Here is a 461,373-nt window from a genome sequence, read left to right as displayed (position 1 = left end):
GACCTCGTCGCCCTCGGCGCCCAGGTCACCCTCGCCGCCTGCGACCTGGCCGACCGCACGGCCGTGGCCGACCTGCTGGACCGGCACGCCGTCACCGCGGTCGTGCACGCCGCCGGTGTCGTCGACGACGGCACCGTCGAGCTGCAGTCCCCGGAGCGCTTCGCCACCGTGCTGCGCCCCAAGGCGGTCGCCGCCCGGCACCTCGACGAGCTCACCCGCTCGCGCGAGCTGGACGCCTTCGTCCTGTTCTCCGCCTTCGCCGGGGCCGTCGGCAACCCCGGGCAGAGCAACTACGCGGCCGCCAACGCCTACCTGGACGCGCTCGCCGAACAGCGCCGCGCCGACGGCCTGCCCGCCACCTCGCTGGTGTGGGGCGTCTGGGGCTGCGGCATGGCCGCCGAGGGCGACGTCACGGAGCAGCTGGAGCGGGCCGGGCTGCGGGTGATGGCCCCCGAGTCGGCGGCCGGCGCCGTCGACCGGGCCCTCCCGCCCGGCCAGGCGGTGCTCGCCGTCGCCGACGTCGACTGGCCGCGGTTCGTCGGCCGGCGCACCGCGCAGCGGCCGAGCCGGCTCTTCGACGAGCTGCCGGCCGTCCGGAGCGAGGGCGCCGGGCACACCGGGGCCCAGGCCGCCGGGGCCGAGCCCACCGCCGGCCTGGCCGAACGGATCGCCGCCGCGCCCGCGGCCGAGCGGGAACGCCTGCTGCTGGCCCTGGCCCGCGAGTCGGTGGCCGAGGTCCTGGGCCACCGCGGCACCGCCGCCGTCCACCCCGACCGGGCCTTCAAGGAGCTGGGCTTCACCTCGCTCGCCGCCGTCGAGCTGCGCAACCGGCTGGACGTCGCGACCGGGCTGCGGCTGCCCGCCTCCCTGGTCTTCGACCACCCCACTCCCGCCGCCCTGGCGGAGTACCTGCGCGTCCGGCTGGTCCCGGACGCGGCCCCGCAAGCCCCGGCCGTCCTCGCCGAACTCGACCGGCTGGAAGCCGCGTTGGCGGCGGCGACGGAGGGCGGACTGCTCGCCGTCCTGCCCGAAGAAGCCGACCGGGACGCCGTCGGGAACCGGCTCAGGACACTGCTCTCCACCTGGACCGGCGCCCTGGGGGCCGACGAGCCGGAGGCGGTCGCCGACCAGCTCGACGCCGCCTCCGACGACGAGATCTTCGACTTCATCGACCGGAAGTTCGGGGCCTCATGACCAGCAACGCACGCGCACTCCAGACGACTCCGGCAGGTGGACTTCCCGATGGCGAATGAAGACAAGCTCCGCGAGTACCTCAAGCGGGTCACGGTCGAGCTGAGCGAGGCCCACGAGCGCCTGCGCGAGGCGGACGAGCGGGAGTCCGAGCCCATCGCGATCGTCGCCATGAGCTGCCGCTACGCGGGCGGGATCGACACCCCCGAGCAGCTGTGGGACCTGGTCGCGGACGAGCGGGACGCCATCGCCGGCTTCCCTGCCGACCGCGGCTGGGACCTCGACGCGCTCTACCACCCGGACCCGGACCACCCCGGCACCAGCCACGTCCGCGAGGGCGCGTTCCTGGACGCCGCGGGCGGGTTCGACGCGGGCTTCTTCGGCATCTCCCCGCGCGAGGCCCTCGCTATGGACCCGCAGCAGCGGCTGCTGCTGGAGACCTCCTGGGAGGCCTTCGAGCGCGCGGGCATCGCCCCGTCCTCGGTGCGCGGCACCCGGGTCGGCGTCTACGTCGGCACCAACGGCCAGGAGTACGCCAAGGGCGCGCGCAAGCTGCCCGAGGACGTCGAGGGCTACCTCGCCACCGGCAACGCCGCCAGCGTCGTCTCCGGCCGCATCTCCTACACCCTCGGCCTTGAGGGCCCGGCCGTCTCCGTCGACACCGCCTGCTCCGCCTCCCTGGTCGCCCTGCACCTCGCCGTGCGCGCGCTGCGGGCCGGCGAGTGCACCATGGCGCTCGCGGGCGGCGTCACCGTGATGGCCACCCCGCTGCCCTTCGTCGAGTTCAGCCGCCAGCGGGCGCTGGCCGAGAACGGCCGCTGCAAGCCGTTCGCCGCCGCGGCCGACGGCACCGGCTGGGGCGAGGGCGCGGGCGTGCTGCTGCTGGAGAAGCTGTCGGACGCCCGCCGCAACGGCCACCAGGTGCTGGCGGTCGTGCGCGGCTCGGCGATCAACCAGGACGGTGCCAGCAACGGCCTCACCGCCCCCAACGGCCCCGCGCAGCAGCGCGTCATCCGCGCCGCGCTGGCCGCCGCCCGCCTGACGGCGGACCAGGTGGACGTGGTCGAGGCGCACGGCACCGGCACGGTCCTCGGCGACCCGATCGAGGCCCAGGCGCTGCTGGCCACCTACGGTCAGGAGCGCACCGGGGACCCGCTCTGGCTGGGCTCGGTGAAGTCCAACATCGGCCACACCCAGGCCGCCGCCGGTGTGGCGGGCGTCATCAAGATGGTGATGGCGATGCGGCACGGCGTGCTGCCGCGCACCCTGCACGTCGACCAGCCGTCGCCGCACGTGGACTGGGCCTCCGGCGCGGTCGAGCTGCTGACCGAGGCCCGGGACTGGCCGGCGGGCGGACGGCCCCGCCGGGCCGCCGTCTCGTCCTTCGGGGTCAGCGGGACCAACGCCCACGTGGTGCTGGAGGAGGAGCCCGCGGCGGAACCCGCGGAGGCCGACGAGGCGGCGGTGGCCGGCGGTGTGGTGCCGTGGCCGCTCTCGGCCCGCAGCGAGGCGGCGCTGCGGGAGCAGGCCCGACTGCTGCTGGCGGTGGCCGGGGGCGAGCGGCCGGCGGATGTCGGCTACACCCTGGCGACGGCCCGTTCGGTGTTCGAGCACCGCGCGGTGGTCGTCGGCGCGGGGAAGGCGGACCTGTTCGCCGGTCTCGCCGCGCTCGCCGACGGTGAGCAGGTGGCTCAGCTGGTCCAGGGCACGGCCCGGACGACCGGTGGGCCGGTGTTCGTGTTCCCGGGGCAGGGTTCGCAGTGGCTGGGCATGGCGCAGGGGTTGCTGGCGGATGAGCCGGTGTTCCGTTCCCGGATGGAGGAGTGCGCCAAGGCGCTGTCCCTGTACGTGGATTGGGAGCTGCTGGAGGTCGTCTCGGGTGAGGGCGGCGGGTGGATGGAGCGGGTGGACGTGGTCCAGCCGGTGCTGTTCGCCGTGATGGTCTCGCTCGCCGCGTTGTGGCGTTCGTACGGTGTGGAGCCGTCGGCGGTGGTGGGGCACTCGCAGGGTGAGATTGCCGCCGCTGCGGTGTCGGGTGCCCTGTCGTTGGAGGACGCGGCGCTGGTGGTGGCGCTGCGCAGCCAGGCGATCATCGAGCTGTCGGGCCTGGGCGGGATGGTGTCCGTCCCGCTGTCCGCCGAGCAGGTGCGTGAACTCCTGTCGGGCCGTGAGGGCTTGTCCGTCGCTGCGGTCAACGGCCCCGGCTCGGTGGTGGTTTCCGGTGACGCCGGTGCCCTGGACGAGCTGATGGAGCACTGCGCAGCGCAGGAGATCCGGGCTCGTCGGATCGCGGTGGACTACGCGTCGCACTCGGCGCATGTCGAGCGCATCGAGGCCCGTCTCGCGGAGCTGCTGGCCCCGGTCGCCCCGCGCGTGCCGGAGGTTCCGTTCCACTCCACCGTGACCGGTGAGTTGATCGACTCGGCGGCGCTGGACGGCGGTTACTGGTACCGCAACCTGCGCCAGACGGTGGAGTTCGGCAACATCATCGAGGCCCTGCTGGCCTCGGGCCACTCGCAGTTCGTCGAGGTGAGTGCCCACCCGGTGCTGACCGTCGGCATCCAGGAGTCCATCGACGCCGCCAATGCCGAGGCCACGGTCCAGGGCACCCTGCGCCGTGACCACGGCGGCCGGGAGCGGTTCCTGACCGCGCTCGCCGAGGCCTGGTCCAACGGCGCCACCGTCGACTGGACCGCCCGGTTCCAGGGCGCCCGCCGCGTCGACCTGCCCACCTACCCCTTCCAGCGCGACCGCTACTGGCTCGTCCCGGACCAGGAGGACGAGCCGTTCCGCGCGGGCACCCCCGGCGAGCAGCGCTTCTGGACGGCCGTCGACGACGCGGACGCCGCCGGGCTGGCCGGCGCCCTGGGGCTCACCGGGGACGAGGCCGAGGAGTCCCTCCGGACGCTGCTGCCGCTGCTGACCTCCTGGCACCGCGCCGAGCAGGAGCGCTCGGTGGTCGACTCCTGGCGCTACCGGGCCGCCTGGCGGCAGCTGGACGGCGTTCCCGACGGGCGCCTGTCCGGCACCTGGCTGGTGGCCGTCCCCGAGCCGGCCGGTCCGCGGGCCGAGTCGGTGCTCGCCGCGCTGGCCGGATCGGGTGCCGCCCTGCTCCGCTGCGCCCTGCCGGCCGGTGCGGACCGGGCGGCTGTCGCGGAGCGGCTGCGCGCGGCGCTCGCCGGTGCGCCGGAGGTCTCCGGCGTACTGTCGCTGCTCGCCCTGGACGAGCGGCCGCTGCCGGACCACCCGGTGGTCCCGGCGGGCCTGGCGGGCAACCTCGCCCTGGTCCAGGCACTCGGTGACGCGGACGTGGACGCGCCGCTGCGGCTGCTCACCGCGGGCGCCGTCGCCACCGGCCCGCAGGAGCGGCTGGCGAACCCCGCGCAGGCCCTGGTCTGGGGCTTCGGCCGGGTGGTGGCCCAGGAGCACCCGCAGCGCTGGGGCGGTCTGGTCGACGTCCCGGCCGACCCCGAGGGCGACGCCGCCCTGGCGGCCCGGCTGGCAGGGGCGCTCACCGGCGCCGGCGCCGAGGACCAGCTGGCGGTCCGTCCGGAGGGCGTCTTCGGCCGCCGGCTGCTGCCCGCGCCGTTCGACCCGTCGGCGGTCACCGAGGCCTGGCGCCCCGAGGGCACCGTGCTGGTCACCGGCGGCACCGGCGCGCTCGGCGGGCACGTCGCCCGCTGGCTGGCCGCCAACGGCGCCCGGGACCTGCTGCTGGTCAGCCGCCGGGGCGCCGAGGCCCCGGGCGCGGCCGAGCTGGTCGAGGAGCTCGCCGCCCTCGGTGCCCGCGCCGAGGCGGTGGCCTGCGACGTCGCGGACCGCGACGACCTGGCCCGGCTGCTCGCCGGGATCCCGGAGCACGCCCCGCTCACGGCGGTGGTCCACACGGCCGCGATCGTCGACGACAACCTGCTCGACGCGCTCACCGTCGACCAGGTCGCCCGCGCGCTCGCCGTCAAGGTCACCGCCGCCCGCAACCTGGACGAGCTGACCCGCGGGCTGGACCTCTCGGCCTTCGTCCTGTTCTCCTCGTTCGCCGGCACCTTCGGCCTCGCCGGCCAGGGCAACTACGCCCCCGGCAACGCCTTCCTGGACGCGCTCGCCGAGCAGCGCCGGGCCGACGGGCTGCCCGCCACCTCGCTGGCCTGGGGCCACTGGGCCGGCGGCGGCATGGCCGAGGGCGCGGTCGAGTCCTCGCTGCGTCGGCGCGGCAGCGGCGAGCTGGTCCCCGAACTGGCGGTCACCGTGCTCCAGCAGGCCCTGGACGCCCGGGAGGTGTTCCTCGCCGTCGCCGACATCGCCTGGGACCGCTTCGTCCCGGCATTCGGAGCCAGCCACGTCCGGCCGCTGATCAGCGAGGTGCCCGAGGTCGCCCGGATGCTCGACCGGCGTCCGGCCGAGTCGGCGAACACCGACGGCGCCGACCCGGCCTCCTTCGCCGCGCGGCTGGCGGCGCTGCCCGCCGCCGACCGGTCCGGGGCGCTGCTCGACCTGGTCCGCACCCGCACCGCCGGCGTCCTGGGGCACGCCTCCGCCGAGGCCGTCGACCCGACCCGGGCCTTCCGGGACCTCGGCTTCGACTCCCTCACCGCCGTCGAGATGCGCAACCGCCTGACCGCCGCGATCGGCGTCAAGCTCCCCGCCACCCTGGTGTTCGACCACCCGACGCCGGCCGTGCTGGCCGACCACCTGCTGACCGAACTCCTCGGCGCCCAGCCGGACCGGGAGACCGCGGCGCTCGCCGACCTCGAACGCCTGGACGCCGAACTCGGCGACCTCGCCGCCGACCGGGAGACCGCCGACGCGGTGACCGCCCGCCTCCAGCGGATGCTCTCCCGCTGGACCGCCCGCTTCGCCGAGACCGAGGCGGACGCCGAAACGAACGTGCTGGACACGGCCACCGCCACGGCCGACGAACTCTTCGCGCTCCTCGACAACGAGCTGGGGATGTCGTGACGACCGAAGACGCCGTGAACCGCGCCGCAGGACCGCACAACCCGGAGGGTACGCCCACGATGGACGCTCAGGACAAGCTGCTCGGCTACCTCAGGAAGGCGACCGCCGACCTCCAGTCGACGCGCCGCCGCCTGCACGAGCTGGAGTCCGCGGCCGACGAGCCGATCGCGATCGTCGCCCTGGGCTGCCGCTACCCCGGCGACGTCCGCGGCCCCGAGGACCTGTGGGAGCTGGTCCGCGACGGGCGGGACGCCGTCGCCCGGATCCCCGCCGACCGCGGCTGGGACCTCGACGCCCTCCACCACCCCGACCCGGACCACCCCGGCACCAGCTACGTGGTGGACGGCGGATTCCTCGACGGCGCGGCCGAGTTCGACCCGGCGTTCTTCGGGATCAACCCGCGTGAGGCGCTCGCCATGGACCCGCAGCAGCGTCTGCTGCTGGAGACCTCCTGGGAGGCCTTCGAGCGGGCCGGCATCGACCCGCGGTCGCTGCGCGGCAGCCGGACCGGCGTCTTCGTCGGCATGACCTTCCACGACTACGCCACCGTCCTGCAGGAGTCCGGCGAGGACGTCGAGGGCTACGTCGGCACCGGCAACACCGCGAGCGTCGCCTCCGGCCGGCTCTCGTACGCCTTCGGGCTTGAGGGCCCGGCCGTCACCGTCGACACCGCCTGCTCCTCCTCCCTGGTCGCCCTGCACCTCGCCGCCCAGGCGCTGCGCGGCGGCGAGTGCACCATGGCCCTGGCCGGCGGCGTCGCGGTGATGTCCACCGCGCAGATGCTGGTCGAGTTCAGCCGCCAGCGCGGGCTGGCGGCGGACGGCCGCTGCAAGGCCTTCGCGGCCGCCGCCGACGGCTTCGGCGCCGGCGAGGGCGTCGGCGTGCTGCTGCTGGAGAAGCTGTCGGACGCCCGCCGCAACGGACACCCGGTGCTCGCGGTGGTGCGCGGCTCCGCCGTCAACCAGGACGGTGCCAGCAACGGCCTGACCGCCCCGAACGGCCCGTCCCAGCGACGGGTGATCCGCCAGGCCCTGGCCGTGGCCAACCTCGCGGCCCACCAGATCGACGCGGTCGACGCCCACGGCACCGGCACGGCGCTGGGCGACCCGATCGAGGCCCAGGCGCTGCTCGCCACCTACGGGCAGGAGCGCGGGGAGGGCGGCGAGCCGCTCTGGCTCGGCTCGGTGAAGTCCAACATCGGCCACACCCAGGCCGCCGCCGGTGCCGCGAGCATCATCAAGATGGTCCACGCGATCCGGGCCGGCGTCCTGCCGAAGACCCTGCACGTGGACGAGCCGTCGCCGCACGTCGACTGGGCCTCCGGCGCCGTCGAGCTGCTGACCGAGAGCCGACCGTGGCCGCAGACCGGTCGTCCGCGCCGGGCGGCGGTGTCGTCCTTCGGCATCAGCGGGACCAACGCGCACGTCATCATCGAGCAGGCCCCGGCCGAGGACGCCGCGGACACCGAGGAGACCGGGCAGGAGCCCCGGACGGACGGCGGCGCGCGGCCGTTCGTGCTCACCGCGAAGGACGCCCGCGGCCTGCGCGAGCAGGCGGGCCGGCTCCGGACCTTCCTCGCCCGCGGCCTGGAGGTCGAACTCCCGGACGTGGCACGCTCGTTGGCCGCTCGGACGGCCTTCGAGCAGCGTGCGGTGGTGCTGGCGGACGACCGGGCCGCTCTGGACGCGGGGCTGGAGGCGCTGGCCCGCGGGGGGTCCGCGCCGAACCTCGTCCAGGGCGCGGTGCGCGGCGGGAAGCTGGCGTTCCTGTTCACGGGGCAGGGGAGCCAGCGTCCGGGCATGGGGCGTGAGCTGTACGAGGCCTTCCCGGTGTTCGCGGACGCCTTCGACGCGGTCTGCGAGCGGGTCGAACTGCCCCTGAAGGAGGCGGTGTTCGGGGAGGACGCCGCGGTTCTCGCCCGTACGGAGTTCACGCAGCTCGCGCTGTTCGCCGTCGAGGTTTCGCTGTTCCGGCTCTTCGAGAGCTGGGGTGTGCGTCCGGACTTCCTGGTGGGCCACTCGATCGGAGAGATCGCGGCCGCGCACGTCGCCGGGGTGCTGTCGCTGGACGACGCGGTGGCGCTGGTCGCGGCGCGTGGTCGGCTGATGCAGGCGCTGCCCGAGGGTGGCGCGATGGTGGCGGTCAAGGCCTCCGAGGCCGAGGTGTTGCCGCTGCTGACCGCTCAGGTGAGCATCGCGGCGATCAACGGGCCTTCCTCCGTGGTGATTTCCGGCGACGAGGATGAAGTCCTCGCCATCGCCGGGCAGTTCGAGAAGACCAAGCGGCTGAACGTCAGCCACGCGTTCCACTCCCCGCTGATGGACGGCATGCTGGCGGAGTTCCGGGACGTCGCCGAGGGCCTGAGCTACGCCGAGCCGACGATTCCGGTGGTCTCCAACGTCACCGGCTCCGTCGCGACGGCCGAGGAGCTGTGCTCGCCCGAGTACTGGGTGCGGCACGTCCGCGAGGCCGTCCGCTTCCTCGACGGCATGCGGGCCCTCGAGTCCGAGGGTGTCACCACCTTTGTCGAGCTGGGCCCCGACGGTGTGCTCTCGGCCATGGGCCAGGAGTGCGTCGAGCAGGGCGTGTTCGCGCCCGCTCTGCGCGCCGAGCGCCCGGAGACCGCGACCGCCCTGGCCGCGCCGGCCACCGCGTTCGTCGCCGGGCACGGCCTCGACTGGACGGCGCTGACCGGCGGCCGGACCGTCGAGCTGCCGACCTACCCGTTCGACCGGCAGCGCTTCTGGCCGCGCCGCCGCACCGTCGCCCCCGCAGCGCCGGCGGCGGACCCGGCGGACACCGACTTCTGGCAGAGCGTCGAGGCCGGGGACGTGGCAGCCGTGGCGCGGACGCTCGCGGTCGACGCCGGCGCTTCTCTGGACTCCGTCCTGCCCGCGCTGTCGAACTGGCGCGCGGAGCGCCGGAAGCAGTCCCTGCTCGACGGCTGGTTCTACCGCGCCACCTGGCGCCCGCTCGACCAGCTCGCCCCGGCCGCCCCGGTGGCGGGTTGCCTGGCCGTCGTTCCGGCCGGGCACGAGCAGGACCCGGTCGTCACCGGGGTGCTCCGGGCGCTCGCCGACCACGGCGCGGACGTCCGCACCCTGGTGGCCGACCCGGCCGCGAGCCGCGCCGACCTGGCCGAACCGCTGCGCGCCGCCTTGGCGGACGCTCCGGCGGCGGAGCTGGTCCTGTCGCTGCTCGCCCTCGCCGAGGGCACCCACCCCGAGCAGACGGTGGTGCCGCTGGGGACCGCCGCGACCGCGACGCTGCTGCAGGCGATGGCCGACGCCGAGCTGACCGCTGCCCGGCTCTGGACGGTTACCCGGGGTGCGGTCTGCGCCGGGCACGGCGACCGGCCGGCCGACCCGGCCCAGGCGATGGTCTGGGGTCTGGGGCGCAGTGCGGGCCTGGAGCTGCCGGGTCGCTGGGGCGGTCTGGTGGACCTGCCGGAGGTGGTGGACCGGCGTGCCGGTGAGCGGCTGGTGTCGGTGCTGGCGGGTGTCGGCGGCGAGGACCAGGTCGCGGTCCGGGCGAGTGGTGTGTTCGTGCGTCGTCTGGCGCGGGTGTCGGCTGCGGGTGTGGCGGGTGAGGCCTGGCGTCCGTCGGGCACCGTGCTGGTCACCGGTGGTACCGGTGCGCTGGGTGGGCACGTGGCCCGCTGGCTGGCCGAGAACGGTTCTCAGCACCTGGTGTTGACGAGCCGGCGTGGGCTGGAGGCGCCGGGCGCGGTCGAACTGCGGGACGAGCTGGCCGGGTTGGGCGCTCAGGTGAGTGTGGTGGCCTGTGATGTGAGCGACCGTGCGGCGGTCTCGGAGCTGTTGGCGGAGTTCGCGGTGTCGGCCGTGGTGCACACGGCGGGTGTGCTGGACGACGGTGTGGTGGAGTCGCTGACGCCGGAGCGGTTCGCGGCGGTGCTGCGGGCCAAGGCCGAATCGGCTCGCCTTCTGCACGAGTTGACGGCCGGGCTGGACCTGGACGCCTTCGTCCTCTTCTCCTCCACCGCCGGGACCTTCGGCGCCCCCGGTCAGGGCAACTACGCGGCGGCCAACGCCTACCTGGACGCGCTCGCCGAGCAGCGCCGGGCCGCCGGCCTGCCCGCCACCTCCATCGCCTGGGGCGCCTGGGACGGCGGCGGCATGGCCACCGACGACGCGGCCGTGCGGGCCCGGCTGGCCCGCACCGGAGTCCCGGCGATGCCGCCGGCGCAGGCACTCGCCGCGCTGGAGCGCTGCCTGGCGCAGGGCCACGGCGCGGTCTCGGTGGTCGACGTCGACTGGGAGCGCTTCGTCCCCGGCTTCACCGCGACCCGGCCCAGCCCGCTGCTCGCGGACCTTCCGGAGGCCGCCCCGGCCACCCCGGCCCGGGGCACCGCGACCGCCGCCGGGGACGAGGACGCCTCGGCCCCGCACCGGATGCGCGGGCTCTCCCGGCCCGAGGCCCGGACGGCGACCCTGGAACTGGTCCGGGAACACGTCGCGGCCGTGCTCGGCCACGCGGGCGCCGACGCCGTCGGCGAGACCAGGGCCTTCAAGGAGCTGGGCTTCGACTCGCTGACCGCCGTCGAGCTGCGCAACCGCCTGAGCGCCGCCACCGGCCTCAAGCTGCCCGCCAGCCTGGTCTACGACCACCCGACCCCGGCGGCGCTCGCCGACCGGCTCACCGACGAACTCCTCCCCGACACCGCCGAGTCCGGCACGGCCGGGCAGCTCCCCGCGACGGCGGCGGACGAGGACCCGATCGCGATCGTGGCCATGTCCTGCCGCTTCCCCGGCGGCGTGGACAGCCCCGAGGCCCTGTGGCGGCTGATCGCCGCCGAGGGCGACGTCGTCACCGGCCTGCCCACCGGCCGTGGCTGGGACCTCGACGCGCTCTACCACCCGGACCCGGACCGCAAGGGCACCTTCTACGCCCGCGAGGGCGGATTCCTGCACGAGGCGGGCGAGTTCGACGCCGCGTTCTTCGGCATCCCGCCGCGCGAGGCGCTCGCCATGGACCCGCAGCAGCGGCTGCTGCTGGAGACCTCCTGGGAGGCCTTCGAGCGGGCCGGCCTCGACCCGCAGTCCCTGCGCGGCAGCCGGACCGGCGTCTTCGTCGGCACCAACAGCAACGACTACGTGACCCTCCTCCAGCAGTCCGACGAGGACCTGGAGGGCTACCTGATGACCGGCAACGCCGGAAGCGTGCTGTCCGGCCGGCTCTCCTACTCCTTCGGTCTCGAGGGCCCGGCGGTGACGGTGGACACCGCCTGCTCCTCCTCACTGGTCGCGCTCCACCTGGCCGCGCAGTCGCTGCGCAACGGCGAGTGCTCGCTCGCCCTGGCCGGCGGCGTGGCCGTCATGTCGACGCCGGCCGCCTTCGTGGAGTTCAGCCGCCAGCGCGGCCTCGCCGAGGACGGCCGCTGCAAGGCCTTCGCGGCCTCGGCCGACGGGACGGGCTGGGGCGAGGGCGTCGGCATGCTGGTGCTGGAGCGCCTCTCCGACGCCGAGCGCAACGGACACCGGGTGCTGGCCGTCGTGCGCGGCTCCGCCGTCAACCAGGACGGTGCCAGCAACGGGCTGACCGCCCCCAACGGGCCGTCGCAGCAGCGGGTGATCCGCGCGGCGCTGGCCGGCGCCGGGCTGTCGGCCGCCGAGGTCGACGCCGTCGAGGCACACGGCACGGGCACGGTGCTGGGCGACCCGATCGAGGCGCAGGCGCTGCTGGCCACGTACGGGCAGGAGCGCACCGGGGACCCGCTCTGGCTCGGTTCGGTGAAGTCCAACCTGGGCCACACCCAGGCCGCCGCCGGTGTCGCGGGCCTCATCAAGATGGTCATGGCGATGCGGGAGGGCGTGCTGCCGCGCACCCTGCACGTCGACGAACCGACCCCCGAGGTCGACTGGACCTCCGGCGCCGTCGAGCTGCTGACCGAGGCGCGGCCCTGGCCGGAGCCCGGCCGACCCCGACGGTTCGGCGTGTCCGCCTTCGGCGTCAGCGGGACCAACGCGCACGTGATCGTCGAACAGGCCCCGGCCGACCTGCCGGACGCCGGACAGGCGGTGCACGAGGACTCCGGCGAGGACGGCCGGACGGTGCCCGTCGTGCTGTCCGCCCGGACCGGTGCCGCGCTGCGCGCCCAGGCCCGCCGACTGCTCGACCACCTGGACGCCGACCCCGGGCTGAGCCTGACCGACACCGCGCGGGCGCTGTCCACCGGGCGGACCGCCTTCGAGCACCGCGCCGCCGTGGTGGCGGACAGCCGCGACGCGCTCGGATCCGCCCTGCGGGCGCTGGCCGAGGGCGGTACGGCCGCCGGGCTGGTGACGGGTGCCGCCTCGGGCGGGAAGCTGGCGTTCCTGTTCACGGGGCAGGGGAGCCAGCGTCCGGGGATGGGACGTGAGCTGTACGAGGCGTACCCGGTGTTCGCGGACGCCTTCGACGCCGTGTGCACGCGGGTCGAACTTCCGCTGCGGGAGGCCGTGTTCGGTGAGGACGCTGCGGTTCTCGCCCGTACGGAGTTCACCCAGCTGGCGCTGTTCGCGGTGGAGACCGCGCTGTTCCGGCTGGTGGAGAGCTGGGGTGTGCGTCCGGACTTCCTGGTGGGCCACTCGATCGGTGAGATCGCGGCCGCCCACGTCGCGGGCGTGCTGTCGCTGGACGACGCGGTGGCGCTGGTGGCGGCTCGTGGCCGGCTGATGCAGGCGCTGCCGGAGGGTGGCGCGATGGTGGCGGTCAAGGCCTCCGAGGCCGAGGTGTTGCCGCTGCTGACCGCTCAGGTGAGCATCGCGGCCGTCAACGGGCCTTCCTCCGTGGTGATTTCCGGCGACGAGGATGAAGTCCTCGCCATCGCCGGGCAGTTCGAGAAGACCAAGCGGCTGAACGTCAGCCACGCGTTCCACTCCCCGCTGATGGACGGCATGCTGGCGGAGTTCCGGGCCGTCGCCGAGGGCCTGAGCTACGCCGAGCCGACGATTCCGGTGGTCTCCAACGTCACCGGCTCCGTCGCGACGGCCGAGGAGCTGTGCTCGCCCGAGTACTGGGTGCGGCACGTCCGCGAGGCCGTCCGCTTCGCCGACGGCATGCGGGCCCTCGAGTCCGAGGGTGTCACCACCTTTGTCGAGCTGGGCCCCGACGGTGTGCTGTCGGCCATGGGCCAGGAGTGCGTCGAGCAGGGCGTGTTCGCGCCCGCTCTGCGCGCCGAGCGCCCGGAGACTGCGACCGCCCTGGCCGCGCTCACCGAGCTGTACGTCGCCGGCCGGACGCCCGACTGGACGGCGCTGCTCGACCCGGCGCCGTCGGTGGCGGCCGCGCTCCCGACCTACGCCTTCCAACGCGAGCTGTACTGGCCCCGGCTGCCCGAGCCCCTGGTCGACGACCGGCTGAGCTACGGCATCGGCTGGGAGCGCACCGCCGACCGGTCCGCCGGTGCGGTGTCCGGCCGCTGGCTCGTCGTCTCCCCGGCCGACTGCGTGAACGGGAGCCTGGTCGCGGACTCGGTCGCGGCGCTGACGGAGCACGGTCTCGACGTACGGCACGTCACGCTGTCCGGCGAGGACACCGGCCGGCAGGCGCTGGCGGAGCTTCTGCGCGCCGAGGCCGACAGCGGTCTCGACGGCGTGTTCTCGCTGCTGGCGCTCGCCGACGAGGACGAGGCCGTTCCCGGGGCGACCCGTGGACTCGGCGGCACCCTCGGCCTGCTCCAGGCCCTGGGCGACGCCGGCCTCGAAGCGCCGCTGTGGGCGGCGACCTCCGGGGCGGTCACGGTCGACGGGACGGGTGACCGGCTGCGTTCGGCCGCCCAGGCGATGGTCTGGGGTCTGGGGCGCAGCGCGGGGCTGGAGCTGCCGGGTCGCTGGGGCGGTCTGGTGGACCTGCCCGAGGTGGTGGACCGGCGTGCCGGTGAGCGGCTGGTGTCGGTGCTGGCGGGTGTCGGCGGCGAGGACCAGGTCGCGGTCCGGGCGAGTGGTGTGTTCGTGCGTCGTCTGGCGCGGGTGTCGGCCGCGGGCGCGGGTGAGGCCTGGCGTCCGTCGGGCACCGTGCTGGTCACCGGTGGCACCGGTGCGCTGGGTGGGCACGTGGCCCGCTGGCTGGCGGTGAACGGTGCCGGTCATGTGGTGCTGACGAGCCGGCGCGGGCTGGAGGCCCCCGGGGCCGTCGAACTGCGGGACGAGCTGGCCGGGTTGGGCGTACAGGTGAGCGTGGTGGCCTGTGATGTGAGCGACCGTGCGGCGGTCTCGGAGCTGTTGGCGGAGTTCCCGGTGTCGGCCGTGGTGCACACGGCGGGTGTGCTGGACGACGGTGTGGTGGAGTCGCTGACGCCGGAGCGGTTCGCGGCGGTGCTGCGGGCCAAGGCCGAGTCGGCGCGCCTTCTGCACGAGTTGACGGCCGGGCTGGACCTGGACGCCTTCGTCCTCTTCTCCTCCACCGCCGGCGCCCTCGGGTCCGCCGGTCAGGGCAACTACGCGGCGGCCAATGCCTACCTGGACGCGCTCGCCGAGCAGCGCCGGGCCGCCGGCCTGCCCGCCACCTCCATCGCCTGGGGCCCCTGGGCGGGCTCCGGCATGGCCGCCGACGGCGGTGCCGTCGAGCAGCGCCTGCGCACCGCCGGTATCGCGCCGCTGGCCCCCGAGCGCGCCGTCGAGGCGCTGGCCCGGGCCGTCGCCCGGCCGGCCGCCGTCCGGGTCGTGCTCGACGTCGACTGGGAGCGCTACGTCGCGGCCGCCCCGACCGGCGCCCTGCTGTCCGGCCTGCCCGAGGTGCGCCGGGCGCTGTCCTCGGCGACCGCCCCGGCGGACGACTCCTCCTTCGCCGCCCGCCTGGCGGGCCTCGGGGAGGCGGAGCGGGCCCGGGTGCTGATCGACCTGGTCCGCGCCGAGGCCGCCACCGTCCTCGGCCACGACGGCCCGGACGCGGTCAGTGCGGACCGCGCCTTCCGCGACCTCGGCTTCGGCTCGCTCACCTCGGTGGAGCTGCGCAACCGGCTCGCCGCGGCGACCGGCCTGCGGCTGCCCGCGACCCTGGTCTTCGACCACCCGACCCCGCAGGCCCTCGCCCGTCACCTCGGCGACGAACTGCTCGGCACCGGCGCTGCGGCGCCGCTGCCGGCAATCCGTACCGGCGCCGCGGACGAGCCCATCGCGATCGTCGCCATGGCCTGCCGCTTCCCCGGCGGGGTCGAATCCCCGGAGGACCTCTGGCAGTTGGTGACGGACGGCCGGGACGGCATGACCGCCTTCCCGACCGACCGCGGCTGGGACCTCGACGCGCTCTACGACCCGGACCCCGAGCAGCCCGGCACCCACTACGCCCTGCGGGCCGGATTCCTCTCCGGCGCTACCGAGTTCGACGCCGACTTCTTCGGCATCAGCCCGCGCGAGGCGCTGGCGATGGACCCGCAGCAGCGCGTCCTGCTGGAGACCTCCTGGGAGGCCTTCGAGCGGGCCGGCCTCGACCCGGCCTCGGTGCGCGGCAGCCGGACCGGCGTCTTCATCGGCTCCAACGGCCAGGACTACGCGGCGCTGCTGCTCCAGGACCCGCAGAGCGTCGAGGGGTACATCGGCACCGGCAACGCCGGCAGCGTCGTGTCGGGCCGCATCGCCTACACCTTCGGTCTTGAGGGCCCGGCGGTGACGGTGGACACCGCCTGCTCGGCCTCGCTGGTCGCGCTCCACCTGGCCGCGCAGTCGCTGCGCAGCGGCGAGTGCTCGCTCGCCCTGGCCGGCGGTGCCACCGTGATGGCCACCCCGACCGCCTTCATCGAGTTCAGCCGCCAGCGCGGCCTGGCCGCCGACGGCCTGTGCAAGGCCTTCGCGGCCTCGGCCGACGGCACCGGCTGGGGCGAGGGCGTCGGCATGCTGGTGCTGGAGCGCCTCTCCGACGCGCAGCGCAACGGCCACCAGGTGCTGGCCGTCGTGCGCGGCAGCGCCGTCAACCAGGACGGTGCCAGCAACGGGCTGACCGCCCCGAACGGGCCGTCGCAGCAGCGGGTGATCCGCGAGGCGCTGGCCGATGCCCGACTGTCGGCCGCCGAGGTCGACGCCGTCGAGGCGCACGGCACCGGAACCACCCTCGGCGACCCGATCGAGGCCCAGGCCCTGCTGGCGACGTACGGGCAGGAGCGCAGCGGGGACCCGCTGTGGCTGGGCTCGGTGAAGTCCAACCTGGGCCACACCCAGGCCGCCGCCGGTGTGGCAGGCCTCATCAAGATGGTGATGGCGATGCGGGAGGGTGTGCTGCCGCAGACCCTGCACGTGGACGAGCCGTCCCCGCACATCGACTGGGCCTCCGGTGAGGTCCGGCTGCTGACCGAGGCCCGGCCGTGGCCGGAGACCGGTCGCCCGCGCCGGGCGGCGGTGTCGTCCTTCGGCATCAGCGGGACCAACGCCCACACGGTCATCGAGCAGGCCCCGGCGGTCGAGCCGGTCGAGCCGGTCGTGGCCGGGACCGAGGTCGAGCGGCCGGCCGGACCGGCCGTGCGACCGCTGCTGCTGTCCGGTGCCACGGAGCGGGCACTGCGCGACCAGGCGTCCCGGCTGCTGGAGCACGCCGACGCCCACCTGGACCAGGAGTCGGACCTCGGCGACCTCGCCCACGCGCTCGGTACGACGCGGGCCGGCCTGGCCCACCGGGCCGTGGTGGTCGCGGAGGACCTCGCCTCGTTCCGGGGCGGTCTGGCGGCGCTGGCCGAGGGCGGAACGGCCGCCGGGCTGATCACGGGCACGGCGGGTGCCGGGCGGACGGCGTTCCTGTTCACGGGACAGGGGAGCCAGCGGCCGGGCATGGGCCGGGAGCTGTACGAGGCCTTCCCGGTGTTCGCGGACGCCTTCGACGCCGTCTGCGCTCGGGTCGAACTGCCGCTGAAGGAAGCGGTGTTCGGGGAGGACGCATCCGTTCTCGCCCGTACCGAGTTCACCCAGGTCGCGCTCTTCGCGATCGAGACCGCGCTGTTCCGGCTGGTGGAGAGCTGGGGGGTTCGTCCGGACTTCCTGGTGGGCCACTCGATCGGTGAGATCGCGGCCGCCCACGTGGCCGGTGTGCTGTCGCTGGACGACGCCGTTGCCCTGGTGTCCGCTCGTGGCCGGCTGATGCAGGCGCTGCCGGAGGGTGGCGCGATGGTCGCGGTCAAGGCCACCGAGGCCGAGATCCTGCCGCTGCTCACGGACAACGTCAGTATCGCCGCCGTCAACGGTCCTTCCTCGGTGGTGATTTCCGGTGACGAGACCGAAGTGCTGGCGATCGCCGGGCAGTTCGAGAAGACCAAGCGTCTCAACGTCTCGCACGCCTTCCACTCCCCGCTGATGGACGGCATGCTGGACGACTTCCGCCGGGTGGCTGAGGGTCTGACCTACGCGGCGCCGCAGATCGCCGTGGTCTCCAACGTGACCGGCGCGCTCGCCACCGCCGAGCTGTGCTCGCCCGAGTACTGGGTCCAGCACGTGCGCCAGGCGGTCCGCTTCGCCGACGGTATGCGCGCCCTCGAAGCCGAGGGCGTGACCACGTACCTGGAGCTGGGCCCCGACGGTGTGCTCTCGGCCATGGGCCAGGAGTGCGTCGAGCAGGGCGTGTTCACCCCGGTGCTGCGTGCCGAGCGCCCGGAGGCGCAGACCGCGCTGACGGCCCTCGCGACCGCTCACGTCCACGGTGTCGCCGTGGACTGGCACGGTGTGCTCGCCGGTGCGGCTGCGCGCCGGGTCGAGCTGCCGACGTACGCCTTCCAACGCCAGCGCTACTGGCCGCAGGCGCCGACCGGCGCCCGGGCGGACGTCACCTCGGCCGGGCTGGTCTCGGCCGGGCACCCGCTGCTCGGTGCCGCCGTCGCCCTGGCCGACTCCGACGGCTACCTGTTCACCAGCCGTCTCTCGCTGGCGACCCACCCGTGGCTGGCGGACCACGCCATCATGGGCGCGGTCCTGCTGCCGGGCACGGCGTTCGTCGAGCTCGCCTTGCACGCCGGTGACCAGCTCGGCTGCGGCCGGCTGGACGAGCTGACGCTGGAGGCGCCGCTGGTGCTTCCCGCCCGGGGCGGTGTCGTCCTCCAGCTCACGGTGGAGGCCCAGGACGATTCCGGGCGGCGGCAGTTGGCCGTGCACTCGCGTGCCGGGGACGCCTCCGACGAGCAGCCGTGGACCAGGAACGCGACCGGCGCGCTGTCGGCGCAGGAGCCGACCGCCGGTGTCGAGCTGACGGAGTGGCCGCCGCAGGGCGCCGAGCGGGCCGAACTGGGCGACCTCTACGAGCGGTTCGCCGCGCGCGGCTTCGCCTACGGTGCGGTCTTCCAGGGCCTGCGGTCCGCCTGGGTGCGCGGCGAGGAGGTGTTCGCGGAGGTGTCGCTGCCCGGCGAGCGGGCCGGGGACGGGGCGGCCTTCGGCCTGCACCCGGCGGTGCTGGACGCCGCGCTGCACGGAGCCTTCCTGCGGCACGCGGACGACACCGAGGGGCGGCTGCCGTTCTCGTGGACCGGCGTCTCGCTCCACGCGACCGGTGCGTCGAGCGTCCGGGTGCACCTGGCCCCGGCCGGTGCGGACGGTACGGCCATCACGGTCGCGGACGCCGCCGGGCGGCCGGTCGCCACGGTGGAGTCGCTGGTGGCGCGTCCGGTCTCGGCCGACGCCATCGCGGAGGCGAACGACGCCTTCCGGGACTCGCTGTTCCGCCTGGAGTGGACCCCGGTCACCGTCACCGGTACGCCGGAGACGAGTGGTTGGGCCGTGCTCGGCGCGACCGATCTGCCGGTGCTGGACGGCGTGTGGCAGGTGGCGGATGTGGCCGCGCTGGCGGCGGCGGTGGACGAGGGTGCCGTGGTGCCCGAGGTCGTGGTCGCGGTCGTGGACGGCGCTGCCGATGGTGGCGTTGGCGGCGGGGTCGCGGTGGTGGCCCGGTCGGTGGTGGCGCGGGTGTTGGAGCTGGTGCGTGGCTGGCTGGCGGAGGAGCGGTTCGCCGCTTCGCGGCTGGTGGTGGTGACGCGTGGTGCGGTGGCGGTGGGTGCGGGGGAGAGCCCGGACCTGGCGGTGGCGGCGGTGTGGGGTCTGGTGCGTTCGGCGCAGACGGAGAACCCGGGCCGGCTGGTGCTGGTGGACGTGGACGGTGCGGCGGAGTCGCTCGCGACTCTGGGCGCCGCCCTGGCCGCAGGCGAGCCCCAACTCGTCCTGCGCGAAGGCGCGGTGCTCGCTCCGAGGCTCGCCCGCGGGGCCACCGGTGACGCGCTGGCGGTGCCCGCGGGCGCCCCGGCCTGGCGGCTGGACGCGATCGAGCGCGGCACCCTGGAGCACCTGGTGCTCCGGCCGGCCGACGACGCCACGGCGCCGCTGGCCGCCCACGAGGTCCGGGTCGCGGTCCGCGCGGCCGGCCTCAACTTCCGCGACGTCCTGATCCCGCTGGGCATGTACCCCGACAGCGCGGCCCGGATGGGCAGCGAGGGTGCGGGCGTCGTCCTGGAGGTCGGTGCAGACGTGACCGGCCTGGCCCCGGGCGACCGGGTGATGGGCCTGCTGACCGGCTGCTTCGGACCGGTGGCCGTGACGGACCACCGCATGCTCACCCACATCCCCGACGGCTGGTCGTACGTCCAGGCCGCCTCCGTCCCGATGGTGTTCCTGACGGCGTACTACGCGTTGGTGGACCTGGGCAGCCTGCGGGCGGGTGAGCGGGTGCTGGTGCACGCCGCCGCCGGTGGTGTCGGGATGGCCGCGGTGCAGCTGGCCCGGCACCTGGGTGCCGAGGTGTTCGGTACGGCGAGCCCGGGCAAGTGGGAGGCCCTGCGGGCCTCGGGTCTGGACGACGCGCACATCGCCAACTCCCGGACCCTGGACTTCGAGGGCGCGTTCCTGGCGGCCACCGACGGCGTCGGCATGGATGTCGTATTGGACTCCCTGTCGGGTGAGTTCGTCGACGCCTCGCTGCGGCTGCTGCCGCGCGGCGGGCGCTTCCTGGAGATGGGCAAGACCGACAAGCGGGACCCGCAGGTGGTCGCGGCCGACCACGAGGGCGTGCGCTACCAGGCGTTCGATCTGATCGAGGCCGGTCCGGAGCGGATCGGTGTGATGCTGGCGCATCTGGTGGAGCTGTTCGGGCAGGGGGCGTTGGTGCCGCTGCCCACGGTGTCGTGGGATGTGCGGCGGGCGCCGGAGGCGTTCCGCTTCCTGGGCCAGGCGCGGCATGTCGGCAAGGTCGTCCTGACGGTGCCCTCGCCCGCCGCGGGCACGGTGCTGGTCACGGGTGGTACGGGTGGTCTGGGCTCGCTGGTGGCCCGGCACCTGGTCACGGTGCACGGGGTGCGGAGCCTGGTACTGACCAGCCGTCGCGGCCTGGAGGCGCCGGGCGCTGCCGAACTGCGGGACGAGCTGGCCGACTTGGGTGCCGAGGCGGAGATCGTCGCGTGCGACGTGACCGACCGCGACGCCGTCGCGGCGCTGCTGGACGGCCGGACGCTGTCGGCCGTGGTCCACACGGCGGGCGTCCTGGATGACGGTCTGGTGTCCTCGCTGACCCCGGAGCGGCTGGACGCGGTCCTGCGGCCGAAGGTCGACGCGGCCTGGCACCTGCACGAGCTCACCCTCGGCCAGGACCTCACCGACTTCGTCCTCTTCTCCTCCGTCTCCGCGCTGTTCGGCACGGGCGGCCAGGGCAACTACGCCGCGGCGAACGTCTTCCTGGACGCGCTGGCGCAGCACCGCGCGGCGCTGGGCCTGCCCGCGACCTCGATGGCCTGGGGCCCCTGGGCCCACGAGGGCGGCATGCTCGGCCGGCTCGACGACGCCGAGGTGCGCCGGATGAGCAGGGGCGGGGTGCCGCCGCTGGGCGCGGAGGAGGGCCTGGCGCTCTTCGACGCGGCCCGCGCCGGTGTCGAACCGGCCGTGCTGCCGGTCCGCCTCGACCTGCCCGCGCTGCGGGCCCAGGCGAGGACGACTCCGCCTCCCGCGTACCTGCGCGGCCTGGTCCGGGCCACGGTCCGGCGGGCCGTGGCCGGCGGCACGGCCGCCGCGGGCTCGTCGCTCGCGGTGCGCCTGGACGGCCTGGACGGCGCCGAGCGGCACGCCCTGCTGCTGGACCTGGTCCGGACGCAGGTGGCGGCCGTCCTCGGACACGGCACGGCGGAGGCCGTCGTCGCCGACCGCGCGTTCAAGGACCTCGGCTTCGACTCGCTGACCTCGGTCGAGCTGCGCAACCGCCTCAACACGGCCACCGGCCTGCGGCTGCCCGCCACCCTGGTCTTCGACCACCCGAACCCCGCCGCGCTCGCGGACCACCTGCTGGGCGAGCTCCTCGGCGCCCGGCCGGCGGCGAAGCCCGTCGCGGTGGCCGTCCGGACGGCGGGCGCGGACGAGGACCCGATCGCGATCGTCGCCATGGCCTGCCGTTTCCCGGGCGGTGTCCGCACCCCCGAGGAGCTGTGGCAGCTGGTCGCCACCGGCACCGACGCGGTCGGCGCGCTGCCGACCGACCGCGGCTGGGACCTGAGCGCCCTGGCCGCCGTCGAGAGCGGCACCCAGCAGGCCCGCGAGGGCGGGTTCCTGTACGACGCGGACCGCTTCGACGCCGCGTTCTTCGGGATCTCGCCGCGTGAGGCCCTCGCCATGGACCCGCAGCAGCGCCTGCTGCTGGAGACCTCCTGGGAGGCCTTCGAGCGCGCGGGCATCGACCCGTCCTCGATGAAGGGCAGCCAGACGGGCGTCTTCGTCGGCGCCTCCTCGCACGGCTACGCGACCGGGCAGGGCGTCGACCAGGCGGGCCTCCAGGGCCACCTGCTGACCGGCAACGCCACCTCGGTGGCCTCCGGCCGACTCGCCTACACCTTCGGGCTGGAAGGCCCGGCGGTCACCGTCGACACGGCCTGCTCCTCCTCGCTGGTCGCGCTGCACTGGGCCGCCCAGGCGCTGCGCAGCGGCGAGTGCACGATGGCCCTCGCGGGCGGCGTGACGGTGATGGCCGGCCCGAGCATGTTCCTGGAGATGGGCCGCCAGGGCGGTCTCGCCTCGGACGGCCGCTGCAAGGCCTTCTCGGCGGACGCCGACGGCACCGGCTGGGCCGAGGGCGCGGGCGTGCTGCTGCTGGAGCGGCTGTCGGACGCCGAGCGCAACGGGCACCCGGTGCTCGCGGTGGTGCGTGGCAGCGCGATCAACCAGGACGGTGCCAGCAACGGCCTCACCGCCCCCAACGGCCCCGCGCAGCAGCGGGTCATCCGCCAGGCCCTGGCCAACGCCGGGCTGTCGGCCGGCGAGATCGACGCGGTCGAGGCGCACGGCACCGGGACCGCGCTGGGCGACCCGATCGAGGCCCAGGCGCTGCTGGCCACCTACGGGCAGGAGCGCGGCGGCGACCGCCCGCTCTGGCTGGGCTCGCTGAAGTCCAACATCGGCCACGCCCAGGCGGCGGCCGGCGTGGCGGGCGTCATCAAGACGGTGATGGCCCTCCGGGTCGGCGTGCTGCCCAAGACCCTGCACGTGACCGAACGTTCGCCGAAGGTCGACTGGTCGGCGGGCGCGGTGGAACTGCTGACCGAGGCCCGGGACTGGCCGGAGACCGGGCGTCCGCGTCGCGCGGCCGTCTCCTCCTTCGGTATCAGCGGCACCAACGCCCACACGATCATCGAGCAGGCGGACGTGCCCGGCCGCACCCCGGCCGAGCCGGTGGAGCCCGTGCAGGCGGCGGACGCCGTCCTGCCGTGGGTGCTGTCGGCGCGCAGCGAGCAGGCCCTGGCCGACCAGGCGCAGCGACTGCTGGCCCACTGGGAGGAGCATGACGACCTGCGGGCCGCCGACATCGCCCACTCCCTGACGGCCGGGCGCAGCACCTTCGAGCACCGGGCCGTCGTGATCGGCCGGGACCGTACGGAGTTCCTGGACGGTCTGACCGCCCTGGCCGCCGGGCGGAGTTCCGCCCGCGTGGTGGAGGGCATGTCCGAGGGCGGGAAGCTGGCCTTCCTGTTCACCGGTCAGGGCAGCCAGCGGCCTGGCATGGGCCGGGAGCTGTACGAGGCCTACCCGGTGTTCGCGGACGCGTTCGACGCGGTCTGCGAGCGGGTCGAACTGCCGCTGAAGGAGGCGGTGTTCGGTGAGGACGCTGCGGTTCTCGCCCGTACGGAGTTCACCCAGCTGGCGCTGTTCGCGGTGGAGACCGCGCTGTTCCGCCTGCTGGAGAGCTGGGGCGTGCGCCCGGACTTCCTGGTCGGCCACTCGATCGGCGAGCTGGTCGCCGCGCACGTCGCCGGGGTGCTGTCGCTGGACGACGCGGTGGCGCTGGTCGCGGCCCGCGGTCGGCTGATGCAGGCGCTGCCGGAGGGTGGCGCGATGGTGGCGGTCAAGGCCGCCGAGGCGGACGTCCTGCCGCTGCTCACCGAGAACGTGAGCATCGCGGCGATCAACGGCCCGACGTCCGTGGTGGTTTCGGGCGACGAGGATGAAGTCCTCGCGATCGCCGGGAAGTTCGAGAAGACCAAGAGGCTGAGCGTCTCGCACGCGTTCCACTCGCCGCTGATGGACGGGATGTTGGACGACTTCCGTCGCGTGGCGGAGGGCCTGTCCTATGCGGCGCCGCGCATCCCGGTCGTGTCGAACGTGACGGGTGCCCCGGCGAGCGCCGAGGAGCTGTGCTCGCCCGAGTACTGGGTGCGCCACGTGCGCCAGGCGGTCCGCTTCGCCGACGGCATGCGGACCCTGGAGACCCAGGGCGTGACCACGTACCTGGAGCTGGGCCCGGACGGTGTGCTCTCGGCGATGGGCCAGGAGTGCGTCGAGCAGGGCGTGTTCACCCCGGCTCTGCGCGCCGGGCGCGCGGAGGCCCGGACGGTGGTCGGTGCGGCGGCCCTGGCGCATGTGCGGGGTGCCGCCGTCGACTGGACGGCCGTCCGGGGCCGGGACACCGGTGCTCGGCGGGTGGAGCTGCCCACGTACGCGTTCGACCGGCAGAGCTACTGGCTGCAGAGCTCTTCGGCGCCGGAGGCCGGGCCGGCCGGTACGGGCGGTATGGGCGGTGCGACCCAGCAGGCCGACGGCTGGTTCTGGGACGCCGTCGAGCAGGAGGACGTGCACTCCCTGGCCGACGCCCTGGACTCCGGGGACGACGACCTGCGCTCCTCGCTCGGCACGGTGCTGCCGGTGCTGTCCGAGTGGCGTCGTCGCCGGACGGCGGAGTCCACCGTCGACGGCTGGCGCTACCGGGTCGAGTGGAAGCCCCTGCCGGAGGCCACCGCGACTGTTCCGTCCGGTGCGTGGCTGGTGGTGGCGGAGGACGTTTCGGCCGCGTCGGTGGTGGCGTGTGCGGGGGCGTTGTCGGGTCGTGGTGTGTCGGTGCGGTTGGTGGGTTCGGCCGGGCTGTCGCGTGCGGAGCTGGCGGCTGCGGTGACTGCGGCTGCCGGCGCCCCGGTGGCGGGTGTGCTGGGTGTGGTGTCGGACGGGGGCGCCGCGCTGACGCTGGTGCAGGCCCTCGGTGACGCCGGTGTCGGTGCGCCGTTGTGGTTGGCGACCGGCGGTGCGGTGTCGACGGGTCGTGCGGATGCGCTGCGTGACGCGGCGCAGGCGCAGGTGTGGGGTCTGGGCCGGGTCGTCGCGCTGGAGCACCCGGAGCGTTGGGGTGGTCTGGTCGACCTGCCGGAGGTGCTGGACGAGCGGGCGCAGGGCCGACTGCTGTCGGTGCTGGCCGGCCTGGGCGACGAGGACCAGCTCGCGGTACGCGCGAACGGCGTGTTCGTGCGCCGACTCGTCCGGGCCGACCGGGCCGAGGGCCCGGGCTGGGCACCGCGCGGCACCGTCCTGGTCACCGGCGGCACGGGCGCGCTGGGCGCGCACGTCGCCCGCTGGCTGGTCGCCAACGGCGCCGAGCACGTGGTGCTCACCAGCCGCCGCGGCCTGGACGCCCCGGGCGCGGTGGAACTGCGCGACGAACTGACCGCGCTCGGCGCCCGGGCCACCGTCGCCGCCTGCGACGTGAGCGACCGTACGGCCGTCGAGGCACTGCTCGCCGAGCACGCCTTCACCGCCGTCGTCCACGCCGCCGGCGCCACCGCGTCCGCGCCGCTCGCCGAGACGGCGCCGGCGGACTTCGCCGCGGTGGTGGCCGCCAAGGTGTCCGGTGCGGCGCACCTGGACGAACTGCTGGGCGACACCGAACTGGACGCCTTCGTCCTCTTCTCCTCCATCGCCGGCGTCTGGGGCAGCGGCGGGCAGGCCGGCTACTCGGCCGCCAACGCCTACCTGGACGCCCTGGCCGAGCGGCGCCGCTCGCGCGGCCTGGCCGCCACGGCGATCGCCTGGGGCCCCTGGGCGGGCTCCGGGATGGCCACCGAGGCCGACGCGGAGGAGCAGCTGCGCCGCCGCGGACTGAACGGCATGACCCAGGAGTTGGCGACCGAGGCGCTGGCCCGCGCGATCGGCGGCGAGCCGTCGGTCACCGTGGCCGACGTCGACTGGGAGCGCTTCGCCCCCGGCTACACGGCGCTGCGCCGCAGCCCGCTGATCGGCGACCTGCCGGAGGTCCGGCTGGCCCTCGCGGCCGACGAGGCCGACGGCGGGGCGTCCGAGGGCACCGACGCGGCGGCCGAACTGCGGGCCCGGCTGGCCGGGTCGACCGACGGGGAGCGGCGGCAGGCGCTGCTCGACCTGGTCCGCGGCACCGTGGCGGAGGCCCTCGGGCACGCCTCGGCGGCCGAGGTCAGGGCCGACCGCTCGTTCAAGGACCTCGGGTTCGACTCCCTCACCGCGGTCGAGCTGCGCAACCGGCTCACCGCGGCCACCGGTCGGCGACTGCCGGCCACCCTGGTCTTCGACCACCCCACACCGAGGGCGCTCGCGGACCACCTCACCGCGGAACTGTTCCCGGCGGGCGGTGACGCGGCCGGCCCCGAAGGCGGGGAGGCGCGGATCCGCCAGGCGCTGGCCACGGTCCCGCTGTCCCGACTCCGGGAGGCCGGAGTGCTGGACATCCTGCTGGATATCGCCGGTTTGCACGACGACGTCCAGGAATCGGACGGCTCGGACGGAGAGGAGAGCGCGGCATCCATCGACGAGATGGACGTCGACAGCCTGATCCAGATGGCGTTCGAGAACACCGATTCCGATTCCTGACGATTTTTGCGAGAAGTGTGGAGCACATGATGGCCTCGTCCAACGACAAGATGCTTGAGGCGCTTCGTGCGTCGCTGAAGGAGACCGAGCGACTCCGGCAGCAGAACCGGCAACTCCAGGCCGCGTCCCGGGAGCCGATCGCGATCGTCGCGATGAGCTGCCGCTTCCCCGGCGGGGTGCGCACCCCCGAGGAGCTGTGGCAGCTGGTCGCCGACGGCGGCGACGCGATCTCCGTCTTCCCCGAGGACCGCGGCTGGGACACCGAGGGCGTGTACCACCCGGACCCGGCGAACTACGGGACGACCTACTCCCGCGAGGGCGGCTTCCTCGCCGACGCGGGGCGCTTCGACGCGGACTTCTTCGGCATCTCGCCGCGCGAGGCCCTCGCCATGGACCCGCAGCAGCGGCTGCTGCTGGAGACGTCCTGGGAGGCCTTCGAGCGGGCCGGCATCGACCCGGCCGGGCTGAAGGGCAGCCAGGCCGGCGTGTTCGTCGGCGCGGCCTCCTCGGGCTACGCGTCCTCGCTGCGCGCCGTGCCGGAGGGGCTGGAGGGCCACCTGCTGACCGGCAACGCGGGCAGTGTGGTCTCCGGCCGGCTGGCCTACTCCTTCGGGCTCGAGGGACCGGCGGTCACCGTGGACACCGCCTGCTCCTCCTCGCTGGTCGCCCTGCACCTGGCGGTCCAGGCCCTGCGCGGCGGCGAATGCACGCTCGCCCTGGCCGGCGGCGTCACGGTGATGGCCACCCCGGACACCTTCATCGAGTTCAGCCGCCAGCGGGGCCTGTCCGCCGACGGCCGCTGCAAGTCCTTCGCCGCGGCGGCGGACGGCACCGGCTGGTCCGAGGGCGTCGGCATGATCCTGCTGGAGCGCCTCTCCGACGCCCGCCGCCTCGGGCACCCGGTGCTGGCCGTCGTCCGCGGCACCGCCGTCAACCAGGACGGTGCCAGCAACGGCCTCACCGCCCCCAACGGCCCCGCCCAGCAGCGCGTCATCCGCCAGGCCCTCGCCAACGCCCGCCTCTCCGGCGACCAGGTCGACGCCGTCGAGGCGCACGGCACCGGCACGGTGCTCGGCGACCCGATCGAGGCCCAGGCGCTGCTCGCCACCTACGGCCAGGACCGGCCGGAGGGGCAGCCGCTGTGGCTGGGCTCGCTGAAGTCCAACCTCGGCCACACCCAGGCCGCCGCCGGTGTCGCCGGCGTCATGAAGATGGTCATGGCGATCCGCGCCGGGGTGCTCCCGCAGACCCTGCACGTGGACGAACCCTCGCCGAAGGTCGACTGGGCCGCGGGCTCCGTCGAACTGCTCACCGAGGCCAGGGACTGGCCGGCGACCGGCCACCCGCGCCGGGCCGGCGTCTCCGCCTTCGGCGTCAGCGGCACCAACGCGCACGCCATCATCGAGCAGGCCGCGCCGGTCGCCGACGGCGACGAGCCGGCCCCCGTCGCGGGCCCCGGCGCGCTCCCCGCCGGCACGCCCGTCCCGTGGGTCCTGTCCGCCCGCACCGAGAAGGCGCTGCGCGCCCAGGCCGGGCGCCTGCGCGACTGGGTCGACGCCCACCCCGACGCCCACCCGGCCTCCGTGGCCGCCTCGTTGGCCGCCTCCCGGGCCTCCCTGGAGCACCGCGCGGTGCTGCTGGTCGACGGGCCGGAGGCGGCCGAGCGCGCGCTGGCGGCCTTCGCCGAGGGCGCGGACGAGCCGGCCGCGGCGCGCGGCACGGCGGACGAGGCCCGGACGGCCTTCCTGTTCACCGGGCAGGGCAGCCAGCGACTCGGCATGGGGCGCGAGCTGTACGACGCCTTCCCGGTGTTCGCCGAGGCCTTCGACGCGGTGTGTTCGCGGGTCGAACTGCCGCTGAAGGAAGCGGTGTTCGGGGAGGACGCTGCGGTCCTGGCCCGGACCGAGTTCACGCAGCCGGCGCTGTTCGCGGTGGAGACCGCGCTGTTCCGGCTGTACGAGAGCTGGGGGGTCCGTCCGGACTTCCTGGTCGGCCACTCGATCGGCGAACTGGTCGCCGCGCACGTCGCCGGGGTGCTGTCGCTGGACGACGCGGTGGCCCTGGTGGCGGCGCGTGGCCGGCTGATGCAGGCGCTGCCCGAGGGTGGCGCGATGGTGGCGGTGAAGGCCACCGAGGCCGAGGTGCTGCCGCTGCTGACCGCTCAGGTGAGCATCGCGGCCGTCAACGGTCCTTCCTCCGTGGTGATTTCGGGCGACGAGGCCGAAGTGCTCGCGATCGCCGGGCAGTTCGAGAAGACCAAGCGTCTCAACGTCTCGCACGCCTTCCACTCCCCGCTGATGGACGGCATGCTGGACGACTTCCGCCGGATCGCGGAGGGCCTGACGTACAGCGCCCCGCGCATCCCGGTCGTCTCCAACGTCACCGGCGCCCTCGCCACCGCCGAGGAGCTGTGCTCGCCCGAGTACTGGGTGCGCCACGTCCGCGAGGCCGTCCGCTTTGCCGACGGCATGCGGGCCCTGGAGGCCCAGGGCGTCAGCGTCTTCGTCGAGCTCGGCCCCGACGGCGTGCTGTCCGCGCTGGGCGAGCACGGTGTCCGCGTCCCCGCGCTGCGGGCCGGCCGGCCCGAGGCCCGGACCGCGCTGACCGCGCTCGCCACCGCCTACGCGCACGGCGTCCCCGTCGACTGGCAGGCCCTGCTCACCGGACCGGACACCCGGCGGGTCGACCTGCCGACCTACGCCTTCCAGCACGAGTGGTTCTGGCTGGAGACCGGCCGCACCGCCGTCCCGACCGCCGACGCGGCGGCCCGCGACAACGACGCCGAGCAGCTCGACGCCCGGTTCTGGGAGGCCGTCGAGCAGCAGGACCTGCGCTCGCTCGCCACCGCCCTGGACCTGGACCAGGCGGAGCTGGACGCCTCCGCCGACGCGCTCGCGCCCGCCCTGCCCGTCCTGTCGCACTGGCACCGGCAGCGCCGCGCCCGCTCCACCGTGGACGGCTGGCGCTACCGCGCCGCGTGGAACCCGCTCACCGACCTGCCGACCGCCGAACTCTCCGGCACCTGGCTGCTCGTCCACCCGGAGGGCGGCGGCGAGGACGGCTGGACCACCGCCGTCGCGGAGGCCCTGGAGAGATACGGCACCCACGTCCTGAGGCTGCCCGTACCGTCCGGCGCGCTCGACCGGGCCGCGCTGGCCGAGCGGCTGCGCGCTGCCGTCGAGGACCCGGCCGCACTGACCGGCGTCCTGTCGCTGCTGGCCCTCGGGACCGGCTCGCACCCCGAGCACCCCGTGCTGACCGCCGGCCTGGCCGACAGCCTCGCGCTGGTGCAGGCGCTGGGTGACGCGGGTGTGGGGGCGCCGTTGTGGTTGGCGTCGCGGGGTGCGGTGTCGGTCGGTCGTGCCGACCGGGTGAGCAGTGCGGTGCAGGCGCAGGTCTGGGGTCTGGGCCGGGTGGTGGCGCTGGAGGCGCCGGAGCGTTGGGGTGGTCTGGTCGACCTGCCCGAGGTGCTGGATGCCCGGGCGCGGGGCCGGTTGGCCGCTGTGCTGGCGGGTGTGGACGGTGAGGATCAGGTCGCGGTGCGCGCCTCGGGCGTGTTCGTGCGTCGTCTGGTGCGGGCCGGTCGCTCGGGTGAGGTGGCGGGTTCGTGGTCGCCGCGTGGCACGGTGCTGGTCACGGGCGGTACGGGTGCGCTGGGTGCGCGGGTGGCGCGCTGGTTGGCGGACAACGGTGCCGGGCACCTGGTGCTGACCAGCCGTCGGGGTCCGGAGGCCCCGGGTGCGGTCGAGCTGCGCGAGGAGCTGGTCGCGTCGGGTGTCGAGGTGACCGTCGCCGCGTGTGACGTCGCCGACCGTACGGCCGTCGAAGCGCTGCTCGCCGAGCACGAGTTCACCGCCGTCGTCCACACCGCGGGCGTCAACCACCTCGCGCTGCTCCCGGACGCGCGGCCGGAGGAGTTCGCCGACGTCCTCGCCGCCAAGGCGGGCGGCGCCGCCCACCTGGACGAGCTGCTCGGCGACACCGAGCTGGACGCCTTCGTCCTCTTCTCCTCGATCTCCGGCATCTGGGGCAGCGGCGGGCAGGCCGCCTACGCGGCCGCCAACGCCTACCTCGACGCGCTCGCCGAGCAGCGCCGTGCCCGCGGCCTGGCCGCCACCGCCGTCGCCTGGGGCCCCTGGGCCGACGGCGGCATGGCCGCCGAGGACGACGCGGAGGAGCAGCTGCGCCGCCGCGGCCTGCCCGTGATGGCCCCCGAACTGGCGATCGCCGCCCTGGCGCAGGCGCTCGACCACGACGAGACCGCGCTGACCGTCGCCGACGTCGACTGGGCGCGCTTCGCCCCGGTCTTCACCGCCGGCCGCAACCGCCCGCTGATCGCCGACCTCCCCGAGGTCCGCGGCCTGGCCACCACGGCCGCCCCGCAGGAGGGCCCGGCCGAAGCCGCCTCCCCCTGGGCCGCACGGGTCGCCGGCCTCTCCCCGCTGGACCGCGGGCGCGTCCTGGAGGAGCTGGTGCGCGACGCCGTCGCCGCCGTCCTCGGACACAGCGGCGCGGAGGCCATCGACCCCGGCCGGGCGTTCAAGGACCTCGGCTTCGACTCGCTGACCGCCGTCGAGCTGCGCAACCGCCTCAACACGGCCACCGGACTGACCCTGCCGGCCACTCTGGTCTTCGACCACCCGACCGCCGCCGCCCTCGGCGCCCACCTCGGCGCCGAACTGCTCGGCACCGACACCGGGGCGCAGGCCCCCGCCGTGCCGCAGGCGGCCGACGACGAGCCCATCGCCATCATCGGCATGGCCTGCCGCTACCCCGGCGGCGTCACCTCGCCCGAGGGCCTGTGGCAGCTCGTGCTCGACGGCTCCGACGCCGTCGGGGACTTCCCGACCGACCGCGGCTGGGACCTCGGCGCCGTGGGCAGCGCCCTCGGCGGAGAGCGGGAGACCTCCTACGCGCGCTGCGGCGGCTTCCTGCACGGCGCGAGCGAGTTCGACCCGGCGTTCTTCGGCATCTCGCCGCGCGAGGCGCTCGCCATGGACCCGCAGCAGCGCCTGCTGCTGGAAACCTCCTGGGAGGCCTTCGAGCGCGCCGGCATCACCCCCGGATCGGTGCGCGGCACGGCCACCGGCGTCTTCGCCGGCACCAACAGCCAGGACTACGCCGCCCTGCTGGCCGGCCAGGAGTCCAGCGAGGGACACCTCGCCACCGGCACCGCCGCCAGCGTGGTCTCCGGCCGCCTGGCCTACACCTTCGGTCTTGAGGGCCCGGCGGTCACCGTCGACACGGCCTGCTCCTCCTCGCTGGTCGCCCTGCACCTGGCCGCCCAGGCCCTGCGCAACGGCGAGTGCACCATGGCGCTGGCCGGCGGCGTCGTCGTGATGGCCACCCCCGGCACCTTCGTCGAGTTCAGCAAGCAGCGCGGGCTGGCCGCCGACGGCCGCTGCAAGGCCTTCGCGGCCTCGGCCGACGGTACCGGCTGGGGCGAGGGCGCGGGCATGCTCCTGCTGGAGCGCCTCTCCGACGCCCGCCGCAACGGCCACCAGGTGCTGGCGGTCGTGCGCGGTTCGGCGATCAACCAGGACGGTGCCAGCAACGGCCTCACCGCCCCCAACGGCCCCGCCCAGCAGCGGGTCATCCGCGCCGCGCTGGCCGGCGCCGGACTGACGGCCGACGAGGTCGACGCCGTCGAGGCGCACGGCACCGGCACCCGACTGGGCGACCCGATCGAGGCCCAGGCCCTGCTCGCCACCTACGGTCAGGAGCGCAGCGGCGAGCCGCTGTGGCTCGGCTCCCTCAAGTCCAACATCGGCCACACCCAGTCGGCTTCGGGCGTCGGCGGCGTCATCAAGATGGTGATGGCGATGCGGCACGGTGTGCTGCCGCGCACCCTGCACGTCGACGAGCCCACCCCCCACGTGGACTGGTCGGCGGGCGCCGTCGAGCTGCTGACGGAGACGCGGAACTGGCCCGAGACGGCGCACCCGCGCCGGGCCGGCGTCTCCTCCTTCGGCATGAGCGGCACCAACGCCCACGTCATCCTCGAACAGGCCGCCGACGAGCCGGCGGACACCGACCCGCAGGCCGCGCCGGCGACGCACGGCGACGCGCCGGTGCTCTGGGCCCTGTCGGGCCGTACCCCGGACGCCCTCGCCGCCCAGGCCGGACGCCTCCGCACCCACCTGGAGACCCGGCCGGACGTCCCGGCCACCGACCTCGGGTACTCGCTCGCGGCCACCCGTACCCACCACGAGCACCGCGCCGTCCTGCTCGGCGACGGCCGGACGGCCCTGCTCGACGGCCTCGGCGCGCTCGCCGAGCACGCCGACCGGACCGGACTCGTCCGGGGCGTCGCCTCGGGCGGCAAGCTGGCGTTCCTGTTCACGGGGCAGGGCAGCCAGCGGCCGGGCATGGGGCGTGAGCTGTACGACGCCTTCCCGGTGTTCGCCGACGCCTTCGACGCCGTCTGCGCCCGGGTGGAACTGCCGCTGCGCGACGCCGTGTTCGGCGAGGACGCTGACGTTCTCGCCCGCACGGAGTTCACCCAGGTGGCGCTGTTCGCCGTCGAGGTTTCGCTGTTCCGTCTCTTCGAGAGCTGGGGTGTCCGTCCGGACGTCCTGGTCGGGCACTCGGTGGGCGAGCTGGCGGCTGCGCACGTCGCGGGCGTCCTGTCGCTGGACGACGCCGTCACGCTGGTCGCGGCTCGTGGCCGGCTGATGCAGGCGCTGCCCGAGGGTGGCGCGATGGTGGCGGTCAAGGCCACCGAGGCCGAGATCCTGCCGCTGCTCACGGGCAACGTCAGCATCGCCGCCATCAACGGGCCTTCCTCCGTGGTGATTTCCGGGGACGAGTCCGAAGTGCTGGCGATCGCCGCGCAGTTCGAGAAGACCAAGCGGCTGAGCGTTTCGCACGCGTTCCACTCGCCGCTGATGGACGGCATGCTGGACGACTTCCGCCGGGTGGCGGAGGGGCTGACCTACGCGGCGCCGCAGATCGCCGTGGTCTCCAACGTGACCGGTGCCCTGGCCGCCGCCGAGGAGCTGTGCTCGCCCGAGTACTGGGTGCGGCACGTCCGCCAGGCGGTTCGCTTCGCCGACGGCATGAGCGCCCTCGAAGTCGAGGGCGTGACCACGTACCTGGAGCTGGGCCCGGACGGTGTCCTCACCGCGATGGCCCAGGAGTGCGTCAGCGGCGGCGAGTTCGCCTCCGCCCTGCGCCGCGACCGCGCGGAGACGCAGACCGTCGTCACCGCCCTCGCCGTGGCGCACGTCAACGGCGCCGAGCTCGACCTGACCTCCTACTTCGGCTCCGGCAACCACCGGGTCGAGCTGCCGACGTACGCGTTCCAGCGTGAGCGCTACTGGCCGGCGGTGGCTTCGGGCTGGATGGGCGAGGTCGCCTCGCTGGGCCTGGGCGCGGCCGACCACCCGCTGCTCGGGGCCGGCGTTTCGCTGGCCGACGCGGAGGGCTTCCTGTTCACGGGCCGCCTGTCGGTGGAGTCGCACCCGTGGCTGGCCGATCATGCGGTGCTGGGTTCGGTGATCGTTCCGGGCACGGCGTACGTGGAGCTCGCGGTGCGGGCGGGTGACCAGGTGGGTTGCTCGCTGGTGGAGGAGCTGACGCTGGAGGCGCCGCTGGTGCTTCCGGAGTCGGGCGGTGTGCAGGTCCAGGTCTGGGTCGGTGCGCCCGACGGCGGGGGTCGTCGCTCGGTGACGGTCCACTCGCGGGTCGAGGGCGCCGGTGAGGACGGCCTCTGGACGCGTCATGTCTCGGGTGTGCTGGCGGAGGGTGCGTTGGCTGCTGAGGGTGCGGGCCTGGTGGAGTGGCCGCCGGCGGGTGCCGAGGCGGTGGAGCTGGACGGCTTCTACGGGGCGATGGAGGGCGTCGGCTTCGGTTACGGCCCGGTGTTCCAGGGTCTGCGCTCGGCGTGGCGTCGCGACGGCGAGGTGTTCGCCGAGGTGGCGCTGCCGGAGGCGGTGGCGGGGGAGGCGGCCGGTTTCGGTCTGCACCCGGCGCTGCTGGACGCGGCGTTGCACGCGGTCGGGCTCGGTGGCCTGGTGGAGGACGCGGGAGCGGGCCGGTTGCCGTTTGCGTGGTCGGGTGTGTCGCTGGTCGCCTCGGGCGCGGGTGCGCTGCGGGTGCGGCTGGTGTCCGCCGGTACGGACGCGGTGTCGCTGACGCTGGCGGACGCCGAGGGCCGTCCGGTCGGTTCGGTGGAGTCGCTGGTGCTGCGGCCGGTGGTCGCCGGGCAGCTGACGGCGGCGGGCAACCGTGGTGGCGAGTCGCTGTTCGGCATGGACTGGGCGCAGATCGCGCTCGGGGCCGGGGCGGGTGCGGACGTTCGGATGGTGTCGTCGCCGGCCGAGCTGGCCGGGGACGAGGTCCCGGAGGCCGTGGTCGTCGAGGCACCGCAGACGGGCGGCGGTGACGTGGCCGAGGCCGCGCACGCTGCCGGTGTGTGGGCCCTGGAGCTGGTGCGGGGCTGGCTGGCGGAGGAGCGGTTCGCCGCTTCGAAGCTGGTCGTGGTGACGCGTGGCGCCGTTGCTGTGGATGCGGCGTCGGGTGTTGCGGGTCTGGCGGAGTCGGTGGTCTGGGGTCTGGTGCGCTCGGCGCAGTCGGAGAACCCGGACCGGCTGGTGCTGGTGGACCTGGAGGCAGGCGCCGAGCTGCCGTCCGGTGTTGTGGAGTCCGGTGAGCCGCAGGTGGCGGTGCGTGGGGGTGTGGCGTTCGCGCCGCGTCTGGTGCGCGTTTCCGCCTCCTCGGAGAGCAGCCTGTCGCTGGGTGAGGGCTCGGTCCTGGTGACCGGTGGTACGGGTGGTCTGGGCTCGTTGGTGGCCCGGCACCTGGTCACGGCGCACGGTGTGCGGAGTCTGGTGCTGACCAGCCGTCGCGGCCTGGGCGCGCCTGGCGCTTCCGAACTGCGTGATGAGCTGGCCGGGTTGGGCGTCGAGGTGGATGTCGTCGCGTGCGACGTGTCCGACCGCGACGCTGTCGCCCGCATGCTGGAGGGTCGTTCGCTGTCGGCGGTGGTTCACACCGCCGGTGTCCTGGATGACGGCCTGGTGTCGTCGCTGACGCCGGAGCGGCTGTCGGCGGTGCTGCGTCCGAAGGTCGACGCGGCGGTGATCCTGCACGAGCTGACGGCAGGGATGGACCTGTCGGCGTTCGTCCTGTTCTCCTCCGCCTCCGGCGTTTTCGGTGCCGCCGGCCAGGGCAACTATGCCGCCGCGAACGCGTTCCTGGACGCGCTCGCCGAGCAGCGCCGGGCCGACGGCCTGCCCGCCACCTCGCTCGCGTGGGGCCTGTGGGCCGAGGACGGCGGCATGTCCGCCGCCCTGAGCGAGGCCGACGTCCGTCGCCTTGCTCGCGCGGGCGTCGCCCCGCTGCGCGCCCAGGAGGGCCTGGCCCTGTTCGACGGCGCGCTCACACTGGAGCGCGCCCTGGTCGTCCCGATGCACCTCGACCCCGTCACGGCGGTCGGCACCGGCGACGTCCCGCCGCTGCTGCGCGGACTCGTCCGTACCCCGCGCCGCCGCAAGGTGGACGTCAGCAGCGGCTCCGCCGCCACGCTGGTGGGCCAGTTGAGCACCCTGTCGACCGAGGAGCAGCACCGTTCGCTGCTGGACCTGGTCCGCGGCAACGCCGCCACGGCGCTGGGCTACCCGTCCGCCGACGCGGTGGACGCCGTCCGGGCCTTCCGTGAGCTGGGCTTCGACTCGCTGACCGCCGTCGAGCTGCGCAACCGCCTCAACGCGGCCACCGGCCTGCGGCTGCCGGCCACGCTGGTCTTCGACTACCCGACGCCCACCGCCCTGGCCGACCACCTGCACACCGAACTGCTCGGACACCTCGAACCGGCCGCGGCCACCGCGGTCGTGAAGGCCCAGACGGCCTCGGGCGGGGACGACGAGCCGATCGCGATCGTCGGCATGGCCTGCCGCTACCCGGGCGGGGTCGCCTCGCCCGAGGACCTGTGGCAGCTCGTGCTCGGCGGCGGCGACGGCATCTCGCTCTTCCCGACCAACCGCGGTTGGGACGTCGAGGGCCTGTACGACCCCGAGTCCGTCCGCTCCGGCACGACGTACACCCGCGAGGGCGGCTTCCTGCACGACGCGGACCGCTTCGACCCGGTGTTCTTCGGCATCTCGCCGCGCGAGGCGCTCGCCATGGACCCGCAGCAGCGCCTGCTGCTGGAGACCTCCTGGGAGGCGTTCGAGCGCGCGGGCATCGACCCGGCCTCGATGAAGGGCAGCGCCACCGGCGTCTTCGCCGGCGTGATGTACCACGACTACGCCGCGCGCCTGCAGACCATTCCCGAGGAGATCGAGGGCTACCTCGGCACCGGCAACGCGGGCAGCGTGCTGTCCGGCCGCCTGGCGTACACCTTCGGTCTCGAGGGCCCGGCGGTCACCGTCGACACGGCCTGCTCCTCCTCGCTGGTCGCCCTCCACCTGGCCGCCCAGGCCCTGCGCAACGGCGAGTGCACCATGGCTCTCGCCGGCGGTGTGACCGTGATGGCCACCCCCGGCACCTTCATCGAGTTCAGCAAGCAGCGCGGCCTGGCGGCCGACGGCCGCTGCAAGTCGTTCGCCGCCGCAGCGGACGGCACCGGCTGGTCCGAGGGCGTCGGCATGCTGCTCGTCGAGCGGCTGTCCGACGCGCAGCGCAACGGCCACCAGGTGCTGGCGGTCATGCGCGGCAGCGCCGTCAACCAGGACGGTGCCAGCAACGGCCTGACCGCCCCCAACGGGCCGTCCCAGCAGCGCGTCATCCGCCAGGCGCTCGCCAACGCCCGCCTCAGCTCCGACCAGATCGACGTGGTCGAGGCGCACGGCACCGGCACCTCGCTGGGTGACCCGATCGAGGCCCAGGCGCTGCTCGCCACCTACGGCCAGGAGCGCACCGAAGAGCCGCTCTGGCTCGGGTCGCTGAAGTCCAACCTGGGCCACACCCAGGCCGCCGCGGGTGTCGCGGGCGTCATCAAGATGGTGATGGCGATCCGCGCCGGTGTCCTGCCGCAGACCCTGCACGTCGACGAGCCGTCCCCGCACATCGACTGGACGGAGGGCGCGGTCGAGCTGCTGACCGAGGCCCGGCCGTGGCCGGAGACCGGGCGCCCGCGTCGCGCGGCCGTCTCCTCCTTCGGCATCAGCGGCACCAACGCCCACACGATCATCGAGCAGGCCCCGGCGGAGAAGCGGCCGGCCACGGCCGTCGCCGGGACGGACGCGGCCCCGACCGTCGTCACGCCGTTCGTCGTCACCGCACGGGGAGAGGACTCCCTGCGGCGCCAGGCCGAGCGCCTGCACGCGCTGGTGACGGCCGACGACCGGCTTCCGGTCGCCGACGTCGCGCACTCGCTGGTGACCACCCGCACGGTCCTGGAGCAGCGGGCCGTGGTCCTCGGCGAGGACCGGGACGCCCTGATCGCCGGCCTGCGGGCACTGGCCGACGGCCAGTCCGACCCGCAGGTGGTCCAGGGCCTGGCCGGCGGCGGGAAGCTGGCGTTCCTGTTCACGGGGCAGGGGAGTCAGCGTCCCGGGATGGGGCGTGAGCTGTACGAGGCGTTCCCGGTGTTCGCGGAGGCCTTCGACGCGGTGCGCGCGCGGGTGGAACTGCCGCTGAAGGAGGCGGTGTTCGGGGAGGACGCTACGGTTCTCGCCCGTACGGAGTTCACCCAGGTCGCGCTGTTCGCGGTGGAGACCGCGCTGTTCCGGCTCTTCGAGAGCTGGGGTGTCCGTCCGGACTTCCTGGTGGGCCACTCGATCGGTGAGCTGGTGGCCGCGCATGTCGCTGGTGTGCTGTCGCTGGACGACGCGGTGGCGCTGGTCGCCGCTCGCGGCCGGCTGATGCAGGCGCTGCCGGAGGGCGGTGCGATGGTGGCGGTCAAGGCCTCGGAGAAGGAGGTGTTGCCGCTGCTGACCGCCCAGGTGAGCATCGCGGCGATCAACGGACCGTCCTCCGTGGTGGTTTCGGGCGAGGAGTCCGAAGTCCTCGCGATCGCTGGGCAGTTCGAGAAGAGCAAGCGGCTGAGTGTCTCGCACGCGTTCCACTCGCCGCTGATGGACGGGATGTTGGAGGAGTTCCGGGCTGTTGCCGAGGGGCTGACGTACAGCGCCCCGCGCATCCCGGTCGTCTCCAACGTCACCGGCTCGGTTGCGACGGCCGAGGAGCTGTGCTCGCCCGAGTACTGGGTGCGCCACGTCCGCCAGGCCGTTCGCTTTGCCGACGGCATGCGGGCCCTGGAGGCCAAGGGTGTCACCACCTTCGTCGAGCTCGGCCCGGACGGTGTGCTCTCGGCCATGGGCCAGGAGTGCGTCGACGGCGGGGTGTTCGTGCCGGCGCTGCGTGCCGAGCGACCGGAGCCGCGAACGGCGGTCTCTGCGCTGGCGACGGCGTTCGCCCACGGTGCCGCCGCGGACTGGAGCAGCCTGGCCTCTCGGGCCGGTGCCCGTCGGGTCGACCTGCCGACGTACGCGTTCGAGCGTGAGAGCTTCTGGCTCCACGTCCCGTCGCTCGCCGGCGACATGACGGCCGCCGGTCTCGGCGAGGCCGACCACCCGCTGCTGGGTGCGGCGGTGGCTCTTGCCGATGCGGAGGGCTTCCTGTTCACGGGTCGTCTGTCGGTGGAGTCGCACCCGTGGCTGGCCGATCATGCGGTGCTGGGTTCGGTGATCGTTCCGGGTACGGCGTTCGTGGAGCTTGCGGTGCGGGCGGGTGACCAGGTGGGTTGCTCGCTGGTGGAGGAGTTGACGCTGGAGGCGCCGTTGGTGCTTCCGGGGTCGGGTGGTGTGCAGGTCCAGGTGACGGTGGGCGCGGTGGACGCGTCCGGGCGTCGTTCGGTGGCTGTGCACGGTCGGGCCGAGGGCTCGTCGGAGTGGGTCCGTCATGTCTCGGGTGTGCTGGCGGAGGGTGCGTCGGCTGCTGAGGGTGCGGGCCTGGTGGAGTGGCCGCCGGCTGACGCCGAGGCCGTGGATGTGGAGGCGTTCGCACGGGGCCTGGCGGAGGCCGGGCTGGCGTACGGGCCGGCGTTCCAGGGTCTGCGGTCAGCGTGGCGCCGCGACGGCGAGGTGTTCGTCGAGGTGGCGCTGCCGGAGGAGATTGCTGGGGAGGCGACCGGTTTCGGTCTGCACCCGGCGCTGCTGGACGCGGCGGTGCAGGCTGTGGGGCTGGGCGGGTTCGTCCGGGCCGAGGGCCAGGCGCACCTGCCGTTCGCGTGGTCCGATGTGTCGCTGGTCGCCTCGGGCGCGGACGCGCTGCGGGTGCGGCTGGTGTCCGCCGGCACGGACACGGTGTCGCTGACGCTCGCTGACGCCGAGGGGCAGCCGGTCGGGACCATCCGATCGCTGGCTCTGCGGCCGGTGGTCGCCGGGCAGTTGGCGGCGGTCGGTGGGTCGACCGACTCGCTGTTCGGCGTGGACTGGGCGGAGATCGCGCTCGGTGAGGCTGGCGGTGAGGTCCTCGTGGTGGGTGACCTCGCGGAGCTGGATGCCGTGGAGGTTGTGCCGTCGCTGGTGGCGGTGGAGTTCGGTTCTGCGGACGGTTCCGGTGCCGATGAGGTGCACGCGGCTGCGGTCCGTGCGCTGGAGCTGGTGCGGGGCTGGGTGGCGGAGGAGCGGTTCGCCGCTTCGAAGCTGGCTGTGGTGACGCGTGGTGCTGTTGCTGTGGATGCGGCGTCGGGTGTTGCGGGTCTGGCGGAGTCGGTGGTCTGGGGTCTGGTGCGCTCGGCGCAGTCGGAGAACCCGGACCGGCTGGTGCTGGTGGACCTGGAGGCAGACGCCGAACTGCCGTCGGGTGTTGTGGAGTCCGGCGAGCCGCAGGTCGCGGTGCGTGGGGGAGTGGCGTTCGCGCCGCGTCTGGTCCGGGTCTCGGCCGCCTCGTCGGACAACGCTGTGCCGTCGCTGAGCGAGGGCTCGGTTCTCGTCACCGGTGGTACGGGTGGTCTGGGCTCGCTGGTGGCCCGGCACCTGGTGACCGCGCACGGGGTGCGGAGTCTGGTGCTGACCAGCCGTCGCGGTTTGGAGGCGCCGGGCGCGGCCGAACTGCGGGACGAGCTGGCCGAGTTGGGCGCCGAGGTCGAGATCGCGGCGTGCGACGTGACCGACCGCGCGGCCGTCGCCGCGCTGCTGGAAGGCCGGGAGCTGTCGGCGGTGGTCCACACCGCCGGTGTCCTGGATGACGGCCTGGTGTCGTCGCTGACGCCGGAGCGGCTGTCGGCGGTGCTGCGTCCGAAGGTGGACGCGGCGGTGATCCTGCACGAGCTGACGGCAGGGATGGACCTGTCGGCGTTCGTCCTGTTCTCCTCCGTGTCGGGTGTGTTCGGTGCGGCCGGTCAGGGCAACTACGCTGCGGCCAACGCGTTCCTGGACGCTCTGGCGGCCCGCCGCCGGGCCGAGGGGCTGCCGGGCACGTCGCTGGCGTGGGGTCTGTGGGCCGAGGACGGTGGCATGGCCACCAGCCTGAGCGAGGCCGACGTTCGTCGCCTGGCCCGGGCCGGCGTGGCGCCGCTGCGTTCGCAGGAGGGTCTGGCCCTGTTCGACGGTGCGCTCACGCTGGAGCGCGCCCTGGTGGTCCCGATGCACCTGGACCCGGTGGCTATGGTCGGCGGGGGTGAGGTCCCGCCGCTGCTGCGGGCCCTGGTCCGTGCGCCGCGCCGCCGGACCGCCGCGCGTGGCGGTTCCGCTGCTGCCGGTTCGCTGGCCGAGCGCCTGCTGGCCCTGTCGGCCGCGCGCCGCGACGAGGTGGTCCGCGAGGTGGTCCGCACCCAGGTGGCCGAGGTCCTCGGCTACGCCTCGGCGGAGGGGGTCGACCTGACCCGCGCCTTCCGGGAGCTGGGCTTCGACTCGCTGACGGCGGTCGAGCTGCGCAACCGGATGAACGCGGCCACCGGTCTGCGGCTGCCGGCCACGCTGGTCTTCGACTATCCGACGCCGTCCGCGCTCGCCGAGTTCATCCGTGACGAGCTCGTGGGTGAGGCCCCGGTGGTGGCCGAGGTGCTGTCCACGACCATCGTGGACGAGCCGATCGCGATCGTCGGCATGGCCTGCCGCTACCCGGGTGGGGTCGCCTCGCCCGAGGACCTGTGGCAGCTGGTGCTCGGCGCCGGTGACGGCATCACGTCCTTCCCCACTGACCGTGGCTGGCATCTGGACGCCCTGGAGGACGTCAACTCGGGTCTCTCCGGCACGAGTTACGTCACGGAGGGTGGTTTCCTGCATGACGCGGGCCTGTTCGACCCGGCGTTCTTCGGGATCAGCCCGCGTGAGGCGTCGGCGATGGACCCGCAGCAGCGCCTGCTGCTGGAGACCTCCTGGGAGGCCTTCGAGCGCGCGGGCATCGACCCGGCCTCGATGAAGGGCAGCGCGACCGGCGTGTTCGCCGGTGTGATGTACCACGACTACACCTCGCGTCTGCACGCGATTCCGGCCGGTGTCGAGGGTTACCTCGGTACGGGTGGTTCGAGCAGCATCGCCTCCGGACGGGTGGCCTACACCCTGGGTCTGGAGGGTCCGGCGGTCACCATCGACACCGCCTGCTCCTCCTCGCTGGTCGCTCTGCACTGGGCGACGAAGGCCCTGCGTGAGGGCGAGTGCACGATGGCCCTGGCCGGTGGTGTGACGGTCATGTCCACCCCGGGCGCGTTCATCGAGTTCAGCAAGCAGCGCGGTCTGGCGGCCGACGGCCGTTGCAAGGCCTTCTCGGCCGACGCGGACGGCACCGGCTGGTCCGAGGGTGTGGGCATGCTCCTGCTGGAGCGCCTGTCCGACGCCCAGCGCAACGGGCACCAGGTGCTGGCGGTCGTCCGCGGTTCGGCGATCAACCAGGACGGTGCGAGCAACGGCCTCACCGCCCCGAACGGTCCGTCCCAGCAGCGCGTGATCCGCCAGGCCCTCGCCAACGCGCGGCTCACGGCCAACGACGTGGACACGGTCGAGGGCCACGGCACCGGCACCACTCTCGGCGACCCGATCGAGGCTCAGGCGCTGCTGGCGACCTACGGGCAGGAGCGTGCCGAAGAGCCGCTCTGGCTGGGCTCGTTGAAGTCCAACATCGGCCACACCCAGGCGGCGGCCGGCGTCGGCGGCATCATCAAGATGGTCATGGCGATGCAGCACGGCGTGCTGCCGCAGACCCTGCACGTCAACGAGCCGTCCCCGCACATCGACTGGGCCTCGGGCGCGGTCGAGCTGCTGACCGAGGCCCGGCCGTGGCCGGAGACCGGACGTCCGCGTCGCGCGGCCGTCTCCTCCTTCGGCTTCAGCGGCACCAACGCCCACGCCATCATCGAGCAGGCTCCGGTGGCGAAGCGTTCGGAGCGTCTGTCGACCGAGGACGGTCAGGCGCCGCTGGTGCTGTCCGCGAAGAGTGAGGGTGCTCTGCGGGGCCAGGCCCAGCGACTGCTCGCCCTGGTCGAGGCCGAGCCCGAGCTGCGGGTCACCGACCTCGCCTACTCGCTGGCCACCACCCGCGCGACGATGGACCTCCGCGCCGGCGTCGTCGCGGACAGTCGCGACAGCGTCGTCCGAGCCCTCACGGCACTCGCCGAGGGCGGCACGGCCGCCGGGCTGGTGACCGGGGCAGCGGGCGGGAAGCTGGCGTTCCTGTTCACGGGGCAGGGCAGCCAGCGTCCCGGCATGGGGCGTGAGTTGTACCAGGCCTACCCGGTGTTCGCGGAGGCCTTCGACGCCGTGTGCGCGCGGGTCGAACTGCCGCTGAGCGAGGCGGTGTTCGGCGAGGACGCGGACGTCCTTGCCCGCACCGAGTTCACGCAGCTGGCGCTGTTCGCCGTCGAGGTTTCGCTGTTCCGTCTCTTCGAGAGCTGGGGTGTCCGTCCGGACGTCCTGGTCGGCCACTCGATCGGCGAGCTGGCGGCCGCGCACGTCGCGGGCGTCCTCTCGCTGGACGACGCGGTGGCGCTGGTCGCCGCTCGCGGCCGGCTGATGCAGGCGCTGCCCGAGGGTGGCGCGATGGTGGCGGTCAAGGCCACCGAGGCCGACGTCCTGCCTCTGCTCACCGAGAACGTCAGCATCGCCGCCATCAACGGGCCGACCTCCGTGGTGGTTTCGGGTGACGAGGATGAAGTTCTCGCCATCGCCGGTCGGTTCGAGAAGAGCAAGAAGCTCAAGGTCTCGCACGCGTTCCACTCGCCGCTGATGGACGGCATGCTGGAGGAGTTCCGGGCCGTCGCCGAGGGCCTGAGCTACGCCGAGCCGACGATCCCGGTGGTGTCCAACGTGACCGGCTCGGTCGCGACGGCCGGGGAACTGTGCTCGCCCGAGTACTGGGTGCAGCACGTCCGCCAGGCGGTCCGCTTCGCCGACGGCATGCGGGCCCTGGAGGCCCAGGGCGTCACGACCTTCGTCGAGCTCGGCCCGGACGGCGTGCTCTCGGCCATGGGCCAGGAGTGCGTCGAGCAGGGCGTGTTCACCCCGGCGCTGCGCGCCGAGCGGCCCGAGGCGCAGAGCGCGCTGACGGCGCTCGTCACCGCGCACGTCCAGGGCACCCAGGTCGACTGGCGAGGGTTCTTCGCGGAGGCCGGGGCCCAGGTCATGGGCCTGCCGACGTACGCCTTCGACCGCGAGTGGTTCTGGCTCCACTCTCCGGCCGCGACCGGGGACGTGCAGTCCGCCGGCCTGGGTGCGGCGGACCACCCGCTGTTGGGTGCGGCGGTGTCGCTGGCCGATGCGGACGGTGTGCTGTTCACCGGCCGGCTCTCGCTCCAGTCGCACGCCTGGCTGGCCGATCACACGGTGCTGGGTTCGGTGATCCTGCCCGGGACCGCCTTTGTCGAGCTCGCGGTGCGGGCCGGCGACCAGGTGGGTTGCTCGCTGGTGGAGGAGCTGACGCTGGAGGCGCCGCTGGTGCTTCCGGAGTCGGGCGGTGTGCAGGTTCAGGTCCGGGTCGGAGAGCCCGATGGTGAGGGCCGTCGTTCGGTGACGGTCCACTCGCGGGCCGAGGGCGCCGGTGAGGACGGCCTCTGGACGCGTCATGTCTCGGGTGTGCTGGCGGAGGGTGCGTCGGCTGCTGAGGGTGCGGGTCTGGTGGAGTGGCCGCCGGCGGGTGCCGAGGCCGTGGATGTGGAGGCGTTCGCACGGGGTCTGGCGGAGGCCGGACTGGTGTACGGGCCGGCGTTCCAGGGTCTGCGGTCGGCGTGGCGCCGCGACGGCGAGGTGTTCGCCGAGGTCGTGCTGCCGGAGGCGGTGGCGGGGGAGGCGGCCGGCTTTGGTCTGCATCCGGCGCTGCTGGACGCGGCGGTGCAGGCTGTGGGGCTGGGCGGGTTCGTCCGGGCCGAGGGGCAGGCGCACCTGCCGTTCGCGTGGGCTGGTGTCGAGTTGCACGCTTCGGGTGCGGACGCGCTGCGGGTGCGGCTGGTGTCGGCGGGCGCGGACGCGGTGTCGCTGACGCTGGCGGACGCCGAGGGGCAGCCGGTCGGGACCATCCGATCACTGGCTCTGCGGCCGGTGGTCGCCGGGCAGTTGGCGGCCGCGGGTGGGTCGACCGACTCGCTGTTCGGTGTCGACTGGGCGGAGATCGCGCTCGGTGAGACGGGCCGCGAGGTCCTCGTGGTGGGTGACCTCGCGGAACTGGACGCCGTGGAGGTTGTGCCGTCGCTGGTGGCAGTGGAGTTCGGTTCTGCGGACGGTTCCGGTGCCGATGAGGTGCACGCGGCTGCGGTCCGTGCGCTGGAGCTGGTGCGGGGCTGGGTGGCGGAGGAGCGGTTCGCCGCTTCGAAGCTGGCTGTGGTGACGCGTGGTGCTGTTGCTGTGGATGCGGCGTCGGGTGTTGCGGGTCTGGCGGAGTCGGTGGTCTGGGGTCTGGTGCGCTCGGCGCAGTCGGAGAACCCGGACCGGCTGGTGCTGGTGGACCTGGAGTCCGGTGCGGAGCTGCCGTCAGGTGTCCTTTCGTGTGGTGAGCCGCAGGTGGCGGTGCGTGGGGGCGTGGCGTTCGCGCCTCGCCTGGTGCGCGTCTCCGCCTCCTCGGAGAGCAGCGTGTCGCTGGGTGAGGGCTCGGTTCTCGTCACGGGTGGTACGGGTGGTCTGGGCTCGTTGGTGGCCCGGCACCTGGTCACGGTGCACGGGGTGCGGAGTCTGGTGCTGACCAGCCGTCGCGGTTTGGAGGCGCCGGGCGCTTCCGAACTGCGTGACGAGCTGGCCGGGTTGGGCGTCGAGGTGGATGTCGTCGCCTGCGACGTGTCCGACCGCGACGCTGTCGCGGCGCTGCTGGAGGGTCGTTCGCTGTCGGCGGTGGTCCACACGGCGGGCGTCCTGGATGACGGTGTGGTGTCGTCGCTGACGCCGGAGCGCCTGGCCGCGGTGCTGCGTCCGAAGGTGGACGCGGCGGTGATCCTGCACGAACTGACCGCCGGAATGGACCTGTCGGCGTTCGTCCTGTTCTCCTCGGCCTCCGGCGTCTTGGGAGCCGCCGGTCAGGGCAACTACGCGGCCGCGAACGCGTTCCTGGACGCGCTCGCCGCGCAGCGCCGCGCCGACGGCCTGCCCGGCATGTCGATGGCCTGGGGCCTGTGGGCCGAGGACGGCGGCATGGCCACCAGCCTGTCGGACGCGGACGTCCGTCGTCTGGCCCGGGCCGGCGTGGCGCCGCTGCGGTCGCAGGAGGGCCTGGCCCTCTTCGACGGTGCGCTCACCCTGGAGCGCGCCCTGGTCGTCCCCATGCACCTCGACCCCGTCACGGCCGTCGGAAGCAGCGACGTTCCGCCGCTGCTGCGCGGACTCGTCCGTACGCCGCGCCGCCGGACCGCCGCGAGCGGCAGCACCACGGCCGCCGGTTCGCTGGCGGAGCGCCTGCTGGCCCTGCCGGCCGCGCGCCGCGACGAGACCGTCCGCGAGGTGGTCCGTACGCAGGTGGCCGAGGTCCTGGGGCACGGTTCGGCCGCCGAGGTCGACCCGGCCCGGGCCTTCCGAGAGCTGGGCTTCGACTCGCTGACGGCGGTCGAGCTGCGCAACCGTCTCAACGCGGCCACCGGCCTGCGGCTGCCGGCCACGCTGGTGTTCGACTACCCGACGCCCGCCGCGCTGGCCGACTTCATCCGCGACGAACTCGTCGGTGAGGCACCGGTGGTGGCCGAGGTGCTGTCCACGACCGTCGTGGACGAGCCGATCGCGATCGTCGGCATGGCCTGCCGTTACCCGGGCGGGGTCGCCTCGCCCGAGGAGCTGTGGCGTCTGGTCGCGGAGGGCGGTGACGGCATCACGTCGTTCCCGACCGACCGCGGCTGGGACCTTGACGCGCTCTACCACCCGGACCCGGAGCACCAGGGGACGAGCTACGCCCGCGAGGGTGGCTTCCTGCACGACGCGGGCCGCTTCGACGCGCGGTTCTTCGGGATCTCCCCGCGCGAGGCGCTCACCATGGACCCGCAGCAGCGTCTGCTGCTCGAAACCTCCTGGGAGGCCTTCGAGGGGGCCGGCATCGACCCGGCCACCCTGCGCGGCAGCGCGACCGGCGTCTTCGCCGGTGTGATGTACCACGACTACACCTCGGTGCTGACCAGCGCGGAGGAGGACGTCGAGGGGCACCTCGGTACGGGCAACGCGGGCAGCGTGGTCTCCGGGCGTCTGGCGTACACCTTTGGGCTTGAGGGCCCGGCGGTCACCGTCGACACGGCCTGCTCCTCCTCGCTGGTCGCTCTGCACTGGGCCATCCAGGCCCTGCGCAGCGGCGAGTGCACGATGGCCCTGGCCGGCGGTGTGACCGTGATGGCCACCCCGGGCGCGTTCATCGAGTTCAGCCGCCAGCGCGGCCTCTCGGTCGACGGCCGCTGCAAGGCCTTCTCGGCCGACGCGGACGGCACCGGCTGGGGTGAGGGTGTCGGCATGCTCCTGCTGGAGCGGCTGTCCGACGCGCAGCGCAACGGCCACCGGGTTCTCGCGGTGGTCCGTGGCAGTGCGATCAACCAGGACGGTGCCAGCAACGGGCTGACCGCCCCGAACGGCCCGTCCCAGCAGCGGGTGATCCGCCAGGCCCTGGCCAACGCCGGACTGTCGGCCGAGCAGGTCGACGCGGTCGAGGCGCACGGCACCGGCACCTCGCTGGGTGACCCGATCGAGGCGCAGGCGCTGCTGACGACCTACGGGCAGGAGCGTGCCGAAGAGCCGCTGTGGCTGGGCTCGTTGAAGTCCAACATCGGTCACACCCAGGCGGCGGCCGGTGTCGGCGGCATCATCAAGATGGTGATGGCGATGCGGCACGGCATGTTGCCGCAGACGCTGCACGTCGACGAGCCGTCCCCGCACATCGACTGGGCCTCGGGCGCGGTCGAGCTGCTGACCGAGGCCCGGCCGTGGCCGGAGACCGGGCGTCCGCGTCGCGCGGCCGTCTCCTCCTTCGGCTTCAGCGGTACCAACGCGCACGCCATCATCGAGCAGGCCCCCGAGGCCGCTCCGATCGAGGCGGCTCCGGCCGACGAGGCCACGGGCGTGCTGCCCTGGGCTCTGTCGGGTCGTACCGAGGCCGCGCTGCGGGAGCAGGCACAGCGCCTGCTGGCGGCGGTCGCGGATGAGCGGCCGGCGGACGTCGGCTACTCGCTGGTGTCCTCGCGGGCGGTGTTCGAGCACAAGGCCGTGGTGGTCGGCGACGGGCGGGACGAGCTGCTCGCCGGTCTCCGTGCGCTGGCCGCAGGGGAGAGCGCGTCGTCGGTGGTCCGGGGTTCCGGATCGGGCGGCAAGCTCGTCATGGTCTTCCCGGGCCAGGGTTCGCAGTGGCTGGGCATGGCCCAGGGGCTGCTGGCGGATGAGCCGGTGTTCCGTTCCCGGATGGAGGAGTGCGCCAAGGCGCTTGCTCCGCATGTGGATTGGGATCTGCTCGACGTCGTCGCGGGTGAGGACGGCGACTGGATGGAGCGGGTGGACGTGGTCCAGCCGGTGCTGTTCGCCGTGATGGTCTCCCTGGCTGCTCTGTGGCGCTCGTACGGTGTGGAGCCGTCGGCGGTGGTGGGGCACTCGCAGGGCGAGATTGCCGCCGCCGCCGTCTCCGGCGCGCTGTCGCTGGAGGACGCCGCCCTGGTGGTGGCGCTGCGCAGCCAGGCGATCATCGAGCTCTCGGGCCTGGGTGGCATGGTGTCCGTTCCGCTGCCCGCCGAGCAGGTGCGTGAACTCCTGGAGGGCCGTGAGGGAATCTCGATCGCGGCCGTCAACGGCCCCAGCTCCGTCGTGGTCTCCGGTGACGCCGGTGCCCTGGACGAGCTGATGGAGCACTGCACCGGGCAGGAGGTCCGGGCGCGTCGCATCGCGGTGGACTACGCCTCGCACTCGGCGCACGTCGAGCGCATCGAGGCCCGTCTCGCGGAGCTGCTGGCCCCGGTCACGCCCCGTGTGCCGGAGGTCCCGTTCCACTCCACCGTCACCGGTGAGTTGATCGACAGCGCTTCGCTGGACGCCGCGTACTGGTACCGCAACCTCCGCCAGACGGTGGAGTTCGCGGCGACCATCGAGGCCCTGCTGGCGTCCGGCCACTCGCAGTTCGTCGAGGTGAGCGCCCACCCGGTGCTGACCGTCGGCATCCAGGAGGCCATCGACGCCGCCAACGCCGAGGCGAGCGTCCAGGGCACCCTGCGCCGTGACCACGGCGGCCGGGAGCGCTTCCTGACCGCCCTCGCCGAGGCCTGGAGCAACGGCGCCACCGTCGACTGGGCCGCCCAGTTCCCCACGGCCCGCCGCGTCGACCTGCCCACCTACGCCTTCCAGCGCGAGCACTACTGGCCGAAGCCCGCCGCCACCCCGGCGGTCGCCGGCACGGTGGCGGCCTCCCCGGCCGACAGCCGCTTCTGGGAAGCCGTGGAGAGCGGCGATCTCGACACGCTGGTGCGGCAGTTGGACCTGGAGGCGTCCGGTGACGGTGCCGCCCTGGCCGCTGCCCTGCCGCTGCTCTCGGCCTGGCGCCGTCAGCAGCGCGACCACTCCACGGTGGACAGCTGGCGCTACCGGGTGGACTGGAAGCCGCTCGCCGAGGTGCCGACCGGCACGCTGACCGGCGGCTGGCTGGTCCTCGTCCCCGCCTCCCTCGGAGCGGAGGACCCGCTGCCGGCCGCGGTCGCCGAGCTGCTGGCCGAGCACGGTGCGCAGCCGAGCGTGCTGCGGGTCGAGGCGGGCGGGGCGGTCGCTGCCCTGGCCGGGGCTCTTGCCGCGGCCGCCGAGGAGGGCGTGACGCCGTCCGGCGTGCTGTCGCTGCTCGCGCTGGACGAGGCGCCGCACGCCGAGCACCCGGTGGTCGCGTCCGGTCTGGTCGACACCGTCGACCTGGTCCGGGCCGTCGCCGAGCACGGTGGCGTCAACGGTGGCCTGAACGGCGGCGCGAACCTCCGGCTCTGGCTGGCGACCCGGGGCGCGATCGCGACCGGTGGCGCCGACCGGCTGCACAGCGCGGCGCAGGCGCAGGTCTGGGGCCTGGGCCGGGTGGCCGGACTGGAGCACCCGGAGTGCTGGGGCGGCCTGCTCGACCTGCCGGCCGAGCTGGACGCGCGCTCCCGGGCGCGGGTCGCCGCCGTCCTGGCGGGGATCGGTGACGAGGACCAGGCGGCCGTCCGCTCCTCGGGCGTGTTCGTCCGACGGCTGCGGCGCGCCCCGCTGGGCGACGCGCCGGCCGCCGTGGCGTGGCAGCCGCGTGGCACGGTGCTGGTCACCGGCGGTACGGGGGCGATCGGCGCCCACGTCGCCCGCTGGCTGGCCGAGAACGGCGCCGAGCACCTGGTGCTGACCAGCCGTCGGGGCCTGGACGCGCCCGGCGCGGCCGAGCTGCGCGAGGAGCTGCTGGGCCTCGGTGCCCGGGTGACGGTCGCCGCGTGCGACGTCGCGGACCGGGCGTCGGTGGCCGAGCTGGTCGCGGGTCTGGCCGGGCAGGGCGAGCCGGTGCGGGCGGTGATGCACGCCGCCGGTGTCGGGGACTCGGTGCCGCTGGCCGTCACCGGTGCGGCCGAGCTGGCCGCGAACGCCCAGGCGAAGATCGCCGGCGCGCGGCACCTGGACGAGCTGCTCGGGGACACCGAGCTGGACGCCTTCGTCCTCTTCTCCTCCAACGCGGGGGTCTGGGGCGGTGGCGGCCAGGGCTCGTACGCCGCGGCCAACGCCGGCCTGGACGCGATCGCGCGCATGCGGCGCGAGCGCGGACTGACGGCCACGTCGGTGGCCTGGGGCGCCTGGGCCGAGGGCGGGATGTCGGACGGCACGGCGGGCGAGCAGATGCGCCGCCGCGGCCTGGTGCCGATGGACCCGGAGCTGGCGCTGACCGTGCTGCGGCAGGCACTGGAGCAGGACGAGACGTTCCTGGCCGTGGCCGACGTCGACTGGCGGCGGTTCGCCCCGGCCTTCGCGGCCGCCCGGCCGCGTCCGCTGATCGCGGAGGTGCCGGAGGCCCTGGCCGCGCTGGCGGCCGACGCCGGCGCGGGCACCGGCCCGGACGGCGGCTCGCCGCTGCTGCGGAAGCTGACCGCCCTGCTGGCGGGCGACCGTGACCGGGTCCTGCTGGACCTGGTCCGCACCGAGGCCGCCGCGGTCCTCGGCTACGGTTCGGCCGCCGAGGTCGACCCGGCCCGGGCCTTCCGGGAGCTGGGCTTCGACTCGCTGACCGCCGTCGAGGTGCGCAACCGCCTCAACGCGGCCACCGGCCTGCGCCTGCCCGCCACGCTGGTGTTCGACCACCCGACCCCGGCCGCCCTGGCCGCCCTGCTGCGCACCGAACTGCTCGGTGCCGAGGACGAGCCGGTCACCGGGACGGTCGTGGCCGCCACCGCCCGGGAGGAGGACCCGATCGCGATCGTCGCGATGAGCTGCCGCTACCCCGGCGGCGTGCGGTCCCCCGAGGAGCTGTGGCAGCTGCTGGCCGCCGGCGGTGACGCCGTGGCCGGCTTCCCGGCCGACCGCGGCTGGGACCTGGAGGGGATCTACCACCCGGACCCGGAGCACGCCGGCACCAGCTACGCCCGCGAGGGCGGGTTCCTGTACGACGCGGGCCGCTTCGACGCCGAGTTCTTCGGCATCAGCCCGCGTGAGGCCCTCGCGATGGACCCGCAGCAGCGCCTGCTGCTGGAGACCTCGTGGGAGGCGTTCGAGCGGGCGGGCATCGACCCGGCGGCCCTGCGCGGCGGCCAGGTCGGCGTCTTCCTCGGTGCCGCGCCCTCGGGTTACGGCTCCGGCCTGACCGAGCTGCCGGAGGGCGTGGAGGGCCACCTGCTCACGGGCAACGCGGGCAGTGTGATCTCCGGCCGGATGGCGTACGCCTTCGGTCTTGAGGGCCCGGCGGTCACCATCGACACCGCCTGCTCCTCCTCGCTGGTCGCCCTGCACCTCGCGGCGCAGGCGCTGCGCGGCGGCGAGTGCTCGATGGCGCTGGCCGGCGGTGTCGCCGTGATGGCGACGCCGGGCGCGTTCGTCGAGTTCAGCCGCCAGCGCGGGCTGGCCGCAGACGGGCGGTGCAAGCCGTTCGCCGAGGCCGCCGACGGCACCGGCTGGTCGGAGGGCGCGGGTCTGGTGCTGCTGGAGCGGCTGTCCGACGCGCGGCGCAACGGGCACCCGGTGCTGGCGGTCGTCCGCGGTTCGGCGATCAACCAGGACGGCGCCAGCAACGGCCTGAGCGCGCCGAACGGTCCGTCCCAGCAGCGGGTGATCCGCGCGGCGCTGGCCGACGCCGGGCTGTCCGGCGGCGAGGTCGACGTGGTCGAGGCGCACGGCACCGGCACGGTGCTGGGCGACCCGATCGAGGCGCAGGCGCTGCTGGCCACCTACGGCCAGGAGCGCGGCGAGGACGACGAGCCGCTGTGGCTGGGCTCGCTGAAGTCCAACCTCGGCCACACCCAGTCGGCCGCCGGTGTGGCGGGCGTGATCAAGATGGTGCTGGCCATGCAGCACGCCGTCCTGCCGCGGACGCTGCACGTGGACGAGCCGTCCACGCACGTCGACTGGACGGCCGGCGCGGTGGAACTGCTGCGTGAGCAGCGGGACTGGCCGCAGACCGGGCGGCCGCGCCGGGCCGGTGTGTCGGCCTTCGGCGTGAGCGGCACCAACGCCCACGTCATCCTGGAGCACGCCCCGGCCGTGGAGCCGGAGCAGGCCGAGCAGGCCGAGCAGGCCGAGCCGGCCGAGGCTGTCGGGGTCGAGGGCCCCGCGCTCGTGGCGCTGTCCGGCCGTACCGAGGTCGCACTGCGCGACCAGGCCCGCCGGCTGAGCGCGCGGGTGGCCGCCGACGCCGGGCTGCGCCCGGCCGACCTGGCCTACTCGCTCGCGGTCGGCCGCACCGACCTGAACCGTCGCGCGGTGCTGCTCGCGGACGACCGGGCGGAGCTGCTGCGCTCGCTCGCGGCCCTGGCGGAGGGCGGTACGGCCGCCGGGCTGCTGCGCGGCACCCCGCGCGGCGGGAAGCTCGCGTTCCTGTTCACCGGTCAGGGCAGCCAGCGGCTCGGCATGGGCCGGGAGCTGTACGACGCCTTCCCGGTGTTCGCGGACGCCTTCGACGCGGTCTGCGCGCGGGTCGAACTGCCGCTGCGCGAAGCCGTGTTCGGCGAGGACGCCGCGGTTCTCGCCCGTACGGAGTTCACCCAGCCGGCGCTGTTCGCCGTCGAGGTGGCGCTGTTCCGGCTGTACGAGAGCTGGGGGGTCCGTCCGGACGTCCTGGCCGGTCACTCGATCGGTGAGCTGGCGGCCGCGCATGTCGCGGGTGTCCTCTCGCTGGACGACGCCGTCACCCTGGTGGCGGCCCGTGGCCGCCTGATGCAGGCGCTGCCGGAGGGTGGCGCGATGGTCGCGGTGAAGGCCACCGAGGCCGAGATCCTGCCGCTGCTGACCGGGAACGTCGGCATCGCAGCCCTCAACGGCCCGACCTCCGTGGTGATTTCGGGCGACGAGGATGAAGTGCTCGCCATCGCCGGGCAGTTCGAGAAGACCAAGCGGCTGCACGTCAGCCACGCGTTCCATTCCCCGCTGATGGACGGCATGTTGGCGGAGTTCTCGGCCGTCGCCGAGGGCCTGACCTACGCCGAGCCGGTGATCCCGGTCGTCTCCAACGTGACCGGTGAGCCGGCCACGGCGGAGGAGCTGTGCTCGCCCGAGTACTGGGTGCGCCACGTCCGCGAGGCCGTCCGCTTCGCCGACGGCATGCGGACGCTGGAGGCCCAGGGCGTCACCACGTACCTGGAGCTGGGCCCCGACGGTGTGCTCACCGCCCTCGCCCAGGACTGCGTCGACGGGCAGGACGCGGCCTTCGCCGCCGCCCTGCGCGCCGAGCGGCCCGAGGCGCGGACCGCGCTGGAGGCGCTGGCCGCCCTGCACGCGCACGGTGTGACGCCGGACTGGTCGGCGCTGTTCGCGGGCACCGGTGCCCGCCGGGTGGACCTGCCGACCTACGCCTTCCAGCGCGAGCAGTACTGGCTCGGCGGCCCCGGCACGGCCCAGGCCGCGCCGGCCGACGGCCACCGGGACCCGGCGGAGACCGCGTTCTGGGCGGCCGTGGACGAGGGCGACCTCGCCGGGCTGGCCCGGACCCTGGACGTCACCGGGGACCAGCCGCTGAGCGCGGTGCTGCCCGCGATGTCCTCCTGGCACCGGGGCCTGCGCGAACTCGCCGAGGCCGCCGACTCGGCCTACCGGATCGCCTGGCAGCCGGTCACCCCGGCCGCCGGGGCGCCGACCGGCACCTGGCTGGTCGTGGTGCCCGCCGAGCGGGCGCAGGACGCCGACGTCCTGGCCGTCCGGCGGTCGGTCGCCGAGGCCGGCGCCGAGCTGCTGGTGCTGCCGCTGGCCGAGGAGGTCCTCGACCGCGGCGAGACGGCGGCTCGGCTCGGCCGGGCCCTGCCGCAGGACCGCGCCCTGACCGGGGTGCTGTCCCTGCTGGCGGTGCCGGCCGAGCGGGCCGGGGAGGAGGACCTGCTGGCCCGGACCGGCGCGCTGGTGCAGGCGCTGGCCGACGCCGGTGTGACCGCCCCGCTGTGGGTGGCCACCCGGGGCGGCGCGGCGATCGACGCCGACGGGCCGGTGCGCCCGGAGCGGGCGCGACTGTGGGGCCTCGGCCGGGTGCTGGCGCTGGAGGCGCCGCAGGCCTGGGGCGGTCTGATCGACCTGCCGGAGGAGCTGGACGAGCGGGTGCTCGGCCGGTTCACCGAGGTGCTGGGCGCGGCCGACGGCGAGGACCAGCTGGTGCTGCGCTCCTCGGGCGTGTCGGTGCCGCGCCTGGTCCGGGCGGCGCGCCGCCCGCTGCCGGGCGACCGGTGGTGGGACGGGGCCGGGACGGTGCTGGTCTGCGGCGCCGACGGCGTGGTCGGCGAGCGGCTGGCCGCCCGCCTGGCCGCCGGCGGGGCCGAGCACCTGGTGCTGGCCGGCCGGACGGAGCGGGACGAGGAGGCGCTGCGGGCCGAGTTCGGCGTGCCGGTCACCGTCGTCGACGCCCCGGCCGGCGACCGCGCCGCGCTCGCCGCACTGCTGGAGCGCCACCCGGTGACCGCCGTGGTGCACACCGGTGCCACGACCCCGGTCGGGGCCGTGGACGGTGTCCCGCCGCGGGAGTTGGCGGCGGCCGTGCGCGAGCGGGTCGCCGAGGTGCGCGCGCTGCACGAGCTGACGGCCGCACTGCCGCTGACCGCGTTCGTGGTCTGCTCCACGGCGGTCGGCGTCCTCGGCGGCGTCGGACACGGCGTGGACGCGGTCGCGCACGCGGAGCTGGCGGCCCTGGCCGCCGAGCGCCGCGCGGCCGGGCTGCCGGCGACGGTGATCGCCTGGGGCCCCTGGGCCGAGGAGGCCGAGCGCGCCGGGACCACCGGTGCGTGGGAGCGGGCGGGCCTGCGCCCGCTGACCGCGCGGGCGGCGCTGGCGGCACTGCCGGGCGCCCTCGCGGAGCCGGACGGCGCCCCGTTGGTGGCGGACGTGGACTGGGCGCGCTTCGCGCTCGGCTACACCGCGAACCGGCCCGGCCTGCTGATCGGCGACCTGCCCGAGGTGCGCGAACTCGCCCGGGCCGTCCCGGCCGGCGCGGACTCCTCGCTGGCCCAGCGGCTGGCGCAGGTGCCCGCGGCGGACCGTGACCGGGTGCTGCTGGACTTCGTCCGTTCCGAGGTGGCGGCCGTCCTCGGCCACACCACCCTGGACGCGGTGGAGCCCACCCGGGCGTTCCAGGAGCTCGGCTTCGACTCGCTGATCGCGGTGGAGCTGAGCAAGCGCCTCGCCGGGGAGACCGGGCTGAAGCTGTCGCCGACCCTGGTCTTCGACCACCCGAACGCCACCGCCCTGGCCGACCACCTGCGCTCGCGGGTGCTCGGCGCCCAGGACGGCGACGGCCTGCCGGTGGCGGCCCGTCACTCGGCCGAGGACGACGACCCGATCGCGATCGTCGCGATGGCCTGCCGCTACCCGGGCGGCGTCCAGTCGCCCGAGGACCTGTGGCGGCTGGTGTCGGAGGGCACCGACGCGGTGACCGCGTTCCCGACCGACCGAGGCTGGGACCTGGCCGGGCTGTACGACCCGGACCCGGCCAAGAGCGGCAAGAGCTACGCCCGTGAGGGCGGGTTCCTGCACGACGCGGCGCAGTTCGACCCGATGTTCTTCGGCATCTCGCCGCGTGAGGCGCTGGCGATGGACCCGCAGCAGCGGGTGCTGCTGGAGGTCACCTGGGAGGCGTTCGAGCGGGCCGGGATCGACCCCGCCGCCGTGCGCGGCGACCGGGTCGGCGTCTTCGCCGGCACCAACGGCCAGGACTACGCGCCGCTGCTGGAGGGTTCGCAGGAGGCCGAGGGCCTGGTCGGGACCGGAAACGCGGCGAGCGTCGCCTCCGGCCGGATCTCCTACACCTTCGGGCTTGAGGGCCCGGCGGTGACGGTGGACACCGCCTGCTCCTCCTCGCTGGTCGCCCTGCACCTGGCGGCCCAGTCGCTGCGCAGCGGCGAGTGCTCGCTCGCCCTGGCCGGCGGTGTGATCATCACCTCGACCCCGGGTGTGTTCGTCGAGTTCAGCCGCCAGCGCGGCCTGGCCGCCGACGGCCGCTGCAAGTCCTTCGCCGCGGCGGCGGACGGCACCGGCTGGGGCGAGGGCGCGGGCATGCTTCTGCTGGAGCGCCTGTCCGACGCCCGTCGCAACGGCCACCGCGTACTGGCGGTCGTCCGCGGCAGCGCCGTCAACCAGGACGGCGCCAGCAACGGTCTGACCGCCCCCAACGGCCCGGCCCAGCAGCGCGTCATCCGCCAGGCCCTCGCCAACGCCCGCCTGACCGCCGGTCAGGTCGACGTGGTCGAGGCGCACGGCACCGGCACCCGCCTCGGCGACCCGATCGAGGCGCAGGCGCTGCTGGCCACCTACGGCCAGGAGCGCGGCGAGAACGGCGAGCCGCTCTGGCTGGGCTCGCTGAAGTCCAACATCGGCCACACCCAGGCGGCGGCCGGCGTCGGCGGCATCATCAAGATGGTGATGGCGATGCGGCACGGCGTCCTGCCGAAGACCCTGCACGTGGACGAGCCGACGCCGAACGTCGACTGGTCGGCGGGCGCGGTCGAGCTGCTCGCCGAGGCCAGGGACTGGCCCGAGACCGGTGCGCCGCGCCGCGCGGGCGTCTCCTCCTTCGGTGTCTCCGGCACCAACGCCCACGTCCTCATCGAGCAGGCCCCGACGGCCGACCAGGCCGGGCCGGCCGTCGACCGCGACGCGGAAGGACCGGCGGCCGACGCGCTGCCCTGGGTGCTCTCCGCCCGCGGCAAGGCGGCCCTGCGGGCCCAGGCCGAGCGGCTGCGCGGCTTCGTCGAGGACAACCCCGGCCTCGCGCCGGCCGACCTCGGCCACGCGCTGGCGGCGACCCGCTCGACGTTCGAACACCGGGCCGTCGTGCTCGGCTCCGACCGTGCCGAGCTGCTCGCCGGCCTGACCGCCCTCGCCGCGGGCAGCGGCAGCGGCTACGTCCAGGGCCTGGCCCGCAGCGGCCGCACCGCCGTCGCCTTCACCGGGCAGGGCAGCCAGCGTCCGGGCATGGGGCGTGAGCTGTACGAGGCCTACCCGGTGTTCGCCGAGGCCTTCGACGCGGTCTGCGCCCGGGTCGAACTGCCGCTGCGCGACGCCGTGTTCGGCGACGACGCCGCGGTTCTCGCCCGGACGGAGTTCACCCAGGTCGCGCTGTTCGCGGTCGAGGTGGCGCTGTTCCGGCTGGTGGAGAGCTGGGGGGTCCGTCCGGACTTCCTGGTGGGCCACTCGATCGGTGAGCTGGTGGCCGCGCACGTCGCGGGCGTCCTCTCGCTGGACGACGCCGTGGCGCTGGTGGCGGCTCGTGGTCGGCTGATGCAGGCGCTGCCGGAGGGCGGTGCGATGGTGGCGGTCAAGGCCTCGGAGGAGGAGGTGCTGCCGCTGCTGACCGCTCAGGTGAGCATCGCGGCGATCAACGGGCCTTCCTCCGTGGTGGTTTCGGGTGAGGAGTCCGAAGTCCTCGCGATCGCCGGGAAGTTCGAGAAGACCAAGCGGCTGAGCGTCTCGCACGCGTTCCACTCGCCGCTGATGGACGGGATGTTGGAGGAGTTCCGGGCCGTTGCCGAGGGGCTGACGTACAGCGCCCCGCGCATCCCGGTCGTCTCCAACGTCACCGGCTCGGTTGCCACGGCCGAGGAGCTGTGCTCGCCCGCGTACTGGGTGCGCCACGTCCGCGAGGCCGTCCGCTTCCTCGACGGGATGCGCACCCTGGAGGCCCAGGGCGTGACCACGTACCTGGAGCTGGGCCCCGACGGTGTGCTCACCGCCATGGGTCAGGACTGCGTCGACGCCGACGGCAACGCCGTCCTCGTCGCCGCCCTGCGCGGCGACCGGCCCGAGGCCCGCACCCTGCTGGCGGCCGTGGCCCGGCTGCACGTCCAGGGGGCGGCCGTCGACTGGCCGGCCCTGTACGGGAACCGGCCGGTGCCGGCGCTCGACCTGCCCACGTACGCCTTCCAGCGGCAGCGCTACTGGCCCGAGGCCGTCACGGTCGACGCGCCGGCCGCGCCCTCCGCAGCCGCCGACCCGACGGAGGAGCGGTTCTGGACGGCCGTCGAGCAGGGCGACCTCGCCCGGCTCGCCGACACGCTGGACGTCGCCGAGGAGAACCGCTCGGCGCTGCGCGAGGTGCTTCCCGCACTGACCGGCTGGCGCCGGCAGAGCCGGGAGCGCGCCACCCTGGACGCCTGGCGCTACCGGGCCACCTGGCAGCCCCTGCCGGAGGACCCGGCAGCCGGGCTCACCGGCAGCTGGCTGCTGGTGGCGCCCGCCGACGGCCCCGGTGCCGAGCTGGCACAGGCCGCCGCGGACGCCCTCGGCGGACACGGTGCCGACGTCCGGCAGCTGACGGTGGCCACCGGCGAGGCGCAGGCCGAGGGCTTCGCCGCCCGGCTTGCCGGCGCGGCCGCCGACGGGGACGCCCCGACCGGCGTGCTCTCGCTGCTCGCCCTGGACGACCGCCCGCACCCCGAGCACCCCGCCCTGTCGGCGGGCGTGACCGCGAGCGTCCGGCTGGTCCAGGCGCTCGGCGAGGCCGGCGTCGCCGCCCCGCTGTGGCTGGCCACCGGCGGCGCGGTCGCCGCCGGAGCCGGCGAGCGGATCGAACACCGCGGCCAGGCCCAGATCTGGGGCCTCGGCCGGACCGCCGCCCTCGAACACCCGGACCGCTGGGGCGGTGTGATCGACCTGCCCGCGACGCTCGACGAGCGGAGCGGCCGCCGCCTCGCGGCCGCCCTGGCCGCCGGCGAGGGCGAGGACCAGCTGGCGGTGCGCGCCGACGCCACGTACGTCCGGCGCCTGGAGCACGCTCCGCTGCCGGCCGGCCCGGTCGACGGCTGGCAGGCCCGCGGCACCGTCCTGGTCACCGGCGGCACCGGCGCCCTGGGCGCCCGGGTCGCCCGCTGGCTGACCGCCAACGGCGCCGAGCACCTGGTGCTGACCAGCCGCCGGGGCGCCGACGCCCCGGGTGCGGCCGAGCTGCGTGCGGAGCTGGAGGGCCTCGGCGCCCGGGTCACCCTGGCCGCCTGCGACGCGGCCGACCGGACCGCGCTCGCGGCCCTGGTCGCCGGGCTCGCCGAGGCCGGCGACCCGGTCCGGGCGGTGGTGCACGCGGCAGGGGTCAGCCAGGCCTCGCCGATCGGTGCCACCGGAATTTCCGAATTCGCCGACGTGGTGAATGCGAAGGTGGCCGGAGCGGTGCACCTGGACGAATTGTTCGGCGCGAATTCCGAACCGCTCGACGCATTCGTCCTGTTCTCCTCGATCGCCGCCACCTGGGGCGGTGCCGGCCAAGCCGGATACGCCGCGGCCAACGCATTCCTGGACGCGCTCGCCGAGCAGCGCCGGGCCGCCGGCCTCACCGCCACCGCGGTGGCGTGGGGCCCGTGGGGCGGCGGCGGCATGGCCGCCGAGGACGACGCGGAGGAGCAGCTGCGCCGCCGCGGCCTGCCGGTGCTCGACCCGGAGACGGCCATCGCCGCCCTCGGCGCGGCCCTCGACCACGGCGACACCGCGGTCACCGTCGCCGACGTGGACTGGGCGCTGTTCGCGCCCGGCTTCACGGCGGTGCGCCACAGCCCGCTGATCGGCGACCTGCCGGAGGTCCGGCGGGCGCTGGGCACCGACGGCGCCGCGGACCGGGCGGACGACGGCGAGGCCTCGGCCGAGCTGCGCGGGCAGCTCGCCGAGCTGCCCGAGGCCGGCCAGGAGCAGCTGCTGCTGGACCTGGTCCGCACCCATGTGGCCGAGGTGCTCGGCCACCACGGGGTGGAGGAGGTCGAGGCCGACCGGGCGTTCAACGAGCTCGGCTTCGACTCGCTGACGGCGGTGGAGCTGCGCAACCGGCTCAACCTGCTGGGCGGGCTGCGACTGCCGTCCTCGCTGGTGTTCGACTACCCGACGCCGCTGGCGCTCGCCCGGCACCTGCGCACCGAGCTGGCCCCCGACGGCGCGCCGAGCGCGACCGACCTGCTCGGCGAACTCGACCGGCTGGAGGCCGCCATGGCGGCCGCCGCGCCGGACGACCTGACCCGGACGAAGATCAAGGTCCGGATGCAGGCGCTGCTCTCCCAGTGGGACGACGGTCCGGGCAAGTCCGAGCCGGTGGGCGGCAGCGCGTTCGACGCCACCAGCGACGAGGAACTCTTCGCCCTCATCAACCGCGACCTCGGGAGGGGATGACGCCCGTTCGGAGCGAATGGCCGTGAATTCTCCGTCGTGAATCCGTCGTGAATTCGGGCCGCTGAGCGGGGGTCGGGAATTGTCCCGACCCCCGCTTCGTCATGGGGGCCCTAGGGGGGCTGGTAGGGGTTGTCCGCCTTCACCGCCCTTCATAGCGTCAGGGCGAAACCCTTCACTGTTGTGGTCCAGTCGTGTGCGCGTGCGTGCCCGGAGGACCCGCTCACCCCGATGAGGTGGCCCTCCGCATGGCGAATGAAGAGACGCTTCGCGACTACCTCAAGTGGGTGACCGCGGACCTCCAGCAGACCAAGCAGCAGCTGAGGGACCTCCAGGCGGAGAGCCGCGAACCGATCGCCATCGTGGGCATGGCCTGCCGCTACCCCGGCGGCATCGACACCCCCGAACGACTGTGGGACCTGGTCGCGGACGGGCGGGACGCCATCGGCGGCTTCCCCGAGGACCGCGGCTGGGACCTCGACGGGCTGTACGACCCGGACCCGGAGCACGCCGGCACCAGCTACGCGCGCGAGGGCGGCTTCCTGCGCGCGGTGGGGGAGTTCGACGCGGGCTTCTTCGGGATCTCGCCGCGCGAGGCCCTCGCGATGGACCCGCAGCAGCGGCTGCTGCTGGAGACCTCCTGGGAGGCCTTCGAGCGGGCCGGCCTCGACCCGGCCGCGCTCAAGGGCGGAAAGACCGGGGTCTTCGTCGGCACCGCCGGCCAGGACTACCTGGGCCTGGTCGTCGCCGGCGAGGCCGAGGGCGCCGAGGGCCACCTCGCCACCGGCAACGCGGCCAGCGTGCTCTCCGGCCGACTCGCCTACACCTTCGGGCTGGAGGGCCCGGCGGTCACCGTCGACACCGCCTGCTCCTCCTCGCTGGTCGCCCTCCACCTCGCCGTGCAGTCGCTGCGCAACGGCGACTCCACGCTGGCCCTGGCCGGCGGTGCGACGATCATGTCCACCCCGTCCTCCTTCATCGAGTTCAGCCGCCAGCGCGGCCTGGCCGTCAACGGCCGCTGCAAGCCCTTCGCGGAGGCCGCCGACGGTACCGGCTGGGCCGAGGGCGTCGGCATGCTCCTGCTGGAGCGCCTCTCCGACGCGCAGCGCAACGGCCACCAGGTGCTCGCGGTCGTGCGCGGCAGCGCGATCAACCAGGACGGCGCCAGCAACGGCCTCACCGCCCCCAACGGCCCCGCCCAGCAGCGCGTCATCCTGCGCGCCCTGGCCAACGCCCGGCTCTCGGCGGGCCAGGTCGACGCCGTCGAGGCGCACGGCACCGGCACGGTGCTCGGCGACCCGATCGAGGCCCAGGCCCTGCTCGACACCTACGGCCAGGACCGGCCCGCCGGCCGTCCGCTGTGGCTGGGCTCGCTCAAGTCCAACCTCGGCCACTCGCAGGCCGCGGCCGGCGTCGGCGGCGTCATCAAGATGGTCATGGCGCTGCGCAACGGCGTGCTGCCGCAGACCCTCCACGTCGACCGCCCGACCTCGCACGTCGACTGGTCCGGCGGCGCCGTGGAACTGCTGACCGAGGCGCGCGACTGGCCCGCGGCGGACGAGCCGCGCCGGGCGGGCGTCTCGGCCTTCGGCATGAGCGGCACCAACGCGCACGTCGTCCTGGAGGAGGCCCCGGCGGCGGAGGACGCCGCCGCCGACGCGCCGTCCGAGTCGGCCGGTTCGGCCGGTTCGACCGACCAGGCGGGTCCGGCCGTCTGGGCCGCCGCGGCCGGCGGCCCGCTGCCCTGGATGCTGTCCGCGCGCGGGGAGACCGCGCTGCGCGCCCAGGCCGGCAAGCTGGCCGCCTTCGTGCAGGAGGCCGGAGCGGAGCTCTCCCTCGCCGGCATCGGTGCCGAACTCGCCCACGGCCGCGCCCGGTTCGACGAGCGGGCCGTGGTCCTGGCGGGGGAGCGGGACGAACTGCTCGCCGGGCTGGGTGCGTTGGCCTCGGGGCAGGACGAGGACACCTCGTCGGTGGTCCGCGGCTCCGGGGCCGGCGGCAAGCTCGTCATGGTCTTCCCGGGGCAGGGCTCGCAGTGGCTGGGCATGGCCCGGGAGCTGCTCGCGGACTCGCCGGTGTTCCGTTCCCGGATGGAGGAGTGCGCCAAGGCGCTTGCTCCGCATGTGGATTGGGAGCTGCTCGACGTCGTCGCGGGTGAGGACGGCGGGTGGATGGAGCGGGTGGACGTGGTCCAGCCGGTGCTGTTCGCCGTGATGGTCTCCCTGGCTGCTCTGTGGCGTTCGTACGGTGTGGAGCCGTCGGCGGTGGTGGGTCACTCGCAGGGCGAGATTGCCGCCGCTGCCGTCTCCGGTGCCCTGTCGCTGGAAGACGCCGCCCTGGTGGTGGCGCTGCGCAGCCAGGCGATCATCGAGCTGTCGGGCCTGGGTGGCATGGTGTCCGTCCCGCTGCCCGTGGAGAGTGTCCGCGAGCTGCTGTCCGGTCGTGAGGGAATCTCGATCGCTGCGGTCAACGGCCCCAGCTCGGTGGTCGTTTCCGGCGATGCGGACGCCCTGGACGAGCTGATGGAGCACTGCACCGGGCAGGAGATCCGGGCGCGTCGCATCGCGGTGGACTACGCGTCGCACTCGGCGCACGTCGAGCGCATCGAGGCCCGTCTCGCGGAGCTGCTGGCCCCGGTCGCCCCGCGCGTGCCGGAGGTGCCGTTCCACTCCACCGTGACCGGTGAACTGATCGACAGCGCTTCGCTGGACGCCGCCTACTGGTACCGCAACCTCCGCCAGACGGTGGAGTTCGCCAACACGGTGGAGTCCCTCCTCGCCTCCGGCCACACCCAGTTCGTCGAGGTGAGCGCCCACCCGGTGCTGACCGTCGGCATCCAGGAGTCCATCGACGCCGCCAACGCCGAGGCCACGGTCCAGGGCTCCCTGCGTCGTGATCAGGGCGGCCGGGAGCGTTTCCTGACCGCCCTCGCCGAGGCGTGGGCCAACGGCGCCACCGTCGACTGGGCCCCGCTGTTCCCGGCCGCAAGCCGCATCGACCTGCCCACCTACGCCTTCCAGCGTGAGAAGTACTGGCCGAAGCCGGGCACGCGCGGTATCGGTGACGTGCTGTCCGCCGGTCTCGGCGCGGCCGACCACCCGTTGCTGGGTGCGGCGGTGGCGCTGGCCGACCGCGACGGGCACGTCTTCACCGGTCGCCTCTCGGTGCAGACCCAGCCGTGGCTGGCGGACCACGCGGTGGCCGGCACGGTGATCCTGCCGGGTACGGCGTTCGTCGAGCTGGCCGTTCGCGCGGGTGACCAGGCCGGTTGTGACGTGCTGGAGGAGCTGACCCTGGAGGCGCCGCTGGTGCTGCCCTCCCAGGGTGGCGTGGCGGTGCAGGTGGTGGTCGGTTCGCCCGACGCCGACGGCCGCCGTGAGGTGGAGGTCTACTCCCGCCCCGACGACGCCGAGGGCACGGACGAGCCGTGGACCCGCCACGCCACCGGCGCCCTGTCCCGGGGCGGCGCCGTCGTGCCGGAGTTCGACCTCGCCGTCTGGCCCCCGCAGGGCGCCGTCGAGCTGCCCGTCGCGGACCTCTACGAGCGCTTCGCGGCCGGCGGCTTCGCCTACGGCCCGGCGTTCCGGGGCCTGCGGGCCGCCTGGCAGCGCGGGGACGAGGTCTTCGCCGAGGTCGAGCCGGTGCAGGAGGAGCAGGACCGGGCCGGCCGCTTCCGGCTGCACCCCGCCCTGCTCGACGCCGCGCTGCACGCGGCCGGCCTCGGCGGGCTGCTCCCCGGGGCGGAGGGCGGACTGCTGCCCTTCGCCTGGACCGGGCTGCGGGTGTACGCCACGGGTGCCGCCGCCCTGCGGGTGCGGCTGGCCCCGGCCGGGCACAACGCCGTCTCGGTGGCGCTCGCGGACCCGACCGGCGCCCCGGTGGCCACGGCCGACGCGCTGACCCTGCGCCCGCTCGACGTCGAGCGGCTGCACTCCGCCGCGCGCGGCGCGCGCACCCCGCTGTACCGCATCGACTGGACCGCCCAGGGGCCCGCCGCCCCGGCCGACGCCGCCCGCTGGGCCGTGCTCGGCGCCGACGCGGCCGTGGCGCCCGACGCCGTCCGGTACCCCGACCTCGCCGCCCTGCTGGCCGCCGTCGCCGCCGGGGAGGCCGCCCCGGAGACCGTGGTCGCGCCGGTCGCCGTCGGCTCCGCCGTCCAGGTCGAGGAGGCGCACCGCGCCGCCGCCGCCGCGCTGGCCCTCGCCCAGGAGTGGCTGGCCGCCGAACCCCTGGCCGGCGCCCGCCTGGTGCTGGTGACCCGCGGCGCCGTGGCCGCGCTCGACGCGGACGCCGTCGAGCGGCCCGCGCACGCCACGGTCTGGGGCCTGCTCCGCTCCGCGCAGTCCGAGCACCCGAACCGCTTCGTCCTGGTCGACCTGGACGACGAGGCCGGCTCCGCTGCCGCGCTGCCCGCCGCCGTCGCCACCGGCGAGCCCCAACTCGCCCTGCGCGCCGGTGAGGTGCTGGCCCCCCGGCTGGTCCGGGCGCTGTCCGAGCAGGACGCTGCCGGCCCGTCCGCCCTGGACCCCGACGGCACGGTGCTGATCACCGGCGGCACCGGCACCCTGGGCGCGCTGCTGGCCCGCCACCTGGTGACCGAGCACGGCGCCCGCCACCTGCTGCTGGCCGGCCGCCGGGGCGAGGCCGCGCCCGGTGCGGTCGAGCTGCGCGACGAACTGGCCGCGCTGGGCGCAGAGGTGACGGTCGCCGCCTGCGACGCCGCCGACCGCGCGGCACTCGCCGCCCTGCTGGACACCGTTCCCGCCGATCGCCCGCTCACCGCCGTGGTCCACGCGGCCGGTGTCCTGGACGACGGCATGCTGGACGCGCTGACCCCGGAGCGCCTGGAGCGGGTGCTGCGCGCGAAGGTCGACGCGGCCGTCCACCTGGACGAGCTGACCCGCGACCGGCAGCCGGCGCTCTTCGTCCTCTACTCCGGCGCCGCCGGCGTCCTCGGTGCCGTCGGCCAGGCCAACTACGCGGCCGCCAACGCCTTCCTGGACGCGCTCGCCGCCCGGCGCCGGGCCGCCGGCCTGCCCGCCACCTCGCTCGCCTGGGGCCTGTGGGAGCAGGCCAGCGGCATGACCGGCCACCTGGGGGCCGCCGACCTCACCCGGATGCGCCGCTCGGGCCTGCACGCGCTGCCGTCCGCCGAGGCGCTGGGCCTGTTCGACCTCGCGGTGCGCACCGGGCACGCCCTGCTGCTGCCGGTCCGCCTGGACCTGGCCGTCCTGCGCGCCCAGGCCGACCGCCTGCCCACGCTGTTCCGCACGCTCGTCCCGGCCCCCGTCCGGCGTGCCGCGCAGGGCGCCGGCGCCGAGGCCGACGGCTCGCCGCTGCTGCGCCGGCTGGCCGGCCGTTCGGCGGCCGAGCAGGAGCGGCTGCTCACCGAGCTGGTGTGCACCCAGGCCGCCGGGGCCCTCGGCCACCGGTCGGCCGAGGCGGTGCACGCCGACCGGGCCTTCAAGGAGCTCGGCTTCGACTCCCTGATGTCCGTCGAGCTGCGCAACCGGCTGGGCCGGGCCACCGGACTGCGGCTGCCCGCCACCCTGGTCTTCGACCACCCCACCCCCGCCGCGCTCGCCCGCCACCTGCTTGCCGGGCTGGGCCCCGCCGCCACCGCCCCGGCCGCCCCGGCCGTCCGCCGCGCCGCGGCCGACGACGAGCCGATCGCCATCGTCGCGATGAGCTGCCGCTACCCCGGCGGCGTGCGCACCCCCGAGCAGCTGTGGCAGCTGGTCGCCGAGGGCACCGACGCCGTCGCCGCGCTGCCCGCCGACCGCGGCTGGGACGCGGACGCCGTCTACGCCGCCGACCCGGACCACGCGGGCGGACGCTTCCGCCGCGAGGGCGCGTTCGTCTACGACGCGGCCGACTTCGACCCGGGCCTGTTCGGCATCTCGCCGCGCGAGGCGATGGCGATGGACCCGCAGCAGCGGCTGCTGCTGGAGACCTCCTGGGAGGCCTTCGAGCGGGCCGGCATCGCCCCGGAGCGCGTGCGCGGCACCCGCGCCGGCGTCTTCGTCGGCGCGATGTACCACGACTACGGCGCCCGCCTGTACGGAGTCTCCGAGGGCCTGGAGGACTTCGACGGCTACCTCGGCAACGGCAACACCGGCAGCGTGGCCTCCGGCCGCGTCGCCTACACCTTCGGCCTGGAGGGCCCGGCCGTCACCGTCGACACCGCCTGCTCCTCCTCGCTGGTCGCCCTGCACCTGGCCGCCCAGGCGCTGCGCAACGGCGAGTGCGAGCTGGCGCTGGCCGGCGGTGTGACGGTGATGTCCACCCCCACGGTCTTCGTCGAGTTCATCCGCCAGCGCGGCCTGGCCGCCGACGGCCGCTGCAAGTCCTTCGCCGGCGCCGCCGACGGCACCGGCTGGGGCGAGGGCGTCGGCATGCTACTGCTGGAGAAGCTGTCGGACGCCCGGCGCAACGGGCACCCCGTGCTCGCCGTCGTCCGCGGCTCCGCGGTCAACCAGGACGGCGCCAGCAACGGCCTGACCGCGCCCAACGGCCCCTCCCAGCAGCGGGTCATCCGCCAGGCCCTGGCCAACGCCGGACTGACCGCCGCCCAGGTGGACGCCGTCGAGGCGCACGGCACCGGCACCGCGCTGGGCGACCCGATCGAGGCCCAGGCGCTGCTCGCCACCTACGGCCAGGAGCGCAGCGGGGACCCGCTGTGGCTCGGCTCGATCAAGTCCAACATCGGGCACAGCCAGGCCGCCGCCGGTGTGGCCGGCGTGATCAAGATGGTCATGGCGATGCGGGAGGGCGTGCTGCCGCAGACCCTGCACGTCGACGAGCCGTCCCCGCACATCGACTGGGCCTCGGGCGCGGTCGAGCTGCTGACCGAGGCCCGGCCGTGGCCGCAGACCGGTCGCCCGCGCCGCGCGGCCGTCTCCTCCTTCGGCATCAGTGGCACCAACGCCCACACCGTCATCGAGCAGGCCCCCGCCGTCGAGCCGGTGGACACCGTCCGGCCCCTCCGGGTCTCCGGCCGCCCGCTGCTGCTGTCCGGCGCGACCGCGCAGGCGCTGCGCGACCAGGCCGCCCGACTGCTCGACCACCTCGACACCCACCCGGACGTCGACCTCGCCGACCTCGCGCACTCGCTCGGCACCACCCGGGCGGCGCTGGACCACCGGGCCGTCGTGGTCGCGGACGACCTCGCCTCCTTCCGCGGCGCCCTGGCGGCGCTGGCCGAGGGCGGCACGGCCGCCGGGCTGGTGACCGGCGCCGCCGAGGGCGGCAGGCTCGCCTTCCTGTTCACCGGCCAGGGCAGCCAGCGCCTCGGCATGGGCCGGGAGCTGTACGAGGCCCACCCGGCGTTCGCCGAGGCCTTCGACGCGGTCTGCGCTCGGGTCGAACTTCCCCTGCGCGACGCGGTGTTCGGCGACGACGCGGAGCTGCTGGACCGCACCGAGTACACCCAGCCGGCGCTGTTCGCCGTCGAGGTGGCGCTGTTCCGCCTGCTGGAGGGCTGGGGGGTCCGTCCGGACGTCCTGGTCGGCCACTCGATCGGCGAGATCGCGGCCGCCCACGTCGCGGGTGTGCTGTCGCTGGACGACGCGGTGGCGCTGGTGTCCGCCCGTGGCCGGCTGATGCAGGCGCTGCCCGAGGGCGGCGCGATGGTCGCGGTGAAGGCCGCCGAGGCCGAGATCCTGCCGCTGCTGACCGCCCAGGTGAGCATCGCGGCGATCAACGGGCCCTCCTCCGTGGTGATTTCCGGCGACGAGGCCGAAGTGCTGGCGATCGCCGGGCAGTTCGAGAAGACCAAGCGTCTCAACGTCTCGCACGCCTTCCACTCCCCGCTGATGGACGGCATGCTGGCGGAGTTCCGGGCCGTCGCCGAGAGCCTGAGCTACACCGAGCCGGTCATCCCGGTCGTCTCCGACGTCACCGGCGCCCTCGCCACCGCCGAGGAGCTGTGCTCGCCCGAGTACTGGGTCCGGCACGTCCGCGAGGCCGTCCGCTTCCTCGACGGCATGCGCACCGCGGCGGCCCAGGGCGTCACCACCTTCGTCGAGCTCGGCCCCGACGGAGTGCTCTCCGCCATGGGCCAGGACTGCGTCGACGGCGGCACGTTCGCCCCCGCGCTGCGCGCCGACCGCCCGGAGGAGCGCAGCCTGCTGGCCGCGCTCGCCACCGCCCACGTCCACGGCGACGGCCCCGACTGGTCGGCCGTGCCCGCCGTGCGCGACGGCCACGTGATCGACCTGCCGACCTACGCCTTCCAGACCCGCCGCTACTGGCTGGAGGCGCCCGCCGCCGGAGCGGCGACGCCCGCCGGCACCCCGGGCGACGAGCGGTTCTGGACGGCCGTCGAGGAGCAGGACGTCGCGGCCCTCGCCGGCACCCTGGAGCTGTCCGCGGACGGCGCCCTGCGCGAGGTGCTGCCCGCACTGTCGAACTGGCGCCGGCAGCACCGCGCCCGCACCACCGTCGAGGGCTGGCGCTACCGCGTCCAGTGGAAGCCGCTCGGCGCGCCGGACACCGCCCGCCTCGGCGGCACCTGGCTCACCGTCGCGCCCGTCGGCCTCCCGGACGGCGCGGCCGAGCGGCTGGCCGCCGTCGAGCGCGCCCTGACCGCGGCCGGCGCGGACGTTCGGCGCCTGGAGCTCGGCGCCGAATCCGACCGGGCCCGGCTCGCCGAGCAGCTGCGCGACGCGGCCGCCGACGGCCTCGCCGGGATCCTGTCGCTGCTCGCCCTGGACGACGCCGAGCACCCCGCCCACCCGGGCGTGTCCGCCGCCCTGCTGCGGACCGCCCTGCTGGTCCAGGCCCTGGGCGACGCCGAGGTGACCGCCCCGCTCTGGCTGACCACCGAGGCCGCCGTGGCCGTGTCGGGCGCCGAGCAGGTCGAGCACCCCGCCCAGGCCCAGCTGTGGGGCCTCGGCCGGGTGGTCGCCCTGGAGCACCCCGACCGCTGGGGCGGACTGGTCGACCTGCCCGCCGCCCTGGACGAGCGCACCGCCGCCCGCCTCGCCGCCCTGCTCGCGCCGGGCTCCGCCGAGGACCAGGTCGCGCTGCGCGCGAACGGTACGTTCGGCCGCCGCCTGGTCCGGGCCGAGCGCACCGAGGCCGCCGACTGGCGCCCGCGCGGCACCGTCCTGGTCACCGGCGGCACCGGCGCCCTGGGCACCCACGTCGCCCGCTGGCTGGCCGCCAACGGTGCCGAGCACCTCGTGCTCACCAGCCGCCGCGGCCTCGAAGCCCCCGGCGCGGCCGAGCTGCGCGACGAGCTGACCGCGCTCGGCGCCCGGGTCACGGTCGCCGCCTGCGACGCCGCCGACCGCACCGCCCTGGCCGCCCTGCTCGCCGAACACCCGGTGAACGCCGTCGTGCACGCGGCCGGGGTCGCCCAGAACGCGCCGCTCGCCGAGACCGACCCGGCGGAGTTCGCCGCCGTCGTCGCCGGCAAGACCGCCGGAGCCGCCCACCTGGACGCGCTGCTGGACGGCACCGAGCTGGACGCCTTCGTCCTCTTCTCCTCCGTGGCCGGCGTCTGGGGCAGCGGCGGCCAGTGCGCCTACGCCGCCGCCAACGCCCACCTGGACGCGCTCGCCCAGGCCCGCCGCGCCCGCGGCCTCGCCGCCACCGCCGTCGCCTGGGGCCCGTGGGCCGAGGGCGGCATGGCCGCCGACGGCGGCGAGCACCTGCGCCGGCGCGGGCTGCGCCCGATGGCGCCCGAGCAGGCGGTGGCCGCCCTGGCCCAGGCCGTGGGCGCGGGCGAGGACGCCCTCGCCGTGGCGGACCTCGACTGGTCCCGGTTCGCCGCCGGCTTCACCGCCGTGCGCCCCTCCGCGCTGCTCGCCGACCTGCCCGAGGCGGTGGCGGCCCAGGCCGACACCACCCCCGCCGAGGAGGGCGCGGCCGGCGGGCTGCGGGCCGTGCTGGCCGGCGCCCCGGCCGCCGAGCGGGAGCGGATCCTGCTCGACCTGGTCCGCACCGAGGCCGCCGCGGTGCTCGGCCACGACTCCGTCGACGGGGTCCTCGCCGGGCGCCCGTTCAAGGAGCTGGGCTTCGACTCGCTGACCGCCGTCGAACTGCGCAACCGGATCGACGCGGCCGTGGGCCTGCGGCTGTCCGCCACGCTGGTCTTCGACTACCCGACCCCGGCCGTCCTCGCCGCCCACCTGGGCGCCGAACTCCTCGGCCCGGACGCCGAGTCCACCGAGGCCGCCCCGGTCCTCGGCGCCCCGGACGAGCCGGTCGCCATCGTCGCGATGAGCTGCCGCTTCCCCGGCGGCGTGCGCACCCCCGAGCAGCTGTGGCGCCTGCTGGCCGACGGCGGCGACGCCATCGGCGGCTTCCCCGCCGACCGCGGCTGGGACCTGGAGGCGCTGTACGACCCGGACCCGGACAACGCCGGCACCAGCTACGCCCGCGAGGGCGGATTCCTGTACGAGGCCGGGGAGTTCGACGCCGCGTTCTTCGGCATCAGCCCGCGCGAGGCCCTCGCGATGGACCCGCAGCAGCGCCTGCTGCTGGAGACCTCCTGGGAGGCCTTCGAGCGGGCCGGCATCGACCCGGAGACCGTGCGCGGCAGCCGGACCGGCGTCTTCGCCGGCACCAACATGCAGGACTACACCAACCTGCTGTTCGCCTCCGAGGAGATCCTGGAGGGCCACCTCGCCACCGGCAACGCGGCCAGCGTGGTCTCCGGGCGCCTGGCGTACACCTTCGGTCTTGAGGGCCCGGCGGTGACGGTGGACACCGCCTGCTCCTCCTCGCTGGTCGCCCTGCACCTGGCCGCCCAGGCGCTGCGCAACGGCGAGTGCACGCTCGCCCTGGCCGGCGGCGCCACCGTGATGGCCACCCCGGGCGCGTTCATCGAGTTCAGCCGCCAGCGCGGCCTCGCCGACGACGGCCGCTGCAAGGCCTTCGCGGAGGCCGCCGACGGCACCGGCTGGGCCGAGGGCGTCGGCATGCTCCTGCTGGAGCGCCTCTCCGACGCCGAGCGCCTCGGCCACCCGGTGCTCGCGGTGGTCCGCGGCTCGGCCGTCAACCAGGACGGCGCCAGCAACGGCCTCACCGCCCCGAACGGCCCCGCGCAGCAGCGGGTCATCCGCCAGGCGCTGGCCGCCGCCCGCCTGTCGGCCGGCGAGGTCGACGCCGTCGAGGCGCACGGCACCGGCACCCGGCTCGGCGACCCGATCGAGGCCCAGGCGCTGCTGGCCACCTACGGCCAGGAGCGCACCGGCGAGCCGCTGTGGCTCGGCTCGGTGAAGTCCAACCTCGGCCACACCCAGGCCGCCGCCGGTGTCGCGGGCGTCATCAAGATGGTGCTGGCGATGCACGAGGGCGTGCTGCCCCGGACCCTGCACGTCGACGAACCGTCGTCGCACGTGGACTGGGCGGCCGGCGCGGTCGAGCTGCTGACGGAGTCGCGGGACTGGCCCGAGACGGCGCACCCCCGCCGCTCCGCCGTCTCCTCCTTCGGCATGAGCGGCACCAACGCCCACGTCATCCTCGAACAGGCACCCGCCGCCTCCCCGGCCGAGGAGCCCGACGCGGCACCGGCCGGCGTGGCTCCGCTGCCCTGGCTGCTGTCGGCCCGCGGCGCGGACGCCCTGCGCGAGCAGGCCGCCCGACTGCGCGACCAGCTGACCGGCCCGGACGCCCCCGCCGCCGACTCCGTCGCCCACGCGCTCGCCACCACGCGCTCCCTGCACGAGCACCGGGCCGTCGTGCTCGGTGCCGACCGGGACGAGCTGCTCGCCGGACTGGACGCCCTCGCGCAGGACGCCACCACGGCGAACGTGCTCCAGGGCGTCGCACGCGGCGGACGGACGGCGTACCTGTTCACCGGGCAGGGCAGCCAGCGCCCGGGCATGGGACGGGAGCTGTACGAGGCCTACCCGGCGTTCGCGGACGCCTTCGACGCGGTCTGCGCGCGGGTCGAACTGCCGCTGCGCGAGGCCGTGTTCGGTGAGGACGCTGACGTTCTCGCCCGGACCGAGTTCACCCAGGTGGCGCTGTTCGCCGTCGAGGTGGCGCTGTTCCGGCTGTACGAGAGCTGGGGCGTGCGGCCGGACGTCCTGGCCGGGCACTCGATCGGCGAGCTGGTGGCCGCGCACGTCGCCGGGGTGCTGTCGCTGGACGACGCCGTCACCCTGGTGGCGGCGCGTGGTCGGCTGATGCAGGCGCTGCCGGAGGGCGGCGCGATGGTGGCGGTCAAGGCCGCCGAGGCCGACGTCCTGCCGCTGCTCACCGAGAACGTGAGCATCGCGGCGATCAACGGCCCGACCTCCGTGGTGATTTCGGGCGACGAGGATGAAGTCCTCGCGATCGCCGGGAAGTTCGAGAAGACCAAGCGTCTCAACGTCTCGCACGCGTTCCACTCGCCGCTGATGGACGGGATGTCGGACGAGTTCCGCCGGGTGGCGGAGGGCCTGACGTACAGTGCCCCGCGCATCCCGGTCGTCTCCAACGTCACCGGGGACCTGGCCACCGCCGAGGAGCTGCGCTCGCCCGCGTACTGGGTCCGGCACGTCCGCGAGGCCGTCCGCTTCCTCGACGGCATGCGCACCCTGGCGGCCGACGGTGTCACCACCTTCGTCGAGCTCGGCCCGGACGGCGTGCTGTCCGCGATGACCCAGGAGTGCGTCGAGGACGGCGTGTTCGTCCCCGCGCTGCGCGCCGGCCGCCCCGAGCGGCCCACCGCCCTGGCCGCCCTCGGCCGGCTCTGCCTGACCGGCAGCGGCCCCGACCGGCAGGCACTCGCCGCCGGCCGGAGCGTCCGCCCGGTCGAGCTGCCGACCTACGCCTTCCAGCGCCGCCGCTACTGGCCGACGCTGCGTGCCCTGCCGACCGGCGACCCGGCCGGCCTGGGCCTGGAGGCCGCCGGGCACCCGCTGCTCGGCGCCGCCGTCGCCCTGGCCGACACCGACGGCTACCTGTTCACCGGCCGCCTCTCGGTGCGGACCCACCCCTGGCTGGCCGACCACGCCGTCCAGGGCCGGATCCTGCTGCCGGGCACGGCCTTCGTCGAACTCGCCGTCCGGGCGGGCGACGAGGTCGGCTGCGGCGCGGTGGAGGACCTCACGCTGGAGGCGCCGCTGGTGCTGCCCGAGCGCGGAGGGATCGTTCTCCAGCTCACCGTCGGGGAGCCCGACGACGCCGGCCGCCGCCCCTTCCAGCTGCACTCCCGCCGGGAGGACGCCCCCGCCGGTGAGCCGTGGACCCGCCACGCGGCCGGTGCCCTCGGCACCGCCCCGGAGCGGGAGCCCTTCGACCTGTCGGTCTGGCCGCCGGCGGGCGCCGAGGCCGTCGACGCGAGCGGCTTCTACGAGGGCGCGGTCGACCTCGGCTTCGCCTACGGCCCGGCGTTCCAGGGCCTGCGCGCCGTCTGGCTGCGCGGGGACGACATCTTCGCCGAGGTCGCCCTGCCGGCCGAACACCACACCGAGGCGGGCCGCTACGGCCTGCACCCGGGCCTGCTGGACTCCGCGCTGCACGCGCTCGGCCTGGGCGCGGCCGCCGAGGCCGGTACCGAGGGGGCGGACGCCCCCCAGGGCAGGCTGCCGTTCGCCTGGAGCGACGTCGTCCTGCACGCGGCCGGCGCCCAGGCCCTGCGGGCGCGCCTGACCCGCTCCGGCGGATCGGTCTCCCTCCAGCTGGCCGACGGCTCCGGAGCCCCGGTCGCCGACATCGGCTCGCTCGTCCTGCGCCCGGTCTCGGCCGCCGCGCTGGAGGCCTCGGCCACCGGTCACCCGGAGGCGCTGCACCGACTCGCCTGGACCCCGGTCACCGTCACCGGTACGCCGGAGACGAGTGGTTGGGCCGTGCTCGGCGCGACCGATCTGCCGGTGCTGGGCGGTCTGCGGCAGGTGGCGGATGTGGCCGCGCTGGCGGCGGCGGTGGACGAGGGTGCCGTGGTGCCCGAGGTCGTGGTCGCGGTCGTGGACGGCGCTGCCGATGGTGGCGTTGGCGGCGGGGTCGCGGTGGCGGCCCGGTCGGTGGTGGCGCGGGTGCTGGAGCTGGTGCGTGGCTGGCTGGCGGAGGAGCGGTTCGCCGCTTCGCGGCTGGTCGTGGTGACGCGTGGTGCGGTGGCCGTGGGTGCGGGGGAGAGCCCGGACCTGGCGGTGGCGGCGGTGTGGGGTCTGGTGCGTTCGGCGCAGAGCGAGAACCCGGGCCGACTGGTGCTGGTGGACGTGGACGGCGAGACGGAGTCGCTCGCGGCTCTGGGCGCCGCCCTGGCCGCAGGCGAGCCCCAACTCGCCCTGCGCGAAGGAGCGGTGCTCGTACCCCGGGTGGCCAGGCCGTCCGCCGACACCCTGCCCGTTCCGACCACCGCCGCCGCCTGGCGGCTGGACTCCCCGCGCAAGGGGACCTTCGAGAACCTGGCACTGCTCCCCGCCCCGGAAGCGGACCGCCCGCTGGTCGGCGAGGAGGTCCGGGTTGCGGTCCGCGCGGCGGGCCTCAACTTCCGCGACGTCCTGAACGCCCTGGGCATGTACCCGGGCGACGCCGGGCCGATGGGCATCGAGGGCGCGGGCGTCGTCCTGGAGATCGGGCCGGAGGTCACCGGGCTCGCGGTCGGCGACCGGGTGATGGGCCTGCTCTCGGGCGGCTTCGGCCCCCGCTCGGTCACCGACGGCCGGGTCCTGGCCCGGATCCCCGACGGCTGGACCTTCGAGCAGGCGGCCTCCGTGCCGATCGTCTTCCTGACGGCGTACTACGCGTTGGTGGACCTGGGTGGTCTGCGGGCGGGTGAGCGGGTGCTGGTGCATGCCGCCGCCGGTGGTGTCGGGATGGCCGCCGTGCAGCTGGCCCGGCACCTGGGTGCCGAGGTGTTCGGTACGGCGAGCCCGGGCAAGTGGGAGACCCTGCGGGCCTCGGGTCTGGATGACGCGCACATCGCGAACTCCCGGACGCTGGAATTCGAGGGCGCGTTCCTGGCCGCTACGGGTGGTGCCGGGGTGGATGTGGTGCTGGACGCTTTGGCGGGTGAGTTCGTGGACGCCTCGCTGCGGCTGCTGCCGCGTGGTGGGCGGTTCCTGGAGATGGGCAAGACGGACGTCCGTGAGCCGGAGGCGGTCGCGGCCGTGCACGAGGGTGTGCGGTACCAGGCGTTCGATCTGATCGAGGCCGGTCCGCAGCGGATCGGTGTGATGCTGGCGCATCTGGTGGAGCTGTTCGGGCAGGGGGCGTTGGTGCCGCTGCCCACGGTGTCGTGGGATGTGCGCCGGGCGCCGGAGGCGTTCCGCTTCCTCGGGCAGGCGCGGCATGTCGGCAAGGTCGTCCTGACGGTGCCGTCGCCCGCCGCGGGCACGGTGCTGGTCACCGGTGGTACGGGTGGTCTGGGGTCGTTGGTGGCCCGGCACCTGGTCACGGTGCACGGGGTGCGGAGTCTGGTGCTGACCAGCCGTCGTGGCCTGGACGCGCCGGGCGCTGCCGAACTGCGGGACGAGCTGGCCGACTTGGGTGCCGAGGCGGATGTCGTCGCCTGCGACGTGACCGATCGCGACGCCGTCGCGGCGCTGCTGGAGGGCCGGACGCTGTCGGCCGTGGTCCACACGGCGGGCGTCCTGGACGACGGTCTGGTGTCCTCGCTGACCCCGGAGCGGCTGGACGCGGTCCTGCGGCCGAAGGTCGACGCGGCCTGGCACCTGCACGAGCTCACCCTCGGCCAGGACCTCACCGACTTCGTCCTCTTCTCCTCGGTGGCGGCGGCCTTCGGCAACCCCGGTCAGGCCAACTACGCGGCGGCGAACGTCTTCCTGGACGCGCTGGCGCAGCACCGCGCGGCGCTGGGCCTGCCCGCGACCTCGATGGCCTGGGGCCCCTGGGCCCACGAGGGCGGCATGCTCGGCCGGCTCGACGAGGTCGAGCTGCGCCGGATGGCCCGCAGCGGCGTCCCGCCGCTGGGCGCGGAGGAGGGCCTGGCGCTCTTCGACGCGGCCCGCGCCGGTGTCGAACCGGCCGTGCTGCCGGTCCGCCTCGACCTGCCCGCGCTGCGGGCCAGGGCCGCCGCCTCCGGCATCCCGCAGGTCCTGCGCGGCCTGGTGCACGCGCCCGCCCGCCGTACCGTGGACGCCAACGCCGCCGCGGCCGGGGGAGTCCCGCTCAAGCAGCGCCTGGCGGGCCTCGCCGAGGCCGAACAGCGGCGCCTGCTGGTCGAGTCGGTCTGCGCCGAGGTGGCCGCGGTCCTGGGCCACGCCTCGGCCGCCGAGGTCGACCCGGACCGCGCGTTCAAGGAGATCGGCTTCGACTCGCTGACCTCGGTCGAGCTGCGCAACCGCCTCAACACGGCCACCGGCCTGCGGCTGCCCGCCACCCTGGTCTTCGACCACCCGAACCCCGCCGCGCTCGCGGACCACCTGGTCGCCGAACTCGTCGACGGCGCCGGCACGGTGGCCATGCCGCTGCCCGTGCTCAGCGAGCTGGACAAGCTCGAAACCCTGCTTCTCACCACGACCACCGACGGCGTCGAGCGCACGAAGATCACGCTGCGCCTGCAGAGCCTGCTGTCGAAATGGAGTGACGCACACAGTGCAACGGACGGTAGTGCTGCGGACCGCGACGCCGATCGGGAGCTCGAATCGGCCACCGGCGACGACATCTTCGACCTGCTCGACAAGGAACTCGGCCTCTCCTGACCTCCTGGGCGCAAGCTCACTGACCGCCTCCTGGAGGTGACGAAGCACATGACCACGTCTTCGAACGAAGAGAAGTACCTCGACTACCTGAAGCGCGTCACGGCGGACCTGCGGCAGGCCCGCAGGCAGCTGCGCGAGGTCGAGGAGCGGGACCTCGAGCCGCTCGCCGTCGTCGCCATGAGCTGCCGCTACCCCGGCGGCGTGCGCAGCCCCGAGGACCTGTGGAACCTGGTCGCGACCGGGACGGACGCGATCGCCGGCATGCCCACCGACCGCGGCTGGGACTTCGACACGCTCTACGACCCGGACCCGGAGAAGGCCGGCAAGAGCGTCAGCCGCGACGGCGGGTTCCTGTACGACGCCAGCGAGTTCGACGCCGGCTTCTTCGGCATCTCGCCGCGCGAGGCGACCGCGATGGACCCGCAGCAGCGGATCCTGCTGGAGACCGCCTGGGAGACCTTCGAGCGCGCCGGCATCGACCCGTCCTCGGTGAAGGGCAGCCAGGCCGGTGTCTTCATCGGCGCGGCCTCCTCCAACTACGGCACCACCATGCACGCCGGTCTGGCCGGCCTCGAGGGCCACCTGCTGACCGGCAACGCCTCCAGCGTGGTCTCCGGCCGCATCGCCTACAGCCTCGGTCTCGAGGGCCCGGCGGTCACCATCGACACCGCCTGCTCCTCCTCCCTGGTCGCCCTGCACCTCGCCGCCCACGCCCTGCGCCAGGGCGACTGCTCGATGGCCCTGGTCGGCGGCGTCACCGTCATGACCACCCCCGGTACCTTCATCGCCTTCAGCCGCCAGCAGGGCCTGTCCGCCGACGGCCGCTGCAAGGCCTTCGCCGCCGGCGCCGACGGCACCGGCTGGTCCGAGGGCGTCGGCATGCTGCTCGTCGAGCGGCTGTCGGACGCGCAGCGCCTCGGGCACCCGGTGCTCGCCGTCGTGCGCGGCTCCGCCGTCAACCAGGACGGTGCCAGCAACGGCCTGACCGCCCCCAACGGCCCCGCGCAGCAGCGGGTCATCCGCCAGGCCCTGGCCAGCGCCCGGCTGACCGCCGACCAGGTCGACCTGGTCGAGGCGCACGGCACGGGCACCCGGCTCGGCGACCCGATCGAGGCCCAGGCCCTGCTCGCCACCTACGGGCAGGAGCGCGGCGAGAACGGCGAGCCGCTCTGGCTCGGCTCGCTCAAGTCCAACCTGGGCCACTCCCAGGCCGCGGCCGGCGTCGGCGGCATCATCAAGCTGGTCATGGCCCTGCAGCACGGGCTCATGCCGCAGACCCTGCACGTGGACGAGCCCACCCCGCACGTCGACTGGACCGCGGGCGAGGTCAAGCTGCTGACCGAGGCCCGGGACTGGCCGGAGACCGGGCGCCCGCGCCGCGCGGCCATCTCCTCCTTCGGCATCAGCGGCACCAACGCCCACACCATCCTGGAGCAGGCCCCCGCCCCCGAGGCGGCCGAGGGAACGGAAGGCGCCCCCGGCGCCGGGCGGCCCGCGCGGGTGTCCGCACAGGTCCCCGTGCCGGTCTCGGGCCGCTCGGCGGAGGCCCTGCGGGCCCAGGCGCGGGCGCTGCTCGCCCACGTCGAGGGCCGGCCGGAACTGGACCTGACCGACCTGGGCTACTCCGCGGTGCGCGGCCGCGCCGTCCTGGAGCACCGGGCCGTGGTGCTGGCCGAGGACCGGACGGCGCTCACCGCCGCGCTGCGCGCGCTGGCCGAGGGCGACGCCTCGGCCGACGTGGTGCGCGGTGTCGCGGCCACGCGAGGCCGGACGGCGTTCCTGTTCACCGGGCAGGGCAGCCAGCGTCCTGGCATGGGCCGGGAGCTGTACGAGACCTTCCCGGTGTTCGCCGAGGCCTTCGACGCCGTCTGCGCGCGGGTCGAACTGCCACTGAAGGAAGCGGTGTTCGGCGAGGACGCGGACGTTCTCGCCCGTACGGAGTACACTCAGGTCGCGCTGTTCGCGATCGAGACCGCGCTGTTCCGGCTGGTGGAGAGCTGGGGGGTCCGTCCGGACTTCCTGGTGGGCCACTCGATCGGTGAGATCGCGGCCGCCCACGTGGCCGGTGTCCTCTCGCTGGACGACGCCGTCACCCTGGTCGCCGCTCGTGGCCGGCTGATGCAGGCGCTGCCCGAGGGCGGCGCGATGGTCGCGGTCAAGGCCACCGAGGCCGAGATCCTGCCGCTGCTCACGGCCAACGTCAGCATCGCCGCCGTCAACGGTCCTTCCTCCGTGGTGATTTCGGGCGACGAGTCCGAAGTGCTGGCGATCGCCGGGCAGTTCGAGAAGACCAAGCGTCTCAACGTCTCGCACGCCTTCCACTCCCCGCTGATGGACGGCATGGTGGACGACTTCCGGCGGATCGCGGAGGGCCTGACCTACGCGGCGCCGCAGATCGCGGTGGTCTCCAACGTCACCGGTGCCCTGGCCACCGCCGAGGAGCTGTGCTCGCCCGAGTACTGGGTGCGTCACGTCCGCGAGGCCGTCCGCTTCGCCGATGGCATGCGGGCCCTGGAGGCCCAGGGCGTCAGCGTCTTCGTCGAGCTGGGCCCCGACGGTGTGCTCTCGGCCATGGGCCAGGAGTGCGTCGAGCAGGGCGTGTTCACCCCGGTGCTGCGCGCCGGCCGCCCGGAGCAGCGGGCGCTGCTGACCGCGCTGGCCACCGCGCACGTGAACGGTGCCGCGGTGGACTGGTCGCCGGCCTTCGACGGCACCGGTGCGAGCCGCGTCGAGCTGCCCACCTACGCCTTCCAGCGGCAGCGCTACTGGCTCGACCTGCCGAACGACGCCGCCGAGGCGGCCTTCGAGCCGGTGGACGGCACGGACTCCGCGTTCTGGGCGGCCGTCGAGAGCGGTGACCTCGCCGCCGTGGCGATGACGCTGTCCGTGGACGGCGGCGACGAGCTGGTGCAGTCCTCCCTGAGCACCCTGCTGCCCGCGCTCTCCACCTGGCGCGAGCAGCGCAGGAACCGGACCACGGTGGACGGTTGGCAGTACCACGTCACCTGGCAGCCGGTCGACGGGGAGCAGGCGGCCGCCCCGGCGGGCACCTGGCTGCTCGCCGTTCCGGCCGGCCTGGACGAGGCCACCGCCACCGCCGTCGCCGAGACGCTCACCGCGAGCGGCGCCGAGGTGCGCCGCGTCGAGGTCGAGGCGGGCGCCGACCGGGCGGGCTTGGCGGAGCTGCTGGCCGGGATCGCCGCCGAGGGCACCGAGGTGTCCGGCGTGCTGTCCCTGCTCACGCTCGCCGAGCAGCCGGACGCCGGCCAGCCGGTGCTGACCGTCGGCTTCACCGCGACCATCGCGCTGGTGCAGGCGCTGGGTGACGCGGGTGTGGGGGCGCCGTTGTGGTTGGCGTCGCGGGGTGCGGTGTCGGTCGGTCGGGCCGACCGGGTGAGCAGTGCGGTGCAGGCGCAGGTCTGGGGTCTGGGCCGGGTGGTGGCGCTGGAGGCGCCGGAGCGTTGGGGTGGTCTGGTCGACCTGCCCGAGGTGCTGGATGCCCGGGCGCGGGGCCGGTTGGCCGCTGTGCTGGCGGGTGTGGACGGTGAGGACCAGGTCGCGGTGCGCGCCTCGGGCGTGTTCGTGCGTCGTCTGGTGCGGGCCGGTCGCTCGGGTGAGGTGGCGGGTTCGTGGTCGCCGCGTGGCACGGTGCTGGTCACGGGTGGTACGGGTGCGCTGGGTGCGCGGGTGGCGCGCTGGTTGGCGGACAACGGTGCCGGGCACCTGGTGCTGACCAGCCGTCGGGGTCTGGAGGCCCCGGGTGCGGCCGAACTGCGCGACGAGCTGGTCGCGTCGGGTGTCGAGGTGACCGTCGCCGCGTGTGACGTCGCCGACCGTACGGCCGTCGAAGCGCTGCTCGCCGAGCACGAGTTCACCGCCGTCGTCCACACCGCCGGTCTGACCGGTTCGGCCGTGCTCGCCGCCACCGACGCCGCCGAGGCCGCCGAGCTGATGGCCGCGAAGGTGGCCGGTGCCGCGCACCTGGACGAGCTGCTCGGGGACACCGAGCTGGACGCCTTCGTCCTCTTCTCCTCCATCGCGGGTGTCTGGGGCAGTGGCGGGCAGGCCGCCTACGCGGCCGCCAACGCCTACCTCGACGCGCTCGCCGAGCAGCGCCGTGGCCGCGGCCTGGCCGCCACCGCCGTCGCCTGGGGCCCCTGGGCCGACGGCGGCATGGTCGACGGCGAGGGCGAGCAGCAGCTGCGCCGCCGCGGCCTGCCGCCGCTCGCCCCCGAACTGGCGCTGGCCGCCCTCGGCCGCGCCCTCTCCGAGGGCGACGCCACGCTGACCGTCGCCGACGTCGACTGGGCGCGCTTCGCCCCGGCCTTCACCGCCGGCCGCAACCGCCCGCTGATCGCCGACCTTCCCGAGGTCCGGGCGCTGCTCGACGCCGAGCAGGCGCCCGCGCAGACCACCGACCAGGCCGGCCGGCTGCGCGAGCGGATCGCCCCGCTCGCCGCCGCCGAGCAGGTGCAGCTGCTGACCGGGCTCGTCCGGGGCCACGTCGCCACGGTGCTCGGCCACGCCGACTCCGCCGAGATCGAGTCCGGCCGCGCCTTCAAGGACCTCGGCTTCGACTCGCTGACCGCCGTCGAGCTGCGCAACCTGCTGACCGCCGGCACCGGCCTCTCCCTCCCGGCCACCCTGGTCTTCGACTACCCGACCCCCGAGGTCCTGGCCGCCCACCTGCGGACCCGCCTGCTCGGCGAGCAGTCCGCCGCCGTGCCCGCCACCACGACCGCGCGGACCGACGACGAGCCGATCGCCATCGTCGGCATGGCCTGCCGCTACCCCGGCGGCGTCAGCTCGCCCGAGGACCTGTGGCGGATCGTCGCCGACGGCGTCGACGGCATCGGCACCTTCCCCGAGGACCGCGGCTGGGACCTCGACGCCCTCTACCACCCGGACCCGGCACACCAGGGCACCTCCTACTCGCGCGAGGGCGGCTTCCTCCCCGGCGTCGGCCGCTTCGACGCGGGCTTCTTCGGCATCTCGCCGCGCGAGGCGCTGGCGATGGACCCGCAGCAGCGCCTGCTGCTGGAGACCTCCTGGGAGGCCTTCGAGCGGGCCGGCATCGACCCGGCCACCCTGAAGGGCAGCCAGGCCGGCGTGTTCGTCGGCTCCAACGGCCAGGACTACGGCGCCCTCCTGATGAGCACCGCCGAGGCGACCGAGGGCTACCTGGCCACCGGCAACGCCGCCGCCGTGGTCTCCGGTCGACTCGCCTACACCTTCGGTCTTGAGGGCCCGGCGGTCACCGTCGACACCGCCTGCTCCTCCTCGCTGGTCGCCCTCCACCTGGCCGTCCAGTCGCTGCGGGGCGGCGAGTGCACCATGGCCCTGGCCGGCGGTGTCACCGTCATGTCCACCCCCGCCGCCTTCGTGGAGTTCAGCCGCCAGCGCGGACTGGCCGTCGACGGGCGCTGCAAGTCCTTCGCGGGCGCCGCGGACGGCACCGGCTGGGGCGAGGGCGTCGGTGTGCTGCTGGTCGAGCGGCTGTCGGACGCTCAGCGCCTCGGGCACCCGGTGCTGGCGGTCGTCCGCGGTTCGGCGATCAACCAGGACGGTGCCAGCAACGGCCTCACCGCCCCGAACGGCCCCGCGCAGCAGCGGGTCATCCGCCAGGCGCTGGCCGGCGCCGGCCTGACGGCCGACCAGGTCGACGCCGTCGAGGCGCACGGCACCGGCACGGTGCTCGGCGACCCGATCGAGGCCCAGGCCCTGCTCGCCACCTACGGCCAGGAGCGCGGCGGCGACCGCCCGCTCTGGCTGGGCTCGCTGAAGTCCAACATCGGCCACACCCAGGCCGCATCCGGCGTCGGCGGCGTGATCAAGATGGTCATGGCGATCCGCGCCGGCGTGCTCCCGCAGACCCTGCACGTCGACGAGCCGTCCCCGCACATCGACTGGACCTCCGGCGCCGTCGAGCTGCTGACGGAGTCGCGGGACTGGCCCGAGACCGGCGAACCCCGCCGGGCCGGCGTCTCCTCCTTCGGCGTCTCCGGCACCAACGCCCACGTCCTCATCGAGCAGGCCCCGGCGGACACCGAGGCGCCGGCCCGCGAGGCCGTTCCGGCCCCGGCCGCCGACCTGCCGGTCGTCCTGTCGGGCCGCACCCCCGACGCCCTGCGCGCCCAGGCCCGCCGCCTGGCCGCCCACCTGCGCACCCGGTCGGACGTGCCGGCCGCCGACCTCGCGTACTCGCTCGCGACCTCCCGGGCCGCCTTCGAGCACCGGGCGGCCGTGGTCGTGGACGGCCCGGCCGAGCTGCTGGCCGCCGTCGAGGCACTGGCCGAGGGCGGCACGGCCGCCGGGCTGGTGACCGGTGCCGCCTCGGGCGGCAAGCTGGCGTTCCTGTTCACGGGACAGGGGAGCCAGCGTCCGGGCATGGGGCGTGAGCTGTACGACGCCTTCCCGGTGTTCGCGGACGCCTTCGACGCCATCTGCGCGCGGGTCGAACTGCCGCTGCGCGAGGCCGTGTTCGGTGAGGACGCCGACGTTCTCGCCCGTACCGAGTACACCCAGCCGGCGCTGTTCGCGATCGAGACCGCACTGTTCCGGCTGTACGAGAGCTGGGGGGTCCGTCCGGACTTCCTGGTGGGCCACTCGATCGGTGAGATCGCGGCCGCCCACGTCGCGGGCGTGCTGTCGCTGGACGACGCCGTCACCCTGGTCGCGGCGCGCGGCCGGCTGATGCAGGCGCTGCCCGAGGGCGGCGCGATGGTGGCCGTCAAGGCCGCCGAGGCGGACGTCCTGCCGCTGCTGACCGCCCAGGTGAGCATCGCCGCCGTCAACGGCCCGACCTCCGTGGTGATTTCCGGCGACGAGTCCGAAGTTCTGGCGATCGCCGGGCAGTTCGAGAAGACCAAGCGGCTGAGCGTCTCGCACGCCTTCCACTCGCCGCTGATGGACGGCATGTTGGAGGAGTTCCGGGCCGTCGCCGAGGGCCTGAACTACGCCGAGCCGGTCATCCCGGTGGTGTCCAACGTGACCGGTTCGGTCGCCACCGCCGAGGAGCTGTGCTCGCCCGAGTACTGGGTGCGGCACGTCCGCGAGGCCGTTCGCTTCGCCGACGGCATGCGGACCCTGGAGGCCCAGGGCGTCAGCACCTTCGTCGAGCTGGGCCCGGACGGTGTCCTCACCGCCATGGCCCAGGAGTGCCTGACCGGCGCCGCGGCCTTCGCCGCCGCCCTGCGCACCGGACGGGCCGAGGCGCAGACCGCGCTGACCGCCCTGGCCGCCGCCCACGTCCACGGCTCGGCCGTCGACTGGAGCGCCGTCTTCGCCGGCACCGGCGCCGTGCGCGTCGACCTGCCGACGTACGCCTTCCAGCAGGAGACCTACTGGCCCGACCTCAGCCTCGTGGCGCGTCCGGGCCTCGACGGGCCCGCCGGGGACGTCTTCGACAGCGCGGTCTTCTGGGAGGCCGTGGAACGCGAGGACCTCGGCGCGCTGGCCGAGGCCCTGGAGGTGGACGACGCCGAGCAGGGCGTCCGCTCCTCCCTCGGCACCGTGCTGCCCGCACTCTCCTCCTGGCGGCGTCGCCGCCGTGAGCGCCACACCGTCGACGGCTGGCGCTACCGCGTCCAGTGGAAGCCGGTGACCGAGCTCGGTTCCGCCGTTCCGTCCGGTGCGTGGCTGGTGGTGGCGGAGGACGTTTCGGCCGCGTCGGTGGTGGCGTGTGCGGGGGCGTTGTCGGGTCGTGGTGTGTCGGTGCGGCTGGTGGGTTCGGCCGGGCTGTCGCGCGGGGAGCTGGCGGCTGCGGTGACTGCGGCTGCCGGCGCCCCGGTGGCGGGTGTGCTGGGTGTGGTGTCGGACGCGGGTGTCGCGCTGACGCTGGTGCAGGCTCTCGGTGACGCCGGTGTCGGTGCGCCGTTGTGGTTGGCGACCGGCGGTGCGGTGTCGACGGGTCGTGCGGATGCGCTGCGTGACGTGGCGCAGGCGCAGGTGTGGGGTCTGGGCCGGGTCGTCGCGCTGGAGCACCCGGAGCGTTGGGGTGGTCTGGTCGACCTGCCGGAGGTGCTGGACGAGCGGGCGCAGGGCCGACTGCTGTCGGTGCTGGCCAGCCTGGGCGACGAGGACCAGCTCGCGGTGCGGGCGAGCGGTGTGTTCGTGCGTCGCCTGGTCCGGGTGCCGGGAGCTGCCGCCGCGTGGACGCCGCGTGGCACCGTTCTGGTGACGGGTGGTACGGGTGCGCTGGGTGCGCAGGTGGCCCGTTGGCTGGCGGGTGGCGGTGCGGAGCACGTGGTGCTCACCAGCCGCCGCGGCCTGGACGCCCCGGGCGCGGTGGAGCTGCGCGAGGAGCTGACCGCTCTCGGCGCCAGCATCACCATTGCCGTGTGTGATGTCGCCGACCGTGCGGCCGTCGAGGCGCTGCTCGCCGAGTACGCCTTCACCGCCGTCGTCCACGCCGCCGGTGTGGCGGACGGGGGCACGATCGCCGACACCGACCTGCCCGCCTTCACTGACGCGCTCCGCGCGAAGGTCGACGGTGCGGCGCACCTGGACGAGCTGCTCGGGGACACCGAGCTGGACGCCTTCGTCCTCTTCTCCTCCATCGCCGGTGTCTGGGGCAGTGGCGGTCAGGCCGCCTACGCGGCCGCCAACGCCCACCTGGACGCCCTCGCCGAGCAGCGCCGTGCCCGCGGCCTCGCCGCCACCGCCGTTGCCTGGGGCCCCTGGGCCGACGGCGGCATGGTCGAGGCCGAGGCGGAGGACCGCCTGCGCCGCCGCGGTCTGCCGGTGCTGCCGCCCGCGCAGGCGGTTGCCGCGCTGGCCGCCGCCGTCGCCGAGGACGAGCCCGCCGTGGTGGTGGCCGACGTCGACTGGGCGCTGTTCGTCCCCGGCTTCACCGTGGCCCGCCCGCGTCCGCTGATCGGCGACCTGCCCGAGGTGCAGCGCGCCCTGACCGGTGCCGCGCCGTCGGCCCAGCCGGACGGGGAGGGCAACGGCCTGGTCCAGCGCCTGCGGGCGCTCACCCCGGCCGAGCGTGAGCGCGCCCTGCTGGACCTGGTCCGGACCGAGGCCGCCTCGGTGCTCGGGCACCAGGGCGCCGGAGCCGTCGAGCCGGCCAAGGCCTTCCGCGAGCTGGGCTTCGACTCGCTGACCGCCGTCGAGCTGCGCAACAACCTGAACGCGGTCACCGGCCTGCGGCTGCCCGCCTCCCTGGTGTTCGACTACCCGAACGCCACCGTCGTCGCCGAGCACCTGCTGGCCGAACTCCTCGGCTCCCAGGAGCAGTCCGACGCCCCGACCGCCGTCTTCGCGGCCGACGAGCCGATCGCCATCGTCGCGATGAGCTGCCGCCTGCCCGGCGGCGTCCAGTCGCCCGAGGACCTGTGGCGACTGGTCGCCGAGGGCCGCGACGCCGTCGGCGGATTCCCGACCGACCGCGGCTGGGACCTCGACGCGCTCTACGACCCGGACCCGGCGAACCTCGGGACCTCCTACGCCCGTGACGGCGGATTCCTCGACGGCGCGGGCGAGTTCGACCCGTCGTTCTTCGGCATCAGCCCGCGCGAGGCGCTGGCGATGGACCCGCAGCAGCGTCTGCTGTTGGAGACCACCTGGGAGGCCTTCGAGCGCGCCGGCATCGACCCGGCGTCCGCGCGGGGCAGCCGGACCGGTGTGTTCATGGGCTCCAACAGCCAGGACTACGCCGCGCTGCTGCTCGCGCTCACCCAGGACGCGGACGGCTACCTCGCGACCGGCAACGCGGCCAGCGTGGTCTCCGGGCGCCTGGCCTACACCTTCGGTCTTGAGGGCCCGGCGGCGACCGTCGACACGGCGTGCTCCTCCTCGCTGGTCGCCCTGCACTTCGCCGTGCAGGCGCTGCGCAGCGGTGAGTGCTCGATGGCGCTGGCCGGTGGTGTGGTCGTGATGTCCACCCCGGGCACCTTCGTGGAGTTCAGCCGCCAGCGCGGCCTGGCGACGGACGGCCGCTGCAAGGCCTTCGCCGCCGCCGCCGACGGCACCGGCTGGGGCGAGGGCGCGGGCGTCCTGCTGCTGGAGCGTCTGTCGGACGCGCAGCGCGACGGGCACCCGGTGCTCGCGGTCGTGCGCGGTTCGGCGATCAACCAGGACGGCGCCAGCAACGGCCTCACCGCCCCCAACGGTCCGTCCCAGCAGCGGGTCATCCGCGCGGCGCTGGCCAGCGCCGGGCTGTCCGCCGACGAGGTCGACGCGGTCGAGGCGCACGGCACGGGCACCCGACTGGGCGACCCGATCGAGGCCCAGGCGCTGCTCGCCACCTACGGCCAGGAGCGTGCCGAAGAGCCGCTCTGGCTGGGCTCGTTGAAGTCCAACATCGGCCACACCCAGGCCGCCGCCGGCGTCGCCGGGATCATCAAGATGGTCATGGCGATGCGGGAGGGGCTGCTGCCGCAGACCCTGCACGTGGACGAGCCGACCCCCGAGGTCGACTGGGCCTCCGGCGCGGTCGAGCTGCTGACCGAGGCCCGGTCGTGGCCCGAGACCGGCGCGCCGCGCCGTGCGGGTGTGTCGTCCTTCGGCATGAGCGGCACCAACGCGCACGTCATCATCGAGCAGGCCCCGGCGGCGGTCGAGGCGCCGCAGGCCGAGGCCCCGGCCGACGAGACCGGTCCGGTGGCGCCGTGGGTGCTGTCGGCGGGCAGCCCGGAGGCGCTTCGGGCGCAGGCCGGCCGACTGCTGTCGGCGCTGGAGGAGGCCGGCGACCTGTCGCCCGCCGAGGTCGGCTTCTCGCTGGCCACCACGCGTGCCGCGCTGGAGCACCGGGCGGCAGTGGTCGCGGAGGACCTCGCCTCGCTCCGGGGCGGTTTGGCGGCGCTGGCCGAGGGCGGTACGGCCGCCGGGCTGGTCACGGGCACGGCGGGTGCCGGGCGGACGGCGTTCCTGTTCACGGGGCAGGGGGGCCAGCGTCCGGGCATGGGCCGGGAGCTGTACGACACCTACCCGGTGTTCGCGGACGCCTTTGACGCGGTGTGTGCGCGCGTTGAACTGCCGCTGCGGGAGGCCGTGTTCGGCGAGAACGCGGACGTCCTGGCCCGTACGGAGTTCACGCAGCTGGCGCTGTTCGCGGTGGAGACCGCGCTGTTCCGTCTGTTCGAGAGCTGGGGGGTGCGCCCGGACTTCCTGGTGGGCCACTCGATCGGTGAGCTGGCGGCCGCGCATGTCGCTGGCGTGCTGTCGCTGGACGACGCGGTGGCGCTGGTCGCCGCTCGCGGCCGGCTGATGCAGGCGCTGCCCGAGGGCGGCGCGATGGTGGCGGTCAGGGCGGCCGAGGCCGACGTCCTGCCGCTGCTGACCGAGAACGTGAGCATCGCGGCGATCAACGGCCCGACCTCCGTGGTGATTTCGGGCGACGAGGATGAAGTCCGGGCTATCGCTGGCCAGTTCGAGAAGTCGAAGCAGCTCCAGGTCTCGCATGCCTTCCACTCGCCCTTGATGGACGGCATGCTGGATGATTTCCGCCGTGTGGCGGAGGGCCTGTCCTACTCGGCGCCGCAGATCGCGGTGGTGTCCAACGTGACCGGTGCGGTCGCGACGGCGGAGGAGCTGTGCTCGCCCGAGTACTGGGTGCGTCACGTCCGTCAGGCGGTTCGCTTCGCCGACGGCATGCGCACCCTCGAGGCCGAGGGTGTCACCACCTTTGTCGAGCTCGGCCCGGACGGTGTGCTGTCGGCCATGGGCCAGGAGTGCGTCGAGCAGGGTGTGTTCACTCCGGCCCTGCGTGCCGAGCGGCCCGAGGCGCAGACCGCGCTGGCGGCGCTTGCGACCGTTCACGTCCACGGTGTCGTCGTGGACTGGAAGGGTGTGTTCGCCGGTGCGGGTGCGCGCCGGGTCGAGCTGCCGACGTATGCCTTCCAGCGGCAGCGTTACTGGCCGCAGGTCACCGCACGTGAGGTCGTGTCGGAGGGTGTGGTTGCGTTGAGCGCGGCCGAGGCCCGGTTCTGGGACGCGGTCGACGCGGGGGACCTGGATACCTTCCTGTCGACGCTCGATGTGCGTCGGGAGGACAGCGCGGATGCGCTGCTGCCCGCGCTGTCGTCCTGGCGTCGCAAGCGGCAGGAGGAGTCGGCGGCCGAGGGCTGGCGCTACCGCGTGACGTGGAAGCCGGTCGCGGGTGTCGGGGGAGCCATCCTGGGCGGCACCTGGCTGGTACTGGTTCCCGCCGGCGCCGAGTCGGCGGGCGTGGTCGCCGCGCTGTCCGGTCACGGGGCCGCTGTCCTGCCGGTGGAGATCGGCGCGGGCGTGCCGGACCGGGAGGAGCTGTCCGCCCGGATCGGCCTGGCCGTCACCGAGGTCGAGGACCTGGCCGGTGCCGTCGTCGTGGCGGACACCGTCCAGTCGACGCTGGTCACGGTCCAGGCGCTCGCCGACGCGGGCGTCGAGGCCCCGCTCTGGCTGCTGACCAACGGTGCGGTGTCGACGGGTCGTGCGGATGCGCTGCGTGAGGCGTCCCAGGCGCAGGTCTGGGGTCTGGGCCGAGTGGTCGGCCTGGAGTACCCGCAGGGCTGGGGTGGTCTGGTCGACCTGCCCGAGGTGCTGGACGAGCGGGCCCAGGGCCGCCTGGCCGCCGTGCTGGCCGGCCTCGGCGACGAGGACCAGCTCGCGGTGCGGGCGAGCGGTGTGTTCGTGCGCCGGCTGGTCCGGGTGCCGGGTGCTGCCTCCGCGTGGGCGCCGCGTGGCACTGTTCTGGTGACGGGTGGTACGGGTGCGCTGGGTGCGCATGTGGCCCGTTGGCTGGCGGGTGGTGGTGCTGAGCACGTGGTGCTCACCAGCCGCCGGGGCCTGGACGCCCCGGGCGCGGTGGAGCTGCGGGAGGAGCTGCGGAGCCTTGGCGCCGAGGTGACGATCGCCGCGTGTGATGTCGCCGACCGTGCGGCCGTCGAGGCGCTGCTCGGCGAGCACGCCTTCACCGCCGTCGTCCACGCCGCCGGTGTGGACCGTCCGACGCCGCTGGGCACGACCACGGTGGAGGAGTTCGCCGAGGTCCTGGCCGCGAAGGTGGACGGTGCGGCGCACCTGGACGAGCTGCTCGGGGACACCGAGCTGGACGCCTTCGTCCTCTTCTCCTCGATCTCCGGCATCTGGGGCAGCGGCGGCCAGTCCGCCTACGCTGCCGCCAACGCCTACCTGGACGCGCTCGCCGAGCAGCGCCGGTCGCGTGGCCTGGCTGCCACGGCGGTGTCCTGGGGTCCGTGGGCCGAGGGCGGTATGGCCGCCCAGGGCGACAACGAGAACCAGCTGCGTCGGCGTGGTCTGCTGCCGATGGCTCCGGCTCCGGCGGTCGCGGCGCTTGCGCAGGCCGTGGAGGGCAGCGACGCGACGGTGACCGTCGCGGATGTGGACTGGGCGCGGTTCGCCCCGGCCTTCACCGCCGGCCGCAACCGCCCGCTGATCGCCGAACTCCCGGACGTCCAGCGCGCCCTCGTGGGTGCCGCCGTGGCGTCGGGCCGGTCGGAGGTTGAGGGCAACGGCCTGGTCCAGCGCCTGCTGGCGCTCACCCCGGCCGAGCGTGAGCGCGTTCTGCTGGACCTGGTCCGGACCGAGGCGGCGGCGGTGCTCGGGCACCACGGCGCCGGTGCGGTCGAGGCGGGTCGGGCGTTCAAGGAGCTGGGCTTCGACTCGCTGACCGCCGTCGAGCTGCGCAACCGCCTCAACACGGCCACCGGTCTGCGGCTGCCCGCGACCCTGGTCTTCGACCACCCGACCGCCGCCGCGCTCGCTTCCCACATCGGTGCCGAACTCCTGGGCACCGTGGGCACGGTGGAAAACCTTCCGGTGCGTACGACGGCCGTGGACGACGAGCCGATCGCGATCGTCGCGATGGCCTGCCGCTACCCGGGCGGCGTGAGCAGCCCCGAGGACCTGTGGCGACTGGTCGCCGAGGGCCGCGACGCAGTCGGCGGCATGCCGGCCGACCGCGGCTGGGACCTCGACGCGCTCTACGACCCGGACCCGGCGAACCCCGGCACCTCCTACGCCGACCAGGGTGGATTCCTCGACGGCGTCGGCGAGTTCGACCCGTCGTTCTTCGGCATCAGCCCGCGTGAGGCCCTCGCCATGGACCCGCAGCAGCGGCTGCTGCTGGAGACCACCTGGGAGGCCTTCGAGCGGGCGGGCATCGACCCGGCTTCCGCGCGGGGCAGCCGGACCGGCGTCTTCATGGGCTCCAACAGCCAGGACTACGCCGGACTTCTGCTCGCGCTCACCCAGGACGCGGACGGCTACCTGGCCACTGGCAACGCGGCCAGCGTGGTCTCCGGGCGCCTGGCCTACACCTTCGGGCTCGAGGGCCCGGCGGCGACCGTCGACACGGCGTGCTCGTCGTCGCTGGTCGCCCTGCACTGGGCGGTCCAGGCGCTGCGCAGTGGCGAGTGTTCGATGGCGCTGGCCGGTGGTGTGGTCGTGATGTCCACCCCGGGCACCTTCGTGGAGTTCAGCCGCCAGCGCGGCCTGGCCTCGGACGGCCGCTGCAAGGCCTTCGCGGCCGCCGCCGACGGCACCGGCTGGGGCGAGGGCGCCGGTGTGCTGCTGCTGGAGCGTCTGTCGGACGCCGAGCGCAACGGGCACCGCGTGCTGGCGGTCGTCCGTGGTTCGGCGATCAACCAGGACGGTGCGAGCAACGGCCTCACCGCCCCGAACGGCCCCGCGCAGCAGCGCGTCATCCGGCAGGCGCTGGCCGACGCCGGGCTGTCCGCCGACGAGGTCGACGCGGTCGAGGCACACGGCACGGGCACCCGGCTGGGTGACCCGATCGAGGCGCAGGCGCTGCTGGCGACGTACGGGCAGGAACGCAGCGGGGACCCGCTGTGGCTCGGCTCCCTCAAGTCCAACATCGGCCACACCCAGGCCGCCTCCGGCGTCGGCGGCATCATCAAGATGGTCATGGCGATGCAGCACGGCGTGCTGCCGCAGACCCTCCACGTCGACGAGCCGACCCCCGAGGTCGACTGGGCCTCCGGCGCGGTCGAGCTGCTGACCGAGGCCCGGGACTGGCCGGAGCGCGGCCGTCCGCGTCGTGCGGCCGTCTCCTCCTTCGGCATGAGCGGCACCAACGCCCACACCATCATCGAGCAGGCGCCCGCGGCCTTTTCGGCCGTCCGGGAGATCGCCGACGAGGCCGGTCCGGTGGCGCCGTGGGTGCTGTCGGCGGGCAGCCCGGAGGCGCTCCGGGCGCAGGCCGGCCGACTGCTGGCCGTGCTGAACGAGGCCGGCGACCTGTCGCCCGCCGAGGTCGGCTTCTCGCTGGCCACCACCCGTGCCGCGCTGGAGCACCGGGCCGCGGTGACGGCCGGTGACCAGGCCGGTCTGCGCGAGGGCCTGGCGGCACTGGCCGAGGGCCGCTCCGCTGCCGGACTGCTCACGGGCACGGCGGGTGCCGGGCGGACGGCGTTCCTGTTCACGGGACAGGGGAGCCAGCGGCCGGGCATGGGGCGTGAGCTGTACGACGCCTTCCCGGTGTTCGCGGACGCCTTTGACGCGGTCTGCGCGCGGGTCGAACTGCCGCTGCGTGAGGTGGTGTTCGGTGAGGACGCCACGGTTCTCGCGCGCACCGAGTACACCCAGCTGGCGCTGTTCGCCGTCGAGGTGGCGCTGTTCCGCCTGTTCGAGAGCTGGGGGGTTCGTCCGGACGTCCTGGTGGGCCACTCGATCGGTGAGATCGCGGCCGCGCACGTCGCGGGCGTCCTGTCGCTCGATGACGCCGTCGCCCTGGTGTCCGCTCGTGGTCGGCTGATGCAGGCGCTGCCGGAGGGCGGCGCGATGGTGGCGGTCAAGGCGGCCGAGGCCGACGTCCTGCCGCTGCTGACCGAGAACGTGAGCATCGCGGCGATCAACGGCCCGACCTCCGTCGTGGTTTCGGGCGACGAGGCCGAAGTGCTGGCGATCGCCGGGCAGTTCGAGAAGACCAAGCGGCTGCACGTCAGCCACGCGTTCCACTCGCCGCTGATGGACGGCATGCTGGCGGAGTTCCGGGCCGTCGCCGAGGGCCTGAGCTACGCCGCGCCGGTCCTCCCGGTCGTGTCCAACGTGACCGGTGAGCTGGCCACGGCGGAGGAGCTGTGCTCGCCCGAGTACTGGGTGCGCCACGTGCGCCAGGCCGTCCGTTTCCTGGACGGCATGCGGGCCCTCGAAGCCGAGGGTGTCACCACCTTTGTCGAGCTGGGCCCGGACGGTGTGCTGTCGGCCATGGGCCAGGAGTGCGTCGAGCAGGGTGTGTTCACTCCGGCCCTGCGTGCCGAGCGCCCGGAGGCGCAGATCGCGCTGACGGCGCTTGCGACCGTTCACGTCCACGGTGTCGTCGTGGACTGGAAGGGTGTGTTCGCCGGTGCGGCTGCGTACCGGGTCGAGCTGCCGACGTATGCCTTCCAGCGGCAGCGTTACTGGCCGCAGGCCGCCGAGCGTGAGGTCGTGTCGGAGGGTGCGGTTGCGCTGAGCGCGGCCGAGGCCCGGTTCTGGGACGCGGTCGACGCGGGGGATCTGGACACGTTCCTGTCGACGCTCGATGTGCGTCGGGAGGACAGTGCGGATGCGCTGCTGCCCGCGCTGTCGTCCTGGCGTCGCAAGCGGCAGGAGGAGTCGGCGGCCGAGGGCTGGCGCTACCGCGTGACGTGGAAGCCGGTCGCGGGTGTCGGCGGGCAGCCGGCCGTTCTGGGCGGGACCTGGCTGGTGCTGGTCCCGGCCGGCGCCGAGTCGGCGGGTGTGGTTGCCGCGCTGTCCGGTCACGGGGCCGCTGTCCTGCCGGTGGAGATCGGCGCGGGCGTGCCGGACCGCGAGGAGCTGTCCGTCCGGATCGGCCTGGCCGTCACCGAGGTCGAGGATCTGGCCGGTGCCGTCGTCGTGGCGGACACCGTGCTGTCGACGCTGGTCACGGTCCAGGCGCTCGCCGACGCGGGTGTCGAGGCGCCGCTCTGGCTGCTGACCGGGGGGGCGGTCACCATCGGCCGCGCCGACCGGATGCGCGACGCGTCCCAGGCGCAGGTCTGGGGTCTGGGCCGGGTGCTCGGCCTGGAGTACCCGCAAGGCTGGGGCGGTCTGGTCGACCTGCCGGAGGTGCTGGACGAGCGGGCGCAGGGCCGCCTGGCCGCCGTGCTCGCCGGCCTCGGCGACGAGGACCAGCTCGCCGTGCGCGCGAACGGCGTGTTCGTACGCCGACTCGTCCGGGCCGAGCGTGCCGAGGGCACGGGCTGGAGCCCGCGCGGCACCGTCCTGGTCACCGGCGGCACCGGCGCCCTCGGCGCCCGCGTCGCCCGTTGGCTGGCGGGTGGCGGTGCTGAGCACGTGGTGCTCACCAGCCGTCGTGGCCTGGACGCCCCGGGCGCGGTGGAGCTGCGCGAGGAGCTGACCGCTCTCGGCGTCAGCATCACCATTGCCGCGTGTGATGTCGCCGACCGTGCGGCCGTCGAGGCGCTGCTCGCCGAGCACGCCTTCACCGCCGTCGTCCACGCCGCCGGTGTGGACCGCGCGACGCCGCTGGGCACGACCACGGTGGAGGAGTTCGCCGAGGTCCTGGCCGCGAAGGTGGACGGTGCGGCACACCTGGACGAGTTGCTCGGGGACACCGAGCTGGACGCCTTCGTCCTCTTCTCCTCGATCGCGGGTGTCTGGGGCAGTGGTGGGCAGTCCGCCTACGCTGCCGCCAACGCCTATCTGGACGCCCTGGCCGAGCAGCGCCGTTCGCGTGGCCTGGCTGCCACGGCGGTGTCCTGGGGTCCGTGGGCCGAGGGCGGTATGGCCGCCCAGGGCGACAACGAGGCCCACCTGCGTCGGCGTGGTCTGCTGCCGATGGCTCCGGCTCCGGCGGTCGCGGCGCTGGCGCAGGCCGTGGACGGCAGCGACGCGACGGTGACCGTCGCGGATGTGGACTGGTCGCGGTTCGCCCCGGCCTTCACCGCCGCCCGCCCGCGCCCGCTGATCGCCGAACTCCCGGACGTGGTCCGGGCGCTGGCCGAGACCGAGGCCGGCGGGGCCACCCCGGGCGGCCCGGCGAACGAGCTGCGGGACCGGCTGTCCGGCCGGCCGCAGGCCGAACGCGACCGCCTGCTGGTCGAGTTGGTCCGCACCGAGGCCGCCGCCGTCCTGGGGCACGCCTCCGCCGGTGCGGTCGAGGCGGGTCGGGCGTTCAAGGAGCTGGGCTTCGACTCGCTGACCTCGGTCGAGCTGCGCAACCGCCTCAACACGGCCACCGGTCTGCGGCTGCCCGCGACCCTGGTCTTCGACCACCCGACCGCCGCCGCGCTCGCTTCCCACATCGGTGCCGAACTCCTGGGCACCGTGGGCACGGTGGAAAACCTTCCGGTGCGTATGACGGCCGTGGACGACGAGCCGATCGCGATCGTCGCGATGGCCTGCCGCTACCCGGGCGGCGTCGCCTCGCCCGAGGACCTGTGGCGACTGGTCGCCGAGGGCCGCGACGCCGTCGGCGGCATGCCGGCCGACCGTGGTTGGGACCTGGACGCCCTGTACGACCCGGACCCGGCGAACCCCGGCACCTCCTACGCCGACCAGGGTGGATTCCTCGACGGCGTCGGCGAGTTCGACCCCGGCTTCTTCGGGATCAACCCGCGCGAGGCCCTCGCCATGGACCCGCAGCAGCGTCTGCTGCTGGAGACCACCTGGGAGGCCTTCGAGCGCGCCGGTATCACCCCCGACGCGGCGCGCGGTACCCGGACCGGCGTCTTCGCCGGCACCAACAGCCAGGACTACGCGAGCCTGCTGATGGCCAGCTCGCAGGGCACCGACGGCTACCTGGCCACCAGCAACGCGGCCAGCGTGGTCTCCGGGCGTCTCGCCTACACCTTCGGGCTTGAGGGCCCGGCGGTGACGGTGGACACCGCGTGCTCCTCCTCGCTGGTCGCCCTGCACCTCGCCGTGCAGTCGCTGCGCAGTGGCGAGTGCTCGATGGCGCTGGCCGGTGGTGTGGTCGTGATGTCCACCCCGGGCACCTTCGTGGAGTTCAGCCGCCAGCGGGCGCTGGCCTCGGACGGCCGCTGCAAGGCCTTCGCGGCCGCCGCCGACGGCACCGGCTGGGGCGAGGGCGCGGGCATGCTCCTGCTGGAGCGCCTCTCCGACGCCGAGCGCAACGGGCACCAGGTGCTCGCGGTGATCCGTGGCAGCGCGATCAACCAGGACGGCGCCAGCAACGGCCTCACCGCGCCCAACGGCCCGGCCCAGCAGCGCGTCATCCGGCAGGCCCTGGCCGACGCCGGGCTGACCGCCGCCGAGGTCGACGCCGTCGAGGCGCACGGCACCGGCACCACCCTCGGCGACCCGATCGAGGCCCAGGCGCTGCTCGCCACCTACGGCCAGGAGCACACCGAAGAGCCGCTCTGGCTCGGCTCGTTGAAGTCGAACATCGGCCACACCCAGGCCGCCTCCGGCGTCGGCGGTGTGATCAAGATGGTCATGGCCATCCGCAACGGGGTGCTGCCCAAGACCCTGCATGTGGACGAGCCCACCCCGCACGTCGACTGGGCCTCGGGCGCGGTCGAGCTGCTGACCGAGGCCCGGGACTGGCCGGAGCGCGGCCGTCCGCGTCGTGCGGCCGTCTCCTCCTTCGGCATGAGCGGCACCAACGCCCACACCATCATCGAGCAGGCGCCCGCGGCCTCCCCGGCCGAGTCGGCGCCCGCCGACGGGACCGCGGGCCCGCTGCCCTGGGTGCTCTCCGGGCACACCGAGGCCGCGCTGCGCGACCAGGCCCGCCGTCTGGCGGTGCACCTCACGCAGAGCGCGGCCGCCGGGGAGTCCCTCGACCCGGCCGCGGTCGCCGGCGTGCTGGCCACGGCCCGTTCGGTGTTCGAGCACCGCGCGGTGGTCGTCGGCGCGGAGGAGGCGGACCTGTTCGCCGGTCTTGCCGCGCTCGCCGACGGTGAGCAGGTGGCGCAGCTGGTCCAGGGCACGGCCCGGACGACCGGTGGGCCGGTGTTCGTCTTCCCCGGTCAGGGGTCGCAGTGGCTGGGCATGGCCCGGGAACTGCTGGCGGACGAGCCGGTGTTCCGGGCGCGGATGGAGGAGTGCGCGAGCGCTCTTGCGCCGCACGTCGACTGGGACCTGCTGGACGTCGTCTCGGGTGAGGACGGCGGGTGGATGGAGCGGGTGGACGTGGTCCAGCCGGTGCTGTTCGCCGTGATGGTCTCCCTGGCTGCTCTCTGGCGTGCGAACGGTGTGGAGCCGTCGGCGGTGGTGGGGCACTCGCAGGGCGAGATCGCCGCCGCTGCCGTCTCCGGCGCCCTCTCCTTGGAGGACGCCGCCCTGGTGGTGGCGCTGCGCAGCCAGGCGATCATCGAGCTCTCGGGCCTGGGTGGCATGGTGTCCGTCCCGCTGCCCGCCGAGCAGGTGCGTGAACTCCTGGAGGGCCGCGAGGGAATCTCGATCGCTGCGGTCAACGGCCCGAGCTCGGTGGTCGTTTCGGGTGACGCCGGTGCCCTGGACGAGCTGATGGAGTACTGCGGCGGGCAGGAGATCCGGGCGCGTCGGATCGCGGTGGACTACGCGTCGCACTCGGCGCATGTCGAGCGCATCGAGGCCCGTCTGGCGGAGCTGCTGGCTCCGGTCGCCCCGCGCGTTCCGGAGGTGCCGTTCCACTCCACCGTCACCGGCGAGATCATCGACTCGGCCGCGCTGGACGCCGGTTACTGGTACCGCAACCTGCGTCAGACCGTGGAGTTCGCGGCGACCGTCGAGGCCCTGCTGGCGTCCGGCCACTCGCAGTTCGTCGAGGTGAGCGCTCACCCGGTGCTGACCGTCGGCATCCAGGAGGCCATCGACGCCGCCAACGCCGAAGCCACGGTTCAGGGCACCCTGCGCCGTGACCACGGCGGCCGGGAGCGTTTCCTGACCGCCCTCGCCGAGGCCTGGTCCAACGGCGCCACCGTCGACTGGACCGCCCGGTTCCAGGACACCGCCCGCCGCGTCGACCTGCCGACCTACCCCTTCCAGCGGCAGCGCTTCTGGCCGAAGCCGTCCGGCTCCTGGATCGGCGACGCGACCGCAATGGGCCTGGAGTCCGCCGACCACCCGCTGCTCGGTGCGGCCGTGGTGCTCGCCGAGGGCGAGGGCCTGGTGCTGACCGGCCGGCTGTCGGTGCAGAGCCACCCGTGGCTGGCCGACCACGCCGTGGGCGGCGCGGTGATCCTGCCCGGGACGGCGTTCGTCGAGCTGGTGTTCCGCGCGGGCGACGAGGTCGACTGCGACCGGATCGAGGACCTGACGCTGGAGGCGCCGCTGGTGCTGCCGGAGCGCGGCGCGGTGGCCGTCCAGGTGTGGGTGGGTGCCGCCGACGGTTCGGGCGCCCGCCCGGTGTCGGTGCACTCCCGTCCGCAGGACGCCGCCGCCGCCGAGCCGTGGCTGCGGCACGCGACCGGTCTGGTCGCTGCCGGTGACCAGGCGCAGGCCCCGGCCGGGATCGAGGCCGTCTGGCCGCCGGAGGGTGCCGTCGAGCTGCCGGTCGAGGGCTTCTACGAGCGGCTGGCCACCGCCGGCTACGGCTACGGCCCGGCCTTCCAGGGGCTGCGGGCCGCCTGGCGGCTCGGGGACGAGGTCCTCGCCGAGGTCGAACTGCCGCAGGAGGTCCAGTCGGAGGCCGGCCGGTTCGGCCTGCACCCGGCGCTGCTCGACGCGGCGCTGCACACGGTGGGGCTGGGCGAGCTGCTCGCGGACACCGGCCGGGCGCGTCTGCCGTTCTCCTGGTCGGGCGTCGGTCTGTCGGCCGTCGGTGCCGCCCGGGTGCGGGTGCGCCTCGCGGCCGCCGGGCCGGACGCGGTGACGCTGCTGGCCGTCGACGAGACTGGTGCGCCGGTCGTGGCGATCGACTCGCTGGTGCTGCGCGAGGTCTCCGCCGACGGCGTGGCCGCCGGTCAGCGTGCCCCGCGTGACGCGCTGTTCCGCCTGGACTGGGCGCTGCTCGGGTCGGAGCCGGTCGAGGGCGCCGCCGTGAGCCGTGCGCTGGTCGCTTCGGACGCGGCCGGGCTGCCGTCCGTCCTGCGCGACCTGGCCGGGTCCGCGCAGATCTGCGCCGGTCTGCCGGAGCTGGCCGGGGCGCAGGACGTCCCCGGGCTGGTGTTCCTGCCGCTCGGCCGGGCCGCCGGTGTGACCGGCGACGGGTCGGGCGCGTTCCCGGCCGCCGAGGCCGCGCACGCGGCCGTGCTGGGGGCGCTGGCCGCCGCCCAGGCCTGGCTGGCCGAGGACCGGTTCGCCGAGTCCCGGCTGGTGTTCGTGACGAGTGGCGCCGTCGCCACCGCCACCGGCGAGGACGTCACCGACCTGGCGTACGCCCCGGTGTGGGGCCTGATCCGCTCCGCGCAGTCGGAGAACCCGGGCCGCTTCGTCCTGCTCGACCTCGACCTCGGCCTCGACGCCGAGGGTGCGGACGCGGACGGCGCGGCCGAGGCCGTGCTCGCCGCGCTCGCCACCGACGAGCCGCAGCTGGCCGTGCGGTCCGGCGCGGTCCGCGCACCCCGGCTGGCCCGTCCGGGCTCCGCGGGTCGGCTCGTTCCCCCGGTGGGGCACCCGGCCTGGCGGCTGGACGTCACGGCCGAGGGGACCCTGGAGAACCTCGTCCTGGCGCCCTGCCCGGAGGAGTTCCGCCCGCTCGGCGCCCGGGAGGTGCGGGTCGCGCTGCGCGCCTCCGGCCTCAACTTCCGTGACGTCGTGCTCGCCCTGGGCATGGTCCCCGACCAGCAGGTCATGGGGAACGAGGGCGCGGGTGTCGTCCTGGAGGTCGGCGCCGAGGTGACGGACCTGGCCCCGGGCGACCGGGTGATGGGTCTGTTCTCCGGCTCGTTCGCGCCGTACTCGGTGGTCGACCACCGCCTGCTGGCCCGGATCCCGGAGGGCTGGACCTTCGTTCAGGCCGCCTCCGTGCCGGTGGTGTTCCTGACCGCCTACTACGGCCTGGTGGACGTGGGCGGTCTGCGGGCCGGCGAGCGAGTGCTGGTGCACGCCGCCGCCGGTGGTGTCGGGATGGCCGCGGTGCAGCTGGCCCGGCACCTGGGTGCCGAGGTGTTCGGTACGGCGAGCCCGGGCAAGTGGGAGGCCCTGCGGGCCTCGGGTCTGGACGACGCGCACATCGCCAACTCCCGCACCCTCGACTTCGAGGGCGCGTTCCTGGCGGCCACCGACGGCGCCGGCATGGACGTCGTGCTGGACTCCCTGTCGGGTGAGTTCGTCGACGCCTCGCTGCGGCTGCTGCCGCGCGGCGGGCGCTTCCTGGAGATGGGCAAGACCGACAAGCGGGACCCGCAGGTGGTCGCGGCCGACCACGAGGGCGTGCGCTACCAGGCGTTCGACCTGGTCGAGGCCGGTCGGGACCGGATCCGCGAGATGCTGCGGGAGATCGTCGCCCTGTTCGAGCGCGGTGAGCTGCGGCTGCTGCCGATCGCGACCTGGGACATCCGGCAGGCGCCGGAGGCGTTCCGCTTCCTCAGCCAGGCCCGGCACACCGGCAAGCTGGTGCTGACCATGCCGCCGCTCCCGGACCGGGACGGCACCGTCCTGATCACCGGTGGCACCGGCACCCTCGGTGCGCTGCTGGCCCGCCACCTGGTGACCCGGTACGGCATCCGGCACCTGGTGCTCACCGGCCGTCGGGCCGCCGAGTCCGAGGCCGGGCGTGAACTCGCCCGCGAGCTGGGCGAGTTTGGTGCCGAGGTCACCCTGGCGTCCTGTGACGTCGCCGACCGGGCCGCGCTGGCCGCGGTGCTGGACGCCGTCCCGGCGGCGCACCCGCTGACCGCCGTGGTGCACACCGCCGGCGTCCTGGACGACGGCGTGGTGTCGGCGCTCACCCCCGAGCGCGTCACGGAGGTGCTCCGGCCCAAGGTGGACGGCGCGCTCAACCTGCACGAACTCACCGCCGGCAGCGACCTCGCCGCCTTCGTGCTCTTCTCCGCCGCCGCCGGCACCTTCGGCGGCGCCGGGCAGGGCAACTACGCGGCGGCCAACGTGCTGCTCGACGCGCTGGCCCACCACCGCCGCGCGCTGGGCCTGCCAGCCCACGCCCTGACCTGGGGCTTCTGGGCCGAGCGCAGCGGCATGACCGGCCACCTGGACGAGGCCGACGTGACGCGCATGTCGCGCTCGGGCATGCGGGCGCTGTCCTCCGAGGACGGCCTCGCCCTGTTCGACGCGGCGCTGGGCACCGACGAGGCCCAGCTGATGCCCGCCAGGCTCGACCTCGCCACCATCCGCCAGCAGGTCGGCGCGGGCACCGTGCCGCCGCTGCTGCGCGCGCTGGTCCGGCCGAAGAGCCGCCGCACCGCGGCCGCCGTCAGCGCCGGCGAGGCCAAGTCCGGCCTGGCCCGCAAGCTGTCCGGGCTCGCCACCGCCGAGCAGCTGCGCCTGCTGACCGACCTGGTCCGCGGCCACGCGGCCACCGCGCTCGGGCACGCCACCGCCGAACAGGTGGACGCGGACCGGGCGTTCAAGGAGCTCGGCTTCGACTCGCTGACCGCGGTCGAGCTGCGCAACCGGCTCAACGCGGTCACCGGCCTGCGGCTGCCGGCCACCCTGGTCTTCGACCACCCGAGCCCGGCGGCGCTGGCCGAGTACCTGCGGGCCGAACTCGCGGGCGAGGAGCCCGCGGTGCAGGCGCCGCTGCCCGTCCCGGCCGCCGCCGCCGACGACGACCCGGTCGTCATCGTGGCGATGAGCTGCCGCTTCCCCGGCGGAGTGCGCAGCCCGGAGCAGCTGTGGCAGCTGGTCGCGGAGGGCGGCGACGCCATCAGCCCGTTCCCGGCCGACCGCGGCTGGGACACCGAGGCCCTGTACGACCAGGACCGGACCAAGAGCGGCACCAGCTACGTCCGCGAGGGCGGGTTCCTGCTCGGCGCGGGCGAGTTCGACGCGGGCTTCTTCGGGATCTCGCCGCGCGAGGCGCTCGCCATGGACCCGCAGCAGCGGCTGCTGCTGGAGGCCTCGTGGGAGGCGTTCGAGCGGGCCGGGATCGACCCGGGCGCGCTGCGCGGCAGTTCGACCGGCGTGTTCGTCGGGGCGGCCTACCAGGGCTACACCAACATCCTGGCCGGCTCCGCGCTGGAGGGTCACCTGCTCACGGGTGCCTCGACCAGCGTGGTGTCCGGGCGCGTCGCCTACACCTTCGGCCTCGAGGGCCCGGCGGTGACCGTCGACACCGCGTGCTCCTCCTCGCTGGTGGCTCTGCACCTGGCCGCCCAGGCGCTGCGCAACGGCGAGTGCTCGCTGGCCCTGGCCGGCGGCGCCACCGTGATGGCCACCCCCGGCCTGTTCGTCGAGTTCAGCCGTCAGCAGGGCCTCGCGCCCGACGGCCGCTGCAAGCCCTTCGCGGCCTGCGCCGACGGCACCGGCTGGGCGGAGGGCGCGGGCCTGCTCCTGCTGGAGCGGCTGTCCGACGCCCGCCGCAACGGGCACCCGGTGCTCGCGGTGGTGCGCGGCTCGGCGATCAACCAGGACGGTGCCAGCAACGGGCTCACCGCCCCCAACGGCCCGGCCCAGCAGCGCGTCATCCGCCAGGCCCTGGCGGCCGCCCGGCTGTCCGCCGACGAGGTCGACGCCGTCGAGGCGCACGGCACCGGCACGGTGCTCGGCGACCCGATCGAGGCCCAGGCCCTGTTGGCCACCTACGGCCGGGGCCGCGACGACGACCAGCCGCTGTGGCTGGGGTCGTTGAAGTCCAACATCGGCCACGCCCAGGCGGCGGCCGGTGTCGGCGGCGTGATCAAGATGGTGATGGCGATGCGGCACGGGGTGCTGCCCAAGACCCTCCACGTGGACGAGCCGTCCCCCGAGGTCGACTGGTCGGCCGGAGCGATCGAGCTGCTGACCGAGGCCCGGCCCTGGCCGGAGACCGGACGTCCGCGCCGTGCGGCCGTCTCCTCCTTCGGTGTCAGCGGCACCAACGCCCACACCGTCCTGGAGCAGGCCCCGGCCGAGCCGGCCGCGCCCGCGGCCCGGCCGGTCACCCCGGCCGGCGCCGAGCCGCGGACGCTGCTGTGGCCGCTGTCGGCCCGCAGTGAGCAGAGCCTGCGCGACCAGGCCGCCCGCCTCCAGCGGCACCTCGCCGACCACGGCGACACCGCCGCGTCCGTCGGCTACGCGCTGGCGACCACCCGGGCCGCCCACGAGCACCGGGCCGTGCTGGTCGGCGCCGACGCCGCCGAACTGCGCGACGGGCTGGTGGCGCTGGCCGAGGGCCGTACCGCGCCCAACCTGGTGCGCGGCCGGGCCCGGGGCGGCAGGTCCGCCGTGCTCTTCACGGGGCAGGGCAGCCAGCGGCCGGGCATGGGCCGCGAGCTGTACGAGGCCTTCCCGGTGTTCGCCGAGGCCTTCGACGCGGTCTGTGCCCGGGTCGAACTGCCGCTGCGCGAAGCCGTGTTCGGCGACGACGCCGCGGTTCTCGCTCGCACCGAGTTCACCCAGGTCGCGCTGTTCGCCGTCGAGGTTTCGCTGTTCCGGCTGTACGAGAGCTGGGGTGTCCGTCCGGACGTCCTGGCCGGTCACTCGATCGGTGAGCTGACGGCCGCGCATGTCGCGGGTGTCCTGACGCTGGACGACGCCGTCACGCTGGTCGCCGCTCGTGGCCGGTTGATGCAGGCGCTGCCCGAGGGTGGCGCGATGGTGGCCGTCAAGGCCGCCGAGGCGGACGTCCTGCCGCTGCTGACCGCCCAGGCGAGCATCGCGGCCGTCAACGGGCCTTCCTCCGTGGTGATTTCGGGCGAGGAGTCCGAAGTCCTCGCGATCGCCGGGAAATTCGAGAAGACCAAGCGGCTGAGCGTCTCGCACGCCTTCCACTCCCCGCTGATGGACGGCATGCTGGCGGAGTTCCGGGCTGTTGCCGAGGGTCTGACCTACGCGGCGCCGCAGATCGCCGTGGTCTCCAACGTCACCGGTGAACTGGCCACCGCCGAGGAGCTGTGCTCGCCCGAGTACTGGGTGCGGCACGTCCGCGAGGCCGTCCGCTTCCTCGACGGGATGCGCACCCTGGAGGCCCAGGGCGTCACCACCTACCTGGAGCTGGGCCCCGACGGCGTCCTCACCGCGATGGCCCAGGAGTGCCTGGGCGAGTCCACCCGGGCCCGGTTCACCACCGCGCTGCGCGCCGGCCGCCCGGAGGCGCGGACCGTCGCCACCGCCCTGGCCGCCGCCCACACGGGCGGCGTCCGGCCCGACTGGGAGGCGGTCTTCGCCGGCACCGGCGCCCACCGGGTCGCCCTGCCGACGTACGCCTTCCAGCCGGACGCCTACTGGCCGGAGCCGCTCCCGGCGGCCCCGCAGACGGGCGCCGAGCGCGCCGAACTCTCCGGAGCCGAGAGCGAGTTCTGGTCCGCCGTGGAGCGCGAGGACGTGGCGGCGCTGGCCGCGACGCTCTCCGTCGACGGCACCGGGCCGCAGGACGACCTGCTGCCCCTGCTGCCGCTGCTGTCCTCCTGGCGCCGCCGCAACCGCGACGACCGCACGGTGGACGGCTGGCGCTACCGCGTCACCTGGCAGCCGACGGCCGCCGCGACGGGAGCCGCGACGCTGTCCGGCACCTGGGTGCTGGTGCCCGGCGACGCCGCCCCCGACCTGGTCGAGGCGGCCGAGCGGGCGCTGACCGCCCACGGCGCCGCGGTGCACCGGCTGGAGCCGGGCACCCGGTCGCGGGAGGAGGCGGCCGCCCTGGTGGCGCAGCTGCCGTCCGCCCCGGCCGGTGTGCTGGCGCTCGCGCCGAGCGCGGAGTCGGCACTGGTCCTGATCCAGGCGCTCGCCGACGCCGAGCTCACCGCCCCGCTGTGGCTGGCCACCTCGGGCGCGGTCTCGGTCGGCCGCGCCGACCGGCTGCGCGACGCGGCGCAGGCCCAGGTCTGGGGCCTCGGCCGGGTGGCGGCGCTGGAGCACCCCGCCCTCTGGGGCGGTCTGCTCGACCTGCCCGAGGTGCTGGACGAGCGGGCGCAGGGCCGGCTGGCCGCCGTCCTGGCCGCTCCGGCCGACGAGGACCAGCTGGCGGTGCGCGCCTCGGGCGTGTTCGTGCGCCGGCTCGTCCGGGCCGAGCGCGCCGAGGGTGCGGGCTGGAACCCGCGCGGCACCGTCCTGGTCACCGGCGGCACCGGCGCCCTGGGCGCCCGGGTCGCCCGCTGGCTGGCCGAGCACGGCGCCGAGCACCTGGTGCTGACCAGCCGTCGCGGCCCGGACGCGCCGGGCGCGGCCGAACTGCGCGCGGAGCTGGAGGGCCTCGGCGCCCGGGTGACGGTCGCCGCCTGCGACGTCGCCGACCGTACGGCCGTCGAGGCGCTGCTCGCCGAGCACCCCGTCGACGCGGTCGTGCACACCGCGGGCGTCGGCCAGACCACCCCGCTGGCCGCCACCGGCCTCGCGGAGTTCTCCGCGGTCGTGGCCGCCAAGGTGGCCGGTGCGGCGCACCTGGACGAGCTGCTCGGCGACACCGAACTGGACGCCTTCGTCCTGTTCTCCTCGATCGCCGGCACCTGGGGCAGCGCGGGCCAGTGCGCCTACGCGGCGGGCAACGCCTACCTGGACGCCCTGGCCGAGCAGCGGCGTGCCCGCGGCCTGGCCGCCACGGCCGTCGCCTGGGGCCCCTGGGCCGACGGCGGCATGGCCGACGGCGAGGCGGGCGAGCAGCTGCGCCGCCGCGGCCTGGCGCCGATCGCGCCCGACCTGGCGATCGCCGCGCTGGCCGGTGCGGTCGGCTCGGACGAGCCGGCGCTCACCGTGGCCGACGTCGACTGGGCGCGCTTCGCGCCGGCCTTCGCCGCCGCCCGTCCGCGCCCGCTGCTCGACCGGATCGCCGAGGCGGGCGAGGCGCTGGCCGCCGGCTCCCACCCGGCCGCCACCGACGCCGCGGGCACCCTGCGCACCCACCTGCTCGGCCTCGCCGAGGGCGAGCGCCGCCAGTACCTGCTGGACCTGGTGCGGACCGAGGCCGCCGCCGTGCTCGGCCACGCCTCGGCCACCCGGGTCGAGGAGGACCGGGCGTTCAAGGAGCTGGGCTTCGACTCGCTGACCGCGGTCGAGCTGCGCAACCGGCTCACCGAGACCAGCGGCCTGCGGCTGCCCGCGACCCTGGTCTTCGACCACCCGACGCCGCTCGCCCTGGCCGAGCACCTGCGGACCGAACTCGTCGGAGCCGAGCCGCAGTCGGCCCTGCCCGCCGTCCGTCCGGCCGCCGGCGACGGCACCGGGACGCAGGACGACCCGATCGCGATCGTCGCGATGAGCTGCCGCTACCCGGGCGGTGTCCGCACCCCCGAGGAGCTGTGGCAGCTGGTGCTCTCCGGCACCGACGCGGTCGGCGAGATGCCGACCGACCGCGGCTGGGACCTGGACGCCCTGTACCACCCGGACCCGGAGCACCCGGGCACCTCCTACGCCCGCCACGGCGGCTTCGTCCACGACGCCGACCGCTTCGACCCGGCGTTCTTCGGCATCTCGCCGCGCGAGGCGGTGGCGATGGACCCGCAGCAGCGCCTGCTGCTGGAGACCTCCTGGGAGGCCTTCGAGCGCGCCGGCATCGACCCGGCCACGCTGAAGGGCAGCCAGGCGGGCGTGTTCGTCGGCTCCAACGGCCAGGACTACGCGACCCTGCTGCTCGGCGCGCCGCAGGAGGCCGACGGCTTCCTCGGCACCGGCAACGCGGCCGCCGTGGTCTCGGGCCGGCTGGCGTACACCTTCGGGCTCGAGGGCCCGGCGGTGACGGTGGACACCGCGTGCTCCTCCTCGCTGGTCGCCCTGCACCTCGCCGTGCAGGCCCTGCGCAGCGGCGAGTGCTCGCTGGCCCTGGCCGGCGGTGTCACCGTGATGTCGCTGCCGGGGGCCTTCCTGGAGTTCAGCCGCCAGCGCGGCCTCGCCGCCGACGGCCGCTGCAAGTCCTTCGCGGGCGCCGCGGACGGTACGGGCTGGGGCGAGGGCGCCGGTGTGCTGCTGCTGGAGCGGCTGTCGGACGCCGAGCGCCTCGGGCACCCCGTGCTCGCCGTGGTGCGCGGCAGCGCGATCAACCAGGACGGTGCCAGCAACGGCCTGACCGCCCCGAACGGCCCCGCGCAGCAGCGGGTGATCCGCGCGGCGCTGGCCAGTGCCGGGCTGTCGGCCGGCGAGGTGGACGCGGTCGAGGCGCACGGCACCGGCACGGTGCTCGGCGACCCGATCGAGGCCCAGGCCCTGCTGGCCACCTACGGGCAGGAGCGCGGCGGGGACCCGCTGTGGCTCGGCTCGCTGAAGTCCAACATCGGCCACACCCAGGCGGCGGCCGGTGTCGGCGGTGTGATCAAGATGGTGATGGCGATCCGGGAGGGCGTGCTGCCGCGCACCCTGCACGTCGACGAGCCCACCCCGCACGTCGACTGGTCGGCGGGCGCCGTCGAGCTGCTGACGGAGTCGCGGGACTGGCCGGAGACCGGCGCCCCGCGCCGCGCGGGCGTCTCCTCCTTCGGGTTCAGCGGCACCAACGCCCACGTCATCCTGGAAGGCGTCCAGCCGGTGGCCGAAGCCGGGGAGGACCGGGCCGCCGTCGAGCCGCCGGTCCTGCCGGTGGTGCTGTCCGCCCGGTCCGAGTCGGCCCTGCGCCGGCAGGCCGGCCGCCTGCAGTCCCACCTGGCCGGCCACCCGGAGGTCACGCTGCTCGACGCCGCGTACTCGCTGGCGACCGGGCGCGCCGCCCACGAGTACCGCGCGGTGCTCACCGGCGCGGACCGCGCGGCGGTGCTGCGCGGGCTCGGAGAACTCGCCGAGGGAGGGTCCCTGCCGGGGCTCACCCGGGGCGAGGCCGGCGGGAAGTCGGCGTTCCTCTTCACGGGGCAGGGCAGCCAGCGTCCGGGCATGGGGCGTGAGCTGTACGCGGCCTTCCCGGTGTTCGCGGACGCCTTCGACGCGGTCTGCGCTCGGGTCGAACTGCCGCTGCGCGAGGCCGTGTTCGGTGAGGACGCCGCGGTTCTCGCCCGGACGGAGTTCACCCAGGTCGCGCTGTTCGCGGTCGAGGTGGCGCTGTTCCGGCTGGTGGAGAGCTGGGGGGTCCGTCCGGACGTCCTGGTGGGCCACTCGATCGGTGAGCTGGTGGCCGCGCATGTCGCGGGCGTCCTCTCGCTGGACGACGCCGTGGCGCTGGTGGCGGCTCGTGGCCGGCTGATGCAGGCGCTGCCGGAGGGCGGTGCGATGGTGGCGGTCAAGGCCTCGGAGGAGGAGGTGCTGCCGCTGCTGACCGCTCAGGTGAGCATCGCGGCGATCAACGGGCCTTCCTCCGTGGTGGTTTCGGGTGAGGAGTCCGAAGTCCTCGCGATCGCCGGGAAGTTCGAGAAGACCAAGCGGCTGAGCGTCTCGCACGCGTTCCACTCGCCGCTGATGGACGGGATGTTGGAGGAGTTCCGGGCCGTTGCCGAGGGGCTGACGTACAGCGCCCCGCGCATCCCGGTGGTCTCCAACGTCACCGGGGACATGGCCACCGCGGAGGAGCTGTGCTCGCCCGAGTACTGGGTGTGGCACGTCCGCGAGGCCGTCCGCTTCCTCGACGGGATGCGCACCCTGGAGGCCCAGGGCGTCACCACCTTCGTCGAACTCGGCCCCGACGGCGTGCTCACCGCCATGGGCCAGGACTGCGTCGACGGACCGGACACCGCCTTCGCCGCCGCCCTGCGCGGCGACCGGCCCGAGCGGGACGCGCTCGCCGCGGCCCTGGCCGTCGCCCACACCCGTGGCGCGGCGGTCGACTGGGAGGCCCTGTTCGCCGGCTCCGGCGCCCGCCGGGTGGACCTGCCGACCTACGCCTTCCAGCGTGAGCGGTACTGGCCGAAGGCCGCCCAGGCGGCCCCCGCCGCCGGCACCGAGCACGACCCGGCCGAGGCGGACTTCTGGGCCGCCGTGGAACGCGGCGACCTGGCCGCGCTGACCGGCACCCTGGACGTCCGCGGGGACGAGCCGCTGAGCGCGGTCCTGCCCGCCCTGTCGTCCTGGCGGCGCCGCAACGCCGACGAGTCGACGCTGGACCGCTGGCGCTACCGCGTCAGCTGGCGCGCCCTGCCCGGCGACCAGGACGGCACCCCGTCCCTGGACGGCCGCTGGCTGGTCGTCGAGCCCGCCGACCGGGCCGGCGAGCAGCCGGCCGGCGACCTGGCGGACCTGCTGGCCGGGCACGGCGCCCGGGTCGAGCGGATCACCGTCGACCCGGCGGCCGCGGACCGCACGGCCCTGGCCGGCGAGCTGCGCGAGGCCGCCGGCGGCACGGAGGCCCCCATCGCGGGTGTGCTCTCCCTGCTCGCGCTGACCGGGCGCTCGAACGCCGAGCACCCGGGCCTGTCGGCCGGCCTGTCCGGCACCCTGGCCCTGGTGCAGGCGCTGGGCGACGCCGGAATCGGCGCACCGCTCTGGCTGATCACCAGCGGCGCGGTCTCCACCGGCCCGACGGACCGACTGCGCAACGCCGTCCAGGCCCAGGTCTGGGGCCTCGGCCGGGTCGTCGGACTGGAGCAGCCGCAGCGCTGGGGCGGCCTGCTGGACCTGCCCGAGACGCTCGACGACCGGGCACGGCAGCACCTGGCGGCGGTCCTCGACGGCGCCGACGGGGAGGACCAGATCGCCCTGCGGTCCTCCGGCGCGCTGGTCCGCCGGCTGGTGCACAGCCGTCCGCTCGGGACGGCCGAGGCGCCGGCCCCGTGGACGCCGCGCGGCACCGTGCTGATCACCGGCGGCACCGGCGCCCTCGGCGGGCAGGTCGCCCGCTGGCTGGCGCGGTCCGGCGCCGAGCACCTGGTGCTCACCAGCCGGCGCGGCGCGCAGGCCGCCGGGGCCGCCGAGCTGGCCGCCGAGCTGACCGGGCTCGGCGCCCGGGTCACCCTCGCGGCCTGCGACGTGGCCGACCGCGCGTCCGTCGCCGGGCTGCTCGCCGAGCACCCCGTCGACGCCGTGGTCCACGCGGCCGGCCTGGACCTGGCCGTACCGCTGGCCGAGATCACCGCGGACCAGCTGGCCGAGGTACTGGCGGCCAAGGTCGGCGGCGCCGTCCACCTGGACGAACTGCTCGGCGACACCCCGCTGGACGCGTTCGTGCTGTTCTCGTCCATCGCGGGCATCTGGGGCAGCGGAACCCAGGGCTCGTACGCGGCCGCCAACGCCTTCCTGGACGCCCTGGCCGAGCAGCGCCGCTCGCGCGGCCTGGCCGCCACGGCCGTCTCCTGGGGCCCGTGGGCCGGCGGCGGGATGGCCGAGGGCGAGGCCGAGGGACACCTCGCCCGCCGCGGACTCCCGGCGATGGCACCGGAGTTGGCCGTCGCGGCGCTCGACCGGGCACTCGGCCTCGGCGAGACCGCGGTGACCGTCGCCGACGTCGACTGGGCGCGCTTCGCCCCGGCCTTCACCGCCGGCCGGGCCCGCCCGCTGATCGCCGACCTGCCCGAGGTCGCCGCGGCCCTCGCCGACGACGGCCCGCAGAGCGGTTCGCAGACCGGCGCCTCCGGGCGGCCGGTCCTGGTGGAGCGCCTCGCCGAGGCCCCGGAGGCCGAGCGCAGGCGCCTGCTGGTCGACGCGGTACGGACCGAGGCGGCGGCGGTGCTCGGCCACACCGGTACCGACGGCGTCGGGACGGCCCGGGCCTTCCGGGAGCTGGGCTTCGACTCGCTGACCGCGGTCGAACTGCGCAACCGCCTCAACGGCCTCACCGGCCTGCGGCTGCCCGCCACCGTGGTCTTCGACTACCCGACGCCCACGGCCCTGGCCGAGCACCTGCACCCGCAGCTGCTCGCCGACCCGCGGTCCGGAGACGAACCGCTGCTGGACACCCTCGCCCGGCTGGAGGCCGCGCTCGCGCAGCCGCTGCCCGACGAGGACACCGGCGAGGAGGTGGTCGCCCGCCTGCAGGCCGTCCTGGCCCGCTGGAGCGACCGGCGCGACGCGCCGACCGCCGCCACCACCGCGCAGAAGCTGGACGAGGCGACCGCGGACGAGGTCTTCGCGTTCATCGACAACGAGTTGGGGATGTCGTGACCGGCATTCGACAGAGCACCACCGGACTGCCGGATCACCAGAAGGAGTTGGCCAGCGATGGTCGCTGAAGAGAAGCTGCTGGGCTACCTCAAGAAGGTCACCGCCGACCTGGCGGACACCCGGGAGCGGCTGCGCGAGGCCGAGTCGGCCTCCACCGAGCCGATCGCCATCGTCGCGATGGGCTGCCGGTTCCCCGGCGGCGTCGACTCGCCCGAGACGCTCTGGCACCTGCTGCGGGACGGCCGCGACGCGATCACGCCGTTCCCGGCCGACCGCGGCTGGGACCTGGACGCGCTGTACGACCCGGACCCCGACCGGCAGGGCACCAGCTACGTCCGCGAGGGCGGCTTCATCCACGGCGCCGCCGAGTTCGACCCGGCGTTCTTCGGCATCTCGCCGCGCGAGGCCCTCGCCATGGACCCGCAGCAGCGCCTGCTGCTGGAGACCTCCTGGGAGACCATCGAGCGGGCCGGCCTCGACCCCGCCGCCCTGCGCGGCACCCGGGTCGGCGTCTTCGCCGGCACCAACATGCAGGACTACACCAACCTGCTGCTGATCTCCCAGGAGGGCTTCGAGGGCCACCTCGGCACCGGCAACGCGGCCAGCGTGGTCTCCGGCCGCATCTCCTACACCCTGGGCCTGGAGGGCCCGGCCGTCACCGTCGACACCGCCTGCTCCTCCTCCCTGGTCGCCCTCCACCTGGCCGTCCAGTCGCTGCGCAACGGCGAGTGCACGCTCGCCCTGGCCGGCGGCGTCGCCATCATGTCGACGCCCGGCGCCTTCCTGGAGTTCAGCCGCCAGCGCGGCCTCGCCGAGGACGGCCGCTGCAAGCCCTTCGCGGCCGCCGCCGACGGGACCAACTGGTCCGAGGGCGTCGCGATGCTGCTCGTCGAGCGGCTCTCCGACGCCCGCCGCAACGGCCACCCGGTGCTCGCCGTCGTGCGCGGCTCGGCGATCAACCAGGACGGCGCCAGCAACGGCCTCACCGCCCCCAACGGTCCGGCCCAGCAGCGGGTCATCCGCCAGGCCCTGGCCGGCGCCCGGCTCACCCCCGCCCAGGTCGACGCCGTCGAGGCGCACGGCACCGGCACCTCGCTGGGTGACCCGATCGAGGCCCAGGCGCTGCTCGCCACCTACGGCCGTGGCCGCGCCGCCGCCGACCGGCCGCTGTGGCTCGGCTCGGTGAAGTCCAACATCGGGCACACCCAGGCCGCCGCCGGTGTCGCGGGCGTCATCAAGATGGTGCTCGCCATGCAGCACGGCGTGCTGCCGCAGACCCTCCACGTCGACCAGCCGTCCCCGCACGTGGACTGGTCGGCCGGCGCCGTCGAGCTGCTGACGGAGTCGCGCGACTGGCCCGAGACCGGCGAACCGCGCCGGGCCGGCATCTCCTCCTTCGGCATGAGCGGCACCAACGCCCACGTCATCCTGGAGCAGGTGCCCGCGCCGACCACCGAGCCGGCGCAGGCACCCGCCGGGACCCCGGGCACCACCGCCCCGCTCCCGCTGCTGCTGTCGGGCCGGAACGCGGACGCCCTCGCCGCCCAGGCCGGACGCCTCCGCGCCCACCTGGCAGAACACCCCGAACTCCCGCTGGACGGAACGGCCTTCGCCCTCGCCGCCACCCGCAGCCACCACGAGCACCGCGCCGCGGTGACCGGCCACGGCGACCGCGACGCACTGCTCGCGGCGCTGGACGCCCTCGCGGCGGACCGCCCGCTGGCGGGCGTGGTGCGGGGCGTGGCCGGCGACGGACGGACGGCGTTCCTGTTCACCGGGCAGGGGAGCCAGCGGTCGGGGATGGGGCGTGAGCTGTATGCCGCCTTCCCGGTGTTCGCGGAGGCCTTCGACGCGGTGTGCGCGCGGGTGGAACTGCCGCTGAAGGAGGCGGTGTTCGGGGAGGACGCGGACGTTCTCGCCCGTACCGAGTTCACCCAGCTGGCGCTGTTCGCGGTGGAGACCGCGCTGTTCCGGCTGGTGGAGAGCTGGGGGGTCCGTCCGGACTTCCTGGTCGGGCACTCGATCGGTGAGATCGCGGCCGCGCACGTGGCCGGTGTGCTGTCGCTGGACGACGCGGTGACACTGGTGGCGGCGCGTGGCCGGCTGATGCAGGTGCTGCCCGAGGGTGGCGCGATGGTGGCGGTCAAGGCCACCGAGGCCGAGATCCTGCCGCTGCTGACCGCTCAGGTGAGCATCGCGGCCGTCAACGGGCCGTCCTCCGTGGTGATTTCGGGCGACGAGTCCGAAGTGCTGGCGATCGCCGGGCAGTTCGAGAAGACCAAGCGTCTCAATGTCTCGCACGCCTTCCACTCGCCGCTGATGGACGGCATGCTGGACGACTTCCGCCAGGTGGCGGAGGGTCTGACCTACGCGGCGCCGCAGATCGCCGTGGTCTCCAACGTGACCGGTGCCCTGGCCACTGCCGAGGAGCTGTGCTCGCCCGAGTACTGGGTGCGCCACGTCCGCCAGGCGGTTCGCTTCGCCGACGGGATGCGCACTCTGGAGGCCCAGGGCGTCACCACGTACCTGGAGCTGGGCCCCGACGGTGTGCTCTCGGCCATGGGCCAGGAGTGTGTCGAGCAGGGCGTGTTCGTTCCGGCGCTCCGGAACGGCCGGGACGAGCGGGCCGGTGTCGCGGAGTGCCTGGCGAGCCTGCACGTCCACGGCGTCCCGGTGGCCTGGACGGCAGGGGTGGCGCTTCCCCCGGTCGAGCTGCCGACGTACGCGTTCCAGCGTGAGCGCTACTGGCCGGCGGTGGCTTCGGGCTGGATGGGCGAGGTTGCCTCGCTGGGCCTGGGTGCGGCCGATCACCCGCTGCTGGGGGCCGGCGTTTCGCTGGCCGATGCGGAGGGCTTCCTGTTCACGGGGCGTCTGTCGGTGGAGTCGCACCCGTGGCTGGCCGATCATGCGGTGTTGGGTTCGGTGATCGTTCCGGGCACGGCGTACGTGGAGCTCGCGGTGCGGGCGGGTGACCAGGTGGGTTGCTCGCTGGTGGAGGAGCTGACGCTGGAGGCGCCGCTGGTGCTTCCGGAGTCCGGCGGTGTGCAGGTTCAGGTCTGGGTCGGTGCGCCCGACGGCGGGGGTCGTCGCTCGGTGACGGTCCACTCGCGGGTCGAGGGCGCCGGTGAGGACGGCCTCTGGACGCGTCATGTCTCGGGTGTGCTGGCGGAGGGTGCGTCGGCTGCTGAGGGTGCGGGCCTGGTGGAGTGGCCGCCGGCGGGTGCCGAGGCGGTGGAGCTGGACGGCTTCTACGGGGCGATGGAGGGCGTCGGGTTCGGTTACGGCCCGGTGTTCCAGGGTCTGCGCTCGGCGTGGCGTCGCGACGGTGAGGTGTTCGCCGAGGTGGCGCTGCCGGAGGCGGTGGCGGGGGAGGCGGCCGGTTTCGGTCTGCACCCGGCGTTGCTGGACGCGGCGTTGCACGCGGTCGGGCTCGGTGGCCTGGTGGAGGACGCGGGAGCGGGCCGGTTGCCGTTCGCGTGGTCGGGTGTGTCGCTGGTTGCCTCGGGTGCGGGTGCGCTGCGGGTGCGGCTGGTGTCGGCGGGTGCGGACGCGGTGTCGCTGACGCTGGCGGACGCCGAGGGCCGTCCGGTCGGTTCGGTGGAGTCGCTGGTGCTGCGGCCGGTGGTCGCCGGGCAGTTGGCGGCCGCGGGTGGGTCGACCGATTCGCTGTTCGGCGTGGACTGGGCGGAGATCGCGCTCGGTGAGACGGGCCGCGAGGTCCTCGTGGTGGGTGACCTCGCGGAGCTGGACGCCGTGGAGGTTGTGCCGTCGCTGGTGGCAGTGGAGTTCGGTTCTGCGGACGGTTCCGGTGCCGATGAGGTGCACGCGGCTGCGGTCCGTGCGCTGGAGCTGGTGCGGGGCTGGCTGGCGGAGGAGCGGTTCGCCGCTTCGACGCTGGCTGTGGTGACGCGTGGTGCTGTGTCGGTCGATGCGGCGTCGGGTGTTGCGGGTCTGGCGGAGTCGGTGGTCTGGGGTCTGGTGCGCTCGGCCCAGTCGGAGAACCCGGACCGGTTCCTGCTGGTGGACCTGGAGGCGGGCGCCGAACTGCCGTCGGGCGTTGTGGAGTGTGGCGAGCCGCAGGTCGCGGTGCGCGGGGGTGTGGCGTTCGCGCCGCGTCTGGTGCGCGTCGCTACCGAACCGGACAACGGCGTGTCGCTGGGCGAGGGCACGGTCCTCGTCACGGGCGGTACGGGCGGTCTCGGTTCGCTGGTGGCCCGGCACCTGGTCACGGCGCACGGGGTGCGGAGTCTGGTGCTGACCAGCCGCCGTGGCCTGGACGCGCCGGGAGCGGTCGAACTGCGGGACGAGCTGGCCGGGTTGGGCGCCGAGGTGGACGTCGTCGCCTGCGACGTGTCCGACCGTGACGCTGTCGCCCGCATGCTGGAGGGTCGTTCGCTGTCGGCGGTGGTTCACACCGCCGGTGTGCTGGATGACGGCCTGGTGTCGTCGCTGACGCCGGAGCGGCTGTCGGCGGTGCTGCGTCCGAAGGTGGACGCGGCGGTGATCCTGCATGAGCTGACTGCCGGGATGGACCTGTCGGCGTTCGTCCTGTTCTCCTCCGCTTCCGGCGTTTTCGGTGCCGCCGGCCAGGGCAACTACGCCGCCGCGAACGCGTTCCTGGACGCGCTCGCCGAGCAGCGCCGGGCCGACGGCCTCACCGCCACCTCGCTCGCGTGGGGCCTGTGGGCCGAGGACGGCGGCATGTCCGCCGCCCTGAGCGAGGCCGACGTCCGTCGCCTTGCTCGCGCGGGCGTCGCCCCGCTGCGCGCCCAGGAGGGCCTGGCCCTGTTCGACGGTGCGCTCACGCTGGAGCGCGCCCTGGTCGTCCCGATGCACCTCGACCCGGTGGCGATGACCGGCGGCGGTGAGGTCCAGCCGCTGCTGCGGGCTCTCGTTCGCACGCCGCGCCGCCGCAAGGTCGGTACCGGCACCGGCGCGTCGGTCGAGCTCTCCCGGGCCCTGGCCGGCCTGACCGAGTCCGAGCGGCTGAGCACGCTGCTGGCGATGGTGCAGGCGCAGGTCGCGTACGTCCTCGGGCATGCCGCCCCCGACAGCATCGACCCGGTCCGGGCGTTCAAGGACCTCGGCTTCGACTCGCTGACGGCCGTGGACCTGCGCAACCGCCTCAACGCGACCACCGGCCTGCGCCTGTCGGCGACGCTGGTTTTCGACTACCCGACGCCGGAGGCGCTTGCCGGTCACCTGGCCGCCGAACTCGTCGGCCGTGCCGAGGAGTCGCGCCCGAGTCTGCCCGCGGTCAGGTCGTACCGCGATGACGAGCCGATCGCGATCGTCGGGATGGCCTGCCGTTACCCGGGTGGGGTCGCCTCGCCTGAGGACCTGTGGCAGCTGGTGCTCGGCGCCGGTGACGGCATCACGTCCTTCCCCACTGACCGTGGCTGGCACCTGGACGCTCTGGAGGACGTGAACTCGGGTCTCTCTGGTACGAGTTACGTCACGGAGGGTGGTTTCCTGCATGACGCGGGTCTGTTCGACCCGGCGTTCTTCGGGATCAGCCCGCGTGAGGCGTCGGCGATGGACCCGCAGCAGCGTCTGCTGCTGGAGACGTCCTGGGAGGCGTTCGAGCGCGCGGGCATCGACCCGGCCTCGATGAAGGGCAGCGCGACCGGTGTGTTCGCCGGTGTGATGTACCACGACTACACCTCGCGTCTGCACGCGATTCCGGCCGGTGTCGAGGGTTACCTCGGTACGGGTGGTTCGAGCAGCATCGCCTCCGGCCGGGTGGCCTACACCCTGGGTCTGGAGGGTCCGGCGGTCACCATCGACACCGCCTGTTCCTCGTCGTTGGTCGCCCTGCACTGGGCGGCGAAGGCCCTGCGCGAGGGCGAGTGCACGATGGCGCTGGCCGGTGGTGTGACGGTCATGTCCACCCCGGGCGCGTTCATCGAGTTCAGCAAGCAGCGCGGTCTGGCCATGGACGGCCGCTGCAAGTCGTTCGCGGCGGCGGCGGACGGCACGGGCTGGTCCGAGGGTGTGGGCATGCTCCTGCTGGAGCGCCTCTCCGACGCCCAGCGCAACGGCCACCGGGTCCTCGCGGTGGTGCGCGGCAGCGCGATCAACCAGGACGGCGCGAGCAACGGGCTGACCGCCCCCAACGGGCCGTCCCAGCAGCGGGTGATCCGCCAGGCGCTGGCCGGTGCCCGACTGGCCTCGGACCAGATCGACGTGGTCGAGGCGCACGGCACCGGCACGGTGCTCGGTGACCCGATCGAGGCGCAGGCGCTGCTGGCCACGTACGGCCAGGAGCGCACCGAAGAGCCGCTGTGGCTGGGCTCGTTGAAGTCCAACATCGGTCACACCCAGGCGGCGGCCGGCGTCGGCGGCATCATCAAGATGGTCATGGCGATGCGGGAGGGCGTGCTGCCGCAGACCCTGCACGTCGACGAGCCGTCCCCGCACATCGACTGGGCCTCGGGCGCCGTCGAGCTGCTGACCGAGGCCCGGCCGTGGCCGGAGACCGGACGTCCGCGTCGAGCTGCCGTCTCCTCCTTCGGTATCAGCGGCACCAACGCCCACACGATCATCGAGCAGGCCCCGGCGGAGAAGCGTCCGGCTCGTACCGGGAACGAGGAGGACGGTCAGGCGCCGCTGGTGCTGTCCGCGAAGAGCGAGGGTGCTCTGCGTGGCCAGGCCCAGCGACTTCTCGCCCTGGTCGAGGCCGAGCCCGAGCTGCGGGTCACCGACCTCGCCTACTCGCTGGCCACCACCCGCGCGACGATGGACCTCCGCGCCGGCGTCGTCGCGGACAGCCGCGACGGGCTCGCGTCCGCTCTGCGGGCGCTGGCCGAGGGCGGTACAGCCGGTGGGCTGGTGACGGGTGCCGCCTCGGGCGGGAAGCTGGCGTTCCTGTTCACGGGGCAGGGGAGCCAGCGTCCGGGCATGGGGCGTGAGCTTTACGAGGCCTACCCGGTGTTCGCCGAGGCCTTCGACGCCGTGTGCTCGCGGGCCGAACTCCCGCTGCGCGACGCTGTCTTCGGCGATGACGCGGAGCTGCTGGCTCGCACCGAGTACACCCAGCCGGCCCTGTTCGCCGTCGAGGTGTCGCTGTTCCGGCTCTTCGAGAGCTGGGGCGTCCGTCCGGACTTCCTGGTCGGCCACTCGATCGGCGAGCTGGCGGCCGCGCACGTCGCGGGCGTGCTGTCGCTGGACGACGCCGTCAAGCTGGTCGCCGCTCGCGGCCGGCTGATGCAGGCGCTGCCCGAGGGTGGCGCGATGGTGGCGGTCAAGGCCACCGAGGCCGAGGTGCTGCCGATGCTGACCGCTCAGGTGAGCATCGCGGCCGTCAACGGGCCTTCCTCCGTGGTGATTTCGGGCGACGAGTCCGAAGTTCTGTCGATCTCCGGTCAGTTCGAGAAGACCAAGCAGCTCAAGGTCTCGCACGCTTTCCACTCCCCGCTGTTGGACGGCATGCTGGACGACTTCCGCCGGATCGCGGAGGGCCTGACGTACAGCGCACCGCGCATCCCGGTCGTCTCCGACGTCACCGGCTCGGTTGCGACGGCCGAGGAGCTGTGCTCGCCCGAGTACTGGGTGCGCCACGTCCGCCAGGCCGTTCGCTTCGCCGACGGCATGCGGGCTCTGGAAGCCAAGGGTGTCACCACCTTCGTCGAGCTCGGCCCGGACGGCGTGCTCTCGGCCATGGGCCAGGAGTGCGTCGAGCAGGGCGTGTTCACCCCGGCGCTGCGTGCCGAGCGCCCGGAGGCGCAGACCGCGCTGACGGCGCTCGTCACCGCGTACGTCCAGGGCGCCCAGGTCGACTGGCGAGGGTTCTTCGCGAAGGCCGGCGCCCACGTCACGGACCTGCCGACGTACGCCTTCGAGCGCGAGTGGTTCTGGCTCCACGCCCCTGCTCTGACCGGGGACGTCCAGTCCGCCGGTCTCGGTGCGGCCGATCACCCGCTGTTGGGTGCGGCGGTGGCTCTTGCCGATGCGGAGGGCTTCCTGTTCACGGGTCGTCTGTCGGTGGAGTCGCACCCGTGGCTGGCCGATCATGCTGTGCTGGGTTCGGTGATCGTTCCGGGTACGGCGTTCGTGGAGCTTGCGGTGCGGGCGGGTGACCAGGTGGGTTGCTCGCTGGTGGAGGAGTTGACGCTGGAGGCGCCGTTGGTGCTTCCGGGGTCGGGTGGTGTGCAGGTCCAGGTGACGGTGGGCGCGGTGGACGCGTCCGGGCGCCGTTCGGTGGCTGTGCACGGTCGGGCCGAGGGCTCGTCGGAGTGGGTCCGTCATGTCTCGGGTGTGCTGGCGGAGGGTGCGTCGGCTGCTGAGGGTGCGGGTCTGGTGGAGTGGCCGCCGGCGGGTGCCGAGGCCGTGGATGTGGAGGCGTTCGCACGGGGTCTGGCGGAGGCCGGGCTGGTGTACGGGCCGGCGTTCCAGGGTCTGCGGTCGGCGTGGCGCCGCGACGGCGAGGTGTTCGCCGAGGTCGCCCTGCCGGAGGAACTGGCCGACCACGCCGCCGGCTTTGGTCTGCACCCGGCGCTGCTGGACGCGGCGGTGCAGGCGGTGGGGCTGGGCGGGTTCGTCCGGGCCGAGGGCCAGGCGCACCTGCCGTTCGCGTGGGCTGGTGTCGAGTTGCACGCTGCGGGTGCGGACGCGCTGCGGGTGCGGCTGGTGTCCGCCGGTACGGACGCGGTGTCGCTGACGCTGGCGGACGCCGAGGGGCAGCCGGTCGGGACCATCCGATCGCTGGCTCTGCGGCCGGTGGTCGCCGGGCAGTTGGCGGCGGCCGGCGGGTCGATCGACTCGCTGTTCGGCGTGGACTGGGCGGAGATCGCGCTCGGGGCCGGGTCGGCCGCCGACGTTCAGCTGTTCTCGTCACTGGCCGAGCTGGCCGGGGACGAGGTCCCGGAGGTCGTGGTCGTCGAGGCTCCGCAGGCGGGCGGCGGTGACGTGGCCGAGGCCGCGCACGCTGCCGGTGTGTGGGCGCTGGAGCTGGTGCGGGGCTGGCTGGCGGAGGAGCGGTTCGCCGCTTCGCGGCTCGCCGTGGTGACGCGTGGCGCCGTTGCTGCGGGTCTGGCGGAGTCGGTGGTCTGGGGTCTGGTGCGCTCGGCGCAGTCGGAGAACCCGGACCGGTTCCTGCTGGTGGACCTGGAGGCAGACGCCGAGCTGCCGTCGGGTGTCCTCTCCTGTGGTGAGCCGCAGGTGTCGGTGCGCGGCGGTGTGGCGTTCGCGCCGCGTCTGGTGCGCGTCGCTACCGAACCGGACAACGGCGTGTCGCTGGGTGAGGGCACGGTCCTCGTCACGGGTGGTACGGGTGGTCTCGGTTCGCTGGTGGCCCGGCACCTGGTCACGGTGCACGGGGTGCGGAGTCTGGTGCTGACCAGCCGTCGCGGCCTGGACGCGCCGGGAGCGGTCCAACTGCGGGACGAGCTGACCGGGTTGGGCGCCGAGGTGGACGTCGTCGCCTGCGACGTCACCGACCGCGACGCTGTCACGGCGCTGCTGGAGGGTCGTTCGCTGTCGGCGGTGATCCACACCGCTGGCGTCCTGGACGACGGTGTGGTGTCGTCGCTGACGCCGGAGCGCCTGGCCGCGGTACTGCGCCCGAAGGTCGACGCGGCGTGGCACCTGCACGAACTGACCGCCGGAATGGACCTGTCGGCGTTCGTCCTGTTCTCCTCCGCCTCCGGCGTGTTCGGCGCCGCAGGCCAGGGCAACTACGCCGCCGCGAACGCGTTCCTCGATGCTCTGGCGGCCCGCCGCCGGGCCGACGGCCTGCCCGCCACCTCGCTCGCGTGGGGCCTGTGGGCCGAGGACGGTGGCATGGCCACCAGCCTGTCCGAGGCCGACGTCCGTCGCCTGGCCCGGGCCGGCGTGGCGCCGCTGCGTTCGCAGGAGGGCCTGGCCCTGCTCGACGGCGCGCTCACCGTGGACCGCGCCCTGCTCGTCCCGATGCACCTGGACCCGGTGGCCATGACCGGCGCCGGCGAGGTCCCGCCGCTGCTGCGCGGACTCGTCCGTACGCCGCGCCGCCGGACCGCCGCCAGCGGCGGCACCGCGGCCGCCGGTTCGCTGGCCGAGCGCCTGCTCGCCCTGCCGGTGGCGCGCCGCGACGAGGCCGTCCGCGAGGTGGTCCGCACCCAGGTGGCCGAGGTCCTGGGCCACGGTTCGGCGGAAGGGGTCGACCCGGCCCGCGCCTTCCGTGAGCTGGGCTTCGACTCCCTCACCGCCATCGAGCTGCGCAATCGTCTCAACGCGGCCACCGGTCTGCGCCTGCCGGCCACGCTGGTCTTCGACTACCCGACGCCGTCCGCGCTCGCCGACTTCATCCGCGACGAGCTCGTCGGCGAGGCCCCGGCGGCTGCCGACGTGCTGTCCACGACCGTCGTGGACGAGCCGATCGCGATCGTCGGCATGGCCTGCCGCTACCCGGGCGGGGTCTCCTCGCCCGAGGACCTGTGGCGGCTGGTGCACGGCGGCGGCGACGGCATCTCGCTCTTCCCGACCGACCGTGGCTGGGACCTCGACGCCCTGTTCGGCGCGGACGGCACCCAGCCCGGAGGCAGTCACACCCGGGAAGGCGGATTCCTGCACGGCGCCGCCGAGTTCGACGCCGGCTTCTTCGGCATCAGCCCCCGCGAGGCGCTCACCATGGACCCGCAGCAGCGCCTGCTGCTGGAGACGTCCTGGGAGGCCTTCGAGCGGGCGGGCGTCGACCCGGCCGCTCTGCGCGGCAGCGCCACCGGCGTGTTCACGGGCGTGATGTACCACGACTACGCCTCGCTGCTGGAGTCGGTCCCGTCCGGCGCCGAGGGCTACCTGGGCACCGGCAACGCGGGCAGTGTCATCTCGGGCCGCCTGGCGTACACCTTCGGGCTTGAGGGCCCGGCGGTCACCGTCGACACCGCCTGCTCCTCCTCCCTGGTCGCCCTGCACCTGGCCGCCCAGGCCCTGCGCAACGGCGAGTGCGCGATGGCCCTGGCGGGCGGTGTGACCGTGATGTCCACCCCGGCCGCGTTCATCGACTTCAGCCGCCAGGGCGGGCTCTCCTTCGACGGCCGCTGCAAGGCCTTCTCGGCCGACGCGGACGGCACCGGCTGGTCCGAGGGTGTCGGCATGCTCCTGCTGGAGCGCCTGTCCGACGCCCAGCGCAACGGGCACCAGGTGCTCGCGGTCGTCCGTGGCTCGGCGATCAACCAGGACGGTGCCAGCAACGGCCTCACCGCCCCCAACGGTCCGTCCCAGCAGCGCGTCATCCGCCAGGCCCTCGCCAACGCGCGCCTCACGGCCAACGACGTGGACACGGTCGAGGCGCACGGCACCGGTACCACCCTCGGCGACCCGATCGAAGCTCAGGCACTGCTGGCCACCTACGGCCAGGAGCGTGCCGAAGAGCCGCTCTGGCTCGGTTCGTTGAAGTCCAACATCGGTCACACCCAGGCGGCGGCCGGCGTCGGCGGCATCATCAAGATGGTCATGGCGATGCGGCACGGCATGCTGCCGCAGACCCTGCACGTGGACGAGCCGTCCCCGCACATCGACTGGGCCTCCGGCGCGGTCGAGCTGCTGACCGAGGCCCGGCCGTGGCCGGAGACCGGGCGTCCGCGTCGCGCGGCCGTCTCCTCCTTCGGCTTCAGCGGCACCAACGCCCACGCCATCATCGAGCAGGCCCCCGCCGACGCTCCGCGCGAGGCGGGCACCGCCGCCCGGCAGCTGCTTCCGTGGGTGCTGTCCGGCCGCACCGAGGCCGCGCTGCGGGACCAGGCGCTTCGCCTGCGTTCCCACCTCGACGGCTCCGTCGAGTCGGCGGACGTCGCCTACTCGCTGGCGGTCACGCGGGGCCGGTTCGACCACCGGGCCGTGCTGACGGCGGCCGACCGGGACGGGGTGCTGCAGGCTCTTGCGGCGCTCGCCCGGGGCGAGTTCGCGGACGGCCTGGTGCGAGGCACGGCCGACACCGGGAAGCTGGCGTTCCTGTTCACCGGGCAGGGGAGCCAGCGTCCCGGGATGGGGCGTGAGCTGTACGAGGCCCACCCCGTCTTCGCCGAGGCCTTCGACGCCGTGTGCGCCAAGCTCGAACTGCCGCTGAAGGAGACGGTTTTCGGCGAGGACGCCGACGTACTCGCCCGCACCGAGTTCACCCAGCCGGCGCTGTTCGCCGTCGAGGTGGCGCTGTTCCGGCTCTTCGAGAGCTGGGGCATCCGTCCGGACTTCCTGGTGGGTCACTCGATCGGCGAGCTGGCGGCCGCGCACGTCGCGGGCGTTCTCTCCATCGACGACGCCGCCGCGCTGGTCGCCGCTCGCGGTCGCCTGATGCAGGCGCTGCCCGAGGGTGGCGCGATGGTGGCGGTCAAGGCCGCCGAGGCCGATGTCCTGCCGCTGCTCACTGAGAACGTCAGCATCGCCGCGATCAACGGGCCGACGTCCGTGGTGATTTCGGGCGACGAGACCGAAGTGCTCACGATCGCCGGGAAGTTCGAGAAGACCAAGCGCCTCAGCGTCTCCCACGCCTTCCACTCCCCGCTGATGGACGGCATGGTGGCGGACTTCCGCGAGGTGGCCGAGGGCCTGACGTACAGCGCCCCGGTCATCCCGGTGGTCTCCAACGTCACCGGCGCCCTCGCCACCGCCGAGGAGCTGTGCTCGCCCGAGTACTGGGTGCGCCACGTCCGCGAGGCCGTCCGCTTCGCCGACGGCATGCGGGCCCTGGAGGACCAGGGCGTCAGCGTCTTCGTCGAGCTGGGCCCCGACGGCGTTCTCACCGCGATGGCCCAGGACTGCGTCGACGGCGGCGTGTTCGTGCCCGCGCTGCGCGCCGGGCGCCCCGAGGCGCGGACCGCGCTGACCGCCCTGGCCACCGCCCACGCCCACGGCGCGGCCGTCGACTGGCCGACGCTGTTCGCCGGCACCGGCGCCCGCCGCGTCGACCTGCCCACCTACCCCTTCCAGCGCGAGCGCTACTGGCCGGCGGTCGGTGTCCGCCGGGCCGGGGACGCGACGGCCTTCGGGCTCGGGCGGACCGACCACCCGTTGCTGGGTGCGGCGGTGGCGCTGGCCGACGGCGAGGGCCACCTGTTCACCGGCAGCCTGTCGCTGCGGACCCACCCGTGGCTGGCGGAGCACGCGGTCGCGGGCACGGTGATCCTGCCCGGCACGGCCTTCGTCGAGCTCGTGATGCGGGCGGCGGACGAGGTCGGCTGTGCGGTGCTGGAGGAACTGACGCTGGCGGCGCCGCTGGTGCTGTCCGAGCAGGGCGGGCTGGCTGTCCAGGTGCTGGTCGGCGGGCCGGACGAGGACGGGCGCAGGCCCGTGAGCGTCCACTCCCGTTCGGAGCGGGCCTCGGCGGACGAGCCGTGGACCCGGCACGCGACCGGCGCGCTGGCCTCGGCCGCGGGTACGGAGGGCGAGTCGCTGACCGAGTGGCCGCCGGCCGGGGCCGAGCCCGTGGCCGTCGACGGCTGGTACGAGGCGCTGGCCGCGTCCGGGTTCGACTACGGCCCGGTGTTCCAGGGCCTGCGGGCCGCCTGGCGGCGCGGCGACGAGGTGTTCGCCGAGGTCGCCCTGCCGGAGGAACTGGCCGACCACGCCGCCGGCTTCGGTCTGCACCCGGCGCTGCTGGACGCCGCGCTGCACGCGATCGGGCTGGGCGTCCTGGCCGACCGGGAGGGCGGCGGTCTGCTGCCGTTCTCCTGGAGCGGTGTCGAGCTGCACGCCTCGGGCGCGGGCGCGCTGCGGGTCCGGCTGGCGGCGGCGGGGCGCGACGCGGTCGCGCTGACCGTCGCGGACGCCGGGGGCCGTCCGGTCGCGACGGTGGACTCGCTGATGCTGCGGCCGGTGGACCGGGAGCAGCTGGCCCGGGCGGGCGGCGCGTCGCACAAGGACGCGCTCTTCCGGCTGGACTGGTCGGCTCCGTCCGTCGCGTCGGCGACCTCGTCGGCCTCCCCGGCCGAGCCGGTGGCCGAGGGCCGCTGGGCGCTGCTGGGCGAGGACGCCTTCGGCGTGGCCGAGGCCCTGGCCGCCGCGGGTACCGTGCCGGACCGCCACGCCGACCTGCTCGGCCTGGTGGAGTCGGGCACCGCTCCCGACGTGCTGCTGCTGACCTGCCCGGCCGGCGGCCTGCGGGCCGACAGCGCCGACGCCACGGACGTCGCCGACAACGCCCGGGTCGCCGCCTTCCGCGTGCTGACGCTGGTGCAGGCGTTCCTCGCCGAGGAGTGCTTCGCCGGCACCCGGCTGGTGCTGCTCACCAGGGGTGCGCTGGCCGCCGCCCCGCGGGACGGGGTGCCGGACCCGGGCGCGGCCACGGTCTGGGGCCTGGTGCGGTCCGCGCAGTCCGAGCACCCGGGACGCTTCGTCCTGGTCGACCTGGACGAAGCACCGGACGCCGCCCGGGCGCTGCCCGCCGCCCTGGCGGCCGAGGAGCCCCAACTGGCGGTGCGCGGCGGCGCCTTGCTGATCCCGCAGCTCGCCAGGGCGCAGGCCCCGGGCACCGCTCAGGGCGCCCTCGACCCGGACGGCACGGTGCTGCTCACCGGTGCCACCGGAGCGCTGGGCGGCCTGGTCGCCCGGCACCTGGTGGCCGAGCACGGGGTGCGTCACCTGCTGCTGCTCAGCCGTCGCGGCGAGGCCGCCGACGGGGCGCGGGAGCTGGCCGAGGAACTGTCCGGGCTGGGCGCCGCGGTGTCCTTCGCGGCCTGCGACGCGGCCGACCGGGAGGCGCTGGGCAAGGTGCTCGCGACCGTCCCGGCCGCCCACCCGCTGACGGCCGTCGTGCACACCGCCGGTGTGCTCGACGACGGCGTGATCGGCTCGCTCACGCCCGAGCGGCTGGACGCCGTGCTGCGGCCCAAGGTCGACGCGGCGCTCAACCTGCACGAGCTGACGGCCGGTTCTGGCCTCGCCCGCTTCGTCCTGTTCTCCTCCGCGGCGGGCACGCTGGGCAACGCCGGCCAGGCGAACTATGCTGCGGCCAACGCCTTCCTGGACGCGCTGGCGCAGCACCGCGCCGCCCGCGGCCTGCCCGGCACCTCGCTCGCCTGGGGGCTCTGGGAGCAGTCCGGCGGGATGGCCGCCGCCCTGGAGGGCACCGGTGCCCGCCGAATGGCCCGGGGCGGTGTCTCGGCGCTGACCGCGGAGCAGGGCCTGGCGCTGCTCGACCGGGCGCTGGCCGGCGACGAGCCGGTGCTGGTGCCGATCGCCCTGGACCTGCGGGCGCTGCGGGCCCGCGCCGCCGGGGCGGCCGTACCGGCCGTGCTGCGCACGCTGGCGCCGTCGGCGGCCCGCCGGGCGGTGGACGCCTCGGGCGACGCCGCCCACGCGCTGCGGCAGCGGCTGGCCGGTGCCGAGCCGGAGGAGCGGGACCGGATCCTGCTGGACCTGGTCCGCTCGCACGGCGCGGCGGTGCTCGGCCACGCGGGCCCCGACGCGGTGGTGCCCGGGCGCGGCTTCCTGGAGCAGGGCTTCGACTCGCTGACGGCGGTCGAGCTGCGCAACCGGATCGGCGCCGCCACCGGGCTGCGGCTGCCGGCCACCCTGCTGTTCGACCACCCGAGCCCCGCCGCGCTGGCCGGGCACCTGGCCGGCGAGCTGAGGACCTCCGGTGCCGGCGGTTCCGTCGAGCCGGTGCTCGGCGAACTCGGGCGGCTGGAGGCGTCCCTGGCGGCGCTGGCGGCCGGTCCGTTGGACGACGCGGTCCGGGCCGGGCTGACCGCCCGCCTCCAGGACCTGCTCGCCCTGTGGGGCGCCGCCGCCCCGGCGGCCGGCGAGGCCGTCACCGAGCGGCTCGACGAGGCCAGCGACGACGACCTCTTCGACTTCATCGACAACGAGCTGGGGCTCTGACCTCGTGCGTATGGATTCTGTGACAACTTCCGGACGGGGGAGCACCGTGGTGAATGAGGACAAGCTTCGCGACTACCTCAAGCGGGTGACGGCCGATCTGCACCAGACGCGGCTGCGGCTGCGCGAGGTGGAGGCGGCCGACCAGGAGCCGATCGCGATCGTCGCGATGAGCTGCCGCTACCCGGGCGGCGTGGCCTCGCCCGAGGACCTGTGGGAGCTGGTCGCGGCCGGCGGTGACGGCGTGTCGGCGTTCCCGACCGACCGCGGCTGGGACCTGGAGGCGCTGTACTCCCCGGACCCGGACAGCCCCGGCACCTCGGTGACCCGCGAGGGCGGGTTCCTGCACGACGCGGCCGAGTTCGACGCGGCGTTCTTCGGCATCTCGCCGCGCGAGGCGATGGCCATGGACCCGCAGCAGCGGCTGCTGCTGGAGACCTCCTGGGAGGCCTTCGAGCGCGCGGGCATCGACCCGGCCACCCTGCGCGGCAGCGCCACCGGCGTGTTCGCCGGCGTGATGTACCACGACTACGCCGCCCGGCTGTCCGTGGTGCCGGAGGGCGTCGAGGGCTACCTCGGCACCGGCAGCTCGGGCAGCATCGCCTCCGGCCGGGTCGCGTACACCTTCGGCCTGGAGGGCCCGGCGGTCACCGTCGACACCGCCTGCTCCTCCTCCCTGGTCGCCCTGCACTGGGCCGTCCAGGCGCTGCGCCGCCAGGAGTGCACCCTCGCCCTGGCCGGCGGCGTGACGGTGATGGCCACCCCCGGCGCCTTCATCGACTTCAGCCGCCAGCGCGGCCTGGCCCTCGACGGCCGCTGCAAGGCCTTCTCGGCCGACGCTGACGGCACCGGCTGGGCCGAGGGCGCGGGCATGCTCCTGCTGGAGCGCCTCTCCGACGCCGAGCGCAACGGACACCCGGTGCTGGCCGTCGTGCGCGGCAGCGCGATCAACCAGGACGGTGCCAGCAGCGGCCTCACCGCCCCCAACGGCCCGTCCCAGCAGCGCGTCATCCGCCAGGCCCTGGCCGACGCCCGGCTCACCTCCGACCAGGTGGACGCGGTCGAGGCGCACGGCACCGGCACCACCCTCGGCGACCCGATCGAGGCCCAGGCGCTGCTCGCCACCTACGGCCAGGAGCGCCCGGGCGACCGCCCGCTCTGGCTGGGCTCGCTCAAGTCCAACATCGGCCACACCCAGGCGGCGGCCGGCGTCGGCGGCATCATGAAGATGGTGCTCGCGATGCGGGAGGGCGTGCTGCCGCGCACCCTGCACATCAACGAAGCGTCGCCGCACATCGACTGGACCGCCGGCGCGGTGGAACTGCTGGCCGACGCCAGGGACTGGCCCGAGACCGGCGCGCCGCGCCGCGCGGGTGTCTCCTCCTTCGGGTTCAGCGGCACCAACGCCCACGTCATCCTGGAGCAGGCGCCCGCGCCGACCGTCGAGCCCGCCGACGCCGCCGCCTCCCCGGCGGTGCTGCCGTGGTTGCTCTCCGCCCAGACCGGGGACGCGCTGCGCGAGCAGGCCGTCCGGCTGCAGGCCCGCCTGGCGGACGGGGCGGCGGACGCGTCCGCGCTCGATGTCGCGTACGCCCTGGCCACGGGCCGGGCGCAGCACCGGTACCGGGTGGCGGTCGTCGGCCGGGACGGTGAGGAACTCCTCGCCGGTGTGCGGGCGTTGGCGGAGGGCCGACCGGCGGCCGGTACGGTCGTCGGCGAGGCCGCCGAGGGGCGGACGGCGTTCCTGTTCACCGGGCAGGGCAGCCAGCGTCCCGGGATGGGGCGTGAGCTGTACGAGGCCTACCCGGTGTTCGCCGAGGCCTTCGATGCGATCTGCGACCGGGTCGAACTGCCGCTGAAGGAGGCGGTGTTCGGCGAGGACGCTTCGGTTCTCGCGCGTACGGAGTTCACCCAGGTCGCGCTGTTCGCCGTCGAGGTGGCGCTGTTCCGGCTCTTCGAGAGCTGGGGCGTGCGCCCCGACTTCCTGGCGGGCCACTCGATCGGCGAGCTGGCGGCCGCGCACGTCGCGGGTGTCCTCTCCCTCGACGACGCCGTCACCCTGGTCGCCGCCCGTGGCCGGCTGATGCAGGCGCTGCCCGAGGGCGGTGCGATGGTCGCGGTCAAGGCCGCCGAGGCCGACGTCCTGCCGCTGCTCACCGGCAACGTCAGCATCGCCGCCATCAACGGGCCCACGTCCGTGGTGATTTCGGGCGACGAGGCCGAAGTGCTGGCGATCGCCGGGCAGTTCGAGAAGACGAAGCGTCTCAACGTCTCGCACGCCTTCCACTCGCCGCTGATGGACGGCATGGTGGCGGAGTTCCGTGCCGTCGCCGAGCGCCTGACGTACAACGCCCCGCGCATCCCGGTGGTCTCCAACGTCACCGGCGCCCTCGCCACCGCCGAGGAGCTGTGCTCGCCCGAGTACTGGGTCCGCCACGTTCGTGAGGCCGTCCGCTTCCTGGACGGCATGCGCACCCTGGAGGCGGAGGGCGTCACCACCTACCTGGAGCTCGGCCCCGACGGTGTCCTCACCGCCATGGCCCAGACCTGCGTCGGGCAGGGCGCCTTCGCACCCGCGCTGCGCGCCGGCCGCCCCGAGGCGCTCACCGCGCTCACCGCCCTGGCCACCGCCCACGCCCACGGCGCGTCCGTCGACTGGCCGGCGCTGTTCGCCGGCACCGGCGCCCGCCGCGTCGACCTGCCCACCTACCCCTTCCAGCGCGAGCACTTCTGGCTCCACCCGCCGGCCGTCCCGTTCGGCAGCCCGGTCGCCCTGGGCCAGAGCCCGGTGGGCCACCCGCTGCTCGGCGCCGCGGTGTCCGTGGCGGACGCGGACGGGGTGCTGTTCACCGGCCGGCTCTCGCTGCACTCGCACCCGTGGCTGGCCGACCACGCGGTGGCCGGCACGGTGATCCTGCCCGGGACGGCCTTCGTCGAACTGGCCCTGCGGGCCGGTGACCAGGTCGGCTGCGCGCTGCTGGACGAGCTGACGCTGGAGGCCCCGCTGGTGCTCCCGGCGTCCGGCGGCGTGCAGGTCCAGGTCCGGGCCGGCGCGGCCGACGGTGCGGGCCGCCGCCCGGTGACCGTCCACGCGCGGGCCGAGAGCGCCGGCGAGGACGGCCCCTGGACGCGCCACGCCGCGGGCACGCTGTCGGCGGCGCTGCCGGCCGCCCCGGCCGGGGACGCCGAGGGCAGCTGGCCCCCGGCCGGCGCCGAGGCGCTGGACGTGGACGGCCTGTACGCCGGGATGGCGGCCGCCGGCTTCGGGTACGGCCCGGCGTTCCGCGGCCTGCGGGCGGCCTGGCGGCGCGGTGACGAGGTGTTCGCCGAGGTCGCGCTGCCCGAGCCGGTGCGTGGCGACGCCCGCGCCTTCGGCCTGCATCCGGCCCTGCTGGACGCCGCCGTGCAGGCGGTGGGCCTCGGCGGGTTCGTCGCGGCCGACGGCGGGGCCCACCTGCCCTTCGCCTGGACCGGCATCGCCCTGCACGCCGCCGGCGCGGACGCGCTGCGCGTGCGGCTGACGGCGGCCGGCCAGGACACGGTGGCGCTGAGCCTCGCCACCGCCGACGGCCGGCCGGTCGGCTCGGTCGGGTCGCTGGCCCTGCGCCCGCTTGCGGCCGGCGCCCTGACGGCCGGCGACGGCGCCGACGCGCTGTTCGCCGTCGACTGGACGACGCTGCCCGCCGCCGACGGCCCGGCCGGTGCGTCCTGGACCGTCGCCGGCCAGGACCCGCTGGGCCTGCTGGCGGACCTGCCCGCCGTCGTCGACGGGCTCGCCGTCCACGCCGGTCTGCCGGACCTGCTGGCGGACCTGGACGCCGGCGCCGAGGCCCCCGCGACCGTCCTGGTCCCGTGGGCCACCGAGCCCGCCGCCGACCTGCGCACGGCGGCCCGCGACGCCGCCTGCTTCGCCCTGACGTTGGCCCAGGCCTGGCTGGCCGAGGAGCGGTTCGCCGCCTCCCGGCTGGTCCTGGTGACCCGGGGCGCCGTCGCGCTCCCGGGCGAGGCCCTCGCGGACCCCGCCGCGGCCGCCCTGTGGGGCCTGCTGCGCTCGGCCCAGTCCGAGCACCCGGGCCGCCTGGTGCTGCTGGACCTCGACCCGGCGGACGGCCCGGACGCCGTTACCGCCCTGCCGGGAGCGCTGGCGAGCGGCGAGCCCCAGCTGGCGCTGCGGGCCGGCCGGGCCCACGCGCCCCGGCTGGCCCGGGCGGCGGGCGGCACCGACCTCCTGGCCCTGGACCCGGCGGGCACCGTCCTGGTGACGGGTGCCACCGGCTCGCTCGGCGCCCTGGTGGCCCGCCACCTGGTGACCCGGTACGGCGTGCGGCACCTGCTGCTGCTCAGCCGCCGCGGCCCGGCGGCCGAGGGCTGGCCGGAGCTGGCCGGGGAACTGGCCGGGCTGGGCGCCGAGGCGACCATGGTCGCCTGCGACGCGGCCGACCGCGAGGCGCTGGGCAAGGTGCTCGCGGCCGTCCCGGCGCAGCACCCGCTGACCGCCGTGGTGCACACCGCCGGTGTGCTCGACGACGGCGTGGTCGCCGCCCTCACCCCCGACCGGGTCGACGCGGTGTTCCGTCCGAAGGTCGACGCGGCGCTCAACCTGCACGAGCTGACGGCCGGACAGGACCTCGCGGCCTTCGTGCTGTTCTCCTCGGCGGCCGGCACCTTCGGCAACGCCGGCCAGGGCAACTACGCGGCGGCCAACGCCTTCCTGGACGCGCTCGCCGCGCACCGCCGCGCCGGGGGCCTCCCGGCGACCTCGCTGGCCTGGGGCCTGTGGGAGCAGCGGTCCGGGACGCCCGGCACCGGCGGCATGGCGGGCGAGCTGCAGGACGGCGACGCCCGGCGCCTGTCGCGCTCCGGCGTCGACGCCCTCACCGCCGAGCAGGGCCTCGCCCTGTTCGACCGGGCGCTGTCCGCCGAGCGGGCGGTCCTGGTGCCGATCCGGCTCGACCTCGGCGCCCTGCGGGCCGGGGCGCAGGCCGGGCTGCCGCACCTGCTGCGCGGCCTGGTGCGGGTCCCCGTCCGCCGCGGTGCGGCCGCCGGCGCCGACCCGTCCGGCTCCGAACTGGCCCGCCTGCTGGCGCCGTTGGCGCCGGAGCAGCGGACGGCGCGGCTGCTGGCGGAGGTCCGCGACCAGGCGTCGGCCGTTCTCGGCCACAGCTCGGCCGAAGCCGTGGAACCCGCGACCTCCTTCACCCGGCTGGGTTTCGACTCGCTGACCGCCGTCGAACTGCGCAACCGGCTCGGTGCGCTGACCGGCCTGCGGCTGCCCGCCGGCCTGGTCTTCGACCACCCGACGCCGGCGGCCCTGGCCGCCTACCTGGCCGAGGAGCTGTTCGACGGCGCCCGGGCCGACCGGACGCTCCCCGCGCCGGTGACGCCGGCCGGCGACGACGAGCCGATCGCGATCGTCGGCATGGCCTGCCGCTACCCCGGCGGGGTGCGGACCCCCGAGGAGCTGTGGGCCCTGGTCGCCGGCGGCCGGGACGCCGTCACCCCGTTCCCGGCCGACCGCGGCTGGGACCTCGACGGCCTGCACGACGACGACCCGGACCGGCAGGGCACCAGCTACGCCCGCGAGGGCGGGTTCCTGCACGACGCGGCCGAGTTCGACCCGGCGTTCTTCGGCATCTCGCCGCGCGAGGCCCTCGCCATGGACCCGCAGCAGCGGCTGCTGCTGGAGACCTCCTGGGAGGCCTTCGAGCGGGCGGGCATCGACCCCGGCACGCTGCGCGGCAGCGCCACCGGCGTGTTCGCCGGCGTGATGTACCACGACTACCTCAGCCGGCTTCCGGCCCTGCCCGCCGGCGTCGAGGGCTACCTCGGCACCGGCGGCTCCGGCAGCGTCGCCTCGGGCCGGGTGTCGTACACCTTCGGCCTCGAGGGCCCGGCGGTCACCGTGGACACCGCCTGCTCCTCCTCCCTGGTCGCCCTCCACTTCGCCGCCCAGGCCCTGCGCAACGGCGAGTGCGAGCTGGCCCTGGCCGGCGGTGTGACGGTGATGTCCACCCCCGGCCCGTTCGTCGAGTTCAGCCGCCAGCGCGGCCTCGCCGCCGACGGCCGCTGCAAGGCCTTCTCGGCCGACGCCGACGGCACCGGCTGGGCCGAGGGCGCGGGCATGCTGCTGCTGGAGAAGCTGTCGGACGCCCGCCGCAACGGGCACCCGGTGCTCGCCGTGGTCCGCGGCAGCGCCGTCAACCAGGACGGCGCCAGCAACGGCCTGACCGCCCCCAACGGCCCCTCCCAGCGCCGCGTCATCCGCCAGGCCCTGGCCGCCGCCCGGCTGACCGCCGCCGAGGTGGACGCCGTCGAGGCGCACGGCACCGGCACCACCCTCGGCGACCCGATCGAGGCCGACGCGCTGCTCGCCACCTACGGGCAGGAGCGCGGCGAGAACGGCGAGCCACTGTGGCTGGGCTCGCTCAAGTCCAACATCGGCCACGCCCAGGCGGCGGCCGGTGTCGGCGGCATCATCAAGATGGTCATGGCGATGCGGGAGGGCGTGCTGCCGCGCACCCTGCACGTCGACGAAGCGTCGCCGCACATCGACTGGACCGCGGGCGCGGTCGAGCTGCTCACCGAGGCCCGGCCGTGGCCGGAGACCGGGCGCCCGCGTCGCGCGGCCGTCTCCTCCTTCGGGTTCAGCGGCACCAACGCCCACGTCGTGGTCGAGCAGGCGCCGGCCGCGCCCGAGACCGAGGCCCGCATCACGCCCCCGGCGCTCCCGTGGGTGCTCTCCGGCCGGGACGAGACCGCGCTGCGCGAGCAGGCGGTCCGGCTCCTCGGCCGGCTGGGAGCGGCCCGGACCGGCGTCGAGCCGGTCGACGTCGCGTACGCGCTGGCCACCGGCCGCGCCGTGCACAAGCACCGGGCCGTGGTCGTGGGCCGTGACGGCGACGAACTCCTCGCCGGTGTCCGGGCGTTGGCGCGCGGTGAGGCGGCGGCCGGGGTGGTCGCGGGGGAGGGCGGCGGGAAGCTGGCGTTCCTGTTCACCGGCCAGGGGAGCCAGCGTCCCGGGATGGGGCGTGAGCTGTACGAGGCCTACCCGGTGTTCGCCGAGGCCTTCGAGGCCGTGTGCGCCAAGGTCGAACTGCCGCTGAAGGAGGCGGTGTTCGGCGAGGACGCTGCGGTTCTGGCGCGTACGGAGTTCACCCAGGTCGCGCTGTTCGCCGTCGAGGTGGCGCTGTTCCGTCTGATGGAGAGTTGGGGCATCCGTCCGGACTTCCTGGTGGGACACTCGATCGGCGAGCTGGCGGCCGCGCACGTCGCGGGCGTTCTCTCCATCGACGACGCCGCCGCGCTGGTCGCCGCTCGCGGTCGCCTGATGCAGGCGCTGCCCGATGGTGGCGCGATGGTGGCGGTCAAGGCCTCGGAGGCCGATGTCCTGCCGCTGCTCACCGAGAGCGTCAGCATCGCCGCGATCAACGGGCCTTCCTCCGTGGTGATTTCGGGCGACGAGGATGAAGTCCTGGCGATCGCCGGGCAGTTCGAGAAGACCAAGCGGCTGAGCGTCTCGCACGCCTTCCATTCGCCGCTGATGGACGGCATGGTGGCGGAGTTCCGCGAGGTGGCCGAGGGCCTGACGTACAGCGCCCCGGTCATCCCGGTGGTCTCCAACGTCACCGGCGCCCTCGCCAACGCCGAGGAGCTGTGCTCGCCCGAGTACTGGGTGCGGCACGTCCGCGAGGCCGTCCGCTTCGCCGACGGCATGCGGGCCCTGGAGGCCCAGGGCGTCACCACGTACCTCGAGCTGGGCCCCGACGGCGTTCTCACCGCGATGGCCCAGGACTGCGTCGCGGACGGCGTGTTCGTGCCGGCGCTGCGCTCCGGCCGCCCCGAGGCGCGGACCGCGCTGACCGCCCTGGCCACCGCCCACGCCCACGGCGCGTCCGTCGACTGGCCGGCGCTGTTCGCCGGCACCGGCGCCCGCCGCGCCGACCTGCCCACCTACCCCTTCCAGCGCCGCCGCTACTGGCTGGAGGCGCCGGCCCTGGTCGGGGACGTCGCGTCGGCCGGGCTGCGGCTCGCCGGGCACCCGCTGCTCGGCGCGGCCGTCGTGGTGGCCGACTCCGAGGAACTGCTGTTCACCGGCAGCCTGTCGCTGCGCACCCAGCCCTGGCTGGGCGACCACGCGGTCGCGGGCACGGTGATCCTCCCCGGCACGGCCTTCGTCGAGCTGGCGCTCGCGGCGGGCGAGCAGGCGGGCTGCGGCCACCTGGAGGAGCTGACGCTGGAGGCCCCGCTGGTCCTCCCGGCGCGTGGCGCCGTGGAGTTGCAGCTGCGGGTGGCCGCGCCGGACGCGTCCGGCCGCCGCGCGCTGACCCTGCACGCCCGTTCGCAGGACGCCGCGCCGGGCGAGCCGTGGACCCGCCACGCCGCCGGCACGCTCACCGCCGGGCCGGCCGACGCCGGGCGGGCCGCCGAGGCCGGGCAGGCCGAGTGGCCGCCGGCCGGGGCCCGGGCGCTGGAGCTGGACGGCCTGTACGAGGGCCTGGCGGAGCACGGCTTCGGCTACGGCCCGGCGTTCCAGGGCCTGCGGGCGGCCTGGCGGCGCGGCGACGAGGTGTTCGCCGAGGTCGCCCTGCCGGAGGAACTGGCCGACCAGGCCGCCGGGTTCGGCCTGCACCCGGCGCTGCTGGACGCCGCGCTGCACGCCCTCGGCCTGCCCGACCCGGCGGCGCCCGCCGCCGGAGCGAACCCTGCCGCGGCGGACGCCGGGGAGCAGCAGGCACAGGGCCGGCTGCCGTTCTCCTGGAGCGGCGTCACCCTGGTCGCCGCCCGGGCCCGGGCGCTGCGGGTCCGGCTGGCCCCGGTCGGCCCGGACGCCGTCGCCCTGACGTTGGCCGACCAGGACGGCCGTCCGGTCGGTTCGGTCGAGGCGCTGGTGGTTCGGCCGCTGTCGCCGGAGCAGGTCCGGGCGGCCGGCGCGGCCGTGATCGACTCGATGTTCGCGGTCGAGTGGGCGCCGGTGGCGGGCCTGTCCGTCCCGGAGCCGTCCGACTGGTCCCTGGTCGGTGTGGACGGCCACGGGCTGGAGGCCCTCGAGGACGCCCTGGGCGCCGTCGGCGGCCTGGTGGACCGGCACCCGGACGTGGCCGCTCTGCTGGCGGCCCTGGACGACGGCGCGCCCGCGCCGGAGGCCGTGCTGGTGCCGGTGCGCGGGCGCGGCGGGGACCTCGCCGAGGCCACCCGGGACGCGCTGGGCGAGACGCTGGCGCTGGTCCAGCTGTTCGCGGCCGACAGCCGGCTGGCGGGCAGCCGACTGGTGCTGCTGACCGGTGGCGCGGTGGCGGCGGACGCCGAGGAGGACGTGACCGACCTGGCCGCCGCCGCGGTCTGGGGCCTGGTCCGCTCGGCGCAGTCCGAGGAGCCGGGCCGGTTCACCGTGGTGGACCTGGACGGCGACGAGCGCTCGCGGCGGGCGCTGGCCGCGGCCCTGGCGGCCGACGAGCCGCAGCTGGCGCTGCGCCGGGGCGCGGCGCTGGCCCCGCGGCTGGCCCGGGTGAGCGCCCCGCAGGCGGCCGAGGCCGCCGTCCCGAGCGCCTTCGCCCCGGACGGGACCGTCCTGCTCACCGGCGCCACCGGCGCCCTCGGCCGGGTGCTCGCCCGGCACCTGGTCGCCGACCTCGGGGTGCGGCACCTGGTGCTGGCCGGCCGGCGCGGCCGGTCCGCTGAGGGGATGGACGAGCTGGTGGGGGAGCTGACCGCGCTGGGCGCGGGCGTCGCCGTCGAGGCGTGCGACGCGGCCGACCGGGAGGCGCTGGCCGGCCTGCTGGCCCGGATCCCGGCCGACCACCCGCTGACCGGGGTCGTGCACGCGGCCGGGGTGCTGGACGACGGCGTCCTGTCCTCCCTGGACGCGGGGCGGCTGGAGCGGGTGCTGCGGCCGAAGGTCGACGCCGCGCTCAACCTGCACGAGCTGACGGCGGGCCTGGAGCCGGACTCCTTCGTCCTGTTCTCCTCGGCCGCCGGGGTCTTCGGCAACGCCGGGCAGGCGAACTACGCCGCCGCCAACGCCTTCCTGGACGCCCTGGCCCGTCATCGCCGGACCCGGGGCCTGCCCGCCGTCTCCCTGGCCTGGGGCCCGTGGGCGGAGGCCGGCATGGCCGGTTCGCTGGAGGAGGGCGACGGCCGCCGGATGGCCCGGGGCGGTGTGAGCGCGCTCACCGAGGCCGAGGGCCTGGCCCTGTTCGACGCCGCGCTCGGCCTCGCCGAGCCCGCGCCCGTCCCGGTCCGGCTCGATGTCGCCGCGCTGCGCGCCGAGTTGGGCGAAGGCCCGGTCCCGCCGCTGCTGCGCGGGCTGGTCCGTCCGGTGCGGCGTGCGGCGGCGGGTGCGCCCGCCGCCGGCGGCGACCTGGCGGGCCGGCTGGCCGCGGCCTCCCCGGCCGAGCGGGAGCGGATCCTGCTGGAGCTGGTCCAGGACCAGGTGGCGGCCGTCCTCGGACACCCGGACCGGTCCGCCGTCGAGCCCGAACTGGCCTTCAAGGAGCTCGGGTTCGACTCCCTCACGGCGGTCGAGCTGCGCAACCGGCTGAACGCCGCGACCGGCCTGCGGCTGCCGGCCACCCTGGTCTTCGACCACCCGTGCGCGCTCGACCTCGCCGAGCGGCTGCGAGAGGACCTGCTCCAGGAGGGTGCCGACGCGGTCACCCCGATGCTTGCCGAACTCGACCGGCTGGAGGCGGCGCTGACCGCCGCCGCGACGGACGAGGAGGGCCGGGCGCGGGTCGCGATCCGGCTCCGGGCCCTGGCCGAGCGCTGGGCCCCGGAGGAGGCCCGCCCCGAGGACGCCACCGTCGCCGACGAGTTGGAGGCGGCCACCGACGACGAGATGTTCGAGTTCATCGGCAAGGAGTTCGGCATCTCCTGACCCGTCGCCGCCCGAACCGGCACCTCCCGCTCCGCCACCCCGGTGGGCCGGGCGCCGCGCCACCCCGGCGCCCGAGCCGCCCGGCCCACCCCACCAGACTTCCGAACCGCGCCCCGCGGTCGCTCGATTGGGACAGAACGTCATGAACGAAGAGAAGCTCCGCTACTTCCTCAAGCGGGTCACCGCCGACCTGCACGAGACCCGCCGCCGCCTGCGCGAGGTCGAGTCCGGCGAACAGGAACCGATCGCCATCGTCGCGATGGGCTGCCGCTACCCGGGCGGCGTCCGCACCCCCGAGCAGCTGTGGCAGCTCGTCGCGGACGGCACCGACGCGATCACCGGCTTCCCCGCCGACCGCGGCTGGGACACCGACGCGCTGTACGACGCCGACGCCGAACACGGCCGCTCGGGCACCAGCTACACCCGCGAGGGCGGGTTCCTGCACGACGCGGCCCAGTTCGACCCGGAGTTCTTCGGGATCAGCCCCCGCGAGGCGACCGCCATGGACCCGCAGCAGCGGCTGCTGCTGGAGACCTCCTGGGAGGCCTTCGAGCGGGCCGGCATCGACCCCGCCGCCGTGCGCGGCAGCCGGATCGGCGTCTTCAGCGGCGTGATGTACCACGACTACGCCAGCCGCCTGTTCACCGTCCCCGAGGGCGTCGAGGGCTACCTGAGCACCGGCACCGCCGGCAGCGTCGTCTCGGGCCGCGTCGCCTACACCCTGGGCCTGGAGGGCCCGGCGGTGACCATCGACACCGCCTGCTCCTCCTCGCTGGTGGCCGTCCACCTGGCCGCCCAGGCCCTGCGCAGCGGCGAGTGCACGCTGGCGCTGGCCGGCGGCGTCACCGTGATGTCGACCCCGGACACCTTCGTCGAGTTCAGCCGCCAGCGCGGCCTCGCCCCCGACGGCCGCTGCAAGGCCTTCGCCGAGGGGGCCGACGGCACCGCCTGGGGCGAGGGCGCCGGCGTGCTGCTGCTGGAGAAGCTGTCCGACGCCCGCCGCAACGGGCACCCGGTGCTGGCCGTGGTCCGCGGCTCCGCCGTCAACCAGGACGGCGCCAGCAACGGCCTGACCGCCCCCAACGGCCCCTCCCAGCAGCGCGTCATCCGCCAGGCCCTGGCCGGCGCCGGGCTCTCCCCGGACCAGATCGACGCCGTCGAGGCGCACGGCACCGGCACCACCCTCGGCGACCCGATCGAGGCCCAGGCCCTGCTCGCCACCTACGGGCAGGAGCGCGGCGAGGGCGGGGCGCCGCTCTGGCTCGGCTCGATCAAGTCCAACATCGGCCACACCCAGGCCGCCGCCGGCGTCGCCGGCATCATCAAGCTGGTCATGGCGCTGCGGCACGGCGAGCTGCCGCGCACCCTGCACGTCGACGAGCCGTCCCCGCACATCGACTGGGCCTCCGGCGCCGTCGAGCTGCTCACCGAGGCCCGCCCCTGGCCGGCCGGCGAGCGGGTCCGCCGGGCCGCCGTCTCCTCCTTCGGCTTCAGCGGCACCAACGCCCACACCGTCATCGAGGAGGCCCCGGCCGAGCTGCCCGCCCAGGACGCGGACGGGGAGCCGGCCTCCGGCGAGCCGCAGCGCCCGCCGCTGACCACCCGGGCGACCCCCTGGTTCCTGTCCGCCCGCGGTGAGGACGCCCTGCGCGAGCAGGCCCGGCAGCTGCACGACCACCTGACGGACCGGCCGGAGCTGGACGCCGACCGGGTGGCCTGGACGCTGGCGGCCGGCCGCGGCGCCTTCGAGCACCGGGCCGTCCTGCTCGCCGACGGCCGCGACGGCGCGCTCGGCGCCCTCGCCGCGCTCGCCGAGGGCGAGGAACACCCCGCCCTGGTGCGCGGCACGGCCCGCGGCGCCGCGGCCGGCAAGGCCGTCTTCGTCTTCCCCGGCCAGGGCTCCCAGTGGCCCGGCATGGCCGTCGGGCTGCTGGACTCCTCGCCGGTGTTCGCCGCCCGGCTCGCCGAGTGCTCGGCGGCCCTCGCCGAGCACGTGGACTGGCGGCTGGAGGACGTGCTGCGCGGCGTCGAGGGCACGCCCCCGCTCGACCGGATCGACGTCGTCCAGCCCGCCCTGTTCGCCGTGATGGTCGCGCTCGCCGAGCTGTGGCGTTCGTACGGGGTCGAGCCGGCCGCGGTGGTCGGCCACTCGCAGGGCGAGATCGCCGCGGCCTGCGTGGCCGGCGCGATCAGCCTCGCCGACGCCGCCTACCTGGTGACGGCCCGCAGCACGGCGCTGTCCCGGATCTCCGGCCTCGGCGGCATGCTCGCCGTCGCGGAGGGCGCCGAGCGGATGCGCGAGCTGATCGGGGAGCGCAGCGACCGGCTCCAGCTCTCCGTGGTCAACGGCCCCCGGACCGTCGTCGTCGCCGGGGACCCGGCCGCGCTGGCGGAGCTGGCGGCCGAGTGCGCCGCGCTCGACGTCCGCGCCAAGCTCCTGCCGATCGACTACGCCGCCCACTCCCCGCAGACCGAGGCGATGCGCGAGGAGATGCTCGCGATCGGCGCCAAGGTCACCTCCCGCTCCTGCGACGTCCCCTTCTACTCCACGGTGACCGGCGGCCTCCTGGACACCGGAGCGCTGGACGCCGAGTACTGGTACCGCAACGTGCGGCAGACGGTCGAGTTCTCGCAGGCCGTCCGCGCCCTGGCCGAGCACGGCCACGGCGCCTTCCTGGAGGTCAGCCCGCACCCCGTGCTGGTGACCGGCATGGAGGAGACCCTCGACGGGATCGGCGCCGAGGCCGCCGTCCTCGGCTCGCTGCGCCGCGACGAGGACGACGCCGAGCGCTTCCTCGCCTCGCTCGCCGCCGTCCACGCGCACGGCGTGCCGGTGCGGCGCACCGCGCCGTTCGACGGGCGCGGCCTGGCCCCGTGCGAACTGCCCACCTACCCGTTCCGGCACCGCCGCTACTGGCTCGACGTCCCGGCTCCGGCCGCCCTGCCCGGCACGGCCCCGGAGTCCGCCGCCGACCAGGGTTTCTGGTCCGCCGTCGAACGCGGGGACCTGACCGAGCTGACCGCCGCCCTGGCCGTGGACGGCGAGGACCCGCTGAGCGCCGTGCTGCCCGCCCTCGCGGCCTGGCGCCGCCGCCGGCAGCAGGCCGACACGGTGGACGGCTGGCGCTACCGGATCACCTGGAAGCCCGTCACCGCCCAGGGCCGGCCCCGGCTGACCGGCCGGTGGCTGCTCGTCGAGCCCGCCGCCGGGACCGCGTGGGCCGACGCCGCCCAGCGCGCCCTGGAGACGGCCGGCGCCCGGGTGCGCCGGGTCACCGCCGACGCCACCGCCGACCGCGGCCGCCTCGCGGCGCTGCTCGCCGCCGAACTCGCCGAGACCGCCGAGACCGCCGAGACCGCCGAGACCGCCGCGGACGGCGCCGCCGAGTCGGCCCGCTGGGCCGGCGTGCTCTCCCTCCTGCCGCTGGACGACCGCCCGCACCCGGACGCCCCGCTCGTCCCGGCCGGGACGGCCGGCACCGTCGCCCTGGTCCAGGCGCTCGCCGACGCGGGCCTGGACGCCCCGCTCTGGTCGGCCACCACCGGCGCCGTCCGCACCGGCGGCGCGGACGGCCCCGCAGACCCGTCGCAGGCCCAGGTCTGGGGCCTGGGCCGGGTGCTCGGCCTGGAGCAGCCCGAGCGCTGGGGCGGCCTGGTCGACCTCCCCGCCGACCCCGACGACCGCGCCGCCGCCCGACTCGCCGCGGTGCTCGCGGCCGAGGACGAGGAGGACCAGCTGGCCGTGCGCGCCACCGGCGTGCTGGCCCGCCGACTGGTCCGCGCCCCCGGCGCCGAGGTCCCCGCCGAGCGGGCCTGGCGCCCGCGCGGCACCGTGCTGGTCACCGGCGGCACCGGCGCCGTCGGCGCCCACGTGTCCCGCTGGCTGGCCGCCAACGGCGCCGAGCACCTGGTGCTGACCAGCCGCCGGGGCGCCGACGCCCCGGGCGCCGCCGAACTCGCCGACGAACTGCGCGCGGCGGGCGCCGAGGTGACGGTCGTCGCCTGCGACACCGCCGACCGCACCGCCGTGGACGCCCTGGTCGGGCGGTTCGCCCTGGAGGGCGCGCCGATCCGCGCGGTGCTGCACGCCGCCGGCCTCGGCCGCACCGGCGCCCTCGCCGACCTGCGGCCCGCCGACCTCCAGGAGCTCGCCGAGGCCAAGATCGCCGGCGCCCGCAACCTGGCCGAGGCGCTCACCGGCACCGAACTGGACGCCTTCGTCCTGTTCTCCTCCAACGCGGGCGTCTGGGGCGGCGGCGGCCAGGGCGCCTACGCCGCCGTCAACGCCTTCCTCGACGCCTACGCCGAACGGCTGCGCGCGGCCGGCGTCCGTGCCACCTCGGTCGCCTGGGGCGCCTGGGCCGACGGCGGGATGGCGGACGGCCCCGCCGGGGAGGCCATGCGCCGCCGCGGCGTCCCGGCGATGGCGCCGGAGCTGGCCGTCGCCGCCCTCCAGCAGACCCTCGACCTCGACGAGACCTTCCTCGCCGTCGCCGACGTCGTCTGGGAGCGCTTCCAGCCCGCCTTCACCGCCACCCGCCGCCGCCCGCTGATCGAGGACCTGCCGGAGGTCCGCGCCCTGAGCGCGGGCACCGGCACCGCCGAACCCGGCACCGAGGTGCCCGAGCAGTCGGCGCTGCGCCGCAAGCTCGCCGGACTGTCCGCCGCCGACCAGGAGCGCGTCCTGACCGACCTGGTGCGCGCCCAGGCCGCCGGCGTCCTCGGCTTCGCCGGACCGGAGTCCGTCGACCCCGTGCGCGCCTTCCGCGAACTCGGCTTCGACTCGCTCACCGCGGTGGAGATCCGCAACCGCCTCGGCAGCGCCACCGGCCTGAAGCTGCCCACCACGCTGGTCTTCGACTACCCGACCCCGGTGGCCCTCGCGGGCTACCTGCGCGCCCAGACCCTCGGCGCGGACCAGGACCAGGCCCGGGCCACCAGCGCGGCGGCCGCCGACGACGAGCCGATCGCCATCGTCGCGATGGGCTGCCGCTTCCCCGGCGACGTCGCCTCGCCCGAGGACCTGTGGCGGCTCGTCACCGAAGGCCGGGACGCCGTCACCGGCATGCCCACCGACCGTGGCTGGGACCTGGCGGCGCTCTACGCCGACGACCCCGACCAGCCCGGCACCAGCTACTGCCGCGAAGGCGCCTTCCTGCACGACGCCGGCCTCTTCGACGCGGGCTTCTTCGGCATCTCCCCGCGCGAGGCCGTCACCATGGACCCGCAGCAGCGCCTGCTGCTGGAGGTCACCTGGGAGACGCTGGAGCGCGCCGGCATCGACCCCGGCACGCTGCGCGGCACCGCGACCGGCGTCTTCGCCGGCGGGTCCACCCAGGACTACACCACGGTGCTGACCAACAGCGAGGGCGGCGCCGAGGGCTACATGCTCACCGGCACGGCGGCCAGTGTGATGTCCGGCCGGATCTCCTACACCCTGGGCCTGGAGGGCCCGGCCGTCACCGTCGACACCGCCTGCTCCTCCTCGCTGGTGGCGCTCCACCTGGCCGCCCAGTCGCTGCGCCAGGGCGAGTGCTCGCTGGCGCTGGCCGGCGGCGTCACCGTGATGCCGCTGCCCGGCCCGTTCATCGAGTTCAGCCGCCAGCGCGGCCTGGCCGCCGACGGCCGCTGCAAGCCCTTCGCGGCCGCCGCCGACGGCACCGGCTGGGGCGAGGGCGCGGGCATGCTCCTGCTGGAGCGGCTCTCCGACGCCCGGCGCAACGGGCACCCCGTGCTCGCCGTCGTCCGCGGCAGCGCCGTCAACCAGGACGGTGCCAGCAACGGCCTGACCGCCCCCAACGGCCCCGCGCAGCAGCGCGTCATCCGCCAGGCCCTGGCCAACGCCCGCCTGACCCCCGGTCAGGTCGACGCCGTCGAGGCGCACGGCACCGGCACCCGGCTCGGCGACCCGATCGAGGCCCAGGCGCTGCTCGCCACCTACGGGCAGGAGCGCGGCGGGGACCCGCTGTGGCTGGGCTCCCTCAAGTCCAACATCGGCCACACCCAGTCGGCTTCGGGCGTCGGCGGCGTCATCAAGATGGTGATGGCGATGCGTGAGGGTGTGCTGCCGCGCACCCTCAACGTGGACGAGCCCACCCCGCACGTCGACTGGTCGGCGGGCGCGGTCGAGCTGCTCACCGAGGCCAGGGACTGGCCCGAGACCGGCGAACCGCGCCGCGCGGGCGTCTCCGGCTTCGGCGCGAGCGGCACCAACGCCCATGTCGTACTGGAGCAGGCGCCGGCGGCGGAACTCACGCAGGCCGACGAGGAGTCGGCGGCCGGTGGCGTGGTGCCGTGGGTGCTGTCGGGCCGCAGTGAGGCGGCGCTGCGGGAGCAGGCGCGGCGGCTGCTGACGGCGGTCGCGGAGGAGCGGCCGGCGGACGTCGGTTTCTCGCTGGTGTCCTCGCGGGCGGTGTTCGAGCACCGGGCCGTGGTGGTCGGCGAGGGCCGGGAGGCGCTGCTGGCGGGCCTGGCCGCGCTGGCGGACGGCCTGCCGGGCGCGGGCGTGGTGTCCGGACGGGTGCGTTCGGGGCGTCCGGTGTTCGTGTTCCCCGGGCAGGGTTCGCAGTGGCTGGGCATGGCCCAGGGGCTGCTGGCGGATGAGCCGGTGTTCCGTTCCCGGATGGAGGAGTGCGCCAAGGCGCTTGCTCCGCATGTGGATTGGGATCTGCTCGACGTCGTCGCGGGTGAGGACGGCGGGTGGATGGAGCGGGTGGACGTGGTCCAGCCGGTGCTGTTCGCCGTGATGGTCTCGCTGGCTGCTCTGTGGCGTTCGTACGGTGTGGAGCCGTCGGCGGTGGTGGGGCACTCGCAGGGCGAGATCGCCGCCGCTGCCGTCTCTGGTGCCCTGTCGCTGGAGGACGCGGCGCTGGTGGTGGCGCTGCGCAGCCAGGCGATCATCGAGCTCTCGGGCCTGGGCGGGATGGTGTCCGTTCCGCTGCCCGCCGAGCAGGTGCGTGAACTCCTGGAGGGCCGCGAGGGAATCTCGATCGCTGCGGTCAACGGCCCGAGCTCGGTGGTCGTTTCGGGTGACGCCGGTGCCCTGGACGAGCTGATGGAGCACTGCGGCGCGCAGGAGGTCCGGGCGCGTCGGATCGCGGTGGACTACGCGTCGCACTCGGCGCACGTCGAGCGCATCGAGGCCCGTCTCGCGGAGCTGCTGGCCCCGGTCACGCCCCGTGTGCCGGAGGTTCCGTTCCACTCGACGGTCACCGGCGAGATCATCGACTCGGCCGCGCTGGACGCCGGTTACTGGTACCGCAACCTCCGCCAGACGGTGGAGTTCGCGAGCACCATCGAGGCCCTGCTGGCGTCCGGCCACTCGCAGTTCGTCGAGGTGAGTGCCCACCCGGTGCTGACCGTCGGCATCCAGGAGGCCGTCGACGCTTCCGGCGCCGAGGCGACGGTTCAGGGCACCCTGCGCCGTGACCAGGGCGGCCGGGAGCGCTTCCTGACCGCCCTCGCCGAGGCCTGGGCCAACGGCGCCACCGTCGACTGGGCCGCCCGGTTCCCGGCCGCAAGCCGCATCGACCTGCCGACCTACGCCTTCCAGCACGAGCACTACTGGCCGAAGCCGGGCACGCGCGGTATCGGTGACGTGCTGTCCGCCGGTCTCGGCGCGGCCGACCACCCGTTGCTGGGTGCGGCGGTGGCGCTGGCCGACCGCGACGGGCACGTCTTCACCGGTCGCCTCTCGGTGCAGACGCACCCGTGGCTGGCCGACCACGCGGTGGCCGGCACGGTGATCCTGCCCGGCACCGCCCTCGTCGAGCTGGCCGTCCGCGCGGGCGACCAGGCCGGCTGTGACGTGCTGGAGGAGCTGACCCTGGAGGCGCCGCTGGTGCTGCCCTCCCAGGGTGGCGTGGCGGTGCAGGTGGTGGTCGGTTCGCCCGACGCCGACGGCCGCCGTGAGGTGGAGGTCTACTCCCGCGCCGAGGACGCGGCGCCCGACGAGCCGTGGACCCGCCACGCCACCGGCGCCCTGTTCCGCGGCGCCGTCGTGCCGGAGTTCGACCTTGCCGTCTGGCCCCCGCAGGGCGCCGAGCCGGTGTCGGTGGACGGGTACTACGACACCCTGGCCGGCCTCGGCTTCGCCTACGGTCCGGCGTTCCGCGGCCTGCGATCCGTCTGGCAGCGCGGCTCCGAGGTGTTCGCCGAGGTCGCCCTCGCGGCGGACCAGCAGGGCGACGCCCAGCGCTTCGGCCTGCACCCCGCCCTGCTCGACGCCGCGCTGCAGGCGGCGGGCCTGGGTGACGCGACCCGGGACCTCGCCGCCGGGCGGCTCCCGTTCGCCTGGACGGACGTGACGCTGTTCGCCACCGGCGCCGGGGCCCTGCGGCTGCGCCTCACCCCGACCGGTGCGGACGGGGTGGCCCTGGAGCTGGCCGACGAGGAGGGCCGCCCGGTCGCGGCGGTCGGCTCGCTGGTGCTGCGCCCGCTGGCCGAGCGTGCGGTGGCCGCCGAATCCGCCTTCCAGGACTCGCTGTTCCGGGTCGACTGGACGCCGGTGCCGCTGCCCGCCGCGACCCCCGCGGCGGAACTGGCGCTGCTGGGCGCCGTCGAGGGGGAGTGGACCGCCTCCGCGCGCCGCTACCGCGACCTGGCCGAGCTGGCCGAGGCCGTCGACGCCGGCGCCGAGCTGCCGTCCGTGGTGGTGGCCGCGGTGGCCACCGGCGCCGACGACCCGCTGCTGGACGGCCTGCGGCGCAGCACCGGCGACACCCTCGCCCTGCTGCACTCCTGGCTGGCGGACGAGCGCTTCGAGGCGGCCCGCCTGGTGGTGCTGACCCGTGCGGCGGTCGCGACCCGCCCCGACGAGGACGTCCCGGCGCTGGCCCAGTCCCCGGTCTGGGGCCTGGTGCGCTCGGCGCAGACCGAGAACCCCGGCCGACTGGTCCTGGCGGACCTGGACGGCACGGCCGGCTCCGCTGCCGCGCTGCCCGCCGCCGTCGCCACCGGCGAGCCCCAACTCGCCCTGCGCGCCGGTGAGGTGCTGGCGCCCCGGTTCGCCCGGGTACCCGCCGGGACGGACGAGCCCCGGCGCGTCCTCGACCCCGAGGGCACCGTCCTGCTGACCGGTGCCACCGGCACCCTGGGCTCGCTGCTGGCCCGCCACCTGGTGACCGAGCACGGCGCCCGGCACCTGGTGCTGCTCAGCCGGCAGGGCCCGGCGGCGCCCGGCGCCGAGGAGCTGAGCGCCGAACTCACCGGCCTGGGCGCCGAGGTGACCGTCACGGCCTGCGACGTCGCGGACCGCGTGGCGCTCGCCGCCGTGCTGGACGCCGTCCCCGCCGAGCACCCGCTCACCTCCGTGGTGCACGCGGCGGCCGTGCTGGACGACGGCGTCCTGGACTCGCTCACCGCGGAGCGGCTGGACCACGTCCTGCGCCCCAAGGCGGACGCCGCCCAGCACCTGCACGAGCTGACGGCCCACCTGGACCTGGACTCCTTCGTCCTGTTCTCCTCCGCGGTCGGCCTGCTCGGCAACGCCGGCCAGGCGAACTACGCCGCCGCGAGCGCCTTCGTCGACGCGCTGGCGCACCACCGCCGGGCGAACGGCCTGCCCGCCGTCTCGCTGGCCTGGGGCTTCTGGGCCGAGCGCAGCACGCTCACCGGCGCGCTGGACGAGGCGGAGGTCCGCCGGATGAGCCGGGGCGGTGTCGCCCCGCTGTCCTCGGCCGAGGGGCTCGCGCTCTTCGACGCGGCCGGGGCGGGCGCCGAACCGCTCCTGGTGCCGATGCGGCTGGACTCGGCCGCGCTGCGCGGCCAGGCCGCGGCGGGGGCCCTCGCGCCGCTGCTGCGCGGCCTGGTGCGTACGCCGCTGCGCCGTACGGTCGCCGCGGCGAGCGGGACCGGCGAGGCCTCGGCGTTCCAGCAGCGGCTGGCCGACCTCGACGGGCAGGACCGGGCCCGGCTGCTGCTCGACCTGGTGCGCGGCCAGGCGGCCGCCGTGCTGGGCCACGCGTCCGCGGACGCGGTGGAGGCGAACCGGGCGTTCCGCGAGCTGGGCTTCGACTCGCTGACCGCGGTCGAGCTGCGCAACCGGCTGAGCGCGGCGACCGGGCTGCGGCTGCCGGCCACCACCGTGTTCGACTACCCGACCCCGGCCGAGCTGGCGGCCCGGCTGGAGTCCCGGCTGTCCGGCGGCGGGCGTGCCCGTCCGTCGGCCGCCGTCGCCCCGGCGCCGCGGCACGCGGACGACGACCCGATCGTGATCATCGGCATGGCCTGCCGCTACCCGGGCGGCGTCCGCACGCCCGAGGAGCTGTGGCAGCTGGTCGCGCAGGGCACCGACGCGATCTCGCCGCTGCCGACCGACCGCGGCTGGGACACCGAGGGCCTGTACGACGCCGACCCGGACCACGTGGGCACCAGCTACGCCCGCGAGGGCGGGTTCCTGTACGACGCGGGGCACTTCGACGCCGGGTTCTTCGGCATCAGCCCGCGCGAGGCGCTGGCGACGGACCCGCAGCAGCGCCTGCTGCTGGAGACGGCGTGGGAGGCCCTCGAGCGGGCCGGTATCGACCCGACCACGCTGAAGGGCAGCGCCACCGGCGTGTTCGCCGGGAAGATGTACCACGACTACGCGATCACCCTGCCCGCCGTCCCCGCCGACGTGGAGGGCTACCTGGCCACCGGCACCACCGGCAGCGTCGCCTCGGGCCGGATCTCCTACGCCCTGGGGCTGTCGGGCCCGGCGGTCACCGTGGACACCGCCTGCTCCTCCTCGCTGGTCGCCCTGCACCTGGCCGCCCAGTCGCTGCGCAGCGGCGAGTGCACGATGGCCCTGGCCGGCGGTGTCACGGTGATGGCCACCCCGCAGGTGTTCATCGAGTTCAGCCGTCAGCGCGGCCTGGCCACCGACGGGCGCTGCAAGTCCTTCGCGGCGGCGGCCGACGGCACCTGCTGGTCCGAGGGCGTCGGCATGCTGCTGCTGGAGCGCCAGTCCGACGCGGTGCGCAACGGCCACCGGGTGCTGGCGGTCGTCCGCGCCACCGCCGTCAACCAGGACGGCGCCAGCAACGGCATCACCGCCCCCAACGGCCCCGCCCAGGAGCGGGTCATCGAGCAGGCGCTGGCCGCCGCCCGGCTGACGTCGTCCCAGGTGGACGTCGTCGAGGCGCACGGCACGGGCACCCGGCTGGGCGACCCGATCGAGGCCCAGGCCCTGCTGGAGACGTACGGGCAGGGGCGCACCGGGGACCCGCTGTGGCTGGGCTCGCTGAAGTCCAACATCGGCCACTCCCAGGCCGCCGCGGGCGTCGGCGGCGTGATCAAGATGATCATGGCGATGCGGCACGGCGTGCTGCCGAAGACCCTGCACGTCGACGAGCCGACCCCGGACGTCGACTGGAGCTCCGGCGCCGTCGAGCTGCTGACCGAGGCCCGGCCGTGGCCGGAGACCGGCGAACCGCGCCGCGCGGGCGTCTCCTCCTTCGGCGTCAGCGGCACCAACGCCCACGTGATCCTTGAGCAGGGCCCGGCGCCCGCCGAGGCCGAGCAGGGTCCCGCCCGGGTGCTGCCCTGGGTGCTGTCCGCCCGGACGCCGGACGCGCTGCGCGCGCAGGCCGAGCGGCTGGCCGCGCACCTGGCCGCCGAGCCCGGGCCGACGGAGGCCGACGTCGCCCGCTCGCTGACCGTGCACCGCTCGTCCTTCTTCCACCGCGCGGTGGTGGTCGGCACCGACCGCGCGGAGCTGCTGGCCGGCCTCGCCGCGGTCGCCGACGGCGGCGGCGCCGGGGTGGTCCGCGGTTCCGGCACCACCGCGGGCCGCACCGCCTTCCTGTTCACCGGACAGGGCAGCCAGCGCCTCGGCATGGGCCGGGAGCTGTACGGGGCCCACCCGGCGTTCGCCGCGGCCTTCGACGCCGTCTGCGAGCGGGTCGACGCCCATCTGACCCGCCCGCTGCGCGAGGTCGTGTTCGGTGCGGACGCCCGGCTGCTGGACCGCACCGAGTACGCCCAGCCGGCGCTGTTCGCCGTCGAGGTGGCGCTGTTCCGCCTGGTGGAGAGCTGGGGGGTGCGCCCGGACCTGCTGCTCGGGCACTCGATCGGCGAGCTGGCGGCCGCGCACGTCGCGGGCGTCCTGTCGCTGGCGGACGCGGCCGCCCTGGTGGCGGCCCGCGGCCGGCTGATGCAGGCGCTGCCCGAGGGCGGCGCGATGGTCGCGGTCAAGGCCTCGGAGGCCGAGGTGCTGCCGCTGCTCACCGGGAACGTCAGCATCGCCGCGATCAACGGCCCGACGTCCGTGGTGATTTCCGGCGAGGAGTCCGAAGTCCTGGACATCGCCGGGAAGTTCGAGAAGACCAAGCGCCTCAACGTCTCGCACGCCTTCCACTCCCCGCTGATGGACGGCATGTTGGAGGAGTTCCGCCGGGTGGCGGAGGGCCTGACGTTCAGCGCCCCGCGCATCCCGGTGGTCTCCACCGTCACCGGCGCCGAGGCGGGCGAGGAGCTCACCGACCCGGCGTACTGGGTGCGGCAGGTCCGCGCGGCCGTCCGGTTCGCGGACGGCGTCGCCGCCCTGCGCGCGGCGGGGGCCGGCCGGTTCCTGGAGCTCGGCCCCGACGGCGTCCTGACCGCCGCCGCCCGGGACTGCCTGGGCGCCGACGCGGACCACGCCCTGCTGGTGACGCTGCTGCGCGCCGACCGGTCGGAGGAGGTCGCGCTGACCACGGCGCAGGCCGAACTGCACGTCCACGGCGTCCCGTTGGACTGGCCGGCGATCGCCGCCGACTGGGGCGGGCGCCTCGTCGACCTGCCGACCTACGCCTTCCAGCACGAGCGGTACTGGCTGGAGGCCCCGGAGGAGGCCACCAAGGAGTCCGCGCACGCGGGCGAGGGCGGCTTCTGGGCGGCCGTCGAGGAGACCGACCTGGAGGGCCTGAGCGGCGCGCTGGACCTCGACGGCGAGGGCCGCGAGGCGCTCCGGGCGCTGCTGCCCGCGCTGTCCGGCTGGCACCGGCGCCGGCGCGGCCAGGCGGCCGCGGAGGCGGTGCGCCACCGGGTGGAGTGGCAGCCGCTGGCGGCCCGGCCGAGTGCCGAACTCACCGGGAACTGGCTGGTGGTGGCCCCCGCGGAGGCCGCCGAGAGCGAGCCGGTGACGGCGCTGCTCGGCCTGCTGGAGTCCGTGGGCGCCACCGTGCTCGGCGCGGTGCTGGACCCGCAGGACACCGACCGGGCCGCCGTCGCGGCGGGCCTGGGCGAGCTGCTCGCCGGGGAGGCGCCGGTGCGCGGCGTGCTGTCCCTGCTGGCGCTCGACGAGCAGCCGCACCCGGCCGTCCCCACCGTGGCGGGCGGCCTGGGGCTCAACCTGACGCTGGCCCAGGCCCTCGGCGACGCCGGGGTGGACGCCCCGCTCTGGTACGCCACCAGGGGTGCCGTCGCGGTCGGCCGGAGCGAGGTGCCGAACCCGGCCCAGGCACTGACCTGGGGCCTCGGCCGGGCGTTCGCCGCCGAGCACCCGCGGCGCTGGGGCGGTCTGGTCGACCTGCCCGAGCGGCTGGACGGCCTGGCCGGCGAGTGGCTGACGGCCGTCCTGGCCGGGCGGACCGGGGAGGACGAGGTGGTGCTGCGGTCCGCCGCGGCCTTCGCCCGCCGCCTGGTGCCGGCCCCGCTCGGCCTGGCCGCCGAGGCCGCGACCTGGCGGCCGCAGGGCCCGGTGCTGCTCACCGGCCCGGCCGACGCCCGGCGCGAGGCGCTGGCCGGCTGGCTGACCGAGCGCGGCGCCGTGCCGGTGTCCGGGCCGGCCGAGGCCGACACCCCGGCGGAGGTGCTGCTGCACCTGGTGGCCCCGGCCGAGCCGGTCGCCCTGGACGGCCTGGACGCGCGGACGCTGGCGGAGGCGGTCGCCGCCGTCACCGCGCTGCCGGCCGGCGGCCCCGGACTCGCCGCGCAGGTCGTCTGCCTGCCGGGCGAGTCGGTGTGGGGCGGCGCCGGGCAGGCCGTGGCCGCGGTCTGCGGCGCCCACCTGGACGCCGTCGCGCGCGGCCGCGCCGAGGGGGACGTCCCGCTGCGGACGGTCGCCCTGGCCGACACCGGCTCGGACGGGCCGACCGGGCGGGCGCCCGGCGTCGACGAGGCGGCATCGGTCCTCGGCCACGCCGTGACCCTCGGCGAGCACGGCCTGGTGATCGCCGGGGACGGCTGGAGCTGGTTCGCCCGCACCCTGCGCGACGGCGCCGCCGTCCCGCTGCTGGCGGCCCTGGCCGGTCCGGACGCGGCCGACCGCGACCCGGTGGCCCGGTCCGCCGAGCCGGTCCGGGACGCGGCCGGAGCGCTGGCCCGCCGCCTGGCCGAGGCGGGCCCCGGCGGGCGGCACGCCGTCCTGCTGGAGACCGTCCGGACGGAGGCCGCGCTGGCGCTCGGCCACCGCTCCGGCGACGCGGTCGACCCGGACCGGGACTTCCTGGAGCAGGGCTTCGCCTCGCTGACCGCGGTGGAGCTGCGCAACCGGCTGACCGCCCTGACCGGGCGGGAGCTGCCGGCCGCGCTGATCTACGACTACCCGACCCCGGCGGCCCTCGCCGGGCACCTCGCCGCCGAGGTGCCGCAGGACGCGCCGCCGGCCGCCGCGACCGGCACGCTGGCCCCGATGCTCCGTCAGGCCGTCGCGTCCGGACGGATCGCGGACTTCGCGGCGATGCTGCAGAGCGTCGCCGGGTTCAGGCCCGCCTTCACCGACCCGGCGCTGGCCGGGCCGCTGCCGGCTCCGGTGCGGCTGTCCGGCGGCGCGGGGCGGCCGGTGGTGGTCTGCTGCCCGTCGGTGACGGCGATCTCCGGCCCGCACCAGTACGCCCGGTTCGCCGCGGCGCTGGGCGACCGGTTCCGGGTCGGCGCCCTGCGGGCCCCCGGCTTCGGCACCGGCGAGCCGCTGCCGGCGACGCTGGCGGCGGGGGTGCGCGCGCTGGCCGAGCAGACCGCCGAACTGGCGCAGGGCGAGCCCGTCGTCCTGGTCGGCCACTCCTCCGGAGGGGTCCTGGCGCACGCCCTGGCCCGGTACCTGGAGGAGATAGGGGTGCCCCCTGTCGCGCTCGTTCTGCTAGACATCTACGCGCCGGGCAGTGACCTGGTGGCTCCGCTGCTGCCCGCGCTCATGGGCGGCATGGCGGAGCGGGACGGGGTGTTCGCGTCGATGGACGACGACCGGCTGACCGCCATGGGAGGCTGGTTCCGGCTCCTGGAAGAGGCGGAGCCGAGCCCGGTCGGGGCGGCCACGCTGCTGGTCCGTGCCGCCGAGCCGATGACCGGTTGGGGGGAGCGCGAGTGGAAGTCCGGCTGGGAGTCCGCGCAGAGCGTCGTGGACGTCCCGGGGGACCACTACTCGATGATGGAGGAGCAGCACGTCGAGGCGGTGGCCTCGGCGGTCGGTGAGTGGTTGACCTCCCGGACGAGCTGATTCCGTCCGACCCGCCGCCAGTCCGGCCGGGGCGCGCGCCCGCACCGCGCGCCCAGGCCGGGCTCTGGAAACCCTCCGCCGCCCCGGTCCCGGGGCGGCGGACCGACGAGGGGAACACCCTGAGATGTCCGTGTCCGTGAGCCAGGCCGCCCTGTGGGTCCGGCGCTTCCACCCGAACGACGACAGCCCGACCCGACTGGTCTGCTTCCCGCACGCGGGCGGTTCGGCGAGCTTCTACTTCCCGGTGTCGGCGGCCCTCGCCGACCGCACCGACGTGCTGTGCCTGCAGTACCCGGGCCGCCAGGACCGCCGGACCGAGCCGTGCGTCGACTCCATAGCCGAGCTGGCCGACCTCGTCCACGCCGCGCTCGCCCCCTGGGCCGACCGCCCGACCGTCTTCTTCGGCCACAGCATGGGCGCCGTGCTGGCGTTCGAGGTGGCCCGCCGTCAGGAGCGCGAGGGCAACGGCCCGGCCGCGCTGTTCGCCTCCGGCCGCCGCGCGCCGTCCTGCGTCCGGGACGAGACGGTGCACCTGCGCGACGACGACGGCCTCGTCCGCGAGCTGCACGAGCTCAGCGGCACCGACGCCGCCCTGCTCGGCGACGAGGAGCTGCTGCGGATGATCCTGCCGGCGATCCGCGCCGACTACACCGCGATCGAGACCTACCGGCCCGAGCAGGACGCCGTGATCGCCGCCCCGGTGCACGTGCTGACCGGCGACGACGACCCGAAGACCACCATCGACGAGGCCCGGGCGTGGGAGCGCCACACCACCGGCGGCTCGGACCTGACCGTCCTGCCGGGCGGGCACTTCTTCCTGGCCCACCACCAGCGGGACATCAACGGCCGGATCGCCGACCGGCTGGCCCGGGTGTCGGCCGGCTGACCGAGCAGGGCCCGGTTCCCGCCCCCGCCCGCCGGGGCCCGGGGCGGGAACCGGGCCCGGGCCGCCGCGGCGGCCCGACCGTCGCAGCACCGGGGGGTGGTAGGGGTTCCGACAGGGGTGCCCGCCGCGAACCCCCGTCCCTAGCCTGACCGCAGAGGAACGGGCGGACTCCGCGCCGTTTCCATCCCCTCTTGGAGAACCAACATGGCCGAGCACACCACCCCCTGGCGGGTGCTGCACAGCGGAGACCCGACGGACCTCGTCCTCGCCGTCGACTTCTTTGCCCCGGGCCGGGCCGAGGCCGCCTTCGGCGACCTGGTGCCCATGCTGGACGGACCGTACTCGGTCTGGGAGACCATGCAGCCCGCGCCCGGCGAGGAGACCGGCATGCGCGGCGACGACTACCTCGACCGCTGGATCGAGGCGCTGCCCGTGGGCGCGGTCGTCCGCGGCGTGCTCGGCTTCTGCGTCGGCGGGATCTTCGGCTCGGCGCTCGGCGAGAAGATCGCCGCCCGCCAGGGCCACCACCCGGTGATGGTGCTGTTCGACCCCGAGCCGGTCAGCCCGCTGGTCATGTACTGGCAGTTCCACAAGCTGGTGGACCGGCTGACGGGCGTGCTGACCCCCGAGGAGATCCGGGCGGCCCAGAGCGCCGGCTACCGGATGCAGGAGACCGAGACCGACCCGGTCGCGGTCGGTGCCGCACTGGTCGCGCTCTACCGCGAGTACGGCGACCTCGGCCTGGAGCGGGTCGGCCTGGACGCCGACCGCCGCGCCGAGCTGATGGCCATGTTCGACTCCTACCTCGCCTACCTGGTCGCCGCGACGCAGGTCACCACGGCCGCGGACGTCAGCACCTCCACCGTGGTCAGCTCCGACACCCCGGTCGACGGGCTGCACCTGGGCGCGCGGGAGCTGCCCTTCGCCATCGACCGGCACGAGCTGCTGCGCCGGCCGGAGGTCGCCGCCGCGGTGTCCGACCTGCTCGCGGCGCGCTAGGGGGAGCCGACAGATGCGACGCCTGGTACGCAAGAACGACGCCGGCGAGCCGGAGCGGGCGGCGACGGCGGTCACGCCGAAGGAGGAGGCCCTCTGGCTGATGGACCGGCTCGTCCCGGGCACCGCGGCCAACACCGTCGCGGTCGCCTTCCGGGTGGACACCGCGCTGGACCCGGCCGCGCTGGCCGGGGCCGCCCGGCTGCTGGTCCGCCGCCACCGGGTGCTGCGGACCGGCTTCGAGGTGCGGGAGGGCCGGCTGCTGCACCGGCTCCTGACGGAGGCCGAGGCCGCGTTCGAGCCGGAGTACGCGCAGGTCGCCGAGGACGCCGTCGACGCGGAACTCGCCGCCATGGCCCGGCACGCCTTCGCGGTGACCGACCGTCCGCTGGTGCGGCTGCGGCACCTGCACACGCCCGCGGGCGACGTGGTCTGCGTCGCCGCCCACCACCTGGTCTTCGACACCATCTCGGCGACCTTCCTGTTCGAGGAGCTGGCCGCCGCGTACGACGCCGCGCTCGCCGGTCGCCCGGTCCCCGCGGAGCTGCTGCCCGAGGTCCCCGTCGTCGAGTCGGCCGCCCCGAGCGGGGAGAGCGTCGAGTTCTGGCGCCGCGGCCTGGCCGGCTACCGGGCCGACGAACTCGACCTGTGGCTCGGCGAGGACGAGACCACCGAGCCGACCCTGGCCGGCGGCTACGTCGAGCGGGTGCTGTCGCAGACGGCCGCCGACGCGCTCGCCCGGCTGCAGCGCGAGCTGCGCGCCCCGGAGGCGGTCGTCCTGCTGGCCGCCTTCGACCTGCTGCTGGCCCGGCACGGCGCCGGTCCCGACATCGTGGTCGGCACCCCCGTCAACGTCCGGGACCAGCGGACCGCCCGGGCCGTCGGCTACCACGTCAACGTGCTGCCGCTGCGCCTGCCGGTCGACCTCGGCGGCGGCTTCCGGGAGCTGGTCGCCCGGGCGCGGACGGGGTACTTCGACGCCCTCGCGCACGCCGACGTCCCGATCGACCTGATGCTGCCCGAACTGCCCCGCACCGGCGGCTCCTGGCGCACCACCGCGTTCCGGCACCTGTTCAACTACGCGCCCGGCGGCGGACTCGCGCCCTTCGCCATCGCCGGCCGGCAGGCCGCCGCGGTCAGCCTGGAGAACGGCACCAGCAAGTTCGACCTGGAGTTCGTCGTCGCCCCCGGCAGCGACGCGCTGCGGGTCAAGGGCCGCTACTCGACCGACGTGCACACCGCCGCCGAGGTCGAGCGACTGCTGGAGCGTTACGACGCCCTGCTGGTCTCGCTCGGCGCCGACCCGGACCTCCCGGTCGGCGAGCACCCGCTGCGCGGCGCCGCCGACACCGAGCTGATCGAGGCCGCCAACCGGACCGGGCGCACCGACGTCCCGCCGACCGTCCTCGCCGCCGTCGCCCGCCACGCCGCCCTGACACCGGACGCCCCGGCCGTCCAGGACGGCGAACGCACCGTCACCTACCGGCAGTTGTGGAACGCCGCGGCCGCCACCCGGGAGCTGCTGCGGGAGTCCGGCGTCACCCCCGGCGAGATCGTCGGCCTGTGCGCCCGGCGCGGCCCCGACCTGGTCGCCGCCGTCTTCGGCATCTGGCTGGCCGGCGCCGCCTACCTGCCGATCGACCCGGACCACCCGGACCACCGGGTCGCCGACACCCTGGCCGACTCCGGCACCCGCACCGTCGTCACCGGCCCCGGGATCACCCTGCCCGAGGACACGGCGGCCGACGGCCGGCCCCGCGCGGCCGTCCCGCTGGTCACCGTCGAGGACGCCCCGGCCGCGGACCCGTCCCGCGCGCTCGACGGCGCCGGCGCACCGGACACCCGCGCCTACCTGATCTACACCTCCGGCTCGACCGGCCGCCCCAAGGGCACCCTGGTCAGCCACGGCAACCTGGCCAACCTGGTGGCGCACTTCCGCGAGGAGATGCGCCTGACGCCGGAACACGGCGGCCTGTGGATGACCACCTTCGCCTTCGACATGTCGGTGATGGACCTGTTCCTGCCGCTGTTCGCGGGCGGCCGGCTGGTCGTCGCCCCGGACACGGCGAGGACCGACGGCCGGGCGCTGGCCGAGGTGCTGCGCCGCCACCGGGTGGACGTCATCCAGGCCACCCCCACCACCTGGCGCCTCGTCCTGGACGAGGCCGGCGGGGAGCTGGCGGGCTGCCGGCTGGTCTGCGGCGGCGAGCCGATGCCGCCCGCGCTGGCCCGGCGGCTGCTGGCCACCGGCGCCGAGCTGCGCAACCTGTACGGGCCGACCGAGACCACGGTGTGGTCCACCGGCGCCGTCATGGAGTCGGCGGAGCGGATCGGCGTCGGACGCCCGATCCGCAACACCCGGGTGTTCGTCGCCGACCCGGACGGCCGGGAACTGCCGCTCGGGGTGCGCGGCGAACTGTGCATCGCGGGCGACGGCGTCACCCTCGGGTACCACGGGCGCCCGGAGCTGACGGCCGAGAAGTTCCGCGAGCACCCCCGCTACGGGCGGTACTACCGCACCGGCGACCAGGCCCGCTGGAACCCGGACGCCGGCCTGGAGCTGCTCGGCCGGGCCGACCGGCAGATCAAGCTGCGCGGCAACCGGATCGAGCTCGGCGAGGTCGAGGCGGTGCTGGCCGAGCACCCGGAGGCCGAGGGGGCCGCGGTCGTGGTCGCCGGGGACACCAGCGCGGACGGCCTGCTGGTGGCCTTCGTCGAGGTGCCGCGCAAGCCGGGCCAGTCCGAGGCGGAGGCGGACGAGGAGGCCCGCGGGATCGGCGACCGGCTCTGGGAGCACGCCCGCGACCGGCTCCCCAGGGCGGCCGTGCCGCACGACTTCGTGCTGCTCGACGAACTGCCCAAGACCGTCACGGAGAAGGTCGACTACCCGAGGCTGACCCGGATCGCCGAGGAGCGGCGCGCCGCCTCCGCCGGCCGGGCCGCCGAGGCCGGAACGGAGGCGCGGGTGGAGGAGGAAGAGGGGCCGCTGGGCACGCTGGTGGCGATCTGGGCGTCGCTGCTGTCCCGCTCGGACCTCTCGGCGGACTCCAACTTCTTCGCCAGCGGCGGGCATTCGCTGCTCGGCGCCCAACTGGCGCAGCGGATCGAGGAGAAGCTGGGCGTGAAGCTGGGCCTGGCGGACGTCTTCGCGATGCCGACGCCGCGTCAGATCGCCGAGTTCATCGACGGGTCGGCGGAGAAGAAGGACTGACCCGCGAAGCGCCGAAGCGCCGAAGCACCGAAGCACCGAAGCACCGAGGCCCTGCCGGACGTCCGGCAGGGCCTCGCGCGTCGCGTACGGGGTCAGGAGGCCGTCACCGGGAAGGCGTGCAGACCGCGGATGAACGGCGACAGCCGCCGGCGTACCGGGCCGGCCTGGCGCAGCCCCGGCAGGCGCTGCGACAGCACCCGGAAGGCCACCTCCGCCTCCAGCTTGGCGAGCGGGGCGCCGAGGCAGTAGTGGATGCCGCTGGAGAAGGAGATGTGGTCCGGCTCGCCGGCGCGGTCCAGGTCGAAGCGGTCCGGCTCGGCGTACGCGCCGGGGTCGCGGTTGCAGGCGCCGGTGAGGATGATCACCTGGGCGTCCACCGGCAGCCGGCGCCCGGCGATCTCGATCTCCTGGTGGGTGAAGCGGCTCTGCATCAGCACCGAGGTGTCGTAGCGCACCGACTCCTCGACCGCGCGCGGCGCCAGCTCCGGGTCCGCGCACAGCCGCTCCCAGACCGCGCGCTCGCCGAGCATGGCCAGGGTGCCGTTGCCGATCAGGTTGACGGTGGTCTCGGTGCCCGCCAGCGCGAGCATCCCGCACATCGCGACCAGTTCCTCGGCGGTCAGCCGCTCGGCGTCCACGTCCGCCAGCAGCCGGCTCACCAGGTCGTCGCCGGGGGAGCGGCGGCGCAGCTCCAGCAGCTCGGTGAACAGCTCCCTGGTGCCGTCCACGGCGGCCTGCAGCTCCTTGACCTCGGCGAGCGAGACCACGCCGTCCAGGACCAGGCTCAGGCCCCGGCACAGCTCGTCGAAGCGCGGCTGCTCCTGCTCGGGGATGCCGAACAGCGCGCCGATCACCCGGGCCGGCACCTGCTTGGCGTAGGCGTCCATCAGGTCGAACGGGGCGCCGGTGTCGACCCGGTCCAGCAGCTCGTGGCAGGCGCGCTCGACCTCGGGCCGGAACGCCGCCACCGCGCGCGGCCCGAAGGCCGGGGTGGCGATCCGGCGCAGCCGGGTGTGCTCGGGCGGGTCCATCGCCAGGAAGGAGTTGTCGAAGTCGGACGGGCCCTCGGGCCACTCGCCCTTGGTGGTGCGCCGGCCGAAGCGCCGGTCGCGCAGGATCTCGTCGGCCAGCGCCCGGTCGACGACCAGCCAGGACCCGATCATGCTGCGCTGCAGCGGCCCGCGCGGGCGCATCCGCTCGTACAGCGGGTACGGGTCCTCCTGGCCGAGCAGCAGCTGGGCGTAGATGTCGCCGAGTGCGCCCACGGACTTCAGGGCCGCACGGGCGGTGCGCAGCTGGGTGTCCAGCTCGCTGTCGGACAGGGTGGGCATGGGTACGCCTCCGGCCGGGTCGACGCGTGGTCAGCAGGACGGTCCTGCGGTCGGACGGTATGTGCGGATCCTGTGGTGCTGAACCCCTAACCGGGCGGCCTCGACCCCTTCGTGGGCGCACGCTCCGTAGGGGTGGGTCCAGACCCACCCCCTGACGGGGGCAAAGGTGGATTCTGCTCACCCGGGCCGCCGCCTACTGTCGTTGACGAGCCGCTCGGAGCTGCGAGGCGGTGACGGGCGGCGGTGGCCGCAGGTGAGGTGGGAGGAAGAGGTGCGAGGAACGGTGCACGCGGGCCAGGGATCCCGTCCGCCGGTCGACGAGGGGGCGCCGGCGCTGCGGCTGTCGGGGCTGCGCAAGCGGTTCGGAGCGTACACCGCGGTGGACGGCGTCGAACTGGTCGTGCCGAGCGGGTCGTTCTACGGACTGGTGGGCCCCAACGGCGCGGGCAAGACCACGTCCCTGTCGATGGCGGTCGGCCTGCTGCGGCCGGACGCGGGGACCTCGGAGATCTTCGGGGTCGACGTCTGGAGCGACCCGGTCCACGCCAAGTCCCTGGTCGGGGTGCTGCCCGACGGCATGATGCTGCCCGAGCGGCTGACCGGCCGTGAGCTGCTGCACTACCTGGGCCGGCTGCGCGGCATGGACGCCCGCACGGTGGACGCCCGGGCCGAGGAGCTGCTGACCGTCCTGGAGCTGACCGAGGCCGAGCGGACGTTGGTGATCGACTACTCCACCGGCATGCGCAAGAAGATCGGCCTGGCCACCGCCCTCCTGCACGCCCCCCGGCTGCTGGTGCTCGACGAGCCCTTCGAGGCGGTCGACCCGGTGTCCGCCGCGACCATCCGCGTCATCCTCCAGCGCTTCGTCGCCTCCGGCGGCTCGGTGGTCTTCTCCAGCCACGTGATGGCCCTGGTCGAGCAGCTCTGCGACCACGTCGGCGTGATCGCCAAGGGCCGTGTGGTGGCCGCCGGCACGGTGTCCGAGGTCCGGGCCGGCCGCACCCTGGAGGACGTCTTCGTCGAGCTGGTCGGCGCCCGTACCGGAGGAGCGGAGGGGCTGTCGTGGTTGGCGTCCTGAGCGGGATGAAACTGACCGTCCTGCGGCGGTCGATGTCCGGGCCCCGGGCCGCGAGCCTGATCCTCGGGGCGGTGTTCGGCGGCCTGGTCGCGGTGGGCACCGCGCTGCTGGGCCTGGTGGACTACGACACCCCGGAGGCCGGGGTCGGCGTGCTGGCCGTGGTGATGCTCCTGTGGACCCTCGGCTGGGCCCTCGGGCCGATGCTGACCGGCGGTGACGCGACACTGCGGCTCGACTACTTCACCCTGGTGCCGCTGCGCCCGCGCACCCTGGCCCTCGGGCTGCTGGGCGCCGGTTTCATCGGCATCACCCCGTTGCTCGGTCTGGTCGCGTTCAGCGTGCTGATCGTCCGCGGCGCCTGCCTGGGGCTGCTGCCCCTGCTGGTCGCGGTCCCCGCCACCCTGCTGCAGCTGCTGTTCGTGGTGGTGCTGGCGAAGTTCACCATGCAGGGCCTGGGCAGCGTGGTGCGCTCTCGCCTCGGCTGGGAGGTCTCCTCGCTGGTGGTCGGCTTCGTGGTGGCCTTCCTGAACACCGGCTGGTTCGCGATCGGCTTCTTCATCAAGCTGTTCACCGGCGAGTGGGCGGCGAACGCCGGCACCGTGGTGCGGCTGCTGCCCTCGGGCTGGTCCGTGGTCGCGGTCGACGCCGCCCGGCGCTCGGACTGGGCGACGGTCGCCGCCGCCCTGGGCGGGCTGGCGGTGCTGTGCCTGCTGCTGTTCGCGGTCTGGACGGCCATGCTGTCCCGGCAGCTGGTGCGGGGCACCACCGGCGGCAAGGCCCAGCAGGGCTCCGCCCGCGGCACCGGCGGGCTGCTGCCGGACTCCGTCGGCGGCGCCGTGATGGGCAAGGAACTGCGGCTGTGGGCGCGTGACCCGCGCCGGGCCCGCTTCCTGCGGATCGCCCTGTGGACGGGCGTGTTCACCGGCCTGCTGCCGCTGCTCAGCGGCTTCCAGGTGATGCTTCCGTGGACGGGCGTGGTCGCCGCGCTGTTCGCCGGCGCGCTGTGCGCCAACCTGTACGGCCTGGACGCCGGGGCGATCTGGCTGACCCTGGTCGTCCCGGGCGCCGAGCGGGTCGACGTCCGGGCCCGGCAGGTGACCTGGCTGCTGATCGTCGCCCCGGTCACCCTGGTACTGACCCTGGCCCTGACCGCGGTCTCCTCGGCCGGCTGGGCGTGGCCGTGGGTGCTCGCCGTCCTGCCCGCCGTGCTCGGCGGCGCGGCCGGCCTCATCCCGCTGATGTCGGTGCTCGGCGCCGCGCCGTTCCCCGACCGGCCCGGCGGCAACCCGCTGGACGGCTTCAACGACGAGAGCGGCGACCAGGTCCGCCTGCAGACCCTGGTGGTGCTGCTGTTCCAGCTGTTCTGCGCCCTGCCCGCCGTGGGCGTGGTGGTGGCCGGCACGGTGCTGGACAGCGCGCCGCTGCGCTGGGCCGGCGTGGTGGTCGGCGTGGCCACCGGCCTGCTGTACGCCTGGGGCCTGGGCCGGGCGGCCCAGCGCCGGCTGGAGAACCGCGGGCCCGAGCTGCTCGACGTGATGCGCAAGGGTGTCCGCCGGGCGCCCGAGGCGGCGAAGTCCGAGGCCGAGGACGGCTCGGCCTCCGAGGCCGGCGGTCTGGGTGACCTCTCCGGCGGCCGTGCCGCGGCCGTCGGCACCCTGATCACGCTCGGCATCCTGAGCTTCGCCCCGCAGGGGGCGGTGGCGCTGTGCCTGTCGGCCTTCGGCGTGCCGACCCGGTCCTGGTTCGTCGCCCTGTACGCCCCGTCGGCCCTGCAGATCCCGGTGGCGGCGGCCTTCCTGGTGCTCGGCCTGGTCTGCTTCTGGGCCGTCTACCTGCTCGTGCGGGCCAACCGGCCCGGCACCCCCGACCACGAGGCGCCCCGGCCCACCGAGGCGCCGCGAGAGCGGGCGGCGGTCCGCTGATCAGGACCGCCCGCCCGGCCCGGCCCGCCCTGGACCCCCGTCAGGGCGGGCCGGGCCGCGTCCCGTGCCCGCCGCGCCGGGCTGGGATCATGACCAGCGCGGCCGCCCGTCCGGCGGCCCCGCCCGACCCCGCACCGGAGGTGCCGTGACCAGCACGCAGTCCCGAGCGGCCGTGGAGCCGAGCGAGGCCGCGCCGACCGACGCGGCGCGGGCCCTGCGCCGGGCCGCGCTCGCGCTCGGCCGCCTCGTCGTCCTGAGCCTCCTGACCCCGGTGACGGCGCTGCTGCTGGCGGTGTCCCTGGTCGGCTTCCTGCTCTGGTGCTGCCTGGGCGTCTTCCCGCTCTTCCCGGCCGCGACCCGGCTGGTCCGGGCGGCCGCCGAGCGCGCCCGCTGGGTGGCCGGCCACTGGTCGCAGGTGCCCGTCCCGTCGCCGTACTCGCCGCGCCCGGCGCTGGAGCGCACCCTGCACGGCTGGTTCTGGACCGGCCACGACTACCACAAGAGCCGCTGGTTCGCGGACATCTCGCGCACCGTCCGCTGGCTGTGGAACGACCCGGCGACCTGGTGGGACGCGCTGTGGGTGCTGCTCAACCCGCTGGTCGGCGGCGTGATCGCGCTCGCCGCCCCGCTGCTGACCGGCTACGGCCTGTACGGGCTCGCCCAGCCGCTGCTGCCACCCGGCCCCGGCTACGAACTGCTGCCGCTGGGCGGCGCGCTGGCGCCCGTGCTCGGTCTCGCGCTGACCCTCGCCGGCCTGGCCCTCGCGGCGCCGTCGCTGTGGCTGTACGGCCACTGGACGCGCGCCCTGCTCGGCCCCACCGAACGCTCCCGGCTCGCCCGGCGGGTCGAGCAGCTGACCGAGATCCGCCTGGACGCCACCGAGGCCCAGGCCGCCGAGCTGCGCCGGATCGAACGCGACCTGCACGACGGGGCCCAGGCCCGGCTGGTCGCGGTGAGCCTGCGGCTGGGCGCGGTCGCGGCGCTGATCGACCGTGACCCGGCCGGTGCCAAGCAGGTGGTGACGGAGACTCAGGAGAACGTCACCCAGGCCCTGCAGGAGCTGCGCGACCTGGTCCGCGGTATCCACCCGCCGGTGCTCGCCGAGCGCGGACTGGTCGAGGGGGTGCGCGCCCTGGCGCTGGACGTGCCGCTGCGGGTCGAGGTCCTGGCCGACCTGCCGGGCCGGGCCGAGTCGCCGGTCGAGTCCGCGGTCTACTTCGCCGTCAGCGAGGCGCTGACCAACGCCGTCAAGCACGGTGGGGCCCGCGCCGCGACCGTCGAACTGTCGCACGCCGCCGGGCTGTTGCGGGCCGAGGTGGCCGACGACGGGCAGGGCGGGGCGGACCCGGGCCAGGGCAGTGGCCTGCGGGGCATCCAGCGCAGGCTGGCGGCCTTCGACGGTACGCTCACGCTGAGCAGCCCCCCAGGGGGGCCGACCCGGCTGATCATGGAGCTACCGTGCGTGTTGTCCTCGCCGAGGACCTCGTCCTCCTGAGGGATGGACTGGCCCTGCTGCTGCGTGCCCACGGGCACGACATCGTCGCGGCGGTGGAGAGCGGCCCGGAGCTGGCCGCGGCCCTCGCGGAGCACCGGCCCGACATCGCGGTGGTGGACGTCCGGCTGCCGCCCACCTTCACCGACGAGGGGCTCCAGGTGGTGCTGGCCGCCCGCCGGGAGCAGCCCGGACTGCCCGTGCTGGTGCTCTCCCAGCACGTCGAGCAGCTGTACGCGCGCGAGCTGATCGCGGACGGCGTCGGCGGTGTCGGCTACCTGCTCAAGGACCGGGTGTCCAAGGCCGACCAGTTCGTCGACGCGGTGCACACCGTGGCGGCCGGCGGCACCGTGATGGACCCGCAGGTGATCTCCCGGCTGCTCGCCCGCAACGCCTACGACCAGCCGCTGGCCCTGCTCACCCCGCGCGAGCGGGACGTGCTGGCGCTGATGGCCGAGGGCCTGTCGAACGCGGCGATCGCCCAGCGCCTGCACTTCAGCGAGGGGGCCGTCAGCAAGCACACCTCGAACATCTTCGCCAAGCTCAACCTCGGCGTCTCCGACGGCGAGAACCGCCGGGTGCTGGCCGTCCTGGCCTACCTCGACGGGACCAGGCCCTAGGAGCCAGGCCCTGGGCCCGGGCCCTAGCGGTGCTTTAGCGGCGTCGGCCATGCTGGAGGGGTGTCCGGGGGGTCGGGCCGCCGAGGTGTCACAGGCGAGGGGTTTCGCACAAGGTAAAAGCCTGGTGTGATGTAGGCAAAGACGTGGTCATCTCCGTCTCGATCCGTGAACGATCGTGGGTTGTCTGTCCGTTGAACCGGATAGTTCGGGCGCGCCGCCCGAAGTCGCAGGCCCCGGACAGGAGCTCGCGGTGCCGGGTGGGCGGATCGGCTTCCGGCTTGTTCCGCGTACGACCCCGGGGCGGGCGACCTCCGGGGAAATCCCCACAGTTCTGGAGCGAGAAGGCATGACACAGCCGGGGAACTCCACGCTCGACCCGCCGGTCGGCGACCCGATCGAGGTGGACTCCGGCGGCGACGCGTGGCACCGGGCGAGGGCGGAGCTGTCCGACCACGGCACCGTGCTGATCTACACCCGGCTCGCCCGACTGGAGACGCGCCCCTCGGCCGAGGGGGCCTCGACCTGCTCACTCGGCCGGGACTGGTCGCGCTACCTGGGCCTGGCCGGCCCCGACGTGGTCCACCGCTACGCCGCCTCCCGGGAGTTGCTGCGGCGCGCGGCGGGCACCCTGTTCGACGGCGACCCGGACGGCGCCGAACTCGTCTACGGCCCCACCGGCCGTCCCTACCTGCGCGGCCACGACCGGCTCGACGTCGGCCTGAGCCTGTCCGAGGACCTGCTGCTGGTCGGCCTGACCACCCGCGGCCTGATCGGCGTGGACGTCGAGAGCGCCGAGCGCCAGCTGTACCCGCAGGGCCTGGACCGTCACCTGTGCACCCCGTACGAGCTGGTCGCCCTCGCCGCCCGGCCCGAGGAGCAGCGCAACCCGGCCCTGGTACGGCTGTGGAACCGCAAGGAGGCCTACCGCAAGGCCCTCGGGCCGGGCCGGTCCTTCGACTTCACCGAGTTCGGCTTCGGCCCGGACGACAGCCCGGTGCGGGTCGAACGCCCCGACGGCAGCGCCGGGAGCCACCGCGAGTGGGCCTTCCGCACCTTCGAGCTGGACAGCGGACACTACGTCAGCGCCGCGCTCTACGAGCCCCGTCCGGGCCGGGGGTGAGGGACGATCCTCCCCGGAACCCTCCCCGGAACCCTTCCCGGAACCCGCCCCGGAACCCGCCCCGCGATCCCCGGCCTAGACCGGCTCGCCGTCCTCCGGCGCGACGAGCGCGGACTCGCTCTCCAACAACCGCGCCAGCGCCACGTTGTAACCCGCCTGGAACCGGCTGGCCGCCTCCAGTTCCTCGGTGATCTCCGAGATGTGACGCCGGCAGGTGCGCACCGACATGCCGAGTCGGCGGGCCACCATCTCGTCCTTGTGGCCGCGGGCCATCAGCCGGATGATCGACAGCTTGAGCTCGTCGGTGCTCGGGACGGCCTTCGGGGTGTCCGCCACGAACGGGCTGGCGCTCTCCCACAGGTGCTCGAAGACCGCGCACACGAAGGCGACCAGGGTCGGCTCGCGGACGATCGCCGCGCCCATGGTCGCCTCGCCCGCGACGCGCGCGGGCAGGAAGACCGTCTCCCGGTCGTAGACGAGCATCCGGTCGATCACCTGGTCCGCGGTGCGGACCTCGGCGCCGAGCGCGGTGACGTCCCGGACGTACGACTTGGTCGCCAGGTCGCAGCGGGCGGTGTGCTGGTAGATGGTGCGCATCCGCACCCCGCGCCCCAGCATCCCCTCGGCCGACCGGCGGGCGGCGGGCAGCAGGGTGGCGGGGCGGCCGCCGCCGGGCTGGACGGTCAGCACCTCCTTGCGGCAGGTCTGGCCGAGCTGGTCGAGCATGTTCTGGATCGTGTCGACGTCGTTGACCACGTCGAAGGCCTCGACCCGGTTCCGCAGCCGCCGGCCCTCGTAGTACAGCGGCGTCAGCGACAGCAGCTTGCTGCGCACGTCGGTGACCGCCTGCTTGAGGTCCCGGATGTGGTGCTCGGCGGGCCCGACCAGGTCGGCGGCGGCGACGTCCGGGCTGACCGGGACGAGCACGCTCGGATCGCCCGGCCGGGGCTGGAGCAGGCGCATCACCTTCAGGACCTGCTCGATGCGGTCGACCTCGGCCTCGTCCTCGAGCTCCAGCCGCGCAGTGATGGCGGCCCGGTCGAACCGGCCGGACTCGACGGCGTGGCCGTAGGCCAGGGCGCTGAGGTCGTCCAGCTCTGCGAAGCCGGACTGGACAGGTTGGTGTCCGAACACCTGGTGTCCCCCCGTCGGCGTTTGCGAAGTTCCTGCCATGCAACTTTACGCCATCGAGATCCACTCGGACGGGGGCCTCGGGAAGCGGCAGAGTAGGGCCCGAGCGACGCCTGGCTGCGGGGCTGTCGCGGGAACAGGGCGTACTGACGCCCGCTCAATACTGCTCAAGGGGAAAGCCGTGAAGTTTTCAACGATCCGGGCCAGGGTTCTCGCCCCCACCGTCCTCCTGGCGGCCGTGATCGCCCCCCTGCTCACTCACGGGCACACCCCGGCCCTCGGCGCCGAGCTCACCGCGGACGACCGCTGGGGTCTGGCCAGGTTCTCCCACATCGGGCAGATGGACGACCGCTGGGGCGCCGGTCGCAACGACATCCGCGCGATGGACGACCGCTGGGGTGCCGGTCGCAACGACATCCGCGCGATGGACGACCGCTGGGGCGCCGGCCGCCACGACGCCGGCCCCGGGGACGCCGCCCAGGCCGCCCCGGTGAGAATTCGGACCGTCTGAGCCGACACCGGGCGGATCGGGGTGAAGACCGGTCGGCCGACACTCCGCCGGCACGGATTTCCCGGGCTTCCCAGCACGGGGCCGTGCTTTTCCCCGCCGCCATACGGGATTGGTTCTGCGGTACCGAAGAAACCGGGGGATGACAAGAGTGTTGATCGATCGTGAGCGAGAACTGAATCTGTTGGATTCGGCCCTCGACGAATGCGTACGGGGAATTCCCGGGGTCGTACTGATCGAGGGAGCCGTCGGCTGCGGCAAGAGCGAACTCCTGGAAACCCTCGCCGAACGGGCCGCCACCGCCGGGGCGGTGGTGCTGCGCGCCATCGGCACCGCGGCGGAGCGCGACCTCGCGCTCGGCGTCGTCGGCCAGCTGCTGGCGGCCGCCCCGGCCGGGGCCCTGCCCGATCCGGCGCACGCCGCGGACCCGGACCGGACCGACGTGATGCAGGCGCTGTGCGCCGCGGTGCACCGCCTCGCCGAGACCGCGCCGGTGGTGATCTGCGTCGACGACCTGCACCACATCGACGAGCTGTCCTGCCGCTACCTGCTCCACCTGGTCCGCCGCACCCGCTCCGCCCGGGTCCTGCTGGCCTGCACCGAGTCGCTGCACAAGTCCGGGGAAGACCGCTACGGCACCGAGCTGCTGCGCACCCGCAACTTCGTCAGGATCAGGGCCGAACGGCTGCGCCCCGACGCGGTGGCCCGGCTGGTCGCCGCCGAACTCCGCGACGCCCCGACCGGCGGCCGGCCGGCCGCCGAGGTGGCCGGCGGCAACCCGTTGCTGCTCCGCGCCCTGGTCGAGGAGCACCGCGTCGGCGGACGGGCCCCCGAGCCCGGCCGCGCCTTCACCCAGGCCGTCCTGGCCTGCCTGCGCCGCTGCGGACCGGCCGCCCGCCGGCTCGCCGAGGTGACCGCCGTCCTCGGCGAGCACGCCTGCGACGACCTCGTCGTGCGGATGCTCGACAGCACCGCCGGCACCGTCGGCCGCGACACCGCCGCGCTCACCGCCGCCGGCATCCTCGACGGCCACCGCTTCCACCACCCGGTCGCCCGCCAGGCGGTGCTGGACCGGATGGACCCGCGGGACCGCGCCGACCTGCACCGGCGGGCCGCCGAACTCCTCTACCGGGACGGCGCCCCCACCGCCGCCGTCGCCGCCCAGCTCCTGTGCGTCGGCTCCACCGACCTGCCCTGGGCGGTCGCGGTGCTCTCCACCGCCGCCGAGCAGCTGCTCGCCGACGGCGACACCGACCGGGCCGCCGCCTGCCTCGAACTCGCCCACCGGGGCCGGGTCGACGACGAGCAGCGCAACCACTTCCGCACCATGCTCGCCGGGATCACCTGGCGCACCAACCCCAGCGCCGCCGAGCGCGACCTCGCCGGGCCGCTGGAGACCCTGCGGGCCGGCCGGCTCGGCCAGGCCAGGCTCGGGCCGCTCGCCCGGCTGCTCACCGAGCAGGGCCGCATCGACGAGGCGGCCGAGGTGCTGGACCGCTTCAGCACCGACCGGGACGCCGAACAGGCCGTCCTGCCCGCCCACCCCGTCCGGTTCGGCCGCGGCGGCGACCCGCTGGACGGCCTCTCCGCCTTCCCGTGGTGGGGCGGCGGCCCGACCCCGGCCGAGAGCGGGGCCGCGGCCGAGCCGGCCGCCCCCGGCGCGCCCCTGCTGGTCAGGCCCTGCGCCCCCGCCGGGCTGTGGGCCGTCCCCGAGTACTCGGCGGGCGGCGCGACCGTCGCCGCGGCCGAGATGTTCCTGCGCGGCGCCACCCTCGGCGGCGGCACCGCGGCCCCCATCGTGCAGGCCATCCGGGCCCTGCTGTGCGTCGACGGGCCGGCCCGCGCGCTGCCCTGGTGCCAGGTCTTCATGGAGGAGGCCGTCCGGCGCGGCGCCCCCGGCTGGCAGTCCACCTTCACCGCCCTGTACGCCGACGCCCTGCTCCGCCAGGGCGACCTCGCCGGCGCCCGGGAGCACGCCGAGGGGGCCCTGGACCTGCTGCCCGAACGCGGCGGCAGCGTGTTCGCCGGGGGAGTGGCCTCCGTCCTGATCCGCGCGGCCACCGCCGCCGGCCGCCACGACACGGCCGCCCGCGAACTCAGCCGGCCGCTGCCCGAAGGGCTCGGCACCAGCATCCACGGCATCCGCTACCTGCGGGCCCGCGGCCAGTACCACCTCGCGACCCACCGCTTCCACGCGGCGCTCGGTGACTTCCTGGAGATCGGCCGCACCCTCAAGCGGTGGGGGCTCGACCGGCCGCTGCTCGCCCCCTGGCGCACCGGTGCGGCCGAGGCGCTGATCCAGCTCGGCGAGCCCCAGCAGGCCGCCCGACTGATCACCGACCAGCTCGCCTTCCGCGACGCCGCCCACCCGTGGGTCTCCGGCGTCACCCTGCGGGTCCGGGCCGCCCTCAGCGACCCGCGCGAGCGGCACGCCCTGCTCGCCCGCGCGGTCGACGAGCTGCGGGACTCCGAGGACCGCTACGAACTCGCCCGCACCCTGGTCGACTTCGCGTGGGTGCTGAAGGAGAACGGCGACTCCGGCCGGGCCAACATGGTCAACCGGCGTGCCTGGCAGCTCGCCAAGGAGTGCGGCGCGGACGCCCTGCGCGAGCAGATCGCCCCCGGCCTCGACCTGCCGCCCGGCGGCGACGCCGAGGACAACGGCCGCTGCGCCGGCGGCCAGGTCGAGGTGGAGGCCCGGCTCAGCGACTCCGAGAAGCGGGTGGCCATGCTCGCGGTGTACGGCCACACCAACCGCGAGATCGCGGCCAAGCTCTACATCACCGTCAGCACCGTCGAGCAGCACCTGACCCGGATCTACCGGAAGCTCAACATCACCCGCCGTCAGGAACTGGCCGCCGAGATGCACCTGCTCGGCTCCGGCGGCCGGGTGTGACCCCCGGGCCCCGGCTGTTCTGACCCCAGTGCGCGGCCGGGCCGGACGACCACCGTCGTCCGGCCCGGCCGCGTCGTCCTGCCCCCGGTCCCGGCCCCGGCGGGTCAGCGCAGGACGTACGGGGCCGGCCGGGGAAGGCGCCAGACGCCGGGGCGGAACTCGACGGGCCGGGCCGCGGCCGGCCGGTCGCCGTGCAGCGCGTGGATCGCGCGGCGGGCGAAGGACTCCAGCCGCCGGTCGTGCAGGGCGAGGGCGAGGTCGCGGCAGGCGGTGAAGTGGGCGAGGGCGCCGAGGTGGTCCTCGCCCGCCAGGGCCAGCAGGGCCAGCGCGCGCCGCACCTCGAACCGGGGGCGCGGTTCGGCGACGTCGGGGGCGGCCGCGAGCAGTTCCGCCGCCGCGCCGAACTCGCCGCGGTCGCACCGGAGTTCGGCCATCCCCACCAGGGTGAGGGCGAGTTCGGCGCGGTCGCCGGTCTCCTCCGTGATCCGCCGGGCCAGCTCGTAGTGCTCCTCGGCCTGGGCCGGGCGCCGCTGCTCCCAGGCGAGGTCGCCGAGGGAGCGGAGCAGGCGGCCCTCGGCGGCGCGGTCGCCGCAGCGGCGGGCCGCGTCGAGGGCGAGAGTGTGCGTCCGCGCCCAGGCACCCCAGTCGGCGTGCGCCTCGAGGTGGCCGCGCAACGCGCCCGCGAGCCGTACCACCGCGGCCCAGCGGCCGTACCCGTGGGCCTGCCGGACGGCCCGGACCAGCGCGTCACGTTCCCGGGTGAACCAGTCGGAGGGCCGCAGCTGGGCGGTGTCCCACCGGGCGCCGTCGGCCGACAGGCCGTGCGTCAGCACGGCGGTGACCTGGGTGGCGGCCCGGGCGTACTCCGTGCAGAGCCGCTCCACGGCGGCCGCGGCCTCCGCGGGCCCCTCCTCGTCCGCCAGCCGTTCCACGGCCAGCACCCGCAGCAGTTCCGGCAGCCGGTACCGCCCCTGCTCGGGGCCCGCCACCAGCAGCCGGTCGTCGACCAGTTCGTCCAGCAGCCGGGTGGTCTCCGAGCGCGGCAGCCCCAGCACGGCGTCCGCCGCGGCCGGCCCGAACGGCCCGGCCGGCAGCAGCCCGAGCAGCCGGAACGCCCACCGCAGCACCGGACCGGCGTCGCGGTAGGCGCGCACCAGCGCGGCCCGCGCGTCGAGCCCGCCGATCCGCAGCTCGCCGAGCCGGGTCCGCTCCTCGCGCAGCCGCTCCACCAGCGTGGCCGCGCTCCAGTGCGGACGGGCCGTCAGCTGGGCCCCGGCGATCCGGACGGCGAGCGGCAGGTGGCCGCACAGCTCCAGCAGCTCGGTGACGGCCTCCGGCTCGGCCGCCTCCCGCCCGTGGCCCGCCACCGCGGCGAACAGCCGCCGGGACTCGGCCGGATCGGGCACGTCCAGCACCACAGGCCGGATCCCACCGAGCCCCACCGGCAGCCGGCGGCCGGTGACGATCGCGGCGCTGCCCGGGGTGCCGGGCAGCAACGGGCGCAGCTGCGCCTCGGAGTCGACGTTGTCCAGCACGAGCAGCAGCCGGCGCCCGGTCAGTTCCTGCTGCCAGGTGTCCAGGAGCTCTCCGGCGCCGGCGCCGGCGGCCGGCCGGACCCCGAGCCGGCGCAGCAGGGCGGTGACCGCCTCGACCGCGCCCAGCGGCCGGCCGGGCTCGGGCTGGAGGTCGAGGAAGAGCCGGCCGTCGGGGAAGGCGGGCCCGCTGCGGTGGGCGGCCTCCAGGGCGAGGGCGGTCTTGCCCACCCCGGGCTGGCCGGCGATCGCGACGAACGCGCCGGCGGGCGCGTTCCGCAGGAACTCCTCGACCAGGGCCAGGGCGGGCCCGCGGCCGGTGAAGGCCGGGTCGGCGGCGGGCAGCGCGGTGCCGGCCCGGACGTCGGGCGGCTCGGCGGCCGGCCCGCGCGGCGTGGCGGGGCCGCCCGCCGCCGGCTCCGGGGTGCGCAGCAGCCCGGGGTCGCCGGTGAGGATCCGCCCGTGCAGCCGCTGCACCGACGGGCCGGGTTCGACGCCGAGTTCGGCGACCAGGTGGGTGCGCAGCGCGGCGAAGGCCTGGAGGGCCTCGGCCTGCCGGCCGGCCCGGTAGAGGGCGAGCAGCAGGTGCTCGTGCAGCTCCTCGCGCAGCGGGTACCGCGCGGTGAGCGTGCGCAGTTCGCCGATCAGTTCGTGGTGCCGGCCGAGTTGCAGGTCGGCGTGGATCCGGTGGGCGAGGGCGGTGCTCTCGGCCTCGGCGAGCTGGGTGGCGACGGACTCCAGCAGCGGGCCGTGCGGGGTGTCGGAGAGCAGCGGGCCGCGCCGCAGGGCCGCGGCCCTGCGGTAGAGGTCGGCGGCGTCGCGGTGGTCGCCGGCGGCCAGGGCCTCCCGGCCGCGGCGGTGCAGGTCCTCCAGGGCGGCCAGGTCGAGCCCGCCCTCCTCGACGGCGAGCCGGTAGCCGCGGGCGTGGGTGAGCAGGAGGTCGCGTCCGCGCCCGGGGGCGGCGGCGTCCAGCAGCTTGCGCAGCTGGGAGATGTAGACCTGGAGCGTGGTGCTGACGGTGCGCGGCGGCGCGTCCCGCCACAGCTCGGTCACCAGGGTGTCGACCGTCACGACCTGGTTGGCCTGCACCAGCAGGGTGCCCAGGACGGTCCGCACCTTCGGGGGCCCCGGGGTGAGCGGTACCGCCGGTCCCCCGTCCCCCTCGATCTCCATCGGTCCCAGGATCCGGAACCTCACCCCTGCCCCCCGTCTGCTCCGCCCGTCATCCGCTCCCCGCGGCGACGCCCCCGTCTGCCACCTCGTCCGTCCCCCGTGGAGTCCGTCCCCCTCAGAAGTCCTGGACGACGAGCGTGCGGGCCTCCCCGACGGTCACCCGGTCCTGGACCAGGGTGACGGTGACCGGGACGGCGGGCCGGCCGGCCGCGTCCCGGTCGAGCGCCCCGGGGACGGCCGCGCAGCGCAGCGGCGAGGCGGACCTGGGCCGGCCGTGGAAACGGATCTCGCAGCCGGCCGGCACGGACCGCTCGGGCACCAGCCCGACGGCCCGTCCGGCGGTCAGCACCGCGCACTGCCGTACGGCCTCCAGCAGCAGCGTGCCGGACAGCCGTCCGCCGGCGGCGGCGCCGAGCGCCGGGTTCTGCCGGCTGGGCAGCACCCAGGTGCTGAGCCGGCCGCTGGGCGCCGGGGTGGGTTCGGCGACGACCACGTTGGCCGGGTCGAGCCGGCCGACCTCGGCAGGGGTGACCGGCCGCACGGCCGGGGCCGGCCAGGCGGCCCGCAGCGGCCAGCCGGGGCCGCCGCGGGTGGCCGGGGCGAACGCGAGGGCCGCGGCGCCGGTCGCGCACGGCACGTCGTCCAGCGAGACGTCCAGCCGCAGGTCCAGTCCGGACGGCGCCCCGGACGCGGTGCCGGTGGGGGCGGCCCACAGTTCGACGGTCATCCGGGCCGGGTCGGGGCCGGTGCGCCAGGCGGCGAGATCGGTGAGCCGCAGGCCGAACCGCTGGTAGAGTCCGGGCCGGTCGGCGGCGATGCCGAAGTACTGGCGGCCGATGAACTCGCCGGTCTCCTGGAGGGCTTCGGCGACCACCAGCGGGTCGTGGAACTGGCCGGGCCCGTCGTTGAACAGCGGGTGGTCGCCGGGCATGTCGCCGGTGAGCAGGAAGCGGTCCTCGCCGGTGGCGGGGGCCGCGAGCAGGTAGCGGTCCCACGAGGGAGGGCAGTGCACCAGGTGCCGCACGCCCCGGCGGACCGGCGCCGCGGCGGGTGCCGGGGCGACGATCGCGGTGCTCTCGATGGTCATGGTGGTTCCCTCACCCGGCTGCTCGGCGGCCGCGGTGTCGACGGGCCCAGGGTCAGCATGACCCCGCGGCGCGCCCGAGGACAGCCCGTCACGGTGGCAGCAAGCTGCACCGCCGGTTTTCCCACCCGCCGTCCGGCTCCTGCCCGTCGCCGGGGGCACCGCCCTCCCGGGCCGCGCTCCGTCCGCGGACCCGCCGCCGCGGCCACCGTCGGCGGGGTCCCGCAAGAGGCGAAGTGCCGCCCAGGATAGACGGGTTCGCCCGCCGTGTGGTGACGTTCACAGGACCGACCGGATTCGGCAGGAGCAGCCGGCGGCCTTCGGACATGACGAGAGCGTCCCGGTGTGGGAGTGGGCACACTCCCACACCGGGACGCTCGGTGAACCACCGGTCAGAGAGAGCTGGTGATCACGGTTCCGGTGTGGTTGCCGGGGATCGGGGTGAGGTCGAGGTACTCGTACTGGGCCCACGTGCCGTCGGCGTGGCGGGCGGTCAGGAGGACCTTGTTGTCGTTGGTGGCGACGGCGAACCGGGCGTCGGTGTCGACGGGGGCGGCGCTGATGCTGGTGCCGGTGATGTTCCCGATGGCGTCCTTGAGGGAGGTCATCGGCGACCAGCTGCCGCTGGCGTAGCGCATGGTGTGGTACTGGCCGTCGCTCGCGACGAGGGCGAGGTTGAGGTCGTTGTTCTGGCGGGCGATGGCGACCAGCTCGGCCTTGCCGTTGACCTCGCGGACCACGGGAGCGCCGGTGTCGCCCTTGCAGATCGCGGCGCCGCCCGTGCCGGTGGTGCCGATGCCCGCAGCACTCACGGTGTCGAGGGAGAACGCGCCGGTGTGGAGCTTGAGCGGCGCCCACTCGTCCTTGGTCCGTCCGTACGCGGGCACCTTCAGCGTCTGCCCGGCGGTGGGGGCGGTGGAGGTGACCGCGAGCGGGGCGATGCCGTCGACGGGCGTGCCCAGGCGGGCCGTCACCGGGTCGCGGTCGGCACGCGGCACCAGCTCGGTGATCTCGGCGGTCTTGCCCTTGCCGGTGGTCAGGTCGGTACGGCCGATGGTGGCAGTGGTCTTCCACTGCGGCGCGCCGGCCGCCAGCGCCTGCGGCTGCGCCGGGTCGTCGGAGAAGCAGGACGCGGCGGTGAGCACCAGTTGCGGTCCACCAGCGTGTCGGTGCAGGCGCGCAGGTTGTCGCCGATCACCAGGCGTGCGGTGTAGGCGTAGGAGTCCTCGGCGGCGGCGTCGCCGACGACGGCGCCGGCCGGGGGCGTGGCGAGGGCCGTGGCGGTCACGGCGGCGGCGGCCAGCCATCGGCGTGCGGTGGTGCGGCCGGTCCTCCGGGTGTCGCGGAGGGGGGTGTGGGTCAGCCGGTGATGCGCAGTTCGAGGAGCGCGGCGGGCTTGCCGTTGCCGGTGCCGCTGCCGATGCCGACGCTGGCGGCGGTGCCCTTGGCGATGTCGACGCTCTGGACGCCGTCCGCGGTGGTGAGCTTGGCGTTGACCGAGAAGTCGTCGGTGCGGATGCGGAAGACGTTGGGCACCTCGAGGGCGAGGTAGCCGGTGCTGCTGGTGGCGCGGAAGCAGATCTGGTTGCCGCTGCTGTTGGGCAGGTCGAAGCTCAGGACGCTGATCTGGTTGTCCACGGCGCAGTCGGACAGCATGATGTGGCCGTCGCCGCGCAGCAGCTTGACGTTCGGGTACGGCGCCGGGCCGGGGTGGTTGAAGTCCTCGACCGCCACCGGCGCGGACGAGTTGTCCGCGGGGGCGCCGTCGGCCGACGCGAGGGCGGTGGCGCCCAGCGTCGCGGCCGCCACGACGGCACCGCCAACGAGCCAGCGGGACACGTGCTTTGCCATAGCTATTCCTCTTCGTTCATCTGGTGTTGCCCTGATGGGCAGATCCACGGATTGGCGCGAACCAACCTGATTGGGAGGCGAACCGTGCGGCCTTAACGAGGCGTCAATGTCCTTGGGAATGCGTGCTCTCACTGCAGCGCCGCCTTTGGCGCCCCCAGCGGAATCCGGCCGATCGAACCAGATGGACTGACGCCTCGACAACTGTTTCCATGGTCAGATGGGGTGGAATGTCTTGGTTTTCAAGGCAATGTGGGGTTCGTGACGATGTGTTTATTTTGCTGGGCTATGCCTGTGACCGGGGGCGTCATCGCTTTCACTTTGCGTGCAACGTCCTGGCTTCGTGGGCGTTCTGTTGTGGTTTCATTTGTCGTAGGCTCCGCTGCGGCCGTGATTGGCCGGCACCGACAGCGGAGGTTTTGATGCACCATTCGATATCCGGCTCACGACGGCGGAGGAGGGGGAGGCCGCCGCTGCTGGGCAGGCTCTCCCTGGGCCTGCTGCCGCTCGCCCTGACGGCGGGTCTGGTGGGGGCGGGCATTCCGAACGCCGTCGCCGTCGAGCCGACCGGCGTGAAGGTCCAGCTGAGCCCCCGTGAGCGCGCGGTGCAGGCGTGGCTCGACGGCGGTCCCCGGGTGCACGAACTGGCCGAGGCCGCGTTGGCGGGCTCGGACCAGGACGTTACGCAGTTCGTCTACAACGAGCTCGTCGGCTCCCAGCACCTGGACGACCTGCTGGCCGCATCGCAGATCGAAGGCGTGGGCGGGCCGAAGGTCCGCGAGGCCGCGGGCAAGGCCATCGAGGGCACCCCCGCAGAGCTGCGCGCGTTCCTGGAAAGCGGCTGGCAGTCGGCCATGGACGCGGACCGGCGGCTGTGGATCACCCGGATCATCGACCCCGCGACGGGGGCGGGCCGTGGTCTCCAGGCCGCGGGCGATGCCGCGTTGCGCAGCAACAGCAGTGAGGAACTGCAGCGCTTCCTGACCGAGGGCCAGTTCCCGGCCAAGGATGCGGACGACAGGGTCAAACTGGTCCAGATCCTGAGCGCGGGCGGTGCGAACACCCAGGCGGCGGCTCGTGCGGCGTTGAACGGGTCGATCGAGGACGTGCGTGACTTCCTCGCGGTCGGTCAGTACATCGCGCAGAACCGTGACCTGGAGCGCGCGAGCATCGCGCAGCTGGTCCAGCAGGCGAAGGAAGCGGGCGCGCAGGCGGCCCAGGAGACGGCCGCGGCCATCGACGCCAAGAACACGGCGGTCTACGAGGCGCAGAAGGCCATGGAGGCCGCGGCCAAGGCCGCGGCGGAGACGCAGCAGGCCGGCAACGACTCGGCCAAGGCGACGGAGGCGGCGAACAAGGCCGCGACGGCGGCCGAGCGCGCGGGCAAGGCGGCGAACACGGCGTTGTCGGCCGCGCGTGCGGCCAACGCGGGTGCGCGTGCCGCGGCTTACGCGGCGTCGAACGCGGCGGCCGCGGCGGCCGGGGCCCAGCGGGCCGCGGCCAGTGCGCGGACTTCCGCGGCCGCGGCGGCCGGTGACGCGACCAAGGCGCACGAGGCGCGAGTGGCGGCGGACGCCGCTGACGCGGCCGCCAAGCTGACGGCGGCGGCGGAGGACACGCTCGTCCATTCGGACAAGGCCCTCGCCGACAGCAAGGACGCGTCGGCTGCCGCGTTGAGTGCCAAGGGCAACGCGGACGCCGCGGCGGGTTCCGCCGAGCAGGCCGGTGCCTACGCGGCCAGCGCCGGCGGGCAGTCGGCGAAGGCCAAGCAGGCCGCCGCGGCGACGCGTCGTCAGGCCGCCGAGGCCGGCCGTGCGGCCGCTGCCGCTCAGCAGCTGGCCGGGGAGGCCGCGACGCAGTCGCAGGTGGCCGCGTCGCTGCTGAAGTCCGCGGGCGAGCACGCCGCCGCGGCGGCGCAGGCCGCCCGGGAGGCCGCCGACCACGCAGGCCAGAGCTCCAACGCCGCGCAGGAGTCGACCAACCACGCGAACGCCGCCTCCGGCTACGCCACGGAAGCCCAGAACGCGGTCGACAAGGCCAACAAGGTCCAGGACCTGGCCCGCCGCATCGAGGCTGAGGACCTGACCAACCGCACCGCGGTGGCCGTGGAGAAGGCCCGCCAGGCCAAGGCCGAAGAGGCGGACAAGCGGGCGCAGACCGACCAGGCTGCCCAGGAGGTCCAGAAGGCGAAGGCCGAGGCCGAGCGTCTCGCCCAGCTGGCCAACCAGCCCGGCGCCACTCCGGCCCAGGTCGCCTCCGACGGTCGCAAACTCGCCCTGATCTCCCGCAAGATCTCCGGTGAGTGGGGAGCGGCGGCTGCCGAGGACGCCCTCACCGGTGACGACACGGCTGTCTTCGCCTACGTGAAGACCGGCCGGCGGGAGGCTGAGGAGCGCGACGCTCGCGAGCACGTCGCTCAGATCCACAAGGACTCCGACAGCGAGGCGGTCCGCACCGCGGCCTACACCGCGCTGCAGGGCGACAGCGCCCAGATCAATGCGTTCCTGAACAGTGGTCAGTTCGAGGCCGCGGCGCCGGAGAACCGGCTGACGATCACCCGCATCAGCGACAAGGCCGGTCAGGCCGTCAAGACCGCCGCCGACGCCGCGCTGCGGACCAACACCCCAGCGGCCCTGCGGGACTTCCTCGGCAAGGGGCTGTCGGACGCGCAGGCCGCCGACGACCTTCTCGCCGCCACCCGGCTGGAGGACGCCCCGTCCACCGAGCCCGAGCTCAAGGCCGCGGCGAAGATCGCCGTCGAAGGCCCCGTCCAGGGCCTGCGCGCGTTCGTGGCCGAAGGCCAGTACACCGCGCAGCAGAAGGACCAGCTCACCGCGCTGCACGTGGCCGATGTCCAGGGCCTGATCGCCCAGGCAACCGCCGCGTCCGCAGCGGCCCAGCAGAACGCGGCCACGGCCCAGGCCGCCGCCGCCTACGCCCGTGGCATCGCCGACGAGGCCAAGGGCTACGAGGCCACGGCCAAGGCGTCGGCCGACACCGCTGCCGACCACGTCGCCAAGGCCCGGGCCGCCGCCGACGCCGCCCAGGCCTCCGCCGCCAAGGCCGCCGCCGCCGCGAAGACCGCCAACACCGCCAAGGCCTCCGCCAACCGCGACGCCGCCAGCGCCGTCCACTCCGCCAGCAGGGCCGAACAGTCGGCCGGGCAGGCACGGCTGGCCGCGGCTGAAGCCCATGAGTCCGCGAGCGAGGCCCGGGCCTCGGCGGAAGCGGCCGGCAAGGACGCGGAGGCCGCCCAGGCGTCTGCCGACGACGCCCGCGCCAACTACCAGGGCAAGTTCGACGCCGAGCAGAAGGCCGAGGCCGACAGGCTTGCGGCCGATCGCCTGGTGGCCGAGAAGCAGGCTCAGCTCGACAAGCAGAAGCAGGACTCGATCGCGGCGATCGAGCAGGAGATCAAGAAGGCGAAGGAGGACAACGAGACCTCCAGCGCCATCTACCGCCTCGTCTCCGAGAGCATCCACCTCACCCTCGACGTCATCGGCGGCGCGGGCGGCGTCATCGCCCCCGGCCTCGCCGACATCGCCGACCTCGTCAACTGCGCCTACTACGCGGTCGAAGGCCGCACCACCGAGGCGGTCGAGTCCTGCATCGGCGCGATCCCCTTCATCGGAGACGGTGCCGCCGTCGCCAAGCTCGCCAAGTGGGCCAAGAAGTTCGGCTCCTGGGGCGAGAAGGCCGTCGAGTTCATCAAGAAGCTGGTCGGCCGGGTTCCCAAGTCCTGCCCGCTGAACAGCTTCCCGGCCGGCACCCGCGTCCTCATGGGCGACGGCTCCACCCGTCCGATCGAGACCGTCAGGATCGGCGACGAGGTCCTCGCCACCGATCCCATCACGGGACAGACCGGACCCCGCCGGGTCACGGCGACCATCTACGGCCCGGACGACCGCGACTTCACCGACATCTCGCTCGGCGCAGGGCAGTCCCTGACCAGCACCGACCACCACGCCTTCTGGTCCGAGAACCAGAAGCAGTGGATCGACGCCGTCGACCTCAAGACCGGCGACGAACTGCGCGACCCGGCCGGTCGGCCCCAGCGCATCGAGGACGTCCGGCACTGGAACACCCTCCAGCCCGCCTACAACCTCACCGTCGAAGAACTCCACACCTACTACGCGCTCGCTGGGGCCACGCCGGTCCTGGTGCACAATGACGGCGAAAACCTGTCGCCCGAAGATCTCAAGGCGATCCGGACCTACGAACAGCGGATTGCCGAACACGAGCAGAAGCTGAAGGAATACCTGGAAAATCCGGACGCGTACGACAACAAGGGGTTCCTGAAGAACGCGCCCAATGATGAGGTGCGACAGAAGATCATCGAGGGAAGGACCAAGCACCTCAGGCAGGAGATCCAGACTTTCAAGGACAACATCGCCAAGATTCGCCCCGAAGGATGCAAGTGAACGAACCTGAACTGCGGATCCCCTTGGAAAGGCTGCGAGAGGCGCTCGACGTGCTCGTGCGCCATGTCGCCGCCAGCGCGCCGGCCGGAGGGATCGCCATTGATCAAGACGCCTTCTGGTCGGTCCCGGTAGCGTCGATGGCCGACGTCTACTCCGATCCTCCGGAGCTCACCATCGGCATGGTTTCTGAATCATGGAGCCAGGTCGAGGAGATGATCGACGACGAGGAAAAGGTCATCGGATACGGTCTGGTTTGGCTTGCCGATGTCCTCCGTGCCATCGGGTCGAAAGTCGTGTAGTCGCCAAGCTGTAATTCTGGCAATATTGCCGATCCGGTAACCCCGCAAGGCCCCGCCGAAAGTACGGCGGGGCCTTGTGATCGTTCGGCGTCACCTGTCGACGTCACGGGGTGGGGGCAAGGTCCCACTTCTGCGTGAGTGGTCAGGCGTGGGTGAGGCGCAGGGCCAGGTCGCGGGCGTGGGCGGTGGCGGTGGGGGCGCGGGTGGGGTCGGGGGCTTCGGAGAGGAAGACCAGGGCGAGCATCAGGGCGGCGTCCAGGCGGCAGGCGAGGAGGCAGGGGTCGTCCTCGGCGGGGACGGGGGCGAGGGTGGCGTAGCCGGCGCGCAGGGCGGTGAGGTCGAGGTCGTTCTCCGGGTAGCGGGCGTATTCGGCGAGGCGGCCGAACTCCAGGGCGGGGGTGCCGAGCAGGGCGTTCGACCAGTCCAGGAGGGCGGTGGTGCGGCCTTGGTGGCGGCGGATGTTGGAGCTGCGGACGTCGAGGTGGAGGAGGCTGTCCCCGGTGAGCGGGGAGAGGTGGCGGGCGAGGAGCCCGGGGGTTGGGGGCGCGGGCCAGTCGTCGACGCGGTGGGCGAGTTCGGCCCAGCGGCGGGTTATCCGGGCGGTGAGGGCCTCGGCGGTGGTGCCGCCCTCGGCGGCGACGGGGCGCAGCCGCGGCGGGGGCACCCGGTGGAGCCGGGCGAGGAGCTCCCCGAGGGCGTGGGAGTCGAGCGGGGAGCCGTCGTCGGGGACGTAGTCGGAGAGCAGCACGTCGGGGGAGTCGGGGGTGTCGGCGAGGACCAGCTCCCGGACCCGGGCGACGGGCAGGCCGTGCTCGGCCAGGTGCCGGGCGATGGCGTGCTCCTGGACGAGCAGGGTTCGGGTGTCCACGTGCGGGTCGTTGGCGTTGGAGTCGAAGCGACGGTGCGCGAGCCGGACGGCGACCGGTGCGCCGTCCCGCGCCCGGGCCCGGAACACGGTGAACTCCAGCCCCTTGCCGACGAGTTCGAGGCCGCTGAGGCCCCACTGTCCGGCCAGTCGGTCCAGGGCGGCGAAGCGTTCGCTCATGGGCATCCTCGGAGGTTACGTGACGGACGGACGGACGGACGGACGGGCGAAGGCGGTCGGCGGAAGGCGGTCGGTGGCGAGCGGTTCAGTCGGCGGCGACCGCCTCCACCACGGACAGCACCGTCCCCGTGGGCAGGATCCGGGACAGCCGCAGGCCGGCCCGGTCGAACAGCTCCGTGAAGTCCGCCTCGGTGCGCTCGCGGCCGGTGAGCGAGGCCATCATCATCAGGTCCAGGGTCTTGGCCTGGTGGGGCGCGTTGCCCCGGGGGACCACGGCGTCCAGGACCAGCACCCGGCCGCCGGGGCGCAGGGCGCGCCGACAGTGGCCCAGCAGGGTGACGCACTGGTCGTCGTCCCAGTCGTGGGTGATCCGCTTGAGCAGCAGGACGTCCCCGCCGGGCACCCCGGTGAAGAAGTCGCCCTCCGCCGTGCTCCAGCGGCCCGCGACCTCCTTGTCGCCGTCCAGCCGGTGGCCGGCCAGCACGTGGGCGCGGTCGTACAGCACGCCCTCCAGACCGGGGTTGCGGCGCAGCACCTCCAGCAGCAGCCCGCCGTGGCCGCCGCCGACGTCCACCACCGTGCCGGTGTCGGGGAAGTCGCAGGCGGCCGCGACGGGGGCGTTCTCCGGGTCGGACATCGCCGCCATGCCGACGTGGAAGACGGCGGCGGTCTCCTCGTCCCGGGCGAAGTGGTCGAAGAACGGCATCCCGAAGACGGAGTCGAAGGCCGTGGTGCCCTCGGTGAGGCAGTGCGCCATCCGCTCGGCCGGCCGCCAGAAGGTCCGGTCGGTGAGCATCCGCACCGCGCTGCGCGCGGAGTACGGGACGTCGCTGCGCAGCGCCTGCCCGGTCTCGGTCAGCGTGAAGCGGCCCTGCTCGTCCTCGGTCACCACGTCGCGGGTGGCGAGCAGGCGCAGCACCCGGTACAGGTTGCGGGCGTCCGTGCCGGTGGCGGCGGCGAGTTCGGCGGCGGTGGCCGGGCCGGCCGCGAGGGCGTCGGCCACCCCGGTGTCGGCGGCGGCGCGCAGGGCCGCGGGGAAGACGAAGCCGAGCGCCTCGTCGACGAGGAAGGCGGACGAGCGGCGCAGGGCCTCCTCGGTGGGCTGGTGTCCGGCGGGCCGGTTCTCGTCGTGCGGCATGGGTCCTCCTCGGTGGGCTGCGGTGCTCGCGCCGGGAGACTGCCCCAGCGTGGCCGCGCCGAAGCGCACCGTCACCATCCGGGATCGACGCGTACGCCGGAAGGGGCGCCCTCGACGGGACGCCCCTTCCGGGTGGGCCGGGACCGTACGGATCAGGAGTGCGCGGTGAGCAGCGCGGCCAGCCCGTCCAGCCCCCGGTCGACGGTGGCCGGGTCGACCTGGCTGACGGAGAGCCGCAGTTGGTGCTCCCCGCCCGCCCCCGGGTAGAAGTGCGACATCGGCGTCCAGATCACCCCGTACTCCGAGGCCGAGTGCTCCAGCAGCGCGTCGTCCACCACGCACGGCACCGTGAGCACCAGGAAGAACCCGCCGCGCGGCTCGTTCCAGGTCACCCCGCTGCCGGGCGGGAAGCGCCGGGCCAGGCCCTCCAGCACCAGCGAGAGGTTGCGCCGGTAGAGCGCGGCCACCTCGGTGTTGGCGGCCCGCAGGCTGTGGCCGTGCTCCAGCAGCGCGCCGCCGATCACCGCCTGGGCGATCGGCGAGGTGTTCACCGTGGTCATGCTCTTGATCATGCCGAGCAGGTCGGCGAACAGCGCGGTGCCGCCCTGCCCGTCCGCCACCAGCTGGTCCGCCACCACGTACCCGACCCGGGCGCCCGGCAGGGCCGTCTTGGCGAAGGAGCCGAGGTGGACCACCCGCCGCCCGGTGTCCAGCGCCTTGAGCGAGGGCAGCCGCTCCTCACCGGCGAAGACGCAGTACGGGTTGTCCTCCAGCAGCAGGAAGTCCTCCTCGCCGGCCAGCGCCAGCAGCTCCCGGCGCAGCTCCAGCGGCAGGCTGGCCCCGCTCGGGTTGGCCACGTCCGGCACCAGGTACAGCGCCCGCGGGCGCAGTCCCTCGGCCCGGGCGGCGGCCAGCTGCCGGCGCAGGTCGGCGAGGTCCACGCCGTGCGGGCCGTCGGCGACGGCCCGCACCGGCAGGTCGGCCAGCAGTGCCGCGCCGGTCAGCCCCACATAGGTGGGGGAGACGGCCAGCACCACGTCCTCGGGGCCGCGGCGCAGCGCCCGCAGCACCAGGAACATCGCCTCCTGGCAGCCCACCGTCACCACGATCGACTCGGCGGGCACCTCGATGCCCTCGTCCGTCGCGAGGTGGGTGGCGATCAGGTCGTGGATGATCCCCTTGGTCCGCCCGTACTGGAGCACCTGGCGGCGGGCCTGCTCCTCGGTCAGCCCGCGCTCGGTGCGCAGGTGGTCGAGGTAGCGGTCCAGGTGGCGGTGGACGGCGTCCGTCTCGAAGAACTGCTCGGCCGGGCGGCCGGCCGCGAAGGAGACCGCCTCCGGGTAGCGGATGGAGATCTCGTTGAGCAGGTTCATCGAGGTCATCGCCGGGTCGGCGAGCGAGGTGTGCAGGCCCGCCAGCAGCAGGTCGTGCGGTGCGGCGATGGTGGTCACGGGGTGCTCCAGGTGGTGCAGGGCAGGGTGGTGGTGCGCAGCTCGGCGGCGGCCCGGAGGTCGGCGCAGCCCGCGAGGCCGAGCGCGTGCCGCAGTTCGGTGGCGAGCAGGTCGAGGACCTCGGTGCAGCCCGCCTCGCCGCCGGCCGCCAGGCCCCAGATCAGCGGGCGTCCCAGCAGCACCCCGGCGGCGCCGAGGGCCAGCGCGGCGAGTACGTCCGAGCCGCCGCGCACCCCGCTGTCCATCAGTACCTGGCAGTCCTCGCCGGCCAGCGCCTCGGCGACGGCGGGCAGGACCGTCAGCGCGGGCACGGCCCGGTCGAGCTGGCGGCCGCCGTGGTTGGAGACCACCACGGCCGCGGCGCCGATGCCGGCGGCCCGCCGAGCGTCGGCCGGGTCGAGCACGCCCTTGACCACCAGCGGCAGTTCGGTCTCCCCGCGCAGCCACTCGAGGTCGGCCCAGGTGACGCCGGGGGAGAGCAGCTCGGCGGTGTGCGCGGCCACCGCCGAGACGGCGGTGGTGGACCGGTGCGCCCGCCCGGCGGCGCCGCCCTCCAGCAGCGCCGCGCGGACGCCGTCGGGCAGCGCGAAGGCGTTCCTGGCGTCACGCAGCCGGCGACCCATGTACGGCACGTCGGCGGTGACCACCAGGGCCTCGCTGCCGGCCTCCTCGGCCGCCCTGACCAGGTCGAGCAGCCGGCCGCGGTCGCGCAGCCAGTAGAGCTGGAACCAGAGCGTGGCACCGGTCTTCGCCAGCTCCTCGAAGCCGACGCTGCTGAGCGTGCCGACGGTGAACGGCACGCCCGCGGCGGCCGAGGCGCGGGCCGAGGCCAGCTCGCCCTCGGGGTGGAACAGCCGGTGGTAGGCGACGGGCGCCACCGCCACCGGCAGTGCCGCCCGGCTGCGCACCAGGGTGGCGGCGGTGTCCCGGGTGCCGACGTCGGTCAGCACCCGGGGCACCAGGCCCACCCGGTCGAAGGCGGCCCGGTTGGCGGCGAGGGTCAACTCGCGCTCGGCGCCGCCCTCCAGCCACTCCCAGACCTCGGGCGCGAGCACGGCCCGGGCCCGGTCGGCGTACTCCGCGACGGACAGCGCCGGGCGCACGTCGGCCGGGGGTTCGCTGCGGACGGACGCGCTCATCCGGCCACTTCGCCGGCGTTGCGCTGGAGTTCCACGGCCTCGTAGAGGGCGCGGATGTTGTTGCTGCCGAAGTTGCGGGCCCGGATGCGCTCGATCACCTCGAAGAAGAAGGTGTTCCGCGGGTGCTGGGAGCGGGTGAAGATCTGGAACAGCTGGCCGTCGTGGTCCTGGTCGACCAGCAGGTTCAGCTCGCGCAGCTGCTCGAAGGAGTGCCGCAGCGGCGTCAGGCGGTCGGGCAGCGCGTCGTAGTAGGTCTGCGGGGTGCGCAGGAACGGCACGCCGCGCTCGGCCATGACGGAGACGGAGCGCACCGCGTCCTCGGCGGCGAAGGCGACGTGCTGCACCCCGGCGCCGTCGTGGCCGGCCAGGAAGGAGGCGATCTGGCCGCCCGCGTCGGCGGTGAGCGGCTCGATCAGGGTGAGGGTGACGCTGCGGTCGCCGCTCTGCACGACGGCCGAGTCCATGCCGAGCGTGCCGACCTCGACCCGCTCCTCGAAGATCGTCCGGAAGCCGAAGACCTCGCGGTAGCGGTGCTCGGTCTTGCGCAGCTCGCCGAACGGGACCAGGACGGCGAAGTGGTCGACGGAGCGCAGGCCGACCTGGCCCTCGCCGGTCAGCGGGGCCGGGTCGGGCAGGCCGGGGATGCGGCCGGCCGGGGTCTCGGGGCCGCGCTCGATCAGGGTGTGCACCACGTCGCCGAAGGCGTCGACCACCGCGGTGACGCAGCCGTCGGCGGCCTGCGGCTCGCGCAGGGCGGCGGCGCCGCGCGCGGTCAGGACGTGGAAGGCGTCGGCGGCGTCCGACACCCGCAGGCCGAGGGCGCCCACGCCGTCGCCGTGCCGCTCCAGGTAGTCGGTGGCCGGGTGGCCGGCGGCCAGCGGCTGGGTGACCAGCAGCCGGATGTCGGCCTGGCCGAACAGCGCGGAGAGGCAGCGCTCGGCGGCGTCGCCACGCTCGGTCGGCGGGACGAGCAGCTCGAAGCCGTACTCCGCGGTCAGCCGGGTGGTCTCGGCGCCCAGGTCGGCCACGTAGAACTCGACGTGGTCCAGCGCGACGGGGATCGGGGTGGCGGCGGGAGAAGAACGGTCGGTCATCGGAGGAGCTCTCTCGTGAGGAGGACGGGAGGTGCTGAGGGGTGATCGGGTGATCGGACGTGCGGGGTCGTGCAGGTATGTGGGGTGGGGCGGGGCGGGTACGCCGGGGCCGGTCAGCCGGCCTGGAGGTCCTTGGCGTCCTGCCGCTCGGCCGGGCCCTCGGGCGCGGGCGCGCCCTCGGGCCGGGGCTCGGATGCGGATTCGGGCCGGGTCCGGGGTTCGGTCCGGGGCTCGGGCTGAGATTCGGTCCGGGGCTCGTCCTCGGACTCGGACTCCTCGCCCGGCGGCTCCGTCGGGGCCTCCGGCTTGCCGATCAGGTGGGCGGCCGCGAGCAGCGCGCCGACCACCATCACGCCGAGCACCACCCGGAAGTCCAGGGCGGCCACCAGGCCGGAGCCGACGCCGACGGCCAGCGCCTGCGGTGCGGTGAGCGAGAGGTTGACGGCCGCCTGGGCGCGCCCCATCAGCTGCGGCGGGGTGGACGCCTGGGCGGCGGTGGCCAGCCCGACCATGGCGGCCGGGATGCCCGCGCCCGCGATCACCAGGCCGGCCTCCACCACGTACAGCGACGGGGCGAGCAGCAGGACGGTCCCGAGGCCGAACACCGCAGACCCCGCCATGACCGTCCGGCGCGGCCCGAGCCGGCCGATCAGCAGACCGCCGACCACCGAGCCGCCCAGCGCGCCGACCGCCTCGGTGGTCTCCAGCACGCCGAGGAACTGCGGCGAGCGGTGCAGCCCGTGCTGGGTCAGCGCGAACAGCACCGGCTGGAGCAGGCTCAGTACGAAGCCGGAGACGGCGGTGGCCGCCACCAGCGACCGCAGCCCGACCGAGGCGCGCAGGTGGACGAAGCCGGCCAGCACCTCGCGGCGCCACCGCAGACCCGAGGGTTCCGGCTTGACCTCCTCCACCCGCAGGGTGAGGAAGCTCAGCGCCGCCAGCAGCAGCACGACGAGGTCGGCCACGGCCACCGCGTGCCCGCCGAACCAGCCGTAGAGCCCCGAGCCGACCAGCGGTGCCACCAGGGTGGTGCCGGCCCGGGCGCTCTGGGTCAGCCCGGCCGCCGCGCCGAAGTCCTGACGCTCCGTCAGGATACTGCGCAGCAGCGCGCTCTGCGCCGGAGCCAGGACGGCCCCGGCCAGACCGCAGACCGTGGCGGTGCAGTAGATGATCCAGACCGTGTCCCGGCCGTCGACCAGCAGCAGCGGCAGCAGTGACACCGCCACCGCCAGGTTGACCCCGACCAGCAGCGGCCTGCGGCGGACCCGGTCGGCGAGCAGGCCGCCGAGCGGCAGCAGCAGCAGTGGCGCGGAGAAGCAGAACAGCACCAGACCGGCGGCGGAGTTGCTGCCGGTCAGCACCTTGGCCCAGATGCCGAGGGCGATGGAGAGGGCGCTGTCACCGAGGACGGACAGGGTCTGCCCGACGAGGTAGCGCCGGAACTCCGGGCGGGCCAACAGCGGGTGCATGGCGGTTCCTTCGCTGCGCCGACGGCGGCGCTTCGGGGTGTGCGTGGGTGTGCGGTGGTGCGGTGGTGCGGTGGTGCGGTGGTGCGGTGTGCGGGAGGTGCGGGAGGTGCGGGACATGCCTCAGGTGCCGGCGGTTCCGCAGGTGCAGGGAGTGCCCGGGGTGCGCCCTGACGCACGCGGGGTGCTCAGGGCGCCGGGCGTCAGGGTGCGACGGGGTGGGCCGGGGCGAGCGGGGCGACGGCGGCGAAACCCTCGATCACCGCGTCGTTGGCGTCCTTCTCGCCGATGGCGACCCGGATGCCGAGGCCGGGGTAGTAGCGGACGGCCACGCCCAGGCGCTCCAGCTCCGCGCGCAGCGGCAGTTGGTCCCCGGGGGCGTCGACCCACAGGAAGTTGGCGACGCTGGGCGCCACCGTCCAGCCGAGCCGCAGCAGTTCGGCCTCGGTGCGCTCCCGCTCCGCGGCGATCTCGGCGATCCGGTGCGCCATCTCGTCCCCGGCGGCGACGGAGGCGAGCAGGCCCGCCTCCTGGAGCCGGTTCACCGCGTACGGCACCTGGTGGTCCCGCACCCGCTGGGCCACGGACTCCTCCGCCAGCGCGTAGCCGATCCGCAGCGCCGCGATGCCGTGCGACTTGGACAGCGTGCGCAGCACCACCAGGTTCGGCCACTCGGCGATCCGGGCCGGCACGTCCGGGGCCTGCCAGCCCTGGGCGAAGTCGACGTACGCCTCGTCGAGCAGGATCAGCGCGGTGGACGGCACCCGGCGGAAGAACTCCGTCAGCTCGGCCCAGGAGTAGACCGTGCCGGTCGGGTTGTGCGGGTTGCACAGCACGACGATCCGGGTGCGCCCGTCCATCCGCTCGGCCATCGTTGCCAGGTCGTGCCGGGCGTCGGGGCCGAGCGGGACCGGCCGGGCCTCGGCCCGGGCGATCTCGCAGAACAGCGGGTACGCGTCGAAGCAGGGGTCCGAGTGCACCACGTTGTCGCCGGGCTCGACGACCGTGTGGAAGAGGTCCAGTGCCACGCCCGCCGAGCCGTGGCCGACCACGACCTGGCCGGCCGGGACGCCCTGCCAGTCGGCGACGATCCCGGCGATCCGCTCCGGACGGAAGTCCGGGTAGCGGTGCACGTCGGCACTGGCCTCGGCCAGCGCGGCCCGCACCGACGGCAGCGGCGGGTACGGGTGCTCGTTCTGCGCCAGCAGGTATCTGGCGCCCGACGGGGCGGCCATCAGTCGGCCTGGAGGACGTAGAGCCAGGAGTGCGGGGTGGCCAGCGCCTCGACGCGGTCGATCCGCAGGCCGGCGTCGGTGAACAGCTCCTCGTAGGTGGCCTTGGTGTGCAGCGGCACGCCCATCATCGCGTGCGCCAGCTCGAAGCCGACCGAGAAGACCGGCTGGGCGCCCTCGGAGGTGCCCGGGTCGCGCAGCATGGTGTCGCCGAGGACGAAGGTGCGGGCCTTCGGGAAGGCCTCCCGCATCCGGGTGAAGATCGAGGAGCGGGTGGTCGGGTCGGCCAGCAGGTCGTGCAGCAGGAAGAAGCTCATCACGGTGTCGACCTCGGCCACCTCGGCGGCCTCGGCGTCGTTGTCGATCTGGGTGCCGAGCAGGCCCAGCACGTCCGCGCGGACGGCGGTGACCCGGTCCTGCATGCCGGCCTCGACGATGTCGCGGCGGGCGATGTCGGTGGCCGGGCGGCTGATGTCGATGCCCAGGCCCCGGGTGCCCTCGCGCTGCGAGACCACGCGGCGCACCCGGGCGGAGGTGCCGGAGCCCAGGTCGGCGATGGTGCGGAAGTCGATGCCGTTCAGCACGTCGGTCAGCTGGGCGGCGAACATCGACTGGTCGCACTGGGCGGAGCCGAGGGCGACCATCGCCTCGTCGCGGAAGACGTCCTCGTTGTAGCGGTGGGTGCCGGCGCTCAGGTGGCCGGCGCGGCCGAACACGTCGTGGTAGCCGCCGACGGCCCAGGTGAAGTAGCCGCGCGCGGCGGCGATCTCCAGGCCCGCCTCGGTGGGCAGGTAGGCGTCGCCGTCGGCCTTGAGGTAGCCGTAGTCGGCGGCGGCGCGCAGCACGGCCTCGGTGCGGGCGGTGTCGCCGGCCTGGGCGGTGGCCTCGGCGGCCGAGAGCGGCTCGCCGCGCCCGATCGACTCCAGAAGGCCGATCCGGTCCAGCGCGAAGATCACGTTGGCGGCGATGAAGCCGTTGTAGGCGTCGGTCGAGGTGATCGGCGACGGGGTGATGCCACGCCAGGTGTCGGGGATGGCCGCAGTGGTCATGGTGGTGTCCGTTTCTCCGTGGGCGGGCCGGGTGCGGTCCGCGTGGTGTGCGCAGGTCGGTTGCCTGCGGTCGGTAGGGGTGCTGAGTCGGTGGGGCGGACTGGTCAGGGAGTCAGGTGGGCGGCGAGCACCGGGCCGATGACGGCGAGCGCTTCGGAGCTCGTCATAGCGCCGTGGGTGCTCGGCACCTCGTGGACGTCGAGCCGACCGCCCAGGTGCGGGCGCCAGCTCTCCGGGTCGGGGGCGTCGGTGGGCCGGTCCTTGGCGGCGGTGAAGAACACCGCGTCGCCGTCGTAACCGGGCAGCGGGAGCGCGTGGGACAGCTCGGCGTTGGCCTGGAAGACCGAGACCACCCGGGCCACCCCGGCGCCGCTGAGGCCGGCGAGCGGGCCCTCGCCGCCCCGGACGAGCGCGGCGTAGCCGTCCTCGTCCGAGGGCCAGGCGGTGACCTCCCCGACCGGGTGGCCGAGCGAGTCGAGGATCAGTTCGAGCTGCGCCGGGTCGTCCCGCCACTGCTCGGGCCCCGGCTCGCCGGTGCCCGGGTAGGCGTCCAGCAGGGCCAGCAGCCGGACCTCCTCGCCCTGTTCGCGCAGCAGCGCGGCGATCGCGTGGGCGACGGCCCCGCCGAAGGACCAGCCGAGCAGGGCGTACGGGCCCTCGGGGCGGACGGCGCGGATCTGCGCGAGGTAGGTGCGGGCCAGTTCCTCGACGGTGGCCGGGTGCGCGCTCGGGTCGGCCAGGCCGGGGGCCTGGAGGCCGTAGATCGGCTGCTCGGCGTCGAGGTGGCGCAGCAGGCCGGTGTAGACCCAGCTGATGCCGGCGGCCGGGTGGACGCAGAACAGCGGCGGGCGCGAGCCGCGGGTGCGGATCGGCAGCAGGACGGGGAAGCTCTCGGCGGCCGGGCCCAGGGTGAGCCGCTCCGCCAGCCGGGCGACGGTCGGCGCCTCGAACACCGCGCGGACGCCGATCTCCTCGTCCTCGCCGACCAGTTCGCGCAGGCCCGCGACCAGCCGGCTGGCCAGCAGCGAGTGCCCGCCCAGCTCGAAGAAGTTGTCGTCGACGCCGACCTTCTCCAGCCCGAGCAGGTCGGCGAACAGGCCGCAGAGCAGTTCCTCCCGCGGCGTCGCGGGCGCCCGCCCGGAGCCGAGCCAGGTGCTGTCGGGGGCCGGGAGGGCCTTGCGGTCGACCTTGCCGTTGGCGGTCAGCGGCAGGGCGTCCAGGGCGACGACCGCCGAGGGCACCATGTAGTCGGGCAGGGACGCGCCGACGTGGGCCCGCAGCGCGGCCTGGTCGACGCTCTGCCCGGGGTGGGCGACGGCGTAGCCGACCAGCCGGCGGTCGCCCGGGCGGTCCTCCCGGACCAGCACGAACGCCTGGGCCAGCGAGGGGTGCCGGGCGAGCACGGCCTCGATCTCGCCGGGCTCGATCCGGAAGCCGCGGATCTTGACCTGGTGGTCGGTGCGGCCCAGGTACTCCAGGGTGCCGTCGGCCTGGCGGCGGACCAGGTCGCCCGAGCGGTACATCCGGCTGCCGGGGGCGCCGTACGGGTCGGCGACGAAGCGCTCGGCGCTCTGGCCCGGCCGGTTGAGGTAGCCGCGGGCCAGGCCCGCGCCGGCGATGTACAGCTCGCCCTCGACCCCGGCCGGGACGGGCTGCAGCGCCGCGTCCAGGACGTAGAGCCGGGTGTCCGGCACGGGCCGGCCCATCGGCGGGGCGATCCGGCCGCTGAGCGGGCTGCTCATGCTGGCGCAGACGGTGGACTCGGTCGGGCCGTAGGCGTTGACCATCCGCAGCCGGGCCGACCAGTGCTCGACCAGGTCGGGCGGGCAGGCCTCACCGGCGACCACCAGGGTGGCGCCCGGGGGCAGCGCGTCCGGGGCGAGCACGGCCAGCGCGGTCGGCGGCAGGGTCAGGTGGGTGACGCCCTGTTCGGCGATCAGCGCCGTCAGCGAGGGGCCCGGCAGCAGTTGGTCGGCGTCGCCGAGGACGGCCCGGGCGCCGGTGAGCAGGGCCATGCCCAGCTCCCAGACGGCCGCGTCGAAGGACGGCGAGGCGAACAGCAGCACCCGGCTGTCCGGGGTGACGGCCAGGTTCCGTCGCTGGCCCTCCACCATGGCGGCGAGGCCGCTGTGGGTGACCACCACGCCCTTGGGGCGGCCGGTGGAGCCCGAGGTGTAGATGACGTACGCCGCGGAGTGCGGGGTGATCGCGGTGCCGGTGAGGTCGTGCGACGGGTGGCCGGAGGCGTCCAGGTCCTCCAGCAGCAGCCGGGGGACGGTGCTGTCGCCGAGCACGCCGTCGGCCAGCGCCCTGCTGGTGAGGACCAGCGCGGGCGCGGCGTCGTCCAGCATGTAGGCGATCCGGTCGGCCGGGTAGCGCGGGTCCAGCGGCTGGAAGACAGCGCCGGCCTTGAGCACCGCGAGCTGGGCGACGATCAGTTCGACCGAGCGCTCCAGGGCGATCGCGACGAACCGCTCGGGGCCCGCGCCGTGCTCGGTCAGCAGCCGGGCGAGGCGGTTGGCGCGCTCGTTCAGCTCGCCGTAGGTGACCCGCTCGGCGCCGAAGGACAGCGCGACGGCCTCCGGTCGGGCGGCGGCCCGCGCCTCGAACAGCGCCGGGAAGGTGCCGAGCGGGATGTCCTCCCGGGTGTCGTTCCAGCCGGTGAGCAGCTGCTCGCGCTCCTCTGGCGCCAGCACCTCGACCCGGCCCACGGACTGGTCCGGGTCGGCCAGCACCGCGCGCAGGGCGCGCTCGAGGCGGGCGGCCGTCGCCTCGGCGGTGGCCCGGTCGAACAGGTCGACGGCGTACTCCAGCGTCAGGCCGAGACCGGCCGGCGTGCCGTCCGCGTCGAAGCTCTCGCTGAAGGCGAAGGTCAGGTCGAACTTGGCGAGGTCCGAGTCCAGTTGCTCGACCCGGCCGGGCAGGCCGCCGAGGCTGATCTCCCCGGCCTCGCCGCCGGAGGTGAGCATCACCTGGCAGAGCGGGTGGCGGGCGGTCGAGCGCACCGGGTTGAGCAGCTCGACCAGCCGCTCGAAGGGCACGTCCTGGTGCTCGAAGGCGTCCAGGGTGGCGACCCGGACGCGCTCCACCAGCTCGCGGAAGCTCGGGTCGCCGCTCAGGTCGGTGCGCAGCACCAGGGTGTTGACGAAGAAGCCGACCAGGTCCTCCAGCGCCTCGTCGGTGCGGCCGGCCACCACGGTGCCGATCGGCAGGTCGGTGCCCGCGCCGATCCGGCCCAGCGTGGTGGCCAGCGCGGCCTGCATCACCATGAACACGCTGGCCCGGCTCTGCTGCGCCAACTCGACCAGGGCGGCGTGGAGTCCGGCGTCCATCCGGAGCTCCACGGCGGCGCCGCGGCGGCTCGGGGTGGCGGGGCGGCGGCGGTCGAAGGGGAGCGTCAGCTCCTCCGGCAGGTCGGCCAGGGCCTGCTGCCAGTAGGCGAGTTGGGCGTTCAGCAGGTCGCTGGGCCGCTCGTCGGTGCCGAGCAGCTCGTGCTGCCAGAGGGTGTAGTCGGCGTACTGCACGGGCAGCGGCCGCCACTGCGGGGCGGTGCCGGCGAGGCGGGCCCGGTAGGCCTCGGCGAGGTCGCGCAGCAGCGGGACCACGGACCAGCCGTCGGTGGCGATGTGGTGCATCAGCACCAGCAGGACGTGCTCCTCGCCGGGCAGCGAGAACAGGGTGGTGCGCACCGGAAGGTCGCGGGCGAGGTCGAAGACCTCCGCGCCGGCCTCGGCGAGGGCCCGGTGGAGTTCCTCCTCGTCGGCCACCGCCGCGGTGCACAGCGGGAGTTCGGGGCGTTCCAGGATCAGCTGGTGCGGCTGTCCTTCGGTGGTCGGGTAGACGGTGCGCAGCACCTCGTGGCGGTCGAGCACGTCCGCCAGGGCCGCGTGGAGGGCGGCGGCGTCGACCGGGCCGGTCAGCCGGAGGGCGCACGGGGTGTTGTAGAGCGTGCTCGGGCCCTCGAACTGGTCGATGAACCACAGGCGTTGCTGCGCGGGGGAGAGGGGGACGCGCTCGGGCCGCGCGGCGGGCCCGAGGGCCGGACGGGCGGTGGGCTCCTCGGTGCCCGGGGTGGGCAGGGCGGCGGCCAGCGCGGCCACGCTGGGGGCGTCGAACAGCGCCCGGACGGGCAGTTCGGTGCCGAGCGCGGTGCGGATGCGGCTGACCAGCTTGGTGGCGAGCAGCGAGTGGCCGCCCAGGTCGAAGAAGCTGTCGTCGATCCCGATCCGGTCCAACCCGAGGACGTCGGTGAAGAGTTCGCACAGCGCGCGCTCGGTGTCGGTGCGCGGGGCGCGGCCCTCGGCGGCCCCGGTGTAGTCGGGGGCGGGCAGGGCGCGCCGGTCGACCTTGCCGTTGGCGGTCACCGGGAGGGCGTCGAGGACGACCACGGCGGCCGGGAGCATGTAGCTGGGCAGGCTGTCGGCGACGGCGGCGCGCAGCTCGGCGGGGGTGGCCCCGCCGGTGGCGTAGACCACCAGGCGCTTGTCGCCGGGCCGGTCCTCGCGGACCACGGCGAAGGCCTGGCCGACGGTCGGGAGGGCGGTGAACGCGCCCTCGACCTCGCCGAGTTCGATCCGGAAGCCGCGGATCTTCACCTGGTCGTCGGCCCGGCCGAGGAACTCCAGCACGCCGTCGGCGGTCCAGCGGACCAGGTCGCCGGTGCGGTACATCCGGCTGCCCAGCTCGCCGAACGGGCAGGCCACGAAGCGCTCGGAGGTCAGCGCGGGGCGGCCGACGTAGCCGCGGGCCAGGCCCTCGCCGGCGATGTACAGCTCCCCGGCCACGCCGGCCGGCACCGGCCGCAGCGCGGTGTCCAGCACGTACGGCCGGGTGTTGTTCAGCGGGCTGCCGATCGGCACCACGGCGGGGACGGGCTCGCCCGGGCGCATGGTGAAGACGGTCTTGATGGCGGTGGTCTCGGTGGGCGCGTACACCGCGAGCACGTCGGTGTCCGGGCAGGCCCGGTGGATCCGGCGGACGGACTCCGGCGGGACGACGTCGCCGCCGGTCCACACCTGGCGCACGTCGCGGAAGGCGGCCGGGTTCTCGTCGGCCATCAGCCGCAGCAGGCCGGACGGGGCCTGGACCAGGGTCACCCGATGGGTGGTGACGGTCTCGGCGAGGCGGCGGATGTCCAGCTCGCCGGGCTCGGCGAGGACGATCGCCCCGCCGGTGACCAGCGGCGCCCAGATCTCGGTGGTGGAGGCGTCGAAGGCGGTGGGCGAGTGCAGCAGCACCCGCTCGTGGTGGCCGGCCCGGAAGTGCGGGTTGCCGAGCAGGTCGACCACGTTGCGGTGGGTGACGGCGACGCCCTTGGGCACCCCGGTCGAGCCGGAGGTGTACATCACGTAGACCGGCTGGCCGGGCAGCACCGGCACGGCCGGGTTGTCCGCCGCGGGGGCCTCGTCGAGCAGCGTCCCGGTGACCTCGACGGTGGCGAAGCCGCCGGTGGCGAGCACCGGGTGGCCCCGGTGGGCCGGGTCGACGAGCAGCAGGCCGGAGCGGGTGTCGGCGAGGATGTGCTGGAGCCGGTCCAGCGGGTAGCGGTCGTCCAGCGGGACGTACGTGCCGCCCGCCTTGGCGATCGCGAGGACGGCGGTGAGCAGCCCGGCGGAGCGCTCCATCAGTACCGCGACCGGCTGTTCGGTGCTCAGCCCGCGCTCCAGCAGCAGGGCGGCGAGCCGGTTGGCGCGGTCGTTCAGCTCGGCGTAGTCGAGCCGCTCGGTGTCGGAGACCAGGGCGAGGGCCTCGGGGGTGGCGGCGGCCTGGGCCTCGAACAGCCGGGGCAGGCTCTGCTCGGCGACCGGCGCGGCCGGCCCGTTCCAGCCGGTGAGGAGCCGCTCACGCTCGGCCGGGTCGAGGATCTCGACGGTGCCGATCGGCGCCTCGGGGGCGGCGACGGCGGCGCGCAGCACGCGTACCAGCCGCTCGGCGAGGGAGACGGCGGTGGCGTGGTCGAAGAGGTCGGCGGCGTAGTCGACGGCGGCGCGCACGCCCAGGCAGGTGCCGTCGGGCGCGAGTCGCTCGACGAAGTTGAAGTTGAGGTCGAACTGGGCCTGCGCCTCGCCGACCTCGACCGGGGTGCCCACGGCGGCGCCGAAGGCGAGGTCGCCGGCCTGTTCCGCGTTCAGCGTGACGACGGTCTGGAAGAGCGGGTGGCGGGCGGGGGTGCGGGTCGGGTTGAGGTGCTCGACCAGGCGCTCGAAGGGGATGTCCTGGTGGTCGTAGGCGTCCAGGTTCGCCCGGCGGACCCGGTCGAGCAGCTCGTGGAAGCTGGGGTCGCCGGAGGTGTCGGTGCGCAGCAGCAGGGTGTTGACGAAGAAGCCGACCAGGTCGTCGAGGGCCTCGTCGGTGCGGCCGGCGACGGGGGTGCCGAGCGGGAGGTCGGTGCCGGCGCCGAGGCGGGTGTAGAGGGCGGCCACCGCGGCCTGCAGCGCCATGAACAGGCTGGCGTGCCGGTCGGAGGCCAACTCGGTGAGGGCGGTGTGCAGTTCGGCGTCCAGCTCGAAGTCGGCGGCGCCGCCGCGGCGGCTCGGCAGGGCCGGGCGCGGCCGGTCGTAGGGGAGTGCCAGCTCCTCCGGCAGGCCGGACAACTCCTGCTGCCAGTGGGCGAGTTGCAGGGATACGACGCTCTCCGGGTCGTCCTCCTCGCCGAGCAGCTCGCGCTGCCAGAGGGTGTAGTCGGCGTACTGCACCGGCAGCGGCTCCCACTGCGGCTCGGTGCCGGCGAGGCGGGCCCGGTAGGCCTCGGCGAGGTCGCGGAAGAGCGGGGCCACCGACCAGCCGTCGCTGGCGATGTGGTGGGTGAGCAGCAGCAGGACGTGCTCGTCCGGCGCGGGCAGGGTGTACAGCCAGGCCCGGACCGGGAGGTCCGCGGCGAGGTCGAAGACCTGCCCGGCGGCCTCGCGCATCAGCTCGTGCAACTCGGCCTCGCCGGCCGCCGGCACCCGGTGCAGCGGCGGGCGCCCCTCGGTGAGGATGTGCTGGTGGGGCTGGCCGTCGGTGGTGGGGAAGACGGTGCGCAGCACCTCGTGCCGCTCCACCACGTCCCCGAGCGCGCCCTCGAGGGCGGCGGCGTCGAGCTCACCGGTCAGCCGGAGGGCGAACGGAGTGTTGTAGAGGGCGCTCGGGCCCTCGAACTGTTCGATGAACCAGAGCCGCTGCTGGGCGAACGACAACGGGATCAAGGTCTGCCTCCGACTGGCGACGTACGGCTGCTGTGGCTGGTGGGGCCGCTCTGCCCGGTGGGGCGGGGCGGTCGTGGGGCGGGGCGGGCCGCCGCCGGTGGGCGGCCCGCGTCCCGCCGCCGGTCAGGCCTGCGGGCGGCGCATCGGCCGCAGGGCCGGGCGGGCCTTCTTCGGTGCGGGCGCCTGCTCGCCGCCGGGCAGGACGGCGGCGAGGGCGGCGACCGTGGGCGCGTCGAACAGCGTGCGGATCGGCAGCTCCGCGCCGAGCGTGGCGCGGATGCGGCTGACCAGCCGGGTGGCGAGCAGGGAGTGGCCGCCGAGGTCGAAGAAGCGGTCGTCGATGCTGACCGTCGGCACGCCCAGCACCTCGGCGAACAGGGCGCAGAGCTCCCGCTCGCGCTCGGTGCGCGGGGCGCGGCCCTCGGCCGCCCCGGCGTACTCGGGCGCGGGCAGGGCCCGGCGGTCGACCTTGCCGTTGGCGGTGACCGGCAGGCTGTCCAGGACGACCACGGCGGCCGGGAGCATGTAGCCGGCGAGGCGGTCCGCGACGAAGGCGCGCAGCTCGCCGTCGGTGGCCTTGCCGGTGGCGTACACCACCAGGCGCTTGTCGCCCGGCTGGTCCTCGCGGACCACCGCGAGCGCCTGGCCGACGCTCTCGTGGGCGGTGAACGCGGCCTCGACCTCGCCGAGTTCGATCCGGAAGCCGCGGATCTTCACCTGGTCGTCGGCGCGGCCGAGGAACTCCAGGACGCCTCCCCCAGCCTCCGGCCGGGGGGACCCCCATGCCGTCCAGCGGGCGAGGTCACCGGTGCGGTACATCCGGCCGCCCGCCTCGTCGAACGGGCAGGCCACGAAGCGTTCGGCGCTGAGCGCCGGGCGGCCGACGTAGCCGCGGGCCAGGCCGGCCCCGGCGATGTACAGCTCGCCCGCCACCCCGGCCGGCACCGGGCGCAGCCCGGCGTCCAGCACGTACAGCCGGGTGTTGGCCAGCGGGCGCCCGATCGGCACCGTGCTCGGTACCGCCGTGGCGTCCGGCATCGGGTACTGGGTGGCGCACAGGGTGGTCTCGGTCGGTCCGTAGAGCGCCCGCACCGCGATGCCGGGGACGGCCTCCAGCACCCGGCGCACGGCCGGGGCGGACACGACGTCGCCACCGGTCAGCACCTCGCGCACACCGGCGAAGATGGCCGGGTCCTCCTCCGCGATGACCCGGAACAGGCCGGCGGTGACGTGCACGTGGGTGAGCGCGTGGACCCGGACCAGGTCGCGGATGGCGGCCGCGTCCAGGTCGCCCTGCGGCGCGACGACCACCCGGCCGCCGGACAGCAGCGGCACCCAGATCTCGTAGGTCGAGGCGTCGAAGGCGTGCGGCGCGTGGAACAGCACCCGCAGGCCCTCGTCGTGCCGCCAGCACGGGTCGGTGGCGAGCTGCACCACGTCCCGGTGGGTGATCGCGATGCCCTTGGGCTCCCCGGTGGAGCCGGAGGTGAACATCACGTACGCGAGCTGCTCCGGGTGGGGCGCGGCCCGGTGGGCGAGCCGCTCGCGCGGACCGTCGAACCAGCCCTCGGTGAGCGGCAGGACGGGGCAGGGGGCGTCGGCGGCCAGCGGGTGGTCCCGGTGCGCCGGGTCGACCAGGACGAGCGCCGCGGCCGTCTCGGCGGTGATCCGCCGCAGCCGCTGGGCCGGGTGCCGGTCGTCCAGCGGGACGTACACGCCGCCCGCCTTGGCCACCGCGAGGATCGCCGTCAGCAGGTCGGCGGAGCGGTCCATCAGCAGCACCACCGGCGTCTCGGCGCCGACCCCGGCGGCGGCCAGGTGGGCCGCCAGGTGCTCGGCGCGGGAGTCCAGTTCGGCGTAGCTGAGGGTGGCGTCCGCGGTGACCACGGCCGGCGCGTCGGGGGTGGCGGCGGCCTGGGCCTCGAACAGCTCCGGCAGGGTCGCGTCCGGGACGGGCGCCGCGGTGGCGTTCCAGCCGGTGAGCAGCCGCTCGCGCTCGGCCGGGTCGAGGATCTCGATGCCGCCGATCGGCGCGTCCGGGGTGGCCGCGGCGGCGCGCAGCACCCGCAGCAGCCGCTCGCCGAGGGCGGCGACGGTGGCGTGGTCGAAGAGGTCGACGGCGTACTCGACCGCCACCGTCAGGCCCGCCCGGGGGCCCTGCTCGGTGAAGCGGAAGGACAGGTCGAACTTGGCCACGTCCAGCTCGAAGGGGTGCTCCGCGCAGCCCAGGTCGCCGAAGGCGGCCGGCACCGAGACCCGGCTCTCCAGGGCCACCAGGGTCTGGAAGAGCGGGTGGCGGGCGGGGGTGCGGGTCGGGTTGAGGTGCTCGACCAGGCGCTCGAAGGGGATGTCCTGGTGGTCGTAGGCGTCCAGGTCGGTGCGGCGGACCCGGTCCAGCAGCTCCCGGAAGCTCGGGTCGCCGGAGGTGTCGGTGCGCAGCAGCAGGGTGTTGACGAAGAAGCCGACCAGGTCGTCGAGCGCTTCGTCGGTGCGGCCGGCCACCGGGGTGCCGAGCGGCAGGTCGGTGCCGGCGCCGAGGCGGGTGTAGAGGGCGGCCACCGCGGCCTGCAGCGCCATGAACAGGCTGGCGTTCTGCGCCGCCGCCAACTCGCCGAGCTTTCCGTGCAGTTCGGCGTCGACGGCGACCTCGACCAGGCCGCCCCGGTGCCCCGGCACGGCCGGGCGCGGCCGGTCGTAGGGCAGCGCCAGCTCCTCCGGTGCGTCGGCCAGGGCCTGCTGCCAGTAGGCGAGTTGGTCGTTCAGCAGGGCGCTGGGCCGCTCGTCGGTGCCGAGCAGTTCGCGCTGCCAGAGGGTGTAGTCGGCGTACTGCACGGGCAGCGGCCGCCACTGCGGCTCGGTGCCGGCGCAGCGGGCCCGGTAGGCCTCGGCGAGGTCGCGGAAGAGCGGCTCGACCGACCAGCCGTCGCTGGCGATGTGGTGCATCAGCACCAGCAGGACGTGCTCGTCGTGCGGCAGCGACAGCAGGGTGGCGCGCACCGGCAGGTCGCGGGCGAGGTCGAAGACCTCCTCGCCGGCGGTGACCAGCGCGGTCCGCAGCTCGGCCTCGTCGGCGACCTGCACCCGGTGCAGGGCCAAGTCGTCCGCACCGGTGACCAGTTGGTGCGGCTGTCCGTCGACGGTCGGGAAGACGGTGCGCATCACCTCGTGCCGCTCCACCACGTCCCGGACGGCCCGCTCCAGGGCGGCGGCGTCGACGGCGCCGGTGAGCCGGACCGCGACCGGGGTGTTGTAGAGCGCGCTCTGGCCCTCGAACTGCTCGATGAACCACAGGCGTTGCTGGGCGGAGGAGAGCGGCACGCGCTCCGGCCGCCCGGTCGGCCGCAGGGCCGGGCGGGCCGCGGCGGAGTCGGGCAGCGCGGCGGCCAGCAGGGCCACCGTCGGGTTGTCGAAGAGCGCGCGGATCGGCAGCTCGGCGCCGAGCCCGGCGCGGACGCGGCTGACCAGCTTGGTGGCGAGCAGCGAGTGCCCGCCGCGCTCGAAGAAGTTGTCGTCGATGCTGATCCGGGCGAGCCCGAGGACCTCGGCGAACAGCTCGCACAGGGCCCGCTCGGTGGCGTTGCGCGGCTCGCGTCCGCCGTCGGCGCCGTTGTAGTCGGGTGCGGGCAGGGCCTTGCGGTCCACCTTGCCGTTGGGGTTCACCGGCAGCTCGTCGAGGACGACGATCGCGGCCGGCAGCATGTAGCCGGGCAGCCGGTCGGTGACGAAGTCGCGCAGCTCCTCGGCCCGCACCTCGCCGGTGACGTACGCGACCAGGCGCTTGTCGCCCGGCTGGTCCTGGCGGACCGCCACGCAGACCTGGCCGACCGCCGGGTGGGCGGTGAACGCCGCCTCGACCTCGCCGAGTTCGATCCGGAAGCCGCGCAGCTTGACCTGGTCGTCCGCTCGACCGACGAACTCCAAGTCACCCGAAGGGGTCCAGCGGACCACGTCGCCGGTGCGGTACATCCGGCCGCCGGGCTCTCCGAACGGGCAGGCCACGAAGCGCTCGGAGGTCAGGCCGGGGCGGCGGACGTAGCCGCGGGCCAGGCCGTTGCCGCCGATGTACAGCTCGCCGGCCACCCCGACCGGCACCGGGCGCAGCCCGGCGTCCAGCACGTACAGCCGGTTGTTGGGCAGCGGTCGGCCGATCGGCACGACGGCGGGCACCTCGGCGGCCGAGGTCATCGGGAAGTGCGTCGCGAAGGTGGTCGTCTCGGTGGGCCCGTAGACGTTGACCAGCCGCAGTCCGGGGCAGCTGTCCAGGACCCGCCGCATGGCGACCGGCGAGGCGATGTCCCCGCCCGTCCACACCTCGTGCAGCCCGGCGAAGGTCTCCGGGGCCTCGGCGGCCAGCACGTTGAACAGGCCGACGCTGATCCAGGCGGAGGTGGTCCGCTCGTGGCCGATCACCGCCGCCAGCTCGGCGATGCCGAGCCGGCCGGCCGGGGCGATCACCAGCTGGCCGCCGGAGAGCAGCGGGGTCCAGATCTCGTAGGTGGAGGCGTCGAAGGCGGAGGGCGCGTGCACCGGCAGCCGCTCGTGGCCGCCGCCGGTGAACTGCCCGCCGAGGGCGAGGTCCACCACGCCGCGGTGGGTGACGGCGATGCCCTTGGGTACGCCGGTCGAGCCCGAGGTGTGCATCACGTACACCAACTGGTCGGCGCGCTGCGGCAGTCCGAGGTTCTCCGGGTGCTCCTCGGCGTGCGGGTCGAGCACCGTCAGGCCGGCCAGCGCGGGGTGCTCGCGGTGCGCGTCGTCGGCCAGCACCAGCTCGGCCCCGGCGTCCGCGAGGACGGTCCGCAGCCGGTCCGCCGGCTGGGCGTCGTCCAGCGGCACGTAGAGGCCGCCGGCCTTGAGTACCGCCAGGATCGCCACCACCTGGGCGGCCGAGCGGTCGATCATCAGCGCGACCGGCGTCTCCCGGACGACCCCGGCCTCGACCAGCCGCAGCGCCAGGCCGTTGGCCCGGGCGTTGAGCTGGGCGTAGGTCAGCTCGGCGTCGTCGGCGGTGAGCGCGATCGCGTCCGGGGCGGCGGCGGCCCGCGCCTCGAACAGCTCGGGAAGTGAGCCCTCCGGCAGCGGGGTGCCGGTGCCGCTCCACTCGGTGACCAGCTCGGCGCGCTCGGCTGCCGTCAACACCTCGACGGTGCCGACGAGTTCGGCCGGGTCGGCGACGATCCGGTCGAGCAGGGCGAGGAAGCGGTCCAGCAGGGCGCGGGCCTCGTCGGCGGTGAAGGCGTCCGGCTGGTGGTCCAGGCGCAGCTGGAGACCGTCGCCGGGGGTGAGGGCCAGCACCAGCGGGTAGTGGGCGCTGTCGACGTCCTCGACGAGGGTGACGCCGGTCGCGCCACTCGGGTCGGCGCCGTCCAGGGCGGACGGGTCCGGGTAGTTGCCGTACACCGTGACGGTGTCGAACAGGCTTCCCATTCCGGCGAGTTGCTGGATCTCGGTGAGACTGAGGTGCTGGTGGTCCAGCAGCGCGGACTGCTCGTGCTGCAGGCGCAGCAGCAGCTGGCCCCAGCTCTCCGCCTGGTCCAGCCGCACCCGCACCGGCACGGTGTTGATGAGCAGGCCCATCATCCGCTCCACGCCCGGCAGGTCGTGCGGGCGGCCGGAGACGGTGGTGCCGAACAGCACGTCCTCGCGGCCGGTGAGCCGGGCCAGCAGCACGCCCCAGGCCGCCTGGACCAGGGTGTTGAGGGTGACGCCGTAGCGGCGGGCGGTACGGGCGAGGGCCTCGGTGCGCTCCGGGGTGAGCCCGGTGTGCAGGCGCAGCGGCAGCTGCGGGGTGGCGGCGGAGCGGCCGGGCGCGAGCAGGGTGGGCTCGTCGGCGCCGGCCAGCGCCTGGGCCCAGGCGGCGCGGGCGGCCACGCCGTCGCGCCGGGTGATCCAGCGCAGGTACTCGCGGTACGGGGCGGCCGGGGCCATCGGCTGCTCGAAGTACAGGCCCCACAGCTCCTCGGCGAACAGCGGGGTGGACCAGCCGTCCAGCAGGATGTGGTGCGCGGAGGCGATCAGCTGGTGCTGCCCCGGGGCGAGTCTGAGCAGGGTGTAGCGCAGCAGCGGCGGGCGGTCCAGGTCGAAGCGGCGGCCGTACTCGGCGGCGGCGATCCGGGCGGCCTCCGCCCGCGGGTCGGCGTGGTCGCTCAGGTCGAGGACGGTGAAGGGCAGTTCGACGCCGTCCGGGACGACCTGCACCGGCGGGCCGTCGTGCCGCTGGTGGAACGCGGCCCTGAGGTTCGGCTGGCGGACCAGCAGCGCCTCGGCGGCGGCGCGCAGCCGGTCGGCGTCCACCGGGCCGGTCAGGTCGAAGGTCACCACCGAGGTGTAGACGTCCGCGCCCTCGGCGTCGTACGCCGAGTGGAAGGCCATGCCCTGCTGGAGCGGCGAGGTGGGCCAGACGTCCACCAGGCGGGCCGGGGCGTGGTGGGCGGCGAGCGCGTCCACCTCGTCCTGGGTCAGCTCGACCAGCGGGAAGTCGGAGGGGGTGTGCCCGCCCGCGTCCGGCCGCTCGGCGTGCGCGGCGAGCGCGCCCAGCGCGGCGAACCAGGCCTCGGCGAAGGCGCGCACCCGCTCCTCGGAGAGCAGCCCGGAGGCGTACGACCACTGGGCGACCAGCAGCGGGCCCTGCGGGGTGTCCACGGTGGTGGCGTCCAGGCCGAGCACCCGGCCGAGCGCGAGGCCCGTCGCGGCGCCCTCGGACATCGCCTCGGTGCCGGCCAGCACGTCCTCGGCGGTGACGCCCTCGGGCGCGAAGCGGCCCAGGTAGTTGAACTCGATCTGCGGGTCGGCGCGGTCGGCGAGGACGGCGGCGGTCTCCGGGTTGAGGTGGCGCAGCAGGCCGAAGCCGATGCCGTTGTCCGGGACGGCCCGCAGCTGCTCCTTCACCCGGCCGAGGGCCCGGCCGAGCGCGGGGCCGGCCGCGGTGACCTCGGACCAGTCCAGTGCCCCGGGGGCGAGCCGGACGGGGTAGACGGAGGTGAACCAGCCGGCGGTGCGGTGGAGGTCGACGCCCTCCACGATCTCCTCGCGGCCGTGGCCCTCCACGGTGACCAGCACCGCGCCGTCGGGCCCGGTGGTCTCCCGGCCGCGCCAGTGGCCGAGGGCCAGCGCCAGCGCCGTCAGCAGCACGTCGTTGACCTGGGCGTGGTAGGCGGCGGTGACCTTGGTGAGCAGCGCCTGGGTGGTCTCGGCGGGCAGCACCAGCCGCAGCAGGCCCTCGGTGGCGTAGGTGTCCCGCGAAGGGTCCAGCGGGCGGTCGCCGAGCAGTGGGTCCGGGGTGGCCAACGCGGACTGCCAGAGCGGGAGTTCGGCGGCGCGGCGGTCGGTGTTGGCCTCGGCGGTGAGCCGCTGGGCCCAGCGGCGGAAGGAGGTGGGCACCGGCGCGAGCTCGACGGCCCGGCCCTCGCGGAGCGCGTCGAGCGCGCCCAGCAGGTCCTCCTCGACGATGCGCCAGGTGACGCCGTCCACCACCAGGTGGTGGATCACCAGCAGCAGCTGCGAGGGCAGCTCCGGGCCGGCGTCGAAGCGCACGGCCCGCACCATCCGGCCGTCCTCGGGCGACAGCCGCTCGCGGGCGGCCTCGGTCGCGGCGCGCAGCGCCCCGGCGGTGGCCGGGCCCTCGACCAGGCTCAGTACGTCGGCCGCGGCGACGGCGCCGGGCTCCGGCACGTGCAGCGTCCAGGGGCGCTCGGCGAGCGGGGAGGTGCGGGCGCGGAACAGGTCGTGGTGGTCGAGCAGGGCCTGGACGGCGGCGGCCAGGTGCTCCCGGGTGGTGCCGGCGGGCAGGGTGAGCAGGGTCGACTGGTAGAAGCTCTCGACCGCGCCGTGCTGCGCGGCCAGCCAGTGCACGATGGGCGTCGGCGGCACCTCGCCGAGGCCGGCCCCGGCGGGCTCGACGACGACCGGGCCCTCCAGCGGACGGGCGATCAGCGCCAGCGCCTCGACCGTCGGGGCGAGGAACACCTCGCGCGGGGTGAGCTGGAGGCCCGCGTGCCGGGCCCGGGAGACCAGCTGGATGGCGACGATGGAGTCCCCGCCGAGCTCGAAGAAGGACTCCGTGACGCCCACCCGCGGCAGGCCCAGCACCTCGCCGAACAGCCGGACCAGGGTGTGCTCCAGCTCCCCGACGGGGGCGCGGCCGTCCTCCTCGCCGGCGCCGAACACCGGCGCGGGCAGGGCGCGCTTGTCCACCTTGCCGTTGGGCGTCAGCGGCAGCCGGTCGAGCACCACGACGGTGGGCACCATGTGGTCGGGCAGCCGCTCGGCGCAGTACGCCCGCAGCTCGGCCGGGTCGGCGGCGCCGACGGTGTAGCCGACCAGGCGGCGCTCGCCGGGGCGGTCCTCGCGGACCAGCACCACGGCCTGGCGCACCTCGGGGTGGGCGGAGAGGGTCTGCTCGATCTCGCCGAGCTCCACCCGGAAGCCGCGGATCTTCACCTGGTCGTCGGCCCGGCCGAGGAAGTCCAGCTGGCCGTCCGGGCGGTAGCTGCCGAGGTCGCCGGTGCGGTACATCCGGCTCCCGGGCTCGCCGTACGGGTCGGCCACGAAGCGCTCGGCGGTCAGGCCGGGGCGGTTGAGGTAGCCGCGGGCCAGGTGCGGGCCGGCCAGGTACAGCTCGCCCACGGTGCCCGGCTCGACCGGGCGCAGCCGCTCGTCCAGCACATGGACGCGCACGTCCTGGCAGGGCCGGCCGATCGGCGGCTGCTCCTCGCCGGTGAGCGGCTCGCTCATGGAGACGATGACGGTGGCCTCGGTCGGCCCGTAGCTGTTGAGCATCAGCCGGCCGCGGCCGCAGCGGGCGGCCAGCTCGCGGGAGACGGCCTCGCCGCCGCCGATCAGGGTGCGCAGCGAGGGCATCGGCAGGTCGGGCAGGGTGGAGATCATCGCGGTGGCGATGTCGGCGTGGGTGACGCCGAACCGGTCGATCAGGGCGGCCAGCGGCTCGCCGACCAACTGGCTCTGCTCGCGCGGCAGGACGAGCGCGGCGCCGGTGGTGAGAGCGACGGACAGGTCGGAGACGGAGACGTCGAAGCTGAGCGAGGAGGCCTGGAGCACCCGGCTGCCGGGGCCGACCCCGGTGGCGGCGACCTGGGTGCCGATCATGCTGGGCAGCCCGGTGTGGGTGACGGCCACGCCCTTGGGCACGCCGGTGGAGCCGGAGGTGTAGATGACGTACGCGGTGTTCAGCGCGCTCAGCGGCCGCACCCGCTCGGCGGCGGTGAACGGGGTGTCCGGCTGGGCGTCGAGTTCGGCCCGGTGCTCGGGGGAGTCGAGCGGCAGGAGCGGGGCGCCGGTCGCGGGCAGCTGCCCGGCGGCCTCGGCGGTGGTGAGCACCAGGGCGGCGCGGGAGTCGGTCAGCATGTGGCGCAGCCGCTCGGCCGGGTAGGCCGGGTCGGCGGGCAGCCAGGCGGCGCCGGTCTTGGCGACGGCGAGGATCGCGGCGACCGCCTCGGGGGACTTCGGCAGGGCCAGCGCGACGACGTCCTCGGTGCCCAGGCCGCGGGCGGCCAGCACCCGGGCCAGCCGGTTGGCGCGGGCGTCCAGCTCGGCGTACGTGAGGGTGGTGCCCTCGGCGTACAGCGCGGGGGCGTCGGGGGTGCGGGCGACCTGGGCGTCGACCAGCTCGGTGAGGGTCGGACGGGCGTCGGGACGGGCGCGGCACAGGACCTCGGCCGATTCCGGCCGCTGCTCGGATCTGTGCGTCTGCTGGACCCCGGACATGTGACTCTCTCCTTCGTGCGGCTGGCCCCCGCGGCGGCGGGAGCGGCGAGCTGGGTTGACCTCGGGGCGGTCAGTCCGGCGGTCGGCGGAGCGATGTTGCGGTCGTCTTGCGGTGCTGGGGGCGTGCTTCGGGTGACGGCCGTGCGGCGCGGTGCGGTGTTGTGGCGCGGTGCGGTGGTACGGCCATGCGGCGCGGTGTGGCCGTGCGGAGGGTGCCGGCGCGCCGGCGCTGTTCGATGCACGCGCGTAGATGTCGGACACGGGCCCGCGCCGACGGCGTGACGGGGCCGTACGGCGGTGGTGGGGTGCTGCGGTGGCTCGCGAGGATGAGACGGCTCGCGGTGGTGCCAAGGCTCGCGGCGGTGCGGTGCGGTGCGATCCGTCCGTGCCGCAGTGGTGCGGTGCGATCCGTGCCGCGGGTGGTGCCGGCGGCCGGGGGAGGGCCGGGGAGCGGCCGGGTGAGCGGCGGCTCGGGCGCGGTGCGACGCCGGGTGAGCGGCGGTCTGCTCCGCGGTCTTCTCCGCCGTGGTCTTCTCCGCGGTCGGCGCCGAGGCGGTGTGGCCGGGTGAGCGGCCGCTCGGCGGGGATCCCCGTACGGAAGCCGGGTGTTCAGCCCTCCGACGGTCGGTGGGCGGTGGCCGGGGTCAGTGCTCGGACAGCTGCGCGATCAGGCTCTTCGGCCGCAGGTCCTGCCAGTTCTGCTCGACGTAGTCGAGGCAGTCCTGCCGTCCGGCGGCACCGAACACCTGCTGCCAGCCGGCGGGCACCGGGCTGAAGGCCGGCCAGAGCGAGTGCTGGCCCTCGTCGTTGACCAGGACGAGGTAGCTGGCCTCGGGGTCCTCGAACGGGTTCGCCATCGTCGGTTCCTCTCTGATCAGGTCTGTTCGGAGCGGTGCGAAAAGGTGGGGATCGGGTGGTCGACGGAGCCGAGGCTCACGGACCCCAGCCGGAGTCCCCGCAGAGGGAGTCGTGGGCGGTGAGGGAAACCACGGACAGGCGCGGCCGGTCGTGGAGTCGGAGGCCCACCACGGCGGCCGGTCGAACGGTGCGCATCCCGGGCATCTTGTGGACGCGGACGGCAAGGCTTGGCATCGCGAATTCCTCTTCCTGAGGAGGGCGGTCTGCCCTCTTCGCTCTGAAACGCATCCTGCCGAAGGCCCAAACGTGCTTGGAAGCTCTCTTTGTGATCGTGAACACGCAATGCGGGAACCGGAAGCCCGGGCAGATCGTGTCAAAAACAGACAGACATGATCCAACCCCCGCCTGGCTCTGTCAGATCAGTGGTGGGAGCAGTGCGGAGACGGGCACCCCGGCGCGCCGCGGCGAGCCCCGGCGCAGCTCCTCCCGGACGGCGGGCCAGTCCTCGACCCCCGGCCGCCCCGCCCCGGCCGGCGACTCCAGGGCGAGCGTCGCCAGGTAGGCGCGCTTGAGCGCGGCCCGTTCGTCCTGCACCCGGCCCGCGGACTGCTCGATCCGGCGCAGCCGGGCGTGCAGCCGCTCCAGCGCGCCCCCGCCCGTCAGCAGCCGCCGCGCCTCCGGGCCGAAGCGGAAACCGGGCGCCAGCAGCGGCCAGCCCGAGCGCCACACCCGGAACACCTCGCGGTGGCTCGGCCCCCACTCCCGCTCGGCCTCGGCCAGCCGCTCCAGCGCGGCCGCCTCGGTCGCCGCCGTACAGGTCCCGCGCAGCGCCCGCGACAGCGCCGCCCAGTCCTCGCCGGGCGCGTGCCGCAGCGCCGCGTGCAGCAGGTGGGCCACCGAGCCGTGCACCACGGTGCTCGGCCACTGCTCGGCCGCCGCCTCGGCCAGCGCCGCACCGGTGCCGCCGACCAGCACCCAGACCTCGCGCACCCCGCGCTCGGCGAGCCCGGCCAGCACCTGCGGCCACTGCTCCCCGTCCGCGGCCGGCCACAGGCCCAGCACCTCGCGCCGGCCCTCGACGGAGACCCCGAGCGCCAGGTGCACCAGCGGCCCGCCCGAGCGGCCGCTGCGCACCGAGTCGACGAAGACCACCGGGTAGACCGGGTCGAGCCGCCGCCCGCGCCGCTCGGCGAGCTCGTCGAGCACCTGGTCGGTGATGGCCGAGACGGTCTCCCTGCTCAACTCCACCCCGTACACCTCGGCCAGGTGCGCCACCAGCTCGCCCGAACTGAGGCCGCGCGCGGTCAACGAGATCACCAGCCGGTCGAGCCCGGGCAGCCGCCGGGCCCGGGGGAGGACGGCCTTGGGGGTGAAGCTGCCCTCGCGGTCCCGGGGCACCCGCACCTCGACCGGGCCGATCTCGGTGAGCAGCCGTCTGGCCCGGGCGCCGTTGCGGCCGTTGGTGCCGGGACCGGAACCGGAGCCGGAGTCCGAGTCGGAGCCTGAGCCGCGCAGGTGCTCCTGGAGTTCGAGCTCCAGAGCACCCTCGATCAGCTGCTTGGCGAAGGCCTGGAGGATCCCGCCGTCGCCCAGCAGCCGGACCGCGCCGGAGCCGACCTGCGCGGCGGCGGCCTCCGCGAACTGTCGCACCAGGCGCTGGTCCACCAGGCCGGCGAGGGCGGCGGGCGGTGTCGCTGGGTCGGAATCAGCTCGCAACTGGGGGTGCCTTCCGTCTGTAGGCCGTTCCACGCGCCGACCGCCCGCTCCGGGCGCCCCGCCGGGGCGCCAGGTGCGAGGTGCCGGCAATCCCCCGGGTCACCGCTGCCGGGCGCGGCCGTGATCGTGACCGCCACCGTCGGCTCCCCCTCCTGCGTGCTCGCCCGACTACTGTCAGCCGATGATTTCCGCGCCCATTGGGCGTACACTCACGGCTGTCGGAGCCCGGGGGGCGGCGTCCGAACGGCAGTCACCTCCATCTTGCCGGTTCTGATGCCTGGCGGTAGCCGGTACGGGCATTCGTGAAACCGCAATGCCGAAGCCGGAAGGATGCCCAGATGTGCCCAACCCAGGACAACTGCGCGGAAAGGGGAACACCCCAGCTCTGCGACCGGGGCATCGAGTTCTACCGCACGGCGCTGGCCGAGGGGGAGGCGACCGGTGAAGCCCCCGAATGCCTGCTCGCCATGGGGCTGCTGCGCCCGCTGCCCGGCTCCGGTGACCGGCTGGCCCCCGTCCCGCCCGACATCGCCGTCACCGGGTTAGCGCGTCCGCTCGAACTCGCCGTACTGGCGCACCAGGAACGGCTCGCCGCGCTGCACACCTCCTTCCACACCGCCGAGCACGCCTACCGCGACGTCATGCGGCGGGCCAAACTGCCGATCCGGCTGCTGGCGGGCGAGGAGATCAACCCCGCACTGGAGAAGGCCGTCGCCGCCTGCTCCGAGGAACTGCTCACCGCCCAGCCGGGCGGCGGCCGCGGGCCCGAGCAGCTCGGCGACGCGCTCCCGCGCGACCTCGCCCTGGCCGGCCGGGGCGTGCGCCAGCGCACCCTCTACCAGCACACCGTGCGCTCGCACGGCCCGACGCTGGCCTACATCGAGCAGGTCACCGCCCAGGGCGCCCAGGTGCGGACCCTGAACGAGGTCTTCGACCGGGTGATCATCTGCGACCGCACCACCGCCTTCATCCCGGCCGGCGCCGACCGCGAGGCCGCGGCCATGCTCATCGAACTCCCGCCGCTCGTCGAGTACCTGCTCAAGATCTTCGAGCTGATGTGGGAGCGCGCCGAGCCCGTCACCTACCAGCACGGCCACCACCGCCCCCGGCTGCTGACCGCCCGCACCCGCCAGAACGTCCTGCGCCTGATGGTCAACGGCTACACCGACGAGGCCATCGCCTCCCGCCTCGGCATGAGCACCCGCACCGTCTCCAGCCACATCCAGAAGGCCAGCGAACTCCTCGGCAGCCGCAGCCGCGGCCACCTCGGCTACATCATCGCCCGCCAGGGCGTCCTCGACGAGCCCCTCGACGAACTCTGACGAGGGGAAAGCCGGCCCGGGGTCTGGAAACGCCGCCGCCGGCCCCGGTGGGGCCCGGCGGCGGCGCGGGTGCGGCCCGGGTCAGGCGAGGGTGGCGACGGCGGCCCTGACCTTGTCGGCGATGGCGGCCGGGAGGGGGACGTAGCCCTTCTCGCCGATGGCCTTCTGGGCGCCGTCGCCGACGGTGTAGGTGAGGAAGGACTTGAGGGCGGCGAGGGTGTCGGCCTTGTTGCCCTTGTCGCAGGCGATCTCGTAGGTGACGAGGACGATCGGGTAGGCGTTGTCGGCCTTGGTGCCGTAGTCGAGGGAGAGCGCGAGGTCGCCGTCGGTGCCGGCCACGGTGGAGGAGGCGATGGTGGCGGCCGCGTTGGCGGTGGTGGCCTCGACGGGTTTGGCGGCGCCGGTGGAGATCCTGGCGCTCTTCAGGTTGTTGACCTGGGCGTAGGACAGCTCCGCGTAGCCGATGGAGTTCTTGACCTGCTTGATCTGGGCGGAGACGCCGGCGCTGCCGTTGGCGGACTGGCCGTCCCTGCCCTTCCACGCCTTGTCCGGCGCCGCGCCCCAGGCCCCGCCGGAGGTCTTGGCGAAGTAGGAGGTCAGGTTGTAGGTGGTGCCGGAGTCGTCCGAGCGGTGGAAGGACTGGATCTCCGCGTCCGGCAGCTTGGTGCCCGGGTTGAGGGCGGCGATCGCCTGGTCGTTCCACTTGGTGATCTGCGAGTCGAAGATCTTCGCGGCGGTCGGGCCGTCCAGCACCAGGTTGTCGACGCCGTCCAGGTTGTAGACCAGTGAGACGAGGCCGCCGACCATCGGCAGGTCGATCGCCCGGCCGCCGGTGCAGACCGACTTGGAGGCGTCGACGTCGGCGGGCTTGAGCACGTAGTCGGTGCCCGCGAAGGCGACCTTGCCCTGGTTGAACTGCTGGACGCCCGCGCCGGATCCGCCGCCGCTGTAGTTGACGGTGGTGCCGGAACAGGCGGCGTTGTAGGCGGTCTTCCAGACGTCCATCGCGTTGCCCTGCGCGGTGGAGCCGGCGCCGAGGAGGTTGCCGCCCTTGGCTCCGCAGGCGATCGAGGCGGCGCTCGCTTCGGTGGGCCCGGGCTTCTCGTCCCCGCAGGCGGTGAGCGTCAGTGCGCCGGCCAGCGCCACCGCGCTCAGGGCGAGGGTGGTGGACCGGCGGTTGCGCTGGAGCATCAGTGGTTCCCTCTCGTCGAAACGGTTCTGGTTCACGGTGCTCGTGCAGGGTTCCGGCAGGCGGCTGTGCGGTCGGGCGGTGCGGTCGGGCGGTGCCGTCGGGCAGTGCGGTCGGGCGGTGCGGTCACACGGCCGGCGCCGGGGAACGAACGACGCTAGGCGGCCGAGGTGAACGTGGTTTCCGGCGGCCGGTGAATCCGGGGTTAACCGAGGGCGGTCGGCGGGGAACGCGACGGCCGGCGCCCGGGCGCCCACTCTTATGACAACGGCATTGACGTGTGCGGGCGCCGCCGGTTTCATGGCTCGCACTTCCCGCCCGCGTCACCCCCTCCGACCGGTGCGGGAGTTCCCCCACACGCGCACCCCACGACCAAGGCGGTGATCCGTTGGCATCGACGGTGAAGGACACGGGCGGCAGCCCGAGAGCGGACGCACGAGCCTCCCACGTCGCGATGCGACAGTCGCTCGGCCTGCTGGACGGAGCGGCGATCGCCGCCTCCAGCACGGCCGCCACCAGCAGCATCGGGATCGGCCTGGGCCTGATGGCCGGGGTGGTCGGCCTGCACCTGCCGGCGATCATGCTGCTGGCCTTCCTACCGGTGCTCGCCATCGCCGGCGGCTACGGGCGGCTGAACGCCGTCGATCCGGACGCGGGCAGCAGCTACCGCTGGGTCGGCCGCACCCTCAGCCCCTGGCTGGGCTTCCTGACCGGGTGGGTGAACACCGTGGGGACCGTGGTCTTCATGGCGTACACCACGACCGTCACCGGCTCCTCGGTCATCCAACTGCTCGACCAGGCCCACCTGCGCAGCGTCGCCGGGCTGCGGCTCGACGCCGACTCGACCGTCCAGTGCACCCTGCTCGGCCTGGTGGTGCTGGTGGCCGCCGCGCTGGTCGCGGTGCGCGGGCTGGACCTGGCGGCCCGGCTGCAGAAGGCACTGCTGGTCTTCGAGTACGCCGTGCTGCTCGGCTTCTGCGGCTACGGGCTGTTCGCCGGGGACCAGCCGTTCTCGCTCCAGTGGTACAACCCCTTCGACATCCCCTCCTTCGGCGCGGTCGCGCAGGGCATGGTGCTCGCGGTCTTCTGCTACTGGGGCTTCGAGTCGGTGTTCAGCGTCGGCGAGGAGGTGCGCGACCCGCGCGACGCCTCCCGGGGCGGCCTGATCGCCCTGGTGGTGATGCTGCTGCTCTTCCTGCTCGCCGGCACCGCGTTCCAACGGGTGCTGCCGTTGGACGAGTTGGCCGACAACGGTGCCCACGGGCTGACCTACTTCGGTACCAAGCTCGCCCAACAGCCGCTGGCCGCACTGCCGTTGATCGCGCTGATGTTCTCCGCGGTGGCCTCGCTGCAGTCCTCGGTGATCCCGACCGCCCGCGGGATGTACGCGATGGGACGCGACCGGGTGCTCGGCCCGGTCTGGACCCGGCTGCACCCCCGCCACGCCACCCCCGCCGTCGGCACCCTGCTGATCACCGGCATCGCCGTCCTGCTGGCACTCTGCTCGATCGCCATCCCGACCGTCAACGACCTCATCTCGGCCGCCGTCAACGCCATCGGCATCGTCGTCGCGCTCTACTACGCGCTGACCGCCGTCGCCGCCGCCGTCCGGTTCCGCGGCCTGCTGCGCACCGCCCCGCTGGAGGGGCTGCGCGCGGTGGTCGGACCGCTGCTGGGCGCGGCGGCGCTGCTCGCCGTCGGCGGCTACCTCGCCTGGACCTTCTACGACTCCACGGACCACTTCGAACTCGCCGCCGACAACGGGTGGTTCGAGCTGTCCGTGGTGATCCTGATGATCGTCAGCGGGCTGCCGGCGGCGGCCTGGGCCCGCTGGCGGCGGCGCTCGCCGTACTTCCTGGGGGAGACCTCCGGGTAGGGCCCGTACGGCGCATGATGCGTGAAGCACGAAGCACGACCAAGCACGACCACCCGAGAACGGAGCACCACCCATGACCGAGGCCGATCTGGTCTTCACCCACGGCCCCGTCCACACCGGCGACGCCGCCCGCACCCGGGCGAGCGCCCTGGCCGTGACCGGCGAACGGATCACCGCCGTCGGGCACGACGAGGTCCGGGAGCTGATCGGGCCGAGGACCGAGGTCGTCGACCTCACCGGCAAGCTGCTGCTGCCCGGCTTCCAGGACGCCCACATCCACGCGGTGGGCGGCGGCGCGGAGCTGGCGTCCTGCGACCTCACCGGCACCGTCGGCGTCGCCGACTACCTGGCGCGCGTCCGGTCGTACGCCGAGGCGAACCCGGAGCAGGAGTGGATCACCGGCAGCGGCTGGTCGATGGAGAGCTTCGAGGGCGGCCTGCCCACCCGGCAGCTGCTCGACTCCGTCGTCCCCGACCGCCCGGTCTACCTCACCAACCGCGACCACCACGGCGCCTGGGCCAACACCCGGGCGCTGGAACTCGCCGGCCTCACCGCCGACACCCCCGACCCGGCCGACGGCCGGATCGAGCGCGAGGCCGACGGCACCCCCGGCGGCACCCTCCAGGAGGGCGCCACCGCCCTGGTCGCCCGACTGATCCCGCCCTCGACCGCCGCCGACCGGCTGGACGGGCTGCTGCGCGCCCAGCGCCTGCTGCACTCGCTCGGCATCACCGGCTGGCAGGACGCCCTGCTCGGCGAGTTCAACGGCATGCCCGACCCCTCCGACGCCTACCTGGCCGCCGCCCGCTCCGGCGCGCTGACCGCCCGGGTGACCGGTGCGCTCTGGTGGCAGCGCGACCGGGGCGCCGAGCAGATCCCCGAACTCGTCCGGCGCCGCGCCGAGTTGAGCCACGGCCGGTTCCGGGCCGGCTCGGTGAAGATCATGCAGGACGGCATCGCGGAGAACTTCACCGCCGCGATGACCAGCCCCTACCTGGACGGCTGCGGCTGCGCCACCGCCAACACCGGCCTCAGCTTCGTCGACCCGGCGGCGCTGCGCGGGTACGTCACCGAACTGGACGCGCTCGACTTCCAGGTGCACTTCCACGCGCTCGGCGACCGCGCCGTGCGCGAGGCCCTGGACGCCGTCGAGGCCGCCCGCACCACCAACGGCCGGCGCGACACCCGCCACCACCTCGCCCACCTCCAGGTGGTCCACCCGGACGATCTCCCGCGCTTCGCCCGGCTCGGCGCCGTCGCCAACATCCAGCCGCTCTGGGCGGCCCACGAGCCGCAGATGGACGAGCTCACCATCCCCTTCCTCGGGCCGGAGCGGGCCGCCTGGCAGTACCCGTTCGGTGCCCTCCAGCGGGCCGGCGCCACCCTGGCGGCGGGCAGCGACTGGCCGGTGAGCAGCCCGGACCCGCTGGCGGGGCTGCACGTGGCGGTCAACCGGATGGAGCCGGAGGCCACCGACGGACGGGTCTTCCTGCCCGAACAGCGGCTCGACCTGTTCTCCGCGATCGCCGCCTACACGGCCGGCAGCGCCCACCTGAACGGCCACGACGACGCCGGGGTGCTGGCGGCCGGGAACCTGGCCGACCTCGTCGTGCTCGACCGCGACATCCTCACCGGGCCGCCGGAGGAGATCGCCCACGCCCGGGTGCTGCGGACGTACGTCGGCGGGGAGCTGGTGCACGCGGCGCAGTGAGCCGGCCCGGGGCCGCAACGGCCGTCGGTGGTGAGCCCGGGGGGCCCACCACCGACGGCCGGCCGCGTTCCGGCGCGCAGCGGCGCGTCCCCGTCCTCGTCCTCAGCCGCCCTCGTCCTCAGCCGCCCTCGTCCTCAGTCGCCCGCCGCCCGCAGCCGGGCCTCGGCGGCCTCCAGCAGGAGGTCCAGGGCGTACGGGTACCCGCTGCGGCGCATGTCGCTGGTGAGCAGGTGGGCGGTGGCCGCGATGTGCGGGTGGTCGGCGGCGTCGAGCCGGGCGTAGGAGCCCTGCCAGACATGGAGGTCGGCGTTCTGGGCGGCGGCCGGGAGGGCGAGCGTGGCGGCGTCCAGGGCGGCGAAGCCGAGGCTCTGGTCGACGAAGGCGTGGTAGATCCGGACGGCCTCGGGGTCGGGGAAGCCCGCCGTGCGCAGGACGCCGAGGATCGCCTCGACGGCGGCGATCTCGTGGGTGCGGCCGGTGGTGCGGTGGGCGGCGAGGATGGCGGCCTGCGGGTGGGCCTGGTAGCTGGCGTGGATGCGCAGGCCGATGGCGCGCAGGTCGGCGCGCCAGTCGCCGGTGGGCCGCCAGCCGAGCTGGGCGCGGCCGATCAGTTCGTCGGCGATGGCGAGCAGCAGGTCGTCGGTGCTGTGGAAGTAGCGGTAGACCGCGCTCGGGTCGGCGCCGAGGGCCGCGCCGAGCCGGCGCACCGTGAGCGCCTCGGCGCCGTGCCCGCCGATCAGCCGGATCGCCGTGTCGACGATCAGCTCGGCGGACAGCACCACGCCCTGCTTGGTGGGGCGGCGCCGGCGTCGCTGCGGTTCGGGCACTACGCGGTCGGTCATCCACCGAGGTTATGCCAACACCGTTGACATAGGCCAGAGGGCGGGTGGCGTGGGCCGGAGGGCGGGCACCTTCCGCCCCCGGCCGGCGGTCGGGCTCAGCCCTCGTCGTGGTCCGGGGCCCAGGCGGTGCCGTTGTGGAAGTAGTTCGGCGCGCCGTGCCTGCCCACGGTCCGGAACGGCTGCTGGTCGCCGAGGCCCACCCGCGTGGTGCCGCTGCGGCCGTCCTTGCCGGTCCACACCAGTTCGAGGAACCAGCTGACGTCCTGGGACCGGGTGGAGGCGTCCACGTCGATCACCTGCGGGTCGTTGGCCGAGATCCGGTACGGGAAGTCCTTCGCGGTGGCGGTCTTCCGTTCGCCCTCCTTGCCCGGGACGGGGACGGGGCGCGGCGTGGCCGCGTCGAGGTCCACCGCGAAGGCCGCCGGTTCGAGCCCGCCGCCGCAGCCGGACCCGGGCGTGTAGGCGTTCCACTTGGGTGCGGGCCGGGTGCTGACCACCTGCACGTACATGGCGTTCAGCACGACGGTGTCCGAGTCGGCGCCCAGGGCGGTCAGCTCGATGCGCAGGTGCCCGGCGGGCACCATGCGCTGGGAGGCCGCCCAGCTGTCGATCCGGCCGGAGGACGACGGGGGCGGGGTCACCTGGGCGGGGGAGCGGGCGGAGAGGAACCACTGGTTGCAGAGGCTGCCCCAGTTGTTGTTGAGGACACTGACGTGGAACGGCGGGGGGAGCTCCTCGGGGACCGCCGAGGCGGCCGCGGCCGCGGTGTCCGCGGCGGCGGGGTCCGAGGGGGCGGCCGGCGCCGGGGCGTCGGTGGGCGCGCTGCCGGCCGCCGCACCGGCGGCGACGGACGGTGCGACAGCAGAGGAGACGGCCGAGGGGGCGGAGGTGCGCGGGGTGCCGCCGGCTTCGCGCAGGACGAGGCCGGAGACCACGGCGGCCAGCACGGCCACGGCGGTCGCGCTCAGCAGCACCCGGGTGCGGGTGCGGCGGCGCGGCCCGGCGGGCGGGGCCGAGGGGGTCGCGCTCGTCACCTCCGCTTCCTCCTCCGGTAGGGCGGCTGACGGCCGGTCGGGCACGGCGGCCGGCCGGTGCTCCGGCTCCTGACCGGGCTTCGGACCGGGCGTCGGATCGGGTTCCTGGCCGGGCGTCGGATCGGGCCCGGGTTCCGGCTGGGCCTCCGGCCGCGGTGCGGGTGCCGGTCCGGTGCCGGCCGGGGCGCCCGCGGCGGAGGACTCCCGGCGGCGGGCCGCGTCGGCCAGGATCCAGCGGCGGTGCAACTCGACCAGTTCCTCGGCGCCGGCCCCGCAGACCCGGGCCAGCCGTTCCACCGGCGCGTACTCGGTCGGTACGGCGGCGCCGTTGCAGTAGCGGTGCAGGGTGGAGGTGCTGACGTGCAGCCGAGTGGCCAGGGCCCCGTAGCTGCGGCCCGAACGCTCCTTGAGTTCGCGCAGCATCGCCGCGAACTCCTCGGTCTCCACACTCATCTGCCGCCCTTCCCCCACCCCGGGTCGGTCCGGGATGCCGTCGATCCGCGGATCACCGTACCGGGAGCGGGGGGAGCGCAACGCAGCAGGTCAGCTCCGGCCGGCCGTCTCGGTGGAGGAGGCCGCGTCGGCGACGTCGTCCCGGTACAGGCCGACCTTGGGCTGCTTGCCGACCTTCGCGCCGGCGCCGAGCGGGAAGGTCCGGGTGTCGGAGTTGGGCATCTGGTCGTCGGCCAGGACGTTCAGCTGGTCCACGTCGGCCACGCCGCCGCTGCCGGGGTTGAGGTCCACCACCGCGTAGGTGCTCTTGCCGGGGGCCAGCGCGTGGGCCGGCGGGCCGCCCAGCCCGCCCGGAACCAGCGGAGTGAGGTCGTCGCCGTGGTTGGGGGCCTTCGAGCTCCCGAGGTTGACGAGCGGGTAGTAGCTCAGACCGCAGTAGGTGCCGCCCTGGTTGTGCACCTCGATCACCCGCTGGTCGGGCGACCCGGTCCTGGTGGTCACCTTGACCGTCAGCTTGTCGGCCTTGCAGGAGTGGGTGTAGGCGTAGGCCTCATCGCCACCGGCCGCGGCCGCGCCGCCCGTGGCGGGGACCACGGGGGTCTTGGGGCGGGCCGTGCCGGCTCCGGCGGGAGCCGCCGGGGCGGGAGCAGCGGCCGTCGGCTGGGCGGCGGGGGCCGCCGGAGCCGGGGCCCCGGGAGCGGGGGCGGCGGTGCCGCGCGCGGCGGCCGAGGCGGACTGGGCGGGCTTCGCGGGCTGCGCCGCGTCGCCGCCGTCGGGCCCACAGGCGGTCAGGGTGAGGGCGGCGCCCAGGGCGAGGGCGGCCGGGACGAACAGGGCACGGCGGGCGGACACGGCACGGCGAGCGGACATGGAGGTTCCCCCGTAACGGATCGCGGACGAAGCCGCGGATGAAGGAGTGGATGAAGGAGTGGACGGGGCGGCGGGCCATCGGCACCGGCCGCTGGGCAGAACTCTGGTCCGCCGTCCGCCCGGTCCGCCAGGCTTCCCGGCCAGGCCGGGACACTGGAACGGTTCCACCCCCTCCGACCTGCGGTTTCGTGCCCGCCTGGAACGGACTTCCGGAACGTTCCGCAGGCCCTTCGCGGGCCGGGGCGGGAACGGAACCACCGGGGACCGGGTGAACCGTGTGAACCGGGGGAACTGCTGTGTCATCAGATGTCATCAGCCGGAACTGATGGGAGACAGAGATGATTCTGGTCGTGTTCAGGTCGCGCTTCTCGGAGCAGGTCGACGGCGACTACCGGACGACGGACGACCACCTCGCCGAGAAGGCGCGGGCGGTCTACGGCGACGACCTCGTCCGGGTCAAGAGCTACGAGGCCGAGGACGGCGAACGCCTGACCCTGGTGTGGTGGCGCAACCCGGAGACGCTGGCGCAGTGGCGCGCCGACCTGGAGCACCGGAACGCCCAGCAGCAGGGGCGGGACAAGTGGTACTCGTTCTACGAGTTGAGCGTCACCGACGTGCTCCGGACCAGCTCGACCCTGGAGCCGGAGGCGTACCCGGCGCGCTGACCCCGGCGCGAACGCCCGGCGCGACCGCCCGGCGCACGCCCCGGGGCCGCCGTCGGATCTTCCCGGCCCCGGGCGCGCGGGCGCACCTCGGTACGATCCCTGTATGGGTGGTACGCGGGATGAGGCCTGGGACGCGGAGGCGGCGGAGCGGGCGGTGGCGGTGCTGAAGGCGGTGGCGGACCCGTCGCGCTACCGGCTGCTGTGGGCGTTGAGCGGCCGGGAGCTGCCGGTGAGCGAGCTGGCCGAGTTGCTGGGGGCGCACGTGGCGGCGACCTCGCAGCACCTGGCGAAGCTGCGGGCGGCCGGACTGGTGGTGGCCCGGCGGGAGGGCACGCGGATCTTCTACCGGGCCACCGAGGTGCGCGGGCTGCTCACCGAGGCCGCGCTGATCGCCCAGGACCTGCCCGACCGTCGCGACGGCGGCGACGACGGAGCCGCTCCGGCCGGTGCGACCGCCCCGCAGCCCTTCGCCCGCGCGGCCCGCGCGGTGCGCCGCCGCCCGGCGACCGGGTAACCGGCGGTCCGGTCCGGCGCCCCGGCGGCCCAGCCGGTCCGGCTCCCCAGCCGCCGGTCCGGCTCCCCGGTCGCCAACCGGCCCGGCTCCCCGGGGGCGCCGGCCCGGATCAGCCCGTGCCCGCCGGGATCTCGCCGTCGCGGATGGCCTGGGCGTGGCGGAACATCGCGTCGGTCTCGGTGGCCAGCACGCCGCCGAGGAGCAGCCGCGGGGAGTAGAAGGACCTGGAGGCGTCGGCGACGGCGGTCGCGGAGAGGTCGATCTGATCCAGACCGGTGCGGCGCAGCCCTTCGATCGAGGTCCCCCACACGACCCGCCGGATCCCGGCCCACGCGCAGGCGCTCATGCACATCGGGCAGGGCTCCGCGGTCGTGTACAGGGTCGTGGCGCCCCAGTCGGGGTCGTCCGCCCGCTGCGCGTGGTCCTCGATGGCGACCATCTCCCCGTGGTACGTCGGGTTCTCCGCGGCGGCGGCGACCCCGCGGGCCACCACCACCCCGGCCCGGACGATCACCGCTCCGAAGGGGTAGCGCTCCAGCTTGCGGCCCTCGACGATCGCCTGGGTCATGAAGTACTCGTGGCCGCGCCGCTGCTCCCGCTCCTGCGGCTGTGACCGGGGCCGCGGCTCCGGTCGCGCGACCGGAACGGCGTGCGCGGCGTACGGAACGGCCCCGGCCGCGGCGGCGGTTCCGAGGAAGGAGCGCCTGTCCAACATCCCTGTGTTCTCCGTCCGGTCGACGTGCCGGCACGACGGGTGCGCCGGCCCCGACGGCATTCTGCGCGGGCGGGGGCACGGGGCGCCGGGGTTCGCCGGTACTGCCGGCCGAGCGCCACCCGGCGCCGCTACTGCAGCCGGTACTCCTGCCGGTCGGCGTCGTACGCGAAGAGCCCCGCGTAGCGGCCCCAGTCGGTGGCGGTCTCCAGTTGCCGGTCGGTCTGCTCGACGGTGTAGTGGCGGCCGAGCAGGTCGCGCAGGAAGCCGGTGCGGACGGTGGCGCCGGGCCGGCCGCCGAGGCTGTTGGCGATCAGCTTGACCAGCGGGACCTCCAGGGCCGCGGCGGCGAACACCGCGCGGGAGTCCTGGGCGTCGGCCCCGGCGTAGGCGGCGCCGGTCTCGGTGAGCAGCAGGTCGTCGCCGTGGACCTCGGCGAGCCCGAGCAGGTCGAGGGCGTCGACCTGGGGGAGCAGGTCGTCGATGTCCAGGCCGAGTTCGTCGGCGAGCCCGGCCAGGTCGCAGCTCCCGCCGCGGTGGGCGACCGTCTCGGCGAGACCGGAGAGGCCGTCGACGCTCGCGGGGGGCAGCGGGGTGCTGGCGACGGTGCGCCGATCGGGGTCGGGGTCGTGGCCGGTGCGGCCGGCCGGTCGGGTGTCCATGGGCCGGCCGGTCATGATCCGGTACACCCGGTCCACCAGTTCGTCGAAGGCCGCCGATTCGCGGTCCCGCGGCCGCTCCAGGGCGACCTCGACGGTCTCCCTGATGGTTCCGTACGGGCGGGCGCCGAGGACCACGACGCGGTCGGCCATCAGCACCGCCTCCTCGATGTTGTGGGTGACCAGGACGACGGCCCGGGTGGGGAACTGGCCGGAGTCCCACAGCTCCATCAGCTCGCCGCGCAGGTTCTCGGCGGTGAGCACGTCGAGGGCGGAGAACGGCTCGTCCATCATCAGCACGTCCGGTTCGACGACCAGCGCCCGGGCGAATCCGACCCGCTGGCGCATCCCGCCGGAGAGCTCCTTGGGGTAGGCGGACGCGAAGCCGGTCAGGCCGATCAGGTCGATGGCCTGGGCGGCGGCCCGGGCACGCTCCCGGGGCGGCACCCCGCGGGCCTCCAGGCCGAGCTCGACGTTCTGCCGGACGGTCAGCCAGGGCAGCAGTGCGAAGGTCTGGAAGACCAGCGCGGTGCCGGGGTTGGCGCCGGTGAGCGGGGTGCCGCGGTAGCGGACGGTGCCGGAGCTGGGCGGGATCAGCCCGGCCAGGCAGCGCAGCAGGGTGGACTTGCCGGAGCCCGAGCGCCCGAGTACGGCGACGATCTCGCCGGCCCGCACGGTGAGGTCGATGCCGGAGAGCACCGGCAGGTCGCCGGCCGCCCCGGCGTAGGTCTTGGTCAGGCCGGCGGCCTCCAGCAGCACCTCCTGGTCCCCCTCGTCCCCTTCGGGAACCGGAGCGGGGCCAGGAGCGGGGCCAGGAGCGGGGACGGGAGCGGTGGCGGCGGTGGTGGCGCGGGGGCGGAACGGGAAGCGCATCGGCGGACTCCGGACTACAGCGAGTAGCGGCGCTCGGCCAGCCGGTACAGCCGGCGCCAGAGCAGACGGTTGAGGACGACGACGTACAGGCTCATCACCGCGACTCCGGCGAGCAGGCGCGGGTGGTCACCGTGCTCGGCGGCCCGGGCGATGTACGCGCCGAGGCCGGTCGCGGTCAGCGTGGTGGAGCCGAAGGTGACCACCTCGGCGACGATGGACGCGTTCCAGGCGCCGCCCGAGGCGGTGATGCCGCCGGTGACGTACGCCGGGAAGACCGCCGGGATGATCAGCCGCCGCCAGCGCTGCCAGCCGCGCACGCCGAGGTCGTCCATCGCCTCGCGCAGGTCCGTGGGCACGGCCATGGCACCGGCGATGGCGTTGAACAGGATGTACCACTGGGAGCCGAGGGCCATCAGCAGGATGCCGCCGAGGTCGATCGACACCCCGGTGCGCAGCAGCAGCCAGACCACCAGGGGGAAGAGGAAGTTGGCCGGGAAGCCGGCCAGCACCTGGACGACGGGCTGGGCGATCCTGGTCAGCCGGGGCGAGAAGCCGATCTTCACACCGATCGGCACCCAGACCACGGTGGCCACCGCGACCAGCACGAGCACCCGGGCGAGGGTGGCCAGGCCCAGCAGCAGCGGCTCGCCGAAGACGCCGAGGCCGGTGCGGTCGGCGAGGTAGCGGCCCAGGTCGAGGACGCCCCACAGCACGATGCCGCCCGCGACCAGGGCGAAGGCCACGTCCCCGGCCCGCCGTCGGCCGGGGCGGGCCGCCGGCGGGCGGGCGGCGGTGCCGAAGACCCGCCCGGCCCGGTTCAGCACCCGTCCGGCCGGGCGCAGCGCCCCGCCGAGCGCGGCGGGCAGCCGGGAGCGGCGCAGCAGGTCCAGTACGACCGAGCGCTGCACCTCGGTGGCCTCGGACTGCTCGTTCTTGAAGCGCTCGGCCCAGGCGGTGAGCGGCCGCCAGAACAGGAAGTTGACGCCGATCACCAGCACCACCATGGTGGCGATCGCCCAGCCGACCCGGCCGAGGTCCCCGGCGGCGATGGCCGCGCCCGCGTACGAGCCGACCCCGGGCAGCGCGTACCGCCGGCCGTCCACGGTGATCGCCTCGGAGGCGACCAGGAAGAACCAGCCGCCACCGAAGCCGAGCATGCCGTTCCAGACCAGGCCGATCATCCCCGAGGGCAGCTCGACCTTCCAGAACCGCGTCCACCGGCTGAACCCGAACGAGCGGGACAGCTCGTCGAGTTCGCGCGGCATCGAGACCAGCGCCTGGTAGAAGGCGAAGGTCATGTTCCAGGCCTGGGAGGTGAAGATGGCGAACACGGCGGCGCACTCGAGGCCGAGCACCGAGCCGGGGAAGAGCGCGAGGAAGCCGGCGACCGCGACGCTCAGGAAGGCGAGCACCGGCACCGACTGGAGGATGTCCAGCGCCGGGATCAGCACCCGCTCCAGCCGGCGGCTGCGGGCGGCGGCGTAGGCGTAGCAGAAGGTGAAGACGACCGAGACGGCGAGCGCGGCGAACATCCGCAGCAGCGAGCGCACCGCGTCGTACGGCAGCCGGGCCGGGTCGGTGTCGACGGCCGCGTCCCGGACGGCGGAGAACCGGACGGAGCCGCCCTGGCCGAGTCGCAGCACCAGGTAGAGCAGCACCAGGACGGCGGCCGCGACGACCAGGTCCACCCACACCCGCCCGCCGAGGAGGCTCGCCGTCCGGACGGGCAACAGGCCCGCGGACCGGCCGCCGGGCAGCGGCCTCAGGGAGCGGCCGCCCGGCATTGGGCTCCGGGAGCGGCCCGGGGCGGGCTTCAGCAGGGTCATGGCGGTACCTCCGGCGCAAACCCGGGCAGTCTGCTCCCTCGGTACGTCCGTATGCAAACCCGTCCCGCATGCCGTACCGCATGACGTACCGCCCGGGGCCCGTCCGGCTAGGGCCTGTCCGACGACTGCCGCCGCCCGCTGCCGGCCAGCAGCAGGGCGAGCAGCAGCCCGGCGACCGAGGCGCCGACGAGCGCGCCGGACAGGAACAGCCGCAGCGGGTGGGGCGCGAGGCCGACGGCGAGGCCCTCGGTGGTGATCAGCAACAGGACGCCGCACAGCGCGGTGCCTCTGCCGGTCCGGGGGAACAGGACGGTTCGGGTCATCGCGGGGCCCTCCTTCGATGGGTGTCGTGTCCCTCTGCGGGGCGGCCGGGCGGTCAGGCCGTCCGGGCCAGCCGGGGGTCGTACTTGTAGCCGATCTGCCGGACGGTGGCGATCGCCTCCCGGTGCCCGGGGCCGAGCTTGCGCCGGATCCGGGCGATGTGGGTGGCGACGGTGCGGGAGTCGCCGGTGTCGGTGCGGCCCCAGACGTTCTCCATCAGCTGGCGCCGGGAGTGCACCCGCAGCGGGTTGCCGACCAGGTGGGCGAGCAACTCGAACTCCAGGTACGGCATGGTGACCTGGCGGCCCTCGACGGTGACGGTGCGCTGCTCGGTGTCCACCACCAGGCCGGGCGCGGGGAAGGGGCGCGGGGCCGGGCGCCGGTTCGGGGCGGGTGCGGGGTGGTCCGAGAAGAGGGCGTCGATCCTGGGGTAGCGCAGGGCCATGGTGGTCGGACTCCTTCGGGGTCGGGGCGAGCGGGGCGGGAACGCGGGCGGGGCGGGTCGCGCCGTTCAGCGGTCGGGGTGCCAGACGGCTTCCAGCCGGGTGGTCCCGTCCGGGGCGGTGACGGTCCGCCAGCGGGCCCGCAGCCCGCTCCGGCTGCCGCCCGCCGGGCCGTTGCCCCTGGCCGCCGGCCCGGCGGCGAGGGTCGGGACGGCCCGGAGGACGACGTTGTCCAGGGGGCTCGCCGCCAGGCGTCGGCCGACGGCGGAGAGGGTGGAGCGCAGTCGGCCCCGGTCGGTGGACGGACGGGTGGGCCGGAAAGCGGCGACGATGGTCATGGCAGGTCACCTCCGTGACAGGACGGCGGACGGGGGATGTGCGACGGGCCGGACGGCTCAGTGGTCGAGCGCGGTCTGGACGATCTTGACGACGACCATCGCCATCGCGAGCAGCAGGTAGGCGCGCAGCGCGCCCATGCCGACCTTGCGGGCGGTGGACATCACCGGCTTGCCGAGGGTCTCCAGCGGGGGCATCCGCCAGTTCTCCCGGCCGGAGGCTGGGGGAGGGCCCTCCTTGGTGCCGCGGCGCCCGGCGGTGAAGGAGTACCCGGCGACGAGGACTCCGGCGACGCCGCAGCCCGCCATGATCCACAGGATGGCCTCGGAGCTGATGTCCGGCCAGACCACGGCGGCGGTGAGGATCAGCGAGAGCATCACCAGGACGCCGACCACCGCCGCGGTGAAGGCGTTGGTCTTGGGACCGTTCACCCATGGGCCGAGGACGGCCTTGTCGTTGCAGAGCAGCAGGAGGAAGACGGTGGCGGAGGGCAGCAGGACGCCGGCGAGGACCTGGACGAACTGGGTCATCAGGCCCTGGGTGTAGTCCGTGGAGAGCAGCGTGATCGCCGCCGCCGCGACGACCAGGCCCGCGTAGATCCCGTAGAAGCCCTTGGCGCCCTTCACCCCGCGGTGCAGCGAGTGCTTGATGCCGAAGACGTCGCCGATCGCGTACGCGGTGGACAGGGAGACCGCGAAGGCGCCGATGATCGAGGCGTCCAGCAGCGCGACGGCGAACAGCACGCCGGCCAGGTGCCCGGCCTTGTCCTCGATGCCCCGGGCGACGGCGGCCGCGTCGGAGAACTGGCCGAAGCCGTCGGTGCCCGCGAAGGCGGCGGCGGTGAGGCCCATCATGGCGGCGGCGCCGACGATGACGATCACGATGCCGATCCAGAGGTCGGCCTTCTCGTACTTCATGAAGCGGGGGGTGATCCGCTTGTCGATGACGTAGGACTGCTGGAAGAACAGCTGCCACGGGGCGACGGTGGTGCCGACGATGGAGACGATGACCAGCATCACGGCGGCGAGTTCGCCGGTGCCGCCGGGCATGCTGGGCACGACGAAGTCGTGGGCCATCTGCGAGGTCCTGGGGTGGATCATGAAGTAGATCGGGACCAGCAGCAGCGAGCCTATGCACAGGGTGACGGCGACCCGCTCGAAGCGCTGGAAGGAGCCGGTGAAGGCCGAGGCGATGATGATCCCGGCCGCCAGCACCACCGAGGCGACCTTCGGCAGGCCCAGGTACCCGGCCGCGAGCGTCACCCCGATGAACTCGGTGACCAGCGTCAGGGCGTTCAGCAGGAACAGGTCGATGACGCTGAACGCGCCCCAGAACCTGCCGAAGCGCTCCAGGATCAGCCGGGCGTGGCCGACGCCGGTGACGGCGCCCAGGCGCAGCACCATCTCCTGGTTGACGTAGAGCACCGGGACGAGCATCAGCAGCGTCCACAGCAGCTTGGTGCCGTAGTTCTGCCCGGCCTGGCCGTAGGTGGAGAAGGCGCCGGCGTCGTTGTCGCCGACCATCACGATCAGGCCGGGGCCGACGATCGCGAGCAGGGTCTTCAGCCGGGCCGACAGGCCGTGGCGCGGGGTGTCGTCGTCGAGCCTGATGGTGCCGAGCGCACCCTTGATGTCGCCGATGTGCGCGTCGTCGAGGACGGCCGAACGCGGCTCGGGGGCCGTGGAGTTGAGAGTTGCGTGGGTGGTCATGACGTTTCCTCCCTGGGCCCCGGGCAGGCGGGGCGGGTCGGAGGCAGGCGGCAGCGCTCCCTGCAGGCGGGCACGGCGCATCGACACGCGGCGGCGCGGCCCGTACGCGGGCGTGCGGGCACGGCTCGGCCGCGTGTGGAAACGACGTGTCGTCGTGGCTGACGGGTCCCCGTGATTGACGGATCGTCAGGACGTCGTGCAGGGAAAGGTGTTACCGCATGCCGGAGGTGTACGAGGGCAAGCGGGGGTAGGGGCAACTGTGGCCCGGACTACTGCAATCCATGTCTCTCGCCTCCTCCCGGCCGGCGCACCCCGTGGTGCGTGTCATCGACGCGGCAAGGAGTTCACCGGCCCGCGGAACGCGACCGCCGGTTCACCCCAACTCGTCCGAGCTTAGCCCTGCTCGGAGGCAATACTTGCGTACTTGGTTAAATCTTTACCTTCAGGCCGCCTTCGTCACGGTCACCTTCAGGTGCTTCATGATCGGCTGGTCGCTCCGGGTGCTGTAGTCGCCGATCGCGCACAGCACGTTCAACTCCGGCATGTACCCGGCCGCGCAGCCGCGCGGGATGTCGTACGGGACGGCCAGGTAGCCGTGCACCGAGCGGTCACGCCGTCGGCAGGCTGCCGAGCACGGCGGCCACCTCCGTGCGCCGGGCGACCTCCAGCAGCGCGCGGGCCATCACCGAGCCGGGCTCCCGGGCGGCGATCACCAGCCCGATCGGCGCGCTGTGCGCCGGCTCCGCGAGCGGGACGGCCCGCATCCCGTGCGGCACGCCGAACACGTGCAGCCACGCGTACGGCACCACGCTCGCCCAGTGCCCGGTGCGGACGTGGGCGAAGAGCGAGGCCACCGAGTCGGTCTCGACCCGTGGCGTCGGCTCCAGCCCGAGGCCGGCGAACACCTCGTCCAGCACCCGGCGGCCCTGCATGCCCGGGTGCAGCAGGCACAGCGGCAGCCGGGCGGCCTGCGCCCACGTCACCCGCGGGTGCTGGGCCGACTCGTCGGCCGCGCCGGTCAGCAGGACGTACCGCTCCTCGTACAGCGGGAGTGCGCGCAGGTCCTCGTGGCCCGGCCCGGGCAGGTAGGTGACGCCCGCGTCGATCTCGAAGTTCCGTACCAGGCGCAGGAGTTCCTCGGAGCGCAGATCGGTGGACAGCTCCACGGCGGCCAGCGGGTGGGCGGTGCAGAAGGGCCCGGTGAGCAGCGACACGGCGCCCGAGGCGGTCGGCACCGAGCCGATCCGCAGCCGTCCGCTCAGACCGGTGCGCAGCGCGTCCACCTCGTCCCGCAGGGCGTCCCGGTCGGCCAGGATGCGCTGCGCCCGCAGCACGATCCGCTCGCCCTCGGGGGTCAGGCCCTCGTAGGCGCGGCCGCGCCGCACCAGCAGCACCCCGAGTTCGTCCTCCAGCTTGCGCAGCGCCTCGGACAGGGCCGGCTGGGAGACGTGGCAGGCCTGGGCGGCGCGCGCGAAGTGGCGCTCCCGGGAGAGCGCCACGAGGTACTCGAGCTGGCGGAACAGCATCGCCTACTCGATCCCGGGGACGGCGGTGGCGGTGGCGGTGGCGGCGGTGCCGGTGGCGGCGGTCGTGGGGCCATCGGTCGTGGGGCCGTCGGTGTCGACGCGGTCGGTGCGGGTGTAGACGTTCATCGAGTCGCCGCGCAGGAAGCCGACCAGGGTCAGCCCGCTCTCCTCGGCGAGGTCCACGGCCAGCGAGGACGGCGCGGAGACCGCCGCGAGCACCGGGATGCCCGCCATCACGGCCTTCTGCACCAGCTCGAAGGAGGCCCGGCCGCTGACCATCAGCACCGTGCCGCGGGCCGGCAGCAGGCCCTCGCGCAGGGCGTGGCCGACCACCTTGTCCACCGCGTTGTGCCGGCCCACGTCCTCGCGCAGGCAGAGCAGCCGCCCGTCGGCGTCGAACAGCCCGGCCGCGTGCAGACCGCCGGTGCTGTCGAAGACCTTCTGGGCGGCGCGCAGCCGGTCGGGCAGCGCGGAGAGCAGTGCGGGGGTCACCCGCAGCCCGTCCTCGGCGACGCTCCACGGCGCGGTGGTGCGCACCGCGTCCAGGCTGGCCTTGCCGCACAGGCCGCAGGAGGAGGTGGTGTAGAAGTTGCGCTCCAGCGAGGCGTCGGGGGCGGGCACGCCGGGGGCGAGCAGGACGTCCACCACGTTGTAGGTGTTGCCGCCGTCGGCGGTGGCGCCGGCGCAGTAGCGGATGCCGGCCACCTGCTCGGCGGCGTGCACCACGCCCTCGCTGACCAGGAAGCCGGCCGCCAGATCGAAGTCGCTGCCGGGGGTGCGCATGGTCACCGTCAGCGCACGCCCGCCGACCCGGATCTCCATCGGCTCCTCGGCCGCCAGGGTGTCGGGACGGTACGAGGGCGTGCCCTGGCGCAGGCGCAGCACTCTGCGGGGTACGGTCACTCGGCCCATGCTCGTCGGCTCCTCGGTGCTCTCCGTCAGGTCTGTACGGATGAATCCTCCCTCCTGGCGGCGGTGCGCGGATCGGGTGGGTCCGGCAGGTGGCGGCGGCTGTGCGCCGCGGTGACCGCCAGGCAGAGCAGACCGACGGCCGCCATGCCCGCCAGCAGCGCCGGGTAGGAGGCGTGGCCGGCGGTGCCGGCGAGCAGCAGCGGGGTGAGGAAGCCGCTGGAGGTGGTGCTCTGGTAGAGCGAGGCGGAGGTCGGCCTGGAGGCGGGCGGGGTCAGCCGCTCCACCTCGTGCAGCCCCGCGCCGAGCGTCAGCCCGTACCCGGTGCCGAGGACGACGGCGGCGGCCACCACCAGGCCCACCGAGTCCCGGGCGGCGGCGAGCGCGCCGAGCAGCAGTCCGGCGATCACGGTGGCCATCGCGGTGAGGGTGGCCCGGGCGCTGTCCGAGTCGTCCAGCCGGGCGGCGAAGGGCTGGGCGACCACGCCCGTGGCCAGGGTCAGCGCCGCGACCAGCCCGCTGAACAGCGGCGCGTAGCCGGGCACCCGGTCGGCGACCAGCGGCGGCAGCACCACGTACGCCACGGTGGCGGCGCCGAGCACGGCCGGGCTGGCGGGCAGGACGACGTAGCGGAACCGGGGGTGGCGGACGGCGGCCGTGCGGGGCGGCGGCGTGCCGTGCGCCGGTCCGGTGCCGTCGCTTTTGCCGGGTCCCGCGCCGGGTCGCGCGCCGCGTCCCTCGCCGTCGCCGTTGCCGTTGCCGCGGCCGCGGCCGCGGCTGCGGGCGGTCTCCGGGAGCCCGCGGGTGGCCCGCAGCACCAGCAGGCAGCCCAGCGCCTGGGCGAGGGCGGGCAGCACCGTCGGGGCGGGCAGCCACTCGGCGATCACCCCGGAGGCCAGCGCACCCGCCGCGAAGCCCGTACCGGTGGCGTACATCGCCCGGCGGGCGCTCCGCTCGGGCGGGACGCCGGGCCCGGACAGCTCGCGCAGCCAGGCCGTCCCGGCGAGGAACACCAGCCCGGCCGCGAAGCCGGTGGCCAGCCGGGCGGCGTACACCGACGGCTCGTCCGACAGGGCCAGGACCACGCTGGCGGCGGCGGACAGGCCCAGCGCACCGCGCACCGTCCGCCGCCGTCCGTACCGCTCCGCGGCCGGTCCGGCCAGCAGCAGACCGGGCACCAGGCCGAGCAGGTAGACCGAGAACATCGCGGCCAGCGAGAGCGCCGACCAGTCGGTGCGCGCCCGGTACACGGAGGCCAGCGCGGTGAACTGATTGGCGCCCCAGGCGGCGACGGCGACGGCGGCGGCCGCCGGGAGCCAATCGCCGGTGGGGTGCGGCACGGGCATTTCATCGGTACCGCCCATGCGCTGTTCTGCCCCGTTCCCGACTTTCCGGCCATTCCTGGATTTCCGCAGGTCCAGTGTGTGGTCCGTCGTTCCGGAGCGTCAAAGAGGCAGTTCCTGTGAGCCGATAGGCGACACCTATCGGTGAATTCCCGAACGCCCTTCCACGAATATCCCGGAAGTGCGGTCGGGAATTACGCGATTCCGCCCGGGCTACGCCGCGTCGCCCACCGACAGCACCATCGCGCTGGCCGCGCCGGCCGGAGTCTCGTAGTGCACCGTCTCCCCGGCATGGCGGCCCAGCAGTGCCTTCCCGAGCGGGCTGTCGAAGGTGACCAGGGTCAGGTCCCGTTCCTCCGCCAACTCCGAGATCTCGACGGTCTCCTCCGTGCCGTCGCCGAACCGCACGGTCACCGTCGACCCCACCCCGACCACGTGCGTGGACGGCTCCCCGGCCACCTCGGCCTCCCGCAGCCGCGTCTCCAGCTCGGTGATCCGCCGGTCCAGGCGGGTCACCTCCGACGCCCGCTGCAACTCGTCCGCCGCGTCCGCCCGGTCCCCCGTCGGCTCCACCCCGCGCAGCGTCGCCGCCACCTTCCCCCGGTCCGCCCGCAGCTGCGCCAACTCCTCCCGCACCGCACGCAGACCCTCGGCACTGATCGGTTCCGGCCCACCGCTCATCCCAAGCTCCCGGGGCTGCTCGTCAACGCTCGAACACCGGCCGCCTCCCATTACCCCACCGCACGGCGACCGGGGCAACTCCGTCGCCGGAACCCGGGACCACAGGCCCGCAGCCGTAAAGTCGTTCGAGCCGGTACGACAGTTCGACACGGCGACGTCCACGTCTGGCATCGACGGCCCGGGTGTGGGCCGGTGCATCGAGGGGGAATTGCCTCTGGAGGGGCGATCGCCGGCCTGCCGGGCCGGACCGTTCCGGCGGGGTGCGTCGGCGGAGCCGGCCGTGCGGCACGCGTCTTCGTCTTCGCGCAGCTCTCTTTTCGGAACAACGACACATCGGGCAGCCGTAGTTGTCACAATGGACTCGTTCCGAATCGTCCGTCCGATTCGCGCCTCTTGCCTGGCGGACACACGTACCACCAAGAACGGACCACGATGGGCACTGCGGGCGGCAATGCGATGCGGGTTGCTGCGGTATCACTCGGCCGGTGTGTCGCCGAGTCCCCTCCTGGAGCGGCACGGTCGTCCGCCGTCGGGGCGGTGGACGGCGCGGCATGACGGAACTTCAGTTCACTGGTGAGCGAGTGTGGAGGCCGTACGACGACGACCCCCTGACCACCCGGGAGATGATCTCGGGGCTGGAGGCGTGCGACCTCGGGACGCGGAACCGGCTGCTGTCCTACCTGGAGGCCCTGGTCACGCATCGCTCGGCCCCCGTGCATACCGCGGTGGCCTTCAACGCCGTCTACTTCGGCTACGACATGTCCGTCGGGGGCTATGCCGGCGGGCCTCTGGACATCGGGACCTTCCCCTCGGTCGCGCTCGGCGACCAGGTAGTGGCACTGCCGGTGGGTGCGATGATCAACATTCGGACGGCCGGGGACCTGCTGCCCGCGGAGATCGTCTACAAGGAGGGGGCGCACCCGGAGCTCGGACCCTACGGAGAGACCCCGGACTGGCTCTCCGGGGCGCCAGCTGGTGCACATGGGCCGGGTCGGCTCGCATCCGACCCAACGGCCGCGCCCGTGCTGCGGGAACGGCTGGTGTTCGACACGACGGCTTTTGGACAGGACCCGGCTCCGACCGCAATCCGGTTGCAGCGCCTGCGTCGTCAGGGCAGGACAGACGAACTCGGGCATCTGGTGGTCGAGTCCCAGTACGCGACGACCGATGGCGACCTCGGTGACACCGACTACTACGCGCGCTACCTCGTTACGCAGGGCCGGGACCAACTCACCAGCGCGCTGGCGCCGGCGCCGCTTCCGTCGCTCATCGCGCCGGGAAGTGGCGAGGACGAACTGCTGGCGGCGGCCAGGGGACTGATGGGCACCGTGCGGGAGGCCCTGGCGTCGCTGGAGGCGGTGCGGGTGTGGGGGGAGTACGTGTTCACGCGCGACTCGATGGCGCGCAGGCTCACCGGTGCCGGCGCGCTGGGCCGTGACGACCTCGGCCGGCTGGCCGAGTCGACGGCGAACCACGCCCTTCCGAGGAGTGACCGCCGGACCCGGGTCGGTGGGCCGAAGCCGGTGTACACGGCCGTCGGCGCGGTGCTGCGGAGTCGGACGGAGTGGCAGGACGAGATCCGCGGGACCGGCTATCCGCTGGCCGTCTGCCACGCGAACTCGGTGCTGACCGACTACGCGCGGCGCGAGCGCGACGAGGCCACCGACCTGCTGCCGTCGGGAGTGCGGCTGGCCCTGGACGATCATTGGCAGGGCGGAGGCGTCTGGCGCGCCGCGTACGAGGGGCGGGGTATCGCCATGACCTCGGCGGAGGGCTGGTCGGACGACATGCTCGGCCGGGGCTGGGCCGAGTCGTTTCCTCGACCGGCGCCGGGACGACGCTCCGTGCCGGAGCCGGAACCGGAACCGGAACTGCCGAACCAGGAGCAGGAGCAGGAACCCGATCCGGCCGACGACGGGGCGGAAGAGCCGGGAACGGTCGTGGTGCCTGCCCCCGATCCGTGGCCCGACGACAGTGACCTGGGTGCACCGGATGTCTTCTCGGTGAATGACTGCCAGGTCGAGTGGGCCCAGCCGCTCCGGCTGGCGCACCTGATGGATGACTGCCTTCCCCTCCCGCGCGACCTCGCGGAGGAGTTCCGGGCTCCCGGCGCCCCGGCCGGTCCGGTGCGGGTCCTGCTGCAGCATGCCGGGCAGGAACTTCCGCCGGCCGTTGCCCGCCACGACACGAGCCTGACCGGGGGCGGGGCGGATGTCCGGTTGACCGGTCTCGTCTGGCCGTGGGAGTTCTTCCCCGGGATCTGGCTCTCGTTCACCTGGCAGCGTGGAAGCCGGGTGGTTCACGCGCGGACGATCCTGCTGCCCCACCCCGTCACCGTCGACGGCGACCTCATCGCCCACCGCTACGACCCCAAGGTGCTCACCCGGGACGCGGTGGGTGGCCTGTCGAGGGACACCGGGAATGCGGAGGACCGATCTGCCGTGCGCCTGCTGATGACCGCGGTCCGCCGCCTCGGTCTGCTCGACCAGTTCGGGCGCGCGATGCTCGCGCGCGTCGAGGTGCCGCCCGCCCTGGAGGCCGTCATGGGGGGCGCCATGCTGACGGTTGGTCAGATTGAGGGTGCCCTGGTCGACCTGCTCGCCCTCCGGCGACTGACGACCACGCGGGGCAGTCGGGGTCTGGACGGCCGGACGTACTATCCACCCCGGGCAGGGCGGCCGCTGGAGGAGCTCGTCTGCTACACGCCGCATCGCGTCGAGTTGCGGGGCGGGCGACCGGGCGTCGGCCCGGCGCCGGCTGGGCCGATCCCTTCGGCCCAGCCGGCGCAGGAGCACGACGTGGCCGGATTCCTTCGCCGCATCGGTCACCTCGGTCACGAGGCGACCGACGAGCAACGCGCGCTCTACCACGCTGATCACCGGAGATTCCGACTGACCGGCCCGTCCGAACTGCCGGCCGGATACACCTATGTACGTCCGCACAGGCGAAGCCGCTGATCGCGCGGTCTCGCCGTACGTGTGCTCGCACTACCACCCCTGACAGGAGCCTGCATGACCTTGCCCCGTCAACCGCGTGCTGTCCCGGGCATGGAGAGTAACCCGCCGCTCTTCGACATGGATCCCCCGGGATCCGGGGGCGCTTCCACGGACCTGGCCGAGGCCCTTGAGGCGTTTTCCGTGGCCCTCGACGACATCTGGTCGGGCGAACCCGGGCCGCTGACGGTCGCGATATCGCGGCTCACCGGAGAGGACATCGAGCACTCCCTCAACTCCACCCCGGCGCAGTGGCGTCGCAGCCTCCTGAGCGCGCTCAGGATCCCGATCGACGGCGCCCGGGTCAGTCCGGCGCTATGTCGTGACGTACTGACGCGCATGCAGCGGAATCCTGACGCGCAACGCACCCATCAGGCTGCCCACCTGTTGACTCACTCGCTCTTCCACGACGTGGCATGGGCGGGCTCCAGGCACGCGGCAGGAGCCCCCGAGGACACCTCGCGGCCTCTCACCCACCGTTGGAGCCCTGCTCTGCTGCGGCTCACCGTGTGGTCGACTCTGATTCCGAGCGTCGAGCACGCTCCGCTGTGGTCCTGGGCGTTGCTGCAACCCTGGATCACTGACATGGGGATCCCGGTCGAGGCCCTTCGTGCCGCGGCCCAGCAAGTGGTGGAGCTGACCCCGGAAAGGACCTCCGTTCGTGGAGGCGACGATGAGGAGCAACAGATCCTGGACACGCCCGGACCCGGCCTCGAAGAGCCGGTCGATTCCGTCGAACCGGTCATTCCGGAAGACGACCCTGCAGTCACGCCGGACACACCTCAGCTCAATGCCGCGCTGCAACGAGTGATCGAGGGGCTCGGGGCGGCAGTCGAACCGGCTCGGCGGACCATGGCCGCCATCACTGAGCAGTCCCGTCCGGCCGATGCCGATCTGGTGGCATTGGTCGAGGTGGCCACGGCGTTCGACGTCGCTGTTCGTGGCCTGCGCGCGCACGGGGCCGCGATCACCACTGTCGACTTGGCGAGCTGCGTCCGGGAGACCGACGCCGTGGCTCGTCGCCTCGCCTCGGCGCCACTGCGTGAACGACTCCGCGACGTGGCCCGGTTGTCGTGCCGACCAGGTGGAGTGGCACTCACCCCCGACCTGGAGGCCGCCTGCCATCGAGCCGGCATCCTTATGAGTGCCGCTGATTGGGGTGAGTCCGACCGGGAGGATGCCGAGGCGCTTGACGCGTTGCTGACCCTGGTGGAGTCGCACGGTGTCCAGCTGGAGCCGACTGAGATCATCAGCCTGCTCCAGATCGCGTCGAAGAGCCGTGTGCTCGCCTACCTGACCGGCCGCTACCAGGAACTGGTGCTACAGCCGAGCGGTGCGGAGGAACCGGTGGAGGACGCGCGGGCGGCTGCCGAGCCGTCCACGTCCGAACACGAGGCAGCCGTCTCCGATGTCGAGGCCGCCGCGGCTGTCGCCGAGTCCGTGCGGACCGATGGTGATCCGGTGACGCCTGATGCTCCCTCTGCGGATGACGGGCCGGCCACCTTCGTACCCGATGCCGAGCTGGTGGACGTGGCGGTTCCCGAGCCGACTCCGGTTGAGCAGCTGTCACTGGTACCCGCCGTGCCCGCACCGGCGAGCGCCTCTGCGGATCCGGGCTATGGCCGCAGCACCGATGTCCTGTCGGCCCGCGGCCGACGACGTGAACCGACTGAGGGTGCGTCCGACATGGATTCGGAATCCCGTTCGTCCCTCGCCCGACTCATCGCGGCCCAACGCTACGGCTTGGCCGCCTCGTTGGCGGAGAGCCTCGGTGAGCCGAAGAGCCGGATCACCGTCCTCCAACTCGCCGCCTGTGCCGAGGCGGCGCGTTCGACGAGCAGCGAGAGCGTCTCGCGGATTCGAACCCTGCTCTCGGGCCCGGACCTTGGCGACCTCGCCGCCAGTCGGCCCGACGCCGCGCTGGCTACCGCCGCGCTCCTGCGGGCCGTGCTCGTCACGGGTGACCCCGAGGCCGGTGCCGAACTCGGCAGGATTTCGACCGGGCTTCCGCTCAGTCTGGCGCAGGTGGCGGACGAAGTGGCCCAACGTGCGCTCAAGTCGCTTCTGGTGCACTCGCCGCCGCTGGCCCTGGCCCGTGACTCCGCCGAGCTCGAGCGTGCCCTGGAGGACGCCCGGGAGGACTGCAAGCAGGGACTCGAGCAGATCCCGAGCATCCGTTTCCCGCGCGGACAGAAGGTCGTCCGCCACTGGTGGGACCCCGAGAAGGGCCTGATCGGGTCCTTGTTGCGGCAGGCTGCCGAGGACGACCGCAGCCGCCTCGACGCGCTGTCGCAGAAGGTGAACGAGCTCCGGGATCCGGCGGTCATCCAGGACAAACTGGAACGTACGGACCGCCAGTTCATGTCGTCGGGTGCCCGAAGCCGCTTGGAGGGGCCGGCAAAACAGGACCTTCTTCGCCACACGGCTGACCGGCTGGCCATGGTCGACAAGTGGTGCCGCCTGTCTCAGGCGCTCGGTGCCCGGGATCGGGACTGGAGCGCCGACCAGGTCCAGGAAATGCGTCTCGTCATTCTCGGCCTTCGGGACGACGTCCTGCGGGAGGTGCGCGAGCAGGCCGTGACCGCGGACTCCGTCGCTGCTGCCACCCTGGAGGCGACAGTGACATTGCTCGCCAGGACCTTCAGTCTGCTGTCCGGGGAAGTCCGGCTCGACGACACCGAGCTCACCGCGGAGCTGGCCCTGCACGCGGAACTCCTCAAGGTGCCGGGAGCCGGTGTGGACCTGTCCACAGGCATGGTTCGCTACCCGGACACGCCTGCCGCAGAGCTTGCCAGTGCGGGCGAACTCTCGTGGGAGGAGGCCGTGCGGGCCCAGGCGAAGGACGAGCACTTCGCCACCGCGCGGACACTCCTCGACCTCTGGGCGAAGCGGCAGCTTCCCGGCCTCGGAGGACAGGGCCTGCCGCCCGAAGAGCTGTCGGGCATCGTGTCGGAGGCCGGCAGGCGGGTCGCGCAGGAGCTGCGTGAGCTCCGTCAGGGCCTTGAAGAGTCCCTTCGGCGTGCTCGGGTGGACGGAGCCCTGACGGAGGACAGCGAGCGCGTGCTCGAACGCCGGATTCAGGCCGCCGTGCCGGATCCGGACTGCGACCTCGCGGGCGTCAGGCGGGAGCTTGACGTCCTCTCCGGGGAGCTCAACCGGGCGAGGGCCAGCCACACTGCTGCGCTGCGCAACCGGCTTCACGCGATCGACGGACTGCGTCCGGACGACCAGGATCGTGTGGAGCAGCTGATCGACACGGGTGACCTGCTCACCGCCGATGAGCTCATCTCGCACCTTGTGAACGGGGAGAGCATCCCCGACACGCACACGACGGACCGGAGTCTGGCGGCCTTCTTCCCCGAGGTGCCGACCAAGCTGGCGTCGACGGGTATCTCCCGGGAGCTGATCGAGGCCGTAGGCCAGCGGAAGCGATTCCTGGAGCTGGAGGCACTCGACTACTCGGGACTGTCACCCGAGATCGCGGAGCAGACCGCTCAGGCGCTTGACGGGTGGGCCGACCTGGCGGGCCGCAAGGGCAGCGCGCGTACGCAGGGCGTCCGTGAGAGCGAGCTGCTGATGCCCGCTCTCCGGCTGATCGGCTACAGCAGCAAGAAGGGGCCGCAGCGCGTCGAACAGCCGCGCTCCGGCAGTTACCGCTTCCTCGACGTCCCCTCGGTCGACTACACCGGCTCGGCGTTGGTGCCCGACTTCGGCTCGGGCCTGCGGGGCAGCCTCCGCGTCATGTTGGTGTGGGACCGGCCCTCGGCCGAGACGCTGATGTCCTGGATCCAACAGGATCCCAATGACGACAGCCTGCTTGTCGCCTACTTCGGTACTCTCTCGGTGCGCGACCGTACCGCGCTCGCGACTCAGGGGGCCCAGAGGCGGCGGGCGATCGTGGTGTTGGACGATGCCGCGCTGGCCCACCTCGCGGCTTGTGGCAACCAACGTCTCGACTCCGCCATGCGGGTCCTGCTGCCGTTCTCCGCGGTGAACCCGTACGTCATGGGCAAACGGGCGCCCGTGTCCGAGGAGATGTTCTTCGGCCGCCGCGAGGAGCTGGCCTCCGTTCAGCAGCGGGAGGGCGACCAGGTGGTCTTCGGTGGTCGGGGACTCGGCAAGTCGGCATTGTTGAAGGCGGCCGGACGCAAGTACGAGGCCCAGATCCCCAACTCGCGCCTCAGCCTGCTGCTCTCGCTCGACTCGACGTTCACCGGGACCAACGCACCGTCCTCCGCGGTGTGGGACCGGATCGGTCGGCAGTTGGTCGAACGGGATGCTCTGGTCCTTCAGCGCAAGGTCAAGGCCGATGCGGTGCTGAGCTACCAGCAGGTGCTGACCGGGATGAAGGCCTGGCTCCGTGAGGACTCCAAGCGGGGGCTGCTGATCATGCTCGACGAGGCAGACGGCTTCTTCGAGTCCGACTCCCCGCAGTTCACGGAAACCCGTCGGCTGCGCGACTTGGGTGGGGACGCGGACAACCGGGTCAAGGTCGTGTTTGCGGGGCTCCACTCGGTGCAGCGTTACGCGAAGATCGCGGTCAACAGTCCGTTCAGTCACCTCGCGCAGCGTCCCAGGGTGATCGGTCCGCTCCGGCCGCAGGACGCTGTGAGCCTGCTCATCGAGCCGCTCGCGGTACTGGGCTACGAGCTCGAGGATCCCGCGTTGGTGCACCGCATCCTCGGGCACTGCTCATACCAGCCGTTCCTTCTGCAGATGTTCGGGCATCGGTTGGTGCAGGGCATGCACGCCAAACGGACCGGAGCGGTGTCCGGGCCGCCGTATGCCATCACCCGGGCCGACGTGGAGGAGGTCCAGTCGGACCGGGCCCTCAGGGCCAGTATCACCGAGGCCTTTCACGACACGCTGCGGCTCGACTCCCGCTACAACGTGATCGCGAACGTCGTGGCCCACCACGCCCATCACTACGGCTTGGACGCCAAACTGAGCCAGGTCCGGCTCAGGGAGGAGTGCACCTACTGGTGGCCGGAAGGCTTCGAGAACCTGGACACGGACCAGTTCCGGGCCTACCTCACGGAGATGGAGGGACTCGGTGTCCTCGCACCGGATCCCGACTACCGCGGCTGGCACCTGCGCAGTGCCAACGCACTGAGCATGATCGGAAACCTGGGGATGGTGGAGGCCGAACTGGAGCAGGCCTCAAGCCGGAAGGTGGCGGAGCACTTCAGCCAGTTCGAGGCGCGCTACCGTTCGGTCAGCGGCCACTCGCACTCACCACTCACCACGCATCAGATCGCCGATGTGCTTCCCGGAAAGGGGAATCAGGCCCGCTTGGTGATCGGCACCGTCGCCACGGGGATCGATCGGGTGAGCGCCGCGCTGCGGGAGGTGGCCGAGACCACGGGGTGGGAGATGCCCGAGGTGTCCAAGCGGTCCGACTTCGACCGCGAGCTCGTCATGGGCCTGCCGAACACGAAGCGAGTCGTCGTGTCGGACCTCACGGTGAAGGCGCCCTCGGAGGAGGCGTGCCTGGCCACGTTGGAGAACGCCGTCCGTCGCGTGCCGACCGCGTCCGGCGTCACCCGCTCGGCAGTCGTCATCGCAGGGCCTGACCAGCAGGTCGTCTGGGAGGCCGCTGTCGGTGACGGTCGGAAGCCAGAGGTCGAGATCGAGGCGATCCCGTTGCGCAGGTTCACGACCGACGGGCTGCGCGCCTGGACCCAGGACAAGGAGGTGTTCACCTCCAAGACACAGCTGGAGCGTCTCGGGGAGAGTACCGGCGGTTGGCCCATCCTGGTGCACCGGCTGTCCGCCGAGCTCGACGCGGGGCGCCATGGGGAGCGGGCGCTGAGCCAGGTCGTCGCGGAGCTGGAGGACGCCCATGGCGCGAAGGGCTTCCTGACGGACGCCGGGCTGATTCCCGGCACGCCGCAATGGGCTGCCTACCGTGCCGTCCTGGAGTTCATGACTCCGGACGGCATGGCCCTCGACGACCTGCACGCGGCGATCGAGGCTGCCACGGAGGACGACTCGGCAGACGTGGCCTACGCGCTCGCCCTGCTGCGCACCCTCCAGGTCTTCGACGTCGAAGCGGACGGTCGGCACCACCTCGAACCGGTCCTGAAGGCGTGCTGGAAGCGGGTTAGCGGCGACTGACCGTTGTCGGTGGTCGCCGCACACGTCGCGCGGCGACCACCGGTTTCGGCGGACGACCACGCGGCCGCGCGGGTCACCGGGCGGGCGAGTGCGCCGGGACGACCGGTTCGAGGAAGTCGCTGGGCGCCCCGTGCCAGGAGACGAAGAGGGCTTCCCGTGCGCGCGTGCACGCCACGAAGAGCAGGCTCAGCTCGCTGTCCAGGTCCTCGCGGTGCTGCAGCGGGTCCGTGTCCTGCGGGGTGACCGCGCTGGGCATGGGCAGCATCCCGTCGCTCACGCCCGCCACGGCGACGCAGCGGAACTCCAGCCCCTTCATCCGGTGCATGGTCCCGACCCGGACACCGGGGGAGGGCGCGTCGCCGAGCAGGTGGGCCGGCGTCCCGCTCCGCTCCAGGGCCCGGGCGATGTCGCGGCCGAGTCGGGCGGTGCGCACGGCGACTCCGATGTCCGCCGGGCTCACGCCCGAGGCGGTCCACTCCTCGACGCGCGCGACCAGGGCCCGGATCTCCTCGGCCTGGTCGGGGTGGCCGAACACCTCGGGGTGCGCGCCGTGCAGGGTCGAGTGGTAGCCGGCCAGCGAGTCCTCCCCGCCGTCCATGTCGTCCGGGCGTTCGCCGGTGAGCAGGGACGCGGACCAGCTGAGGATCTCCTGCGTCGTCCGGTAGTTGATCCGCAGTCGGAAGGAACGGCCGACCACCTGGATGCCGAGCGAGCGCAGCGAGACCTTGTTCCCGTAGATCCGCTGGTGCGGATCGCCGGCGAGGAACAGGTCGTCCGGCCCGACGGCCACGAGGGCGCGCAGGAAACGCCACTGGACGGGGTGCAGGTCCTGCGCCTCGTCGATCACCACGTGCCGGAACGGGCGGGCGTCCCGTTCGTCGAGGGCCCGCGCGGCCTGCGCGCAGACCTGGAGGAACGTCAACTCCCCGGCCTGGCGCAGCTCCTCCTCGAACGCGGCCACCACCCGCCACAGCCGGGTCCGCTCCGCGGCCCCGAGGGCCTTGCCGCGTCCGGAGCGCGGTGCCCGCAGGTACTGCTCGTGGCTCTCGATCGCCTGGGCCAGGACGACCTGTCGCCACTCCTGGTCGAGGAACACGTCGGTGAACTCGGCGCCGAGCCGACGGGCGACCCGTCCCCAGCGGGCGAGGACCGCGTGCTGCTGGAAGAGGACCTTCGTCGGGGCGCCGCGGGGGGAACGCCGCAGGACCTCCTCGGCCAGCGCGTCGACGGTGACCACCCGGACCTTCGCCAGGATCCGCTCGTTCGTGACGAGCAGTGCGAGGCAGCGCTCCAGCTCCGCGGCGAGGTCCTCGGAGAAGGTGGTCAGCAGAATCGATCCGTCAGGCGCGTTCTGCGGCAACCGGCGTGCCAGGTGGTACGCCCGGTGCAGGGCCACCACCGTCTTCCCGGTCCCGGGGCCACCCGTCACCCGGGCCGGCCCGCTGTACGACTCCCGGTAGGCGACCCGGTACTGGGCCGGGTGCAGGAAGATCCGCCAGGCGTCGAAGGGGCGTTCCAGGATCTCCAGCAGTTCCTCGGGCCCGGACACCAGGGCGACCCGGCCGCGCGCGCGGGCCATGGCCGAGACCAGGCCGCCGGCGGGCTGTTCGACGCTCGTGGGGGCGGCCGCCCGGGCGTACGCCTGGACGATCTCACGGTCGATCTCGGCCGGCTCCATCCCGCTCGCGAGGCCGATCAGGACGTCGAACTGCTGCTCCGGCAGCACGCGGTGGAGCGCCTCCAGGTGGGCCTCGTCGGGGAGCAGCCGGATGATCGGCAGGATCTCCTCGTCGACGCCCAGGCTGCGCAGGACCTTGTCGGAGCGGTCGGCGAAGAGCCTCCGGGGTTCGTCGGCGGCCAGCACCCTCAGCGACCGGGAGGCCCGTTCCAGCGCGACGTCGTTGCGGATCTCGACGCCCTGGGTGGCGGCGTTGACCGAGGCCCGGTGCTTGGTGGCCCAGTCGTTGGCCTTGTCGTGCGGAAGGACCTTCAGCAGGAGGTAGCCGTCGCCCCGGTCGGCCTTGAGGACGACCCCGCGCCAGAAGTCGGTGATCCGGATGGTCCGGATCCGGGGGTCCCGCTGGTTGGTGAGCTTCTCCAGGTGCACGCCGGTGTGGGTGGCCCCGGTGAACTTCTCGAAGGTCTCGAAGACCCGCCGCTGCACCGGCTTCTCCAGCGCCGCGAACTCCATCAGGAAGTCCCGGTGCATGCCCAGCGTCGCCACCCCGGCCCCCCTCGCGCTCCCGGCCCGTCCGCGCGGCCGGGCAGTGCGCCTCACTGTACTGGCCCCGGTGATCACTCGCGGCGGGCCGCCCGGCGGGCGCCCCTGCGGGGTGGCGGTGATCACCTTCGGGGGTGGAGGCGGGGCGAAAACGCAGGTCGGGGGCGTGGGCGGGGAGGGCCGGGCGGGGACCGGCGGTCGGGGCGCGGGCGGGCGAAGCTACCATGTGGGCAACACCCTCAGCTCGAAAGATGGACTTGTGACTGTCAACGACGACGTGTTCACGGACTGGAAGAACCGCGAGGAGATCGCGGAGTCGATGATCCCGATCATCGGGCGCCTGCACCGGGAGCGGGACGTCACCGTCCTGCTCCACAGCCGGTCCCTGGTGAACAAGTCGGTGGTCAGCATCCTCAAGACGCACCGCTTCGCCCGGCAGATAGCCGGCGAGGAGCTCTCGGTCACCGAGACGATGCCGTTCCTGGAGGCCCTGACCGCCCTGGACCTCGGCCCCTCGCAGATCGACCTCGGGATGCTCGCCTCGACCTACAAGGCGGACGACCGGGGCCTGTCGGTGGCGGAGTTCACCGCCCAGGCCGTCGTCGGCGCCACCGGCGAGAACAAGCTGGCTTGCCGGTCCGGGCAGGACGTCGTGCTGTACGGGTTCGGCCGGATCGGCCGTCTGGTCGCCCGGCTGCTGGTCGAGAAGGCCTCGGCCAACGGCCTGCGGCTGAAGGCCATCGTCGTGCGCAACAGCGGCGGCGACGACCTGGTCAAGCGCGCCTCGCTGCTGCGCCGTGACTCCATCCACGGCCAGTTCCAGGGCACGATCACTGTCGACGAGGCGAACAACAAGATCATCGCCAACGGCAACGAGATCACGGTGATCTACTCCGACGACCCGACCAAGGTCGACTACACGGAGTACGGGATCAAGGACGCGATCCTGATCGACAACACCGGCCGCTGGCGCGACCGCGAGGGTCTGTCGAAGCACCTGCGCCCCGGCATCGCCAAGGTCGTGCTGACCGCCCCGGGCAAGGGCGACGTCCCGAACATCGTGCACGGCGTGAACCACGACACGATCAAGCCGGACGAGCAGATCCTGTCCTGCGCCTCCTGCACCACCAACGCCATCGTCCCGCCGCTGAAGGCGATGGAGGACGAGTACGGCGTGGTCCGCGGCCACGTGGAGACCGTCCACTCGTTCACCAACGACCAGAACCTGCTGGACAACTACCACAAGGCCGACCGCCGTGGCCGCTCGGCGCCGCTGAACATGGTGATCACCGAGACCGGTGCCGCCTCGGCCGTCGCCAAGGCCCTGCCGGACCTCGAGGCGAAGATCACCGGCAGCTCGATCCGCGTCCCGGTGCCGGACGTCTCCATCGCGATCCTCAACCTCCAGCTGAAGCGGGAGACCAACCGCGAGGACGTCCTGGAGTACCTGCGGAACGTCTCGCTGACCTCCCCGCTGAAGCGCCAGATCGACTTCACCGACTCGCCCGACGCCGTCTCCAGCGACTTCATCGGCTCGCGCCACGCCTCCATCGTGGACGCCGGCGCGACCAAGGTCGAGGGCGACAACGCGATCCTCTACCTGTGGTACGACAACGAGTTCGGCTACTCGTGCCAGGTGATCCGGGTCGTCCAGTACATCTCGGGCGTCGAGTACCCGACCTTCCCGGTTCCGGCGGTCTGATCCACCGGTAGGGCAGGACGGCACGGCAGTGCGGTGGGGCGGTGACCGATCGGTCACCGCCCCACCGGCGTTCGCCTGACCCGGGTTCAGATGTTCAGCGGTTGAGCATGCACAGGGCTCGGTGATAGTCGATGTACTTCTCGTCGATCGGGTGGTCAGGGTGTCGGCTAAGTGGGCCCAGGGAGCGGTCACCGTGAGTCTCCCGAACCACACCGTCGGCGTCGATGTAGATCTCCAGGCCGTCGAAGAGGACATGGTGGTTGGCACACAGGCACAGCAGGTTGTGCAGTTCGTCAGGGCCGTAATGCGGCTTTCCGAGACCGCGGATGTGGGCTGCCTCGCTGTACGGCTTCCGTTTGTACTGCAGCAAGGTGTCGCAGACCTGACACCTGGAGCCGTAGAACTCCTTCACACGGCTCACGATGGCGGTGTTTCGGACGGGGCTGGACGAGGTGGTCTCCCGCCGTCGGGTGCCGCCGGCCGCCCGCTCAGGAACGGTTGTCGTCGTCGCGCGCTCGTCCGCCACGGATTCCTCGAGACCGTCAGCCGTGGTGTATCCCGTCATTCCCAGACGATCGAGTAGCGACTGCAGGTCGATGTCGTGGAGATAGCGGTTGCGTAGGACCAGCATCGCCTCGAGTCGAGTGAGGGGTCCCTGCAGGAGCTCGGCGGCCTCCGCGGACAGACCGGCCTCTGGCTGCGTGTCGCTGAGGACCTTGACTGCGGGCATCGAACTCGGTTCTTCGTCGAGCCCGCGCACCTCCCAGAGGCCGCTTCCCCGAAGGTGCCAGAACGGATACTCGGGTGTGATCTTGGAACTGGGTAGTCCGTATTCGGACAGCAGCGGACCGACCTCGGATTGGAACGTCGTCCAAGGCGCCAACCGTGGCTCACCTGCCGCAATCCGGGCGATTGCCCAGAGCAGCGTGAGTGGTTGGTGTCGGCTCGGTCGCCCACTGACGGTGTTGTGATGAGTCCTGAGCGTTTCGAGTCGGGTGAGCAACTCTGCCCGGGTCATCCGAGTGGTGCGGGGTGACGAAGGCAGCGCGGCCCATTGGGGCAGCTGTGACTGGCGGCCGGCAGCTGGAAGTTGGTGGGCGACGTGTGCGTAGTCATCAGCCGATCGGAGGGTGAGCATGCGCAGCGGACGCGGAACCTGGAGCTCGGCCAGGATGTCCAGAGCAGGGATCGGTTGGGCGAATTCCTCGAATTCGTCGAGTGCCATGATGTGTGACCACGTATTGCCCTCCTTGTCACTTCCCCAGACCGCGCGGGCTATGGCCGAGCTGGTGAGGAGGTGAACGACCTTCGCACGTGCGATGAAGCTGTTCCCCGTGTAGAAGAAGACGTGGTCGCCGACCCGCCGGTCACGCAGGGCCCGGACCTTCTCGTTGTTGGCCTGTGAGGTCGGCGTTGAGCCCCACAAGCGGGCGATCCCTTCCGGGTACAGGCCGGCGAGTATGTCCCCTACTGAGCCGACCGAGTTCCGCAGATCAGAGACCCGGATGCCTGTGCGCACGGACTTGGCGAAATGCTGCGGGCCCCCGTCCCTGGTGCCCCGAGGCTGGAGGATCAGCTGCGGCCGCTCCGAAGCACGGACAGCCTCCTCTGCAGCCTCGGCGAGGAGGTCGGGTCGGGTGGCCGGAAGTATTCCTGCATGCGTCAGATCGGCAAGGCTCATGCCGAGAGAATAGTGGGAAAAGCCGACAATGGCTTGTGAGTTGATCGGTCAAGATTGGTCGCTGTGATGACGTGCTTCAGGGCTGGATGACGTGCAGTCGTACAGGTTCGGAGAGTGCCGCAGAAGCACCCGGAAAGTCGGCCAGGCGTGCGGCGACCGTTGCCATCGCGAGCCGCTCAGGCAGCGCTGCCGAGAATTTCAGGCCTTTGACAGCGCGTCGATCGACGTCCGGGAAGACAAGGAGGTCCCCGGCACCGGCACGAGCGCATTGCCACATCGGGGTCGTCAAGTCTTCTCGAAGCCGCACATAGCAGTCCGTAGGGCGCTGAACCGGGTCTGCAACGGACGACAAGGTGGCGGCGAGCGTGGCGTTGGCTCGGTAGCCGGCCCACGTCCACCACCGTACGTCGTTGCCGGAGCGCGTGATCAGTGTCCCGGCGGGGTGCACGCTGTTGGGAGCCTCCTCCTCACGCAGTTGCTGGAGGCGGGATTGTGCCCGCCGGGTGAGCGACACCGGTGGGTCGGCGCCCAGGAGGACGTCGCGCATGGACCGGGTCAGTTCGTACGACAGGCCTGCGATGCCGGTGCCGGACCACTTGGCGATGCCGCCGCCGTCGGCAGGCTCGACGAAGGCCCGGCGCCTGGACCAGTCGATAAAGGTCACCTGCCAGCTCCGCCCGCCGAGGAGAAGCCGGCGGGGGCCAGGCCGCTCCTCGGTGAGGACGGTGGGATCGGTCTGCCCGATCTCGGTGCGTCCCGACAGCACGGTGAACTGGGGCGGCGCTGTGAAGGACGCGGTCAGCTCGATGAAGTGGCGGTGGCCGAAGCGCTGTTCCGCCTCGGGACCGATGAAGAGGAGACCGTTGTCGTCGTCGAGGAAGCCCTCACCCACCAGGTGCCGCAGGATCGGTTCACCGGAGCGGTCGAAGGGGGCCAGGCCGTTCCACTCCGAGCTCCACAGGTGGTTTCCCAGCCTGTGCTCCTGCAGGGTCACGGCGAGGATCTGCTGGGCGACCAGGTGCCGGGGTTCGGGCGGCGGCGTGACGGCCTCGACCCAGCCGCGTCCCCACAGCAGTAGCAGGCCTGCGGCCTGAAGCAGGGTCTCTTCCTCGGTGGCCAGGAACAAGCAGTTGCGCACACTGCCGGCCCGTCGGCCGGTGCGGCCGATCCGCTGGAGGAAGGAGGCAACCGTGCGAGGTGCGTCGATCTGGATGACGCGGTCCAAGTCGCCCACGTCGATGCCGAGTTCAAGCGTGGAGGTGGAGACGATCACGCAGTCGCGGGCCTCGGCGAAGGCCTGCTCGGAGCGAGCCCGCTCCTCGGCCGACAAGGAGGCATGGGAGAGGAAGGTGGTGACCTCACGAGCCCGCAGGGCGGCACCGAGCTGCTCCACCTGGCGGCGGGAGTCGCAGAAGACGAGGCGCTTCTCGCCGCGGTGCAGCGACGCGATCAGCTTCGCCGCGTTCTCCAGCGAGCCGACGTAGTCGAGTTCCACCTCGCCGGGCGGCGGGGCACCGGTGGAGGCGGCGGTGAGATCGGGGGCGACGACCTGTCCTGTGCGGGTGTTCGCGCCCGAGCCCTGCAGCCAGGTCAGCAGTTGCTGAGGGTTACCCACCGTCGCCGACAGGCCGATGCGCTGGATCGGACGGCCGGTGACGCGTTCGAGCCGCTCCAGAACGGCGAGGAGGTGCCAACCGCGATCGTCTCCCGCGAAGGCGTGGACCTCGTCCACGACGACTGCGCGGATGGAGGAGAGGAGTTGAGCATGGTCGGTCTTGACCCCGATGAGCATGGCCTCGAGCGACTCGGGGGTGGTGAGGAGGACATCGGGCGGATCGGTTCGGATCCGCTTCCGCTGCGACTCCGTGGTGTCGCCGTGCCACAGCGCGGCCCGTCGGCCGAGCCACTGTGCGTACGAGTCGACACGGGTGACCAGGTTGTTGAGCAACGCCTTGAGCGGGCACAGGTAGAGCACCGAGATGCCGGTCCAGCGGTGCTGGGCCATCGCGGACAGCACGGGGAAACAGGCCGCCTCGGTCTTGCCGCTGGCGGTCGGCGCGAGCAGGACGGCGTCATTGCCGTCCATGAGCGGCGCGATCGCGGCGCGCTGCAGCGGACGTAGGTCGGGCCAGCCCAGGGTGTTCACGATGTGGTGCAGGACCACCGGGTCGAGCCGGTCGATCGGGTTCGCCGGGCCCTCGCCGTCCGACTCGCGTTGCTCGGAACCGGTCATTGCAGCTCCAGGTCGATGTCGTCCGCCGATCCGGCGGCGGCCAGGTTCCGCTCCGTGGCAGTGAGTTCCTGGGGGGAGACGGTCAACCGGTAGTGCTGCCGCGGATCGAACTCGTCGAACTGGTCGATCCGGTCCAGGACATCGCCCACCAGCTTCTTCAGGAAGAGCCTCGGGGCGACACCCACCTTGCCGCCCAGCGCGCCGCCGACCGCGTCGGCCAGGTCGGCGACGTAGCGGTCGTCCGCGAGCGTCTTGATCCGGTCGGCGGATTCGGCACCATCGGCGTAGAGATCACGGATCGTCGCCCCGAGGCCGATCAGCGAATCCCGGGTGAATCCGGGTAGCCGGACCTGTACGGCACGCGGGTTGTCGAACCTCGGGTCGGTGGTGAAGTCGGTGGCGAGGCGCTGGGCGAGCGGGGCGAGGCGCTGCACCCCCTGCTGGCCGTCGTAGAAGGCGGGCGTGCCGGTGATCATCAGATAGAGGCCGGGGAAACGGCCCGAGTGCACCTCGTCGATCAGTTGACGCAGCGCGTTGAGCGCCTTGTCGCGGGCGTCGGAGCGGACCCGCTGGAGCGTCTCGACCTCGTCGAGGACGAGGAAGAGCCCCGCATGCCCGGAATCCCGGAGCACGGTGAGCAACCCCTGGACGAACCCGAGGGCTCCGAAGTGGTCCAGATCACCGCGCACGCCGGCGGATCGTCGGGCCGCGGCGGCGACGTTCGGCTGCCCGCCGAGCCATGCGAGGACCGCCGCAGCGGTGGTCTCGTCGCCGGCCGTGAGGGCGGCCCGGTAGCCCCGCAGAGCGGCCGCGAACGACGGGGCGTGCCGGGACACCTCGCTGAGCCGGGCGGCGAGCAGCCGCTCCACCTCCTCGGGGAGCTGCTCCTCGGAGCACCCGGCCGCGAGGGCGTCCTCCTCCAGTGCGTAGAACCATGCGTCCACCACGGGCCGCAGCGCGCTCGGCGGGAAGCTCGAGGTGCCGAGTCGCTCCGTCAGCCGCCGGTACACGGTCTCCAGCTTGTGCAGCGGCGTCTCGGTCTCGGAGACCTGGATCTCGGCGACCGCGAAGTTCCGGCGCTTGGCGCGCTCGCCGAGCCACCGGGTGAAGAACGTCTTGCCCGACCCGTACTCGCCCCGGACGGCCTTGAAGACCGATGCGCCGGAGACGACGGCGTCCAACTCCGCATCGAGGGCGGATTCGAACCGTCCCAGCCCTGTGGCGAGCAGGTCGAGCCCGTTCTCGGGCACCGCACCGCGGCGCAGCGCGTCGATGACGTCGCGGCGGCGGGCTGCGCTGACGGTCACGGATCGGGAGGTTCCTTCGGCACTCACGCGCAAAGTCTCCCATTCACCGGGTGGGTGTGATCACTGCTGTCCGGACACCGGGACCGATCGGGCCCCGGTGCCGGTTCAGCGCAGGTCGAACTGGATGCGCAGGAGATCCGTGTCGAGCCGCAGGGTACGGCCGTCCGGAAGGGTCTCCAGCACCTGGATGCTGTCGTAGTTGAGCAACTGCCGCAGCACGGCGGCGAAACCGTCGGCGCGGACGGCGAGTTCGCCGATCCGCTGGGCCAGAGCAGTCACGGGCAGCGTGCCGCCCGCGTCCAGCAGCGCCCGCAGAGCCTTCTCGACCTTGACCAGATCGGGTTTGCGGGCGAGGAGATCCACCTGGTCCTTGAAGGTCTGAGAGCTCAGCAACCTGCCGACCAAGGCGTCCTGGGGGGACACCAGCGTGGGCGTCAGCAGTGCGTCGCCGTCTTCTGCCGCGGGCTCGATCGTGACCTCGAAGAGAGCCTCGTGGCCCGGTGCCGCCGGTTTGGGCGGTCGAGTCGCCTTGGCGGGCTTCTTCGGGACGGCCGCCGGGACCGGCTCGGGCGAGGGAATGCCAGGGGTGAGGGACCACCAGGAGGGCTCGGGGCTGCCGAGTTCGCGCCAGCCCTTGGGCGGAGTGGCTCCGAACGGAAGGAGGGCGAGCACCGGGATGGCGACCTCCGCCAGCGAAGCTCCACCGTGGTACCCCGCCTTGAGGGCCGTGTAGCGGGAGTCGGCGTCCCACAGTGCGACGATCTCGTTGCCGGTCTGCGGGGAGACGACACGCGGCCCTGCGAGGGTGATCTCGGTGTCACCGAGTGCCCCGCCGGGGGCGCGGTGCCGGGCAGACAGCGGAGTCTCCCGATCCACCTTGACCCCGCCGCGATCGACGACGTGTCCGTGGTCGCTGGTGATGACGACCGCGCGCCCCTGGGCGGCGGCGACCCGCAGGAGGTCCTGCAGACCCCCTATCTGGGACAGCCGCCAGGAGCCGTCGCCGTGCTTCTGCTCCTTGGCGAGCCGGTCGTCGACGGTGTTCAGCACGACCGCGACGTGAGTGTCGCCGGCCAGTGCTTCGGAGAGCTCGGGGCCGAAGACCGCGCCGCCGCTCTCGCTACGGAGGTCGTCCTTGTGGAAGACCGCCACCTTCTCACTGCCCCAGAACCGGTGGGTGGGGACGATCCGCTTCTCGTCGGCCTGCGTGCCCGTCATCAGGCGCGCGGCGAAGAGGGAGGTCCGGGAGACGGCCGTCACGGTCGGCAGGGCGGCGGCGACCGCGCGGCGCTCCGGGGGACGCGGCACGTCCGAGGAGGCCGCGCTGCCGGTGGCCCGGGGCGTCGGATCGTACTCGGCCCACTGCTCGCGCAGTTCCGTACCGAGCTCGGAAGCGATGGCGGCGCTCATTCCGTCGACGACCACGAGCAGCACGCGGCGCTCGCCGGCCTTCACCACGGGAGCGACGACCTTCTGCAGGAAGGTCTCCACCGTGAGCATGGCGCTCTTCGGGTCCGGCCCTGCTGCCGTCCACGTGGTCAAGGTCTGTGCGAAGTTGCGGTCGATCTCCCGCCGCTTGGATCGGACCGAGGAACAGAGCCGGCTGTAGGAGGACGCCAGCACCTCATCGGCGTCCCCGCCGGCCTCGATGTGTTCCAGTGCCAGGTCGACCCAGCCGGTCTGGTTGGCGTGGCGGTTGATGCCGGCCGCCACATGCGGGATCTCGGTCGACGGATCGGTAGCCAGCCACTGCGCGAGCCGCTGAGCCATCCGCGCCCGCTCGGCCCTGGCCCGGGATGCCTGGCCCAGGGCGAGGCGGTGCTCGCTCACCGCCAGCACCGTCCCTGCGACCTTCGACAGGTCGCCGGCATCGAGGGCCCTGCCGACCGCGGCGAACCGGGCCTCGAGGCCGGCCGCCAGAACCGGGCTCGCCTCGGCCGCGAGGCGCGCACCGAACTGATCGACCAGCGACTCCGCCCGGTTCAGGACGGCCCCGGTCACCTTCCGGGCGTCGGCCGCCTCGTCGTCGTCGGACCCGGGGCGGCCGATCAGCAGGAGGACGGAGACGAACTCCTCACAGCTGCGCCCGAAGGCCGTCGCCAGCGCGTCCAGAGCCTCGCCGTGGGCCGGCGGCTCCTCACCGAACCACCGCTCGGCGCGTCCGCGCGCCCGGTAGTCGTCGGCGGTCGCCGAGGCCGCGTCCGCGTGCACCCACAGGGCTGCGCAGACCAGGCCGAACGCGACCGCGTCCGGGCCGTGTTCGGCGGCGACCAGAGCCAGCAGGGCCTTGCCGGTGAGGCCGGCCTGGTCCTCCTCAGCCAGGAACGAGGCCAGCCCGGCCCGCTCGGGTGCGCGCAGGGCAAGGAAGCGGTCCGGCCCGCCGGGCGTCAGCGACCAGCGCAGGAGGGCGGGCACGTCCAGGCCGGAGCCCGACGAGCCCGACTGCTCCGCCCGGTCGGGGTCGAACCGGCCGATGCCGAGCCGCCGCAGTGCGAGGGAGGCGAGGGCGCCGGGACGGGCCAGCACCCCGCCGCCCAGCTGTGGCCAGCCGGCCGGCGGGGTGGCGTCGAGCAGCGACTCGGCGGCCCAGTTGTCCTTGAGGAGCCGGTTGTCGGCGCTGGCCGCGCCGAAGGCCTGCCGGACCACGTCCCAGGTGTCGACGGCGTTGACCCGCTCCCGGTGCACGCGGGCCAGCAGGTCCGGGCCCAGCTCCGACTCCTCCCGGTCGGTCAGCACGACCAGGACCTCCGGGCCCGATGCATCGGGGGCGAGATGGGCCAGGACCAGCTCGTAGACGGCGAGCGGAGAGGGCGCGGCCGCGACCCGGGCCTGACGCCGTTCACCCCAGCCGAGCTCGGCAGCGCCGTCCCACTCGGGGGCGGCGCGCAGCAGGACGGCCTTGCGCCGGCCGCGGGCGAGCCCCCGCTGCGAGGCCAGGTACTGGGTGACGGTGCCGGCGTTCAGCCGGACCGCGCTGGTGGTGACCGGAGTGCTCATTCGACCACCTTCCAGCTGATCTCGACGGTGGCGTTCGGCTCCCTGGCCGCCAGCTCCTCCAGGTCGGCACGCAGCTCGGCGATGGCGCGGGCCGCGGTGGTCCGGCCACCGCCGGAGCGCCGGAGGGGGCGGCGGGCGGTGGGTTCGGTGGGCACGCGCGGGTCGCTGGTGCGGGTGTCGAGGTCGGTGTCGTCGGCCCCGGGAGCGGGCTCCGGCGGGGTCACGGGAGCGACGGGCGGCGGGGGAGTGGCGGCGGCCCGGCTGCGGTCGATGACCTCGACGATGGCGCGCCGGGCGTCCTTGAGGGCCTGCGGAAGGTCGGTCGTGACCTCCCGGGCGATCCCGCGCAGTTCCTCCAGGACGGCCTGGCCGGCCGGTCCGTAGTTGGGCGCGAGCTTGAGCATGTCCCAGGCGGCGCCGGCGAGCGCCGAGGCGACGGCCTCGGCCTGCTTGATCGACCTGCCGTAGCGCTCGACCGAGACGGCACCGAGATCGAAGGCGGCGAAGGCGCCGATGACCTGCTTGGCGGCACCGGAAGTGGCCGCCGGGCCCTTGTCGGCGGCGATGATCGCGTCGAGCAGGTCGAGCGAGCGCCGGGCCAGGGCGAGCCGGCCCGTGCCGTCCGTGTCGTCCAGGCCGAGCAGCGTGGCGCGCTTGTCGAGCTGCTGGACGAGGCTGGTGGCGTGCGGCTGGTACCTGCGTGCGGCGGCCACGATGTCGGCGGCGAAGCGGCTCGCGATCCGGCTGCGGCGCAGGGTCGGCGGCTTGGTGCCGAGGATGTGCTGGTAGCGGAGGCCGGCCTCCTCCCAGCTCGCCTCGTCGGGCAGCGGCTGGGTGCGCAGGGCGTCGCCCGACTTGATCGCGGACGGCTCGGGGGCGGGGTCGAGCAGGCCGCCGCCGCGCACCCAGACCCGGTCGTCGAGTTCGGCGAACGAGGCGATGACGAGGTTGGCGAGGAACGGGTCCAGACCCATCGGCTCGGGCCGGTCCAGCCAGTCGGTCAGGCGCACGACGGTCAGGTCGCCGGTGACGCCCTCGGTGCGGGCCTCGCGGCGGAAGTGGTCGGGCCAGCGGGTGGAGAGCTCGAAGTACGCCTCCTTCTGCTGCCCGAGGCCCAGCTCGCCGGCGATCCGCTTCATCACTGGGCGGTCCTTGGCCGGGATCTCGACCCGTCGGTCACTGGCCTCGCCGGCGGCCCGGATGTGGGCGAAGACGATCTTGGCATCGGCGGGCTTGACGACGGTGCCGGGGGCCTCGCGGTCGAAGTGGGGGTGGGCCGGGTACTGGTGGGCGAGCAGCTTGCCGGCCACGTGCCGGGCGGCGTCGTGCAGCGACTGGCCGATGGACGGGCGCAGGTCGGGGACGTCCGGCAGCGGCTCGAAGTGGTCGTCGAAGCCGAGCTCGACGTCGGAGCTCTTCTTCTCGGCCAGGCCGTACGTCTGCTTGAGAGCGGCCTTGACGGTCTTGGTCAGCGACTCGCGCTGGCCCTCTAGCAGCGCTTTGGCGCGGGCCCGGTTGTCGGCGTTCAGGTGCCCGGCGTACTGGGTGTCGAACCGGCGCTGGTCGCTGAGCGCGTAGTCGATGGTGACCAGGCGGCGGAAGTCCTGGAAGCGCGCGGCCGACAGGTGGGTGGGGAGCCAGGCCATCGTCCGCGGACGGTTCTCGCCGGACAGCTCGCGCAGCTCGCGGATGCGGTTGGCGTCCTCGACCGGACCGTATTCGCTCTCGTAGAACGGCAGACCGATGACGAAACGCCAGTTGCTCTCGTAGCTGGGGCTGAACTCGTGGTCGGGTGTGCGTTCCCGGTCGGCGATGTTGCCGAAGAAGACCTCGACCGAGCGGTTGGAGCCGCGCCAGACGAACTTCAACTCGTCGGCGTCGAGACGGCCGTCATGAGTTTCGACGCCCAGCTCCTCGGCCAGCAGCTGGCGGACCAGTGCACGTCGGTTGCCCGGATTGTCATTGACGTTGGCGTTGGCGATGACGGAGTCCACGTCCACGCCGGCGAGTTCAAGCCGCACGCCTGCGTTGGCGAGGGTGCCGGTCTCCTTGATCTCGGCGAACCGGGCAGCCCAGTCTGCAACCTTCGACCTGATCACGCCTTCTTCTGCGCCAGGGATCGGTGTGACGATTGAGCCGTGATTGAGTGCACTGAGTCGACGAATCGTAAGATCACGCAAGGCGGGCACGCTGGGCGCGAGGGCGGACAGGAGCAGGGTGCAGATCAGCCGGTTGTCGCCGATGAAGTTACGGCAGCGCTGGGCTAGTTGCGGGTCAGCGATGGTGTCCGGGCGGTTGCGGTAGCGCTCGATGTCTTCCTCCGTGACCTCGCTGGCATCGAGCAGGTAGGGGCGGAGCTTGGTGCGGTAGAGCTTGTCGGCGGCCTGGAACTCCACCTTCAGACTGTCGACGAACGGCTTGTCGCCGCCGTCGGCGATCACCGGATAGAGGTCGCCGAGCGGGATCAACTGCTCGAGCCGGGCGTCGTTTCGGTGATCGGCGAGGAGCTGGCCCATCAGCTTCAGACCGGTGCGGGAGCGCTGGAGAGCCGAGGAGATGTGGACGAGGGTGTCCATGAAGGCGGGGGAGAACGGGTAGGTGAGGCGGAAGGACGCTTCGTCCGCCCCGGTGGTGCCCTCCTCAGAGCCGAGCAGCACGTCCCAGACCTTGTGACCGCCGCTGCGCTTGGCCTTGGCGAAGGCTGCGTCCAGCTTCTCGCGGGCCTCGTCGTCCTTCGGCGTGAGCAGGCGGGCGTGGGCGATCTGCGGGAGGTTGCGGTCCTCCAGGGTGATCTTGTCGAACCGGCCGGAGGCGAGGTTGAGGCTGTCCTGGATCGCGGTCTCGCCGGCACCGGACACCTCCTCGCCGACCAGCTCACGCAGGTCGCGCTGGCGGGCGATGAAGGACACGACGGGGATGGCCCGGCGGGAGTCGGCGCCCTCCACGAAGTTGGTGATCTTGTCGGCCTCGCGGGAGACGAACTTCTGGTCGTGGATGCGGTTGGCGAGCCAGAGGATCAGCTCGTCCATGAAGAGGATCAGGCCGTCGTAACCGAGCGACTTGGCGTGGGCGGCGATGACGGAGAGGCCGGCGTCGAGGGAGATGAAGCCGAACTCGTCCTCCTTCGCGTTCTGCGCAAACCCGGGGAACCAGCCCGCGATGGCGTCGTGGACGAGCTTGGCGCGCAGCTCGGCGGGGGTGGTGGGGTTGACGACGTTCAGGTTCGTCTCGGAGGTGTCTTGCTGCTCGGCGGCGAGCGCGGAGTCGAGCAGGGCCGGCGTCCACGCGAAACCCTCGCCCCAGTCGTCGTCCTCGTCGATGTCGGCGCCGCTGTCACCGGCGAGGCCGGCGATGAACTGCTCGTCGCCGACCTTCGCGCGCAGGCGCTGGACGTCCTCGAAGAGTGCGTCCGTGCGGTAGACCTGCGGGGTGGGCGCGTCCGGGTGGAGCGCCTTGACGTGGGAGACGTAGCCGCCGAGGACGCGCTGCTCCAGGGACTTCGCGCCGAGCATGTGGTACGGCACGAGCAGGAACTTCTTGCGCTCGGCGCTCAGCCACTCGTGCTTGGCCAGGGTGGGGTCGAACTCGGTGCGGGAGAGTGCCGCCTGGTTGCCCCGGAGCAGGGCGTGTAGGACGGCCATGAAGTGCGACTTACCGGAACCGAAGGAGCCGTGCAGGTAGGCGGCCTTGGAGGTGTGACCGTCGAGGGCGGCCTTGATCAGGCCGAGGGCCTCGTCGAAGTTCTCGAGGAGGCGGTCGGTGAGGACGTAGTCCTTGAGTGCGTGGGCGGCGCCCTCGTCGGTGACCGCCTCGGCGAGCTTCAGGACGAAGTCGGAGGTGGAGATGGACGGCTTGATGTCGATGACATCGCGGAGGAGGGGCGGCTGGGCCGGTGTCGAGGCCATGGTCTGCTTTCGTCCGTTCCGTCGTCATCGTCGTTGTCCTGCGGTGCGTCGCCGGCGTGGGGGTCTGCCGGCCGTTCGCGGCCGCACGGGGGCGGTGGGGAGCGGCGGAAGGTCCTCGGCGGTTGCGCCGGCGACGATCAGCCATGGTATGACGGCGGCGCCACGCGGTGCTACCAGGTCGGGCCGGGGGACGGGGCTGGTGGCGCCGGGCGGCGAGGTGGCTTGGTCGCCTGTGGGGGCAACTGCACTTCCTCGCCGTGGCGCCGACGTGGACGGGCTATTCCGGGGCGGGCGGCGGTTCGGCGGGGCGGATGTGCGCGGAGTGCAGCCGGCCGTTCATCCGGAAGGAGAGGTCGAGCCTGCCGTCGCGTCTGATCGACTCGGCGGCGAGGCCGACCGCGCCAGGGCGGGTGAGGGCATCGCGCATGGTGGCGGCCTGCGCCTCGCCCAGCGGAAGGTGCTGGAGGGCGCGCCAGAGGGCGGCCAGGGCTTCCGGGAGTCGGGGGAAGGTTGCGGGGGCGCAGACGCCCTCGATCTCGACCACCACGGGGGGTCTGCTTTCGCGGAGCGTCGGGTGATCGCGTAGCGGGCAGCAGCCGTTTCCCTGGCCGCAGGGGCGGTCGCCGGTGCTCATCGGGGGTCTCGGACTTCGGGAGCGACGGTGGCCCAGACGACCTTGCCGATCCCGCCCTCGCGCGGGCACCAGCCCCAGGTGATCGACAACTCCTCGACCAGCCGGAGTCCGCGGCCGTTCTCCTCGTCGGGAGAAGCGGTTCGGGGGACGGGGTGGGTGCGGCCGGCGTCGTGCACCTCGAGGCGCAGGTGGTCGGGCTTGTGCTCGAACCGGATCAGGATGAGGCGGCCGGGCGTCGTACGGGAGTGCTGCACGGCGTTGTTGACCAGCTCGGTGAGGACGGACTCGGCGGAGTCGAGGTAGCGCTCGCCGGAGGTGTGGAGGGCGAGGAACTCCCGGAGCAGCCGACGGGCGGTGCTCCCCGACTTCGGGTGACGCGACAGCCAGCACGCGTACTCGTCGGCGGCAGTGGGAGGGATCTTCAGGGCAGCGGGCATGGCGATGGCCCCTTCGGAGCGTGGATGGTTTCGACGTGATCCGGGCGGTTGACAGCCCCAGTGACGGCCGGAAGGAGGCATGGGAATGCCCGGTGACGAGCCGTCTTGATCACGGTGTGTCGTGTGAATGACTACGCCAAGTAGCACGCCTCTGTGCTGCCATGAGGTGCAACAGCATCAGGCAAAGTGCATATGCACTTTCGTGTGAACGTGACGAAACCCCCTATCGCACGCCAGATTCTGACGGGACGAGACACCGAGATGAGGGGAGGTAGATGCGTGGCTGCGACGCCCACCGTGCGTCGCCGAATGCTGGGCTCGGAGCTCCGGAAGATCAGAGAGGGGCTCGACCTCAAGGTCGACGATGTGGCATCGCGACTCGGATGGCACCAGTCGAAGGTCAGCCGCCTGGAGAACGGGCGCTCCGGCGTGCGCGCGAACGAGGTCGAGATACTTCTCGACGTCTATGAGGTTGCTGATTCGGCGACTCGTGAGGCCCTCGCAACGCTGGCGCGGCAGGGGAAGCGACGGGTGTGGTGGCAGTCCTACTCCGATGTGATCTCCCAGCGCTACGCCTCGTTCATCAGCTTCGAAGCAGAGGCGGTGTCCGTTCGGAACTTCGAGTCGTCCCTGATTCCGGGACTGCTCCAAAGCGCGAACTACGCACGGGCGCTGACCCGGCAGCTCCAACCGGACGCTTCGTCTGACGTGATCAACGCTCTGGTGGGCATACGGCTGGCTCGGCAGAATGCGGCGCTCCAGCGAGAAGACCCGCTCAAGCTGTGGGCCATCGTGGATGAGGCCGCCCTGCACCGGCAGATCGGTAGCCGGGACATCATGGCGAGGCAGTTGCAGCACCCTGTCGCCACATCGCGAGAGCCGCATGTCACGTTGCAGGTGGTCCCGTTCGCAGCCGATGCCCATCCCGGAGTGCTTGGATCCTTCGTCATCCTGGAGTTCCCGGTTCGGAATGATCTCGACGTGGTGTACACCGAGTCGCTGACGAGTAGCCTCTCGAACGAGGCGACGACGTTCGTGCCTATAACCAGGCGTTTGATCGGCTTCGGGCGGCGGCACTTGATATTGGGCCGTCGCGCCGTCTGATCACGCAGATCGCAAAGGGACTTGAGTGATGCACGCTGACAAGGGCGGAGTGGACCTGAGCCGCGCCGTGTGGCGGAAGAGCACGTTCAGCGGCAACCAAGGAAACTGCATCGAGGTCGCTGACGGCTTCGTCGGCGTGATGCCGGTGCGCGACTCCAAGGACCCCGAGGGGCCGGTACTGGTCTTCCCAGCTGGGGCGTGGTTGGCGTTCGTCGCCGGGATCAGGGGTGGGGAGTTCTCCGCCGACTGCTGAGTCGGTTCTGCTTATGCAACAGCCTCCGGCCGGAGATCCGGCCGGAGGCTGTTGCGTGCTGCGTGGCTGAAGCGTCAGCTCTTGGTGGCGCGACCGCGACGGGCAGGCGCCGGACGCCAGGCCCGCAGGTCGTCGTCGGTCAGACCGTGCTCACCCTGAATCTGCGCGCGGTAGCCGGCGAAGAAGTCCGCAGGAGAACCGCCGTACATCGCGTCGAACTCACCGTGCCACTGGCTCAGCCAAGGCTGCAGCTCCAGCAGACCCGCGAGGTATGGGGTCAGCTCCTCGGTGGTGAAGTCGTTGTTGGTGAAGTACGTGGTGAGCGCCTGCGCCTGCTCGCGGTGGTCCCAGCCGGCCCAGCCGAAGAGGTCGGGAGTGCCGGAGGTGGTCGTTGAGTAGGAGATGAACCGCTCCTTGGCCACGTCGAGCTTGCCCCGGGCCCGCCAGTAGGAGGGCTTGAGGAAGTCGGCCGACGTGTACTTCGGCGGTACGGGAATCGAGTCCCGGATCTTCCGCTTGGCTGGTTCGTCCGAGGCCGCGTCCTCCTGGCGTTGGAGGTCCCACACCTGCTCCCAGTCAGCGCGCTTCTTCAGCCCGGTGGGCTTGTAGCGAAGAGTGGGGAGGAACGGTACGTGCTCGTCGGCGAGGAGATCGGAGACGACTTTGGCGAGTTCTTTGCGCGGGGCGTAGATCTCGGCGACGGAGACAAATCCCGCATCTCGCGAGAGCACATCGGTCAGCTGGGCGCGGGTTAGGAGGGTGGGCTGGTCGTCTTGGAACCAGTGATCACGGAGCTCGATACGGTCGAGCAACCAGAGCCGTAGGGCCTTTTCCTGGAGAGAATCCCAACCTTCGTTAGCCCAACGGCGCTTGTACTCGGGTCGCTCGACCATGCCGATGGCGCGGGAGGTTTCGATTGCCTCAATACGCTTCCGAACGACAGCCTTGTAGGATTCGGACCAGTGGGATGGTAGCTCGGTGATCGGCGTAGACCCGTGACGCTTAAACCATTCGTCAGAGGCTTCCCCATTCTTGGCACGGCGAGCGAGTACAATCTCGAACGCTCTTTGCCCGAGCATGAGTTCCGGGACATCGGTCTCAGGAGCGCGCAGATCCTCTGCGTGCAGGTTGTAAAGTGAGTATACCTGCCAGTCGAGCTCCTCTTGAAGGCCAATCATTCGCGCTCGGGCAGATTCCCAAGAGGCCCGCGCTGTCCGAAGGGATGAGACTTTGAGCGGGAAGTCATCAGCTGCCGTCATGGCAGACGGGCTGGAAGCTGCCAAGTCTTTGGCGAGAGCATCGAGGAAAGTCGCAAGGTTTGTCGGGTAGGTGGTGGGGAGCGGGAACTCCTGCATCTTAGTTCCGGTGAATTCAAAGAATCGCTCCCAGTCGTCGCTGGTAAACCCTCCCCCTTCTCCGCGAATCCCCTTGTCGTGACTCACCTGCTTGAGCCAGAAGCATGCTGTTGAGCTATTGAGGATTCCGAGAATTCGCAAGTGCTCTTCTTCGCTTGCGTGCTCTTTGAGCTTAATCACTGGTGCAGACCTATTGAATACATTCCCTCCTCGATCCAGTACGAAATGGTTGTGTGTGGCTACAAATGCGAATGAGATCGACATTGGTGTGCGATAGGCCGAAGAGGTGTACTGCATATAGTCCCACCATTTGAGGCCTGCATCTTCCATCGTGCCCTGAAATGTGCGACGGGCTTGCAGTATGCGACGCAAGGGCCACAGGTCGTTCTCAAGGTCGCTGGGTTGGAGTTGACTGGCGTAGGGGAACCAGATTGCTTCTTGGGGGTGGGCCTCCCAATCGCGGACGATTTCTCCGATCATCAGCGGCCGAAGACCCTGTCGATCCGCGATCGTCCGGAAAGTGGCGCGCAGTGGTCTGATGTAAGCCTCGTCTGCTCCCGCGCGGATGGCCCTGCCGATTGGCGGCTCGATGACTGCCTTCATTCGCAGAGGGCTAGCCTTGTCAATCTGTTCGACCATCTCGCGGCCACCGTCGGCAAGCATCCACGGCTGTCGACCGAAGTACCGCCGGCGGTCGAGGTCGTCTACCGACACCCATTGACTCGCGGATCCGGGCTCATCGATCTGATTGATGATTGCATTCCAAACGAGCCCTTCTTCGCCACTTTCAGGCGCGCCTGGTTCGCCCTGGATGCCCCGTACGGTGCGAATATATTCTGTGCGCCTCTGCCCTGATTGGCGCTTACCTACGAGGATGACAGTGGGGGTTCCATGTCCGGGAATATATGCGCCAGAGGTGTCGATAACCTCCGTTAGTTCAACCCTGTGTGCGAAGTAATCCTCAATCAGCTTCGTGCCGAATTCGCGCTTCATGAAGGAATTTGCGGTGATCTGGCCGACCATGCCGTACCGGCGGCCGTTTGCGTCGCCGCGAATTGCCAGATCAAAGAACTTCTGCGCGAATGGCACTGAGAGAGCATAGGTCCCGGAACACGCATCGTACAGTTCGCGGTACAGCTCGTTGAGCTTCTTGTCCTTTACTGTGATGTAGGGCGGGTTCCCCACCACCACGTGATAGCGTCCATCCTCCAAGATGCCCTGGTGCTCGTGCATGTCTTCTGTCGCGTACGCGAACTCGGCAAGCGTGTCGCCAGACTTCTCGCCGAGCAGGGAGAATTCCAGCTGTCGGTCCTTGATTAGCGAGTCGCCTACCGCCAGGTGGATCGGCCAGTCGTACTTGCCTGCCGCCGCCAGCGTTCGCACCTGTGCTGCTGCCATTGCGGCCACCAGCAGCCGGAAGCGCGCGATTGAGACGGCAAACGGGTTGATATCCACGCCGTGCACCGAGTCGAGCGCAGCCCGCACGCGCTCGTAGCGGTCACGTCCGGGCTGACCCTCGGCCCACAGCTTCACCAGGCGCCGGAACGCGCCCAGTACGAAGTGGCCCGACCCACACGTCGGGTCGATCATCTTCAGGCCCTCGTACCCGAACTCCCGTACCGCCGGGTCCATTGTCCGGTCGAGGATGAACTCCTCCACGAACTCCGGCGTCTGGAGCAGCGCGTACGTCTTCCGCGCCGCCTCCGACAGGTCTTGGTACAGATCACCCAAGAACCGGGTGTCCCACCCCTCCGTGCCATCCTCGTTCAGCTTGTCCGTGAAGTCGTGGACGAGGACACCGGCTTCGTCCCGCTCGCGCCAGAACTCGACCAGTGCCCGCGCGCCATCGTGTGAAAGCGGGATCTGGAACAGCGGGTTGTGCCGCCGATCGAACAGCAGCTTCCCTGCCTGCCCCGCACCCAGTTCAGCGAACGCCCGCTCCAGCCACCCGCGATACGTCGGATCAGCGTCCGCATCCACGTACGCCGCGTACCGTTCCAGCGCGAGGTCACGCCGCTCGTCCGACGCTCCTGCCAGGTACGGCTCGGGAATCAGTTCGTTGTCCTCGCAGAACCGCACGAAGACCGTGCCCAGCACCCACGCCACCGCGACCTGCGTGATGCGCTCGTCGAGCCACGAGTTCCACGTCGCCGCCGTACGCCCCAGTTTCCGCGCCTGGTCGTACTCGCCGCGAAGCTTGACGCGCACCTCCTCCACAGCCTTGACCTGGCTGCCGAGGTCGGTTTCGACCGCCTTGACCTGCTTGATCAGATCTGCCAACAGGGCCTTGCGGTCGATCACTTCGTTGCCTCTCCACTCTCGCCGGCTCGGTGGGCGTTGTTGACCCACGAATCCGGAAGCTCGATCCATTCTCCCAGGCCCGACTGGTAGGGCACCGCCGTCGTCCCCAATCGGGGATCGCGGGCAGGGTCGCTCTGCGGGCAGAGCAGCCACAGCCCCCGCCCACCGTTGCGCGACCGTCCGGCCAGCCGGTCCAGCACCGCCATGGCGTCGTACCGGGCGAACACCCCGCCGTCGATCAGCAGCACGGGCCGCCCTGGCCCCTCCGCCGTCACCAGCTCGCCGATCCTCGGCTCGACCGCGCCCCACGCCGTCCGCGCATACTCGGCGAACCGCATCGCAGCTGGCGTGCCTGGCTGGGCGGCGTCGGCACGCAGGATGGTCTCCCAGGTCGGCTTGGGTCGAGGGTCGACCAACTCGTGCAGGGCGTCGATGAACAGCTCCGCCACCGACACCGCCTCGGCCCCGAACCTGCTGCCGCTACCGTCCCCGGTCAGCTCACGCGCCGCCTCGCGCGCGAGCCCGGTGCGCACGGTCAGCGCCCGGAAGCCGTCGCGCCGCGTGGACGAGAGCAGCCGCTCCTCCGCCTGCATGGCCCCGGCCAGCAGCGGGTCGTCGTCGTACCGGGTGACCAGCGAGATGCGTGTGGTCCGGCGGCCGGCTCCCGAGGTGAGGTAGCTGGAGCCCGCGTCGACCCGCCGCGGCAAGTAGCGCATGGTCTTGGTGCCCTCGCGCAGCGAGAGCACGAGGTCGAAGCCGGCCTCACGGAGCGCCTTCGTCAGCGGCCCGTCGGTCGGCAGCGTGTGCCCGCCGTTCCCGTCCAGCAGCTCGGGGAACCGGGCGCGGACGCGCTCGTGCACGTCTTCCCAGGTCAGCCCGGGCTGCTGGGCCTCCGGCACGCCGGGTGTGATCCGGACCAGCCCGGCCTGGGTGAGCCGCAGGGCCCGGACGAGCGACAGGTCGCGCGGGTAGATCTCGAGGCGAGGGGTGGCGGCCGCGTTGCGGGAGGCAGCCGCGGCCACGTCCACCATCCGACGCTCGTCCCACTCCACCACGCCGTTCGGCGGGGCGACGGCAGCGAGTTCGGCCAGTACCGTCGCCGCCGTCGGCAGGGTGTCGAGCTTGGCGAGCCGGTCCGCCACCTTGCCGAGGCGCTGCGCGTAGTCCAGCAGTCCGGGGGCCGACGGGGTTTCGGGGGAGTCGTGCTCGCCGACTTCCAGCGCCAGCAGGCCGGCGCCCATGCCTTCGTCGGCCGCCTCCCGGTTGGCGACGTGCCGGAACTGGGCGCTTTCCGGGTTGAGTTGTTCGACCTCGAGCACGGCCCGTACCGCGGCGAGCCCCAGGGCCCGGCGATCCCCGCGCCCCTGGAGCCGGGTGCCGCGTCGGACGGCGAGGGCATCCGCGATCTCGGCCGCCGAGGCGACCCGACCCAGCGAGTGCAGCAGCTCGAGGATCTCGGAGCGCAGTGCCTGCACCGCCGTGTGCTTGCTCCACCGGGTGCGCTGTGGCTTCAGAATCTGCGGAATCCGACCTGCGGTGCGGTTGACAGCGGTCGCGACGTCCTTCTGCTTCGGCCAGACCCCGATCTCCGGCAGAGCGCCCGTCTCGTCGGGCAGGCGCAGCAGCAGCCTGACCGTCTCGACTTCCTTGTCGTTGGTGCCGTCCTTCTTGAGCACCGGCACGAAGATGGTGGCGAGGGTGTCCAGGCTGACCGTCCGCAGGGTCCGCGCAGGCAGTCCATCCGCCGCGGTGCCCGCTGCCATCGCGTCGACGGCAGCCTTCTCGACCTCGGTCAGCTCTTCCTTGGCGGCCTTGCGGCCCTCCGGGGTGAGCGGGCCGGCCGGCTCCTCGGCCAGGCGGCGGCGCCACTCCTTGATCCGGCCGAGCACTTCGTTGCGCGTCTTGGGGCCGAGACCCGGCGAATTGACGAGCCGGCTTCGGGCGAGGTCCAGCAACTCGCCCACGGTGTTCACGTTGAGGCCGAAGACGAAGGATTCGGCGGCGAGGGTCAAGCCGGCGGCAGAGATCGCCGTCTCGCGGGTGGCCACCGCAGCCTTCTCGTTGCGCTTCTGGTCGGCGTCCTCGGGCTCCGCGTCCGCGATCATCGGTACGACGGCCTCAGCCGCCGGTCCTCCGGGCACCTGCTCCGCAGCGGCGGCATGACGGGACCGACCCGAGCTCGGCTTGGGACTGTCGAGGTCGAGGAAGATCTTCTTCCAGGCGTCCCGCATCGGCTTGAGCTCGGGGAACCGATGGGAGGCGTCCCGGTGCAGGGCCTTGCGGAAGAACGACGTCAGGCCTGCGCGCACCGCCGGGTCGAACGCCTCGATGGCGATCGTCGCATGCGGTTCCTTCTCCGGATCGGTCTGCCGGGCGGACACCCGGCCGCCGCCCCACACCGGGAGCTCGCCCGAGGCCATCTCGTGCAGGGTCGCGGCGACGGCGTAGCGCTCGGCGTGCGCGTCGTACACGGAGCGTGTGAGCGTTCCGATGAACGGGTCGAGGTAGCCGTCGGTGCCGGCACTGGTGTCCTGCACGCGGTAGCCGGCGAGCGAGAAGTCGATCAGGACCAGTTCGCGGGTCCGGTTGGGGCGGATGCGGATGGCGATGTTGTCCGGCTTGATGTCCCGGTGCCAGACGCCCTCGCCCTCGAGGAAGTCGACCGCGCCGAACAGGTAGTCGCCGTAGGCCTCGAGCTGGTCGACCAACAGGCGGCCGCGCTCGCGCAGCTGCCGGCCGACGGTCTCCTCGCGTCGCCGGGTGGGCCTCGTCCCGGGCGTCGAGCCCTCCTCCTCGCGCTCGTCGCCGACGAATTCGAGGGCGAGGACGGTCCGAGGGCCGATGGTCAGCGGCTCCGGCTCCACGAGCCGGATGATCCCGGAGTGCGGCCGGAGCCGGCCCATGACCTCGGCCTCATGCCCGAGTACTTCGGCGCGGCTGTCGCTGAGAGCGACCTTGAGCACGCACATCGCCTTGGCCCGCCGGGCCTGCGGGTCCGCCTGGAGATCCCGGACGAGGAAGGCCCGGCTCGTGGAGCCGGTGCCCAGTCGGCGCCGCACCTCCCAACGGCCGGCCAGGATGTCGCCCGCTACGGCGTCCAGGGGGTCCTTGTCCGGAACCTCCTCGGCCACGGGTGCGGCTGACGTGTCCGGCGTCGGGGCGGTCAAGCTGTCCTCGACGAACTCCAGCATCTCCAGGAATTCGTCGACCGAGGACAGCCGCTGTTCGGCCTTGTAGGCGGTCGCTGCCTGGACCAGGTCGTCGATGTCCTCCGAGAGTCCGTCGACGATCGCGCTGGGGCGCAGGCCCTCGCCGGCTTCCAGTTGTGCGACCAGCTCGGCCTGGCTGGAGGCCGGCGGCTGGAGGGTCGTGATCAGGTAGGTGAGCACCCCGAGCCCGTAGACGTCGAGCAGGACCGGGTTGGGGCTGACGGCGGTCAGCTCGGGAGCGAGATAGGGATTGGCGGCCTCCGCCAGGTGGGCGCCCGCGTTGGACATCGCGGTGGGGGCCAGCCGCGGGGCACCTTCCGCCGTGTCGCCGGACGAGCGCTGCACGGCGACCTGCCAGTCGGAGATCTGCAGCCGCGGATTGAGCCAGCCTGCCTCCTCCCCGTCCGCGCCCGCCGTGCGCCCACGCCCGCGCGGAACGACGTGGATGGCCCGCGCCGCGAGCGTGCGGTGGTAGATGCGGCTGCTGTGCCCGGAGCGCATCGTCTCGGCGAGCTGGCGCACCAGCGCCATCCTGGTGAGGATGTCCAGCTTGGCGCCGTACTGCACCAGGTACTCGTCGAGCCGCAGCGTCCGCGGGTCGTAATCGAAGATCAGCGCGGGCCCGGCCGAGTGCCCGGACGAGTCGTACTGGCGCAGCTGCACCACACCCGGGTGCCGGAAGCGGCGCAGCACCGCGGCCTCGCGCAGCGCGGCACGTTCGACGGAGGAGCGCAGGCCGGCGTCCGAGCCACGCTCGCGCAGGTAGATGCGGACCCGGGCGGCCTCCGGGAGTTCGCTGTGCCGGGCCAGGTAGTCGGCCCAGGTCGGACCGGAGTCGAAGGACTTGCGGTTCAGCAGGTACGGGCCGACCTTGTACTCCGCGCCGCTGCGCGCGATGCCGACCCGCTCCAGTGCAGCCTTGATCTCACGGGAGGCGACGGCGTCGATGCGCCGGCGCTCGTCGCGGGGCGGCTGCTGGAGCATGGCGACCAGCTCGTCGACGGTGTGGACGCCGTGCTGGTCGGAGGGCGCGAGGCGCTGGCGCAGCGAGCTGTCGGTGAAGCAGACCGCCTCCGACACCCAGACCCGCCGGCCGTTCTGCCCGAGGAGCCCGGCCAGCTCCTTGGCCTTCTTGTTCGCCAGGTGGAGGGGATTGCCGTGGACGACCTGGCGTCCGCTGGGCTGGGTCTGCAGCCAAGTCCCGTTGCGGGACTCGATCGAGCCGTGCCAGTCCTTGAGCTCGATCAGATGCACCCCGCCGGGCGCCACGACGAGCAGGTCCACCTCGCGGACGTGCCCGGTGTGGGCGGTGAAGGTGAAGTTGGACCACGCCCGCCACGGATCGGCGTTCGGCAGCTTCTCCCGGATCGCCTCCAGGCCGCGGCGCTCGTGTTGGAACTCCGAGTCGGTGACCGTCACCCACCGGCCGTCCCGCATGCGCCCTCACCGCTTCTGTTCGCGTTGTGTTTCGCTGCTGGTCGGCAGCCGGATCACCCGGACGATCGTAGCGGGTGGTGGTCGTCCGTGGAGGACTCGTGCGGAAAGAGGACGGGACCGAGAGAGATGCGGAACGGCCCGGTACCGCTGTGCGACAGGTCAGGAGACGAAGTCGCGGAGCAGCTTGGTGAACGAGGTGAGCTCGGCGAGCATGTCGGCGGGCAGTGGCTTCTCACTGAAGTGGGCGATCCGGTTGCGGATGTCCTTCACGCGCTTCAAGTGGTGGACGAACTGCGTCCTGTCCATCGCGGTCCAGCCGAGGGTGACCCAGTTCACGTCGGCGTTCGCCGCCAGCGACTGCTTCGTCTGGGCGCCGTCGAGGAGCTTGATGTAGTCGCCGAACATCAGGTCCGTGATCAACCCGGACCGCTCGTCGACCTTCTTGTTGGTCTGGACGGCCTTGATCGCCTCTTGCCCGAGTGCCGCGCCCAAACCCCGGCGGAGCAGGGATTCGATCTCCCCGACGAGGAAGAAGGGGCGTGCTGCCCCCTCGAAGCGGTCGGTGACGTCCTCCGCCGTCACGATGCCGGACAGGCAACCGTCCTCGCCGCGGACCAGGACGTAGCCGTGCTCCTTGATCAGGGGAAGGCAGCCGAAGAACTCCTGGCGTACGTCCGCGACCGGCGGGGAGTCCTTCTGCATGGCGTTCTCGAGCGTGGGCGTCTTGCCGGTCTCGTACATCTTCGCCACCGAGTGCCAGGTGACCACGCCGTGCAGTGTGGCCATGCCCGTGGTGACCGGGACCTGGGAGTACCCGTGGGTGCGCATCAGGTAGGTCGCCTGGGCGGGCGAGGCGCTCAGGCCCACGCTGGCGACCCCGTTGCGGGCGCAGGCCAGATCCCCGATGTGCAGGCGCTGCGGCAGGGCCTGTGAGGGCAACGGCTCATGTGCGTCGTCGGCCTCGGGGTCGGTCTCGGTGACCACGATCGCAGTCAGCTCGACGACGTCGATGTCGCCGCGGTGGTGGCAGACGGCGAAGTCCGGAATGGTCGCCAGGCCGACATCGGCCAGGGACTGCGAAATCAGGTGCACGCTCTGGTGGTTGCGGACGCGCACACCGAAGAGGTCCAGGACGTGCTGGACGGGAATCCGCTGGCCCTTGAGTGACAGAAGGTCCTGCGGGGACGGCTTGGCAGGCATCACTCGCCGCCGTCCGCCGCGCCACGCAGCGCGGTCCGCTTGCCCATGGCACCCTGGACCAGCTCCACCAGCTGCCTGGAACGGTCGAGGTAGAAACGCTCGTAGTCATTGGCGTGCAGGGCGTCGGGATCGATGAGGTGGGTCGCGATGACGTCGTCGAACCACTCGGGCCGCATGTCCGAGGCCGTGATCAGCGACGGAAGATAGGTTGCCGGCGGTCCGGACATGCCCTGGGCGGCGCGGTACGAGAGAGGCGTCTTGTTCACGATGGAGCCCGCCGGGAACTTCAGTCCGAATTCCTTCTCGATCCACGCCTTCGGAAAGACCTGCCGGACGCCCACCCAGTGTTCATCCATACGAGCAGGGCTGATCGGTGCGCCGGTGTAGTGCCAGTCCACCGCGCCCTGCTTGATGAGGAGGGCGTAGATCCCCTTGTAGGCCGCGCTGTGCCGGGTGGTGAGCGTGTCCAGGCGGTCGGGGAAGAAGTAGGCGTCGCTGACGGTGTCCGGAACCTCGCCGCTGCGGCGGATCCACCCGATGAGCTGTTCCACGTCCTTGGTGAAGCGGGTTTCGGTCGAGCCTCCGTACATCTCACCGAGGACGCCGCACCAGTACCACTGGGTGATCATCTCTTCGGCGGTGAGGCTGTCGGTTTCCGTTTCGAGGATCGCGCGGACGGCGGCCAGCGGGACGAGCTGCGTCCGGTAGGGGAGGTCGGCCGCACGCACGATGCACTGCTGCTGGAGGAAGTCACCGACCCAGGCGAAAGCCTCGGCCAACTTCGGTGCCAGACGGTCGAAATCGGCAAGCGGGAGATCCAGGAGGTCGCGGCGCTTGCACGACACCGCAGCCCCGGGGCGCGCGAGCTTGCGCTCCCACGTCCGGACCAGCGCAACGGCCTGCAGGAAGTCGCTGCTGCTCAGGCCGTCCTCGAATCCCTGGTCCAGCCGGCCGAACACCGGGAAGCGGGTGGCCAGATCCTTTTTGATCGTCTGCCAGACGGTGGGCAGCTGGTAGTAGTCGCCGGACTCCGCGGTGAAGTCGCGGTCCCCGGCGTAGGTGGCGGTCAGAAGCTCGAAGACGTTCAGCGGCACGCCCCCGGTGTTGACACGTTCGAACACGGCGCAGACGGCGTCCATCGAGGTGGACGCGGAGAGCCGGATCATCGGGACCTGGAACGACCGGACCTTCTCGAGGACGCGCTCCTCGAACTCCGACCAGAGGTCCCAGTTCCGTTCGTCCGCCTTGACGAACGCCTTCTTCCAGGCATTCACCCGCTGGATGTCGAAGACGAAGTGGAGCGGGAACAGGCCCGCCTCGCACTCGCGCTCGACGGTGGTGAGATCGAGCGAGACGCCACGGGCGAACTCGGTCCGCAGGATCTTGTTCTCCGGGACGGACACGATCGCCTCGTCCCGGTCCGCGGAAGCCCCGGCAGCCTTGGCGATGTTGACGTAGTACCAGCGCTCGATCGGCTTGCCGCGAGTGTCGACCGTCTTCACCGGCGCATCGAGGTACAGCGCCTGGAACAGAGAGGTCAGACGCTGCTGCCCGTCCAGAAGCAGGAGGTGGGGGGTCCGGTCCTGCTCGGAGTCGGCGCCGGTGAGGGCCCGGGCGCGGAACGGTGAGATTCCACCGGTTTCCAGCGTCATCGCCACACCGAGCGGGTAGTCGAGCGTCACCGTCGCGATGATCGCCCGGATCCGGTCGTCGTCCCACTTCCACTCGCGTTGGAAGTCCGGGAGTTGCAGTGTTCCTGACGCGACGTCCGCGAGGACGTTCCTGAGCTTCGGGCTGTCGAGCGCCACGCGGTCTTTCCCCACCTTGAAACCAGAGCATGTGCCGAGGCCGATTTGACCAACTGGATACCTGCGCAGTCAACCGGTTCGGTGGATCTCCGGCCCGGTGGAGGCCGACGCTGCCGATACGTTGGACAGCTGACCCGTGTCCGAGGTATGCGGCATCCTTCCAAGTCGGTTCGATCGTGGTCCAGTATCCGCCCGGGGCGAGGTGGCAGCGGGGCGGTCGCTATCTTGAGGGGTCACTGACAGGCTTAGGGAGGGCGACGGGGATGGGTGGTCGGCGGGTGCTCGCCGTGGTGGCGGCGGCCGGAGTGCTGACGGGCGTGCTGGCCGGGTGCTCCTCGGGGGGGTCGAAGAGCGTCGGCGCGGCGGCCGCCCCGTCCTCGTCCGCGGCGGGTCCGGCGGCGGGAACGGCAGCGGCCTCCGCCCCCGCCCCCGCCTCCGCGCCGGCCGAGGGCGCGCCCGCCCCGGCGGCGCCCTCCGGGCCCGGGGCGGGTTCGGCGCCCGCCTCCGCGCCGGCCCCGGCCGCGGCGGAAGCGCCTCGCGGGGACCTGGAGGCGGCGCTGCTGGACGACAAGGTGGTCGGACAGGTGCTGCCGGACGGCAAGGCGATGCCCGGGTGGGAGGAGGAGAAGCGCAGGGTCGACACCGCCGACCACAAGGTCACCTGCACCGGTGCCGCGGCCGCCTCCTGCGCCGGAAAGCCGCTGAGCGGGTCGGTCCGGTACTCCTCGGGGGACGTCGTCGTGCGCTTCCTGGTGGACACCCTGCCCAGCCGGGACGCGGCGGCGCAGCGGCTGAAGGAGAACTACGCCTCGTACGCCGCCGGGCCGTTCAGGAAGGTCGACACCCCGGCGCTGGGCAGCGAGAGCCAGGCCTTCCAGGGGCCGCTGGCCGAGGGCGAGGGCGTCGGCATCGTGGTGCGCTCGGGCACCGTGGTGGCGAGCGTGACCAGTGAGGGCGGTCCGGTGGACGTGGCCGCCACCCGGCGGTTCGCGGTGATGCTGGTGCAGCGGATCGAGCAGGCGCAGGCCGGGAAGACGCCGGACGCCGGGCTCGCCGCGGGCTGAGGCCCCCTCCCCGCACGCGCAGGGCGCTGGGCTGGGCAAACGGATGTCAGTCGGCCGTGATATGTACCTTCTCGTGGTCACAGTGCGGCCATGCGAAAGATACCGATGACGTTCGAGGGGGCCAGACATGCCGCTGTTCCGACGCCGCTCCGGTGGGGAGGGCGCGCAGGACGGAGCCGGGCGGCGCGGGTTCGGCTTCGGCCGCCGGGGCACCGGATCGCCCGCGGCGGCCGGTGCCGGCGAGCCGCGGCTCGACCCGACGTACGGGGACGAGACGGTCCGCCTGGCGCTCCGCCAGGCCGCCGCCGGGGACTGGCCCGCGCTGCGCCCCGTGCTGGCCGCCGCCGACGGTGCCGACCTGTCCTTCCTGGTCGGGGCGATATCCGACGTGCCCAGGGTCGAGCAGTGGACGGCCCGCGCGCTGGCCGACACCCCGGACGACGCGCTGCTGCTGGTGCTGTCCGGCGCCCGGCACGTCGTCTGGGGCTGGGAGGCCAGGACGAGCGCCCGGGCCAAGGACGTCACCGAGGAGCGCTGGAAGGTGTTCCACGAGCGGCTGGACACCGCCGAGGAGCAGCTACTGGAGGCCGCCGAGCGCGAGCCGTCCTGGCACGCCCCCTGGAGCTTCCTGCAGACGAGCGCCATGGGGGCCTCGCTCGGCGCGGACGTCGCCACCGTCCGCTTCGAGGCCGCCGTGCGCCGGGCGCCCGGGAACGCCGGCTCGCACCGCGCCCGGCTGCAGCAGCTGAGCGCCAAGTGGGGCGGCTCGCACGAGGAGATGCACGAGTTCGCCCGCACCGCGATGCTCGCCGCACCCGAGGGCAGCCAGCTCGGCGAGCTGGTGGCGCTCGCGCACCTGGAGCACTGGCTGGCCCTCCCGGACGGCGAGGACCGCGCGTACCTGACCAGCCCCGCCGTGGTCGGCGAGCTGCAGGAGGCGGCCTTCCGGTCCGTCCTGCACCCCGACTTCACGCCGGTGCGCGGCTGGCAGACGAGCTTCAACGCCTTCGCGATGGCCTTCTCCCTCGCCGACCAGCCCAAGACGGCACGCCTGCTGTTCGAGGCGCTGGACGGCTTCGTGACCGAGGCGCCCTGGCACTACGTGTCGCGCGATCCGGTCAAGGCCTTCCGCGCCCACCGGGACCGCTGCACGTCGTACTGGCGCTGAGCCGTACCCCGTCGGCGCCACCCGCCCGTCACGGCACCTGTCTGTCACGGCACCTGTCTGTCACGGCACCCGCCCGTCACCCGTCGACCACGTCATCCACCGTCATCCACCCCGCGATCGAAAGAGCCTCCGGTGTCCCCTACCGACAACCCGACGAGTGCGCACACCTTCCAGGTGGACCTGCGCGGCCTGGTGGACCTGCTCTCCCACCACCTCTACTCCAGCCCGCGGGTCTACCTGCGCGAGCTGCTGCAGAACGCCGTGGACGCGATCTCCGCCCGCCGCGCCCTCGATCCCGGGGCGCCGGCCAGGATCACCGTCCGCGCCGACGACGAGCTGTCCGTCACCGACACCGGCATCGGCCTGACCGAGCAGGACGTCCACACCTTCCTCGCCACCATCGGCCGCAGCTCCAAGCGCGACGCCGACGGCCGGCTCGACGGCGCCGGGCTGGCCCGGGCCCGCGGCGACTTCATCGGCCAGTTCGGCATCGGCCTGCTCGCCTGCTTCGTGGTCGCCGACGAGATCACCGTGGTCACCCGCTCCGCCGCCACCCCCGACGCCCCGGCGATCGAGTGGCGCGGCAGCTCCGACGGCAGCTACACCATCCGCACCCTGCCCGCCTCGGCCAAGCCCGAGCCCGGCACCACCGTCACGCTGGCCCCGCGCGCCGACGCCGCCGAGTGGACCCGCCCCGGCCGGGTCGTCACCCTCGCCCGGGACTTCGGCAGCCTGCTGCGCCACGACGTCACCGTGATCGACGGCAACGGCACCGAGCACCGGATCAACCGCACCCCGCCGTGGGCCGAGCGCCACGCCTCGCCGATCGCCCGGCGCGACGCCCTCACCGAGTACTGCCGCGCGGCCTTCGACTTCACCCCGCTCGACACCATCGAGCTGGACCTGCCGCTGGTCGGCCTGCGCGGCGTCGCGTACGTCCTGCCGGACGCCGCCCCGCCCTCGCGCCGCAACGGCCACCGGGTGCACCTCAAGGGCATGCTGCTCTCCGACCAGGCCGACGAACTGCTGCCGGACTGGGCGTTCTTCGTCCGCTGCGTCGTCGACACCGACGGGCTGCGCCCCACCGCGTCCCGCGAGGGCCTGTACGCCGACGAGACGCTGGCCGCCGTCCGCGACGCGCTCGGCGCCCGGATCCGCGACTGGCTGACCGGCCTGTCCGCGAGCGACCCGGCCCTGCTGCACCGCTTCCTGTCCGTCCACCATCTGGCCGTCAAGGAACTCGCCCGCTACGACGACGAGTTGCTGCGGATGATGCTGCCCTGGCTGCCGTTCGAGACCACCGACGGCAACGTCACCCTGGACGAGTTCGCCCGCAGCCACCCGGTGGTGCTGGTGACCCGCACGGTCGAGGAGTTCCGGCAGGTCGCCCCGATCGCCGGCGCGGCCGGACTCGGCGTGGTCAACGGCGGCTACACCTACGACCACGACCTGGTGCACCGGCTGCCCGAGATCCGCCCCGGGGTCTCCGTCTCCGACCTCGACCCGGGCACCGTCACCGCGCATCTGGACACCGTCGACCCGGCCGCCGAACTGGCCGCCAACGCCTTCCTGGCGATCGCCCGCGAGGTGGTCGGCCGGTTCGACTGCGACGTCGCGCTGCGCAGCTTCCACCCGACCAACGCGCCCGCCCTGCTGCTCGACAACCGGGAGGCCAGGCACGAGCGCACCCGCGCCGAACTCGCCGACGAGGCCGACGGGTTGTGGGCCGACATCCTCGGCTCGCTGCGCGCCGAGGCGCCCCGCGCCCAGCTGGTGCTGAACCACCTCAATCCGCTGGTGCGCCGCGCCGCCACCGTCACCAGCCGCGAGCTGGCCGTCACCGCCGTCGAGGCGCTGTACGGGCAGGCCGTGCTGATGACCCGCCGGCCGCTCAAGGCCAGCGAGTCCGCCCTGCTCAACCGCTCGTTCATCAGCCTGCTCGACCACGCGATGCTCGGCCACGAGGCGGCCGGCGCGGCGGGTTCCCCCGGCGGCGAGAAGTCCGGCGGCGGGAACTTCGACGGCGAGAAGGAGGCGTGATGCTGGACACCACCGACGCGGTGATGGCCGCGCTGCGCGAGAACGACGCCCGCCCGTACGGCCGGACCAGGACCGTCACCGCCGAGGAACTCGTCGACGCCGCCGAGCAGTTCGAGGACACCGGGGTCCGCTCGATGGCCCTGCTGGAACTGATGGAGGCCTACGAGTACGACGGCGAGCGCAGCAAGAGCCCGGTCGTCTTCGCCCGCATCCTCAAGCTCTGGGACACCGACCCGGACGGCTTCGGCGAATGGGCCCGGCACCAGGTGCTCTGGCGCTTCAAGTGGGTCGCCGACGCGCTCAAGGACACCCCGGACGTCCCGCTCGCGGCGATCCGGCGCTGGCACACCGAACTGCGCGACCGCTACCGCGCGGCCGGCCACGACCTCCAGCCCTACTACGCCCAGCGCTACCACCTGGCCGTGCAGACCGGCATCGGGGTGCAGGACGCCTACGAGCTGTGGGCGGCGCGCCTGCGCTCCGAGCTGAGCGACTGCCACGCCTGCGAGACCCGCGCCCGCGCCCGGCACCTCATCGCCGCCGGGGACGACGCCCGGGCGCTGGAGGTGCTCGCCCCGGTGCTGGACGGCCGCAGCGGCTGCGAGCAGGAGCCCCACCTCAGCCAGGCCACCGCGCTGCTCGCCCAGCTGCGCCAGGGCCGGCTGGACGAGGCCGTCTCCGGCCACCTCGCCGGTTACCGCAACTCCCGCGGCAAGGCCTCGATGCTGAGCGCCCTCGGCCTGCACGTCGAGTTCTGCGCGCTGTCCGGCAACGAGCCGCGCGGCCTCGAACTGCTCGCCGAGAACCGCGGCCTGTTCGCCGTCACGGGGGAGCCGGCGGCCCTGCTGGACTTCCTGACCGGCGTCGAGGTGCTGCTCGGTCGGCTCGCCCGGACCGGCCACGGCGACCTGGCGGTCAGCGGCCCGGCCGGCACCACCTGGACGGTGGACTCCCTGCTCGCCCACGTGCGCACCGAGGCCGACGCCCTGGCTGCCCGCTTCGACGCCCGCAACGGCACCGACGCGGTCGGCGCCGCGCGACGCGCCCGGCTGGCCGTCGAGCCGCTGCTCGCCGAGCCGCTGGCGCTGGGCGTGCGGGCCGCCGCGGCGCCCGGGCTGTCCGCCGCCCCGGCCGTCGCCCCCGCGCCGCGCCGGGCGGTCGAGCCGGAGCCGGAGGACTTCACCGCCCTGGTGCTGCGCGCCCGCGAGCTGGAGGTGCTCGGCCACCCGGACTCCGACCGGCTGTGGAAGCGGGTCGCCGAGCGCGTCGAGGCCGCCGGCTTCGTCCACCCGGAGAGCGCCGAGCTGGGCGGTCCCGGGCGGCTGCGCGCCGAACTCGCCGAGCAGCGCGCCCACGAGGCGCTCCAGCGCGACGCGTACGCCGAGGGCAAGGCCGGACTGCTGGCCGCCGCGGACCTGTTCGAGGAGGCCGGGCTGGCCGGGTCGGCGCTGATGTGCCGCACCCGGACGCTGATCGCGGACCTGGACGAGAGCGACGGCGACGGCGACGTCAAGGGTGACGGCGGCGGCGAGGGCAGCGGCGCCCGGAGGCCCGACTGGGCGGCGCTCGACGCGGCGCTCGTCCGCGCCGAGGAGCTGCGCGCCGGCGGTGAACTGACCGACGACGACTACCTGATCGTGCTGCAGACCCGCGCCTACGCCGCCCACCACGACCTGGTCGAGACGCTGCCCGAGCCCGCCTCCGAGGTGGCCGAGCGCTTCGAGGCGGCCGTCGGGGCGTACTGGCGGGCGGCCGTGGAGCTCGGCTCCGAGCGGCGGGCCGCCACCTCCCGGCAGTACATCGCGGACGCCGCCGCCCGGGCGGGCCGGCTGGCCGAGGCGGAGACCGAACTGCGGGAGGTGCTCGGCCGGTTGGACGCCGCCGAGCTGCCCTGGCACACCCCGCGGGTGCTCGGCCTGCTGGGCCAGGTACTGCTGCAGGGCGACGAGCCCGGCCAGGCGGTCGACGTGTTCCACCGGGCGCTGGCCGAGGCCGTCCGCTGGGGCGACGACTCCTACCCGTTCGCGCCGACGTACATGATGCTCGGTCACTCCTGCCTCCGGGTGGGCGACCTCGGCGGCGCGGTCCGCGCGCTGTCGGAGGCGGCCGCGCGCTACGACCGCAAGGGCGCCGAGGCGGTCGAGGAGGCCGCCCAGGTGCGCCTGCAGCTGGCCGACGTGCTGCGCGACACCGGCCGGGCGGCGGACGCGGTGGCCGTGCTGGAGTCGGTGCTGCTGGACGCGTCGGCGGCCCGGCTGGACGGCCGGATGCTCGCCCAGGCCCGGCTGGACCTCGCCCGGGGCCTGTCCGAGCTGGAGGAGTACCGGGACGCCGCCGAGGAGTACCTGCGGCTGGCCGACCAGGTGGCCGGCTGGGAGGAGCAGGAGACCCACACCATGGTCGCCTGCGAGGCCACCGTGGCGCTCGCCCGGGCCGAGCGCTGGGACGCCGCCGACGCGGCACTGGCCCGGGCCCGCGAGGCTCACGGCAAGGCCCCCCAGGTGGACCAAATGGCCGCCACCCTGAGGGAGTTGGTGCGGCTGACGACGCGGGCGAAGGGCGCGGAGGGGCTGTCGGCCGCGCTCGCCCTGCTGGCCGAGGCGGACGCGCTCGGCGAGGCCGCCGAGCGGGCCGGCATGGAGTACAACTCCTGGTACCTGCGCGGTGGTTCGCACTACGAGCGGGCGCGCGCGCTGGCCGTCGCCGGGCGGCACGAGGAGGCGCTGGCCGAGGTCGAGCGGGCCATCCCGGAGTACGAGGCGGGCGGCGGGCAGGCCGAGTCGCCGCGGGCGGAGGCCGTCCGGCTGGCCGCGCTGATCGAGGGCAGCGACCTCGGCCGCACGGACGCGGCGGTGGCCCGGCTGACGGCCGGCATCGCGCGCTGCGAGGCGGCCGGTCTGCCGGAGGCCGCGGAGATCCTGGCGGACCTGCGGGAGCAGTTCGCGGGCGAGTGACGCCCCGCGTCCTGTCGGTGGGGCGGGGGCCCGGGCCCCCGCCCCACCGGCGGCCGTTCCGTCAGCAGGGCCCGTCGTCGGCCCAGACGCCCCACTGGCCGCCGGCGCCCGGCACCTCGTTCACCGTCCACCACTTGGCGTGGTAGTCGTGCCCGTTGTACGAGACCTTGGCGCCGCCGTTGTAGGTGGTGCTCGCGCTCCACGCCGGGGCGGTGCAGCTGCCCGGGGTGGTCGGGGGAGTCGTCGGCGGGGTGGTGGGCGGCGTGGTGGGCGGGGTCGCGCCGGCGAACCTCACCGTGTACCTGGTGAAGTCCCAGTCGTTCTGCACCACGCTGGAGCAGGAGCCGGACAGCCCCGGGTCGACGTTGCCCGCGCACTGGCGGTCCCGGTTGACCGACCAGTACGTGTAGCGGGCCAGGCCGTGTGCGGTGGCGAAGTCCAGCACGGTCTGGAAGTCGGACTGGTGGAAGTACTCGGCGGCGTCGGTGCGGCCGTTCATCATCGACACGCCCTCGTGGGCGTACGCGGTGGCCTCGTTCCAGCCGAAGGTGGTCTGCAGGATCTGGTTGAACTTCACCAGCGCGTCGGTCTGCGCCGCGGCGCCGTTGAAGCCGCCGTCGAACGGCATGATCGAGTAGTTGTCCGGCGTGAAGCCCTGCGACTTGGCCTCGTTGAGCATCTGGGTGCCGAACCAGCCGGTGCCCGCGGTGGTGCCGGCGGTGGTGATCGACACGTACAGGCCGGGATTGTTCTGCCGGAGGATCCGTGCCGCGCCGATCTCGTTGTGGATGGCCGCGGTGTTCTCGTACTCCGGCTCCTCCAGGTCGAAGTCGATCGCCTTGAGGCCGTACTTGGTGATCACCTTCTGGTACCCGGCGGCGGTCGCCTCGGGCGTGCCGCAGACCTGGCCCAGCTTGGTGCCGCCGTACCCGCCGACCGACACCGAGACGTCCCCGCCCTTGCCGCGGACGGTCTGGATGACGCCCGGCATGGTGGTGTCGGTGTCGATCGAGGAGGTGCCGCCCCAGGCGGGCGAACAGCTGTTGCCCTGCGCCAGGATGAACGCCAGCTGGAAGGCCTTCTGGCCGGTGGCGTCCATGACGGCGGCGGCGTCCGGCGGGCTGTTGTCCTCCGGCATCAGGTACGGCGCCGAGGCGTACCAGTTGCTGCCGAGCCCTCCGGCGGCAGCGCCGGCCGGGCCGGTGGTGTCCGCGGCGGCGGAGCCGGTGCCGGCCAGCGCGGCGACACCGCCGGCGACCAGGCCGAGCACGCCCGCCACGGCGAGCGCGGCCCGGCGGGAGCGGCGCGAGCGGCGGGAGCGGCGTTCCCGCGGCGCGGGTGGGGTGCGGTGTGGGGGAAGAGCGCGTTCCATCGGAAGCCTTTCCAGGACACGGCGGTGGGGGAGGGCGGGCCTGGTCACGCCGGGTGTGGGGGTGGCGTACCGGCCGAACGGGCCGTCGGCGGCGGGTGGTTGCCGAAGGCCCTCACTGGTATAGACCTGTCCCGAAGGGCGGTCAACCCCAAAAGGGTCAAGCCGCGTCCGGCCGACCGGCATGCTCGACGGCGCCGCCGACGACGCCGAGATGGCGCTGGATGACCTGGACGAGGCGGGACTGCTGCTCCCGAGGCCGAACGGGCGGGGGCTGCACGACCTCAGGTGGTCCTGCGGCGACATGGGGCGATGGCAGCGGCCGGGGCGCCGAAACGGCGTGGATCAGCGCATTCCGCCCCACCGCTCCTCCCCGTCACCGGGAGCCCCGTCAGCCGCGGGTGAATCCACGCGACCGGTGGGGAGCCGTTGCGGCAGATCAGGCCCTGGCGGCGGGGCCCGCTCCGGCCCTGACGGCGGGGCCCCTCAGGTCCTGCCGACGAGGTCCGCGCCCACGCCCGCCAGCAGACCGCTGACCGCCGGGGACCACGGGCGGCCGCTCGGCCCGGTGAGCGTCAGCGTCCGGTGGACGGCGGGGCGGATCGGGACCAGCACGCAGTCGGCCGGGAGCATGGTCAGCGCCAGCGCGGGCATCACCGACACCCCGACGCCCGCGTGCACCATGCCGATCAGGGTGTTCAGGTCGCGGATGCGGTGTCGCGGAGTGAAGCGGACCCCGGCCCGTCGGTAGGCCTCGCGGACGTGGCGCTCGCAGCCGCCCTCCGAGAGCAGGAAGTCGTCGTCCTCCAACTCGGCCACGTGGACGGTCGGTTCGCCGGCCAGCGGGTGGTCGCGGCGCAGCAGCACGTGCATGGAGTCGGCGCCGAGCGCGACCGCCCCGGGCGGCAGCCGGCCGGCGTCCACCAGCACGGCGGCGTCCACCGTGCCCGCCTCCAGCCAGGCCGCCAGCTCGTCGTCCTCGCCCTCGAAGACCCGGACGGTCAGCTGCGGGTGGGCCGCCCGCCAGTCCTTCAGCAGTCCGGGCAGCAGTGCCTGGCAGACTGTGGTCGGCGCCGCCAGCCGTATGGTGCCGGTCAGGCCGCCGGAGTGCCGGGCGGCGATCGCGCGGACGGCGGCGGCCGAGGCGACGGCCGTCCGGGCGTGCGGCAGGACCTGTTCGCCCAGTGGGGTGGCGCGGCACGGGCTGCCGCGCCACAGCACGGGCGCGCCGAGGGCCCGTTCCAGGGCGGCGACGGCGTGCGAGACCGCGGACTGGCTGATGCCCAACTCGTCGGCGGCCGCGCCGAAGCCGCCGGTGTCGGCGACCGCGACCAGGGCCCTGAGCTGGGCCAGGTTGACGTCCGAGGCCATGAGACTTCCTCATCGCGAGTGCAATGCCACTTGTTGGACTCATGGTGCGGCGCCGGGCCAGTCTCTGTCCAGCTGATGGCACGGACGCGGACACGGGAGTCGGACATGGAGGTGGTGGGGATGCGGCGCTGGCTGCCGGGCTTCGTGGCCCTGTCGGCGATCTGGGGCGCGAGCTTCGCCCTGATCAAGGTGGCGGTCGACGCGGGGGTGCCGCCGCTCTGGGTGGCTCTGTGGCGCTGCCTGCTGGGCGCGGCCGCGCTGTGGGTGATCCTCGCGGTGCGCGGCGAGCGGGTCCCGCGCGACCGGGTGCTGTGGGGCCACTCGGCGGTGGTGGCGGTGCTGCTCAACGCCGTGCCGTTCACCCTCTTCCCGTTCGGCGAGACCAGGGTCAGCTCGCTGCTCGCCGGGGTGATGAACGCGACCACCCCGCTGTTCACCCTGCTGTTCGCGGTGCTGACCGTCCCCGAGGAGCGCCGCCCGGGCGCCCGGCGGCTGGCCGGACTCGGGCTCGGCTTCCTCGGCGTGCTCACCGTGCTCGGGGTCTGGCGCGGCCTCGGTGCCGGGGCGACGACCGGCGCGCTGGCCTGCCTGGCCGCCACCTGCTGCTACGGCGCCGGCTACGTCTACCTGCGCCGCTTCCTGTCCGGCCGCTCGGAGTCGGTGGCCGCCCTGTCCGTGCTCCAGATCACCTGTGCCGCCGTCGAGCTGGCCCTGGTCGCGCCGCTCGCCGCGGGCGTCCCGCACTGGCCCGGGGCCGGCGCCGCGCTCGCCCTGCTGGTGCTCGGAGTGCTCGGCACCGGTCTGGCGTACCTGCTCAACATGGCGCTGGTGCGCGGTGCGGGGACGACCGTGGCCTCCGCCGTCACGTACGCGATGCCGCTCTGGTCGACGGCGCTCGGCGCGGCCGTCCTGCACGAGCCGGTGGGCTGGAACGCCCTGGCCGGCGGCGCGCTGGTGATCGTGGCCGTCGCGCTGACCAGACCGCGCCGGGCCCGGGCGGAGGCCCAGGAGGCAGCCCGGGAGGCAGCCCGGGCGAAGGCCCCGGCGTAGGCCCGGGTGGCGGCCCCGGGCGGAGCCCCGAAGGGCCGTCCGACGTTCCGTTAGGGTTGACCGGGTGAGCGAGGGGAGCAGCGAGGGGGAGCGGCGGTCCGCGTCCGTCCGCGAGGCACTGTGGGCGCACCCGCTGCGCTTCCCCTTCACCCGCCGGGTGCCGCGCTGCTGGGCGTACCTGCTGGGCAGCGCCCTGCTCGGGCCGGTGCAGCTGGTGGTCCTCGCGGTGCTGCTGGTGCTCGGCGTGGGCCTGTCGGTGGTCGGCATCGGGCTGCCGGTGCTGCTCGCCCTGGCACTCGCGGGCATCCCGGCCGCCACCGCCGCCCGGTGGCGGCTGCGGCTGGTCGAGCCGGTCCCGCTGCCCGACCCGCACCGAAGCCTGCCCGGGGCGGGCCGCCGCGCCCGCATCCGCACCCGGCTGCGCGAGCGGGCCACCTGGCGCGAGCTCGCCCACGCGGTACTCGCCTCGACGGTGCTGGCCGCCGCCGCGCTCGGCTTCACCGTCCTCCTGGTGCTCTTCGGCCTGTACGCGCTCTCCCCGCTGGTGGTCTGGGCGCTCGCGCCGGAGACGGTGATGCTGATCCCCGGGCACGCCGCCCACGGGCCGCTCGCCGCCCTGCCGTTCACCGCCGCCGGGCTGGCCGGCCTGCTGCTCTGCGCCTACGCCGGGGCGCTGCTGACCACCGCCGAGGTCGCCCTGGCCCGCTTCCTGCTCGGGCCCCGGGAGGACGACCTCGGCCGCCAGGTGCTCGAACTCACCCGATCCCGTGCCCGGTTGGCCGACGCCTTCGAGGCCGAGCGGCGCCGGATCGAGCGCGACCTGCACGACGGAGCGCAGCAGCAGCTGGTCGCGCTGAGCATGACCCTGGGGCTCGCCGAGTACGAGCTGCGCGAGCGGGACGGCCGGGCGGCGGAACTCGTCACCCGGGCGCGCGGCGAGGCCCGGCAGGCGCTGGAGCAGCTGCGCGGGCTGGTGCGCGGCATCCACCCGCAGGTGCTCACCGACCACGGGCTCGCCGCCGCCGTGGACGAGGTCGCCCAGCGCCACCCGATTCCGGTGGCCACCGACATCGAGCTCCCGGAGCGGCTGCCCGCCCCCGTGGAGACCACCGCCTACTTCACCGTCACCGAGGCGCTCACCAACGCCGCCAAGCACAGCGGTGCCACCGCGATCACCGTCCACGGGCGGGTCTCGCGCGGGCGGCTGGTCGTCCAGGTGACCGACGACGGCCGCGGCGGGGCCGACCCGGCCGCCGGGGCCGGGCTGGCGGGGCTCGCCGACCGGGTGGCACTGCTGAGAGGACGGCTGATGGTGACGAGCCCGACGGGCGGCCCGACGACGCTGCGGCTGGAGGTGCCGTGCTCCGGGTCGTGATCGCCGAGGACGCGGTGCTGCTGCGCGCCGGACTGGTCGAACTCCTCGCCCTCGGCGGCCACGTGGTGACCGCCGCCGTCGGCGACGCCCGGGCGCTGGCGGCGGCCGTCGACGCCGACCGTCCCGACATCGTGCTCACCGACGTCCGGATGCCCCCCGACCACACCGACGAGGGCCTGCGCGCCGCCCTCGCCCTGCGCGAGCGCCACCCGGGCCTGCCCGTCCTGGTCCTCTCCCAGTACGTGGCCACCCCGTACGCGACCCGGCTGCTCGCCGCCGCCGGCGCCCAACCGGCCGGTCTGGGCTACCTGTTGAAGGACCGGGTCGGCGACGTCGCGGAGTTCCTGGACGCGCTGCGGCGGGTCGCCGGCGGGGAGACGGTGATCGACCCCGAGGTGGTCCGGGTGCTGCTGCGCGGCCAGTCCGTCGACCGCCCGCTCGCCCGCCTCACCCCGCGCGAACGCGAGGTGCTCGCGCTGATCGCCGAAGGCCTCAACAACCAGGCCGTGGCAGGCCGGTTGAGCATCACCGAGGCCTCGGTGGTGAAGCACTGCGGGAACATCTTCATGAAGCTGGACCTGGACCCGACGGAGGGCAACCGGCGGGTGCTCGCGGTGCTGGCCCACCTGCGCGGGGAGTGAGCGGCCGGCCCGCCGGATGACGGATCACCCCCTTGTCAGGGCGGTCGCGGTGCCGGAACGATGGCGTCATGGCAAGGACACGGGAACCGCAGAGCGCGCTCGTCAACCGACTGCTCAAGGGCGAGGCGACCAAGGACGACACCACGACGGCCCAGGCGAACTTCCTGCTGTGGCTGCGCCAGGAGTGGGCCGGGGACGGCGACCAGGCGCTGACGGCCTGCCAGGACATGCTGACGCAGGCCGGCGGCGAGGAGTGGCGGGCACTGCCGGAGCGTGATCTGTCCGCCCACGTCTGGCTGTTCAGCTTCTCCTGCCCGAGCCGGGACGACCTGGCCGGCCAGGCGCGGAACTGGGTGACGGCCGTCCACGCCAACGGCGGGGCCCCGGCGATCGCCCGCCTGGTCAGGCACCTGCGGGGGCAGCCGGAGTGACGTGCGCGGCCGGAGCGCTGCCCGCAGTGGCCGGGGTGTGCCGGGCGGCCGCGTCGGGCAAAGGCACAGCGGGGTCGAGCAGCTCGGTGAGCCGCCGCGCCGAGGCCTCCCAGGTCCAGTGCTCCTCGGCCCAGCGCCGCCCCGCCGCCCCCATCCGGGCGCGCTCGGCGGGCGGGGCGAGCAGGATCCGGGTCAGGGCGGCGGCCACCTCGGCGGGGGCCCGGCCGTCGACCACCGCGCCGGTGACACCGTCCAGGATGGTGTCCGGGGCGCCGCCGGAGCGGCCGGCCACCACCGGCAGGCCGGCGGCCGCCGCCTCCAGGAAGACGATGCCCAGGCCCTCGGCCTCCAGACCCAGCCGGCGGGTGCGGCACGGCATCGCGAAGACGTCCGCCCCGGCGTAGTGCGCGGCGGTCGCGGCGTGGTCGAGGCCGCCGGTGAACACCACGCTGCCCGGCTCGGTGAGCCGGCGGGCGAGGCCCCGCAGCCGACCCTCGTCCGGGCCCCGGCCGACCAGCATCAGGGTGGTCCCGGGCACGGCCCGGCGGACCGCGGGCAGCGTCCGGATCAGCACGTCCTGGCCCTTGCGCGGGACCAGCCGCGCCACGCAGAGGACCACCGGGGCGGTCGCCGGGCTCCCGGCGCCGGCGGGCCGGAACACCGACGGGTCGACCCCCGGCACCAGGCGCGCCAGCCGGGCGTCCGGTCCGAGCGCGGGCGCGATCCGGGCGCGGGTGTAGGCGCCGAGGTAGGTCACCACGTCCGTACCGCGGCCGATCCGGCGCAGCAGGCCGCGGGCGCCCGGGGTGCGGGCCCACCAGATCTCGTGGCCGTGCGTGGTGGCGACGGTGCGGCGGATGCCCGGCGCCAGCCGCCGCAGGCCGGGCGCCATCGCGGCGAGCGGGGCCGCGGCGCCGAACCAGACCCGGTCGCAGCCGTGGGCACGGGCGATCTCCGCGGCCCGGCGGGTGGCCCGCGGGGTCGGCAGCAGCACGCGGGCGCGGTCGCGGATCACCGGGTAGGGGAGAGCGGCGTCGTGGCGCTCGGCGCCCGGTTCGGCCGAGGTGTAGACCACGACGTCGTGACCGGGGACGCGGTCGGCCATGGCCCGGACGAAGGTCTCGATGCCGCCCTGGCGCGGCGGGAAGTCGTTGGTGACGACGAGGGTGGTGCCCATGGCAGGCCTTTCGAAGCGGAGGACGAGGAGGAGAGCAGGACGAGGACGAGCGGCAGCGCGAGGTAGCCGAACCGCCCGGCGGGCGCCAGCAGGAAGGCCGCCGACAGCCCCAGGGCCAGCCGGTGCGCCGCGGCGGACGCGGTGCGGGGCGGGCGGGTGAGCAGCGAGGCCCCGACGGCGAGCCCGGCGAGCAGCAGCAGGCCGACGGCGGCGTACCAGCCCATCGGGCCGAGATCGGCGAGCAGCCGCCCGGGCAGCGGGCTGGCGGCCGGGGTCGCCAGCCGGCCGCGCCCGGTGGGGAAGGCGAACACCTGCTCCACCAGCGGCCCGGGCGCGCGCAGCGCCACCGGCAGCACCGCGACCGCCGCCGCGCCCACCGCGACGGCCGTCCCGCGCAGCGCCGCGCGCCGTCCGGCGGCGGCCGCCAGCAGGGCCGCGACCACGGCGAGCGCCGGCCAGGCCGTCCACTTCAGCGAGCAGGCGGCGGCCAGCGCCGCCCCGGCCGCCACCGGCCGCCGTTCGGCGGCGCGGACCAGGGCGAGCCGGCACAGGCCGATGAGCGGCAGGTCGACCCCGCTGACGCAGAGCGGCAGCGCGACCACCGGCGAGGCGGTGAGCGCGGCGGCGCCGAGCCGGCGCCCGGCGGGAACCGTCCGCAGCACGCAGAGCAGGAAGACGGCCGCGCACCAGAGCCGGGCGTCACCCAGCGGCGAACCGCCCAGCAGCGCCCGGGGCAGGCCCAGCAGGGCCATCCCCGGGAGGTACGGGTCGTACTCCTCGACGGACTGCGGGTCGGCCAGGTACGGCGTGCCGGTGTGCAGCAGCAGTGACCCGGAGCGCTCGATCACCCCGACCTCGCTCTGCCCCTGCCCGGTCGGCACCAGCACGAGCAGCGGCACCAGCACCGCCCCGACGGCCGCGACCGCCACCGACAGCTCGGGCCCGCGCCGCCGTGCCGTCGCCACGACGAGCGCCGCGAGCAGGTACCCGCCGGCCGCCCAGGCCCCCCAACTCCGGTGCGGCCCGAGCCCGGACACCAGTGGGAACGCCCCCGCCCACCCCGCCGCGGCCAGCCACCCGCCGCACCACCACCACGCCCGTTTCGTCACCCCTTCATTGCATCGCCGCAGGCCGGCGGGGTCAGCACGGTCAAGTCGAGTCCCGTGGTCGGGTTTCCCCTACCTTCGCCCGGGCGCCGCACCTGTCCGCGGCACCGGCCCGCTGCCGGGGCGGCGAGCCGGTCCGTCCGGCCCGGGAGCCGAACGCCCCCGGCCTGCGCTGACGTTCGGTGGCAGGCGGATTACTGATCGTCCCGACGGGCCCGCTATCCTCGCCGTGTGCTGAGGTCGTGGGATGCGGCGGTGGAGCGGGCGCAGGACCGGCTGGCGGCGGGGCCGCGACTGCGGGCGGCCGTGCCGGGGGAGGAACGGCGGTTCGCGCTCTGGGACTTGGCGTCCCTGGTGGAGGGCGGGCTGGGCGAGCTGGTGGACCCGGACGGGCTGGCGCCGCAGGCGGAGCGCGGGTGGCGGGAGCGGCTGGGGGAGAGCGGGCGGGAGTGGCCCGGCGGTGAGCTGTACCGGCGCCGCTACTGGATCCAGGACGACGGCGGCACGGTCGTCGGCACCGTCGCGGTGGACAACTGGACGAAGGGCCCGAGCCAGCTCGCCGTTTCCTCCCTCTACGTGACGCCGGAGGCGCGCGGCCGCGGCCTGGCCGCCGCCGCGCTGGACGAGGTCTACGCGGCGGCCACCGCCGAGGGCCTGCCCGGGTTCCGGCTGGAGGCGCACTGGGCCTGGCAGCCGGCGGTCCGCTACTACCTGCGCCGGGGCCTGTGGGTGGTGGGCTGGAAGCGCTCGCTGTCCTTCGCCCGGATGCCCCAACTCCCCGCGCACCGGGTGCGGGAGGAGGACGGCCGGCTGCTCCTGCTGGTCGAGGACCGGCTGCGCGGCTGGGTGCCGATACTGACGGCCGGGCAGGAGGGCCGCTGGCTGCGGCTGGACGAGACGGCGGACTACCGGGGCTGCGACGGCTGGGTGCACGAGTACGCCCGCTCCACGCTCGCCCTGTGCCTGGCACTGGCCGGCCGGCCGTTGGTGCGCGGCCCGCAGTGGTGGGCGGAGGCGTGGCGCTGGTCGGACGCCGGGGAGCCGGAGGGCCTGGCGTACCGGATCGAGGAGTTCGAACGGGCGGCCTTGGAGGCGGGCCGGCCGGTGGCGAGCCCGTACCGCCCGGTGCCGCTGCCGGAGTCCGCGCTCCCGCAGTCCCGGCTGCCGGAGTCCCGGCTCCCGGTGTCTCCGCTGTCGGAATCCCCGCTGCCTGAGCAGGCCCCGCCGGTGTCCTGGCGGCTGGCAGACTCGGGGGATGGCTGAGATCGAGATCGACGGCGCCCCCGCCGACCCGGCGCGGCTGGCCGCGCTGGGGCTGCTCAACTACGGGCACTTCACCACCCTGCGCGCCGAGGCGGGCCAGGTGCGCGGTCTGGCGCTGCACCTGGACCGGCTGGTCCGGGACTGCCGGCTGCTGTTCGGCGCCGAGTTGGACCGGGCGGTCGTGCGGGAGCGGATCGGCGCGGTGCTGCCGGCCGACGGCGCGCCGGTGATCGTCCGCGTCACCGTGTACGACCCGGCGCTCGGCCTGGAGCGCCCCGCCGCCCCGGCCGCACCCGCCCTGCTGGTGACCACCCGCCCGGCGGCGACGTCCGACCCCGCCCCGCTGCGCGTCCGCACCACCACCTACCGGCGGGAGCTGCCGGAGGTGAAGCACGTCGGCCTGTTCGGCCTGGTGCACCACCGCCGGCAGGCCCAACTGGCGGGCTTCGACGACGTGTTGCTGGTCGACGAGGGCGGCCTGGTGGTCGAGGGCGCGACCTGGAACGTCGGCTTCCTGGCCGGGGACGAGCTGGTCTGGCCGCAGGGCCCCAGCCTGTCCGGCGTCACCGAGGCCCTGCTGTCCGCCGCGTACCGCGGGCCGCAGTCCCACGCGCCGCTGCCCGCCGACGCGCTGGCCCGCTTCACCGCCGCCTTCGCGGTCAACGCGGGCGTCGGGGTGCGTCCGCTGGCGGCCGTGGACGGCACCGCCTTCGATCCCGCGCACCCGGTGCTCGCCGAGCTGCGAGCCTCCTACCTGGGGATTCCCGGTGAACGGGTGGGGGGATAACCCCACCTCCGGTCCGCCGGTGGCCTGCATGGTCCGCGGCGCCCGCGCTTCCTAGGTTGGAGCACGTTGACGACGAGCGACGCAGAACCGAAGGAAGGCCCACCCATGGCACGCCGCCAAGACCGCCGCAGGACCGACGAGTTCGGAACGGACCGGTACGGCCCTGACGGCCACGGCTACGGCCACACCGCGGCCCGGTTCGGCGGCGCCCCGTACACCCCGGCCCCGCAGGCGGCCCCCGCGATCGAGCTGCGCGGGGTGCGCCGCGCCTACGGGCGCGGCGAGGCGACGGTGCAGGCGCTGCGCGGCGTCGACCTGGCGCTCGCCCACGGCAGCTTCACCGCGGTGATGGGCCCCTCCGGCTCCGGCAAGTCCACCTTCCTCCAGTGCGCGGCGGGCCTGGACCGCCCGGACGCCGGGCAGGTCCTGTTGGGCGGCGAGGACATCACCGCGCTCGGCGAGGACCGGCTGACCAAGCTGCGCCGCAGCCGGATCGGCTTCGTCTTCCAGTCCTTCAACCTGCTGCCCTCGCTGACCGTCCAGCAGAACGTGCTGCTCCCGCAGCGCCTCGCCGGGGAGCGCCAGGACCGCGCCCGGGCGCGGGAGCTGCTGGCGCGGGTGGGCCTCGGCGAGCACGCCGGGCGGCGGCCCGGCCAGCTCTCCGGCGGCCAGCAGCAGCGGGTGGCGATCGCCCGCGCGCTGATCACCCGCCCGGACGTGGTGTTCGCCGACGAGCCGACCGGCGCGCTGGACACCCGGACCGCGCACGAGGTGCTGTCCCTGCTGCGGCAGGCCGTGGACTCGCTCGGCGCGACGGTGGTGATGGTGACCCACGACCCGGTGGCGGCCTCCTTCGCCGACCGGGCGCTGTTCCTGGCCGGCGGCGCGATCGTCGACGACCTGCCGCACCCGACCCCGCAGGCCGTCGCGGACCGGATGGTCGCGCTGACCGCCCGCCCGGTGGGAGCGGCGGCATGACGAACGGACTCGCGCGCGCCTCGGTGCGCTTCCGGCCCGCGTCCTTCGTGGGCACCCTGGTCGCCCTGCTGCTGGGCGCCGCCGTGGTGGTCGCCTGCGGCGTGCTGCTGCAGACCGGCCTGACCGCGAGCCTCGCGCCGACCCGCTACGCGGCCGCCCCGGTGGTGGTCGCGGCCGAGCAGAGCGTGAAGTTCCAGCGGAAGATCGGCGAGGACACCGAGACCGAGGAGCAGGCCGTCCCGGAGCGGGCCCGGACGGACGCCGCGCTGGTCGCCCGGCTGGCCGCCCTGCCCGGGGTCACGGCCGCCCGCCCGGACACGGCCTTCCCGCTGCCCGCCACCGACCGGGCGCCGGCCCTGACCGGCCGGGGCTTCGCCGCGCTCGGCATCGCCGGGCCGGGCGACAAGCTGGTCGAGGGCCGCGCCCCCGGCGCGAACGAGGTGGTGCTGGACGCCGACACGGCGCACGCCGCCCACCTCGCGCCCGGCGCCCGCCTCACGCTCACCGCGCCCGGCGGCACCGCGGACTACCGGGTCTCCGGCCTGGCCGCCGCCCAACAGGCCGGCCCCACCGCCTGGTTCGCCGACGCCACCGCCGACCGCCTCTCCGGCCACCCCGGCCGGATCGACGCCGTCGCCGTACAGCCCCGCGAGGGCGTCACCACCGCCGCGCTCGCCGCGCAGGTCCGCCAGGCCGTCGGCGGCGAGGCCAGGACCTTCACCGGGGACGACCGGAGCACCGTCGAGCACCCCGCCCTCGGCGACGCCCGCACCATGCTGATCGCGCTCGGCGGCACCTTCGGCGGCTACGCCACCATGACCGCGGTCTTCGTGGTGATGAGCACCGTCGCCCTCGCCACCGGCCAGCGCGCCCGCGAGTTCGCCCTGCTGCGCGCCATCGGCGCGACCCCGCGCCAGATCCGCCGCACCATCGCCGCCGAGGCGATGCTGGTCGCACCGCTCGCCGCGGCCCTCGGCGTCCTGCCCGGACTCGCCCTCGCCCGCTGGTGGTTCGGCCAACTGGTCGAGCGCGGCGCCGTCCCCGCGGACGTCCGCCTGGACGTCGGCCCACTGCCGATGCTCGCCGCCGTCCTCGCCTGCACCCTCGCCGCGCTGACCGCCGGCTTCCTGGCCGCCCGCCGGCCGTCCCGGATGCGGGCCGCCCAGGCGCTCGGCGAGGCCGCCGTCGAGCCGCCCCGCCTGGGCCGGGTGCGTACCGTCCTCGGGCTGGTCTTCGTCGCCGGTGGCATCGCGGCCGCCGCCGTCGCCACCGCCCTGGACGGCGCCAAGGCCGCCCAGACCGCGCTCGGCGTGGTGATGTGCTTCATGCTGGCCGTCGCCCTGCTCGGCCCCTGGCTGGCCCGGGCCGCCGCCGTGGTGCTCGGCGCCCCGCTGCGGGCCGGCGGCGCGCCCGGCTCGCTGGCCGCCGACAACACCCGCGCCAACGCCCGCCGGCTGGCCTCGGCGATCACCCCGATCGTGCTGGTCACCGCCTTCTGCGGCACCCTGTTGATCCTCCAGAGCACCGTGCGCCACACCACCGGCGAGAACGTCCGGGCCGGTGTCACCGCCGACCACGTGATCGCCTCCACCGGCCCCGGCCTGCCCGCCGGGACGGCCGAGCGGGCCGCCCGGGTGCCCGGCGTGGACACCGCCGTCGGCGTGCTGCGCACCGGAGTCGTCTTCGAGAACGCCGGCCAGCCGGGCTCCGCCCCCGTGCTCGGCGTCGACGGCGACCCGGCCCGGCTGCCGAAGGTGCTCGACCTGGGCGTGCGCAGCGGCACGCTCGCCGACCTCGGCCGCGCCCCCGACACCATCGCGCTGAGCGCCACCATGGCCGACGCGTTCGGCGCCGGGGTCGGCGACCGGGTGAAGCTCTGGCTCGGCGACGGCACCGCCGTGCGGCCCGCCGTGGTCGCGGTGTACGACCGCGGGCTCGGCGTCGGCCAGGCGCTGCTGCCCCGGGCCGCGGTGGCCACGCACGTCACCACCGGGTACGACAACCAGGTGCTGGTCGCCGACGCGCCGGGCGCCGACCCCGCGGCGGTGGCCGCCGGACTGGGCGCCCTGACCGGGGCCACCGTGACCGACCGGGCCGGTTTCGTCGCCCAGGCCGACAGGGACCTGGAGATCAGCGGCTGGGCCAACACCGTGATGGCCGCCGTGCTCGGCGGGTTCGCCGCCGTCAGCGCCGCCAACACCCTGGTGATGACGGTGCTGGACCGGCGCCGCGAGGTCGCGCTGCTGCGACTGGCCGGCACCACCCGGCGCCAGGTGCGCGGCATGATGCGCTGGGAGGCGCTGCTGGTCGCCTCGACCGGGCTGGCGGTCGGCGCGGTGATCGCCGGGATCACCCTGGTGCCGGTCGCCCGGGGCGTGGCCAACTCCGCCCCGTACGTGCCGCCGATGCTCGCCCTGCCGCTGGCCGCCGGAGCCGTGCTGCTCTGCCTCGCGGCGACCGGGGCGCCGGTCAGGGCACTGCTGCGGACCCGGCCGGCGGCGCTGGGCGCGGCACGCCAGTAGCGGCGAAGCGGAAGCGGGACGCGGGAGAGGGGTGTGCTCGAGGACGGCTCGGGCGCACCCCTCGTTCGGGTGAGGACGTCGGCCCGAGTGGGTGGCAAACGAAACCACCGGAAGCACCAACGGGCCCTATTCGGGCCGATCGTGACGTCTGGTCAGTTACGCTCTCGCCCGCCCCGCCCGACCTCGACGCAGAGAGTAGCCCGACATGAGCAGTCCTCCTGCCGCCCCGGCACCCCGCTGGCCGCTGATCCTGCTGCGCATCTCCACCACGCTGCTGGCGCTGCTGTCACTGCTCCAGGTCGTGCTCGCCGGAAGCTTCCTGAACGGCACCTACGCATCCCTGAAGGACCACGAGGGCACCGCGATGGTGCTGGCCACCGTGGTGGTGGTCCAGCTCGCGGTGGCCGTCGCCGTCCGGTGGCCCGGCCGGGGCCCGCTCCGGCCGCTGTGGACCACCGCGCTGCTCGCCGTCGCCGTCACCGGCCAGATCGTCGCCGGCTACGCCCGGGCGCTCGGCGTGCACGTCACGCTCGGCGTCCTGCTGGTCAGCGGTGTGCTGTTCGGCCTGGCCGGCGCCTGGCGGCTGCCGCTGCCGGCCCGGGACACGCGGGCGGCCGGCGGCCCGGACGGCACCGGACGGCTGCCGCGCCCCGGCGGGCCGGTGGAGGTGTCCCAGTGAACCGGCGCCGGTTCCTGGGCATCGGCGCCTCCGTCCTCGGCGCGGGCGCCCTGGCCGCCGCCGCCCCCTCCGCCGCCCGGCTGCTCGCCGAGGGCCGCCCCGGGCAGCTGCTGCGCAGCGAGCTCGACCTTCCGGGAGCCTTCCGGACCGCGCTGCCGCTGCCGCCCGAGCTGCGGCCGGTGCGCACCGACACGACCGGCGACCACTACGAGATCACCCAGCAGGTCGCGACGCTGGAGATCCTCCCCGGGGTGAAGACCGAGGCCTGGACGTACGGGGGCGGCTTCCCCGGGCCGACCCTGGTCGCCCGCTCCGGGCGGGCGGCGGTGGTCAGGCACCGCAACGAGCTGCCGGTGCCCACGACGACCCACCTGCACGGCGGGCACACCCCGGCGGACAGCGACGGCTACCCGGTGGACCTGCTGCTGCCGGTCGGGACGTCGGACGACGAAGCCCGGCGGATGGCGGACATAGCAGACATGGCAGGCATGCCGGGCATGGCAGGGATGCCGGGAATGCGCCACGTGGCGGGCAGGAACGTCACCGGCGAGCGCACGTACACCTATCCGGGCAAGCAGCGCGCCGCCACCCTCTGGTACCACGACCACCGGATGGGCTTCACCGGTCCTGCCGTCTGGCGCGGACTGGCCGGCTTCCACCTCGTGCACGACGACGAGGAGGCCGCGCTGCCGCTGCCGCACGGTGAGCGGGACCTGCCGCTGATGATCGCCGACCGCTCCTTCGCCGCCGACGGCTCCTTCCGCTACCCGGCCGTCGACCCGGACCTCGGCGAGCCGGGCGTCACCGACGCCTACGCCAACGGCGTGCTCGGCGACGTCATCCTGGTCAACGGCGCGCCCTGGCCACGACTGGACGTCGACCGGGTCCGCTACCGGCTGCGGCTGCTCAACGCCTCCAACACCCGGCTCTACCGGCTGGAACTCGACCCGCAGCCCACCGGCGGCGACGCCCTGGTCCAGATCGGCTCCGACGGCGGCCTGCTCGCCGCCCCGGTCCGGCACGACGGGATCGAGATCGCGCCCGCCGAACGCTTCGACGTCGTGGTCGACTTCGCCCGCTACGCGCCCGGCACCGAGGTCCGGCTGGTCAACCGCTTCGGCAGCGGCCGGACGGCCGAGGTGATGCGCTTCGACGTCACCGCGCGGCAGGTGACCGACGACGCGACGGTGCCCGACCGGCTCGCCACCGTCGAAGCCCTGGACGCCTCCGCCGCCGTCGCCACCCGCGACTTCGCCTTCCGCCGCAGCCGCGGCGACGGCTGGACCATCAACGGCCGCCTGTACGAGCCCGGCCGGAACATCGCCACACCCGCCCTCGACGAGGTCGAGCTCTGGCGCTTCTCCAGCGACCTGCACCACCCGGTGCACGTCCACCTGAACCAGTTCCAGGTGATCGGCCGCAACGGTGAGGACCCGGGCCCGTACGACGCGGGGTGGAAGGACACCGTGGACCTGCGCCCGGCCGAGGCGGTGGAGGTGCTGGTGCGGTTCACCGACTACGCGGGGGTGTACATGCTGCACTGCCACAACCTGGAGCACGAGGACATGGCGATGATGGCGGACTTCACGGTGCGCTGACGGGCGGATCGCCCCGGCCACCGGAGTGCCGGAGGGCGCGCGCCGCGCCCTCCGGCACTCGTGTTCCGGCGCCGCCGGAGCGCGGTTCCTCAGCCGACCGGCGGCCGTACCCTCGCGACCAGCAGCGCCGCGGCGACCAGCAGGCCGGCGCAGTAGTACGGCCCGAGGCCGCCGGGAGCGGTGCCGAGGGTGGCGGCGGCGAGCAACGGACCGGCGGTGGCACCGAGGTTGAGCGCGGTGGTGGCGTAGGCACCGGCCAGGGTGGGGGCGCCGGCCGCCTCGTACAGCACCCGGGTGATCAGCGTGCCGCCGACCGCGAAGGATAGCGCGCCCAGCAGGAACACCAGGGGCAGCAACGCGCCGGGTGCGTCGGCCAGGACGGCGAGCGCGGGCCAGCCCGCGAGCAGCAGCGGGCCGCCGACGGCGAGGAGCCGGCCGGGGTGCCGGTCCGCGAGCCGCCCGGCGACGGTGACCCCGGTGAACGACCCGGCGCCGAACAGCACCAGGGCGACCGGCACCCACGGCTCGCCCAGCCCGGCGGGGCCGGTCACCACGGGGGCGAGGAAGGTGAAGCCGCCGAAGGTCGCCGCGTTCACCAGCGCGGCGACCAGCATCGCGCGGAGCAGCCGCGGGCGGCGCAGCTCGGCGAACTCCGTGCGCAGCGCCGGGGCCGGAGACAGGGGTGCCGAAGTGACCGTCGGCGGAAGGTACGTGGCGATCCCGACGGCGGCCGGAAGGCAGAGCAGTGCGACGGCCCAGAACACGGCCCGCCACCCGAACAGCGTGCCCAGCACCGCTCCGCCGGGGACGCCGGCCACGGTCGCCACCGTCGTGCCCGACAGCAGCACGGCGATCGCCCGTCCCTTGCGGTCCGCCGGGACCAGCGCGGCGGCGGTGGTCAGGGCCACCGCCAGGAACCCGGCGTTGGCGAGCGCGGCCACCACCCGGGTGACGAGCAGCACCGGGAAGCTCGTGGTCACGGCCCCGACAGCGTGCGCCGCCGCGAAGGACAGGACGAACCCGAGCAGGCTGCCGCGCCCAGGCCGGCCGCGGGTGAGCGTGGCCATCAGCGGCGCGCCGACGGCCATCCCGACCGCGAAGGCCGAGGTCAGCCCGCCGGCCGTACCGACGGTGACGCCGAGGTCGGCGGCCAGGCCGGGCAGCAGCCCGGCGAGCATGAACTCCGAGGTGCCCATGGCGAACACGGCCAGGGCGAGCGGATAGAGGGGGAGGGGCATCGAGAGACTCCGAGGAGGCGGAGGGAACGAGGACGGGGACGTCTCGTCACCGCACGCTCAACCCCCGGGCGGCGCAGGCGCGGCGCTCGCTCGGACCTCGGTGGTTCCAGGCTCTCCGGGGTTCAGGGGGCTGACGGCGCGTGACCGAAAGCCCCCACCCTGGATGCCTCAGGGCTCGACATGCCCGCAGGCTATCGGATCACCCGTCATCGAGGCACCCGGTTGCTCGACGGGTTCTCGCCGTAAGTGATCAGGCGTCATATATCCATCGAACAGGGAAATTTGGCGGATTTGGCGTGGATGCGTGCGGGGTTTGCGATCAACTCGGTGCCTCCATGGCGGCAAATTTGGCCAATTGTTGTTCGTTTTTGACCGGTTCGGGAGGTCAAGTGCGCTACCTGACACCGAAGTTGTTCTCAATGGAGTGCGGGCGTGCCCTGGCGGGCTCCCCGCGGGATCGAAGGGGAGGACCTCCATGCCTGACATCGACCTCGGCGAAGCGGACAACTGGACGCAAGGCGACTGGCACGGTCGCGTCAAGCTGCGGCAGAACCAGGTCTACCCGGGCACGCCGAAGAAGGACGTGCTCATCAGCGGTCCGGGCAGCATCGAGCTGCCGGTCAACACGAACGTGGAAGTGGACCACGCGAAGAACAAGTTCTACTTCACGACCTACTGGGGCGGCACGAAGAAGATCGTCGCGATCCTCGATGCGGACGGCAACCTGTACCTCGCCGGCAATGTGACCGAGGTCAAGTACCAGCGCGACCTGGACTACTAGGCGGCTGCGCGCTCCACACGGCCCCGAGGTCCGCGCACTCTCCGGAGTGCGCGGACCTCCGTCGTTCCGGCGGACCGGACCACGGCGCCGGCGGCTCAGGGCACCAGCACCCGCAGGGCGTCCCTGACCACCGCGACGTCCACCGGGAGCGAGGTGATGAACTCCCCGTCGGCGTAGGCGGTGATGCCGGGGGACTCGATCCGCAGGGACTCCGTACGCAGCGTGGTGACCTCCGGGTGGGTGATGTGGGTGCCCTTGAAGAGCGTCGGGAAGAAGCGGGCGATGCGCAGCCGGGGCATGGCGTCGACCAGGGTGACGTCGAGCAGGCCGTCGTCGGGAAGGGCGGCGGGGCAGATCAGCATGCCGCCGCCGTAGCTGCGGGTGTTGCCGACGGCGGCCAGGGTCAGGTCGCGTTCGATGACGGTGCCGTCGGCGAGGGTGATCCGGAACGGCAGCGGGCGCAGGTTGGCGAACTCGACGGCGATGGCGAGATTGTAGCGCATCCGGCCGCGCGGCCAGCGCAGCCGGTTGGCGCGGTCGCTGACCAGCGAGTCGAAGCCGGTGGCGAGGACGGAGCCGTACCAGCGGACGGCGCCGTCGGGGCCGGTGACCCGGCCGAGGTCGACGCCGCGGGTGCGCCCGGCGGCGATGACGTCGGCGGCGGCCTCGGGGGCGTCGAGCGGCAGCCCGTACTCACGGGCGTGGTCGTTGCCGGTGCCCGCTGGTATGACGCCGAGCGGCACGGGGGTGCCGGCCAGGGCCTGGAGGGCGAGGTTGATCATGCCGTCACCACCGACCACGGCCACCGCGTCCACCCCGTCGGCCGCCGCCTCACGGGCGAGGCGGACGGCGTCCTCGGGGGAGCGCCCGGCGTGCGGGTCGACCTGGACGCCGAGGGCCCGCAGCCGGGCGGTGGCCCGGTGGGCGGCGGGCTCGGCGTGGCCGATGCCCGCCGCCGGGTTGGTGAGAACGGCGACCCTGCGGACGGTTCTCACCTCGTTCAAGGGATCAACTTGCCCGGGTTGAGGATGCCCGCCGGGTCGAGTTCGGCCTTGACGGCGCGCAGGATGCGCACGCCCAGGTCGCCGATCTCGTCGGTCATCCACGGCCGGTGGTCGGCGCCGACGGCGTGGTGGTGGCTGATGGTGCCGCCCGCGCCGATGATGGCGTCCCCGGCGGCGCGCTTGGCGACGCCCCAGCGGCTGAGCGGGTCCTCGCCGAGGGCGGAGACCACGGTGAAGTAGAGCGAGGCGCCGGTCGGGTAGACGTGCGAGATGTGGCAGAGCACGAGGGCGCCGGGCAGGGCCCCGGTGAGCGCCTCGGTGACGGCGGTGCGCAGGTGGGGGAGCCGCTCCCAGGTGGCGGCGGTCTCCAGGGTCTCGCAGAGCGCGCCGGCGCCGAGCAGGGAGTCGCGCAGGTAGGGGGCGTTGAACCGGCCGTGCTCCCAGGCCCGGGCGGGGGCCTCGCCGAGCGAGGTGCCGCCGGCGGCGAGCAGGGCGTCGCGGGTGAGCTGCTGCCGGGCGGCGACCTGGGCGGCGCTGCCCTCGAAGACGGTGACGGCCAGGCAGCCGCTGACCGCCGGGGCGCCGCCGATCTGCTCGGTCATCGCCAGGTTGATCATGGTCTCGGCCTCGTCGGAGAGCCGGATCACGGTCGGGCCGGTGCCCTGCTGCTCGACGGCGCGCAGCGCGGCCGTCCCGGTGGCGAAGTCGGGGAAGCTCCACGCCTCGTACGCCTTGACGGCGGGCAGCGGGTGGACGCGCAGCCGGACGGCGGTGATCACGCCGAGGGTGCCCTCGGAGCCGAGGAAGAGCTGGCGCAGGTCGGGGCCGGCGGCGGAGGCGGGGGCGCGGCCGAGGTCGAGCACCCCGGCGGGGGTGACGACGCGCAGGCCGCGCACCATCTCGTCGAAGCGCCCGTACCCGGCGGAGTCCTGGCCGGAGGAGCGGGTGGCCGCGAAGCCGCCGATGGTGGCGTAGCGGAAGCTCTGCGGGTAGTGGCCGAGTTCCCAGCCGCGTTCGGCGAGCAGCGCCTCCGCGGCCGGGCCGGTGAGGCCCGCGCCGAGGACGGCCTCGCCGGAGGTCTCGTCCAGGTCGAGCAGCTGGTCGAAGCGGCGCAGGTCGAGCGAGACGACGGCGTCGAGGCCGCCGCGCTCGGGGTCGAGGCCGCCGACGACGCTGGTGCCGCCGCCGAACGGGACGACGGCGATGCGGAGTTCGGCGCACACCGCGAGGACGGCGGCGACCTCCTGCTCGTCGCCGGGCAGCACGACCGCGTCGGGCGCGTCCTGCGCCTCGCGGCTGCGGCGGCGCAGCAGGTCCGGGGTGGACTTGCCGCCGGCGCGCGGCAGCCGGTCGGCGTCGGCGGCGCTGACGTTGGCCTCGCCGACGGCGGCGGCCAGGGCGGCGAGGGCTTCGGCGGAGAGCCGGGACGGGCGCAGCACGACCTCGTCGGCGCTCGGCCCGGGGGCGGCGTCGCCGGTCACGCCGAGGGCCGCGGCGAGCAGTCCCTTGATGTCGGCGGACAGCTCCTTGGCCAGGGCCGGGTCGCCCCAGGCGTCCCACTTCATCGGGGGGAGCGGAAGTGCGGCGCCGGCCGGTCCCGCTTGCGTTTCAGGTGCCATGCGTTACAGTTTCACACATCATGTCAAGTAGTAACGCCGAGCCTCAGCCCCCGGCCGCCGGGGAGCGCAGCACCGACGACGCGATCCTGGACGCCGCCGCCGACCTGATCGTCCACCTCGGCGTGCGCCGCACCCAGCTGGCCGAGATCGCCCGCCGCGCCGGGGTCAGCCGCCCGACCGTCTACCGCCGCTGGCCGGACGTCCAGGCGGTGATCGGCGCACTGCTCACCCGGGAGATCCTGACCACCCTGGACGGCGCCGGACTGGACGTCCACGACCGGGAGACCCTCGTCGACCGGGTCGTGGAGATCGCCGTCCGGCTGCGCGACCACCCGGTGCTCGGCGCACTGCTGCACTCCGACGACTCCGACCTGCTCTTCCGGTACGTCGTCGAGCGGCTCGGCGCCAGCCAGCGCGGCCTGCTGGAGGCACTGCGCACCGGCATCGAGCAGGGCCAGGAGCACGGCTCGATCCGGGCCGGCGAGCCGCTCGAACTGGCCGCCATGGTCCTGCTGATCGCCCAGTCCACCGTCCAGTCGCACCGCATGGTCGCCTCCCTGCTACCCGAGGCGGCCTGGCGGCGCGAACTGGCCAGAGCACTGAACGGATACCTCGCTCCATGACCCCCACCGCAGGCCCGTACGCCGGGACCTCCCGACTCGACGCCGCCCGCCGCACGCTGGAACTCGAAGCGCTCGGTGACGACCCCCGGATCGACCTCCTGGTCATCGGCGGCGGCGTCACCGGCGCCGGCGTGGCCCTGGACGCGGCCTCACGCGGCCTGCGCACGGTGCTGGTCGAGGCCCGCGACCTGGCCTTCGGCACGAGCCGCTGGAGCTCCAAGCTGGTGCACGGCGGCCTGCGCTACCTCGCCTCCGGGCGGATCAAGGTGGCCCGGGAGAGCGCCGTCGAGCGCGGCGTGCTGATGACCCGCACCGCCCCGCACCTGATCCGGGCGCTGCCCCAACTGGTGCCGCTGCTCCCCGACCTGCTGCGCCCCGGCCAGGCCACGCTGATCCGCACCGGCTTCCACGCCGGGGACGCGCTGCGCCTGACGGCCGGCACCCCGGGCGCGCTGCTGCCGCGGGTGCGCCGGATCGACGCCGACCGGACCCGCCGGCTGGCGCCGGGCGTGCGGACCGACGGGCTGCGCGGCGCGCTGGTGGCGCACGACGGTCAACTCGTGGACGACGCCCGGCTGGTGGTCGCACTGGCCAGGACCGCCGCGCAGTACGGGGCGAGCGTGCTGACCAGGGTGCGCGCCGAGCAGGTCACCGGCACCTCGGCCCGGCTGGTCGACACCCTCACCGGGCAGGAACTGGCCGTCCGGGCCGGCGCGGTGGTCAACGCCACCGGCGTCTGGGCGGGCGAGGTGGACACCTCGATCAGGCTCCGGCCCAGCCGGGGCACCCACCTGCTGGTGGACGCGCAGGCGCTCGGCAACCCGACCGCCGCCCTCACCGTGCCGGTGCCCGGCTCCACCAGCCGGTTCGTCTTCGCCCTGCCGCAGCAGCTCGGCCGGGTCGCGATCGGCCTGACCGACGAGGACGCCCCGGGCCCGATCCCGGACGAGCCCCAGCCCACCGAGGCCGAGCTCTCCTTCCTCCTCGACACCGTCAACGCCGCCCTCGAAACCGCTCTGACCAGGGCGGACGTGCGCGGGGCCTACGCCGGGCTGCGCCCGCTGATCGACACCGGGGACGGCAGCACCGCCGACATCTCCCGTGAGCACGCCGTGCTGGAGAACCCGGACGGGGTGGTCACCGTGGTCGGTGGCAAGCTCACCACCTACCGCAAGATGGCCGAGGACGCGGTGGACGCCGCCGTCCGGCTGCGCGGCCTGTCGGCCCGGGCCTGCTGGACGGCCCGGCTGCCGCTGATCGGCGCCCCCGGCCACCGGGACAGCCGCCCGCTGCCCACCGGGGAAGGGGGCGCCGGTCCGGTGCCCGCCTCGCTCGTCGCCCGCCACGGTGGTGCGGCCCACGAGGTGCTGGCGGCGGGGGAGTCGGCGCCGATCGCGGAGGGCCTGGACGTGACCCGCGCCGAGATCGCCTACGCCGTCACCCACGAGGGCGCGCTGGACGTGGCCGACGTGCTCGACCGCCGCACCAGGATCGGGCTGGTCGCGGAGGACGCCGAGCGGGCCCGGAAGGCCGTCGAGGAGATCGTCGGAGAGTGCCGCGGGGCGGGTCAGGAGGGCTGAGCGGCCTGGCCCTAGGGGAGGGGCGCGAGGTCCGGCTCGACCCAGCTCGTCCGGGCGCGCTCGTCCGCGAGCGTCCCGGGCAGGTAGTGGCGGGCGAGCAGGTCCTTGTCGAGCAGGTCGGGGTGGCTTGCCGCGAACGCGTCGAAGTCCGGTGCGTCGTCGGCGTGGTGGGCCACCAGCTCGACCCAGGCCCGGGTCATGGTGACGTGGAACTTCTGCGGCGCGCCGGCCTTGGTGGCGGTGCGCCGGATGCCCTCGCCGATCAGGTCGAGGGCGGCGGTGGCGCCGTGGCGGCGGACGGCGAGCCAGGTGAGCCGGACGTGCTGGCGGTGGCCGAAGCGCTCGGCGTCGGCCATCACCTCGCGCAGCAGCTCGTCGAAGGCGTCCGGGGTGGCGGGGGAAGCGGGGGAGGTCATGCGGAGGCCTTCGGTGGGTGGTGGGGTGGCCGAGGGATCTTAGGGGATCCCGGTATTCCTGGGCAAATGCGAGCAAACCGCCTGAACGGGTGGTCACCAGTGTGCCCGGGCCCGTGCCCCCTGTGCTGCGGGCTCGGGTCGGTACAGCTGATCGCCGTACCGACCCGAGCCCGCCCCCGCTGCTACGCCTCGTTCTTGACCGGCGCCTGGAGGCCCCAGAGGCGGCCGTCGGGGTCGCGGACGGCCGCCATCCGGGTGCCGAAGTGGGTGTCCTCGAACGGGGTCTCCAGCTCCACGCCGTCGGCGGTGCCGAAGGCGTCGGCGTCCGCCACCTTCAGTACCAGCTGGACCTGCGGCTGCCGGTCCGCCGGGATCTCGGCGATGAACAGGCTGGGGCCGGTGCTGCTGCGCAGTCGGCCGGAGTTGTGGTCGGTGGCGAACTCCAGTTCGTAGCCCAGGCCCTGGAAGAACTTCACGGACTTGCCCCAGTTGTGGGTCTCCATGAACACGGCTTCGATGCCCTCGGTGGTCATCTCAGTCCTCCTTGACGGATTTCTCGACGGACTTCTCGGACGGTTGCGCGTGCTGGGCGGCGGGGGCGTCGCCGAGGTAGGCGCGCAGCGCCTCGGCGACCAGTGCCGACAGCGACAGCTCCTGCTCGATGGCGCGGAGCTTGACCTGCTTGATCAGCCCGATCGGCAGGTACACGTTGAACTGCTTCACATCCTCGTCTCCCACGCCCATGATGCTAGCACTCTAGCTTGCTAGCAAGGTAGCCCTGCGAAGGAGTGCGGGCCGAGTGGTGAAGCGGGGTCGGCGGGCCGTCGGGGCCGGCGGGCCGGGGTCAGCGGGCCGTGCGCTCGGGCATCGGGTGTTCGGCGCCGGACAGCTCCAGCACGCAGGAGAGCGGGTGCTCGGCCCGGCCGGTGCGCTCCAGCCGCACCGCGAGCGGCTTCGGCGGCTCCTCGGCGACCTGGGTGGCGAGCGTCAGCGGGTAGGCGCCGTGCCCGTGGACGCGGTGGAAGGCGCACTCCTTGCCGTCGACCAGCACCTCGGTCTCGGTGATCCGGCCGGAGCGGATGTTGACGGTCACCGAGTGCCCGCCCTGGTCGAGGTGGAAGCTGTACCGCTGGCGCATCGGGACCTCCGGCGACCGGGCTGCGACGAGGGGAAATCCACTGATGACAGTTTAGGGCGGCGGGTCGTTAGGGTGCTCGGCATGAGCAGCGCAGCGGGTGGCCTGCGGCCGTACGGGCCGGACGACGAGGTGGCGGAGCACGAGTACGTCCTCGGGCTGCACCGGGTGCCGGTCAAGATGAGGACGGGGCGGAAGGCCGGCCCGGCGCCGCGGTCCGGGCGGCTGGAGGCGTGGGTGGACGGGGGCGCGCTGCGGGCCGTCCTGCGCCGTCTGGGTGCGCGGGCGCTGCCCACCCTCGCCCGGCACGAGCCGGACCTCGACTTCAGCAGCCGGATCGGGCGGCCGTCGATGGCCGGGCTGGTCCGGGAGGTCGAGCGGGTGGACCTGACCCGGCTCCCGGCCGCCGAGCGCGAGGTGCTGAGCCTGCTGCTGGGCTGGGGCCGCAGGTCGCTGGCCGAGGACGGCGCGCTGCGGATCGAGATCGACGCCGGGCAGTGAGTAGCGAGCAGTGAGCGGTTCCCGTGCGCGACCCGGAGAAATTCCCGGGGCGGGCCCACCCGCAGACGGATTCTCGTGATCTCTACAGTGTTGTAGATTCGTCCACAGGGAGAGATCAGAGGAGGGCATTGTGGGAGTTTCGCTGGCCAAGGGCGGCAACGTCTCGCTGAGCAAGGAGGCGCCCGGTCTGAGCGCCGTGATCGTCGGTCTCGGCTGGGACGTGCGCACCACCACCGGGGCCGACTACGACCTGGACGCCAGTGCGCTGCTGTGCAACGCGCTGGGCAAGGTGGTCTCGGACCAGCACTTCGTCTTCTTCAACAACCTCCGCAGCCCCGAGGGTTCGGTCGAGCACAGTGGCGACAACCTGACCGGCGGCGGGGACGGGGACGACGAGCAGATCAAGGTCGACCTGGACCGCGTCCCGGCCGACGTGGCCAAGGTGGTCTTCCCGGTGTCGATCTACGACGCCGACGCCCGGCTGCAGAACTTCGGCCAGGTGCGCAACGCGTTCATCCGGATCGTCAACCAGGCCAACGGCCTGGAGATCGCGCGCTACGACCTGACCGAGGACGCCTCCACCGAGACGGCGATGGTCTTCGGCGAGCTGTACCGCAACGGCAACGAGTGGAAGTTCCGCGCCATCGGCCAGGGCTACGCCTCCGGCCTGCGCGGCATCGCGACCGACTACGGCGTCAACGTCTGATCGTCCGCAGTGATCTGACGGGGTTTCGGCGGTCTCGGCGGCCGCGGCGAGCGCTCAGCCCGTCCGGCCGAGTGCGTGGCCGCCGAAACCCCCGCCGCCGGTGAACTGTTGCTGCCACCAGGCGGTCATGGCCGGCTCGTCCATCCCCGACCAGTCCGGCGCCGCGGTGACCTGGGCCCGGCCGAGGGTGCGGCCCAGCTCCACCAACTCCCGCCCGGACGCCGTCCGTTCGCGGTCGTAGGCGGCCAGCAGGGCCGGCCAGGAGCCGTGCTCCCGTCCGGCCAGCTCGAAGGCGTGGGCGTCCTGCACCGCCTTCACCACGCCGCTGGTGTTGTGCGGGCGCACCACGGTGGCCGCGTCCCCGCCGATCAGCAGCCGGCCGGCCGTGCGGTGCGGGGCCGCCAGGTCGTAGATCGGCTGCAGGAAGGTCCGTTCGCGCGGGGTCAGGGTGACCAGGCCGGCCCAGTACGGCGGCAGGTGTCGCTCGGCGAGCTGCCGCAGTTCGTCCAACTGTCCGTCGCCGAGGGTGCCCGCCGGGATGCTGGTCGGGCCGTCGAGTCGTAGCCAGGCGGGGGTGGGGGCGTAGAAGACCCAGTTCACCTGGGTGCGGCCGGGCTCGACCCCGGGGATGCGGTAGATGACCACCTGGCCGCCGGGGTAGCAGGCGGTGACGCCCTGGTCCTCGGGCCAGGGTGCCGCGCCGCCGGGCAGTTCGGCCAACAGGGCGGAGTCGTAGCTGCCGCGCCAGCACACGTACCCGGCGTACTCGGGCCCGGCCTGTGGGCAGACGGCGGCGCGGACCACCGAGCGGTAGCCGTCGGCGCCGATCACCAGGTCGTACTCCTCGCGGCCGCGACCCGCTTCGACCCAGGCGCCGTCCCGGCCGTTGCCGACGGCCGTCACGGTGGCGCCCAGCCGGAACTCGACCTGCTCGGGCGTCCGTTCGCGCAGCGCCTGCCAGAGCACGCCCCAGTGGTGGGAGTGGAACGGGAAGGGCTGGGCCCAGAGCAGCCGCCCGCAGCCGTCCGGTCCGTCGCCCTCGCCGGCCGCGCCGCGGGTGACCCAGCGGCGGACGGTGAGCCGGTGGCGGCGGGTGTCGGCGTCGAGGTGCCCGGCCTGGACCAGTTCGTCGAAGCGGTCGTCGTGGGTGCACAGCCCCACGCCGCGGTCCTCCAGGCGGCCGGGGCTGCGTTCCAGCACCACCACCCGTTCCGCGCCGAGCCGGGCGGCGGCGCCGGCGAAGGCGCTCCCGGCGATGCTGCCCCCGACCACGGCCACCGAGCCACCCTGCACAGTCGCCCCTCTCTCGAGCTCGCGATGTCCCCCGCCCTGTCCGGGACACGACGATACGCCGCCCGTCCGCTCCGGGCGCCGTGTTCTGCGCCATCCGGAGGGCGCATCGGAGCGGACCTCCGGGCTTTATGCAACTAGTTGCATAACCCGTCGCCCGTCCCCTACTCTGCGGTAACCAACGACCCCCGCCCGCGCCCCAGGAGACGTCGATGAGCGCCCACCCCGGCAGCAGCCGCTACCCGCACCTGCTCAGCCCGCTCGACCTCGGCTTCACCACCCTGCCCAACCGCGTGATCATGGGCTCGATGCACGTCGGCCTGGAGGAGGCCCCCGGCGGCTACGAGCGGATGGCCGCCTTCTACGCCGAGCGGGCCCGCGGCGGCGTCGGCCTGATCGTCACCGGCGGCATCGCCCCCAACGAGGCCGGGCGCCCCTGGGAGGGCGGCGCGATGCTGACCACCGAGGAGGAGGCCGACAAGCACCGGACGGTCACCGACGCGGTGCACGCCGCCGGCGGGAAGATCGCCCTGCAGATCCTGCACTTCGGCCGCTACGCCTACCACCGCGACCTCGTCGCCCCCAGCGCGATCCAGGCCCCGATCAGCCCCTTCACGCCCAACGAGCTCACCGCCGAGCAGGTCGAGCAGACCATCGAGGACTTCGCCCGCTGTGCCGAACTCGCCCGCCGCGCCGGGTACGACGGCGTCGAGATCATGGGCTCCGAGGGCTACCTGATCAACGAGTTCATCGTCGCCGCCACCAACCACCGCGAGGACGAGTGGGGCGGGGCGTACGAGCAGCGGATGCGCTTCCCGGTGGAGATCGTCCGCCGGGTCCGCGAACGGGTCGGCGAGGACTTCGTCATCGTCTACCGGCTCTCCATGCTCGACCTGGTCCCCGGCGGCTCCACCCTGGAGGAGGTCGTGCGGCTCGCCCAGGCCGTCGAGGCCGCCGGGGCGACCATCATCAACAGCGGCATCGGCTGGCACGAGGCCCGCATCCCCACCATCGCCACCTCGGTGCCGCGCGGCGCCTTCGCCTGGGTGACGAAGGAGGTGATGGGCAAGGTCGGCATCCCGCTGGTCACCACCAACCGCATCAACACCCCCGAAATCGCCGAGAAGCTGCTCGCCGAGGGCAGTGCCGACCTGGTCTCGATGGCCCGCCCGCTGCTCGCCGACGCCGACTTCGTCGCCAAGGCCAGGGCGGACCGCGCCGAGGCCATCAACACCTGCATCGGCTGCAACCAGGCCTGCCTCGACCACACCTTCAGCCTCCAGATCACCTCCTGCCTGGTCAACCCGCGCGCCTGCCACGAGACCGAACTCGTCCTCGGGCCCACGCGGTCGCGCAAGCGGATCGGCGTCGTCGGGGCGGGCCCGGCCGGACTCGCGTTCGCCGTCTCCGCCGCCGAACGCGGCCACGACGTCACGCTGTACGACGCCGCCGAGACGATCGGCGGGCAGCTGAACATCGCCCGGCGCATCCCCGGCAAGGAGGAGTTCGACGAGACGCTGCGCTACTTCCGCACCCGGCTGGCCGAGTTGGCCGTCACGCTGCGGCTCGGCGCGACCGTCACCGCCGAGCAGCTGGCCGGGCACGGCCACGACGAGATCGTGCTCGCCACCGGCGTCACCCCGCGAACTCCCGCCGACATCCCGGGAATCGACCACCCCAGCGTGCTCGGCTACCTCGACGTGCTGCGCGACGGCGCGCCGGTCGGCGAGCGGGTCGCCATCCTTGGCGCGGGCGGCATCGGCTTCGACGTGGCCGAGTTCCTCACCGACCCGGGTGACGCGGCAAGCCTCAACCCGCCCGCGTTCCAGGCCAAGTGGGGCATCGACCCGGAGTACCGCGAGCGCGGCGGGCTGCGCGCCCCGGAGCGGCCGAAGCCCCCGCGCAGCGTCCACCTGCTCCAGCGCAAGACCACCAAGGTCGGTGCCGGCCTCGGCAAGACCACCGGCTGGATCCACCGCACCGAACTGAAGCACCGCGGCGTGGTGATGGTCCCCGGCGTCACCTACGAGCTGATCGACGACGCCGGGCTGCACCTCACCGTGGACGGCGAGCGCCAACTCCTGCCCGTGGACACCGTCGTGCTCTGCACCGGCCAGGAGCCGCGCCGCGACCTGTACGAGGCGCTGCGCGAGCGCGGCCTGTCGGCGCACCTGATCGGCGGCGCGGACGTGGCCGCCGAACTGGACGCCAAGCGCGCCATCAAGCAGGGCACCAAGCTGGCCGCCTCGCTCTGAGGTCCCGCGCCCCCGGGTCGGCGTCCCGCGGTGCGAGCCGCGGGACGCCGGTCGTGAAACCACTGGCGGCCCGCCCGCCGGGTGTTGCTAGGATCCGCAGGCCGAAGCGCAGGCCGAATGCGCAGGTCACGAAGCGGATCGAGGGGGAGCAGGTCGATGGACGAGCAGGTCGAGGCGGGGCACAGACCGGCGGTGGACGAGCGGATCGAGCTCGCGTACACGCCGACGGTGGAGGACTTCCGGGAGGCCCTGGCGGCCCGGTCCCGGACGACTCGCGCGGGCCGGCGCCACCGGCTGTTCCTGAACCTGATCGCGGTGGGCACGGTGGCCGTCGGCGCGTTCAAGATCGTCGTCGGGGAGGAGATCGACTCCTCGCTGGTGGCCATGCTGATCGCCGCCCTGGGCCTGATCCTCGTGCTGCCCCGGCTCCAGGCCGGCCAGTTCCACCGGCTGGCCGCCGACAAGGGCGAGTTCAAGGTCACCGTCGAAGCCGCCGGCGTGACCATCGCCAACCGCCACTCCACCAGCACCCTGGCCTGGCAGGCGGCCCCGTACTACGTGGAGACCCCGGGGCTGTTCGTGCTGCTGAGCGCCGACAAGAACAACTCCTGCCTCAGCATCCTGCCCAAGCGCGGCACCGCCGACCCCGACGGGCTGCGCGCCCTGCTCGCCCGGTACGCCTCCGCGCCCGCCCGGGGCTGAGCCGGGCCCGCCGCCCGCGGCGGCCCCCCGTACGATCGACGGCATGTCGCTGCCCCACGCCATCCTCACCGCCCTGCTGGAGAAGCCGTCCTCGGGGCTGGAGCTGACCAGGCGGTTCGACAAGTCGATCGGCTTCTTCTGGCCCGCCACCCACCAGCAGATCTACCGCGAACTGGGCCGGCTGGAGGCCTCCGGGCACATCCGGAACCTCCAGCCGGAAGGACCCGTGCGCGGGCAGAGGAAGGAGTACGAGGTCCTGCCCGAGGGCCGCGCCGAACTCGCCCGCTGGACCGCCGAGGGCGCCGAGCCGCGCGCCGTCCGGGAGCCCCTGCTGCTGCGGCTGCGAGCGGCCGCGGTGGTCGGCACGGACGGGCTGACGGCCGAGCTGGAACGCCATCTCGCCCTGCACCGGGAGCAGTTGGACGACTACCGGGAGATCGAGCGGCGCGACTTCCCGGCCGAGCGGGCGGACGCCGAGAACCGGCTCCAGCACGCGGTGCTGCGGGCCGGCATCGGACTGGAGACCTTCTGGGTGCAGTGGCTCGCCGAGACCCTGGAAGCCCTTGGAGCGCTACCGGCCACAGGCCCCGTGGACGGCGCCTGACCTGCGCGGATCACCGCCCGCGCGCCCCCTCGGAACCCCGGTGGGACACTGGTGGCTGTCCCTGCCCGAACTCTCGACCGGGGGCCCGCATGTCCCGTCCCAGGCCCATCCACACCCTCGCCGCCGCGGCCGCCGCCCTGGCGGTGCTCCTGGGCCCGGCAACCCTGCCGGCGTCCGCCGTGCCGACCGCGGACCTCCCCTCCGCCGACCAGCTGAAGTCGGCCCTGCTGACCGCGTCCGACCTCGGCCCCGACTGGACCGAGATCCCGATGACGCAGAGCCCCAGCCCCAGCCCCGGCGCGAGCCCGTCGTCCCCGGTGACCGGCTGCGCCGCGCTCAACGCCCTGATCAACATGTACGTCACCCAGCCGGGCGCGCCGATCCCGCGCGCCGAGACCGAACTCGACGGCCCGGACGGCAACCCGATGGTCACCCAGGCCCTGGCGGCCGAGGCGCCCGACCAGCTCACCGCCGACTTCAACTCCGCCACCGACGCCCTGAAGACCTGCCACACCATCACCTTCAGCTCCGGCACCGCCGACACCGTGACCTTCACCGTCACCCCGGTGACCCTCGGCGACCGCAAGGACGCCCCCGCCGTCCGCCTCGACGGCACCCTGGCCGGCGTCCAACTCAACGGCTACGTCGGCGTCGAGCGCTTCGGCACGGTGGCCATGGTCTTCGGCTACTTCGAACGCCAGGGCAGCAACGAGCAGACCGCCTCCATGCAGTACCGCACCGCCGTCGCCAAGGTCGAACGCACCCTCGGCACCCAGGCCGACAGCACCACCGCCCCCACCGCCGCCCCCACCGAGGGCCAGCGCGTCTGACCCGCGCCCGGACCCTCCGCACAGCACCGCGGCGCCTTCCCGAACCCACAGGGCGTTCGGGAAGGCGCCGCGGTGATCGACCGTCGACCGGGCGGCAGTCAGCTCGGATGAAGGGCATTGCGGCAAAGGCGTGCGGCCGGACCGGATGGAAGGTCTGCGACGGCTTCCAGAAGAACTCCTCCACCTCGCGGGACGGCGCTGACGCCTACATGCACTACATGGACGGGTCCGGCAGCGACTGCATGGTGGACTTCGGGAAGGCGTACGAGGAGGACGAGAGCATCCGTCAGCTGGTCGATGAAGAGGTCGAATCGGCGCAGCGCTGGGCGGAGAAGATCGCGCTGAAGACGGGGCGCAAGGCCTTCAGTATGACGGGAGACAGCGTCACCGCAGCCGGGAAGCATCTCTATCCGGCGACGGAGAACTGGCAGAAGGCCCTTGGTGACTTCCACCTATGGGGGAGCGCCGATGTCTCAGTGGAGGGGAACAAGGTGACGATGAAGCTCACTGTCCACGTGCTGGATCGGTATGACTTCAACTTGGGTTCGAAGGACCTTGGCACCGGAACTCTGGACTCGGTGAACGGAAGGTCGCGACCCTGGGTATGGCGAAGCCCTACATGACCCGCGGTGGCCTGGAGACGACCGTCTCATGGGCGGTTGGGGCGACCGGTTCGAAGGCCGGCGGAGGAAACGGCGTGGAACACAGGTGACCTACCGGTTCGGGTCGGCCGGAGGCCTCGGGCTTCCGGCCGACCTGAACCTCTGCGATTCGGCCGGTACTTCATCGGCGAGCTACAGATGATCAAGGGATGATGGCCTTATGGAGCGAATGATGGTAAGTCAGCGGCGAAAGGCTGCGACCGGGGCGCTGGTGTTGGTTTCCACCGCGTTGCTGCTTGCCACGGGCTGTGGAGCCGGCCCGGATGCGGCCGTCGCCGAGCAGGGCGCGGAGCGCCGGCCGACTACCGCCGCCACGACTCCGGCGCAGGTGAGGACGGACCTCGAACCGCTGAATCGCCGTTTCCCGCAGTTGGGTTCGCTGTCTGCGGCCACGTGGGTCAGCCGGGTGCTGACGCTGAACACCAGGCCGGAGGTCCCCGGGCCGACGGATGTGAGCCTGGAAGGGGTGGCGCAGGTCGAGCCGGCGACGTTGGTGGCGATCACGTCGAGCGGGAGGTGGGAGGAGATCCCCATCGCTTGCGGTGTCCCGGAGGAGATCACCGCCGAGGTGGGTGACCCGACCAGGTGGCTCCACAGCAAGGCCTTCGACGAGTCGATCACCCGGACCCAGTACACGGGGAGCTTCTACTTCGACAAGCAGGCCGGCCGGGTCTACTTCTGCACTATCAACCCGAAGGTTCGGGTCGAGTCCTGAGCGGTCGCGACCGCACCGGCCGCACCCGGCGGAACCACCCGAAGCACCAGCCGAAGCACCACCCGAAGCCGGGACACCGGCGGCCGGCCCGGAGCACACCGGAAAGGCCGTGGCCGGGTGGGGGCCGGGTGGGACATCCTCGATACCGTACGCGGGACCGGGCCGGCTTCGAGCCGGCGCGGTCCCGGGCCGTTTCCAGGGGAGGGTGGGAGCCATGGGCGTGCGGGACGCGCTGAAGTCGCGGGAGGGGGTGGTCCTGCTGGTGGGTCTTCTGCTGATCGTCGGCGTGACCGCCTACCTGAAGCTCAAGCCGGGCGGGCCCGAGGCGAGGGACTACGTGGGCCGCTGGGCCGCGCGGGACGAGGTGATCGAGCTGCGCGAGGACGGGACGCTCGGGGAGGTGCGGCTCGACGGTCACTCCTGTCTGACGGGTACCGCCAGGACCGATCCGCTCCGCGCCTACCAGGGGACGTGGCAGGCCGGGAGCGTGGACGACGCCGGGTCGGGGGTCTTCGTGACCCTGCGAGACTCCGGCCACGGGGCCGACTGCCGGATCTACTTGCAGGAGGTGCGCGGGGGACGGCAGGTGGCCACGCTGGGCGGCGAGCCGAGGGGGAGCGAGCAGCGCGCCTTCACGCGGGCGTAGCCACCGGGGAGCCGGGAGGCGGGCCGGGACCCGCCCGGCGGGCGGCCGCACCCCCGTGCCGGCCGCCCGCCGTCGTGTCCGCCGGCGGCCTACGGGTGGTAGACGACCTCGGGGAAGGCCTTCGACGGGCCGTCGAGCAGCTTGCCGTGGTGGCGGCCGCGCAGGTGGAGGTCGAAGAAGGCGAGCGGGTAGGCCTGTTGGACGAGGATCCCGCGCTGCGGGTCGAGGGTGCCCACCTGGGACTGGATCTGCTGCTCGGTCATGCCGAGCAGCCTGCCCGCCTGGGGGATCAGCGTCATGGTGTCGCCGTACGAGCCGTGCACGGCGCCGGTGGCCTGGACGTCGAGGCGCCAGCCGTGCAGGTGGCCCCAGAAGGTCTCGGCGTACGGGTTGGTGGCCCGGGCGAAGTCGGCGGTCATCATCATGAACGGCCGGTCGATGTCGGTGGTGATGGCGGGGTTGCAGGCCATCGGCCCGTCCAGCGAGAGCCCGGCGCGGATGCGACGGTCGGCGACCATGGCGAGGGCGGTGCCGGTGCCCCCCTTGGACCAGCCGAAGGCGCCGATGTTCCGCGCGTCCAGACCGCCGAGCAGGCCGGCCGGCAGGGTGCGGCCGTCGACGTCCGGGTTGCGTCCGGCGGCCAGACCGACGACCTGGTCGAGCAGGAAGAGCAGGTCGGCGGCGTAGTCCCTCGGGTACAGCCCCGGGGAGGCGGCGTCCCGGGTGACGACGGTGCCGTCCGGGAACTCGGTGAACCCGTCGTGGGTGTGGTCGACGGTGACGACGGCGAAGCCGTGGCTGGCCAACTCCTGGACCACGACGGTGTGGTCGGCGCGGTGGCTGCCCGCGCCGTGCGAGTAGAGGACGACGGGCAGCGGCCGGCCGGACCGGTGGACGGGCGCGCCCTGGTGGCCCGAGGTGAGTGGGGCGAGCGAGAGGGGCAGCGGGTAGCCGGCGTCGTCGAGGAAGGCCTTCAGGGCGCCCTCGGTCATCCAGGGCGCCGGCGGGTACGAGTCGGCGTCCGCGGCCCGGGCCGGGTACCAGACGGTGGCCATCAGCTCGCGGAACCGTCCGGGCCTGGCGTTCGGGTCCAGCCGGGACTCGTCGCGCAGGTGCAACGGCACCATGCCCACCGGGAACGGGCCGGTCGGCGCGGGCAGGGTGAGCCGGGAGGGGGCGGCGCCGGCGGCGGCGGGAGCGGTGGCGGCCGAGGCGGTGCGGGCGAGGCCCAGCGGAGCGACGGCGCCCAGCGCGAGGGCGGCGCCCAGCACCCGGCGGCGGGTCGGTCCGGAAGGGGAGGCGGTCGGCGTGGTGTCCATGCGCGGAACGCTGTCACGGGGGCCGGGCGGGCAGCATCCGCCCACCGATTGATCCTCCGTCACCCCGCATTGGCCCACGGATTTACATCCCCGGGCCGATGCGGACGGCGAGGCTCAGATGAAATTCTTGTCGATCAGCATCTGCAGCACATTGACGTGGAAGTCCGGGAAGTCCATCGGCACGATGCCGAACCGGGCGCGCTGCTGGGTGCGGGCGCTCAGGTACGGGTAGACCGTGCGGTCCATCAGGGCCTGCGAGCTGGTTTTCGGCCAGTAACCTCCGGCGTACGAAAGGAAGTTGACGAACATCTTCGGGTAGGTCGGGTTGAGGAAGGCCCTGTCGAACTGGGCGACGATGCGCTGGCCCTTCGTCCCCAGCGGATCGAGGCCGCCGGTCTGCCAGAGGTCCTGGGTGTCGAAGTAGCCGTTCTCGCCGCTGGACCAGTCGATCAGGCCCCAGGGGTTGGCGAAGTCGGCGATCAGGACGATCTTGCCGCGGGCGGTGGCGAGGGTCGGCCACCCGTAGAAGTGGAACAGGCCGCGGTAGCCCAGGTCGTCGAGGTAGTGGTTGACCCGCCGCATGAACTCGGCGTCGTCGAGCGCCTGGCCGCCGGCGCGCTCGTTGCGCAGGCGCATCAGGACGGTCTCGCCGGGTTGCGACCGCAGGAAGGCCCGGCACTGGTCGAGCACGTCCTGGAGCCGGATGTGCTGGTAGCTGTCGGAGTGGTAGATCCCGAGCTCGTCGGGTGCGCCCTGGAGGCCGTTGCAGCGGATGTCGAGGAAGCGGACGCCCTCGGTCAACTGCTGGGGGATTCCCCAGTTCTGGGTGTGCGACCACTCGGTGCCGTAGGCGGGGTTCTGGCAGCAGGAGTCGTGGGTGCCGGGGACGGTGAGGCCGAGCACGGAGAGGCCGCCGTCCAGTCGGCTCATCCAACTGTCGGTCGGCAGGCCGCGCGGGGTGGTGGCGCCGGCGGCGGCCCGGGCGGTGCCCGGCAGGGCGAGGCCGGCGGCGAGCGCGGAACCGCCGGTTCCCGCGGCCCACTTGAGAAGATCACGGCGTGCGATGTCCATGGTGCGGCTCCTCGGGTTCGTCCGGTCGGTCGGTCGGTTGCTGGGTTCGGGTCGGGGCGTGCGCTGTCATCCTGGGGCACGCGGCCACCGCTGCGACAGGTCGCGGGCCCGGCGGCTCCCGCCACCGCAGGTAGCGGCCGGGGCCCCGGCCGGGTGAAGATCGAAATGCGCGGGCGGCCGCCGCCCGCCACGGTGGGACCGTGGCCTCGATCGTCGTCCTCTTCGAACTGGGCCCGGACCAGACCCTCGGCCCCGAGGGTGTCGGGCCGGGCGTGGTCGCGGTGCACGCCGCCGGCCAGGACCCGGACGTCCCGGAGGACCCACAGGCGCGCACCCTCTGCGGACTGGACACCGCCCCGATGGAGCACGCCCACTACCGCCCCGTCCGACCCGGCGAGCCGTGGTACCCGCCCGAGCTGGAGCAGCAGCGGTGCCGGCTCTGCGAGGCGGCGCTGCACCGGCTCTGAGGGCCGCCCGGGCCGGCCCCGGTCGGCGGGCCCGCTCAGGCGAAGCCGGCCTCGGTGAAGCAGCAGCCTCCGCGCTCGGCGTGGGAGAGGACCGGGCCCGGCGAGAGCCGCGGGGCCTCGCGGAAGTACTGGCGGAAGCCCGACGCGCGGAATCGCAGGTCGAAGGAGTGGCCCTCGACGTGCCAGTGCGACGAATCCCGGTAGCCGTCGTCCGGGGCCTGCCGGTGCAGGTCGGCGATCTCCAGCTCCGGGGCGGTCTTCCTGTAGTCGAGACCACCCTCCAGGTCCCACACCCCGTCGAAGACGAGCGTCGCGGGGGCGACCCAGAAGGAGAAGGTCTTCGCGGGCCGGACCGGGTCGACCCAGCGGACGACGTAGTCGAGGTCGAGGAGGAGTCGGGCCTCGAACTCGTCACCCTGCTGCACGTACAGGCCGTGGACGGTGGCGTCGTGCCAGCCCATCTCCTCGAAGTCGGCGTCGCTCCAGACGCTCTTCGAGAGACCTGACTCCGGATGGGCGGCGCTGTTCATGTCCGCATCCAACCAGACCGGCCGTCCGCGGCTCCTCGCGGGGCCGGAGCGACGGGAGCCGGGAGCCGGGAGGACGTGCGCGAGGCGGTGGCGTCCGGCGCGGTGATCGGGAAGACTCGCGCCCATGGTTTCGGTACTGCAGAACGTGGCGATCGACTGCGCGGACGCCCATGGGCTGGCGCGGTTCTGGAGCGGGGTGACGGGCAAGCCGCTGGATCCGGACAGCCGGCCGGGGGACCGGGAGACGCAGGTGCCGCTGTCGGACGGCCTGGTGCTGTACTTCAACCAGGTGCCCGAGGCGAAGACGGTCAAGAACCGGGTGCACCTCTGCCTGCGGCCCTTGACCTCGCGCGACCAGGAGGTGGAGCGGCTGCTGGGGCTCGGCGCCGGCTTCGTCGCCGACCACCGGAATCCCGACGGCTCGGGTTGGGCAATCCTCGCCGATCCCGAGGGGAACGAGTTCTGCGTGCTGCGCAGCGAGTCCGACCGGGCCGCCGCGCACCCGTAGTCCGGCCAGGCCCGGAGTTCGGGGCCGATCGATCCGGCGAACCCTCAACGGCCCACCGCCTGCCCGGCGGTGGGCCGTCGGCGTCCCGCCCGGCGCCCCTGCTGCCGGGGCGGGACGGGCGGCCCTCATTCGGCCGTTCCGGGGCCCTGGGCACTCCTTCCGCGTCACACTTCCTCAGCAGACCTTTGCGCCCGGTGCCCGGGACGGCGGAGCCGGGTTCCCATCCCTCGACGGGAAGGCTTGACCATGAGTCGATCTGGTACGCGTCCGAGAGTCCTCATAGTCGGGGCGGGCCTGGCCGGCACCGCCACGGCGATCCGGCTGCTCTGCTTCGCACGCAGACCGCTGGAGGTCGTCCTGCTGGAGCGGCGCTCCGACTACCGCTCCGCGGGCGTCGCCTATCACCGGGACGGCAACCCCTGGGACTACGTGTTCAACATCCAGGCCGGCCGGATGTCGGTGTTCCGCGAGGACGTCCTGGACTTCGTCCGCTGGGCCAACCACGAGGCGGACCGCGGTGGTTGGCCGGAGCCCTGGGCCGGGAGCCGGTTCGTCGAGCAGGGGCCGGCGCCCCGGCGGATCTTCCAGGACTACCTGGACGACCGGCTGGCCGAGGCGAGACGCGAAGCCCGTCCCGGGGTGGTGCTCGTCGAGGCGGACGGCGACGCGGTCGATCTGGAGGTCGGCCCCACCGGCGTCGACGTGACGGTCGAACGGCCGACCCCGGACGGGCCCCCGGCGGTGACCGTGCTCCGCGCCGACCACGTCGTCCTGGCGACCGGTCTCGAACTCCGGGAGCCGGCCTTCGCCTCCGAGGTCCGTACGCACGCGTCCTTCATCCGCAACCCGTACTCCGAGGCCGGGATCCGCAAGCTCGTCTCGCTCCCCTCCGGGGCGGACGTCGCGATCGTCGGTTCCGTCCTGAGCGCCTACGACTCGGCGGGCCTCCTGCTGCGCCGGGGCCACACCGGGAGGATCCAGCTGATCTCCAGGACCGGGACGCTGTTCCGGACGTACCCCGACGGCCACGAGCACGGGGTGTTGAGCCTGCCCTGTCCGAAGACCCTGTTGCAGCCGTACCGGAACCGCGCGGAGTTCCTCGACCGGGTCCGGGCCGAGTGGGACACGGCGTGCTCGACGGTCGTCCGGGAGCATCCCGAGGTCTCCCCGGTGGTGGTCGCCGAGCGGGTGGTCAAGGCGTGGGAGCCGCACCTGCCCGAGGCCATCGAGCGCATTCCCACCGCCGAACTGCGCGGCTTGCTGGACGAGTTCGGCACCGCGCTGGCCGCGCTGCGGGTCGGGGTGCTGGAGTACACCATGGCGGTCATCGAGCGGGCGCTGGACCGGGCGGACGGGACGGACGGGGCGGTGGAGCTGGTCGTCGGCAGGGTGGAGGCGGTCGTCCCGGCGGAGTCGGGCCGGCTGCTGGTGTCGGTCGTCTCCGCGGAGGAGAAGCACGCGATCGAGGCCGACCTGGTGGTGTCCAACTTCGGCCGGGAGTCGGACTACACCAGGGTCGAGCAGCCGCTGTGGCGCAACCTCCTGCGGCGCGGGCTCGCGGTGCCCCACGAGCGCACCGGGCGCGGCCTGGAGGTCGACGGGCGGGGGGCGCTGCTGGGCTCCGGCGGGGAGTCCGGGCCGGTCTCCGCGGTCGGCGCGCTGCGGGAGGGCGACGAGATCGTGCGCAACGGCCGGACGGGTGCGTTCACCTTCAACCTCGCCGCGATCAAGAACCATTCGATCGCGGTCGCCGCCCACGTGGTCGAGCGGCTGGAACCGGAGGAGGACGTTTCGTCCGAGGAGGTCTCCCTGGGCCTGGTCCGGCGCCGCGGCGCCCTTGGCAATCTGGAGGAAGCGGTCCGGGAGGGATTCGAGGACGCTGTGTTACTGGAGGCCAGGAGAATGGCCTCGCGCGGTCGGATCGAGCGTGAACTACTCGATTCCCGGCTGGACGCCCGTATTCGGTCCATGGGTGACCGTCCGACCCGTCCGACGGACGCCGCCCGGCACGACCGCCTGATGAGGGCGGTCGTCAACCGGGTCGCGGTCGAACGGCTCACCGATGTTTCCGTGACACCACGACAACTGCGTCGACAGCTGGGAATGGCGACCGCCGGAGAACAGGAGGACTAGTTGAACGGGCGACGGATTCAGGGATCCCTGCTGACCGGTGGCATTCAGAGCGAAGTGCGCGGTACCTGCAATCGCACGAGACGTCCACTCGACGGATCCATCCTCGTCGCCCCCTCCCTCCACGCCGGCCTGTACGACGCGATCGTGGCGGCGGCCGCCGTCGTCTGCGGTTCGGGCGGGCTCACCGGCCACATGCAGTCCCTCTGCCGCGGCCGGGGCATACCGGTGCTCCGGGTCGACGAGGCGGACCTCGCCGACCTGGTCGGCGAGGCGGTGCTGGACCTCGACAGCGAGTCGATCGTGGTCGAGTCCGGCGCCGCCGCCGGGAGCGACCCGGGCTCCGGGGCCGGGAGCCCCTCGCTGGACGACCTCGGCTCGGCCTGCGCGGTGATCGCGGACATGCAGGACATCCGGACGATCAACTCCTGCGGGCCGAACGCGAAGCGGGTCGACTGTTTCTTCATCCGGGAGGAGTTCCTCTGCCTGGCGGCGGCGCTGAGCCCGCTCGACGCCCTGGAGGGCGGCCCGGCCGACGCGGAGGCCTACGGGCGGGCCCTCGCGGACCGGCTGTGCGGCTTCGTCGAGGCGCTGCTGCCCGGCCAGCGGTTGGTCCTGAGGCTCCTGGACCTGCGCTCCGACCACGCCGCCAGCGTCACCGAGCTGGCCCCGGTCGCGGTCGAGCCCAACCCCGAACTGGGTCTGCACGGCGCCCGCTGGCTGCTGGGGTCGACCGCCTACCGGAACGCGCTGCACGCCATGCTCGGTTCGCTGCGCGAGCGGCTCGGCGAGGACGCCGGCCTGGTGCAGCTCTCCGTCCCGTTCCTCAACGACGCGCGGGAGTTCGCCCGGCTCAGGGCACACCTGGAGCTGCCGGCCGAGGTGCCGCTGTCCGCGTTCATCGAGACGCCGGCGGCGGTGCACGCCACGGCGGAGATCTGCGCGGCCGGGGCCAGCGAACTGTTCGTCGGGGTCAAGGACCTGGTGCAGTTCTACCTGGCCGCGGACCGCGGCAACCACCTGGTGGCGGAGTCCTACCAGACCCGGCACCCGGCCGTCCTGGACGGCGTGCGCAGGGTGGTGGAGTCCGCGCGTGCCGCGGGCACCCCGGTGCGGGTGTTCTCGCTGGGCACGGACCTCGCCCACTACCTCGCCCATGTGCCCACCCCGGACGGCTACATGATGTGCACCGCCGAGCTCCGGCCCCTCGTGCTCCGGTCCTGAGCGAGGTCACTGGACGGAAGTCGGGGGCGCGAATACTACAACCCTCTTGTCATTGTCGGGAGTTGGACCAATGCTCCACCCGTATCGGTGAATCTGACATGCAGTCAGTTTCCTTCCGATCGGATGTGATCAGGATGCGGTCAGTAATCCGTCCACGGAAAGGGTGGTTGGTATGACCAGCATCAGCGGAGAGCCGATCCCGGCGATCACCGAGGCCACGCTCACCGACATCGCCACCAACGGCATCTGGGGCGACGGCCTCACCCCCAGCGCGTCCACCCTCGGCGTGGCCGAGGCGCTGCTCGCCGCGCTGCGGGGTGAGGAGGTGCAGCTGCCGCCGGTGCTGGCGGAGTTGGTCGGGGAGGTGCGGGCGAAGGCCGAGACCGACCTCCACGGCATCGACGTCGCCGGCGACGTCCGGCTGTCGGGGCTCGCCATCAAGCTCCGCGACGGCAAGCCCCACCCGGCGGTGATCGTCCCGGCCGGCTGGAACCCGTTCGGCTGGCTGCCCTTCCTGTACCTGTACCTCAAGCTGGCGCAGAAGGGGTACCACGTCCTCGCGTACACCCCGCGCGGGATCGGCTACAAGGGCTGGCTGTCGACCTCCGGGGGCCACATCGACGTCGGCGGCGACAAGGACTGGGCCGACGGCTCGAAGGTGATCGACTTCGCCGAGCGGTACTTCGACCCCACCAAGATCGGCTTCCTCGGCGAGTCCTACGGCTCCGGGATCAGCCAGCTGGTCGCCGCGCACGACCCGCGGAACCGCGTTGCCGCCGTCGTCGCCCTGAGCACCTGGGGCAACCTCGCCACCAGCCTCTACGCCAACGGCACCCGGCACCTGGCGGCCGTCGAGGCCCTGATCGGCTTCACCGGCGGCGCGATGGAGGAGAAGTTCGACGAGGAGGGCCGGCGGATCCTCACCGACTTCCGCAACGGCGTGAACCTCGACGCCGTGGTGGAGTGGGGCGCCAAGCGCTCCCCGCAGACCTACGTCGACAAGACGAACGAACGCGGCATCCCGACCTTCATCTCCAACACCTGGCACGAGACGCTCTTCCCGGTCGGCCCGGTGATCGAGACCTTCGACGCGCTCACCGTGCCGAAGCACCTGAACCTGTGGATCGGCGACCACGGCGCCCCCGAGGGCCCCGGCCTGGTGGGCCTGCCGCTCGGCTGGCCGTTCCCCGGGCTGGCGGTGCCGATCCAGGAGGCCTACGACTGGCTGGACCACCACCTGCTCGGGGCCACCAACGACGTGCCTGCCTGGCCGCAGGTGATCAACCAGTCCATGTTCACCTACAAGACCACCGGCACCGGCATCGGCGGCAGGCGGATCACCGTCCCGGCGCACCGCGAGTCGTACTCCTCCTGGAGCGAGGTCACCACCGGCGGCGAGACGTGGAACCTCACCGGCGAGGGCACGCTGAGCGACAAGCCGACCGCCGGGTGGTCGCAGGACTTCATCGCCGGCAACCCGACCGAGGCCAACGCGGGTGAACTCCTCAAGACCGGGGAGAAGGAGTGGTTCGGCAACCCCAAGCGGTACGACCCGGAGCAGTTCGAGTCGTCGCGGCTGCTGTCCTGGTCGACGGAGGCACTGACGGCCCAGGGCGGTGACGCGGCCCGCCGCATCCGGGGCGCCGCGGAGGTCCGGCTGACGGTGCGCAGCACCGGGGACACCGCGACCCTGGTGGCCTACCTGTTCGACATCGCGCCGGACGGCAGCGCGCGGATCATCACCCACGAGCCGTACACCGCGACCGGGCTGACCCCGGGCGAGGACGCCACCGTCAGCTGGAAGCTCCAGGCCACCTCGTACGACGTGGCGGCCGAACACCGGCTGGCGCTGGTCGTCACCAGCGCCGACCCGCTGTACCTGCCCGCGGCCTGGGCCCAGGTCGTCAGCACCACCACCATCGGCTCGCCGCGCGGCAGCGAGTCCCGCCTGGAGCTGCCGCTGGGCTGATTCCGGACCGTGCTCGACGACGACGGCCCGCCGCCTGGCCGCGGCGGGCCGTTCCCGGCCCCCCGGCGCCCCGCGCCGCGCCCCTCAGGTCAGTTCGTGGGCGGTCCCGCGGACCAGGGCGCGGGCCCTGGGGGAGTCCATGGGGTGGGCGAAGAGGTACCCCTGGCCGAGCGGGCAGCCCATGGCGGTGAGCAGGTCGCGCTGATCGGGGGTCTCGATGCCCTCGGCGATCACCTGGACCCCGAGGGTGTCGGCGATCCGGGTGATGCCCTCGACCAGGGCGTACTGCTGGGGCGAGTGGCCGAGCCCGTCGATGAAGGACTTGTCGATCTTGAGCAGGGAGATCGGGAACTCGCGCAGGTAGGACAGCGAGGAGTAGCCGGTGCCGAAGTCGTCGATGGCGATGCCGACGCCGAGGCCGGACAGGGTGGCCATGTCGGCGTGGATGCGGTCGTCGCGGCGCATCAGCACGGACTCGGTGAGCTCCAGGACGAGGGTGCGCGGGTCGATGCCGGTGGTGGCCAGCGCCCGGCGGACCACGTCCACGAAGCCGGCGTCGCGGAACTGCCGGGCGGAGACGTTGACGTTGACCCGCAGCGGCGGCCGGCCGGCGGCCATCCGGACCGCCGAGCTCGCGGCCTGCCAGGCGGCGACCTCCTGGGCGGCGCGCTCCAGCACCCAGGCGCCGAGCGGGACGATCTGGCCGCTCTCCTCGGCGAGGGCGATGAACTCGTCGGGCAGCACCATGCCGCGCCGGTCGTGCGGCCAGCGGACCAGCGCCTCGAAGGCGACCAGATCACCCGAACGCAGGTCGACGATCGGCTGGTAGTACAGCTGGAAGGCCGACTCCGCGATCGCCGAGTCCAGGTGCTCGTTCAGCTCGAGCCGCTCCACCATCCCGGTCTGCAGGGCCGTCCGGTAGTGGCGCCACTGGCGGCGGCCGGCCGCCTTGGCGGCGTAGAGCGCGAGGTCGGCGTGGGCGAGCAGCTCGGTCGCGTCCACGCTGTCCTCGGTGGTCGCCACGCCGACGCTGGCCGTCACCCGCACCGCGCCCGACTTGAGCCTGAACGGCTCGGCGAACACCGCCAGCACCCCGTCCGCGATGGTGTCCACGTCCTCCGGCCGCCGTGCGTCCTCCACCAGCACCGCGAACTCGTCGCCGCCGAGCCGGGCGGCGGTGTCGGAGGCGCGCAGCGCGGTGGAGATCCGCAGCGAGACGGCGACCAGCAGCTCGTCGCCGACCGCGTGGCCCTGGGTGTCGTTGACCACCTTGAAGTCGTCCAGGTCGATGAAGAGCACCCCGGTGACGGCCCCGCTGCGCTCGCCCCGGGAGAGCGCGTGGCCGACCCGGTCCTGGAACAGCACCCGGTTGGCCAGCCCGGTCAGCGAGTCGTGGAAGGCCCGGTGGGTCAGCTCGCGCTCCATCTGCCGCTGCTCGGTCACGTCGCGCAGGGTGAGCACCAGGGCGCCGACGGTCGGGTCCGCGCGCAGGTCGTTGAAGCGGACCTCGGCCTCGATCGGGGTGTGGTCCTGGCGCAGCAGTCGCCAGTGCTCGCGCGGCTGCTCGCCCCGGGGCTGGTCGGCCGCCTCGCGCATCTCGCGCATCCGGGCCAGCGCCTTGCCGACCTTCCGGCTGTCCTCGGGCGGCACGAGGTCGGTCAGCGGGGCGCCGGTCAGGTTCGGATGGCCGAGCACCGTCGCGGCGGACGGGGAGGCGTAGCGCACGCCGTCGTCGGCGTCGAGGATCAGGATGACGTCGCTGGAGTTCTGCACCAGGGTGCGGAAGTACAGCTCGCTGTTGCGGCGGGTGACCTCCTGGCTCAGCACCACCCGCTCGACGGCCAGGGCCGCCTGGGCGGCGAGGATCTCCAGCGAGCTCCAGAGGCTGGTCAGCTCCTGCTCGGTGCCGGTGACGATGAGCGCGCCGATCAGCGGATCGCCGGAGGGGCGCTCGGCCAGGGTGAGCGGGCAGACCAGGGCGTACGGCATGCCGCCGGGGCGGGCGGCACCGGGTCTGGTGCCGTCGGCCTTCGGGGCACCGGGCGGATCGTCGGCGGCCAGGCCCAGGGCGGCCACCGGCAGCAGCAGGGTCTCCCGGGCGGCGGCGAGCCGGAGCACCTGGTCGGACGGCGCGGCGTCCCCCGGCATCCGCCGGGCGGTGCCGCTCCCGGCGTGCCGGACGTGCAGCACGCCGTCCTCGGTCACCGCGAGCAGGGCGACGTGCCCGGCCTCGGCCGGCATCAGGGTGGAGGCGGCGGACTGGACGGCGTCGGCCACCTCCTCCACGGTGACGGCCGCGGTCAGCCGGGCGCCTGCCTCGCGCAGCGCCCGCTCACGGGCCACGGCCTGCCGACGGGCGGAGGCCACCACGGCCAGCCGGGCCAGCACCAGCAGGTAGAGCAGCGCGGAGAAGGCGCCGATCACCCCGGCGTTGCCGGTGTTGCCGGCCAGCGCCTCGATGATCAGGATCGCCGGGGCGATCAGCGAGGCGAGGGTGAGCAGCACCAGCCGGGCGGTGCTCAGGTCGGGCTGCTGGGTGGGCACCGGCCGGGTCAGCTCGACCATCGACGGGTGCAGCGCCGCCGCGCCCCAGGCGGTGTAGAAGGCGGCCCAGCCGAGTTCGACGGGGGTGCCGATGTGCCAGGTGCCGTGCAGCTGGATCAGCCCGTACAGCACGTCGGAGACCAGCAGGCCGAGCGAGCCGAAGGCGAGCAGCCGCAGCGAGCGGGAGGTGCCCCCGCGCGGGGTCAGCAGACGCAGCAGCAGGGCGAGCACGACCACGTCGCCGAGCGGGTAGGCGATCGAGACGGCCTTCTGGAACCAGTCGAGGTCCGGGTTCCGGGCGTACGGGAGGATCAGGTAGATCCAGGCGAGCAGGGCCAGCCCGATGGTGGGGATGAGCGCGTCGAGCAGCCCGGCGCGGTCCTGACGGGCCGTGCGCCAGCGGATGAAGCCCAACACGCCGACCGCGTACAGCACGTACTCGGCGAGGTAGAAGGCGTCCGCGACGGACGGGAACGGGTTGGGCAGGTGCAGGATGTCCAACTGGACGGCCTGGATCACCTCGCCCACGGTGAAGCTGAGGTTGGCGAGCGCCAGCACGTACCAGAACCGCGCGTGCGCGGGCCGGTTGAGGCGGACGCCGACCACGATGGCGGCGACGCCGCCGAGGCCGATGCCCGTCCACCAGATGATCCGCTGGCCCGGATTCGCGTAGTAGATGCCGGTGAACAGCACCATCCAGAGCAGGTAACAGACCATCAGGCGTCGGCACCGGCGAGTCAACGAGGCTACCTCCTCCACGACATCACCCCGCCGGTCGGGCGGGGGAGTTCGGGTGAGGGTGGGCCGGGTCGGGCGTGCGGCGCCGGCCCGGGTGGGACGGATGAGCGCTTTCGCGCAGCAGTGAGGCGTCCGGTGGGGGTGCGACCGGACGTCCTCGACGGGGCAGGAGTGCGTATAGTCGGAAATGTCGCACTCCCAAGCATTCTGCCGCCACAGCACGAGGTCAAGCCGGTGGACGACGCAGCAGACAGCGCACAGGGCGTACGAACGGATGTGAGCTCCGGTCGTCACGCCGTGGTCCGCAACGACGACGGTCAGTACGCGATCTGGCCGGGGGGCCTGACCGTACCGGCGGGCTGGTGGCAGGTCCACGGGCCGGCCGGACGGGCCGACTGCCGGGACTGGGTCGAGCGCGAGTGGCACCCGGTCGAACTGGGCTTCCCCGAGGGCACCCCCGTACGGCGCGCGGCGGCCGGATTCGCGGACACGGTGCACGGACTGTTCCGCGCGCGGGCGGCGCACGACCCGGAGGCGGCCGCCGTCGTCGCCGACGACGCCACACTGAGCTACCGCGAACTCGACCTGGGCAGCGACCGGTTGGCCGCCGCGCTGCGGGCCCGCGGGGTCGGTCCGGAGCAGGTGGTGCCGGTCTGCCTGGAGCGCGGGGTCGGGCTGGTGACCGCCTGGCTGGCCGTGCTCAAGGCGGGCGGGGCCTTCCTGCCGCTGGACCCGGCCCACCCCCGGCGGCGGTTGGCCCGGCTGGTCGAGGACTGCGGGGCGCGGGTGGTGGTCGCCGACGGCGAGGGCTTTCCGGGGACGGACCGGGTGCCCGTCCCGGCCCCGGTCCCCGACCCGCGCGGCGGCGGCCCCGGGGGCTCACCGTGCGCCGGGGACTCGCCGTACGCGGGGGAGCTGCCGCACGTCGGGGAGTTCCTGAGCGACGACGGCGCCGTCCCCGACGACCTCGCCTACCTGATCTACACCTCGGGGACCACCGGCCGCCCCAAGGGCGTACCCGTCACCCACCGCGCACTGCTGTTCACCCTCGACCGGATCGTCCAGGCGTACCGGCTGCGCCCCGGTGAACGCGTCCTGCACCTGGCCGCGCTGGGCGCCGACACCGCGCTGGAACAGGTGCTCGGCGCGCTGCTGGCGGGTGCGACGGTGGTGCTCGGCGGTGGGAGCGCGGGCGGCACCTGGGCCCCCACCGAACTGGCCGGCCGGCTGCCCGGGCTGGGCCTGGCCGTCGCCGACTTCACCCCCGCCTACTGGCACCACCTGCTCGACCTGCTCCCGCCCGGCGGGCCCGGCCCCCGGGAACTGCGGCTGGTGGTGGTCGGCGGGGACTCCGTGCACGCCGACGACTGCCGCCGCGGCCTGGAGCGGCTGCCGGGCGCCCGGCTGGTCAACGCGTACGGGGTCACCGAGGCTGCCGTGACCTCGACGCTCTGCGAGGTCACGGCGGACCTGCTCGGCGGGGCGCCGCACCGTGGCGGGCCGGCGGGCAACCCCGTCGCCCCCGTGCCGATCGGACGGCCGCTGCCCGGCGTGCGGGTGCACGTGCTCGACGCCCGGCTGCACCCCGTCCGGCCCGGCGAGAAGGGGCAGATCCACCTCGGCGGACCGGGCCTCGCCCGGGGCTACTGGCGGCAGGCCGGGCTCACCGCCGAGTCCTTCCTGCCCGACCCGTACGCGCTGCTGCCCGGCGAGCGGATGTACCGCACCGGCGACGCCGGGCGGTGGCGGGCGGACGGGCAGCTGGAGATCCTCGGGCGCTTCGACGACCAGGTGAAGGTGCGCGGGTACCGGGTGGACCCGGCCGAGATCGAGGCCGTCCTGGCCGCGCACCCCGACGTCCGGCAGGCCGGGGTCACGGCCCGCGGCGAGGCGGCGGACGGCGGCCGCGCGCTCACGGCGTACTACACGCTCGTCCCCGGGGCGAGCGGCGGGGCGGCCGGAATCCGGGCGTTCCTGGCCGAGCGGCTGCCGGAGTACCTGGTGCCGACCGCGTTCGTGCCGCTGGAGGCGATGCCGCTCACGGCGGCGGGGAAGATCGACCGGGGGTGGTTGCCGCGCGCTCCGGTGCGCGCCGAGGCGGCCGGGCCCGTGCCCGTCCCCGTGCCCGTGCCCGTGCCCGTCCCCGCGCCCGATCCCGACCGGGTGGGAGCCGGGGCGGTCGAGGCGGCCGTCGGGCAGCTGTGGGCCGAGCTGATCGGCGTCGAACACGTTGGCCCGGACGGCGACTTCTTCGCGCTCGGCGGCACCTCGCTGCTCGCCATGGAGATGCTGGCACGGGCCCGGATCATGTTCGGCGTCGACGTCGGGCAGGTGCGGGCACTCACCCGGGCGCTGCTGCGCGAGCCCGTCCTGCGGGCCTTCGCGGGGGCGCTGCGGGCGGCGCGCACGGACGCCCCCGCCGGCGCCGTACGGGACACCGACGTCGACTGGTTCGCGGAGGCCCGGCTCACCAAGGACCCCCGGCAGTCCTGGAACCCGGCGCCCTCCCGCGCCGACCCCACCGAGATCCTGCTCACCGGCGCCACCGGCTTCTGCGGCGCCCACCTGCTGGACGCGCTGCTCGCCACCACCCGGGCGCGCATCCACTGCCTGGTCCGCGCACCCGACGAGGAACACGCGCTGGAACGGCTGCGCGCGGCGCAGCAGCGCTTCCTGCGGCACGACCTCGCCGACCGGCGGGTGGTGCCGCTGGTCGGCGACCTCGCCCGGCCGCGGCTCGGGCTGACGGACCGCCGGTACGACTGGCTGGCCGGGCGTCTGGACGCGATCCACCACCTCGGCGGGCAGGTCAACTTCCTCTATCCGTACCACCAGTTGCGGCAGCCCAACGTCGGCGGCACCCGCGAGGTCGTCCGGCTCGCCGGCCACAGCCGGGGCATCCCGGTGCACTACCTCTCCACCCTCGCCGTCCTGGCCGGCTTCGGCGCGGCCGGCATCGCCGAGGTCACCGAGCGGACCCCGCTCGCCCACCCGGAGCGGCTCGGCGTCGGCTACGTCGAGAGCAAGTGGGTCGCCGAACAGCTGCTGCACAACGCGGCCGCCGCTGGGCTGCCGGTCACCGTGCTGCGCACCAACGACGTCACCGGGGACCTCGCGGGCGGGGTGATGAACACCGGCACCGAACTGTGCGCGCTGATCGCCTACCTGGCCGACAGCGGGACCAGCCCGGACGTGCAGCTGCTGCTCGACTTCGTCCCCGCCGACCGCTTCGCCCGCGCCGTCGCCCACATCGCCGCCCACGCGCCCGCCGCCGGAGAGGTCTACCACCTCACCTCCCCGCGGCCGGGCGTCCTCGCCGACCTCGCCGAGCGGCTGCGGGCCCGCGGCCACCGGGTCGCCCGACTGCCGTACGGGGACTGGGTGCGGCGGCTGGTCCGGTTCGCCGCCGGGAACCCGACGCACCCGATCGCGCCCTTCGTCCCGCTGTTCGTGGATCGGGCGCCGGGGGCGGAGCTGTCGATCAGCGAGATGTACTTCCGGCCGACGTTCCCGCTGTTCGAGCGGGCGGCCGCGGACGCGGCACTGGCCGGGAGCGGGATCGAACTGCCGCCGGTGGAGGCGGGGTTGATCGACCACTACCTGGCGGGGCTGGAGCGGGAGGGCTTCCTGCGGGCGGCGGCGTCGTGAGGCCCTTCGAAGGGTCGGAGGGGCTGTCGGGGACGGAGGCGTCGGCGGGGACGGAGGCGCTGGCGGGGCTGGAGAGGCTGGACGTGCGGCGCGGGCCCGGGGACGGCCCGGTGGCCTTCGGCGGGTCGCTCGGGGCGCTCGGCCCCGGGGGCCTGCTGGCGGCGTACCGGCGCGGGCTGTTCCCGCTGCCGGCGGCGGACGTGTACACCGGCGCGTACAACGAGGCGGTGTACGGGGACGCGGTCGAGGCGGGCGAGGTGGCGCTGCTGCCGGGCGGGGTGGACCCGTACGCGCTGGCCTGGTGGTCGCCCGACCCCCGGCCGGTGATCGCCCCCGACGGCGTCCGGCTCGGGAGCCGGCTGGCGCGGCGGCTGCGCAACCGGTCCTCGTGGTGGACGAGCGCGGACCGGGCCTTCGGCCGGGTGCTGGAGGGCTGCGCCGAGGGGCGCCGACCGGTCTGGCTCACCGGGGAGTTGGCGGACGTCCTGCTGCGGCTGCACGAGCTGGGGGCGGCGCACAGCGGGGAGGTCTGGGAGGGGGAGGAGCTGATCGGCGGGGTGTTCGGGATCGCAGTCGGCCCGGTGCTGAGCCTGGACTCGATGTTCCACCGCCGCCCGGACGCCGCCCGGGTCGCCGTCGCCGACCTCGGGGCGCGGTTCGCCGCGGCGGGCGGGCGGCTGCTCGACGCCCAGTGGGACGGGCCGCACGTGCGGAGCCTCGGGGCCGAGCCGATGGCGCGCTCGCGGTACCTCGCGGAGCTGTCGGACGGGGGTGGGGGTGGAGTTCCCGATGGGGCGCCGCTGCCGGCGGCGCGGCTGGGGAAGCCTGACTGACCTGCAGTTAAACCTGAGCGGGTTGGCTTTTTTGGCCTGTCTTCGACAAACTTATTCCTCGTCAGTAACATGACGCCGCGTGTTCAAGAGCTCCATAGGCAGGGCCGCCGGCCCCGCCGTCCTCACCCTCGTCCTCGCCGGGGCCGCCGCGTGCGGGCCGACCAGCCCCGGCTCCTCCCAGGCCGGTGCCGCACCGGCCGCCGCCACCGTCGCCGACCCGGCCGCGACCGCCGCCGGGGGCAGCCCGGCCGCCGCCGCGGCGCCTTCGGGCGGCACCCCGCGCGCCAAGGCGGGCACCCCCGCCGCCGGCCGTCCGACCACGGGCAAGGCGCCCGTCACCGCCGCGCCCGCCGGCGACCGGCAGGCCGCCATCGGCAGCCCGGGCAAGGACGGCGGCGCCGTCACCGCGGCGACCAGGAACCTCCAACTGACGGCGTACGACCCGGCGGCCGGGACGGCGGTGCTGTCGGCGGCGGAGCCGTCCGCCACGCCATCGGCCCCGGCCGCCACGCCATCGGCCCCGGCTTCCGCCTCCGCTTCGGCTTCCGCCGCCGCCTCCGCCTCGCCCGGTGCCGGCCCGACCGCGGCCACGGCGGCCGTCCAGCCCGGGCAGCTGATCGCCAGCCCGCCCACCGCCGCCGCACCACAGGGCGCACTGGTCGCCGTCACCGGCGTCCGCCCCGCCCCGGGCAACACCCTCGCCCTGACCACCCGTCCGGCCACCCTGGCCGAACTCCTCGGCGGCACCGAGGCCGACGGCAACGTCCCCGTCGACCCGCGCGGCATCACCGTGACCCCGCTGGTCAAGGACCTCAAGGCGACCGCGGGCCTGACCGCGGGCGGCATCCAGGCCGACGCCTCCGGCACCCTCGAGGTGAACGTCAAGGCCCCCGTCCCGCTGCCCGACGGCGCGAGCCTCGACGCGTCCGGCTCGCTCCAGCTCCACCCCGCCGTCCACTTCGCCTACCACGGCGCGGCGGCCGGCAGCCCGCGCACCGCCTCGATCGGCTTCGACCTCGGCGCCCACGCCCAGTGGAAGGTCACCGGTGACGCCGCCCGCGGCACCGGCGCGGCGCCCGTCCGGGTGCCCTTCGCCAAGCTGCAGGCCAGCCCGGTGCTGACCGTCGCCGGCCTGCCGGTGGTCGTCAACCTCGGCCTCACCTGCTACCTGGAGGTCAGCGCCGACGGCCAGGTCCACCTGGAGGCCGAGCAGGACGCCACCGGCACCTGGGCGGTGCGCGCCGACTACACCGGCGGCAAGGGCTGGACCCCGGTCACCAACGCCGAGACCAAGGTCACCCCGGTGCACGTGCGGCTCAACGGCAAGGCGGGCGTGCGGGCCGCGCTCGGCGCCGAGATCAGCCTCGGCCTGTACGACACCGTCGGCGTGGAGACCCGTGTCGCCCCCTACCTGAGCGCCCGGGCCGAAGGCTCGCTGGTCGCCGACTCCTCCGGCAACCCGCCGCAGGTGGAGGGAAGTTGGTCCCTGGTCGGCGGCGTCGACCTGAACGGCTCACTGCTCGCCCACCTGAAGGTCTTCGGCACCCCGATCATCGAGGGCAAGCTGCCGCTGCCGCCGTTCCACCGGGAGTGGCCGCTGCTCGCCGGCTCGGCCACGCTGCCGGCGCCGCAGCACGGCTGAGCCACTGACCTGCCGTCATTCCACGGGCCCCTCGGTCGAGTTCTCCGACCGGGGGGCCCTCGTCGTGGGTAGGCTCGGACCGACGGAAGGGGGAGCGAGGTGGGGAACAGGCGCCGGGTGTTCGGCGGGGTGGCCGTCCTGGTCTGGGTCGGGACGCTGGTGCTGCACGCTGCCACCGGGATCGGCTGGTGGGTGGTCGTCCCGGCGGTGGCGGCGGCGGTGCTGGCCGCGTTGGCGCTGCCGGCGCCGGACCGACCGGGCGCGTGGGGGGCCAGACGCCGCAGAGACATGCGCGCCGCGCTGCCGAGCGGCCCCGTACCCGCGGGCAGGGCGTTCCCCGCGCCCGCGGGTCCGCCGGCGGGCCGAGCGCCGACTCCGGGCACGGGGACGGTCCTTCACGGCGACGTCGGCGTCGTCGTCGGAAGCGTCTTCACCTGGGCGGACGACGCGGTGGTCGCCGGGGACGGCTCCGGGGCCCGGTACCGGCCGCTGATCGACTACGCCGACGACCCGCTCACCCCCGTGGCCGCCCAGACCGTCACCGACGGCCTGGAGCGGCTCTTCCTCCGCCTCGGCCCGCCGCCCGGCGCCGCCCGCAACCCCGACCGAACCGCCCCCACGCCCCGAGGTGACGACCGGTGACCACCCCCGAGGAGGGCCGCACCCGCCGCCCGACGGCCCTGGAGATCGCCACCCAGTGGGCCCAACTCCCGCCCGAGCACCTGCGGGTGGCCCTGGAGCACCTCGAACTGGAACTCCAGCGCGAGCACGCCAGGGAGAGCGCCAGGGAACGCCACCAGGCGGCGCTGGAACGCGACCGGGCGGCGTCGGCCTCGGCGCTCGAGGCGGCCCGGATACGGGAGGAGCACGTCACCGAGCGCGCCCGGATCGCCGCCCAGGAGGGCAAGGAGCGGCGCGCCCACCAGCTCTATCTCGGCGGCCTGGTGGCGGGCTTCGTGCTCGCGGCCGGGATGCTCGTCGGCTCGGTGGTCGTCGGCCTGGCCGGCCGCCAGTGGCTGGCCGGCCTGCTCGCCGGGCCCAGCCTGATCGCCCTGCCGGTGGTCTTCGTCCTGCGCCGCAGCGACCGCCTCACCGCCCGCCCGCGGGTGCTCCCGATGCCCTCCACGCCGGAGCAACTCCCGGGCGACCAGCCCGCGTAGCCCGAAAGCGGCGTTCGTCTCGACGGGGGATGCGGCGGACACGGGGCCCGGGCGCGCTCCCCAGGCCGTACGCGTCGGAGCCGGTCCTCTTCGCGCCCGGCGGCTCCCGGAGCGTTCCCGCGGCCGTGGAGCCGACCGGCCGCCGGGCCCCGGAACGCGGCGTCAGGTGCCGGCGGTCGGGGCGTCGTCCTTCTTGACGCCCAGGAGGATCTGGTCCAGCACCGAGACGTCCGGGGCGGCCGGGTCGTCGTCCACGCCGCCGTCGAAGACCACGTAGCCGCCGCCCTTCGCGGGAAGGGCGGCCAGCAGGACGTACCCCTGGGTGCCGTCGGCGTTGGTGATGTGCCAGCGAGTGGCGTAGCCGGCCACGCCGGCCACGGCGAGGCTGCCGGAGCCGTAGTCGGTCTGCGAGGTCATCCCGCTGAAGATCTGCTTGGCGACGGCCGGCATGGCGGCGTCGGCGGCCGCCTTGGGGGTGTCGCCCTGGATGGTGTTCTTCTCCACCGAGAACCGGCCGCGGATGCAGGCCTTGCCGTTCGCACAGGTGTAGCGGCCGCTGCCGAGGTAGACCGACCACTGCGGGGTGTCCTTCGCCGCCACCTCCCAGCCCTCGAACACCGGGAGGGTGATCGAGTGCTGCTGGTCCGCGACGGTGGTCCTGAGGACCGGGGCGGGCTTGGGCGTGGACGGCTTCGGGGCGGGGGTGGGGGTCGGACTCGGGCTCGTCGTCGGCTCGGTGCTGCGGCTGACGGAGACGGTGGGGTCGGTGGTCGGGTCCGCCACCGGGTCACCGCCGTGGCTGAGCGCGAGCCCGGCGACGCCGCCGCCGACCGCCAGGACCGCCACCGCGACGGCGATGACCACGCCCGGCTTGACCCGCTGCGGGGCGGGGGCCACGGGCGGGTAGCCGGGGCCGGGGTGGCCGTGGTCCACGGCGGGGTACGACTGCGGCTGCGCGGGGTAGGCCGGGTAGGCCTGGTGCGCCGGGTAGGGCTGCTGTGCCGGGTAGGCCGGGGGCCCGGAGTGCGCCTCCAGGCCCGGGTAGCCGTAGCTGCCGCCCTGGACCGGCCGGACGTCGTTGGTCCAGGCCGTGCCGTCCCACCAGCGCTCGTGGCCGGGGGCGCCGTCCGGACCGGGGACCGGGTACCACCCGGGAGGCGTCGCGTTGTTCACGGCCGTACGGTACCCGGCGGCGGGCCGCCCCTCGGTGGGAGGGGTGCCGCGCTCGTCGCACCCGACGGGCGGTGTCGGAGCCGAGGGTTACGGTGCCGACCATGACCGACTACGACTGGATCCACCGGGGCCCGATCGACTGGCTGCGCGGACGGCACCACGGCGAGGACGAGACCGTCCTGGTGTACTTCAGGGGCACCACCCCGGCCGCCGTGGCCGACGGGCTGATCGCCCAGCGCCGCCCGCCGTTCGCCCGGGGCGGGGACCCGGCGCCCGGCGACTGGGGCGTGATCGTGCACCCGTTGTTCGACCACGCCCGCGACGACTACGGCGTCGTCGACTACCGCGGGCTCTGCCCCGAGGACGCCGAGTTGGCGGTGTTCGTGCCCAACCCCTGCATCGGCAAGGCCCACGGCCCGGAGGCGTACCACTTCCGGGACGGCCGGTTCTCCTTCTCCGTCAGCTACGAGAACACCCTGTTCACCGAGGAGTACCTGCCCGAGGGGCTGGTCTCCCTCGTCACGACGGCCGGGCTCGATCCCAGGGGCGAGTGCTCCGGGGCCCAGGACCGCGAACAGCGGCTCACCGCCCTGATCTGCGACCACCTGGGCCTGCCCGCGCTGGACCGGGCCGCCATGACGGTGGACCACGAGCTGATGGCCGACTACTGGTAGGAGCGCACGGGCGGACGACGGGTGGTGGACCGGGCACGCACCCGCCTGGATAGCATCACCCGATGATCTCCTCCAACACCCGCACCATGGTCTTCGACATCGACGGCACGCTCTGCTTCGACGGGAGGACGATCGACAGCAGGATCCTCGCCGCCCTCGACGCCTGCGAGCAGGCCGGCCACCAGCTGGTCTTCGCCTCCGCCCGGCCGGTCCGCGACCTCCTGCCCGTCCTCGACGGGGCGTTCCCCACCGCCACGCTCATCGGCGGCAACGGCAGCCTGGTCTCCGTCGACGGCCAGGTGCGGGCGCGGAGCGCGTTCGAGGCCGACGAACTCGGCCGGCTGCTGGGCGAGGTGGAGCGGTTCCGGGCGGGCTACCTCGCCGACGGCCCCTGGGACTACGCCTACACCGGACCGGCCGACCACCCGATCTGCGGCCGGGTCGACCAGGGCGGCCTCGCCCGCCGGGTGGAGCTCGCCGAACTCCCCGCCGTGGTCAAGTTCCTGGTGGTCGAGGCGGCCGACCTCCCGGGCCTCGCCGAGGCCTGCCGCGCGCTCGGACTGAACGTCAACCACCACCTCGACGAGGCGATCATCGACTTCGCCCCGGGCACCACCAACAAGTGGGAGGCGCTGACCTCGCTGGGGATCGACGCCTACGACGCCTTCGGCAACGACATCAACGACCTCGACCTGCTGCGCAACGCGCGGCACTCCGTCCGGGTCGGCACCCACCCGGGCCTGGACGGTGTCGCCCGCGTCACCGTCGCCGCCGAACCGGAGGCCGTCGCCGCGGAGATCTCCCGGCTGGCGTAGGGGTCGTCGGGTCGGGACGCCGGCCGGTGACCGCCGGGCGCCCGGGCCGTCCGTCGCGTCGGCCGCCCGGCCGTGACGGCAAGGGGGAGCACCCCTGTCGGTACTGCGTTCACGGGGCTCACCTCCTCGGACGGTGTCACGGGCGACCGAAAGCCATCAGCCCGGGCACCGGCCCGCCGGTGATATTCCGGCGCATGATCAAGATGTGCGAGGGTTGGGGAAGATGACACCGCGCGACCCCTGGGGGAGAGCATGCCCGCACCTGCCGACCCGGTGCAGAGTCACCGGGCGATCGAGGCCCTGATCGCGCGCTACGCCGAACTCGTCGACGACGGTGACTTCGCGGGGCTCGGCGCCCTGCTCGCCGACGCCGTCTTCGTCGGCGGCGGGGAGCCGGTGAGCGGGAGCGAGGCGATCGAGGCGATGTTCCGCGGGATGATCGTCGTCCACGCCGACGGCACGCCGCGGACCCAGCACGTCATCACCAACGTGGTCGTCGAGGTCGACGAGCGCGCGGGGACGGCGGCCGCCCGCTCGTACGTCACCGTGCTGCAGGCACTGCCCGAGCTGCCGCTGCAGACCATCGCCGCCGGCCGGTACAACGACCGCTTCGCGCGTGGGGAGGACGGCCGGTGGCGGTTCGCGGAGCGGCGGGTGCGGATCACCCTGGTCGGCGACCTGAGCCGCCACATCCGACAGTAGGCAGTGGGTAGTCGGGCGGTCGGCGACAGGGCGCGCCGGCCCGGAGGAGGCCGGCCCGGACGAGGCGGCCGGGCCGGGGAGAGGCGGGCAGCGGTGCGGGACCTGTTGGCGGGTGCGGCGCGGGCCGCGCTGGGCGCCGGGCGGCGACTGGAGTCGGTCGAACGGCTGGCGGGCGGCAGCAAGAAGGGCGTGTACCGCCTGTTCATGGACGACGGGACGACGGCGATCGCCTACCGCTGGGCCGGCGCCGAGAACTACTGGCCGGCGGCCGAGGGGGACGACGACCTCGCCGACCCGTTCTCGCCCGGCCTCGGGCTCGACCTGTTCGAGGCCGCGCACGCACGGCTGGACGCGCTCGGTGTCCGGGTCCCGGCGCTCCGGTTCGTCCGGCGCGCCGGGGACCGGGACGTCGCCCCGGGCACGGGCGACCTCGCGATCGTCGAGGACGTCCCCGGCGAGAGCCTGGAGAAGCTGCTCGCCCGCGACCCGCGCGCCGCCGCCTCGGTGCTGGCCCGGCTCGGCGAGGCGCTGGACGCCATGCGTGGCCACCGGGCGCCCGGCTACGGGAAGGTGGCGGTCGTCGACGGAGGAGGAGCCTCGCACGGGCCGTCCTGCGAGGGCGTCGTGCTGGACCGCGCGCTGCACGACCTCGCGGAGGCGGCGGCCCGCGACCCCCGGATCGCGGAAGCCCGGGACCGGTTCGCGGAACGGCTGCGGGCCCTGGCGGCGGCGGTGCGGCCCCGCGCCGAGTACAGCGTGGTGCACGGCGAACTCGGGCCCGACCACGTCCTGGTGGACGCCGAAGGCCGTCCGGTGCTGATCGACGTCGAGGGCACGATGTACTTCGACGCCGAGTGGGAGCACGTCTTCCTGCGGATCCGCCTTCCCGAGGCCGACTACCTGCCGCTGGCGGCGGACGGCCTGGACGAGGACCGGCTCGCCCTCTACGCGCCGGCGCAGCGCCTCTCGCTGACGGCGGGACCGCTACGCCTGCTCGACGGGGACTTCCCGGCCCGCGAGGCGATGGCCGGCATCGCCGAGCACAACCTGCGGCAGGCCCTGCACCTGCTGGACGGCTGACGGCTGACGGCCGACCGCTGACGGATCACGGCTGACGGCCGGGCCGGAGTCGCCCCCGGACCGGCCGTACGCGCCGAGCGGCGTCAGCCGGCGAGCTGGGCCCGGAACCGGAGAGGCGCACCCCGGGCAGGTGTGACCCTCCCGGGGTCGGGTGCTGTCGTCGCTTCGGGGGATTGTGGCCGGTGTTCTGACATGGACAGGGCGGCCGGGGAATCCATGGCCCGGAAGGGCGCCGTCACCGGTTGCGCGCCCTCGGAAGGGAGAACAGTCATGCGTCGTCGGATCGCAGCGGTCGGGATGCCGGCCGCCGCCGGAGTGCTCGCGCTCGCCGTGCCCGCCCAGGCGGCCACGGGGGTGCTGGTGGTGAACGGGGTGGCCCACCAGAACCCGGCACGGGGGTGTTACCCGACCCTGTCGCCGGTCGTCGTCCAGAACCTCACGGACTCGACGGTCGACGTGTACTCCGCGGCGAACTGCCAGGGAGCACTGACACGCGAGATCGCCGCCGGGATGTCCGCGGCGACGGTCGGGTTCAGCTACTTCGTCAACTGACGCACTTCGTCAACTGACGCCGGGGCAGGCCCGAGGGGTGGGAAGTCGGCCCGGCCGACTTCCCGCTCCGTCGTGCTCCCCACGGCGCAAGGAGGAGGTCCGATGGAGATCCCCGGTCCCGAGCCCAGCGCGGACGACGGCGCGGGCGCCATCGCGCGGGCGGGCGGACTGCACACCTACCAGCTGTGGCTGCACGCCGAGTACGGCCCCGTCGTACGGTTCCGACTGCCCGGCGCCGAGACCGCCGTGTCGATCGCCGACCCGGTGCTGCTGGAGGCGGTCGTCCACCTCGACGAGCGGCCGCGGCGGCTGTTCTCCTTCCTCGACCCGCTGTTCGAGGCGGACAACCTCCAGGTGCTCCCGGCCGCCGAGCACGGCCCGTGGCGCCGGCTGCTGCTCACCGTCCTGGTCGGACGGCCCTCGCACGAACGGCACTTCGAGCTCTTCACGGCCCTGGCCGCCGAACTCGCCGACCGCTGGGCCGCCTTGCCCGCCGGCCGGCCCGTCGAGCTCCAGCGGGAACTCACCAGGACCTCCCTGCGGATGATCTGCGGCTACGCCCTGGGCGGCGAGGTCGAGGACCCGGACGGCGTGGTCGAGGCCTTCGAGGCGGTTCTCGCCGACCAGTTGGAGCGCCTCTACCGGGCGCCCGCCGGGCAGGACCGGGAGCAGCGCGCCGAGCGCGCCGCGCGGGCGCTCGCCCTCCTGCGCGAGACGGTCGACCGGGTGGTCGCGGCGCACCGCGCCGGCGAAGGGGGCGGTCCCGGCGACCGCGGCGACCTGATCGCCGCCCTCGTCGAGGCCGGCGAGAGCCCCGCGAGGATCCGCGACACCGTCCTGACGGTGATGCTGGCCGCCCACCACACCACCGGCGTCGCCGTCTCCTGGACCCTGCACCTGCTCGCCGCCCACCCGGAGGCGGCCGCGCGCGTCACCGAGGAGCTCGACCGCGTCCTCGGCGAGCGCCCGGTGCCCGACCACGCCGACCTGCCCCGGCTGCCGTACCTCGGGATGGTGCTGCGCGAGTCGCTGCGCCGCTACCCGCCCGGCCCGTACGGTGCCCGGCTGACCGCCGAGCCGCTGGCCGTCGGCGAGTACCTGGTCCCCGCCGGGGCGGTGGTCCTCCTCCCGATCCTGGCCGTCCACCTGAACCCCGCGTACTGGCCCGAGCCCGAGCGGTTCCGGCCCGAACGCTTCACCCCCGAGGAGTCGGCGGGGCGTCCCCGGCTGGCCTGGATCCCGTTCGGCCTGGGCCCGCGCGGCTGCGAGGGGGCGGGCCTGGCCACCCTGGAGGCCCGGGTGCTCCTGGCCGTGCTGCTCAAGCGGCTCCGCTTCCGGCCCGAACCGGGCCACCGGGTGGTCCCGGTCGAGCGGTTCGTCCTCTGGGCCGCCGACGACATCCGCATGCTGGTGAGCCCGCGGGCCGCCCGCGGCACGCCCCGCTGAGCGGGCCTGGCGAGAAGCCCTATCGCGATATATCGTGAGTTCTCGTTCGCGCCGCTGCCCAACGCGCGAAGACCATCGTCGAGTTCGGGACGGGAACCATGCCGGGAGAGATCGTGCCCGCCGGGACGCAGGCCGGCCGAGGCCAGCAGTCCGCGATGCGGGCCTCGCACGCCGACCGGGACCGGGTGGCCGAGCTGCTGCGGGTCGCGGCGGGTGACGGCCGGCTGACCCCGGACGAGTTGGACGAGCGCCTGGAGGTCGCGCTGTCGGCCCGGACGCTCGGCGAACTGGCCGGGCTCACCGCCGACTTGCCGGCCGTGTCGGTCTCCGCCGACGGGGTGGTGGCGGAGGTCAAGGACGTCCTGCGGATCGACCAGCGGTGGAGCCGGGTCCGGCGGGAGGGCCGCTGGGTGGTGCCGCGCCGACTGGAGCTCTCCGTGGAGTGGTGCGACGTGACCCTCGACTTCACCCAGGCGGTGATCACCCAGGACACCCTGCGGATCGACCTGGACATGGAGGGCAAGACCCTGACGCTGATCACCCGGCCGGGCATCGTGGTCGATTCCGACGGCCTGGCACTGGAGTTCAGCAGGGTCAGGAACCGCCGGGCGCCGGACTCCGGTGTGCCGACCACCCTGCGCGTGGAGCTGGTCGGCACCAAACGCCACGGCCGCGTCGTCGTGCGGCAGTCGCGCGGGACCGCCGGCCGGTGGCTGCCGCGGAGGAACGCGAACGGGTGAACGCGTTCGCGTCCGCGGCGCCGCACGGGAGCGTCGGGTTCGTGTCGTGTGCCGCAACCGTCGAGGTCCGGCTCTGACCTCCCCTACCCTTCCTCCATGCTCTCTGTGGTGGTGGCCCCCTGGGCGGAACGAGCGGAGCCGGTGTTCGTCCACAACCCGGACGAACTTCACGACGCCGCCAGCACGATGAAGGTCGCGGTGCTCGCGGCGCTCTGCCGCGGCGGGGCGAACCTCGACGCCGAGGTGCCGGTGGTGAACCGCTTCGAGTCCGTCGTGGGCGGCGAGTTCGGCAACGACCCGGACTGGGACAGCGATCCGCTGCCCTGGGAACTGCTCGGCACCCACGTGCCGTTGCGCCTGCTCGCCGAGCGGATGATCACCCACTCCTCCAACCTGGCCACCAACATCTGCCTGGCCCGCACCACCCAGCAGGCCGTCACCGAGGTGTGGCGCCGCGCCGGAGCCACGCACAGCTCCACCCCGCGCGGCATCGAGGACTACGCGGCGCGCGCCCAGGGCGTGCACAACCGGGTGAGCGCCCGCGACCTGGTGCGGCTGCTGCGCTCGCTCGCCGGGGAGCCCGAACTCCTCGCCCTCCTCGAGTACAACGAGTTCCGGGTGGACCTGGCCGCCGGCCTGCCCTCCAACACCCGGATCGCCTTCAAGAACGGCTGGTTCCCGGGCGTCCGGCTCAGCGTCGGCCTGGTCCAGCCGGCCGACTGCCCGCCCTACCTGATCGCCGTCTGCTACACCGGCCGGCTCGCCGACGGCACCGACCGCACCGACCCGGCGGCCCGGCTGCTCGCCCGGATCTCCAAGGCGGTGTGGGACCGCCGGGACCAGATCAGCCGGCCGGCGCCGCCGGTCCGCCCGGAGCCGTCAGCTCGTCCGGCGCCGCCGGTCCGCCCGGAGCCGTCAGCCCGTCCAACGCCGCCTCGTTCAGCAGGTTGATCCGTACGAACCCCTCGTGGCCGGTGAGTTCGAAGTGCCGCTCGTCGAGCGCGAGCAGCCGGGCGGCCGGGGCGGCGACCCGGGCGAACAGGAAGTACCCGGTGTCCACCGGCGCGCGGGCCCGCAGCGCGCCGCTGCGGAGGAGCCGCCGGTGGTTGGCCCGGATGTGTTCCACCAGCCGCCGGTTGCCCTCCCCGTCGAGCATCAGGTCGGCGGCGCGGTGGGCGAACAGGCGGTCGGCGACCGTGACGTCCCCGTGCAGGTTGACGTGGAGGTCGGCGAGCGGCTCGCGCAGCCGCTCGGGGACGAGCAGGTGGGCGCAGCGGTAGCCGTGGATGGACAGGTACTTGGTGGGGCACACCAGCCGCACCGTGAGGTCGGCCGGCAGGGCGGCGCTCTCCTCGCGGCGGCCGCCGTCCCAGCGCAGGTACTGGAAGGTGCCGTCCACGAACACCAGTGACCCGGTGGCCCGTTGCCACTCGCCGATCCGCTCGATCACCCCGGCCGGGACCGGCTGCCCGGCGTACCAGAGCGGATCGGTGAGCAGGAGCACCGTCCGCTCCTCGGGCAACTCCGGTGCGAAGCCCTCCTGTCGGGCGTGCAGTTCGCTCACTCGGACCGGCTCGATGCCGAACTTCCGGAAGAAGTAGGCGAACTTGTAGTAGACGGGCGGCAGGTAGTGGACGCGCCGCACGCCGCTCAGCTGCAGCCAGGTGCAGAAGGTGCCGAGCAGGCTGCTGGAGCCGCCCGCCGGGATCACCTGCTCCGGCCCGTACTCCACCTCGTCGTACGCGCTGTGCAGTCGGGCGATCTTGGCCCGCAGGGCGCGGTCCTCGTCGATCGCCGAGTAGCGGGTGACGTCGCCGAGCAGGTACGGCGGGGTGTGGGCGAGCGGGCCGAGGTAGTCGGCGACGAACGGGTGCCCGCCGTTGTAGTCGGAGACGAACAGCCGCCCGCCCGGGTGCTGCCGTTCGCGCTCCACGGCCTCGTGCAGGTCGAGCATGCGGAACAGGGACGGCACCGGACCTCCAGGGCGTCGACTGGCCGGGTCGGCCGCCAGCCTGTACCGCGACCCGGCGCGGGCACAAGACCGCCCGCCCGGGGCGTGCGCCGGGAAACCGGTACCGGTCGCACACGCATGACGGTCCGCCGGTTGCGGTATCGCATGGAAGGGTCCTGCTCAACGGGCTGCTCAACCGGCTGCTCACCGGGTTGGTCGAGGCGCTGCGCGCAGGACCGCTCGAAGGGCTGCGCGAAGGCTAGGGGGTGGATCGACGTGTCGTCCCGGCTCCGCGTGGTCGCCCGGTCGATCACGGCGGTCGCGGTCACCGCGGCCTATGCGGCGCTGCACCTGCTGGTCAACGTGGGCATGGGCGAGCAGGTGCGCGGGAGCAGGGTGGGGGCGTGGTGCTGTGGGGCGGTCGCCCTGGCGCTGCTCGGGCCCGCCCTGTGGCTGCGCCACCGCCGCCGGTCCGGGGTCGCCGAGATCGTCGCGCTGGTCAACCGGTACGGCACGCCGCAGCCGAGCCGGCGGCGCGCCGTCCGGATCGCCCAGGCCGCCGGCTGCGTGCTGTCCGGGGGCGGAGCCCTCGCCGTCGCGGCGTCGGAGCGGAGCGAGGGACTCCCGCCGAGGGTGTCGCTCCTGCTGCTGGTCGGCGGTGCGGCGGCCGCGGGGGCCGGACTCGTGGTCCTGCGCCGCACCCGCCCGTACGCGGCTCGCGGGGCCGCCCAGGCGCTGCTGCGGGACGGCCGCAGACCCGTGCTCTACCTGCGCAGCTTCGACGACGAGGCCGCCGCCAGGGAGGACGCCCGGACGGCGGCGGGCCTGCGCACCCGGGAGGTGCAGTTCGCCGCCGCGCTGGGCGCCGTGGGCCCGGTGATCGCGGTGGGACGGCCGGGCGAGACCCTGCCGCTCCTGGGCGCCGCCCGGTTCTACCTGCCGCTCGACGACTGGCAGGGCACCGTGCGGCGGCTGATGGACCTGTCCCAGCTGATCGTCCTGCGCCTCGGGCCGGGGGAGGGGTTGCGCTGGGAGATCGGGGAGGCCAGGGCCACGCAGCCGCCGGCGAAGCTGATCCTGCTGGCCCCGCGCGGCCTGCCGGAGCTGGCCGGGGAGTTGAACGAGAGCCTGCCCACCCCGCTGCTGCCCAGGGAGCTGGTCGCCGGCGGGCACTGGATCGGAGCCGTCATCACCTTCGACGGCCAGTGGACCCCGCGGGTGTTCCCGGTGAAGGAGCGCCGGGGCCCGGCGGCGTGGCGGTGGATGGCCCGGTCGGGCATCTCCTCCCCGCCGACGCCCACGGTGCACCTGGCGCACACCATCCACACCGCCCTGACGGCCGACGGGAGGCGGCAGCGGGCGATGGCCTGGCGGGCTCAACTCGCCACGAGGAAGGCGGACCTGGTGGTCGCGGGGCTGGCCCTCGCGCTGGTCCCGCCGGGGTGGCTCGGGTACCGGATCCTGCAGTTGGCCGGCCGCTGGTGAGCCCGGCGGCGCGCCGCAGCGCCCCGCCGGGCCCGGAGCCCGGAGCCCCGAGGCGTCAGTACGGCTGCACCAGGACGTGCGCCGCGCCGGGGATGCCGACCTTCAGCAGCTCGTCCTCCTCCGGCGTGGTCGGGGTGCCCGTCTCCTGCTTGAGGACGGCCCGCGACAGGGCCTGGACCCACATCGCGCGCGGGCGGCGGCGCTCCTCCCAGGCGGCGAGGGCGGCCGGGACGGAGTCGGCCTCGTCCAGGCTCAGGGCGAGGACGAGGGCGTCCTCGACGGCCATCGCGGCGCCCTGGGCGAGGTGCGGGGTGGAGGCGTGGGCGGCGTCGCCGGCCAGCACGATCCGGCCGACGTGCCAGGGCTCCTCGACGGTGACCTGGGAGATCCGCGAGTAGACCACGGCGGCCGGGTCGGTGACCTGCGCCAGCGCCCCGGCGATCGGGCCGCCGAAGCCGGCCAGCCGCTCGCGCAGCTGCTCGTGGGCGCGCTCCGGGTCCGGGCGGAAGTCCTCGGCCTCGGCGAAGACCGAGCCCAGGTACATCCGCTCCGCGCTGATCGGGGTGAGCAGCGCCTTCGCCCTCAGGTTGCCGGAGGACATCACCACGCCCCGAACCTCGGGCGAACGCGGCATCGTGACCCGCCAGTTGGCGAAGCCGGTGTACTCGGGGAGGTACTTCTCGCCGTACAGCCGGCGGCGCAGCGGCGAGCCGATGCCGTCGAAGCCGACGACCAGGTCGTAGCGGCCGGCGTGCCCGTCGGTGAGGGTGACCTCGACGCCGTCGGCGTCCTCGGCCAGGGTGTCGATGGTGGTGCCGAAGCGGACGGTGACGCCCGCCTTCGCGGCGGCGTCGGCGAGGACGCGGGCCAGCGCGGGGCGCGGTATGCCGTTGTTGGAGGGGGCGTCGCCCATCCGGGGCTGCGGGATCTTCGCGAGGGTGGCGCCGGCCGGGTCGCAGATGGTCAGCATCTCCCACTCGAAGCCGACGGCCAGGCAGTCCTCCAGGACGCCGATCTCGCGCATCACGTGCAGGGCGTTGGACGGCTGGATGATGCCGACGCCGAGGGCCTCCAACTGCTCGCGCAGCTCGGCGACGTCGACCTGGTGGCCGCGCTGGGCGAGGGCGGTGGCGAGGGTGAGGCCGCCGATGCCGCCGCCGTGGACGAGGACGCGCAGGGGTCTGGTCATGAGGGTTGCTCCGTAGGGAAGTTCACGGGAGGTCCGGCCGGGGGAGAGGGGACGGCTCAGCCGGCGGGCGTGGCGGCGAGGTCCATCAGGTGGTCGACCAGGGCGAGCAGCAGGTCCCGCCCGAAGGCGCGTTCGCGCACGTCCCCGAGCAGCATCGGCACCTGCGGGTCGAGGTCGAGCGCGGCCCGGATCTCGTCGGGGGTACGGGTGTTGGTGTTGTGGAAGCAGTTGATCGCGACCACGAACGGGATGCCCCGGCTCTCGAAGAAGTCGATGGAGGCGAAGCTGGTCTCCAACCGGCGGGTGTCGGCGATGACGATCCCGCCGAGGGCGCCGTTGACCAGGTCGTTCCACATGAACCAGAAGCGTTCCTGGCCGGGCGTGCCGAACAGGTAGACGACCAGCTCGGGGCTGATCGTGATCCGGCCGAAGTCGAGCGCGACGGTGGTGGTGGTCTTCTGGTCGATGCCGGCCAGGTCGTCGATGCCGACGCTGGCCCGGGTCAGGTACTCCTCGGTGCGCAGCGGGGTGACCTCGCTGACCGAGCCGACCAGGGTGGTCTTGCCCACGCCGAAGCCGCCCGCGATCAGGATCTTGACGGCCGCCGGGGCGACCGGGGCGGCGGGGGAGCCGACGGCGGAGTGCGGTGTTGCCATGTTCAGAGTCTCCGGAGTCCTTCGCGTACGGCCGTGAGCAGGCCGAGGTCCACGCCCCCGGCGGCCCGGGCCACCGAGAGCGGCGCCCGGGCCTTCAGCAGGCCCTGGGCGACCAGGTCGCCCAGCAGGATCTTGGTGACCGAGACCGGGAGGTCCAGGTCCGCCGACACCTCGGCGACGGCGATCGGGTGCCGGCAGAGGTCGAGGATCAGCCGGTGCTCGGGCTGCAGGCCGCGAGCGCCGGCGCGGTTGCCCCGCGCCAGGGCCGCTTCGGCCTTCTCCTCGACCGTGGTGAGCACGGTGATGAGGGTGAGGTCGTCCCGCTCGGGTGCGGTCCGGCCGCGGGTGATCGTGTACGGGCGCACCATGCTGCCCGACTCGTCCTCCGCTTCCTCCTCCAGCTCGCTCCAGTGCGGCACCGCGCCGCGCCGCCAGCGGTCGTCCCGGGCCTCCCGGTCGGACCGCGGGTCGGAGGTGGGGCCGGACTGCGGGCCGGCCTGCCGGCCGCCGTCGCGGCCGTCCCCCCAGGCGTCGTTCCCGTACGGTTCCACCCGGGTCAGCCCCGGGTCCGGGCGGCGAAGGCGTCGAAGGAGGCGGGGGCGGCGGGGGCACCGTCGTGGCGGACCGGGGTGGTGAGCTTCTGGCCGACCTGCTGCACCAGGGTGTGCATCGCGACGGACATCACCTCGGCGTCCACCTCCTGGGAGGCGACCACGGCCAGGTGGGTGCCCTGGGCCGCGGCGATGACGAACAGCCAGCACTCGGCGAGCTCGACGATCACCTGGTGCACCGGGCCGCCGTCGAACAGCGCCCCGACCCCGCGGGCCAGGCTCTGCTGGCCGGTGGCGACGGCGGCCAGGCGCTCGGCGTCGGCCCGCTCGATGGTGCGGGAGTGGCTGACCACGAGACCGTCGTCGGAGAGCAGGACGGCGTTCCTGGTCCCGGGCACCGAGTCGACGAGTCCGTCCAGCAGCCAGTCCAGGTCCTGGTGGGTGGCGATCGTGCGGTTCATGACTGCTCATCCGTTCGTGTGGTTCGGGAGTCCGCGGCCGCAGGGGCCCAAGGGGACGGGGTGGGGGAGGGGGCCGGCGGGGCGGCGGGCAGCGGGTGCTCGCCGCTGTCCTGGGCCCGGGCGGCGCGGGACTGGCGCTGGAAGGCGCCGATCGCCGCACCCGAGCGCCGCACCGGGCAGTCGGTGCGCTGGAACGGGCCCGCGGGCGTGGCGTCCTCGGCGGACCGCTCGACCCACTGCGGCTCGTCCGGCGGGGGCACCCGCAGCTCGGCCGCCAGGCTGGCCTGCCGGACGCGCTGCGGCAGCGGGGGCTGGCCGCCCTCGGCCGGGCTGAACGGCACCGAGGTCTGGTACTCGCGATGCTGCCGCCGCTCGGCCAGCCGGTAGTGGTCGGCCGGGCGGTACTGCTCGTCGGCGTACGGGGCCTCGGCCTCGGTGACCTGTGCGTAGGCGATGTCGGGGTAGGCCGGGGCGTCCTGGACGGGCGCCGGGTCGGCCGGGGAGCTGTGCTCGATCGGCTGCTCCGGCTGGAAGGACGGCTGAGCGGCCGGGACGGGCTGCTCCACCCCGTAGGACGGCTGCGGGGCGTGGGAAGGTTCAGCGCCGTACGACGGTTCGGGCGCGTACGACTGCTCCGGGCCGAAGGACTGCCCGGCCGGGTACGCCGGGTGGGGCTGCTGCGCCTGGTAGGGCTGCTGCTCCGTGGGGAACGGCTGCGCCGCCTGGTAGGGCTGCTCCGCCGGGAACGGCGCCGGCGGCACCGGAACGTCCTGGAGCGTGGTCTCCGACCCCTCGCCCACCCCGGCGTCCGCCGAGGGCAGCCGCAGCGGCACCCGCACCGGCAGGGGCATCGGGGCCGGCTCCGGCTGAGGCAGTGGCACCGGAGCGGCCTGCGGGGCGAAGTCGCCCTGCGCGAAGGAGTCCACCGGCGCGACCGGCGGACCGGTCGGCACCGGGGCCGGCGTCTCGTCGGAGGCCGAGCGCACGGCCCGGCGCGAGCGGCGCACCAGCGGGATCGGCTCGGTGGCGGTGCCGCCGGCGCCGTCCGGCAGCCCGGTGTCGCCCTCGATGACCAGCTCGTCCGGGATGAGGACGACCGCCCGGGTACCGCCGAACGCGGACGGGCGGAACTCGACCCTCAGCCCGTGCAGGGAGGCCAGCCGGGCGACCACGTGGAAGCCGAGGCGGATGTCGTCGGCCCGGGCCAGCACGTCGGTGCGCGGCGGGCGGCTCATCAGCTCGTTGGCCGCGTCGTACTGCTCCGGGTCCATGCCGAGGCCCCGGTCCTCGATCTCGATCGCCAGCCCGCGGCCGACCACGGCGGCGCGCACCTCGACCGGCGTGGGCGGCTTGGAGAAGGTGGTGGCGTTCTCCATCAGCTCGGCGAGCACGTGTGCCACCGGGCCGACGGCCCGTTCGGAGAGCCACGGGTGGCCCTCGATGTCGATCGAGATCCGGCGGTAGTCCTGGACCTCGCCCTGCGCGGCGCGCAGCACGTCCAGCAGCGGGACGGGCTTGCGCCAGCGCCGCTGCGGCTGGCCGCCGGCCATGATGACGAGGTTCTCCTCGTAGCGGCGCAGGCGGGCGGTGAGGTGGTCGAGGTCGAAGAGGCCCTCCAGGACCTCCGGGTCGTCGTGCTTGCGCTCCAGCTCGTCCAGCTTGCGCAGCTGGCGGCCGATCAGCAGCTGGGTGCGGCGGGCGATGCGCTGGAGCAGCCGCTCGAAGCCGCGGTGCTGCTCGGCCTGGCCGACGGCGGCCTCCAGGGCGGCGGAGCGGGCCAGGTTGAGCGCCTGGCCGAGCCGGGCCAGCTCGTCGGTGCCGCTGCCGTGCGGGCCGTCGGTGACGGCGCGGCTCTCGGCCTCGACGTCCACCTGCTCGCCGCGGCCGAGGCGGTCGACCACCTCGGGCAGGGTGCTGCGCATCTCCTCGGCCTGGGTGTGCAGGTCCTTGATGCGGCGGCGCAGCGAGCGGCTGAGCCGCCAGGAGGCGATGACGACCGCGACGACCGTGATCAGGCCGATGACGGTGGTCAGCACGACCCGGGTGAGCATGCCGATGATGGCGCCCTTGGCGACCTCGATGACGCCGTTGGTACGGTCCTCGATGGCCTTGACCAGCGGCGGGTTGAGCCCGTCGAGGGCCTGGCGCCACTGGTCCTGGGTCGCCGGGAGCTTGACGGTGCCGGCGGCGTCGGCGGCGGTGGGCTTGAGCAGCGCCTGTTCGACGGCGGCCTTGGCCTGCCAGGACGGGCTGTTGACCAGCTCGTGCCAGGCCGGCGCCTCGGTGTCCGGGATGTACGGCAGGACCTGGACGTTGAGCAGGTGGTCCTGGGAGCCGATCAGCTGCTGGACCTGCTGGTAGTCGGTGGCGGACAGCCGCCCGGTGGGCCAGCCGCGGGCCAGGATGGCGTCCTCGCGGGAGAGCATCTCCTTGGCCCAGAAGGAGTTGACCAGGGTCTTGGACAGCCAGGTGACCTCGCCGGTGTCGACCCGGCTGAGCGCGGTGAACAGCCGCAGGTCGACGCTGATCAGGTCGGTGTAGTAGGCGTAGACGCTCTGCTGGTCGGTGGTGGCGCGGTCGACGGCGGCACGCTGCTCGGCCAGCTTGCCCATGGCCTGGCGGGCCTCGACGACGGCGGTGCGGATCTCTTCGGGGGCGTTGTCGGCGGTGGCCCCGGAGAGGGTCTGGAACTGCCGCACGGCGTCGTCGGTCAGCCGGCGCTGGTGGCGAAGCTGGTCGGCGTTGGAGCCGGGACGGGCGAGTGCCTCGGCGCTGAGCCGCCGCTCCTCCTGGAGGTTGTAGTACACGATGTTGGACGGCTGGCCGGCCTTCTGCGCGATGGTGGCCTGGTCGGCCAGTCGCTGGAAGTCGGCGATGGTCTCACCGCTGGTCACGGCCCAGAGGGCGACCAGGGCGATGCTGGGGATGACGGCCAGGACGAGCAGCGCCGTCCGCAGGGACAGGCGTGGACGCCTGCGGGGGCCCTTCGGCGTCGGGGGCCGCCGATTCGCACGCGCGCGCAGAGCTGACTCCTTGGGGCTGGCGGCCGGCCGGTGAGGGGCGGGCCGTCCGGGGCACGGGTTTTTGACGAAGCGATATTAGTCATACCGTGTGATTAGAGTGAAAGCCCGTTCGCCGCCTGGGTCGGGCTTGCGCACGCGGTGGGCACAATGTCATTCAACCGTTGACGGTATGTATGCGGAGCAGGCGGCTCCCGACTCGCTTGATGCAGTGTCAATGAGACGCGCGGCCGGTGGATGGCCGGGGTGTGAAAACTGTGTGACGCCTCGCCGGGAAGAGTTCGGCCGGGCCCGTCGGCGCGGCGTCGAACGCGCGGCGAGGTCCTCCTCGATGCCCCCCACGGGTGTGCGAGCGGTGCCGGACGGCGCCGTCGGACGCCGCCCGGTGCGGACGGCATGATGGGCCGATGACCTCCATCCTCCCCGCACGCAGTCAGGCCGTCGCCGAGGCCCTGGCGGCGGCCGGCGTCCCCGGCGAGATCCGTGTCCTGCCCGACTCCGCCCGCACCGCCGCCGAGGCCGCCGCCGCGCTCGGCTGCGACGTCGGCGCCATCGCGAACAGTCTGGTGTTCATCTGTGATGGCGCGCCATTGCTGGTGATGACCAGCGGTGCCCACCGGGTGGACACCGTTTACCTGGCCCGCCAGTTGGGCACCGGCCCGATCGAGCGCGCCACCGCCGCCCAGGTCCGCGAGGCCACCGGCCAGGCCATCGGCGGAGTCGCGCCGACCGGCCACCCGGCACGGCTGCGCACCGTGGTCGACACGGCGCTCGAAGGCCACGAGGTGCTCTGGGCAGCCGCGGGACACCCGCACACCGTCGTGCCGATGACCTTTCGGCAGTTGCTGAACGTGACGGGCGGGGCGCCGGCCCCGGTGGTGGCCGAACAATCGTCCGGTCCGATCGACTCAGAAGCTGCGCATACGCTCAGTGGGCGGATACTGGAGTAGTGGGACGAACCGACCGGGCGTCGCCGAGAGGCCACCGGAACGGTCCGACCACCGGCAACGGCCTCCAGTTCTCGCAACCCCGCCGTCGGTGCGGGTCGCGGGTGCGTAAGGAGCGCCGACGCGACGAGAGAGAGAAGCCGTGATGAGTTACTTCGGTCGTCGAGGAGACAGGGACGGCGGTTACGGCGGCGGTTTCGGCGGCGGTTACGGCCGTGGTTTCGGCCGAGGCCGTGACTTTGACCGTGGTCGTCGTTTTGACCGTCGTGGTTACCGCCGTCGTTTCGGTTTCGACTGGTGGTGACGGTGACTTCGGCCAGGACTGCACCCGATAGTCCCGACTAGCACCATCACAGGGGTCGGCGGTGCGACCGCCGGCCCCTCAACCTGGGGCGACGCCGCCTCCGCGCGGAGGATGACGGGTCCCCAGCCCGGAACGACGGGTCCACGCCCCGGAACGTCGTTTCCGGATCCCGGAACGACGTCTCCGAGAGCAACGGGTCATGTCCATGCGCGATGTGACGCCCCCGGGTGACCGGGTGGCCTCCAAGGTCTCCAAGATCTCCAAGATCTCCAAGGCCTCCAAGACATCGAAGGCCTTCAAGGCCGACGACCACGGACCGGTGGCGGAATCGCCGGTCATCCCGCTGCGGGTGCTGGTCCGCCGGTTCTGGCCGTGGGTGCGTCCCGACGCGCGCTGGCTTCCGGTGAGCGCGGCCCTGCTCGTCCTCGGCGCCTTCGGCGAGATCGTCTCGGTCTGGTTGTTCAAGGACCTCATCGACAACGTCCTCGTCCCACGGAACTTCGCCGAATTCTGGCCGCTCGCCGCCCTCATGCTCGCGGCGTCCATCGCCGCCGGGGTGCTCACCTTCGCCGGCAGCTACGCCAGCACCTGGATCGCCGAGCGCTACATGCTGCGGCTGCGCACCGACACCCTCGCCCACCTGCACACCCTGCCCCCCGACACCCTGGAGACCCGCTGGCGCGGCGACGTGGTGGCGCGGCTCACCTTCGACATCGCCGAGATCGAGCGGATGGTGGCCACCGGGCTGGTCGATGGCGCCGTCGCCTTCGTCAGCCTGCTGCTGTTCACCGGCGCCGCCTTCTACCTGAGCTGGCCGCTCACCGTGGCCGCGCTGCTGGCCGCCCCGCTGTTCGTCCTGTCCAGCACGCTGTTCGGGCGCGTCATCCGGCGTCGGGAGCGGCGGGTCCAGCGCCGCGCGGGCGGGGTCACCGCGCTACTGGAGGAATCCCTGCGCAACGCCACCGTGACCCGGACCTGTGGCCAGGAGAGCCGCGAGGTCGAACGGGTCCACCGGGAGGGCCGGGCCCTGCTCGACGCAGAACTCGCCGCCGCCCGGGTCTCCGGCCTCTACCAGCCCTTCCTCGGGGTGCTGCAGCTGCTGGCCGGGCTGGCCGTGGTGGGCGTCGGCGCGCTGCAGGTCATCCGCGGGAACCTCAGCCTGGGCGGTCTGCTCGCCTTCGCCGCCTTCATGGCCCAGCTGTTCGAGCCCGTCCAGCAGCTCGCCGCCCTCATTCCACTGGCCGGCGCGGCCTGCGCCTCGGGCGAACGCGTCCTGGAGCTGCACGACCTCCGCAGCCCGGTGCAGGAGCGCCCCACGGCCCGGGACACCGGCCCGGTCCAGGGCCGGATCACCCTCGAGGGCGTCCGCGCCGCCTACCCCGGCGCCACCGGCGTCCCCGGACCGCCGGTCCTCGCCGACCTGGACCTCGACCTGCTCCCCGGGGAGACCCTGGCCGTCGTCGGGCCCAGTGGCAGTGGCAAGTCGACCCTCGCCAAGCTCCTGGTCCGCTTCCTCGACCCGCAGGCCGGCGCCGTCCGCCTCGACGGGCAGGACCTGCGCGACCTCACCCTCGCCTCACTGCGCCAAGCGGTCACGCTGCTGCCGCAGGAGGCCCCGCTGTTCCACGCGAGCATCGCCGACAACATCGTGTACGGCCGTCCGGACGCCCCGCCCGCCGACATCGAACGCGCCGCCCGCATCGCCGGGGCCCACGGGTTCGTCACAGCGCTCCCGGAGGGCTACCGCACGGTGATCGGCGCCGACGGCTTCCAGCTCTCCGGTGGGCAGAGTCGGCGCGTCGCCATCGCCCGGGCCTTCCTGCGCGACACGCCCGTGGTGATCCTGGACGAACCCACCAGCGGCCTGGACCCGCACACCATCGAGCAGCTCGTCCCCGCGCTGAGCCGTCTGATGGCCGGGCGCACCACCCTCCTGATCACCCACGACCGGGCCCTGCTGCCGCTGGCGAACCGCGTGCTCACCCTCGGTGCACGGGAGGCCACCCGCTGGGACGCCGGGCCGGGCGGCGCCCCCGGCGGCGGTCCGGCCGGCCGGCCGGTCGCTCACCCGAATGGCTCAACCCGGAGCCGTGGCCGCAGGAGCCCTGAGCCTGAGCCCGGGCCCGGGCCCGGGCCCGGGCCCGGGCTCTGACCCGGGCCGTGGGCTCCGGGCTGTGCGCCTTCGCGCCCGAGCGCCGAGCCCCTGGTGCCGGGCCGCCGTCCCGGCCGGAGATACTGCCGCCATGCTGTTGACGTGGATCGCCGAGCTGGCCGAGGAGCCGCTGGCACTGGAGCCGGACGACCACCCGGTGGAGTGGGAGACCAACACCTGGTGGCTGAACGCCGAGGTCGAGGACCGGCAGGAGCCGGCCGTCCGGCCGTTCCCCGTCTGGGTCCGTGTCGTCGGTGCCGTCGGTGTCGCGGGTGCTGTCGGTGACCCCGGTGGCCCTGACCTCGGTCCGGACGGAGCCGCCGCGCCGGGGGACTACGCGCCCAGGTAGTGCAGGACGGCCAGGATGCGGCGGTTGTAGTCGGTGGTGCGGGGCAGGTCCAGCTTGTCGAAGACGGCGTTGAGGTTCTTCTCCACCGCACTCTGCGAGACGTGCAGCCGCTGCGCGATGGCGGCGTTGGTCCAGCCCTGGGCGAGCGCCTCCAGGACGCTGCGCTCGCGCGGGGTGAGCCGGGCCAGCGGGTCGGTGCGGGTGGTGCGTACCACCAGTTGGCGGACCACCTCCGGGTCGATCACCGCGCCGCCCGCCGCGACCCGCACCAGGGCGTCCAGGAACTCGTCCACCTCGGCCACCCGGTCCTTCAACAGGTAGCCGACCCGCTCCGCGCCGGCGTCCAACAGCCGCGCCGCGTAACCGCGTTCGATGTGCTGGGAGAGCACCAGGACCCCGACCTGCGGCCACCGCTCGCGGATCTCCACCGCCGCCCGCAGCCCTTCGTCGGTGTGGGTCGGCGGCATCCGGATGTCCACCACCACGATGTCCGGCGGCTGCTCCGCCACCGCCACGGTCAGCGCCGTCGCGTCGCCGACCGCGGCCAGCACCTCGTGCCCCTCCTCGGCGAGCAGTCGGACCAGGCCCTCCCGCAGCAGGGTCGAGTCCTCGGCGAGGGTCACGCGCATGGCAGCTCCGCGGTGATGACGGTCGGCCCCCCGGCGGGGCTGTGGACGTGGAGGGTACCGTCCAGCGCGGCGACCCGCCCGCGCAGGCCGGTCAGGCCGCTGCCCGTCGGGTCCGCGCCACCGCGGCCGTCGTCCTCGACCCGTACGGTGAGCAGGGTGGCGGTCCCCTCGACCCGGGCCGAGATCGCCGAGGCGGCCGAGTGCTTGGCCGCGTTGGTGACGCACTCGGACACCACGAAGTAGGCGGCGGTCCGCACGGGTTCGGGGAGCGGACCGGCCACCTCGTAGCGCAGCCGCAGCGGGATGGCGCAGCGCTCGGCCACCCCGCCCAGTGCCTCCTCCAGCCCCAGGGTGTCCAGCGCCGACGGGTACGCCCGCCAGGCCACCTCGCGCAGCTCGGTCAGCAACTCCTGCGCCTCCCGGTGCGCCTGGCGCAGCAGCGCCTCCGTCCGCTCCGGGTCCCGGTGGCGGTCCAGGCCGCGCCGCGCCCGGCCGAGCAGCATCGCCAGCGCCACCACCCGCTGCTGCACGCCGTCGTGCAGGTCCCGCTCGATCCGCCGCCGCTCGGTGTCCACCGCTCGCACCACCGCGGCCCGGCTGTCGGCGAGTTCGGCGATCCGGCGGCGCAGCAGCTCGGCCTCGGACGGCCCGAAGCACTCCCGCGCGCTCCTGGCGTCCAGCGCGGCCAGCGAGAACAGGCCCTGCACAGCCAGGAAGAGCAGCACCCCGCCGAGCAGCACCTGGGTCGCCAACTCCTCCCAGCCGAGCGAGCCGCGCAGCACCCCGCCGACCAGCAGCACGGCCAGGGCCAGCCCGAAGACCAGCAGCCCCAGCACCACCCCGGCGACCAGCCCGCCGCCGCTGCGCACCACCAGGTAGCGCAGCAGCCTGCCCTCGTCCGCCCGGTAGTGGCGCGGGAAGCGGTCGCCGAAGAACGCGCTGCGCCGGGCCCGCTCCAGGGCGGCCAGTCGGCGCACCCCCGACAGCAGGCCCGGCGCCGCGTACGGGCGGGTGCGCGGCCAGAGCAGGAACGGGCCGAGGACGGCACCGGCCAGCAGCAGGTACAGCGCGGCGAGGACGGCGCTCGGGCAGCCGAGCAGGAAGCCGGTGGCGCGGCGCGGCCATGACGTGGTGTCTGTTCCATCCCCCTGCACGGGGTCCGAGCTTACGGGGGCGCCGGGGCCGGCGGGATCGGCCGGGTGGCTCGGGCCGTTCCGGCCGGTCGGCCCGCTCACCGGGCGCGGCGGTGTTGGGCGGCGCTGTTGCGCCCGCGCCAGCGCATCACGACGTACCCGGCCACGGCCACCACGACCACCACCAGGACCGCCTTGGAGAGCAGGCCCACGTACGTCTCCACCACGTCCCAGCGGTCCCCGAGCAGGAACCCGGCCATCACCAGCACGCTGTTCCACACCAGGCTGCCGATCGTGGTCAGCATGACGAACGCGGGCAGCGGCATCCGCTCGACCCCGGCCGGGACGGAGATCAGGCTGCGGAAGATCGGCACCATCCGGCCCAGCAGCACAGCCTTCGTCCCGTGCCGGGCGAACCAGGCCTCGGTGCGCTCCAGGTCGGAGGCCTTGACCAGCGGCAGCCGGGACCAGATCGCGTGCATCCGCTCCCGGCCGAACAACGCGCCCAGCCAGTACAGGACGACGGCCCCGACGACCGACCCGAGGGTGGTCCAGGTCAGCGCGGACGCGAGGCTGATCACGCCCTGCCCGGCGGCGAAGCCCGTCAGCGGCAGGATCACCTCGCTGGGCAGCGGCGGGAACAGGTTCTCCAGCGCGATCGCCAGGCCGGCGCCGGGGCCGCCCATGGTGTCCACCAGGTCGGCCGCCCAGCCGGCGAACCCGTCGGCGGGCTGCTGGGCGATGGCGAGGACGGTGTGCTGCATGCGGTTCTCCAGGGGGCAGGGGTGCCGGCGCCGGTGCGCTCGGCTCTGCCCTCCACGCTAGAAATCGCAGGTCAGCGGCGGTATGCGGGTTTCCGGCGAACCTCCTGCGGAAAACCGCAGTTCCCCGCCCTGAGGTTTCCCGCAGCGCGGGGAACTCACCGGCCAGGGCCCGGGCCGTCGGGTGGGGACGGTGCCCCGTTCAGCGGCCCAGCGCGGCCACCGTCTCCCGGGTCAGCTCCCGGGCCCGGGTGACGGTGGCCGTCAGTTCCGCCGCCGACCCGCCGGGCGCGGCGAGCAGGCCGCGTGCGACCTTGCCGAAGTGCCTTGGCGTGTCGGGTAGTTGCTCCGCCACTGCCAGGGCCCCCTTTTCGTTGAGGCACCAGCGGCGGTGGTGGGCGTACAGGGCCTGGACCAGGATGCCGACGGCGCGGGACAGACAGAGCGAGACGTGCAGGGCGTCGGCGCGGACGGCGCTCTTCGCGGCGGTGTCCAGCAGGAAGCCGGCCTCCCAGGTGGCCGCCGTGAGGGCCTCGCGCAGCGGCTCCGGGTAGTCGGCGGTCTGCCGCTTGAGCCGCGTCAACTCCCCGGTGGGGTCGGCCAGTGGCTGCCCGAGGGCGACCTCGCCCGGGTAGCAGGGGGACCAGAAGCCGAGCGGATGGCCGGCCTGCGTCCCCACCTCGTAGCGGCCCTCGCGGCAGTCCGCCCACACCCGTCCGACCCGGTCGAGGTCCCGCAGGATCCAGTCCACGGCGACCGCGTCGACCCGCAGCCACGCCCCGCCGTTCACCCACGGTCCCCAGCCGCCCGGGCCGGCCACCTCGGCCCCCGGCCCGGCGAGTTCACGCAGCGCGTCGAGGTCGAGGCCGCCCCGGTAGTACACCCCGAGGTCCCAGTCCGACTCCGGCCGCTCCTCGCCGCGGGCCCGGCTCCCGCCGAGCATCACTCCCACCACGCCTGGCACACGGGTGAGTTGACCGGCCATGGACTCGATGATCGCGCGCATGGGGCGATTCTGGCAGGTCTCGCTCTCGTGGAGCTCCGTTCCCGAGGAGGCCGTCCCCACTCCTCGCCACTCTCAACGTATAGCGCACGGGGGGCCTTGCCACAAGGCCCCGGCGATGGCCCAGAATCACCGGCTCAAGGACACGAAGCCGGGGAAAGAACGGGGAGTTCGACGTGCGAGTGGTGTTGTCGACGTACGGGTCGCGTGGGGACGTCGAGCCGATGGCCGCGCTGGCGCTGCGGCTGAAGGAGCTGGGCGCCTCGGTGCGGGTGTGCGCCCCGCCGGACGAGGAGTTCTCGGCGCGGCTGGCCGAGGCCGGGGTGGACGTGGTGCCGGCCGGGCAGTCGATCCGCGCGCTGGTCAGCGGGCCGCCGCCGGCGCCCTCGGGCTTCTCCGAGCGTGCCGCCCGACTGGTCGAGCAGTTCCACGCGGCGGTGCTCGGGGCGGCCGAGCCGGGCGGCGCGGTGGTGGCCACCGGCCTGTTCCCGGCGGTGGCCGGCGCGCAGGCGGCGGCCGAGCGGCTGGGCGCCCGCTTCGCGTACGTCGCCCTCCAGCCGACCGTGCTGCCCTCCCCGCACCACCGGCCCTTCGAGTACCCGATGGCGCCGTACCCGCCGGAGGTGAGCGACCGCCGGGAGCTGTGGGAGCTCAACATCGGGACGATGAACGCGCTGTTCGGGGAGGCGGTCAACACCCACCGGGCGGCGGTCGGGCTGCCCACGGTCGACAACGTTCGGGACCACGTCCTCACCGGCCGGCCGTGGCTGGCCACCGACCCGCTGCTCGACCCCTGGCCGAGCCCGGCCGGGGCGGGGTGGCCCGAGGCGGTGCAGACCGGCGCGTGGATCCTGCCGGACGAACGACCGCTGCCCGCCGACCTGTCGGCCTTCCTGGCGGCCGGTGAGGCGCCGGTGTACGTCGGCTTCGGCAGCATGCCGCTGCGCGACCCGGCGGGCGCCGCCCGGGCGGCCGTCGAGGCCGTCCGCGCCCAGGGCCGGCGGGTGCTGCTCGGCCGCGGCTGGGCCCGGCTCGCCGAGGTGGACGGGGCCGGGGACTGCTTCGCGGTTGGCGAGGTCAACCAGCAGGCGCTGTTCCCGAAGGTCGCCGCCGTCGTCCACCACGGCGGCGCCGGCACCACCACCACGGCCGCCCGGGCGGGGGTGCCCCAGGTGCTGGTCCCGCAGATGGTGGACCAGCCGTACTGGGCCTCGCGGGTGGCGGCGCTGGGCATCGGCGCCGCCCACGACGGCCCGACCCCGACCACCGAGTCCCTCGCCGCCGCCCTGCGCCACGGCCTCGCCCCCGCCACCCGCGAGCGCGCCGCCGCCCTCGCCGCCGGCATCCGTACGGACGGCGCGGCGGCGGCCGCGAAGCTGCTGCTCGGCTGAGGGGCGTCGGGCGGGCGTCCTCAGGAGCCGGGCTCGGTCAGGTACTTGGCGTCGGCGTTCGGAAGCACGTTGCCGTCCCTGTCGAAGAACTGCCAGGAGCTCGCCCGCTTCGCCCCCGGGCGGGCCACCACCACCGCGCGGACGGGGGAGTCGGCCACGGTGACGAGCGGCGGCTCGGTGGAGGTGCCGTCGGTCCAGGTCACCACCACCCGGCCGACGTCCGGGCCGAGCGAGAGCAGCACCACGTCGAGCGGGGCCACGGTGTCCCCCTTGCCCCGGTGGCCGACCAGACCGCCGCCGAAGGTGGTCCGGCTGCGCGGGTCGACCTTGCCCGGGGCCGGCTGGACGCCCTCGGAGTCATGGCTCTGCCGCACCCCGTCCACGGTGAAGTAGACGTCGACGACATCGAAGTCGGGCTGCCAGTACCGTCGGACGTACTCCTCCGTCGGTTCGGCCGCCGCCGAGTCGTAGCGGCTGCGCTCCTTCCACACCGCCGTCGCCTGCTCGAACGCCCGCTCCCGTGGGGCCTCCGGCCACAGCGCCTCCCACAGCTGCCACTGCTTGCCGTCCGGGGTCACGCCCTGGCCCAGCAGCACCCGGACCGGGGTGAGCGGGTCACGCACCGCGGCGGTCGTCGAGGGCGCGGCGGTCGCCGGTCCGAGCACGGCGCCGACGCCCGCCGGGCCGACCCCGTGGGCGGGCGCCGGGCCCGGGCGCAGCTGTGCCAGCGCCCCACCGGTCAGCGCCACCACCGCGGCCAGCGCCACCGCGCCGACCACCGTACGGCGGCGGTGCCGCAGCCGGCGGCCGCCCGCCACGATGTCCGCCACCGGTGCCGGACCGATCCGCGCGCCGGCTGCCGCCTCGGCCAGGCCGAGGCCGACCCACACGTCCCTGCCGTCGTCCACGCCCGTCCCGCCCGGCTCCTGGTCCGTTCCGCGCCTCATGCCGTTCCTCCGATGTGCGTCGTGTCCTTGAGTTCCACCAGTGCCGTGACCTGCCGCAGCCGCGCGATGCCCTTCGCGGCGTGGCTGCGCACCGCGCCCACCGAGCAGCCCATCGCCGCCGCCGTCTGGCTGTCGCTCAGGTCCTCCCAGTGCCGCAGCACCACCGCCTCGCGCTGACGCGGCGGCAGGGTGGCCAGCGCGGCCAGCAGGGCCCCGCGCTGGTCGGAGCGGGCGAAGCCGTCCTCGGTCCCCGCCGCGTCCGGCACCGCGTCCACCAGCAGCTCCGGCGCCCGGCGGCGCCAGCGGCGGGCGTGCTGGTTGACCAGGATCCGCCGCACGTAGGCGTACGGATCGTCGGCCCGGCGCACCCTCGACCAGGCCGCGCAGGCCTTCTCGGCGGCGGACTGCACCAGGTCCTCGGCCGCGTACTGCTCGCCGGCCAGCAGGTACGCCGTCCGCACCAGGCGGGGCCAGGCCGCGACGATGAACGCCTGGAACCCGTCGTCCCGCTCGCTCTTCACATCTCCCATGAGCACCTCCGAGCACCTCCTTCACCCGTCCAGAGCCCGGGGACCGCCGCAAGCGCTTACCGGCGGCCGCGGCGACTTCAAATCGCTTGGGAACCGGGGGCGAGGGCACTAGCATCCGCCGGATGATCATTTCTCATGACGTAGCAGGCAGTGGGCCCGCCGTGGTGCTGCTGCACTCATCGGTGTGCGACCGGCGGATGTGGGATGCGCAGTGGCAGCCGCTGATCGACGCCGGGTACCGGGTGGTCCGCTGCGACTTCCGCGGCTTCGGCGACTCACCGCTCGCGGAGAGCCCCTACAGCGACACCGGGGACGTCCTGGCCCTGCTCGACCACCTGGACATCGAGACCGCCACCCTGGTCGGCGCCTCCCACGGCGGCCGGATCGCCCTGACGGCGGCCGCGCTGCGCCCCGAGGCGGTCACCAGGCTGGCCCTGCTCGGCTCGGGCATGCCCGGACACCAGCCCAGCGACACCCTGCGGGCCTTCGGCGGCCGTGAGGACGAACTGATCGAGGCCGGGGACCTCGACGCGGCCGTCGAGCTGAACGTCGACGCCTGGCTCGGCCCGGAGGCCGACGAGCAGACCCGGGCGCAGGTCCGGCTGATGCAGCGCCACGCCTTCGACGTCCAGCTGGAGGCGACGATCGGCCCCGACCGCGAGGACGTCGACCTCGGCCGGATCACCGCCCCCACCCTGGCCGTGGCCGGCGCCCACGACTTCCAGGACTTCCGCGACATCGCCGCCGCCCTCCCCGCCCTCCTCCCCGACGCTCGCCACCGGGAACTCCCCTGGGCCGGCCACCTCCCCAGCCTGGAGTGCCCCGCCGAGATCACCGCCCTCCTCCTGGCCTTCCTCGGCGAGCCCGCCCCGGGCGCGTAGCCGCTCCGTCAGCGGCGGAGGCTCCGGCTGCGGAGGCTCCGGTGGCAGCGGTTCCGGTGGCAGCGGTGAAAAGCCGGGACTCGAACGTGTGTCGGGAGCCATGATGGCCGGGTGCACTTCACCTCGGAATCCAGCGCGGACGGCGTGACGGAGCGCCGGTTCACCCTCGACGGCGTGCCCGGTGTGCTGTGGCAGCCGGACGGGCCGCCCCTCGGTGGGCGGCCGCTGGTGCTGCTGGGGCACGGCGGCGGCCAGCACAAGCTGGGGCCGGGGCTGGTGGACCGGGCGCGCCGGTGTGTACGGCGGCACGGGTTCGCGGCGGTGGCGCTGGACGCGCCGGGGCACGGGGAGCGGGCGCGCAGCGCGCAGGACGAGCGGTTCGCCACCGAGATCGGGGAGTTGATCGCGGCGGGCCGGCCGGTCAGCGCGTGGGTGGCGCGGCACACGGCGGAGCTCGCGGAGCGGGCGGTCCCGGAGTGGGTGGCGGTGCTGGACGCGCTGGCCGCCCTGGCGGCGCCGGGCGGCCCGGGCGGGCTGGGTGAGCTGGACGGGCAGGCGGAGGGCCTCGGGCCGGTGGGGTACTGGGGGTTGTCGCTGGGGAGCGTGATCGGCATCCAGCTGGTGGCGGCCGAGCCGCGCATCGCCGCCGCGGTGTTCGGGCTGACGGGGCACGCGTCGCAGACGGAGGCGGCGGGTCGGGTCGGCGTGCCGGTGGAGTTCCTGCTCCAGTGGGACGACCGGCTGGTCCCGCGCGAGGGGGCGCTCGCACTGTTCGGCGCGCTGGGGTCCCCGGAGAAGACGCTGCACGCCAACCCCGGGGGCCACCTGGACCTGCCGGAGCTCCAACTGGAGTCGTCCGAGCGGTTCCTGGCCCGGCAGCTCGGTGCCGCGGAGGCCGACCGGGATGCCAACCGTCAGTAAAACTTCGCAAAGGATTTCTCCCTGCAACGAACCCGACGGGCATCGACTTCAACATATTGTTGCAGTTCAGCGGCCCGATGGTCACCCTTCGTGGATTTGACATAACACTCCGCTCCCCCTGGACTTCACAATCCGTAGGAGTACGGTTCCGGAGGAATCGCCGGGTCCGACTTCCAGGCAGGCCGGCCGTACCGGAAATGGTGCGCAGCATGGATTGGCAAAAGGGTGGGGAGAGCACCCCGGTGACGGCTCGTCCGATATCCGGCAGAGTGCTCGCGGAGGTCCTGCGCGGCGTGGCGCAGGTCGATTTCATGCCGTCCGTCGTGTGCGGACTTCTCTTCGTGGCCGCGCTGCTCGCCGCCGGCTGGCAGTTCGGCTTCTACGGGCTGCTCGGTAGCGCCGTCTCCACCGCCGTCGCGTACGGGCTGGGGCTCGACCGGGAGGCCGTCGGGGCCGGGCTGCACGGGTACAACGGGTGTCTGGTGGCGCTGGGTTGCGCCGTCTTCCTGGGCGCCGGGCACCCGGCGACGGTCGCGGTGGCGGCCCTCGGGGCCGCCGTCGCCGTGGTGGTCACGGCGGGGCTCGGGGCGCTGCTCGCCACCTGGCGGCTGCCCGCGCTGACCGCGCCGTTCTGCCTGGTCGCGACGGCCGTCACGGCGGCCGCCCCCGGCTTCCGCCGACTGTGGCACGGCGCCGGCGCACCCGCCGCCCCGCCCGTCCCGGCCGGCGGGCCGACCGGGCTGAGCTGGGAGCAGCTCTGGCACGGGTTCTTCGCGAACATCGGTCAGATCTTCTTCATGCCGCAGTGGTACGTCGGCCTGCTGTTCCTGGCCGGGCTGTTCGCGGCGAGCCGCCTCGCGGGCCTGATGGCCTGCGCGGGAAGCGCCACCGGGCTGCTCACGGCCTGGGTGTTCGGCGCCCCCGGCGAGGCGGTCGGCCGGGGGCTGCTCGGGTACAGCGGTGTGCTGGTCGCCCTCGCGCTGTGTGGGGTGTTCCTGGTGCCCGACGGCTGGAGCGCGGCCTATGCCCTGGTCGGCGCGGTCGGCGCGACCGTGCTGACCCCGGCGCTCGGCGCGGCCTCCGCGCCCTTCGGCGGCCACGCCTTCACCTGGCCGTTCGTGCTGACCACGATGCTGTTCCTGGCGGCGGTGCCGGCCGTCCCGCGCCTGCGCCGGACCTGAATTCCGCATTCGGTTCCCCCCGGAGTTCCCGTACTTCGTCCGACTTCCAGCAATGAAGGCAATGCAGGCAGTGCAGGCGGTCCAAAACAGTTCCCGCTCTGTTGCATTCCATCGGATTCCCGGAAAGGAAGAGTGGTCCCCGTGAATCTCTCGCCGCGTGAGATGGACAAGCTGTACATCTACGTCGTCGCCGATCTGGCCCGCAAACGCCGCGACCGCGGCGTCAAGCTGAACTACAGCGAGGCCTGCGCGCTCATCAGCGAGGCCATCATGGAGGGCGCCCGGGACGGCCGCACCGTCGCCGAGTGCATGGAGATCGGCAAGCAGGTCGTCAGCAACGCGGACGTCATGCCGGGCGTGCGCGAGATGCTCCCGCTGCTCCAGGTCGAGGCGGCGTTCCTGGACGGGACCAAACTGGTCTCCTGCCACGACCCGGTGGGTGCCTGAGCGATGACCCGGTCCCAGGCCGCCACCGTGGTACTGGCCGGCGGGCACGAGAGCGACGGCGGACGGGCCCTCGCGACGCTGGTCGCGACCGGACCCGCCGTACACGCCGCCGCCCCCGCAGGCCGTCCGCTCACCGAGGCCGTACGGTCGGCGCTCGCCGCGGCGGGCGACGGACCGGTGTGCGTCGTGCCGATGACGCTCGGCCGCGACCCCGGGCTGATCGCCGACACCGCCCGGGCACTGCGCTGGCTCGCCGCCGGAGAGGGCCGCGGACGGCTCGCCCTGACCGCGCCCTTCGGCGCCGCCGACCACCTGATCGGCTGGCTGCGGGCCGCCGCCGGCGCCGCCCCCGACGGCGCGGTGCTGGTCACCGCCCCGGCAGCCGGCCCGTTCGAGGACGCCGAGCTGTTCCGGATCGCCCGCCTCGCCCGCCAGTACGGCCGGCACCGCTGGGTCGAGGTCGCCTTCGACGGCGGCGACCCCGACCCGGCCGAGGGCGCCGAACGCTGCCGACTGCTCGGCGCCCGCGAGGTGACGGCCGTTGCGGCCTCGTTCGGCCCGGCCCTGCGCACCGCCCTGCCCGGCGTACGGGACGGCGGCCCGCTGCTGCGGCCGTCCGCCGTCGCCGGGGTGGTCGCGGCCAGGACGGCGGCGGCGCTGCACCTGCTCGGGCACGGGGAGGACGGCATCCTGGCCGGCCTAGACGCCGAGCACGGGCACGGCTACGCGCACAGCCACGGGCCGGGGGAGCGGCACCACCAGCACCACGGGCAGCACGCGCACCAGCACGGCCACACCCACGACACTCGCGAACCCGCACACACCCCCCACTGACCCGGCAGAGAGGAAGGCCAGCCATGTCCGGCAGCGCCGCATACCTGTACGGCGACGACCCGGTGGAGATCAACGCCGGCCGCGCCAAGGCCACCGTCACGGTCAGCAACACCGGCGACCGGGCGATCCAGGTCGGATCCCACTACCACTTCTTCGAGGCCAACCGCGCCCTCGACTTCGACCGCAACGCCGCCTTCGGCAAGCACCTGGACATCCCGGCCGGCACCGCCGTCCGGTTCGAGCCCGGCGACACCAGAGACGTCACCCTCGCCGAGTTCGGCGGCCACCGCCGCCTGGTGGGCTTCGCCGGCCTCGTGGACGGCGGCATCACCGCCCCCGGCACCCGGGCCCGCGCCGTCGACCGGGCCATCGCCCGCGGCTTCAAGGGCACCAACCTCGACCACAAGGAAGACCGGCCACGGAACCTCTCGACGGAGACCGGCCCGGCCGACCAGGAAGGCGACCACTGATGGCCATCCTCTCCCGCAAGCAGTACACCGACCTCTTCGGCCCCACCGTCGGTGACCGTTTCCACCTCGCCGACACCAACCTCGTGGTCGAGGTCGAACAGGACTTCAACCAGGGCCACTACGGCGACGAGGCCGTCTACGGCGGCGGCAAGGCCATCCGCGACGGGATGGCCCAGGACCCGGCCGCGACCTCCGCGCAGGGCGCGCTCGACCTGGTGATCACCAACGTGGTGGTCATGGACGCGGTGCTCGGCGTCGTCAAGGGCGACATCGGCGTCAAGGACGGCCTCATCGTCGCCGTCGGCAAGGCCGGCAACCCGCACACCCAGAGCGGAGTGCACCCCCGGCTGGTGATCGGCCCCGGCACGGAGGTGATCTCCGGCGAGCACCTGATCGCCACCGCCGGCGGCATCGACACCCACATCCACTTCATCGCCCCGCAGCAGGTGCAGGAGGCGCTGAGCAACGGCATCACCACCCTGATCGGCGGCGGCACCGGCCCGTCCGACGGCACCAACGGCACCACCTGCACCCCCGGCCCGTGGAACATCCACCGGATGTACCAGGCCGTCGAGGACCTGCCGGTCAACGTCGGCCTGCTGGGCAAGGGCAACGGCTCGCTGCCCGGCGCGCTGCGCGAGCAGGTCGAGGCGGGCGTGTGCGGCCTCAAGGTGCACGAGGACTGGGGCAGCACCCCGGCCGCGATCGACAGCGCGCTGAGCGTCGCCGACGAGTACGACGTGCAGGTGGCCATCCACACCGACACCCTCAACGAGTCCGGCTACTTCGAGGACACCCTGTCCGCGATCGACGGCCGCACCATCCACACCTTCCACACCGAGGGCGCGGGTGGCGGCCACGCCCCCGACATCATGCGGATCGCCGGCGAGCCCAACGTGCTGCCGTCCTCCACCAACCCCACGCTGCCCTACACCGTCAACTCGGTGGACGAGCTGCTGGACATGGTGATGGTCTGCCACCACCTCAGCCACAGCATCCCCGAGGACGTCTCCTTCGCCGACTCCCGGGTCCGCGCCGAGACCATCGCCGCCGAAACCGTGCTGCACGACGAAGGCGTCATCTCGATCTTCTCCTCCGACTCGCAGGCGATGGGCCGGATCGGCGAATCCTTCACCCGCGCCTTCCAGACCGCCCACCACTGCAAGGACCAGCGCGGCAAGCTCGCCGGCGACAGCGAGCGCAACGACAACTTCCGCGTCCTGCGCTACCTCGCCAAGCTCACCATCAACCCGGCCGTCGCCTCCGGCACCGCCGACCACATCGGCTCGCTGGAGCCCGGCAAGCTCGCCGACATCGTGCTCTGGCCGATCAACTCCTTCGCCGTGAAACCGAAGATGGTCATCAAGGGCGGCGTGATCAACTGGGCGCTGATGGGCGACCCGAACGCCTCGCTGCCCACCCCGCAACCGGTCTACTACCGCCCGATGTTCGGCCAGTACGGGCGGGCCAGGCAGGCCACCCGGGTGTCCTTCATGTCGCAGGCCGCCGTCGACCTCGGGGTTCCGGCCCGACTCGGCCTGGAGAGCCGGGTGCTGCCGGTGCGGCGGTGCCGCTCGGTCGGCAAGCAGCACATGGTGCGCAACGACGCGCTGCCGAAGATCGCGGTCGACCCGGAGACGTACAAGGTCACCCTGGACGGCGAGCCGGCCACCATCGAGCCGGCCCGCGAGCTGCCGCTCAACCACCTCTTCTACCTCGCTTGAGCACCGGCGCCGAAGGCGGTCCGGGCCTTCCGGGCCTTCCGGGCGGTTCGGAGGGTCTGGGTGGTCCGGGCGGTTCGGAGGGTCCGGACGGGCCGGGCGGCCTGGACGCGCTGCTGGTCTGCCTCCAACTGACCGACTCGGCCTTCCCCAGCGGCTTCTACACCCTCTCGCACGGCCTGGAGGGCTACGCCCAGGCCAAGGCCGTCACCCCGGACACCCTGCCCGAGCTGCTCGCCGACCTGCTGCGGCACGGCGTCGGACCGTCCGACGCCACGGCCCTGGTCCTGGCCCACCGGGCCGCCACGGCGGGTGACTGGGAGCTGCTCGCCGAGACCGACCAGCGGCTTCACGCCACCAGGCTCAACCGCGAGCTGCGCCTGGCCGCCACCCGGACCGGACGCCAACTCCTGGACATCGCCCGGGAGTCGGTGGGCGGCGCGCCGCTGGAGCGGTACGCCGAGTTGGTCGCGGAGAAGCGCGCCCCCGGCTGCCAGGCGGTGGCGGCCGGGGTGGCGTACGCCTCGGCCGGCGTTCCGGTCCACCAGGCCGTCACCAGCGACCTGTTCGCGTTCTGCACCAGCTTCGTCGGCGCGGCGCTGCGGCTCCGGCTGACCGACCACCGCAAGGCCCAGGTGGTGCTGCGGGCGGCCTCCCCGGTGATCCGGGAGGTCGTATCCGCCGCCCTGGAGCGGGACCTGGCGGACCTGGGCGGCTGCGTGCCGGTCGCCGACGCCATGTCCGGGCGGCACGAGCGGGCGGAGGCCCGGCTGTTCATGAGTTGACCCCCTGTATCCGCACACAGCACAACGAACCATCAGAGGAGGAGAGTTGACCGAGAACGTGCTCCGCGTGGGCATCGGCGGGCCGGTGGGTTCCGGCAAGACGGCGCTGATCGAGGCGCTCGTCCCGGTGCTGATCGCCCGAGGCCACCGCCCGGCGGTCATCACCAACGACATCTACACCCAGGAGGACGCCCAGCACGTGCGGCGCACCCTGGCCGGGGTGCTGGACCCCGAGCGGGTGGTCGGCGTGGAGACCGGCGCCTGCCCGCACACCGCCGTCCGGGACGACCCGACGATGAACCTCGCGGCCGGCGCCGAGATGCTGGAGCGCTTCCCCGACGTTGACACCCTGCTCTTCGAGTCCGGCGGCGACAACCTCACACTGACCTTCAGCCCGGTGCTGGTGGACCTCTTCCTCTTCGTCCTCGACACCGCCGAGGGCGAGAAGATGCCCCGCAAGCGCGGCCCGGGCATCACCGAGTCGGACCTGCTGGTCATCAACAAGATCGACATCGCCCAGTACGTCCGCGCCGACCTCGGGGTGATGGAGTCCGACGCCCACCGGGTGCGCGAGGGCGGCCCGGTGGTGCTCACCAACTGCCTGACGGGGGAAGGGCTGGAGGACATCGCGGCCTTCCTGGAGACCTTCCGGACGGTTCCGGCGTGACGGCTTCCCCGGCTGTGGCGGCTGTGGTGGCTCCTTCGGTTTCCTCGGCTCCTCCGGTTTCCTCGGCTGTGGCGGCTTCGGCAGTGCCCCGGCTCGACCCCCGGCACTACGAGCCGGCCCGCGTCCCGTACGCGGTCCGGCGCTTCGCCGGGACGCCCGACACCCTCGCGGTCGGTCGTCCCGGCAAGGTCGGGTTGCTGGAACTGGCCTTCGAGAAGGTCGGCGGGCGCACCGAACTCACCGGCCACTACCAGAAGTCACCGCTGCAGATCATGCGCCCGCTGTACTTCGACCTGGCCCGCCCCGACCTCGCCGTCACCTTCCTGATGTCCACCGGCGGCGGCATCCTCCAAGCCGACCGGCTCCGCACCGACCTGCACTGCGGCGCCGACACGGCCGTCCACCTGACCACCCAGGCGGCCACCAAGGTCTACCGGATGGAACACGACTACGCGACGCAGCTGGTCAACCTGACGGCCGGCCCGCGCGCCTACGTCGAGTACCTGCCCGAGCCGGTGATCCCCTTCGTCGACTCGCGCCTCTACCAGCGGACCGTCCTCACCGTCGACCCGGGCGCGACGGTGCTCGCCGGCGAGACCGTCCTGGCCGGCCGCCTCGCCCGGGGCGAACGCAACGCCTACCAGGTGCTCGCATCCGACCTCGAAGTCCGCCGTCCGGACGGCGAGTTGGTGGCACTGGACACCGTCCGGCTGGAGCCCTCGGCGGGTGGGGGCAGCGGCGTCACCGGCCCGGCGGTACTGGCCGGGCACGACGTGATGTCCAGCCTGTACGTCCTCAGCCCGCTCGCCCCGGCGGGCCGGATCGCGGACGCCCTGCACGAGGCGGTGGCCGGCCGGGACCGCTCGCTGCTGTACGGGGTGAGCGTGCTGCCGCAGGACAGCGGCGCCTGGCTGCGCCTCCTCGGCTCCGACACCCGGGCCTGCGCGGCCGCCCTGCGCGCGGCCTGGGACGCGGTGCGGCGGCTACTCATCGGGGCGCCGGCGCCGGAGCTGCGGAAGACGTAGCGGCGGCGGCCGGAGCCACTCGTGATCTTCTTCCTGATCCGGTACAACCCCGGGGCGGGGTGCGAAGTCCTGTCTGGCGTGAACGAGGATGCGAGACGGGATGCCGCGCCGGACGGGGGGCGCGAGGTCGTGACGGCTGACGTGCCGAAGGCCGTGGCGGCTGACGTGACGGCTGAAGTCACGACTGACATGCCGGAGACCGTGACGGACGGTGCGCCGGCCGAGCCGACGCCGCCCGCCCGGCCGGCCCGGCGCCTGGTCAGCCGCCGGAAGCTGCTGATGGGCGTCGCGGGCCTGGGTGCCCTCGCGGCCGCTGCGGGTGTCAACGAATGGGTCCGCCGGAGGAACTCCCACGGCCCGCGGCTCTGGGAGACGACCGCCGCGAGCGGGCGGCTGGAGCTGTCCACCGGCCGGCAACAGGCCCTCTACGTCTCCGGGTTCGACGGCAGCGTGCGAGCCCTCGACCCGCGCACCGGAGAGATCCGCTGGAGCCACTCCGTCAGCACGCCCCACGACGCCGACCCGCAGGGCGGCTGGCCGCTGGCCGCCGGGGACGGGGTGGTGTGCGTGGCCACCGACACCCACCTGCGGGTCCTGGAGGCGGAGTCGGGAGAGCAGCGCTGGGAAGCGGCCGCGCCCTACTGGTCCCACTTCGCTGGGAAGCAACGCCCCGCCGTCAGCGGCGACAGCGCGTTCGCGGCGCACGGGAGTTCCGTGCGCTGCTTCGACCTGGCCACCGGCAAGCCGCGCTGGACGGGCCCGGTGCTCTACACGGACTCCCTGGCCCTCGACGGCGGCACCGTGTACGCGGCCGGCGAGTCGACCGGGGTCGTCGCCCTGGACGCGCGCACCGGCGAGCAGCTGTGGGAACGCAAGGCCGCCGTCAACGGCCCGCTCACCGCCCACCGTGGAGCTCTGTTCCACACCTCCGAGGGGCTGGGCGGCACGGTCGTCACCGCACTGGACGGGCCGACCGGAACGGTGCTCTGGGGCTCCTTCCAGTACGGCCGGGTGACCTGCCCACTGTCGGCGGCCGACCGGACGGTCTTCGCGTTCGGCGGGGCCCGCCTGCACGCGCTGGACGCGGACACCGGAGACCGGCGCTGGTCGGCCGACGTGCCCGTCGGAAGCCGCCCCGGGCCGACCGCCATGATCGCCGCCGACGGCGGTGGGGTGTACGCCGACGCGGGCGACGATCAGCTGTACGCGTTCGACCTCGCGACGGGTGAACTGCGCTGGCAGGACCAGTCGGAGCCGCCCGGTGGCGACACCGGAGGAGGAAACCCGATCCGGCTGGCCGCCGCCGACGGGACGGTCTACCGCTCCAGCCGCGCCGGCGTCGTCGCGCTTGGCGCCCTGGCTTCGGCCTGAGTGGGCTCAGACGTTGGCGGTGAGGTGCGCGACGGCGCCGAGGCCGTCTCGGGCGGCCTCGCGGACCTCGGGATCGGCGAGAGCGCTCTGGAGGATCGCCGTGGTCTCCGGATGGTCGGGCCACTGCCAGGCCAGCATGGTCAGCGCCCGGCTGCGCACCTCCGGGCTGGGGTCGTCGGTGGCGCGGGCGTGGACGGTGGTCTCGGCCCGGTCATTGACCGTCGAAACCTCTGGATCGTTCCCCACCCTGCCTAGGCTAGCCGCTCCACGAACTCGCGCTGCTCCGGCGTTTCGACCGCGTGCGGGTCGTAGTGCTCCCGCACGTACGCCACCGCCTCCGCCGCCAGGACGCCGTCCAGGACGGCGATGCAGGCGAGGCTGGTCCCCGTGCGGCCCCAGCCGCCGGCGCAGGCGAGTTCGACGCGTTCGGTGGCGGAGCGCTCCCACGCCTCGCGGAAGGCGTCGGCGGCGTCCACGCGGTCGGCGGGGAGGCCGAAGTCGGGCCAGCGGACCCAGCGGCTCGGCCAGTCGACGTGGGGCGGCCGGTCGTCCAACAGGTAGAGGCCGAAGGTCGGTTGGGGCCCGGGAGGCGTGGGGCGGCTGAGGCCGCGGCCGCGAAGGAGGCGGCCGGAGGGCAGGCGCAGGATGCCGGGGGTGCTCGGGTCCCAGGTGATGGGGTCGGTCATGGCGTCTCTTTCCGAGGAGGGGCGGGGTGTTCAGGATGCCGCGTGCAGCCCGACGGGCGGGCGCGGCAGTCCGGCGCTGTGGGCCAGGGCGGCGGCCTCGCCGCGCGAGGAGACGTCGAGCTTGGCGAGGATGTTGGCGACGTGGAACTTCACCGTCGACTCGCTGATGTGCAGGGCCGCCGCGATGTCCCGGTTGCGGCGGCCCCGCGCGAGCTGGTCGAGGACCTCCCGTTCGCGCGGCTGGAGGCCGTCCAACGGGTCGGTGGCGAGGGCGGATTCGGGCAGGGCGAGCGGGAGGTCGACGGTCACCGTGGTGCCCCAGCCGGGAACGGCCTCGACGCCGTGGCGTCCGCCGAGGGCGGCGATGCGGTCGGCGGTGCGGTGGACGGTGAGGGCGTCGGCGGTGAGGACGCCGAGGCCGTCGCCGCGCACCACGGCGCGCAGCAGGCCGTCCGCCGTGAGCTGCCAGCTCACGTGCAGCCGGGTCGGTTTCTCCTGCTCCAGCATCAGCAGTACGGCCACCCGGACGGCGTCCCGGGCGGTGTGCGCGGCGTCGGCGGGGACGGACCGGTCGGCCTCGGCCGGCGGCGCGATGTCGAGCTGGACCCGGGTGTGCCGCAGCAGCGGGCGCAGCTCGCGCACCAGCCGGGCGAAGGCGGCGTCGGCGGGCTGCTCGCTGAGGGTGCGGTCCAGTTCGGCGCCCTGGCGCAGGTCGAGCAGGGCGGTGACGGCCAGCTCGGTGGCGGTGCGGCGGGCCGTGGCGTCGTCCAGGTCGGCCGAGCGCAGCGGTGCCAGGATCGCGGTGAGCGCGGCGCTGTGGGTGCCGGTGAACTCGGCGATGGCGCGGGCGCGGGCGTTGGCGGAGGCGCGGGAGGCGGTGGCCTGGGTGGGGGCGGCGTCGGTGGCGCGGTGGTCGGAGTGGGCGACCACCAGGTCCCACAACTGCTGCAGGACGGCGAGCGCCCCGGCGGCGAGCGGTTCGGCGTCCCGCCGGACGAGGACCAGGACGGCGCCGTTGCCGTTGCCGGGCGTGGTCGCCGTGACCACCACCGGTCGGGACTGTCCGGCGAGCTCGGCCTCGCCCTGCCAGGGGCGGCCGGCCGTGGTCGTCCCGGCCGCGCGTTCGGCCAGCCGGGACAGGTCCAGCGAGCCGATGGCCCCGGTCAGCTCGGGCGGGCCGTAGCTGTTCGTGGGGCTGAACGTGCAGACGCCGCTGAGCTGGGCGAGCGCCGCGTGCGGGACGAGGGTGTCCAGGACCGCCGACAGCTGCCGCAGGAGGTCCGGCCGGGGCGTGCGCAGCACTTCGAGGGCGCGGGCCAGCGCGTCTTCGGGGCGGCCCCAGTGCTGCTGCCAGGCCTCGCCCTCGGCGTCGGTCCGGCTCCTGCCGTCGGCCCGGCTCTTGCCGTGGAGTTGGCTCTTGCCGTCGGTCCGGCCGTTGCCGTCGACCCGGCCCTTGCCGTCGGTGCCGTTGGAACCACTCATGCCGTCCATGCGCTCCAGCCTAGTTCGGGCGCCGACGGTCCCGCCTGGCCGTTCGGACAGGTCGAACCGTCCGAAGGACCGGCCGGGCGCCCGCCGCTCCGGTCACAGGATGGAAGGCGTCGGAAGACAGACCAACTCTCCTGGAACGAGGGATTTTCCATGACCAAGGCGATCGCCTTCTCCGAGTTCGGCGGCGTGGACGTGCTGCGCCCGATTGACATCGAACTGCCCGCCCCGGGCCCCGGCCAGGTGCGGGTCGCGGTCCGAGCGGTGGGCGTCAACCCGGTGGACCGCAGGCTGCGCACCGGCGAGCTGGCCGGGCTGTTCCCGGTGGTCTTCCCCTACGTGCCGGGCGTGGAGGTTTCCGGCACGGTGGAGGCCGTCGGTGCCGAGGTGAGCGGCTTCGAGCCCGGCGACGAGGTGTTCGGCAGCACGATGGGCGGCGCCTACGCGGAACACGCGCTGGTGGACGTGGCGGTACTGGCCCACAAGCCCGCCGGGCTGAGCTGGGAGGAGGCCGCCGCGCTCCCGACGGCGGCCGAGACCTCGGAGCGGGTCCTGGACCTCCTCGGCGTGCGGCCGGGCGAGACGCTGCTGGTGCACGGCGCGGCCGGCGGGGTGGGCACGGTGCTGCTCCAGTTCGCCCGGGCGCGCGGGATCACCGTCATCGGCACCGCGAGCGAGGCCAACCATGACCACCTGCGGGAACTCGGCGCGATCCCGGTGGCGTACGGCGAGGGCCTGGCCGAGCGGGTGCGGGCCGTCGCCCCGGGCGGGGTGGACCGGGCGCTGGACGCGGCCGGGCGGGGCGGGGTGCTGCCGCTGTCGGTCGAGCTGACGGGCAGCGCCGACCGGGTGCTGACGATCGCCGACATGGAGGGCGGGCAGGAGCACGGCGTCCGTTTCAACGGCGGTGTCGAGGGCGTCGAGTCGCACCACCAGCGCGCCTTCGCGGCCGCCGTCGCCCTGCACGAGGCGGGGACCCTGCGGCTGCCGCTGCACCAGGTGTTCCCGCTGGCGGAGGCGGCGCAGGCGCATCGGGTCAGTGAGGCCGGACACCTGCGCGGGAAGATCGTGCTGACGGTCTGAAGGCCGTTCCGGCCGGCCCGTCGACCGTTCTGTCGCCCGGCCCGTCGACCGTTGTCGACCGTTCCGAGGGCTGTTCGCCGCCCGTCCTGTCCGCCTCTGCCCGTTTTACCTCCGTTTTGCATTGGGCTCGCCATTTTCGTACGGTTTCATCCGTTCGGAGTAATTCGGCAGGCGGACGCGCCGTGAACACGGTGGTGGGCCGTTCGGCCGACATGCGATCCCTCGAACGGTCGACCAGGGTTGGCCGGACGTGGGCGGTACCGGACCGCCTGCCCTGACGGTCAGGAGGACCAGGCGCATGGGTGGAACGGACAAGCGGGCGGTGATCGGCGAGTTCCTCGGGACCCTGCTGCTGGTGCTGCTGGCGGTGGGCGCCGCGGTGCTCGCGGGGGAGGCGATCGGTGCGGTGGGCATCGCGCTCGCGTTCGGCTTCGTGCTGCTCGCGCTCGCGTACGCGCTGGGCCCGATCTCCGGCTGCCACGTCAACCCGGCGGTGACGCTCGGCTTCCTGCTGGCCCGCCGGATAGACGGGCGCACGGCGGTGTCGTACTGGGTGGCACAGGTGCTCGGCGGCATCGCGGGCGCGGCGCTCGTCCTGCTGCTCGCCAAGCAGGTGCCGGGGCTGGAGACCCACGGCAAGCTCGGCACCAACGGCTGGGGCGAGCGCTCCCAGGTGCACATCAACGCCGGCGGCGCGTTCCTGACCGAGGTCGTCCTCACCTTCCTGCTGGTGTACGTGGTCCTGGCGGTCACCCACCGGCTGGCCGCGGTCGGCTTCGACGGTCTGCCGATCGGCGTCGCACTGGTGGTCGTCCACCTGGTCGGCATCCCGCTCACCGGCACCTCGGTCAACCCGGCGCGCAGCCTCGGCCCGGCGCTGTTCGCGGGCGGCGAGGCACTGTCGCAGCTGTGGCTGTTCCTGCTCGCCCCGCTGGTCGGCGGCGCGCTGGCGGCGGGCGTGCACCTGCTGACCCACCCGCAGCCCAACCTCCCGGTGGCCGAGGCCCTGGCCACGGACGCGCGGGTGTAGCTCCCGCGGCCTTCACCGCGCATCGGCTGCATGCCGGTCGAACGGCGGCCGGGACCGTACCGACGGTCCCGGCCGCTGTTGTCGTTCCCGCCGTCGCCGCCGCAAGTGCTCCCTGTGGCCGTCGCCCCGCGTGGTGCCGCCGCCGAGTGTCCCGGGCCGCATTCGAGCCGCCGACCGGCCGGATCCGGCGCACCGGGCGGAGGGCCCCGACTCCCGCCCCTTCGCTGGGTAGAGTCGCGCCATGGTGACTGTGAACGCGGAGAGCCCCGCGGCCGGGCGGCTGGCCGGCCGCTCCTGTGTGGTGACGGGCGCGGCCAGCGGCATCGGACGGGCCGTCGCCGAACGCTTCGTCCGGGAGGGCGCGTCGGTGGTCGCCACCGACGTGGACGCGGCCGGGCTGGACCGGCTGGCCGAGCAACTCCCGGGCGCCGTCAGCACGGTGGTCGGCGACGTGGCCCGGGACGAGGACGCCCGCCGGATGGTGGCGGCCGCCGTCGAGCGGTACGGGCGGCTGGACGTCCTGGTCGCCAACGCCGGGATCATCCCGCTGATGGAGATCACCGAGGCCACCGCCGAGGACTGGGACCACGTCATGGCGGTGGACGGCCGCGGCATGTTCCTCACCTGCAAGTACGCGATCGAGGCGATGACGGCGCAGGAACGGCCCGGCGGCTCGATCGTCTGCCTGTCCTCCATCTCCGGCGAGGCCGGCCAGCGCGGCCAAGCGGTGTACGGGCCCGCCAAGTTCGTCGCCTCCGGCCTCACCAAACACCTCGCCGTCGAGTGGGCCGACCGCGGCATCCGGGTCAACGCCGTTGCCCCCGGCACCATCACCACTGAGCGGGTCGCCCGGCTGTACGACGAGCCCGGCGGACCCGAGTACCTCGGGGCGATCGAGAAGCTGCACCCGATGGGCCGGCTCGGCGTCCCGGCCGAGGTCGCCGCGGCCGTCCTCTTCCTCGCCTCGGACGACGCCTCCTTCGTCACCGGGGTCGTGCTGCCGGTGGACGGCGGCTACCTGGCGCAGTGACCCCCGGGCGCCGCGCCGATCGGCTGCCGGCGGAGCGCCCCGGCCACAACAAGCGCGCCTGCGGGCCGCCCCGGTGCGGATCCCTGGTCTTCTCGTCGAGCCGCTCCGGCCGGGGCGCTGACCGTCAGTCGGCCGCCGGCTCGACGACTGCTGCGACCGAGCGACATCGGAGCCCAGCGGCCACAAGCTCCATCTCGACCAGCGTGCCCACCAGGCCGGTTGTCCTCAGCTCGTGGGCCATGGCCCGGGCCTGTGTCAGTGAGAGCCCGTGAATCTCCCGCAGGGCATGCAAGACAGGGACAAGGCTCGACTCGGGCCCTGCAAGCCGAAGTCGAGCAGGGCCGTGCTCTGCCAGCAGCGCCTGTCGGACCTCCTCGGGAGTCGGCCCGCCGCTGTCCTGCTCGCACCACGCAGCGGGACAGCTCCGGCACCTCCCTTCCGTGCCCCACCACACCTGCCCGCGGTCGATGAACTGGCCGACGTCGCGTGTCAGCACGCCGCCGCAGTCACTGCAGCGCGTCGTGATCTTCACGCCTTGAGTGATCACCGGACTCCCCGCGTTCGGTCCTCGGCCTGCGGATCTTCCCGCGTCCGTATCCGCCCGTCGACCACAGTTCCTCACAGACTTGTCACGCTCAACCCGGCCTGGGCCGGCGCCCACGTGGCGTACGGCGCCCAGCGTACGGAGGGTCGCCTCGTGCGTGGCGAAGACCCCGGCGTCGACGGCGTTCGCCCGGGCGTCGCGCGGCGTCACGCCGCCTGTCGCCCGGCGTCACCCCGCGCGTCCTGCGCCGCTACGAGGAACAGGGGCTGCTCACCCCCGAGCTCCGCCCCAGCGGCTACCGCGAGTACGGCGACGAGGCGCGGACACCGTCCGCGGCATCCGCTCCCTCCCTCCGGCCGGACTCGGCTGCGCCGTGATCGCCGTGGTCCTCCCCGCCCGCCGCACCCCGGGCAGCGCCCGCCTGGCTCGCCCGCCTGCCCGGCTTGCCTGGCCCGCCCGCCCGCCCGCCCGCCCGCCGCCCGCCGCTCGCGGCCGGTGGCGCGGAAACTCGATGGCGCGCGCTCCCGCGCCATGCTGGAGTGAGCGGATGGATCAAGACGAAGTGCTCGCCCTGTTCGACGACCGACTCCGACGCAACGCGCCGCCCGACCCGGACTGCCGTGTCGAGCGCGACGGCGCGGTGGTCCGGCAGGTGGGTCCGGAGCACAGCTGGAACGGCGTGGTCTGGTCCGGCCTGGACGAGGCCGGGGCGGACGCGGCCATCGCCGCACAGGTGCGCCACTTCGCCGGACTGGGGCTGGAGTTCGAGTGGAAGGCCTACTCCCACGACCGCCCCGCGGACCTCGGCGCCCGGCTGCTGGCGGCCGGCTTCACCCCGGAGCCGGACGAGGCGCTGATGATCGCCCGGATCGCGGACCTGCCCACCGAGGCCGCCCTGCCCGAGGGCGTCCGGCTGCTCCCGGTGACGGACCCGGCCGGGGTGGACCTGCTGATGGAGGTCCACGTACAGGCCTTTGGCACCGAGCGCCCCAGCCTGCGCGAGCGGCTGCTCGACCACCTGCGGCACGGCACCGAGACGGTCAGCATGGTCGTCGCGATGGCCGGTGACCGCCCGGTCAGCGGCGCCCGGATGGAGCTGATCCCGGGCACCGGGTTCGCCGGCCTCTGGGGCGGCGGCACCGCGCCCGACTGGCGCGGCCGGGGCATCTACCGCGCCCTCGTTGCCCACCGCGCCCGCCTCGCGGCCGAGCTCGGCTACCAGTACCTCCAGGTCGACGCGAGCGACCAGAGCCGACCCATCCTGCAGCGCCTCGGCTTCGCCTGGCTGAGCACGACGACGCCGTACGTCCACCAGCCGTAGGACCTGCCGGGGGCGGGCGGCCCTGGCCGGGTCGACGGAACCCGACGGGAGTCGGGTTGATCCCGCGCCGTCGGCACCCACCCGGGGCCGGGAGAGCCGTGACCACCCTGTGCCCAGTCGGCCGACCGGCCGGCCTGATCGGCGCGGGACTCTCGGCGTACGTCGGCCTGGCCCTGCCGTCCCCCGTTCGTCGGCCGGCCGTCGGCGGTGATCGCCGCGGCTGTCACGTGCTTGGCCCTCGGGCTGGGGCGCGGACTGTGCCGGACCGGGCCTGGCCTCCAGCGCCTTTGTGCCCTCTGCCCCTGCCGATCGGCAGGGGCAGAGGGCGAGTTGCTGCTCAGGCTCTGCCGATCGGCACATGTGCGGGAGGGGCGCCCGGGGTCATCGTTGAGGCACCACGAGCGGGGCCGTCAGGCCCCCGGGGAAGGAGCCTCGACATGTTCGACCTCTGCTCTCTGCGCGTCCTCGGACCGCCGACGGCTGGGCCCGTCCTCGTCGGCTTGGGCGCCGGCTTGGGCTCGGGTACCCGCATCCGCCCGGTAGTCGCGCGGTGGCGATCAGGACGGGAGCCGTGCCTGACGCGCCGCGGCCGCACCGACCACACCCGCAGCGGCCACGCCCGGAGCCGTCGCACCTGGTGCCGCCGTGTCCGGAGCCGTCCTGCCCGCAGCGACGGCGTCCGTGAGCCGGCCCTGCCCGAAGCAGGTGCTCCGCTGCGTGCCGGTGTCGTGTGCGGCGGTCTGCGCGAGGGCGTACTGGAACGGCACCCCGATCGCCGCCACCGGCAGCAGGACGCACAGCAGAGCGTGCCCCAGGCCGATCCGGAACGTCCTGCGCCGGACGGCGGTGACGAGCTGCCAACCGCCCCAGCACACCGTGCCGATGCCGAGCACCAGCCCCGCCCAGGCGAGCGGCAGCACGTGGGCCGGGGCGCCGGGGCTGTCCTGGCAGCGGCTCACCAGCGCGTGGATGTCGCCGTCCGCGAGGAGCGTCGGCACGCCGAACGCCCACCCGAGGCAGCCGAGCAGCAGCGGGCCGCCCGCCCGCAGCCACCGGGGAGAGCGCTGTTCCTCATTCATAGGCCTAGTACCAGTCCGGATTCACGCGGACGAAGTGCAGCTTCTGGTGCCCGCGCTGCTCCTGGAAGCTGTCGATCCGGCCGCCCAGGCTCGCGTTCTGCTGGCCGCCGCTGTGCTGGGTGTAGCGGATGTCCCCGTCCGGGGTCACCGCCGTCACCACCGCGGTGTGGTGGACGACGCCCTTCTTGTCCTGGGAGTCCTGGTCGGAGTCCTCCTCGTAGTAGACGATGTCCCCGGGCCTCACCTCGTCCGGAGTGAGCTCCTGGCCGCCGTGGCGCATCATGAAGTCGTGCATGTTCTGCGCCCCGGCCCAGCTCTTCGAGTAGTCGAGCCGCTGGTCGAACCAGTCGCCGCCGGCGTCGTCGCTGCGTCCCCAGGTGTCGTCCCCGCGCCAGCCCCACCACTGGTCCCACTTGGCGTGCACGCCGCCCTGGCGCAGCGCCTCCGAGGCGAAGTTGGTGCAGTTGTCGTCGAAGACGTCGATGGTGGTGTCGTTCCAGTGCTCCAGCGCCCACTGCACGGTCTTCACCCGGTCGTACTTGGCGTTGGGCCCGCCGCGCAGGCCCACCTTCACGTCGTCGGGGATGCCGGGGAGGTTGGCGAGGGTCACGGGGTCGGAGAGCATCAGCTGCTTGCGCTGGTTGTCGGTCAGCGCGTTCCACCAGTCGCTGACCAGCCGGGGGTCCTGTCCGCTGGGGATGTCCCCGGTGTACATGGACAGTTCGGTCTGTGAGGCTTCGCGCTGGAGCTGGTCCAGGGCCTTGCGCGGATCGGTCTCGCAGGTCGCCCCGGCGAGTTTGCGCAGCTCGGCGGAGGCCAGCCTGTCGGCCTGGGCGGCCTCGCGCAGCGCCTCCTGGAGCAGCGCGTCGATCTCCTGGACGACGTTGTCGTTGGAGGCCGCCGCGCCGCCGCTGCCGTGGACGGTGGCCGTGGACTCGTCGACGGTGAGGCCGTACTGCCCGGCCATGTCCAGGGCGGAGTTCAGGGTGAGCTTGGCCCGGGTGATGCTGGCGCTCAGCCCGTCGAGGACCATGACGACGCCGCGCATGATGTCCGCGCCGGCCTCCAGGATCTGGGCCTGCTCCTGGAGTTTGCGGCCGGCGGCCTCGCCGACCTTGTCCTTCCAGTTCTCCTTGAGCGGGTCGACACCGTTGGCGTGGATGTCGTTGACGGCCTGCCACGCCTGCTTGGACAGGGCGAGCCAGGAGCCGGCGGCGGCGTCGACGTCGATGCTGTTGGCGGCCTTGAGCGCCGCGATGGTCATCGTCACGGCTGCTGCTCCGTCGCCGCGCCGCCGAGGTCGTTGAGCGCGGACTCGAGCCGGCGGGCGTACTCCTGGTCGGCCTGGTCGTAGGAGTGGGCCGAGTCGTGCAACTGCTGCGAATAGACGTGAAGTTGATCGACGACGGACTTCACATGGGCCTGCCAGACGTCGGCGCAGTCCTTCAGTGCCGGTCCGGAGTCCCAGGCCGACATGCTGTCGGCGGCCGTGTGGCTGTCGTCGAGCCAGTGCCCGACGGGCCCGAAGGTCTTGGCGGCCTCGGTGAGGCCGTTCGCCGACTGGCGCAGGGCATGCGTCTGGACGTGGATGTGGTTCACCGTCAGTTCCCCCTACCCGGCTATGTCGACTCTGATCGACATGGGTGCGGCCATCGTAGCCATCGGATTGGAAGGGAGAGGTCATCTGGAAGTCATGAAACGGTAATCCAGCAGGGCCGGTTGCCTTCGATCCTGCCGGTCCGGAGCAGTCGGCCACTGGTCCGGCGGAGCGGGCCCGGCATCCGGTTCGACCAGTAGCTCGTGGAGCCGCTCCACTCGTCAGTCAGGTGCGGATGCCCGGTGGGGAGGGCGGCGGTCGCAGGGCGCCCGGACGGTCCCGGACACGATCAGCGCCGTGCCGGGGACGGCGGACGAGGCCAGGCAGGGGACCTGCGCTCGACGAAGCGCTCACCGGAGGTCCCGTACCAGCCGAGCGTGCGCGGCACGGTACGGCACGGCGCCGGCTGCGGCGAGCAGCCGGCTCGCCCGCTCCCGCTCACTCGCGCCCGCTCCCGGCCGGTCCGGAAGAACCGACCCCGGTGGAACCCGAGTTCGGTGGAACCCGTCCCGGACGGGCGAACGCCCGCAGCGTTACGGGTGATTTCTCCGTCGGATTGCGATTCAGCCGTGGATCCGCCTCAAGGTGTCACGTGAGACGTGTCCAGGATCGGCCTGGAACGCGTCCGGGACACCGAGAGCGGGGCCCGGGCGGCGCAGTCGAGAGGGAAGACGACCATGCACGTGATGCGAAGCGGCACCACCGATACCGGCGGCCGGGCTCTGCGGACGGCGGGCGCGCTGCTCGCCCTGCTGCTCGTGGGCGCGGCGGCGGGGTGCGGCGGTGGCGGCGGCTCCGGCTCCGTAGCCACGTCCCCGGCGGCCACGGGCGCCACTGCCACCGCCACCGCCACTGAGTCCGCCCCGGCGACGCAGACCGCCACCGAAACTGCCCCCACCGACCCCGCCGCGGCCAAGGAGGAGATCACCAGCAACTGGGAGCGGTTCTTCGACCCCAGCACGTCGGTCACCGACAAGGCCAGCCTGCTCCAGGACGGCGACATGCTGCTCCCGGCGCTCCAGGGTTTCGCCCAGGACCCGCAGGTCGGCCAGGTGCAGGCGAAGGTCGAGGACGTCACGTTCACCGACGCGAGCCACGCGACCGTCACGTACTCGCTCTCGCTCCAGGGCAGCGCGGTGGAGCCGAGCGCGACCGGCCAGTCCGTCCTCGACAACGGCACCTGGAAGGTGTCCCGCTCGACCCTGTGCGGTCTGCTCACCCAGGCGGGCAGCGCCACCGCCAACCCGATCCCCGGCTGCAGCTGACCGGATGCCGTCGACACGCTGCCGCACCCCCGCACCCCCGCACCCCCGCTCCGCCGCCCTCCTGCCGACCCTCGCGCTGCTCGCCGGCTGCTGCACCCGGGCCGACCCACCTCGCCACCGACGCCGGCCCGCCACCGAGACCCGGATCGGCCTGGGCACCTCCCTCACCCACCCGCGCCACGGCGCCCAGGCGTTCTTCCAGGCCGCTCGGCAGATGACCGGCGCCGGGCAGCTCTAGTCCGTGAGCTGAAACGGTGACCGGTGCCACGGAGCGCCAGGCGCGTCCCGCTCGGCAGCCCAGCCGATGGGCAGGTCGGCCAGCTCTCGCATGCTTGCGTTGTGCTCGATCGCGGCCCAGATGCACATGGCCGCGCATGCACCAGCGAGGTTCGGGTCGTTCACGCCGTCGCCGATGAGCCAGGAGTTCTCTTCGGTGTGACCAACGAACAACGCCGGAAGTTCTCCGTTCGCCACTGTCCACTGAACGACGGCCCCGAGGTGGGGAGGGAACTCGGCCTTCTCGAAGGGCCACGGGAGTGACCTGAAGATCTCATGCACGGGAGCACGCTATAGCACCTCCGGCCATGATCGGCCGGACAGCTCCTACCCGGACCGGGCCGCCCGGCTGCCCGCCTGGGAGCTGAAGGGCTGAGCGGGCGCGCGGTGGCTGACCGATGCGCTGGACTCCTGCGGCGGCGCGCTGACGTTCCGCAACTGCCGCAAAAGCCGTAGCTTGGGGTTCGGTTGACGCCGACGGCGGGCGGCCGACAGGTTGCAGATGACAGATTTCAGCTGACAGATGTCGAAATCTGTCAGCTGAAATCTGTCATCTGTCAGCCGCCCGCCCGCCCCTCACGGCAGTCGCTCGACCACGACCATGGCCGCGTCGTCGTCCAGTCGGCCGCCGACATGGGCGAGCAGGTCGCGGCGCAGGTGGTGGAGCAGGGCGCTGGGGCGCTCGGATCGCCAGGCGGTGACGCGTTCGGTGAGTGGGTAGAAGCGGCGCTGGGCGTCGCGGGCCTCGATCACGCCGTCGGTGTAGATCAGCAGCCGGTCTCCGGGCCGGAACGGGAAGGTCTCCGTCTCGTACCGCACCGGTGCGAGCTCGCCGAGGCCCAGCGGTGGGGCGGGGTGGCGGGCGGCGAGGGTGGTGATGCCGTCGGGGCGCAGCAGCAGCGGGGGAGGGTGGCCGCAGTCGATCAGGCGGACCGGGGAGCCGTCGTCGGGAATGTCGAGCAGGACGGCGGTGATGAAGGACTCGCCGGCCTCGCCGCTCTCCTTGGGGGGCTCCTCGGGCGCGGGGAGCGGCAGTGCGGACAGCGCCTGCAGGCCCTGCCGCTCGCCCCGGTCACCTCGCTCGCCCCGGTCGCCCCGCCCGCTCCGCTCCCGTCGCTCCTGCCGGTCCCGCCGGGACTGTTCGGCGAGCTGGGCGAGGTCCCAGCTGACGCTGCCGTCCAGGTAGGCGGCCAGGTCGGGCAGCTCGGCGTGCAGGTGGGCGGCGGCGCGGAAGGCGCCGAGCAGCAGGGCCGCGTCGCCGAGCGAGGACAGGCCCTTGCCGCGCACGTCGCCGACCAGCAGCCGGGTGCCGGTGGCGGTGCGGGCGGCCGCGTACAGGTCGCCGCCGACCTGCGCCTCGGCTTCGGCGGCCAGGTAGACGGAGGCCAGGTGCAGCGGTCCGATCCGGTCCGGCAGTGGGCGCAGCAGCACCCGCTGGGCGGCCTCGGACACCGAACGCACCCGGGCCAGTTCGCGCTCGTGCCGTTCGCGCAGTACCCGCAGGCCGATGATCAGCGCCGAGACGATCAGTTGCGCACTGAGCTGGGTCTCGATGTTCGTGCTGGTCAGGCTTTCGCGGACGGCGCCGATGACGGTCAGCGCGGCGAAGGCGATCGCGGCGACCGTGGCGGTGGCCCGGGGGCCGGCGAAGGAGGCGGTGATGGCGGGGGCGACGATCAGCAGCGGGCCGAGGTGGATGTCCGGCGGGGAGAGGATGTCGACTACGGTGATCAGCACGATCAGCGCGAGCGTCAGCGCCGTCAGCGCCCGGCGGTCGGGCCGCCAGGCGCGGCGGCGGTCGGGGGGATGCGGCGCGGGCGGCGGGTGCGGCGCATCGGGACGCTGCCGGAGGGGCACTCCTCCTCTGTACACCGTGGAGGTGGCACGGCGCACCCCGGAGGGGCCGGGCCCGCCGGTCGACGGGTCGGTCAGCCCTCCTGGCCGTAGCGGGCCAGGTAGTCGGCGAAGCGGGCGACGTCGTCGTCGGACCAGTCGGTGAAGCGCGCCGTGAAGGAGAGCCGGCGCTGTTCGTTGGCGTCCCGCAGCAGGGTGAGCCCGGCCTCGGTGGCGCGCAGGATCTGGCCGCGCTGGTCGTCCGGGTCGGTCTCGCGGGCCAGCAGGCCGAGCTTCTCCAGGGCGGTGACCTGACGGCTGACGGTGGACTTGTCGAGCATGAAGTACGCGGCCACGTCGGCGGCCCGGCAGCCGCCGCGCTCGGTGATCAGGTCGAGGATGCTGTAGGTGACCAGGGAGAGGTCGGGGTGCAGTTGGGAGGCCTTGTGCCGGGCGCGGCGGGCGAAGGCGGTCAGCTCGCGCTGGATGGTCTCGATGGACGACTGGCGGCCGGGCACGGCGTTCCTACCTCCTCGATATTTGTTGCACTATACAACAGATTTGCCCGGCGTGGCGCGTCGCTCCGGCGCCCGCTGCTCCGGTGCGGCCTGCCAGGCGCGGGCGGCGGCGATCCGGCTGGTCGCACTCGGGTGAGTGGCGAACAGTAGCTCAAGCGCCCTCGGCGGGTCGACATCGGAGACGTTCGCCACGGCCAGTCTGCGCTGCATCGCCACGAACTGCTCCACGTCCCCGGTCAGTTCGAGCGCGTGCCGGTCCGCCTTGGCCTCGATCCGGCGGCTCACCGTGCACTGTAGCGGCCCCGACAGCGCGCCCAGCAGCGCCGCGAGCGCCGCCAGCAGCGGCAGCGCCCGCGGGTCCGCCGCGTCCGTCGCCCCGGCGGCGTCCAGCAGCGGCCGCCAAGCGGCGAGCAGGCCGAGGACGACCACCGCGACGGCCGCGCCGACCGCGCCCAGCGCGGTGCCCACCGGCACGTCCCGGTGCTTGACGTGCCCCAGCTCGTGCGCGACCACCAGTTCCACCTCGCGCGGCTCGGCGGTGGTCAGCAGCGTGTCGTACGCGACGATCCGGCGGGTCGCCCCGAACCCGGAGACGTACGCGTTGAGTGCGGTGGTGCGGCGGGAGGCGTCCGCCACCAGGACGTCCCGCACCCGGACGCCGTCCCGCTCGGCCAGCGCCAGCAGCGCGGCGCGCAGCTCCCCCGGAGGCATCGGGGAGAAGCGGTTGAACACCGGCTCGATCAGCAGCGGGTGGAGGAAGGAGAGCGCGGCCGTCAGCAGCGCCGCCACGCCCGCCGCCGGCAGCCACCAGCGCTGCGGTGACCAGGCGGTCAGCGCGAACAGCCCGAGCGCGAGCGGGAGGACGAGGACGAGGGTGAGCGCGAGGCCGCGCACGGCGTCGAGGGCCCAGCCGGCCCAGCCCTGGGTCACCAGCCCGTACCGGGTCCGGACGGTCCTCGCCCCGGCGCCGAACGGCAGTTGCAGCGCCTGGCCGAGCAGCACCAGGGCCGCCGCTCCGGCCAGCACGCCGGCCGTCCGGGAGCCGCCGAACCAGCCGCCGGTGGTGGTCACCAGGGCCGCGCCGGCCGGGGTGAGGCCGAGCAGCAGGGTCAGCGCCAGGCCCGCCAGCCGCCCGCCGAGTGCCCACGGCAACTGGGCGCGGCGCAGCGCGCGGCCCCGGGCGCGCTCGCCGACGGTGAAGTCCGGGGCCCGGGTCTCGGTGGGCGGGGCCTCAGTGGGCGGGGTGCCGACGGGTGGGGTGTTGGCGGGTGGGTTGGCGGCCGGGGTGGTGTCCATGGCGGGGTGCGGCTCTTCCGGTCGGATCGCAGGAGGAACGGTTCAGCGGTACGGCGGTGGCGCGGTGCGGTGGTCCAGCGGTTCAGCGGTTCAGCGCCGTGATGGTACGGCGGTTCGCTGCTGCTCCGGCGGTGCCAGCATGGCGCACCCGACCGGTCGGCGCGCACTCCACCGCCCGGCACCCACCTGAGGACGGGTGCTCACTCCTCGGTGGGCCCGGTGGCGCCGTGAACGCCTGCGCGCAGCAGCTGGTGGCCGAGGTCCACCAGGGCGCGGCCGACCGCGAACTCGTCGCCGACCTCCGGGGCCGGGACGTCGCGCGGGTTGCGGCGGGAGCGGGCGTCGCTGTGCAGCACGTTGCCGTCGGCGTCCAGTACGGCGTGGACCCGGGTGGTGTCCTCGTCCTCGACCACGTGCAGGCTGAGCTGCCAGTCCTTGGTGCGCACGCGGCCGGGCGCCCCCTGTTCGGCACCGCCGGCCACGGCCATGCCCTGCGGTGGGGCGACGGCCGTCCCGTCGGCACGGACGATCACCACCGGGCAGGCCCCGTGCACCGCGCAGCGGGTGGACACCGAGCCGAGCAGCGTCCGGGCGAAGGCGCTCCGGCCGCTGCTGCCCAGCACCAGCAGGTCGGCCCCGCCGGCCGCCTCCAGCAGCACGCCGGCGGCGTGGCCCAGCACCAGGCTCTCCCGGACCTCCACCGGGCGGTCCGGCCCGAGGATCTCGTTGATCTCGGCACTCAGCGTGCGGCCGGCGGCCCGTTCGAACCCGTCGTCCACCATCGGTGCGAACCACCCGTACAGCGAGGGGTACTCCCAGGCCGCCACGGCGTGCACCGTCGCCCCGGTCAGTACGGCCTGGCCGACCGCCCAGCGCAGGGCCGCCTTCGACGGCGCGGAGCCGTCGATCCCGACCACGATCCGGTGCTCCCGAGTGGGGGAGGGCCGGCCACCGTCCGCGGCGGAGGGCCGACCGCCGCCCGTGGGGGAGAGTCGATTGCTGTCCATCACGTCACACCTCCCGGCCTTCGGCGCGGGACCCGCTCCCCGCACACCGCGCCGGTCCCCGTACACCACAATGCCCCCGTACACCACACTGCCCCCGTACACCACGCTGCGCGCCCCGCCCGCCCGCGCGCCAGGGACGCGGTGGCCGGGTCGGGTGGGGCGATTGGGACGAGAGGGACGGGTGGGCCGACGGCGTGGTCCAGGAGTGCACTGTCGACGCCCGGCCCGGGGTCGGCGGAATACTTTGTGGCCGGAATGTTGCGGGCTCGGGTCCGAGTGATGGTGATTCGGTGGCGTAGGCTGACCGCTCTTGCATCATCCTCGGGGGGATCCACTCATGCGCCGTGCCGCGGCCGCCGTCGCGCTGTTCGTCGGAATGACCGCCGTCGCCGCCTGTGGGCCGGACGACCCCGACCCGGCCCCGGCCTCCGCCGCCCCCGCCCCGCCCACCGCGTCCGCACCGGACGGCTCGCCCTCCGGCACGGCCCCGGGCAAGAGCGCCCCGCCCCGACCCGACGGCACCATCACCGTCGCCTTCGCCGGGGACGTCCACTTCGAGGGCCGCACCGAGGCCCGGCTGGCGGTCCAGGCGCCCGAGCAGGCACTCGGCCCGATCTCCCGCACCCTCGCCGACGCCGACCTGTCCGTCCTCAACCTGGAGACCGCGATCACCGGGCGCGGCGCCCCGGAGCCGAAGACGTACACCTTCCGCACCTCGCCCAAGGCCCTGTCGGTGCTCAAGGACTCGGGCGTCGACGTCGTCTCGATGGCCAACAACCACGCCGTGGACTTCGGCGCCGACGGCCTCACCGACACCCTCGCCGCCAAGGACTCCTCGCCGATCCCCGTGGTCGGTGTCGGGCGCAACGCCAAGGAGGCGTACGCCCCGTACGTCACCACCGTGCGCGGGGTGAAGGTCGCCGTGGTCGCCGCCAGCCAGGTCGAGGACATCACCAACCAGAAGTGGCGGGCCGGCGCCAACAAGCCGGGCATCGCCTCGGCGCTGGACGTCCCGGCACTGGTCAAGGCGGTGGAGACGGCCAAGCAGCAGGCCCCGGTGGTGCTCGTCTACCTGCACTGGGGCGACGAGGGCAAGGCCTGCCCGACCGGACCGCAGACCACCATCGCCAAGAAGCTCGCCGCCGCCGGCGCGACCGCCGTGGTCGGCACCCACGCGCACACCATGGTCGGCTCGGGCATGCTCGGCAACACCTACATCGGGTACGGCTTCGGCAACTTCCTCTGGTACGGCACCTCCAACTACGCCAACTCCAACGAGACCGGCGTCACCACCCTCACCCTCACCGCCGACGGCAAGGTGACGGGCGAGGCCTTCACCCCGGCCACCATCGACGACAAGGGCATCCCGGAGCCGGTCACCGGCGCCACCGCCGAGGCCGCCCTCAAGCGCCGCGACGGCCTGCGTGGCTGCACCGGCCTCTCCCCGGCACCCGGTGCCGGGGCCGCTGCCGCTGCCGGGGGCTCGACGGCTCCGCCCGCCACGGCTCCCGCCTCCACGCCTCCCGCAACGGCTCCTTCGGGCCCCGCGAAGGCTTCGACGACCCCCGCCGTCCCGCGCTAGGGTGCCCGCCCTGGGCGGACGCGAGGAGCTGACGACCAGCCGGCTCTCCCTGCTGCGCCCCGTCGAGGGCGACATCGACGCCATCCTCGCCGTCCACCGCGACCCGGCCACCTGCGTCCACAACCCCTCGGACGCGCTCGCCACCCGGGCCGAGGCCGAGGAACGGTACGGCCGCTGGAACGCCGTCTGGGAGCACCACGGCTACGGCTACTGGACCGTCCGAACACACAACTCACCGGCCGTGCTGGGCTTCTGCGGCATCAAGCCGATGGAGCTGGCGGGCCTGCCGATCCTCAACCTCTTCTACCGCTTCGCTCCCGCCGCCTGGGGTCGGGGCCTCGCCACCGAGGCCGCCACCGCCGTCGCCGGCTGGGCGGCCGCCCACGTCCCCGATCTCCCGCTGATCGCCCGCGTCCGGCCGGAGAACCTCGCCTCCCGACGTGTCGCCCTGCGCGCGGGCCTGTGTCGGGCGGAGCACCTGGACGGCGAGGGTCACGACGGCTACGACCTGATCTTCGCGAGCCGCCTGCCGTAGGACACCGAGGCCGCCCGACCCGTCCGGGGTCGGGCGGCCTCGGCGTGTCCGGGAGTAGGTCCGGGCGCGTGTCCGGGGGCGGTTCCGGCGCGGGGCGTCCACCGTGGGGTCTCCGGGGCGAGTTGACGTTCACACAGGCGCTCGGCGCGGGCGAACTGTTGTGTTAGGTTAGGCTTGCCTAATCTTGCTGGTCGGAGGGATGTCCTGTGCAGCAACAGTCCGAATTCGCCGGTGCCGTCGCGATGGTCACCGGGGCCGGGCAGGGCATCGGCGCGGCCGTGGTGCGGGCGCTGGTGGCCGAGGGGGCCGTCGTCGCGGCGGTGGACCGCAACCCCGAAGGGCTCGAGGCCCTGGTGGCCGAGGTGCCGTCCGCGCGCCCGTATGTGCTGGACGTCTCCGCCGCCCGGGCGGTGGACGGGACCGTGGAGTCGATCGAGGGCCAACTCGGGCCGATCGGCACGCTGGTGAACGTCGCAGGCATCCTGCGCACCGCCCCGGTCATCGAACTCGCCGACGGGGACTGGGTGGACACCTTCGCCGTCAACACCACCGGGGTTTTCCACGCGAGCCGCGCGGTCGGCCGGCGGATGGCGGCCCGCGGGCGCGGGGCTATCGTGACCGTCGGGTCCAACGCCGCCGGGGTGCCGCGGGCCGGGATGGCCGCCTACGCGGCGTCCAAGGCGGCGGCCACCATGTTCACCCGCTGCCTGGGGCTGGAACTCGCCCGCTCAGGGGTGCGGTGCAACGTGGTGTCGCCGGGCTCGACCGACACCGAGATGCAGCGCGCGCTGTGGGGCGAGGACGCCGAGGCGGCCGAACGCCGGGTCATCGACGGCGACTTGGGAGCCTGGCGGGTCGGCATTCCGCTCGGGCGGATCGCCGCGCCCGCCGACATCGCCGACGCGGTGGTGTTCCTCGCCTCCGACCGGGCGCGGCACATCACCATGCACGACCTGTACGTCGACGGCGGCGCGACCCTGCGCGCCTGAGTCCGTGCGACTGACGCTGCGCGCCTGAGCCTGCGCGCCTGAGCGGCACGCCGCCGGCCCTCCTCCTGCCTTCCGAAGAACCGTCCCAGACTGGAGAATCCGCCGTGACCACGGTGCACCACGCCCCTGCCGGGCCGATACCCGCCGGGCTCGACGCCCCGGCGACCGCCCTCGCCGCGGGCCCGGACCACGCCGTCATCGGCGCGGCCAGCGGACTGCTCGGCCAGTACCGGGCCGGCTCCGACGAGGCGTTCTTCGCCTCGCCGACCCGCACCCTGCTCGGCTCCGGCGTGCACGCCCGGGTTCCGCAGGACGGGCGGCCGCTGCCGGTGAGGGTCACCGAGACGCTGGCCGAGGCGGGTCGGGCCGGGGTCGAACGGCCGCTGGTGGTCGGCGCGGTGGCGTTCGACCGGGACAGCCGGGTCGAACTCGCCGTCCCCGCCCGGGTCCGTACCGCCGGGGCGCTGTGCGACGACCCGCTGATCGACCTGCCCGCGCCGCCGGCCGAGCGGATCGACTGGCGGATCCACCCGGTGCCCGCGCCGGAGGCGTACGGCGCGGGCGTCGCGGCGGCCGTCGAGCGGCTGCGCGGCGGGGAGTTGAGCAAGGTGGTGCTGGCCCGCACGCTGGAGCTGAGCGCCGCCGAGCCGCTCGACCTGCCCGCCGTCCTGCAACGGCTGGCCCGGCGCGACCCCGGCGGTTACACCTTCGCCGTCCCGTCCGGCGGCGGCCGCACCCTGATCGGCGCCAGCCCTGAACTCCTGCTCTCCCGGCGGGGAACGGCCGTGCTGGCCAACCCGCTGGCCGGCTCGGTGCCGCGCGGCGAGGACCTCGGCGAGGACGTCCGGCGCGCCGCCGCGCTGCTGGAGTCGCCCAAGGACCTGCACGAGCACGCCGTCGTGGTGGACGCCATCCGCGAGGCGCTGGCGCCGTACTGTCGCACCCTGGAGGTGCCCGAACGGCCCACCCTGGTACGGACGGCGGCGATGTGGCACCTGGCCACCACCATCCGAGGCGAGCTGGCCGACCCCGCGGTCTCCGCCCTGGAGCTGGCCTGCGCGCTGCACCCCACCCCGGCGGTCTGCGGCACGCCGACGGACGTGGCACGCCGGGTGATCGGCGAGGTCGAGCCCTTCGACCGCGGCCTCTACACCGGCATGGTCGGCTGGGAGGACGCGACCGGTGACGGCGAGTGGGTGGTTACCATCCGCTGCGCCGAGGCGGAGGAGCGGACGCTGCGGGTGTACGCCGGCGCCGGCGTGGTCGAGCAGTCCCGGCCGGAGGCCGAACTCGCCGAGACCAGCGCCAAGTTCCGCACCTTCCTGGACGCCGCGGGGGTGGCCCGGTGACGCCGCTGGACGGGTTCACCCCGTACCCCGCCGAGTTCGCCGAGCGCTACCGGGCCGCCGGGCACTGGCGCGGCGAGACCTTCGGCCGGATGCTGCGTGAGCGCGCCGCCGCGCACGGTGAGCGGACCGCCGTCGTCGACCCGGGCGGCCACGCGGTGGCGGCGACGGAGCGACGCTGGACGTACGCCGAACTCGACCGCCGGGCCGACCGGATGGCCGCCGGACTGCGCGCCCGGGGCATCGGTTCCGGCGACCGCGTGGTGGTCCAACTGCCCAACGTCGCCGAGTTCTTCGAGGTCGTCTTCGCGCTGTTCCGGATCGGCGCGCTGCCGGTCTTCGCGCTGCCCGCCCACCGGTACGCCGAGATCGGGTACTTCTGCTCCTTCGCCGAGGCGGCCGCGTACGTGGTGCCGGCCGTCGATGGCGGCTTCGACTACCGCGAACTCGCCGGCCGGGTACGGGCGGAGAACCCCGCGCTGCGGCTGGTGCTGGTGGCCGGCGATGACCCGGGGGAGCACGTTCGGCTCGTGGACGTGCCCTGCGACCCGCCCGGCCCGGAGGCCCGCGACGGGGAGGCCTGCGGCCCGACGGCCTGTGACCCGACGATCTCCGGCGGGGAGCCCGAACCCGGGGACGTCGCGTTCCTCCAGCTCTCCGGCGGCAGTACCGGCGTGCCGAAGCTGATCCCGCGCACCCACGACGACTACATCTACTCGCTGCGCGGCTCGGTCGAGCTGTGCGGGCAGGACCAGGACAGCGTGTACCTGTGCGTGCTGCCCGCCGCCCACAACTTCCCGCTCAGCTCGCCGGGTTCGCTCGGCACGCTGTACGCCGGCGGCCGGGTGGTGCTCTGCCCGCAGCCCGGACCGGAGACGGCCTTCCCGCTGATCGAGCGCGAGGGCGTGACCATCACCGGGCTGGTGCCGCCGCTCGCGCTGCTCTGGCTGGACGCCGCCGAGCGCGGCGCCACCGGGTACGAGAGCCTGGAGGTGCTGCTGGTCGGTGGCGCCAAGTTCAGCGAGGAGGCGGCCCGGCGGGTGCGGCCGGTGCTGGGCTGCACGCTCCAGCAGGTGTTCGGGATGGCCGAGGGACTGGTCAACTACACCCGGCTGGACGACTCGGAGGAGCTGATCACCACCACCCAGGGCCGGCCGATCTCGCCCGACGACGAGGTCAGGGTGGTCGACGACCAGGACCGCGACCTGCCCGACGGCGTCACCGGCCACCTGCTCACGCGCGGCCCGTACACCATCCGCGGCTACTGGAACGCGCCCGGGCACAATGCCGTCTCCTTCACCTCGGACGGCTTCTACCGCACCGGGGACCTGGTCCGGCGCACCCCGACCGGCCACCTGGTGGTCGAGGGGCGGGCCAAGGACCAGATCAACCGGGGCGGCGAGAAGGTCGCCGCCGAGGAGATCGAGAACCACCTGCTCGCGCACCCCGCGGTGCACGACGCCGCGGTGGTGTCGATGCCCGACCCGTACCTGGGCGAGCGCACCTGCGCATACGTGGTGCTGCACGCCGAGCACCGTGAACAGCCACCGAGGAGCGTGGAGTTGAAGCGGTTCGTGCGCGAGCGCGGGCTCGCCGAGTTCAAGGTGCCGGACCGGGTCGAGTTCGTCGAGGCCTTCCCGGCCACCGGGATCGGGAAGGTCAGCAAGAAGGACCTGCGCGCCGCGATCGCGGCCTCGGTGACCGGCCGCTGACCACCCGCCGGCCGCCCGCTGTCTCCCTCCCCACACGCCATCCCGCCTTCCGTCCAGTTAAGGAACACCACCGTGGGCCTGCCACGCATTCCCTCCTATCCCATGCCCGCCGCCGAGGAACTGCCCGCCAACCGGGTCGCCTGGACCGTGGACCCGGCGCGCGCCGTCCTGCTGGTGCACGACCTGCAGAACCACTTCCTGGACGCCTTCGCCGCGGAGGCCGCTCCGGTGCCCGAACTCCTCGGCAACGTCGCGTCGTTGGCCGAGGCGGCGCGCGCCGCCGGCGTCCCCGTCGTGTACTCGGCGCAGCTCGGCGGGCAGAGCCCGGCCGAGCGCGGGCTGCAGCAGGACTTCTGGGGCCCGGGCATCCCGGACGACCCGCGGGCCACCGCGATCGCCGGGGCCGTCGCCGCGGCACCTGGCGACACCGTGCTCACCAAGTGGAAGTACAGCGCCTTCGTGCGCACCGAGTTGGAGCAGCTGCTGCGCGAGCAGGGGCGGGACCAGCTGGTGATCACCGGCGTGTACGCGCACATCGGGGTGCAGGCCACCGCCTGCGACGCCTGGATGCGGGACGTCCAGGCCTTCGTGGTGGCCGACGCCGTCGCCGACTTCGGCCCGGCGGAGCACCGCGGCGCGCTGACCTGGGTGGCCGGGCGCTGCGGGATGGTCACCACGGCGGGGGCCGTGCTCGGGGCGCTGGGGTCGGCCGCGGGGTCGGCCGCGGGGTCGGTGGCGGAGCCGGCCACGGAGTCGGCCGCCTCGAACACCGAGGGTGAGTACGGGACTTCGGAGCTCGAAGGGGTGGGCGGAAAGTGACAGGCATGGGCTTCACGGTGGAGCGGATCCGGGCCGAGGTCGCCGACCTGCTTGGCGAGGACCCGGCGGAGATCCCGCTGGACGAGAACCTGGTCGACTGGGGGCTGGACTCCATCCGGCTGATGACGCTCGCCGCGCGCTGGCAGCAGGAAGGCGCCGACGTGGCGTTCGTCCGGCTCGCGGAACGCCCGGCGATCGAGGCCTGGGTCGAGCTGCTGGGCGCGGCGTGATGGCGGCGGGGGTGGACGAGGCGGTCCGGGACGTGGTCCGGGACGTGGCCCGTGGGGCCGTGGTCCGTGGAGCCGTGCCGCCCACGGTGTCCGAGCTGCCTCCGCTGCCCCGCCGTACGGTGAGGTACCCGGCGACCACCGTGGTGGGGCCGGTCGAGGCGCAGGCGGCCCGGACGCCGGATGCGCCGGCGCTGGTGCTCGCGGACGGGGAGACCGTCAGCTACCGGGAGTTGAACGCCTCGGCCAACCGGCTGGCGCGCGCCCTGGCCGCCCGCGGGGCCCGCCCGGGCGCGGTGGTCGGCCTGGCGGGGTTCTCCCGCCCGGCGGAGCTGCTCACGGCGCTGCTGGCGGTGGCGAAGTCGGGCGCGGCGTACCTGCCGCTGGACCCGACGGACGCGCCCGGGCGGCGGGAACGGCTGCTCGCGGAGAACGTGCCGGTCTGTGTGCTGGGGGAGGGGGTCGCGGGGGCGGTGACCGGGCTGGAGACGGACCACGAGCTGCCCACCGACCCGCCCCGGGCGCTGACCCCGCAGCACCTGCTCTGCGTTGGTTACGGTTTGGGCGGGCGCCCGACCGCCGTCCGGCTCACCCATGCCGAGGCGGACCGCCGGGTGCGGGACCTCCAGGCGGCCCACCCGCTCGGGCCGGGCGACCGGGTGCTGCAGTTGGGCCTGCCGCTCTGGGAGTACCTGTGGCCGCTGCGGACGGGCGCCGCCGTGGTGCTCGTCGACCCGGGGCAGGAGGGCGAGGTCGGGGCGCTGGTGCGGGAGCTGGGGGTCACGGCGGTGCGGGTGGCGCCGGGAGCGCTGCTGGGCGGGTGAGGACGGGTGACGACTTTCAGCGAACAGATTTCAGCGAACAGATTTCGTCATCTGTTCGCTGAAAGTCGTCGGCTGTCACCCGTCTGTCAGCGCGGCTCGACCGCCGCCGCCCGCACTGCCAGGTCCGCCGCCGTCCATGCCATCCCCACCGCGCCGTCCAGCACCGCCCGCTCCGCCTCCGCACCCAGCGCCGCCTCGGCGAACGCCGCCTCGTGCGGGGCGCAGGCGCCGCCGGTGATGTCCAGCACCGGATGGATCGACGGCACCGCGTGCGACACGTTCCCCATGTCCGTGCAGGCGAACGGCCCGCTCTCGACCGGCTCCGGCCGGCCGAGCGCCGCCGCGTTGGCCCGCCACAGCGCCAGCAGCCGGGGGTCGGAGCGCATGTCCAGGTAGTCCGGCTCGGGCCGGGTCAGCTCCACCTCGCAGCCGGCGGCGAGCGCCCCGGCCCGGAAGCAGTCCTCGACCCGGGAGCGCAGTTCGGCGAGGTCCTCGGCCGCCGAGGCGCGGATCTCGTACTCGGCGCTCGCGCTGTCCGGGATCAGGTTCGGCGCCGTCCCGGCCGCCGTGGTGATGCCGTGCACCCGCCACTGCGGCGGGAGTTGCTGGCGCAGCAGCCCGATCGCGACCTGGGCGACGGTGAGCGCGTCGGCGGCGTTGCGTCCCCGATGGGGGTCGAGGCTCGGGTGGGCGGCGCGCCCGGTGTAGCGGACGGACAGCGTGCCGAGCGCGAAGGACCGGAAGTCGGCGACCTCGACGGGGCACGGGTGGACCATCATGGCCGCGTCCACGCCGTCGAACGCCCCGGCCTCCAGCAGCAGCGCCTTTCCGGCTCCGCGTTCCTCGGCCGGTGCGCCGATCACCCGGACGGTGAGCCCGAGTCGGTCCGCGAACGGTGCGAGCCCGAGTGCCGCGCCGAGGCCGGCGGCGGCGATCAGGTTGTGCCCGCAGGCGTGGCCGAGGTCGGGCAGCGCGTCGTACTCGCAGACCAGCGCGACGGTGACCGGCCCGCAGCCGAGGCGTGCGTCGAACGCGGTGGCCAGGCCGTGGGCGGGCGCGGTGACCGAGTAGCCGTGCGCGCGCAGCAGTTCGGAGCACCATGCGGCCGCCAGGTGCTCCTCGAAGGCGGTCTCGGGGTGGGAGTGGATGCGGCGGCTGAGCGCGAGCAGTTCGGACCGGTGGGCGTGGACGCGGTCGCGCACGGCCTGCTTGGCCTCGGCGAGAAGGCCGGTCGAGAGGTCAGTCGAGGGTGCGGTCGGCGGCTCGGTCGGGGGCATGGGTGGCGTCTCCGGGTTGTCAGGGGCCCGGCCCTGCGGGGCCGTTGACCAGATCATATGAAGTTAGATTAGGCTAACCTAAGTAAGGCGTTCCGGATCCCCGAGGAGCTCTCCACCCCATGCCTGCCGTCGAAACCCAGATCGCCGACCGCCAGACCGCCGACGTCCCGCTGCTCGCCGCCCAGTCGGCCATCTGGTACGCCCAGGCCCTCGACCCCGGGAGCCCGGTCTACAACACCGGCGACGCCGTCGAGATCACCGGCCCGCTCGACGAGGACCGGTTCGAACAGGCGCTGCGGCAGGCGGTGGAGGAGGCGCAGGCGCTGAGCGCCGTCGTCGTGACCGGTCCGGACGGCACGCCCCGCCAGCGGCTGCGTCCCGGCCGACGCTGGCCGCTGCACCGCCTCGACCTGCGGGCGGCCGCCGACCCGGCCGCCGAGGCCGAGACCTGGATGCGCGCCGACCTCGCCCGACCGGCCGACCTCGCCGAGGGCCCGCTGTTCACCCACGCGCTCATCCGGCTCGCCGAGGGCCGTCGGCTCTGGTACCGCCGCATCCACCACCTCGCCGTCGACGCCTACGCGTTGACTCTCCTCGGTGAGCGGGTCGCCGCTCTCTACGCGGCCTGCACCACCGGAGTCGAACCCGCTCCGAACCCCTTCGCCGGACTCGCCGAGACCGCCGCCGAGGAGGCCGCCTACCGGGAGAGCGCGGAGTACGAGGCCGACCGCGCCCACTGGTCCGCCCGGATGGCCGACGCCGACACCCCGGCCACCCTCCCCGGCACCCCCGAAGCCGCCACCGACAACACCAGCGCCGACAACGCCCCCGCCGAAACGATCCGCCTCACCGCCGACCTGCCCCCCGGCACCCGCGAGCGCCTGGAGCGCGCCGCCGACGCTGTCCGTGCCACCTGGGCCGAGCTGCTCCTCGCCGCCACCGCCGGCTACCTGCACCGCCTGACCGGCACCCAGGACGTCGTCCTCGGCCTGCCGCTCGCCAACCGCCGCGGCCCGGCCGCCCTGCGCACCCCCGTCGCCACCGCCAACGTGCTCCCGCTGCGCCTCGCCGTCCGCCCCGCCGACAGCGCCGAGGCCCTGCTGCGCGCCGTGGTCCGAGAGCTGCGCGCCGTCCGCCGCCACCAGCGCTACCCGCTGGAGGAACTGCGCCGCGACCTCGGCCGCACCGGCGACCGTCGCGCCCTGTTCGGCCCGATGGTCAACATCAAGGCCTTCGAGAGCGACCTCGACCTGGCGGGCCTGCCCGGCACCGTCCGCAATCTCGCCGCGGGCCCGGTCGACGATCTCGCCGTGAACGTCTCACCCGGCCCGGACGGCGCGCTGCGCCTGGTCATCGACGCCGACTCGGTCCGCTACGGCGCCGCCTCCCTCGCCACTCACCGCGACGGCCTGCTGCGCTACCTCGACGCCCTCGCCGATCTCCTGCTCACCGACCCGCGGACGCCGATCGCCCGGATCGACCTGCTCGACCCGGACGACCTGCGCCGCGCCACCGAAGGCCGTACCGAGCCCCCCGTCAAGCGGACCGTGCCCGAGCTGTTCGCCGCCCAGGCCGCCCGCACCCCGGGCGCCGTCGCCGTCCGTTGCGGCTCAACGGCCCTGACGTACAAGCAACTCGACCGCGCCGCCGACCGCCTCGCGCACCGCCTGACGGCCCTCGGAGTCCGGGCCGGCGCACCGGTCGCGATCGCCCTGCCGCGTGGTACCGACACCCTGGTCGCGATGCTCGCCGTCCTCAAGGCGGGCGGCGCCTGCGTCTCCCTCGACCTCGCCCACCCGGCGCAGCGCCTGGCCGCCGTACTGGCCGACGCCCGCCCGGTCTGCGCCATCGGCACCGCCGCGGCCCTCGCCGGGCTCGACCTGCCCGCCGACCTCCCCACCGTCCAGCCGGGGGAGACGGGCCCCGAGCCCGCCGAAGCCCCGCCCGCACCCCGACTCCACGACCCCGCCTACGTGTTGCACACCTCGGGATCCACCGGCCGCCCCAAGGGCGTGGTGGTCACCCACGCCTCGCTGGCCAACCTGCACGCCGGTCTCGGCGAGGACCACATCGCCCCCGCCGTGCGCCGCACCGGCCGCGACCGGCTGCGCGTCGCCCACAGCGCCTCGTTCGCCTTCGACGCCTCCTGGGATCCGGTGCTCTGGATGGTCCACGGCCACGAGCTCCACCTGCTGGACGACGCCACCTACCGCGACCCGGCCGCGCTCGCCGCCCACCTCGACCGCGAGCGCATCGACTACCTCGACCTCACCCCCTCCTACCTCGAAGTCCTGCTCGCCGAAGGCATCCTGGACGAGGGCCGGCACCGCCCGTCCGTCCTCGTGGTCGGCGGCGAGGCCACCCCGCCCGCCCTCTGGCAGCGCCTGGCCGCCGTCCCCGGCCTGCACCCGGTCGACCTCTACGGCCCGACCGAGACCACCGTCGACGCCTACGCCTGGACCCCGGGTCCGGACGGCACCCCGCGCGGCCGGGTGGTGCGCGGCTCCCGCGCCTACGTCCTGGACGGCTCGCTGCGCCCCGCGCCCGACGGCGTCACCGGCGAGCTGTACGTGGCGGGCGCCTGCCTGGCCCGCGGCTACCTCGGCCGCCCCGACCTCACCGCCGAACGTTTCCTCGCCGACCCGTTCGGCCCGCCCGGCGGCCGGATGTACCGCACCGGCGACCTCGCCCGCCGCCGCCCCGACAGCTCCCTGGAGTTCTTCGGCCGGGCCGACGACCAGGTGAAGATCCGCGGCTTCCGGATCGAGCCCGGCGAGATCGCCGCCGTCCTCGCCGAACTGCCCGGCGTCGCCCAGGCCGTGGTGATCGCCCGCCCCGGTCCGCAGGGCAAGCGCCTGCTCGGCTACGCCGTCCCGGAGAGCGGCAGCACGCCCGACCCGGACGGGCTACGCGCCGCGCTCGCCGCCCGGCTGCCCGCGCACATGGTCCCGGCGGCCGTCCTGCTGCTGGACGAACTGCCGCGCACCGCCCACGACAAGCTCGACCACCGTGCCCTGCCCGAGCCGGCCGCCGTCACCGAGGGCGCCGCTGCGGGCACGCCCCAGGAGGAGCTGGTCTGCGGGCTGTTCGCCGATGTCCTCGGCCTGCCGCAGGCGCCCGGCCGGGACGCCTCCTTCTTCGACCTCGGCGGCCACTCGCTGCTCGCCGGGCGCCTGGCCGCCCGACTGCGCGACACCTTCGCCACCCCGGTCGGGTTCGCCGACGTGTTCCGGCAGCCGACCCCGGCCGGCCTCGCCGCGCTGCTCGTGGAGGCGTCCGGCGGGGGCGCGGAGGCCGAGCGCGGACCCGGCCCCGTTCCGGTGCCGCGCACCGAGCGGATGCCGCTCTCGCCCGCCCAGCGCGGCCTCTGGTTCCTGCACCGCCTCGAAGGCCCCAGCCCGACCTACAACATCCCGCTGGCGCTCACCCTCACCGGCCCGCTCGACCGGCACGCCCTCACCCTCGCCCTCGGCGACCTCGTCACCCGGCACGAAGTCCTGCGCACCGTCTACGGGGAGGAGCCGGACGGCACGCCGTACCAGCGCATCCTGGCACCCTCGCCGGTCGAACTGCACGACGGAACGGGCGAGTTGGACGGGGTCGTCCGGTACGCCTTCGACCTGTCCGCCGAACCTCCGCTGCGCGCCACGCTGTTCGCCGGGCCCCCCGCACCGGCCGGACCCACCCCGTCCGCCGGCGGCCCGCAGCGGAACACCCTGCTCCTGCTGCTGCACCACATCGCCGGCGACGGCGCCTCCACCACCCCGCTGCTGCGCGACCTGGCCGCCGCCTACACCGCCAGGGCCGCCGGGCGCGAACCCGGACTCCCCGCGCTCACCGTCCAGTTCGCCGACCACGCGGTCTGGCAGCGCGAGCGGCTCGGCACCGCCGACGCGCCCAGCCCGCTCGCCGTCCGGCAGGCGGAGCACTGGCGCGCCGCGCTCGCCGGGCTGCCCGACCAGCTGGAGCTGCCCCTCGACCGCCCCCGCCCGGCCGTCGCGGGCCACCAGGGCGCCACCGTGCCCTTCGTGCTCGGCGCCGAGGCGCACACCGCCCTGGCCGGGCTCGCCAGGGCCGCTGACAGCACCGTCTTCATGGCCGTCCAGGCCGGGCTCGCGGCCCTGCTCACCCGGCACGGCGCAGGGACCGACATCCCGGTCGGCACCCCGGTGGCCGGCCGCGAGGACGAGGAGCGCGCCGCCCTGGTCGGCTACTTCGTCAACTCGGTGGTGCTGCGCACCGACACGTCCGGCGACCCCACCTTCCGCGAGCTGCTGGCCCGGGTCCGCGCCGCCGTGCTCGACGCGCACGAGCACGCCGACCTGCCCTTCGACCGACTGGTCGAGGATCTCAACCCGGCCCGCTCGCTTGCCCGCCACCCGCTGTTCCAGGTGATGCTCGCCTGGCAGAGCCGCCCGGACGAGCGAATCGCCCTGGGCGGCGGCCTCACCGCCGAGATCGCCGCCATCCCCAGCGGCACCGCCAAGTTCGACCTCACCCTCAACGCCGGCGAACTGCCCGGCGGCGGCATCGGCGGCTTCCTGGAGTACCGCACCGACCTCTTCGACACCGCCACCGTGGCCGCCCTCGGCGAGCGCCTGACCAGACTGCTCACCGCCGCCGCGAGCGCCCCCGACACCCCGATCGGCCGGCTGCCGCTGATCAGCGAGCAGGAGCGGCAGTGCGCCCTGGTCGAGTGGAACGGCACCCCCGTCGCCTCGACGAGTCCGAGCGTGACCCTGCCCGAACTGTTCGAGGCGGCAGCGGCCGCCAACCCGCGGGCCATCGCGGTCAGTTACCGGCACGAGCAACTCGACTACACCGAACTCGGCGCCCGCGCCGACCGGTTGGCCCGGCTGCTGGCCGCCGAGGGCATCGGCCCCGGCACCATCGTCGCGCTCGCCCTGCCGCGCTCGCTCGAACTCGTCGTCGCCCTGCTGGCGGTGGCCAAGTCCGGCGCCGCGTACCTGCCGCTCGATCCCGACTACCCGGCCGACCGGCTCGCCTACATGCTGGCCGACGCCGCCCCCGCCGCGCTGCTCACCGACCGCGCCACCGCACCCCGGCTGCCCGCCCACCAGGTGCGCCGACTCCTGGTCGACGGACCGGAGTCCGAGCAGTACCCGGCCGTCCCGCTGGCCCAGCACGAGCGCACCCGCCCGCTGCGCGCCGAGGACACCGGGTACGTCATCTACACCTCCGGCTCCACCGGCCGCCCCAAGGGTGTGCCCGTCACCCACCACAACGTGGTCCGGCTGTTCGGCGCCACCGACCACTGGTTCGGCTTCGGCACCGAGGACGTGTGGACGCTGTTCCACTCCTACGCCTTCGACTTCTCGGTCTGGGAGCTGTGGGGCGCTCTGCTGCACGGCGGCCGGCTGGTCGTCGTCCCGCACCTCGTCAGCCGTGACCCGGCGGCCTTCCTGGAGCTGCTCGCCCGCGAACGGGTCACCGTGCTCAACCAGACGCCGTCCGCCTTCTATCAGCTCAGCGCCGCCGACCGGGACCGCCCCGGAAGCGAACTCGCCCTGCGCTACGTGGTGTTCGGCGGCGAGGCGCTCGAACTCGCCCGGCTGGACGACTGGTACGACCGGCACGCCGAGGACGCGCCCACGCTGGTCAACATGTACGGCATCACCGAGACCACCGTGCACGTCTCGTACGTCGCCCTCGACCGGGCGAGCGCCGCCGCCGGAAGCAGCAGCACCATCGGCGTCAACATCCCCGACCTGCGGGTCTACGTCCTCGACCAGCACCTCCAGCCCGTCCCGCCCGGCGTCACTGGCGAGATGTACGTGGCCGGGGCGGGCCTGGCCCGAGGCTACCTGGGGCGCCCCGAACTGACCGCCACCCGCTTCGTCGCCGACCCGTACGCCGAGCTGTTCGGCGAGCGCGGCACCCGGATGTACCGCTCCGGGGACCTCGCCCGCCGTCGCGCGGACGGCGTGCTGGAGTACTTCGGCCGCGCCGACCAGCAGGTCAAGCTGCGTGGCTTCCGGATCGAACTCGGTGAGATCGAGGCCGTGTTGGCCGCCCACCCGGCCGTCGCCGACGCCGCGGTGGTGGTCCGGGAGGACGTGCCGGGGGACAAGCGGCTGATCGGCTACGCGGTGGCCGCCGGTGCCGCCCCGGACGGACCGCCGCACACCGGCGCGCCGGACGAGCTGCGCGCCCACGCCGCCGCCGCACTGCCCGCCCACATGGTGCCCTCCGCCGTCGTCCTGCTCGACCGCCTCCCGCTGACCGCCAACGGCAAGCTCGACCGCCGTGCCCTGCCCGCCCCCGAGGCCCCCGCCGCGGGCACCGGCCGCCCGCCGCGCACCCCGCGCGAGCAGCAGCTGTGCGAACTGTTCGCCGAGGTCCTGGGACTGGCGTCGGTCGGCGTCGAGGACGACTTCTTCGCGCTCGGCGGGCACTCGCTGCTGGTCGTCCGGCTCGCCGGGCGGATCCGCGAGGTGCTCGGGCTGGAGGTCGGCATCGGCGCCCTGTTCCAGGCGTCCACCGTGGCCGCCCTGGACGCCGCCCTCGCGGCGGGCACGCCGGACACCGACGCCCTGGACGTGCTGCTCCCGCTGCGGCCCGCCGCCCCCGGCCGGCAGCGCCCGCTGTTCGCCGTCCACCCGGCCGGCGGCCTCAGCTGGTGCTACACCGGCCTGATCCGCAACCTGCCCGGCGAGGTGCCGATCTACGGCCTCCAGGCCCAGGGTGTCGGCGCGGCCACCGCCACCCGGCCGCTGCCCGTCACCCTGGAGGAGCTGGCCGCGCACTACGCCGACCGGCTGCGCGAGGTCCAGCCCGAGGGTCCGTACCGGCTGCTCGGCTGGTCCACCGGCGGGATCATCGCGCACGCACTGGCCGTACGGCTGCAAGAGCTCGGCCAGGACGTCGAGTTGCTGGCGATCCTGGACGCCTACCCCGCCGAGGGCTTCCGCGAACTGCCCGTCCCCGACCAGGCCGAGGCTCTGGAGGCGCTGCTCACCATGGGCGGCTTCGGGCCGGAGGACCTGGACGGCCGCCCGCTCGAACTCGGCGCCGTCACTGAGCTGTTGCGCCGCGAGGGCAGCCCGCTCGCCGGGCTGGACGAGGCGACCGTGGCCGCGCTGAACCGGATCTACCTCAACACCAACCACCTGGTGCGCGGTTACGACCACCGCCGCTTCGACGGCGACGTGCTGTTCTTCCGCGCCACCGTCGACACCATCGACGACACCCTGGTGCCCGAGCTCTGGAAGCCGTACGTGTCCGGCCGGATCGCCAACACCGATGTCGCCTGCTCCCACAAGGACATGACCCTGCCCGCCCCGATCGCGCACATCGCGAGCGTGATCGCCGACCACCTCGCCGCCGACCGTCCCGCCGCTGACCACCTCGCCGCCGGCCGTCCCGCCGCCGACCCGCGCAAGACCCACGATGGAGAAGACCACCGATGAGTGACGCCCCCGCCAACCCCTTCGACGCCGACGGCGAGTTCCTCGCGCTCGTCAACCCCGAGGGACAGCACTCCCTGTGGCCCGCCTTCGCCGCTGTCCCGGCCGGCTGGGACATCGCCCACGGCCCGTGCGAGCGAGCGGCCGCCCTGGAGTGGATCACCGTCAACTGGACCTCCCTGTGACCCCTCCGGCGGTCCAGGCCCCGGCGCGCCCCCTGCTCGCGGGGCGCGCCGCGGTGGTGGTCGTCTACACGGCCGCGATGTGCATGAACGGCCTGGACTCGACCATCGTCAACCCGGCGCTGTTCAGCATCGCCGAGGACTTCGGACGGCCGGTCTCGGCGGCCAACGCCGTGGAGACCGCCTTCCTGGTCGGCCTCGCCCTCGGCCTGCCGGTGGCCGGCTGGCTGGGCGACCGGTACGGCGTCAAGCGGATCTTCCTCGGCTCCCTCGCCGCCTTCACCCTCGCCTCCGCGCTCTGCGCGGCGGCCCCCGGCCTGGGCGCGCTGTCGGCCGCCCGGGCCGTCCAGGGCGTGGCCGGCGGGCTGCTCACCCCGGTCGGGATGACCCTGCTGTTCCGGGCCTTCGCCCCGCACGAGCGGGCCGGCCTGGGCCGCATCCTGATCGTCCCGACCGCGCTGATGCCCGCCCTCGGGCCGCCGCTCGGCGGCTTCCTCACCGAACACCTGTCCTGGCACTGGCTGTTCCTGGTCAACGTGCCGATCGGGGTGGCCGCGGTGCTCATCGGGCTGGTCGGCCTGCGTAGCGAGGAGGAACCGCCGGCCGGCCGCTTCGACACCACCGGCTTCCTGCTCGCCACCCCCGGCCTCGGCCTGCTGACCTACGCCCTCGGCTTCGGCCCGGCGCACGGCTGGACCTCCCCGGGTGTGGCCCTCGGCGGGCTGCTCGGACTGGCCCTGCTCGGCGCCGCCGTACGGCACCAACTGCGCACCGCCGAACCGCTGGTGGACATTCGTCTGCTGGCCGATCGGACGTTCGGCGCGGCGAGCTGGCTCGCCCTGCTGACCTCGGCCGGGCTGATGGGCGCACTGTTCGTGCTGCCGCTGCTCTACCAGGTGGCGCGCGGCGCCTCGGCCCTGGAGGCCGGGCTGAGCGTCTTCCCGGAGGCGATCGGCCTGATGGCCGCCTCGCAGGTGGTGGACCGCCTGCTGCCCCGCCTCGGCCCGCGCCGCCTCGCGCTGCCCGGGCTGCTGCTGGCGGCGGCGGTGCTGGTCGCCCTCGGCTTCGCGGAGAACCCCTGGGCCGTCAGGGCGTTGATGTTCGGCGTCGGCCTGATCCTGGGCACAGCGGTGCTCACCGTCCAGATCGCCGGCTTCGCCGACGTCCCGCCGCCCGCGATGGGCCGGGCGATGGGCCTGTTCACCATCCTGCGCACCCTCGGCGGCGCGCTCGGCATCGCGGCCACCGCCGCCCTGCTCGGCGCGCTCGGCGACGCCACGGGCGCCGGCCCCTACCGCCTCGCCCTCCTGCTCACCGCCGCCCTGGTCGCCGCCGGCGCCCTGTTGGCCGCCAGGCTCCCGGCCGAGGCCCCGGGCCCGCCGCCGGAGGACTGAGCGCTCAGCCGGTGGTCCGCCCGGACGCGCGCCGCGGCCGGGCGGACAGCCACCACACCGCGCCCAGCAGCAGTGCCCCCGGGGCGATCCCGGCGACCGCGCCGACGACGGCCGTCGGGGCGCCTCCGAGGGCCAGCACCAGTCCGCCGACCCAGCACAGCGCCATCGCGGCGCCGAGGACGCGCAGCGCGGGCCGCCGCAGGAGGGCGGCGAGATCGAAGGTGCGGCCCGGCGTCTCCTCCCGGCCGCCCCAGCGCTGCCCGACCCCGATGACTCCGAGGAACGCGGCCACCGAGAGCACCCGCACCGGCACCTCGAAGGCCAGCGGCAGGGCTCCCGCGCCGGCTTGGAGGAGTACCAGCCCGACACCGGCTCCGACGGACCGGGAGGTTCGTTCAGTCGACATGGGGGCAAGTCTGGGGCCTGGTCTGATCGTTCGACAAGCCGTTTCGAGCAGTCGCGGGAACGGTGATCTCTCCGCGCCCGAGGCCGGTTCCGTCCGCCACCCCCGGCCTCACCTACCTGCCCGAGGACGTTCATCAGGCAGGACCTGACCTGGCTGGTGCCCTACCGGGACTGAGCGGCCTCGGGGCCCTCGTCCTGGGCGAAGCCGATGAAGTCGGTCCAGGCCTCTGCTGTGAAGGCGAGTCGGGGGCCGGCCTTGTCCTTGGAGTCCCGGACGTGGACGGTGCCCGGGGCAAGGGCGACCTCGACGCAGGCGCCGCCCTCGGTGTTGCTATAGCTGGACTTGAACCAGGTCAACGCATCGTTCATAGCTCCTCCGACATGCGGGAGGCTCAGCTGACCGGCCAGAGGATCAGGTCGTCCAGTGGGTACCGGCGCGGCCGGTCGCCGAGTTCGGCGACGGCGGCCCGGAGGCGGTGCAGGTGGGCGGGGGTGAGCTGGAGCGGGGGCTCCTCGGGCTGGTAGGTGGTGCGGATCGGGTAGTCGACGCCCGGCTCGCGGGTCATCTCGATGTGGCAGCCGAGCACGTGCGTCACCGGGTGGGTCTCGGCGAAGGCGACCAGCCGCTCGACGGTCCGCCCGAAGGCGGGCCAGTCGTTGATGTAGATCCGCCCCGGGTAGACGGTGTCGCCGGTGAGCAGGAAGCCGGTCCACGGGTCGTAGTAGGTGACCGACGCCTGATGGTGTCCCGGGGTGGCCAGGCACTTCAGCACCCGCCCGCCGCCGAGGTCGACCAGGGCCACCGCCTCCTCGTCCCGGTCGAAGCCGAAGTACGGCCAGGCCGTGGCGAGTTCCCCGCCGATCAGGGTGGTTGTCGGTCGGTCGGTGAACTGGCCGTCGCCCGCGATGTGGTCGCCGTGCGGGTGGGTGTGCAGGACCAGCAGAGGATAGTCGCCACCGGGTCGGGGGTTGCGGGCGAGCCATTTCTCCACCAGCTCGTCGACCGTGGCACGCAGCGGGAAGTAGGCGGCCTCGGCCGTCGCTCCGGTGTCGATCAGCACCGCCCGTTCCGTCCCGAACAGCAGGAACAGGAAGGGCGCTTCGTAGTTGACGGCCTTGTTCTGCCGCAGGATGACGGTGTGCTCGTCGTACTCGTAGACCTGGATGTCCGGGTCCGTGTTGTGCTTCGCGGACGGAGAGCCGTGGATCCACCGCACGTCCAGCGGACGGGCGATCGGAGTACCGGCAGCGGACATGAGGTCTCCAGAGAGTGTCGTCTTGGCAGGCCGGGGCCGACACCGCCGCACCGTCCCCGGGACGCTAACACGGCCGGGGGCGGCCTCAGCCGGCCTTGGGAGAAGTGCTCCCGGCGAACGCGACGAAGTCGGCCCACACCTCGGGAGCGAAGGCGAGTTGGGGGCCGGCCTTGTCCTTGGAGTCCCGGACGTGGACGGTGCCCGGGGTGAGGGCGACCTCGACGCAGGCGCCGCCCTCGCTCCCGCTGTGGCTGGACTTGAACCAGACCAACTCACGACTCACTGATCCTCCACCAGCGTGTTGATGAACTCGGCCGACTTCTCCGGAGTGAGAGCCTGCCGGAGGATCCTTTCATGACGTTGGCTCAGCAGCTGCACCTTGTCGGCGTCCGCGTGCAGCCGCCCGCCCGTCTGTCCCTCTTCATAGGCGATCCGCTGGTGTTCGGGCAAGTCCAGGAGGATGAGCGGTCCTTCCAGACCGGGGTGGAAACCCTTCGAGGGAACGATCTGGATGACGACGTTGCGTTGCTTGCCGATGGTGAGGAGGTGTCGCAGCTGCTCCGCGTGGGCTTCTTCCGTGCTGAGGCGACGATGTAGGACGGCTTCTTCGATCACGAAGTTGAACGCCTTGGTCTGGATGTTCAGCAACCGCTGACGTTCAAGGCGAGCAGCCACCCGCGCTGCGACGGTCTCGTCGTCCAGTGGAGGCCAACAGCCATCGATGATGGTCCTGGCCGTCTCCTCTGTCTGAAGCAGGCCGGGAAAGAGCTGGTTCTCGTACCAGCTTATGGCCACCGCCTCTTCCTCGTTCCGAATGTACTCCTCGGCAAATTGTGGATACTTCTCCGGTTTCAGGAACTGCGTTCCCGCCACCAGAATCCCTTTCGCGTCGCACAGGTCGTCCGCCACCTGCAGCATGTGCTGCGACGGCTTTCGCCGTCCCGCCTCCATCGATCTCAGGCTCTCGATGGTGTACCCGGCCTCCTCCGCCAGGGTCTCCCGGCTGACGCCGGCGCGGGTCCGCCACAGCTTGATCTGGTTGCCGCAGTACCGCCACGACATCGGCGGCGGCATGGTGGGCAAGGACGCTTTCATCGCAGACCCCCAAGGTCATCCGGTGTGGGCTCCGACGCTAGACGCCCGGTGGCCTGGAGGTACGCGAATCAGCCCGAAACCATCCCCCCGGGTGACCCCAGCAGATGCGCCAGCCCGTCCGCCAGCCCGCCGCGCCAGCAGGCGTAGTCGTGGCCGCCGTTGAACTCGCGGTAGGCGAGGTCGTAGCCGCGGGCCGTCAGCACGTCGCGCAGGTGGCGGTTCTGGGCGAGGAGCATCCACTCCTGGAGGCCGACCTCGATCCAGAAGCGGGCCGGGCGCCGTTCCTCGGCGGCGAAGCGGCGGGTGAGCCACTCGCTGCCGGCGTCGAACTCGGTCTCGTCCGGCCACCAGAAGGACCCGGACTGGCAGAGCGCGTTGCCGAAGCGCTCCGGGCGACGGTAGGCGGCGTAGGCGGCGGTGAGACCGCCGGCGCTCTGGCCGGCGACGACCGTGCCCGAAGGGTCGGTACTCGCGCCGAACTCGGTTGCGGCCCACGGGAGGAGGCGGTCGGCGAGGAGGTCGACGAAGGCCGGGTTGCAGCTCAGGTCGTCCGGCCGCTGAGGGCCCATGGTGTGTACGAGCAGGGCGACGGTGGGCGGGATGGCGCCGTCCGCCGTCAGGTTGTCGAGGGTGTCGCCGACGGACAGCGCCTCGCCCCACATCTCGCCGTCCAGCAGCACCGCGACCGGGTACGGCCCGCCGTCCGCGCGGTGCCCGGCCGGGAGGTGGACGTCCACCCGCCGACCGGCCGCCGTACGGGCGAGCGTCCGCCCGCGCGGCACGCCCTCGCGCCGCCGTACGTACGGTTGCGCGGGTGCGGCGGGCAGGCTGAGCACCGACGAGGGGTGGCGGCCGTCGCGCGCGGCCAGTCGGGGCTCGCGGTCGTGCGGGTCGGGGCGGGCGTGGTCGAGGACGCGCAGCCAGTCGGGGCGGGTGGTGCCGGGGGCCTCGCCTCGGAACGGGTACAGCTGGTAGGAGGCGCGGTGGTCCGCGCGCAGCCGGTAGGTGATCGACCACGTCCCGTTCGTCTGACGTTCCATCAGGTGCGGTGTCAGGTCGCCGGTGTGGCGGTCCTTGTCGGTGACGGTGTGCAGTAGGGCGAGCACGCCGTCGCAGTCCTCGCCCCGGTGGGTGAAGGTGACCAGGCGGTAGGCCGGGTCGGTGGGGTCGGGTGTGATCAGCGGGGATCGGGTTTCCACGGCGGGGCCTCCAGGAGTGGTCATGCGGGGCTGCCCTTGCGGCCGAGCAGCACCCAGAGCAGGAAGGGACCGCCGAGGACGGTGGTGACGATGCCGACGGGGATCTCCACCCCGGCGAACAGCACCCGCCCCAGCGTGTCCGCGAGCACGACGAGCAGGGCGCCGGTCAGCGCGGAGCCGAGCACCGGCACCCGCGCGGGCCCGGCCAGTCGCCCGGCGATCACCGGCGCGGCCAGTGCCACGAAGCCGACCGGCCCGCAGACGCCGACCGCCAGCCCGGCCAGCGCGACGGACAGCAGCAGGCAGGCGAGCCGGACCCGGCCCGGGTCGACGCCGAGCGCGGAGGCGACGCTGTCGTCGAAGCGCAGCACCGCCAGCCGACGGGCCACCACCAGCGCGGTCGGCACCAGCACCGCCAGCCCGATCAGCGCGGGCGTGGCGACGGCGAGGTCCCGCCCGTTGAGGCTGCCGTTGGTCCAGATGTACAGCGAGCTCGCCGAGTTGAGCGAGCGCCGGGCCATCGCGACCTGGATGACGGCCGAGGCGAGCGCGGACATGGCGAGCCCGACCACCAGGACCCGGTAGCCGCGCGCGCCGAGCCCGCCGGAGGCCAGGGTGACGACCAGGACGGCGACCAGCGCGCCGAGCGGTCCGGCCCACCAGGCGCCGAAGGTACCCGCGGTGCCGGCGGAGATCAGCACGGCGGCCGTCGCGCCGTCGTTGACGCCGAGGAGTTCGGGGGTGGCCAGGCGGTTGCGGGCGAGGGTCTGGGTGAGGCAGCCGGCCAGGCCGAGGGCGGCCCCGGCGGCGAGCCCGGCGACGATCCGGCCGAGCCGGAACTTCTGCACCAGCAGCACGTCCAGCCGGTCGCCGTGGCCGAACACGGCCTGGAAGGTGCGGGCGAGGTCGAGTTCGCTCTGCCCGGCGTGCGCCGAGACCACCACGGCGGCCAGCAGCGCGGCGGCCAGGCCGAGCGAGGCCAGCAGGGCCCGGTGTGGCAGCAGCAGCGACCAGGTGCCGTACCGCAGCGCCAAGTCCGGCTTGGGCGCCGCAACTTCGCCCCGGCGGGCGGCGGGCGGCGCGGACTCGGCGGGGTCGGTCATGGACAGCGCGGCGGAGCGCCGCGAGCGGACGATCGCGATCAGGGCCGGGGCGCCGATCAGTGCGACGATCACCGACACCGGGGCCTCGAAGGGGCGGGCCACCACCCGGGCGAGCACGTCCGCGCCGGTCAGCACGGCGGCGCCGGACAGCGCGGCGAGCAGGGTGAGCCGCCCGACCCGGGGGCCGGCGACGGCGCGGGCGAGGAAGCCGGAGAGCAGTCCGAGGAAGGCGACCGGCCCGGCCAGCGCGACCGCGGAGGCGGTCAGCAGGGTGACGGCGACGGCGACGGCGGCCCGGATGGCGCCGGGCCGGTGGCCGAGGCCGCGGGCGAGGTCGTCGCCGAGGGCGAGTGCGGTCAGCGGCCGGGTGGTGAGGGCGGCGAGCAGGAACCCGGCGCCGAGCACCGGGGCGAGCTGGCGCAGCGTCGTCCAGCCCTCCACCCCGGCCAGCGAGCCGAGCACCCACACCCGGTACCGCTCGTACGCCTCGGGGGAGTTGACGATCAGCACATCGGTGAGCCCGCGGAAGATCGCCGCGACGGCGGAGCCGGCGAGCACCAGCCGCATCGGCGAGCCGCCGCCCCGGGTGCTGGCGACCAGCAGCACCACGGTGCTGGCGAGCACCGCGCCGCCGAAGGCGAAGACGAGGTAGCCGAAGGAGGTCTGCACGCCGAGCACGGCGATGCCGAGCACGACGCCCAGCGAGGCGCCGGCGTTGACGCCGAGCAGCCCGGTCTCGGCCAGCGGGTTGCGGGTGACGGACTGCAGCTGCGCCCCGGCGACGCCGAGCGCGGCGCCGACCAGCAGGGCGGTGAGGGTGCGCGGCAGCCGGAGGTCGCCGACGACCAGGGCGAGCCGGCCGTCGGCGCGGGCACCGTCGCGGTTCAGCAGGTAGTCCAGCACCCGGCCGGGGCCGACCTCGCCGGCGCCGACCGACAGCGAGAGCGCGGTCAGGGCGAGCAGCAGCACCACCGCCGCCGTGACGGCCGGCCAGGTGGGGCGGGGGCCCTCCGTGCGCTGCCCGGGCCGCCTGGGCCGCCTGGGCCGTCGGGGCTTCGGCGCGGTGGCGGGGGGCGCCGGGGGCGCCGGGGGCGCCGGGTGGACGCCGACTTGCGACAATGTCATAAGGTAAGGCTAACCTAATGACCGAGCCCGTCCGTGGGGCACCCCCGCTCCGTCGAGCTGCCCGGACCTCGCTCAACTCCCGTACCACCATTGCCCCGGAGGCCCCCATGCCGTTCGCCCGTCGCCTGCTCAGCCCCGTCCGCCGCCGTGCGGCCCAGGCGCTGGCCGTCACCGGGGCGGCCGCGCTCCTGCTCACCGGCTGCGGCTCCTCCGGGTCCTCCTCCTCGGGCTCGTCCACGGCAGCCTCCCCGGCGGCGGACGCGGCCGGCGGCGGCAAGGGCGGCAGCGGTGACAAGCGGACCGTCAAGGACGCCACCGGCAAGGCCGTCGAGGTTCCCGCCGAGCCCAAGCGGATCGTCACCCTCACCCAGGAGGACCTGGACGCGGTGCTCGCCCTGGGCGTCAAGCCGGTCGGCATCACCAACGGCCAGGGCCTGGCCGAGCCGCCCGCGTACCTCAAGGACAAGGTGCAGGGCGTCCCGGTGGTCGGCAACCTGCTGCAGCCCGTGATGGACAAGGTGATCGCCGCCAAGCCGGACCTGATCCTGGCCGGCGACATGCAGGACGAGCAGGTGCTCAAGCAGCTGCGCGAGATCACCCCCGCCACGCTGGTCACCATGGCGCCCACCGACGACTGGAAGCTCGCCTTCCGCGGCATCGGCAACGCCGTCAACAAGCTGGACCAGGCCAACAGGGTGATCGGCGACTACGAGGCCAAGGCCGCCAAGGCGGGCGGCGAGCTCAGCAGGAACAAGGGCGCCGCCGTCTCCATCGTGCGCTGGAACCCCACCGGCCCGAGCTGGATGGAGAAGAAGCAGTTCGCCAGTGGCGTCGCCCTGGACATGGGCCTGACCCGCCCGGCCGCCCAGGACAAGGACGGCAACGCGCACAGCCCGGCGCTCAGCCTGGAGAAGCTGGGCGAGATCGACGGGGACTGGCTGTTCCTCTCCACCCTGACCGACGACGGCAAGGCCGCGCTCAAGGACGTCCAGTCCAAGCCCGCCTACCAGGAGCTGGGCGCGGTGAAGAACAACCACACCGTCACCGTGGACGGTTCGGTCTGGTCCACCCGGGGCGGCCCGCTCGCCGCCGACGTCGTCATCGGCGACTTCTCCAAGGCGCTGGGCGGCAACTGAGCGCGCGCCGGGCGAGGGGGAGACTGCCATGGAGTTGACGATCGAGGGTCTCAGCGCCGGCTACGGGCCGGGGCGCCCGGTGCTCGGCGGCGTCGACCTCACCGTACCGGCCGGGCAGGTGGTGGCGGTGGTCGGCCCGAACGGCTGCGGGAAGTCCACCCTGCTGCGGTCCGTCGCGAGGCTGCACCGGCCGGACGGCGGACGGGTCCTGGTCGGCGGCGAGGACGTGTGGCGGCTGCGCCCGCGCCAGGCCGCCCACCGGGTCGCGCTGCTGCCGCAGAGTCCGCAGGCCCCGGAGGCGGTCACCGTCGCCGGGCTCGTCCGCTACGGCCGCCACCCGCACCAGGGGCTGTTCCGCCAGTGGTCGGAGCAGGACGAGCGGCTGACCGCCGAGGCGCTGCGCGCCACCGGCGTCGAGGACCTCGCCGACCGCCGCCTCGACCGGCTCTCCGGTGGGCAGCGCCAGCGCTGCTGGCTCGCCATGGTGCTCGCCCAGGACACCCCGGTGGTGCTGCTCGACGAGCCGACCAGCGCGCTCGACCTCGGGCACGCGGTGGAGGTGCTGGAACTGGTCCGCCGGGTCGCGGCGGGCGGGCGGACGGTGGTCATGGTGCTGCACGACCTCGCGGCGGCCGCCCGCTACGCGGACCTGCTGGTCGCGCTGCGGGACGGCGCGGTGGTGGCCTGCGGGCCGCCGCGCGAGGTGGTGGACGCGCCGCTGGTGCGGGCGCTGTACGACATCGACAGCCATGTGCTCGCGGCGCCGGGCGACGGTGCGCCGGTGATCGTGCCCCGGGCGCCGCTGGGTTGAGGGGCCGCTCGGTGGAGGGGTCGGGGGCCGGGGGGCTGAAGGACGGGCGGGGCGGCTGCGTGGGGGCAGCGGCCCCGCCTTTCTTCGCTTCTTCGATCACTCGTTCGAGTGGTTTGAATTCGCCATGTCAGGGCCCGCGTTCACCCCGCCCGTCGCGTTGTCAGTACCCCTCGCTACGTTCCTCGCATCGCTGGTCAGCAAGGCGATCGACAGGTGTTTCCCTGGTGGGAGGAGTACGGCCGTGGCATGGGTGGAGACGGGCGCGGGAGGGTACCGCGTCGCGCTCGACGGGGACGGCAGGGTGGTGTGCCGCAACGCGGCGGGCCGCGACCTCAAGTCCCTACCGTCGAAGCTCGGTGACGACCCGGTGGTCACCCAGCTCAAGCAGCTCGCGGAGTGGCTGGCCGCGCACGAGCGCGGCTGCCTGGAGGACGTCGAGCGCTGGATGGTCCGCTCGCTGCCGGTGCCCGCCGCCGTGCTCACCGCCGTGTGGCCGGACGACGCCTGGCAGGGCGTCCTGAAGGACCTCGTGGTCACCGCCACGGACGGCTCCGTCGCCGGCTTCCTGCGCGGCGCCGACGCCGAGCGCGGCCTCGGCCTGGTCGACCTGGACGGCGACACCGTGCGCCTCACCGACGGCGAGGTCCTGATACCGCACCCCGTCCTGCTCCAGGACCTCGACGAGCTGCGCGAGTTCGCCGTCGAACTCGGCGTCTCCCAGCGCGTCCAGCAGCTCTACCGCGAGGTCTGGCACCGGCCCGCGCAGGTGCCGGCCGGCACCGAGGTCACCCCCTACGCCGGCGGGCGCTACCGGGAACTGCGCGAGCTGGTCGGGCGCAGCAACCGGCTCGGCTGCCGGGTCCGCGGCGGCTCCGCCGTCCAGGCGGTCACCGAGGGCGGCCGCACCGTCGAGGCCCGGGTCTGGGTCGGCGACTACTACGAGTACGACGAGTGCGAGACCGGCGCGCTCAGCTGGGCCGGCCCCGACGGCCGCGCCCTGCCGCTCACCGAGGTCGGACCGGTCGCCTGGTCCGAGGGCATGCGGATGGCCGCCGCCCTGTACGCCGGCCGCACGATCCAGGGGGACGAGACCGCATGACCACCACCGTGAACCCGACCGCCGCGACGCCCGAGGAACTGCTCGACGCCGGGGCCGTGCTCCCGCCCGGCACGCTTCCCGACGCCGGCCGCCCCGACAGCGCCGCCGACGTCCTCACCGCCCGCACCTACACCCACCCCGCGCTCGACGGGCGCCGGATCGTCCGGCTCGTCCCCGGCTCCCTCGGGCAGGCCGAGGACCTCGCCCTCGACTTCCTCGGCCTGGCCCCCGAGGCCGCGCCCGCCGAGGTCGGCCAGGTCCGCCAGGAGGCGCTCGGCTTCCCCGCCTGGGCCCTGGTCCACGACCCGGCCAACGGCCACCACGCGCTCGCCCTGGTCAAGGAGATGGAGCGGCTCGCCCGCCAGGCCGCCTCCAAGCCCGGCGCCGCCAAGGACGGCTTCGACGAACTGGCCGTGCGCCTCGGCCGGGCCGTCCCGCACTTCCTTCCCACCTTCTGCGAGGAGGTCGGCCGGATCTTCCTGCGCCACGAGAACCGGACCTACGCCGCCGCCTGGTTCGGCAAGGCCCGCGAGGCCGAACGCACCCACGGCCTCACCGTGGACGAGGAGCGGCTGCGCGCCGTCTTCCTGGAGTTCGCCCTGGCCGGCGCGCTCACCGTCAAGTCCCTGCGCCAGTACGTCAAGGAACTCGCCCAGCGACTCGACCCGCTGACCGCCTGGCAGCGCTTCCGCCAGCTGTGCACCGAGCGCTCCGCGGCCGGCATGGCCCCGTACGCCGGGGTCGCCGAGGACGCCCGCGCCCTGATCAGGGCCGCCGGACTGGACCGCGCCGAGCACGAACACGCGCTGCTCGCCGAACTGCTGGACTCCCCGGCGGTCAACCGGGCGCCCGGCGCGTTCTGGAAGTCCTGGCACGGCGCGCTGGTCGAACTCGGCCGCGCAGACGCGGCGGTCCGCACCCGCCTGCTGGAACTGCTGCCCGACCCGGCCTCCACCGACCCGGCCCCGCACGACACCGCCTGGCTGGAGCTGCTCGCCGAGACCGGCGCTGAGGAACTGCTCACCGGCCCCCGCCCCGAGGGCGCCGAACCCGCCGCCGCCTGGCTCCAGCGCTGGTGCAACCACCACGGCCGCGGCTGGCGCAGCCGGCCCAGCTGCCCGGCCACGCTCGCGCTGGCCGGCCGGATGGCCGAGCGGCTGAAGGCCGACGCCGTCCCGGTCGACCTCCACACCGGCATCCGCGGCAGCCACATCCGGATCGACCTGCTGGACCAGCTGCTGGCCGCGGGCGTCCCGGTCGCCGACCCGCCGTCCGGCCTCGGCCTCGACCTGCGCGAGTGGGTCGCGCAGTGCGGCCCCGACAGCCCCGCCCTCACCGCCGTCGCCGCCGACCAGCGGTACCGTCCGCTGCTGCGCCGCGCCACCCCGGGCGCCTGGGAGACGGCCGTCAAGCGGCAGGCACCCGCCCTGCCGGTGCTCAACGAGCTGTTCGCCGAATGGGCCGAGGAGCGCGTCGAGGAACTGTCCGCCGCCCGCGGCCTGGCCGGCGCCGCCGACCTGGTCCGCTCGATCGGCCAGTACCGCACGGCCGTCCGGACGGTCGCCCCGGCCGTCGCCGAGCGGATCGCCGCCCTCGACGTCACCACGCTGCTCACCGACGCCCTCCGGGCCGGCATCCTCGACGAACTCGGCTGGCCCGCCCTGGAGGAGGCGCTCGGCAAGCTCGCCGACCCGCCCGCCGCCGACGCCCCGCAGCACCCCGTCCCCAGCCTGGGCGTCGCCGGCCTGGACGAGCTGGTCATCGAGGACGCCTGGCCGCAGCTGATCCTCTCCCGCCGCGACCGGGCCGTCGTGGTCGGTCCGGAGGGCATCCTGCTGGAGCACACCCTGCGCACGCCCGGCCCGGCCGCCCGCACCAGGCTGCGCCTGGTCGACGGCGAGCTGCTGGTCGCCTGGCGGCACGAGGGCAAGCAGCTCGCCTACTGGTCCAGCCGCCCGGACGAGCAGTTCGAGCTCGAGGGCCAGACCATCGCCGGCTACTACTACGGCAACCGGGATCCCCAGGCGCCGTCCCTCCAACTGCCCGGCGGCGGCCGCACCACCGGCGAGCGCCCGCTGCACGCCGGCGACACCCGGATGCCCCAGGAACACCGCGTCCTCGGCGACGGCACCGGCTACTGGACGCAGCGCCGCACCTCCGAGGGCGACGCCGTCCTGCGCGAACTCGACCCGGCCACCGGCACCCTGGGGCGCACCGCCGAACCGCCGGTGATCGCCGCCACCGCCCCGGCCGGCCGGCTGGTCCACCGCAGCACCTGGCTGCTGCCGCTCCAGCCCGGCCTGGAACGGACCCCGCTCGGCACCGACGGCACCGTGCTCGGCAGCTGGGCCCGGGTCGAGCCCGGCAAGGCCGTCACCACCTTCACCGCCGACGGGCAGCGCATCGTGGTGCCGCTGGCCGGTCAGCGCACGGACGCCGTCCCGGTCGGCCGGCTCAGCCTGCCCGGCGCGGCCGCGCCGGTGGTCAGCCACGTCTCCGGCGACCACTTCGCGCTCAACCTGCCCGACCTCACCGGCCGCGCCGACCGCACCACCGACCTGCGCCCCTGCCGCTCCGGAGAACTCTCCGCCGCCGGCACCCCGCTGATCCCGCCCTACCCGCACTGGCACGCCCTGCGCCCGCGCGACGAGGCGGGCTCCGAGGTGCTGCGCGCCGTCACCGCCGAGCAGGCCGCCCGGCTGATCGACGCCGCCTGGCCGGTCGACGCCGAGCCGGGCCCGGAGGACGAGCGGCGCTGGCTCACCGTCCAGGGCGTGCGCCGCCCGCTCGCCCGCAACGGCGAGGCCCTGCGCTCCCTGCCCGTCCAGGCGGTCGGCGCCGCCCTGCCCGGCATCGCCCACCCGCGGCTGCTGGCCGGCGTCGCCGGGCTCGCCCGCACCGCGGCCAACCTGCTCGACCAGGTCGCCCGGTTCCTCCCGCAGCCGGAGGCCGAGCGCCCGAGCACGGCGAAGGACGCCGAGTGGCGGCCCGACCACGGCCGCGACCACGAACTGCGCGACGCCGTGCGGGCCGTGCTGCCCGGGATCGGCGGCCTCGGCAGCAACTGGGGCGAGTCCGAGCAGTGGGCGGTGCTCAACAACCTGCGCACCGTCAGCGCCGTGCTCGCCGCCCCGCCCGCCGCCGCCGGGGAGGGCTGGACCACCCCCGCCACCGTCACCCTGCGCAGCGCCGACGCCCACCACGGCTGGCTGGACCTGCTCGGCCGGCTGCACACCCTCGCCTACGCGGTGGCCGCGCCGTTCACCCAGCCCGCCCACCGCTCCTCGCTGGTCCTGCTGCTCGGCGAACTGACCAGGGGCCCGCTGGCCGACCGCAGCGCCACCCTGCGCGAGATCGTCCTCGCCGAGCCGGTCCCGGCGGCCGCGAACGGCACCGGCAACCGGCAGGCCACCCGCCGCCAGGGCGAGGTGCTGCGGCACGGCGAGCGCACCGTCGTCATCCTCGGCCACCGGCGGCAGTACAACGACGGCACGGTCCACTGGCTCGCCGTCGACCACGACCCGAGCGGGGAGTTCGGCCCCGTCGCGCACTTCACCACCGTCGCGGAGCGCGGCACCGAGGAACTGGTCTCCGCCGCCTGGGTCGCCAAGTTCTGGCGGGTCGCCGCGCTGCGCCGCACCATCCCGGTAGACCACGCCCGGGCCGAGGCCTTCAGCGCGCTCACCGGCATCGGCGCCGCCCGCGCCGCCCTGCTGCTCAGCCCGCCGTCCGGCCTGCTGCACTGGAGCTCCGTCGCCGTGCCCGCCGAACTCGGGCTCAAGGCCGGCGAGTTCAAGGCCGCCAGGTCCTGGCTGTGCGGCCACGACCACGCCGGCCTCGCCGCGGTCTGGGGCGCCCTGCTGCCCGCAGACCCGAAGACCCTGTGGACGGACGGCCCCGACCTCACCGCCGGAGCCGAGGAGTGGATCCGGCGCTTCGGACGGCTCGTCACCCTCCCCGAGGAGGCACTGGCCACCGTCCAGGGCGTGTCCATCGACACCGTCGAGGCGGTGCTCAACTCCTCCCGCACCCCGTGGCTCACCCGACGCACCGGCTACCGGATCACCGAGGAAGGCGGGTCCGGCCCCCGGCTGGTCCCCGAGGACGCCTCCGCCCTCCCCGACAACGGCGCGCTGCGCGACACCGTCGAGGCACTGCGCTGGCTCGCCTACCACCTGCCCGCCGACAGCCCGCTGCGCCCACTGCTGCCCACCGCCGCCACCGCGCTGCGCGACCGGCTGGCCGACCCGGAGCTGCTGCTCGACCTCCACCTGATCAGCACCGTCAAGGGCGCCCCGCTGTCCGCCGTCCTGCGCACCCACTTCGGGCTGCCCGCCGAGGGCGGCGCCGACCCGGACGGCCTGGTCCGCTGCGGGCCGGCGCTCATCCTGGCCCCCCACCACGAGAAGTACGAGCGGGTCTGGCTGCGCCCGGCCGCCCTCACCGGCCCGGACGACCCGCTGCTCGAACTGCTCGACGGGCTCTCCGACAGCTACTGGTACTCCGTCGAGCGGCGTGCCATCGAGGCCGTGCTGCGCGGCGAGCCGCAGCAGCTGGCCTCCGCCTCCGCCGCGCCGGCCGGCGGCGAGGGCCCGGCCTGGCTGCAGAACCCCCGGCTGTCCGTTCCCGGGCTGGTCGCCGAGGTGTCCCGCACCCACGGCCTGGGCGAGGACGCGGCCACGCTCTACCTCCAGCTGCTCGCCCTGCCCGACCCGACCGACCGCAACGCCGCCCGCTGGACGGGCTGGAAGCCCGCCCGGCTGAAGAAGGCCCGCGCCGAACTCGCCGCCACCGGCCTGGTGCTGGAGGCCAAGCGCGCCCGGGCCGGCCGCAGCCTCTTCCTGCCCGGCGGCTGGCAGGAGGCCAAGTCGCCCGCGCTGCCCGCCGAGACCTGGAAGGCCGCCCTGTACGACCTGCCCACCCACCGGCCCGCGCTGGTCACCCTGCCCGTCCCCGAGCTGTTCACCCGGGCCTGGCAGCGGACCGTCGACGGCGACACCCCCGGTTACGAAGAGCTCCAGACCAGCAAGCGCAGGAAGGCCCGCCGATGAGCACGACCACCACCACCGCCCCCGCCGCCGCGGACCGGCAGACCGTCCCGCCCGAGGAGAAGTACGCCGCCGAACTGGAGTTCCTGGCCGCCCACGACAGCGGCCCGCGCCCGCCCGGCTGGCACCTGACACCGCGCGCCGTGGTCACCTTCGTGATGGGCAGCGGCGGCGAGAAGCTCAAGGCCGGGCGCAAGGGCCTGGTCATCGAGCCGAAGTTCGTCGGCGAGCGCGCCCTGGTCGAGCGCTGCGTCGTCACCCTCGCCGGGGAGCGCGGCCTGCTCCTCGTCGGCGAGCCCGGCACCGCCAAGTCCATGCTCTCCGAACTGCTCGCCGCCGCCGTCTGCGGCACCAGCGCGCTCACCGTCCAGGGCACCGCCGGCACCACCGAGGACCAGCTCAAGTACGGCTGGAACTACGCCCTGCTGCTGGCCAAGGGGCCCAGCCGCGAGGCCCTCGTCCCCTCGCCGGTGCTCACCGCGATGACCACCGGAGCGGTCGCCCGGGTCGAGGAGGTCACCCGCTGCCTGCCCGAGGTGCAGGACGCCCTGGTCTCGCTGCTCTCGGAGCGGCGCATCGCCGTCCCCGAGCTGGCCGGCACCCCGGACGGGCAGCTGCACGCCGCGGCTGGCTTCACCCTGATCGCCACCGCCAACCTGCGCGACAAGGGCGTCAGCGAGATGTCCGCGGCGCTCAAGCGGCGGTTCAACTTCGAGACGGTCGGCCCGATCGGCAGCCTCGCCGCCGAGGTCGACCTGGTCCGCCGCCAGTCCACCGCCGCCGTGGCCCGGGCCGGCGCCGCCTACGCGGTGGACGACGCCGTCCTGGAGGCCCTGGTCACCGCCTTCCGCGACCTGCGCACCGGCCGCTCCACCGAGGGCTGGGACGTCGAACGCCCCTCCACCGTGATGAGCACCGCCGAGGCGGTCTCCGTCGCCACCTCGCTCGGCGTCAGCGCCGCCTACCTGCCCGACGGAGGGGACCTGCTCGGCCGGCTGCCCGGCCAGCTCCTCGGCGTCGTCCGCAAGGACGAACCGTCCGACGCGGGCCGGCTGCTCGGCTACTGGGACGGCCCGGTCCGCCGCCGCGCCGAACAGGGCGCCGCCACCTGGCGCACCCTGTGGGACCTCCGCTCGGTACTGGAGGCCTGATCCCATGAGCAGCGCGGAGATCCACCGCCCGGAGGACACGGACCGCGAGGTCCGGGCCGAGGCCGACCGGCTGGCCGCCTCCGGCACCGGCCGCCCCGGGCCCTACCTGATCGGCGTGCGCCACCACGCGCCGTCCCTCAGCGCGGTCGTCCCCGCGCTGCTCGACGCCGCCCGGCCGCAGGCCGTCCTGGTCGAGCTGCCCGCCGAGTTCCAGCCCTGGCTCGACTGGCTCGCCGACGAGGCCACCCAGGCCCCGGTCGCCCTCGCCGCGGCCCCGGCCGGGGCCGGCGCCGGGAACGCGGCCGGGGACGCGTCCGGGCTCGGGGAGGCGGCCGGGCCCGCCTTCTACCCGTTCGCCGACTTCTCCCCGGAACTCGCCGCCCTGCGCTGGGCCCGGCGCAACGGAGTGGAGGCCATCGCCTGCGACCTCCCGCTCGCCCACCGCGCCGCCCGCACGGCCGAACGGCGACACACCGACGCCACCCCGGACGCGCCCGGAGTCGCCGACGCGCTGCGCCACCGCCTCACCGGACGGGACTCCGACGAGGACCTGTGGGACCGCCTGGTCGAGACGGCCGCACCCGGCTCCACCCCGGAGGCCGTCCGGCGCGCCGCCCTGCTGGTCGGCTGGGCGCTGCGCCGCGACGCCGAGACCGGCCCCGGCGTCGACCCGTACGACCTGCGCCGCGAGGCCTGGATGCGGGCCCGCATCCAGGCCGCGTCGGCCGGCGGGCGCCGGGTCGCCGCCGTGATCGGCGCCTTCCACGCCCCCGCCCTGCTCGACGGCCCGCTCGCCACCGAGGAGCCGCCGCACCCGGACGACCCCGGGCACGTCCTGTCCCTGATCCCGTACACCTACCCGCTGCTCGACGCCCGCTCCGGCTACCCGGCGGGCATCCGCGACCCGGAGTGGCAGCACACCGTCCTGGACGCCGGCGGCGACCCGGAACGCCTCGCCGAGGCACTCACCACCACCGCCGTCCGGATCTGCGCCGCCCTGCGCACCCAGGACCACCCCAGCGGCCCGGCCGACGCCCGCGAGATCGTCCGCCTGGCCGGGGACCTCGCCCGACTGCGCGGCCACGCCGCCCCCGGCCGCGGCGAACTCGTCGAAGCGGTGCAGACCGTCCTCGCCCAGGGCGAACCCCTCGGCCGCGGCCGGGCCGTCGCCCGCGCCCTCGAACAGGTCCTGGTCGGCACCCGCACCGGCCGTCCCACCCCCGCCGCCCCGCGCAGCGGACTCGGCCCGGCCGTCGAGACCCTCCTCGCCGACCTCGGCCTCCCCGGCCCCGCCGACCCAGGCCCGCGCGAACTGCGCCTCGACCCGCTGCGCAGCGACCTCGACCGCCGCCGAGAGGTCCTCCTGCACCGCCTCACCGCCTGCGAGGTCCCCTACGCCGAGGCCGTCGCCACCACCGGCGCCGGTGGCACCGAGACTCTTGGCACCCGCTGGCGCCTGCACTGGACGCCCGCCACCGCCGCCATGCTCACCGTGGCCGGCACCCGCGGCGTCACCCCCGCGCAGGCCGCCGAAGGCGCCCTGCGCGCCCGCCTCACCGACCAGCCGACCCCGCGCGAGATCATCGACGGTCTCACCGCCGCCGCCTCCTGCGCCCTCCCCACCCTCGCCGAGACCCGCCTCACCCAGCTCACCACCGTCCTCCCCACCTCCGCCACCCTCCCCGACCTCCTCGACGCCCTGGCACTCGTCGACCGCCTGACGGCGGGCCACTTCCCGGGCTACACCCCGGGGGGAGGGGAGGCGGTGGCCACCGCCAACGGCGGTGCCGTCGCGGCCGGAGACGGCGGGACGGCTTCGGCGCCTGCCGCCCCTGCCCGCCTCGCCCTCGCGGAGCAGTCCGGCCGCGCCCCGGTGGGAGGGACGGAAGCGGCCGGCGAGGCCGCCGGCGATGGTGGGGCGGTGGCGGCGCCCGGCGCGCTTGACGGCCCCGCCCTCGCGGAGCGGCCCGGCCACGCCCCGGTCGTCGGGGGCGCCGCGGCCGGGAACGGCGCGGTGGTCGGCACGCCCGGCCCCGGTGGTACCGAACCGGCGGGCGGTGCTGGGAAGGCCGCCGGAGGTGGCGTCGACACCGCTCTTCGCGGCTCCGCCCCGGCCCCTGCCGGAACGGGCGCGACTACTGCCGGCGGCCGTCCCAACCCCGTAGGAGACGCTCACCCGGGCACCGGCCCCGGCGCGCTGTCCGTACCGACGGGGCGACCCGTGCTCGCCGCGGTCGGAGAGGTGCTCACCGTCGCCGCCGTGCGGCAGTTGGAGGGGCTGGGCGGGTCGGACGACCCACAGGACGCTCGGGCGCTGGTGGAACTGGTGCGGCGGGCGGACCGGCTCGGTGGGGTGCGGCTGGCGTACGTGCTGGCCGAACTCGCCGAGCAGGGGAGCCCGTTGGTGCGGGCTGCGGCCGGTGCGGTGCGGGTGCTGCTCGGGCAGGAGCCGGCCGAGGCCCTGGGCGGCCGGGCCGCCTCCTGGGTGGACGGTGCGACCGGGCCGGAGGCACGCCACGCGCTCGGGCGGGCACTGGTCGGTCTGCTGACGGCTGCGGAGGGCCTGTTCGACTCCGCGCCGCAGGCGTTGGAACCGGTGCTGGAGCGGGTCACCTCGCTGCCCGACGAGGCCTTCCTGGACCGGCTGCCCGCACTGCGCGGCGGGTTCGACACCCTCAGCCCGGCCGCCCGGGACCGACTGCTGGCCCTGGTCGAGGAGCGCCTGGGCACCCGGCTCGCCGCTCTCCCCGAGGAGGCCGTCCCCGCAGTGCTCGCCGGCTGGGTACGCGCGGACCTCGCGGCGCGTGCGGCACTCGCCCGTCGCGGCCTCCTGTCCCCGACACCCGTGGAGCCCCCGGTCGCCGCGCCGCCGCCCACGGCCACGTCCACGGAGCTGCCGGCCACCCGTCCCCCCGCCGTGACCACCCCGCCGCGCACCCTCGCCCCCGCCGAGCGCTGGCGGCTGCTCCTCGGCCGCCCGGGCAGCGGCGGCCTGAGCAGCCGTGGCGCCCGACTCGCCACCGCCCTGGACGAGTTGTACGGCAGCGGCCACGGCGAGGGTTCCGGCCCGGGCGTGGACAGCCGGGGTGGCAAGGGCGGCCGCGAGGCCCCGTACCCCGGTGTGCGGGAGTGGGCCGAGGAGTTGGAGTCGCTGTTCGGCCCCGGCGTGCGGGAGGAGGTGCTGGCGGCCGCCGTCGCGCAGGGCCGTACCGACGTCCTGGAGGCGATCGACCCGTCCGCCGTCCGCCCGTCCGTCGACCTGCTGCGCACCGTGCTGGACCACGCGGGCGGTCTGCCCGAGGCCCGGGTGGCCCGGCTGCGCCCGCTGGTGCGGCGCCTGGTGGACGAGTTGAGCCGGGAGCTGGCCACCAGGCTGCGCCCGGCCCTGACCGGGATCGCCGTGCCGCGCCCGTCCCGCCGCCAGGGCGGCGGGCTGGACCTGGACCGGACCATCCGGGCCAACCTCGCCACCGCCCGTCCCGCGCCGGACGGCGGCACCCTGATCGTGCCCGAGCGCCCGGTCTTCCGGACCAGGGCGCGGCAGGCCAACGACTGGCGGCTGATCCTGGTCGTGGACGTCTCCGGGTCGATGGAGGCCTCCACGGTGTGGGCCGCGCTGACGGCCTCGATCCTGGCCGGGGTGCCCTCGCTGAGCACCCACTTCGTGGCCTTCTCCACCGAGGTCCTGGACCTCACGGAGCGGGTGGACGATCCGCTGAGCCTGCTGCTGGAGGTGAGGGTCGGCGGCGGCACCAGCATCGCGAAGGGGCTGCGCTACGCGCGGAAACTGGTGACGGTGCCGTCCCGCACGCTGATCGCGGTGGTCAGCGACTTCGAGGAGGGCGGACCGGTCGGCGGGCTGCTGGCCCAGACCCGGGCGCTGGTGGACTCCGGCGTGCACCTGCTCGGCTGCGCGGCGCTGGACGACACCGGGACGGCCCGTTACTCGAAGGCGGTCGCGGGCCAACTGGTCGCGGCCGGAATGCCCGTGGCGGCGTTGAGCCCGCTGGAACTGGCCCGCTGGGTGGGGGAGAAGGTGCGATGAGTGTGACGGCACGGACGAGCGACTGGCCGGGCGTGCGGCCCGAGGTGGTCGCCGAGGTGGTGGCCGGGCTGAGCGCCCGGCTGCAGAAGCGGCTGGACGGCGCGGCGGCGAAGCTGGCGGAGCGGCCGGTGGTCCGAGAGGGCGACGAGTGGCGGGTGGAGGTGGACGAGGAGACGGTGCTCGTGCTGCACGCCCCGGGCGGGGTGGTCGCCGGGGAGGCCGGCGTCCGCTGCGGCTGCCTGCTCGCCCCGGCCTGCGTGCACCGGGCCGCCGCGGTCTCCCTCTGCCCGCTCGCCGAGGCCGAGCCCGAGCCGGCGCCCGGGCCCGGGTCCGAGTCCGGGGCCGACACCGGGACCGAGCCCGGGGCAGCGCCCGAGCCCGGGGGCGGCACCGCGACGGCACCCACGGCGGCGGCCGCCGAGTCGGCCGACCGGCCGGCTCCCACCCCGCTCACCGCCGTCGAGCTCGAAGCCGTCCGCCACCTCCACCGGGCCGCGGCCGCCGTGCTGGCTGCCGGGGTCAGCGGGGTGGGCGCCGTCTCCCAGGCCGAACTGCTGCGCGCGGCCCACCGGGCGCGGCTGGCGGGCCTGCACCGCCCGGCAGCGGCCGCCGTCACCGTCGTGACCCGGGTCCGGGCGGCGCGTTCCGGCGCGCCCGACCACCGGCTGGTCGACCTGGTGGCGGGCCTGCGCGAACTGCTCGGCCTCACCACCGCCCTGGCCGCCGGTGCCGCCCCGGTCGTCGAGCTGCGCGGCACCGCGCGCCAGGCCTACCGGGAGGAGGGCGGGCTGCGGCTCTACGGCCTGTTCGCCGAGCCGGTGCTGACGGCCACCCATGCCGGCGCGGTCAGCTGGGCGGTGGACGCCAACGGGCGTCTCAGCACGATCGCCGAGGTGATGCCGCATGACGACGCGGCGGCCGCCGCCCCGCAGGCGGTCGGGGCCGGCAACCGGACGGTCCGGCTGGGCGACGCCGCGCTCAGCCACCGCGAGTTCAGCCGCGCCGGGCTGGCCGTCCAGGGCACGACCAGGTCCACCGGCGGACGGCTGGGCGCCGGCGCCTCGGTCCGGGCGGTCCGGGCGGCGGGCACGGCGTGGACGGCGGAGCCGGCCGCCCGGCTCTGGTCCGAACCGGTGCCCGCTCAGGTGGCCCGGGCGCTCGCGGCGCAGGAGTTGCCGTACGAGAGCCGCCCGGCCGGGAGCGACCTGCTCTTCCTGGACGTCACCCTGCTGGGCACCGCCCCCACCGGTCCGGGCGGGACGCCGCAGCTGCTGGCGCGCTGCACGGCGGGGGCGTCGGCGAGCGGGCCGGCGGGCGGGCCGCTGGGTGGCCCGGTGGTCGTCCTGCGCCCGGCGCACGAGCACCCCGACCTCCCCTTCCGGGCGAACCTCGCGCTGCTCGCCACCACGCCCGGCCTGCGGCTGCGGGTGATCGGCCGTCTGGAGCGCGCGGACCGTCCCGAGCTGCGCCTGCTCGCGATCGGCACGCCCCCGGACGACCCCGGCCCGCTCTCCCGGCCCGTGGAGCGGGCGGGCCGGGTCAACCTCGGCCTCGAACGCCTCCAGACCGCCGACCTCGCCGCGCCCGCGACGGCCTCCGCCACCCAGGCCGACCCGGCAGCCGACCCGGTGGACGCATCGACGGCCCAGCCGACGGCCCCGGCATCGGGCCCGGTGCCGTACGGCCCGCCCGTGCATGTGCTCGCCCGGCGGGTCGAGCAGACGGTCACCACGGGGCGGCACGCCCTCGCGCCGAGCGAGGCCTCGGCAGCGGCCGACCGCGCGCTGCTGCGCGCCGCCGGGCTGGCCACCGCCGCCGAACTCTTCGACGGCCTCCGGGCCGGCGCGGCCCACCGGCAGCGCGACGTCTTCGGCCGGATCGTCACGGACGACCACGAGGCCTTCGCCACCGCCTGGTTGACGGCGGCTTCCTACACCGAGGAACTGGCCACGGCGCTGTGCGCGGCGGCCTGGTCCGAGGAGGAGGCGGCCGGGGTATAAGTCGAACTATTTGCACAGAATGGTATTCCGCGCCAACTGGCATACTTGTCAGAGGAAGACGAGGAGACGCGGAACGAGACCTCGTACGACACCGCGCACGGGGCCTCGTCGGGCACAGGGCACGAGCAGCGCGACGGAAGGGTAGGCGAGTCATGGGAATCCGCGACGATGCGGCCGAGATCCGGGCCCGCGGCTGGCGGACGCTCGCCGCGCTGCACGGCATGATCGACACCGCGCTGGAGAAGGCGCTCCAGGCCGAGTTCAAGCTCTCGGTGGTCGAGTACACGGTGCTGGAGGCGCTCTCCCGCCAGGACGGCTGGCACATGCGGATGCAGCAGCTGGCCCGCGCGGCGGCGCTCAGCAGCAGCGCGACCACCCGACTCGTCAGCCGCCTGGAAGACCGGGGCCTGCTCGGCCGCTACCTCTGCGCGGACGACCGGCGCGGCATCTACACCGAGCTGACGCCCGAGGGGCGCGACCTGCTGACGGCCGCCCGCCCGGTGCACGACGCCGCGCTGGAGGCGACGCTGGCCGAGGCCACCGAGGTCCCCGAACTGGCGCCGCTGGTCGAGTCGCTCGCCGACCTGCACCCGCTCCACGCCGACGCCTGAGCCCGGCGCGGGCCGCCCGCAGAGACGGCTCGGCCCGCCCCGGCCGGACCACCCCGCCCGGCGGTACCTGGACCGCGCTCATCGGTAGGGCCGGGGCGGCGACGGTCCGCCTGGGCGTCACCGCGGGTCCTCGAACTCCCGGACGGCGGGGGCTTCCCCGGGGGCTCGCGGCGGGATCGAAGGTGCGGGGAGCGCCCCGTGCACCGGCGCGGTGGCGCCGTGGCCCACGGTGGGGCCGCCCGACAGGTCGTACATGCGGGGCGGCACGGGCCGGGGGACGACCACGGCGCCGGGCAGTCCGGGGATCTCGGCGCCGACCGGCGGACCCCCGTTGTCGGGCGCATCGGCACGCACGACGTCGACAGCGGCGGTCCCGCCGCCGTCCGTGGCGTACGGGGCGCCGAAGGGCCCCGGAGCCCCCTGGCCCCCGTCCGGCCGTCCGCCCGTCCCCACGGCCGTCGCGCCCGACGGATCCCGCCCGAGGCCGTCGTGCCCGGAACCCGCCCCCGCCCCCGCCCCGGAACCCGCCCCCGAACCGGAAGCCGACCCCCAACCGGAACCCGAACCGACACCAGCCCCGGCTCCAGGACCGGCCCCAGACCCGGCCCCAGGCCGGAAGCCGCCGCCCGCACTGCCGCCCCCCGCCCCCGGACGCGCGTCGGACGCCGGAGCCCGGGTGATCCGGGCCCCCGACGGCAGCCCCGGCACCGCGGCCGACTGCGGCGGCTGCCCGGCCCGCTCCAGCAGCGCCGAGGGCACCAGCACCACGGCCCGGGTGCCGCCGTACGGGGACGGCCGCAGGGAGACCCGGACGTCGTGCCGGGCGGCCAGGCGCGCGACGACGAACAGGCCGAGCCGCAGGTCGTCGCCGAGCGCGGAGACGTCCAGCTCGGGAGGGTCGGCCAGGTACTCGTTGAGCCGCCGGTGCTCCTCCTCGGTCATGCCGAGCCCGCGGTCCTCGACCTCGACGGCCAGACCCGTCGGGACCTCCTGCGCGGAGACCTGCACCTGGGTGTACGGCGGGGAGAAGGTGGTGCCGTTCTCGATCAGCTCGGCGACCAGGTGGATGACGTCGGCGACGGCCTGCCCGTCGAGCGAGACGCGCGGCACGCCCTGGACGACGACCCGGGAGTAGCTCTCGGTCTCCGAGACGGCGCTGCGCAGCACGTTGACCACGGGCACGGCGGTCCGCCAGCGCCGGGCGGGCAGGGCGCCGCCGAGGATGACCAGGTTCTCGGCGTTGCGCCGCATCCTGGTGGCCAGGTGGTCGACGGCGAACAGTTCGCGCAGCAGTTCCGGGTCCTCGTGCTCGCGTTCCAGCGCGTCCAGCATGCTGATCTGCCGGTGGATCAGGATCTGGGTGCGCCGGGCGATGTTGAGGAAGACCTTCTTCGTCCCCTCGCGGCCCTGGGCTTGGTGGATGATGGCGGCGACCGCGGCCTGCCGGGCGGTGGCCAGGCCCTCCGAGGCCTGCTGGAGGTCGTCGCCGCCGCGCCGGGAGGGTGCCCAGGCGGTCGGGGCGGCCACCTGCTCCCCGGCGCGCAGCCGTTCGACGACCTCGGGGATCTCCTGCCGGGCGAGCGCGACGGTGTCGGCCCGCAGGTCGGACAGCCGCGCGGACAGCGTCCAGGCGGTCCGGACGCCGCGGAACAGGCTGATCAGCACCACCGCGGCGACGGCCGCGCTGCCGGCCAGCAGCGCGGTGCGCTGTCCGGAGTCGCGCAGCAGGTAGACGGCGTAGCCCCAGGCGGCTGCGAGGCCCAGGCTGGGGACCAGCGCGAGGGAGAGGAGCGGGCCGCGGAGTGAGCCGGACCGGCCGGCGCGGTGGCCCGTGCGGCGGGCCGGTATGCCTGGCATCTGATTCCTTGCTGCAGGGCCGCGTCGCGGGAACCGGGACGCCGGTCCGGACCGGTGGGTCCGAGCGGCGGTTCGACCCCGTACGGCGCGGCCGGGCTTCAGGGCGTCGAGGCCTGGGCTGCCGGAGCCGGTGACGTGCTGTCACTGGCCCGGCGGGGTGCAGCGCGGCCGCCGACGGCACGGAACGCTATCAGCCCGAGTGTCGTCGATGAACATCAACTGGCCCGGTACGAGGGCCTGATGGCGCTGTGGCGGCGCTCGTGCCGGACGCTCCGCCGACGCGACGCCGCAGCTCACGGCCATCGGCCCGGTCGAAGCGGCGGTCCCCGGAGGTCGGGTGAGGCCCCCGGGGAGAGGCCGTCAGGAACAGGTCAAGTACCGCTCGTGGCGGGACGGGCGGACGGGTCTCAGCCCGCGAGTGGCATCGGCAGCACCCGTCCGCCCTGTCCCGGCGGCTTCTCCACCGGGGCGTCCCGCTGGGCGGCGAGTTCGCTCCAGGCCCAGCTGGTCAGGTCGGACAGCTCCGCCGACCACTGCTTGCCGTACGTGCCCGAGGCGAACTGCCCGAGCCGCAGCCGCTGGACGTCGGAGGTGCCGGCCGGCGGGTAGACGTGGGTGGCGTCCCTCAGGTAGCGCTCGATGCCGAACTCGGGCTGGAGTCCGCGGGCGGCGTGGATCTCCATGGCGTTGCGCGCGGAGTCCAGCGCGTACTCGGTGTTGATGAGCTTGGCGTTCATCAGCTCGGCGTCGCAGGCGCGGCCGTGGTCGAGCAGGTGGGAGGCGTGGTAGGCGGCGAGTCTGGCGGTCATCAGCCGGGACTGCATCTCGCCCAACTTGAGCATGATGTTGGGAAGTTGGTTGATCGGCTGGCCGTACAGGACGCGCCCCTCGGCGAACCGGACGGTGTCCTCGACGATCGCGGTGTGGATGCCGAGCGCGACGGCGGCGAGGTTGATCCGCCCGTAGAGGGTGGAGGAGGAGTAGGCGACGTCCAGGCCCTGCCCCTCCCGGCCGAGCCGGTTGGCGGCCGGGACTCGGCAGTCCTCCAGGAGGATCTCGCCGAAGCTGAAGCCGTGCAGCCCGCTCTGCGACCCGGGGGAGCCGGTGCGGAACCCCACGCGGTCGCTCTCGACCAGGAAGGCGGACAGGCCCCGGCTGCCCCGGCCGGTGCGCAGGACCACGCCGTGCACGTCCCCGATGTGGGAGTTGCCGACGAAGCACTTGCGGCCGTTGAGCACGTACTCGTCGCCGTCGCGGACCGCGGTGCCGGTCATCCCGAGCACGTGCCCGCCGGACTCCGGCTCGGTGACGGCGATGGTCGGCAGGCACTCTCCGGAGGCGAACTTCGGCAGCCACTTGCGGCGTTGGGCCTGGGAGCCGTAGTGGAGGACCTTGGCCACGCCCAGCTGGGAGGCCTGCGCGATCGAGCCCGCAGCCCCGCTGACCCGGGCCAGCTCCTCGATGATCACGGTCTTGGCGACGTGCCCCAGGCCGAGGCCGCCGAACTCCCGCGGGATGGTCACGCCGATCCAGCCCTGGCGGGCGATCTCCCGGGCCAGCTCGAACTCGATCTTCCGTTCGGACTCCATCCTGGTCACCCTCGGACGCACCTCCTTCTCCGCGAAGTCACGGACCTCGGCGCGAAGGTCCTCGTGACGGTCGTCGGTGAAGTAGTCCATCGCCATTGCTCCGGTCCTCTCGATGCGTGCGGTGCCGTGCCTCCGTCCGTGCCGTCGATGCCGCTCCGGCGACGCCCTCGGGGGGCGGTGGGGGTGCGGGAGTTCCGGCCGGTCGCCCCGGTGCGATCGGCGCATGCGTCACGGGGCGGTGTCCCGGCGACGGGCGCCGTCCGTGTCTTCGGCAGGGCTCATTGTTGTATGGGGCACCGGGGCATCCCAGAGTCGATCTTGGATTGGCGGGATTCGGTCCGTCCCCGCCGGGAGGGGTTTCGCCCGGACCTCGGACGGGAATCGAACTTCGCTTCCGTGACGGTCCGTCGACCTGTCGTTCACGTGCGGTTTTGACAAGCCATCGGCAAGGCCCAGGAACGCCCGATCGAAGCGGTCCAGCCGTTCTGATGTCTGGTTACATGTGCGCCATGACTGATGTGATGAGCACTCAAGGCCAGTTCCCGGGTGCCTCCGGGGAGTCCGCGCGAACCCGCAGGCTGCGCGGCCTTGGGCTCAACGACCCGTCCGCGGACGAGGCCTTCGACCGCTTCGCCCACCTGGCAGCCAGTATCACGCGCGCTCCCATCGCGATGGTCAACTTCATCAACGACGAGCGCCAGATGTTCCGGGGGCTCTACATCCCGCCAAGTTCGGCCGACGCCGCGGCCGAGGACGGGTCGTCCTGGGCGGACCGTGGCATCGCCTTCGACCTCCCCAGCCGCGAGATGCCGCTGAGTCACGGCTTCTGCCCGCACGTGGTCGCCCAGCGTTCCCCCCTCGCCCTCGACGACATCCTCGCCTACCCCCGGTTCGCCGGGAACCCGGTGGTGGACGAACTCGGCGTCCGCGCCTACCTCGGCGCCCCGCTCGTCGACGACACCAACACCGTCATCGGCACCGTCTGCGTCCTCGACCGGGAACCCCGGCAGTGGGGGCGCGAGCGGCTGCGCGACATCCAGCACCTCGCCGAGGCGCTGCTCTCCGAGATCCGGCTGCGCGACAGCCTGCTCGCCCAGCGCCAGGAGATGTTCGCCGCCTTCGACGGCTCGCCGTTCCCCATCATGCTCACCGAGGGCCCGGGCCAGGAGATCCGGTACGCCAACGCCCAGCACGCCGACACCTTCGGCGCGCCGACGGCCTACGGGACGATCGGCGCCGCGTACCCGCTGCTCGGCGCGGCAGGCCTCGAACAGACCGTCGTCGAGGCCTACCACACCGGTCGCACCGCCGTCCTCGACGACGTCCGGATCCAGTCCGCCCGCCCGGACGCCCAGCGCGGCCCACAGGTCTTCAGCTTCACCTGCACCCCGCTGCGGGCCGCGCTCACCGGCCGGATCAACGGCGTCCTCACCGTCGGCATGGACATCACCGCCCGCTCCCGCACCGAGGAGGAACTCGGCACGCTGGCCGCCCTGCTCGTCGACCGGCTCCAGCAGAGCGGCGCCTCCGTGCCCGGCCGCTCGGCCATCGCCGGCGAGGCCGGACCCCGCCTGCCCGGCTGAACCCCGGCCGGTGCGGACCGTCCACCACCGTGGCGGGCTCCTCTCACCCCCGTGGAGAGGACCCCGCCACGGTGCCGCCACGGTGCCGCCATGATGTCGTCCGGGGCCGGGAGTTCACCGGGAGCCCGTCGGAGCCGAACCCCGCCTGATCCCGCCCGAGCCGAACCCCGCCTGATCCCGCCCGAGCCGAACCCCGCCTGATCCCGCCTGAGCCGGAGCCCGCCCGAGCCCGCCGGGCCCGCCGTCCGGGCCGAGCGGGTGAACCGACCCCGTACCGCCGCCCCGACCGGCCCCGCGCCCGGGGTCCCGGGTGGTAGGCATGGGCCGCATGGACTGGTTCGCCGCCCCCGACTACTGGCTGAGCCGACTGCTCGTCCAACGCCTGCTCGCCGCCCTCTACCTGATCGGATTCCTGGCCGCCGCCGCGCAGTTCCGCGCCCTGATCGGCGCCGACGGCATGCTGCCCGTGCCCCGGTTCACCGCCCGCGTCCCGTTCCGACGGTCACCCGGCCTGTTCCACCTCCACTACAGCGACCGGTTCTTCGCCGCCGTCGCCTGGAGCGGCGCCGCCCTCGCCGCCGCCGTGGTGGCCGGGCTCGGCGACGCCGTCCCGCTCTGGGCGTCCGTCCTGCTGTGGACGGCGCTCTGGAGCCTCTACCTCTCCATCGTCAACGTCGGGCAGACCTGGTACTCCTTCGGCTGGGAGTCCCTGCTGCTCGAAGCCGGCTTCCTCGCCGCGTTCCTCGGCAACGCCGACACCGCCCCGCCCGCCCCGGTGCTCTGGCTGATGCGATGGCTGGTCTTCCGGGTCGAGTTCGGCGCCGGACTGATCAAGCTGCGCGGCGACAGCTGCTGGCGTGACCTGACCTGCCTCCAGTACCACCACGAGACCCAGCCGATGCCCGGACCGCTCAGCTGGTTCTTCCACCACCTGCCCGCCCCGCTGCACCGGGTCGAGGCCGCCGCCAACCACGTCGTCCAACTCGTCGTACCGGTCTGCCTGCTGCTGCCGCAGCCGGTCGCGAGCTACGCGGCCTGCGCCGTCCTCGCCACCCAGCTCTGGCTGGTCGCCTCCGGCAACTTCGCCTGGCTCAACTGGCTGACCATCGCCCTCGCCCTCGCCGCCGTGCAGCCCGCCCGCCTCGGCCTGCCCGTCCACGCCCGCGCGTACCCCGGCGCGCCGGTCTGGTACGAGGCGCTGGTGATCGCGCTGACCGCCGCCGTCGTCGTGCTCAGCTACTGGCCGGTGCGCAACATGCTGTCCCGCGGCCAGGCCATGAACCGCTCCTTCAACCGGCTGCACCTCGTCAACACCTACGGCGCCTTCGGCAGCGTCAACCGGCTCCGCCAGGAGGTGGTGGTCGAGGGCACCGACGAGGCGGTGCTCACCCCGCACACCGTCTGGCGCGAGTACGGCTTCAAGGGCAAGCCCGGTGACGTCCGCCGACGCCCGCGCCAGTTCGCGCCCTACCACCTGCGGCTCGACTGGCTGATGTGGTTCGCCGGCATCTCGCCCGCCTACGCCCGCCCCTGGTTCCTGCCCTTCGTCGCCCGCCTGCTCGCCGGCGACCGGGCCACCCTGCGCCTGCTGCGCCACAACCCCTTCCCGGATGCCCCGCCGACCCACGTCCGGGCGACCCTCTACCTGTACCGGTTCACCGATTGGCGCGAACTGCGGGAAACCGGCGCGTGGTGGCACCGAACCGCGCTCAGCGAGTACCTCGCGCCGGTCGATCTGCGGGCCCTCGGCCGCGCCGGGTACCGGCCGCCGCCCGGCCGGCGGGGCCCGGCGGGAGGCCGGGGCGTCCGGGAGGTGCCGCTGGAACGGTTCCAGCGGTCCGGCCGCCGGTCCGGGCCGTCCCGGCCGTCCGGCGGGGGACGGCGCGGGTCCCGCGGAGAGAAGCCGTGAGCAGCACGGACACCCGTCCGGAGCAAGGACGGACCAAGGACGGACCAAGGACGGATCGCCATGCGGACCACCCGTGTGGACCGCCCGAGTGGCGGCCAGGCGAGCGGTATGGCATACGACACCCGCCCATCCGGGCGGTGGGTGCGTGCAAGGCTCGAACGGGCACCCGTATTCTGGGCGTCCACAACCGGCAGCCCGACCGCGCGCCCCCCTTGCCCCGCCTCAGGGGCGACCCCGCGCACCCGGTCCGCCGCCCCCTCGCCGCCAGCCCCGCCGTCGTCGCCCAGAACCGGACCTCACATGACAGTGCTTCACTCGCGCAACGCCGACGCAGCCGACCCGGCGGACGTCGCCGACGCCGCAGACGTCAAGGACCCCCAGGACGCCGCCGCGGAGCCCGACCTCCGCGAGGACCTCGGCCGCTACGCGGAGCTCGGGGCCTTCACGCTCACCGCCGAGACCCACGCCTGGTACGCGGCCGTCGACACCGTCGCCACCCCCGAGGACGCCCGCGCCGCCTCCACGGCCCTCGCCGAGCTGCGCGGCAGCGACCTCCAGCAGACCTGGGAGGCCGTCGCCGCCCTCGCCGCCGACGCCAAGCTCGAAGAGCCCGACACCGTCGCCAAGACCGCGCTCCTGGTCGAGATGCTCCAGCGGGTGCACCGCACCTCCGGGACCCTCTTCCCCGCCGCGTACGACGCCGACCTCGGCGCCCTCGCCGCCGCCACCGCCGACAGCACCTGGCGCCGCGAGAACGGCGTCAAGCTCTCCTGGCTGCGCGGCCGCTCGCTGCGCAAGCAGGCCGTCGCGCTCGCCACCGACCGCCGCATCCGCCGGGAGGACCTGCACGAGGCCCTCACCTCCGCGGAGATCGAGCGCCGCGCCTGGGCCGCGCTCGCCCCGGTCGGCACCCTCCCGCGGGTGCCCGCCGACGGCGCCCTGGTCGACCGCACCGCCCAGGCCTTCGAGGCGATCAACACCGGCCTGCGCGGCCTCGCCCGCCTGCTGCCCGACCACGACCTGGACGGGCTGCCCTTCGCCGAGCTGATCGACCTGGTCGAGCGGCTCGCCGCCGACGAGGGCACCCTCTACCGCCTGCCCACCATCCGCGGCCTGCGCGCCGGGCTGGAGGAGGCCGGCCTCGCCGACCTGCTCGCCGAACTCGCCGCCGCCAAGGCCGACCGCCGCGCCGCCGAGGCCGCCTACACGGCCCGCCAGGCGCTCGCCGGCGGGCAGCGGGACGGGCTTGCCGAGCAGGCGGCCGCTGCTGCGGTCGAGGAGACGGTGGTCGAGGAGCAGCCGGGTACCGAGGAGACCGCGGAGGCGGCGGCCGAGACCGCGGTTGAGGTCAAGGTCGAGGCCGAGGTCGAGGTCGGCGCCGAGGTCGACGGTGGGACCGGTGCCGAGGAGGCTGCGGCCGAGCAGTCCGGGACCGACGAGCCGGGGACCGAGGAGCCGGTCGCCCGGGCTGACGCCGAGGCGGCTGCCCTGCAGGCGCTGGCCGCCGGGCAGCGGGACGGCCTCGTGGAGGAGGTCCCGGTCCTGGTGACGCCTGTGGCGGAGTCGGCCGACGACGCTGCTGCGGCGACTGTGACCGAGGCTGCCGAGGCCGACGTCGTGGCGGAGGTCGAGGTAGAGGCCGGGGCAGAGACGGCGTCGGACGCGGGTGCCGCTGATGACGAGCCGTCGGCGGCGCAGGCCGAGGAGGAGACGCCGGTCGCCGTGGTCTCCCTCCCCGCGCCCTCCCCGGCGGCCGACGACCTGGTGGCCGCCGCGACCGCCGCTCTGGCCGAGGCCGCGGACGAGCCGGCGGCGGAGGTGGAGCCGGAGGGCACCCCGGTCACCGAGACCGCCGAGGTCGTTGAGGTCGTAGAGGTCGAGGAGACCGCTGCCGAGGTCACGGTCGAGGAGCCGGCCGTCGAGGACACGGTCGAGCCGGTGGTCGAGAACGAGCCTGAGGCTGTCGTCGCGGAGCCCGCCGTGGACGAGCCCGCCGTCGCGGTCGAGGAACCGGTCGTTGAGGTCGAGGAGGCCGCTGCTGAGGTCGCGCCGGCGGCCGAGACCGAGACCGAGCCTGAGGCCGTAGCGGCGGAGCCTGTCGCCGAGGAGTCGGCCGAGGTCGAGGTTGCCGATGCGGCTGTCGAAGCCGTCGAGGCTGAGGTTGAGTCGGTCGTCGAGACCGGGGCCGAGGTCGTTGTCGAGGAGTCGGCTGTCGAGGCTGATGAGGCTGCGACCGAGGCCGCTGAGGTAGTCGCCGAGGTCGAGCCCGAGGTCGTCGTGGTGGAGCCTGCGGTCGAGGAGCCGGCGGTTGAGGTCGAGGAGGTCGCTGCTGAGGTCGCGCCGGCGGCCGAGACCGAGGTTGCCGATGCGGCTGTCGAAGCCGTCGAGGCTGAGGTTGAGCCCGTCGTTGAGACCGAGCCCGAGACCGTTGTCGAGGAGCCCGTCGCCGAGCCCGAGGCTGTTGCCGTAGAGGTGGCGGAGCCGGTCGTCGAGGCCGAGGCCGTCGTCGTCGCCGAGGCTCCCGCAGCCGAGCCGGAGGCCGAGGCCCGTCCCGCGAAGCCGGACTTCACGCCCGGTCGCCCCGTGACCGCCTACTCCGCCGAGGAACTGCTCGCCGTCGTGCGGTGGGTGGACGGTGACGGTGTCGAGCGGAGCGACGAGGAGCTGCTGCGGGCGGCCATGAAGGAGCTGGGCTTCGCCCGCCTCGGCCCCCGGATCAAGGAGGCGCTGGGCGTCGCCGTCGCCGCCGCGCGCGGCTGACGACATACGGCCGCAGGGCCGGGGGCCCGGGACGCGAGCACGCGTCCCGGGCCCCGTCGTGTTCCGGGGGTGAAGCGGTGCCCTCCGTCAGCCGGGCTTGATGGTCGCGAGCTGTGCGAGCAGCAGCACCAGCCGGTACGCCTCACCGAAGTCGGCGGCGCCGAAGGCGACCGTCCGGCCGCCGCCGGCGCGTGAGACACCCGGCACAAGTGTCGCGAGGTCGACCATGAACGGCGCGGAGAGGTCGACCTCGACGTCGAGCGGTCCGACGAGGGCCAGCGGGGGAACGTCCGCGCGCCGTGTGACGGCCTCGGCGGCCGCACGGCGCAGCCGTTCCCGTGCCTCCTCGGGATGGAGGGCGACGGCGGCGCTCTGGCCCAGGGCCTGCTTGACCGCGACGGTGACCGCGGAGGGGGAGTAGATCACGCAGTTCGGCGCAGGCGCGGTCGTCGCCGCTGAGCAGGACGACCGGTACGCCCAGGTGCCCGGCCATGGCGGTGTTGAGACCGATCTCGCCCATGGAACGCCCGGTCACGCGCACGTCGAGGATGCCGTCGTTCATGGTGTGTGCCAGTACGGCCGGGCCGCAGCCGGCCCGGGCGTGGTAGCCGACGAGCAGAACCGCGTCGGTCCGGTCGTCGAGCCCACCGAGCATGCCCAGCGGACGTGGCTTGCCACGCACCAGGCAGGCTCGTCGGTCGAGTTGCTCCGGCAGCAGGTTGCGGAACGGCCCGTGCGCGTCGGCGACCCACACCTCGGCCGCGGGGTCGGCGTCCAGCACCCCGGCGATCACGCTGTTCGCCTCGGCCGTCGCCATTGCGCGACCGCGTACATAGTCGTAGTGATCCGGATTCGTCTCGGTGGGATGCACGATCCCCGAGATGCCCTCCATGTCGACGGAGATGAGAACCTTCATGCCTCGGGGAGTCTAGGCGCCGCCCGTGCCACCAGGACCGAGCGGGTGGTCGAGGGCCCGCCGAAGCACGGCCGGGGCGGTCACCAGCGACGGCCCGTACCAGGTCAGGTGCCGTCCGCTGACCAGTGCCGCCGGTGTATCCGGGAAGGCCTCCGGTCCGTCCTCGGCCGTGAACCGGTACGGCTCGTCCGGTAGGACCACCAACTCCGGCCGACAGGCGATCAGTTCGGGAAGCGGGACGGCGGGGTAGCGCTCGGGGTGGTCGGCGTGGACGAGCCGCAGGCCCAGCCGGCGCAGCAGGTCCCCGGCGAAGGTGTCGCTCCCGAGGACCATCCACGGGCGGCGCCAGATCGGCACGACGGCCCGCGGGCCGTCGGCGTCCGGAGGAGTGCCGCCGCTGCCGACGGGGGCCCAGGCCGCCTCCGCCTCGTCCAGCCAGGCCGGGCGGGGCAGCCCGCAGGCGGTGGTCAGCAGCCGGTCCAGGGAGCGGAAGGCGTCGTCCAGGGTGCGGATGTCGGTGACCCAGACCGGGACGCCGGCCGCCCGCAGCGCGTCCAGGTCGGGGCGCCGGTTCTCCTCGTCGTTGGCGAGGACGAGGTCGGGTGCGAGCGCGAGGATGCGCGGGACGTCCGGGTTCTTGGTGCCGCCGATCCGGGTGACGGACAGGTCGGCGGGGTGGCTGCACCAGTTCGTGGCGCCGACCAGCAGCCCGGGCGCGGTGGCGGCGACCGCCTCGGTCACCGAGGGCACCAGCGAGACCACCCGGCGGGGCGGGCGCGGCCCGAGCCGGACGGGGAGGTCGAGGTCGTCGCGCGGGGTGGTGGGGGCGGCCATCCGGCCAGCCTACGTCCGGCTCCCCGGCGAGGGGGCGCGCCGCCGACGACCGGTCGCGAATCGCGGGGAACCGGCCGCCCGGGCCGTCCGACTACCTGGTCCGGGTCCGCAGCACGGGCCCTGGCACGCACGAGCACCGAGTTCCAACGCTGAGCACCAAGCACCAAGCACCAAGCACCAAGCACCGAACACGCAAGCACCAAGCACCGAACACGATCGCCGAGCGCGATCACCGACCAGGAGAGAGTTGTCATGCGCCCTCGCGTCGTCTGCGGAATCGCGGCCGCCGTCGCCCTGTTCGCCACGGCCTGCGGAAGCGGGACCGGGGGCGGGCAGAGCGCCTCCGTCACCGTCCAGCCCGCCCCCGGTGGTGGATTCCCCGTCAAGGTCGCCGACTGCGCGGGCAAGGAGACCACCATCGCCAAGGCGCCCGCCAGGATCGTCACCAGCAACGCCTCCAGCCTGGAGCTGCTGCTCCGACTCGGCGCGGGGGAGCGGGTGATCGGCACCGGCTTCCCGCCCGGCAAGGGCACCCTGCCCGCCGACCTCGCCGAGCAGGGCGCCAAGGTGCCGGCGCTCGGGGACAAGGGCATAGCCAAGGAGAAGCTGCTCGGTTCCGGAGCCGACCTCTACGTGGACACCTTCGGCGCGATGCCGATGATGGGCGGCGGCGCCACCGGACCGAGCGAGGAGGAGTACGCGGCGGCCGGCATCCAGCACGTCTACCTGCTCTCCACCGCCTGCGCCGGGACACCGAAGGCCGCCAAGGCGCCGCGCACCGACCTCGCCGGGATCGAGGAGGATGTCCGCCGGCTCGGCGCCGTCACCGGAACCGCCGCGCGCGCGGAGGAACTGGTCGCCGGGATGGAGAAGCAACTCGGCGAGGTCCGCACCGCGCTCGCCGCCGTACCGGAGGCACAGCGGCCGAGCTACTTCGTCTTCGACTTCGACGCCGGCACCAAGCAGCCGGTGGCGGTCTGCGGCCGACAGGTCGCCAACGCCGTGATCAGCCAGGCCGGGGCGCGCAACGTGTTCGCCGACTGCGACGCCGACTTCAAGCCCGGCTCCTGGGAGGACGTGGTCGCCAAGAACCCGGACTGGATCCAGTTGGCCGTGCGCAACCGGGGCAGCGAGGAGGCCACCCGCAAGGCCTTCGACGAGGCCGAGGCCTTCCTGAAGAGCTTTCCCGCGACCCAGGGCCTGAAGGCCGTCCAGGAGGGGCACTTCGTCCGGCTCGGCTCCGAGGTGACCACCATCGCGGGGGTCCGCAACGCCGACGCCGTCCGGCGGATCGCCGCCACCGTCCACCCGGACCTGGTCAAGAGCTCCGACCTCGCCAAGAACGGGCAGTAGCCGGTGACTTCGGCCACCGCCCGGAAGGAGCGCGGCGACACCCGCCCGGACCGCACCCTGCGGGCCGGGCCGCTGGCCGCCGTCCTCACCGCCGCCCTGGTACTCGCGCTGACCGCCGCCGTCTCACTCGGCTCGGTGGACGTCCCGCCCGGCGAGGTCTGGTCGGTGGTCGCCCGCCGACTCACCGGCCGGGCCCCCGAACCCGGCACCCGCGACCTCATCGTCTGGCAACTGCGCGTCCCACGCGCCCTGTTGGCCGCCGTGGTCGGCGCCGGACTCGGCCTGGTCGGCACCGCCGTACAGGCCCTGGTCCGCAACCCGCTCGCCGACCCCTACCTGCTCGGCATCTCCTCCGGCGCCTCGCTCGGCGCGGTCGCCGCCATCGTCCTCGGCACCACCCTCGGTCTCCAGCTCTCCTTCGGCAGCGCGCTCGGCCTCACCGTCTCCCTGGCGGCGTTCGCCGGCGCGCTCGCCGCGTTCTCACTGGTCTGGCTGATGGCCCGCCGCGGCGGCGGCTTCTCCCCGCTGCGCCTGGTCCTCGCGGGCATCGGCATCGCCCAGTTCCTCGGCGGCATCACCAGCTACCTCGTCCTGCAGACCCGCGACGAGCAGCAGACCAGAGGCGTGCTGTTCTGGCTGATGGGCAGCCTCGGCGGCGCCGTCTGGGCCCAACTCGCCCTCCCCACCGTCGCTGTGGCGCTCGGACTGGCGCTGCTCCAAGCCCGCGCCCGGGGGCTCAACGCGATGCTGATGGGCGACGAGACGGCCGCCGGGCTCGGCGTGGACGTCGCCCGGCTGCGCCGCGAGGTCTTCGTCGTCACCAGCGTGCTCACCGGGGTGCTGGTCGCCGTCTCCGGGGCGATCGGCTTCGTCGGACTGATGGTGCCGCACGTGTGCCGACTGCTGCTCGGCGGCGACCACCGGCGGCTGCTCCCGCTGTCCGCGCTGACCGGGGCGCTGCTGCTGGTCGTCGTCGACACCGTGGCCCGCACCGCCCTGGACGGTCAGGAACTGCCGATCGGCGTGGTCACCGCCGTCCTCGGCGCCCCCACCCTGCTCTACCTGCTGGACCGACGACTGGAGCGCAGTTGAGGATCGCCGTCGAGGACCTGAGCGTCGCCCTGGCCGGCCGGACGGTGCTGGCCGGGGCCAACCTGATCGCCGAGGAGGGAGAGATCGCCGGACTGGTCGGGCCCAACGGCAGCGGCAAGTCCAGCCTGCTGCGCACCGTCTACCGGCACCTGCGGCCCAGCGCGGGCCGGGTGCTGCTGGCCGGGCGGGACCTGGCGGAGCTGCGGCCCGCGCAGTCCGCCCGGCACATCGGGGCGCTGCCCCAGGAGCGCGGCGGGGACTTCGAGTTGAGCGTCCGCGAGGTGGTCGCGATGGGCCGCACGCCCTACAAGCGGGCCTTCGCGGCGGACGACGCCGAGGACCACCGGATCACCGCCGAGGCGCTGGAACGGGTCGGCATGGCCGAGGCCGGCGACCGCCGCTTCGCCCAACTGTCCGGCGGCGAGAGGCAACGGGTACTGCTGGCCCGGGCGCTCGCCCAGCAGCCGGACGTCCTGGTGCTGGACGAGCCGACCAACCACCTGGACGTCAGGCACCAGGTCGAACTGCTGGCCCTGCTCCGGGAGCAGCGCCGCACGACCCTGGTGGCCCTGCACGACCTCAACGCCGCCGCCTCGGTCTGCGACCGGCTGCACGTCCTGCACCGCGGCGCCCTGGTGGCCTCCGGGGCGCCGCGCGAGGTGCTGACCTCCGGGCTGCTGGCCGAGGTCTTCGGGGTACGGGCGGCGGTGGTGGAACACCCGCTCACCGGCGACCCGTTGATCGCCTTCGACCACCGTGCCCCGGCGGCGGACCCGGCCACCGCTCCCATTCGCTGACCTGCGATGAGCCACCTGCGATGAGCCGACCTGCGACGGGGTGACCTGCGACGGGGTGACCCGCTTCGAGCTGACCTGCGATGATGATCCCATGGCCGTCATCCCCGTCGAACCCCGTCCGCTCGACGACTCCGAGCGGGCCGTGCTGGAACACCTCCTGGCCGCGGACTTCGCCGGGGCGCCGGCGCTGCGCGCCCAACTGGACCGGACGGAGGTGACGGCCGTCTGGGGCGCCGAGTCGGTGAGCGTCGACCTGCGGGTGCGCGGGCTGGAGCGTGACCCCGCTCCGGCGTTCGTGCCCCTGCCGGTCGACGCGCCCGTCCACGACGACTCCGGTGAATACGTCGGCGAGCTGCTGGTGTGGGCCGAGGGCGGCGTGACCCTGTCGGCGCTGGAGTACGCCTGGGTCACGGACGAGATGCCGACCGTCCTGCCGACCGTCGACCGGATCCGCGTCAGGGCCGTGGGTGGGGCCGTGGGCGGGGCCATGGGGAGCGGCGGGGCCGACGGCAGGGCCGGGTAGCGCAGGGGCCGCCCCCGGTACCACCCGGCCCGCGCGGGCCGGCGAGGCGTGCCTCAGCAGCCCTCGTAGTGGCTCGGCCTGCCGTCCCGCAGCACCAGTCGGCCGAGTCGGGCGGCCTCGTCGTTGCGCAGCAACTCCCGGTCGCCGCCGGTGCGGTGGAGCACCGCGGAGTGCCAGGGGGTGGTCCAGGCGTCGGCGGACGCCAGCAGTCGGATGCCGAACTTGGACGCCCCGGCCGGCTGCGGGTGGATGGAGAGCCGGACGGCGCGCGGGTGGTGCTCGGCGATCAACTCGCCCCAGGCACGGCTGCGTTGGATCACCCCGTAGGCGCGGCGGCGGCACTCCCGCTGGAGGGCGGAACGGGTGCCGGTGAAGCCGATGGTGTCCTCGGTGAGGAAGCGGGTGATGCCCCGGTAGAGCCGCAGGGTCTCCTCCTCGGTCAGCACCTGCTCGCGCAACTCCTCGACGCTCGGCGCGTACTGGGCGTGCACCCGGGCGCGCTTCTCGTCGTACGGGAGGTCGTCGAGGACGGCCCGCAGGTCGAAGGTGTCGAGGTGGGAGAGGCCCTCGTGGGTGATCATCGCGGTCAGGGCGTCCGAGTAGGCGTCTATGTGGTCGTCCGGGACGTTGATCAGATCGCCGAAGATGTGCCCGTCCGAGCAGATCAGGATGCGGGCGCCGGGCGCGTGCAGGCGGCCGATCTCGGCGCAGAGCCCGTCGAGGAAGGTCAGCGACAGCCGTTCGCCCTCGTCCGGCAGGTGGCCGAGCACCTTCGCCGGGTTCGGCGACTTGCAGGGGAAGCCGGGCAGGGTGAGGACGATCGGCTCGCCGGCGGTGATGAAGTCCGCCAACTGTGCCAGCTGGAGCGGGAAGTGCTCCGGGCCGGCGTCGAACTCCGGGTCCGAGGCGCGACGGTGTGGCAGCAGCAGGCCGAGGACGCGGGCGGCGAGGGCGGTGGCGCCGGCGCGGGTGCCGGGGCCGTCGGGGGCGTCGGGGGTGATGACGGCAGGGGCGGTGCCGACGGGCGGCATGGCGGGTCCTCCAGGGAAGGTCGTGCGGGGTGCGGGGTGCGGGGTGCGGGGTGCGGGGTGCGGCTCCGGGCGGGTGGAGCCGGGTGGCGGGACGCGTCCGGGTCAGCGGCGGTGGTCGTAGGCGACCGGCAGTCGGCTCACCCCGCGCGCCAGGACGGCGGGGACCCAGGTCAGGTCAGCCAGACCGTCGCCGGGCGCCTCGGCCGGGCGCAGGCCGGGCAGTCGGGTGAGCAGGGTGGCGAGGGCGATCTGGAGTTCGGCCCGGGCCAGCGCGGCGCCCGGGCAGAAGTGGATGCCGTGGCCGAAGGCCAGGTGGGCGTTGGGCGTGCGGTCGAGGTCGAGGCGGTCGGGCCCGGGGAACTGCGCCTCGTCGCGGTTGGCGGCGCAGAGCGAGACGATCACCGAGTCGCCCGCCGGGACGGTGGTGCCGAACAGGTCGCTGTCCTCGGCGAAGAACCGCCAGGTGGTGAGCTCGAACGCGGCGTCGTGGCGCAGCAGTTCCTCCACCGCCCGGGCGAGCCGGCCAGGCTCGTCGACGCCCTCACGCAGCCGGGCGAGCTGCTCGGGGTGACGCAGCAGGGTGACCAGCATGGTGGTGATCTGGTTGGTCACCGGTTCCTGCCCGGCGACGAGCAGCTGGAACACCATGGAGTCGAGCTCGGCGCGGCTCAACTCGCCCGCGTCATGGGCGGCGACGAGTCGGCCCAGCAGGTCCTCCTGGGCCGCCCAGCCGGGCTCCCGGCAGTCGGCGCGCTTGCGGGCGACGACGTCGGCGATGTACGTCTGGAGGCCGCGCAGCCGCGCCTCGTACGCCGGACGGCCGGGGTCCTGCGGGCCGACCGGCGCGACCACCTTGCCCCAGTCCCGGTCGAAGCGCTCCGCCAACTCTGGTGGCAGTCCGATGACTTCGGCGAGCACCCGGAAGGGGTAGTGGGCCGCAAAGCCGGCCACCAGGTCCACGCCGCCGGACTCCGGCAGCTCGTCCACCAGCGCGTCGGCCAGCTCCCGGAACCGGGGGCGCAGCGACTCCACCCGGCGCGGGGCGAAGGCGTCCAGCACGAGCCGGCGCATCGAGGTGTGCTTGGGCGGGTCCTGGTGGAGCAGGTGGACCTGGAGCTGGGAGTGCTGCGGCTCGGGCATGATCGACGCGAGCCGGCGCCAGTTGTCGTTGCCCAGTGCGTGGTTCTTGCCGAGACGGGGGTCGTTGAGGGCCGCGTGGGCGGCCCGGTAGCCGGTGACCAGCCAGGCGTGGATGCCGCTCGGGAACTCCACCCGGTGCACCGGCCCGGCCTCGCGCATCCGCTGGTAGAGGGGGTACGGGTCGCGCTTGTACGCCCGGCCGTACAGCGGGACGGGGGAGGGGAGCCGGTCGTACCCGTACGGGCAGCCCGGGACGTCGTCGGCGGCGGAGGCCGGGCCGGGGATCGTTTCGGTCATCGGGGATCCTTCGGTGCGGTGCGGGTCGGGGGTGGTGCGGGGTGGTTCGGGGCGCTGTGCCGCGGTGTGGGTCGGGGGGGGGCGTGGGGCGGTCAGGGCGTGGGGCGGCGGTGCAGCGCGAGCAGGGCGACGGCGGTGGCCGCGACCAGTGCGGCCACCGCGATCCCGGCGCGGGTCCCGGTGACGGTGCGGTCGCCGGCCAGGGCGGCGGCGGTGGCGAGGGCCGGGCCGAGGGCGAAGCCGAGGCTGCGGGCGAGCTGGACGGCGGAGCCGGCGGTGGCGAGCTTCCCGGGCGGGGAGGCGGACATCACCAGGGCCTGGGTGGGGCCGCCGTTGAGGCCCATCCCGGCACCGGCGAGGGCGAGTCGCGCGGCGATCTCGGCGGCGGACCAACCGGCGTCCAGCGGGACGAGCAGGGCCAGGCCGAGGGTCGTGACGGCGGCGCCGGTGAGCGCGGTCGGGCGGGCGCCCCAGCGGTCGGCCAGCCGGCCGCCGACCCGGCCGGCCAGCACCATGCCGAGCGGGAACGCCAGCATGGTGAGCGCGGTGGCGGTGGCGCTCTCGCCCCGGGGGCCGCGCAGGTGCTGGGCGAGCAGGTAGTGGCAGGCCGCGAAGCCGGCGGCGAGCGCCAGTACCGAGGCGTTGACCCCGGCGGTCCCGGCGGCCCGCAGCACCTCGGCCACCGGCCGCCCGCCCGGGCGGCGCAGCCAGAGCAGCACCAGCGGCACGGCGGGCAGGGCGAGCAGCAGCCACCCCGGCGCCTGTGGGGCCAGGGTGAGCCCGAGCAGGACGGCGGCCACGGCGGCGCCGATCAGCCCGGCGTCGCCGAGCGAGGACCGGTCGGGCGGCCGCAGCCCGCCGCGACGCGGGGCGCGGCGCCACACGATCAGGACGGCGGCCAGGCAGACCGGCAGCTTCACCAGGAAGATCGCCCGCCAGCCCAGGTGGTCCAGCAGCAGACCGCCGACCACCGGCCCGGTGACGGCGCCGAGGGGACCGAGCGTCGCGGGCACGCTCATCGCCCGGCCGCGCAGCTCGGGCCGGACGGAGGTCGCGGCGAGCACCGGCATCAGGACGAAGAGCACGGCCCCGAAGGCGCCTTGGAGCATCCGGGCCGCGATCAGCCAACCGGCCCACGGGGCGCAGGCGGCCAGCACGCTGCACAGGGCGAAGCAGCCGACGGCGAACAGCAGGGCCGAGCGGGTGCCGACCTGATCGAGCCACCGCCCGGCGGGCAACAGCAGGGCGACGAGCGGGAGCTGGTACCCGAGGACGGCCCACTGGGCGACCCCGGGGGAGACGTGCAGGCCGGCCGAGATGTCGGTGAGCGCGAGGTTGACCACGTTCATGTCGAGCATCGCGACGAACGACAGCAGGCCGGCGGCTACGACCAGGCTCCAGCGGTCGACCGGTGGTTGACGATCCGTCAGGGCTGGGGCGGCCGGGGTTGGATGTGCTGTCACGAAGTCCCTCCGTCTCCCGTGCTGCTGTAACGGACACCGCCTCGGCGGCGGGGTCCGGTACAGCAGTCGGTGGCGCGGGGGCTCCAGTTCCGAACACTTGGGGGATTTCTTCCCGGGGGATCGACAGCCGACGGCTTTCAGCGAACAGATGACAGATAACAGATTTCGAAAGTTGTCATCTGTTATCTGTCATCTGCCATCTGTTCTCCGTCGGTCCCCGCTCAGCAGGCGGTCGCCAGCTCCCCGGCCTCGGCGGCGCGCAGGCGCGCCACCAGTTCCTCCCGCGCCCGGGCGACCCGGGAGCGGACGGTTCCGACGGGACAGCCGGCGACCTCGGCCGCCTCGGCGTAGCTCAGGCCGACCACCTGCGTCAGCACGAAGGCCTCCCGCCGCTGGGCGGGCACCCGGTCGAGCAGGTCGCCGAGCGCGATGCCGTCCTCGAACCCGGCCGTCGGCACGCCGATCTGCCGCTCCGCCGCCTCCTGCCAGTCCGGCAGTGCGGCGCAACGCGGCCGGGCGGCGGCCATCCGGTACCGGTCGATCACCGTGCGCCGGGCGATCGACAGCAGCCACGTACGGGCCGAGGACCGCCCCGCGAACGCGGGCAGGCCGCGTAGCGCGCGCAGGAAGGTCTCCTGCGCGAGGTCGTCGGCGGACTGCACGTCCGTCAGGTGGGCGACGAAGCGCCAGACGTCCCGCTGGGTCGCCCGGACGAAGGCCTCGACGTCCGCCGCCCGTCCGGAGCGGGCGGTCAGCGCCAGGGCGGTGAGCTGTTCGTCATCCACGGTGGCCCCCCACGTGGCTGGTCCCGGCGCCACGGCCATGCGGGACGATGGTCCTATGAGATGCGCGCAGTTTCGTACGGCTCTGTCCGCCCGGCTCGACGGCGAACCGGGTGGCCTGCCGGAGATCCGGCTGGACAAGCACGTCGCGCGCTGTGCCGGCTGCCGGGAGTGGCTGGACCGGGCCGAACGGCTGCGCGGTCGGGTACGGGCGGGCACCGGCGACGGCCCCTCGCCCGAGTGGTCGGCCCGACTGCTGGCCCGGCTGGGCGAGGACCGGCCGGGAGGTCGCGCTCCGGACGGCCCGCAGATCGCCGAGCAGTAGGCGCGGTCGGCGAGGCCGGCGAGCCCGGGGGAGCGGGAAGGGCGGGACGGTGGCGCCGGCCGCAGCCGGTCCGCCGTGGAAGTCAGGCATGGAAGGTCCCGAGGGGGAGGCGGGGAGCGGTGCCGCGCAGCGCGGCACCGTCGGCGTCCATGGGCAGCCGCGCGGCGCGCCGGGTCCCCTGGGGAGGCACGGCGGCGGACGCGGGCCCGCACCCTGGCGGCACGACGGCACGAGGCGCGGCCGTACGGCAGGGCGACCTGCCCGTCGCGAGAGTTCCCCCGGCGACCGGAAGCGGCCGGGAGCGGGAAGAGGGAGCGGCGGGCGCGTCAGCAGGCGAGGGCGAACGCCGGCGGCCCGCGCCGGACCACGGCATGCGTCAGCAGCACCGAGCGGGGTGGCCGGGCCCGGTCGTCGGCCGGGCGCGGCGGAGCCGAAGCCCGGTAGCCGAAGGGGTGCGCGAAGAGCGCCAGCAGCGGGAGCAGCAGAGCCCCTGCGACCACAGCGCCGAGCGCGCCGAGCAGCTCGAAGAGCCGGACCAGCGCCGCGTCACCGCGCCAGAGCAGGAGCGCACACGCCAGCGCGGCGAGCACATGGGCGGCGGTCATCCCCGGCGACATGCCGTGGGACATCCCGTGCGCCATTTCGTGCGCCGGTCCGTGCGCGGGCGTGCTCACCAGATCCTGCGCCGGGCCGTACGACCCGGCGCCGTGGAACGTGCCGTCGGGCATCACGTGCTGCCCGTCGGGCATCCCCGGCATCCCCGGCATCCCGGCCATCCCTGGCAGGTCGATGTCCGTGCCCGTGGCCCCGGGGGCTCCGTGGCGCGGCACCGCCGTCGGCCGCAGGCTGCCGGCGGCCGGTGGGACGTCCGGGTCGATGCCCGCCATCCGCGCCAGTTCGACCGGGGAGAGCCCGCCGGGCGCCCGGTCGGGATTGCAGAGCAGAAGCGCGGCCCAGTCCGTGGTGGCGAGCCGGCCCAGACTGCCGCCTCCTCGGGAGATCGCCCCGGCCTGTTCGAACAGCTGGTGCAGCGCGGTTTGCGCCACGACCATCCAGAGGCTGATCACTCCGAGCCCGCGCCGCTTCCCGGCGAGCAGCCAGGTCAGTCCGAGGACCGCCCCGAAGCCGCCGGCCAGTGCCGTCGGCGAGACCCCGGATCCGGCCATGGCGACGTGCGCGGTGGCGGCCATCGCCACGCACAGCGCGGCGAAGACCACGGCGCGCAGCAGGCGGATCCGGTCGGTCATCACGATGGCACTCATCGTCGCACCCGCCCTGCCCGGTCCGTACCGCACCCTCCGGTGATGGCTGGTTCTATGCCGTGAGACCATGCCCGGCCGCCGCCCCGCGACCCGTCCGCGACCCCGTCCGCGACTCCGCCCGACCACGGCCAGGCCCGGCCCGTCGGCCCGGCAGGCTGAACCGAACAGCTGCTCGTACGACCATCGGGACGGTTTGACAGCACGTATCCCCATGCTCACTTAATGTGCTCAGTCCAGCACGGTGTGTATGTGAACGATGCCGTCCAGCAAGCAGGGAGGTCCGGTCTTGGAGACCCCGACGGATACAACGGATGCCTCGGCGCCCATTGCCGACAGTGCCGAGTCCGCTGCCCCCGCGGAGCCGACCGTCCCGCAGCGGGCGAAGGTCCCGGAACAGGCGAAGGCCCCGGTCGAAGCGGCGGACCGCGGGGAGCAGGCCGTGACCGCCGAACCGGCCGCAGCAGTCGGGGCCGCCGGGTCGGCCGACCCTGTCGGGACGACCGAAGCCGCCGGGACGGCCGATGCCGCCGGGACGGCCGACGCCGCGGAGACGGTCGAAGCCAAGGAGTCGGCCGAGCCCGCGGAGCAGGCCGACTCACCCGAGTCCACCGTGCCCGCCGACGCGGCTGCCCCCGCCGACGAGGCCGAGTCCACGGATCCTGCCGACGCGGCCGAGCCAGCCGCTGACGCGGCTGCCCCCGCCGACACAGTCGACCCGTCCGCCGCGCCCGCGTCCGCGAACCCGGAGGAGGCCTCCGCCCCGCCCGAGGGCGCCGACCTCGCCGACCCCCGTTTCTGGCAGCTGCCCGCCCCCGCCCGTGCCGCCGCCTTCGCCGAGCTGCGCAGCCGCCCCGCCCCGGTGTTCTTCGGCGACCGCGCCACCGGCCGGGGCTTCCACGCACTGGTCCGCCACGCCGACGTGGTCGAGGCCAGCCGCACCCCCGCCGTCTTCCTCAGCGGCCCCGGCGTGACCACCCCGGTCCCGGCGCGCTGGGTCCGGCTGTTGTTCGGCGACTCGATGGTCAACCTGGACGACCCCCGTCACGCCCAGCTGCGCCGGATCGTCTCGCGCGCGTTCACCCCGCGGCTGCTCGACCGGGTCGAGGAGGACGTCCGACGGATCAGCACCGAGCTGGTCGACCGGATCGAGCGGGAACGGCCGGAGGACTTCGTGGCCGCGGTCGCCGCCGAGCTCCCGTTCCAGGTGATCTGCACCATGATGGGCATCCCGGAGCGGCAGCGCCGCGTCATCCTCGACCTGGTCAACCGCAGCTCCGAGGACATCGGTGTGGCCCGCCCGCTGCGCCGTCGGCTCCGGGTGCCCGGGCGCGGGCTGCGGGCGCTCGCCCGGATGCAGGGCATCGTCGCCCGGATCGGCCGCCGGCGCCGCCGCCGGCCGGAGGACGACCTGATCTCCGCGCTGGTCACGGCGGACGTGGACGGCCGCCGGCTCACCGGTCGGGAGCTGGGCGCCTTCTTCAGCCTGCTGCTGGTCGCCGGGGTCGAGACCACCCGCAACGCGCTGGCCCACGGCCTGCACCTGCTGACCGTCCATCCCGAGCAGCGCGCCCTGCTGCTCGAGGACCTCGACGGGCGGCTCGAAGGCGCGGTGGACGAGATCGTCCGCCACGCCACGCCGATCATCCAGTTCAACCGGACCCTCGCCGTCGACCACGAGCTGGGCGGCCCCGGCGGCCCGCTGCTGCGCGCGGGCGAGAAGGTCGCGCTGTTCTACGGCTCGGCCAACCGTGACGAGGAGGTGTTCCCCGAGCCGGACGCCTTCGACCTCACCCGCACGCCCAACTCCCACCTCGGCTTCGGAGGCGGGGGCCCGCACTACTGCCTCGGCGCGCACCTGGCCCGGCAGGAGATGACGGCGCTGTTCCGCGAGCTCTTCACCCGCCTGCCCGAGGTGCGGTCGGTCGGCGAGCCGCAGATCGTCCCGTCCAGCTTCGACCACCGGGTCCGCTCGCTGCGCTTCACCTTCTGAGGTTCGGCGGGCGGGACGAAGCCGCTCCGGGCCCCGATCAGGACGAAGCCGTTCGGAACTCAGAGCAGCACGACGTCGTTCCGAGCCCCGGGCAGGACGAAGCCGCCGCTAGTCGGTCGGCTCGCAGACGGCGTGGTCGTGCGCGAACAGCACCCGGTGCGGCGCGTGCTCCGCCATCCGGTCGAGCCAGGCCCGGTACCCGGGCAGCGGCGCGGCCACGCCGTCGCGGGCCGCCCGCCGGGCCAGCACCGCCTGCCCGTACTCGGAGGCGAAGTCGTACGCCTGCCCGGCCAGCAGGACCGGCCCGCTGCCCGGGCGGTCGACCAGCAGCGACTGGTGGCCCCCGGTGTGGCCGGGGGTGGGCAGCACCCGGACACCGGGCCAGACCTCGGCCTCGCCGTCGAGCTCGCGGTACTCGGCGCCGGGGAAGTCGACCAGCGCGTCGATGGTGTACCCGCCGCGCCGGGCGGCGGCCAGCTCGCCCGCCTGGACCAGGACGGGCGTGCCGGCGAACAGCGGGTTCCCGCCGCAGTGGTCGAAGTGCAGGTGGCAGTTGACCACCAGGTCGATGTCGGCGACGGAGACCCCGGCCGCGGCGAGCGCCTCCGGCAGCGGCCGGCGGACCGGGCGGTAGTGCGCCTCGGTCTCCGGCTCGCCGCCGCCGATCCCGGTGTCGAACAGCAGCAGCCCCTCCGGGCGCCGGACCAGGTACGCGAGCACCGGCTCCACGCGCGGCTCCGGGCCGCCCACCTCGGCGGCCGGCCGGACGATGTACCCCAGGTCGAGACGGCGGATCACGCGCAATTCAGCCCCCATGTCGCAGTGCGTCGCTCTGCCCCGTACGTGCGGCCGCACGGGCCCCCGGTTCGCACCCTACCCGCCGACCGGCAGCCCCCGGTCGGCCTTCACCTGCTTCATCGTCAGGTGGGAGTTGACCTGCGCGATGCCCGGCAGACCGGACAGCACGTCGGTGATGAAGCGCTCGTACGAGGCTATGTCGGCCACCGCGATCCGCAGCAGGTAGTCCGGCTCGCCGAAGAGCCGGTGCGCCTCCACCACCTCCGGCAGCTCGGCCACCCGGCGCTCGAACTCGGCGACCGTCACCTGATCCTCGTGACGCATGGTGATCGTGACGAAGGGCTGGAAGCCGCGCCCGACCGCCGCGCCGTCCAGCACCGCCCGGTAGCCGCGGATCACTCCGTCCTGCTCCAGCTGGCGGACCCTGCGCAGGCAGGGGGAGGGGGTGAGGTCCACCCGGGAGGCCAGCTCGGCGTTGGTCAGGCGCCCGTCCTGCTGGAGCTCGCGGAGGATTCTGCGGTCGATTCGGTCCATGGCGCAACATTCTGCCAAAACACCGCTCCTACCAGCGCGAAGTCGCCATCGCGTGCCAGCCCGATCCGGCTACCTTCAGTGACCGCACCGGCCGACCGCCGGGCCGAACCGCGACGAGCACGACAGGCCACGCCCACGCCCATGGACACCCACGCCCTCCTCCTCTTCCTCGGAGTCGACCTCCTGCTGGTCTGCACCCCGGGCCCCGACTGGCTCTACATCGCCGCCCGCGGCCTCGGCCAGGGACGCCGTGCCGCGCTGACCGCGGTCGGCGGGGTCTGCGCCGGGTACGCCGTCCACACCCTGCTGTCCAGCGCCGGCCTCGCCGCCGCGCTGCGCGCCGTCCCGGCCGCCCTGCCCGTGCTGCGCCTCACCGGCGCCGCGTACCTGCTGGTGCTGGCCGTCATGATGCTGCTGGCGCTGCGCAGGGGCGGGGGCTCCTCCGCCCTGGCCGAGCCCAAGCCACAGCCCACCGCGACGGTGCTGCGCCAGAGCATGCTGACCGCGCTGCTCAACCCCAAGGGCCTGCTGCTCTACCTCTCCCTGGTGCCGCAGTTCGTCGACCCGGACGCCGCGCTGCCGGTCGGCGGGCAGGTGCTCGCGCTCGGCTCGCTCAACGTGCTGGCCTGCGCCGTGGTGTACGGGCTGGTCGCGCACGCCAGCGGGCGGCTCGGCGGCCGCTTCGGCGGCAGCCCGCGGGCGGCCCGCCGGATGACCGTGGTCTCGGCGGTGCTGCTGATGCTGGTGGCGGGCGTCACGGCGACCGCCTGAGAACGGGAGCACAATTCCCGGCATGACTGATCGTCCGTTGCCAGAGGGAACCGCCGGAGCGACCGGAGAGACCGGAGAGACCGGAGAGACCGGAGCGACCGGAGCGACCGGAACCGCCGGAGTGCCTGGAACCACCGGAACGACCGGACCTGCCGGAACGACCGGAGCCGCCGGAGCGGCCGGAACCACCGGGTCCGTCGACCGCCCGACCGCCCACGCCTGGGCGGCTCTCGGCGGACCGCCCGAGCTGTTGGCGCGGGTGGCCTTCCACGGACCGGAGGACGTCCTGCCCTCCGGTCTCCCGGTGCGCCGGCTCGCCCGGACCACCGTGGCCGTCTGCTCGCTGGCCGCCGCCGAACTCGCGGCCCACCGCACCGGCGCACCCGTCCCCGCCGTCCGGGTGGACCAGGGGGCGGTCGCCACCGCCTTCGTCAGCGAGCGGCACCTGACGGTCGACGGCCGCACGCCCGTCACCTTCGCCCCGCACTCCGGCTTCTGGCGCACCGCCGACGGCTGGGTGCGCACCCACGCCAACTACCCGCACCACCGCACCCGGCTGCTCTCCGCCCTCGGCCTCGCCGCCGACGCCGGGCCCGAGCAGCTCGCCGAGGTGCTCGGCAGGCTGCCGGCCGAGCGGATCCAGGAGCGCGCGTACGAGGCGGGAGCGCTCGCGGTGGCCGTCGCGCCGGGGAGCCCGACCGTGCACCCCCTCGTGGAGCATCTGGAGGTCGAAGCCACCGCCGGGGTCGGGACCACGGCAGGGGCCGTACCGGCCCGCCCGCTCGGCACGGCCCCGCTGGACCGGCCCGCCGCCGGGATCCGGGTCCTCGACCTCACCCGGGTGATCGCCGGACCGGTCGCCACCCGCACCCTCGCCCTGCTCGGCGCCGACGTCCTGCGCGTCGACTCGCCACGGCTGCCCGAGGCCGATGACGCCCACGCCGACACCGGCTTCGGCAAGCGCTCCACCCGCCTCGACCTCGCCACGCCCGCCGACCGCGCCGTCTTCGAGGACCTGCTCGCCACCGCCGACGTCGTCGTCACCGGCTACCGCCCCGGCGCCCTCGACGCCCACGGCCTCAGCCCCGAGGCGCTGTTCGCCCGCCGCCCGGACCTGGTCCTCGCCCAGCTCTGCGCCTGGGGCTGGACCGGCCCCTGGGCGGGACGGCGTGGCTTCGACAGCCTGGTCCAGGTGGGCGTCGGCATCGCCGCCCACGAGGCCGCCCACGAGGCCGCCCACGAGGCCGTCGACGATGCCGCCGGGCCCGACCCCGACGGCCGTCCCGGCGTGCTGCCCGCCCAGGCCCTCGACCACGGCACTGGCTACCTCATCGCCGCCGGCGTCCTGCGCTCCCTCGTCGACCAGCGCACCCGCCGCCCCGGCGGCCGCCACCTGCGCTTCTCCCTCGCCGGCACGGCCTCCTGGCTGCTCCACGGCATCGAACCGGAAGCACCGCACACCGCCTCGCCCGAGCCGTACGACCCCTCCCGGTGGCTCGCCGAGACCGACTCCGCGTTCGGGCGGCTGCGCCACGCCCTGCCGCCGATCGGGTACGAGGGGGCTCCCGCCGACTGGTCGCGCCCGCCCGGGCGCTGGGGGACGGACGAGCCGGTCTGGCTCTGACGGCTGCGGGCGAACACTGTCCGAGGCGTCTGGCAGCATCGCCGTCATGACCGCACACGCCACCGACTACACCTGGTTCGGGCAGCACTATCCCGTCCTGCGGGAGGCCTACTGCCTCACCGAGGTCCAGGGGATCTCCGCCGAGGAACTGCTGCACCGCTTCGACGCGGTGCCCGGCGGGGAGGTGACCGGGCTGGACGCGGCGATCGAGGCCTGGTGCGCCTTCGAGGACGGCGAGGACGGCGAGGACGAGGACGAGGAGGACTGTGGGGGCGAGGAGGATGGTGGGGGTGAAGGCGAAGACGACCGGCTGTTCGTCGCCGTCACCGAACTCGACGGCTGGGCCGTCGCCATCGAGCCGAACGGCTACCTCGGCTGCCTGCACGAGGTGATCGCCCGGCTCGGTGCGGGCGTCCGGCTGGTCTCGCACTTCCGCAACGTCAACGCGGTGGACAAGTTCCACTGGTGGGAGCACGGCATCCAGCGCCTCCACTTCGAGCCGCTCTTCCCCGACCAGCGGAACGGCTCGGATGCCGAGGCCCCGGGCATCCCCCAGCTGCTGGCCGACTGCGGCTTCCAGCTGGAGTCGCAGGAGTTCAAACTGCACACCGAGGCCGCGTTCGCGCTCGCCGAGCGGCTCACCGACGTCCGGCTCGACCCGCACCGGCTGGAGGCCGCGACCTTCCGGATCGGCTACGCCCCGCACCCGCACCCCTGAGCCGCTCCGCCCCCTGAACCGCTCCGCCCCCGGAGCCGCTCCGCCCCCTGAACCGCTCCGCCCCCGGAGCCGCTCCGCGCGCTGAGCCGCTCCGCCCGGCGCCGGGGCCGTGCCCCCGTGGGACACGGCCCCGGCGCACCGGCGTGTGCGGTCAGACCCCCGACGGGATCTCCTTGGCCCGGTGGCGGACCTGGAACGCCGTCACGATCTCGATCAGGCCGAGGATCACCAGCCAGCACCCGGCCAGTACGGCCAGCGCGGTGATCGACCCGGTGGGCCACACCATCAGCAGCACGCCGGCCAGGGTGTTGGCCACGCCCGCGAAGGCCTGCCAGCCGCGGGCGGGCATCAGCGGGTCGGAGATCGCGGCGGCGATCTGGGTGATGCCGCGGAACAGCCAGCCGATCCCGATCCAGAGCGCGAGCAGCAGCAGCGACTGCGCCGCGCTGCGGAAGCAGAGCAGCCCCAGCAGGACGCAGATCGCACCGCTGATGAAGGCCAGCACCCGTAGCGCGGTGGTGGTGTGGGTGCCGAAGGCGGCGACCAGCTGCACGATGCCGATCACCAGCAGGTAGACGCCGAACAGCACGCCCACCACCAGGAGCGTCTCCCGGGGCCAGGCGAAGACCACGATCCCGAGGGCGAGGGAGACGAGCCCGGCGACCAGCAGGACCTGCCAGGCGGCCTTGGCGAGTAGTCCGAGCGGACCCTGGACCGGGGTGCCGTCGGGGGTGATGATCGGAGGGGCCACGGTGGTGTCCTCCTCGGGCTGACGCCGGGCGACGGGTGACGCGTGACGGGCACCGTGCTGGTCGGGTGACACGTTGGTCGGGTGACGCAGGGCGGGCAGGTCGGGTCGGGTCGGCCGGCTGGCGGGCAGGGAACGTACCCCAGCCTCTCCGCGGCCACGGTCGGACCGCGCGCCGGATACGGCCGTTCGGGGGATCCGCCTCGGTCGCCGGAACGTCATCCCCCGGACACTTTCCGTAGATATTGTCTGTCGGTATGACTTCTGAAGGGTGGGGGACCCCTCCGGTCGAGCCGATCAGTCAGCACTACATCGTCTGCGGGGGCAACGCGCTGGCACACCGGCTGGTCCTGGAACTCGTCGAGCACTATGAGGTCCCGGTCGTCGTCCTGGTCGCCGACCGAACCCGCGACCACGCGCCGCAGATCGAGCAACTCGCGGGCGTCGCCGCGGTCGTGGAGTACGCCAGCGTCACCGAGGAGGCACTGCGCGCGGTGTCCATCGGTACCGCGCGCGGTCTCGCCCTGGTCGAAGGGAGCGACCAGGAGAACATCCACGCCGCGCTCAGCGCCCAGAACCACAACCCGGACATCCGCATCGTGTTCCGGATGTTCAACCAGCGCCTCGGTGAGAACATCGAACGACTGCTCAAGAACGGTGCCGCGCTCTCCGGTTCCGCCACCGCCGCTCCGGCCTTCGCCTCCGCGGCGCTCGACCGGCCCAACTCGGTGGAGATCGAAGGGCGTTACCTGCACATCGCGTTCGACGACGACATCACCTCCGACCGGATCTGCGTGGTCGCCGACCAGATCGATCGGCAGGACCTCGGTAGGATCCGGCTGCTGCCCGAACAGCAGGGCGACTCGGCCGAATTCGTCCGTCTCGCCAGCGAGTTCGGAGGCGACGGGCCGATCCGGCCCGGTGGCGTACGGCGCGAACCGGCCCCGACGGACGACCCCGCCGCGGCGCCGGAACCGGGCGGCCGGGCGGCGCTCCAAGTGCTGCGGATCGAACCCCGGGAGCCGATCGACTGGATGCGACGGCTGCGCTGGCGGCTGCTCGACACCATGCGCTTCTTCACCAGCGCCCGGATGCGGCTGGTGCTGCTCACCGCCCTCGCGGCGGTGCTGCTGGCCTTCGGCGTGCTCTGGTACCTCAACCGGAACTTCGGCTGGACCGTCTACATCGCGCTGCTCGACCTGGCCGGCGCCGCCCAGCCGGACCAGCTCGCCGACATCTCCGCCGGGACGGGCACCGGCGGGTTCTGGCAGCGGGTCGCCCAGGTGGTGATCACCATCTGCGGGATCACCTTCGCGCCGGTCGCCACCGCCATCGCGGTCGAGGTGCTGGGCTCCGGTCGGCGCGGACAGCCGCGCAACCCCGGGGCGGGCACCCGGGACCACGTGATCGTCGTCGGCCTCGGCAACGTCGGCACCCGGGTCGCGGCCCAACTGCACGACATGGGCGTGCCGGTGGTCTGCATGGAACGGGACCCCCAGGCGCGCGGCATCGCCGCCGTACGGGCGCTCGGCATCCCGGTGGTGATGGGCGACGGGCCGTTCGAGCAGCAGCTGCGCCGGGCCCGGCTGAAGCACAGCCGGGCGCTGGTCGCGGTCAGCGGGGACGACGCCACCAACCTGGAGGCGGCCCTGGAGGCGCGCCACGGCAACCCCGAGATCCGGGTGGTGGTGCGGCTGTTCGAGGACGACTTCGCCGGCCACTTCTACAAGACGCTGGACAACGCGGCCTCCCGGTCGGTGTCCTACCTGGCCGCGCCCGCCTTCGCGGCGGCGCTGATGGGACGCGAGGTGCGCGGGACGCTGTCGGTGCTCCGGCACGTGCTGCTGATCGCCGAGCTGAAGGTGGAGGACGGCAGCGGGCTGATCGGGCTCAACCGCCACGACCTGGAGGACCCGGGCGGCGTCCGGGTGATCGCCGTGCGCTTCGCCCACGGCGGGCAGCTGCAGTGGAACTTCCCCGACCGCACCCGGCGGCTCGCCCCGGGTGACCAGATCGTCGTCGCCGCCACCCGCAGCGGGCTGGCCCGGCTGAACACGGTGGCGGTGGAGGAGGACTGAGCGCGGCGACGGCGACGAAGGCGGGGGCCGGCGGACGGATGACAGCCGACAGCTGTCAGCGGACGGAGTTCAGCTGACAGATTTCAACATCTGAAATCTGTCAGCTGTCATCCGTCATCCGTCCGTCACCCGCCCCTTGCGCTCCCCGGTCGCCCCTCCGGCCGCTCCCCGCGGCCGCCCCTCGTCGTCAGCGGTTCTGGAACTCCGGCGGGCGCTTCTCGGCGAAGGCCGCCATGCCCTCTTTCTGGTCCGCCGTGGCGAAGGCCGCGTGGAAGAGCCGGCGCTCGAAGCGCACGCCCTCGGCGAGCGTGGTCTCGAAGGCGCGGTTGACGCTCTCCTTCATCATGATCGCCGCCGGGGCGGACATCGCCGCGACCGTCTCGGCGGTGGCCAGCGCCTCGGACAGCAGCTGGTCCGCCGGGACGATCCGGGAGACCAGGCCGGCCCGCTCGGCCTCCTCGGCGCCCATCATCCGGCCGGTCAGGCACAGTTCCATGGCCTTCGCCTTGCCGACCGCCCGGGTCAGCCGCTGCGAGCCGCCGATGCCCGGGATCACGCCGAGCTTGATCTCCGGCTGCCCGAACTTCGCGGTGTCCGCCGCGAGCAGGACGTCGCACAGCATCGCCAGCTCGCAACCGCCGCCCAGCGCGAACCCGGCCACCGCCGCGATCACCGGCTTGCGCAGGGCACCGAGCCGGTCCCACGGGCCCAGCCAGTCGTCCAGGTAGACGTCCGGGAAGCGGTTGCCCTGCATCTCCTTGATGTCGGCGCCGGCCGCGAAGGCCTTCTCCGAGCCGGTGATCACCAGACAGCCGATCTCCGGGTCCCGGTCGAAGGCGGTCGCGGCGGCGACCACCTCGTTCATGAGTCGGGTGTTGAGCGCGTTGAGCGCCTTGGGCCGGTTGAGCGTGATCAGCCCCACCCGCCCCTTGCGCTCGACCAGGATCGTCTCGTAGGTCTCGGTCTCGGTCATCGCCGTCGACTCCCATTTCCGCTGCTCGGCGCCCGTGGGCGCGCCTGACCACCCAACGATCTACGACGCGCCCCGCCTCGCGCCAGTCTTGGTATGCGAGACGCCGGTCACCAGTCGGTGGAGGGGTGTGCGCGTGCCGTCAGAAGCGGACGCCGTGGCGCTCCGCGGCCCGCCGTACGGGACACGGGCCGCCGCCCTCGATCAGCGGGCGGTGGTCGGAGGCGTTCTCGTGCAGCTCCGGCCGGACGTGGTGCAGCGACGGCACCGTCCACACGTCGACCCCGAGGCCCTCCCGGCTCCGCAACAGCGTCCCGTCGCCGGAGGCGGCCACGATCTCGCGGTGGAAGGCCACCCCGTGCCGGGCCTGACCGAGCGCGTCGCCCGCGGCTGCGGCCCCCGCCATCCTGCCAGACCTCGCGCAGCTCGGCCGGGCCGATCCCACGCACCCGCACACCCCGGTTGGGCTAGGCGTCGAGCAGCCCGAGGGTCTGGAGCGCGCGCAGCGCCTCGCGGAGCGGCGCCTGACCGACGTTCAACTCGGCCGCCAGGCACCGCTCGACGATCCGCTCCCCGGGTTGCCGGCGGTCGCTCAGCAGGCCCTCCGGCAGCAGTTCGCGCACCTGCTCGCCCAGCGGTACCCGGGACAGCGGGTGGCGTCCCCGGCCGGGGTCGATGGCGGGACCCGGTGGTTCACGGCGGGCTCCAGGTGCGCGGGCGGCGGAGGGCCGGGGTCAGGCCAGGCCCAGTTCGTCGCCCTCGCGCGGGGCGAGGATGCGGGCGACGTCCGCCTCCGTCACCTCGGCGAGCGTGCCGGGCCGCCAGCGGGGGTTGCGGTCCTTGTCGATCACCTGTGCCCGGATGCCCTCGACCATGTCGTGGCCCTCCAGCACGGCGCAGGAGATCCGGTACTCCTGGTCGAGCACGGCCTCCAGCGAGGGGAGCGTGCGGGCGCGGCGCAGCGCGGCCAGGGTGGTCTTGACGGCGGTGGGGGAGTTCGACAGGACGGCTTCCGCGGCCTCCTTCGCCTCCGGGACACCGGAGTTCAGCAGCCGTTCGACGATCTCCTCGACCGTGTCGGCCGCGTAGCAGGCGTCGATCCAGGCGCGCTGGTCGGCCAGTGCGGCGGGCGGAGCGGGCTCGGCGTGCGCGGCGACGACGGCCGCCACCTCGGCGGTGCCGCTCCCGGTCGCCGCGGCGGTGCTCCGGCCCAGGGCGTCCAGCAGGTCCGCGATGCGCGACGAGGGCACGAAGTGGTCCGCGAATCCGCACAGCAGGGCGTCGCCCGGGCCCATCGCGGCCGCGGTGAGACCGAGGTGGGTGCCCAACTCGCCCGGGGCGTGGGCCAACAGCCGACTGCCGCCGACGTCCGGGGCGATGCCGATCCGGGTCTCGGGCATCGCGACGGTGGAACGCTCGGTGACGATCCGCACCGCGCCGTGGGCGGACACGCCGACGCCCCCGCCCATGGTGATGCCGTCCATCACCGCGACGTACGGCTTCGGGTAGCGGGCGATCAGCGCGTTCAGCCGGTACTCGTCGCGGAAGAACGCCCGGGTGCCGGCCCCGCCCGCCTTGGCGTCGTCGTGCATCGCGCGGATGTCGCCGCCCGCGCACAGGCCGCGCTCGCCCGCGCCGGTCAGCACGACGGCGCGTATCCGGTCGTCCGCGGCCCAGTCGTCCAGGGTGGCGCGCAGGGCGGTGACCATGCCGTGGGTCAGCGAGTTGAGCGCCCGTGGACGGTTCAGCACCAGCCGTCCGACACCGCCGTCCAGGAACGCCTGGACCTCCGCCACCTCTGTGTCCATCGGGTCCGCTCCCGTCCCTCGGCGATGTCGACCTGGTCCCTGTCGGAATCCTGGCGTCCACCGTACCGGGGGCGGTGGGGAGTCCTGATCACCGGGCCGAACGGGCGGGTGCGCGGTCGCGGCTCAGGGCCAGGCGCGCAGGGCGAGTTCGGCGGTGCGGGCCAGGTCGGCGGCGGTGGCGCCGTCCCTGGCCTGCTGGGACATGCCCTGGAGGACCGCGCCGAAGTAGCCGGCCAGGGCCTTCGGGTCGGCCTCGGGCGGCAGTTCGCCGTCCTGCCGTGCCCGGCGAAGCCGCTCCTCGAAGGTCCGCAGGTTCCCGTTGCGCCGCTCGCGCAGCTGGTCCTGGATGCCGGCGTCCTGCGGGGTGACGTTGGTGGCCGCGGAGATCACCAGGCAGCCCGCCGGATGCGACGGGTCGGCGTAGACGGCGGCGGCCTCGCGCAGGATGCGGGCGAAGGCGCCGTACGCGGTGGGCTCCTCCGCGAGGGCGACGGTCGCGAACGCGCCGACGGGGGAGTGCCCGTACTCGCGGACCACCTCCTCGAACAGCGACCGCTTGTCGCCGAAGGCCGCGTAGAGGCTGCCGGGGCGGATGCCCATGGCGGTGGTGAGGTCGCTGACCGAGGTGGCCTCGTAGCCGAGCTGCCAGAACAGCCGGGTGGCCGCGGCGAGCGCCTCGGCGCGGTCGAAGGCCGGCGGGCGGCCGCGCCGCGGGGGTGGCGTGGGGCCCGTCGTCCCGCCTCCGGACGCCGCTGTCGCCGTGTGCTCCTCTGCCATGCGCCGAATTTTAGAGCACCCACTCAAGAAATGTGTGCTAGCTTCTTTTTTGAGCGGTCGCTCAATAATTATTCCGGGCAGCAGGGGGGCTCGACATGGGCGAGGACAGGCTTCAGGACGGGCTTCAGGGCAGGACGGCGCTGGTCACGGGTGCCAGCAGGGGGATCGGCCGGGCCATCGCCCGCCGGCTCGGGCGGGACGGCGCCACCGTCGCCGTCGGCTACGCCCGGGACGTGGCGGCGGCGGAGGAGGTGGTGGCGGGCATCCGCGCGGACGGCGGGCGGGCCTTCGCGCTGCCCGCCGCGCTCGGGCGACGCGGCGACGCCGTCGCGCTGTGGGAGGCCTTCGACGCGCGGATCGGCGAGCACGCGCCCGCCGGGGGCGTCGACATCATCGTGAACAACGCCGGGATCGGGCGCAGCTCCGACCTCGCCGGCCTGACCGAGGAGGAGTTCGACGAGGTCTTCGCGGTCAACGTCCGCGCGCCGTTCTTCATCGTCAAGCACGGGCTGGAGCGGCTGCGCGACGGCGGCCGGATCATCAACGTCTCCAGCGGCCTGGCCCGGCTCGCCATGCCGGAGATCATGGCCTACGGCGCCACCAAGGGGGCGCTGGACACCTTCTCGCTCAACCTCGCCCAGCAGCTCGGGCCGCGCGGGATCACCGTCAACTCCGTGGCGCCCGGGATCATCGACACCGACCTCAACGCGGAGTGGCTGCGCGATCCGGAGGCGAGGGCCCAGGCGGCCTCGCTCGCCGCGCTCGGCCGGGTCGGGGCGCCGGAGGACATCGCGGACATCGTCGCGTTCATCGCCTCGGACGACGCGCGGTGGATGACCGGGCGGGTGGTCGACGCCACCGGCGGCTCGCGGCTGTAGGCGGGGCGGGTCGCGGGCGGGCCGCGGGCAGGGCGGACCGTCCGGTCGGAGACGGGCGAACGGCTGACAGCTGACAGATGATGAAATCTGTCAGCTGTCAGTCGTCAGCTGCTATCCGTTATCCGTCAGCCGTTGTCCGTCAGCTGTGCCCCGGTGGCCGCAGTCCCGCGGACTCTCAGCCCCGGACCCGCCCCGTGACCTCGCCGAAGCTGATCACGGCGCCGTCCGGCCCCGGCGCGGTGGCGGTGATGGTCACCTCGTCGCCGTCCTCCAGGAACGTACGGGTCGTCCCGTCCGGGAGCTTCAGCGGCTCCTCGCCGTTCCAGGTCAGCTCGATCAGCGCGCCCCGGGTGTCCCGATCGGGCCCGCTGACCGTCCCCGAAGCGAACAGGTCGCCGGTGCGCAGCGAAGCGCCGTTGACGGTCATGTGGGCCAGCTGCTGCTGCGCCGTCCAGTACATGGTGGCGAACGGCGGCCGGGAGACCGGGTGCCCGTTCAGCCGGACCTCCATCGCCAGGTCCAGGCCCCACGGCTCGCCGTCCCGGTCGTCCAGGTACGGCAGCGGCTCGACGTCGCGCTCCGGCGGCGTGACCCGGGCGTGCTCCAGCGCGTCCAGCGGCACGATCCACGGCGAGACCGAGGTCGCGAAGGACTTGCCGAGGAACGGGCCGAGCGGCACGTACTCCCAGGCCTGGATGTCGCGCGCCGACCAGTCGTTGAGCAGGCAGACGCCGAACACGTGCTCGCGGAAGTCGTCCAGCGCGACCGGCCGGCCCAGCTCGGACGGCGCGCCGACGACGAAGCCGACCTCGGCCTCGATGTCCAGCCGCCGCGACGGCCCGAAGGCCGGTGCGGCGTCGGCGGGCGCCTTGCGCTGCCCGTGCGGTCGTACCACCGGCGTGCCGGAGACCACGACCGTGCCCGCCCGCCCGTGGTAGCCGATCGGCAGGTGCTTCCAGTTGGGGGTGAGCGGCTCCGAGCCCGGGCGGAAGATCCGGCCCAGGTTGGTGGCGTGGTGCTCCGAGGCGTAGAAGTCGACGTAGTCGGCGACCTCGAACGCCAGGTGCAGCTCCACCTCGTCGGCCGGCAGCAGCGCCGGCGACAGCGCCTCGCGGAAGGACTCGTCCGTGAGCCAGGTGGTGAGGTCCGCCCGCACCCGGGTCCAGACCGGACGCCCCGCCGCCATCAGCGGGTTGAGCGAGTCCGCGTCCAGCAGCGCCGACGGCGCCCCGGCCGCCCGGGCGGCCGCCCCGGCGTCCAGCACGAAGTCCCCGACGCGCACGCCGATCCGGCGCCGCCCGGGCCGGTCGGCGGCGGTGAAGACGCCGTACGGCAGGTTGTGCACGCCGAACGGCGAGTCCTGGGCGCTGGCGAGCCAGCTGCCGGTGCTGCTGGGGGTGGTGCTCAACGGTCCTCCTGGTGCAGTGGACTGGGCGAGGACAGCAGGCCGAGCGCGGCCAGGTCGCCCAGGGGCTCGGCGATGCTACACGTGCCGAACGCGGTGAACGAGTTGCGGATCACCGTGATCTGATGCTCCGTCAGTTCGCGCACCGCCTTGGCCAGCACCTCGCCGTCGCGTTCCGCCAGCACCGCGGCGGCCGCGGCCTGGTCGGTCTCCTGTGCGGCCAGCAGCACGTTCAGGAAGCCGTGGTGCTCGAAGCCGGTCTCCGGGTCGGTGTGCCGGACGGCGTTGTGCAGCCCGGCCGTGCACTTGTACGGCAGCCCCCGCCGCGCGCAGCCGGTGAGGAAGGCGGCCAACTCGTCCTCGTCAGGGAACGCCTCGGCGACCAGCCCGCCGGTGCGGAACTTCGCCCGGTACGGGCTGTCCACCAGCGCGTCCAGGACGGCGTCCAGCCCGTCCCCGCGCAGGAGTTCGCGCGGCAGCTCGACGGCGGCCGGGACGTG

General features: G+C 74.3%; 245 protein-coding genes and 1 pseudogene (2 of these 246 only partly in view). 131 read left to right on the top strand and 115 right to left on the bottom strand.

The features are described from left to right. From ACGF13_RS12635 to ACGF13_RS12580, 12 genes are all read left to right on the top strand, one after another. Window positions 1-1,194: the 3' end of a type I polyketide synthase gene (locus ACGF13_RS12635; RefSeq protein WP_392872722.1), read on the top strand. It extends 8,355 nt beyond the left edge of the window; the window shows 1,194 of its 9,549 coding nt (coding positions 8,356-9,549); its start codon lies off the left edge, out of view; it ends in the stop codon at window positions 1,192-1,194. A 36-nt stretch (window positions 1,195-1,230) separates the two neighbouring features. Then, entirely contained in the window at window positions 1,231-6,147 is a 4,917-nt protein-coding gene (locus ACGF13_RS12630; RefSeq protein ID WP_392872719.1) for a type I polyketide synthase, read from the top strand. Then, a complete protein-coding gene (locus ACGF13_RS12625; RefSeq protein WP_392872716.1) occupies window positions 6,144-26,183 on the top strand; it encodes a type I polyketide synthase in 20,040 nt (6,679 codons plus the stop codon). The genes ACGF13_RS12630 and ACGF13_RS12625 overlap by 4 nt, the downstream gene beginning before the upstream one ends. A gap of 29 nt (window positions 26,184-26,212) precedes the next feature. After that, window positions 26,213-60,259 carry a type I polyketide synthase gene (locus tag ACGF13_RS12620; RefSeq protein WP_392872713.1) on the top strand — a complete coding sequence of 11,349 codons (34,047 nt, stop codon included), beginning with the start codon at window positions 26,213-26,215 and terminating at the stop codon, window positions 60,257-60,259. A gap of 245 nt (window positions 60,260-60,504) precedes the next feature. Then, window positions 60,505-76,860: a type I polyketide synthase gene (locus tag ACGF13_RS12615; RefSeq protein WP_392872710.1), complete on the top strand. Its 16,356-nt coding sequence runs from the start codon at window positions 60,505-60,507 to the stop codon at window positions 76,858-76,860. Window positions 76,861-76,908: 48 nt separating this feature from the next. Continuing rightward, on the top strand, window positions 76,909-110,784 hold the full coding sequence (locus tag ACGF13_RS12610; RefSeq protein WP_392872707.1) for a type I polyketide synthase: 33,876 nt from the start codon (window positions 76,909-76,911) through the stop codon (window positions 110,782-110,784). A 33-nt stretch (window positions 110,785-110,817) separates the two neighbouring features. Beyond that, entirely contained in the window at window positions 110,818-126,582 is a 15,765-nt protein-coding gene (locus ACGF13_RS12605; protein ID WP_392872809.1) for an SDR family NAD(P)-dependent oxidoreductase, read from the top strand. Between the two features lie 46 nt (window positions 126,583-126,628). Further along, window positions 126,629-137,452, top strand: coding sequence for a type I polyketide synthase (locus ACGF13_RS12600; protein ID WP_392872704.1), 10,824 nt, complete (start codon window positions 126,629-126,631; stop codon window positions 137,450-137,452). Window positions 137,453-137,594: 142 nt separating this feature from the next. Then, complete coding sequence (locus tag ACGF13_RS12595; protein WP_392872701.1) at window positions 137,595-152,849, top strand: type I polyketide synthase; 15,255 nt, start codon at window positions 137,595-137,597, stop codon at window positions 152,847-152,849. A 124-nt stretch (window positions 152,850-152,973) separates the two neighbouring features. After that, window positions 152,974-153,735: a thioesterase II family protein gene (locus ACGF13_RS12590; RefSeq protein WP_392872698.1), complete on the top strand. Its 762-nt coding sequence runs from the start codon at window positions 152,974-152,976 to the stop codon at window positions 153,733-153,735. A 204-nt stretch (window positions 153,736-153,939) separates the two neighbouring features. Next, complete coding sequence (locus ACGF13_RS12585) at window positions 153,940-154,734, top strand: hypothetical protein (RefSeq protein ID WP_392872695.1); 795 nt, start codon at window positions 153,940-153,942, stop codon at window positions 154,732-154,734. A gap of 13 nt (window positions 154,735-154,747) precedes the next feature. Continuing rightward, window positions 154,748-157,942 carry an amino acid adenylation domain-containing protein gene (locus tag ACGF13_RS12580; protein ID WP_392872692.1) on the top strand — a complete coding sequence of 1,065 codons (3,195 nt, stop codon included), beginning with the start codon at window positions 154,748-154,750 and terminating at the stop codon, window positions 157,940-157,942. 92 nt (window positions 157,943-158,034) lie between these two features. Here ACGF13_RS12580 and ACGF13_RS12575 read toward each other — a convergent pair whose 3' ends face one another. Beyond that, window positions 158,035-159,273 carry a cytochrome P450 gene (locus tag ACGF13_RS12575; RefSeq protein WP_392872689.1) on the bottom strand — a complete coding sequence of 413 codons (1,239 nt, stop codon included), beginning with the start codon at window positions 159,271-159,273 and terminating at the stop codon, window positions 158,035-158,037. A gap of 271 nt (window positions 159,274-159,544) precedes the next feature. On the opposite strand from ACGF13_RS12575, the gene ACGF13_RS12570 reads away from it, so the two are divergent. From ACGF13_RS12570 to ACGF13_RS12550, 5 genes are all read left to right on the top strand, one after another. Then, entirely contained in the window at window positions 159,545-160,351 is an 807-nt protein-coding gene (locus ACGF13_RS12570) for an ABC transporter ATP-binding protein (protein WP_392872686.1), read from the top strand. Window positions 160,352-160,356: 5 nt separating this feature from the next. Then, the gene (locus tag ACGF13_RS12565; protein ID WP_392872683.1) at window positions 160,357-162,273 is read left to right on the top strand and encodes a hypothetical protein; all 1,917 of its coding nucleotides are present in this window, start codon (window positions 160,357-160,359) and stop codon (window positions 162,271-162,273) included. A 145-nt stretch (window positions 162,274-162,418) separates the two neighbouring features. Continuing rightward, window positions 162,419-163,768: a histidine kinase gene (locus tag ACGF13_RS12560; RefSeq protein ID WP_392872680.1), complete on the top strand. Its 1,350-nt coding sequence runs from the start codon at window positions 162,419-162,421 to the stop codon at window positions 163,766-163,768. Continuing rightward, window positions 163,732-164,385, top strand: a complete 654-nt coding sequence (locus ACGF13_RS12555; RefSeq protein ID WP_392872677.1) for a LuxR C-terminal-related transcriptional regulator — start codon at window positions 163,732-163,734, stop codon at window positions 164,383-164,385. Before ACGF13_RS12560 ends, ACGF13_RS12555 begins: the two co-directional genes overlap by 37 nt. 346 nt (window positions 164,386-164,731) lie before the next feature. Next, window positions 164,732-165,505, top strand: a complete 774-nt coding sequence (locus ACGF13_RS12550) for a 4'-phosphopantetheinyl transferase family protein (RefSeq protein ID WP_392872674.1) — start codon at window positions 164,732-164,734, stop codon at window positions 165,503-165,505. Between the two features lie 75 nt (window positions 165,506-165,580). Here the strand turns inward: ACGF13_RS12550 and ACGF13_RS12545 are convergent, their stop codons facing one another. Next, complete coding sequence (locus ACGF13_RS12545) at window positions 165,581-166,639, bottom strand: hypothetical protein (RefSeq protein WP_392872671.1); 1,059 nt, start codon at window positions 166,637-166,639, stop codon at window positions 165,581-165,583. Between the two features lie 178 nt (window positions 166,640-166,817). Here ACGF13_RS12545 and ACGF13_RS12540 point away from each other — a divergent pair, with 178 nt between their 5' ends. Beyond that, entirely contained in the window at window positions 166,818-167,147 is a 330-nt protein-coding gene (locus ACGF13_RS12540) for a hypothetical protein (RefSeq protein ID WP_392872668.1), read from the top strand. A 139-nt stretch (window positions 167,148-167,286) separates the two neighbouring features. Continuing rightward, a complete protein-coding gene (locus ACGF13_RS12535) occupies window positions 167,287-170,040 on the top strand; it encodes an AAA family ATPase (RefSeq protein WP_392872665.1) in 2,754 nt (917 codons plus the stop codon). Between the two features lie 104 nt (window positions 170,041-170,144). Here ACGF13_RS12535 and ACGF13_RS12530 read toward each other — a convergent pair whose 3' ends face one another. From ACGF13_RS12530 to ACGF13_RS12515, 4 genes are all read right to left on the bottom strand, one after another. Next, complete coding sequence (locus ACGF13_RS12530; RefSeq protein ID WP_392872663.1) at window positions 170,145-172,745, bottom strand: BTAD domain-containing putative transcriptional regulator; 2,601 nt, start codon at window positions 172,743-172,745, stop codon at window positions 170,145-170,147. 115 nt (window positions 172,746-172,860) lie between these two features. Next, the gene (locus ACGF13_RS12525; protein WP_392872660.1) at window positions 172,861-173,832 is read right to left on the bottom strand and encodes an AfsA-related hotdog domain-containing protein; all 972 of its coding nucleotides are present in this window, start codon (window positions 173,830-173,832) and stop codon (window positions 172,861-172,863) included. Window positions 173,833-174,221: 389 nt separating this feature from the next. Continuing rightward, window positions 174,222-174,974, bottom strand: a complete 753-nt coding sequence (locus ACGF13_RS12520) for a trypsin-like serine protease (RefSeq protein WP_392872657.1) — start codon at window positions 174,972-174,974, stop codon at window positions 174,222-174,224. A 214-nt stretch (window positions 174,975-175,188) separates the two neighbouring features. Continuing rightward, window positions 175,189-175,680 carry a hypothetical protein gene (locus ACGF13_RS12515; protein WP_392872654.1) on the bottom strand — a complete coding sequence of 164 codons (492 nt, stop codon included), beginning with the start codon at window positions 175,678-175,680 and terminating at the stop codon, window positions 175,189-175,191. 419 nt (window positions 175,681-176,099) lie between these two features. Between ACGF13_RS12515 and ACGF13_RS12510 the strand changes: the two genes are divergently transcribed. Both ACGF13_RS12510 and ACGF13_RS12505 read left to right on the top strand, forming a co-directional pair. Next, entirely contained in the window at window positions 176,100-180,098 is a 3,999-nt protein-coding gene (locus ACGF13_RS12510; protein ID WP_392872651.1) for a polymorphic toxin-type HINT domain-containing protein, read from the top strand. Beyond that, window positions 180,095-180,397 carry a hypothetical protein gene (locus ACGF13_RS12505; protein WP_392872648.1) on the top strand — a complete coding sequence of 101 codons (303 nt, stop codon included), beginning with the start codon at window positions 180,095-180,097 and terminating at the stop codon, window positions 180,395-180,397. Before ACGF13_RS12510 ends, ACGF13_RS12505 begins: the two co-directional genes overlap by 4 nt. Window positions 180,398-180,539: 142 nt before the next feature. On the opposite strand, the gene ACGF13_RS12500 is transcribed toward ACGF13_RS12505, so the two are convergent. The 13 genes from ACGF13_RS12500 to ACGF13_RS12440 form a co-directional block, all read right to left on the bottom strand. Beyond that, window positions 180,540-181,442, bottom strand: coding sequence for a phosphotransferase family protein (locus ACGF13_RS12500; protein ID WP_392872645.1), 903 nt, complete (start codon window positions 181,440-181,442; stop codon window positions 180,540-180,542). 85 nt (window positions 181,443-181,527) lie between these two features. Continuing rightward, complete coding sequence (locus ACGF13_RS12495) at window positions 181,528-182,580, bottom strand: methyltransferase (protein ID WP_392872642.1); 1,053 nt, start codon at window positions 182,578-182,580, stop codon at window positions 181,528-181,530. 152 nt (window positions 182,581-182,732) lie between these two features. Further along, entirely contained in the window at window positions 182,733-183,962 is a 1,230-nt protein-coding gene (locus ACGF13_RS12490) for a PLP-dependent aminotransferase family protein (RefSeq protein ID WP_392872806.1), read from the bottom strand. A gap of 65 nt (window positions 183,963-184,027) precedes the next feature. Beyond that, window positions 184,028-185,170: an alpha-hydroxy acid oxidase gene (locus ACGF13_RS12485; protein WP_392872639.1), complete on the bottom strand. Its 1,143-nt coding sequence runs from the start codon at window positions 185,168-185,170 to the stop codon at window positions 184,028-184,030. Further along, window positions 185,167-186,264 (bottom strand): 4-hydroxyphenylpyruvate dioxygenase, encoded by a 1,098-nt coding sequence (hppD, locus tag ACGF13_RS12480; protein ID WP_392872636.1) that lies wholly within the window; start codon window positions 186,262-186,264, stop codon window positions 185,167-185,169. The genes ACGF13_RS12485 and hppD overlap by 4 nt, the downstream gene beginning before the upstream one ends. 113 nt (window positions 186,265-186,377) lie before the next feature. After that, window positions 186,378-187,733 (bottom strand): MFS transporter, encoded by a 1,356-nt coding sequence (locus ACGF13_RS12475; RefSeq protein ID WP_392872634.1) that lies wholly within the window; start codon window positions 187,731-187,733, stop codon window positions 186,378-186,380. Between the two features lie 200 nt (window positions 187,734-187,933). After that, window positions 187,934-188,965, bottom strand: a complete 1,032-nt coding sequence (locus ACGF13_RS12470; RefSeq protein WP_392872631.1) for a pyridoxal phosphate-dependent aminotransferase — start codon at window positions 188,963-188,965, stop codon at window positions 187,934-187,936. Further along, window positions 188,965-190,011: an SAM-dependent methyltransferase gene (locus tag ACGF13_RS12465; RefSeq protein ID WP_392872628.1), complete on the bottom strand. Its 1,047-nt coding sequence runs from the start codon at window positions 190,009-190,011 to the stop codon at window positions 188,965-188,967. The genes ACGF13_RS12470 and ACGF13_RS12465 overlap by 1 nt, the downstream gene beginning before the upstream one ends. A gap of 104 nt (window positions 190,012-190,115) precedes the next feature. Then, complete coding sequence (locus ACGF13_RS12460; RefSeq protein ID WP_392872625.1) at window positions 190,116-197,198, bottom strand: amino acid adenylation domain-containing protein; 7,083 nt, start codon at window positions 197,196-197,198, stop codon at window positions 190,116-190,118. Window positions 197,199-197,321: 123 nt separating this feature from the next. Beyond that, window positions 197,322-206,921, bottom strand: coding sequence for an amino acid adenylation domain-containing protein (locus ACGF13_RS12455; protein ID WP_392872622.1), 9,600 nt, complete (start codon window positions 206,919-206,921; stop codon window positions 197,322-197,324). A 644-nt stretch (window positions 206,922-207,565) separates the two neighbouring features. Then, on the bottom strand, window positions 207,566-207,778 hold the full coding sequence (locus ACGF13_RS12450; protein ID WP_392872619.1) for an MbtH family protein: 213 nt from the start codon (window positions 207,776-207,778) through the stop codon (window positions 207,566-207,568). 76 nt (window positions 207,779-207,854) lie between these two features. Next, window positions 207,855-208,013, bottom strand: a complete 159-nt coding sequence (locus ACGF13_RS12445) for a hypothetical protein (protein WP_392872616.1) — start codon at window positions 208,011-208,013, stop codon at window positions 207,855-207,857. Window positions 208,014-208,193: 180 nt separating this feature from the next. Beyond that, window positions 208,194-209,495 (bottom strand): IS256 family transposase, encoded by a 1,302-nt coding sequence (locus tag ACGF13_RS12440; RefSeq protein WP_392872613.1) that lies wholly within the window; start codon window positions 209,493-209,495, stop codon window positions 208,194-208,196. A gap of 338 nt (window positions 209,496-209,833) precedes the next feature. Between ACGF13_RS12440 and ACGF13_RS12435 the strand changes: the two genes are divergently transcribed. Further along, window positions 209,834-210,817, top strand: a complete 984-nt coding sequence (locus ACGF13_RS12435) for a LuxR C-terminal-related transcriptional regulator (RefSeq protein ID WP_392872610.1) — start codon at window positions 209,834-209,836, stop codon at window positions 210,815-210,817. A gap of 81 nt (window positions 210,818-210,898) precedes the next feature. On the opposite strand, the gene pstS is transcribed toward ACGF13_RS12435, so the two are convergent. Beyond that, a complete protein-coding gene (gene pstS, locus ACGF13_RS12430) occupies window positions 210,899-212,011 on the bottom strand; it encodes a phosphate ABC transporter substrate-binding protein PstS (protein ID WP_392872803.1) in 1,113 nt (370 codons plus the stop codon). A 449-nt stretch (window positions 212,012-212,460) separates the two neighbouring features. Here pstS and ACGF13_RS12425 point away from each other — a divergent pair, with 449 nt between their 5' ends. Both ACGF13_RS12425 and ACGF13_RS12420 read left to right on the top strand, forming a co-directional pair. Next, window positions 212,461-213,882, top strand: coding sequence for an APC family permease (locus tag ACGF13_RS12425; RefSeq protein WP_392872607.1), 1,422 nt, complete (start codon window positions 212,461-212,463; stop codon window positions 213,880-213,882). 73 nt (window positions 213,883-213,955) lie between these two features. Next, window positions 213,956-215,593, top strand: coding sequence for an amidohydrolase (locus tag ACGF13_RS12420; protein ID WP_392872604.1), 1,638 nt, complete (start codon window positions 213,956-213,958; stop codon window positions 215,591-215,593). 134 nt (window positions 215,594-215,727) lie between these two features. On the opposite strand, the gene ACGF13_RS12415 is transcribed toward ACGF13_RS12420, so the two are convergent. The 3 genes from ACGF13_RS12415 to ACGF13_RS12405 all read right to left on the bottom strand — a co-directional run bounded on the left by ACGF13_RS12415 (window position 215,728) and on the right by ACGF13_RS12405 (window position 218,792). Next, window positions 215,728-216,435, bottom strand: coding sequence for a TetR/AcrR family transcriptional regulator (locus tag ACGF13_RS12415; RefSeq protein ID WP_392872601.1), 708 nt, complete (start codon window positions 216,433-216,435; stop codon window positions 215,728-215,730). A gap of 95 nt (window positions 216,436-216,530) precedes the next feature. After that, a complete protein-coding gene (locus ACGF13_RS12410; protein WP_392872599.1) occupies window positions 216,531-217,922 on the bottom strand; it encodes a helix-turn-helix domain-containing protein in 1,392 nt (463 codons plus the stop codon). A gap of 90 nt (window positions 217,923-218,012) precedes the next feature. Next, the gene (locus ACGF13_RS12405; RefSeq protein ID WP_392872596.1) at window positions 218,013-218,792 is read right to left on the bottom strand and encodes a hypothetical protein; all 780 of its coding nucleotides are present in this window, start codon (window positions 218,790-218,792) and stop codon (window positions 218,013-218,015) included. A 350-nt stretch (window positions 218,793-219,142) separates the two neighbouring features. On the opposite strand from ACGF13_RS12405, the gene ACGF13_RS12400 reads away from it, so the two are divergent. Both ACGF13_RS12400 and ACGF13_RS12395 read left to right on the top strand, forming a co-directional pair. Then, window positions 219,143-219,457, top strand: a complete 315-nt coding sequence (locus ACGF13_RS12400) for an antibiotic biosynthesis monooxygenase family protein (RefSeq protein ID WP_392872593.1) — start codon at window positions 219,143-219,145, stop codon at window positions 219,455-219,457. A 103-nt stretch (window positions 219,458-219,560) separates the two neighbouring features. Continuing rightward, window positions 219,561-219,971, top strand: a complete 411-nt coding sequence (locus ACGF13_RS12395) for an ArsR/SmtB family transcription factor (protein ID WP_392872590.1) — start codon at window positions 219,561-219,563, stop codon at window positions 219,969-219,971. Window positions 219,972-220,080: 109 nt separating this feature from the next. On the opposite strand, the gene ACGF13_RS12390 is transcribed toward ACGF13_RS12395, so the two are convergent. From ACGF13_RS12390 to ACGF13_RS12335, 12 genes are all read right to left on the bottom strand, one after another. Then, window positions 220,081-220,686 (bottom strand): deaminase, encoded by a 606-nt coding sequence (locus tag ACGF13_RS12390; protein ID WP_392872588.1) that lies wholly within the window; start codon window positions 220,684-220,686, stop codon window positions 220,081-220,083. A 128-nt stretch (window positions 220,687-220,814) separates the two neighbouring features. Then, on the bottom strand, window positions 220,815-222,215 hold the full coding sequence (locus ACGF13_RS12385) for a nitrate/sulfonate/bicarbonate ABC transporter ATP-binding protein (RefSeq protein WP_392872585.1): 1,401 nt from the start codon (window positions 222,213-222,215) through the stop codon (window positions 220,815-220,817). Window positions 222,216-222,229: 14 nt separating this feature from the next. Beyond that, the gene (locus tag ACGF13_RS12380; RefSeq protein ID WP_392872582.1) at window positions 222,230-224,041 is read right to left on the bottom strand and encodes an ABC transporter permease; all 1,812 of its coding nucleotides are present in this window, start codon (window positions 224,039-224,041) and stop codon (window positions 222,230-222,232) included. 107 nt (window positions 224,042-224,148) lie between these two features. Further along, the gene (locus ACGF13_RS12375; RefSeq protein ID WP_392872579.1) at window positions 224,149-224,364 is read right to left on the bottom strand and encodes a hypothetical protein; all 216 of its coding nucleotides are present in this window, start codon (window positions 224,362-224,364) and stop codon (window positions 224,149-224,151) included. Window positions 224,365-224,417: 53 nt separating this feature from the next. Then, the gene (locus ACGF13_RS12370) at window positions 224,418-224,807 is read right to left on the bottom strand and encodes a winged helix-turn-helix domain-containing protein (protein ID WP_392872577.1); all 390 of its coding nucleotides are present in this window, start codon (window positions 224,805-224,807) and stop codon (window positions 224,418-224,420) included. 66 nt (window positions 224,808-224,873) lie between these two features. After that, a complete protein-coding gene (locus ACGF13_RS12365) occupies window positions 224,874-225,143 on the bottom strand; it encodes a hypothetical protein (protein WP_392872574.1) in 270 nt (89 codons plus the stop codon). 57 nt (window positions 225,144-225,200) lie between these two features. Further along, entirely contained in the window at window positions 225,201-226,850 is a 1,650-nt protein-coding gene (locus ACGF13_RS12360) for an NRAMP family divalent metal transporter (protein ID WP_392872571.1), read from the bottom strand. 442 nt (window positions 226,851-227,292) lie between these two features. Next, window positions 227,293-227,451, bottom strand: coding sequence for a hypothetical protein (locus ACGF13_RS12355; RefSeq protein WP_392872569.1), 159 nt, complete (start codon window positions 227,449-227,451; stop codon window positions 227,293-227,295). Between the two features lie 7 nt (window positions 227,452-227,458). Then, the gene (locus tag ACGF13_RS12350; RefSeq protein ID WP_392872566.1) at window positions 227,459-228,376 is read right to left on the bottom strand and encodes a LysR family transcriptional regulator; all 918 of its coding nucleotides are present in this window, start codon (window positions 228,374-228,376) and stop codon (window positions 227,459-227,461) included. Window positions 228,377-228,379: 3 nt separating this feature from the next. Next, on the bottom strand, window positions 228,380-229,288 hold the full coding sequence (gene fdhD, locus ACGF13_RS12345; RefSeq protein WP_392872563.1) for a formate dehydrogenase accessory sulfurtransferase FdhD: 909 nt from the start codon (window positions 229,286-229,288) through the stop codon (window positions 228,380-228,382). Between the two features lie 26 nt (window positions 229,289-229,314). Beyond that, window positions 229,315-230,625: an MFS transporter gene (locus ACGF13_RS12340; RefSeq protein WP_392872560.1), complete on the bottom strand. Its 1,311-nt coding sequence runs from the start codon at window positions 230,623-230,625 to the stop codon at window positions 229,315-229,317. A 216-nt stretch (window positions 230,626-230,841) separates the two neighbouring features. Continuing rightward, window positions 230,842-231,309, bottom strand: coding sequence for a GreA/GreB family elongation factor (locus tag ACGF13_RS12335; protein WP_392872557.1), 468 nt, complete (start codon window positions 231,307-231,309; stop codon window positions 230,842-230,844). Window positions 231,310-231,860: 551 nt separating this feature from the next. On the opposite strand from ACGF13_RS12335, the gene ACGF13_RS12330 reads away from it, so the two are divergent. Together ACGF13_RS12330 and ACGF13_RS12325 are read left to right on the top strand one after the other, a co-directional pair. Continuing rightward, entirely contained in the window at window positions 231,861-234,266 is a 2,406-nt protein-coding gene (locus ACGF13_RS12330; protein ID WP_392872555.1) for a hypothetical protein, read from the top strand. 180 nt (window positions 234,267-234,446) lie between these two features. Further along, a complete protein-coding gene (locus tag ACGF13_RS12325; RefSeq protein ID WP_392872552.1) occupies window positions 234,447-240,419 on the top strand; it encodes a hypothetical protein in 5,973 nt (1,990 codons plus the stop codon). A 73-nt stretch (window positions 240,420-240,492) separates the two neighbouring features. On the opposite strand, the gene ACGF13_RS12320 is transcribed toward ACGF13_RS12325, so the two are convergent. After that, window positions 240,493-242,628 (bottom strand): UvrD-helicase domain-containing protein, encoded by a 2,136-nt coding sequence (locus ACGF13_RS12320; protein ID WP_392872801.1) that lies wholly within the window; start codon window positions 242,626-242,628, stop codon window positions 240,493-240,495. A 271-nt stretch (window positions 242,629-242,899) separates the two neighbouring features. On the opposite strand from ACGF13_RS12320, the gene ACGF13_RS12315 reads away from it, so the two are divergent. Beyond that, the gene (locus tag ACGF13_RS12315; RefSeq protein ID WP_392872549.1) at window positions 242,900-244,342 is read left to right on the top strand and encodes a glyceraldehyde-3-phosphate dehydrogenase; all 1,443 of its coding nucleotides are present in this window, start codon (window positions 242,900-242,902) and stop codon (window positions 244,340-244,342) included. Between the two features lie 94 nt (window positions 244,343-244,436). On the opposite strand, the gene ACGF13_RS12310 is transcribed toward ACGF13_RS12315, so the two are convergent. The 7 genes from ACGF13_RS12310 to ACGF13_RS12280 form a co-directional block, all read right to left on the bottom strand. Next, entirely contained in the window at window positions 244,437-246,023 is a 1,587-nt protein-coding gene (locus ACGF13_RS12310; protein ID WP_392872547.1) for an HNH endonuclease, read from the bottom strand. 76 nt (window positions 246,024-246,099) lie between these two features. After that, window positions 246,100-248,256: a DEAD/DEAH box helicase gene (locus ACGF13_RS12305; RefSeq protein ID WP_392872544.1), complete on the bottom strand. Its 2,157-nt coding sequence runs from the start codon at window positions 248,254-248,256 to the stop codon at window positions 246,100-246,102. Beyond that, the gene (gene brxD / locus ACGF13_RS12300) at window positions 248,253-249,563 is read right to left on the bottom strand and encodes a BREX system ATP-binding protein BrxD (protein ID WP_392872541.1); all 1,311 of its coding nucleotides are present in this window, start codon (window positions 249,561-249,563) and stop codon (window positions 248,253-248,255) included. The genes ACGF13_RS12305 and brxD overlap by 4 nt, the downstream gene beginning before the upstream one ends. A gap of 105 nt (window positions 249,564-249,668) precedes the next feature. Further along, window positions 249,669-252,560: a BREX-2 system phosphatase PglZ gene (gene pglZ / locus ACGF13_RS12295; RefSeq protein ID WP_392872539.1), complete on the bottom strand. Its 2,892-nt coding sequence runs from the start codon at window positions 252,558-252,560 to the stop codon at window positions 249,669-249,671. Continuing rightward, window positions 252,557-256,465, bottom strand: coding sequence for a phage resistance protein (locus ACGF13_RS12290; protein ID WP_392872537.1), 3,909 nt, complete (start codon window positions 256,463-256,465; stop codon window positions 252,557-252,559). The genes pglZ and ACGF13_RS12290 overlap by 4 nt, the downstream gene beginning before the upstream one ends. 277 nt (window positions 256,466-256,742) lie before the next feature. Next, entirely contained in the window at window positions 256,743-257,012 is a 270-nt protein-coding gene (locus ACGF13_RS12285) for a hypothetical protein (protein WP_392872534.1), read from the bottom strand. An 83-nt stretch (window positions 257,013-257,095) separates the two neighbouring features. Next, window positions 257,096-257,536 carry an ATP-binding protein gene (locus tag ACGF13_RS12280; RefSeq protein WP_392872532.1) on the bottom strand — a complete coding sequence of 147 codons (441 nt, stop codon included), beginning with the start codon at window positions 257,534-257,536 and terminating at the stop codon, window positions 257,096-257,098. 279 nt (window positions 257,537-257,815) lie between these two features. On the opposite strand from ACGF13_RS12280, the gene ACGF13_RS12275 reads away from it, so the two are divergent. Together ACGF13_RS12275 and ACGF13_RS12270 are read left to right on the top strand one after the other, a co-directional pair. Then, entirely contained in the window at window positions 257,816-258,640 is an 825-nt protein-coding gene (locus tag ACGF13_RS12275) for a helix-turn-helix domain-containing protein (protein WP_392872529.1), read from the top strand. Between the two features lie 28 nt (window positions 258,641-258,668). Further along, on the top strand, window positions 258,669-258,893 hold the full coding sequence (locus ACGF13_RS12270) for a DUF397 domain-containing protein (protein WP_392872526.1): 225 nt from the start codon (window positions 258,669-258,671) through the stop codon (window positions 258,891-258,893). A 74-nt stretch (window positions 258,894-258,967) separates the two neighbouring features. On the opposite strand, the gene pglX is transcribed toward ACGF13_RS12270, so the two are convergent. The 4 genes from pglX to ACGF13_RS12250 all read right to left on the bottom strand — a co-directional run bounded on the left by pglX (window position 258,968) and on the right by ACGF13_RS12250 (window position 270,203). Continuing rightward, window positions 258,968-262,549 (bottom strand): BREX-2 system adenine-specific DNA-methyltransferase PglX, encoded by a 3,582-nt coding sequence (gene pglX, locus ACGF13_RS12265; protein WP_392872523.1) that lies wholly within the window; start codon window positions 262,547-262,549, stop codon window positions 258,968-258,970. After that, on the bottom strand, window positions 262,546-267,195 hold the full coding sequence (gene pglW, locus ACGF13_RS12260; RefSeq protein WP_392872520.1) for a BREX system serine/threonine kinase PglW: 4,650 nt from the start codon (window positions 267,193-267,195) through the stop codon (window positions 262,546-262,548). The genes pglX and pglW overlap by 4 nt, the downstream gene beginning before the upstream one ends. A 159-nt stretch (window positions 267,196-267,354) precedes the next feature. Further along, window positions 267,355-268,395, bottom strand: coding sequence for a CBS domain-containing protein (locus tag ACGF13_RS12255; protein WP_392872517.1), 1,041 nt, complete (start codon window positions 268,393-268,395; stop codon window positions 267,355-267,357). Then, window positions 268,395-270,203 carry a DUF262 domain-containing protein gene (locus ACGF13_RS12250; RefSeq protein ID WP_392872514.1) on the bottom strand — a complete coding sequence of 603 codons (1,809 nt, stop codon included), beginning with the start codon at window positions 270,201-270,203 and terminating at the stop codon, window positions 268,395-268,397. The genes ACGF13_RS12255 and ACGF13_RS12250 overlap by 1 nt, the downstream gene beginning before the upstream one ends. Before the next feature lie 263 nt (window positions 270,204-270,466). On the opposite strand from ACGF13_RS12250, the gene ACGF13_RS12245 reads away from it, so the two are divergent. The 4 genes from ACGF13_RS12245 (at window position 270,467) to ACGF13_RS12230 (ending at window position 277,429) form a co-directional block, all read left to right on the top strand. Beyond that, window positions 270,467-271,267 carry a hypothetical protein gene (locus tag ACGF13_RS12245; RefSeq protein WP_392872511.1) on the top strand — a complete coding sequence of 267 codons (801 nt, stop codon included), beginning with the start codon at window positions 270,467-270,469 and terminating at the stop codon, window positions 271,265-271,267. Between the two features lie 127 nt (window positions 271,268-271,394). Further along, the gene (locus ACGF13_RS12240; RefSeq protein ID WP_392872508.1) at window positions 271,395-272,435 is read left to right on the top strand and encodes a hypothetical protein; all 1,041 of its coding nucleotides are present in this window, start codon (window positions 271,395-271,397) and stop codon (window positions 272,433-272,435) included. A gap of 132 nt (window positions 272,436-272,567) precedes the next feature. Next, window positions 272,568-274,475 carry an HSP90 family protein gene (locus tag ACGF13_RS12235; RefSeq protein ID WP_392872505.1) on the top strand — a complete coding sequence of 636 codons (1,908 nt, stop codon included), beginning with the start codon at window positions 272,568-272,570 and terminating at the stop codon, window positions 274,473-274,475. After that, window positions 274,475-277,429: a hypothetical protein gene (locus tag ACGF13_RS12230; RefSeq protein ID WP_392872502.1), complete on the top strand. Its 2,955-nt coding sequence runs from the start codon at window positions 274,475-274,477 to the stop codon at window positions 277,427-277,429. The genes ACGF13_RS12235 and ACGF13_RS12230 overlap by 1 nt, the downstream gene beginning before the upstream one ends. Before the next feature lie 61 nt (window positions 277,430-277,490). Here ACGF13_RS12230 and ACGF13_RS12225 read toward each other — a convergent pair whose 3' ends face one another. Both ACGF13_RS12225 and ACGF13_RS12220 read right to left on the bottom strand, forming a co-directional pair. After that, window positions 277,491-278,801, bottom strand: a complete 1,311-nt coding sequence (locus ACGF13_RS12225; protein WP_392872499.1) for a carbohydrate-binding protein — start codon at window positions 278,799-278,801, stop codon at window positions 277,491-277,493. 483 nt (window positions 278,802-279,284) lie between these two features. Continuing rightward, window positions 279,285-280,169 (bottom strand): LysR family transcriptional regulator, encoded by an 885-nt coding sequence (locus ACGF13_RS12220; RefSeq protein ID WP_392872496.1) that lies wholly within the window; start codon window positions 280,167-280,169, stop codon window positions 279,285-279,287. A 105-nt stretch (window positions 280,170-280,274) separates the two neighbouring features. Here ACGF13_RS12220 and ACGF13_RS12215 point away from each other — a divergent pair, with 105 nt between their 5' ends. From ACGF13_RS12215 to ACGF13_RS12200, 4 genes are all read left to right on the top strand, one after another. After that, the gene (locus ACGF13_RS12215) at window positions 280,275-281,219 is read left to right on the top strand and encodes a DMT family transporter (protein WP_392872493.1); all 945 of its coding nucleotides are present in this window, start codon (window positions 280,275-280,277) and stop codon (window positions 281,217-281,219) included. 64 nt (window positions 281,220-281,283) lie between these two features. Then, the gene (locus ACGF13_RS12210; RefSeq protein ID WP_392872490.1) at window positions 281,284-282,594 is read left to right on the top strand and encodes a sensor domain-containing protein; all 1,311 of its coding nucleotides are present in this window, start codon (window positions 281,284-281,286) and stop codon (window positions 282,592-282,594) included. After that, window positions 282,579-283,235, top strand: a complete 657-nt coding sequence (locus ACGF13_RS12205) for a response regulator (RefSeq protein WP_392872487.1) — start codon at window positions 282,579-282,581, stop codon at window positions 283,233-283,235. The genes ACGF13_RS12210 and ACGF13_RS12205 overlap by 16 nt, the downstream gene beginning before the upstream one ends. A 68-nt stretch (window positions 283,236-283,303) precedes the next feature. Then, window positions 283,304-283,666, top strand: coding sequence for a hypothetical protein (locus ACGF13_RS12200; protein ID WP_392872484.1), 363 nt, complete (start codon window positions 283,304-283,306; stop codon window positions 283,664-283,666). Here ACGF13_RS12200 and ACGF13_RS12195 read toward each other — a convergent pair. Next, window positions 283,638-284,792, bottom strand: coding sequence for a glycosyltransferase family 4 protein (locus ACGF13_RS12195; protein ID WP_392872798.1), 1,155 nt, complete (start codon window positions 284,790-284,792; stop codon window positions 283,638-283,640). The two genes, ACGF13_RS12200 and ACGF13_RS12195, sit on opposite strands and share 29 nt — an antisense overlap. Next, a complete protein-coding gene (locus tag ACGF13_RS12190) occupies window positions 284,678-285,952 on the bottom strand; it encodes a hypothetical protein (RefSeq protein ID WP_392872481.1) in 1,275 nt (424 codons plus the stop codon). Before ACGF13_RS12190 ends, ACGF13_RS12195 begins: the two co-directional genes overlap by 115 nt. Window positions 285,953-286,180: 228 nt before the next feature. Between ACGF13_RS12190 and ACGF13_RS12185 the strand changes: the two genes are divergently transcribed. From ACGF13_RS12185 to ACGF13_RS12160, 6 genes are all read left to right on the top strand, one after another. Beyond that, complete coding sequence (locus ACGF13_RS12185; RefSeq protein ID WP_392872478.1) at window positions 286,181-287,212, top strand: GNAT family N-acetyltransferase; 1,032 nt, start codon at window positions 286,181-286,183, stop codon at window positions 287,210-287,212. After that, complete coding sequence (locus ACGF13_RS12180; protein WP_392872475.1) at window positions 287,205-287,999, top strand: aminotransferase class IV; 795 nt, start codon at window positions 287,205-287,207, stop codon at window positions 287,997-287,999. Before ACGF13_RS12185 ends, ACGF13_RS12180 begins: the two co-directional genes overlap by 8 nt. A gap of 105 nt (window positions 288,000-288,104) precedes the next feature. Continuing rightward, window positions 288,105-288,977, top strand: a complete 873-nt coding sequence (locus tag ACGF13_RS12175; RefSeq protein ID WP_392872472.1) for an ABC transporter ATP-binding protein — start codon at window positions 288,105-288,107, stop codon at window positions 288,975-288,977. After that, on the top strand, window positions 288,974-291,499 hold the full coding sequence (locus ACGF13_RS12170) for an FtsX-like permease family protein (protein WP_392872469.1): 2,526 nt from the start codon (window positions 288,974-288,976) through the stop codon (window positions 291,497-291,499). Before ACGF13_RS12175 ends, ACGF13_RS12170 begins: the two co-directional genes overlap by 4 nt. A 205-nt stretch (window positions 291,500-291,704) precedes the next feature. Next, window positions 291,705-292,178, top strand: coding sequence for a hypothetical protein (locus ACGF13_RS12165; RefSeq protein WP_392872466.1), 474 nt, complete (start codon window positions 291,705-291,707; stop codon window positions 292,176-292,178). Then, complete coding sequence (locus ACGF13_RS12160) at window positions 292,175-293,776, top strand: multicopper oxidase family protein (protein WP_392872463.1); 1,602 nt, start codon at window positions 292,175-292,177, stop codon at window positions 293,774-293,776. The genes ACGF13_RS12165 and ACGF13_RS12160 overlap by 4 nt, the downstream gene beginning before the upstream one ends. Before the next feature lie 89 nt (window positions 293,777-293,865). On the opposite strand, the gene ACGF13_RS12155 is transcribed toward ACGF13_RS12160, so the two are convergent. Further along, window positions 293,866-295,014: a Cmx/CmrA family chloramphenicol efflux MFS transporter gene (locus tag ACGF13_RS12155; RefSeq protein ID WP_392872460.1), complete on the bottom strand. Its 1,149-nt coding sequence runs from the start codon at window positions 295,012-295,014 to the stop codon at window positions 293,866-293,868. A 475-nt stretch (window positions 295,015-295,489) separates the two neighbouring features. On the opposite strand from ACGF13_RS12155, the gene ACGF13_RS12150 reads away from it, so the two are divergent. Then, entirely contained in the window at window positions 295,490-295,795 is a 306-nt protein-coding gene (locus ACGF13_RS12150; RefSeq protein ID WP_392872457.1) for a DUF6342 family protein, read from the top strand. A 95-nt stretch (window positions 295,796-295,890) separates the two neighbouring features. Here ACGF13_RS12150 and ACGF13_RS12145 read toward each other — a convergent pair whose 3' ends face one another. Together ACGF13_RS12145 and ACGF13_RS12140 are read right to left on the bottom strand one after the other, a co-directional pair. Beyond that, window positions 295,891-296,790, bottom strand: coding sequence for a diacylglycerol kinase (locus tag ACGF13_RS12145; RefSeq protein ID WP_392872795.1), 900 nt, complete (start codon window positions 296,788-296,790; stop codon window positions 295,891-295,893). A gap of 5 nt (window positions 296,791-296,795) precedes the next feature. After that, entirely contained in the window at window positions 296,796-298,364 is a 1,569-nt protein-coding gene (locus ACGF13_RS12140; RefSeq protein ID WP_392872454.1) for an FAD-binding oxidoreductase, read from the bottom strand. A gap of 74 nt (window positions 298,365-298,438) precedes the next feature. On the opposite strand from ACGF13_RS12140, the gene ACGF13_RS12135 reads away from it, so the two are divergent. Beyond that, complete coding sequence (locus tag ACGF13_RS12135; RefSeq protein ID WP_392872451.1) at window positions 298,439-299,041, top strand: TetR/AcrR family transcriptional regulator; 603 nt, start codon at window positions 298,439-298,441, stop codon at window positions 299,039-299,041. Continuing rightward, complete coding sequence (locus ACGF13_RS12130; protein ID WP_392872448.1) at window positions 299,038-300,621, top strand: glycerol-3-phosphate dehydrogenase/oxidase; 1,584 nt, start codon at window positions 299,038-299,040, stop codon at window positions 300,619-300,621. The genes ACGF13_RS12135 and ACGF13_RS12130 overlap by 4 nt, the downstream gene beginning before the upstream one ends. A gap of 11 nt (window positions 300,622-300,632) precedes the next feature. Here the strand turns inward: ACGF13_RS12130 and ACGF13_RS12125 are convergent, their stop codons facing one another. The 4 genes from ACGF13_RS12125 to ACGF13_RS12110 form a co-directional block, all read right to left on the bottom strand. Then, window positions 300,633-301,037, bottom strand: a complete 405-nt coding sequence (locus ACGF13_RS12125) for a hypothetical protein (RefSeq protein WP_392872445.1) — start codon at window positions 301,035-301,037, stop codon at window positions 300,633-300,635. A 182-nt stretch (window positions 301,038-301,219) separates the two neighbouring features. Continuing rightward, window positions 301,220-301,570, bottom strand: coding sequence for a VOC family protein (locus ACGF13_RS12120; protein ID WP_392872442.1), 351 nt, complete (start codon window positions 301,568-301,570; stop codon window positions 301,220-301,222). 1 nt (window position 301,571) lies between these two features. Beyond that, on the bottom strand, window positions 301,572-301,775 hold the full coding sequence (locus ACGF13_RS12115) for a CopG family transcriptional regulator (RefSeq protein ID WP_392872439.1): 204 nt from the start codon (window positions 301,773-301,775) through the stop codon (window positions 301,572-301,574). 106 nt (window positions 301,776-301,881) lie between these two features. Beyond that, on the bottom strand, window positions 301,882-302,175 hold the full coding sequence (locus ACGF13_RS12110) for a hypothetical protein (RefSeq protein WP_392872437.1): 294 nt from the start codon (window positions 302,173-302,175) through the stop codon (window positions 301,882-301,884). Between the two features lie 81 nt (window positions 302,176-302,256). On the opposite strand from ACGF13_RS12110, the gene ACGF13_RS12105 reads away from it, so the two are divergent. Continuing rightward, window positions 302,257-302,673 (top strand): hypothetical protein, encoded by a 417-nt coding sequence (locus ACGF13_RS12105; RefSeq protein WP_392872434.1) that lies wholly within the window; start codon window positions 302,257-302,259, stop codon window positions 302,671-302,673. Window positions 302,674-302,803: 130 nt separating this feature from the next. After that, on the top strand, window positions 302,804-303,379 hold the full coding sequence (locus ACGF13_RS12100; RefSeq protein ID WP_049650185.1) for a TerD family protein: 576 nt from the start codon (window positions 302,804-302,806) through the stop codon (window positions 303,377-303,379). 54 nt (window positions 303,380-303,433) lie between these two features. Here the strand turns inward: ACGF13_RS12100 and ACGF13_RS12095 are convergent, their stop codons facing one another. Next, window positions 303,434-304,657 (bottom strand): FAD-dependent monooxygenase, encoded by a 1,224-nt coding sequence (locus ACGF13_RS12095; RefSeq protein WP_392872430.1) that lies wholly within the window; start codon window positions 304,655-304,657, stop codon window positions 303,434-303,436. A gap of 224 nt (window positions 304,658-304,881) precedes the next feature. On the opposite strand from ACGF13_RS12095, the gene ACGF13_RS12090 reads away from it, so the two are divergent. The 7 genes from ACGF13_RS12090 to ACGF13_RS12060 all read left to right on the top strand — a co-directional run bounded on the left by ACGF13_RS12090 (window position 304,882) and on the right by ACGF13_RS12060 (window position 311,083). Further along, window positions 304,882-306,924 (top strand): FAD-dependent oxidoreductase, encoded by a 2,043-nt coding sequence (locus ACGF13_RS12090; protein WP_392872427.1) that lies wholly within the window; start codon window positions 304,882-304,884, stop codon window positions 306,922-306,924. 156 nt (window positions 306,925-307,080) lie between these two features. Beyond that, window positions 307,081-307,626: a YcxB family protein gene (locus ACGF13_RS12085; RefSeq protein ID WP_392872424.1), complete on the top strand. Its 546-nt coding sequence runs from the start codon at window positions 307,081-307,083 to the stop codon at window positions 307,624-307,626. Window positions 307,627-307,669: 43 nt separating this feature from the next. After that, window positions 307,670-308,230 (top strand): PadR family transcriptional regulator, encoded by a 561-nt coding sequence (locus ACGF13_RS12080; RefSeq protein ID WP_392872421.1) that lies wholly within the window; start codon window positions 307,670-307,672, stop codon window positions 308,228-308,230. An 89-nt stretch (window positions 308,231-308,319) separates the two neighbouring features. Continuing rightward, window positions 308,320-309,060, top strand: a complete 741-nt coding sequence (locus ACGF13_RS12075) for a hypothetical protein (RefSeq protein ID WP_392872419.1) — start codon at window positions 308,320-308,322, stop codon at window positions 309,058-309,060. A gap of 107 nt (window positions 309,061-309,167) precedes the next feature. Continuing rightward, window positions 309,168-309,683, top strand: coding sequence for a hypothetical protein (locus ACGF13_RS12070; RefSeq protein ID WP_392872416.1), 516 nt, complete (start codon window positions 309,168-309,170; stop codon window positions 309,681-309,683). Between the two features lie 199 nt (window positions 309,684-309,882). After that, window positions 309,883-310,437: a hypothetical protein gene (locus tag ACGF13_RS12065; RefSeq protein ID WP_392872413.1), complete on the top strand. Its 555-nt coding sequence runs from the start codon at window positions 309,883-309,885 to the stop codon at window positions 310,435-310,437. Window positions 310,438-310,651: 214 nt separating this feature from the next. Continuing rightward, window positions 310,652-311,083 (top strand): hypothetical protein, encoded by a 432-nt coding sequence (locus ACGF13_RS12060; protein WP_392872410.1) that lies wholly within the window; start codon window positions 310,652-310,654, stop codon window positions 311,081-311,083. A gap of 89 nt (window positions 311,084-311,172) precedes the next feature. On the opposite strand, the gene ACGF13_RS12055 is transcribed toward ACGF13_RS12060, so the two are convergent. Beyond that, window positions 311,173-312,402, bottom strand: a complete 1,230-nt coding sequence (locus ACGF13_RS12055; RefSeq protein WP_392872407.1) for an alpha/beta hydrolase family protein — start codon at window positions 312,400-312,402, stop codon at window positions 311,173-311,175. 114 nt (window positions 312,403-312,516) lie between these two features. Beyond that, a complete protein-coding gene (locus ACGF13_RS12050) occupies window positions 312,517-313,473 on the bottom strand; it encodes a phosphatidylinositol-specific phospholipase C domain-containing protein (protein WP_392872405.1) in 957 nt (318 codons plus the stop codon). 200 nt (window positions 313,474-313,673) lie between these two features. Here ACGF13_RS12050 and ACGF13_RS12045 point away from each other — a divergent pair, with 200 nt between their 5' ends. Beyond that, entirely contained in the window at window positions 313,674-313,940 is a 267-nt protein-coding gene (locus ACGF13_RS12045; RefSeq protein ID WP_392872402.1) for a hypothetical protein, read from the top strand. Between the two features lie 35 nt (window positions 313,941-313,975). Here ACGF13_RS12045 and ACGF13_RS12040 read toward each other — a convergent pair whose 3' ends face one another. Next, window positions 313,976-314,470: a hypothetical protein gene (locus ACGF13_RS12040; protein WP_392872399.1), complete on the bottom strand. Its 495-nt coding sequence runs from the start codon at window positions 314,468-314,470 to the stop codon at window positions 313,976-313,978. A gap of 124 nt (window positions 314,471-314,594) precedes the next feature. On the opposite strand from ACGF13_RS12040, the gene ACGF13_RS12035 reads away from it, so the two are divergent. The 4 genes from ACGF13_RS12035 (at window position 314,595) to ACGF13_RS12020 (ending at window position 320,301) form a co-directional block, all read left to right on the top strand. Beyond that, on the top strand, window positions 314,595-314,978 hold the full coding sequence (locus tag ACGF13_RS12035; RefSeq protein WP_392872396.1) for a VOC family protein: 384 nt from the start codon (window positions 314,595-314,597) through the stop codon (window positions 314,976-314,978). 246 nt (window positions 314,979-315,224) lie between these two features. After that, window positions 315,225-317,111 carry an FAD/NAD(P)-binding protein gene (locus tag ACGF13_RS12030; protein ID WP_392872393.1) on the top strand — a complete coding sequence of 629 codons (1,887 nt, stop codon included), beginning with the start codon at window positions 315,225-315,227 and terminating at the stop codon, window positions 317,109-317,111. Beyond that, a complete protein-coding gene (locus ACGF13_RS12025; protein ID WP_392872391.1) occupies window positions 317,112-318,332 on the top strand; it encodes a putative PEP-binding protein in 1,221 nt (406 codons plus the stop codon). It abuts the gene before it with no gap. Window positions 318,333-318,504: 172 nt separating this feature from the next. Continuing rightward, window positions 318,505-320,301 carry a CocE/NonD family hydrolase gene (locus ACGF13_RS12020; RefSeq protein WP_392872388.1) on the top strand — a complete coding sequence of 599 codons (1,797 nt, stop codon included), beginning with the start codon at window positions 318,505-318,507 and terminating at the stop codon, window positions 320,299-320,301. An 84-nt stretch (window positions 320,302-320,385) separates the two neighbouring features. Here ACGF13_RS12020 and ACGF13_RS12015 read toward each other — a convergent pair whose 3' ends face one another. Further along, window positions 320,386-323,586: an EAL domain-containing protein gene (locus ACGF13_RS12015; protein WP_392872385.1), complete on the bottom strand. Its 3,201-nt coding sequence runs from the start codon at window positions 323,584-323,586 to the stop codon at window positions 320,386-320,388. A gap of 231 nt (window positions 323,587-323,817) precedes the next feature. On the opposite strand from ACGF13_RS12015, the gene ACGF13_RS12010 reads away from it, so the two are divergent. The 5 genes from ACGF13_RS12010 to ACGF13_RS11990 all read left to right on the top strand — a co-directional run bounded on the left by ACGF13_RS12010 (window position 323,818) and on the right by ACGF13_RS11990 (window position 330,866). After that, window positions 323,818-327,231, top strand: a complete 3,414-nt coding sequence (locus ACGF13_RS12010; protein ID WP_392872382.1) for an amino acid adenylation domain-containing protein — start codon at window positions 323,818-323,820, stop codon at window positions 327,229-327,231. Next, on the top strand, window positions 327,228-328,064 hold the full coding sequence (locus tag ACGF13_RS12005) for a leucyl/phenylalanyl-tRNA--protein transferase (protein ID WP_392872379.1): 837 nt from the start codon (window positions 327,228-327,230) through the stop codon (window positions 328,062-328,064). The genes ACGF13_RS12010 and ACGF13_RS12005 overlap by 4 nt, the downstream gene beginning before the upstream one ends. A 79-nt stretch (window positions 328,065-328,143) precedes the next feature. Next, window positions 328,144-329,706, top strand: a complete 1,563-nt coding sequence (locus ACGF13_RS12000; RefSeq protein ID WP_392872376.1) for a hypothetical protein — start codon at window positions 328,144-328,146, stop codon at window positions 329,704-329,706. Between the two features lie 99 nt (window positions 329,707-329,805). Then, window positions 329,806-330,348, top strand: coding sequence for a hypothetical protein (locus ACGF13_RS11995; RefSeq protein WP_392872373.1), 543 nt, complete (start codon window positions 329,806-329,808; stop codon window positions 330,346-330,348). Continuing rightward, the gene (locus ACGF13_RS11990) at window positions 330,345-330,866 is read left to right on the top strand and encodes a hypothetical protein (RefSeq protein ID WP_392872370.1); all 522 of its coding nucleotides are present in this window, start codon (window positions 330,345-330,347) and stop codon (window positions 330,864-330,866) included. The genes ACGF13_RS11995 and ACGF13_RS11990 overlap by 4 nt, the downstream gene beginning before the upstream one ends. 162 nt (window positions 330,867-331,028) lie before the next feature. On the opposite strand, the gene ACGF13_RS11985 is transcribed toward ACGF13_RS11990, so the two are convergent. Next, on the bottom strand, window positions 331,029-332,039 hold the full coding sequence (locus tag ACGF13_RS11985) for a DUF2510 domain-containing protein (protein ID WP_392872367.1): 1,011 nt from the start codon (window positions 332,037-332,039) through the stop codon (window positions 331,029-331,031). A gap of 101 nt (window positions 332,040-332,140) precedes the next feature. Here ACGF13_RS11985 and ACGF13_RS11980 point away from each other — a divergent pair, with 101 nt between their 5' ends. The 8 genes from ACGF13_RS11980 to ACGF13_RS11945 all read left to right on the top strand — a co-directional run bounded on the left by ACGF13_RS11980 (window position 332,141) and on the right by ACGF13_RS11945 (window position 338,999). Further along, window positions 332,141-332,713: a hypothetical protein gene (locus ACGF13_RS11980; RefSeq protein WP_392872364.1), complete on the top strand. Its 573-nt coding sequence runs from the start codon at window positions 332,141-332,143 to the stop codon at window positions 332,711-332,713. A 62-nt stretch (window positions 332,714-332,775) separates the two neighbouring features. Then, complete coding sequence (locus ACGF13_RS11975) at window positions 332,776-333,528, top strand: HAD hydrolase family protein (RefSeq protein ID WP_392872361.1); 753 nt, start codon at window positions 332,776-332,778, stop codon at window positions 333,526-333,528. Window positions 333,529-333,780: 252 nt separating this feature from the next. Further along, entirely contained in the window at window positions 333,781-334,230 is a 450-nt protein-coding gene (locus ACGF13_RS11970) for a nuclear transport factor 2 family protein (RefSeq protein WP_392872358.1), read from the top strand. A 189-nt stretch (window positions 334,231-334,419) separates the two neighbouring features. Next, on the top strand, window positions 334,420-335,310 hold the full coding sequence (locus ACGF13_RS11965; protein WP_392872792.1) for a phosphotransferase: 891 nt from the start codon (window positions 334,420-334,422) through the stop codon (window positions 335,308-335,310). A 270-nt stretch (window positions 335,311-335,580) separates the two neighbouring features. Beyond that, on the top strand, window positions 335,581-335,862 hold the full coding sequence (locus tag ACGF13_RS11960) for a hypothetical protein (RefSeq protein WP_392872355.1): 282 nt from the start codon (window positions 335,581-335,583) through the stop codon (window positions 335,860-335,862). A 102-nt stretch (window positions 335,863-335,964) separates the two neighbouring features. Next, on the top strand, window positions 335,965-337,308 hold the full coding sequence (locus ACGF13_RS11955; RefSeq protein ID WP_392872352.1) for a cytochrome P450: 1,344 nt from the start codon (window positions 335,965-335,967) through the stop codon (window positions 337,306-337,308). 98 nt (window positions 337,309-337,406) lie between these two features. Continuing rightward, window positions 337,407-338,048 carry a DUF1707 domain-containing protein gene (locus ACGF13_RS11950; RefSeq protein WP_392872349.1) on the top strand — a complete coding sequence of 214 codons (642 nt, stop codon included), beginning with the start codon at window positions 337,407-337,409 and terminating at the stop codon, window positions 338,046-338,048. Between the two features lie 96 nt (window positions 338,049-338,144). Then, on the top strand, window positions 338,145-338,999 hold the full coding sequence (locus ACGF13_RS11945) for a serine hydrolase (RefSeq protein WP_392872347.1): 855 nt from the start codon (window positions 338,145-338,147) through the stop codon (window positions 338,997-338,999). On the opposite strand, the gene ACGF13_RS11940 is transcribed toward ACGF13_RS11945, so the two are convergent. Continuing rightward, window positions 338,893-340,020 carry an aminotransferase class I/II-fold pyridoxal phosphate-dependent enzyme gene (locus ACGF13_RS11940; RefSeq protein ID WP_392872344.1) on the bottom strand — a complete coding sequence of 376 codons (1,128 nt, stop codon included), beginning with the start codon at window positions 340,018-340,020 and terminating at the stop codon, window positions 338,893-338,895. The genes ACGF13_RS11945 and ACGF13_RS11940 overlap by 107 nt on opposite strands. Window positions 340,021-340,275: 255 nt before the next feature. Here ACGF13_RS11940 and ACGF13_RS11935 point away from each other — a divergent pair, with 255 nt between their 5' ends. Beyond that, window positions 340,276-341,484: a transferase gene (locus ACGF13_RS11935; RefSeq protein WP_392872342.1), complete on the top strand. Its 1,209-nt coding sequence runs from the start codon at window positions 340,276-340,278 to the stop codon at window positions 341,482-341,484. A gap of 55 nt (window positions 341,485-341,539) precedes the next feature. On the opposite strand, the gene ACGF13_RS11930 is transcribed toward ACGF13_RS11935, so the two are convergent. From ACGF13_RS11930 to ACGF13_RS11910, 5 genes are read right to left on the bottom strand one after another with little or no spacing between them, the layout of a single operon-like run. Beyond that, window positions 341,540-342,673 carry an FAD-dependent monooxygenase gene (locus tag ACGF13_RS11930; RefSeq protein WP_392872339.1) on the bottom strand — a complete coding sequence of 378 codons (1,134 nt, stop codon included), beginning with the start codon at window positions 342,671-342,673 and terminating at the stop codon, window positions 341,540-341,542. Between the two features lie 56 nt (window positions 342,674-342,729). Next, window positions 342,730-343,329 carry an ATP/GTP-binding protein gene (locus tag ACGF13_RS11925; RefSeq protein ID WP_392872336.1) on the bottom strand — a complete coding sequence of 200 codons (600 nt, stop codon included), beginning with the start codon at window positions 343,327-343,329 and terminating at the stop codon, window positions 342,730-342,732. A gap of 2 nt (window positions 343,330-343,331) precedes the next feature. Beyond that, window positions 343,332-343,880, bottom strand: a complete 549-nt coding sequence (locus tag ACGF13_RS11920; protein ID WP_392872334.1) for a DUF742 domain-containing protein — start codon at window positions 343,878-343,880, stop codon at window positions 343,332-343,334. A 5-nt stretch (window positions 343,881-343,885) separates the two neighbouring features. Then, window positions 343,886-344,341, bottom strand: coding sequence for a roadblock/LC7 domain-containing protein (locus ACGF13_RS11915; RefSeq protein ID WP_392872331.1), 456 nt, complete (start codon window positions 344,339-344,341; stop codon window positions 343,886-343,888). Then, window positions 344,338-347,235 carry a nitrate- and nitrite sensing domain-containing protein gene (locus ACGF13_RS11910; protein WP_392872328.1) on the bottom strand — a complete coding sequence of 966 codons (2,898 nt, stop codon included), beginning with the start codon at window positions 347,233-347,235 and terminating at the stop codon, window positions 344,338-344,340. The genes ACGF13_RS11915 and ACGF13_RS11910 overlap by 4 nt, the downstream gene beginning before the upstream one ends. A 533-nt stretch (window positions 347,236-347,768) precedes the next feature. Between ACGF13_RS11910 and ACGF13_RS11905 the strand changes: the two genes are divergently transcribed. The 3 genes from ACGF13_RS11905 (at window position 347,769) to ACGF13_RS11895 (ending at window position 351,113) form a co-directional block, all read left to right on the top strand. Then, entirely contained in the window at window positions 347,769-348,311 is a 543-nt protein-coding gene (locus ACGF13_RS11905) for a YbaK/EbsC family protein (protein WP_392872326.1), read from the top strand. A 500-nt stretch (window positions 348,312-348,811) separates the two neighbouring features. After that, on the top strand, window positions 348,812-350,764 hold the full coding sequence (locus tag ACGF13_RS11900) for an ABC transporter ATP-binding protein (RefSeq protein ID WP_392872323.1): 1,953 nt from the start codon (window positions 348,812-348,814) through the stop codon (window positions 350,762-350,764). A gap of 91 nt (window positions 350,765-350,855) precedes the next feature. Next, the gene (locus ACGF13_RS11895; protein WP_392872320.1) at window positions 350,856-351,113 is read left to right on the top strand and encodes a hypothetical protein; all 258 of its coding nucleotides are present in this window, start codon (window positions 350,856-350,858) and stop codon (window positions 351,111-351,113) included. Here ACGF13_RS11895 and ACGF13_RS11890 read toward each other — a convergent pair. The 4 genes from ACGF13_RS11890 to ACGF13_RS11875 all read right to left on the bottom strand — a co-directional run bounded on the left by ACGF13_RS11890 (window position 351,098) and on the right by ACGF13_RS11875 (window position 354,642). Then, on the bottom strand, window positions 351,098-351,742 hold the full coding sequence (locus ACGF13_RS11890; protein WP_392872317.1) for a response regulator: 645 nt from the start codon (window positions 351,740-351,742) through the stop codon (window positions 351,098-351,100). The two genes, ACGF13_RS11895 and ACGF13_RS11890, sit on opposite strands and share 16 nt — an antisense overlap. Next, window positions 351,733-352,896, bottom strand: coding sequence for a sensor histidine kinase (locus ACGF13_RS11885; protein ID WP_392872314.1), 1,164 nt, complete (start codon window positions 352,894-352,896; stop codon window positions 351,733-351,735). The genes ACGF13_RS11890 and ACGF13_RS11885 overlap by 10 nt, the downstream gene beginning before the upstream one ends. Before the next feature lie 77 nt (window positions 352,897-352,973). Further along, a complete protein-coding gene (locus ACGF13_RS11880; RefSeq protein WP_392872312.1) occupies window positions 352,974-353,639 on the bottom strand; it encodes a DedA family protein in 666 nt (221 codons plus the stop codon). Between the two features lie 199 nt (window positions 353,640-353,838). Then, window positions 353,839-354,642, bottom strand: a complete 804-nt coding sequence (locus ACGF13_RS11875; protein WP_392872310.1) for a nucleotidyltransferase domain-containing protein — start codon at window positions 354,640-354,642, stop codon at window positions 353,839-353,841. A gap of 173 nt (window positions 354,643-354,815) precedes the next feature. Between ACGF13_RS11875 and ACGF13_RS11870 the strand changes: the two genes are divergently transcribed. Beyond that, window positions 354,816-356,030 carry a glycosyltransferase gene (locus tag ACGF13_RS11870; protein WP_392872307.1) on the top strand — a complete coding sequence of 405 codons (1,215 nt, stop codon included), beginning with the start codon at window positions 354,816-354,818 and terminating at the stop codon, window positions 356,028-356,030. Between the two features lie 20 nt (window positions 356,031-356,050). Here ACGF13_RS11870 and ACGF13_RS11865 read toward each other — a convergent pair whose 3' ends face one another. Then, window positions 356,051-356,977 (bottom strand): hypothetical protein, encoded by a 927-nt coding sequence (locus tag ACGF13_RS11865; RefSeq protein ID WP_392872304.1) that lies wholly within the window; start codon window positions 356,975-356,977, stop codon window positions 356,051-356,053. Continuing rightward, window positions 356,974-357,507 carry a SigE family RNA polymerase sigma factor gene (locus ACGF13_RS11860; protein ID WP_392872302.1) on the bottom strand — a complete coding sequence of 178 codons (534 nt, stop codon included), beginning with the start codon at window positions 357,505-357,507 and terminating at the stop codon, window positions 356,974-356,976. Before ACGF13_RS11860 ends, ACGF13_RS11865 begins: the two co-directional genes overlap by 4 nt. Before the next feature lie 122 nt (window positions 357,508-357,629). On the opposite strand from ACGF13_RS11860, the gene ACGF13_RS11855 reads away from it, so the two are divergent. The 11 genes from ACGF13_RS11855 (at window position 357,630) to ACGF13_RS11805 (ending at window position 367,810) form a co-directional block, all read left to right on the top strand. Continuing rightward, the gene (locus tag ACGF13_RS11855; RefSeq protein WP_392872299.1) at window positions 357,630-358,388 is read left to right on the top strand and encodes an alpha/beta fold hydrolase; all 759 of its coding nucleotides are present in this window, start codon (window positions 357,630-357,632) and stop codon (window positions 358,386-358,388) included. A 111-nt stretch (window positions 358,389-358,499) separates the two neighbouring features. After that, a complete protein-coding gene (locus ACGF13_RS11850; protein ID WP_392872296.1) occupies window positions 358,500-359,309 on the top strand; it encodes an alpha/beta hydrolase in 810 nt (269 codons plus the stop codon). 242 nt (window positions 359,310-359,551) lie between these two features. Continuing rightward, complete coding sequence (locus tag ACGF13_RS11845) at window positions 359,552-360,490, top strand: urea transporter (RefSeq protein ID WP_392872294.1); 939 nt, start codon at window positions 359,552-359,554, stop codon at window positions 360,488-360,490. 141 nt (window positions 360,491-360,631) lie between these two features. Next, window positions 360,632-360,937 carry an urease subunit gamma gene (locus ACGF13_RS11840; protein ID WP_033349169.1) on the top strand — a complete coding sequence of 102 codons (306 nt, stop codon included), beginning with the start codon at window positions 360,632-360,634 and terminating at the stop codon, window positions 360,935-360,937. Window positions 360,938-360,940: 3 nt separating this feature from the next. After that, window positions 360,941-361,771 (top strand): cobalamin biosynthesis protein CbiX, encoded by an 831-nt coding sequence (locus ACGF13_RS11835; protein WP_392872291.1) that lies wholly within the window; start codon window positions 360,941-360,943, stop codon window positions 361,769-361,771. 23 nt (window positions 361,772-361,794) lie between these two features. After that, window positions 361,795-362,241, top strand: a complete 447-nt coding sequence (locus ACGF13_RS11830; protein ID WP_392872287.1) for an urease subunit beta — start codon at window positions 361,795-361,797, stop codon at window positions 362,239-362,241. Continuing rightward, window positions 362,241-363,965 (top strand): urease subunit alpha, encoded by a 1,725-nt coding sequence (gene ureC, locus ACGF13_RS11825; protein WP_392872284.1) that lies wholly within the window; start codon window positions 362,241-362,243, stop codon window positions 363,963-363,965. The genes ACGF13_RS11830 and ureC overlap by 1 nt, the downstream gene beginning before the upstream one ends. 56 nt (window positions 363,966-364,021) lie before the next feature. Beyond that, window positions 364,022-364,747, top strand: a complete 726-nt coding sequence (locus tag ACGF13_RS11820) for an urease accessory protein UreF (protein ID WP_392872789.1) — start codon at window positions 364,022-364,024, stop codon at window positions 364,745-364,747. Between the two features lie 46 nt (window positions 364,748-364,793). Then, complete coding sequence (gene ureG, locus ACGF13_RS11815) at window positions 364,794-365,414, top strand: urease accessory protein UreG (RefSeq protein ID WP_392872281.1); 621 nt, start codon at window positions 364,794-364,796, stop codon at window positions 365,412-365,414. Between the two features lie 68 nt (window positions 365,415-365,482). After that, a complete protein-coding gene (locus ACGF13_RS11810; protein WP_392872278.1) occupies window positions 365,483-366,439 on the top strand; it encodes an urease accessory protein UreD in 957 nt (318 codons plus the stop codon). A 189-nt stretch (window positions 366,440-366,628) separates the two neighbouring features. Next, the gene (locus ACGF13_RS11805) at window positions 366,629-367,810 is read left to right on the top strand and encodes a PQQ-binding-like beta-propeller repeat protein (protein WP_392872275.1); all 1,182 of its coding nucleotides are present in this window, start codon (window positions 366,629-366,631) and stop codon (window positions 367,808-367,810) included. A 6-nt stretch (window positions 367,811-367,816) separates the two neighbouring features. Here ACGF13_RS11805 and ACGF13_RS11800 read toward each other — a convergent pair whose 3' ends face one another. From ACGF13_RS11800 to ACGF13_RS11790, 3 genes are read right to left on the bottom strand one after another with little or no spacing between them, the layout of a single operon-like run. Further along, window positions 367,817-368,056 carry a HEAT repeat domain-containing protein gene (locus tag ACGF13_RS11800; protein WP_392872272.1) on the bottom strand — a complete coding sequence of 80 codons (240 nt, stop codon included), beginning with the start codon at window positions 368,054-368,056 and terminating at the stop codon, window positions 367,817-367,819. 5 nt (window positions 368,057-368,061) lie between these two features. Next, entirely contained in the window at window positions 368,062-368,496 is a 435-nt protein-coding gene (locus tag ACGF13_RS11795) for a protein-tyrosine phosphatase family protein (protein WP_392872269.1), read from the bottom strand. 30 nt (window positions 368,497-368,526) lie between these two features. Continuing rightward, the gene (locus ACGF13_RS11790) at window positions 368,527-369,987 is read right to left on the bottom strand and encodes a LuxR C-terminal-related transcriptional regulator (protein WP_392872266.1); all 1,461 of its coding nucleotides are present in this window, start codon (window positions 369,985-369,987) and stop codon (window positions 368,527-368,529) included. A 150-nt stretch (window positions 369,988-370,137) separates the two neighbouring features. Here ACGF13_RS11790 and ACGF13_RS11785 point away from each other — a divergent pair, with 150 nt between their 5' ends. The 3 genes from ACGF13_RS11785 (at window position 370,138) to ACGF13_RS11775 (ending at window position 373,127) form a co-directional block, all read left to right on the top strand. Beyond that, window positions 370,138-371,067 (top strand): NADP-dependent oxidoreductase, encoded by a 930-nt coding sequence (locus tag ACGF13_RS11785; RefSeq protein WP_392872263.1) that lies wholly within the window; start codon window positions 370,138-370,140, stop codon window positions 371,065-371,067. Between the two features lie 298 nt (window positions 371,068-371,365). Further along, window positions 371,366-372,097: an MIP family channel protein gene (locus ACGF13_RS11780; RefSeq protein WP_392872260.1), complete on the top strand. Its 732-nt coding sequence runs from the start codon at window positions 371,366-371,368 to the stop codon at window positions 372,095-372,097. A gap of 241 nt (window positions 372,098-372,338) precedes the next feature. Next, window positions 372,339-373,127 (top strand): SDR family NAD(P)-dependent oxidoreductase, encoded by a 789-nt coding sequence (locus ACGF13_RS11775; RefSeq protein WP_392872257.1) that lies wholly within the window; start codon window positions 372,339-372,341, stop codon window positions 373,125-373,127. Between the two features lie 124 nt (window positions 373,128-373,251). On the opposite strand, the gene ACGF13_RS11770 is transcribed toward ACGF13_RS11775, so the two are convergent. Continuing rightward, window positions 373,252-373,659: a hypothetical protein gene (locus tag ACGF13_RS11770; RefSeq protein WP_392872254.1), complete on the bottom strand. Its 408-nt coding sequence runs from the start codon at window positions 373,657-373,659 to the stop codon at window positions 373,252-373,254. A gap of 41 nt (window positions 373,660-373,700) precedes the next feature. On the opposite strand from ACGF13_RS11770, the gene ACGF13_RS11765 reads away from it, so the two are divergent. Both ACGF13_RS11765 and ACGF13_RS11760 read left to right on the top strand, forming a co-directional pair. Then, window positions 373,701-374,048: a MerR family transcriptional regulator gene (locus ACGF13_RS11765; protein WP_392872786.1), complete on the top strand. Its 348-nt coding sequence runs from the start codon at window positions 373,701-373,703 to the stop codon at window positions 374,046-374,048. Between the two features lie 170 nt (window positions 374,049-374,218). Beyond that, window positions 374,219-374,992 carry a GNAT family N-acetyltransferase gene (locus tag ACGF13_RS11760; protein WP_392872252.1) on the top strand — a complete coding sequence of 258 codons (774 nt, stop codon included), beginning with the start codon at window positions 374,219-374,221 and terminating at the stop codon, window positions 374,990-374,992. A gap of 557 nt (window positions 374,993-375,549) precedes the next feature. Here the strand turns inward: ACGF13_RS11760 and ACGF13_RS11755 are convergent. Genes ACGF13_RS11755 through ACGF13_RS11745 form a run of 3 tightly spaced genes read right to left on the bottom strand, consistent with a single transcriptional unit; the run spans window position 375,550 to window position 377,670 of the window. Next, window positions 375,550-376,071: a hypothetical protein gene (locus ACGF13_RS11755; RefSeq protein WP_392872250.1), complete on the bottom strand. Its 522-nt coding sequence runs from the start codon at window positions 376,069-376,071 to the stop codon at window positions 375,550-375,552. Between the two features lie 4 nt (window positions 376,072-376,075). Then, on the bottom strand, window positions 376,076-377,335 hold the full coding sequence (locus ACGF13_RS11750; RefSeq protein ID WP_392872783.1) for an amidase domain-containing protein: 1,260 nt from the start codon (window positions 377,333-377,335) through the stop codon (window positions 376,076-376,078). Between the two features lie 2 nt (window positions 377,336-377,337). Beyond that, window positions 377,338-377,670 carry a type VII secretion target gene (locus ACGF13_RS11745; RefSeq protein ID WP_392872248.1) on the bottom strand — a complete coding sequence of 111 codons (333 nt, stop codon included), beginning with the start codon at window positions 377,668-377,670 and terminating at the stop codon, window positions 377,338-377,340. Between the two features lie 675 nt (window positions 377,671-378,345). Between ACGF13_RS11745 and ACGF13_RS11740 the strand changes: the two genes are divergently transcribed. After that, window positions 378,346-378,933 carry a hypothetical protein gene (locus tag ACGF13_RS11740; protein ID WP_392872246.1) on the top strand — a complete coding sequence of 196 codons (588 nt, stop codon included), beginning with the start codon at window positions 378,346-378,348 and terminating at the stop codon, window positions 378,931-378,933. Between the two features lie 4 nt (window positions 378,934-378,937). Continuing rightward, window positions 378,938-379,171 carry a hypothetical protein gene (locus ACGF13_RS11735; protein WP_392872243.1) on the top strand — a complete coding sequence of 78 codons (234 nt, stop codon included), beginning with the start codon at window positions 378,938-378,940 and terminating at the stop codon, window positions 379,169-379,171. On the opposite strand, the gene ACGF13_RS11730 is transcribed toward ACGF13_RS11735, so the two are convergent. The 5 genes from ACGF13_RS11730 to ACGF13_RS11710 all read right to left on the bottom strand — a co-directional run bounded on the left by ACGF13_RS11730 (window position 379,168) and on the right by ACGF13_RS11710 (window position 383,863). Next, window positions 379,168-379,491, bottom strand: coding sequence for a hypothetical protein (locus ACGF13_RS11730; RefSeq protein WP_392872241.1), 324 nt, complete (start codon window positions 379,489-379,491; stop codon window positions 379,168-379,170). The genes ACGF13_RS11735 and ACGF13_RS11730 overlap by 4 nt on opposite strands. Before the next feature lie 294 nt (window positions 379,492-379,785). After that, window positions 379,786-381,066, bottom strand: coding sequence for a PP2C family protein-serine/threonine phosphatase (locus tag ACGF13_RS11725; protein WP_392872239.1), 1,281 nt, complete (start codon window positions 381,064-381,066; stop codon window positions 379,786-379,788). Window positions 381,067-381,137: 71 nt separating this feature from the next. After that, entirely contained in the window at window positions 381,138-381,560 is a 423-nt protein-coding gene (locus ACGF13_RS11720; RefSeq protein ID WP_392872236.1) for a MarR family winged helix-turn-helix transcriptional regulator, read from the bottom strand. A 30-nt stretch (window positions 381,561-381,590) separates the two neighbouring features. Next, on the bottom strand, window positions 381,591-382,856 hold the full coding sequence (locus ACGF13_RS11715; RefSeq protein ID WP_392872233.1) for a M48 family metalloprotease: 1,266 nt from the start codon (window positions 382,854-382,856) through the stop codon (window positions 381,591-381,593). 200 nt (window positions 382,857-383,056) lie between these two features. Next, the gene (locus ACGF13_RS11710) at window positions 383,057-383,863 is read right to left on the bottom strand and encodes a universal stress protein (RefSeq protein ID WP_392872231.1); all 807 of its coding nucleotides are present in this window, start codon (window positions 383,861-383,863) and stop codon (window positions 383,057-383,059) included. Between the two features lie 337 nt (window positions 383,864-384,200). On the opposite strand from ACGF13_RS11710, the gene ACGF13_RS11705 reads away from it, so the two are divergent. The 8 genes from ACGF13_RS11705 to ACGF13_RS11670 all read left to right on the top strand — a co-directional run bounded on the left by ACGF13_RS11705 (window position 384,201) and on the right by ACGF13_RS11670 (window position 391,897). Continuing rightward, window positions 384,201-385,445: a CapA family protein gene (locus tag ACGF13_RS11705; protein WP_392872228.1), complete on the top strand. Its 1,245-nt coding sequence runs from the start codon at window positions 384,201-384,203 to the stop codon at window positions 385,443-385,445. A gap of 1 nt (window position 385,446) precedes the next feature. Continuing rightward, window positions 385,447-385,980 (top strand): GNAT family N-acetyltransferase, encoded by a 534-nt coding sequence (locus ACGF13_RS11700; RefSeq protein ID WP_392872225.1) that lies wholly within the window; start codon window positions 385,447-385,449, stop codon window positions 385,978-385,980. Between the two features lie 206 nt (window positions 385,981-386,186). Further along, window positions 386,187-386,969 (top strand): 2,3-dihydro-2,3-dihydroxybenzoate dehydrogenase, encoded by a 783-nt coding sequence (locus tag ACGF13_RS11695; protein ID WP_392872222.1) that lies wholly within the window; start codon window positions 386,187-386,189, stop codon window positions 386,967-386,969. A 137-nt stretch (window positions 386,970-387,106) separates the two neighbouring features. Beyond that, window positions 387,107-388,318 carry an isochorismate synthase DhbC gene (dhbC, locus tag ACGF13_RS11690; protein ID WP_392872780.1) on the top strand — a complete coding sequence of 404 codons (1,212 nt, stop codon included), beginning with the start codon at window positions 387,107-387,109 and terminating at the stop codon, window positions 388,316-388,318. Next, the gene (locus tag ACGF13_RS11685; protein WP_392872219.1) at window positions 388,315-390,027 is read left to right on the top strand and encodes a (2,3-dihydroxybenzoyl)adenylate synthase; all 1,713 of its coding nucleotides are present in this window, start codon (window positions 388,315-388,317) and stop codon (window positions 390,025-390,027) included. The genes dhbC and ACGF13_RS11685 overlap by 4 nt, the downstream gene beginning before the upstream one ends. Before the next feature lie 72 nt (window positions 390,028-390,099). Beyond that, window positions 390,100-390,846, top strand: coding sequence for an isochorismatase family protein (locus ACGF13_RS11680; protein ID WP_392872217.1), 747 nt, complete (start codon window positions 390,100-390,102; stop codon window positions 390,844-390,846). Window positions 390,847-390,851: 5 nt separating this feature from the next. Beyond that, window positions 390,852-391,076, top strand: coding sequence for a phosphopantetheine-binding protein (locus ACGF13_RS11675; RefSeq protein ID WP_392872214.1), 225 nt, complete (start codon window positions 390,852-390,854; stop codon window positions 391,074-391,076). A gap of 86 nt (window positions 391,077-391,162) precedes the next feature. Further along, entirely contained in the window at window positions 391,163-391,897 is a 735-nt protein-coding gene (locus ACGF13_RS11670) for an AMP-binding protein (RefSeq protein ID WP_392872211.1), read from the top strand. A gap of 86 nt (window positions 391,898-391,983) precedes the next feature. Here the strand turns inward: ACGF13_RS11670 and ACGF13_RS11665 are convergent, their stop codons facing one another. Continuing rightward, a complete protein-coding gene (locus ACGF13_RS11665; protein ID WP_392872209.1) occupies window positions 391,984-393,174 on the bottom strand; it encodes an amidohydrolase in 1,191 nt (396 codons plus the stop codon). Window positions 393,175-393,293: 119 nt separating this feature from the next. Here ACGF13_RS11665 and ACGF13_RS11660 point away from each other — a divergent pair, with 119 nt between their 5' ends. From ACGF13_RS11660 to ACGF13_RS11650, 3 genes are read left to right on the top strand one after another with little or no spacing between them, the layout of a single operon-like run. Next, window positions 393,294-400,604 carry an amino acid adenylation domain-containing protein gene (locus tag ACGF13_RS11660; protein ID WP_392872206.1) on the top strand — a complete coding sequence of 2,437 codons (7,311 nt, stop codon included), beginning with the start codon at window positions 393,294-393,296 and terminating at the stop codon, window positions 400,602-400,604. Next, window positions 400,601-400,786, top strand: coding sequence for an MbtH family protein (locus ACGF13_RS11655; protein ID WP_392872203.1), 186 nt, complete (start codon window positions 400,601-400,603; stop codon window positions 400,784-400,786). Before ACGF13_RS11660 ends, ACGF13_RS11655 begins: the two co-directional genes overlap by 4 nt. Beyond that, window positions 400,783-402,177 (top strand): DHA2 family efflux MFS transporter permease subunit, encoded by a 1,395-nt coding sequence (locus tag ACGF13_RS11650; RefSeq protein ID WP_392872200.1) that lies wholly within the window; start codon window positions 400,783-400,785, stop codon window positions 402,175-402,177. The genes ACGF13_RS11655 and ACGF13_RS11650 overlap by 4 nt, the downstream gene beginning before the upstream one ends. Before the next feature lie 4 nt (window positions 402,178-402,181). Here the strand turns inward: ACGF13_RS11650 and ACGF13_RS11645 are convergent, their stop codons facing one another. The 7 genes from ACGF13_RS11645 to fhuB all read right to left on the bottom strand — a co-directional run bounded on the left by ACGF13_RS11645 (window position 402,182) and on the right by fhuB (window position 408,360). Then, window positions 402,182-402,583 carry a hypothetical protein gene (locus ACGF13_RS11645; RefSeq protein ID WP_392872197.1) on the bottom strand — a complete coding sequence of 134 codons (402 nt, stop codon included), beginning with the start codon at window positions 402,581-402,583 and terminating at the stop codon, window positions 402,182-402,184. Between the two features lie 161 nt (window positions 402,584-402,744). Continuing rightward, complete coding sequence (locus ACGF13_RS11640) at window positions 402,745-402,951, bottom strand: DUF397 domain-containing protein (RefSeq protein ID WP_392872194.1); 207 nt, start codon at window positions 402,949-402,951, stop codon at window positions 402,745-402,747. A 23-nt stretch (window positions 402,952-402,974) separates the two neighbouring features. Then, window positions 402,975-403,838 (bottom strand): MBL fold metallo-hydrolase, encoded by an 864-nt coding sequence (locus ACGF13_RS11635; RefSeq protein WP_392872191.1) that lies wholly within the window; start codon window positions 403,836-403,838, stop codon window positions 402,975-402,977. 85 nt (window positions 403,839-403,923) lie between these two features. Continuing rightward, window positions 403,924-404,121 carry a DUF397 domain-containing protein gene (locus ACGF13_RS11630; protein ID WP_392872188.1) on the bottom strand — a complete coding sequence of 66 codons (198 nt, stop codon included), beginning with the start codon at window positions 404,119-404,121 and terminating at the stop codon, window positions 403,924-403,926. Continuing rightward, window positions 404,118-404,912, bottom strand: coding sequence for a Scr1 family TA system antitoxin-like transcriptional regulator (locus ACGF13_RS11625; RefSeq protein WP_392872778.1), 795 nt, complete (start codon window positions 404,910-404,912; stop codon window positions 404,118-404,120). Before ACGF13_RS11625 ends, ACGF13_RS11630 begins: the two co-directional genes overlap by 4 nt. A gap of 89 nt (window positions 404,913-405,001) precedes the next feature. Next, window positions 405,002-406,132: an enterochelin esterase gene (gene fes, locus ACGF13_RS11620; RefSeq protein WP_392872185.1), complete on the bottom strand. Its 1,131-nt coding sequence runs from the start codon at window positions 406,130-406,132 to the stop codon at window positions 405,002-405,004. Between the two features lie 20 nt (window positions 406,133-406,152). Beyond that, window positions 406,153-408,360 carry a Fe(3+)-hydroxamate ABC transporter permease FhuB gene (gene fhuB, locus ACGF13_RS11615; protein ID WP_392872182.1) on the bottom strand — a complete coding sequence of 736 codons (2,208 nt, stop codon included), beginning with the start codon at window positions 408,358-408,360 and terminating at the stop codon, window positions 406,153-406,155. A 107-nt stretch (window positions 408,361-408,467) separates the two neighbouring features. Here fhuB and ACGF13_RS11610 point away from each other — a divergent pair, with 107 nt between their 5' ends. From ACGF13_RS11610 to ACGF13_RS11575, 8 genes are all read left to right on the top strand, one after another. After that, on the top strand, window positions 408,468-409,496 hold the full coding sequence (locus tag ACGF13_RS11610) for an ABC transporter substrate-binding protein (RefSeq protein WP_392872179.1): 1,029 nt from the start codon (window positions 408,468-408,470) through the stop codon (window positions 409,494-409,496). A gap of 28 nt (window positions 409,497-409,524) precedes the next feature. Further along, the gene (locus ACGF13_RS11605) at window positions 409,525-410,307 is read left to right on the top strand and encodes an ABC transporter ATP-binding protein (protein WP_392872176.1); all 783 of its coding nucleotides are present in this window, start codon (window positions 409,525-409,527) and stop codon (window positions 410,305-410,307) included. A gap of 241 nt (window positions 410,308-410,548) precedes the next feature. Then, window positions 410,549-411,406 (top strand): DUF4132 domain-containing protein, encoded by an 858-nt coding sequence (locus tag ACGF13_RS11600; RefSeq protein WP_392872173.1) that lies wholly within the window; start codon window positions 410,549-410,551, stop codon window positions 411,404-411,406. Then, window positions 411,403-416,457, top strand: a complete 5,055-nt coding sequence (locus tag ACGF13_RS11595) for a hypothetical protein (protein ID WP_392872170.1) — start codon at window positions 411,403-411,405, stop codon at window positions 416,455-416,457. The genes ACGF13_RS11600 and ACGF13_RS11595 overlap by 4 nt, the downstream gene beginning before the upstream one ends. After that, window positions 416,454-417,605: an AAA family ATPase gene (locus ACGF13_RS11590; protein WP_392872167.1), complete on the top strand. Its 1,152-nt coding sequence runs from the start codon at window positions 416,454-416,456 to the stop codon at window positions 417,603-417,605. The genes ACGF13_RS11595 and ACGF13_RS11590 overlap by 4 nt, the downstream gene beginning before the upstream one ends. 4 nt (window positions 417,606-417,609) lie before the next feature. Beyond that, entirely contained in the window at window positions 417,610-421,650 is a 4,041-nt protein-coding gene (locus ACGF13_RS11585) for a DUF5682 family protein (protein ID WP_392872164.1), read from the top strand. Beyond that, complete coding sequence (locus tag ACGF13_RS11580; protein WP_392872161.1) at window positions 421,647-423,650, top strand: hypothetical protein; 2,004 nt, start codon at window positions 421,647-421,649, stop codon at window positions 423,648-423,650. The genes ACGF13_RS11585 and ACGF13_RS11580 overlap by 4 nt, the downstream gene beginning before the upstream one ends. A gap of 152 nt (window positions 423,651-423,802) precedes the next feature. Then, on the top strand, window positions 423,803-424,261 hold the full coding sequence (locus ACGF13_RS11575; protein ID WP_392872158.1) for a MarR family winged helix-turn-helix transcriptional regulator: 459 nt from the start codon (window positions 423,803-423,805) through the stop codon (window positions 424,259-424,261). A gap of 117 nt (window positions 424,262-424,378) precedes the next feature. On the opposite strand, the gene ACGF13_RS11570 is transcribed toward ACGF13_RS11575, so the two are convergent. Further along, entirely contained in the window at window positions 424,379-426,118 is a 1,740-nt protein-coding gene (locus ACGF13_RS11570) for a sensor histidine kinase (RefSeq protein WP_392872155.1), read from the bottom strand. A 407-nt stretch (window positions 426,119-426,525) separates the two neighbouring features. Then, window positions 426,526-427,803, bottom strand: a complete 1,278-nt coding sequence (locus ACGF13_RS11565; RefSeq protein ID WP_392872152.1) for an acyl-CoA dehydrogenase family protein — start codon at window positions 427,801-427,803, stop codon at window positions 426,526-426,528. Window positions 427,804-428,216: 413 nt separating this feature from the next. Between ACGF13_RS11565 and ACGF13_RS11560 the strand changes: the two genes are divergently transcribed. The 3 genes from ACGF13_RS11560 (at window position 428,217) to ACGF13_RS11550 (ending at window position 433,959) form a co-directional block, all read left to right on the top strand. Beyond that, complete coding sequence (locus ACGF13_RS11560) at window positions 428,217-429,290, top strand: GAF domain-containing protein (protein ID WP_392872149.1); 1,074 nt, start codon at window positions 428,217-428,219, stop codon at window positions 429,288-429,290. Between the two features lie 328 nt (window positions 429,291-429,618). Then, complete coding sequence (locus ACGF13_RS11555) at window positions 429,619-431,199, top strand: lipase maturation factor family protein (RefSeq protein WP_392872775.1); 1,581 nt, start codon at window positions 429,619-429,621, stop codon at window positions 431,197-431,199. Window positions 431,200-431,499: 300 nt separating this feature from the next. Next, a complete protein-coding gene (locus tag ACGF13_RS11550) occupies window positions 431,500-433,959 on the top strand; it encodes a hypothetical protein (RefSeq protein ID WP_392872146.1) in 2,460 nt (819 codons plus the stop codon). 87 nt (window positions 433,960-434,046) lie between these two features. Here the strand turns inward: ACGF13_RS11550 and ACGF13_RS11545 are convergent. Then, window positions 434,047-434,875, bottom strand: a pseudogene (locus tag ACGF13_RS11545) (M55 family metallopeptidase). Between the two features lie 12 nt (window positions 434,876-434,887). Next, the gene (locus ACGF13_RS11540; protein WP_392872143.1) at window positions 434,888-435,709 is read right to left on the bottom strand and encodes a helical backbone metal receptor; all 822 of its coding nucleotides are present in this window, start codon (window positions 435,707-435,709) and stop codon (window positions 434,888-434,890) included. Window positions 435,710-435,961: 252 nt separating this feature from the next. Between ACGF13_RS11540 and ACGF13_RS11535 the strand changes: the two genes are divergently transcribed. The 4 genes from ACGF13_RS11535 (at window position 435,962) to ACGF13_RS11520 (ending at window position 439,474) form a co-directional block, all read left to right on the top strand. Next, window positions 435,962-437,062 carry an ABC transporter substrate-binding protein gene (locus ACGF13_RS11535; protein ID WP_392872140.1) on the top strand — a complete coding sequence of 367 codons (1,101 nt, stop codon included), beginning with the start codon at window positions 435,962-435,964 and terminating at the stop codon, window positions 437,060-437,062. A gap of 3 nt (window positions 437,063-437,065) precedes the next feature. Next, complete coding sequence (locus tag ACGF13_RS11530) at window positions 437,066-438,154, top strand: FecCD family ABC transporter permease (protein ID WP_392872137.1); 1,089 nt, start codon at window positions 437,066-437,068, stop codon at window positions 438,152-438,154. Further along, window positions 438,151-438,951 carry an ABC transporter ATP-binding protein gene (locus ACGF13_RS11525; RefSeq protein WP_392872134.1) on the top strand — a complete coding sequence of 267 codons (801 nt, stop codon included), beginning with the start codon at window positions 438,151-438,153 and terminating at the stop codon, window positions 438,949-438,951. Before ACGF13_RS11530 ends, ACGF13_RS11525 begins: the two co-directional genes overlap by 4 nt. 91 nt (window positions 438,952-439,042) lie before the next feature. Then, window positions 439,043-439,474 (top strand): hypothetical protein, encoded by a 432-nt coding sequence (locus ACGF13_RS11520; RefSeq protein ID WP_392872132.1) that lies wholly within the window; start codon window positions 439,043-439,045, stop codon window positions 439,472-439,474. Window positions 439,475-439,527: 53 nt separating this feature from the next. Here ACGF13_RS11520 and ACGF13_RS11515 read toward each other — a convergent pair whose 3' ends face one another. The 4 genes from ACGF13_RS11515 to ACGF13_RS11500 form a co-directional block, all read right to left on the bottom strand. Beyond that, window positions 439,528-440,505, bottom strand: a complete 978-nt coding sequence (locus ACGF13_RS11515; RefSeq protein WP_392872129.1) for an L-tyrosine/L-tryptophan isonitrile synthase family protein — start codon at window positions 440,503-440,505, stop codon at window positions 439,528-439,530. 102 nt (window positions 440,506-440,607) lie between these two features. Then, window positions 440,608-441,942, bottom strand: a complete 1,335-nt coding sequence (locus ACGF13_RS11510; RefSeq protein WP_392872126.1) for a cytochrome P450 — start codon at window positions 441,940-441,942, stop codon at window positions 440,608-440,610. A gap of 92 nt (window positions 441,943-442,034) precedes the next feature. Beyond that, complete coding sequence (locus tag ACGF13_RS11505) at window positions 442,035-443,405, bottom strand: MFS transporter (RefSeq protein ID WP_392872123.1); 1,371 nt, start codon at window positions 443,403-443,405, stop codon at window positions 442,035-442,037. A gap of 221 nt (window positions 443,406-443,626) precedes the next feature. Continuing rightward, complete coding sequence (locus ACGF13_RS11500; protein ID WP_392872120.1) at window positions 443,627-444,190, bottom strand: sigma-70 family RNA polymerase sigma factor; 564 nt, start codon at window positions 444,188-444,190, stop codon at window positions 443,627-443,629. 55 nt (window positions 444,191-444,245) lie between these two features. On the opposite strand from ACGF13_RS11500, the gene ACGF13_RS11495 reads away from it, so the two are divergent. Continuing rightward, window positions 444,246-444,512: a zf-HC2 domain-containing protein gene (locus ACGF13_RS11495; protein ID WP_392872117.1), complete on the top strand. Its 267-nt coding sequence runs from the start codon at window positions 444,246-444,248 to the stop codon at window positions 444,510-444,512. Between the two features lie 326 nt (window positions 444,513-444,838). Here the strand turns inward: ACGF13_RS11495 and ACGF13_RS11490 are convergent, their stop codons facing one another. Continuing rightward, entirely contained in the window at window positions 444,839-445,774 is a 936-nt protein-coding gene (locus ACGF13_RS11490; protein ID WP_392872114.1) for a hypothetical protein, read from the bottom strand. A gap of 802 nt (window positions 445,775-446,576) precedes the next feature. On the opposite strand from ACGF13_RS11490, the gene ACGF13_RS11485 reads away from it, so the two are divergent. Beyond that, on the top strand, window positions 446,577-447,764 hold the full coding sequence (locus ACGF13_RS11485; protein ID WP_392872772.1) for a cytochrome P450: 1,188 nt from the start codon (window positions 446,577-446,579) through the stop codon (window positions 447,762-447,764). 108 nt (window positions 447,765-447,872) lie between these two features. On the opposite strand, the gene ACGF13_RS11480 is transcribed toward ACGF13_RS11485, so the two are convergent. Then, a complete protein-coding gene (locus tag ACGF13_RS11480; protein WP_392872111.1) occupies window positions 447,873-448,580 on the bottom strand; it encodes an N-acyl homoserine lactonase family protein in 708 nt (235 codons plus the stop codon). Window positions 448,581-448,637: 57 nt separating this feature from the next. Further along, window positions 448,638-449,096, bottom strand: a complete 459-nt coding sequence (locus tag ACGF13_RS11475; protein ID WP_392872108.1) for an Lrp/AsnC family transcriptional regulator — start codon at window positions 449,094-449,096, stop codon at window positions 448,638-448,640. A 141-nt stretch (window positions 449,097-449,237) separates the two neighbouring features. Here ACGF13_RS11475 and ACGF13_RS11470 point away from each other — a divergent pair, with 141 nt between their 5' ends. The 3 genes from ACGF13_RS11470 (at window position 449,238) to ACGF13_RS11460 (ending at window position 452,209) form a co-directional block, all read left to right on the top strand. Beyond that, on the top strand, window positions 449,238-449,867 hold the full coding sequence (locus tag ACGF13_RS11470) for a LysE family translocator (RefSeq protein ID WP_392872105.1): 630 nt from the start codon (window positions 449,238-449,240) through the stop codon (window positions 449,865-449,867). A 121-nt stretch (window positions 449,868-449,988) separates the two neighbouring features. After that, window positions 449,989-451,491, top strand: coding sequence for a CoA transferase (locus ACGF13_RS11465; protein WP_392872102.1), 1,503 nt, complete (start codon window positions 449,989-449,991; stop codon window positions 451,489-451,491). Between the two features lie 46 nt (window positions 451,492-451,537). Then, window positions 451,538-452,209, top strand: coding sequence for a DUF6461 domain-containing protein (locus ACGF13_RS11460; protein WP_392872099.1), 672 nt, complete (start codon window positions 451,538-451,540; stop codon window positions 452,207-452,209). A gap of 151 nt (window positions 452,210-452,360) precedes the next feature. On the opposite strand, the gene ACGF13_RS11455 is transcribed toward ACGF13_RS11460, so the two are convergent. Continuing rightward, window positions 452,361-452,960: an HdeD family acid-resistance protein gene (locus ACGF13_RS11455; protein ID WP_392872096.1), complete on the bottom strand. Its 600-nt coding sequence runs from the start codon at window positions 452,958-452,960 to the stop codon at window positions 452,361-452,363. A 254-nt stretch (window positions 452,961-453,214) separates the two neighbouring features. Between ACGF13_RS11455 and ACGF13_RS11450 the strand changes: the two genes are divergently transcribed. Next, complete coding sequence (locus tag ACGF13_RS11450; protein ID WP_392872093.1) at window positions 453,215-455,035, top strand: NAD-binding protein; 1,821 nt, start codon at window positions 453,215-453,217, stop codon at window positions 455,033-455,035. 187 nt (window positions 455,036-455,222) lie between these two features. On the opposite strand, the gene ACGF13_RS11445 is transcribed toward ACGF13_RS11450, so the two are convergent. From ACGF13_RS11445 to ACGF13_RS11425, 5 genes are all read right to left on the bottom strand, one after another. Next, window positions 455,223-456,008 (bottom strand): enoyl-CoA hydratase, encoded by a 786-nt coding sequence (locus ACGF13_RS11445; RefSeq protein WP_392872090.1) that lies wholly within the window; start codon window positions 456,006-456,008, stop codon window positions 455,223-455,225. Window positions 456,009-456,147: 139 nt separating this feature from the next. Beyond that, complete coding sequence (locus tag ACGF13_RS11440; RefSeq protein ID WP_392872087.1) at window positions 456,148-456,411, bottom strand: hypothetical protein; 264 nt, start codon at window positions 456,409-456,411, stop codon at window positions 456,148-456,150. Between the two features lie 61 nt (window positions 456,412-456,472). Continuing rightward, window positions 456,473-456,628, bottom strand: a complete 156-nt coding sequence (locus ACGF13_RS11435; RefSeq protein WP_392872084.1) for a GntR family transcriptional regulator — start codon at window positions 456,626-456,628, stop codon at window positions 456,473-456,475. A gap of 111 nt (window positions 456,629-456,739) precedes the next feature. Next, window positions 456,740-457,813 (bottom strand): enoyl-CoA hydratase/isomerase family protein, encoded by a 1,074-nt coding sequence (locus tag ACGF13_RS11430; RefSeq protein WP_392872081.1) that lies wholly within the window; start codon window positions 457,811-457,813, stop codon window positions 456,740-456,742. A gap of 123 nt (window positions 457,814-457,936) precedes the next feature. Further along, entirely contained in the window at window positions 457,937-458,590 is a 654-nt protein-coding gene (locus ACGF13_RS11425; protein ID WP_392872078.1) for a TetR/AcrR family transcriptional regulator, read from the bottom strand. A 95-nt stretch (window positions 458,591-458,685) separates the two neighbouring features. Between ACGF13_RS11425 and ACGF13_RS11420 the strand changes: the two genes are divergently transcribed. Then, window positions 458,686-459,468: an SDR family oxidoreductase gene (locus ACGF13_RS11420; RefSeq protein ID WP_392872075.1), complete on the top strand. Its 783-nt coding sequence runs from the start codon at window positions 458,686-458,688 to the stop codon at window positions 459,466-459,468. A 175-nt stretch (window positions 459,469-459,643) separates the two neighbouring features. Here ACGF13_RS11420 and fahA read toward each other — a convergent pair whose 3' ends face one another. Both fahA and ACGF13_RS11410 read right to left on the bottom strand, forming a co-directional pair. Beyond that, on the bottom strand, window positions 459,644-460,876 hold the full coding sequence (gene fahA, locus ACGF13_RS11415) for a fumarylacetoacetase (RefSeq protein ID WP_392872072.1): 1,233 nt from the start codon (window positions 460,874-460,876) through the stop codon (window positions 459,644-459,646). Continuing rightward, window positions 460,873-461,373, bottom strand: partial view of a hypothetical protein gene (locus ACGF13_RS11410; protein ID WP_392872069.1) — the 3' portion only. It continues 486 nt past the right edge of the window; only the last 501 of its 987 coding nucleotides appear in the window; its start codon lies beyond the right edge, outside the window; it ends in the stop codon at window positions 460,873-460,875. Before ACGF13_RS11410 ends, fahA begins: the two co-directional genes overlap by 4 nt.

This window comes from Kitasatospora sp. NPDC048286, from assembly GCF_043201735.1.
Classification (GTDB): Bacteria; Actinomycetota; Actinomycetes; order Streptomycetales; family Streptomycetaceae; genus Kitasatospora.
The sequence above is the reverse complement of the archived record's forward strand: the minus strand, read 5'-3'. Positions and strand labels throughout refer to the sequence as shown.

Coding starts and splice junctions, on each gene's coding strand:
- ACGF13_RS12455 (WP_392872622.1), bottom strand. CDS start 206,921: ATGTCCGGGGTCCAGCAGACGCACAGATCCGAGCAGCGGCCGGAATCG.
- ACGF13_RS11760 (WP_392872252.1), top strand. CDS start 374,219: ATGGATCAAGACGAAGTGCTCGCCCTGTTCGACGACCGACTCCGACGC.
- ACGF13_RS12150 (WP_392872457.1), top strand. CDS start 295,490: ATGCCTGACATCGACCTCGGCGAAGCGGACAACTGGACGCAAGGCGAC.
- ACGF13_RS12615 (WP_392872710.1), top strand. CDS start 60,505: ATGGCGAATGAAGAGACGCTTCGCGACTACCTCAAGTGGGTGACCGCG.
- ACGF13_RS12380 (WP_392872582.1), bottom strand. CDS start 224,041: ATGACCCTGCTGAAGCCCGCCCCGGGCCGCTCCCGGAGCCCAATGCCG.
- ACGF13_RS11805 (WP_392872275.1), top strand. CDS start 366,629: ATGCCGGAGACCGTGACGGACGGTGCGCCGGCCGAGCCGACGCCGCCC.
- ACGF13_RS11835 (WP_392872291.1), top strand. CDS start 360,941: ATGACCCGGTCCCAGGCCGCCACCGTGGTACTGGCCGGCGGGCACGAG.
- ACGF13_RS11710 (WP_392872231.1), bottom strand. CDS start 383,863: ATGGACAGCAATCGACTCTCCCCCACGGGCGGCGGTCGGCCCTCCGCC.
- ACGF13_RS12060 (WP_392872410.1), top strand. CDS start 310,652: ATGGGCGTGCGGGACGCGCTGAAGTCGCGGGAGGGGGTGGTCCTGCTG.
- ACGF13_RS12495 (WP_392872642.1), bottom strand. CDS start 182,580: ATGCCGCACGACGAGAACCGGCCCGCCGGACACCAGCCCACCGAGGAG.
- ACGF13_RS11490 (WP_392872114.1), bottom strand. CDS start 445,774: ATGAGTGCCATCGTGATGACCGACCGGATCCGCCTGCTGCGCGCCGTG.
- ACGF13_RS12130 (WP_392872448.1), top strand. CDS start 299,038: ATGACCCCCACCGCAGGCCCGTACGCCGGGACCTCCCGACTCGACGCC.
- ACGF13_RS11450 (WP_392872093.1), top strand. CDS start 453,215: ATGACTTCTGAAGGGTGGGGGACCCCTCCGGTCGAGCCGATCAGTCAG.
- ACGF13_RS12485 (WP_392872639.1), bottom strand. CDS start 185,170: ATGAGCGCGTCCGTCCGCAGCGAACCCCCGGCCGACGTGCGCCCGGCG.
- ACGF13_RS11425 (WP_392872078.1), bottom strand. CDS start 458,590: ATGGCAGAGGAGCACACGGCGACAGCGGCGTCCGGAGGCGGGACGACG.
- ACGF13_RS11540 (WP_392872143.1), bottom strand. CDS start 435,709: ATGGCCGCCCCCACCACCCCGCGCGACGACCTCGACCTCCCCGTCCGG.
- ACGF13_RS11520 (WP_392872132.1), top strand. CDS start 439,043: ATGGCCGTCATCCCCGTCGAACCCCGTCCGCTCGACGACTCCGAGCGG.
- ACGF13_RS12280 (WP_392872532.1), bottom strand. CDS start 257,536: ATGCCCGCTGCCCTGAAGATCCCTCCCACTGCCGCCGACGAGTACGCG.
- ACGF13_RS12170 (WP_392872469.1), top strand. CDS start 288,974: ATGACGAACGGACTCGCGCGCGCCTCGGTGCGCTTCCGGCCCGCGTCC.
- ACGF13_RS11785 (WP_392872263.1), top strand. CDS start 370,138: ATGACCAAGGCGATCGCCTTCTCCGAGTTCGGCGGCGTGGACGTGCTG.
- ACGF13_RS11905 (WP_392872326.1), top strand. CDS start 347,769: ATGACCTCCATCCTCCCCGCACGCAGTCAGGCCGTCGCCGAGGCCCTG.
- ACGF13_RS11635 (WP_392872191.1), bottom strand. CDS start 403,838: ATGTCCGCTGCCGGTACTCCGATCGCCCGTCCGCTGGACGTGCGGTGG.
- ACGF13_RS12110 (WP_392872437.1), bottom strand. CDS start 302,175: ATGCGCCAGCGGTACAGCTTCCACCTCGACCAGGGCGGGCACTCGGTG.
- ACGF13_RS12565 (WP_392872683.1), top strand. CDS start 160,357: ATGAAACTGACCGTCCTGCGGCGGTCGATGTCCGGGCCCCGGGCCGCG.
- ACGF13_RS12595 (WP_392872701.1), top strand. CDS start 137,595: ATGAACGAAGAGAAGCTCCGCTACTTCCTCAAGCGGGTCACCGCCGAC.
- ACGF13_RS12070 (WP_392872416.1), top strand. CDS start 309,168: ATGAAGGGCATTGCGGCAAAGGCGTGCGGCCGGACCGGATGGAAGGTC.
- ACGF13_RS12135 (WP_392872451.1), top strand. CDS start 298,439: ATGTCAAGTAGTAACGCCGAGCCTCAGCCCCCGGCCGCCGGGGAGCGC.
- ACGF13_RS11470 (WP_392872105.1), top strand. CDS start 449,238: ATGGACACCCACGCCCTCCTCCTCTTCCTCGGAGTCGACCTCCTGCTG.
- ACGF13_RS11515 (WP_392872129.1), bottom strand. CDS start 440,505: ATGCCGCCCGTCGGCACCGCCCCTGCCGTCATCACCCCCGACGCCCCC.
- ACGF13_RS11565 (WP_392872152.1), bottom strand. CDS start 427,803: ATGGCGATGGACTACTTCACCGACGACCGTCACGAGGACCTTCGCGCC.
- ACGF13_RS12080 (WP_392872421.1), top strand. CDS start 307,670: ATGTCGCTGCCCCACGCCATCCTCACCGCCCTGCTGGAGAAGCCGTCC.
- ACGF13_RS12290 (WP_392872537.1), bottom strand. CDS start 256,465: ATGGCCTCGACACCGGCCCAGCCGCCCCTCCTCCGCGATGTCATCGAC.
- ACGF13_RS11930 (WP_392872339.1), bottom strand. CDS start 342,673: ATGACCAGACCCCTGCGCGTCCTCGTCCACGGCGGCGGCATCGGCGGC.
- ACGF13_RS12120 (WP_392872442.1), bottom strand. CDS start 301,570: ATGACCACCGAGGGCATCGAAGCCGTGTTCATGGAGACCCACAACTGG.
- ACGF13_RS12450 (WP_392872619.1), bottom strand. CDS start 207,778: ATGGCGAACCCGTTCGAGGACCCCGAGGCCAGCTACCTCGTCCTGGTC.
- ACGF13_RS11970 (WP_392872358.1), top strand. CDS start 333,781: ATGCCCGCACCTGCCGACCCGGTGCAGAGTCACCGGGCGATCGAGGCC.
- ACGF13_RS11480 (WP_392872111.1), bottom strand. CDS start 448,580: ATGGGGGCTGAATTGCGCGTGATCCGCCGTCTCGACCTGGGGTACATC.
- ACGF13_RS12585 (WP_392872695.1), top strand. CDS start 153,940: ATGGCCGAGCACACCACCCCCTGGCGGGTGCTGCACAGCGGAGACCCG.
- ACGF13_RS11605 (WP_392872176.1), top strand. CDS start 409,525: ATGGAGTTGACGATCGAGGGTCTCAGCGCCGGCTACGGGCCGGGGCGC.
- ACGF13_RS12525 (WP_392872660.1), bottom strand. CDS start 173,832: ATGACCATCGAGAGCACCGCGATCGTCGCCCCGGCACCCGCCGCGGCG.
- ACGF13_RS11625 (WP_392872778.1), bottom strand. CDS start 404,912: ATGCCGCCGCCGATGTCGTGGCGGTACTGCGGCAACCAGATCAAGCTG.
- ACGF13_RS12200 (WP_392872484.1), top strand. CDS start 283,304: ATGGCAAGGACACGGGAACCGCAGAGCGCGCTCGTCAACCGACTGCTC.
- ACGF13_RS12225 (WP_392872499.1), bottom strand. CDS start 278,801: ATGGAACGCGCTCTTCCCCCACACCGCACCCCACCCGCGCCGCGGGAA.
- pglZ (WP_392872539.1), bottom strand. CDS start 252,560: ATGAGCACTCCGGTCACCACCAGCGCGGTCCGGCTGAACGCCGGCACC.
- ACGF13_RS12590 (WP_392872698.1), top strand. CDS start 152,974: ATGTCCGTGTCCGTGAGCCAGGCCGCCCTGTGGGTCCGGCGCTTCCAC.
- fdhD (WP_392872563.1), bottom strand. CDS start 229,288: ATGGGCCGAGTGACCGTACCCCGCAGAGTGCTGCGCCTGCGCCAGGGC.
- ACGF13_RS11925 (WP_392872336.1), bottom strand. CDS start 343,329: ATGGCAACACCGCACTCCGCCGTCGGCTCCCCCGCCGCCCCGGTCGCC.
- ACGF13_RS12415 (WP_392872601.1), bottom strand. CDS start 216,435: ATGACCGACCGCGTAGTGCCCGAACCGCAGCGACGCCGGCGCCGCCCC.
- ACGF13_RS12140 (WP_392872454.1), bottom strand. CDS start 298,364: ATGAAGTGGGACGCCTGGGGCGACCCGGCCCTGGCCAAGGAGCTGTCC.
- ACGF13_RS11795 (WP_392872269.1), bottom strand. CDS start 368,496: ATGACCGACCCCATCACCTGGGACCCGAGCACCCCCGGCATCCTGCGC.
- ACGF13_RS11915 (WP_392872331.1), bottom strand. CDS start 344,341: ATGAACCGCACGATCGCCACCCACCAGGACCTGGACTGGCTGCTGGAC.
- ACGF13_RS12575 (WP_392872689.1), bottom strand. CDS start 159,273: ATGCCCACCCTGTCCGACAGCGAGCTGGACACCCAGCTGCGCACCGCC.
- ACGF13_RS11740 (WP_392872246.1), top strand. CDS start 378,346: ATGCACGTGATGCGAAGCGGCACCACCGATACCGGCGGCCGGGCTCTG.
- ACGF13_RS12530 (WP_392872663.1), bottom strand. CDS start 172,745: ATGGAGATCGAGGGGGACGGGGGACCGGCGGTACCGCTCACCCCGGGG.
- ACGF13_RS11550 (WP_392872146.1), top strand. CDS start 431,500: ATGACAGTGCTTCACTCGCGCAACGCCGACGCAGCCGACCCGGCGGAC.
- ACGF13_RS11510 (WP_392872126.1), bottom strand. CDS start 441,942: ATGACCGAAACGATCCCCGGCCCGGCCTCCGCCGCCGACGACGTCCCG.
- ACGF13_RS12470 (WP_392872631.1), bottom strand. CDS start 188,965: ATGGCCGCCCCGTCGGGCGCCAGATACCTGCTGGCGCAGAACGAGCAC.
- ACGF13_RS11950 (WP_392872349.1), top strand. CDS start 337,407: ATGCCGGGAGAGATCGTGCCCGCCGGGACGCAGGCCGGCCGAGGCCAG.
- ACGF13_RS11900 (WP_392872323.1), top strand. CDS start 348,812: ATGTCCATGCGCGATGTGACGCCCCCGGGTGACCGGGTGGCCTCCAAG.
- ACGF13_RS11580 (WP_392872161.1), top strand. CDS start 421,647: ATGAGTGTGACGGCACGGACGAGCGACTGGCCGGGCGTGCGGCCCGAG.
- ACGF13_RS12035 (WP_392872396.1), top strand. CDS start 314,595: ATGGTTTCGGTACTGCAGAACGTGGCGATCGACTGCGCGGACGCCCAT.
- ACGF13_RS11555 (WP_392872775.1), top strand. CDS start 429,619: ATGGACTGGTTCGCCGCCCCCGACTACTGGCTGAGCCGACTGCTCGTC.
- ACGF13_RS11440 (WP_392872087.1), bottom strand. CDS start 456,411: ATGGCGGGGGCCGCAGCCGCGGGCGACGCGCTCGGTCAGGCCCGGCAC.
- ACGF13_RS11460 (WP_392872099.1), top strand. CDS start 451,538: ATGACCGCACACGCCACCGACTACACCTGGTTCGGGCAGCACTATCCC.
- ACGF13_RS11665 (WP_392872209.1), bottom strand. CDS start 393,174: ATGCCCCCGACCGAGCCGCCGACCGCACCCTCGACTGACCTCTCGACC.
- ACGF13_RS12385 (WP_392872585.1), bottom strand. CDS start 222,215: ATGCGCTTCCCGTTCCGCCCCCGCGCCACCACCGCCGCCACCGCTCCC.
- ACGF13_RS11420 (WP_392872075.1), top strand. CDS start 458,686: ATGGGCGAGGACAGGCTTCAGGACGGGCTTCAGGGCAGGACGGCGCTG.
- ACGF13_RS11715 (WP_392872233.1), bottom strand. CDS start 382,856: ATGGACACCACCCCGGCCGCCAACCCACCCGCCAACACCCCACCCGTC.
- ACGF13_RS11575 (WP_392872158.1), top strand. CDS start 423,803: ATGGGAATCCGCGACGATGCGGCCGAGATCCGGGCCCGCGGCTGGCGG.
- hppD (WP_392872636.1), bottom strand. CDS start 186,264: ATGACCGACCGTTCTTCTCCCGCCGCCACCCCGATCCCCGTCGCGCTG.
- ACGF13_RS12090 (WP_392872427.1), top strand. CDS start 304,882: ATGAGCGCCCACCCCGGCAGCAGCCGCTACCCGCACCTGCTCAGCCCG.
- ACGF13_RS11975 (WP_392872361.1), top strand. CDS start 332,776: ATGATCTCCTCCAACACCCGCACCATGGTCTTCGACATCGACGGCACG.
- ACGF13_RS12335 (WP_392872557.1), bottom strand. CDS start 231,309: ATGAGCGGTGGGCCGGAACCGATCAGTGCCGAGGGTCTGCGTGCGGTG.
- fhuB (WP_392872182.1), bottom strand. CDS start 408,360: ATGACATTGTCGCAAGTCGGCGTCCACCCGGCGCCCCCGGCGCCCCCG.
- ACGF13_RS12375 (WP_392872579.1), bottom strand. CDS start 224,364: ATGACCCGAACCGTCCTGTTCCCCCGGACCGGCAGAGGCACCGCGCTG.
- ACGF13_RS11705 (WP_392872228.1), top strand. CDS start 384,201: ATGCGCCGTGCCGCGGCCGCCGTCGCGCTGTTCGTCGGAATGACCGCC.
- ACGF13_RS12370 (WP_392872577.1), bottom strand. CDS start 224,807: ATGGCCCTGCGCTACCCCAGGATCGACGCCCTCTTCTCGGACCACCCC.
- ACGF13_RS11585 (WP_392872164.1), top strand. CDS start 417,610: ATGAGCAGCGCGGAGATCCACCGCCCGGAGGACACGGACCGCGAGGTC.
- ACGF13_RS12310 (WP_392872547.1), bottom strand. CDS start 246,023: ATGAGCCTTGCCGATCTGACGCATGCAGGAATACTTCCGGCCACCCGA.
- ACGF13_RS12360 (WP_392872571.1), bottom strand. CDS start 226,850: ATGACCACCCACGCAACTCTCAACTCCACGGCCCCCGAGCCGCGTTCG.
- ACGF13_RS12255 (WP_392872517.1), bottom strand. CDS start 268,395: ATGCCTGCCAAGCCGTCCCCGCAGGACCTTCTGTCACTCAAGGGCCAG.
- ACGF13_RS12180 (WP_392872475.1), top strand. CDS start 287,205: ATGGCTGAGATCGAGATCGACGGCGCCCCCGCCGACCCGGCGCGGCTG.
- ACGF13_RS12465 (WP_392872628.1), bottom strand. CDS start 190,011: ATGACCACTGCGGCCATCCCCGACACCTGGCGTGGCATCACCCCGTCG.
- ACGF13_RS11610 (WP_392872179.1), top strand. CDS start 408,468: ATGCCGTTCGCCCGTCGCCTGCTCAGCCCCGTCCGCCGCCGTGCGGCC.
- ACGF13_RS12125 (WP_392872445.1), bottom strand. CDS start 301,037: ATGACCTCCCCCGCTTCCCCCGCCACCCCGGACGCCTTCGACGAGCTG.
- ACGF13_RS12040 (WP_392872399.1), bottom strand. CDS start 314,470: ATGAACAGCGCCGCCCATCCGGAGTCAGGTCTCTCGAAGAGCGTCTGG.
- ACGF13_RS12030 (WP_392872393.1), top strand. CDS start 315,225: ATGAGTCGATCTGGTACGCGTCCGAGAGTCCTCATAGTCGGGGCGGGC.
- ACGF13_RS11645 (WP_392872197.1), bottom strand. CDS start 402,583: ATGTCGACTGAACGAACCTCCCGGTCCGTCGGAGCCGGTGTCGGGCTG.
- ACGF13_RS12515 (WP_392872654.1), bottom strand. CDS start 175,680: ATGGCAAAGCACGTGTCCCGCTGGCTCGTTGGCGGTGCCGTCGTGGCG.
- ACGF13_RS11590 (WP_392872167.1), top strand. CDS start 416,454: ATGAGCACGACCACCACCACCGCCCCCGCCGCCGCGGACCGGCAGACC.
- ACGF13_RS11860 (WP_392872302.1), bottom strand. CDS start 357,507: ATGGGAGATGTGAAGAGCGAGCGGGACGACGGGTTCCAGGCGTTCATC.
- ACGF13_RS11445 (WP_392872090.1), bottom strand. CDS start 456,008: ATGACCGAGACCGAGACCTACGAGACGATCCTGGTCGAGCGCAAGGGG.
- ACGF13_RS12610 (WP_392872707.1), top strand. CDS start 76,909: ATGACCACGTCTTCGAACGAAGAGAAGTACCTCGACTACCTGAAGCGC.
- ACGF13_RS12330 (WP_392872555.1), top strand. CDS start 231,861: ATGACGGAACTTCAGTTCACTGGTGAGCGAGTGTGGAGGCCGTACGAC.
- ACGF13_RS11675 (WP_392872214.1), top strand. CDS start 390,852: ATGGGCTTCACGGTGGAGCGGATCCGGGCCGAGGTCGCCGACCTGCTT.
- ACGF13_RS11640 (WP_392872194.1), bottom strand. CDS start 402,951: ATGAACGATGCGTTGACCTGGTTCAAGTCCAGCTATAGCAACACCGAG.
- ACGF13_RS11430 (WP_392872081.1), bottom strand. CDS start 457,813: ATGGACACAGAGGTGGCGGAGGTCCAGGCGTTCCTGGACGGCGGTGTC.
- ACGF13_RS12490 (WP_392872806.1), bottom strand. CDS start 183,962: ATGACCTCGATGAACCTGCTCAACGAGATCTCCATCCGCTACCCGGAG.
- ACGF13_RS11655 (WP_392872203.1), top strand. CDS start 400,601: ATGAGTGACGCCCCCGCCAACCCCTTCGACGCCGACGGCGAGTTCCTC.
- ACGF13_RS11755 (WP_392872250.1), bottom strand. CDS start 376,071: ATGAATGAGGAACAGCGCTCTCCCCGGTGGCTGCGGGCGGGCGGCCCG.
- ACGF13_RS12510 (WP_392872651.1), top strand. CDS start 176,100: ATGCACCATTCGATATCCGGCTCACGACGGCGGAGGAGGGGGAGGCCG.
- ACGF13_RS12350 (WP_392872566.1), bottom strand. CDS start 228,376: ATGCTGTTCCGCCAGCTCGAGTACCTCGTGGCGCTCTCCCGGGAGCGC.
- ACGF13_RS12320 (WP_392872801.1), bottom strand. CDS start 242,628: ATGCACCGGGACTTCCTGATGGAGTTCGCGGCGCTGGAGAAGCCGGTG.
- ACGF13_RS11735 (WP_392872243.1), top strand. CDS start 378,938: ATGCCGTCGACACGCTGCCGCACCCCCGCACCCCCGCACCCCCGCTCC.
- ACGF13_RS11855 (WP_392872299.1), top strand. CDS start 357,630: ATGATCATTTCTCATGACGTAGCAGGCAGTGGGCCCGCCGTGGTGCTG.
- ACGF13_RS12105 (WP_392872434.1), top strand. CDS start 302,257: ATGAGCAGCGCAGCGGGTGGCCTGCGGCCGTACGGGCCGGACGACGAG.
- ACGF13_RS11750 (WP_392872783.1), bottom strand. CDS start 377,335: ATGACCATCGCGGCGCTCAAGGCCGCCAACAGCATCGACGTCGACGCC.
- pglW (WP_392872520.1), bottom strand. CDS start 267,195: ATGCGGGACGGCCGGTGGGTGACGGTCACCGACTCGGAGTTCCAACAC.
- ACGF13_RS12230 (WP_392872502.1), top strand. CDS start 274,475: ATGCTGGACACCACCGACGCGGTGATGGCCGCGCTGCGCGAGAACGAC.
- ACGF13_RS12050 (WP_392872405.1), bottom strand. CDS start 313,473: ATGGACATCGCACGCCGTGATCTTCTCAAGTGGGCCGCGGGAACCGGC.
- ACGF13_RS12420 (WP_392872604.1), top strand. CDS start 213,956: ATGACCGAGGCCGATCTGGTCTTCACCCACGGCCCCGTCCACACCGGC.
- ACGF13_RS11945 (WP_392872347.1), top strand. CDS start 338,145: ATGCTCTCTGTGGTGGTGGCCCCCTGGGCGGAACGAGCGGAGCCGGTG.
- ACGF13_RS12055 (WP_392872407.1), bottom strand. CDS start 312,402: ATGGACACCACGCCGACCGCCTCCCCTTCCGGACCGACCCGCCGCCGG.
- ACGF13_RS11980 (WP_392872364.1), top strand. CDS start 332,141: ATGACCGACTACGACTGGATCCACCGGGGCCCGATCGACTGGCTGCGC.
- ACGF13_RS11780 (WP_392872260.1), top strand. CDS start 371,366: ATGGGTGGAACGGACAAGCGGGCGGTGATCGGCGAGTTCCTCGGGACC.
- ACGF13_RS12075 (WP_392872419.1), top strand. CDS start 308,320: ATGTCCCGTCCCAGGCCCATCCACACCCTCGCCGCCGCGGCCGCCGCC.
- ACGF13_RS12405 (WP_392872596.1), bottom strand. CDS start 218,792: ATGTCCGCTCGCCGTGCCGTGTCCGCCCGCCGTGCCCTGTTCGTCCCG.
- ACGF13_RS12435 (WP_392872610.1), top strand. CDS start 209,834: ATGTGCCCAACCCAGGACAACTGCGCGGAAAGGGGAACACCCCAGCTC.
- ACGF13_RS12580 (WP_392872692.1), top strand. CDS start 154,748: ATGCGACGCCTGGTACGCAAGAACGACGCCGGCGAGCCGGAGCGGGCG.
- ACGF13_RS12395 (WP_392872590.1), top strand. CDS start 219,561: ATGGGTGGTACGCGGGATGAGGCCTGGGACGCGGAGGCGGCGGAGCGG.
- ACGF13_RS11890 (WP_392872317.1), bottom strand. CDS start 351,742: ATGCGCGTGACCCTCGCCGAGGACTCGACCCTGCTGCGGGAGGGCCTG.
- ACGF13_RS12535 (WP_392872665.1), top strand. CDS start 167,287: ATGACAAGAGTGTTGATCGATCGTGAGCGAGAACTGAATCTGTTGGAT.
- ACGF13_RS11880 (WP_392872312.1), bottom strand. CDS start 353,639: ATGCAGCACACCGTCCTCGCCATCGCCCAGCAGCCCGCCGACGGGTTC.
- ACGF13_RS12270 (WP_392872526.1), top strand. CDS start 258,669: ATGCACGCTGACAAGGGCGGAGTGGACCTGAGCCGCGCCGTGTGGCGG.
- ACGF13_RS11830 (WP_392872287.1), top strand. CDS start 361,795: ATGTCCGGCAGCGCCGCATACCTGTACGGCGACGACCCGGTGGAGATC.
- ACGF13_RS12550 (WP_392872674.1), top strand. CDS start 164,732: ATGACACAGCCGGGGAACTCCACGCTCGACCCGCCGGTCGGCGACCCG.
- ACGF13_RS11475 (WP_392872108.1), bottom strand. CDS start 449,096: ATGGACCGAATCGACCGCAGAATCCTCCGCGAGCTCCAGCAGGACGGG.
- ACGF13_RS11660 (WP_392872206.1), top strand. CDS start 393,294: ATGCCTGCCGTCGAAACCCAGATCGCCGACCGCCAGACCGCCGACGTC.
- ACGF13_RS12065 (WP_392872413.1), top strand. CDS start 309,883: ATGGAGCGAATGATGGTAAGTCAGCGGCGAAAGGCTGCGACCGGGGCG.
- ACGF13_RS12020 (WP_392872388.1), top strand. CDS start 318,505: ATGACCAGCATCAGCGGAGAGCCGATCCCGGCGATCACCGAGGCCACG.
- ACGF13_RS11790 (WP_392872266.1), bottom strand. CDS start 369,987: ATGGACGGCATGAGTGGTTCCAACGGCACCGACGGCAAGGGCCGGGTC.
- ACGF13_RS11560 (WP_392872149.1), top strand. CDS start 428,217: ATGACTGATGTGATGAGCACTCAAGGCCAGTTCCCGGGTGCCTCCGGG.
- ACGF13_RS12305 (WP_392872544.1), bottom strand. CDS start 248,256: ATGACCGGTTCCGAGCAACGCGAGTCGGACGGCGAGGGCCCGGCGAAC.
- ACGF13_RS11960 (WP_392872355.1), top strand. CDS start 335,581: ATGCGTCGTCGGATCGCAGCGGTCGGGATGCCGGCCGCCGCCGGAGTG.
- ACGF13_RS11775 (WP_392872257.1), top strand. CDS start 372,339: ATGGTGACTGTGAACGCGGAGAGCCCCGCGGCCGGGCGGCTGGCCGGC.
- ACGF13_RS11875 (WP_392872310.1), bottom strand. CDS start 354,642: ATGCGCGCGATCATCGAGTCCATGGCCGGTCAACTCACCCGTGTGCCA.
- ACGF13_RS11955 (WP_392872352.1), top strand. CDS start 335,965: ATGGAGATCCCCGGTCCCGAGCCCAGCGCGGACGACGGCGCGGGCGCC.
- ACGF13_RS12240 (WP_392872508.1), top strand. CDS start 271,395: ATGCCGCTGTTCCGACGCCGCTCCGGTGGGGAGGGCGCGCAGGACGGA.
- ACGF13_RS12445 (WP_392872616.1), bottom strand. CDS start 208,013: ATGCCAAGCCTTGCCGTCCGCGTCCACAAGATGCCCGGGATGCGCACC.
- ACGF13_RS12085 (WP_392872424.1), top strand. CDS start 307,081: ATGGACGAGCAGGTCGAGGCGGGGCACAGACCGGCGGTGGACGAGCGG.
- ACGF13_RS12620 (WP_392872713.1), top strand. CDS start 26,213: ATGGCCTCGTCCAACGACAAGATGCTTGAGGCGCTTCGTGCGTCGCTG.
- ACGF13_RS12245 (WP_392872511.1), top strand. CDS start 270,467: ATGGGTGGTCGGCGGGTGCTCGCCGTGGTGGCGGCGGCCGGAGTGCTG.
- ACGF13_RS12365 (WP_392872574.1), bottom strand. CDS start 225,143: ATGACCATCGTCGCCGCTTTCCGGCCCACCCGTCCGTCCACCGACCGG.
- ACGF13_RS11895 (WP_392872320.1), top strand. CDS start 350,856: ATGCTGTTGACGTGGATCGCCGAGCTGGCCGAGGAGCCGCTGGCACTG.
- ACGF13_RS12500 (WP_392872645.1), bottom strand. CDS start 181,442: ATGAGCGAACGCTTCGCCGCCCTGGACCGACTGGCCGGACAGTGGGGC.
- ACGF13_RS12215 (WP_392872493.1), top strand. CDS start 280,275: ATGGAGGTGGTGGGGATGCGGCGCTGGCTGCCGGGCTTCGTGGCCCTG.
- ACGF13_RS12220 (WP_392872496.1), bottom strand. CDS start 280,169: ATGGCCTCGGACGTCAACCTGGCCCAGCTCAGGGCCCTGGTCGCGGTC.
- ACGF13_RS11495 (WP_392872117.1), top strand. CDS start 444,246: ATGAGATGCGCGCAGTTTCGTACGGCTCTGTCCGCCCGGCTCGACGGC.
- ACGF13_RS12425 (WP_392872607.1), top strand. CDS start 212,461: ATGCGACAGTCGCTCGGCCTGCTGGACGGAGCGGCGATCGCCGCCTCC.
- ACGF13_RS11535 (WP_392872140.1), top strand. CDS start 435,962: ATGCGCCCTCGCGTCGTCTGCGGAATCGCGGCCGCCGTCGCCCTGTTC.
- ACGF13_RS11865 (WP_392872304.1), bottom strand. CDS start 356,977: ATGAGGCGCGGAACGGACCAGGAGCCGGGCGGGACGGGCGTGGACGAC.
- ACGF13_RS12410 (WP_392872599.1), bottom strand. CDS start 217,922: ATGAGTGTGGAGACCGAGGAGTTCGCGGCGATGCTGCGCGAACTCAAG.
- ACGF13_RS12475 (WP_392872634.1), bottom strand. CDS start 187,733: ATGCACCCGCTGTTGGCCCGCCCGGAGTTCCGGCGCTACCTCGTCGGG.
- ACGF13_RS12155 (WP_392872460.1), bottom strand. CDS start 295,014: ATGCCCCTCCCCCTCTATCCGCTCGCCCTGGCCGTGTTCGCCATGGGC.
- ACGF13_RS12175 (WP_392872472.1), top strand. CDS start 288,105: ATGGCACGCCGCCAAGACCGCCGCAGGACCGACGAGTTCGGAACGGAC.
- ACGF13_RS12165 (WP_392872466.1), top strand. CDS start 291,705: ATGAGCAGTCCTCCTGCCGCCCCGGCACCCCGCTGGCCGCTGATCCTG.
- ACGF13_RS11595 (WP_392872170.1), top strand. CDS start 411,403: ATGACCACCACCGTGAACCCGACCGCCGCGACGCCCGAGGAACTGCTC.
- ACGF13_RS12390 (WP_392872588.1), bottom strand. CDS start 220,686: ATGTTGGACAGGCGCTCCTTCCTCGGAACCGCCGCCGCGGCCGGGGCC.
- ACGF13_RS11570 (WP_392872155.1), bottom strand. CDS start 426,118: ATGCCAGGCATACCGGCCCGCCGCACGGGCCACCGCGCCGGCCGGTCC.
- ureC (WP_392872284.1), top strand. CDS start 362,241: ATGGCCATCCTCTCCCGCAAGCAGTACACCGACCTCTTCGGCCCCACC.